The sequence below is a fragment of the Sorangium sp. So ce362 genome (assembly GCF_051519845.1).
In the GTDB taxonomy this organism is placed as follows: domain Bacteria; phylum Myxococcota_A; class Polyangia; order Polyangiales; family Polyangiaceae; genus Sorangium.
Map to the genome: position 1 here is coordinate 10577231 of NZ_CP150332.1, position 461373 is coordinate 11038603.

General features: G+C 71.8%; 317 protein-coding genes, 4 tRNA genes and 2 pseudogenes (1 of these 323 running past the window's edge). 184 read left to right on the plus strand and 139 right to left on the minus strand.

What is annotated here, in order from left to right; translation table 11 throughout:
• The first annotated feature begins 244 nt into the window (after positions 1–244).
• Complete coding sequence (locus WMF17_RS40725; RefSeq protein ID WP_437598877.1) at positions 245–778, plus strand: hypothetical protein; 534 nt, start codon at positions 245–247, stop codon at positions 776–778.
• Between the two features lie 541 nt (positions 779–1319).
• A complete protein-coding gene (locus WMF17_RS40730; RefSeq protein WP_437482633.1) occupies positions 1320–1598 on the plus strand; it encodes a hypothetical protein in 279 nt (92 codons plus the stop codon).
• Between the two features lie 399 nt (positions 1599–1997).
• Here WMF17_RS40730 and WMF17_RS40735 read toward each other — a convergent pair whose 3' ends face one another.
• On the minus strand, positions 1998–2603 hold the full coding sequence (locus tag WMF17_RS40735; protein WP_437598878.1) for a class I SAM-dependent methyltransferase: 606 nt from the start codon (positions 2601–2603) through the stop codon (positions 1998–2000).
• A 96-nt stretch (positions 2604–2699) separates the two neighbouring features.
• Between WMF17_RS40735 and WMF17_RS40740 the strand changes: the two genes are divergently transcribed.
• The 5 genes from WMF17_RS40740 to WMF17_RS40760 all read left to right on the plus strand — a co-directional run bounded on the left by WMF17_RS40740 (position 2700) and on the right by WMF17_RS40760 (position 8769).
• Positions 2700–4961, plus strand: a complete 2262-nt coding sequence (locus WMF17_RS40740) for a bifunctional salicylyl-CoA 5-hydroxylase/oxidoreductase (protein ID WP_437646411.1) — start codon at positions 2700–2702, stop codon at positions 4959–4961.
• A gap of 158 nt (positions 4962–5119) precedes the next feature.
• On the plus strand, positions 5120–5839 hold the full coding sequence (locus tag WMF17_RS40745) for a MerR family transcriptional regulator (RefSeq protein ID WP_437646412.1): 720 nt from the start codon (positions 5120–5122) through the stop codon (positions 5837–5839).
• A 303-nt stretch (positions 5840–6142) separates the two neighbouring features.
• On the plus strand, positions 6143–7156 hold the full coding sequence (locus WMF17_RS40750; RefSeq protein ID WP_437646413.1) for a YihY/virulence factor BrkB family protein: 1014 nt from the start codon (positions 6143–6145) through the stop codon (positions 7154–7156).
• Between the two features lie 171 nt (positions 7157–7327).
• Entirely contained in the window at positions 7328–7684 is a 357-nt protein-coding gene (locus WMF17_RS40755; protein ID WP_437646414.1) for a hypothetical protein, read from the plus strand.
• A gap of 134 nt (positions 7685–7818) precedes the next feature.
• Positions 7819–8769, plus strand: a complete 951-nt coding sequence (locus WMF17_RS40760; protein WP_437598884.1) for a diacylglycerol/lipid kinase family protein — start codon at positions 7819–7821, stop codon at positions 8767–8769.
• Positions 8770–8913: 144 nt separating this feature from the next.
• Here the strand turns inward: WMF17_RS40760 and ltrA are convergent, their stop codons facing one another.
• Complete coding sequence (gene ltrA, locus WMF17_RS40765) at positions 8914–10290, minus strand: group II intron reverse transcriptase/maturase (RefSeq protein ID WP_437646415.1); 1377 nt, start codon at positions 10288–10290, stop codon at positions 8914–8916.
• A gap of 744 nt (positions 10291–11034) precedes the next feature.
• On the opposite strand from ltrA, the gene WMF17_RS40770 reads away from it, so the two are divergent.
• On the plus strand, positions 11035–12813 hold the full coding sequence (locus WMF17_RS40770) for a hypothetical protein (RefSeq protein ID WP_437646416.1): 1779 nt from the start codon (positions 11035–11037) through the stop codon (positions 12811–12813).
• A 254-nt stretch (positions 12814–13067) separates the two neighbouring features.
• Positions 13068–13307, plus strand: coding sequence for a hypothetical protein (locus WMF17_RS40775; RefSeq protein WP_437646417.1), 240 nt, complete (start codon positions 13068–13070; stop codon positions 13305–13307).
• 16 nt (positions 13308–13323) lie between these two features.
• Here the strand turns inward: WMF17_RS40775 and WMF17_RS40780 are convergent, their stop codons facing one another.
• The 3 genes from WMF17_RS40780 to WMF17_RS40790 all read right to left on the minus strand — a co-directional run bounded on the left by WMF17_RS40780 (position 13324) and on the right by WMF17_RS40790 (position 15187).
• Entirely contained in the window at positions 13324–14121 is a 798-nt protein-coding gene (locus tag WMF17_RS40780) for a hypothetical protein (RefSeq protein ID WP_437646418.1), read from the minus strand.
• Positions 14122–14378: 257 nt separating this feature from the next.
• Positions 14379–14588 (minus strand): tyrosine-type recombinase/integrase, encoded by a 210-nt coding sequence (locus tag WMF17_RS40785; protein ID WP_437646419.1) that lies wholly within the window; start codon positions 14586–14588, stop codon positions 14379–14381.
• A 323-nt stretch (positions 14589–14911) separates the two neighbouring features.
• On the minus strand, positions 14912–15187 hold the full coding sequence (locus tag WMF17_RS40790; RefSeq protein ID WP_437646420.1) for a site-specific integrase: 276 nt from the start codon (positions 15185–15187) through the stop codon (positions 14912–14914).
• Between the two features lie 104 nt (positions 15188–15291).
• Between WMF17_RS40790 and WMF17_RS40795 the strand changes: the two genes are divergently transcribed.
• Positions 15292–17067, plus strand: coding sequence for an ATP-dependent nuclease (locus WMF17_RS40795; protein ID WP_437646421.1), 1776 nt, complete (start codon positions 15292–15294; stop codon positions 17065–17067).
• 880 nt (positions 17068–17947) lie between these two features.
• Positions 17948–19306: a hypothetical protein gene (locus WMF17_RS40800; RefSeq protein WP_437646422.1), complete on the plus strand. Its 1359-nt coding sequence runs from the start codon at positions 17948–17950 to the stop codon at positions 19304–19306.
• Between the two features lie 272 nt (positions 19307–19578).
• Here WMF17_RS40800 and WMF17_RS40805 read toward each other — a convergent pair whose 3' ends face one another.
• Both WMF17_RS40805 and WMF17_RS40810 read right to left on the minus strand, forming a co-directional pair.
• Positions 19579–19806, minus strand: coding sequence for a hypothetical protein (locus WMF17_RS40805; RefSeq protein ID WP_437646423.1), 228 nt, complete (start codon positions 19804–19806; stop codon positions 19579–19581).
• Positions 19807–20029: 223 nt separating this feature from the next.
• On the minus strand, positions 20030–20914 hold the full coding sequence (locus tag WMF17_RS40810; protein WP_437646424.1) for a hypothetical protein: 885 nt from the start codon (positions 20912–20914) through the stop codon (positions 20030–20032).
• A 490-nt stretch (positions 20915–21404) separates the two neighbouring features.
• Here WMF17_RS40810 and WMF17_RS40815 point away from each other — a divergent pair, with 490 nt between their 5' ends.
• Positions 21405–21953 carry a hypothetical protein gene (locus WMF17_RS40815; RefSeq protein WP_437646425.1) on the plus strand — a complete coding sequence of 183 codons (549 nt, stop codon included), beginning with the start codon at positions 21405–21407 and terminating at the stop codon, positions 21951–21953.
• Between the two features lie 765 nt (positions 21954–22718).
• On the plus strand, positions 22719–24614 hold the full coding sequence (locus WMF17_RS40820) for a hypothetical protein (protein WP_437646426.1): 1896 nt from the start codon (positions 22719–22721) through the stop codon (positions 24612–24614).
• Positions 24615–24673: 59 nt separating this feature from the next.
• On the opposite strand, the gene WMF17_RS40825 is transcribed toward WMF17_RS40820, so the two are convergent.
• Both WMF17_RS40825 and WMF17_RS40830 read right to left on the minus strand, forming a co-directional pair.
• On the minus strand, positions 24674–25582 hold the full coding sequence (locus WMF17_RS40825) for a hypothetical protein (RefSeq protein ID WP_437646427.1): 909 nt from the start codon (positions 25580–25582) through the stop codon (positions 24674–24676).
• A 259-nt stretch (positions 25583–25841) separates the two neighbouring features.
• Positions 25842–26126, minus strand: a complete 285-nt coding sequence (locus WMF17_RS40830) for a hypothetical protein (protein WP_437646428.1) — start codon at positions 26124–26126, stop codon at positions 25842–25844.
• 44 nt (positions 26127–26170) lie between these two features.
• Between WMF17_RS40830 and WMF17_RS40835 the strand changes: the two genes are divergently transcribed.
• From WMF17_RS40835 to WMF17_RS40845, 3 genes are all read left to right on the plus strand, one after another.
• Complete coding sequence (locus WMF17_RS40835; protein WP_437604391.1) at positions 26171–26437, plus strand: hypothetical protein; 267 nt, start codon at positions 26171–26173, stop codon at positions 26435–26437.
• Positions 26438–26450: 13 nt separating this feature from the next.
• The gene (locus WMF17_RS40840) at positions 26451–26993 is read left to right on the plus strand and encodes a nucleotidyltransferase (protein ID WP_437651447.1); all 543 of its coding nucleotides are present in this window, start codon (positions 26451–26453) and stop codon (positions 26991–26993) included.
• Between the two features lie 152 nt (positions 26994–27145).
• Complete coding sequence (locus WMF17_RS40845; RefSeq protein ID WP_437598906.1) at positions 27146–27757, plus strand: glutathione S-transferase family protein; 612 nt, start codon at positions 27146–27148, stop codon at positions 27755–27757.
• Between the two features lie 265 nt (positions 27758–28022).
• Here the strand turns inward: WMF17_RS40845 and WMF17_RS40850 are convergent, their stop codons facing one another.
• The 11 genes from WMF17_RS40850 to WMF17_RS40900 all read right to left on the minus strand — a co-directional run bounded on the left by WMF17_RS40850 (position 28023) and on the right by WMF17_RS40900 (position 42182).
• Positions 28023–28544: a hypothetical protein gene (locus WMF17_RS40850; RefSeq protein ID WP_437646429.1), complete on the minus strand. Its 522-nt coding sequence runs from the start codon at positions 28542–28544 to the stop codon at positions 28023–28025.
• 284 nt (positions 28545–28828) lie between these two features.
• Positions 28829–29635: a PEP/pyruvate-binding domain-containing protein gene (locus WMF17_RS40855; RefSeq protein ID WP_437646430.1), complete on the minus strand. Its 807-nt coding sequence runs from the start codon at positions 29633–29635 to the stop codon at positions 28829–28831.
• Positions 29632–31374, minus strand: coding sequence for a PEP-utilizing enzyme (locus WMF17_RS40860; protein ID WP_437646431.1), 1743 nt, complete (start codon positions 31372–31374; stop codon positions 29632–29634). Before WMF17_RS40860 ends, WMF17_RS40855 begins: the two co-directional genes overlap by 4 nt.
• A gap of 261 nt (positions 31375–31635) precedes the next feature.
• Positions 31636–33042 carry a hypothetical protein gene (locus tag WMF17_RS40865; RefSeq protein ID WP_437598911.1) on the minus strand — a complete coding sequence of 469 codons (1407 nt, stop codon included), beginning with the start codon at positions 33040–33042 and terminating at the stop codon, positions 31636–31638.
• Between the two features lie 247 nt (positions 33043–33289).
• Complete coding sequence (locus tag WMF17_RS40870) at positions 33290–35470, minus strand: hypothetical protein (RefSeq protein WP_437598913.1); 2181 nt, start codon at positions 35468–35470, stop codon at positions 33290–33292.
• Positions 35471–35479: 9 nt separating this feature from the next.
• On the minus strand, positions 35480–37525 hold the full coding sequence (locus WMF17_RS40875; protein ID WP_437646432.1) for a DCC1-like thiol-disulfide oxidoreductase family protein: 2046 nt from the start codon (positions 37523–37525) through the stop codon (positions 35480–35482).
• Entirely contained in the window at positions 37522–38622 is a 1101-nt protein-coding gene (locus WMF17_RS40880) for a tryptophan 2,3-dioxygenase family protein (protein WP_437598917.1), read from the minus strand. The genes WMF17_RS40875 and WMF17_RS40880 overlap by 4 nt, the downstream gene beginning before the upstream one ends.
• 217 nt (positions 38623–38839) lie before the next feature.
• Positions 38840–39568: a hypothetical protein gene (locus WMF17_RS40885; protein WP_437646433.1), complete on the minus strand. Its 729-nt coding sequence runs from the start codon at positions 39566–39568 to the stop codon at positions 38840–38842.
• 34 nt (positions 39569–39602) lie between these two features.
• Positions 39603–40187, minus strand: coding sequence for a hypothetical protein (locus tag WMF17_RS40890; protein WP_437598919.1), 585 nt, complete (start codon positions 40185–40187; stop codon positions 39603–39605).
• Positions 40188–40323: 136 nt separating this feature from the next.
• Positions 40324–40656 carry a hypothetical protein gene (locus tag WMF17_RS40895; RefSeq protein WP_437646434.1) on the minus strand — a complete coding sequence of 111 codons (333 nt, stop codon included), beginning with the start codon at positions 40654–40656 and terminating at the stop codon, positions 40324–40326.
• A 53-nt stretch (positions 40657–40709) separates the two neighbouring features.
• Entirely contained in the window at positions 40710–42182 is a 1473-nt protein-coding gene (locus WMF17_RS40900; RefSeq protein ID WP_437598921.1) for an MBOAT family O-acyltransferase, read from the minus strand.
• 193 nt (positions 42183–42375) lie between these two features.
• Here WMF17_RS40900 and WMF17_RS40905 point away from each other — a divergent pair, with 193 nt between their 5' ends.
• The 3 genes from WMF17_RS40905 to WMF17_RS40915 are packed head-to-tail and all read left to right on the plus strand — an operon-like array spanning position 42376 to position 44533.
• The gene (locus tag WMF17_RS40905) at positions 42376–42930 is read left to right on the plus strand and encodes a hypothetical protein (RefSeq protein WP_437598922.1); all 555 of its coding nucleotides are present in this window, start codon (positions 42376–42378) and stop codon (positions 42928–42930) included.
• 3 nt (positions 42931–42933) lie between these two features.
• The gene (locus tag WMF17_RS40910; protein ID WP_437598923.1) at positions 42934–43743 is read left to right on the plus strand and encodes a polysaccharide deacetylase family protein; all 810 of its coding nucleotides are present in this window, start codon (positions 42934–42936) and stop codon (positions 43741–43743) included.
• A gap of 46 nt (positions 43744–43789) precedes the next feature.
• Positions 43790–44533 (plus strand): SirB1 family protein, encoded by a 744-nt coding sequence (locus tag WMF17_RS40915; protein ID WP_437598924.1) that lies wholly within the window; start codon positions 43790–43792, stop codon positions 44531–44533.
• A 95-nt stretch (positions 44534–44628) separates the two neighbouring features.
• Here the strand turns inward: WMF17_RS40915 and WMF17_RS40920 are convergent, their stop codons facing one another.
• Genes WMF17_RS40920 through WMF17_RS40930 form a run of 3 tightly spaced genes read right to left on the minus strand, consistent with a single transcriptional unit; the run spans position 44629 to position 46062 of the window.
• Complete coding sequence (locus WMF17_RS40920; protein ID WP_437646435.1) at positions 44629–45231, minus strand: peroxiredoxin; 603 nt, start codon at positions 45229–45231, stop codon at positions 44629–44631.
• 11 nt (positions 45232–45242) lie between these two features.
• Positions 45243–45872 (minus strand): DUF3501 family protein, encoded by a 630-nt coding sequence (locus tag WMF17_RS40925; protein ID WP_437646436.1) that lies wholly within the window; start codon positions 45870–45872, stop codon positions 45243–45245.
• A gap of 19 nt (positions 45873–45891) precedes the next feature.
• Entirely contained in the window at positions 45892–46062 is a 171-nt protein-coding gene (locus WMF17_RS40930; RefSeq protein WP_437598928.1) for a di-heme oxidoredictase family protein, read from the minus strand.
• A 169-nt stretch (positions 46063–46231) separates the two neighbouring features.
• Between WMF17_RS40930 and WMF17_RS40935 the strand changes: the two genes are divergently transcribed.
• Complete coding sequence (locus WMF17_RS40935) at positions 46232–46399, plus strand: hypothetical protein (protein ID WP_437598929.1); 168 nt, start codon at positions 46232–46234, stop codon at positions 46397–46399.
• 15 nt (positions 46400–46414) lie between these two features.
• Here the strand turns inward: WMF17_RS40935 and WMF17_RS40940 are convergent, their stop codons facing one another.
• On the minus strand, positions 46415–47956 hold the full coding sequence (locus tag WMF17_RS40940; protein ID WP_437646437.1) for an ATP-binding protein: 1542 nt from the start codon (positions 47954–47956) through the stop codon (positions 46415–46417).
• A gap of 277 nt (positions 47957–48233) precedes the next feature.
• Here WMF17_RS40940 and WMF17_RS40945 point away from each other — a divergent pair, with 277 nt between their 5' ends.
• The 3 genes from WMF17_RS40945 (at position 48234) to WMF17_RS40955 (ending at position 54180) form a co-directional block, all read left to right on the plus strand.
• The gene (locus WMF17_RS40945) at positions 48234–50813 is read left to right on the plus strand and encodes a PAS domain S-box protein (RefSeq protein ID WP_437646438.1); all 2580 of its coding nucleotides are present in this window, start codon (positions 48234–48236) and stop codon (positions 50811–50813) included.
• 221 nt (positions 50814–51034) lie between these two features.
• Entirely contained in the window at positions 51035–53743 is a 2709-nt protein-coding gene (locus tag WMF17_RS40950; protein ID WP_437646439.1) for a diguanylate cyclase, read from the plus strand.
• A gap of 80 nt (positions 53744–53823) precedes the next feature.
• Positions 53824–54180, plus strand: a complete 357-nt coding sequence (locus WMF17_RS40955; RefSeq protein ID WP_437646440.1) for a hypothetical protein — start codon at positions 53824–53826, stop codon at positions 54178–54180.
• An 8-nt stretch (positions 54181–54188) separates the two neighbouring features.
• On the opposite strand, the gene WMF17_RS40960 is transcribed toward WMF17_RS40955, so the two are convergent.
• From WMF17_RS40960 to WMF17_RS40995, 8 genes are all read right to left on the minus strand, one after another.
• Positions 54189–55406, minus strand: a complete 1218-nt coding sequence (locus tag WMF17_RS40960) for an outer membrane protein assembly factor BamB family protein (protein WP_437646441.1) — start codon at positions 55404–55406, stop codon at positions 54189–54191.
• Between the two features lie 798 nt (positions 55407–56204).
• The gene (locus WMF17_RS40965) at positions 56205–56678 is read right to left on the minus strand and encodes a hypothetical protein (RefSeq protein WP_437646442.1); all 474 of its coding nucleotides are present in this window, start codon (positions 56676–56678) and stop codon (positions 56205–56207) included.
• Between the two features lie 9 nt (positions 56679–56687).
• Complete coding sequence (locus tag WMF17_RS40970) at positions 56688–58040, minus strand: RHS repeat domain-containing protein (RefSeq protein ID WP_437646443.1); 1353 nt, start codon at positions 58038–58040, stop codon at positions 56688–56690.
• Positions 58041–58647: 607 nt separating this feature from the next.
• A complete protein-coding gene (locus WMF17_RS40975) occupies positions 58648–63189 on the minus strand; it encodes an RHS repeat-associated core domain-containing protein (RefSeq protein WP_437646444.1) in 4542 nt (1513 codons plus the stop codon).
• Between the two features lie 330 nt (positions 63190–63519).
• A complete protein-coding gene (locus WMF17_RS40980) occupies positions 63520–63852 on the minus strand; it encodes a hypothetical protein (RefSeq protein ID WP_437646445.1) in 333 nt (110 codons plus the stop codon).
• Between the two features lie 4 nt (positions 63853–63856).
• Positions 63857–68383, minus strand: a complete 4527-nt coding sequence (locus WMF17_RS40985; RefSeq protein ID WP_437646446.1) for an RHS repeat-associated core domain-containing protein — start codon at positions 68381–68383, stop codon at positions 63857–63859.
• A gap of 330 nt (positions 68384–68713) precedes the next feature.
• Positions 68714–69046, minus strand: coding sequence for a hypothetical protein (locus WMF17_RS40990; protein ID WP_437646445.1), 333 nt, complete (start codon positions 69044–69046; stop codon positions 68714–68716).
• Positions 69047–69050: 4 nt separating this feature from the next.
• Positions 69051–78089 (minus strand): SpvB/TcaC N-terminal domain-containing protein, encoded by a 9039-nt coding sequence (locus WMF17_RS40995; protein ID WP_437646447.1) that lies wholly within the window; start codon positions 78087–78089, stop codon positions 69051–69053.
• A 417-nt stretch (positions 78090–78506) separates the two neighbouring features.
• On the opposite strand from WMF17_RS40995, the gene WMF17_RS41000 reads away from it, so the two are divergent.
• From WMF17_RS41000 to WMF17_RS41050, 11 genes are all read left to right on the plus strand, one after another.
• Positions 78507–79004, plus strand: coding sequence for a DUF2505 domain-containing protein (locus WMF17_RS41000; protein WP_437598948.1), 498 nt, complete (start codon positions 78507–78509; stop codon positions 79002–79004).
• On the plus strand, positions 79001–81658 hold the full coding sequence (locus tag WMF17_RS41005; RefSeq protein WP_437646448.1) for a S49 family peptidase: 2658 nt from the start codon (positions 79001–79003) through the stop codon (positions 81656–81658). The genes WMF17_RS41000 and WMF17_RS41005 overlap by 4 nt, the downstream gene beginning before the upstream one ends.
• Before the next feature lie 4 nt (positions 81659–81662).
• A complete protein-coding gene (locus WMF17_RS41010; RefSeq protein WP_437646449.1) occupies positions 81663–82619 on the plus strand; it encodes an ABC transporter ATP-binding protein in 957 nt (318 codons plus the stop codon).
• A gap of 413 nt (positions 82620–83032) precedes the next feature.
• Positions 83033–83686 (plus strand): hypothetical protein, encoded by a 654-nt coding sequence (locus WMF17_RS41015; protein ID WP_437598970.1) that lies wholly within the window; start codon positions 83033–83035, stop codon positions 83684–83686.
• Positions 83679–84869, plus strand: coding sequence for a glutamate 5-kinase (gene proB / locus WMF17_RS41020; RefSeq protein WP_437646450.1), 1191 nt, complete (start codon positions 83679–83681; stop codon positions 84867–84869). The genes WMF17_RS41015 and proB overlap by 8 nt, the downstream gene beginning before the upstream one ends.
• A 140-nt stretch (positions 84870–85009) precedes the next feature.
• Positions 85010–85537, plus strand: coding sequence for a hypothetical protein (locus WMF17_RS41025; protein WP_437646451.1), 528 nt, complete (start codon positions 85010–85012; stop codon positions 85535–85537).
• Between the two features lie 327 nt (positions 85538–85864).
• Positions 85865–86746 carry a trypsin-like serine peptidase gene (locus tag WMF17_RS41030; protein ID WP_437646452.1) on the plus strand — a complete coding sequence of 294 codons (882 nt, stop codon included), beginning with the start codon at positions 85865–85867 and terminating at the stop codon, positions 86744–86746.
• A 72-nt stretch (positions 86747–86818) separates the two neighbouring features.
• Positions 86819–87457 (plus strand): signal peptidase I, encoded by a 639-nt coding sequence (lepB, locus tag WMF17_RS41035; protein ID WP_437646453.1) that lies wholly within the window; start codon positions 86819–86821, stop codon positions 87455–87457.
• Between the two features lie 292 nt (positions 87458–87749).
• The gene (locus tag WMF17_RS41040) at positions 87750–88820 is read left to right on the plus strand and encodes an FHA domain-containing protein (RefSeq protein ID WP_437598978.1); all 1071 of its coding nucleotides are present in this window, start codon (positions 87750–87752) and stop codon (positions 88818–88820) included.
• A 58-nt stretch (positions 88821–88878) separates the two neighbouring features.
• Positions 88879–90585, plus strand: coding sequence for a DUF2169 family type VI secretion system accessory protein (locus tag WMF17_RS41045; RefSeq protein ID WP_437646454.1), 1707 nt, complete (start codon positions 88879–88881; stop codon positions 90583–90585).
• A gap of 26 nt (positions 90586–90611) precedes the next feature.
• Positions 90612–91163, plus strand: a complete 552-nt coding sequence (locus tag WMF17_RS41050; protein ID WP_437598980.1) for a DUF3540 domain-containing protein — start codon at positions 90612–90614, stop codon at positions 91161–91163.
• A 152-nt stretch (positions 91164–91315) separates the two neighbouring features.
• Here the strand turns inward: WMF17_RS41050 and WMF17_RS41055 are convergent, their stop codons facing one another.
• The 5 genes from WMF17_RS41055 to WMF17_RS41075 all read right to left on the minus strand — a co-directional run bounded on the left by WMF17_RS41055 (position 91316) and on the right by WMF17_RS41075 (position 98538).
• Positions 91316–91951 (minus strand): hypothetical protein, encoded by a 636-nt coding sequence (locus tag WMF17_RS41055; protein ID WP_437646455.1) that lies wholly within the window; start codon positions 91949–91951, stop codon positions 91316–91318.
• 446 nt (positions 91952–92397) lie between these two features.
• Positions 92398–93348 (minus strand): S41 family peptidase, encoded by a 951-nt coding sequence (locus WMF17_RS41060; RefSeq protein WP_437646456.1) that lies wholly within the window; start codon positions 93346–93348, stop codon positions 92398–92400.
• Positions 93349–93371: 23 nt separating this feature from the next.
• The gene (locus WMF17_RS41065; protein WP_437646457.1) at positions 93372–95111 is read right to left on the minus strand and encodes a pentapeptide repeat-containing protein; all 1740 of its coding nucleotides are present in this window, start codon (positions 95109–95111) and stop codon (positions 93372–93374) included.
• Complete coding sequence (locus WMF17_RS41070) at positions 95108–97339, minus strand: DUF2169 family type VI secretion system accessory protein (protein WP_437646458.1); 2232 nt, start codon at positions 97337–97339, stop codon at positions 95108–95110. The genes WMF17_RS41065 and WMF17_RS41070 overlap by 4 nt, the downstream gene beginning before the upstream one ends.
• Positions 97339–98538 (minus strand): hypothetical protein, encoded by a 1200-nt coding sequence (locus tag WMF17_RS41075; RefSeq protein ID WP_437598987.1) that lies wholly within the window; start codon positions 98536–98538, stop codon positions 97339–97341. The genes WMF17_RS41070 and WMF17_RS41075 overlap by 1 nt, the downstream gene beginning before the upstream one ends.
• A gap of 53 nt (positions 98539–98591) precedes the next feature.
• On the opposite strand from WMF17_RS41075, the gene tssI reads away from it, so the two are divergent.
• On the plus strand, positions 98592–100616 hold the full coding sequence (gene tssI / locus WMF17_RS41080; protein ID WP_437646459.1) for a type VI secretion system tip protein TssI/VgrG: 2025 nt from the start codon (positions 98592–98594) through the stop codon (positions 100614–100616).
• A gap of 33 nt (positions 100617–100649) precedes the next feature.
• On the opposite strand, the gene WMF17_RS41085 is transcribed toward tssI, so the two are convergent.
• The 5 genes from WMF17_RS41085 to WMF17_RS41105 form a co-directional block, all read right to left on the minus strand.
• Positions 100650–101348: a GbsR/MarR family transcriptional regulator gene (locus WMF17_RS41085; protein WP_437646460.1), complete on the minus strand. Its 699-nt coding sequence runs from the start codon at positions 101346–101348 to the stop codon at positions 100650–100652.
• Positions 101349–101498: 150 nt separating this feature from the next.
• The gene (locus tag WMF17_RS41090; RefSeq protein ID WP_437598991.1) at positions 101499–102149 is read right to left on the minus strand and encodes a TlpA family protein disulfide reductase; all 651 of its coding nucleotides are present in this window, start codon (positions 102147–102149) and stop codon (positions 101499–101501) included.
• Between the two features lie 67 nt (positions 102150–102216).
• Complete coding sequence (locus WMF17_RS41095; protein WP_437598993.1) at positions 102217–102465, minus strand: glutaredoxin family protein; 249 nt, start codon at positions 102463–102465, stop codon at positions 102217–102219.
• A gap of 29 nt (positions 102466–102494) precedes the next feature.
• Entirely contained in the window at positions 102495–103994 is a 1500-nt protein-coding gene (locus WMF17_RS41100) for a B12-binding domain-containing radical SAM protein (protein WP_437598994.1), read from the minus strand.
• A 14-nt stretch (positions 103995–104008) separates the two neighbouring features.
• Positions 104009–106534 (minus strand): DNA internalization-related competence protein ComEC/Rec2, encoded by a 2526-nt coding sequence (locus WMF17_RS41105; protein WP_437646461.1) that lies wholly within the window; start codon positions 106532–106534, stop codon positions 104009–104011.
• 267 nt (positions 106535–106801) lie between these two features.
• Here WMF17_RS41105 and WMF17_RS41110 point away from each other — a divergent pair, with 267 nt between their 5' ends.
• The 6 genes from WMF17_RS41110 (at position 106802) to WMF17_RS41135 (ending at position 112731) form a co-directional block, all read left to right on the plus strand.
• The gene (locus WMF17_RS41110; protein ID WP_437646462.1) at positions 106802–107974 is read left to right on the plus strand and encodes a trypsin-like serine peptidase; all 1173 of its coding nucleotides are present in this window, start codon (positions 106802–106804) and stop codon (positions 107972–107974) included.
• A gap of 37 nt (positions 107975–108011) precedes the next feature.
• A complete protein-coding gene (locus tag WMF17_RS41115; protein WP_437646463.1) occupies positions 108012–108959 on the plus strand; it encodes an ABC transporter substrate-binding protein in 948 nt (315 codons plus the stop codon).
• Positions 108956–109702 (plus strand): TlyA family RNA methyltransferase, encoded by a 747-nt coding sequence (locus tag WMF17_RS41120; protein ID WP_437646464.1) that lies wholly within the window; start codon positions 108956–108958, stop codon positions 109700–109702. Before WMF17_RS41115 ends, WMF17_RS41120 begins: the two co-directional genes overlap by 4 nt.
• A gap of 279 nt (positions 109703–109981) precedes the next feature.
• Positions 109982–111154 carry an ABC transporter substrate-binding protein gene (locus WMF17_RS41125; RefSeq protein WP_437646465.1) on the plus strand — a complete coding sequence of 391 codons (1173 nt, stop codon included), beginning with the start codon at positions 109982–109984 and terminating at the stop codon, positions 111152–111154.
• A gap of 57 nt (positions 111155–111211) precedes the next feature.
• On the plus strand, positions 111212–112084 hold the full coding sequence (locus WMF17_RS41130; RefSeq protein WP_437599000.1) for a branched-chain amino acid ABC transporter permease: 873 nt from the start codon (positions 111212–111214) through the stop codon (positions 112082–112084).
• A 74-nt stretch (positions 112085–112158) separates the two neighbouring features.
• On the plus strand, positions 112159–112731 hold the full coding sequence (locus tag WMF17_RS41135; RefSeq protein ID WP_437599001.1) for a hypothetical protein: 573 nt from the start codon (positions 112159–112161) through the stop codon (positions 112729–112731).
• 34 nt (positions 112732–112765) lie between these two features.
• Here the strand turns inward: WMF17_RS41135 and sdhB are convergent, their stop codons facing one another.
• The 3 genes from sdhB to WMF17_RS41150 are packed head-to-tail and all read right to left on the minus strand — an operon-like array spanning position 112766 to position 116433.
• Complete coding sequence (gene sdhB / locus WMF17_RS41140) at positions 112766–113581, minus strand: succinate dehydrogenase iron-sulfur subunit (protein WP_437599002.1); 816 nt, start codon at positions 113579–113581, stop codon at positions 112766–112768.
• Position 113582: 1 nt separating this feature from the next.
• Positions 113583–115598 (minus strand): succinate dehydrogenase flavoprotein subunit, encoded by a 2016-nt coding sequence (sdhA, locus tag WMF17_RS41145; RefSeq protein ID WP_437646466.1) that lies wholly within the window; start codon positions 115596–115598, stop codon positions 113583–113585.
• A 55-nt stretch (positions 115599–115653) separates the two neighbouring features.
• Positions 115654–116433: a succinate dehydrogenase gene (locus WMF17_RS41150; RefSeq protein ID WP_437599005.1), complete on the minus strand. Its 780-nt coding sequence runs from the start codon at positions 116431–116433 to the stop codon at positions 115654–115656.
• A gap of 161 nt (positions 116434–116594) precedes the next feature.
• Between WMF17_RS41150 and WMF17_RS41155 the strand changes: the two genes are divergently transcribed.
• The 3 genes from WMF17_RS41155 to tsaE all read left to right on the plus strand — a co-directional run bounded on the left by WMF17_RS41155 (position 116595) and on the right by tsaE (position 120268).
• Complete coding sequence (locus tag WMF17_RS41155; protein WP_437646467.1) at positions 116595–118478, plus strand: hypothetical protein; 1884 nt, start codon at positions 116595–116597, stop codon at positions 118476–118478.
• A 125-nt stretch (positions 118479–118603) separates the two neighbouring features.
• Complete coding sequence (locus WMF17_RS41160) at positions 118604–119752, plus strand: hypothetical protein (protein ID WP_437646468.1); 1149 nt, start codon at positions 118604–118606, stop codon at positions 119750–119752.
• A 3-nt stretch (positions 119753–119755) separates the two neighbouring features.
• Entirely contained in the window at positions 119756–120268 is a 513-nt protein-coding gene (gene tsaE, locus WMF17_RS41165; protein ID WP_437646469.1) for a tRNA (adenosine(37)-N6)-threonylcarbamoyltransferase complex ATPase subunit type 1 TsaE, read from the plus strand.
• Between the two features lie 103 nt (positions 120269–120371).
• Here the strand turns inward: tsaE and WMF17_RS41170 are convergent, their stop codons facing one another.
• Both WMF17_RS41170 and WMF17_RS41175 read right to left on the minus strand, forming a co-directional pair.
• Positions 120372–121070, minus strand: a complete 699-nt coding sequence (locus WMF17_RS41170) for a retron system putative HNH endonuclease (RefSeq protein WP_437646470.1) — start codon at positions 121068–121070, stop codon at positions 120372–120374.
• Entirely contained in the window at positions 121057–122388 is a 1332-nt protein-coding gene (locus WMF17_RS41175) for an AAA family ATPase (RefSeq protein WP_437646471.1), read from the minus strand. Before WMF17_RS41175 ends, WMF17_RS41170 begins: the two co-directional genes overlap by 14 nt.
• 414 nt (positions 122389–122802) lie before the next feature.
• Between WMF17_RS41175 and WMF17_RS41180 the strand changes: the two genes are divergently transcribed.
• Positions 122803–123603 (plus strand): MlaE family ABC transporter permease, encoded by an 801-nt coding sequence (locus WMF17_RS41180; RefSeq protein WP_437599014.1) that lies wholly within the window; start codon positions 122803–122805, stop codon positions 123601–123603.
• 640 nt (positions 123604–124243) lie between these two features.
• On the opposite strand, the gene WMF17_RS41185 is transcribed toward WMF17_RS41180, so the two are convergent.
• Positions 124244–125440: a hypothetical protein gene (locus WMF17_RS41185; protein ID WP_437646472.1), complete on the minus strand. Its 1197-nt coding sequence runs from the start codon at positions 125438–125440 to the stop codon at positions 124244–124246.
• Between the two features lie 22 nt (positions 125441–125462).
• Positions 125463–126449 carry an ArsA family ATPase gene (locus tag WMF17_RS41190; RefSeq protein ID WP_437646473.1) on the minus strand — a complete coding sequence of 329 codons (987 nt, stop codon included), beginning with the start codon at positions 126447–126449 and terminating at the stop codon, positions 125463–125465.
• 79 nt (positions 126450–126528) lie between these two features.
• Between WMF17_RS41190 and WMF17_RS41195 the strand changes: the two genes are divergently transcribed.
• The 4 genes and pseudogenes from WMF17_RS41195 to WMF17_RS41210 form a co-directional block, all read left to right on the plus strand.
• The gene (locus WMF17_RS41195; protein WP_437646474.1) at positions 126529–127296 is read left to right on the plus strand and encodes a phosphoadenylyl-sulfate reductase; all 768 of its coding nucleotides are present in this window, start codon (positions 126529–126531) and stop codon (positions 127294–127296) included.
• A 73-nt stretch (positions 127297–127369) separates the two neighbouring features.
• Positions 127370–128032, plus strand: a complete 663-nt coding sequence (locus tag WMF17_RS41200; protein ID WP_437482888.1) for an HAD family hydrolase — start codon at positions 127370–127372, stop codon at positions 128030–128032.
• A 72-nt stretch (positions 128033–128104) separates the two neighbouring features.
• Positions 128105–129685, plus strand: coding sequence for a lactate racemase domain-containing protein (locus tag WMF17_RS41205; RefSeq protein ID WP_437599019.1), 1581 nt, complete (start codon positions 128105–128107; stop codon positions 129683–129685).
• A 29-nt stretch (positions 129686–129714) separates the two neighbouring features.
• Positions 129715–130038, plus strand: a pseudogene (locus WMF17_RS41210) (flap endonuclease); the annotation flags it as partial.
• A gap of 72 nt (positions 130039–130110) precedes the next feature.
• On the opposite strand, the gene WMF17_RS41215 reads toward WMF17_RS41210, so the two are convergent.
• Together WMF17_RS41215 and purB are read right to left on the minus strand one after the other, a co-directional pair.
• Complete coding sequence (locus WMF17_RS41215) at positions 130111–131907, minus strand: DUF885 domain-containing protein (RefSeq protein ID WP_437646475.1); 1797 nt, start codon at positions 131905–131907, stop codon at positions 130111–130113.
• 49 nt (positions 131908–131956) lie between these two features.
• Positions 131957–133255, minus strand: a complete 1299-nt coding sequence (gene purB, locus WMF17_RS41220) for an adenylosuccinate lyase (protein ID WP_437599022.1) — start codon at positions 133253–133255, stop codon at positions 131957–131959.
• A gap of 125 nt (positions 133256–133380) precedes the next feature.
• Here purB and WMF17_RS41225 point away from each other — a divergent pair, with 125 nt between their 5' ends.
• Positions 133381–134094, plus strand: coding sequence for a universal stress protein (locus tag WMF17_RS41225; protein WP_437599023.1), 714 nt, complete (start codon positions 133381–133383; stop codon positions 134092–134094).
• Between the two features lie 55 nt (positions 134095–134149).
• On the opposite strand, the gene ggt is transcribed toward WMF17_RS41225, so the two are convergent.
• The 4 genes from ggt to WMF17_RS41245 form a co-directional block, all read right to left on the minus strand.
• Positions 134150–136042 (minus strand): gamma-glutamyltransferase, encoded by a 1893-nt coding sequence (ggt, locus tag WMF17_RS41230; protein WP_437646476.1) that lies wholly within the window; start codon positions 136040–136042, stop codon positions 134150–134152.
• Positions 136043–136231: 189 nt separating this feature from the next.
• Complete coding sequence (locus WMF17_RS41235; RefSeq protein ID WP_437646477.1) at positions 136232–137068, minus strand: hypothetical protein; 837 nt, start codon at positions 137066–137068, stop codon at positions 136232–136234.
• Between the two features lie 217 nt (positions 137069–137285).
• Positions 137286–138338, minus strand: coding sequence for a WD40/YVTN/BNR-like repeat-containing protein (locus tag WMF17_RS41240; protein WP_437646478.1), 1053 nt, complete (start codon positions 138336–138338; stop codon positions 137286–137288).
• Positions 138339–138414: 76 nt separating this feature from the next.
• Complete coding sequence (locus WMF17_RS41245) at positions 138415–139512, minus strand: hypothetical protein (protein ID WP_437646479.1); 1098 nt, start codon at positions 139510–139512, stop codon at positions 138415–138417.
• A 156-nt stretch (positions 139513–139668) separates the two neighbouring features.
• Between WMF17_RS41245 and WMF17_RS41250 the strand changes: the two genes are divergently transcribed.
• Together WMF17_RS41250 and WMF17_RS41255 are read left to right on the plus strand one after the other, a co-directional pair.
• Positions 139669–139890, plus strand: coding sequence for a hypothetical protein (locus tag WMF17_RS41250; protein WP_437599029.1), 222 nt, complete (start codon positions 139669–139671; stop codon positions 139888–139890).
• Positions 139891–139982: 92 nt separating this feature from the next.
• A complete protein-coding gene (locus WMF17_RS41255; RefSeq protein ID WP_437599030.1) occupies positions 139983–141194 on the plus strand; it encodes a serine/threonine-protein kinase in 1212 nt (403 codons plus the stop codon).
• A 95-nt stretch (positions 141195–141289) separates the two neighbouring features.
• Here WMF17_RS41255 and WMF17_RS41260 read toward each other — a convergent pair whose 3' ends face one another.
• A complete protein-coding gene (locus WMF17_RS41260; protein ID WP_437604360.1) occupies positions 141290–142567 on the minus strand; it encodes a citrate synthase in 1278 nt (425 codons plus the stop codon).
• Positions 142568–142666: 99 nt separating this feature from the next.
• Here WMF17_RS41260 and WMF17_RS41265 point away from each other — a divergent pair, with 99 nt between their 5' ends.
• The gene (locus WMF17_RS41265; protein WP_437646480.1) at positions 142667–143335 is read left to right on the plus strand and encodes a hypothetical protein; all 669 of its coding nucleotides are present in this window, start codon (positions 142667–142669) and stop codon (positions 143333–143335) included.
• On the opposite strand, the gene WMF17_RS41270 is transcribed toward WMF17_RS41265, so the two are convergent.
• The 7 genes from WMF17_RS41270 to WMF17_RS41300 all read right to left on the minus strand — a co-directional run bounded on the left by WMF17_RS41270 (position 143332) and on the right by WMF17_RS41300 (position 150467).
• Entirely contained in the window at positions 143332–144762 is a 1431-nt protein-coding gene (locus WMF17_RS41270) for an ABC1 kinase family protein (protein ID WP_437599032.1), read from the minus strand. The two genes, WMF17_RS41265 and WMF17_RS41270, sit on opposite strands and share 4 nt — an antisense overlap.
• Before the next feature lie 143 nt (positions 144763–144905).
• Positions 144906–145241: an HU family DNA-binding protein gene (locus WMF17_RS41275; protein WP_437599034.1), complete on the minus strand. Its 336-nt coding sequence runs from the start codon at positions 145239–145241 to the stop codon at positions 144906–144908.
• A 431-nt stretch (positions 145242–145672) separates the two neighbouring features.
• Entirely contained in the window at positions 145673–146620 is a 948-nt protein-coding gene (locus WMF17_RS41280; protein WP_437646481.1) for an NAD(+)/NADH kinase, read from the minus strand.
• The gene (locus WMF17_RS41285) at positions 146620–147282 is read right to left on the minus strand and encodes an NUDIX hydrolase (RefSeq protein ID WP_437599036.1); all 663 of its coding nucleotides are present in this window, start codon (positions 147280–147282) and stop codon (positions 146620–146622) included. The genes WMF17_RS41280 and WMF17_RS41285 overlap by 1 nt, the downstream gene beginning before the upstream one ends.
• Positions 147283–147468: 186 nt before the next feature.
• Positions 147469–148554 (minus strand): UTP--glucose-1-phosphate uridylyltransferase, encoded by a 1086-nt coding sequence (locus WMF17_RS41290; RefSeq protein WP_437646482.1) that lies wholly within the window; start codon positions 148552–148554, stop codon positions 147469–147471.
• Between the two features lie 126 nt (positions 148555–148680).
• Positions 148681–149421 (minus strand): CPBP family glutamic-type intramembrane protease, encoded by a 741-nt coding sequence (locus tag WMF17_RS41295; RefSeq protein ID WP_437599038.1) that lies wholly within the window; start codon positions 149419–149421, stop codon positions 148681–148683.
• A complete protein-coding gene (locus WMF17_RS41300) occupies positions 149421–150467 on the minus strand; it encodes a decaprenyl-phosphate phosphoribosyltransferase (protein WP_437646483.1) in 1047 nt (348 codons plus the stop codon). Before WMF17_RS41300 ends, WMF17_RS41295 begins: the two co-directional genes overlap by 1 nt.
• Positions 150468–150887: 420 nt before the next feature.
• Between WMF17_RS41300 and WMF17_RS41305 the strand changes: the two genes are divergently transcribed.
• From WMF17_RS41305 to WMF17_RS41315, 3 genes are read left to right on the plus strand one after another with little or no spacing between them, the layout of a single operon-like run.
• Complete coding sequence (locus WMF17_RS41305; protein WP_437482939.1) at positions 150888–151853, plus strand: AAA family ATPase; 966 nt, start codon at positions 150888–150890, stop codon at positions 151851–151853.
• Positions 151854–151861: 8 nt separating this feature from the next.
• The gene (locus WMF17_RS41310; protein ID WP_437646484.1) at positions 151862–153094 is read left to right on the plus strand and encodes a DUF58 domain-containing protein; all 1233 of its coding nucleotides are present in this window, start codon (positions 151862–151864) and stop codon (positions 153092–153094) included.
• Positions 153091–155259 (plus strand): transglutaminase TgpA family protein, encoded by a 2169-nt coding sequence (locus tag WMF17_RS41315; protein ID WP_437646485.1) that lies wholly within the window; start codon positions 153091–153093, stop codon positions 155257–155259. The genes WMF17_RS41310 and WMF17_RS41315 overlap by 4 nt, the downstream gene beginning before the upstream one ends.
• Positions 155260–155280: 21 nt before the next feature.
• Here WMF17_RS41315 and WMF17_RS41320 read toward each other — a convergent pair whose 3' ends face one another.
• On the minus strand, positions 155281–157245 hold the full coding sequence (locus tag WMF17_RS41320; protein WP_437646486.1) for a hypothetical protein: 1965 nt from the start codon (positions 157243–157245) through the stop codon (positions 155281–155283).
• A gap of 180 nt (positions 157246–157425) precedes the next feature.
• Between WMF17_RS41320 and aspS the strand changes: the two genes are divergently transcribed.
• A complete protein-coding gene (gene aspS, locus WMF17_RS41325; RefSeq protein WP_437646487.1) occupies positions 157426–159399 on the plus strand; it encodes an aspartate--tRNA ligase in 1974 nt (657 codons plus the stop codon).
• A 174-nt stretch (positions 159400–159573) separates the two neighbouring features.
• The gene (locus tag WMF17_RS41330; protein ID WP_437599047.1) at positions 159574–160956 is read left to right on the plus strand and encodes a DUF4388 domain-containing protein; all 1383 of its coding nucleotides are present in this window, start codon (positions 159574–159576) and stop codon (positions 160954–160956) included.
• A gap of 261 nt (positions 160957–161217) precedes the next feature.
• Here the strand turns inward: WMF17_RS41330 and WMF17_RS41335 are convergent.
• From WMF17_RS41335 to mxcH, 6 genes are all read right to left on the minus strand, one after another.
• A tRNA-Ser gene (locus WMF17_RS41335) sits at positions 161218–161304 on the minus strand.
• A 427-nt stretch (positions 161305–161731) separates the two neighbouring features.
• Positions 161732–162010: a hypothetical protein gene (locus tag WMF17_RS41340; protein ID WP_437599048.1), complete on the minus strand. Its 279-nt coding sequence runs from the start codon at positions 162008–162010 to the stop codon at positions 161732–161734.
• On the minus strand, positions 162003–162350 hold the full coding sequence (locus WMF17_RS41345; RefSeq protein ID WP_437599049.1) for a hypothetical protein: 348 nt from the start codon (positions 162348–162350) through the stop codon (positions 162003–162005). Before WMF17_RS41345 ends, WMF17_RS41340 begins: the two co-directional genes overlap by 8 nt.
• The gene (locus WMF17_RS41350; protein ID WP_437599050.1) at positions 162343–163950 is read right to left on the minus strand and encodes a PepSY-associated TM helix domain-containing protein; all 1608 of its coding nucleotides are present in this window, start codon (positions 163948–163950) and stop codon (positions 162343–162345) included. Before WMF17_RS41350 ends, WMF17_RS41345 begins: the two co-directional genes overlap by 8 nt.
• 35 nt (positions 163951–163985) lie before the next feature.
• A complete protein-coding gene (locus WMF17_RS41355) occupies positions 163986–165272 on the minus strand; it encodes a hypothetical protein (protein ID WP_437646488.1) in 1287 nt (428 codons plus the stop codon).
• A 19-nt stretch (positions 165273–165291) separates the two neighbouring features.
• On the minus strand, positions 165292–167928 hold the full coding sequence (gene mxcH / locus WMF17_RS41360; protein WP_437646489.1) for a TonB-dependent siderophore myxochelin receptor MxcH: 2637 nt from the start codon (positions 167926–167928) through the stop codon (positions 165292–165294).
• 65 nt (positions 167929–167993) lie between these two features.
• Here mxcH and WMF17_RS41365 point away from each other — a divergent pair, with 65 nt between their 5' ends.
• The 12 genes from WMF17_RS41365 (at position 167994) to WMF17_RS41420 (ending at position 212645) form a co-directional block, all read left to right on the plus strand.
• Entirely contained in the window at positions 167994–168119 is a 126-nt protein-coding gene (locus WMF17_RS41365; RefSeq protein WP_437646490.1) for a hypothetical protein, read from the plus strand.
• Positions 168120–168297: 178 nt separating this feature from the next.
• The gene (locus tag WMF17_RS41370) at positions 168298–173652 is read left to right on the plus strand and encodes an amino acid adenylation domain-containing protein (protein WP_437646491.1); all 5355 of its coding nucleotides are present in this window, start codon (positions 168298–168300) and stop codon (positions 173650–173652) included.
• Positions 173649–178457, plus strand: coding sequence for a type I polyketide synthase (locus WMF17_RS41375; RefSeq protein WP_437646492.1), 4809 nt, complete (start codon positions 173649–173651; stop codon positions 178455–178457). The genes WMF17_RS41370 and WMF17_RS41375 overlap by 4 nt, the downstream gene beginning before the upstream one ends.
• Complete coding sequence (locus WMF17_RS41380) at positions 178457–180274, plus strand: cyclic peptide export ABC transporter (protein WP_437646493.1); 1818 nt, start codon at positions 178457–178459, stop codon at positions 180272–180274. The genes WMF17_RS41375 and WMF17_RS41380 overlap by 1 nt, the downstream gene beginning before the upstream one ends.
• Positions 180271–182649: a penicillin acylase family protein gene (locus tag WMF17_RS41385; protein WP_437646494.1), complete on the plus strand. Its 2379-nt coding sequence runs from the start codon at positions 180271–180273 to the stop codon at positions 182647–182649. The genes WMF17_RS41380 and WMF17_RS41385 overlap by 4 nt, the downstream gene beginning before the upstream one ends.
• A gap of 32 nt (positions 182650–182681) precedes the next feature.
• Positions 182682–182903 (plus strand): MbtH family protein, encoded by a 222-nt coding sequence (locus tag WMF17_RS41390; RefSeq protein ID WP_437646495.1) that lies wholly within the window; start codon positions 182682–182684, stop codon positions 182901–182903.
• Positions 182900–183949 (plus strand): TauD/TfdA family dioxygenase, encoded by a 1050-nt coding sequence (locus tag WMF17_RS41395; protein ID WP_437646496.1) that lies wholly within the window; start codon positions 182900–182902, stop codon positions 183947–183949. The genes WMF17_RS41390 and WMF17_RS41395 overlap by 4 nt, the downstream gene beginning before the upstream one ends.
• Before the next feature lie 9 nt (positions 183950–183958).
• Positions 183959–191791: an amino acid adenylation domain-containing protein gene (locus WMF17_RS41400; protein ID WP_437646497.1), complete on the plus strand. Its 7833-nt coding sequence runs from the start codon at positions 183959–183961 to the stop codon at positions 191789–191791.
• 3 nt (positions 191792–191794) lie between these two features.
• Positions 191795–198163: an amino acid adenylation domain-containing protein gene (locus WMF17_RS41405; protein WP_437646498.1), complete on the plus strand. Its 6369-nt coding sequence runs from the start codon at positions 191795–191797 to the stop codon at positions 198161–198163.
• A gap of 4 nt (positions 198164–198167) precedes the next feature.
• Positions 198168–207209 (plus strand): amino acid adenylation domain-containing protein, encoded by a 9042-nt coding sequence (locus tag WMF17_RS41410; RefSeq protein ID WP_437646499.1) that lies wholly within the window; start codon positions 198168–198170, stop codon positions 207207–207209.
• Positions 207206–211180 carry a non-ribosomal peptide synthetase gene (locus tag WMF17_RS41415; RefSeq protein ID WP_437646500.1) on the plus strand — a complete coding sequence of 1325 codons (3975 nt, stop codon included), beginning with the start codon at positions 207206–207208 and terminating at the stop codon, positions 211178–211180. The genes WMF17_RS41410 and WMF17_RS41415 overlap by 4 nt, the downstream gene beginning before the upstream one ends.
• A 79-nt stretch (positions 211181–211259) precedes the next feature.
• Positions 211260–212645, plus strand: coding sequence for a diaminobutyrate--2-oxoglutarate transaminase (locus WMF17_RS41420; RefSeq protein WP_437651449.1), 1386 nt, complete (start codon positions 211260–211262; stop codon positions 212643–212645).
• Between the two features lie 124 nt (positions 212646–212769).
• On the opposite strand, the gene WMF17_RS41425 is transcribed toward WMF17_RS41420, so the two are convergent.
• The 4 genes from WMF17_RS41425 to WMF17_RS41440 form a co-directional block, all read right to left on the minus strand.
• Positions 212770–214161 carry a hypothetical protein gene (locus WMF17_RS41425; RefSeq protein WP_437646501.1) on the minus strand — a complete coding sequence of 464 codons (1392 nt, stop codon included), beginning with the start codon at positions 214159–214161 and terminating at the stop codon, positions 212770–212772.
• A gap of 430 nt (positions 214162–214591) precedes the next feature.
• Positions 214592–215488 carry a hypothetical protein gene (locus WMF17_RS41430; RefSeq protein ID WP_437599068.1) on the minus strand — a complete coding sequence of 299 codons (897 nt, stop codon included), beginning with the start codon at positions 215486–215488 and terminating at the stop codon, positions 214592–214594.
• Between the two features lie 230 nt (positions 215489–215718).
• The gene (locus tag WMF17_RS41435; RefSeq protein ID WP_437646502.1) at positions 215719–216192 is read right to left on the minus strand and encodes a nucleoside 2-deoxyribosyltransferase domain-containing protein; all 474 of its coding nucleotides are present in this window, start codon (positions 216190–216192) and stop codon (positions 215719–215721) included.
• A gap of 73 nt (positions 216193–216265) precedes the next feature.
• A complete protein-coding gene (locus WMF17_RS41440; RefSeq protein WP_437646503.1) occupies positions 216266–216922 on the minus strand; it encodes an RNA polymerase sigma factor in 657 nt (218 codons plus the stop codon).
• A gap of 197 nt (positions 216923–217119) precedes the next feature.
• On the opposite strand from WMF17_RS41440, the gene WMF17_RS41445 reads away from it, so the two are divergent.
• Entirely contained in the window at positions 217120–218286 is a 1167-nt protein-coding gene (locus tag WMF17_RS41445) for a hypothetical protein (protein WP_437651451.1), read from the plus strand.
• An 84-nt stretch (positions 218287–218370) separates the two neighbouring features.
• Here the strand turns inward: WMF17_RS41445 and WMF17_RS41450 are convergent, their stop codons facing one another.
• On the minus strand, positions 218371–220695 hold the full coding sequence (locus tag WMF17_RS41450; protein WP_437646504.1) for a heavy metal translocating P-type ATPase: 2325 nt from the start codon (positions 220693–220695) through the stop codon (positions 218371–218373).
• Between the two features lie 150 nt (positions 220696–220845).
• Here WMF17_RS41450 and WMF17_RS41455 point away from each other — a divergent pair, with 150 nt between their 5' ends.
• Positions 220846–221316 (plus strand): DoxX family protein, encoded by a 471-nt coding sequence (locus WMF17_RS41455; protein WP_437646505.1) that lies wholly within the window; start codon positions 220846–220848, stop codon positions 221314–221316.
• 81 nt (positions 221317–221397) lie between these two features.
• Here WMF17_RS41455 and WMF17_RS41460 read toward each other — a convergent pair whose 3' ends face one another.
• Together WMF17_RS41460 and WMF17_RS41465 are read right to left on the minus strand one after the other, a co-directional pair.
• Complete coding sequence (locus tag WMF17_RS41460) at positions 221398–224565, minus strand: efflux RND transporter permease subunit (RefSeq protein WP_437646506.1); 3168 nt, start codon at positions 224563–224565, stop codon at positions 221398–221400.
• Positions 224566–224572: 7 nt separating this feature from the next.
• The gene (locus WMF17_RS41465) at positions 224573–225661 is read right to left on the minus strand and encodes an efflux RND transporter periplasmic adaptor subunit (RefSeq protein ID WP_437646507.1); all 1089 of its coding nucleotides are present in this window, start codon (positions 225659–225661) and stop codon (positions 224573–224575) included.
• Between the two features lie 296 nt (positions 225662–225957).
• Here WMF17_RS41465 and WMF17_RS41470 point away from each other — a divergent pair, with 296 nt between their 5' ends.
• Entirely contained in the window at positions 225958–226590 is a 633-nt protein-coding gene (locus WMF17_RS41470) for a TetR/AcrR family transcriptional regulator (RefSeq protein WP_437599077.1), read from the plus strand.
• Between the two features lie 37 nt (positions 226591–226627).
• Here WMF17_RS41470 and WMF17_RS41475 read toward each other — a convergent pair whose 3' ends face one another.
• Positions 226628–227998: an MATE family efflux transporter gene (locus WMF17_RS41475; protein WP_437646508.1), complete on the minus strand. Its 1371-nt coding sequence runs from the start codon at positions 227996–227998 to the stop codon at positions 226628–226630.
• Between the two features lie 416 nt (positions 227999–228414).
• Between WMF17_RS41475 and zigA the strand changes: the two genes are divergently transcribed.
• Positions 228415–229683 (plus strand): zinc metallochaperone GTPase ZigA, encoded by a 1269-nt coding sequence (zigA, locus tag WMF17_RS41480; RefSeq protein ID WP_437599079.1) that lies wholly within the window; start codon positions 228415–228417, stop codon positions 229681–229683.
• A 100-nt stretch (positions 229684–229783) separates the two neighbouring features.
• Here zigA and rpmG read toward each other — a convergent pair whose 3' ends face one another.
• Positions 229784–229954, minus strand: coding sequence for a 50S ribosomal protein L33 (rpmG, locus tag WMF17_RS41485; protein WP_437576648.1), 171 nt, complete (start codon positions 229952–229954; stop codon positions 229784–229786).
• 391 nt (positions 229955–230345) lie between these two features.
• Between rpmG and WMF17_RS41490 the strand changes: the two genes are divergently transcribed.
• From WMF17_RS41490 to WMF17_RS41530, 9 genes and pseudogenes are all read left to right on the plus strand, one after another.
• Positions 230346–230489 (plus strand): hypothetical protein, encoded by a 144-nt coding sequence (locus tag WMF17_RS41490; RefSeq protein WP_437599080.1) that lies wholly within the window; start codon positions 230346–230348, stop codon positions 230487–230489.
• Positions 230490–230511: 22 nt separating this feature from the next.
• Positions 230512–231429 (plus strand): pyrroloquinoline quinone biosynthesis protein PqqB, encoded by a 918-nt coding sequence (gene pqqB / locus WMF17_RS41495; RefSeq protein ID WP_437599081.1) that lies wholly within the window; start codon positions 230512–230514, stop codon positions 231427–231429.
• A complete protein-coding gene (gene pqqC, locus WMF17_RS41500) occupies positions 231426–232127 on the plus strand; it encodes a pyrroloquinoline-quinone synthase PqqC (protein ID WP_437646509.1) in 702 nt (233 codons plus the stop codon). Before pqqB ends, pqqC begins: the two co-directional genes overlap by 4 nt.
• Positions 232128–232134: 7 nt before the next feature.
• Positions 232135–232392 (plus strand): annotated as a pseudogene (gene pqqD / locus WMF17_RS41505) (pyrroloquinoline quinone biosynthesis peptide chaperone PqqD); the annotation flags it as partial.
• Between the two features lie 177 nt (positions 232393–232569).
• Entirely contained in the window at positions 232570–233679 is a 1110-nt protein-coding gene (gene pqqE / locus WMF17_RS41510) for a pyrroloquinoline quinone biosynthesis protein PqqE (RefSeq protein ID WP_437604363.1), read from the plus strand.
• Positions 233676–235172 carry an MFS transporter gene (locus WMF17_RS41515; protein ID WP_437599083.1) on the plus strand — a complete coding sequence of 499 codons (1497 nt, stop codon included), beginning with the start codon at positions 233676–233678 and terminating at the stop codon, positions 235170–235172. Before pqqE ends, WMF17_RS41515 begins: the two co-directional genes overlap by 4 nt.
• 98 nt (positions 235173–235270) lie before the next feature.
• The gene (locus WMF17_RS41520; protein WP_437599085.1) at positions 235271–237754 is read left to right on the plus strand and encodes an AAA family ATPase; all 2484 of its coding nucleotides are present in this window, start codon (positions 235271–235273) and stop codon (positions 237752–237754) included.
• Positions 237751–238992 (plus strand): hypothetical protein, encoded by a 1242-nt coding sequence (locus tag WMF17_RS41525; RefSeq protein ID WP_437599086.1) that lies wholly within the window; start codon positions 237751–237753, stop codon positions 238990–238992. Before WMF17_RS41520 ends, WMF17_RS41525 begins: the two co-directional genes overlap by 4 nt.
• Before the next feature lie 199 nt (positions 238993–239191).
• Entirely contained in the window at positions 239192–239887 is a 696-nt protein-coding gene (locus WMF17_RS41530; protein WP_437646510.1) for a hypothetical protein, read from the plus strand.
• 180 nt (positions 239888–240067) lie between these two features.
• Here the strand turns inward: WMF17_RS41530 and WMF17_RS41535 are convergent.
• From WMF17_RS41535 to WMF17_RS41545, 3 genes are all read right to left on the minus strand, one after another.
• Positions 240068–240154, minus strand: a tRNA-Ser gene (locus WMF17_RS41535).
• Positions 240155–240418: 264 nt separating this feature from the next.
• Entirely contained in the window at positions 240419–243964 is a 3546-nt protein-coding gene (locus tag WMF17_RS41540; RefSeq protein WP_437599088.1) for an AAA family ATPase, read from the minus strand.
• Complete coding sequence (locus WMF17_RS41545; RefSeq protein WP_437599089.1) at positions 243961–245202, minus strand: metallophosphoesterase family protein; 1242 nt, start codon at positions 245200–245202, stop codon at positions 243961–243963. The genes WMF17_RS41540 and WMF17_RS41545 overlap by 4 nt, the downstream gene beginning before the upstream one ends.
• Positions 245203–245752: 550 nt before the next feature.
• On the opposite strand from WMF17_RS41545, the gene WMF17_RS41550 reads away from it, so the two are divergent.
• Positions 245753–246082, plus strand: a complete 330-nt coding sequence (locus tag WMF17_RS41550) for a GlsB/YeaQ/YmgE family stress response membrane protein (protein ID WP_437599091.1) — start codon at positions 245753–245755, stop codon at positions 246080–246082.
• A 140-nt stretch (positions 246083–246222) separates the two neighbouring features.
• Here WMF17_RS41550 and WMF17_RS41555 read toward each other — a convergent pair whose 3' ends face one another.
• Both WMF17_RS41555 and rpe read right to left on the minus strand, forming a co-directional pair.
• Entirely contained in the window at positions 246223–247701 is a 1479-nt protein-coding gene (locus tag WMF17_RS41555) for a hypothetical protein (protein WP_437646511.1), read from the minus strand.
• The gene (gene rpe / locus WMF17_RS41560) at positions 247698–248411 is read right to left on the minus strand and encodes a ribulose-phosphate 3-epimerase (protein ID WP_437599093.1); all 714 of its coding nucleotides are present in this window, start codon (positions 248409–248411) and stop codon (positions 247698–247700) included. Before rpe ends, WMF17_RS41555 begins: the two co-directional genes overlap by 4 nt.
• A gap of 172 nt (positions 248412–248583) precedes the next feature.
• On the opposite strand from rpe, the gene WMF17_RS41565 reads away from it, so the two are divergent.
• Positions 248584–249018, plus strand: coding sequence for an N-acetyltransferase family protein (locus WMF17_RS41565; RefSeq protein WP_437576618.1), 435 nt, complete (start codon positions 248584–248586; stop codon positions 249016–249018).
• Positions 249019–249324: 306 nt separating this feature from the next.
• A complete protein-coding gene (locus tag WMF17_RS41570; protein ID WP_437599094.1) occupies positions 249325–249828 on the plus strand; it encodes a cyclic nucleotide-binding domain-containing protein in 504 nt (167 codons plus the stop codon).
• A gap of 198 nt (positions 249829–250026) precedes the next feature.
• On the opposite strand, the gene WMF17_RS41575 is transcribed toward WMF17_RS41570, so the two are convergent.
• Positions 250027–250485: a hypothetical protein gene (locus WMF17_RS41575; RefSeq protein ID WP_437599095.1), complete on the minus strand. Its 459-nt coding sequence runs from the start codon at positions 250483–250485 to the stop codon at positions 250027–250029.
• 154 nt (positions 250486–250639) lie between these two features.
• The gene (locus tag WMF17_RS41580) at positions 250640–251137 is read right to left on the minus strand and encodes a hypothetical protein (RefSeq protein WP_437599097.1); all 498 of its coding nucleotides are present in this window, start codon (positions 251135–251137) and stop codon (positions 250640–250642) included.
• Between the two features lie 220 nt (positions 251138–251357).
• Here WMF17_RS41580 and WMF17_RS41585 point away from each other — a divergent pair, with 220 nt between their 5' ends.
• The 3 genes from WMF17_RS41585 (at position 251358) to WMF17_RS41595 (ending at position 254240) form a co-directional block, all read left to right on the plus strand.
• Positions 251358–252056, plus strand: a complete 699-nt coding sequence (locus WMF17_RS41585; RefSeq protein ID WP_437599099.1) for a YggS family pyridoxal phosphate-dependent enzyme — start codon at positions 251358–251360, stop codon at positions 252054–252056.
• Between the two features lie 154 nt (positions 252057–252210).
• Complete coding sequence (locus WMF17_RS41590; RefSeq protein WP_437599100.1) at positions 252211–252849, plus strand: TlpA family protein disulfide reductase; 639 nt, start codon at positions 252211–252213, stop codon at positions 252847–252849.
• Positions 252846–254240 carry a replication-associated recombination protein A gene (locus WMF17_RS41595; RefSeq protein WP_437599101.1) on the plus strand — a complete coding sequence of 465 codons (1395 nt, stop codon included), beginning with the start codon at positions 252846–252848 and terminating at the stop codon, positions 254238–254240. Before WMF17_RS41590 ends, WMF17_RS41595 begins: the two co-directional genes overlap by 4 nt.
• Positions 254241–254270: 30 nt before the next feature.
• Here the strand turns inward: WMF17_RS41595 and WMF17_RS41600 are convergent, their stop codons facing one another.
• Both WMF17_RS41600 and hpt read right to left on the minus strand, forming a co-directional pair.
• Entirely contained in the window at positions 254271–254588 is a 318-nt protein-coding gene (locus WMF17_RS41600; protein ID WP_437599103.1) for a tetratricopeptide repeat protein, read from the minus strand.
• Positions 254585–255106 carry a hypoxanthine phosphoribosyltransferase gene (gene hpt, locus WMF17_RS41605; protein WP_437599104.1) on the minus strand — a complete coding sequence of 174 codons (522 nt, stop codon included), beginning with the start codon at positions 255104–255106 and terminating at the stop codon, positions 254585–254587. The genes WMF17_RS41600 and hpt overlap by 4 nt, the downstream gene beginning before the upstream one ends.
• Before the next feature lie 155 nt (positions 255107–255261).
• Here hpt and WMF17_RS41610 point away from each other — a divergent pair, with 155 nt between their 5' ends.
• On the plus strand, positions 255262–255717 hold the full coding sequence (locus tag WMF17_RS41610; RefSeq protein WP_437599105.1) for an acyl-CoA thioesterase: 456 nt from the start codon (positions 255262–255264) through the stop codon (positions 255715–255717).
• Between the two features lie 10 nt (positions 255718–255727).
• On the opposite strand, the gene WMF17_RS41615 is transcribed toward WMF17_RS41610, so the two are convergent.
• Entirely contained in the window at positions 255728–257038 is a 1311-nt protein-coding gene (locus WMF17_RS41615; RefSeq protein WP_437599106.1) for a hypothetical protein, read from the minus strand.
• Positions 257035–257790, minus strand: a complete 756-nt coding sequence (locus WMF17_RS41620; protein ID WP_437599107.1) for an HAD family hydrolase — start codon at positions 257788–257790, stop codon at positions 257035–257037. The genes WMF17_RS41615 and WMF17_RS41620 overlap by 4 nt, the downstream gene beginning before the upstream one ends.
• Before the next feature lie 217 nt (positions 257791–258007).
• On the opposite strand from WMF17_RS41620, the gene WMF17_RS41625 reads away from it, so the two are divergent.
• Entirely contained in the window at positions 258008–258400 is a 393-nt protein-coding gene (locus tag WMF17_RS41625; protein WP_437483119.1) for a hypothetical protein, read from the plus strand.
• A gap of 96 nt (positions 258401–258496) precedes the next feature.
• On the opposite strand, the gene WMF17_RS41630 is transcribed toward WMF17_RS41625, so the two are convergent.
• Both WMF17_RS41630 and WMF17_RS41635 read right to left on the minus strand, forming a co-directional pair.
• The gene (locus WMF17_RS41630; RefSeq protein WP_437599109.1) at positions 258497–261472 is read right to left on the minus strand and encodes a carboxypeptidase regulatory-like domain-containing protein; all 2976 of its coding nucleotides are present in this window, start codon (positions 261470–261472) and stop codon (positions 258497–258499) included.
• 91 nt (positions 261473–261563) lie between these two features.
• Positions 261564–262826, minus strand: a complete 1263-nt coding sequence (locus WMF17_RS41635; RefSeq protein WP_437646512.1) for a LeuA family protein — start codon at positions 262824–262826, stop codon at positions 261564–261566.
• Positions 262827–263219: 393 nt separating this feature from the next.
• Between WMF17_RS41635 and WMF17_RS41640 the strand changes: the two genes are divergently transcribed.
• The 6 genes from WMF17_RS41640 (at position 263220) to WMF17_RS41665 (ending at position 270826) form a co-directional block, all read left to right on the plus strand.
• The gene (locus tag WMF17_RS41640; RefSeq protein ID WP_437599112.1) at positions 263220–265517 is read left to right on the plus strand and encodes a heme lyase CcmF/NrfE family subunit; all 2298 of its coding nucleotides are present in this window, start codon (positions 263220–263222) and stop codon (positions 265515–265517) included.
• On the plus strand, positions 265514–266083 hold the full coding sequence (locus tag WMF17_RS41645) for a cytochrome c-type biogenesis protein CcmH (RefSeq protein WP_437599113.1): 570 nt from the start codon (positions 265514–265516) through the stop codon (positions 266081–266083). Before WMF17_RS41640 ends, WMF17_RS41645 begins: the two co-directional genes overlap by 4 nt.
• Before the next feature lie 50 nt (positions 266084–266133).
• On the plus strand, positions 266134–266949 hold the full coding sequence (locus tag WMF17_RS41650) for a hypothetical protein (protein ID WP_437599114.1): 816 nt from the start codon (positions 266134–266136) through the stop codon (positions 266947–266949).
• Positions 266949–268562 carry a carboxypeptidase-like regulatory domain-containing protein gene (locus WMF17_RS41655; RefSeq protein ID WP_437646513.1) on the plus strand — a complete coding sequence of 538 codons (1614 nt, stop codon included), beginning with the start codon at positions 266949–266951 and terminating at the stop codon, positions 268560–268562. Before WMF17_RS41650 ends, WMF17_RS41655 begins: the two co-directional genes overlap by 1 nt.
• Position 268563: 1 nt before the next feature.
• Complete coding sequence (locus tag WMF17_RS41660; protein ID WP_437599116.1) at positions 268564–269460, plus strand: formylglycine-generating enzyme family protein; 897 nt, start codon at positions 268564–268566, stop codon at positions 269458–269460.
• 124 nt (positions 269461–269584) lie between these two features.
• Positions 269585–270826 carry a CinA family nicotinamide mononucleotide deamidase-related protein gene (locus WMF17_RS41665; protein ID WP_437599117.1) on the plus strand — a complete coding sequence of 414 codons (1242 nt, stop codon included), beginning with the start codon at positions 269585–269587 and terminating at the stop codon, positions 270824–270826.
• A 16-nt stretch (positions 270827–270842) separates the two neighbouring features.
• Here WMF17_RS41665 and clpB read toward each other — a convergent pair whose 3' ends face one another.
• The 4 genes from clpB to dnaN all read right to left on the minus strand — a co-directional run bounded on the left by clpB (position 270843) and on the right by dnaN (position 278860).
• The gene (gene clpB / locus WMF17_RS41670; RefSeq protein WP_437646514.1) at positions 270843–273452 is read right to left on the minus strand and encodes an ATP-dependent chaperone ClpB; all 2610 of its coding nucleotides are present in this window, start codon (positions 273450–273452) and stop codon (positions 270843–270845) included.
• A gap of 196 nt (positions 273453–273648) precedes the next feature.
• Positions 273649–276147: a DNA topoisomerase (ATP-hydrolyzing) subunit B gene (gene gyrB, locus WMF17_RS41675; protein ID WP_437604364.1), complete on the minus strand. Its 2499-nt coding sequence runs from the start codon at positions 276145–276147 to the stop codon at positions 273649–273651.
• A gap of 434 nt (positions 276148–276581) precedes the next feature.
• The gene (gene recF, locus WMF17_RS41680) at positions 276582–277733 is read right to left on the minus strand and encodes a DNA replication/repair protein RecF (RefSeq protein ID WP_437599120.1); all 1152 of its coding nucleotides are present in this window, start codon (positions 277731–277733) and stop codon (positions 276582–276584) included.
• Complete coding sequence (dnaN, locus tag WMF17_RS41685) at positions 277730–278860, minus strand: DNA polymerase III subunit beta (protein ID WP_437483150.1); 1131 nt, start codon at positions 278858–278860, stop codon at positions 277730–277732. The genes recF and dnaN overlap by 4 nt, the downstream gene beginning before the upstream one ends.
• Before the next feature lie 794 nt (positions 278861–279654).
• Here dnaN and WMF17_RS41690 point away from each other — a divergent pair.
• The 4 genes from WMF17_RS41690 (at position 279655) to istA (WMF17_RS41705) (ending at position 284542) form a co-directional block, all read left to right on the plus strand.
• Complete coding sequence (locus WMF17_RS41690; protein ID WP_437646515.1) at positions 279655–281013, plus strand: serine/threonine-protein kinase; 1359 nt, start codon at positions 279655–279657, stop codon at positions 281011–281013.
• 70 nt (positions 281014–281083) lie between these two features.
• On the plus strand, positions 281084–281695 hold the full coding sequence (locus WMF17_RS41695; RefSeq protein ID WP_437651453.1) for an ATP-binding cassette domain-containing protein: 612 nt from the start codon (positions 281084–281086) through the stop codon (positions 281693–281695).
• Between the two features lie 1015 nt (positions 281696–282710).
• On the plus strand, positions 282711–283076 hold the full coding sequence (locus tag WMF17_RS41700; protein WP_437599124.1) for a hypothetical protein: 366 nt from the start codon (positions 282711–282713) through the stop codon (positions 283074–283076).
• On the plus strand, positions 283073–284542 hold the full coding sequence (gene istA / locus WMF17_RS41705) for an IS21 family transposase (RefSeq protein ID WP_437646516.1): 1470 nt from the start codon (positions 283073–283075) through the stop codon (positions 284540–284542). The genes WMF17_RS41700 and istA (WMF17_RS41705) overlap by 4 nt, the downstream gene beginning before the upstream one ends.
• 411 nt (positions 284543–284953) lie before the next feature.
• On the opposite strand, the gene bioD is transcribed toward istA (WMF17_RS41705), so the two are convergent.
• From bioD to zapA, 3 genes are all read right to left on the minus strand, one after another.
• Positions 284954–285649, minus strand: coding sequence for an ATP-dependent dethiobiotin synthetase BioD (gene bioD, locus WMF17_RS41710; RefSeq protein ID WP_437599126.1), 696 nt, complete (start codon positions 285647–285649; stop codon positions 284954–284956).
• Entirely contained in the window at positions 285646–286800 is a 1155-nt protein-coding gene (locus WMF17_RS41715) for an aminotransferase class I/II-fold pyridoxal phosphate-dependent enzyme (RefSeq protein ID WP_437646517.1), read from the minus strand. The genes bioD and WMF17_RS41715 overlap by 4 nt, the downstream gene beginning before the upstream one ends.
• Before the next feature lie 75 nt (positions 286801–286875).
• A complete protein-coding gene (gene zapA / locus WMF17_RS41720) occupies positions 286876–287205 on the minus strand; it encodes a cell division protein ZapA (RefSeq protein ID WP_437599128.1) in 330 nt (109 codons plus the stop codon).
• Between the two features lie 250 nt (positions 287206–287455).
• Here zapA and WMF17_RS41725 point away from each other — a divergent pair, with 250 nt between their 5' ends.
• The gene (locus WMF17_RS41725) at positions 287456–288070 is read left to right on the plus strand and encodes a hypothetical protein (RefSeq protein WP_437599129.1); all 615 of its coding nucleotides are present in this window, start codon (positions 287456–287458) and stop codon (positions 288068–288070) included.
• An 82-nt stretch (positions 288071–288152) separates the two neighbouring features.
• Here the strand turns inward: WMF17_RS41725 and WMF17_RS41730 are convergent, their stop codons facing one another.
• Complete coding sequence (locus tag WMF17_RS41730; protein WP_437646518.1) at positions 288153–288959, minus strand: hypothetical protein; 807 nt, start codon at positions 288957–288959, stop codon at positions 288153–288155.
• Between the two features lie 201 nt (positions 288960–289160).
• Here WMF17_RS41730 and WMF17_RS41735 point away from each other — a divergent pair, with 201 nt between their 5' ends.
• From WMF17_RS41735 to WMF17_RS41775, 9 genes are all read left to right on the plus strand, one after another.
• Positions 289161–289499, plus strand: a complete 339-nt coding sequence (locus WMF17_RS41735) for a DUF167 domain-containing protein (RefSeq protein WP_437599131.1) — start codon at positions 289161–289163, stop codon at positions 289497–289499.
• Positions 289496–290293 (plus strand): diaminopimelate epimerase, encoded by a 798-nt coding sequence (gene dapF / locus WMF17_RS41740; protein WP_437599132.1) that lies wholly within the window; start codon positions 289496–289498, stop codon positions 290291–290293. Before WMF17_RS41735 ends, dapF begins: the two co-directional genes overlap by 4 nt.
• Positions 290290–292176 (plus strand): diguanylate cyclase domain-containing protein, encoded by a 1887-nt coding sequence (locus WMF17_RS41745; RefSeq protein ID WP_437646519.1) that lies wholly within the window; start codon positions 290290–290292, stop codon positions 292174–292176. The genes dapF and WMF17_RS41745 overlap by 4 nt, the downstream gene beginning before the upstream one ends.
• A 36-nt stretch (positions 292177–292212) precedes the next feature.
• Positions 292213–293829, plus strand: a complete 1617-nt coding sequence (locus WMF17_RS41750; protein WP_437599135.1) for a DUF4388 domain-containing protein — start codon at positions 292213–292215, stop codon at positions 293827–293829.
• Between the two features lie 152 nt (positions 293830–293981).
• Complete coding sequence (ald, locus tag WMF17_RS41755; RefSeq protein WP_437599136.1) at positions 293982–295094, plus strand: alanine dehydrogenase; 1113 nt, start codon at positions 293982–293984, stop codon at positions 295092–295094.
• A 17-nt stretch (positions 295095–295111) separates the two neighbouring features.
• Positions 295112–296203 carry an isocitrate/isopropylmalate dehydrogenase family protein gene (locus tag WMF17_RS41760; RefSeq protein ID WP_437646520.1) on the plus strand — a complete coding sequence of 364 codons (1092 nt, stop codon included), beginning with the start codon at positions 295112–295114 and terminating at the stop codon, positions 296201–296203.
• 89 nt (positions 296204–296292) lie between these two features.
• Positions 296293–299943 carry a response regulator gene (locus WMF17_RS41765; protein ID WP_437646521.1) on the plus strand — a complete coding sequence of 1217 codons (3651 nt, stop codon included), beginning with the start codon at positions 296293–296295 and terminating at the stop codon, positions 299941–299943.
• Between the two features lie 97 nt (positions 299944–300040).
• Positions 300041–302347 carry a sulfatase-like hydrolase/transferase gene (locus WMF17_RS41770; RefSeq protein WP_437599139.1) on the plus strand — a complete coding sequence of 769 codons (2307 nt, stop codon included), beginning with the start codon at positions 300041–300043 and terminating at the stop codon, positions 302345–302347.
• 373 nt (positions 302348–302720) lie between these two features.
• Positions 302721–303494 (plus strand): hemerythrin domain-containing protein, encoded by a 774-nt coding sequence (locus tag WMF17_RS41775; RefSeq protein WP_437599140.1) that lies wholly within the window; start codon positions 302721–302723, stop codon positions 303492–303494.
• 32 nt (positions 303495–303526) lie between these two features.
• Here the strand turns inward: WMF17_RS41775 and WMF17_RS41780 are convergent, their stop codons facing one another.
• The gene (locus WMF17_RS41780; RefSeq protein WP_437646522.1) at positions 303527–304387 is read right to left on the minus strand and encodes an SOS response-associated peptidase; all 861 of its coding nucleotides are present in this window, start codon (positions 304385–304387) and stop codon (positions 303527–303529) included.
• A gap of 60 nt (positions 304388–304447) precedes the next feature.
• Here WMF17_RS41780 and acnA point away from each other — a divergent pair, with 60 nt between their 5' ends.
• The 5 genes from acnA to WMF17_RS41805 all read left to right on the plus strand — a co-directional run bounded on the left by acnA (position 304448) and on the right by WMF17_RS41805 (position 312465).
• The gene (gene acnA / locus WMF17_RS41785) at positions 304448–307201 is read left to right on the plus strand and encodes an aconitate hydratase AcnA (protein WP_437599142.1); all 2754 of its coding nucleotides are present in this window, start codon (positions 304448–304450) and stop codon (positions 307199–307201) included.
• A gap of 120 nt (positions 307202–307321) precedes the next feature.
• A complete protein-coding gene (gene serS, locus WMF17_RS41790; protein WP_437646523.1) occupies positions 307322–308623 on the plus strand; it encodes a serine--tRNA ligase in 1302 nt (433 codons plus the stop codon).
• 5 nt (positions 308624–308628) lie between these two features.
• Complete coding sequence (locus WMF17_RS41795; protein ID WP_437646524.1) at positions 308629–310854, plus strand: ATP-binding protein; 2226 nt, start codon at positions 308629–308631, stop codon at positions 310852–310854.
• A gap of 24 nt (positions 310855–310878) precedes the next feature.
• Complete coding sequence (locus WMF17_RS41800) at positions 310879–311883, plus strand: hypothetical protein (protein ID WP_437651455.1); 1005 nt, start codon at positions 310879–310881, stop codon at positions 311881–311883.
• Positions 311884–312015: 132 nt separating this feature from the next.
• Complete coding sequence (locus WMF17_RS41805) at positions 312016–312465, plus strand: universal stress protein (RefSeq protein WP_437599145.1); 450 nt, start codon at positions 312016–312018, stop codon at positions 312463–312465.
• Positions 312466–312479: 14 nt separating this feature from the next.
• Here WMF17_RS41805 and WMF17_RS41810 read toward each other — a convergent pair whose 3' ends face one another.
• Positions 312480–313025: a chalcone isomerase family protein gene (locus WMF17_RS41810; RefSeq protein WP_437599146.1), complete on the minus strand. Its 546-nt coding sequence runs from the start codon at positions 313023–313025 to the stop codon at positions 312480–312482.
• Between the two features lie 421 nt (positions 313026–313446).
• On the opposite strand from WMF17_RS41810, the gene WMF17_RS41815 reads away from it, so the two are divergent.
• From WMF17_RS41815 to WMF17_RS41825, 3 genes are all read left to right on the plus strand, one after another.
• Positions 313447–314934 (plus strand): vWA domain-containing protein, encoded by a 1488-nt coding sequence (locus WMF17_RS41815; protein WP_437646525.1) that lies wholly within the window; start codon positions 313447–313449, stop codon positions 314932–314934.
• 282 nt (positions 314935–315216) lie between these two features.
• Positions 315217–316413 carry an aminotransferase class V-fold PLP-dependent enzyme gene (locus WMF17_RS41820; RefSeq protein ID WP_437646526.1) on the plus strand — a complete coding sequence of 399 codons (1197 nt, stop codon included), beginning with the start codon at positions 315217–315219 and terminating at the stop codon, positions 316411–316413.
• Positions 316414–316624: 211 nt separating this feature from the next.
• A complete protein-coding gene (locus WMF17_RS41825) occupies positions 316625–317977 on the plus strand; it encodes a hypothetical protein (protein WP_437646527.1) in 1353 nt (450 codons plus the stop codon).
• A 58-nt stretch (positions 317978–318035) separates the two neighbouring features.
• Here the strand turns inward: WMF17_RS41825 and WMF17_RS41830 are convergent, their stop codons facing one another.
• Positions 318036–318356, minus strand: a complete 321-nt coding sequence (locus WMF17_RS41830) for a hypothetical protein (protein ID WP_437599150.1) — start codon at positions 318354–318356, stop codon at positions 318036–318038.
• 1567 nt (positions 318357–319923) lie between these two features.
• Here WMF17_RS41830 and WMF17_RS41835 point away from each other — a divergent pair.
• Both WMF17_RS41835 and WMF17_RS41840 read left to right on the plus strand, forming a co-directional pair.
• Positions 319924–321546: a thiamine pyrophosphate-binding protein gene (locus WMF17_RS41835; RefSeq protein ID WP_437646528.1), complete on the plus strand. Its 1623-nt coding sequence runs from the start codon at positions 319924–319926 to the stop codon at positions 321544–321546.
• 4 nt (positions 321547–321550) lie between these two features.
• Positions 321551–322072 (plus strand): M17 family peptidase N-terminal domain-containing protein, encoded by a 522-nt coding sequence (locus tag WMF17_RS41840; RefSeq protein ID WP_437599152.1) that lies wholly within the window; start codon positions 321551–321553, stop codon positions 322070–322072.
• 19 nt (positions 322073–322091) lie between these two features.
• Here WMF17_RS41840 and WMF17_RS41845 read toward each other — a convergent pair whose 3' ends face one another.
• The 5 genes from WMF17_RS41845 to WMF17_RS41865 form a co-directional block, all read right to left on the minus strand.
• On the minus strand, positions 322092–324158 hold the full coding sequence (locus tag WMF17_RS41845; RefSeq protein WP_437599153.1) for an ATP-binding protein: 2067 nt from the start codon (positions 324156–324158) through the stop codon (positions 322092–322094).
• Positions 324159–324831: 673 nt separating this feature from the next.
• A complete protein-coding gene (locus WMF17_RS41850) occupies positions 324832–327195 on the minus strand; it encodes a Lon protease family protein (RefSeq protein WP_437599154.1) in 2364 nt (787 codons plus the stop codon).
• A 113-nt stretch (positions 327196–327308) separates the two neighbouring features.
• The gene (locus WMF17_RS41855; RefSeq protein ID WP_437599155.1) at positions 327309–328304 is read right to left on the minus strand and encodes a universal stress protein; all 996 of its coding nucleotides are present in this window, start codon (positions 328302–328304) and stop codon (positions 327309–327311) included.
• Positions 328298–331306, minus strand: coding sequence for a glycoside hydrolase family 65 protein (locus WMF17_RS41860; RefSeq protein ID WP_437646529.1), 3009 nt, complete (start codon positions 331304–331306; stop codon positions 328298–328300). The genes WMF17_RS41855 and WMF17_RS41860 overlap by 7 nt, the downstream gene beginning before the upstream one ends.
• 90 nt (positions 331307–331396) lie before the next feature.
• Entirely contained in the window at positions 331397–331804 is a 408-nt protein-coding gene (locus WMF17_RS41865) for a response regulator (RefSeq protein ID WP_437599158.1), read from the minus strand.
• A 446-nt stretch (positions 331805–332250) separates the two neighbouring features.
• On the opposite strand from WMF17_RS41865, the gene WMF17_RS41870 reads away from it, so the two are divergent.
• On the plus strand, positions 332251–333780 hold the full coding sequence (locus tag WMF17_RS41870; RefSeq protein ID WP_437604211.1) for an IS1380 family transposase: 1530 nt from the start codon (positions 332251–332253) through the stop codon (positions 333778–333780).
• Between the two features lie 189 nt (positions 333781–333969).
• Positions 333970–334623 carry a response regulator gene (locus WMF17_RS41875; protein WP_437646530.1) on the plus strand — a complete coding sequence of 218 codons (654 nt, stop codon included), beginning with the start codon at positions 333970–333972 and terminating at the stop codon, positions 334621–334623.
• 36 nt (positions 334624–334659) lie between these two features.
• On the opposite strand, the gene WMF17_RS41880 is transcribed toward WMF17_RS41875, so the two are convergent.
• The gene (locus WMF17_RS41880; protein WP_437599159.1) at positions 334660–335271 is read right to left on the minus strand and encodes a pentapeptide repeat-containing protein; all 612 of its coding nucleotides are present in this window, start codon (positions 335269–335271) and stop codon (positions 334660–334662) included.
• A gap of 53 nt (positions 335272–335324) precedes the next feature.
• Here WMF17_RS41880 and WMF17_RS41885 point away from each other — a divergent pair, with 53 nt between their 5' ends.
• On the plus strand, positions 335325–336209 hold the full coding sequence (locus WMF17_RS41885) for an alpha/beta fold hydrolase (RefSeq protein ID WP_437646531.1): 885 nt from the start codon (positions 335325–335327) through the stop codon (positions 336207–336209).
• Positions 336210–336309: 100 nt separating this feature from the next.
• On the plus strand, positions 336310–337119 hold the full coding sequence (xth, locus tag WMF17_RS41890; RefSeq protein ID WP_437646532.1) for an exodeoxyribonuclease III: 810 nt from the start codon (positions 336310–336312) through the stop codon (positions 337117–337119).
• A 13-nt stretch (positions 337120–337132) separates the two neighbouring features.
• Here xth and WMF17_RS41895 read toward each other — a convergent pair whose 3' ends face one another.
• On the minus strand, positions 337133–338227 hold the full coding sequence (locus WMF17_RS41895) for a penicillin-insensitive murein endopeptidase (protein ID WP_437646533.1): 1095 nt from the start codon (positions 338225–338227) through the stop codon (positions 337133–337135).
• A gap of 291 nt (positions 338228–338518) precedes the next feature.
• On the opposite strand from WMF17_RS41895, the gene WMF17_RS41900 reads away from it, so the two are divergent.
• The 3 genes from WMF17_RS41900 (at position 338519) to WMF17_RS41910 (ending at position 340605) form a co-directional block, all read left to right on the plus strand.
• Positions 338519–338592 (plus strand) — tRNA-Arg (locus WMF17_RS41900).
• A 78-nt stretch (positions 338593–338670) separates the two neighbouring features.
• Positions 338671–338743: transfer RNA gene (locus tag WMF17_RS41905), tRNA-Lys, on the plus strand.
• 224 nt (positions 338744–338967) lie between these two features.
• Positions 338968–340605: a DUF262 domain-containing protein gene (locus WMF17_RS41910; RefSeq protein WP_437646534.1), complete on the plus strand. Its 1638-nt coding sequence runs from the start codon at positions 338968–338970 to the stop codon at positions 340603–340605.
• 177 nt (positions 340606–340782) lie between these two features.
• On the opposite strand, the gene WMF17_RS41915 is transcribed toward WMF17_RS41910, so the two are convergent.
• A complete protein-coding gene (locus WMF17_RS41915) occupies positions 340783–342552 on the minus strand; it encodes a tyrosine-type recombinase/integrase (protein ID WP_437646535.1) in 1770 nt (589 codons plus the stop codon).
• Positions 342553–342822: 270 nt separating this feature from the next.
• Between WMF17_RS41915 and WMF17_RS41920 the strand changes: the two genes are divergently transcribed.
• A complete protein-coding gene (locus WMF17_RS41920) occupies positions 342823–343146 on the plus strand; it encodes a hypothetical protein (protein WP_437646536.1) in 324 nt (107 codons plus the stop codon).
• A 21-nt stretch (positions 343147–343167) separates the two neighbouring features.
• A complete protein-coding gene (locus tag WMF17_RS41925; protein ID WP_437646537.1) occupies positions 343168–343305 on the plus strand; it encodes a hypothetical protein in 138 nt (45 codons plus the stop codon).
• Positions 343306–344331: 1026 nt separating this feature from the next.
• Here WMF17_RS41925 and WMF17_RS41930 read toward each other — a convergent pair.
• Positions 344332–344856: a hypothetical protein gene (locus WMF17_RS41930; protein WP_437646538.1), complete on the minus strand. Its 525-nt coding sequence runs from the start codon at positions 344854–344856 to the stop codon at positions 344332–344334.
• Between the two features lie 101 nt (positions 344857–344957).
• Here WMF17_RS41930 and WMF17_RS41935 point away from each other — a divergent pair, with 101 nt between their 5' ends.
• The 10 genes from WMF17_RS41935 (at position 344958) to WMF17_RS41980 (ending at position 361431) form a co-directional block, all read left to right on the plus strand.
• Positions 344958–347147, plus strand: a complete 2190-nt coding sequence (locus tag WMF17_RS41935; RefSeq protein ID WP_437646539.1) for a type VI secretion system Vgr family protein — start codon at positions 344958–344960, stop codon at positions 347145–347147.
• 17 nt (positions 347148–347164) lie between these two features.
• Entirely contained in the window at positions 347165–349315 is a 2151-nt protein-coding gene (locus WMF17_RS41940; RefSeq protein ID WP_437646540.1) for a type VI secretion system Vgr family protein, read from the plus strand.
• Positions 349290–349859 carry a hypothetical protein gene (locus WMF17_RS41945; protein WP_437646541.1) on the plus strand — a complete coding sequence of 190 codons (570 nt, stop codon included), beginning with the start codon at positions 349290–349292 and terminating at the stop codon, positions 349857–349859. The genes WMF17_RS41940 and WMF17_RS41945 overlap by 26 nt, the downstream gene beginning before the upstream one ends.
• Entirely contained in the window at positions 349859–353971 is a 4113-nt protein-coding gene (locus WMF17_RS41950; protein ID WP_437646542.1) for a DUF6531 domain-containing protein, read from the plus strand. Before WMF17_RS41945 ends, WMF17_RS41950 begins: the two co-directional genes overlap by 1 nt.
• A gap of 30 nt (positions 353972–354001) precedes the next feature.
• Positions 354002–354661, plus strand: coding sequence for a hypothetical protein (locus WMF17_RS41955; RefSeq protein ID WP_437646543.1), 660 nt, complete (start codon positions 354002–354004; stop codon positions 354659–354661).
• Entirely contained in the window at positions 354658–354921 is a 264-nt protein-coding gene (locus WMF17_RS41960) for a hypothetical protein (protein WP_437646544.1), read from the plus strand. Before WMF17_RS41955 ends, WMF17_RS41960 begins: the two co-directional genes overlap by 4 nt.
• Before the next feature lie 80 nt (positions 354922–355001).
• Positions 355002–357539 (plus strand): type VI secretion system Vgr family protein, encoded by a 2538-nt coding sequence (locus tag WMF17_RS41965; RefSeq protein WP_437646545.1) that lies wholly within the window; start codon positions 355002–355004, stop codon positions 357537–357539.
• Positions 357536–358549 (plus strand): hypothetical protein, encoded by a 1014-nt coding sequence (locus WMF17_RS41970; protein WP_437646546.1) that lies wholly within the window; start codon positions 357536–357538, stop codon positions 358547–358549. Before WMF17_RS41965 ends, WMF17_RS41970 begins: the two co-directional genes overlap by 4 nt.
• Complete coding sequence (locus WMF17_RS41975; protein WP_437646547.1) at positions 358549–360408, plus strand: hypothetical protein; 1860 nt, start codon at positions 358549–358551, stop codon at positions 360406–360408. Before WMF17_RS41970 ends, WMF17_RS41975 begins: the two co-directional genes overlap by 1 nt.
• Before the next feature lie 30 nt (positions 360409–360438).
• On the plus strand, positions 360439–361431 hold the full coding sequence (locus WMF17_RS41980) for a DUF2169 family type VI secretion system accessory protein (protein ID WP_437646548.1): 993 nt from the start codon (positions 360439–360441) through the stop codon (positions 361429–361431).
• A gap of 4 nt (positions 361432–361435) precedes the next feature.
• Here the strand turns inward: WMF17_RS41980 and WMF17_RS41985 are convergent, their stop codons facing one another.
• The 3 genes from WMF17_RS41985 to WMF17_RS41995 form a co-directional block, all read right to left on the minus strand.
• Entirely contained in the window at positions 361436–362080 is a 645-nt protein-coding gene (locus WMF17_RS41985) for a hypothetical protein (RefSeq protein ID WP_437646549.1), read from the minus strand.
• Entirely contained in the window at positions 362077–363795 is a 1719-nt protein-coding gene (locus tag WMF17_RS41990) for a hypothetical protein (protein ID WP_437646550.1), read from the minus strand. The genes WMF17_RS41985 and WMF17_RS41990 overlap by 4 nt, the downstream gene beginning before the upstream one ends.
• 3544 nt (positions 363796–367339) lie before the next feature.
• Positions 367340–367519 (minus strand): hypothetical protein, encoded by a 180-nt coding sequence (locus tag WMF17_RS41995; RefSeq protein ID WP_437646551.1) that lies wholly within the window; start codon positions 367517–367519, stop codon positions 367340–367342.
• A 1379-nt stretch (positions 367520–368898) separates the two neighbouring features.
• On the opposite strand from WMF17_RS41995, the gene WMF17_RS42000 reads away from it, so the two are divergent.
• Genes WMF17_RS42000 through istB form a run of 3 tightly spaced genes read left to right on the plus strand, consistent with a single transcriptional unit; the run spans position 368899 to position 372229 of the window.
• Positions 368899–369822 (plus strand): ParB/RepB/Spo0J family partition protein, encoded by a 924-nt coding sequence (locus tag WMF17_RS42000; protein WP_437646552.1) that lies wholly within the window; start codon positions 368899–368901, stop codon positions 369820–369822.
• Positions 369819–371483, plus strand: a complete 1665-nt coding sequence (gene istA, locus WMF17_RS42005) for an IS21 family transposase (protein ID WP_437646553.1) — start codon at positions 369819–369821, stop codon at positions 371481–371483. Before WMF17_RS42000 ends, istA (WMF17_RS42005) begins: the two co-directional genes overlap by 4 nt.
• The gene (gene istB, locus WMF17_RS42010) at positions 371390–372229 is read left to right on the plus strand and encodes an IS21-like element helper ATPase IstB (protein ID WP_437646554.1); all 840 of its coding nucleotides are present in this window, start codon (positions 371390–371392) and stop codon (positions 372227–372229) included. Before istA (WMF17_RS42005) ends, istB begins: the two co-directional genes overlap by 94 nt.
• A 1621-nt stretch (positions 372230–373850) precedes the next feature.
• On the opposite strand, the gene ilvA is transcribed toward istB, so the two are convergent.
• Positions 373851–375365: a threonine ammonia-lyase, biosynthetic gene (gene ilvA / locus WMF17_RS42015; RefSeq protein WP_437646555.1), complete on the minus strand. Its 1515-nt coding sequence runs from the start codon at positions 375363–375365 to the stop codon at positions 373851–373853.
• Between the two features lie 245 nt (positions 375366–375610).
• Here ilvA and WMF17_RS42020 point away from each other — a divergent pair, with 245 nt between their 5' ends.
• A complete protein-coding gene (locus WMF17_RS42020; protein ID WP_437646556.1) occupies positions 375611–376054 on the plus strand; it encodes a CBS domain-containing protein in 444 nt (147 codons plus the stop codon).
• Between the two features lie 88 nt (positions 376055–376142).
• On the opposite strand, the gene feoB is transcribed toward WMF17_RS42020, so the two are convergent.
• Positions 376143–378098: a ferrous iron transporter B gene (gene feoB / locus WMF17_RS42025; RefSeq protein WP_437646557.1), complete on the minus strand. Its 1956-nt coding sequence runs from the start codon at positions 378096–378098 to the stop codon at positions 376143–376145.
• On the minus strand, positions 378095–378436 hold the full coding sequence (locus tag WMF17_RS42030) for a FeoA family protein (RefSeq protein WP_437599166.1): 342 nt from the start codon (positions 378434–378436) through the stop codon (positions 378095–378097). Before WMF17_RS42030 ends, feoB begins: the two co-directional genes overlap by 4 nt.
• A 622-nt stretch (positions 378437–379058) precedes the next feature.
• Between WMF17_RS42030 and WMF17_RS42035 the strand changes: the two genes are divergently transcribed.
• Positions 379059–381539 carry a ricin-type beta-trefoil lectin domain protein gene (locus WMF17_RS42035; RefSeq protein ID WP_437646558.1) on the plus strand — a complete coding sequence of 827 codons (2481 nt, stop codon included), beginning with the start codon at positions 379059–379061 and terminating at the stop codon, positions 381537–381539.
• A gap of 217 nt (positions 381540–381756) precedes the next feature.
• Here the strand turns inward: WMF17_RS42035 and WMF17_RS42040 are convergent, their stop codons facing one another.
• Entirely contained in the window at positions 381757–382152 is a 396-nt protein-coding gene (locus WMF17_RS42040; protein WP_437599169.1) for a four-helix bundle copper-binding protein, read from the minus strand.
• Positions 382153–382658: 506 nt separating this feature from the next.
• On the opposite strand from WMF17_RS42040, the gene WMF17_RS42045 reads away from it, so the two are divergent.
• The 4 genes from WMF17_RS42045 to WMF17_RS42060 all read left to right on the plus strand — a co-directional run bounded on the left by WMF17_RS42045 (position 382659) and on the right by WMF17_RS42060 (position 388224).
• A complete protein-coding gene (locus WMF17_RS42045) occupies positions 382659–383732 on the plus strand; it encodes an acyltransferase family protein (RefSeq protein ID WP_437599170.1) in 1074 nt (357 codons plus the stop codon).
• Between the two features lie 40 nt (positions 383733–383772).
• Complete coding sequence (locus WMF17_RS42050) at positions 383773–385188, plus strand: sugar porter family MFS transporter (protein WP_437599172.1); 1416 nt, start codon at positions 383773–383775, stop codon at positions 385186–385188.
• A gap of 73 nt (positions 385189–385261) precedes the next feature.
• Positions 385262–386863 carry a protein kinase domain-containing protein gene (locus WMF17_RS42055; RefSeq protein WP_437646559.1) on the plus strand — a complete coding sequence of 534 codons (1602 nt, stop codon included), beginning with the start codon at positions 385262–385264 and terminating at the stop codon, positions 386861–386863.
• A gap of 71 nt (positions 386864–386934) precedes the next feature.
• A complete protein-coding gene (locus WMF17_RS42060; RefSeq protein ID WP_437599174.1) occupies positions 386935–388224 on the plus strand; it encodes an Hsp70 family protein in 1290 nt (429 codons plus the stop codon).
• A gap of 1153 nt (positions 388225–389377) precedes the next feature.
• On the opposite strand, the gene WMF17_RS42065 is transcribed toward WMF17_RS42060, so the two are convergent.
• On the minus strand, positions 389378–390652 hold the full coding sequence (locus tag WMF17_RS42065; protein ID WP_437646560.1) for a metallophosphoesterase: 1275 nt from the start codon (positions 390650–390652) through the stop codon (positions 389378–389380).
• A gap of 841 nt (positions 390653–391493) precedes the next feature.
• Here WMF17_RS42065 and WMF17_RS42070 point away from each other — a divergent pair.
• Both WMF17_RS42070 and WMF17_RS42075 read left to right on the plus strand, forming a co-directional pair.
• Positions 391494–392891: a glycoside hydrolase family 6 protein gene (locus WMF17_RS42070; protein WP_437646561.1), complete on the plus strand. Its 1398-nt coding sequence runs from the start codon at positions 391494–391496 to the stop codon at positions 392889–392891.
• A gap of 305 nt (positions 392892–393196) precedes the next feature.
• A complete protein-coding gene (locus WMF17_RS42075) occupies positions 393197–394141 on the plus strand; it encodes a LysR family transcriptional regulator (RefSeq protein WP_437646562.1) in 945 nt (314 codons plus the stop codon).
• Between the two features lie 37 nt (positions 394142–394178).
• Here WMF17_RS42075 and WMF17_RS42080 read toward each other — a convergent pair whose 3' ends face one another.
• Entirely contained in the window at positions 394179–395258 is a 1080-nt protein-coding gene (locus WMF17_RS42080) for a hypothetical protein (protein ID WP_437599179.1), read from the minus strand.
• Between the two features lie 61 nt (positions 395259–395319).
• Complete coding sequence (locus WMF17_RS42085) at positions 395320–395985, minus strand: DsbA family protein (protein WP_437646563.1); 666 nt, start codon at positions 395983–395985, stop codon at positions 395320–395322.
• A gap of 324 nt (positions 395986–396309) precedes the next feature.
• Between WMF17_RS42085 and WMF17_RS42090 the strand changes: the two genes are divergently transcribed.
• On the plus strand, positions 396310–399225 hold the full coding sequence (locus WMF17_RS42090) for an Eco57I restriction-modification methylase domain-containing protein (RefSeq protein WP_437646564.1): 2916 nt from the start codon (positions 396310–396312) through the stop codon (positions 399223–399225).
• Positions 399226–399255: 30 nt separating this feature from the next.
• Here the strand turns inward: WMF17_RS42090 and WMF17_RS42095 are convergent, their stop codons facing one another.
• Together WMF17_RS42095 and WMF17_RS42100 are read right to left on the minus strand one after the other, a co-directional pair.
• Positions 399256–399726 carry a response regulator gene (locus tag WMF17_RS42095; protein ID WP_437599183.1) on the minus strand — a complete coding sequence of 157 codons (471 nt, stop codon included), beginning with the start codon at positions 399724–399726 and terminating at the stop codon, positions 399256–399258.
• 609 nt (positions 399727–400335) lie between these two features.
• On the minus strand, positions 400336–402651 hold the full coding sequence (locus WMF17_RS42100) for an SdrD B-like domain-containing protein (RefSeq protein ID WP_437599184.1): 2316 nt from the start codon (positions 402649–402651) through the stop codon (positions 400336–400338).
• An 803-nt stretch (positions 402652–403454) separates the two neighbouring features.
• Between WMF17_RS42100 and WMF17_RS42105 the strand changes: the two genes are divergently transcribed.
• Positions 403455–404852 carry a hypothetical protein gene (locus WMF17_RS42105; protein ID WP_437646565.1) on the plus strand — a complete coding sequence of 466 codons (1398 nt, stop codon included), beginning with the start codon at positions 403455–403457 and terminating at the stop codon, positions 404850–404852.
• Positions 404853–405061: 209 nt separating this feature from the next.
• Complete coding sequence (locus tag WMF17_RS42110; protein ID WP_437646566.1) at positions 405062–406897, plus strand: zinc-ribbon domain-containing protein; 1836 nt, start codon at positions 405062–405064, stop codon at positions 406895–406897.
• Positions 406898–406966: 69 nt separating this feature from the next.
• Here WMF17_RS42110 and WMF17_RS42115 read toward each other — a convergent pair whose 3' ends face one another.
• A complete protein-coding gene (locus tag WMF17_RS42115) occupies positions 406967–408697 on the minus strand; it encodes a DUF3344 domain-containing protein (protein WP_437599187.1) in 1731 nt (576 codons plus the stop codon).
• On the minus strand, positions 408694–410508 hold the full coding sequence (locus WMF17_RS42120; protein ID WP_437646567.1) for an OmpA family protein: 1815 nt from the start codon (positions 410506–410508) through the stop codon (positions 408694–408696). Before WMF17_RS42120 ends, WMF17_RS42115 begins: the two co-directional genes overlap by 4 nt.
• 634 nt (positions 410509–411142) lie before the next feature.
• Between WMF17_RS42120 and WMF17_RS42125 the strand changes: the two genes are divergently transcribed.
• Positions 411143–411691, plus strand: coding sequence for an HD domain-containing protein (locus WMF17_RS42125; protein ID WP_437646568.1), 549 nt, complete (start codon positions 411143–411145; stop codon positions 411689–411691).
• Positions 411692–412116: 425 nt separating this feature from the next.
• Complete coding sequence (locus tag WMF17_RS42130; RefSeq protein WP_437599190.1) at positions 412117–412503, plus strand: SPW repeat domain-containing protein; 387 nt, start codon at positions 412117–412119, stop codon at positions 412501–412503.
• Between the two features lie 16 nt (positions 412504–412519).
• Here WMF17_RS42130 and WMF17_RS42135 read toward each other — a convergent pair whose 3' ends face one another.
• The 7 genes from WMF17_RS42135 to WMF17_RS42165 all read right to left on the minus strand — a co-directional run bounded on the left by WMF17_RS42135 (position 412520) and on the right by WMF17_RS42165 (position 419397).
• Positions 412520–413725, minus strand: coding sequence for an exo-beta-N-acetylmuramidase NamZ family protein (locus WMF17_RS42135; RefSeq protein WP_437599192.1), 1206 nt, complete (start codon positions 413723–413725; stop codon positions 412520–412522).
• Between the two features lie 74 nt (positions 413726–413799).
• Positions 413800–415245 (minus strand): trypsin-like peptidase domain-containing protein, encoded by a 1446-nt coding sequence (locus WMF17_RS42140; RefSeq protein WP_437646569.1) that lies wholly within the window; start codon positions 415243–415245, stop codon positions 413800–413802.
• A 128-nt stretch (positions 415246–415373) separates the two neighbouring features.
• Positions 415374–416363 carry a tRNA pseudouridine(38-40) synthase TruA gene (gene truA, locus WMF17_RS42145; RefSeq protein WP_437646570.1) on the minus strand — a complete coding sequence of 330 codons (990 nt, stop codon included), beginning with the start codon at positions 416361–416363 and terminating at the stop codon, positions 415374–415376.
• Positions 416364–416384: 21 nt separating this feature from the next.
• Positions 416385–416798, minus strand: a complete 414-nt coding sequence (locus tag WMF17_RS42150) for a hypothetical protein (protein ID WP_437646571.1) — start codon at positions 416796–416798, stop codon at positions 416385–416387.
• 10 nt (positions 416799–416808) lie between these two features.
• Positions 416809–417426 (minus strand): AgmX/PglI C-terminal domain-containing protein, encoded by a 618-nt coding sequence (locus tag WMF17_RS42155; protein ID WP_437646572.1) that lies wholly within the window; start codon positions 417424–417426, stop codon positions 416809–416811.
• 260 nt (positions 417427–417686) lie between these two features.
• On the minus strand, positions 417687–418232 hold the full coding sequence (gene rsmD, locus WMF17_RS42160) for a 16S rRNA (guanine(966)-N(2))-methyltransferase RsmD (protein ID WP_437599197.1): 546 nt from the start codon (positions 418230–418232) through the stop codon (positions 417687–417689).
• Between the two features lie 49 nt (positions 418233–418281).
• Positions 418282–419397: a PEGA domain-containing protein gene (locus tag WMF17_RS42165; RefSeq protein WP_437599198.1), complete on the minus strand. Its 1116-nt coding sequence runs from the start codon at positions 419395–419397 to the stop codon at positions 418282–418284.
• A gap of 253 nt (positions 419398–419650) precedes the next feature.
• Here WMF17_RS42165 and WMF17_RS42170 point away from each other — a divergent pair, with 253 nt between their 5' ends.
• The 4 genes from WMF17_RS42170 to WMF17_RS42185 all read left to right on the plus strand — a co-directional run bounded on the left by WMF17_RS42170 (position 419651) and on the right by WMF17_RS42185 (position 422994).
• Positions 419651–421078: a phosphomannomutase/phosphoglucomutase gene (locus WMF17_RS42170; RefSeq protein WP_437646573.1), complete on the plus strand. Its 1428-nt coding sequence runs from the start codon at positions 419651–419653 to the stop codon at positions 421076–421078.
• A complete protein-coding gene (gene prmC, locus WMF17_RS42175; protein ID WP_437646574.1) occupies positions 421075–421959 on the plus strand; it encodes a peptide chain release factor N(5)-glutamine methyltransferase in 885 nt (294 codons plus the stop codon). Before WMF17_RS42170 ends, prmC begins: the two co-directional genes overlap by 4 nt.
• A gap of 196 nt (positions 421960–422155) precedes the next feature.
• Positions 422156–422539 (plus strand): phage holin family protein, encoded by a 384-nt coding sequence (locus WMF17_RS42180; RefSeq protein ID WP_437599201.1) that lies wholly within the window; start codon positions 422156–422158, stop codon positions 422537–422539.
• Positions 422536–422994, plus strand: a complete 459-nt coding sequence (locus WMF17_RS42185; protein WP_437599202.1) for a hypothetical protein — start codon at positions 422536–422538, stop codon at positions 422992–422994. Before WMF17_RS42180 ends, WMF17_RS42185 begins: the two co-directional genes overlap by 4 nt.
• Positions 422995–423059: 65 nt before the next feature.
• On the opposite strand, the gene WMF17_RS42190 is transcribed toward WMF17_RS42185, so the two are convergent.
• Both WMF17_RS42190 and WMF17_RS42195 read right to left on the minus strand, forming a co-directional pair.
• Positions 423060–423740, minus strand: coding sequence for a hypothetical protein (locus tag WMF17_RS42190; protein WP_437646575.1), 681 nt, complete (start codon positions 423738–423740; stop codon positions 423060–423062).
• A 172-nt stretch (positions 423741–423912) separates the two neighbouring features.
• Positions 423913–425640, minus strand: coding sequence for an alkaline phosphatase family protein (locus WMF17_RS42195; RefSeq protein ID WP_437646576.1), 1728 nt, complete (start codon positions 425638–425640; stop codon positions 423913–423915).
• A 392-nt stretch (positions 425641–426032) separates the two neighbouring features.
• On the opposite strand from WMF17_RS42195, the gene WMF17_RS42200 reads away from it, so the two are divergent.
• The 16 genes from WMF17_RS42200 to WMF17_RS42275 all read left to right on the plus strand — a co-directional run bounded on the left by WMF17_RS42200 (position 426033) and on the right by WMF17_RS42275 (position 447977).
• Positions 426033–428162: a prolyl oligopeptidase family serine peptidase gene (locus WMF17_RS42200; protein ID WP_437599205.1), complete on the plus strand. Its 2130-nt coding sequence runs from the start codon at positions 426033–426035 to the stop codon at positions 428160–428162.
• 131 nt (positions 428163–428293) lie between these two features.
• The gene (locus WMF17_RS42205; RefSeq protein ID WP_437599206.1) at positions 428294–429115 is read left to right on the plus strand and encodes a hypothetical protein; all 822 of its coding nucleotides are present in this window, start codon (positions 428294–428296) and stop codon (positions 429113–429115) included.
• 18 nt (positions 429116–429133) lie between these two features.
• Positions 429134–432490, plus strand: coding sequence for a hypothetical protein (locus WMF17_RS42210; RefSeq protein ID WP_437599207.1), 3357 nt, complete (start codon positions 429134–429136; stop codon positions 432488–432490).
• A 127-nt stretch (positions 432491–432617) separates the two neighbouring features.
• On the plus strand, positions 432618–433241 hold the full coding sequence (locus tag WMF17_RS42215) for an OmpA family protein (RefSeq protein WP_437604366.1): 624 nt from the start codon (positions 432618–432620) through the stop codon (positions 433239–433241).
• 29 nt (positions 433242–433270) lie between these two features.
• Complete coding sequence (locus WMF17_RS42220; protein WP_437599208.1) at positions 433271–434191, plus strand: DUF2894 domain-containing protein; 921 nt, start codon at positions 433271–433273, stop codon at positions 434189–434191.
• 13 nt (positions 434192–434204) lie between these two features.
• On the plus strand, positions 434205–434648 hold the full coding sequence (locus WMF17_RS42225; protein WP_437599209.1) for a hypothetical protein: 444 nt from the start codon (positions 434205–434207) through the stop codon (positions 434646–434648).
• Between the two features lie 393 nt (positions 434649–435041).
• On the plus strand, positions 435042–435860 hold the full coding sequence (locus WMF17_RS42230) for a Stp1/IreP family PP2C-type Ser/Thr phosphatase (RefSeq protein WP_437599210.1): 819 nt from the start codon (positions 435042–435044) through the stop codon (positions 435858–435860).
• A gap of 116 nt (positions 435861–435976) precedes the next feature.
• Positions 435977–439006: an excinuclease ABC subunit UvrA gene (uvrA, locus tag WMF17_RS42235; protein WP_437599211.1), complete on the plus strand. Its 3030-nt coding sequence runs from the start codon at positions 435977–435979 to the stop codon at positions 439004–439006.
• Between the two features lie 331 nt (positions 439007–439337).
• On the plus strand, positions 439338–441014 hold the full coding sequence (locus WMF17_RS42240) for an IgGFc-binding protein (protein ID WP_437646577.1): 1677 nt from the start codon (positions 439338–439340) through the stop codon (positions 441012–441014).
• A 151-nt stretch (positions 441015–441165) separates the two neighbouring features.
• Positions 441166–442080 (plus strand): DMT family transporter, encoded by a 915-nt coding sequence (locus tag WMF17_RS42245; protein ID WP_437646578.1) that lies wholly within the window; start codon positions 441166–441168, stop codon positions 442078–442080.
• A gap of 195 nt (positions 442081–442275) precedes the next feature.
• The gene (locus WMF17_RS42250; protein ID WP_437646579.1) at positions 442276–443595 is read left to right on the plus strand and encodes a phenylacetate--CoA ligase family protein; all 1320 of its coding nucleotides are present in this window, start codon (positions 442276–442278) and stop codon (positions 443593–443595) included.
• Positions 443596–443814: 219 nt separating this feature from the next.
• The gene (locus WMF17_RS42255) at positions 443815–444540 is read left to right on the plus strand and encodes a ClpXP protease specificity-enhancing factor SspB (RefSeq protein ID WP_437646580.1); all 726 of its coding nucleotides are present in this window, start codon (positions 443815–443817) and stop codon (positions 444538–444540) included.
• Between the two features lie 48 nt (positions 444541–444588).
• Positions 444589–445821, plus strand: coding sequence for a branched-chain amino acid ABC transporter permease (locus tag WMF17_RS42260; RefSeq protein ID WP_437599217.1), 1233 nt, complete (start codon positions 444589–444591; stop codon positions 445819–445821).
• A complete protein-coding gene (locus tag WMF17_RS42265; protein WP_437646581.1) occupies positions 445818–446633 on the plus strand; it encodes an ABC transporter ATP-binding protein in 816 nt (271 codons plus the stop codon). The genes WMF17_RS42260 and WMF17_RS42265 overlap by 4 nt, the downstream gene beginning before the upstream one ends.
• A complete protein-coding gene (locus WMF17_RS42270; RefSeq protein WP_437599219.1) occupies positions 446630–447388 on the plus strand; it encodes an ABC transporter ATP-binding protein in 759 nt (252 codons plus the stop codon). Before WMF17_RS42265 ends, WMF17_RS42270 begins: the two co-directional genes overlap by 4 nt.
• A gap of 214 nt (positions 447389–447602) precedes the next feature.
• Positions 447603–447977, plus strand: a complete 375-nt coding sequence (locus WMF17_RS42275; RefSeq protein WP_437599220.1) for a response regulator — start codon at positions 447603–447605, stop codon at positions 447975–447977.
• Positions 447978–448048: 71 nt separating this feature from the next.
• On the opposite strand, the gene WMF17_RS42280 is transcribed toward WMF17_RS42275, so the two are convergent.
• Positions 448049–449089 carry a hypothetical protein gene (locus WMF17_RS42280; RefSeq protein WP_437646582.1) on the minus strand — a complete coding sequence of 347 codons (1041 nt, stop codon included), beginning with the start codon at positions 449087–449089 and terminating at the stop codon, positions 448049–448051.
• A gap of 495 nt (positions 449090–449584) precedes the next feature.
• On the opposite strand from WMF17_RS42280, the gene WMF17_RS42285 reads away from it, so the two are divergent.
• The 4 genes from WMF17_RS42285 (at position 449585) to WMF17_RS42300 (ending at position 452837) form a co-directional block, all read left to right on the plus strand.
• The gene (locus WMF17_RS42285) at positions 449585–451150 is read left to right on the plus strand and encodes a glycosyltransferase family 2 protein (protein WP_437646583.1); all 1566 of its coding nucleotides are present in this window, start codon (positions 449585–449587) and stop codon (positions 451148–451150) included.
• Between the two features lie 358 nt (positions 451151–451508).
• Positions 451509–451814: an integration host factor subunit alpha gene (locus WMF17_RS42290; protein ID WP_012241218.1), complete on the plus strand. Its 306-nt coding sequence runs from the start codon at positions 451509–451511 to the stop codon at positions 451812–451814.
• A gap of 11 nt (positions 451815–451825) precedes the next feature.
• Positions 451826–452191 (plus strand): MerR family transcriptional regulator, encoded by a 366-nt coding sequence (locus WMF17_RS42295; RefSeq protein WP_437599224.1) that lies wholly within the window; start codon positions 451826–451828, stop codon positions 452189–452191.
• Positions 452172–452837: a hypothetical protein gene (locus WMF17_RS42300; RefSeq protein WP_437599225.1), complete on the plus strand. Its 666-nt coding sequence runs from the start codon at positions 452172–452174 to the stop codon at positions 452835–452837. The genes WMF17_RS42295 and WMF17_RS42300 overlap by 20 nt, the downstream gene beginning before the upstream one ends.
• A gap of 166 nt (positions 452838–453003) precedes the next feature.
• Here WMF17_RS42300 and WMF17_RS42305 read toward each other — a convergent pair whose 3' ends face one another.
• Positions 453004–453624: a single-stranded DNA-binding protein gene (locus tag WMF17_RS42305; RefSeq protein WP_437646584.1), complete on the minus strand. Its 621-nt coding sequence runs from the start codon at positions 453622–453624 to the stop codon at positions 453004–453006.
• 188 nt (positions 453625–453812) lie between these two features.
• Positions 453813–455198 (minus strand): magnesium transporter, encoded by a 1386-nt coding sequence (mgtE, locus tag WMF17_RS42310; RefSeq protein ID WP_437599227.1) that lies wholly within the window; start codon positions 455196–455198, stop codon positions 453813–453815.
• Between the two features lie 575 nt (positions 455199–455773).
• Between mgtE and WMF17_RS42315 the strand changes: the two genes are divergently transcribed.
• Both WMF17_RS42315 and WMF17_RS42320 read left to right on the plus strand, forming a co-directional pair.
• The gene (locus tag WMF17_RS42315; RefSeq protein WP_437599228.1) at positions 455774–458155 is read left to right on the plus strand and encodes a hypothetical protein; all 2382 of its coding nucleotides are present in this window, start codon (positions 455774–455776) and stop codon (positions 458153–458155) included.
• Between the two features lie 145 nt (positions 458156–458300).
• A complete protein-coding gene (locus tag WMF17_RS42320) occupies positions 458301–458993 on the plus strand; it encodes a response regulator transcription factor (protein ID WP_437483500.1) in 693 nt (230 codons plus the stop codon).
• On the opposite strand, the gene WMF17_RS42325 is transcribed toward WMF17_RS42320, so the two are convergent.
• Positions 458975–459916, minus strand: a complete 942-nt coding sequence (locus WMF17_RS42325; protein ID WP_437646585.1) for a M23 family metallopeptidase — start codon at positions 459914–459916, stop codon at positions 458975–458977. The genes WMF17_RS42320 and WMF17_RS42325 overlap by 19 nt on opposite strands.
• A 158-nt stretch (positions 459917–460074) precedes the next feature.
• Here WMF17_RS42325 and WMF17_RS42330 point away from each other — a divergent pair, with 158 nt between their 5' ends.
• Entirely contained in the window at positions 460075–460755 is a 681-nt protein-coding gene (locus WMF17_RS42330) for a HEAT repeat domain-containing protein (protein WP_437599231.1), read from the plus strand.
• A protein-coding gene (locus WMF17_RS42335) for a class I SAM-dependent methyltransferase (protein WP_437599233.1) crosses the window boundary here: on the plus strand, positions 460755–461373 show its 5' portion. It continues 209 nt past the right edge of the window; 619 of the gene's 828 nt are visible here — the first part of the coding sequence; the start codon lies at positions 460755–460757; its stop codon lies off the right edge, out of view. Before WMF17_RS42330 ends, WMF17_RS42335 begins: the two co-directional genes overlap by 1 nt.

Consider the following 461373-nt stretch of genomic DNA (forward strand, 5'->3'; position numbering starts at 1 on the left):
CTGTCGCATCAGTCAAGCTGAATCGTCGCGGCGCTGCGGGTTTGTTCGCGAGGGCTGTTCGCCAACCATCCGGTTGACGAACACTCGCGCCGCGTAGACGTATGCGCACCTGCGCCGCCCGGGACGCGTCGATCCACGTGCATTGTGATTTGATCGCCGAATTTCTCATTGATACCCACGTCATGCCCAGAAAGATCGTGCTCGCACTCACATCGCGTGTCGCGGCTCGGCCAGGGCTTCCACCATGTCCATGCGCTTACTCGGCAAGATCGGCTTGCTCTACCTCGGTGCGCTCGTCGTGGTTCCGGCGCCAGCACAGGCGCTCGAGTTCAACGGCGGCGTGAGCGTGGGCGGGATCCAGGTCGGGATCGAACCCAAGATTGCCGTGAGCCCCTTCGCCGCGTGGCTCTGGCGCCGCGAGGGGGACTTCCGGCTCGAAGTCCACAACATGCTCAGCATCGTTCCGGGGGCAGGTGTCGGGGTCTACGACCGAACGGCAGTCACTCTTGGGTATGCCACGAAGACAACCACCGTCAGCCTCGGGCCGTCCCTGGCGATCTACTCGATGCCGGTATGTGGTGCCGTGATCTGTGACCGCGTGGTGGGGGTTGCTCCAGGCGGCCGCGCCCAGTCCGACTGGTACTTCGCCGGGCCCTTGGGCGTATCCACCAGCGTCCATGTGGACTGGGCTGGCGGCAGTAGTCGCGCTCTTCCTGGAAGTCTGGTCGTGATGGTGACCGCTGGACCCATTTGGAGATTTGAGGTAAAGTCAAGATGAACAGGATATTTTTTGTTCTCTGCTTCGGTCTCACGGCGTGTAATTACGATGTGGGAGAGTGCTATGTCCGGGGTGAGGGAAACGAAGGTGCCGGGGGCAGCATCATCACCCCGACAGGAGGGGTTGGAGGCTTCGGGCATGTGCCGCTGGAGCCGCAAAGTCACACGGGCCTCGGTGGGGATCCGTGCTCGCAAACAGTGGAGTGCACGGTCACGTGGAAGGCTGGTTCGGCTGTCTGCAATAACCAGGGCGCGTCAGGTAGCTGCACGACACTGTATCAGGGCGAGCACGCGAGCTTGGACGAGGCCGAGGATCGATGCGAAGACGCCTCTGGGGTGCGAAACAGCTCCGGTGCGCAGTCGTGCGGCTCGTGTCGGTGGGCGACCGGCGCGCGGAATGACTGTTTGGAGCACTGCAAGGACCTCTGCTTACAGGTATGGGAAAGTTGCCGCAAGGATTGCCCCAGGGGGGACAAAAATTGCCTGGCTGAATGCACGAACGATCTCAGTGTTTGTAATCGCAACTGCGATAGAAAGCGCAGATGAACATGATCGAGCTGAAGTATCGATTTAATGGCGACGTATCGCGGGATATCACTGTGCGATTGTTCGATGTCAAGCAGGCGCGCGATGCCGACGATTCCGCGCCTTGGGATATCGGCGTAACGATCACGTGGGGAGCAGAGATCGCATTCGATCACCCGCTAGCCGGCGCGGATCCGCTCCACGCTGTGGAGCTGGCTGCTCAGTATGCGTCCAAGTACATCCGCGGCCGAGCGGAAGATGAGGGCGGTACGCTCGAACCGCCGATCACTCCCTGAAGAAAGAACATCGCCGGCGAGGCCATCGAGGGCGATCTCGGCGCCGCGCATGCGTGCCATGGCGTACTGCGTTCTACGGGGCATGGATATCGCGGAGGTCGAATTCGCATATAAGCTGAAGCGTACTGTTCGACTCGTCATCGTGCTGGAAAATCCTACGACTGGCCAAGAGCTTCGGTTCGAGTCATCGGCAATCTGGGATGCCGAAGTTTTGCGTCATGTCGGCATCACGACACTGGGCAAGAGGCCGGTTTTGCACGGATACTACGCTTTCGCATCCTGAAGCTTGAAGGCTGCCCAACAGGCCACTGGTGCCGACGGCGCTTCGCGCCGCGGCACACCGGTAGCCGGTAAATCGTTGGGCGCAACCAGGACGAGAGATGCCCCGAGGGGCAGCGCTCACCGCGGCCGGAGCACGGAGAACAGCGCGCGCGGGAGCGGGTCCAGCGTCCCCTGGTAGACGGTCTCGACGCTGGAGAGGACCTCGAAATCAGCCCCGAAGATCTCGCGGAGCTCCTCGGGAGAGAACCGGTACGGCCCCTGTTCCCGCGGCTCCAGCACGCTGAAGCACTTGAGGAAGCAGAGCCCTCCGGGCGCGACGAGCCGCTTCAGCGCGCGCACGTAATCGCCCCTCCGGGCCGGCGGGAGGCAATGGAAACAGCCGCGGTCGAAGACGACATCGAACCGCTCGTCGAGCCGGCTGTCCAGGATATCGTCCTGCACGAAACGCACGGCGGCGCCTCGCTGCGCCGCCTGCGCCGCCGCCTGCTCGATGGCGGCGTGCGAGAGGTCGGTGCCGGTGACGTCGAACCCGCGCTCGGCCAGCGCGAACGCCTGCGTGGCCGGGCCCGTGCCGAGATCGAGCGCCCGCCCGCGGGCGACCTGCCAGCGCTCGAGCGCCTGCCCGAGATCGGGATCCAGGCCCGCGTGGTACCAGGGCAGGCTCTCTGCCGGGGTGCTTCGATACAGCTCTTGCCAGTCCGGGAAGTTTCGCTGTTCGCTCATGTCCACCGTTATAGTCCGCCGGAGCGGCGCTGCACTCCGGGCGTTCTCGTGTAGGCTCCGGCGCGTGCAGAGGCGCGGGTGCGGAGGGGCAGGGCGATGAGGATCACGTGCGTGGGCGGCGGGCCGGCGGGCCTCTACTTCGCGCTGCTCGCGAAGCAGCGCGACCCGCGGCGCGAGGTGGTCGTCGTGGAGCGGAACCGGCCCGACGACACCTTCGGCTTCGGGGTCGTGTTCTCGGACGCGACGCTCGACGGCCTCGAAGGCGCCGACCGCCCGAGCTACGACGCGATCCGGAGCAGCCTCGCCCACTGGAACGAGCTCCACGCGCACATCGGCGGGCGCGTCCTCGTCTCGACGGGGCACGGCTTCAGCGGCCTGTCGCGCCGGAAGCTGCTCGCGATCCTCCAGGACCGGGCGCGGGAGCTCGGCGTCGTCCTGCGCTTCGAGGAGGAGGTGACGGACGCGGCCGAGGCCCTCGCCGGGAGCGATCTCGTTGTCGCCGCCGACGGGGTGAACAGCCGGATCCGCGAGCGCTTCGCCGACCGGTTCGGGCCGCGCATCGACGTCCGCCCGAACCGCTTCGTCTGGCTCGGCACGACGTTCCCGTTCGACGCGTTCACCTTCTATTTCGAGGAGAACCGACACGGCCTCTTCCGGGTGCACGCGTACCGCTACGAGCCGGACCGCTCGACGTTCATCGTCGAGTGCCGCGAGGAGACGTTCCGGCGGGCGGGCCTCGACCGCGCGAGCGAGGACGAGACGATCGCGTACTTCGAGGAGCTCTTCGAAGACAAGCTCCGGGGGCACCGGCTGCTCAAGAACAGGAGCGTGTGGCGGAGCTTCCCCACGGTGCACAACGAGCGCTGGAGCGCGGGCAACGTGGTGCTGCTCGGGGACGCCGCGCACACGGCGCACTTCTCGATCGGCTCGGGGACGAAGCTCGCGCTCGAGGACGCCATCGCGCTCGCCGAGAGCCTGGGGCGAAGCCCGGGCGTGCCGGAGGCGCTCGCCGCCTACGAGGCGGAGCGCAAGCCCAAGGTGCTCGCGTTCCAGCGGGCCGCGCAGGTGAGCCTCCTGTGGTTCGAGAACACCGAGCGCTACATGGCGCTCGACCCGGTGGAGCTCATGTTCAGCCTGCTGACGCGGAGCCTGCGGGTGACGCACGAGGGGCTGAAGGCGCGCGATCCGGCGTTCGTGCGCGAGGTGGACGCGCACGTCGCGAGCAAGGCGGAGGCGCAGTCGGGGGTGCGCGTCGCCGCCGGCGGCGGCGATCCGCCGCCGCCGATGTTCACGCCGTTCCGGCTGCGGTCGCTCGTGCTGGAGAACCGGGTCGTCGTGTCGCCGATGTGCCAGTACTCGGCGGAGGACGGGCGGATCGACGACTGGCACCTCGTGCACCTGGGCAGCCGGGCGCTCGGCGGGGCGGGGCTCGTGATCACCGAGATGACCGACGTGAGCGCCGAGGGGCGCATCACGCCGGGCTGCGCGGGGCTCTACCGCCCCGACCACGCCGAGGGGTGGCGGCGCGTTGTCGATTTCGTCCACGCGCGCTCCCGGGCCAGGATCGGCGTCCAGCTGGCCCACGCGGGGCGCAAGGGCGCGACGAAGCGGATGTGGGAGGGCATGGACGAGCCGCTCGAGCGCGACGGGTGGCCGCTCCTCAGCGCCTCCGCCATCCCGTACCTCCCGGAGAGCCAGGTCCCGAAGGCGATGGATCGCGGGGACATGGATCAGGTGATCTCGGACTTCGTGCAGGCGGCGAGGAGGGCGGACGAGGCCGGGTTCGACCTCATCGAGCTGCACTGCGCGCACGGCTACCTGCTGGCGAGCTTCATCTCGCCGCTCACGAACCGGCGCGACGACGCCTACGGCGGGCCGATCGAGCGCCGGATGCGCTATCCGCTCGAGGTGTTCGACGCGGTGCGGGCGGCGTGGCCGGCGGACAAGCCGATGAGCGTCCGCATCTCGGCGACAGACTGGGCGCCGGGCGGGCTCACGACGGACGATCTCGTGGCGCTCGCGACGATGCTGCGGGAGCACGGCGCCGACATCCTCCATGTGTCGGCGGGGCAGACGGACCCCTCCGGAAAGCCCGAGTACGGCCGGCTGTTCCAGACGCCGCTCGCGGAGCTCGTGCGGCTCTCGGCGAAGGTGCCGACGATCGCGGTGGGCAACATCCAGAGCTACGCGGACGTGAACAGCATCATCGCGGCCGGGAGAGCCGACCTGTGCGCGCTCGCGCGGGCGCACCTCTACGACCCGTACTGGACGCGGCACGCCGCCGCGGAGCAGGGGTTCGACCTGGAGTGGCCGCCTCAGTACCGGTCGGTCGAGAGGTACACGCTCCGCATGCGGTGACCTGCGCGGGGCGAGGTCTCACCGCGCGGGGCGCCGCCGCGCGGCTCGGCGGATCGCGCCAGAAAAAGTCGAGGCCGGGCCTTGATCCTCACGCTACGTGAGGACCTAGCCTCCGGGGCATGGACGTCCTCCCCCGCCCTGGAAACAGGGGAAGCATCATGCGTTCAGCACCGTTGAAAGTCGGCGATCTCGCCAGGCAGACCGGCCTCTCCGTCCGCACGCTCCACTACTACGAGGAGATCGGCCTGCTCTCCCCGTCGCATCGCACGGCGTCGGGGCACCGGATGTACGCGGCGGGCGACGTCGCCCGGCTCCAGCAGATCAAGTCGTTGCGCGAGCTCGGCTTCAGCCTGGAGCAGATCACCGCGTGTCTGGACGAGCCGGGCTTCTCACCGCTGCAGACCATCGAGCTGCACCTGTCGCGGCTGCGCGAGCAGATCGCGCTGGAGCAGAAGCTCTGCGCGCGGCTCGAGGGGCTGGCGCACGTGCTGCGCGCGGGAGAGGACGTCTCTGTGGAGCAGCTCCTTCAAACCATCGAGGTGATGACCATGATCGAGAAGTACTACACCCCAGAGCAGCTCGCGGAGCTCAAGCAGCGCGCGGAGGCGATCGGCCCGGAGAAGATGCGCGAGGCGGAGAGCGCGTGGAAGACGATCTACGATGACATGCGGGCGGAGATGCAGAGGGGCTCCGATCCGAAGAGCGAGCCGGTGCAGCAGATCGTGAAGCGCATGCGGGTCCTCATCGACGCGTTCACGGGGAAGAACCCCGAGATCGAGAGATCGCTCAACCGGATGCGCCAGCAGGAGCCGGCGATGAGGGACCAGCACGGGATGGATCCGGAGCTGCACGAGTTCATCGGCAAGGCGATGCGATAGATCGCTCGCCTGAGCGTCGCGACCGTACGCGCCGTGCGGGGGGCCAGACCGCGCGCGTCGTGATGTGGCCTTTGTGCCGCGTGTGGCAATTCGCCCCACGCGCGGAGGTGGAGCCGGCACGCGCCCGGCGCGAGCGGTATTCCCGGGCGAGGACGCGGGCGGGCTGGCAGCTCCCCTGCCCCGTCCCCCCGCCCGGCGCCCGGCCTGGCACTCGCGTTGCTCTCTCACGGGCGGCCACCCCGGCGCATGCTGCCCAGGAAGAACGCAACGGCGCCTCGTGCGCCCCTGCAGTGAAGGTCCGTCATGTACCTGCCCGGAAAAGAGATCCGCTGGAAGGATTTTCTGAACGATCTCAAGCAGGAATGGGTCAAGGACAAGATCGACACCGTCGCTGCTGCGCTGACCTTCTTCGGCGTCCTCTCGATCTTCCCGTTCCTGCTCTTCGCTGTCGCCCTCGCCGGTCTGGTCATCGATCCGGCCGAGTCCGCGCGGCTGGTGCGCGAGCTCTACCAGATGGCCCCGCCCGCCGTGGCCAACATCCTGGGCGAGCGCATCCAGGCGCTCACCGAGGGGCAGAGCCCGGCGATCTTGACGGTCGGCGCGCTCGGCGCGGTCTGGGCGGCCTCTGGCGGCGTTGTCGCGCTCATGGACGCGCTCAACTCCGCCTACGGGGTCGAGGACAGCCGGTCGTTCTTCAAGCGCCGCGGGATTGCCCTCCTGGTCACGCTCGGCGGCGCCGTCCTGCTGACGGTCGCCTCGGCGATCGCGGTGGCCACGCCGGCGGTCACCGAGCACCTCGGCCCCCTCGCGACGCCGATCCTCTGGCTGCGCGTGCCGGTCTCGGCGCTCATCGTGATGGCCGTCCTGGCGGCGCTCTATTACGTGCTCCCCGACGTCGAGCAGAAGTTCAAGTTCATCACGCCCGGGTCGGTCGTGGCGGTCGTGATCTGGGCCATCGCCTCCCTGGGCTTCTCCTTCTATGTCAGCCGGTTCGGCAGCTACGAGGTGAGCTACGGCGCGCTCGGCGGCGTCATCATCCTCCTCATGTGGATGTGGATCTCCTCGATGGCGGTGCTCCTCGGGGCCGAGATCAACGCCATCATCGAGCACCGCTCGCCGGACGGGAAGCGCACCGGCGCCAAGGATGCCAGCGACACGGGGGTGGACATCCCCGAGGCCGCGAAGGAGGCGTGCCAAGGGACCGCGCTCCCGGCCAGCGCCGGCCGTCCCCCGCGCGACACGGGCGCTGGCGGCGACGCCGCGCTCCCCGACCCCGTCCGCTCGGGCCGCTCGGAGCTCCATCGGGGGAGGGCGTAATCGACGCCGCCTCTCCTCTTCACCTCGGCATTCACCTCGGCATTCACCTCGGCATTCACCTCGACACCTCGGCTGTGATTGCACCTCGGCCGCCACTTCATCTCGGCTGCCGCCGTCGCGGCCGCCGGGGCCCGCCCTTCGGGTCTCCCCCTGTTCACCGGAGCCTCCTGCATGCCGCATAGGATCATCGCTTCCACGTCGCTGTTCGTGTTCGTGTTGATCGGCTCGCTCGCCGCGGGCTGCCAGAGCGCCCCGAGCGGCGCGCCCACGACCCCGGCGCCGGCCGGAGCCGGCAGGGGCGCCGAGGCCGTCGGCACGCCGGACCAGGAGGTCGGCCCAGGGGGGAGCGATCCGGTCGGCGCCGGGGGCGCGCCGGGCACGGGCAGCCAGCAGGGCTGCATCGACGGCCCGCTCCTCAAGTATGTGGGGCAGAGCCCGGACCAGTGCGCCCGGATGCGCTTCGTCTGCGAGCCGGGCTGGACCTACTTCAGCGACGATTGCGGCTGCGGTTGCACGAAGCAGCCGTGATCCGGGGCGAGCCCCCGCGGGGCCACGGCGGAGATCGCGCGCGGCGTTACCTACCTGCTGGCGGGCGGCGCGCGCGTCGCTCCACAAAAACACCTCGCGCCGGGCGGCCTGCGGCATCTAGCATCGGGGCCCGCATGCGCCCCCTCCTCATCGTGAATCCCCAGTCCAGCGGCGGAAATACGGGCAAGCTCTTCGACGGGATGCAGACGCCCATCCGGCGCATCCTCGGCGAGGTCGACATCGTGCGCACAGAGCGCCCGCGCCACGCCGTCGACCTCGCGCGGGAGGCCGCGCTCGACGGGCGCGAGACGGTCGTGGCGGTCGGCGGGGACGGCAGCGTCAGCGAGGTGGTGAACGGCCTCATGCAGGCGAGGGACGTGGGCGCCGCCGGCACCCGGCTCGGGATCATCGGCGCGGGCACGGGCGGCGATCTCTGCAGGACGCTGAAGCTGAACCACCGGCTCGACCGTTACTGCACGGCGATCGCGAGCGGCATCGCGCGCCCGATGGATGTGGGCCGCTTCTCGTACGAGACGCACGACGGCCGGCGAGCCGAGGCGTTCTTCGTCAACGTGCTCTCCGCGGGGATGAGCGGGCTCGTGGATCAGATCGTCAGCGAGACGACGCGGGTGCTCGGCAACTCGCTCGCGTACACGATGGCCTCGCTCCGCGGCCTCGTCCGCAGCCGCGTCGGCCGGGTGCGCTGCGTGGCGACGCTGCGCGGGGAGCGGCGCGAGATGGAGCTCACGACGCGCACCGTGGGCATCTGCAACGGCCGGTTCTTCGGCGCGGGCATGCAGATCGCGCCGATGGCGCGGGCCGACGACGGCGTGTTCGACGTCATCGACCTGGGCGGCGCGCCCCACCTGCGCTTCGCCGCCGTGTCGACCGGCATGTACACGGGCGCGCACATCCGCCACCCGGACGTCCGCCACTTCCAGTGCGATCGCATCGAGCTCACGCTCCTGAACCGCGACGTCGAGCGGGCGTTCCTGCTCGACGTGGACGGCGAGCCGCTCGGACGGCTACCGCTCACGGTCACGATCGAGCCGAAGGCGATCGAGGTCCTGGCGCCGGCGGATTGAGCGAGGGCGGCGAGGGGCAGCGCCGCGGCGGGAGGCGAGCGCGGCGCGTGACCGGTATCGGCATAGGGGCGCCGGGTTTCCCCGGCGGGCCCTGCCACACCACCGGACAGGCGGGTCCGCATCCGGCGGTTCGAAGAGTTGAGGTCACGCGGCAAGTCGGGGAAGACCCAGCTTGTCGAAGAACGAGGGTGGCAGCGCGATGTTGATGAGGCGCATCCCCGAGTTGTGCCACCAGCGGGAAGCATTCCCCGCGACGCGGCGTGCGTCACGGGGCGAGAGCCCCCGTGCTCGCAGTTCTCGGAAGATGTTCACGCCTCGCATCCACTGCTTGAGTTGCAGTGCACGGAGGCGGTGGCGGATCCATGCGTCCAGCTCCCGAAAGACCGTCGGGAACTCGACGAGCCGGAAGTAGGCCTTCCAGCCCGGCAAGTACGCCCGCAGGTCCTGGCAGATCTGGGCCAGGCTCCGACCACGCATGCGGCTCGTCATGTGCCGCACGCGGCCCTTCATCACGTCCAAGGCCTTGCGCGCGATCGTGCAGCGAACGTCGTTCTTCGGCGACAACCAGAAGGTGTATCCGAGGAATTTTCGGTCCTGCACGGGTGCAACCGCACTCTTCGACTCGTTGACCCTCAGGTGGAGCTTCGCGTACAGACGCCTCAACGCCTGCATGACCCGCTCGCCCGCACGCCGCGACCGCACGTACACGTTGCAATCGTCGGCGTAGCGCACGAACGCGTGTCCGCGTTTCTCCAGCTCCTTGTCGACGTCGTCGAGGAGCACGTTCGCGAGCAAGGGAGACAAGGGACCGCCCTGCGGTGTGCCCTCGTCCCGAGCCGTCACCACGCCGTTCGCCATGACGCCGGCGTTCAGGTAGCGACGGAGCAAAACCAGCACGCGACGATCCTCAATCCGGTTGGCCAGTCGCCCCATCAGCACGTCGTGGTTCACGCGGTCGAAAAACTTCTCGAGATCCACGTCGACCACCCACCGCCTCCCTTGCTGCACGTACCGCTGCGCCTCACGCACAGCATCGTGCGCGCTGCGCCTCGGCCGGAAGCCGTGGCTGTGCTGAGAGAACGTCAGGTCGAACCGAGGCTGCAGGACCTGCAGGAGGGCCTGCTGGATGAATCGGTCGAGCACCGTCGGGATGCCGAGCTCGCGCTCGCCGCCGCTGCTCTTCGGAATCACGTGCCGTCGCACCGGCTGCGGCTGGTACGTCCCTGCGAGCAGTTGCTCACGAAGGGACGGCCAGTGCACGCGAAGGTGCTTCGGTAGATCTTCCACCGTCATCCCGTCGATGCCGGGGCTGCCCTTGTTCTGCTTCACTCGCTTCAACGCGATCTGAAGGTTGCGGCGTTCGAGCGCCGCCTCCATCAGCCCGCTCGCTCTTGGGCGCTCCGTTCCGAGGGTCGCCGACCCCGCTTCCGCGGTCCGTCCGGCTCTCGGGGCTTCACCCCGGACCGCAGGCGGCACCTCCAGGTTCTTGGACTTCTGCGGCTTCGCGTTGTCGAGATCCACGGGCGCTTCGCCCTCCTCTCCGTTCGGCCCTTCGCCGTTGGCTGCCCGGCTACTACGGCCTCTGCTGACTTCTCGCTCCGCCGGGGGGGACTCCAGTCCGGCGTCGCCCTTTCAGGCGTGAGGCGAGATCTCCCCAGGTAAGAGCATCGACCTTCACCGCACGACCGCCGGATATACGTCGCCGAGCTTTGGTCACGAGAGCTTTGCGGAATCCAGCCCGCTCGCCCTGCTCGGCTCCGCCTCGGATCCGGTTTCTGTACGTCGGCCCGCGGGTTCGCTCCCCACTTCCTCCAGACGGTTCCTCACGGTTCCGCCCTTGTGGTTCGCTTCTGTCGCTGTGACCTGCTTCAGGAAGGACTTTCACCTCCGAGTCGATGCCCATGCTGGGCGCACTGGACGAAGCCGCTTCGTGGCAGCTGTTGTCGCATCCTGAAACGCCGTCGTAGCGACACCGCGAGCCGCGCCCGGAGCGAAGGGCCCCGCGCCCCGTCGACCGCGCCCGGTGCCCCGATTGCAGGCAGCTCCTCGCGAATCTGCACCCGAAGTGGGGTGGGCCTACACTGGATACGATCCAAGAAGGCTATCCTGCGCTGACCGGGAAGAAGGGGGCGAAGAGGGGGATCGGCGAGCGCGCGACCTTCTCGAGCTCGAAGGATCCGAGCTGGATCAAAGGCTCGCTTCCCGAGGGCGTGAGCTACCAGCGTCACAAAAACCACGAGAGGCCCGTGTGATATGAGCACGCGGATGGCAGATGTGTTGAACATCATCCTGGAGAAGCTGTCCGAGCACGCGCGGCGCACGCTGACTGCCGGGGGCGCGCATATCGAAGAGGCTGGCCGTGTGGACGAAGCATCGCTCCGGGCCGTCCTGCGCGGCAAGGGGCTCCCGGAGCTCGACTCCGCGCTCCAGTTTCACCGTGACGTCGGCGGCCTCTCTGTGCTCGGGCTCTCGCTCACCTTCTCGTCAGCGCGCCAGATAGTGCACTGGCCGGCCAGGCGAACGCCCGACGGAGAAGTTGCCGTCCCGGTCGGCTGCAGCCGAGGAGCCGTGTACTTCATCGATGCCCGCGGCGTGCTCCACCGGATGCGCGCCGCGCCGCGAGACAAGGAGCTCACCCCGGTGGCCACGAGCTCCTGGACGCTGCTCGAGAAGATCGCCCTTCTCGCCAGCGTCGAGCCGCTCGCGAAAGGGGTGCTGCGCTTGCGACTCCGGCCGTACGTGGGTGCGGCGCTCGCAGGAGCGCTCGGGGCGAAGCCGGCCGTCGAGGCCACGGACGGCTTTCACCGCTTCTTCCGCCGCGGCTCGCTCGTCATCGCTGACGGACACCCGCTCCGGGACGAGGGGCAGAGCGACACGCTCGTGTGGACCCCCGTCCTGGAGGACGCGGTCGCCGCGCTGCGCGCCGCGGGCTCGGCGTGCAAAGCGATAGGCGCCGAGCTCACGACAGCCGCCGCCGAGCTGCAGATCGAACCGCCGAGGAGCGCGCCGGTGGCGCCGTCCCCCGAGGTGCTCCTCGAAGGCGGCGCGGTCGCGCTCCTCGCGGGCGCTGGGGAGGAGGGCACCTCCGGCCATGTGTGGGCGCCGCCAGGGCCTCCGCGTCTGGAGCAAACACGGCTCTTCGCGGGCACGCTGCTGTCCTGGGAGACGGTCGACGCTCGCGGTGCGCGCATCCGTGATTTTACCGGAGCCGAGGACATGCTGCGCCCGCTGCTCACGCCGCGCGCCGTCCGTGGGCTCTTGCGGCTCAGCGCGCGCGTTGACCCCCGGCGCCAGGGCAAGCGGGCCTCGCTCGAGCACCTGCTCTCCTGCTGGGAGCTGCCGGCGCACGAGGCGGCGCTCGACTTCGAAGAGCGCCTGGGCGGCCTCCGCTTCGCCAACTTGCAGTGGGGGCCGTTCGGCATCGTCGGCGCGTGGCCGGACCGGCCAGCGGCGAAGGAGGCCGAGAGCGTGGACGAGGGCCAGCTCGTCCCGATCGGCGCCGAGATCCTGGGCAGCGTGAGCTACGCCGTCGACGCTGAGGGCGCGGTTCACCTGGAGGACGAGCACCTGGAGCCCACGCCGATCGCCGGGTCCTGGCGGGTGTGCCTCGAGCGCCTCGGCGCCGCCAGCGCGGACGAGGACGAGTTCCCGTGCTCCTGCCAGATCAAGGCGTGTGTCGGCCTGGCGGTCGCGGCTGCGCTGGGTGCCGTGCCGGTGCCGGAGGGCACGGACCAGCATGCCTCGATGTGGTACGGCGACGGCGTCTCGGTGAACGAGGTCGCGGGAGACCCCTACAACCGCGAGCCACGGACAACGGTCGCTGCGTGCAGCGAGGGAGACCTGGTGCTCGCCCTCCAGGTGGCGCTCCAGGTTGCTCCCGACGCCGCCGTCGCGGTGTTCGGTGTGAAGGGAGATCCGTCGCCGCCCGCGCCGGAGGAGCCCGTCGTGGTGCGCGCCCGGCTCTGGGGCGACACGTGGGACAAGACGGAGCGCGAGCTGTGCATCTACGGTGGGCCCGAGCGCTACCGCTTCGTCTGGCGCTGAAGCGCCTTCGCGCGGCTTCAGCAACTTCCCGCAGGCTGGACCCCTCCAGCACCTTCGCGACCTTCGCGACGTTGCTGACCCATGCGGAAGGTTGGCCGGGCCTTGCTCCGGGGTTGGCCCCGCAGGCTTCGGCGATGGACGCTCCAGGATGGAATGATGGCCGTCCCATCATTCCATGGTGGCGAAGCCATCATCGACCTTGAACGCGCCAGGGGGACTCCATGGCCCCCTGAACCCAGACGAAGAAGACGCCAGTGCTTCTCCGCGGAGAGCTCGTCCAAGCTTACCGGAAGCGTCTCCGCGAGACGGGCGCGCTCCGCGACGGGCAGCTCCAGGGCTTCGGTTTCCAGCTCGGGAAGGTTCACCGGGGGAATTGTACCGCGTGGCTCACGCATCGCCGCGACAACTCCGCGGTGGACTCCGCTGCTCCCGTGCTCTCCGCGGGCGGCGTCATGGCCCCGGAGTACGCCGTCATCGTTTTCCCGGGGAGCTGAGGGATCGGAGAGCGCCTCACGGCGCGAGCGCGGCGGCGGTGGAGCTGAGCTTGCAGTTCACCGGCACGCTCAGGGAGATCTCTTCGAGCGAGACGACGCGCTGGTCGATGTCGCCCGGAGGCGCGCAGTCCACGATCGCGAGAGGAGCCTTGTCCGACTCGGCGAGCTTCGCGAGCTGACGGGCCCTCTCCGTCCACAGTTCCAGGAGCTTCGGGCGGAGCTTCTGGGCGTCCTTCAGCAGGGGACGCGGCGCGGAGAAGCCGAGGTCGACGCCCGTCTCGGAGGACTTCGTGTCGGAGGACTTCGTAGCCGCGACGAGATCGCGCGTCGCCGCAACGAGCGACACCCATAGACCGCTCCGTGCCCAGTAGTCCTGCTCCGCCGCGAGAGCGACGTCGATCGAGCCGTCGACGCGAACCACGTAGACGGCCGGTTCGGCGAGCTCGCTCCCGTCCGCGGACGTGGACACTCCGCGCATCTTGCTCGTGACCGGGGAGCCGGCGGCCTCCCCGAGCCGCTGCGTGATCGCCTGCGCGCGCGTCTTGAGATCCGCCAGGATCGCGCGCGGATCGGCGCCGCGGCCCGTGAGCACGAACGTGATCTCGATCGTATCGGGCCGGACGACGAAGCCGCCCGGGCTCGCCCTCGGAGACACCGCGCTGACGGCGCCCATGCCGCTCGACAGGGACGATCCGACCGACGCGGAGTAGCCCGTCGACGCCGAGGGATGCGAGGACGCGGCGCCGGACGATCCCAGGCACCCGAGCGTGTGGAGAGCGAGGAAGGAGGGAAGGACGAGCTGGAGGACGCGCATGGCGGCGCAGCATAATCTCCGCGGAGCCTGGCAGCGAGGAGCCTGGGCGCCCACGGCAGGGCGGCCGCGCCGAGGATGCGCGGCCGGCACCGGGGAGGCCGAGCACCATCTCGAGTCTGCGGCGGAGCCCGCGTGCGCCTGTGCTGGTCTCCTTGACAAGGCGGGGTAGGCCTCGGATATGCTATCTTTTCACGATGCGTGGAGGCGGCACGACGCGGTGGGGTCGGGGGTCAAGGCGCTCCACGCGGAGGCGGCGGTCAGCGTTCGAGACGGCTGATGATGCCGAGAGGGCCGCGGTCAATGAAGTGGGTGTAGACCATTGTGACCCGCACATCCTTGTGGCCGAGCAGTGTCCGAATCGTCCGGATGTCGGCGCCCGCCTCGATCAGGTGGGTCGCGAAGCTGTGGCGGAGGGTATGGCATATCGCGCGCTTGGTGAGCCCCGCCGCGCGTCCAGCATCGTACACGACCCTCCACACTGCCGATTCATGCAGGTGGTAGAGGACTTGTCGACCAGTCCCGCGTCATGGCGTCGAGCTGGGACTGCAGCTCGCGAGCTCGAGTGGGGAGCAAGGCCGGTCGAACGTGCTGTCCTTTTCTACGGCGCACCATAATTTGCCGTCGATCGAGGTCGACGCCTTCGCGAATCGAAAGTGCTTTGAGGAGTTGGAGGCCGCTTTCGTAGAGGAAATCGTCAATGAGCGGAAAAGGCGGGACGAGGTTTTCGAGCAAGGTGAGCATGTCCTGCCGCGAGAGGACCGAGGGGAGGAGCTCCAGCCGGCGGGCGACTTCAAGTCGCTTCGAGCCGGGGTACCTGCAGCTCAAGGACCCGCTTGTAAAGGAAGAGGAGCGCGCACGGCGCTTGGTTCTGCGTGAACACCGCGGTGCGGCGCGCAACCGCAAGCTCGTTGAGGAGGGCCGTGATGTCTTCCGCGATCATCTGCCGTGGGTGCTTGCCGCCGCAGAAGCGAATGAACTGCCGAATCCAATTAACATACGCCTCTTCAGTGCGCGGAGAGCAATGCAGACGTCGGATGGTGGCGCTTGCGGCTTCGATGAGGGTCATATGGATGGTCCTGAGTGCGTAGGGGCGGTTCGTCGGACCCGCATTGACACTGATCGGACCGGGGCGGGCATGAGCTACATCCATCTCTCAAGGAAATTCGACCTATGGCTGACGTTCGCATCTCGTCCGTAACATTCGAGCAGTACAAGGCGTTCGCCCGATATACAATATCGCTCGACCGCCTCAACATCCTTGTCGGTCCCAACAATTGTGGCAAGTCCACGATCCTTGGGGCTTTTCGGGCACTGGCTACTGGTCTGCGGAACGCGCGTGCGAAGTCTCCCGAACGCGTCGTGCTTCCAGATGGGCGATTCCAAGCCGGCTATAGCATCCGCGAGGACACACTACCAATCTCGCTCGAGAATGTTCACACAGACTACTCGCAGATGGATTCCCATGTTGCATTTCACCTCAACACGGGTTCCAGGCTTCGTTTGCTCTTCCCGCGCAACGGTGGCTGCTATCTTCTCCCGGAGACACGCGAGGGCACATCAATCTCGTCCCCAGCCGTCTTTCGCAAGTATTTTCCCGTTAGCGTCGCGGTCGTGCCCGTCCTCGGGCCGGTCGAACACCGCGAGGTCCGCCGCGAGAAGGAAACAGTTGTCGCTGGACTAAACACTCATCGAGCGTCCCGTCACTTCCGTAACTACTGGCATTATTTCCGAGATGGCTTCGAGGAGTTTTCCGCATCCGTCCGAGCTACATGGCCTGGCATGGACATCCAGGCTCCTGAGGTCAGCGATCATATGACGGGGGAACTCGCGATGTTCTGCCTTGAGGACAGGATGACCAGGGAGCTTTACTGGGCTGGTTTCGGGTTCCAGGTGTGGTGTCAGCTCCTTACGCACCTGTCGCGCACAAAGGATGACACGATCGTGATCGTGGACGAGCCCGAGGTTTACCTTCACCCTGACGTGCAGCGGCAGTTGCTCGGTCTGCTAAAGGATGCTGGCCCTGACGTTCTCTTGGCCACGCATTCCACTGAGATCATGGCGGAGGCTGACCCGAGCGACCTTCTATTGATCGACAAGCGGAAGCACGCAGCCGAGCGACTTCGTGACGTTGCAGGCGTACAGCGAGCTCTTGGCGCCGTCGGCTCCGTGCAGAACATCACGCTAACGGGGCTGGCACGCAATCGCCGGGTCCTATTCGTCGAAGGCGATGACGACTTCCGGCTCATCCGCCGGTTCGCTAAGCGACTTGGCTTGAGCGAATTGTCCGCCGGAATTGGAATTACAAGCCTTGACTCCGGTGGTTTCGGATCTTGGCAAAAGATCACCACTCTTGCTGAAGGTATTGAGGACGCCCTAGGTGCGAAGCTTCGTATCGCGGCCGTCTACGACCGTGATTACTTCTGTGAAGAGGAAATTGGTCATGTACATTCTACTCTAAGCACGGCGCTGGCCTTGGCACACGTCCATGAGAGAAAGGAAATTGAGAACTACCTCTTGATCCCGGCGGCGATCGATCGCGCCGCGCAACGCGCTGCCGCAGACCGTGCGACGCGTACGAATAGTACGCCTGTAAAGCCTCCGCCTGCGGATCAGGTGTTGCGTGACATCACCGATGGTATGAGGGACGACGTGCAGGCTCAGCTTATTGCGAGGCGCGTAACGTATCTCCGGAACCAGCGGAAGGACCTCTCCGAGATCACACGGGAGACTCTTGCCGCGGTCGCAGCGAAGTGGAACACTCTCAACTATCGATTGGAAATCGTAGGCGGCAAGGATGTCCTACGCGCGTTGCGCGAGCACTACCAGAATCTCGGCATTGCACTCACAGATGCGCGCATCATTGATGCCATCCACCGGGAGGAGATCCCCAGCGATCTCGTTGCGTTGCTCAACAAGCTTGAGCAGTATCGGACGACCTCGACATGAGCCGCACGACTCCACATGAGCTGCCCAATATCTGGATACAGCTGATGAGCACCGGCATCTCGTCCATTGCCCTTGCTTTCCGTCTTTGCAGTTGAATCAAGCGTTAGACACATCAAAAATTGCCGATAACGGAACCGTTGCCAGCAGGCGGTGGCGAGGTCCACGTCGCCACCGCCCTCGCGGTCCGCTCCGTCCCTCCTGCGCCCGCCGGCGAACAGGTACGACACGCCGCGCTCCCGCAAGTGCGCGAGGTCGTCGTCCGACGCGCGGTCGGTGAGGACGGCGACGACGTGGTCACCGTCGATCTCGTTCGCTTGTCGGCGTCGCGGAGCGCGTCGGCGAGCGGCTCCCTCGTGATGCGGCCGCACATTCAAGCGTCCCCCCGTACGTCGCGGCCGTCCGCTCGTGCTCGCGGCGCTTGTCGGCGATGTCCGGCCCCTTCGCCGCCACCCAGGCCGAGGTGCCCTCCATAGGCACCCGCGACTGGCGCCGGGGCCGTTCGCATGTGCGCAGCTACCTACGCTCGCCCCGTGCCTCGACGCGGTAACGCAGCCAGAGGACGTCGCCAGCACGATGGGACGTGCGTGCCACGATCACGACGTTCGCCGTGCTCAGCGAGCGCGCCTCACAGCTTCGACCCGAAGTCGAGCTGGTGCGCGACCTCGACATCCGCGCAGCAGCGGCCGCCGAGCTGCCAGCGAAATCCAGCCGTAAGGGCGGACGACCCCCTGTACGTCGTGCTGCGATGCCCGAGGCCCTACTCATCCGTTCGCTGCGCCGCACCTCGTCGCGCCGCGACCGGTCTTCTTTTGCTTACGCGCCAGGTCGACCTGGCGTAGTATTTCGGTAAATTTGCGAAGGGAGCGGAGTAATGTGGTACGTGCAGTGGGGCGCGCAATGGCGTCCCGCGTCCGATGACGAGCTGAAGAACCTCGTGGGTGCGGGAAGCGTTCGTGCGGACACGCTGATCCGGCACGACTCATGGGAACATCCCGCCCCTGCTGAAATGACCCCCTTTCTCAGGGACTATTTTCCGCAGAACCCAGGGTCGTTGCCGCACGCCCCGCAGGTCCAGCGGGGATCAACTAACGCGTTATCACAGAAGGCGCCGAAGAAAGGAGGGCTGAGCTGGAGGCACCTGCTGCTCCTGCTCGGTGTAATCCTCGTCGCTCGGGTTTTCATGGCCCTTGCTTGGGTAGGTCTTGTCCTCGGTCTTGCGATCGCGGCGTTCGCCATCATGGCGTGGATGGGCAAGGTCCGACTCCCCAAATTCATTCCGGAGGATGCCGGAAAGAAACGCTCCATTCTCGGTGTCACCGCTCTATCGGGGCTCCTCTTCGGGTCTTGTGGAGTGATCGGGATTGGCGAACGTCACGAGGCTGCCAAGAAGGAGGATCAGAGGCTTCAGGTAGAAGCGGCAAAAGCCGAGCAGGCGCAACTTGCAGAGAAGGCACTACAGAAACGGCGCGCTGAAACCCCGACACTGGTGAAGACCTGGAGGGAGGAGCTCGACAAGGCTTTGGTTCAGGCGGAAACAAATTCCGCCTCCGCCATCGAGCGCACCAAGGCGATCGCGAAAGAGATCGCCGATGAGCAGATTCAGCTCGGCAATCCGACACCCACGGAACTCACCGAAATCGGTCAGTACGCCCGCAAGATTCAGGGCGATATCGAAGGCTACATTGGCCTAGCGAAAGCGCTCGCCGGCATTCCAGTGGACACTGAAAAGGCGAAAAAATCAGCCGCAGTGCAGCAATGGCTCAATGCCGATGAGTCATATAACTCGGCGCTATCGAGCATCGGATACCTGGAGTCATTGAGCGAACCAATGCGCTCGAAAGTCCCCGCAGGCTTCGATCTGGCTGGTCAGCGTCGTCGAGTCGAAGCTCTGAAACGAGGAATCGCGGGCGCCGTCGCAAGAGAGCGAGCCAAAATCGAGCGTGCCGAGGCTAAGCGCAAGGAAGAAGAGGAAAAGGCAGCGGCCTATCGCGCGCTGTGCGGCGAGGCACCCATGGTCAGCGCGTGGAACGGCGAGGTAGTTGGACTCGAGTCGGTGATACGAAGGACGGCTCACGATCCCGACTCGATTGATGTAGAGAACTGCACCCAGCCGATCTTGACTGAGCAGAACTGCTGGGTCTTCAGCTGCCAAGTTCGTGGAAAGAACGCCTTCGGAGCGAAGATCCTGAACCAGCACACATATTCGTACAGTCGCCTTGGGTTCGAGCAGATGAAGTAGCTCTGTTCACGTCGATGTGGCAGGCAGCGAGCGCTGCGATCTGCCGGCCCGCTGGAAGCTGCTGCTCGACTTCCTCCGGCCTTCCGCCAAGGCGGCGTCCGCAAGCCGCAGCCCGCCGAGCCGACCGGTGCCGAGCCGGCGGCCGTTCGCATGTGCGCGGCTACCGGATCTCGCCCCGTGGCTCGACGCGGTAACGGAGTCAGAACACGTCGCCAGCACGATGGGACGTAGATCCCACGATCACGACGTCCGCCGTGCTCACCGAGCGCGCCTCACAGCGTCGACCAGAAGTCGAGCTGGTGCGCGACCTCGACATCGACGCCGCGGATGCCGAACAGCCGGCCCTCGTCCTGCGTGGCGCCCGAGAGAACCGGCACGCGATGGAATCGCCCCGCTCGCAGCGCGTCGGCCGGGCTCTCGGACAGCACGGTGTCACCGACCGCGGGCATGACGAAGCGCGCCGTGTGCGGCATCAGCTCGTCCACCGGCACGCCGCGCAAGCGCTCGAGCGCGACGGCCGGCTCGCTCGCCGGTTCGACCCACCCCCGCTCGGCCGCGAGCGCCTCCCCCCGTCGCTTGCTGGTCGGCGAGCGGCGACCAGAACGGCGGCAGCGCGGGCAGGCCCGGATAGAAGATGCCGAGCCGGAAGTTGATCGTCACGACGACGACATCGCCGCCAACGGCGAGCCGACGGGCATCGAAGACGCTGCCTGCGCCGGTGGCTCAGGAGCCGGTCGTCGCGAGCAGCTCCCTGGCGTCGCTGACGGATGCAGCGCGGCGGATCCAGCGGTCCAGCTCGGCGAGGTCGGTGCTCGCGAGGACGCGCTCCCGGACCTCGGCAGGGACCTCCAGCCCGCGGGCCTCGAGGAAGGCGAGCACGTCGTGCGCCTTCGCTTCGAGGCGCCCCTTCTCCACGCCCTTCGCCACATAGCTGCGCGCGAACTCGCTCTGAAACTCGTATCCGCTCTTCATCATCGCCTCCAACGTCCGCCTCGCCGCTGCGTTCAGCGAGGATAGCACCAGGTCCCCGTACACGGCGCGGCGCTCCTCATCGAGCCCGGCTGCCGCCCCCAGGAACGCCACGCCGATCGCCTCCCCTGCCTCGCCTTGCCCGTGCGCCATCGCCGAGAGCACGACCACCTCGGGCGCCGCCTTCGCCTGCTCGGCATCGGTGACGACCGGGACGCCCGACGGCCCGAGCACCAGCGGCGTCAGCGTCAAGCCGGGATGGCCCGCCTCAATCGGTCGCGCGCACCACCGCGCGATGTCCGCGTCGATTGTCACGACCAGCAGCCACGTCGGGCAGCGGTGCCGGGCCCTCGTCTGGGTGACGTACACCGGCCAGACGTACGGCTTGTCCGGATCCACGCCGAGCTGGACCTCGACGACGATGGCCATCGCGGGCCGCTGCTGCTCGCCGAGCAGCATCACGAGGATGACGTCCGCCCTCCGGTCCGACGGCATCACCTCCGTCAGGTCGGAGGACTCGACGCGCGCCTCCGCAAAGGCCGGCACCGGCTGGCCGAGCGCGTCCTGGAGCATCTCGGCGGCCAGCGTCGGTCGGTTCTTGAACAGCTCCACCAGGGCTTCATGGGTCACTGAGGGCATCGGGTCGTCTCTCGGGTGGTTGCAGCCATGCTGCGTTCTCCAGCGGCGCGCCAGGCCCATGCGTACGGGCCGCAGGGGCCGGAGCAGCCGCCTCCACCTCTTCAATTCCGGGCACCTCCATCGAGTGGTCACGCCGTGTGACCTGCGCGCGCTCTGACGCCTGGGCACGTCACCCACCGCCCCGTGGCCCGCGCGTGCCGCTCGTCCGCTCTGCCTCGCGCTCCGCGACGACGTCCCGAATCGCGTCTTCCCCGGACTTCCCCGGATCACCATGGACGCCCGCTGGAGCTTTTCAGGCGGGCGTCGCGGCGGACGCGCACCATCGCGCCCGTCGCGAGGGTGCTGAATTCGTGCTGGAGGTCGACCGGACCTTGCTCCGGGGTTGACCCAGCAGGCTTCGACGATGAACGCTCCAGGATGGAATGATGGCTGACCCATCATTCCTTGCTGACGAAGCCATCATCGACCTTGAACCCGCCAGGAGGACTCCATGGCACCCCGAACGACGAAGCAGACGACGAAGAAGAAGAGCCCAAGCCCCACCACGAAGCCGAGCAGCACCAGGCCGGCCAGGCCGCCGAGCACCCGCGAGGTGGCCGACATGCTGGGCGTGACGCTCTCGCCGCCGCTCAAGCCCGAGCAGACCGCGCGGCTGCGCAAGGCGCTGCCCGGCTATGCGGGCATCCTGGACGACGTGGCGGCGCTGCTCGCGGAGGACGCCGGCGCGCTCAACCTGCCGGACGTCACCCCCGAGGCGCTCCTCGCGGCCCAGGCCGAGCAGAAGTACCTCGCCGCGCGCGAGGCCGTCGCGCACTCCGTCTACCGCAGCCTGTTCGAGCAGCGGATGCAGGTCGACGACCGCGCCATGAAGATGCTCGAGAAGATCGCCCGCCGGATCAACGCCCTCAAGGAAGACGACCGCGACCTGCCGGGCCGCTGGAAGCTGCTGCTCGACTTCCTCGGGACCTTCCGCCAGGGCGGCGCCCGCAAGCCGCAGCCCGCCGAGCCGGCCGCCGCCGAGTCGGCCGCCGTCGCGTAGCGCGACCCGAGCGACCCGACCCGGGTTGGGGCGACCCGACCCGGGTTGAGCGCCCCGGCTTTCCCGGCGTCCCTTCCTGCCGCAGCCGCTCCGCACGCCCGGTCCGCTGATGTATCGTCGGCGTATGGCCCGTACCGCCCCGGTCCCGAACATCCCTGCCATTCCCGGCATGAACCCCGGCGTCTTCGTGATGGGGGCGGAGGCGGAGGCTCCGGCGGCCGTAAAGGCAACGGCGCGGGCGACGGCCAGGGCGGCAGCGGCAGTGGCGGAGGCGATGGCGCAGACGGTGGCGGCAAGGGCGCCGGCTCGTGCGGCACCGGCTCGACCGATGGCGGTGGGTGCCCGAACCATCATGGCTCCGGTACGAGCGGCAAGATGTCGCGCGGCGATCCCGTCGACGTGGCGAGTGGCAGCCAATCCCTGCCCCGTCTGCAACGCGATGCTGAAAGAGATGGGGATCCCACACACCTCTGTCCAGGGACACCCGCCGACCCGACCTGGGAAAACCGCTCCTTGGAACGGCGAGTCGACCTATAATCCTGCCACCGCGAAGATTTTCAATGGAGCACGATGAGCACACGCACGTGCGCGGAGGGGGCGGAGGGGATCGACGACTCGGCTGACGGTCCGGAGCTTGCTGCGAGACGGGGTGCCCTCGAATCCTTGCGCGGTCCGCAGGGAGGCTACGCGCGGTCGCATCGCGGGCTTGCCGCGTTCTGGCGGACTATCGCGGAAGAGGTTCTCGTGCGGCCGACTCCGCCGGAGATGCTCTCGTTGCTCGCACAACTTGACGACTGGCTTGCCGGCGGGCCTGTCTGCGCCTTAATGGCGAGCGCCGATCCGGGGGCACGTACGGCCCTCCTGGCGCGGTGGGCCATATCGATCGTCGAGCGCAAGGCAGCCGAGGTGATCTTTGTGCCGGTAAGTCCGTGCTTTGGGACCGCGATCGAACGCGACATGCTGAAGCTGTTCTTCGGCTTATTTCGGAGCTCAACAACGGCGGTCTTCAGTCGGCCGCGGAGTCCCGAGGAGCTGATGCTGTCAATCCGAATGGCGCTGCGGAGCGTCGACTCGGTCTCCTCGGTTCCCAACGAGGAGTGTCCCCAGTTGCTCGTGATCGTGGACGGGGTCGAGCGGGCGGCAGATGGTTGGCCGCTCAGGCGAATGCCCTTCTTGGGTGAAGCCTACGATGGGGCGCACATCCTTGTATCCGCCAGCCCGGAGAGTTCTTCCGCGCGCGGTCTGGGCCTGCATGAACGCCTCGCCTGGTCTCCGGAGCAGACGAGCCTTTTCTTGCTTGCCGGCGAGAGCGACGCGTCGGAAGGATCGACGCAGGCGCGGCCAATCGCTGAGAAAGCTGGCGAGATGGAACCCTCGTTGATCCGCTTCTTCGATGCACTTGGGACGGTGCTCGCTCCCGTATCGAACGATGATCTCGTCTCGGCAGTCGGCTTGGATGCGACCGGGCTCGAAGCTTTCAAGAACGGGCCGCATTCTGCCCACAGGCTCGTCCTGCTGAGCGACGATGGAAAATATTCTTTCCGCGATGATGCGAGCCGTGCAAGTTGGATGATTGACGCGGACAAGGTCGCGTCCATTGAAGATACTATCATCAGGAGGGGTCTGGCGACGCTCACGCGCGGAGCGGTCTTGCCCGATGCGTGGCCGCCGTATCTCGTGGAGTATCTGGGCGCCCATATGAAGCGGCGCTCTGTCTCTGTGTCTGAACTGATGAGGCTTGTGTCGCTCGAGTGGCTACAGGTCTGGATGAACCGTCCCGGAGGCTTGGTCGGGTTCACCACCGACGCTCGTCGCGCACGCTACGCCGCCGAGGACGCGCTCATCGAAGCGTGCAGTCCAGAGTGCGCTGGAGCAGCCGAGCACGAAAGGGCAACGCTGGTCTGCGCCATTGTTCGATGCGCGCTGGTCGAAGGAGCTTTGTTCGCGAAAGAGGGAAGTCACGAGGAAGTAGGCTACCGAACAACACCTTATGTTGAATCATCGGTCGATCTGAAGAAGCCGGCTGGAGCTGCGCGCGAGCGTGCCGAGGCGCTGGTGACGCTAGCTTCCGCGTTGACAGGCTCGGAGCAGCAGTTGGTTCAGCGGTGGGCGACAGATGCGTGCGCAGGTCTTGGCGAGATCGTTCCCCGGCCCATCCCTTGCGTGGCGACGGACCAGAGCGCAGCGGACCCTGAGCGCACCCGTCGGATCCGCGCGGGCGCGATGCACGAGGAGGTCGACGGGTACCTGTCGCGAGACCTGGTGATTCGGCCCACGGACCTCTCGCCCGAGGAAGCTTGGGGCCTGGCGGAGAGCCGAGAAGGGGAATCGCGGATGGTCGCCTTCGCGGGCATCTTGCCCGATCTTCCCCAGGAGATGCGCGAGAAGGCCGTACGAGAGGTCATGACCGCATACTGCGCGCACGGCGACCGGCTGGCGCTGCACATTCTGGCGGCGTGCGCGCCCTGGATGGCCCTTGCCGATGCAGCCAGGGTCCTCTGCAACGAGCTCGGGAACGACTGGACAGATGAATATCCCGGGATGCTGGTGGGCTTCGGCAGCCTCACCGAGCTCTCTCCGCTCTTGCGACGACTGGGTGGCACAGCGGCGCTCGTGGGCGCTGCCCGCGCCATCGCCGACGTGGGCCGGTGGCTACCGTAGCCAGCGATGCGTCCTGCAGGACACCGAGTCCTTGGACGGCTTCCGGAGGCCGTGCGCGCTCAGGAGCCGGTCGTCGCGAGCAGCTCCCTGGCGTCGCCGACGGATGCAGCACGGCGGATCCAGCGGTCCAGCTCGGCCACGTCGGTGCACGCGAGGACGCGCTCCCGGACCTCGGCAGGGACCTCCAGCCCGCGGGCCTCGAGGACGGCGAGCACGGCCTGCGCCTTGCCTTCGAGGATCCCCTGCTCCCGGCCCTTTTCCATGCCCTCCTTGCGGCCCTTCGCCACATAGCTGCGCGCGAAGTCACTCTGAAACTCGTATCCGCTCTTCATCATCGCCTCCAACGTCCGCCTCGCCGCACCGTTCAGCGAGGATAGCACCAGGTCCCCGTACACGGCGCGGCGCTCCTCATCGAGCCCGGTTGCCGCCCCGAGGAACGCCACGCCGATCGCCTCCCCCGCCTCGCCCCGCCCGTGCGCCATGGCCGAGAGCACCACCACCTCGGGCGCCGCCCTCGCCTGCTCGGCGTCGGTGACGACCGGGACGCCCGCTGGCCCGAGCACCAGCGGCATCAGCGTCCAGCCGGGGTGGCCCGTCTCGATCGGCCGCGAGCACCACCGCGCGATCCCGGCGTCGATCGTCACGACCAGCAGCCACGTCGGGCAGCGGTGCCGGGCCCGCGTCTGCGTGACGTACACCGGCCAGACGTACGGCTTGTCCGGATCCACGCCGATCTGGACCTCGACGACGATGGCCATCGCGGGCCGCTGCTGCTCGCCGAGCAGCAGCACGACGATGACGTCCGCTCGGCGGTCCGACGGCATCACCTCCGTCAGGTCGGAGGACTCGACGCGCGCCTCCGTGAAGGCCGGCACCGGCTGGCCGAGCGCGTCCTGGAGCATTTCGGCGGCCAGCGTCGGCCGGTTCTTGAACAGCTCCACCAGGGCTTCATGGGTCACAGAGGGCATCGGGTCGTCTCTCGGGTGGTTGCAGCCATGCTGAGTTCTCGAGCGGCGCACCAGGCCCATGCGTATGGGCCGCAGGGGCCGGAGCAGCCGCCTCCACCTCTTCAATTCCGGGCACCTCCCTCGATTGGTCACGCCGTGTGACCTGCGCGCGCTCTGACGCCTGGGCACGTCACCCACCGCCCCGTGGCCCGCGCGTGCGGCTCGTCCGCTCTGCCTCGCGCTCCGCGACGACGTCGCGCGAGGCCATCGCGCACTCCGTCTACCGCAGCCTGTTCGAGCAGCGGATGCAGGTCGACGACCGCGCCATGAAGAGGCTCGAGAAGATCGCCCGCCACATCAACGCCCTCAAGGAAGACGACCGCGACCTGCCGGGCCGCTCGACCCGCCCCACTGGACCGACGCGGCCGACCTGGCCGACCTGCTCCTCGCGCTCTCCCAGGGCCACGGCCGGCCCCCCCTCGGCGACGACGCCTTCGACCCCCTCGCCGAGTTCGACTTCAGCATCCGCCGCCACCCGCTCGCCGGCCCGACCTGGTGATCGCAAGGCACGCCTCGGTCCGGCGCTGCCGTCGTGGTAGCCTGGTCACGATGCGCAACGCTGACGAGCTCCGGCGGTTCGCTCGCCAGGGCTGGGCGGCCGCCCAGCGCGACAAGGAGCTCTACTGGCGCGACTGGAAGAGGCAGCACGGCCCAGCCGCCGGGATCCGGATCGCCGATGAGCTCCGCAAGCAAGTCCTCGCGCAAAAGCCCGGCTGGCCGGGCGAAGAAGAACGCGGCGAAGACCTCGCCACGCACCTCCGCGTCCTCGAGGCCCTCGACCGCGTCCCGCCCCGCCGCCGTCGCCCTGCTCGCTGACCTCGCCGCGGCGCTGCGGCGGCGCCGCCTCCGCTGGTACGTCTTCGGCGCGCAGGCCGCCGTGGCCTACGGCAGGCCCCGCATGACGGCGGACGTCGACGTCACCATCGACCTCGCGCAGACCAGCGCGCTCACCCTCGTGGACGACCTCTCGCGCGCGGGCTTCGACCTGCGGATCCACCTCGGCGAGGACTTCCTCCGCGAAGCCCGCCTGCTCCCGCTCGTGCACCGCTCGACCAGCATGCCCATCGACGTGGTGATCGCGGCGTCGAGCCTGCACATCGAGTTCCTGGCGCGCCGCAGGCTGATCGACCTCGGCGGCGTGCGCGTGCCGATGATCAGCCCGGAAGACCTGGTCGTCACCAAGGTCCTGGCCGGCCGCCCCAAGGACCTCGAGGACGTGCGCGGCGTGCTGCTCGAGCAGCACGACCTCGACCTCGATCGCATCCGCGAGCTCCTCGGCGAGATCGAGGCCGCCCTCGGCGAGGACAGATTGCTCCGCCGTCTCGAGCGTCTGATCCGCACAGCACGCGCCACCGCCGTACGCCGGCAATGAGATGAGCGGGCCAATCCCGCGGTTCGGTCCAGGGCGACACCGGACGCGGCGCGCGCCAGCGCAGAGCGCCCACCCGAGGCGCGGCATAGGGGATGGATCGTTCCCGCGGAAGGCGGGTCGAAGACGCCCGGATGGAGTTACCCTCCCGTGCGATGAAGCTATATTTTGCGCCTCGCACCCGCTCGGTTCGCCCCCGTTGGCTGCTGGAAGAGCTCGAGGTGCCGTATGACCTCGTGAGGCTCGACCTCCCGAAGCAGGAGAACCAGACGCCTGACTATCTCGCCGTGAGCCCGCTCGGCGAGGTCCCCGCGCTCGTCGACGGAGAGCTCACGCTCCTCGAGCCGTCGGCCATCTGCCTCTATCTCGCGGACCGCTTCCCGGAGAAACAGCTCGCGCCGCCGCCGGGCTCGACCGAGCGCGGCGCGTACTATCAATGGCTGCTCTTCGCCGAGGCGACCCTCGCTCCCGTGGTGATGGCGCTCCACGGGCACGCGCAGCTGCCCGAGGAGCAGAAGACCGCCGTGCATGCGCAGGAGGCGCTCGCCAAGCACCACGCTCGACTCAGCGCGCTGCTCGATGTCGTCGACGCTGAGGTCGAAGACCGCGACTTCCTCGCCGCGGGCCACTTCACCGCCGCGGACCTGGTGATGGCGTCGATCCTGCATATCGTGAATCACCTGAAGCTGCTCGAGGACCGGCCGCGGCTGATGAAGTACGTCTATCTGCACTGCCAGCGTCCGGCATCCAGACGGGCGGTGTCGTAGCGAGGAGGCTAGCTTGTCCATCGCCGAGGAGGGTTGTCATCGATCACAGCAGCCACGGACGCCTACCACATCAGGTTCCGCAAGGTGCTCGAGCACATCGACGCGGGCTCGCCCAGTCGCGGCGCGAGCCCTTGTGATCACGGCGCAAGGGGCGCTTCGAGCTCAGCCAGGTCGTCGCCGGCCTCGCGCGCTGTCGTTCAGGGAGGGCGATGAATCGAGGCTGCGCCGGAGCGGCGCAGCCGGGGGCGAGACCGCCCTTACGGTCTCACGGGCAGGCGGCCACGCACGTGGCGAACGCGGCGCACCCCTCGCTGGCGCTGCATCCCGTCTCGACCGTCCCGATGCAAGCGTCTTCGGCCTCGAGCCCGTCAACGCAGTTCAGGCACGCCTCGTTCCCCTCGATCGCCCGCAGGTCGCCGGATCCATCGTCCCCGCAGACGTCGGTCTCAGGATCCGTCGTGTCGCAGGCGCTGGCGCACGTCGCGCCCTCCGCACAGCCGCAGGTGTCGAGCGTCAGCTGGAGGAACTCAAGGGCCCCCGCCGTGTGGTCCTCGAAGCACTGCGTGGGGCAGTCGCCGCCGCCGCCCTCGCCGCCCTCGCCGCCGCCGCCGCCGTCGCCGCCCGTGCCCGTCGAGCTCGGCCCCGACGAGGAGGAGGAGGTGGTGGTGGTGCCGGACGCTCCGCCCCCACCGCCCGCCCCGCCGTCACCCCCCGAGCCGCCGTCATCCGAACAGGCCGCCACCGCGCACACCGTGACCAGAATCGCTGCAAAGTTGAGGCTCTTCATCGAGATTGCTCCTGACAATAACGGTTACGCTGCTCCGACTCGGACGAAACGGCGAACACCGCCGCTCCCGCAGAGCGTCTTCTCACGCTCTGGCACCGTGCCATGGCACCGGACATCTACCTACACCAGAATTTTACAGGATGGTATCTGCCGCGTGCGCGACGGCATCTCGACGAGAATGGCCTGACAAAACCTGCTTCCGGTGAGCGCCGTCGCGCGCCTGCGGTGCGCTCCAGCGCCGGCCGCAGGTGCCCAGGCCGCTGGGCGGAGCAGCGCAAGACGGCTCACCCGCGCGTGATGGCCCGCCGCTGCAGCAGGGACAGGCGGCCGCCCGCGAACGCCCACTCGATGTCCTGCGTGCCGCCGAACGCCGCCTCGCACGCCGCGGCCAGCGCCTCGAGCGCGGCGAGCCGCGGGTCGTCGAGGCACAGCGCCGCGGCACGGGCGGGCTCCACCGCGACCTCCCTCGTGCCGCCCTCCTCGGCCCACAGGATCGCGAGATCCTTCTCGCCCGCCCGCCGCTCGAGCACGCGCCCGCCGCGCGCCATCCGGTAGCTGTCCGGGGTCACGAGGCCCGCGACCACCGCCTCGCCGAGGCCCCAGGTCGCCTCGACGACGCGCTCGTCGGCGCCCGTCACCGGGTTCCGCGTGAACAGCACCCCCGCGCAATCGGCCTGCACGAGCCGCTGCACGACGATCGCCATGCGCGGCTCCGGCGGGAGCCCGAGCCGCCGCCGGTAGGCCAGCGCCGCCTCGGTGCGCGCCGAGCCGTGCACCTTGTGGACGGCCTGGAGCAGCCCCTCGCGGGTCCGCACGTTGAGCTCGGTCGCGTGCTGCCCCGCGAAGCTCGCCGAGACGCCGTCCTCGCCGATGCCGGACGACCGCACGGCCACGGGCCCGTCGAGCTCGCCGAACGCCTCGACGAGCCGGCCCACGGCCGCGGCCTCCCCGGCGACGACGCGCTCGACGAGCGCCGCCGACAGCGCCCATCCCGGCGGCACCGGCAGGCCGCCCCGGCGCGCCTGCCCGAGCTGCGCCGCCTTGCCCCCGAAGTCCTCCTCGCGCAGCTCCTCGTCGAGGCGCGCGATCAAGGCGACGCCTCCTGCGCGCGGCGCTCCGCCGGCCGCCCGAGGATCGTCACCTCGCCGGCCGCCCCGTCGACGCGCACGCGCGCCCCGTCCGGGATCGTCACCGTCGCCTCCCGCGTGCCGACGACGCCGGGGATGCCGTACTCGCGCGCGACGATCGCCGCGTGGCAGAGCTGCCCGCCCCGATCGGTCACGATCGCGCCGAGCAGCGGGAGCACGACGTTGAACGACGCCGACGTCGCGCGCGTCACGAGCACGTCCCCCTGCTGGATCCTCTCGAAGTCGTCCGGGCCGATCACGACGCGCGCCGTGCCCTCGTACACGCCCTCGTTGATGGAGAGGCCGCGGACGGCCGTGTCGGTGTTGCTGGCCTCGGCGTCCTTGAACACGCTCTGCGTGATCGCGTCGACGGCCCTCGCCGCGCGGCGCGCCGGGGCGGGGAAGACGTCGAGCGGCGGCGGCGGTGCGGGGGGCACGTTCAGCCACGGGGGAGCGTCGGCGAGGGTCGCCGTCTCGCGCCAGCGCGCGCGCGCGGCGATCTCCGCGGCGGACGGCGCCCGCCGGTCGCGCAGGAGGCCGATCATCTCCTCGAGCGCGAGATCGGCGGCGTGCTCGGGGTCGTCGACCTTGCCGGCGGCGGCGAGGCGGCGCCCCGCCTCGAGGACGGCCCGGCGCGCGAGCCCGGTGCCCCAGCTGTCCGAGTAGAGCGCCCGCTCGTCGCGGAGGCGGTTCGTGAGGCGCGCCTCGCCGAGCAGCTCGTCGAACTGCGCGCGGTGGGCCGCGGGCACGCGCTCCCGCAGCGCCTTCTCCTTGGCCTCGCGCGCGGCGCGCGACCCGGCCCCGCGGTCGCCCTCGACCGCCGCCCGGATCGCCCGTACGAGCACGTCGGGCAGCTCGCCGCCCGTCTTGTCGGACACGTCGTAGCCCACCGTGCGGAAGCGCACGAGGTCGAGGTAAGCGCGCGTCGCCGGCCCCACGTCGCCGTCCAGGGCCGCGAGCGCGTCGAGCGTCGCCTGCGGGTCGCCCTTCCTGGCGAGCGCCTCGCGGCCCGCCGCGCTCGCGCGCAGGGCCCTGGCGAGGGCCTCGAGCTCCTCGGTCGCCACGCCCTTCGCGAGCGGCGTGCTCCCCTGCAGCAGCGCGAGCGCCTCGCCGGGGCTCGCGCCGGTCCACGCGCCGACGTGCGCGAGGTAGTCGCCCGCCGGCAGGACGCCGGCGAAGTTGTAGCGGTGATGCAGGGCGATCATGTCCTCCATGTGCGCCTGGGCGCGACGCAGGTGCGCGATCAGCGCGTCCGTGTCGAGCTGGGCGGGATCGATCGCCTGGACGGCGAGGTTCTTGTCGGTGGCGCGCGGCCGGTCGACGCGGTCCCACCGGTCGAGGTCCTCGCGCCACAGCTTCCCCTCGAACGCCCGGCGGCTCTGCCGGATGCGCGCGCGCATGCGCGGGTGCAGGCGCAGGAGGAGCCACAGCGCGAGCTTCGGCGGCGGCCCGCTCGCCCCCTCGGACGCGCCGTGCATCACGGGCTGCGAGTACATGAAGCCGTTGACGACGGCTGGCTTGAAGTGGCTCAACAGGAGCCCGTAGCGCGCCGAGCCCTCGGCGAAGCCCCTCGGCATCCCGCGCGTGAACGGCTCGACCGCGAACCGGGTGACCGGCCGCAGGAAATGGGCCCGCTCGATCTCCCAGGGGCCCGGGCCCGGGGCCACGAACCTGACTCCGTTGACGCTCGGCTCTCTCTTCATCGCTGGACCACCTCGACCCCCGCGCTGCGCCCGTACGAGCCACCGTGTCGCCGTCGGGGACGACGGCGACGTCTCGGTGGCACATCGGTCACGACATCATGGCGGCCGAAGGTAGAGGTGGCTATCCCGTCGGTCCAGCCCCCGACGCACCGCGGAGCAGGCCGACCATCGGACGGTTTGTGCGTGCGAGCGTGTGCGATGACGGCTCCGATCGGCCCGAGGTGGGTCGAGGGGGTAGCGCGCGCCGGTCTGCTCGACCCGCTAGAGCGACTTCAGGTACTCCACGAGATCGCGCTTCTGCTGGGGAGTGAGCCCCAGAGCGAAGCGCTCGTCGTAGCTTTGCACGACGTCCAGCAGCGTCGCGAAGCGACCATCGTGGTAGAAGCGACCCTTGTTCTCCGGCCGCATGAACAGCCCTCGTTCCCGGATGAAGAGCCCGGCGAGGTTCATTGTCTTGTACGAGTTGCCGGGCGCGCGGTTCGCCTGGAAGGCGTCGATGCGCATCTCCTCGGGCGTGTGCAGGTTCCAGCCGGCATCGGTCCAGAGCGGCTCGTTGTGGCAGCGGGCGCAGTCGGCCTGGCCGGTGAACAGCGCGTGACCGCGCTCGGCGGCGCGCGGGTCGAAATCGATGCCCGGCGCCGGCTTCGGCGAGGGGAGGGCGAGCTGGTAGAAGTGGAGCGCCGGGAGCTTCGACGTGACGAGATCGTCCTCCGGATCGACGGTCACGTGCCCGAGCCCGAACTCCGCCGCGATCGGGTACTTGACCTCATCGTCGAGCCTTGGATCGAAGAAATTGCCTCGTCCATGCATCTCGTTCACGGCGACGAACGTGTTCCAGTAGGGCACCGACCCCCAGTTGCCCGTCCAGGTGTGCTCGTTGACTCCGGCCATGTCGTAGGCGTTGGGGAGCAGGGTCGCCGCGGACCTTCCGTCGGGCTGGAACGCCTTTCCGTCGAGGATCAGCTGGGCGTCGAACTTGCCCGGTCCCCAGCTGCGGAGGACTGTCCTCACGTCCTCGTCGTCGATGCTCGAGTCCACCACCTGGAGCAGGGTGACGAACGGCTGGAGGTTCGGGGCCGAGGCGATGATCCCGCCGACGTCCAGGTCGCGGTTGGCCCAGCCGTCGAGTCGTTCGCCGACGCCGCGAGCCACGGAGTCGTTGACCGTCGAGTGACAGAAGGCGCACTGGAGGCCTATCGAGATCAGATCGCCGCGGCGGTCGAAGAAGCCGGTCACCCCGACGATCGCGTCGAGCCGCAGGAGGCGCAGCGTGACAGCGGGATCGTCGAGGTTCACCCGGCCACGCGCGATCTGGTCCCGGAGCCGCGACGGCAGCGCGTCCGCGTCGACCTTCAGCCCGAGCTCGAGCGCCTGAGCCGGCGTCACGCCGGCGATCGTCTCGTGCAACCGGAGCTGGCCGCCCCAGAACTGCTCATCCCCGAACGTGTCGAACCGGAAGATCTCCCGGCCCCGCTCGAGCATCCTGCGCGCGTTTCGCTCCGTGATGGCGTCGAAGTCGCCGAACCGCGCGTGGCGCAGATCGTCCCCGGCGGGGGCGACGTGCTCTGTTCCCTCTTCCCGGTCGGCCGAGCTGCAAGCGAACGCGGCCAGGCCGAACGGAACTGTCGCTCCAGCAAGCACGAACAGCGTGGTGAGATACGTCTTCATGGCAAGACCTTTCGGTATCTTCGCGACATGTAGCGAATCCGAAAGTGACTTACGCTCACCGTACCGGGCAAGTACGAGATTCCATGATCATCCCATCAGGCGAGCAGATCGAATGTCGTGCCTCGATCAACGACAGGCGTCGAAAACATAAGTGTTCATCGCGGCAGTGAATTCGCTGGTTCGCGGACCGGCCGTCCATGTCAGACCCCCGGGGAGCCGGGCTGCCCGGCAACCCCTCCCGCGGGCGCTAATTCCCCGCGCTCTCTTCTTTCCGCGCCGGCGGCAGCCGCGGCAGCCCTGGAGGCGGCCGATACCCCGGCTTACGGTACGACATGATCGGGATCGCCTCGTTCTTGTACGCCGCGCTCTCCCCCGGCTTCGGGCACTGATCCCGCACCCAGTAGACATCGAACGCGACGATCTCGTCCTCCGGCCGGCCGGTGCGCTCGTGGTACCGTAGCAGGTAGTCCTGGAGCCCGGGCTTGCGGAACGCCTTGTTCCGATCGAGCCGGATCCGGTTGAAATAGTCCTGCTGGATCTGCCCGAGCCCGAGCCCCCGCGCGTCGGAGAGATCGAGATCGGGCGTGAGCCCCGTGAACGGATCCACGTGCCGGCCTTCGACGGTGATCGCGTCGACGCTGATCGACCCGTCCTCGGTGATCGGATTCGGAGCGAACATCCCCCACCCCTGGAGGAGGCGCGGATAGACGATCGTCGCCTGCACGATCTTCGGCTGGGGATGCTTGAGAAAGGCCGGCACGCTCTTGTTCTCGTTGATGGCCTGGCTCACGGCGCAGAGCCCGAGGTACGCGACCAGCGCCTCCCGCGCGATCACCCGGCCGCGCGCGAGCTTCTCCGAGAGCGGCGACGGGCCCTCCATCGCCGCCGCCCTCGCGCGCGGCGGCCGCGTCAGGCCGAAGAACCTCGCGATCGCGTCGCGCCGCCGCGATGCGACCGCGAGCAGCGCGCCGGGCGCGCCGAGGCAGAGCGCCCAGACCAGCGGGCGCGCAAAGCGGCCTCCGGGGAGCGCCTGCAGGATCTCGCGCAGCGCCGCGGCCCCCCGGAACACCCGGGCGTGCGCGACGTCGCCCGCCTCGCGCACCTCGAAGAGCTCCGGCCGGGGCTCTCCTCCCCCGGCCGCCTCCGCGTCCGCGGCGACCGCCGCGCGCGCCTCCTCGAACCGGAGCAGCTCGAGGCCGTCGAGCCGGACAAGGAGCCGCATGAACGCGAAGGCGAGCGGCGAGCTGCCGTCGTAGACGACGACCCTCTGCGCCGCGCGGCGGCGATACCACCGCTCGAGAGCGTCCCAGTGCTGCGACGTCGGCAAGAGGAACGACCAGCCGATCATGAACCACGAGAAGGGGCCGAGGCGCATCATCACCCCGAACGAGCCGTGCAGGCCCCACATCGCCAGCATCGCCAGCGCGCGCGTGAAGCGGCGGCCGTAGGGCGAGAGGATCCAGGCCACGAGCAGCGCCTCGACCACGAGGACTCCCCAGGTGAGCCCCCGCTTCCCCCAGAGAGGGATGTACTCCCGCGCGACGACCGCGAGCCCCGTCACCATGCGGTCGAGGTGCAGGACGTAATGCACCGTCTCGCCGCGACGCCAGATCTGGCCCGACTTGTTGACGACGTTGAAATAATAGATGGTCGCCAGGTTGAGGATCGCGAGGAGCACGATCCCCGAGACGTACGGGCGCTCGGCCCACGCGGGGCGGCTCCTGTCCGCGAGATCCGCGGCCGTTCGCTCCCGCCGCTCGCGGAAGGAGCGGATCAGCGCGTCGACCGAGAAGCGCCTGCCGGTCGGCATGAACATCGCCCAGCAGGTGATGAGGTTCACGACGACATAGCCGCCGTTCTCGATCATGACGATCCGGTTGTCCCTGCTCGTCACGAGGAGGAAGGACAGGATCGAGAACAGCCGCGTGTGCCAGCCGACGAAGAAGCAGAGGAAGCAGAAGAGCGAGAGCGCGAACGCGACGTGGACCTCTTCTATCGACGAGAACGCGTGATACAGGCTGAAGTTGAATCCGCTGCTCGGGTGGAAGAGGTGGTAGTGGTTGGTGAGCACCCCGTCGTTGCTGTAGATCCAGCTCGCCTCGGCCCAGTGGCGCACGCAGTCGCTCGCCAGGAGGAAGCCGAGCACCAGCCTGAACAGGCCGAGCGTGCGGACGTCGATTGTGCAGTAGTGCTCCTTGATCCAGCGCCCCACGCGCCGGAGGCGCCCCTCGGCCGTCGGCTTCGGGGCTCCGGCGGGCGGCCTGGGCGGCGCGCTCTCCTCCGGCGCGCCCTCGCCCGCCGGCGCGCTCTCCTCCGGCGCGCCCTCGCCCGCCGGCGCGCTCTCCTCGGCCGCGCCCTCGCCCGCCGGCGCGCTCTCCTCGGCCGCGCCGCGATCCGCGGCGCTCGGGTCCTCGTCAGGCCCACGCATGCGAGCGCCTCAGTTCGACTTGTTCGGTCGGATGAGGCCCGGCGCGAGGGGCGGCATGCGCTCGCCCAGCTTCCCCGTGCCTCCCCGCGAGTGCGAGAACAGCTTCTCCCGCTCGAAGGTGGCTGACGCGGGCGCGCCGGGCGCGGGGGTCAGCGCCGAGACCCAGTACGCATCGTAGCCCGACAGCGCCATCTCGCGCGCCCCGCCGGCCGCGAGGGGCCCGCCCTTCGCGAGGTAGTCGCGGAAGGCGCGCTGGAAATCGGAATACTCCGGCCGCCGGACGCGATCGAGGTAATCAGACCAGAGCTGGCCGAGCCGCGCCCCCGGGTGCCCGGCGGGCTGCAGCCGCGGCTCCTCCCCGGTCAGCGGATCGATCGGCTTGTGCGCGCGCGTCTGGCCGTCGATCACCAGCAGCGCGTTGCTCCGCGGCGGCTCGGGCGCCATCACGTCCCACCGCGCCATCATGCGCGGCCACGACGCCACGCCGGCGAGCACCCTCCCCTGCGGGACGGCGGCCGCGCCGGGCAACGGGTTCTCCTTCGCCGTCTGCGCCAGCATCGCGGCGAGCACCACGAGCACCGCCACCTCGCGCAGCGACCCCAGCACGAGGCGCGCCACCCGCACCGCCGGCGCAGGCCTGCCCGGAGCGGCGCCCTCATCGTCGCCGTCCGCGTGGCCCTCGTCGAACAGCGGCATCCCGCACGCCTGCTTGCCGAGGAGCACGCTGATCTGGTGCCTGCGCTTCGCGACCACCTCGTAGAGCACGTCCAGGAGGTGCGAGATGCCCGGCAGCTTGAGCGGCCAGGCGAGCCAGCCGAGCGGCAACGCCAGGAGCCCCTCGGTCACCGCCGCGCCCTTCGCGTACACGCGCCCGTTCCGGTCGACCGCGAGCACCGTCTGCTCGACGAGCTCCGCCGTGACCTCCTTCGGCATCGGCACGAGCTCCGTGGCGCCCGTCTGGTTGCGGACATAGAGCTCGTCGAGCGCGACGTTGCCCTGGAAGGCCACGTGCCCGCGCAGATCGAGCCGCTTGATCAGGCGGCACAGCATGAGGCAGAGGCCGCAGTCGGCATCGTACACCAGCGTGCGCGCCCGCCGCTCGTTCCACGAGCGCTCGTAGACGTCCCAGAGCTCGCCCGGCAGGACGAGCGGCGCAGCGGCGGCGAGCGCCCAGCCGAACATCCCGAGATCGAAGAAGATCCCGAGGATCAGCCCGTGCACCAGCATCAGCGCGGCGGCGACCCCGCGCGTCCAGCGGAAGAGCGCGGGGACGAAGAGGAGCGCCGGGATCGCGAGCTGCATGGCCCACGTGCCCAACGTGAGCCCGCGCAGCGTGCCGAGCGGCAGGGCGTCGCGGAGCCAGATGCCCGCGTCGCTCGCCAGGCGCTCGGCGTGGAGCGCATAGTAGAACGCCGTCCCGTCGCGCCACGCCTCGCCGCGCTGCTGGAGCGCCGTACAGAGGTAGATGAGCGCGAGCTGCAGCAGCACCGCCAGCGCGGCGAGCGACGTCGGCGACCATCCCGGCAGGCGTCCGGCCTCGATCTCGGCCTCCGAGGCCCTCGACCGGTCGTTCAGCTCCGTGTCGCGCTGCTCGTCCCGGAGCGCCAGCGAGGCGCGGAGGCTGTCGAGCGAGAGGCGGTTCCCGCAGGGCAGGAAGGCGGTGAACGCGAGGAGCGCGATCGCCGCGTAGTTGCCGGCGTTCTCGAGCAGGATGTTCCTCGACGTCAGGCTCGTGAGCGTGACGAGCGCGAGGACGTGGAAGACGCGCGTCCGGTAGCCGAGCAGGAACAGCGCGTAGACGACGAGCGCGAGCGCGAAGGCGAAGTGGGCCTCTCCCACCGTCGAGAAGGCGTGGAGCAGGCTGAAGACCTGCTCCTTTCCGCGGAGGTTGAAGAGGTGGTTGTGGTTCGGGAGGACGCCCTCGTTCGAGTAGAAGTCCCGCACCCACCGCCACCGCGCGAGGAGATCGGCGATGAGGACCAGCCCGAAGGTGATGCGAAACAGCCCGAGCGAACGGGCGTCGATGCGCAAGAAGTGATCGCGAAGTGATTTCACGGAGAGTCCTCGACCCGGAATCCGTAATCCGATGCATGCTCGAGCTCGGGGACGCTCGGCTGGCGAAGTAGCAAGGAGCGCACTGTCCAGAGATCGCCGAAGACGCGGTAGCGCAGCGCGGTCTGGTCGAGGTAGTCGACGCCCGCGGAGCCGCCCGTGCCGGTGCGCCGGCCGATCACCCGCTCGACCATCCGCGCGTGGCGCTGCCGCCAGATGAGCATGGCCTGCTCCATCTCCAGGACGCGGTCGAGCACCTCGCGCGGCCACGCGAGCCGGGGCAGCTCGCGGTAGCTCTCGATGAAGACGATCGCCGCGCGGACGGCCCGGCGCCTCTCGCAGGTGGCCGCGTCGGCGCCCGGGTCGTCCTCGGCGAGCAGGAACGCCTCGGCGTTCGCGTTCTCGGCCTCGTACCGCGCGCGGAGCCGCTCGACGTCCGCCGGGGTGAGCGCCTTGTCGATCGCGATCTGGACCCGGCGCTCGTTCTCCTCGCGCATCGAGCGCATGTAGCTGCGCAGGAAGCACACGACCCCACCCGGCTCGCTCGATCCGTCGATCGGCGTCCGCGACAGCCACTCGTACAGGTAGTGCTTGAGGCTCGGCCCGCTCGCGAGCCGCGCCTCCAGCCGGCGCGTCGCCGACGACGGCGAGCCGTCCGCGGTCTTGAGCGCCTCCTTGTAGCTCCCCTCCCGGCCGAGCGGGATCCGGACCTCGTCGTCGAGCCCCATCAAGACCTCGATCTCGCGCAGCTGCGCCGACTGGAAGCCGCTCGCGGGGATGAGGCGATCCCGGAAATCCAGGTAATCACGCGTGGTTAGCGTCTCCATCACCCGGAAGTGCTGGATCGCCTGCTCGAAGATGGTGACGACCCGCCTGAACGAGCGCGCCGCGGAGGCGAGCTTCTGATCGGGCACCGGGTTCTGGCGGAAGAGCTCACGCGCCGAGGTGAGCTCCCGGAGGATGAGCTTGAACCAGAGCTCGTAGATCTGGTGGACGACGATGAACAGGGCCTCGTCGTTGCCGACCTTCTGCTCGTCGTCGTCGAATCCACCCTGGAGGGCGAGCAGCTCCTCGACGTGGATATATTCCCAGTAGTTCATGTCGGTGGCGATCGCTGGACGTGCCGCCGGAGGAGCTCGCGCGGCGTGCCCGCGGCGCATCCTGCGCCGGCTCCACGAGCGGCGCCCGGAGTCTACTTCCCGCCCCCCCGGAAACGGAAGTGCGCCGGCGCCGCGCGCACGGAAAGCGCGCCCGGTCCGGAGGGCGGTTTCACGGGCACGGCGCGCCTTCCACCGGCGCGGTCCATGCCCGGCGCGCTCACGGCGCGCCCGCGGGGCCGGGCGGCGGCTCGGCGGGCGGCGGCTCGGCCGGCGGCTCGGCGGGCGGCGGCTCGGCCGGCGCGCGCCGCAGGCCGTCGGGGCCCATGTCGAAGGGCGGCGCATAGCTCGTGAGCTCGGCCCGCTCGTAGCTCGCGCCGCTCGCGGCCTCGATCGCCACCACGCCGACGTCCGGGCAGTACGTCGACACGAAGCGCGCCGGCCTGTCGCCGAGGCGCTCCTCGACGGTCTGCACGCACCCCGTGAACCGGCCCGCGGGCACCTCGATCGCCGCGTCGACCGCGGCGATCCGGGCGCGGCCGCCGTGCTCGCCGGTCCACGTCGTGCCGGGCGCGATCGGCTCCTTGAGCACGAAGACGCCCGTGTCGCTGCGGATCACGCCCTCGGGGGTGAACTCGAAGCGCTTCGCCCCCGAGGGGAACCGGAGCTCGCCGCGGCGCCCGTCCGCGCGGTGCACGCGCGCGACGAGGAGGCCCTGCTCCCCGCGCTCGCTCAGGGTCGCGTAGTGGTAGATATGCCCGTCGACGAGCGGGAAGTAGCGCTCGGCCGGCGTGCCCGACGTGGCGCCCTTCTGCCCGTCGGGCGCCGCGTTCCACGCCGCGGGCCGCGCCGGGCCGGCGGCGCCCCCGCAGCCGATCAGCGCGAGCGCGAGGGCGGCGAGCCGCCGCGGGCCGGGGCGGCCGGAGGGGCGATCGATCTCGGGGCTCACCGCGCTGCCTCCCCGGCCGTCACGGGCGGGGTCGTCACGGGGACACGTGGCTGTGGGACCAGTACCAGAGCGACAGGAACGCGAGCAGCGCGATGGCCGCGAGGAGCAGGGCGACGGCGAGCGGGTCGGGGTCGATCCGGCGCAGCAGCGCCCGCGCTGCGCGGCGGACGCGGACGCGCTCGCCCTCGGCGTCCTCGGCGTCGTCGCGCTGGGCCTGGCTCTCGCCGGGAGGCCGGGAAGAATGTCTCTTCGCCGAAGGCACGCCGCGGAGGTCGTCGGGCTCGGCCCCGCTCAGGAGCCGCTTCGCGCCGGCCCGGACGAGCGCGTAGTCGCCGCGCTCGAACGCCTGCTCGAGGCGCTCGAGCTCGGGATCGCGCGGGATCGCCGGCGCGGCGCTGCCCGGCGGCGACGCCGCCGCGCCGCGCTGCCTCGCGCGCTTCTTCGTCCGGCGCCGCGGCTCGGCGTCGGCGGACCCGCCCGGCGGGGAGCCCGGCTCCGGCTCGGCCGGCGCAGGCCGGTCGGCGGCGACCGGCTCGCGCCCGTCGGCATCCGCCGGCGCAGGCCGGTCGGCGTCGGCCGGCTCTGGACCGTCGGCGTCGGCCGGCGCCCTGTCCGTCACGTGCAGCTCTCGGTGGTGATGAAGGCCATGGCCGAACCCCTGGGCGGATTGTCGAGACGCGGCAGGCTACCGGAACCCGGGCCCGCGTGCCCCAAAAAAGCCCAGGAAAACACGGGATCGGCCGGCGCGGCGCGGCCTACCGCCGGTTCCGGTCCCGGTCGACCTCCATGGGCTCCGGGCGGTCTCTCCAGGGGACGGCCGCCTCGCCCTCGCCGCTCACCACGCAGCGGAGCGCCTCGCACGCGGCCCGGTAGTACGCCTTGCGGCCACAGCCGACGGCCTTGAACTGGCCGCCGATCTGCTCCTCGATGCGGACGTCCTTGTCGGCGCAGTCGAGGTCGGACGTGGCGCGCGCCCGGACCATCGGCATCGCGTTCGACGGCACGTTGGCCACGCTGCACGCTGGCGAGAGCGCGCCGGCGAGAAGGGCGGCGAAGGGGACGAGGGCGGCGACGGAAGAAGGGCGCACGGCCTGAGCGTAATCCACCGATCCGCCTGAAATCCCCAGAAATGAACCACGGATCAGAACTGGAAGTACACGAACGGCACGGCGGCCGCGCTCGCCGCCTCGTGGAGTCCGACCGCGACGAGGAACAGCAGCGCGCCCTGGAGCGGCGCCGGCGCCGCGACGAAGGCGCCGCGGGCGCGCTCGTAGAGGCGCTCCGGCACGTAGTGGGACAGGAGCGCGACCCCGAGGAGCGCGACGAGCGCGGGCGGCAGGTTCGGGTGGAAGGTCGTCAGCGTGCCGATCTGCCGCAGGATGAGCACGGCCTGCGAGAAGGTCGGCACGCGGAAGAAGATCCACGCGAAGCAGACGTAGTGGAACGTCAGCAGCACGCACAGCACGTGGACCGGGAACGAGCGCGCGCGCGACGCCGTCGACCCCTCGCGCGCGCCCTCGCCGCCCGGGCGGCGGCGGTCCACGGCGCGCTGGAAGGCGCGCGTCACGGCGAGGCCCAGGCCGTGGAGGAAGCCCCAGAAGACGAAGCTCCACGACGCCCCGTGCCAGAGGCCGCCGAGCAGCATCGTGATCATCAGGTTGCGGTACGTCGCGAGCTCCGAGCCGCGGTTGCCGCCGAGCGGGATGTACAGGTAGTCGCGGAGCCACGTGGAGAGCGAGATGTGCCAGCGGCGCCAGAAATCGGCGAGGTTCCGGGCCTTGTACGGCGCGTCGAAGTTCTTCGGGAACCGCACCCCGAGCAGCAGCGCCGAGCCGATCGCGATGTCGGTGTAGCCCGAGAAATCGCAGTAGATCTGCGCGGCGTAGCCGTAGACGCCCGCGAGGACCTCCAGGGCCGAGTAGTTCTCCGGGCGCTCGAAGACGCGGTCGACGAGGTTGAGCGCGAGCTGGTCCGAGAGGACGACCTTCTTCACGAGGCCGAGCGCGACGAGGAACAGCCCCTCGCCGCTCTCGTCGCGGGTGAGGCTCGGGGCGCGCTCGAACTGCGGGAGCAGGTCGCGCGGGCGCACGATGGGGCCGGCGACGAGGTGCGGGAAGAAGGCGACGAAGAGCAGGTAGCGGAGGTAGCTCTTGTGGGGCGGGAGCTCGCCCCGGTACACGTCGATGACGTAGCTCATCGACTCGAACGTGAAGAACGAGATGCCCACCGGCGGCAGGAGCACCCGGAACGCGTGACCGACGCTCGCCGGCTCGCCCGTGAGCAGGGCGCGCAGCGCCTCGACGTTCTCGATCGCGAAGTTCCAGTACTTGAAGAACCCCAGGAACCCGAGGTTCAGCGCCACGGTGGCGATGAGCATCGCGCGCCGCGCCCGGGGCCTCGGCTCGCGGGCGATCGCGCGGGCGAGCAGGAAATCGACGGTGGACGAGGCGAAGATGAGCGGCAGGTAGCGCCAGTCCCAGGCCGCGTAGAAGCCGTAGCTCACGAGGAGCAGGAACACGAGGCGCGCCCGGATGCCGGCGAACCGCACGAGCGCCCACGATCCAACGAAGACGGCGGCGAAGAACTCGGCGTAGCGGAGGGTATTGAAGAGCACGGCCGGTCGGATCCCGGGTCAGGCGGGGGCCAGGGGGCGCGGCGCGCGGCAGGGCCGAGCGCGTTGTCGCAGGGCGGGCTACCCGGGCGCCCGGGCGGCGGAGCGCCGTCTACCACGGGGCGCGCCGCGCGGTTGAGCTTGCGGCGCGACGCGATGTTGAACGGGGCCCCGCGTCGTGCCAAGGATGGAGCCGATGCTGGGTCGCCTGATCCTCGGGGTTGTGAAGGGGCTCATCGTGGGGGGCTTGCTGGGGTTCGGGCTGGCCAAGCTCGGCTTCGCGGCGCCCATCGCGATCGTCGCCTACGTGGCCGCGGCGCTTGCCGGGGTCCTGGTGGGGCTCGTCGCGGGCAAGCCCATCTGGGCCAAGGACGCGAAGATCGAGGCGGGGATGAAGGCCTTCGTCGGGGCGCTGCTCGGCGTCGGCCTGATGTACGCCGCGCGCCGGTGGCTGACCTTCCCGGTGCCGGTGCCGCTCGGCGAGCTCGGGGGCGCGAACCTGTCGCTCGGCGAGGCCGCGGGGAGCGCCGGCACGTTCGGCGGCCTCGCGATCACGTCGCTCGCCGCGATCGCCGCGCTGCTCGGCGGCTTCTACGAGGCCGACAACGGCCCGTCGGACGAGGAGAAGCCGGGCGCGACGCCGGAGGTGAAGGCGGCGGGCAACAACAAGCGCATCGCGGCGTCCGCCGCGGCCGTCGACGTCGACGACGACGTCGACGTCGAGCCCGAGAAGAAGCGCTCGAAGAAGTAGCCTGTGCCTGTCGCGCGGGCGCTCCTCTATGCGGCCTCGCTCGGCGCGCTCGCGCTTGTCGCGCGGTCGCTGCTCGTCGCGCCGGTGTCCATCGCGGTCGCCTGCGCGGCGGCCGTCGGGTACCTGGCGCTCGTCCTGTGCGGGGTCTTCTTCCTCGGGCTCGGCATGTTCGTCGACGTGGTGAAGCGCGGCCCGCCCGGCGCGCGGGGCGTCGCGCTGACGTTCGACGACGGGCCGAGCCCGGAGCACACGCCGCGGGTCCTCGCGCTGCTGGACGAGGCGGGCGTGAAGGCGACGTTCTTCGTCATCGGCCGCAAGGCCGAGGCCCACCCGGAGCTCGTCCGCGAGATCGCGGCGCGGGGCCACGCCGTCGCGCTGCACAGCCACGCGCACGACCGGCTCTTCTCGCTGCGCTCGGCCCGCTACGTCGAGCGCGACCTCCGGCGGGGCCTCGACGTCATCGAGCGGATCACCGGCGCCCGCCCCGCGCTGTTCAGGCCGCCTGTCGGCCACACGAGCCCGCGCATGGCCCGCGTGGTCGACGCGCTCGACCTCGACGTAATCGGCTGGTCGGCGCGGGGGTTCGACGGGCTCGCCGGGGCGACCCCCGAGGCGGTGGCGGCCCGGGTCATCCCGGGGCTCCGCGACGGGGCCATCGTGCTGCTCCACGATGCGGCCGAGCGCGACGACCACGCGCCCGCGGGGGTCGCGGCGCTCCCGCGCATCCTCGCGGCGATGAGCCAGCGCAACCTGGTCGGGGTCCGCGTCGACGCCTGGCTCGACGAAGGCGCCGGGGACGACGCGCCGCCCTAGACCATTTCGCTCAGGTGGCGCTACGCTCCGTCCGATGGCTGCGCCGGTGAGTCTGACGCTTTTTGCGCATATCGTCGCCAGACCGGAGGACGAGCTCGACCTCGCCGAGGCGGCGCTCCTCATCGACGACGCCGCGTACCCGGGGCTCGACATCCCCCGCTACCTCGGCGTGCTCGACCAGCTCGGCGGCGAGGCGCGCCGCGCGCTCGAGCGCCCCCTGCGCGCCGCCGAGGCGACGCCTGGCAGCGGCCCGAGCGAGCAGCTGCTCCGCTGGTTCTACGGCGAGCTCGGGTTCCACGGGAACGCGGGGGACTACTACGACCCGAAGAACAGCTACCTGCACGAGGTCCTGGATCGCCGGACGGGCATCCCCATCACGCTGGCCGTCGTGCTCCTCGAGGTGTGCTGGCGGGCGGGCCTGGATGCGCAGGGCGTCTCGTTCCCGGGTCACTTCCTGGTGAGGACGCCGGTCCGCGGCGGCATGCTGCTCATCGATCCGTTCGAGGGCCGCCTGCTCGGCCGGGACGACCTGCGCGCGCTGCACACCCGCACCACCGGCGCCAAGAGCGAACCGGACCCGCGGCTGCTGGTGCCGGCGCAGAAGCGGCAGATCCTCGTGCGCATGCTGAACAACCTGCGCTCGATCTACTCGAGCCGCTCGGACGCGGCGCGGCTGCGCGGCGTGCTCGAGCGGATCCAGGTGCTCGCGCCGACCGAGGAGCTGCGCAAGGAGCTCGATCAGCTCGGCGGCGAGCGGCCGTGGCCGACGCTGGGGCGCGGGGTGAACTGACGGGGCGACGGGGCGGGAGGACGGGGAGCCGCAGGCGCTCATGGGCGCGTGGCGCCCCGTGCGCAGGGGCATGACAGACCCGACCCCGCAGCCGGTCAGAGCTGCTCGGCGTGCTCGGAGAGATAGGCGGCCACACCCGCGGTCGAGGCCGTCATGCCACGCTCGCCTCTCCGCCATCCGGCCGGGCAGACCTCGCCGTGCTGCTCGTGAAACTGGAGCGCATCGACCAGCCGGATCAGCTCGTCCATGTCGCGCCCGAGCGGCAGGTCATTGACGATCGCGGAGCGCACGACGCCGTCCCGGTCGACGAGGAACGCCGCGCGAAGGGCCACGCCGTCGTCGTTCTCGACGCCGTAGGCGCGGCAGATCTCGTGCTTCACGTCGGCCGCCAGGGTGAAGCGGACCGGCCCGATGCCGCCGCGCTCCACGGGGGTCTCGCGCCAGGCGTGGTGCGTGTATTCAGAGTCGATCGAGACCCCGATGACCTCGACGTTGCGCTCGCGGAACGCCTCGACCCGGTGGTCGAGCGCGATCAGCTCCGAGGGGCAGACGAAGGTGAAGTCGAGGGGATAGAATACGAGGAGACCATATCTCGACTCGATGGCCTTCGAGAAGCGGAACGCGGCGGTGATCGAGCCGTCCGGCAGGACAGCGGCGCAGGAGAAATCAGGGGCTTTTTTCCCCACCAGCACGGTCATATCCATTCCTTTCATCGAAGATCGGCGACAGACGACAGCATCGGAGCGCGGGCGGCCGGCGCGCTGTCCGCGCCGAGGCCCAGGGCAAGCTCGTCCACCGTCTCGCGCGGGAGCGCGACGGTCTCGATCTCGCCCGCGTAGTGGACGCCCAGGTGGACATCCACGCTCCGCTCGAGCAGCGCGCGGGCGGCGTCGCGGTCGAGCGGGAACCGCAGGTATTGCACGGGGCAAGAGGGGTCGTGCACGGGGGAGAGCAGCTCGGCGGCGACCCTTCGCTCGCCGAGCATCAGCAGCACCACGGCTTGCCCCGCGACGAGCCCCTCGATCAGGGCCTGACCCGCGACCCAGGGGCCGCCCTGGATCATGAGCGTGGCGGTGATCTCACCGGCCCTCGGGATGAGGCGGTCGTACTCCGCGACCTCCTCCTCGACGCGCTCGGGCCTCACGGGGCGCTCGAGCCAGAGCATCTCCTGGATGTGGTAGAGGACCGTCTCGCGCGACTCGAACAGGACCGAGACGTGGAGCCCGACGGCCACGCGGCGCCGGCGCTTCAGCTCGATGATGCGGCCACGGTACCTGGCGCGCACGATGCCGTAGGCGTCGGTGGAGAGGAGATCTGCGGCGGCGAAGACAGGGGTCATCGAATCACCTCATCCCGGCTCAGAGCGAGCTCACGAAAACGAGCACGGAGGCGCGATCGGCGGCAGGGAGCGCGCGGAACGCCTCGCGCGAGGGTTCGGCCTCGCCGCCATGGCCGTGCCAGAGGACGGCCTCAGCGGCTCTCCGGGCGCGGTGCGCTCCCAGCGAGCACCAGAGTCGGCACCAGCGCACACGCCAAGAAGCTCCTGGTCATCCTGCCTCAATCCCCGGATGTCCCGGCGAGCGAGGCTCGACGGGACATCCGGAGTAGCACTGGCCCCTTCAGGATGTAAATGAAATTCACTTTCATTTTCAAAAAAAGGCCGACCGGGCCGACCTGCCGGCCGCGCGGAGGTGGGTCGTGAAGGCCCTGACGTCTCCGAGACGTCTGGAGGAGCTGCGGAAGGAGCTGGACCAGAAGCGCCACCGCCGCGCGGTCAGGCTCTGCCTGCACGGCCTCGTGCTGCCGCCCTTCCACGGAGAGCTCGCGGTCGCCTCGTGGTGGATCCCTGGCGCCGTCGAGGCGTAGCGCTCTCCCGCCGCGTCACCCTCCGCGCGGCCCCACCCCCGGCAGCAGCACAACGAACCGCGCCCCGCCGTCGGCCCCTGGCTCGACCCCGATCGAGCCGCCCGCGACCTCGATGAGCCCGCGGCACACAGCGAGCCCGAGCCCCGTCCCCTCGCCGACCTCCTTGGTCGTGATGAACGGCTCGAACAGCGTCTCGCGCACCGCCTCGGCGATCCCCGGCCCGTTGTCCTCGACCTCGATCCGCGCCCCTCCGCCCGCGCCCCGCGACGCGCGCACCACCACGCGCCCCCCGGCGCGCGGCACCGCGTCGGCCGCGTTCAGGAGCAGGTTCAGGAGCACCTGCACGAGCCGCCCGTGCGACAGCGGGACGGGCGGCACGTCGGGCGCGACGTCCCGCAGGAGCTCGACCGCGCGGAACTCCCTCTGCGGCGCCACGAGCGAGACGACGTCCTCGATCGCCTCCGCCACCGAGCCGGAGGGCTCCTCCCCGGCCTGCTCCGCGCCGCGCGCCGCCGGCCGCGCGAAGTCGAGCAGGTCGCGCAGGATCTTGTGGATGCGCTCCGTCTCGCGCTTCATCCGCTCGACGAACTCGCGCTCCTCGTCCGGCGTGAGGCCCCCGGCCAGCAGCAGCTCCTGGAAGCCGAGGATCGCCGCGATCGGGTTGCCGATCTCGTGCGCGAGCCCCGCCGCCAGCCGCCCCACGGACGCGAGCCGCTCCGAGCGGACCAGCCGCTCCTGCGCGCTCTTCAGGTCCGCCGCGTAGCGCTCGACCTCCGCGATCTTCGCCCGCAGCGACTCCTCGTCCGCCCGGAGGCGGCCCGTCATGAGCGCGAGGCTCGCCCCGAGCTCCCCGAGCTCCCGCGCGCCGGCCCGCGGCACCTCGAGGTCGCGCGCCCCGCCGGCCACGCGGCGCGCGGCCTCCGACAGCGCGTCGACCGGCCGCACCACGAGGCGCGTCATCGCGATGTACGCGAACACGAGCAGCGCCAGCGCCACCACCCCCGTGTAGAGCGCCACGATCCGGACGAGCGGCGCGGCGGGCACCGTCGACGGGTCGGTCGGCACAAGCACGGCCACGGAGCCCACCTGCGGCGGCCGCGCGGCGTCGGCCTCCGGCGCGCGCGCCGGATCCGCGCGCGGCGCCGCCTCGCGCGCTTGCTCCGGGACGATGACCAGGATCGCGCCGCCCCGCGCGGTGCGCGCCGCCCTCAGCACCTCCGCGCCCGCCTCGACGGAGGCCGGCAGCGCCGCCGCCGCCTCCGGCTCGCCGGCGCGGTCGACGAGCGCGCCCGCCGCGTCGTAGACGCCGATCGCCGACGCTCCATCCGGCCCGAGCTGCGCCTCGAGCAGCAGCGAGAGCTCCGGCGCGGACCGGCTCACCCGCGCCGCGGCGACGTGCCCGGCGATCGCGCGGCCGATCGCGCGGGCGCTCGACGCGCGCGCGCCGCCCATCGTGGCCCGCGTGAGGTTCGCGACGGCGAAGAAGAGCGGCACGAACGCGAGCACGAGCAGCGCGCCGAGCGCGAACAAGAGCTGAAGCCGGATCCCGAGCCGCACGTGTGTCCCTGCCCCTCGGCGCCATCCTCGCCCAGGTCGCCCCCGATCGCACCCGGCAGGCGCGGATCCACGCCGCACGCGCGCCGCGGGGAGATCCGGCGCGGTGCCGCCCGGGTGAGCTGGGCTGTCGATCGCCGCCCGCCCGCCGCCCGCCGCCCGCCGCCCGCCCGCCGCGACGGAGCCCCGGCCAGATCTGCCGTGCGCCGAGGGAGACCTGCGCAGGCTCCGGGAGCGGCCGCCGCACCGGCGCGCTGCGGCGCCCATGCTAGCCTGACACGTGGGCTGTCCAGCGAGCGACGTCCAGGATCAGACGAGGAACGGGCCTCGGGAGCAACCGGTCTCAGACCATCAGGGCCCGGCGCGCGCCGAGGACGAGCCGGGCACGCCGGCCGAGGACGCGTGGACGCCGGCGCTCCTCGGCGCGCTGGACGCGCTGGCCTGGGAGGTCTCCGGCGACGCGCTCGAGCTGTCGGTGGTGCGCGCGCCGGCGAGGGAGCTGTTCGGGCACGCCGCCGAGCGCTGGGCGGCCGATGACCGGCTCTTCTGGCGACAGCAGCACCCGGAAGACCGCCCGCGGCTGCTCGCCATCGCGCGCAAGGTCCTCGCGGAGGGGGGGACCGAGCGCATCGAGCACCGCTTCATCGCCGCGGACGGCCGCACGGTGTGGCTGAGCAGCGAGCTCGCCCGCCGCGACGCCCCCGCCGGCAGGGTGCCCGTCGCCCGCGGCCTCTCCACCAACGTGACGCGGGCGAAGGTCGCGGAGGAGGCGCTCCGCGAGAGCGAGGAGCGGGCGCAGGCGCTGCTCGAGTCGACCGAGCAGGGGATCTATGGGCTCGATCGCGCGGGCCGGTGCACGTTCGCCAACGGGGCCTGCGTGCGGCTGCTCGGGTACCGCGACGAGGCGGAGCTCGCCGGGCGCACCATGCACCAGCTCGTCCACCACACGCGCGAGAGCGGCGCGCCGCTGCCCGAGTCGGAGTGCCGGATCTGCCACACGCTCCGGAGCGGCGAGCCCACGCACCTCGCCGGCGAGCTGCTCTTTCGCGCGGACGGGACGACCTTCCCCGTCGAGTGCTGGTCCCGCCCCGTCCGCCGGCAAGGCGAGACCGTCGGCGCCATCATCACGTTCGTCGACATCACCGAGCGGAAGCGGAGCGAGCAGCTGCTCGCCGCCCAGGCGCTCATGAGCGCGCTCCGGGCCGAGGTGGGCGCGGCGCTGTCCCACCCCGGCACGATGCGCGAGCTCCTGCAGCGCGGAGCCGAGGCGATCCGGGGACACCTCGGCGCGGCGTTCGCCCGCATCTGGCTGCTCGACGAGCGCGAGCAGGTGCTGGAGCTCCACGCGAGCGCGGGGATGTACACGCACCTCGACGGGCGCCACAGCCGCATCCCCGTGGGCAGCTACAAGATCGGCCGCATCGCGAGCGAGCTCCGGCCGCACATGACGAACGACGTCCTGCACGACCCCCAGGTGAGCGAGAAGGACTGGGCGCGGCGCGAGGGCATGGTGTCCTTCGCCGGCTACCCCTTGGTCGTCGAGGATCGACTCATCGGCGTCATGGCGATGTTCGCGCGGAGCCCCCTGCACGAGCAGGTGCTCGAGGCGCTCGGGACGATCGCCGACATGGTCGCCCAGGGGATCGAGCGCAAGCGCGCCGAGGAGGCGCTCCAGGAGAGCGAGGCCAGGCGCGCCGCCGAGTACGCCGTCCTGCGGCGCATCATCGAGCAGAGCGGCGACGGGATCGTCATGGTGGACGAGCACGGCGTCGTCCGCCTGATGAACCCGGAGGCCGAGCGGCAGCTCGGGCCGGCGACGGAGCTCCCGCTGGACGCGTGGGCGCGGGCGACGGGCATCTCCACGCCGGAGGGCGCCCCGATGTCCGCCGCGGAGACGCCGCTCCACCGCGCCCTGCACGGCGAGAAGGTGGAGAGCGTCCGCTGGCAGGTCCGGCGGCCGGACGGCCTGGCGCGCGTCCTCTCCGCGAGCGCGTCCCCGCTGCGCCGCGCGGACGGCGCGCCCGCCGGCGCGGTGATGAACACCCGCGACGAGACGGAGCAGCTCCGGCTGGAGGAGGAGCGCGAGCGGCTGCTCCGGAGCCTCCAGGAGGCGGTCCAGGTGCGCGACGAGTTCCTCTCCATCGCGTCGCACGAGCTCAAGACGCCGCTCACCGCGCTCCTCCTCCAGGTGGAGAGCCTCCGCCGGGCGATCCGGCTCGGCCAGTTCCCCCAGGACACGGCGCGGCTCGACGCCAAGCTCTCGACCATCCACCGGAGCGTCTTCCGGCTGAGCGATCTCGTGAATGAGCTGCTCGACGTCTCCCGGATCTCGGCGCGGGGCCTGCCGCTCCACGTCGAGGACTTCGACCTCGTGGCGCTGCTCCGCGAGAGCATCGAGCGGTTCGAGGAGGTGGCGCGCCGGGGCTCGTCCATCCGGCTGCTCGGGAGCCCGGAGGTCCTCGTGCGCTGGGATCGCGCCCGCATGGAGCAGGTGGTCACGAACCTCCTGTCGAACGCCGTGAAGTACGGCGCCGGCGCCCCCATCGACGTGCACGTCGAGGCCGACGCGGAGCGGATCCGGTTCGACGTGCAGGATCGAGGCATCGGCATCGCGACCGGCGACCAGGCGCGCATCTTCGAGCGGTTCCAGCGCGCGGCGTCGGTGATGCACTACGGCGGGTTCGGCCTCGGCCTCTGGATCGTGCGGCTCATCGTGGAGCAGCACGGGGGCGCCGTGCGGGTGGAGAGCGCGCCGGGGCGCGGCGCGACCTTCTCGGTCGAGCTGCCCCGCGCCGTCGCGGGGGCCGGCGCGCCGGCGGAGGGCGGCATGCCGCCGGCGCCGGGGCCGGAGGGCGGGTAGACAGAGGCGAATCGTTGGTGGGTCGGCGCACGATTGCGACCTCCCGCGCGGCCTTCCAGCGGACGACCCACGCCGATCACGCTCGTGCTCCGCTCTCGACGACCCACACGCTCAAGGACGCACCTTGTCCCCGGCTCTCGCCCGTTTCCCCCTGCCGGCCGACCGCCCGCAGCCGAGAACTGGGCCCTCGGGATCGGCCTCTGGTAGCCGCATGCGAGCCCATGGCCAACCTGGTGCTCGCCGTGCTCACCGCCCGCCGTATCGCGCGCAACGCGGCGCCGCTCGCGTGCGCCCTGGCCCTCGGAGGGCTCGTGGTCCTCGACGCGGCCAAGCGCCTGCCGCAGGTCGCGGCCGCGGCGGCGCTGCTCGTGCTGGTCGCGGCGCTCGTCCAGCGGGCGTGGCGGCGCGCGGCCGCCATCGAGGCGAGCGCGCTGCTCGACCTCGAGGTCGGCGCCCTCCTCGTCGTCGCGACGTTCGCCGCGGTCCTCCGCCTCGACGGCTCGCTCGACGGCGACGCCCACGCCGCCCTCTACGTCGTCATCGCCCTCGTGAGCGCCTTCGCCCGCCCCGCGGCGTCGCTCCTCGTCGCGATCGCCGCCGCCGCCCTCGAGATCGCCGTCCGCTCGGCCATGGCCGCGCGCGGCGCGCCGATCGCCTGGGGCGCCGCCGCGCCGCACATCGGCTTCATGGCCGTCTTCTCGCTGCTGAACGCGGCCGTCCTCCGCGCCGAGATCAGCCGCGTCCGGAAGGCCTCCCACACCCGCCTCCAGGCCGAGATCGAGCGGCTCCGCGACGACGCGCGCAGCTACCGCCTGCTCTCCGCCCCGGCCCAGGCGCGCGGCGTGGCCCAGAAGGGCGACGACGAGCGGCTCGCCCGCTCCGGCGTCGAGGAGATCCACCAGTCGGTGCTCTTCGCGCTCCGCCTCCTGCGCGAGTCGCTGGACCTCTACACCGCGATGCTCCTCTGGCAGAACGACGCCGGCACGCACCTGCGCATCAGCGAGCTCGCGAGCGACGCCCCGAACCTCTCGGAGGGCCCGTTCCTCTCGGGCGACGGCGTCTTCGGCGCGGCGATCACGCAGCGCGCGCCGGTCGTCATCGGGGGCCTCAAGCCCGGCTACAAGATCCCCTACTACGTCGGCCCCTCCCCGGTGCGCGCCGTCTGCGCGCTGCCGGTGTTCGAGCACGGCAAGCTCCGCGGCGTGCTCGTCGTCGATCGCGTCGAGGACCGGCCGTTCTCGCCGCGGGAGCTCGAGCTCATCGACGAGGCGTGCCGCTACGCCGTGCGCGCCATCCAGAACGAGCGCGTCTTCGTCCAGCTCGAGCGCGCCAAGGTGGAGCAGGGCAAGCTCTACCGCGCCGCCGAGGCGCTCGGCGCCGCCACCACGGAGCCCGGCGTCATCGAGGCGGGCGTCACGAGCGCCCGCGAGATCACGTCGGTCGATTTCGCGGCGGTCACGCTGTACGACGAGGCGCAGAAGGTCCACGAGATCCGCGCCGTGAGCGGCGACGGGGTCGCCGAGCTGACCGGGCAGCGCTTCCGCCACAACGCCGGGCTCGTCTCGATGGTGCTGCAGAACCGGCACCCGCTGCCGTACCGCGGCGAGTACGACGAGAAGCGGCAGATCGTCTTCACCCGCCGCGTGACGCCGCCGTCGATGCCGTCGATCATCGTGCTCCCGCTGGTCGTGCACGACCGGCCGCTCGGCACGCTGGTCCTCGGCTCGCGGCGGCGCGCGGCCTTCACCGACTCGGTGCGGAGCACGCTCGAGGTCCTCGCGAGCCACATGGCCGTGTCGCTCTCGAACGCGCGGATGATGCGGCGCCTCGAGGAGCTCGCGACGATGGACGGGCTCACCGGGCTGCTCAACAAGCGGGCGATGCTCGAGGTGGCCGACCAGAAGATCACGGCGGCGCGGCGGTTCTCGCGGCGGCTCTCGGTGCTCGTGACCGACATCGACCACTTCAAGAAGGTGAACGACACGTACGGCCACGACGTGGGCGACGTGATCATCAAGGGGCTCGGCGACGTGCTCCGGCGCGCGAAGCGCACGACCGACGCGGTCGCGCGCTTCGGCGGCGAGGAGTTCGTGGTGATCTGCGAGGAGACGGACGCGCGCGGCGCGATGCTGCTCGCCGAGCGCGTGCGCGAGGAGCTCGAGCGGACGACGTTCCACGCGGCCGGGAGCGGCGGCCCGGTGCAGTGCCAGGTCACCTGCTCGATCGGGATCGCCACCTACCCCGAGGCGGGCAGCACGTGGGAGGAGCTCTTCAAGGCCGCGGACGAGTCGCTCTACGTCTCGAAGCGGTCGGGCCGGAACCGCTCCACGGCGTGGTCGCCGGCGATCCGGTCGGGCAGCGGGCACCCACCCGCGGCCGAGGCGACAGCGCCGGCGATGCCCGCGGCGGAGGCGAGCACGACGGCCAGGCCCCCGGCGGCGAGCACGACGGCCAGGCCCCCGGCGTCGGCGAGCACGACGGCCAGGCCCCCGGCGTCGGCGAGCACGACGGTCAGGCCCCCGGCGTCGGCGAGCACGACGGCCAGGCCACCGGCGGCGAGCACGACGGTCAGGCCGCCGGCGTCGGCGAGCACGACGAGCAGGCCCCCGCCGGCGAGCACGACGGTCAGGCCACCGGCCCCGGCGAGCACGACGAGCAGGCCCCCGCCGGCGAGCACGACGGTCAGGCCACCGGCGCCGGCGAGCACGACGGTCAGGCCACCGGCGCCGGCGAGCACGACGGTCAGGCCACCGGCGCCGGCGAGCACGCCGCAGCGCAGGCCGTCTGCGGCGGGCGGCGGCCCGGCGCCCGCGGGGCACGACGGCGCACCGCCCGGCGGGAAGCGCGCCGCGACCGCCTCGCTTTCGCCGACGCCGGCCAGGACGCCCGGTGAGGTCGATCCCACGAGCAAGCCGAAGACCGCGGCCTGAGGGGGGCGCGCCGCTTGCGGCGCCAGCGCGGCGGGAACATAAGCCACCTCGGCGCGGCAAGGCGAAGCCAAGGAGGCGCGATGAGCTCGGACCCGGATCGCGACGACCCGAAGGAGGATCTCAAGCAGGGGCTGAGCCTGCTCTGGCGCGCGGCGCGCAAGACGGCCGTGGACCTGCGCAAGGACATCGATCGCACGAGCGTCGGCAAGGCGATCGACGACGCCGGGCGCGAGCTCGTGCGGGCGGCGTCCAACGTGGTCGGCCGGCTCGGCGCCGAGCTGAGCAAGGAGCCGCCGCCGGCGCCGCCACGCGAGGACCGCCCCGAGGGCGGCGTCGGGCCCGACGCCCCCGCGGCGCGGCCCACCGGACCCACCCCGGAGGATCCCGGGTTCCGCATCGCTGTCGACCCGGAGGACAAGGACGAGAAGCCCCGCTGAGGGCGGCTTCACGGGGGGTCGGGCGCGGTCGTGGGGCGCTCGGGGCGCTGCGCGGCGAGCGCCGCGGCGGTGAGCCCGTCGGCCTGCACCACGCACGCCTGGACCGGCCGGCCCAGCGACGCGCGCCCCGCCACGGCCCCGCGCCGCGCGTCGAGGAACGAGATCCCGCCGCGCGCGTCGCACAGCGCGAAGCCGCCGACATAGGCCGCCCCGCCGAGGAAGTCCGCCTCTCCCGCGTGGGCCCACGCGAGCTCGCCCGAGCGCGCGTCGAGGCCGACGGCGGCCCGGTAGTACGTCGCCGCGAAGCGCTCCGCCTCGACGCCGGGCGGCCCGGACGCGCGGGGGCGGGCATAGAGCCGCGCCCTGTCCTCGGCCGAGCCGATGGGCGCGAGCACCTCGGTCCCGTCGGTCATCCAGACCGGCGCCCCGGGCAGCTCGCGCGCTGGCAGCCGCGCCGTCGACGCGCGCCCGGCCGCGCCGAGCCCGATGGCCTCGTCGAGGCGCGTCGCCGCCGCGCCGCCGCCGAAGAAGACGGCGCCGCCGAGCAGGAAGGCGCGGCTCACCTCGGTGCGGACGAGCGCCCGCGCCACCTCGCCGCCCGTCTGCAGGTCGAAGACGGTGACGTACCGCCCCTGCCAGGGCAGGAACGCGTAGCGCCCCACGACGGCCGGCACGCCGATGGTGGCGGAGTCCTCGATCTGGCGCTGCACCATCCCGTCGTGGCCGATGGCGAGCACCACGCTCAGGGTGCCGGTGGTCGACACGAGCGACACAACGGTGGTCTCTCCGTCGTCGCCCGCGCCGCGGAGCCTGCCGCCGGCCCTCCGCGTCCAGAGCAGCCGGCCTGTGCGCGCGTCGAGCGCGAACAGCTCGCCCTGGCCGAGCCCGACGACGACGCTCCCCGCGACGGCCGGCCGCGCGTCGAGCGGGTGCGTGAAGGTCCACGCCGGGCCGCCGCCGAGGGGCACCCCGACGAGCTGGCGCGCCCCTGAGCCCGCGACGACGCCGACCGCCACGTCGGCGCCGAGGGGAACGGGCCTGCCCGCGAAGCGCTGCTGGAAGGCCGCGATGCCGGCGCCGCCGTCGTCCTTCCAGCGCGGGTCGAAGGCCTCGCCCTGCGTCTGTCCGCCGCCGCAGGCGACGGACAGCGCCGCCAGCGCCGTGCCCGCCGCGACGACGAGCGCGCGGGCGCGGGCGGCGGCGCGGGGCGAGCGCGGGGGTCGCATGCGAGATGTCCTGCGGCGGTCGTAGCGCGGCTCCGGTTGGCCGAGCAAGGAAGCGTCGGGGCGGCCGGGGGCGACGCCAGCGCATGAGGGGTGCGGCGGGCTACCCCCGCTCGGGTTCCGCGCGGTCTTGACGTCGCCGAGCGACGGCGGCGTCCTCTCGCCGGCCGGCGCCGTCTTCTTCGGCGACGGCGCAGCTGCCAGCGCGCGAGCTGCCCGGGGCGCCGGTCCGGATGACCGACGGGACCGAAGTGCGACGCCCCGGTCCCCTCGGAGTAGTACACCGACCCGCCGACGCAGACGAAGTAACAGACCTGCAGCGACACGCTGCCGTCGTGGCTCTCCGAGCGCCGGAAGCCCACCGCGTCGCCGCTCCCCATGAACGCGTACTCCAGCGGATCGAGGTTCACTCCCCAGTCGCCGGCCGGCCAGTGCTCCTCCGCCGCGAACCGCGCGCCGAGGTTCAGCTGCACCCGACTGAGGGCATCAGTCAATCATCCTTCGACTACCCTTCGACAGACCCCGCTGTCGCAGGCGGCGATTCACATGCATCTCGACGGGTTTCATTAGAGTCATCTATCGTTGAACATGATCGCATTCGCGGGCCGTGATCTAAGGTGTCCACGAGGGGCCAACCCCGACACTCGACGAATGCGAGAATATTGTCCTCCTGAAGGCGTTGACTTTGGCCACGCGAAAGACACGGCGGGAGCAATAAAATCGAAACTTGGCGTGTTCCACAAGGTTACGACGAACGAACCGAAACGCCTTCGACCCCGCACGAGCGGGCCGGCGTCGAGGCTATTCAGCTGGAGCACCCGGAATTCGCGCCTGAAACTCGGGTCGCACATGGTTCGGATCGCTGACAAATAGCTCAAGACGTCGGCCGATCGCCACGTCCCCATCACACAAGACAATCGAGAACGCTTCGCCGCCGCTAAATTCGAACACAAGAGCAACATCTTCCGAGTCGGCTGCGAAAACATCAACGTGCTCGAGCTGACCGCGAGGCCCCCAGTGAAACTCGCTGGTAAGGCTCACCTCGCTCCAATACGACATGTCCAGATCACTCGGGTCCACCGGCCCATCCTCGATGACGAGATAGTCCTCATTGGACCCTGGACGCACCACGAGCAGCGTGCCGCTGAAGACAAGCTCTGTTATGCCATGCCCGAATGCGTCATTAGTCCGACCGAGACCGAGCACAAAGCGCCGGGCATGAATTAGCCGCTTACCAATGGTATTATATAATTTGCTCAAACCATGAGCTGCCATGATTTTTCCTCAGAAGTCAACACGACGGAACTCGATCAGATTTCCGGTCTGCGTGTTGATGCGGATGCTGACCTCCTGCCCGAAGCTGCGACCTATCACATCAACCTGTCCGAACCGGCCTGTTGCCTGTGTTCGGAGGGGGTTCCCAAGCACATCTTCAATAATACGCACCGCGTTTGCCTGAGTCGGCTTGATTCCTGTGATCACCCCCTCTGCCACACGCTTCTCCAAGAGCGATGCTCCTCGCGTGGTTGCTCCCTTTGCAAGCTGGGAGCTGGAAAGTACAGCCTCGCGGGTTGTCTGCGAAAACGCAGGCAACAGCTTCGGTGCTCCCCTCGCTGCCAAGGCTTCCGCTTTCGCGGCGGCCTTCCGCGCGGCCATCTTACCTAGGGCCGTGCCCCCAGCCTTGAACAGCGTCACGGCTGTGCCCCCGATGAACACCGCATCGATCGGGTCGACCACCGATGTTTCCAGCGGCAGGTCTTCTCTCGCAACCTGCGCTTGGTAAAAGGCGAGCCGCTCCGCGGGACCGCTGCTTACGCAGACCCCAGAGGCGCACATCGTATCATCCGGAGCGATGCTCTGCTCTGGGCTGTCCACAGCCCCCACGAACGACTGACAACCGCCGTCAACACATTCCTCGGCCAGCCCCGTCGGGTCAACGAACCTCAGCGGGTTGTTCCGCGTGTACGTGTACAGCCCCAGGTGAATCGGGTCGTACACCCCGCCATTCGGCGCCCCCCGCATGTACTGGTCGAGGATCGGATCCGGGCTCATCCACACCCCGAGCCGCGGCTCATAGCTCCGCGCCCCATAGTGGTAGAGCCCCGTCGACAGGTCGAGCTCCTTGCCGGTGAACAGGTACGGCTGCCTGTTCTGGAACTGCGAGTCGGTCTGGTCGGTCCACAGCTCTCCGCTCGGCAGGTACTCGACGTGCTGGCTCAGCTGCTGGTCCTGGTCGGTGACGTACTGCGTGCTCCCGAGGTGGTCCGGGTGGTAGTACAACACCGGCGGCCGCTGGAACCAGTCCGCGTCGATCTTGCTCGCGAGCCGCGTCTCCCCCGCGAACAGGTGCTTGGTCGCCACCACCCCGTTGCGCACCACGAGGTGCTGGTCGACGTACGCCGTCTCCTCCTCGCCGGCGACCCGGTGCAGGTGCACCCGTCGCTCCCCGGCGCCGTCGTACAGCGCCCGCGACATCTCCTGGTTGTTCTCTCTCACCGACACAAGCCGCCCGTCTTCGTCCCAGCTCAACGTGCGCTGCGGGCTGCCCCGGTATTTCCACTCCTTGTGGTTGCCGTTCGCGTCATACAACAGCTCCCGCAGCCGCGGCTGTGTCTCCGCCACCACGAGCTCGTCCACCTGGTTCGCCTCGTGCGGCCGAGGCCCGGTGTAGCGGTACTCGTTGCGGTACGTCCTCTCCCGGATCGGACGTTGCCCACCAGGTCATAATCGTAGAGATCTCACGACACTGGGACTCAGCGTGCCGACTGGCATCAATTTCAATCTCCTGACACCGGCAACGACGCGATAAACGCTCCTGGATCCTGAACATAACTCCAAGCCGCGGATGCGGCCAGAGCATCGCGAACGGACGGGAGCGTTGGCTCGCATCGCCGCCCACCCTCATCGATCAATATAACATGCGCCTGGCGAAAACCATCGAGTAGCCGTACCAAGTCGGCTTCCTGTACGTTTCTCAGATCGACACGAAATATTATTTCGACGACTCTTCCATCCTCTTGGATCATCTTCAGGCAGGTCGAGCTCTCGTCTCCCCAGATGTCCACCTCTGTAGACCAAGCTGGACTCTTTCCCAGGACATTTTCCGCCGTTCGCCGAATCTCTCTGTCAGGCACCTCGCTTGCCCAGAAGCTTCCTTTTTCCAACTTTTCCACCAGAGTCCCGGAGTCACATTCGCGCTCCGTGTCTGGCACAAGTAAAAACGAGCATTGCCAAACAGCCATGATCAGTACCCCACAAGGTCACTGGTTGTTTTATAGCCGCGATACGGCAAACCAACCTGTTCAGCAGGAACCTCGGGAATTTTCAATTCTTTCGCAATACGCAATCTGTGGTGTCCATCCACAACATATCGCCTTCCGTTATGCTCAACGAATTTTATAGACTCACTGATTCCGTTTTTCGAAATATCGCCTTTGAGCTTACCGTACACTCGCCTGCTATGCGTCAGCTCGTGCGTTGGGTTTAATGAGAACGGATCGACTTTTCCTTTGAAGAATTGGTCTCCCCGGCCTGCCGGCTCCTCCGGTGGCTCGGCAGCAACGGCCGTTGAGGGCTTCGGAGGCTCCTTCGCCCCGCCCCCTCCCGCCGCGGGCGGCGGCGATGGCACCGCGACATCCTGGGGCGTGTCCTCGGGAATAGGAAGCGACTCGGGGGGCTTGGGAGGGTTCCCATTGGCGGCAGCATCATAGATCAGGTAGCCCGCGTAGCCTATGGATCCTACAACGACCGCACCAGCAACGACCAGCTCTCCGACAGGCGTCGGTTCGACCAGTGCCGCTGCAAGCGCCGTGGCTAGGAACTTCCGGGTCGCATCATCAAACTGCCCGGTCGGGTCAACGAGGACCACAGGGTTGTTGCTGGCATACGTGTACAGCCCCAGGTTGATGGGCCGGTACACCCCGCCGTTGATCCTGCCGGCCATGTACTGGGCGAGCACCGGATCCGGGCTCATCCACACCCCGAGCCGCGGCTCGTAGCTCCGCGCCCCGTAGTGGTAGAGCCCCGTCGACAGGTCGAGCTCCTTGCCGTTGAACAGGTACGGCTGCCGGTTCTGGAACTGCGAGTCGGTCTGGTCGGTCCACAGCTCTCCGCTCGGCAGGTACTCGACGTGCTGGCTCAGCTGCTGGTCCTGGTCGGTGACGTACTGCGTGCTCCCGAGGTGGTCCGGGTGGTAGTACAACACCGGCGGCTTCTGGAACCAGTCCGCGTCGATCTTGCTCGCGAGCCGCGTCTCGCCCGCGAACAGGTGCTTCGTCGCCACCACCCCGTTGCGCACCACGAGGTGCTGGTCGACGTACGCCGTCTCCTCCTCGCCGGCCACCCGGTGCAGGTGCACCCGTCGCTCCCCGGCGCCGTCGTACAGCGCCCGCGACATCTCCTGGTTGTTCTCTCTCACCGACACAAGCCGCCCGTCTTCGTCCCAGCTCAACGTGCGCTGCGGGCTACCCCGGTATCTCCACTCCTTGTGGTTGCCGTTCGCGTCGTAGAACAGCTCCCGCAGCCGCGGCTGCGTCTCGGCCACCACGAACTCGTCCACCTGGTTCGCCGCGTGCGGCCTCGGACCGGCATAGCGGTACTCGTTCCGGTACGTCCTCTCCCGGATCGGCTCCTGCTTCTGCCACTCCCCCGGGGCACCCCACTTCGGCACGTACCGGGCGACCTCCTGCCCCTTCTTCTTCACGTTCCCGAGGACGTCATACGCGATGTCCAGCGTGTATCCCTGCTGCTCGTTCCCCCGCTCCTGGTAGGTCCCCGAAGCCTCGGTCAGCTGGTAGAGGTCGTCGTACGCGAACCGCTGCTCGGTCGTCGCGACCATCACGGCCCCACCGAGCGACGCGTCGAACGGCGCCTCGTTGTCGAGCGCGAGCACGTTGCCCACGAGGTCATAGTCATACCGCAGCCGCTGGAACGCCCTCGGCGGCCGCCCCATCTGCTGCATCTGCGGCGTCCGGTGGTCCGCGTCCACCTCCGATAGCCGCCGCGTCGACGCCTCGTACCGGTACTTCGTCTCGATCCCGTTGCCCGCCACCACCCGCACCCGCTGCCCGAACTCGTCGTACCCGATATGCCTCAGGTACTCCGTCGTCATCGGTTCATTCGGGTGCTGCGGATTGACCCGCTGGTTCTCCCCGACCACCGACACCACCGCGCCGCCGCGGTCGTACCCGTAGCGCACGATCTCCTCGCCCGACCCGGGGAAGTGCAGCTCCTGCATCCGACCCAGCGAATCGAACACGTACTTCAGCGTCGCCTCGTACGGCCCCCGGTGTGGCTCGCGCAGCCGCGGGAACTCCGCCACGAGCTCCGCCACATGGCCGAACCGGTCATACCGGTAGCTCCGCGTCCCCGCCGCGCTCGTCTCCTGCTTCATCCGCCCCGCGCGGTTGCCGTTCGCGTCGCCGGCCTCCTCGGCCTCGCCGTACGTGTACACAACGTCCTGCGTCACCGGATAGTCAATCTTCCACAGCCGGTTGTGGTCGTACTCGTACCGGATCAGGTGCCCGCGCAACGAAAGCTCCGCCGTCTGCTTCGCGCGAAGGTTCCCGGCCAGGTCGTACCGCCACTCCGTGCGCCCCGCGTCGGGGCTCACGAGCGCCACCATCCGGCCCGCCGTGTCGTACGTCGCCGTGGTCGCGTTGTTGCGCGCGTCCGTCACCCGCAAAAGCTCGCCCACCGGGTTGTGCTCGTACCGCGTCACGATCGGCTGCCCCACCTCGTCGATCGTGTTCCACTCCTCCACCGCCGCGATCCGCCCGCCCACGTCCCGGTAAGTGTTACGCGACTTGCCGTTCGCGTCGATCACCGTCTCCTGGAACATGAGCTGCCCGTCGAGCTGCACAAGGTCGTGCTCGACCCACGTTCGCGCGTACCCGTCCGTCGTATCCGCCTTGGGGTCCGGCATCTCGACAAGCCGCGTCCGCGACAGCACGTCGTGCTGGAAGTGCGTGCTCCGCACCATTTCCACCGCCGTGAACGCCGTATCCGGCTCCACGCTGAACACCGGCTGTCCCTGCTCCACCACGCGACCGAGCGCGTCGAACCGCACCGCCCCGCTCACCGTCATCCCGACCTCGGTGCCCGTACCCGTGTCGCGCTCCTGGTCCTTCTTGGTCTGGAGCACCCGCCCGAGCCCGTCCGCGAACGTCACCGTCACGATCGGATCGTCCGCGTGCTCCGCGTCCTTGTGGCTCGTCCTCGCCCATGCCGGCAGCGCGGCGGACTGATCGGGCTGGAGCGCATACTCGAACCCGACCGCCGGCTCGCCTTCCCCGTCGAGGTCTTCCTCGCTCCAGATCTTGCTCGGCGTGCATCCAACCGGAAGCGCCTGCGGCTCGGTGAGGTCGTTCGGCCCCCAGACCCCGATCAGCCGGCCGAAAGCGTCGTACCGATGGACCATCGTGTGCCCGTTGACGTCGGTCTCCTGCGCCACCGTCCCGAACAGGGGATTGGGCACCGTGATCGAGCGGTATCCGAAGCTGTCGGTCACGCACGTGCGGTAGCTGCGCGTCAGCGCATCGTAGCCGTAGGTCAGCTTGTAGCTGGCCGGATCGGTGAACGTCGCGAGGTTGCCCACCTCATCGAAGCTGAAGCGCCAGGTGGCCTGGTCGCCCGCATACGGTGAGCCGTCCGGCCGCTTGCCCCCGGAGATGACGTTCGTGAGCGTCGCCAGCGCGCCCGTCCCCGGCCAGTACGTCGCCGTGCGCTCGCGCAGCACGCGGCCCTCCGCGTCGGTCGTCCGCACGAGACTCGGCTTCACGAAATAGGGAGCGTCGTCCTTCTCGTAGTCGATGTGGTGGTGCACATCGTCCACCGCGCTCCCCTCCTCGCCATAGGAGAACACGTCGGTGAGGTTGCCGTCCTCATCATAGAACCGCGTCTCCAGCGCGCTCTTGTGAACCGCCCCCGGGTCGTCCGTGGTCCCCTCGTAGAACGCGCTCGTCCGCGCCGTCTCCCTCGGGAAGAACCACCCGCTGGCCGCGATCTGCCCTAGATCGGGCGGCAGGTGCTCGACCTCCTCCACCCTGTAGAGCATCCCCTCGCCGTCGCGCAGGGCCGAGCGCGCCACGAGGCCACGCCGGTAGATGTCCTCGTTCCGGTAATCGACCTCCTCGACCGACATCGCGGAGACCCCATCCTCATCCTCGCCCAGCACCGTCGTCGTGACGTGCCTGTAGCCGAGGTCCATCCGCTCGTCCCGGTGATAGATCCCATCTCCGTACGTCTCGATCCGCGTCCGGTACGTGTGCACCCCGTGCGCGCCGCTCACGCCCTCCACCCCGTCGCGCACCACCACATCGCTCAGCACCCACTGGCTCGACGGCATGTCGACCACCGCCGTGCGGTCGTCGCTCTCGTCCACCGGCGCATTCCCGGCGACCTCCCTCGGCACCACCAGGTTGCCCTCGCGCCGGTAGTCGATCTCCACGCTCCCGCCCAGCGGCCGGTGCACCCGCCACAGCAGGTTCGCCTTGCCGATGGCATTCCTCCGCGTCCGCACCGCGCTGTCGCCGTCCCGCTTCAGCACGTGGTCGGCCAGCCCGTCACCGTCGATGTCCTCGAACCCGAGGTGCGACGCGCCCGTTCCCTCGGAGTAGTACACCGACCCGCCGACGCAGACGAAGTAACAGACCTGCAGCGACACGCTGCCGTCGTGGCTCTCCGAGCGCCGGAAGCCCACCGCGTCGCCGCTCCCCATGAACGCGTACTCCAGCGGATCGAGGTCCACTCCCCAGTCGCCGGCCGGCCAGTGCTCCTCCTCCTCCACGCCCTCTCCGTCGCCGGTCCTCGCGCGCGAAGGCGCCTGATCCAGCGCCGCGGAAGCGCGCCCGCCAGGGCCGCCTGGCACCCGCCGGGCGGCCTTCGCCGCTTTGTGGCCTGTCCTTCGACTGCGACGGCGATCGATGCCGGAAGAGAGAGCGGCTCGGCAGCACAGCACGGCAGCGTCCGCGGCTGGTCGAACGTACTGGCCCCCGGCACGACCAGCGTCCCATCGAGCCGCACGGTCCCGGCGCCGTCGCGAGCCAGGTCGTGCGGCGTATCCCGCGCGGGTCGACGCGCACGCGTGTTGAAGGCCGCTTACCACCAGGAATTCACATCATTTCGGCTCATCATCATCCCTTGGCGCCGTCGTATCCGCGTAGCCGACGGAAGTAATCGTATCGACCCCGACCCGCAGCCTGCAACGGTACCCCTCCGCGGTTTCCCCGTCGTCGCGGTAATTCATATCTCCGGGCACGGTCGGCGTGTACGATTTTAGATCATGACCAAGCCCCCTTAACTTCTCCACGATTTCTAGAAACGCTGGCTCGATAACAGCGTGCAGATCGCGAAGAATCTCATCCTGGAGTGCGTCGGAGAGTTCCCTCGCCTGACCACGCTCCTCCGCCATTCTGAACGCTTCCAATGCGAACCGTGTATCTATTGACATAGAATCACCTATGACTATGCCCCTTACCTTGGTGAATCAGCCGTTCACCCTCCGTTTTGAGGGCTTCCCGAAGCGGGTTGTTCTTAGGCAGCTTGTTCGCTTCACGAATCAGCTCGGCCCCCGCTCGCTTGTGCGGAGTACCATGGCCGCCAGACCGGCCTGCTGACTGACCGAGCCCCTCTCGCTTGTACGCCTCGAGCTGCTCGCGGCCTTTTTGTCGAGCGAGATCGCGAGGGGACGGCGTCCCGCCTTCCCGCCCTGCAGGCATCCCCGGCTTCTTCGGCGGCTCCGCTGCCGCAGCTACAGCAGGTTTGGGAGGCTCCTTCGCCCCTCCCCCACCCGCTGCCGGCGGCGGTGACGGCGGCGAGGGCGCTGCGGTCTCCTTGGGCGTGTCCTCGGGAATAGGAAACGACTCGGGGGGCTTGGGAGGGTTCCCATTGGCGGCAGCATCATAGATCAGGTAGCCCGCGTAGCCTATGGATCCTACAACGACCGCACCAGCAACGACCAGCTCTCCGACAGGCGTCGGTTCGACCAGTGCCGCTGCAAGCGCCGTGGCTAGGAACTTCCGGGTCGCATCATCAAACTGCCCGGTCGGGTCAACGAGGACCACAGGGTTGTTGCTGGCATACGTGTACAGCCCCAGGTTGATGGGCCGGTACACCCCGCCGTTGATCCTGCCGGCCATGTACTGGGCGAGCACCGGATCCGGGCTCATCCACACCCCGAGCCGCGGCTCGTAGCTCCGCGCCCCGTAGTGGTAGAGCCCCGTCGACAGGTCGAGCTCCTTGCCGTTGAACAGGTACGGCTGCCGGTTCTGGAACTGCGAGTCGGTCTGGTCGGTCCACAGCTCTCCGCTCGGCAGGTACTCGACGTGCTGGCTCAGCTGCTGGTCCTGGTCGGTGACGTACTGCGTGCTCCCGAGGTGGTCCGGGTGGTAGTACAACACCGGCGGCTTCTGGAACCAGTCCGCGTCGATCTTGCTCGCGAGCCGCGTCTCGCCCGCGAACAGGTGCTTCGTCGCCACCACCCCGTTGCGCACCACGAGGTGCTGGTCGACGTACGCCGTCTCCTCCTCGCCGGCCACCCGGTGCAGGTGCACCCGTCGCTCCCCGGCGCCGTCGTACAGCGCCCGCGACATCTCCTGGTTGTTCTCTCTCACCGACACAAGCCGCCCGTCTTCGTCCCAGCTCAACGTGCGCTGCGGGCTACCCCGGTATCTCCACTCCTTGTGGTTGCCGTTCGCGTCGTAGAACAGCTCCCGCAGCCGCGGCTGCGTCTCGGCCACCACGAACTCGTCCACCTGGTTCGCCGCGTGCGGCCTCGGACCGGCATAGCGGTACTCGTTCCGGTACGTCCTCTCCCGGATCGGCTCCTGCTTCTGCCACTCCCCCGGGGCACCCCACTTCGGCACGTACCGGGCGACCTCCTGCCCCTTCTTCTTCACGTTCCCGAGGACGTCATACGCGATGTCCAGCGTGTATCCCTGCTGCTCGTTCCCCCGCTCCTGGTAGGTCCCCGAAGCCTCGGTCAGCTGGTAGAGGTCGTCGTACGCGAACCGCTGCTCGGTCGTCGCGACCATCACGGCCCCACCGAGCGACGCGTCGAACGGCGCCTCGTTGTCGAGCGCGAGCACGTTGCCCACGAGGTCATAGTCATACCGCAGCCGCTGGAACGCCCTCGGCGGCCGCCCCATCTGCTGCATCTGCGGCGTCCGGTGGTCCGCGTCCACCTCCGATAGCCGCCGCGTCGACGCCTCGTACCGGTACTTCGTCTCGATCCCGTTGCCCGCCACCACCCGCACCCGCTGCCCGAACTCGTCGTACCCGATATGCCTCAGGTACTCCGTCGTCATCGGTTCATTCGGGTGCTGCGGATTGACCCGCTGGTTCTCCCCGACCACCGACACCACCGCGCCGCCGCGGTCGTACCCGTAGCGCACGATCTCCTCGCCCGACCCGGGGAAGTGCAGCTCCTGCATCCGACCCAGCGAATCGAACACGTACTTCAGCGTCGCCTCGTACGGCCCCCGGTGTGGCTCGCGCAGCCGCGGGAACTCCGCCACGAGCTCCGCCACATGGCCGAACCGGTCATACCGGTAGCTCCGCGTCCCCGCCGCGCTCGTCTCCTGCTTCATCCGCCCCGCGCGGTTGCCGTTCGCGTCGCCGGCCTCCTCGGCCTCGCCGTACGTGTACACAACGTCCTGCGTCACCGGATAGTCAATCTTCCACAGCCGGTTGTGGTCGTACTCGTACCGGATCAGGTGCCCGCGCAACGAAAGCTCCGCCGTCTGCTTCGCGCGAAGGTTCCCGGCCAGGTCGTACCGCCACTCCGTGCGCCCCGCGTCGGGGCTCACGAGCGCCACCATCCGGCCCGCCGTGTCGTACGTCGCCGTGGTCGCGTTGTTGCGCGCGTCCGTCACCCGCAAAAGCTCGCCCACCGGGTTGTGCTCGTACCGCGTCACGATCGGCTGCCCCACCTCGTCGATCGTGTTCCACTCCTCCACCGCCGCGATCCGCCCGCCCACGTCCCGGTAAGTGTTACGCGACTTGCCGTTCGCGTCGATCACCGTCTCCTGGAACATGAGCTGCCCGTCGAGCTGCACAAGGTCGTGCTCGACCCACGTTCGCGCGTACCCGTCCGTCGTATCCGCCTTGGGGTCCGGCATCTCGACAAGCCGCGTCCGCGACAGCACGTCGTGCTGGAAGTGCGTGCTCCGCACCATTTCCACCGCCGTGAACGCCGTATCCGGCTCCACGCTGAACACCGGCTGTCCCTGCTCCACCACGCGACCGAGCGCGTCGAACCGCACCGCCCCGCTCACCGTCATCCCGACCTCGGTGCCCGTACCCGTGTCGCGCTCCTGGTCCTTCTTGGTCTGGAGCACCCGCCCGAGCCCGTCCGCGAACGTCACCGTCACGATCGGATCGTCCGCGTGCTCCGCGTCCTTGTGGCTCGTCCTCGCCCATGCCGGCAGCGCGGCGGACTGATCGGGCTGGAGCGCATACTCGAACCCGACCGCCGGCTCGCCTTCCCCGTCGAGGTCTTCCTCGCTCCAGATCTTGCTCGGCGTGCATCCAACCGGAAGCGCCTGCGGCTCGGTGAGGTCGTTCGGCCCCCAGACCCCGATCAGCCGGCCGAAAGCGTCGTACCGATGGACCATCGTGTGCCCGTTGACGTCGGTCTCCTGCGCCACCGTCCCGAACAGGGGATTGGGCACCGTGATCGAGCGGTATCCGAAGCTGTCGGTCACGCACGTGCGGTAGCTGCGCGTCAGCGCATCGTAGCCGTAGGTCAGCTTGTAGCTGGCCGGATCGGTGAACGTCGCGAGGTTGCCCACCTCATCGAAGCTGAAGCGCCAGGTGGCCTGGTCGCCCGCATACGGTGAGCCGTCCGGCCGCTTGCCCCCGGAGATGACGTTCGTGAGCGTCGCCAGCGCGCCCGTCCCCGGCCAGTACGTCGCCGTGCGCTCGCGCAGCACGCGGCCCTCCGCGTCGGTCGTCCGCACGAGACTCGGCTTCACGAAATAGGGAGCGTCGTCCTTCTCGTAGTCGATGTGGTGGTGCACATCGTCCACCGCGCTCCCCTCCTCGCCATAGGAGAACACGTCGGTGAGGTTGCCGTCCTCATCATAGAACCGCGTCTCCAGCGCGCTCTTGTGAACCGCCCCCGGGTCGTCCGTGGTCCCCTCGTAGAACGCGCTCGTCCGCGCCGTCTCCCTCGGGAAGAACCACCCGCTGGCCGCGATCTGCCCTAGATCGGGCGGCAGGTGCTCGACCTCCTCCACCCTGTAGAGCATCCCCTCGCCGTCGCGCAGGGCCGAGCGCGCCACGAGGCCACGCCGGTAGATGTCCTCGTTCCGGTACTCCACCTCCTCGACCGACATCGCGGAGACCCCAGCCTCATCCTCGCCCAGCACCGTCGTCGTGACGTGCCTGTAGCCGAGGTCCATCCGCTCGTCCCGGTGATAGATCCCATCTCCGTACGTCTCGATCCGCGTCCGGTACGTGTGCACCCCGTGCGCGCCGCTCACGCCCTCCACCCCGTCGCGCACCACCACATCGCTCAGCACCCACTGGCTCGACGGCATGTCGACCACCGCCGTGCGGTCGTCGCTCTCGTCCACCGGCGCATTCCCGGCGACCTCCCTCGGCACCACCAGGTTGCCCTCGCGCCGGTAGTCGATCTCCACGCTCCCGCCCAGCGGCCGGTGCACCCGCCACAGCAGGTTCGCCTTGCCGATGGCATTCCTCCGCGTCCGCACCGCGCTGTCGCCGTCCCGCTTCAGCACGTGGTCGGCCAGCCCGTCACCGTCGATGTCCTCGAACCCGAGGTGCGACGCGCCCGTTCCCTCGGAGTAGTACACCGACCCGCCGACGCAGACGAAGTAACAGACCTGCAGCGACACGCTGCCGTCGTGGCTCTCCGAGCGCCGGAAGCCCACCGCGTCGCCGCTCCCCATGAACGCGTACTCCAGCGGATCGAGGTCCACTCCCCAGTCGCCGGCCGGCCAGTGCTCCTCCTCCTCCACGCCCTCTCCGTCGCCGGTCCTCGCGCGCGAAGGCGCCTGATCCAGCGCCGCGGAAGCGCGCCCGCCAGGGCCGCCTGGCACCCGCCGGGCGGCCTTCGCCGCTTTGTGGCCTGTCCTTCGACTGCGACGGCGATCGATGCCGGAAGAGAGAGCGGCTCGGCAGCACAGCACGGCAGCGTCCGCGGCTGGTCGAACGTACTGGCCCCCGGCACGACCAGCGTCCCATCGAGCCGCACGGTCCCGGCGCCGTCGCGAGCCAGGTCGTGCGGCGTATCCCGCGCGGGTCGACGCGCACGCGTGTTGAAGGCCGCTTACCACCAGGAATTCACATCATTTCGGCTCATCATCATCCCTTGGCGCCGTCGTATCCGCGTAGCCGACGGAAGTAATCGTATCGACCCCGACCCGCAGCCTGCAACGGTACCCCTCCGCGGTTTCCCCGTCGTCGCGGTAATTCATATCTCCGGGCACGGTCGGCGTGTACGATTTTAGATCATGACCAAGCCCCCTTAACTTCTCCACGATTTCTAGAAACGCTGGCTCGATAACAGCGTGCAGATCGCGAAGAATCTCATCCTGGAGTGCGTCGGAGAGTTCCCTCGCCTGACCACGCTCCTCCGCCATTCTGAACGCTTCCAATGCGAACCGTGTATCTATTGACATAGAATCACCTATGACTATGCCCCTTACCTTGGTGAATCAGCCGTTCACCCTCCGTTTTGAGGGCTTCCCGAAGCGGGTTGTTCTTAGGCAGCTTGTTCGCTTCACGAATCAGCTCGGCCCCCGCTCGCTTGTGCGGAGTACCATGGCCGCCAGACCGGCCTGCTGACTGACCGAGCCCCTCTCGCTTGTACGCCTCGAGCTGCTCGCGGCCTTTTTGTCGAGCGAGATCGCGAGGGGACGGCGTCCCGCCTTCCCGCCCTGCAGGCATCCCCGGCTTCTTCGGCGGCTCCGCTGCCGCAGCTACAGCAGGTTTGGGAGGCTCCTTCGCCCCTCCCCCACCCGCTGCCGGCGGCGGTGACGGCGGCGAGGGCGCTGCGGTCTCCTTGGGCGTGTCCTCGGGAATAGGAAACGACTCGGGGGGCTTGGGAGGGTTCCCATTGGCGGCAGCATCATAGATCAGGTAGCCCGCGTAGCCTATGGATCCTACAACGACCGCACCAGCAACGACCAGCTCTCCGACAGGCGTCGGTTCGACCAGTGCCGCTGCAAGCGCCGTGGCTAGGAACTTCCGGGTCGCATCATCAAACTGCCCGGTCGGGTCAACGAGGACCACAGGGTTGTTGCTGGCATACGTGTACAGCCCCAGGTTGATGGGCCGGTACACCCCGCCGTTGATCCTGCCGGCCATGTACTGGGCGAGCACCGGATCCGGGCTCATCCACACCCCGAGCCGCGGCTCGTAGCTCCGCGCCCCGTAGTGGTAGAGCCCCGTCGACAGGTCGAGCTCCTTGCCGTTGAACAGGTACGGCTGCCGGTTCTGGAACTGCGAGTCGGTCTGGTCGGTCCACAGCTCTCCGCTCGGCAGGTACTCGACGTGCTGGCTCAGCTGCTGGTCCTGGTCGGTGACGTACTGCGTGCTCCCGAGGTGGTCCGGGTGGTAGTACAACACCGGCGGCTTCTGGAACCAGTCCGCGTCGATCTTGCTCGCGAGCCGCGTCTCGCCCGCGAACAGGTGCTTCGTCGCCACCACCCCGTTGCGCACCACGAGGTGCTGGTCGACGTACGCCGTCTCCTCCTCGCCGGCCACCCGGTGCAGGTGCACCCGTCGCTCCCCGGCGCCGTCGTACAGCGCCCGCGACATCTCCTGGTTGTTCTCTCTCACCGACACAAGCCGCCCGTCTTCGTCCCAGCTCAACGTGCGCTGCGGGCTACCCCGGTATCTCCACTCCTTGTGGTTGCCGTTCGCGTCGTAGAACAGCTCCCGCAGCCGCGGCTGCGTCTCGGCCACCACGAACTCGTCCACCTGGTTCGCCGCGTGCGGCCTCGGACCGGCATAGCGGTACTCGTTCCGGTACGTCCTCTCCCGGATCGGCTCCTGCTTCTGCCACTCCCCCGGGGCACCCCACTTCGGCACGTACCGGGCGACCTCCTGCCCCTTCTTCTTCACGTTCCCGAGGACGTCATACGCGATGTCCAGCGTGTATCCCTGCTGCTCGTTCCCCCGCTCCTGGTAGGTCCCCGAAGCCTCGGTCAGCTGGTAGAGGTCGTCGTACGCGAACCGCTGCTCGGTCGTCGCGACCATCACGGCCCCACCGAGCGACGCGTCGAACGGCGCCTCGTTGTCGAGCGCGAGCACGTTGCCCACGAGGTCATAGTCATACCGCAGCCGCTGGAACGCCCTCGGCGGCCGCCCCATCTGCTGCATCTGCGGCGTCCGGTGGTCCGCGTCCACCTCCGATAGCCGCCGCGTCGACGCCTCGTACCGGTACTTCGTCTCGATCCCGTTGCCCGCCACCACCCGCACCCGCTGCCCGAACTCGTCGTACCCGATATGCCTCAGGTACTCCGTCGTCATCGGTTCATTCGGGTGCTGCGGATTGACCCGCTGGTTCTCCCCGACCACCGACACCACCGCGCCGCCGCGGTCGTACCCGTAGCGCACGATCTCCTCGCCCGACCCGGGGAAGTGCAGCTCCTGCATCCGACCCAGCGAATCGAACACGTACTTCAGCGTCGCCTCGTACGGCCCCCGGTGTGGCTCGCGCAGCCGCGGGAACTCCGCCACGAGCTCCGCCACATGGCCGAACCGGTCATACCGGTAGCTCCGCGTCCCCGCCGCGCTCGTCTCCTGCTTCATCCGCCCCGCGCGGTTGCCGTTCGCGTCGCCGGCCTCCTCGGCCTCGCCGTACGTGTACACAACGTCCTGCGTCACCGGATAGTCAATCTTCCACAGCCGGTTGTGGTCGTACTCGTACCGGATCAGGTGCCCGCGCAACGAAAGCTCCGCCGTCTGCTTCGCGCGAAGGTTCCCGGCCAGGTCGTACCGCCACTCCGTGCGCCCCGCGTCGGGGCTCACGAGCGCCACCATCCGGCCCGCCGTGTCGTACGTCGCCGTGGTCGCGTTGTTGCGCGCGTCCGTCACCCGCAAAAGCTCGCCCACCGGGTTGTGCTCGTACCGCGTCACGATCGGCTGCCCCACCTCGTCGATCGTGTTCCACTCCTCCACCGCCGCGATCCGCCCGCCCACGTCCCGGTAAGTGTTACGCGACTTGCCGTTCGCGTCGATCACCGTCTCCTGGAACATGAGCTGCCCGTCGAGCTGCACAAGGTCGTGCTCGACCCACGTTCGCGCGTACCCGTCCGTCGTATCCGCCTTGGGGTCCGGCATCTCGACAAGCCGCGTCCGCGACAGCACGTCGTGCTGGAAGTGCGTGCTCCGCACCATTTCCACCGCCGTGAACGCCGTATCCGGCTCCACGCTGAACACCGGCTGTCCCTGCTCCACCACGCGACCGAGCGCGTCGAACCGCACCGCCCCGCTCACCGTCATCCCGACCTCGGTGCCCGTACCCGTGTCGCGCTCCTGGTCCTTCTTGGTCTGGAGCACCCGCCCGAGCCCGTCCGCGAACGTCACCGTCACGATCGGATCGTCCGCGTGCTCCGCGTCCTTGTGGCTCGTCCTCGCCCATGCCGGCAGCGCGGCGGACTGATCGGGCTGGAGCGCATACTCGAACCCGACCGCCGGCTCGCCTTCCCCGTCGAGGTCTTCCTCGCTCCAGATCTTGCTCGGCGTGCATCCAACCGGAAGCGCCTGCGGCTCGGTGAGGTCGTTCGGCCCCCAGACCCCGATCAGCCGGCCGAAAGCGTCGTACCGATGGACCATCGTGTGCCCGTTGACGTCGGTCTCCTGCGCCACCGTCCCGAACAGGGGATTGGGCACCGTGATCGAGCGGTATCCGAAGCTGTCGGTCACGCACGTGCGGTAGCTGCGCGTCAGCGCATCGTAGCCGTAGGTCAGCTTGTAGCTGGCCGGATCGGTGAACGTCGCGAGGTTGCCCACCTCATCGAAGCTGAAGCGCCAGGTGGCCTGGTCGCCCGCATACGGTGAGCCGTCCGGCCGCTTGCCCCCGGAGATGACGTTCGTGAGCGTCGCCAGCGCGCCCGTCCCCGGCCAGTACGTCGCCGTGCGCTCGCGCAGCACGCGGCCCTCCGCGTCGGTCGTCCGCACGAGACTCGGCTTCACGAAATAGGGAGCGTCGTCCTTCTCGTAGTCGATGTGGTGGTGCACATCGTCCACCGCGCTCCCCTCCTCGCCATAGGAGAACACGTCGGTGAGGTTGCCGTCCTCGTCATAGAACCGCGTCTCCAGCGCGCTCTTGTGAACCGCCCCCGGGTCGTCCGTCGTCCCCTCGTAGAACGCGCTCGTCCGCGCCGTTTCCTTCGGAAAAAACCACCCGTTCGCCTCGATCTGTCCCAGGTCCGGCGACAGGTGCTCGACCTCCTCCACCCTGTAGAGCATCCCCTCGCCGTCGCGCAGGGCCGAGCGCGCCACGAGCCCACGCCGGTAGATGTCCTCGTTCCGGTACTCCACCTCCTCGACCGACATCGCGGAGACCCCAGCCTCATCCTCGCCCAGCACCGTCGTCGTGACGTGCCTGTAGCCGAGGTCCATCCGCTCGTCCCGGTGATAGATCCCATCTCCGTACGTCTCGATCCGCGTCCGGTACGTGTGCACCCCGTGCGCGCCGCTCACGCCCTCCACCCCGTCGCGCACCACCACATCGCTCAGCACCCACTGGCTCGACGGCATGTCGACCACCGCCGTGCGGTCGTCGCTCTCGTCCACCGGCGCATTCCCGGCGACCTCCCTCGGCACCACCAGGTTGCCCTCGCGCCGGTAGTCGATCTCCACGCTCCCGCCCAGCGGCCGGTGCACCCGCCACAGCAGGTTCGCCTTGCCGATGGCGTTCCTCCGCGTCCGCACCGCGCTGTCGCCGTCCCGCTTCAGCACGTGATCGGCCAGCCCGTCGCCATCGATGTCCTCGAACCCGAGGTGCGACGCGCCCGTTCCCTCCGAGTAGTACACCGACCCGCCGACGCAGACGAAGTAACAGACCTGCAGCGACACGCTGCCGTCGTGGCTCTCCGAGCGCCGGAAGCCCACCGCGTCGCCGCTCCCCATGAACGCGTACTCCAGCGGATCGAGGTTCACTCCCCAGTCGCCGGCCGGCCAGTGCTCCTCCGCCGCGAACCGCGCGCCGAGGTTCAGCTGCACCCGGAAGAACGCCTCTTCCGGCGCCTTCATCACCTTGTCCGGCAGCCCATCGCCGTTCACGTCCACGAAGTCCACGATCGTGCGCGCCGTCGTGCGCGTGTAGCCGATCCCCGCGCCCACGCTCGCGCTCACCCCGCCGCTGGAGCCGCCCGCGCTCGCCCCGAATCCGATGCTCTGCGCCCCCGTGTCCTCCAGCCGCACCGCCTCCGGGCCCGCCGCGTCCGAGAAGAAGCCCAGCACCTCGCCGAGCGCATCGTTCAGCGCGCCCGCGTTGAAGCTGGCCTTCATGAACGCGTCCCGCTGCCACGGCACCGGCGCCGTGAACCGGTAGCCCAGGTTCAGCGCCACCGTCATCTGCCCGCTCTCGGGGTTCTGCGCCACCTGGTCGACAAGCCCATCACCGTTGATGTCGAGCAGCTCCACGTGCGCCGCCGATAGCCCGTAGCTCGTCCCGGCGCTGAAGCTCGTGCGCAGGTAGCCTTGCGAACGCCCCTTGCTGTCGGTCTTGTTGAGCGTCTGCTCCTCCTCGTCTCCCGCGCTGAACGTCAGCGACGCAAGCTCGCCGCTCAGCCGCACCGTCCGGTGCTCCACCCGCCGCAGCGCCTCCGGCAGCGAGAACGACGCGCTCGGACCGAACCCCCGGCCCGTGCTCAGCACCGCGCCCTCGCGCGTCACCCTGTCCGGGAAGCGGTCGCCGTTCAGATCGACGAGCTCCAGATCCGTCGTCGTGCTGCCGAAGCTATAGCCTCCTCCCACCGGGCCCGCGCCCGCCGTGAGCTCCGCGTTCCACGTCTCCGCGTAGCGCACGCTGCCCCGGTGCCGCTGCCCCGACAGCCGCCCCACCACCGACGGCAACACCCGATCGCCGCCCACGAACGCCTCCGACGCCGCCGCGCCCCAGATCGGCGCGCCTTCCTCCGGCGAGAGCGGCACCGCGAGCGTGAAGCCGCGCTCGGGATCGCGCGTCGGGAACAGGATGTTTGCCTCGGAGAACACGCGGTCTCCGTTCATGAAGCCGATCGACCAGCCGCGGAACCCCCCCGCCGTCGGATCCTGCGGCGCCCCGTCGACCAGCGCCTCGGACGCCGCGTCGGGCACGAGCCGGGCGACCCACACCGGCGCCCCATCGATGTTCGCGTTGCCCGGGAGCGGGATACCCTCGGGCGCCGCCTTCGCGTAGAGCGCGACGTAGATCGGCTCGCCGGCCTCGACCTCCAGGTCCACCGCCACGGGCAGCGCGGTTCCGGCGCTGCTCGGCGCGACGTACAGCTGCTTGTACAGCAGCCGATGCACCCCCTGCACAAGCAGCGTCACCGGCGTCGTCCCCGGCACGATCAGCAACCCCTCGAACCGCACCGTCCCCGTCTCCGGCGCGATCCAGGGCGCGCGGCGCGCCCCCGGCGTCCACCGCTGCACCGGCATCGCCACGTACGGCTGCTGCTGGATCAGCGCCACCGGCAGCGGCGCGTCCTCGGCCGTGTCGCTGTCCAGCGTGCAGCCGGCGCGGCCGTTCGGCTGCACCCCGCACTGCACCGGCCCGCACCGACGCTCGCCGCTCTGCCGGTCAGCGCGGCAGTACGTCCTGTACTCCACCGCCGGCGCCCACGCGACGCGCGCCGGGTCGTCGGGCACGTCCGACTTCACCCGGAACCACAGCCGATCGCCCTCCTTGACCCCGATCAGCCCGTTCGCATCGCCGTGCAACCGTCCCGCGAGCGCCAGCACCCCCGCCTCCGCGCTCACCACCTCCTCATCCATGACGCTGTAGAACGCGCCCTCGCTCTCCCGCGCGATCGACACCCTCAGCTGATCGCTCGTCGACCCTTTCACCAGATCGCCCGTGATGCTCACGAGGCCATCCGAGGACGCGACCCACGGCACCTCGGGCCGCCCTCCGAGGCGATGGTCCTGCGCATACTCGAATCGATGGATCGGCCGCCCGTCCGGCCCCACCTGCCCGAGCAGCTCCTCGCCGACCTCGTAGGTGATCGACGGGCTCCACGACAGCAGGTCGGCGGCCGTGTTCACCGCCCGCTCCGGGTCGATCTCGGGCGCCGCGCTCACCCGGAAGTAGAGGCGATCGCCCGCGAGCACGTGTGTCGTGAGCGGCGCACCACCGCAGTCGCCCGCGCCGATCGCGCACGGCCCGAGCTCGTCCGGACCGAACACGTGGCCGAACAGCGGCGGCAGCTCCCCGTTGCGCACCAGCTCCACGCGCAGCCCGTCACCCCCCGCCTCCTGCTTCTGCAGCACGCCCCCGATGCGCACGTCCCCCTCGAACGGCGCGATCCACCGGAGCATCGGGTCCGCCGGATAGAAGTCGGCGCGCGACGCCAGCGCGAAGTCCGGGCGGCCCGACGGCGCGCTGACGCCGGCGGTCCCCCAGTCCTGCACGTCCTGGAACCCGCCGCGTCGATCGTTGATCGCGACCTGGACCTGCCCGAGGTCCCCGACCGACACGAGATCAGGGAACCCGTCGCCGTCGAGATCCGACGCGACCCGCTCGTCCTCCGCCCGGCTGCGCGTGTACGCCGCCGACGCGCTGAGCGCATCGCCCACGTTGATGCCCGCGTGAATGCTCCATCCCGAGGTGTCCGTCAGCCCGAGATCGCCCGGGTCGAGCCCGCCGAGGTGGAACGGATCGAGGTGATTCTCCCTGGGAAGGCGCAGCAGGTTGCGCAGCGCGTCCCCGCCGTCGCCGACGAAGTCGGGCAATCCGTCGCCGTTGAGGTCGAGCAGGCTGGCGCGCGTCGTCTGGTCGCCGCCGTACCCGCCGCCGCCCACGCTCACGATGCCGAGCAGCCCCACCGACACGCTGCCGCCGAAGGTCGAGTCCTCCGTGCGCGACAGCCCGTTCTGCGACCCCACCTGGCCCCACGTCACGGCGTCGCTCGCGAACGCCCCGGGCTGCCCCGACGCAGAGCGCGGCGCGGTGAAGTACTCGAACGTGTGCCGATAGAGCTCCTCGCTCGCGAGCGTCCCCTCGCCGTCGCGGCTCCCCTCGCCCGAGACCGCGATCGCCTGGAGCAAGCTCTTGCCGAAATCTCCTCGGGTGTATTCGAGCGCGTAGCTGCGAATGATCGTCTCGCCGAACCGCACGTCCACGCGCCGGAGCCGCTCGCTTGTCTGCTCCAGGAAGCCCGGCCTGCCGTTCAGCATCCCATCCGGGCGCCCGTCCTCCGAGATGAAGTCGACGGCATACGCCGCCTCGACGCCCTGCGACGTGTTGGCCGTGTACTCGATGCGCTCGGGGTGCACCTCGATGTGCGGCGCCGGGCCCGCGGGCTCGACCCGATGCGCGTAATGGAAGAACATCTGGTTGCCGAACGGGTCGCGCACCTCTTCCAGGTACCAGCGGAACACGTTGCGCGGTCGGCCCGGGTCCGGATCGTCGAGCCGCGCGGTCGCGCTGCGCCCGTAAACATACGTCGTCCCGCTCTTGTCCGTGACCTCCCAGAAGTAACTATCCGGCCCGGTCCCGTGGCGCACGATCCGCGCGAAGCGCCCCTCCACCCGCTGCCGGTAGACCTGCGACTCGCTCGACGCGCCGCCCACCGGCACGAGCTCGCTCCCGTCGAGCGCATACCGCTCCTCCTCCGTCGCGTACGTCGGCACGCCGAAGCGCGTGTCGATCTCCACCCGCGACAGCCGCAGATCCCAGCCCACGCCGAGCCAGCCGTTGCGGTGCTCGCTGTCGTAGCGAATGGCGAGCGCCGGCTGGAGCCCGTTGCGCCCCGGCGGGACCTCGATCGCGTGGCTCAGGTGCGCCGAGCCGCTCGAGCTCGCCTCCGGCGGCGCGATCAGCGTCACCCCGGCGAGCGGGCTGCCGAGCGCGAGCCCCTTGATGCTGCTCGGATCGAACGAGCGCGCCCCCGGCGCGTCGGGCATCGCCAGCGTCGCCCCGATGAAATCGGTGAAGTGGTCGGTCAGGCTCGCCAGCTTGCCCTCCGCGGCCACGCCGGCCCGCTCGACGCCCTGCCAGGTGCCGAGCGACTCGTCGAAATAGAAGCCCGTCACGTGCTGCGCCGTCATCCCCGGTGGAATGGCGTGCTCGTCATACGGCAGCGTCAGCCGCACCGGCTTCTTGAACCTGAGGCCATGCGGCCCGAAGCGATAGGCCCTCCCTCCGGGCGTGACGTTGACCATCGCGCGCCCCATCGGCCGCACCTCGCCCTCGGGCAGCGGCCGGATCGTGATCCGCACCGGCTCGTCCACCGCCCCCTCGGGGATCTCCAGGACAGCCCCCGCGAACGCCACCACCCGCGCCTCGTCGGGGAGCACCACCTCGCCATGGGGCGCCCCCACGTCCTCGACAAGCGGCGCGTCGAACCGAGGCCCCAGCAACAGGCCTCCGACACCGTCGCTCGGCAGCCGCAAAGGGATCGCCGAGAGCGCCACCCTGCCGCCCGGAGGCGACAGCGGCAACAGCCGCGGCTCCGGAGGCCCGGCCAGCGCAATGCCCTCGTGCCCCCGCCCGAGCAGCAACATCACAGCACAAAACACCACGAGACGAACAAGCCAGCGCGCCTGTCGCATTCGAGATCCCCCCACGCAATGTCTGTTGGTTGGCGCACAGGGATCCACGGCCGAACACACCGTGTCAACACGCAATCGAAGAAAGCAATAAAAGCGCGTCGCCCTCTTCTATGGGCGCAAGCCGCCTGTTCCTGGAACCCTGACAGCTGCGCACGCCGATCGTCGCAGCAGCATTCGGACGTCTGGCCCACGCGGAACGCTGTTGACAGATCCTGACCACCGCGCCCGTCGCCGTCCCGGAGCCAGGCCCGGGAGCATAACCGGGCCCCGCGCTCGATCCTCCCACCCCCGCGCTCGATCCTCCCACCCCCGCGCTCGATCCTCCCGCCCCCGCGCCCGGTCCTCGAAGGGGGCGTGCTAGAAGGCCGCGTGCACTTCACCATCTGTCACGAGCTCGACGCGCCCCTCGACGCCATCGAGCTCGCCGTGCTCTCGCCGGAGCTCGGGCCGCGGCTGGCCAGGAAGGTCGCCTCCATCGAGAGCGTCGTCACGATCGAGCACGCGATCCACGACGGCGAGCTCCTCCGCGTCCTCCGCTTCCAGGCGAGCGCGCCGCTGCCGATCTTCAAGGGCTATCCCGTCGCCAAGGACGCCATGTCCTGGGAGGAGCGCTCGACCTACCGGCTCTCCGATCACGCCTCCACCTGGCAGGTGAGCCCGAAGGAGCAGTGGCGCAGCTACTTCCGCTCCGCGGGCACATACCAGCTCGAGCGCCTGCCCGAGGGACGCACCCGCCGCCGCGTCGACGGCGACATCGAGATCCGGCTGCGCCTGCTCGGCCCGCTCGTCGAGCGCCTCGCCCTCGCCGAGGTCCAGCGGACGTACGACGCCGAAGCGGATACGCTCCGGGAGCTCGTCAGCGCATGAACGACCTATCCCGCCCCCAAAGCCCCGCCCGCCGTGCCCCCTTCGCCCGCGCCGCCGCGCTCCTCGGCGTGTACGCGACCGCCGCGACCGCCGCGCTCGCCGCGCTCGCCGCGCCGACCGCCGCGCTCGCCGCGCCGACCGACGGGCCCTCGCAGCCGATCCCGGATCCGGGCAAGGCCGTCGCCAGCAGCGACGACACCTCGGCCATCGCGGTGAACCCCGCGAACCTCTCCTTCCTGCCAGGCACCGAGCTCCGGTGGACCTGGGTCTCCACGGGCTCGGCCTCGCCGCTGCCGGCGCGCGGCCACTCGATCGCGCTCGGCGTGCCGCTCTGGTACGTGTCGACCGGCCTGCGCTTCGACTTCCTCGACCCGCCCGAGGCCGCGGCGGCGCCGCTCGACAGCGCCGCGCGCTGGGTCCGCTGGGGGCTCGCGCTCGACACAGGCCCGGGCTTCGCGTTCGGGACGACGCTCGGCTGGGGCAGCTCCGACGCGCCGGCGCTCGACGGGTACTTCTCGCTCACCAGCGGCGTCACCCTCCGGCCCACCACCTGGCTCTCGCTCTCGGCCGTCGCGCGGGACTGGAACCGCCCCGAGAGCCGCCTCCGCGTGGCCATCGAGCGCAGCTACGATCTCGGCATCGCCGTGCGACCCGTGGGCGGCCGGCGCGCGCTCGAGATCGGGCTCGAGACCGCCTACGTCGAGGACAGCGACCCCGACGAGAGCGGCGCCTGGACGCCGCGGGCCACGCTCGGCCTGCGGGTGCCCTACGTCGGCACGCTCCGGGGCGACGTGACGCTGCGCGACCTCGCGGCCGACGGCGGCCCGCACATCGCGGCCATGGCCGGGCTCGACGTCAACGTCGGCGAGCTGCAGGTCTCCGCCGGCGGCGTCTTCGGCGACGCCGTCACGAAGAACGGCACCGGCTTCTACACGGGCGTCGCGCTCCGCAGCTTCTCCGAGCCGGGCGTCCAGCTGCCGGCCCGCGTCGTCCGCGTCCGCCTCGACTCGACCCCGGGCGTCCGCAGGCACACCCGGTTCCTCCAGAAGCTCTGGCGCCTCGCCGAGGACCCGGAGGTCTCCGGGGTCGCGCTCGTGCTCCGCGCCGAGCCGGCCAGCTCGCTCGCCCACGCCGAGGAGGTCGCCGACGCGATCCGCAACCTGCGGAGCCACGGCAAGAAGGTCCTCTGCCACCTCGAGGACGCCGGCGGGCGCTCGCTCCACGTGTGCTCGCACGCCGACGCCATCGCGATGAACCCCGCGGGGGGCCTGCGCTTCTCCGGCATCTCGTCGAGCTACTTCTACTTCGGCGGGCTCCTGAAGAAGCTCGGCGTGCAGGCCGACATCGTCCGCATCGGCGCGCACAAGCTCGCCGCCGAGCAGTTCGCCCGCGAGAGCAGCACCCAGGTCGGCAAGGACGACCACCAGGCGCTGATCGATCAGCTCTCCGGCGCCTTCCTCGGCGCGGTGAGCGCCGGGCGCCGCATCCCCGTCGAGGAGCTCGAGCGGCGGCTCGCGCGCGGCCCGTTCCTCGCGCAGGAGGCGCGGCAGAGCGGCCTCGTCGACATGCTCGCCTACGACGACGAGCTCGGCCGCGTCGTCGACGAGGTGATGGGGCGCGCCTCCCGCGTCGTCGACGATGACCCGGGCGACGAGGCGCCCGAGCGCTGGGGCTACTCGCCCAAGATCGCGCTCGTCTACCTCGACGGCGACATGATCGACGGCGAGAGCCGGTCGATCCCGCTGCTCGGCGTCAAGCTCGCGGGCTCGTACACGGTCGCGGGCGCGCTGCGCCGCGCGCGCGAGGACCGCAACGTCCGCGCGGTCGTGCTCCGCGTCGAGACCGGCGGGGGCTCGACGCTCGCGGCGGACGTCATCCTCCGCGAGGCGATCCTCACGGCGCGCGTGAAGCCGCTCATCGTCTCGATGGGCTCGCAGGCCGCGAGCGGCGGCTACTACGCGTCCGTCGCCGGCGGCACCCTCTTCGCGACCCGCTCCACGATCACCGGGTCCATCGGCATCTTCTACGGGAAGGTCGACGTCACCGGGCTGCTGCAGAAGCTCGGCGTCGGCCTCGAGACGTTCCGCTCGTCGCCGCGCGCCGACGCCGAGTCGCTCTACAGGCCGTTCAGCGACGACGAGCGCGAGCAGCTCGGCGTCAAGGTCAAGCAGCTCTACGACCGGTTCGTCGCCCGCGTCGCCGAGGGCCGGCGCATGCGGCCCGACGAGGTCGACGCCCTGGCGCGCGGGCGCGTGTGGACCGGCGCCCAGGCCCTGGAGCGCCGGCTCATCGATCGCATCGGCGGGCTCCGGGAGGCGCTCGCCGAGGCGCGCCGGCTGGGCCGGCTGCCCGACGACGCGCCCGTCCTGTCGCTCCCCGAGGAGGACACGTCGCTCCTCGGCTACGCCCTCAGCCTCGTCGGCTTCTCGGCGCAGGCCCAGGGCGAGCTCGCGACGGCGACCCTCCCGCCCGTGATGCTCGACGCAGCGCGCGCCCTCACGCCGTTCCTCGTGTTCGGCGCCGACAGGCCGCTCGCGCGCAGCGAGTTCGCCGGGGAGATCTCGTTCGGCGCCCCCACCACGGCCCGCGAGGACGCGCCCCGAGGGCCCGCGCCGCGCGCGCAGCCCGCGCCGCGTGCGCTAGGGGAGCGCTGAGCCCATGGAGAAGGCCGAGGCCGCCGGCCCGCCGCTCCTCGACGCCCGCGCCGCGCGCATCGCCGTCGACGACGTTGTCGCGATCGACGCGCTCACCGCCGAGGCGCGCGGCGATCGCGTGCTCTGCGCCGGCGACGCCGGCGCGCTCTTCGCGGCGCTCACCGGCATCCCGTTCTCGGCCGTCCGCGCGCCGGCGCCGGGCGCCGCGGCGGACGACGCGACCGACGCGGCGCCCGGCGAGGCGCGCGTCGTCGCCGGGCGCCTCGAGGTCGCGGGCCGCGACGTCGCGCGCTCCGCGCACCGCGCCGCGAGCGGGGCGGCGCCGCTCGATCCGCCGCTGCCGCTCGCGTGGACCGCGGACGCCTACGTCGCCTGGAGCGCGCGGCTCTCCGGGGCCTCGGCGCGCGCGGCCGCCGAGATGGCGCCGCCCGCCCTGGCGCGGGTCGGCCTCGCGGCCGCCCGCAAGCGCACGCTCCGCTCGCTGGCGCTGCCCGAGCGCCGCGCGCTCGTCCTCGCCCAGGCGATCGTGACGGCGCCGGCCGTGCTGATCGCCGAGGATCCGCTCGTCGGCCTCGACGACGGCGCCGCCGGCTTTGTCCTGGCCGCGCTCGCGGGCGCCACCGAGGGCCGCGGCGCGCTGCTCACGGCGGCGCGCCTCGACGTCGAGGGCCCGCGGGGCGTCCTGGTCCGCGGCGCCACCGACGTGCTCGTGCTCGCCGGCGGCGAGCTCGCCTTCTCGGGCACCTTCGCGGAGGTCGCCGCCGGGGGCCGCGTCTACACCCTCACCGTCCGCAGCAACGCGGAGCTCCTCCGCGAGGAGCTCGCCGCCCGGGGCATCGCGCTGCGGGGAGGGCCGGCGCGCTTCTCGGCCGCGCTGCCCGAGGGCGCGACGACCCGCGACGTCGTCCTGGCCGCCACGCGCTGCCGCGCGGCGATCGTCGAGCTCACCCCCCTCTTCTGAGGGCCCCGGGTCGAGCGTCCACCGGAGCGCAGACCAAGCAGCGGCTGTGGTGCTCGGCGCAGCAGCCGCTCCGCAGGCGACGATCCCGGGGCGAGACGGCGCTCGGGCCGTCGGAAAGGCGAGAGCCGGCGGCGCCGGCGCCGCCGAACGCTTCGGAACCGCTGCGCCCGCGGCGACGGCCGAGGGGAACGGCTCGGAACGCGGCTCGCCGCGGGATCATCGCGTTTCCCGGCCGTGGCAGCGCGATTTGGGGGAGCGTGGGGGGGACGCCTTCGGGCTCGCCCTCGCCCTTTCGCCGTCTCCCCTCTCCGCCGGCTCACCCGCCCTCGCCTCCGCTCTCTCCGCTCTCTCCGCCGCGCGCCGGCATCGCCACGCGTTCGCCACCCGCCGGGCGCCGTAGTACCGTGCGCGCGATGTCATCCGAACCCGCCGCGAACCCGCCGTCCGCCGCTCAGGTCACCCCGGGCGGCCCGCCTCCCGGAGGTCGACTCGCCGTGCTCACCGCGTTCGCGGTGGGCGCCTCGTGGATCCCGGTCCCGGTCCTCCCCGATCGGATGCTCCTGCGCATCCGCGGGGCCATCGTCCAGGACACGGTCGCCCGCCACGGCCTCAGCCTCACCACCGACGCGCGCGCCCTGCTCACCCAGCCCGGCGCGGATCAGACCCCGTTCCGCAAGGCCGCGCAGCTCGTCACGAAGGAGGTCCTCCGGCGGCTCAACCCGGCCCTCGCGCTCGCGGCGGCCGCGCGCGGCCTCGAGGTCTACGCCCTCGGCCACCTCCTGAACCGCTACATTACGCGCGTCCGGCGGACCAGCGCCGTCCGCATCCACGCCGAGGAGGCGCGCTGGATCCGCGACGCCGTCGATCGCGCCGTGCGGCGCGCGCTGTCCCCCTCGCTCCGAGCGAGCGTCACCATCCTGCCGAGCGGCGCGGAGGACCTGCGCGACGAGTTCACGCGCTGGATCGACGCGTTCCTGCTCGCGGGCGCCGCCGCCCCCGAGTACATCGAGCGCCGCCTCGACGCGGCCTTCGACGAGATCGCCGCCGCCGGCCTCCCCCATGACTGAGCACGAGGAACGCACCGCCGCGAAGGGCGCCGCCACGGGCCGCCACGCGGCCGACGCCGCAGCCCGCCACGCGGGCATCGCCGCGCCCGCGCCCGAGCCCGACCCAGAGGGCGCGCGCGCCGCGCTCGAGCGCTGCCGCCGCGTCATCATCAAGATCGGCTCGAAGAGCCTGTCGGGCGACGCCTGGGACCGGCTCGCCGTCGAGGTGGCCGCGCTCCGCGCCCGCCCCGGCCGGAGCCTCGTCATCGTGTCGAGCGGCGCCATCGCCCTCGGCGTGGCGAAGCTCGGGCTGAAGGCGCGCCCGAAGGACATGGCCTGGCTCCAGGCCGCGGCCGCGGCCGGCCAGAGCGTGCTGATGCAGCGCTACGAGGAGGCCTTCGGCAAGGTGGGCCTGCTCGTCGCGCAGGTGCTCCTCACGCACGCCGACCTCGCGGACCGCACCCGCACAAACAACGCGAGGAACGCCCTCGCCGCGCTGCTCGAGGCGGGCGCCATCCCGATCATCAACGAGAACGACGCCGTCGCGGTCGAGGAGATCAAGTTCGGCGACAACGACCAGCTCGCCGCGATGGTGACCCCGCTCTGCGAGGCCGATCTCCTGATCCTCCTCTCGGACGTCGAGGGCCTGCTCGACGGCGACGGGCGCCGCGTGCCGTTCGTGCGCAGCGTCGCCCGCGAGGCGCGGCACCTCGCCGGCGCCTCGACCTCCGGCGTCGGCACCGGCGGCATGGCCAGCAAGGTGGAGGCCGCGCGCCGCGCCACGCTCGCGGGCTCGCACGTGGTCATCGCCGCCGCCCGCGAGCCGGGCATCATCACGAGCATCCTCGCGGGCGAGGACGTCGGCACCCTCTTCGCCGCCGTGCCGCAGCGGCTCAACGCGCGCAAGCACTGGATCGCCTACACGCTGCGCCCGCGCGGCGCGATCCTCGTCGACCGGGGCGCCGCCGAGGCGATCGCCTCGAAGAACCGGAGCATCCTCGCCGTCGGCGTCCTCGGCGTGCGCGGCACCTTCCTCCCGGGCGACGCCGTGGCCGTCTTCGACCCGGAGGGCACCGAGATCGCGCGCGGGCTCGCGCGGATGTCCGCCGGCGACGCGGCGCGCATCGCGCGGAAGAAGCGCGACGAGTCCGGCGACGACGTCGTCGTCCACCGCGACGACCTCGTGGTGCTCCCGAGCGAGTAGCCCCGCCGCCGTCCAGGCCGCCCTGTGGGTGAGCCGCCCCCCCCGATCGCGCGTCCTTCGCAGCTCGCGGGAACCTTCGCGCCGCCCGGCTGTCGCTCGGTCTTGTCAGCAGTTCCAGTCTGCTTCCTGGAGGTCGGGTGATGCGCTTCGGGTTGTTCGTCGCCAATGGCGTGGTGCTCGCGGGGGTCATCTGGACGGTCGGGCTCGCGCCGAGCGTCAAGGCGTCGCAGCTGCTGCCGCCGCGCGCCACGGCGGGGCTCGGCGAGCTCGCGGCGCTCGAGGCCCGCTACGCCGAGGGCCGGACGCCGGCGAGCGTCACCGCGCTCGCCGCGGCCTACCTCGAGCGCGAGCAGCCGGGCCTCGCCTCCTCCGCGCTCGACGCCGCCCCCCGCGAGGTGCGCGAGCTCCCGGAGGCGGCGCACCTCTCGGCGCGCGCGCTGCTCCGCCGCGGTCGCGTCAGCGACGCGCTCGCCGCGGCCGAGCAGGCCTCGGCGGCCTGCGCGAACGGCGGCTGTCCCGCGTGGCTCGAGGCGAAGTCCGAGCGCCAGCGCGCGTTCCTCGAGCAGCTCGTCGCCGCGGGCGTCGAGGACCCGCAGATCGACGCGACCACCGTGCGCGCCGCCTACGAGCGCAGCGCGAGCGAGGTGCGCCTCGTCGCGATGCGCTGAACGCAGCGCACCGAGGGCACGTCAACGACGGCCGAGGCGACACGATCTCGACGCGCGCGTCGGAATGATTCTGCCCGGAACCAATCTATTTGGTCTGGCTGGACAGGGTGGCAGTCGGGCGGAAGGCATCTGTAACAGCGCGGCGGCGCGACCGCGAAGCGCCGGCGAGATCGACGATCGTCGAGGTCGTATCCAAGCTTGGAAACCCTGTCGATGTCGAATGACGGTCACCTTCTCATGTCGTAGCCTTGGGTCTTGTTCGGCGCGTCGACACCGGGGGCGCTGTCCGATTGAACAACCGGTTGCGCTTGGGAGGGTCTCCCTCAGGTGGAACAGCCGCAAGCTTGCACGCTGGGCGCCTCGTCGGCCGCATGGGCAGGGTTGTACCGACGCGGCGCCGTGGTCGCCGCCGCGCTCGCCCTCACCGCCGCCGCGGGCTGCGCGGCGCCGATCACCAACGCGGGGCTGCCGATCCCCGCGGCGAAGCCGGGCCAGGAGCAGCGCCCGTTCCAGCTGCGGCCTCCGTTCGAGCTGGCGACGAACGAGGACGCGATCGTGCGGATCGTCACCGACGTGACCTGCACGGGGACGCTCATCACCGAGGACCTCGTGCTCACCGCGCACCACTGCGTCGCGGCGCGCGACGAGAACGGCAGGACGCTGCGCCGCGATCAGGAGCCCGAGGCCATCTCGATCGAGCTCGGGGGCGACCACCTGCCCTGGGGCGACGTCACGGTCCGCGCGGTTGTGTCGCCGGACTGCGGGTACACGTCGGGCGAGGGCGACATCGCCATCCTCGTGCTGTCGCGCCGCCTGCTCGGGATCCCGACGCTCGCGCCGCGGATCGAGGCCGTGCCGGGGTCCAGCGAGCACGTGACGCCCTACGGCTTCGGCCGCTGCGCGCTCTCGCGCTCCCCGGTCCACCTCGTGCCGCGGCCGGGCGGCACGATCGACACGGTGGGCCCCGGGCACTTCGTCGCGACCACCTCGATCTGCCCCGGCGACTCGGGGGGGCCTGCGCGCAGCGACATGGGGGGCGACGTCGTCGGCGTGATCTCGTCGAGCGTGATGGACGGCGACGAGACCACGACCGGCACCTCGTACTTCAGCCGCCTCGACGTGTGGCCCGAGCTCTTCTCCGCCGCCCGCGAGATCGCGGCGGGCGCGAGCCCGAGCGAGCTGCCGCCGTACCGGAGCTGCCTGCGTTGACGGGGCCGCGGCGTCCGCGAGCCTGCCTTGTTCGCCGCCCGCGGCCGCCGCTGCGCTAGGCTGCGGGGCCGCATGCGGAAGCTGTTCAACGGGCTGCTCTGGATCCTGGGGACCTTGCTGGTGATCGGCGTCGTGCTCCGCGCGCTCGTCCTCGACGTCTGGAGGGTGCCGGACGACCCGAGCCTCGGCGCCTCGATCGCGCCGAGCCTCGCCCCGGGCGACGTGGTCGTCGTGCTGACGCGGGGCACGCCCGGCTTCGGCGAGCTGGTGCGGTGCCCGGATCCCGAGACCCCCGGCAGCCACATCGTGGGCCGGATCGCGGGCGTGCCGGGCGACACGGTCGAGGTCGACCACAGCACCCTCGTCGTGAACGGGCAGCGCTACGACGCCGAGGTCGCGTGCACCGAGCCGAAGCTGAAGATCAACGACCCGGCCACGGGCAACGCGGTCCCGATCTCGTGCGACATGGTGATGATGGGCCCCGGCCTTCACCTGCGGGCGACCGGACGCAGGCCTCCGCGCGAGCGCCGCCACCGCGTGGAGGTGCGGCCCGACACGGTCTTCCTCCTGAGCGACAACCGGAGCTACCACGACGACTCGCGCGACTTCGGCCTGCAGCCGCGCGCCGCGTGCAGCCAGCGGATCGTCTTCCGTCTGCTGGGCGCCGGGGGCTGGGGCGACGACGAGCGCCGCTTCACCTTCGTGCGCTGACGGCCCCGGCGGCCCGCGAGAGCGCCGGCGGCCCGCGAGAGCGCCGGCGGCCGCGAAACGGACCGTCTTCCAGGCGGAAGCCCTGGCTCTGCGTCAGCTCGTGCTTGACCCCTCCGCTCTCCGACGTCTAGAACCGTGGTTCTCTCCACCCGGGTCATGGATCCAGCGCGAGCAGCGGGCCGGGTCCCGCGCCCGGGCTCGCTTCATCGGTCGGAGGTCCGCCCAGGCGGCCTTCCACTGGCGCGGGTCGGAGAACCGCGATCCGCGGTCCTCCAATGCACCGAGGAGACGTTTGCACACAGAACAGCACGAGATCGGCATCGTCTGTGGCCAGTGCGACCTGTGGTGCCCGATGGGCACCGCGCGTTGTTCTGAGTGCGCGAACGACTTGGCCCTGTTCACGCCGCGCCGGGCGGGCGCGCAGGCCGCATCGGGCCGGCGCTCTCCGACGCCCGCCGCCGGCAGCGGAAGCGTGAAGGCGGAGGCCCGGCTCGATCCGACGGGCTCGCGCGGCGCGGGGCGGAGCCCCAAGACCACCTCGTCCAAGAGCGAATTCGCCGAACTCTCCCAGGAGGAGCTGATGGAGCAAGCCCGTAACTACGTCTGCCGTTCCTGCTCGAGCGGAGTTCCCTCGGGCCACAAGTTCTGCGGGAGGTGCGGAACGGCGGTCCCGCCCGAGATCCTCAACGCGCAGACGCTGTTCTTCGGGGACATGCAGAACCCGGCGAAGGCGAAGCTGATCCTCATCCGCGGCGAGGGCATGGACGGCCTCTCCTTCCACCTCAAGGCCGAGCAGCACATCGTCGGCCGCAACGGGCAGCTCGTCTTCCCGGACGATCCGTTCGTCTCGCCGAAGCACGCGAACTTCTTCTACCGCGACGGCAAGCTCGTCGTGCGCGACGAGGGCTCGCTGAACGGCGTGTACATCCGCGTGCGCGGCACGATCGACATCACGCCGGGCGACACCTTCCTCGCGGGCGAGCAGCTCTTCCGGCTCGATCCGACGCCGCGCGCCTCGGACGGCCAGGATACGGACGGGACCTTCTTCTACTCCTCGCCCAAGCACCCGAGCCCGTTCCGCCTCACGCAGGTGCTCCAGGGCGGCGCGGTCGGCATGACCGTCTGCGCGCGCGGCAGCTCGCTGCAGATCGGGCGCGAGGGCGGCGACCTGAACTTCCCCGTCGACCTGTACATGTCGGGCTCGCACTGCCGCCTCGAGGAGCACAACGGCAAGTTCACGCTGACCGACCTCAACAGCCGCAACGGCACGTACGTGCGCATCAAGAGCGAGCGCGAGCTCGCCCACGGCGACTACCTCTTCATCGGCCGCAAGCTCCTGCGCGTCGAGCTCAACACGAACTAGTGCTCGCCGCCCGCGCGCGGCCGCACCGGAGCGATCTCCTCCGGGGGGCGTCTCGTCCGTGACCTCCGCTCGCTGGCCGCTCGACGTCTTCCGCGCCGGACCGGTCGCCGCGGGCGCGAAGCTGTGGCGCAGCCGTGGCCAGCTCCACGTGACGCTCATCGCCAAGGCCACCTTCGCGATGGTGCCCGGCGGCGACGCGCGGCGGATCGAGCCGCTGGAGGTGATCCGGAGCGAGGCCTACACGCGGGGCCACCCGATGAAGCCGCTCCTCGCGGCGAGCGAGCTCGCGCCGTGGCTGGAGCGCGCGGAGGTGGTGCTCACCGGGCACGCGTGGGCGCCGGGCGGGGCGCCGACGCGGCGGATGCCGGTGCGGCTCGCGGTCCTGCGCGGAACGGCGGCGCTCGTCGACAAGCGCCTCGAGGTCGTGGGCGATCGGGCGGCCTCGATTGTGTCGCCGGCGCCGGAGCCCGAGCCGTTCCTGAAGATGCCGATCGAGTACCAGCGCGCCTGGGGCGGGCCCGGCGATCCGGAGAACCCCTTCGGCGTCGGCGCGTTCGAGGACACGGGCGGCGCGATCGCGCTGCCCAACCTGCTGCCGCCCGGCGGGCGGCGCGCGTCGATCGGGCTCGGGCCCATCCCGTCCATCGTGCCGAGCCGGGCACGCCTGCTCCGCGGCCTGGCGCGCGGGGGGCTGGAGGGGATCGCGTCGATCCCCGAGGATTTCGACTGGTCGTACTTCCAGTCGGCGCCTCTGGATCAGCGGTTCGACCGGGTGCTCGGCGGCGAGGAGATCGTGCTGGAGGGCCTGAGCCCGCGTCACCCGACGCTCGCCACGCGCCTGCCGGCGCTGCGGGCGCTCGCGACGATTCACCTGCCGAACGGCGCGCAGCGGTGGTTGTCGCTCGCGGGCGACATGCTGATCGTGCACTCCGACGCCGAGCGCTGCGCGGTTGTCTTCCGCGGGAGCTTCCAGGTGGCCTCGGAGGAGGCGCTCTCGGCGCTGCGCGTCTCGGTGGGCGTGGAGGTAGGGGGCCAGCCGGTGCCGTGGCCGAGCCTCGCCGAGGTGCTCGCGGGCGCGCCGCTCGCGGAGGCGGCGCCGGAGACCGTGAAGCTGACGGACTGGAGCACGACGGTGACCCTCGCCGACGAGGACATCGTGGACGCGCCGGAGAGCGTGGCGGCCACGCGAGGGCATCCGCTCGGGAGCACGCAGCCGGTCGCGGGCACGCACCCGCTCGAGCGCACGTTCTCGCTCGATGACACGCTGCCGCCGGGGAGCGAGGCGCGCTCACGCGCGGCGCAGGCAGCGCTCCCGCCCGCGGCGCGGATCCGGGGTGAGGGCCATCACGACGCGGTGCACGCGCCGTTTCCGATCGCGCCTGCGGGGGAGCGGGGCGAGCGGGAGAGCGGCGAGCGGGAGAGCGCGCCGTGGGCGGAGCGCAGCGCGACGGCGATCCCGGTGCCCGCGTCGCCGCTGGAGGGCACGGTCGATCTGCGCGTGCCGAGCGCGGCGCCTGCGCCGGATGCGACGCCTGCGCCCGTCGCTGTGCCTGCGCCGGATGCGGCGCCCGCGCCCGTCGCGGCGCCTGAGCCCGTCGCGGCGCCTGCGCCGGATGCAGCGCCTGCGCCCGTCGCGGCGCCCGCGCCCGTCGCGGCGCCTGCGCCGGATGCAGCGCCTGCGCCCGTCGCGGCGCCTGAGCCCGTGCGGAAGCAGGAGCGGCCCGATCTCGTCGGCAGCCTGTACAGGCGCTTCCGCAAGGACTGAGCCGGAACATGGATGGAGGGACCAGCATGTCGGAGGGAGCCGTGGTTCGGGAGCGCGCCGCGTCCGTGCGCGCCGAGGAGTACCTGGGGCCAGCGCACGTGCTGGAGGTCCACGGGCAGACGGTGAGGGTCGAGCTGCCGGAAGGGGAGAGCGCAGAGGCGACGATGGCGCTGGCGATCCCTTACGCAGCAGCGGTGGGCGACGTGCTCCTGGTGATCGGCCGCGGCGCGCGCTTCTATGTCATCGGCGTCCTGCACGGGACGGGCAAGGTGACGCTGGAGCTCCAGGGCGACGTCGACGTCCGCGCCGCAGGCGGGGCGCTGCGGCTCTCCGGAGACCGTGGGGTGGAGCTCCGGGGGCCTGAGGTGGACCTCTACGGCGACAAGGTGCGGGTGTTCGCGGGAGAGCTGGTGCAGAAGGCGGCGTCGCTCTACCAGCGCGTCACGGACCTGTTCAGCCTGCACGCGCGGGAGAGCCACACGGTGGTGGACGGGTCCGCGACGACCAGGGCGCGCCGCGCGACCGTGCTGACCGAGGAGACGATGACGATCAACGGGAAGGAGATCCACCTGGGGTAGCCCCCGAGATGCGCGCGGCGCGCGCGTGGCGGACGTCGATGCGCCGGCAGCGACCCTCGCGGACGGCAACGGTTGCCACGCACATGCCGGCTTGGCGAGGCGGGCCTGCCGCTCACCGCGCTCAGCGCCGGCACCCGCCAAGCAGCCGGGTCCTACAGATTTCCTGGACGGGGGGGAACGTAGTCGGTTCCCCCGTGATCCCACTTGTACTTGTTATCGGACTGCTTGCTACCCAGGTCCACCACGTAGGGCGTGACCCTGCCGTCGGGTTGCTGGACATAGATGAATCCAATGCCCCGCGATCCGCCCGAGAGGTGCTGGTGCGACATATGTCCTTCGGCGGCGCGACGATGCCGGTCATTGAGCTGGCCGAGCGCGAGCTCTCTCAGGATCCGCTCGCCCTCGGGTGACACCCCGACATCGTCCTCGGTGATCCCATTCAGGTACTGCACCGGGTTCATATCCCAGGTGCCAGAGTTGTTCGGGTCGAAGCGAGCGCGCCGGACGACGATGGCCTGAGCGCGCGCGTTCGCCGCGTTTTGCTCGACCGCGAGGGCAGCTTGCAACCCTTGGAGATCTTGCCTGGTACGAGCCTGTTGCCCACTGCCCCGGAAGTGGGCTTCTGTAGCGGCGCTGAGGCGGGCGAGCCTGTCCTTGGCCCAGTCGCGCAGCTGAGGATCAGCGGATCTCATCGCCCTCGCGAGCTCACGCTTCAGGTGGTTAGCCAACCCAACCAGAGCTTGATACTCGATCTCTCCCGGCGACAGCGCCGGGGCAGGCGCAGGCATTGGCGCCGGGGCAGGCGCAGGCATCGGCGCCGGGGCAGGCGCAGGCATTGGCGCCGGGGCCGGGACAGGCGCAGGCATCGGGGCCGGCGCAGGCGCAGGCATCGGGGCCGGCGCAGGCGCAGGCATTGGCGCCGGGGCCGGCGCAGGCATCGGCGCCGGGGCCGGTGGCTGAGAAGCCTCCCCTCCCCAATACCAACGGACCAAGGCTCCGCCGGCACCTCCTACCAGCATGCCCAGGCCCGCGCCGACCGGGCCCGCAACCATCGCCCCCACGACCCCGAGGACGGTCGCGGGGGTCCCCAGGGTCACCGCCGTCTGCGTGGAGGGCAGGTGAGCGGTGACCGAAAGCGTTCTGGTGGCAGCGATTCCCCCACCAGCCGTCGCGCTGTTGCACGGTATCGATGTGCCGCCCGGGCTATTCTGCTTCTTCTTCTTCCTCCCCACGGCTACTCCCCCGCGGCCGCCTCGTCGCGCTCCGGGCCCACCCCCACCCCCTGCACCTCCACCCCGCCCGGCAGCGTCACCCGCACCGCCGCCGCCATCCGCGCGCCCCCCTCGCCCGCGCACAGCGCCTGCCCCACCCCCTTGCCGTGGGTCCTCTCCCCGGCGATCACCGCCCGCCCGTGCGCCCGCAGGCACCCCGCGAACAGCTCCGCCGCCGACGCGGTCCCGCGGTTCACCAGGATCGTCACGGGCACCGCATACGGCCTCTCCTGCCGCGACCGAAACACCATCTCGTCCCCGTCGCCGTCCGTCACCGTCGCCACGACGCTGCCCGCCGGCAGGAAATCCCCCGCGAGCTCCACGAACGCCCGCAGCTCTCCCCCCGGGTTGTCGCGCAGGTCGATCACGAGCTCCCGCATCCCCTCCGCCTCGAGCGCCCGCATCGCCCGGTACACGAGCGCCGGCACGTCCAGCGAGAACACCCGGATCCGGATCCGCCCGATCCCGTCGCCGAGCAGCGCGTGCGCCACGTTCCCTGCGCCGGGGAGCACCGCCTCCGGCGTCGCCGCGCAGGTGTAGAACACGTTCACCGCGCTCGGCACCAGCACCGCGCCCACCGCGTTGTTCCCGGCGTTCCCGGTGGTCGGGCAGGTGAGGTTGATCGCCGGCAGCCCCTCGATGATCACCTTGGCATTGCCGGTCACGTAGGCCCCGACATCCATGTAGAGCGGGTGCGCCACCCCGGGCTCCATCCCGAAGGTCATCGGGATGGTCGTGCCGAGGTTCAGCGCGTTCATCATCGATACCTTCACCTTCACCGAGAAATTCACCGCCATCGCGTTGAGCGCGAAGTTCGGGTACGGAATGGGCACCACCACCGGCCCCACCGGCGTCAGGCACACGTCCGGAAACCCGATGCTCATCCCGGCGCCGTTGTTGCTCGCAGGCAGCATTCTCTCCGCTCCTTCCCCCGCTGTTACCGGGGCGCTCGCGGGGGCGCGTACGCCTCCGCCTCCAGCCGATCGACGTCCGTCCGGCGCGCGCCGAGGAGCTTCGCGCCGGAGAAGCGCGCGCCCCTGTCGCGCAGGTTGTGCAGGTTGGCGCCGCCCAGATCGGCCTCGCTGAAATCCGCCTCCTCCACCTGCGCGTGCGACAGGTTGGCGCGCTCGAGCCGCGCCGAGAGGAAGAGCGCGCCGCGGGCCTCGGCGTGGTCGAGCATGGCGTCCCGCAGGTCGGCGGCGGCGAGGTTCGCGCGCTCGAGATCCGCCCGGGTGAACGTGGCGTACCGGAGCATCGCCTGCGAGAGCTTCGCCCCGCGCAGCGAGGCGCCGCCGAAATACGCGGCCTTCGCCACGACCCTGGCCAGGCTCGCGCCGTCCAGCGCGGCCTCGCGCAGCCTGGCCTGCGTCAGGATGGATCCCTCGAAATCGGCGCCGCGCAGGTTCGCTCTCGAGAAATCGCTGCCCATGAAATCGCAATCGCGGAGGCTCATCCGCTCGAGGTTCGCCTCCATGAAGGCGCAGCGGTGCACGGTGAGGCCGGAGAAGGAGACGGCGCGCAGATCCACGCCGGTGAAATCGACGCGATCGAAGACGGTCTTGTCGAGCACGGCGCCCTCGAGCGCGACCTCGCGCAGGAGCGCCTGCTGGAGCACCGCGCGCGTGAGGTTCGCGCGCGAGAGCCGCGCCCGGTCGAGGATGCAGCGGACGAGGCGCGCGGCCGTGAGATCGGCCCCCTCGAGATCGGCCTCGATGAGGATCACCGACTCCAGATCGCGGCCCGAGAGATCCACGCCGCGGAGGATCGAGCGCGAGAGATCGCAGCCGAGGAAGCTCGCGCCACGGAGGTCCGCGCCGGTGAGATCGCAGTCCGAGAGGATGGAGCGCTCGAGGCGGGCGTCGCGGAGGCTCGCGCCGCGCAGATCGGCGCCGCGCAGCGAGCAGAGGGAGAGGTCGGCGCCCGCGAGGTCGAGCCCGGAGAGGTCCGCGCCTTCGAGGTCGCTCCCGGCGAGGTCCTTGCCCGCGAGCTCGGGCCGGCCGAGCCTGGCCTCGTCGAGGACCACGCCGTGCATGCGTCTCGGGAAGCGCGCGCCGCGGAGATCGGCCCTGACGAAGACCGCGCGATCGAGCTCCGCGCCCTCGAGGTCCGCGCCGCCGAGATCGGCCCCGACGAAGGCGCTGGCCTCGACGCGGGCGCGGGTGAGGCGCGCGCCGCGGAGGTTCGCGCGGGTGAAGGAGGCGCGGGCGACGCGAGCCTCCGTGAGATCCGCGCCCTCGAGGTTGGCGAGGTCGAGGCGCGAACCCGAGAGGGTCGCGCCGGCGAGCCGCGCGCCGGACCAGTCCGAGCCCACCGCCTCGACCTCGGCGATCGTCGCGCCGGAGAGATCGGCGCGGGCGAGGCGCTGGTAAGAGAGCTTCGCCCGGGTGATCCGCGCGCCGGCGAGCCGCGCGCCCTCGAGGGTCGAGCCGAGCACGAGCGCGCCGTCCAGCGCGCAGCCCTCGAGATCCGCCTCGCGCAGGTCGCATTCGACGAAGTGCGCGCCCGAGAGGGCGCTGCCCGCGAGCTGCGCGCCGCGCAGGCTGGTGCGGAGGAACTTGACGCCGGAGAGATCGAGGTTCGTGAGATCCCGGCCCAGGAGGTCGAGGCCGTCGAGGCGGGCGCCGTGGAGCGGCGCGCCGGCGCGGATGCGCTCGAAGAGCTCCTTGGCCGTCTTCATGCGCGCTCCAGGCTGGAGCGCCGCAGGTTCGCCCCCGTGAAATCGCAGCCGGCGGCGCTCGCGCCGTCGAGCCGGGCGCCGTACAGGCTGGAGCCGGCGAAGGAGGCGCCGTCGAGGCGGGCCTTGCCGAGGTCGGCGCCGAAGAGGTCGGCCTGCGCGAGATCGGCGCGCTCGAGGGAGGCCCGGTAGAACCGGCTCTCGCGCAGCACCGCGCAGGCGAAGCGCGCGCCCCGGGCGGAGGCCCCGGAGAGGTGCGCCCGGGGGAGGACGGCGTACCGGAGGTCGGCGCCGTCGAGCTTCGCCCGGAGCAGCGCCGCGCCTTCGCCGCGCGCTTCCACGAGCGTGGCGCGCTCCAGATCGGCGTCGGAGAAGCTCGTGCGCGGCAAGGACGCGCCCGTGAGATCCGCGCCCTTCGCGGACGAGCCCGCGCACATGCACCCGACGAGCGCCGCGCCCCGCAAGGAGGCGCCATCGAGCTTCGCCGCCTGGAGGACGGCGCCCTCGAGGTGGAGCTCGTCCCCGTCGATCTCGCGGAGATCGGCCTCGTCGAGCAGCACGCCGCGCCCGCGCGCCCTGGCCAGGCGGGCGCGCGCGAGCGAGGCGCGGGTGAGGATCGCCTGGTCGAGGGCGGCGCCGCGCAGATCGACGCCCGCGGCGCGCGCGCCGGTGAGGTTGGCCTGGGAGAGATCGGCGCCGGAGAGATCGGCGCCCGAGAGGTTCGCCTCGAACAGCACGGCCCGCGAGAGGTCGGCGCCCGAGAGGTTCGCCCCCGAGAGGTCGGCGCCCGAGAGGAGCGCGCCGGAGAGCTTCGCCCCGGAGAGATCGCGGCCCGAGAGATCCCGCCCCGAGAGGTCCTGCCCCGACAGATCGACGCCGGGGCCGGGCTCGGGCGGCGGCGCCGCGGGCTCACCGGGGAGCCGGTAGCCGGGGACGATCTCGCGGAGGCGGGGCTCGCGAAGCAGCGCGTCGAGGCGCTCGACGCCTTCGAGCTTCGTCCCGCGCGCGGCCGCGTCCTGCTTGAGCTTCTCGACGCGCTCGATGAGCGCGGCGAGCGCGCCCCCCATCGGGACCCGCGGCGTCCCCGCGGGCGTGGCCGGGAGGTAAGCGGCCTGCCGCTGGGCGGGCAGCCGCGCGAGCGCCTGGGCGATGCTGCGGTCGAGGTCCACGCCCTCGGGGGTGCGCAGCGCCCGGAGCTTCGCGACGAGCTGTCGCACGCGCTCCTGCTCGGGCGCGTGGAGCCCGCCGAGCCGCTCCGCGAGGAGCCGGGTCACGGGATCCGCCTCGACCGCCGGCGCCGGCGGCGGCGCGCCGTCGCGGACGAGATCGTAGGCCTCGCGCATCTCCGGCGGGAGATCCTCGAGGCCGCGCGGATCGCGGGCGAGCTGCGCGAGCTCCTCCCGGTACTGCTCGAGCGGCAGCGGCGCGGCCGAGAGCGGCTCGGCGCCGATGACGGCGGCGCGCAGATCGGTGAGGTCGTCCTCGGCCACCTCCGCGTGGCCGCGCCAGGTGAGGGTCACGAGGCCGGCGTCCGGCTCGACGAACAGGGTGTCGAGGCTCATCGCAGCGTCCTGCACGCGGCCCCGCGCGTCCTCGACGACCACGCGGATCCGGAGGCCAGGCAGGCGAAACGAGGCGGTCTGCGCGGCGGGGTGGAGGTGGAGGAGCGTGACCTCCTCGTCGCCGCGCAGGTAGCCCGGGAGGCGTTGATCCGGCGGGGCGGCCTGGAAATAGGTCCAGTCGAAGTCCTCGGCGGTCCACGGGGCGCGCGTCTGCTTGTACGAGGGGCCGTACTCCTTGCCGAGCTTGCGGCGGCGCTCGGGCGCGTCGGGGTGGAGCGGCCCGAAGGGCGCGGGGACCGGGCGGCCCTCGCGCGGCGCCGGGACCATCTGCGATTTCGACCACGTCCCGATCGCGAAGCCCACGGGGTGCTCGCGGGGCAGGTCGCCGGCAGGCGGGCGGCATGCGCCGCGGAGGAGCAGATCGGCGGCCGGCTTCCAGTCGGCGAAATCGCCGGGATAGGTGCATTCGCCCTCGCGCTCGCCGCCTTCGCCCTCGAAGGTCTCGGCCGTGAGCGCTCCCTGGGCCAGCGGGCCCTCCACCGGCGCGAGCGGCTCGCCCGGGCGGAGCGAGAAGCGGCCGCGGACGATGAGGACCACCTCCGGCTGCGGCGGCCTGCGCGAGCAGATCTTTGTGCCGAAGAGGAAGGGCGTGAGATTCCGGGTCTGCATCAGAACAGGTTGATGACGCCGGACATCAGGTTGTACGCCCCGGTGCTCACCGATTCGGCCGACGAGACGCTGGAGCAGATGTTCTTCACGTTGGTGCGGAACTGGGAGAGCTCCTGCCGGTTGGTCAGGTTGAGCTCTGCCTTCGGGCCCATGTTGATCGAGACCCCCGCGGTGAGCGAGACCTCGAGCAGGGCCGCGATCGTCAGCTCGACAAGGCCGCCGATCGTGACCTCCTCGGTGGCGCCGATGGTGATCGACGCCGCGTTGCCGATGGTGATGTCGCTTACATCGCCGATGGTCACCGACTGCACACTGCCGATCGTCGTATCCGAGACCAGCGCGGCGGTCGTCGTGCTGGAGACGGTGCTCGCGGTGGTGTCGTCGCTGACGGTCGTGGCGGTCGTGGTGCTGGAGATCGTCTGCGCGGTGGTCTCGTCGGCGATCGAGGTCGCCGTCGTCTTGCTGGCGATCGTATCAGCCCACGTCTCGTCGAGGATCTGCGGCACCGGGCAGGCGGCGGAGCCGGTGTACGACTCGATCCGCTGCGCCCACGTGGAGCTCAGGCAGGTGGGGTTCGGGCGCTCGGCCGTGGGGGCCTCGGAGCCGGTGACGCTGGTCTGTTTGTTACCGTAGAATCGATCGAACGTGTCGCCGTGGTAGGTGGTGTCGACGTCGCCCTTCTCGGTCTTCTCGGTGACCTTCCATGTGCCGTTGTAGTTCTGGACCCATTCGATGGTTGTGGCGGCGGTCCAGAGATCGGTGGCGTCCTGGATATGGCCGCCGGAGACGTCCCAGCCGGCCTTGTCGTCCTGCCGGCCGAGGACGAGCATGCGGTAGTTGCCCTGGATGACCTCGACCTTGTCGCCGCGCGTGGTGGTGATGCGATTGCCGTCGGAGTGGTCGCGCCAGCCGCCCTTGGAGTGCAGCTTCGCGGTCTCGGCCTGGCGCTCGGCCTCGGGGATGAAGCCCGGGCAGCCGTCGCGCGTGCGGGTGTCGTCGATGAACGACGTGACCAGGGCGGCGAGGTCCTCGCCGCTCGCCTTCGGCGCGCCCGGGTTGGCGGCGAGGCCCGGGTCCTTGACCGCGCCGAGGCGCAGGTAGGAGCCCATCGCCTCGGCCTCGGCCCCGGCGTTGTTGAAGTTCGGGACCTCGATGAGGAGGTACTTCCCGCTGATACCGTCACCCTCGCGCGTACCCATGCGTGCCTCCGCATCGGGTACGGTAACAAGCGAGCCGCGGAGGAGGCGCAAGGATGAACGGGCAGCCGACCGAAACCCTGATGTGCAGCGAGCCGAGCGACGCCCGGCCGTGCGGCGAACCGACGGCCGCGACAGCGCACCGCGCGCCGAGCGCCCTCCAGATCGGCCCGGAGTCGACCGCTGCCCGCATTCGCGAGGCGCCCGGCGCAGGGCCGCCGTGCACGGAGCCGAGCGCGCCCGCGGCGTGCGCAGCGAGACCGGAGGAGGCGCCCGGGCCGGCGGCGGAGACGCCCGGGCCGGGGGCGGAGACGCCCGGGCCGGGGGCGGAAGAGGCCGCTGCGCCGCCGCCTGCGAGCGACGAGGGCGTCGCCGTGGCCCAGGCGCGCGCGCGCGGCGCGGGGCCGGGCGAGGTCTCGCCGTCGCCGAGGGCGAGCGTCTCGGGCTCGAGGGATCTCCCGCCCCCCGCCGGCGGCCTGCCGACGTCGGATCACCTGCCGTTCCCGGCGCTGGATGCGGCGGAATCAGCGCTCCGCGCGGCGCACCTCCGGCCGATCGACCCGCTGCAGGACGCGAGGGCCGCGCTGCAGGACGCGAGGGCCGCGCTCCGGGACCGGGCGCGGCAAAGCCCCGTCCTGCGGCTCGATTCGCCGGATTTCGATTGCGGCCATGTCCGGGTGCGCGAGGTGCGCGGCGCCGAGGCCGTCGGCCAGCTCTTCTCGTTCGACATCGACGTCGTGTGCAGCGACGAGGCCGAGCTCCCGATCGAGCAGGTGCTCGGGGCGACAGCGTCGCTCGTGTTCGAGGTCCAGGGCGCGGACGAACGGACCGTGTACGGGATGATCGCCGCGATCGAGGACGGGCACGAGACCGAGACCGCCTACCGCTCCTACCGGCTCCGGCTCGTGCCGCGGGCGTTCCGCGCGACGCTGGTGGAGCTCCAGCAGGTCTTCCTCGACATCAGCGTGCCGGAGCTCATCCAGCAGAAGCTCGCGATGGTGGGGCTCGGGCCCGACGACGTGATGATGCGCCTCTACCGCGCTCACCCGGACCGGGAGATGATCGTCCAGTACAAGGAGACGGATCTGGCCTTCATCTCGCGGCTCGCCGAGCACCTCGGGATCTCCTTCTTCTTCGAGCACGAGTCGGGGCGCGACGTGATGGTCTTCACCGACGAGCAGACGGGCTTCCAGCCGCTGCCGGGCGGCGACGCGGTGGTGTTCCGGACGCGGGGCGAGCGGCGCGACGTGTTCGAGCTTAAGGAGCAGGCCAGGGCCTTCCCCGCGACGTACGTCATGCAGGAGTACAACTACCGGACTCCCAGGCTCGATCTCACGGGAGCGCACGAGTCGGCGGCGGGCCTCGGGGGCGGGGTCGTCGAGGTCGGCGCCCATCACAAGACGCCGGAGGAGGGCCAGCTGCTGGCGCAGATCCGCGCCGAGGAGCGCGCCTCATCGGGCCGCTATTTCGAGTGCCGGAGCGACGAGCTGCGGCTGATCCCGGGGGCCGTCTTCGCGCTCGAGGGCCACCCGCGGCTCGACGGGCAGCGGTTCCTTGTCGTGGAGGTGGAGCACCGCGCGGCGCAGCCGGTGGCCATCGAGGGCGGGGCCGGGCGCGAGGAGGAGTATGTCAATCGCGCGCGGCTTGTGCGCGCCGAGCAGGCCTATCGCCCCCCGCGGGCGACGCCGCGGCCGAAGATCCACGGGGTGGTGACGGCGCTCGTCGAGCCGCTCCCGGACGGGGAGATCGGGCAGACGTCGCCGATCGACGAGCAGGGGCGCTACCGGGTGCGCTTCCATTTCGACGCGGGGGATCCCGCGTCCCGCGCGTTCCCCTCGCGGCTCGTGCGGATGATCCAGCCGCACGCCGGGCCGAATTACGGCGTCCATTTCCCGCTCAAGCCCGGGATCGAGGTGCTGATGGTCTTCGTGGACGGAGACCCCGATCGGCCGATGATCGTGGGCGCCGCGCCCAACCCGATCACGCCGTCGCCGGTGACCCGGGAGGTGAGCCTGATGCACCGGATCGAGACGTCGACCGGCATCCTCATCGAGATGAGGGACTGCCCGCCGCGAGGATGACGCCGCGCGCGCCCCCGGCGACCCGAGCGGCGCTCAGCGCTTGCGGGTGGCGCGGCTGCTCAGCCGGCTGATCGCGTCGCCCGCGGCCCAGGCGACGCGGGCGGCCGCGTTGAGCGAGCGGACCACCGCCTCGGGCACCTGCGCGATCAGCCGCTCGAGATCGACGGGGCCGTCGATCGACGGCAGGAGCTGCTCCATCAGCTCGGCGAACAGGTCGTACTTGCGCGACAGGTCGTCGAGCCGCGCGCGCATCGCGTCGGCCTCCGGGCCCTCCGCGTCGCCGAGCAGCGCGAGCGCGCGCCGAGCGAGGGAGCGCTTGTCCTGCACCACGCGGCGCAGGCGGCCGAGGTAGGCGCCGACGATCACGTCGGGGTACTTGCCGCGCAGCGCGAACGAGTCGTGCCGCGCGCCCGACTCCCGCCGGCGCTCGATGATCCCGGCCGCCTCGAGGCCGCGCAGGTTCGCGAAGATGTTGCTCTTGGAGCGGCCGAGCTCCTGGCTGAGCTCATCCATCGAGCGCGGCACGTCCGCCAGGTAGAGGGCCGCGACGACCTGCCCTCCGAGCCGCGTGATGCCGGGGAACGAGGCCGCGATCTCGGCGCCGACCCCCTCGAGCAGCGCCTGTCGCGCGGCCGCGACCCGCTCGTCCGAGGCTCGGCCGTCGCCCCCTTCGCTCGCTGCGGGCGGCTGCGGCGGATGCGCGGTCGGCGACGTCGGCCTGCGGGCGGTCATGATGGGTGACTCACATAACGATCTTTCGGGAAAGCGCCAAGCGGCGAGCGTGCCCCGCGCTCCCGGTACGCGCCCCGCATGCGCCCCCTGCGCCGCGTCCCGCGCGCGCCCTACGCGTCCCTGCCCGATTGCCCCGCCGCCGGAGCCCGCTCAGGAATCGTCGGTGCAGAGGCCCGCGAAGCCGCCGCGCGGCTGCCCTTTGAAGATCTCGACCGGGCACCCGCCCCAGCGCGAGACCATCTCGCCCACGTCGACGGCCAGGCTGCTCGACCAGTCCCGCGCCCCGTCGAAGCGGGCCCGGATGATCCCGTTCGGGTCGATGATCCACGTCTCCGGGAAGAGCTGCGTGCCGTACTTGTCCAGCACGACCTTGGACTCGGGGTCGAAGAGGACCGGGAACGGCGGATCCCCGTTCAGGGCCACCTTGAGCGCGTCCCGCACGTCGTCCGGCCCCTCGTCGGTCGAGACCGTGAGGACGACGATATCGTTGCGCGACCGGGCGATCCGACCGAGCTCCGCGAGCGCCGGCATCTCCTCGAGGCACGGGCCGCAGGTCTTGGTCCAGAAGTTCAGGAAGACCGTCTTGCCCCGGAAGGACGACAGGCGGACGGGCTTGCCGTTCATGTCCGGCAGCTCGAAGTCCGGCGCGAGCCGGTCGCGGCCGGCGTACGCGGGGCGCAGCGCACACATGGCCTTGCAGCCGGTGCTGCGCTGGTCATTCTGCGCCGCGTGCACGAAGCCGTACACGGCCACGGCAGCGACGAGGATGAAGAGGATCTGCGCGATTGTCGTCCACTTCACGAGGGTGGCCATAGCCTAGCGCGACGCGGGGTGAAAGCCGGCCGAACCGTCCCGGCGCGACAGAATGTCACCCCGGGCTGGAGAGCAGCCGCTCGAGCCGCTGCTCGTCGACGCGGTATTTCATGATCTTCCGCCCCTCCAGCTCGACAACGGGGACCTCCCAGTCGTACAGCGCTCGCTTCTCCGGGCCGGCCTCGCGGTCCAGGTCGACGACGGCGAGCTCGAACGGGAGGCGGGCGCGCACGCGCTCGAGCGCGGCGTGGGCGTCGTCGCAGAGGTGGCAGCGCTCGCGCGTGAACAGCGTCAGCCTCTTCATCGGCTCCTCCGGGGCGGTGGCCGCCCCGCTCACCCCGCCGCGAGGAGCGGCAGGCTCTGGCGGCGCGGCGGCTCCGGCCGCTTGATCTTCTCGAACGCGCGCTCGTAGTCGCGGAACGAGCCGCCCGCGTGCACCGCCTGCATCAGCGCGCGCCCCTCGGCCTCGCCGCCGGCGGCGAGCACCGCCTCGACCCACGCCCAGCGCGCGCTCGTGGCCCGCACGTCGGCGCGGCCGCGCAGCCCACGGCGGAGCCGGTCGAGCCGCTTGTTCACGACGCCGATCCCCGCGAAGGGCGCGCCGTGGAGCGGCGTGTTGCGCTTCGGGCAGAAGGGCGCGATCCCGAGCGCGACCGGCGCGATCCGGGAGAGCTCCGTGACGAACGCGACGCACTCGTCGACGTCGTCGTCGGTCTCGCCGGGGACGCCGACCATGAGGTACAGCTTGAGCCGGTTCATCCCGTGCTGCCGCGCGAGCTCGGCCGCCCGCTGGAGGTGCTTGGGCCGCGCGCGCCGCTCGAGGGTCTCGCGGACGCGCTCGCTCGTGCCGTCCATCGCCGTCGTGAGCGTCTTGTAGCCCGCGAGCCGCAGCGCGCCGACGAACTCGTCGGTCAGCCGGTCCGGCCGGAGGCTGCTCAGCCCGACCTCGCAGCCCCGCTCGGCGAGCGACCGGACCACCTCGACGATCTTCGGGTGATCGCTGACCGCGGCGCCGACGAGGCCGACGCGCCGCGCGTCCTCGGGGATGAGCTCGAGGAGGCGCTCCTTCGGGACGATGCGCATGCCGCCGTTGGTCGAGCGGCGCATCACGCAGTAGGTGCACCCGCGCGAGCAGCCCCGCTCCGCCTCGATGAGGAACATGTTCGAGAGCTCGGTCTCCTCGGCGCGGATCGGCGACCAGGCGGGCAGGAGCGCGTTGTCGCACTGGGCGACCGGGGGCATCTCCGCGCCGTGGCGCGCGGGGACGAAGACGTGGGGGACGCGCGCCAGCTCGTCGAGCGCCGCCTCGCGCGAGGGGGCCTCCCGCAGCAGGCGGAGCACGTCCACCGCCAGGGTGTCGGCCTCGCCCATGAGGATCGCGTCGGCGAACACCGCGAGCGGCAGCGGGTTCGAGAACGTGAGCGGACCGCCCGCGAGGACGAACGGGTGGCGGCCGTCGCGCTCGTCCCGGAGCGCCGGCAGCCCCGCGAGCTCGAGCAGGCGGACGACCCCGGCGAGCTCGAGCTCGTAGGCCACCGAGAGCGCGATGACCGGAAAGTCGGAGAGCGGGCGGAGCCCCTCGTACGTGACCGGAGCGCTCTCCACGCCGGAGGCGCCCGGGCCCTCGTCGTCCGGCAGGAAGGCGCGCTCGCACGCCATCCCGGGCTCGGCCTGGATCATCTTGTAGATCTGGAGGAAGCCGAGCGAGCTCATGCCAGCCCGGTACGGGGACGGGTAAGACAGCGCGACGCGGAAGGGCGCCTGCTTGTCGATACGACCGATCTCGCTCGCGAGCCGGCGGCGGATCGTTGTCGTCATCGCGCTACGAGACATCGACGGAGCGTCCCTCAGGGGCCGTTCAGGCGCAAGGACGCCCGGTCCGGCGCCGGGCTCGGCGGCTGGCCTGGGCGGGACCAGAGGACGCGCTCGCCGTCGGTCTCCCAGACCAGGGCGCCGCCGCGGTCCATGCGCGCGATCGCCACGCCGCGGGCCGACAGGCGGGAGAGCACCTCGGGGCTCGGGTGCCCGAAGCGGTTGCGGACGCCGCAGGACACGGCGGCGACCGAGGGGTCGACGGCCGCGAGGAGCGCCGCGCCGGTCGAGGTCCGGCTGCCGTGGTGCCCCACCTTGAGCAGGTCGGCGCGGAGCGCGGCGCCGTGATGCGCCACGAGCGCGTCCTCGGTCTCGTGCTCCGCGTCGCCCACGAGCAGCGCGGAACGGGCCCCGTAGGTGATGCGCAGAATGAAGGAGTTGTCGTTGGCCCCGCGGTCGGGGTGGAGGTCGGGGCACGGCGCGAGCACCTCGATCGTCGCCCCGGAGAGCACCCGCGGCCTGCCGCACAGCGAGGCGGGACGCACGATGGACACGCCGCGCCGGCGCAGGTCCGAGAGCAGCCTTGCGTACACGGGGCCCGCGCCCTCGGCCTCGCCCTGGCCGGTGTCCCAGAGCTCGCCGACCTCCACGCCCTCGACCACGGCGGGCAGGCCCCCGAAGTGATCCGGGTGCGGGTGCGAGAGGACGACCGCGTCGAGGCGCGCGCGGCGGCGCGATCGCAAGAGCGGCCGGATGACGCGCGCGCCCGGATCGACCGGGCTGCCCACGAAGCCGCCCGCGTCGACGAGCATCGCGCCGCCCTCGGGCAGGTCGATCAGGATGGCGTCGCCTTGGCCCACGTCGAGGACGTTGACGCGCAGCGCGCCGCGCGGCGCGCCGGCGCGCACGGCGACGACCTCGAGCAGCAGCCACGCGGCGGCGCCGGCCGCGAGCGCGGCGAGCCGGCGGCCGCGCCGCTCCGCGGCCCACGCGAGCGCGATCGCGGCGGCGAGCGCGGCCAGCTGGGCGGGCGACGGCTCGGGCAGGCGCAGCACCGCGCCGGTCTCCGCCGAGGCGCGGGCGACGGCGCGCACCGCGAGCAGCGCGCCCGACCCGACGAGCGCGCACCCGCGCTCGACCGGCGGCGCCCACCAGAGCACCGCGTGCGCGAGGCAGAACGGGAGCGCCGCCAGCTCGCCGATCGGCGCGGCGACCACGTTCGCCGCCACGCCGAGCAGCGGGAACGTCTCGCCGGTCATGAGCAGCAGCGGCGCGCACCCGAACATGGCGGCGAGCGTCGTCGCGAGGGGCGCGAGGAGCTTGCGCGCCAGCGCGCGCGGCGACGCGCCGAGCCCCCCGCCCTCGGCGCCGCCGTCGCCGCGCCCTCGCTCGCCGGGGACGAGCGCCGCGGCGAGCGGCCGCTGCAGCCAGAGCAGCCCGGCTGTCGCGGCCGCGGAGAGGCCGAACGAGAGATCGCACGCGACGAGCGGATCGACCGCGGCGGCGCCCGCGAGCGACAGGGCGAAGTTGCGGACGCCCACCGGACGGAGGCCCAGGAGCCGGGCGCCCATCGCGCAGCTGAGCATCGCCGCGGCGCGCATCGCCGATCCGCCGCCGCCGGCGAAGTCGGCGTAGAGCCACGCGGCCGGCACGCACAGGGCCGCGGTGATGCGGCCCGCGTCCCACCGCGCCGCGATCGGGCCGACGCGGACGAGGATCGCGCGCAGGACCGCGGCGAAGCCCGCCACCGCGAGGATCAGGTGCGTCCCCGACACCGCGAGCAGGTGCGCGAGGCCGCTCTCGCGGAAGGCGTCCTGGTCCTCGGGCGCGAGGTCGGTCTCGCCGAGCACGAGCGCGCGCCCGAGCGCGACAGCGTCGGGGTGGAACGTGGCCTCGATGCGCGCCCGCACGCGGCCCCGCGCGCGGTCGACGGCGGCCCCGATCGATCGCCCCTCCACGGTCCGCCGCGCGTCGACGATCGTCCCGCTCGCGACGATCCCGCTCCGCGCGATCGCGGCGGTCGCGTCGCGGAGCCCCTCGTTGCGGAACAGGTGGATCGGCGCGAGATCCACGACGATCTCGAGCCGGTCTCCGCGCGCGAGATCCAGCGGGGCCCCGTAGAGGCGCGCCCGGAGCGGCCCCGGCAGGGCTCGCCCGCCGCACGTCCCGCCGGTGAGCTCCACGTCGATGCGCGAGGCCGGCGCCTCGCCCGCCTGCCGCTGCGCCGCCCCGACCACGACGGGCGAGCTGACGATCGCGGCCGTCACCTCGCAGCGCGCCGGCGGATGCAGCAGCGCGGCGGCGCCATCGTAGACGCCGCCCGCGCCGTCGAGCAGCGCGCGGGCGCGGAGGCCGCCGGCGACGAGCGCCACCGCGGCGGCGGCGAGCGCCGCGTGGCCGGCCCGACGGCGGAGCGCCGCCGCGGCGAGCGCCGCGCCGAGCGCCGTGGCCAGCGGAGAGAGCGCGAGCGGCGCGCCCGCGGCGAGCGCGAGCCCGAAGAGCAGGACCGGATCGATCACGACCGCACCGCCCCGCAACACCCGGACCGCGCACGTTTCCACGGCTTTTCACGGCGGAGCCGGTCGCCGCGCCCCTGGCGCCGCCATGGCGGTCCGGGGCTCGTCCGTTACCTGATGAATCTGAAAGGCCTCTGGAACGGTCTCTCGATGTAGTGCATGCAACGAGCCGAATCGCTCATCGCGCCGGGCGCGCGTGCATGACCGCACATTCCCCTCTAGAATCATCTGCTCGGCGCGGCGCCTCGCGGCTCGCACCTACATTGCAGTACTTGGAGGCTCTCGATGTCGTTTTGCTCGCCCAGAGTCACCTTGATTCTTGCCCTGGGACTCGCTTCAACAGCGTGCAGCTCGGCCCTGGAGGAGCCCCCTGACGAGATCGGAGAGACGCGTGATGCCATCCAGGACGGTTATCTGGACAGCGGCGACAGGGCCGTCGTGGGCATCTACAACGCTGAGATCGGCGCGATATGTACCGGTAGCCTGATCGCCCCGAACGTGGTGCTGACGGCCCGGCACTGCGTCTCGGACATGGCCAATGAGCTCGACGGCCAGATCACCTGCCGTTCCACGACGTTCACGGATACGCACCTGGCGCGGCGGATCTTCGCGACGACCGACGCCGAGATCGGCACGTCCGCACGCTACTACGGCGGCAGCGAGCTCGTGCTGCTCCCCGGCAGCGGGGCGGACAGGTTCTGCGGCAACGACCAGGCGATCCTGATCCTGGACGAGCTGGTCCCGGAGAGCGAGGCCGTGCCGCTCGTGCCGCGCGTCGATGTGCCGCTCGCCAAGGGCGAGGAGTATTATGCGGTCGGCTTCGGGGCGACGAACGACATGAGCACCGGCGCGGGCCTGCGGCGACGCCGCGACAACCTCTTCATCGACTGCGTGTCCGACGGCTGCCCGGCGTCCGTGGTGAAGCCGACCGAGTGGGTCGGGGACACGGGCATCTGCGAGGGGGACTCGGGCGGGCCCAGCCTCGATCTGATGCACCGCGTGATCGGCGTGACCTCGCGCGGGGCCGAGCGCTGCGAGTATCCGATTTACGGCTATGTGTACGGCTGGGCGGAATGGATCAAGGAGGCGACCCTGCATGCCGCCAGGCTCGGAGGGTACGAGGCGCCCCGCTGGGCGAGCGGCTTCCCCACCGATCCCGTCTACTCGGCGGAGGTCGGCGCCGCCTGCACGCAGCCGGAGCAGTGCTTGACGAACGCTTGCCTCGACGGCTACTGCACCCGCCCGTGCAGCGAGGTCGCGACGTGCCCGAGCGGCTACAGCTGCAACGAAGAGCCCGGCTTCTGCGCGAAGCTCCCGGAGCCGCCGCTCGAGGACGACGGTGCCGATGAGGACGACGCATGGAGCGGGTCGTGCAGCATCCACTCGAGGCCTGACCCGACAAAGCCGGTCCCCTGGCTGCTCGGCGCGGCGGGCCTGGGCGCCGTGGCGGGCCTGCGGCGGCGCCGCCGGGAGCGGCTTGGCTGAAGGGCGGAGCGCGTCTTCTTCTCGCGCGCAGGGCACCGTGCTCCGGCGGCGAGCAGCGCTCGCGGCGCTCGCCGCGGTCGCGCTCGCGGCGTGCGGGCGCCGGGCCCCGGCGGCGCAGGGCGGAGCGCGCGTCGTCTCCCTGTCGCCGAGCACCACCGAGGCGGTCTGCGCGATCGGGGCCGGCGCGGCCCTCGTCGGCCGCTCCCGCCACTGCGACCACCCGCCCGAGGTGCTCCGCCTGCCCAGCGTCGGCGGCTACGCCGATCCGAGCATCGAGGCGATCATCGCGCTCTCGCCGACCCTCGTCGTCGGCGCCCGCGGCCCCGCGGGGCCGGCGCTGGACGAGACGCTGCGCGGGCACGGGATCGCGACCTGCTTCCCCGAGACCGAGTCGCTCGCCCAGATCGAGGCGATGCTCGCGGAGCTCGGCCGGCGGCTCGACGCGGCCCCCGGCGCCGAGCAAGCGATCGGCCGGATCCACGCCCGCCGCCAGGCGGTCGAGCAGGCCGTGAAGGAGATGCCGCGCGTCCGGGTCGCCATGCTGTTCGATACCTCACCCATCTTCGCCGCGGGTCCCGGCAGCTTCGCCGATGAGCTCCTCCGGCTCGCCGACGGCGAGAACGTGATCACCCGCGGCGGCGCCTATCCGTCGATCAGCGTCGAGCACCTGCTCGCGCTGGATCCCGATGTGCTGCTCGACGGCACCGGCGAGGCCGGCGGGCTGGGCGCCTCCAGGCTGGCGATGCTCCGGGACGCGCTCGGCTGGAGATCCCTGCGCGCCGTGCGCGAGGGGCGCGTGCGCCCGCTCCGCACCGACGTCGTGCTGCGCCCGGGGCCGCGCATCGGCGACGGGCTCGCCGCCGTCGCCCGGGCGCTCCACGGCGACGCGCTGGCGCTCCACGACGCGGCGGCCGTCCCCGGCTCGCGGGACGGCGGCGCGGCCCCCGCGCCCCCTTCGCCCTCTTCGCCCCCGAGCGCGCCGTGACCCGCGTCCGCGCCGACGCGCTGCTCGTCGCCCGGAAGCTCGCCGGCTCGCGCACCGAGGCGCAGGCGCTGATCATGGCCGGCAAGGTCACCTCGGGGCCGCGCCGCATCGACAAGCCGGGCACGCTGCTCCCCGAGGACGCCGAGGTGAACGTCGCCTCGGGCCCGCGGTTCGTCTCGCGCGGCGGCGACAAGCTCGAGCACGCGCTCGCGGCCTTCGCGGCGCACGGCCTCGACGTCGCCGGGAAGACGTGCGTCGACGTGGGCGCCTCGACCGGGGGCTTCACCGACTGCCTGCTCCAGCGCGGCGCGGCGCGGGTGTTCGCGGTCGACGTCGGCTACGGCCAGCTCGCCAGCAAGCTGCGCGCCGATCCGCGCGTCGAGGTGCGCGATCGGGTCAACGCGCGCGAGCTCCAGCGGGAGGACTTCGACAGCCCCATCGATCTCGTCGTTGTCGACGCGTCCTTCATCAGCATTTCCCGGCTCATCGACGCGATCGCCCGCCTGCTCCGCCCCTCGGGCGACCTCGTTGCGCTCATCAAGCCGCAGTTCGAGGCGGGCCGCGAGGCCGCCGCCCGCGGGCGCGGCGTCATCCGTGACGAGGCGACCCGCCTCGCGGCGATCGCCGAGGCGCGCCAGGCCATCGAGGCCGCGGGCTTCTCGGTCGTCGGCGAGGCCGACAGCGCGGTGCGCGGGCCGAAGGGGAACGTCGAGCACTTCGTCCATGCGCGCCGCGCCGGCTAGCCTCGCTCCGCCCCGCGCCGTCTAGCCCCTGCGCGGGCTAGCCCCCGCGCGGGCTCGACCGCCGGAATCCGTGGAGAATCGAACACTTGAGATGCCCCGCGCCCGGCGCACCGCGGCCCGACATAGCTGACGTGCCGCGTAGACAATGGTAGACGCGATGAGTACACGCGCTCTGGGCCGCTGCGTGGGCGGCCATGGCCACCGGCGGGCGACCCACACGCGAGGCGGCCCGGCGACAGGGAGGACGACAATATGCTCGGACGACGGGGTTTGGTGAGGATGATCGCCGGGGCGCTCGCGCTGAGCGCGATGGCGCTCGGCTGCGGCAAGACGAGCGAGGGTTCGGGCGGCGACCCGGCCAAGCACGCGAAGGACGACCCCGAGTGGAAGGTCGGCGCCTACTTCAGCCTCTCGGGTGAGGAGACGGCGTTCGGCGTCGACTCGAAGGAGGGTGTCGATCTCGCCATCGACGAGATCAACAAGGCGGGCGGGGTCAAGGGCAAGCCGATCAACGTCCTCTACGAGGACAACAAGTCGAAGCCCGAGGAGGCGACCAACAAGGTCCTGCAGCTGATCGACCGGGATCACGTGCTCGCCCTCCTCGGCGAGGTCGCCTCGTCCCGGTCGCGCGCCGGCGGCATCGTCGCCAACAAGAAGAAGGTGCCGATGATCTCGCCGTCGTCCACGAACCCGGACGTGACGAAGGTCGGCCCCTTCGTGTTCCGCGCCTGCTTCACGGACGACGTGCAGGGCCAGATGGGCGCGCAGTTCATCGTGAACACGCTCGGCAAGAAGAAGGTGGGGCTCTTCTTCGCCTCCGACGACCTCTACTCGTCGGGCCTCGCCAACGAGTTCCGCGCCGAGGTGAAGCGCCTAGGCGGCGAGATCGTCATGGAGAAGAGCTTCCTCAAGAAGGAGACAAACTTCACGACGTACATCAACGAGCTCAAGTCGGCGAACCCCGAGATGATCTACGCGCCGATCTATTACACGAGCATGGCCCCCATCGCGCGGCAGGCCAAGGCCGCGGGCGTGCCGGGGAACATGTTCGTCGGCAGCGATGGGTGGGACGCGAACGAGCTCCTGCGCGACGCCGCGGAGGAGCTGGAAGGCGCGTACTTCACGAACCACTACGCGCCGGACGTCCCCTGGCCCAACTCGCAGGCGTTCGTGAAGAAGTACAAGGAGCGCTACAACCGCACGCCGTCGAGCATGGCTGCCCAGGCCTACGACGCTGCCGGGCTGCTCGCCGACGCGATGGGCCGCGCCAAGGCGATGACGCCGGACGACATCCGGCAGGCCATCCAGGACACCAAGGGTTTCCAGGGGGCGACGGGGGTCATCACCATCGACGCGAATCGCAACGCCGACAAGCCGGTCGTGATTGTCCGGATCAAGGACAAGCAGTTTACCTACTACGCCACGGTCAACGAGAAGGGCGCGAAGCAGTAGTGCTCGTGCCCGCGCGCTCGCTCGGCGCGCGGTGAAGGGGTCTCCATGGAGAAGATCGTGAGTGCCCTGATCACGGGGCTCGCCCAGGGGTCGATGATCGCCCTCGTCGCCCTCGGCTACACGATGGTTTACGGCATCCTCAAGCTCATCAACTTCGCTCATAGCGAGGTCTTCATGATGGGCGCCTTCGCCGGGCTCTTCGGGATCACGGCGTTCGGCGCCCAGGACGCGCCGCTGGTCGCCGGCGTGGCCGGCACCCTCTTCGCGATGGCCTTCACGGCGGTCCTCGGGGTCGTTGTCGAGAAGGTGGCTTACGCGCCGCTGCGATCCCGGGGGCGGGGCCTCGCGAACACCCGGATCACGCCGCTCGTCACGGCGCTCGCGATGAGCGTCCTCCTCCAGAACCTGGCGCAGCTCCTCTTCACCGCCCGCTACCGCGGCTATCCTCAGCTCCTGCCGATCGAGCACACGCGCAAGGTGATCTTCGTCACCTCGATCCTCGTGATGATCGGCCTGGAGGTGCTCGTGCGGCGCACCTGGACGGGCAAGGCGATGCGCGCGCTCAGCGTGAACGTCGAGGCCGCCCGGCTGATGGGCGTCCGCACGAGCCGCATCATCGCGCTCACCTTCGTCACGGGCTCGATGCTCGCGGCGGTGGGCGCGGTGCTCTACTGCCTCGATCAGTCGCAGGTGTACCCCACGATGGGCGTGGTGATCGGCAACCGCGCCTTCGTGGCGGCGGTCATCGGCGGTATCGGCAACATCACGGGCGCGATGCTCGGGGGCATGCTGATCGGGATCATCGGCGAGATGACGAAGCTCACGCCCTACTCCGGCTTGCAGGACGTCCTCGTGTTCGCGGTGCTGATCGCGGTGCTGCTCGTGAAGCCGACCGGGCTGCTCGGCACGACCGGGACCGAGAAGGTGTAGCGCTGCGCCGGCGCGTCGGCCGGCGATCGGCCGACGCGCCGGCGCGCCGCTCGTCGCTGCGGTATGCTCGGCGCATGCGACGCCTCGCTCTCGTCGTGCCGCTCTCGCTGCTCGCGGCGTGCGCCGCGACGCCCCCTGCCAACTGGGCCCGCGGCGGCGCGCTGCTCGACATCCCGCGGGCGCGCTGGGTCCACGGGAGCCTCGCGGTCGACATCGCGCCGGACGGCAAGATCTTCGTGAACGGCGAGCACCAGCTGAGCGTGGATCGCGGCGGGCGGGTGTTCGGCCTGGAGGCCGAGCCGCTGGCGCTGCTCGAGCCGGACGGCCGGGTCATTGGCCCGAACGACGACGCGCTGGGCCAGGTCGGCGTGCTGCACGCGTCGCTGCCGGGCGAGGCGAACGCGTGGCTCACGGTCGCCCAGAACGGCCCGGTGATCCGCTACGCCGAGGAGGGCGAGCGGGAGCCGTTCGGCGTCTGGCTGGGGTGCGAGGTGACGCCGCGCGCGCACCAGACCTGCACGCTGATCACGCACCTGCTCGGGATGCGCATCCGCAAGCTGGAGCGGCAGACCACGACGGCGCCGGTGGGCGTGGGGTTCGGGTCGGGCTTCGGGCTCGGGTTCGGGGCGGGATCGCCTTTCCCCTGAGCGCGGTCCTCGGCGACGTCGGGTACACGCCGCTCTATTTCAGCAGCCAGCCGAACAGCATCCTCTTCGTCGTGTCGCGGGCGACCGCGGCGATCGAGTCGACGAGCGGGATCTCCTTCGGGCACACCTCGACGCAGTTCTGCGACTTGCCGCAATCGGTGATCCCGCCCTCGCTCATCACGGACTCCAGGCGCTCGCCCTCGCGCATCGCCCCGGAAGGATGCATGTTGTAGAGCCGCACCAGGTTGATCGCGAAGGCGCCGACGAACTTCGTCCCGTCGTTGTACTGCGGGCACGCCTCGACACAGCAGCCGCACGTCATGCAGCGGGAGAGCGAATACCGCTCCTCCTGCCGCTCCGGCGACTCGCGTGGACCCGGGCCGAGCTCGTGCGTGCCGTCGATGTCGATCCACGCGCGGACCCGCTTCATGTCCTCGAACATCCGGCTCCGGTCGACGAGCAGGTCGCGCACGAGCGGGAACTTGGACATGGGCTCCAGCGTGATCACCTCGCCCTTCGGCGCGAGCTGGTCGACGAGCGCCGAGCAGGCCTGACGGACCCGGCCGTTGACCACCATCGTGCACGCGCCGCACACCTCCTCCAGACACACCGCCTCCCAGACGACCGGAGCCACCTCCTTGCCGTCCACGGTCCGCGGATCCCGCTGGATCTGCTGCAGCGCGCTGATCACGTTCATCTGCGGCAGGTAGGGGACCTTGAACTCCTCCCAGCGCCGCGACTCCGGCCGATCCGCGGTGTCCTGCCGCCGCACGCGCAGGTGCACAAGCCGGCCCTCGCCCCGCGCCTGCGCCGCCACCCCGTTCGCCTCGTCTCCGCTCGCCTTGGCCATCCTACACGCTCTTCTGCGACAGCTTCCCTGTCGCCTGCGCGCTCGCCGCGCCCGCCTGCTCGTACTTGCGCTCCCGCGGCGCCACCAGCGACGTGTCCACCGCGTCGGTCACGTGGACCGACTGGCCGGCGCACGTCGTGTCGAACGCGCGGAGGAACCTCACGGCGCCCTTCTCCTCGTGGCGCGCCAGCGTCGTGCGCAGCCACTCGGCGTCGTTCCGCACCGGGAACTCCGGCTTGTAGTGCGCCCCGCGCGACTCGTCGCGGTTCCTCGCCCCCTGCGCGATGACCCGCGCGAGCACCAGCATGTTCTCGAGGTGCCGCACGAACTGCGCCCCCTGGTTCACCCGCGAGGCCGTGTCCGTGCTCTTGATCCGCCCCGCCCGCTCCTCGAGCTCGCCGAGCTTCTCGAGCACCCGGTCGAGCGCGGCGTTGTCGCGCTCGATCGTGCAGTCGCGCAGCATCATCTCGCCGAGCTCCTGGTGCAGCCGGTACGCGTTCTCCGGCTGCTTCGCCTCCTGGTTCTGCGTCAGGATGCGCTGGTAGCCGGCCTCGGCGCGCTTCTCGGCCTTGTCGAAGATCGAGCGCGGCAGGTCCAGGGCGCTCCGCTTGATGCTCCGCTGATAGCTCGCCACCGCCGGACCGCACACGAGGCCGCCGTAGACGCACGAGAGCAGCGAGTTGGCGCCGAGCCGGTTGGCCCCGTGATACTGGTAGTCCACCTCGCCCACCGCGTAGAGCCCCGGGATGCTCGTCGCGTGATTGCGCGGCGACCCCACCTTGAGCGAGCCCCGCGCGTCCGCCTCGTAGTCGACCCACAGGCCGCCCATCGTGTAGTGGACCGCCGGGAAGACCTTCATCGGGTTCTTGTACGGGTCGGTGCCCGCGAACTTCTCGTAGATCTCGAGGATGCCCGCGAGCTTCGCCCGGAGGAACTTCTCGTCCTTGTGGGTCAGGTCGAGGTAGACCTCGTTCTCGTTCCGGCCCGTCGCGGCGTTCCAGATGCCGCGCCCCTCGTGGAAGCACGTCCGGAAGATCGCGCGCGCCGCGATGTCGCGGGGGACGAGGTTGCCGTAGCCGGGGTACATCCGCTCGAGGAGATAGTCGCGCTCCTTCTCGGGGATGTCGCGCGCGCTCCGCGCGTCGGTCTTGCCCTTCGGCACCCAGACGCGGCCGCCCTCGCCGCGCGCGCTCTCCGAGATGAGCCGCAGCTTGTCGGCGCCAGGGATCGCCGTCGGGTGCACCTGGACGAACTCGCCGTTCGCGTACACGGCGCCCTGCTGGTAGACCGCCGACGCGGCCGTCCCCGTGCAGATGACGCTCAGCGTGGAGCGGCCGAAGACGACGCCGCTGCCGCCCGTCGCGAGCACGACCGCGTCGCCGGTAAACGCGCGGATCTGCATCGTTTTCAGGTCCTGCACGACGCAGCCGACGCACGTGCCGGAGTCGTCGAGGATCGCCTCGATGAAGTCCCAGAACTCGTGCTTCCGGACCATCTTCTCGCCCGGGATCGACACGCCGTGCTCGTCGGTCACGTCGGCGAGCTCGAAGCGCCGCACCTGCTCGTCGAGCGCGTAGAGCAGCTGCTGCCCCGTCGTCGCGCCGGCGAACGCCGTGCGGTGGAACAGCGTGCCGCCGAAGCGGCGGAAGTCGAGCAGGCCCTCGGGCGTCCGGTTGAACGGCACGCCCATGCGATCGAGCATGTTGACGATGCCGGGCGCGGCCTCCGCCATCCCCTTGATCGGCGGCTGGTTCGCGAGAAAATCGCCGCCGTACGCCGTCTCCTCGAGGTGCACCTGGGGGCTGTCCCCCTCGCCCTTCGTGTTCACCGAGGCGTTGATGCCGCCCTGCGCGCACGCCGAGTGCGAGCGCTTCACCGGCACGAGGGAGATGAGGTCGACAGGGACCTTCGCCTCGCACAGCTTGATCACCGTCATCAGGCCGGCGAGCCCGCCCCCGACGACGATCACGCGCCGAACCTTCCCCCCCTCGCTCCTCGTCGTGCTCTTCGCGGCCATGTTCGCTCTCGATGCTCCCGCGCCGCTCCCCACCGGGGCGCGGCCGATACGATGGTCAGTGCGAGGCCGGCGCGACCAGCGCGGCGCGCCCGGGCCCGGCCGACGCGATCTCGGCGCACGTGCGGGCCCCCTCCGCGGCCGGGCTCGGCGTCCCGGGGAACGGCGCGCCGGTCGCGAAGTAGATGACCGTGTTGGCGCCGAGCACGAAGACCAGGAGGCCCAGCGCGCCGAAGACCACCGCGGCCATCCGCTGCGCCCGCCGCGACACGGTGACCCCCCACGAGAAGCAGAAGCCCCAGAGGCCGTTGGCGAAGTGGAACACGCTCGCCGCGATGCCGAAGATGTAGACGAGCGCGATCACCGGGACGCCGCTCACCGTCGACGCCATGTCGGCGCACAGCCGCGGGTAGAACTCCTCGGGCGCCATCCGCCCGAGCCACTTCTGCGCCCAGTACTGCCAGAGGTGGAACGCGATGAACGCGAACGCGAGCACCCCCGTGACCCGCTGCATCGTGTACATCCAGTTGCGCGAGAACGTGTAGCTGCCGACGTTCGGCTTGCCCTCGAGCACCAGCTTGACCCCGTAGAGGGCGTGGAACGCGAGCGGCAGCACGACGAGCCCGAGCTCGAGCACCGGCAGGTACGGCATGTGCGAGATCTCGGCGACCGCCGCGTCGAACCGCTCCTGCCCCTGGAGCGCCTTCGCGTTCGTCCAGAAATGGAAGAGCAGGAAACCGCCCACGGGGAGGGCGCCGGTGAGAGAATGCAGCTTGCGAAGGAGAAAGGACCGGCGGCTCTTGTGAAAGAGCGATCTGGCGGGGGTTGCCTCGGACACGCTGACCTCGATGGAAGGCGGGCGCCGCCGGTGTATGGGATGCCCCGGGTGACGTCAAGGTGAACGCAGTCGACACTTCGGGCCGATTTCCCGCTGCCTTCGGCGCACCGACCGTCAGCGCGGAGTCCGGGCGCGCCGCGCGGCGACCGCTGCTCGCGCGTGTGTCGGCGATCACGAGCGCGGCGCTGCTCGCGGCGGCGATCGCCGTCGCCGGCTGCGGCGCGCAGGACGGCGCTGCGGCGATGAGCCCGGCGCTCGGCGGGTCGCCCGCGGCCCAGGCGGAGCTGCACCGCGTCCTCGCGCGCTTCGAGAACGGCGCGCGCGCGGAGCGCATCGCGCTCGAGCCGGAGCTCCTCGCCTTCCGCGACCGCTACGCGGGCGACGATCTCGCGCGCGTCGCGGCCGCCCACCTCGCGTGGATCGCGCTGGAGCGAGGGGACCTCCGCCGCGCCGAGGCGCTCGCGGCCGAGGTCGAGGCCGGGGGGCCGGGTCCGACCGCGGACCTCGCGCGCGTGCTCCGCGGCGCGGCGCTCCGGCGCGCCGGCAAGCCGAGGCCCGCCTTCGGGGTGCTGCGCCCGCTGGTGAGCAAGATGATCGACGCGTACGTGCGCTCGCTCCTCAACGAGGAGGTCACGGCCGCCGCGATGGAGGCGGGCGCGTGGACGCAGGCGGTCGAGCTGATGAGCGTCTGGCTGCGCGAGGCGGACGACGACGACCGCGCCGCCGTCCGGGCGCAGATCGGGGCGCTCCTGCGCAAGGTGCCCATCGCCCACCTCGTCAGCGCGATGCGCGCCGGCCAGGCCGCCGGCGAGGTCGTGGACCCGCAGGTCGACCTGCGCTCGCTGGTCGCCGAGCGCCTCGCGATCGTCGCCCGCGAGCGCCGCGACGTCGCGCTCGCGAAGGAGCTGCTCGACCGGGCCGGCGCGCTGCTCGGCAGCCAGGGCGACGCGATCTCGGAGCTCGCGGCCGGCGCGGGGACCGCGCGCGTCGAGCCCCCCACGGTCGGCCTGCTGCTCTCGACGCGCACGTCCGAGTCGCGCCGGCGGGGCGTCGAGATGGCCGCCGGCGTGGCGCACGGGCTCGGGCTGCTGCGGCCGGGGTCGGACGCGCGGCTCGTGAGCCGCGACGACGGCGGCGAGGGCAGCGTCGACGAGGCGCTGAGCAGCCTCACCGCCGAGGGCGCCGCGGTGCTCATCGCCGGCTCGGATCGAGATCAGGCGACCGCGGCGGCGAGGTTCGCGCGGGCGAACGCGATCCCGGTGCTGCTCGTGCACCCGCCGGAGCCGGCGGCGCTCGACGGGGCGTTCGTCTTCGTCGTGGGCGAGGAGCCCGCGAGGGGCATCGAGGTGCTCGTCGCCGCGCTCGCGGAGCGGGGCGCGAAGCCGGTGGCGCTCGTGGGCGGCGAGGCCGGCGCCCGGAAGGACGCGGCGGCCTCGCCGCCGGGCGCGGCCGCCGGGGGCGCTCCGACCGCAGCGCTCGCCGAGCGCGGCATCGCGCTCGCGCTGCCCTGCGACGGGACCTTCGATCCGCGCGCCCTCCGGCCGCCGGCCATCCGAGGGGTGATCCTGGCCGGGGACGGGCCCTGCGCAGAGCAGGCGCTCCGCGCCGCCCCGCGCACGGTGACGATCGCGCTCGGCTTCGAGGCGGCCGTGCCGCCGCCGCCGGGGTCGCTCGTCGCGACGGCGGGGCTCTTCCCGTTCGTCGCGGCGCCCGCGGGCGCGCAGCCTCCGCCGCGCGCGGGCGATCCGGGGGCGCCCGCGGGCCCGCCGGCCGCGCTCGGGGTGTGGCTCGCCACCCACCCGTCGCCGCCGAGCTTCTGGGCGGCGCTCGGGCGCGACGCCGGCGTCCTCGCCTGGGCCGGCGTGCAGCGGCTGCCGAAGACGGGCACCGAGGACCCGGCCGAGGTGAAGGCGCGGCGCCTCGCGGCGACGACCGCCGTGAGCCACGCGACGGCCGAGCTCTGGACCACGACGGCGACCGGCTTCGGCGGAAAGCGCGTGCTGCCGAGGGGGGTCGTGTACCGCGAGATCGAGAAAGCGCGATGAGCGGAGCGAGCCGCCGGAACGTCGCCTGGCCGCCGCGCGGGGCTCGCGCCGCGCGGCGTGGAGAGCGTGCCGCCGCGTCGTCCTGGGGCTGCTCCGGCGTCCCGGCGGGCGTAGCATGGCGCCGCATGATCCGCCGAGCCCTCTCCTGTGCCGCCGCCGCCGCGCTGACGGCGATCGCCCCGGCCGCGTTCGCCGACCGCGTGGCGGTGCTCCCCGCGCGCGGAGGCACCGACGAGGCCGCCCGGAGCGCCGCTCAGGCCGAGGTCGCGCGCGGGCTCGCCGCCCTCGGCCACACCCCGGTGCCGGACGGCGCGGTGGCGGCCGCGCTCAAGGGCGTCGCCGACGGCATCGCCGACACCACGGACGAGTACCGCGCCGTGGGCGCGCGGACGGGCGCGGACTGGGTCCTGGGCGGCACCGTCGAGCCTGCGGTCACGACCTCCCGGGTCGAGCTCACCGCGTACCTCGCCTCGACGGGCCGGGTCGAGTCGGTCGCGCGGGAGGTCGATCGGGGGAAGGAGGCCCAGCAGACGCAGGAGATGCTGGCGGTGCTCCTCCGCCCCGAGGGCGTCGGCATCGGCGAGCTCCCCTGGGAGCGCCCCGCGGGCTCCACGCCGGCGGGCGCGCCGCCTCCTGCCGCGCCCCCGTCCGCGGGCGGGTCCGCCGTGCTGCCGCCGGTGCCCGCGCCGCCGCCGGCGCCGCCCGCGAAGGAGGTGCAGATGGCGTACCCGCTCGGGCCCGATCGCGTCTGGCCTGCGTACACGGGCGGGCGCCGGCTCGCCCTCTCCGCGTCGCTCGGGGCGGCCGTGGCGGCGGCGCGCCTGCCGGGCGCGAGCGGCAGCGCGGCCTCGCTGGTCGGCACGGCGCGCGTGGCCTACGCGGCCTCGGATCGCGGGCTCGAGCTGTTCGCCGGCGGCGGCGGGAACCTGGCCGGCCCGTTCGCCGCCTGGATCGAGGGCGGCGCGCGCCTGATGCTGACGCCCAGCCTGACGCCCGAGGGCGGCGCGTGGCGCGCGTTCCCGCTCCACGTCGGCCCCGCGCTCCACGCCGGCGCGTTCTTCCGGTCGGGCGCCGGCGTCGTGGGCCCCGGCGGCGCGACGTACCGCGGCGACCTCGAGGTGCGCCCGGTGATCGGGGCGTCGCTCGACGTCGTGCTCGCGCTGAGCTCCTCGGTGCAGCTCGAGGCCCAGCTCGGCAACCTCCGGTGGGTCCCCGCGGGGGACGGCTCGCTGCTCCTGCTCGGCGCGACGCTCGGCGCGGGGGCCCGGTTCTGACGCATGCGCATCGAGCTGCCGAGCCGCCGCAGCACCATCCGCCTCGCGCGCGCGCTCGCCGGCCGCCTCGCGGGCGGCGATCTGGTGATCCTGGCCGGCGACCTGGGCGCCGGGAAGACGTTCTTCGCCCGCGCCCTCTGCCGCGCGCTCGGCGTGCCGTCGGAGCTGCCGGTCACGAGCCCGACCTTCACGCTGGTCCACGAGCACGACGGCCGCGTCCCGATCGCGCACGCCGACGCCTACCGCCTCGGCGGCGCGTCCCCTGCGGAGGGCGCGCGCGGCGCCGCGGACGAAGAGCTCGCCCAGCTCGGGCTGCGCGAGCGCCGCGCGGAGGGGGCGCTCGTCGTGGTGGAGTGGGGCGAGCCGTTCGCGGAGGCGCTCGGCGGCGACGCGCTCCTGATCCACCTCGCCGCGCCCGAGGACCCGGGCGCGCCCGGCCGCGCCGCCGAGATCAGGGCGACCGGCGCGCGGAGCGGCGAGGTGCTCGCGGCGCTCGAGGTCGAGCTGCTCCCGTAGGCTCGGCGGCGATGTGGCCGCAGGCAAGCGGTTCGGTCGAGGTGCCGCCGCGTGGGTCGAAGGCGCGATGCGCCTTGGGCGAGGGCGATTCTCAGGCGCCGCTTCAGCCGAGCTGCCGGAGCTTCTTTTCCAGGTAATAGGCTGCAGCCTGGCAGTAGGGCGGCAAAAGACCGGTACCCTCCGGAGTCGACGAAAGCTCCAGCAGCGCCTTCACGCATGCGGCCCTCGGCGCTTTCTTCTGAAATTCAGACCGGAGAGCATCGATCACGGCCCTCCGGTTCCGTTGAAGGCGCGCGATGTTGAGGTTCAGACGCTCGATCTGCGCTTCAGCGCTGGCGCGCATCGCGGGCTCCAGGCCGCGCGCGGGTCGCATCTCCCCCTGGTTCGTATAGGAGAACATCGATCTGACGTCGGGCGGAGACGCCGCCGGGTTCAGCTCGAGCCGTTGCTCCTCTCTCGGGAGATGTCCGCGATAGGTGTCGCAGTGATAGCGATCGCGGTGATCTCCTCCGCCATCGTGGATGCCCACATCGCCCAGGCAGACCCCGAGGAGGTTGTCCCAGTCGAACACCAGCTCCGGCGACAGCGCGCGCGTCTTGAAGTGCTCGATCTTCATGCCTTCGGCGCTCGGCGGTCCCGGCAGCCGGGACATGCAGTACGCGCAGAGCCCGTGCTGCTCCTTGAACGCGTGCTCCCGCATCTGCTGCCTCTGCGCCCCGTACACCGAGCTCCAGGCCGCGCCGGGCGTGCCCCGGAGGTCGGCCAGGCAAGCAGGCTCGCGGTCCTTCTCAATCCGGCGCATCGCCGGTCTCCGCCATGGAGAGCTCCCATCGCGCGGCGACGATCTGAGCGTCGTCCTCGCCGAGGAGGCCCGACAGCTCCGCCAGCAGCGACTTCGCTTCCACGAGCTGGCCGTCATCGATCAACCGCGCCAGCTCGTCGAGCTTCTCCCGCGTTTCCTTCAGGCGTGACGGGGCGCCGAGGATGTCCTCCAGGATGGTGTTGGCGTCCTTGCCCGCGATCCTCTCGATCCGGTGCGCCTGGTGATCCGGGTCGAGGAGACGCACCGAGCCGCGCGGGGCTGCGGACATCACCTGAGGCGAGTGCGTCGTCACGACGAACTGGAGGCCCGGGAAGGCTTGAAGGAGATCGTCGAGCACGCGCCATTGCCACGCGGGGTGGAGGTGGAGATCCACCTCGTCGATGAGCACGACGCCTGTCGCCCGCGCAGGGGCTTCGGCGCCGAGCTGCGGGTTGAGCTGCGTTGCGCGCCACGCGATGTCCGCCGCCACCGCGATGAGGTTCCGCTGGCCATCGGAGAGGGCCCCGAAGGGCAGGGAGGAGCCGTCCATGAAATCGATGCGCAGCTCCTGGTGGTTGGCGCTGTAATAGATCCGGCGAGCGCCCTCGAGGCAAGCGCAGGCCGCTGCGCTCACCCCCTCCAGCTCGGGGCTTCGCACCTCGGTGAGCGGGCGCCCCTCCTCCGCGGCGCGAGCGAGACGCTGGACGCGATCCTCCTCGCGCCATGCCATCCAGGCCTCGAACCCCTTCTGGTCGGACGCGGCCTCGAGCGCGGCCCGGTAGCCTTGAAGCCTGGACTTCAGGCTCGCCTTCTCGGGGTTCCTGTCCCGCTTGTGGTGCCAGAGCCGACCTGTTCCGTAGTAGGCGAGCACCGGGAGCGCGATGGGCTCGGCGCCCGATATCGCATCCTCGATGCCACGAGGCATGAATCGGGTCGCCTCCAGTGGACCTACCCGACCGGACTGGGTGACGCTCGTCGTCGTGCGGCCGTCTGCACCGCCGAGCTCCCTCGCCCACGCCACGCGGCCCAGCGGGGTTTCACCGCCCGCTTCGACGCGCACCGGGTAGCATGTCGTCATGCTCGGGACGCCGCCGTGCATCGTGGTCACGAAGCGCGCCGCCGATTTCGGGATCGCGCGATCGTCCCGGCTCGCCTTGAAGAAGCTCAGCCACGCTCCCAGCGCCACCGACAGCCCTTCGAGCACGGTCGTCTTGCCCGTCCCGTTGCGGCCGACGAGCACCGTGAGCCGCGGCTCCAGGTGCAGCGCGAACCGCTCGAAGGCGCGGAAGTTGGTCAGCCGGATCTCGTCGATTCGCATCGAGGCTCGACGGGTGATACGCGCTGAAAACTCGGGGAGCTAGCGGTTTTCGCCAGGATCGCCGAGCTCGCTGGTCGCCACCCCGGGCAGGTCGAGCGCCGAGATGACCGCGTCCTCCATCGCCTCTCGCCGGTGTGCCACGCCTCCACCCATGGCGGAGCCAGGCACCACCGCAGGGTGCGAAGGCAGCACCGCAGGGTACGAAGGCACCGCCGCGACGGCGCAGCCCGGCCCCGTGCGGCGCCCCGGAGCCGCCACCGCCGGACGCCTGCCCCCGAGGTCCGCTCCGCAGCCGGCTCTCTGCTACCGGCGTCTCCTGGGCGGACAGGACGGCACCAGGGGGCAAGCGGGCTGCGCCGCACCTCGCGCGCCCGACCCCGTGCGCGGCGGCGTTGCATGATACAAGAGCGCACGGTGAAGGAAGGCGCGGAAACCAGCCGCAGCGAGCTGCTCAACAAGGCGCTGGAGCCGGTCCTCGCGTTCCTCGACAACATCGGCAACATCGTCACGCTGACGTTCCAGACGCTCCTCTGGCTCGTGCGCCCGCCGTTTCGCCCCGCGCAGTTCCTGGCGGCGATGGACTTCATGGGCGCGCAGTCGGTCTTCATCGTCGGCCTGACCGGCGTCTTCAGCGGCATGGTCGTGACGCTGCAGACGTCCTACGCGCTGCGCGCGTTCAGCGCCGAGGGCCGCGTCGGCGGCCTCGTCGCGGTCTCGCTCGCCCGCGAGCTCGCGCCGGTCTTCTCGGCGATCATGGTCACCGCCCGCGCCGGCAGCGCCATGGCCGCGGAGCTCGGCAACATGCGCGTCACCGAGCAGATCGACGCGATCGCGACGATGGGCGTGAGCCCGGTGCAGTACCTGCTCTCGCCCCGGCTGTTCGCCGCGACGGTGATGCTGCCGCTGCTCTGCATCCTGTACACGAGCGTCGGCATGTGCGGCTCGTACCTCGTCGCCGTGCTCTGGCTCGGCGGCGACGCGGGCTCGTTCTTCCAGAGCGTCCGCGACTTCGCCCTGCCCAGCGACATCTCGATGGGGCTCATCAAGGCGTGCGTCTTCGGCTTCATCGTCTCGTCGGTCTCGTGCCGCCACGGCTTCTTCGCCTCGGGCGGCGCGCGCGGCGTCGGCGTCGCGACCACGCGGGCGGTCGTCGAGAGCTGCGTCACCGTGCTCGTCACGAACTACATCCTGACGCAGCTGCTGCTCGACATGTGACCCGAGGCGGCCCGCCCCTCCCTCGTCGCGCGCGCCGCGCGCTCGGGGAGGGGGTTTGCCGTCTGGCGCGTGCTCGCTCGGCTGCGGACCACGCCGGGACGAAGCAGAGCGACAAGAAGGCCGTCGCTCTCCTCGCGACCCGCAAGGTGCCCCAGCACAAGACCCCCGCCGCGCCCGCCGCGCCCGCCGCGCCCGCCGATCCGGCCGACGACACCGACACGACCGACCTGGAGTACCCCGGCACACCAACGAGACCTTCCGGCGCGCTCCGGAGGCTTCCGTCGCCGAAAGCGTGCGTCCGACGCCCCTGCGCGCACGCCTCGGCTCCCATCTCACGGCGATTGGCCTTCTGGGCCTCTGGTCGGGCGCGCGCTTCGAAAAGAGCTGACGTTCGCGGTCGATCACGCCCCCCTTGGTATCCACGGTAGGCCCCCGGAGAGGGTGTGCGTCGCGCGGGGTGGGGACGGGCTGATGTTTGAGCCCAATTGACGTCCTGTGTCCGGCCTGCGCAGGCCGGGCACAGGACGTCCCAGGCGAGTTCTGCCCGTCCCTGCCCCGCGCGACGCACACCCTCTCCGGGGGCCGGCCACCTCGGCGAGCCTCCCCGCCGGATCCACCCCCGCGCTCGGCTGGCGCGTCCCTACCTCCAGGAGCCAGGCGCCTCCGGCTCCCGCAGCGCAATCAGCGCCGGCGACAGCTGCACCGGGTACCGCGCCGGCGCGCGCAGGTGCGCGACCCCGTGCGGGAGCAGCTCGCGCCCGGCGATGGAGCGCTCGCGCCCGGCGCTCGGCGCCTCCGGCGACTCCAGCGCGCGGCCGCCGCGCATCACCGCCCGCGCGAGCGGCGCGAGCCTCGCGGCCCCGAGCGCGCGCGGCGCCAGCATCCGCTCGTGCGCGAGGTGGATCACGTCGCAGGCCGCGCGCCCCGCCTCGTCGTAGTAGCGCGCCACCATCTTGCGCCCCGCGATCACGTCGCCGCGATCGCTCGTCCCCTGCCGCAGCGCCCACGCGCCCGACTCCTCGAGCGCCACGAGCTCGTAGCGCACCGCCGGCAGGCCGCCCTCGGGCTCGGCGAGCCCCGTGGCGATCCAGCCGCCGGCGCTCGTGCCCACGCGCCTCGCCTCGAGGAGCGTCGCCTCCTCCTCGTGGCCCCCGAGGTCGACCATCCGGTCGGCGTACCAGGGCCAGCGGCCTTCGAGCGGCGACGGCGGCGGCGCGAGCTCGCCGAGATCGATCCCCACCTCGCCGCGGAACGGGACGCCGAGCGCCGTGGCCGCGAGCGCGCTCGTCGTCGCCGACGCGCCGCCCACGTGCGCCGCGCGGGCGAGCGCCAGCGCCTCGTCGGCGAACGGCACCCGCGCCGACGACCCGTCGACGACCGCGCCGCCGTCCGAGGCGACGAGGAGCCGCGCCGCCCGCGTCGCCACGGCCGTGCCCCGGCCGAGCGCCGGCACGAGCAGCGCGCCGGCGAGCAGCGCCTCGATGAACGGCCCCTCCACCGTGACCACCGGCGTGCCCGGGAAGGCGATCGTCCCGTCGGGCATCGCGTCGATGTCGATCGAGATCGGCGCGTCGGCGAGCCGCTCCACGAGCGCGTCGCTCAGGCCGCAGACCTCGCGCGCCGCGAAGACCGCCCCCGCGTCGAGGCGCGCCCCGTCCAGCGCGAGCGCCTCGAGCGCCGCCTCGACGCCGGCGACCACGAGGAAGCCCGCGTGGGGCGGCATCGCCGTGAACGCGAGCTCGAAGCTCGCGCGCCGCTCGGCGACCCCCGCCTGGAGCAGGCGATCGGCGTCGAGCAGCGCGCGTCCGTCGGTGAGCAGCGGGCTCGCTCGCAGCATCGCCGCCGGCATCGGGCCCCGCTCAGAGCCGCGCGGCCAGCCTGCGGGTGCCGGCGACCGTCGAGGCCTCGTCGAAGAGGAACGGCAGGATCACGGTCGGCAGGTCGAGATCACGGCGCAGGCGGGCCAGGCTCTCGTGCTGCACCGACTCGCGCATCGCCCGGCGCGCGCCGGCCACGATCGCGCTCTCGGCGGTGTCCGCCGCCCGCGCCGGCGCCGCGATGTCGAGCCGCTCCGGATCGACAAGCAGCGCCCGCCGCTCCTCGGGCGAGAACAGCGGCGGCAGCACGCTGTTGATGATCAGCCGGTGGACCGGCAGGCCGAGCTCGCCCCGGATCTCCGCCACGAGCTCGACGGTCTCGGTGGCCGGCATCTCCTCCGGGAGCGTCACCACGACGACCCCGCTCCGCGCGGGATCCCTGAACATCGTCCACGCCGCCTCGGCGTCCCGGCGCAGGATGCCCGGCGGCGCCACGTCGAGGATCACCTTGGGCACGCGCAGCATGTCCATGCCGTGCCCGGTCGCGGGCGCGTCGAGCAGGACCACATCGAAGCGGGGAGAGCCGTCCGGGAGCAGCTCGGTCGTGTGGAACCAGGCCTTGCCGAGCATCGCCCACTCGAACAGCCCGGGCACCGCGCGGAAGAAGGTGCGCGTGTACTTGTTGTCGAACACGAGATCGGCGGCGGCCCGCACCTTGAGGACCATCTCGCCGTACTCCCGCAGCGCCTTGTCCGGCGAGATGTTCACCGCCCACACGCGCTCGGCCACCTGGGTGACCTCCTGGCCGATCGGCTTCGTGCCGAGGATGGCCGAGAGCCGCTCCTTCGTGTTGCACATCGCGACGAGGACGCGCTTGCCGCGGGCGGCGAAGGCGAGGGCGAGGGCGCCGGAGATCGTCGTCTTCCCGACGCCTCCCTTGCCGGTCACGAACAGGAAGCGCCGGCGCTCGAGCTCCGGCAGATCCTGGCCGAGCCCGCCCGCTTGCAAGGCTAGATGGGCGCTGGTCATTTCCGCGTCAGCGGAGTTAGGCGCAAGCTCAGGCGAAGGCAACCCGGATCAGGGAAACGGGCTCTGCTATCCATCGCCCATGCGCATCACCGAGCGACACCTCGAACCGCTGAACCGACGCTTCCAGGGCGCGTCGCCCGTCGAGCTCCTCCGCTTCGTCCGCGAGTCCTTCGGCCCCCGCGCGGCCATCATGAGCAGCATGCAGCGGGCCGGGACCGCGCTGTGCCACATGGCCGACCGGGCCGGGCTCGCCTTCGACGTGATCTTCGTCGACACCGGCGTGCTCCACGCCGAGACGCTCGCCACCCGCGACGAGCTCGCGCGGACCCACCCGAACCTGCGCGTCGTGACGCTCTCGCCCGAGCGCACCTTCGCGCAGCAGACGCGCGAGGAGGGGCTGCTCTACCTCTCGAAGGAGGGCCAGGAGCGGTGCTGCGACCTCCGCAAGTCGGCCCCGCTGAACGCCATCCGCTACCGCTACGACGCGTTCGTCGCGGCGCTCCGGCGGGGCGAGGGCGGCGCCCGCGCCAAGGTCGCGCCGTTCGGGCTCGACCCGGCGAACAACGTGCTCCGCGTCCACCCGTTCGCCTCGCTGAGCGGCGAGGCGCTCGACGCGCACTTCGCCGCGCACCCGGACGCGATCGAGAACCCGCTGCACGCCATGGGCTTCCGCACCATCGGCTGCTTCCCGTGCACGACGCCCGTGCTGCCCGACGAGCCCGAGCGCGCCGGGCGCTGGCGCCACCTGGCGAGCGTCGAATACTGCGGGATCAACCCGGTCGACCGGGGCGAGACCGACGGCGGCATCGAGCTCGACGACCGGTACGAGCGCCTCTTCGCGACGTGACGATTCGCCTGCGAACACCGGTTCGCGGCAGCTCGATCTTGACTCAAACGGGATGCAGGGAGATTTGCCCTGCATGCCGGCGAGCTACTTCGACGTAGACGGCACCCTGGTCACGACCAACCTCGTGCACCCGACGGTGTTCTACATGCTGAACCAGCCGACGCCGATGCACAGCCTTGCGAAGCTCGGCCGCGCTCTGGTGAAGGCGCCCTGGATGGCGATGGCGGAGCTCCAGGATCGGCGCCTCTTCAACGAGCTGCTCTTCAGCTCGTTCGACGGCGTCTCCGAGGATCGCCTCGTCGCGCTCGCCGAGGAGGCGTTCGCGAAGGTGCTCAAGCCGGCCATCTACGGCAAGGCGCGGGACCTCGTGAAGTGCAGCCTCGACAAGGGGCACGAGGTCGTCCTGATCTCCGGCGCGCTGGATTTCCTGATGCAGCGGCTCGCCGAGCACCTCGGCGCGACCGGCATCATCGCGAACCGCCTCGAGGTGAAGGACGGGTTCGCGACGGGGAAGCTCCTGCGCCCCGTGGTGGCCGGGCCCGAGAAGGCGCGCCTCATCCGCGAGCACGCGCACGCGCGCGGGCACGACCTCGACGAGTGCTTCGCCTACTCGGACAGCTACTCGGACGTCCCGATGCTCTCGGTCGTCGGCTACCCGGCGGCGGTGAACCCGGACCGCAAGCTGAAGCTGCTCGCGCAGGCCTACCACTGGCCGATCCTCCACCTCGCCGCATGACCCCGGCCCCCGCCGGACGGCGGGGAGCCACGCCACAGCCCAACACGTCGCACCCCCTGCTCTGAAAGCCCCATGAGCCATCCTTGCGTCGTCACGCTAGACAGCCGCAGCGCCCCCCGGGTGCTCTTCTCAGGCGACCAGCTGGTCGAGGTCGACCTGCCCACCGGCACCCGGGTGCTCTACGCGAAGCCGCCCATCGAGCCGCTGAAGGACGTCGACGCCGCGATCCGCTACGCGATCAACCACCCGTACAACTCGGAGCCGCTCTACGCAAAGCTCCGCCCGGGGATGAAGGTCACGATCGCGGTGGACGACATCTCGCTGCCGCTGCCCCCGATGAAGCGGCCTGACATCCGCGAGCGGGTGCTCACCATCGTGCTCGACCTGCTCTCGGACTACGGCGTCGACGACGTGGAGATCATCATCGCCACGAGCGTCCACCGGCGCATGAAGGACTGGGAGGTCCGCCACATCGTCGGCGACAGGATCTTCAACGCCTACTGGCCGAAGAAGCTCTACAACCACGACGCCGAGAACCTCGCCAACATGAAGCACATCGGCACGACCGACATGGGCGAGGAGGTCGAGCTCAACAAGCGCGCGGTCGACAGCGATCTCGTGATCTACGTGAACCTGAACCTCGTGCCGATGGACGGCGGGCACAAGTCGGTCTCGGTCGGCCTGTGCGGGTACAGGAGCCTGCGCGCGCACCACAACCCGCGGGTGATGCGCGACTGCTACTCGTACATGGATCCGAAGAGCTCCGCGCTGCACACGAGCGTCGAGCGCATGGGCCGGCTGGCCAACAAGAAGCTCAACGTCTTCACGATCGAGACGACGATCAACAACCGCATGTTCGATCGCCCGCTCGAGTTCCTCGCCCGGAACGAGGACGACCTGAGCGCGGGCGAGAAGAGCGCGCTGCGCGCCCTCCGCTTCACGCTGTCGAAGGTGCCGCAGCCCGCGCGCCAGGCGATCTTCCAGCGCGTCCCGTCGCCGTACGGCGTGACCGGGGTGTTCGCCGGCGAGACCGAGGCCGTCCACGAGCACACGCTGAAGCGCAGCTTCGACCAGTACCTCGTCCCGGTCACGGGCCAGGCCGACATCCTGGTCACGGGCATCCCGTACATCAGCCCGTACAACGTGAACTCGTTCCTGAACCCGCTGCTCGTGCAGGTGATGGCGAACGGCTACATGTTCAACCTCTACCGGGGCGCGCCGATGCTCAAGAAGGGGGGGACGATGATCATCCTCCACCCCTGCACCGACCTGTTCGACAACGAGCACCACGCCCCGTACATCGAGTTCGTCCACCGGCTGCTGCCGGAGACGCGCGACGCGATGGAGCTGCACAAGCGGTACGAGAAGAAGTTCTCGGAGAACCCGGCGTACATCGAGATGTACCGCTTCGGGCACGCGTACCACCCGACCCACCCGTTCTTCATGTGGTACTGGGGCGAGGCGGGCCGGCAGCACATCGGCCGGATGATCGTGGTCGGCGCCGACAACGAGTACATCCCGCAGCTGCTCGGCTGGGAGACGGCGCGCACGATGGATGAGGCGCTCCGGATGGCGAAGCAGTCGGCCCCGGCCACGCCGGAGATCATGGCCCTCCACAGCCCGCCGATCTTCATGGCCGACATGACGGCGTAGCGGGCGCGCCGCCCGCGGGAGGAGCCACCATGCGGCTGCACCTCATCGACGGCACGTACGAGCTCTTCCGGGCCCATTTCTCGAAGCGGCCCGGGCACCGCGCGCCCACCGGCTGGGACGCGAAGGCGACGGTGGGCGTCGTCGCCTCGCTCCTCGCGCTCGTGCACCAGGCGGACGAGGAGGTCACGCACCTCGCGGTCGCCTTCGACAACCCGATCCGCTCGTTCAGGAACGACCTGTTCGCCGGGTACAAGAGCGACGAGGGCATGGATCCCGTGCTGCGCGGGCAGTTCGATCCGGTCGAGGAGGCGTGCCGCGCGGCCGCTTCGAGGCGTGGTGCGACGCGATGGACGTGCGCACGCTGAGGTCGCGGCCGACGCGCTGGGCGCCGGAGGCGTGAGCGGAGCGCGGCCCGCGGGCCTCCATCAAGGCGGCTTCTTTTCCGGGGCCCTGAGCTCGGCGAGCACGCGCTCGCGGAGGAGCGGCACGGGCGGCGAACCGTGCGCGAGGAGCGCATCGTGGAAGCGGCGAAGCGAGAACGCCGGGCCGAGGGCCGCCTTCGCCTCCTCCCGGAGCTTCAGGATCTGGATCTTGCCGAGCGTGTAGGCGAAGTAGCCGGGGTCGAACGTCGCGCGCACCGCCTGCTCCCGCGCCGTCGCGCGATCCTGGAAGCAGTCGTCGACGAAGCGGCGCTCGGCCTCGTCGAGCCCCATGCCCTCGGCGTGCACGCCGAGCGACGCGACCACCCTGCAGTTGCGCAGCAGCGCGTCCGTGAGCTGACCGAGCCGGCTCTGTGGGTCCTCCTTGCCGAACCCTTCCTCGATCATCATCTGCTCGGCGTAGTGGGCCCAGCCCTCGACGAACGAGTAGCTCCCGAACATCCTCTGCGCCTCGGTCGGCGCGCGGTTCTCCCACAGGCCCTGGACGAAGTGCCCCGGGTAGACCTCGTGCACGGTCGTCGAGACCAGCGTCCCGCGCGACATCACGTACTCTTCCCGCTCCTTCCTGGGCCAGGAGGGGTCGGGCTTCGTGATGTAGTAGAACGCCTCGAGCCCCTTCCGCTCGAACGGCCCCGGCGCGTCGAGGAACGCGGAGTTCCAGCGCATGTACGGCGGCGTCTCCTTCACGAGCGCCCGCTCGTCGGACGGGAGGCTCACGAGCCCCCGGTCGACGACGAACCTGCGCGACGCCTCCATCACCCGCGTCGCCTCGGCGAGGAGCTGCTCCGCCCTCGGCCGGGTGGCCTTCACCTTCCGGGCGAGCTCCTGGTAGGCCGCCTTGTTCGCCGCGAGGTCCTCCTCGCCCATCTTCTTGAGCTCGGCGAGCGGGATCGAGAGCCCCTCCTGCGCGAGGAGGAGCTTCCTGTACCGCGCCTCCCCGAGCACGTGGCTCGCGTCGCCCTTCGGCAGCTCGACCCTGGCCAGGTGCTCGGCGAGCCCCTCCGCCGCGCCGGCGAGCGCCGCGTTCGTCTCCTCGAAATCAGCCTGGAAGGCGGCGTCGCCCGCGCCCTCGAGCAGCTTCACGACGTCGCCGCGCAGGTACTCGGCGTAGCCCCGGAAGATCTTCACGGCGACCTCGACCACCGGCTTCGGCAGCGGGCTCGCGAGGTTCTCGAGGATGCGCGGCACCTGGGCCAGCGCCGCCTTCTCGTGCTCGAGGAGGCGCCTCGCGCGCTCGGGCAGCGGCGCATACGCGCGATCGAGGTAGTGGTTCACGCCGAACAGCTCGCCGTAGAATTGCGGCTGCCGGCGCCAGTCCTCGAGGTCCCTGCCGTGGAAGAGCTTGAGGTCGATCTGCTGGAGGATGAGCGCGCGGTCGAGCGCCTCGTCGGGGGAGAGCGCCGCGGCGTCGATCGCGGCGAGGGCCGCGCGATCACGCGAGAGGCGCGCGAGCCTCCGCTCGATCGCCGCGGCGGAGTAGTCGCCGACCTTGCCGTCCTGGTCGTGCAGCCCGCGCGAGCGCGCGAACGCCGGCTCGTCCGTCACCCACTCGCGCAGGATCCGGTCGCGCAGCGCCGCGAACGGCTCCCGCGGCGCCTCCAGCGGCCGCGCGGGCTCCACGGGCGCCGCGGCCGCCGGGGGCGCGGCGGCGGGCGGGCTCGCGCCCGTGGAGGGAGGCGGCGCCGAGGCGCCCCCGCTGCAGGCGGCGAGCGGCGCGAGCAGCGCGGCGAGCGCCGCGAGGCGACGCGGGCGGCAGACGGGTGGGGTTGCAGGGGCGGCCATCACGGGCCGTGAGCCTGTCAAACCGGCCTGTGCTGGTCAACGGCGCAGGCTAGTCGCGGAGCGCTCGATCGATGATCGCGTCCACGTGCGAGAGCGCGTGGTCGAGGTCGAAGCAGCGCGCGATTTCGTCCGGGGCGAGCAGCGCGGCGACGTCGGCGTCGGCGGCGAGGTTGTCGCGGAAGCGGCCCTCGCCCGCGATGGCGCGCATCGCGCAGCGCTGCACGAGCTCGTAGGCCGCCTGCCGCGGCCTGCCCTTCTGGACGAGCGACAGCAGCACCGCCTCGCTGAAGAAGAGCTCGCCCGTGCGGTCGAGGTTCTCGCGCATCCTCTCGGGGTAGACGACCAGCCCGTCGACGAGCCCCGCGGCGCGGTCGAGCATGAACCCGAGCGTCGAGGTCGCGTCGGGCGCGATCATCCGCTCGACCGACGAGTGCGAGATGTCGCGCTCGTGCCACAGCGACACGTTCTCGAGCGCGGGGATCACGGCCGCGCGCACGATGCGCGCGAGGCCGCACAGGTTCTCGCTGAGGATGGGGTTGCGCTTGTGAGGCATCGCGCTCGATCCCTTCTGGCCCACGGAGAAGCGCTCCTCCGCCTCGCGGACCTCGGTGCGCTGCCAGTGCCGCACGTTGGTCGCGAGCCGCTCGATGCCCGCCGCGATGAGCGAGAGCGCGGCGAAGAACTCGGCGTGGCGGTCGCGCGCGACGATCTGCGTCGAGACCGTCTCGGGGCGCAGGCCCAGGGCGGCGAGCGCGCGCTCCTCGATGCGCGGCGACAGGTGCGCGTACGTCCCGACGGCGCCGGCGATCTTCCCGACCGCGATCGCCTGGCGCGCGGCGAGCAGGCGCGCCCTTCCGCGCTTCATCTCCGCGAGGTGGCCCGCGAGCGCCAGGCCGAACGTGACCGGCTCGGCCGCGATGCCGTGGCTCCTGCCGATCATCGGGGTGCGCCGGTGCTCGTCGGCGCGCCGCGCGAGCGCGTCGCAGAGCTTGTCGAGCCGGGCCGAGAGCAGATCCGCCGCGCGGACGAGCTGGATCGCGAGGCTCGTGTCGAGCACGTCGCTCGAGGTCATCCCCCGGTGCAGCCACCGCGCTCCCTCGCCCGCCAGCTCCTCGACGTGCGTCAGGAAGGCGATGACGTCGTGCTTGACCGTGCGCTCGATCGACTCGATCCGCTCCGGATCGAGCGAGAGCTGCTTCGCCCGGATCCCTCTCGCGATGCCATCGGGCACGAGCCCTTCGGCCTCCATCGCCTCGCAGGCGGCGAGCTCCACCTCGAGCCAGGTCGAGAATCGGGTGGCGGGCGACCAGAGATCTTCGAATTCGGACGGGGTGTAGCGGGGGATCATGGGCGGGACGCTGCGAAGGTCTGGAGGGTGCGTCAAGGATGGAGTGGGCCGGGGCACGCGCTCGCCGTCGCAACGGGCCGTACGGCGCTTGCGGTCGCGCGGCGCGTTGCAAACGTTTGCGCGCGATGCCGACCGAAGCACCGGCGCCCGCGCACGCCCACCTGGGCAGGCCGGTCGCCTGTCCGCCGCCCCGGGAGAGCGACGCCGCGCCGGAGACGCTGCCCGCGGGGGCGAGCGAGCCGACCGGAACCGCCAGGGCGCCCGCGGGCCACCCGGGCGAGCCTGGCCGGGGCGAGCCGGAGGGGCGCGCCGGCGAGGTCGCCGCCCCCGTGAGCGAGCCGGCCCGCGCGACCGCGCGCGCCGCTCGCCTCCTGAAGCCGTACATCGTGGTGGTCGCGATGGACCTGTCGGAGCCGGGCGGGCGGGCGTGGCGCTTCGCCTTCGACCTGGCGGCGCTCCGGGGCGAGACCGAGATCCACGCCGTGGTCGTCGGCCCGCGGCAGGTCGCCCCCGCGGTGCGCGACGTGACGGTGCCGGGCGCGTCGTCGCCGCCGCCCTCGCTCCGGGTGCTCCAGCACCGCTTCGCGGACGGCCAGGCCCGGCTCATGGCGATGCACTTCCGCACGGGCCGCCCCGACCGGGCCATCGTCTCGCTCGCCCGGGAGCTCAGCGCCGATCTCATCGTCGTGGCCACGCACCCGCAGTCGCCGCTCCAGCGGCTGTTCGGCGGCTCGACCGCCGATCGGATCGTGCGAAACGCGCCGTGCCCGGTCGTCGTCGTGCGCCCCAAGGAGGACGACGACGCCGACGCGGCCGAGTACGACCCGAGGCTGCGCTGACGCCGCCGCGCGCTGGACGCCGGCGGCGCGCTCGACGTCGCCGCCCGCCCGCGACCTACCGCGCGCTGGACGCCGGCGACGCGCCGGCCTGCGCCGCCGGCCCGAGCTTGTCGGGCGCGCCGACCCCCTCGGTCGTGCCCCCTTCGCGCGTGTCGGCGTACCCCCACGCCACGCCGGCGGCGTCGACGAGGATGTTGTTCGCGTCGCCGATCGGCATCGGGTCCAGCACGACCGCGTGCCCGCGCCGCGCGAGGTCGTCGAGGGCGGCCCGCGGCGGCGGCGTCAGCCGCTCGACGCGCACCCGGTCCGGCAGCCACTGGTGGTGGATGCGCGCGCGGCGGACCGCCTCGTCGATGGTCATCCCGTGGTCGACCAGGTTGCGGAGCACCTGGGCCACGGTGTTCGGGATGGTATCGCCGCCGGGCGAGCCGAGGAGGAGCGCTACCCTGTCGTCCCGGCTCACGAGCGTGGGCGTCATCGAGCTCGCCATGCGCTTGCCCGGCGCGACCGCGTTGATGCCTGTCTCCGAGAACGCGCCCATCGCGTTGCCGAGCAGGATGCCCGTCCCGGGGATCACGATCTTCGCGCCGAAGCTCGCCGACTGCGTGGTCGTGCACGAGACCGCGTTGCCCTGCGCGTCGATCACCGAGAAGTGCGTCGTCTGCGGGGACTCCGGCGCGAGCGCGCCCGCCGCGCTCGCGATCTCGCCCGCCGGCGTGGCGCGCTCCGGGTCGATGGGCGGCGTGCGGCGCATGAGGGCGCTCCCGTCGAGGAGCCTCGCGAGCAGCTGCGCCGTCTCGGGCGGGACGAAATCCGGGTCGGCGCTCACCTTTCGCCGGTCGGCGTAGGCTCGCTTCGCCGCCTCGACGAACAGGTGCAGCGACAGCCCGGAGTCTGCGGGGGCCTCGTGGGCCTTGAGCCTCTCCAGCGTGAGCATGATCTCGGCGAGCGCGACGCCGCCCATCGACGGGGGCGGCATCGTGTCGACGGTGAAGCCGCGGTACGAGAACCGGAGCGGCGGGCGCCACTTCGCCTGGTAGGCGCGCAGGTCGCCCTCGCTGATGTGGCCGCCGTGCTCGCGCATGGCGGCGGCGATCTTCCGGGCGATCGCGCCCTCGTAGAACGCGCGCGGGCCCTCGGTGGCGAGCGTCTCCAGGGTGCGGGCGAGATCGAGCTGGCGCACCAGCTCGCCCTGGGCGAGCGGCGCCTTGCCCCGCCCCCAGATGGCGCTCGCGGCCCGGTCGGTCTTCAGCCGGGGCCAGGACCAGCGCAGCGTCAGCTCCTGCCGCGCGCCGAGGCGGTGCCCCTTGCGCGCCAGGGAGATCGCGGGGGCCAGCAGCTCGGCGAGCGGCCGGGTGCCGAACCGCTCGTGCGCCAGGGCGAGGCCGGCGACCGAGCCCGGGACGCCGGCCGACGCGTAGCCGTACGCGCCGGCGCGCACCATGGCCATGTTCGACGCGGTGGTCACGGACGCGGGCGCGGCCTCGCGGAAGTCGATCGCCTGGGTCTCGCCCGTCGCGAGGCGGACCATCATGAAGCCACCGCCGCCGATGTTGCCCGCGCTCGGGTGGGTCACCGCCAGCGCGAACGCGACGGCGACCGCCGCGTCGATCGCGTTGCCCCCGCGCCGCAGCACGTCGGCGCCGGCGCGCGTCGCGTGCTCCTCGACCGAGGTCACGAGCCCGGCGTCGCCGCGCACCGCCCGCGCGCCGCCCGAGGCGAGCGCGATCGGCGGATCCGGGGGCAACGGCGCCGGATCCGCCACGGCGGCCGCCGGCGGCGCCGGGGCGCTCGCGGCCTTCGGCGCCGCGACGGCGCTGGCGTGGGCCGGCGCGGCGGACGTCGCGGGCGCCGCCGCGGGTGGGGCGGGCGGCGTGCGGGCCTCGCAGCCGGCGAGCAGCGCGAGGGCGAGCACCCAGCGCGGCCTCGAACGACGATGCAGGGTCATCAAGGTGGGCGCGAATCTACTACGGTGCCGGAGAAACCCAGGCCCGGCCGCGCGGGGCGCCCCGGCCTGGAGGATGGATGCACGAGGCGAGGGTGCGCTCCCCCGCGGCGCGCGACAGGCCGTGGAGGAGCCTCCGTCTGGAGGCGCCTCCACGGCCTCGCCTGCGCCGTCAGGTGCGCCGGCCCTCGCTCAGGACCGCTTGCGGCGGCGCGCGGCGGCCACGCCCACGCCCGCGACGAGCGCCGCGAGCCCGGTGCCCGCGAACGGCGCGGACGAGGACGACCCCGGCGCGGCGGCGCAGGAGACGCTGGCCTCGGCCTCGGCGTGGGCCTCGACCTCGATCTCCAGCGTGCTCAGGTACTCCAGGCAGTCCTGCAGGCTCCCGACGACATCGACATACTGGCCGTTGCAGAACAGGGCGCCTTCCGGCTGCGTGCACCGCGCCTCACACCCGCCCTTGAGATCGACCGTGCATTCCGCATTGCAGTCGATGTCGCACTTGAAGTTCGCCTCGGCCTTGCACTCCCCGGAGCAGCTCGCATCACACTTGGCCTGGCAATCCGCGCTCGGCGGCGTCACCTCGCAGCTCGCGCTGCACTCGCCGTCGCAGCTCGCCTTGCACGCCCCCTCGCACTCCGCCTGCGCGCTGCCCCCGCTGGCCTCCGCCGAGCACTTGCCGCTGCAGTCCGCCTTGCAGCTCGCCGAGCAGCTCGCCCTGCAGTCGAACTTCCCGGGATCGACTTCGCACTTGGCGGAGCAATCCCCGGAGCACTCGACGTTGCATTCGGCGGTCGCGCTGGCGTTGCAATCGCCCTCGCACTTCCCGGCGCACGCCGCCGTGAGGTTGACCGGCTCGCAGCTCGCGGTGCACCCGCCCGAGGTGCGAAATTCACATGCTGCGCTCGCAGCGAGCTGGACATTTCCACAAGCCTCCGGGCCGGGCGCCGCCGACGCGGTGGAAGTGATGGCCAGGGGAACAGCAAAAGTAAATACGCTTACAACAAGCTGAGCAATAGTCCGTCGCATGTCAATTCTCCTGGGTTGGGAGCGCGGGATCCGCGTGTGGTCTCCGCGGGTATTGCAATCGGACGACCAGCACCACCCCTTGAAGCATTTCCCAGGAAAAAAGTCTCTACGGTCGTGCTCGCCCCGCCGTGGCGTGTCGCCGAGTTCACGGCGCGCCGAGGCGACATGCCATACTGCGCGCATGTCCGGGCTGGTGAGAGGACATGCGGCCTGGTGATCATCGGCTCACAGTGTCGGCGATCTGCCCGGCTCCGTAGCGCGCCACCACGCCCTTGCGGGCCCTGCCCGGCGTCGGTCGGCTGAGGAAGTCCCCGCCGACCGCCCAGAAGGCCCCCTTCCCGTCGGCCCAGACGGCGTGGAGGTCGGCATACGGCTCGTCCGTGAACTCGTCGATCCAGGCCCCGCCGACGAGGCGCTGCTTGAGGCCTCCGTAGCCGACGATCGCCACCTCGCCCGGACGGCCGCAGGCGACGCCGTTCACGTCGTTGGTGAGCTCTATCTCGAGCCGGCGCCACGCCTCGCCGTCCGAGCGGAGCACGTCTCTCCCGCCGACGGCGTACACCTCGTCACGGCTGCAGCCGGCGGCCGTGAACAAGGTGCCCTGCGCGATCGGCGGATCGGACTGCAATTCCCAGGTCTTGCCCGCGCGATGCCAGATCACGCCGAACTCGCCGACGGCATAGAGGTCGTCGGACGACTCGCCCCAGATCTTGTAGAGCGCGCGGCCGGGCTCCTCGGGCAACGCCTCTCTCGACCATGCGCTGCCGTCCCAGTGGAGGACAATATCCTTCTCCCCCGCCGCGCTGCTGCCGGGCGTGCCGCCCACGGCCCAGGCATCGTCGGGAGCGAACGCGATTACGCCCCACAGCGTAGCGACCGTCCCGGTCTCGTACCTCGTGAAGGCCTCGCCGTCCCATCGCACGGCGCGGCCGAGCTCGCCGACCATCCAGACGTCCTTCGGACCGGAGCCGGCCACCCACCAGAAGGTCTCCTCTCCGCCCGCCGGGAGCTCACGCCACGTCGACCCATCGTAATGCAGCGCGAGCGATGCGAGCCCCGTGTTGCCGAGCGGCCCCCCCACGGCGAACACGTCGTCCGGCGCCGTCCCCCAGATCGACAGGACCGCCCGATCGAGATCGCCCTCGTCGAGCAGCACGCGCCACGCCGGCGGTCCGTCATCCGGCGGCGGCGTCACAGGATTGTCGGGGCAGCCGGCGAGGGCGGCCGCCCCGAGCGCCATCGCGACAACGGGGTGCAGGCAGGTGCGCATCGGGGTCAAGACCAGGCTGGAGCGAGCTCGAGCGATCCTGTCGGTGCGCGCTGAGCGCGCGCGGCGGTCCGGGAGCTCAGTTGCAGAACACGTCGTCCTGCTTCGGATAGTAGTAGACGAAGATGTTGCAGTGCTCGTTCTTCTCGACGATCGGGCCGAACGTGTAGCAGCAATCGAGCTGCTCTTCGGAGGTCTCGTTCTTTGTCACGTCGTACTCGTCGAGGCCGCTGCACCCCACGGCGGGGTCCGGCGGCTGCCACTCGTAGGTGCAGCCGTACCAGACGCCGCCGTTCTTCGGGAGCTCCAGGTCGAGCTCCGGTGAGGTGAGCATCGGCGGGTCGTCCCACGAGCTCGAGGTGTAGAAGAGATCGGAGGCCGGGGGCGTGCCGATCGTCGTGCCATCCCACGTGTACATGTCGAAGCGCGTGCCCCGGCTGTGAAAATGGCCGTTGGCGCCGATGATCTTCACGGGAGATGGGCTGCTGATCTGGCAGGAGCCCTCGAACGTGGGCCGCGGGTTCGACTGGCAGACACGGATGGACTGCTTTGTCGCGAAGACGGTGCCCATCTCCGCCGTCACCTCCTCGGTGGGCAGCGCCCAGAAGTTCACCCGGACGCGGCCTACTGCCTGGGGGGTCTTCTGCGACGTCGCGTTCACGTAGTGCGTTTGCAGCATGAGCCACTCGTCGGGCCCAAGGACGTTCGCGACGCCCTCGGGGAACTCCCAGTCGAGCCGCCCGTCCTGCTGCGAGTTCGCGAGGAGCGGCCAGTCGGCCCAGTTGGGGCTCTTGAAGCACTCCCCCACGCCGTCCTGGTTCTTCTGAAGGAGCCCGCCTTCCGGCCCCAACCCCTTGATGGTCCGCACGCGGAAGATGTTCATGTGGTGCGAGCCGTCGCGCTGCGCGATCTGCACCCGGTGGAGGTTCACGGGCGCGTCCGGGTCGAGCCCGTTCGACGCGGCGAGGTCGCGGACCTTGAAGAAATAGCAGTCCTGCTGCTCGACCCCCGGCGGCACCTCGATGTCCTCCGTCTGCATCTGGAAGCCCTCGCCCGCCGGAGGCGGATCGAGCAGCGACTCGTCCACCGCCGGCCCCGGGGCGGGGCTCGGGCGGTCGTCAATGCAGGCGACAGCACCCAGCACAAGCAAACCAAGCGTCAGCGGTCGAGCAGCCATGAGTCCCTCCAGGCAATGCAGCAGCAATGATGGAGATATACACCGTTGGGCAATTTCATGACCCTGATGTCACGAGGCCAGCAGGGTTCCGACGGGGGCCAGGCCGTCGTGGCTGAACGGGGACAGAAGCTGCTAGGATGTGGGAGAGGTTCAACCATGGCGGCGCCCAAGAAATGCGGTCCACACACGGAGCTTGCCTCGAATGAGGCGACGCGCGTCACCCGGTGCGGGTGCGGTACCGTCCACGTGACACTCCTCGGCCCCGGCGTGACGTTTCGCATGCCGGCTGACGCGTTCCGCGGCGTCGCCTCCGGGGTCAAGGCGGCGGCCGAGCGGCTTGACGACGACCCCCGTTTCGGCACGACCGCCATCAATTAACTTGCGCGCCTGCCGCGGAGCGGCCTACCAGTTGCTTCGCCGCCGAGCATCCCTCTCCTCGGATGGCGGCGGGTCGAACGAGGGCGCCTGGCGTGTACGACGACGACGCGGAGCACTGGGTCGGCAAGACGTTCGCTGGAACGTGGTGGATCGAGCGCGTGCTCGGCACCGGCGGCATGGGGAGCGTGCTGCTCGGACGGGCGGCGGACGGCTCGCACGTCGCGCTGAAGGTGCTGCACCCGGAGCTCAACGCGATAGCGGAGGTGCGGAAGCGCTTCCTGCGCGAGGGCTTCATCGGGAACACGCTCGGCGGAGCGGACGCGGTGCCCGGCGTGGTGCGCGTGCTCGGCTCCGGCGAGACGCCGGAGGGGCTCGCGTACCTGACCATGGAGGCGCTCCAGGGCGAGACGCTCTTCGATCGGATGGCGCGCACCGGGACGATGCCGCCCGGCGAGGTGCTCGCGCTCGCGGACCAGGTCCTCGAGACGCTGGCGATCGCGCACGCGCGCGGCGTCGTGCACCGCGATCTCAAGCCCGAGAACATCCACCTCGGCAACGACGGCCGCGTTCGCATGCTCGATTTCGGCATCGCGCGCGTCGTCGACGGGCTCACCGGCCTGCCCGAGAAGACCGCGACGAAGACCGGCATGATCATGGGCACGGCGACGTACATGGCGCCGGAGCAGGCGACGGGCCTCATCCACGACATCGACGGGCGGACGGATCTCTTCGGGGTCGGGGCGACGATGTTCCGCCTGCTCTCGGGCCGGCAGGTGCACGGCGAGGTGACGGAGGCGATGGAGGTCATCGCTGCCGCGACCGAGCCGGCGCCGCCGCTCGCCTCGGTGACGCCCGGGATCTCGCCCGCCGTCGCGGCCGTGGTCGATCGCTCGCTGGCGTTCATCAAGTTCCACCGCTACCCCAACGCCGAGACGATGCGCGCGGACGTCCGTACGGTGCTCGCCGGCCGGCCGCCCCCGTACGCGCAGGCCGTCCTCGAGGGGCGGATCCGCGCCGGCCAGCCGCTGTCGCAGCCGGCGCCGCCGCTGACGCCGCCCTCGCCCGGCGGCGTGTCGCCGAGCGCTCGCCCGCAGCCGACCGTGGTGGAGCCCGCCGCGCCCCCCGTCCATTCGATGAGCCGGCCGGAGCGCACGCTCGACGACAGCGCGACGGTGCCCCGCGGCGCCGGCACGCCGCTCACGCAATGGTCGACGGGCAAGCTGCTCTTGCTCGTCGGCAGCGCCTCGCTCGCCACGGGCGTCATCGTGGCGGTGATCGTCGTCCTGCTGCTGCTGAGCTGCTGACGGGCCGCGAGGGGTCCGCCGCCGGCAAGCGCGGCGGCTCGCGTGGCAGGCAGGGCTCGGGGGCTGCAGGCGGGACCGCGGGGGCCCCGCCGCGGTCAGGCGCGGTCGTCGAGCGGCGTGTAGTCGATGGCGTTCTCGCCCGTGTAGATCTGCCGCGGGCGGCCGATCTTGCCGCTCGGATCGTCGTTCATCTCCTTCCAGTGGGCAATCCAGCCGGGGAGGCGACCGAGCGCGAACATGACGGTGAACATGTTCGTGGGGAAGCCGAGCGCGCGGTAGATGATGCCGCTGTAGAAGTCGACGTTCGGGTAGAGCTTCCGCTCGACGAAGTACGGATCCCGCAGCGCGGTCTCCTCGAGCCGCTGCGCGATGTCGAGCAGCGGATCCTTGATGCCGAGCTTCGCCAGGATCTTGTCGGCGGCCGCCTTGATGAGGACGGCGCGCGGGTCGTAGTTCTTGTAGACGCGGTGGCCGAAGCCCATCAGGCGGAAGCCCGAGGTCTTGTCCTTCGCGAGCTTGATGAACTTCGAGACGTCGCCGCCGTCGGAGCGGATCGCCTCGAGCATCGTCACGACCTCCTGGTTCGCGCCGCCGTGGAGCGGGCCCCACAGCGCGCAGATGCCCGCGGCGACCGAGGCGAAGAGGTTCGCCTTCGAGCTGCCGACGAGGCGCACCGTCGACGTCGAGCAGTTCTGCTCGTGATCGGCGTGCAGGATGAGGAGCAGGTTCAGCACCTTCACGATGTCCTCGTCGATCTCGTACGGCTCCGCCGGGACCGAGAACATCATGTTGAGGAAATTCGCGCAGTACGAGAGCGAGTTGTGCGGGTAGACGAACGGCTGGCCGATCGACTTCTTGAACGAGAACGCGGCGATCGTGCGCACCTTGGAGAGCAGCCTCGCGATCGTGATGTCGAGGTGGTCGGTGTTCTTCACGTCGATCGCTTCCGGGTAGTAGCTCGACAGGGAGAGCACCATCGCGGACAGGATCGCCATCGGGTGCGCCGTCGACGGGTAGCCGTCGAAGAAGCGCTTCATGTCCTCGTGGATGAGCGAGTGCCGGGTGAGCAGCGTCGAGAACCGCGACAGCTCGCTCTTGCTCGGCAGCTTGCCGTAAATCAGGAGGTACGAGGTCTCCACGAAGGTCGACTTCTCGCCGAGCTGCTCGATCGGGATGCCGCGGTAGCGGAGGACGCCCTTCTCCCCATCAAGGAACGTGATGGAGCTGGTGGTCGAGGCCGTGTTGACGAAGGCCGGGTCGATGCAGACGTACCCGGTCTTCGAGCGAAGGGATGCGACATCGATCGCCTTCTCCCCTTCGGTGCCCGTGATCACAGGCAGCTCGATCGTTTGCTCCACACCGTTCTTATTCAGCGTAAACTTCGCGGTCTCCTGCACGCCTCCTCCTTCCGCCGCAGCGCGGCGTAAGCTATCACGAGCTGAGGGCAGATTTCTTCCTCAAGAAATGAGGTGATGCGATTGAACGAGACGGTCGTGCGGGGGGAGCTGGTCCATCACCCGGAGGCGCCTCGGCTCGCGGCCGAGGTGCGGCGGGTCCACGGGCGTTACGCCGACGAGGTCATCGCTCGTCACCGGCTCTGCCCGTTCATGCGCGACGCCGCAACCGGATTCGGACGCTTTTACGTCCTGATCGATCGCGAGCCTGTCCTGGAGACGGCGCTGGCGGCCGTGCTGGAGGCCGAGTCCGCGGTCGTCCACCTGGTTTTCCCGTGCATCCACACTCCGTCGCCCCAGTTCGAGCGGTTCGCGTCGCGCCTGGGTGAACAGCTGCGGCGGCTGCGCAACCCCGCGCCGGTGCTGGCCGCGTTCCACCCCGAGATGGCGGGGGACGAGACCAACTCGCACCGGCTCGTCGGCCTCCTCCGGCACGCGCCGGACCCGTTCGTGCAGATGATTCCAGAGGGGTTGAACCATTCGGGGACCGTCCTCGCCGGGGCGGGCGTCGAGCCTGTGGCCGACCCTGCCGAGGACAATTACCGGCGCCTTCAAGGGGCAGGGATCGCCGAGGTCAAGGCCAGGCTCGCCGAGATCATGGCGGATCGCGACGCGAGCTATGCGCCCTTCCTGGCGCGGCTCGGGTTGGCCCGCCCCGGCCCGCGCTTCGACCCCCCGTCTCGCTAGCGCTCGGGCGTCCGGCGCGCCGGCGGGCTCGGCCCTTCCGACCCGGCCCTGGCCTCGCGCTCGGCCATCAGCGGCATCAGATACGGGAAGCCGGCCGCCATCGTGTCGAGGTTGGGATCGATCTGGGCGGCCAGCCAGAAGAGGAGCACGCAGGCGCGCTCGACGTAGAACCAGTCCTCGGGGTACTCGAACGAGCGCATCAGCTCCTGGAGCTCACCGCGCTCGAGCTCGGGATCGGCCAGCTTCTCCAGCTGCTCGGGGCGGGCGCGCATCAGCGCCGCCGGCGTGCGATCCCGGATCTTGAGCAGCTTCGCGAAATAGGCCTTCACGGTCCGCTCGAGCAGCGCGTCGTTGCCCCCGGGCGCGGCAAAGCCCATCCGCCGGAAGCCACGGACGACCGCCGCGTCGTCCTGCGCGAAGATGCCCTTCAGGATGTCGAGCAGCCCGTCGATGAGCTCGCCCCGGGCCTCGCAGATCGCGCCGAAGTCGAGGACGACGAGGCGAAAGCCGCCGCCCTCCTCCGCGCTCCGCGCGGCGACGAGGAAGTTCCCCGGGTGCGGATCGGCGTGGAAGAAGCGATCCGCGAAGAGCATCTTGTAGAAGGCCTGCACGAGCCGGAGCGCCACGTCCGAGGGCTCCACGCCCGCGCTCCGCAGCGCGTCGAGGCGGGTGATCTTGATGCCCTCCATGAACGTCATCGTGAGCACGTCGCGCGTGGTGAGCTCGTGGATGACCTCCGGGAACGCGACGCCGGCGTCCCCCTCGAAGTTCTCCGCCATCCGCTCCATGCACGCGGCCTCGTGCAGGTAGTCGGTCTCGCGGCGGAGCAGGTCGACGAGCGACTCGTGCACCCGCTCGATGCGCCCGACCGGGACGAACCGCTTGTAGACAAGGATGGCGAGGCGCAGGACGCGCAGATCGACGGCGATGATCCCGCGGATGCCCGGGTAGAGGAACTTCACCGCGACCTTGCGGCCGTCGCGGAGGCGCGCGACGTGGACCTGCCCCAGCGACGCGGCCGCGAGCGGCGCGCGCTCGATCGACGCGAACAGCTCGCTCGCCGAGCGACCGAAGCTCGCGCGCAGCGCGGCCTCGAGATCGCTGAAGGGGTGGGGCGGGACCTGGTCCTGGAGCTGCTCGAGCTCCTTGCCGTAGGCCCGAGGAAGGAAGCCGCCCATGATGGACAGCACCTGGCCGAGCTTGATGAAGACGCCCCGCAGCTTGAGCATGGCGCGCAGCAGGCGTCGGGCGTTGTTCTGATCGACCCGGGCGCGGCGGGCGGTGAGCCAGCCAGGCAGCTCACGCGCGGCGCGGCCACGCCCGAGGCGCATCGCGAACACCCGCCCGAGCCCCAGCTGGATCAGGTAGCTCGTCAGGATGACCGAGAATGTAAACAGCGCGCGGAGGAGTCGGACGGCGAGCGTCATGTGCGGCAGAGCAGCCGCACCATGCTACCGCAGGGGCTGCGCGGGGCCAGCCATGCTCGCTCCCCGGGGACGATTGGGTCCCGGAGAGGGGGCCGCCGCGGGCCTTCGCCGCGTCCAGGAGCCCTCCAGCGAGCCGGATCGGCTCAGGACAGCGAGTCCTTGATCGCCTTGATGGGGCGAGCGCGGACCGACTTGCTGGCCGGCTTGGCCGCGAACGTCATCGGCTGCTTCGTGAACGGGTTGATCCCCTCACGCGCCTTGGTGGCGGGCTTCTTGATGACGCGGAACTTCGCGAAGCCGGGCATCGTGAAGATGCCGTTCTTCTTGAGCTCCTTGTACGCGATGTCGGTCAGCGACTCGAGGATCGCCTTGACCTGCTTGCGCGAGACCTCGTTCTCGTTCGCCTCGACCACCGCGTTGATCAGCGCGCTCTTGCTGAGCGACGCGCTCTTCTTCCCGTCGGTCTTCTTCGCCGCCATGTTCATTCCTCCTGAGGTTTGTGCCTCTTGCGCGCCAAAGGAAACACAACGGCCGCCGCAGATCCAGTGTCGAATCATCGATCGGAGCTACAAAAAAAGGGGTTTCTTGCCCCGGGGGGCGCGTCGCTCCGGCGGAAGGACCGCCGGGGGGCCCTGAGGCGGGTCGCCAAAACCCCAGTAAAACGGCCGAGATCGCCCCTTCTTCAGGCCTCATGCGCCCGCCGCGAGGGCGGCCCGACGCCGGGCGCTCGGGGTAGGAGATCACCCGATCCCCTTCCGTTGAAGGCGATCCCGGTCGCGCGCGCGCACCCTCGTCGAGTCGAGCGCCCTCGGCCGATAGCCCTCCTCCACCTCACGCCGCCCCGCGCGCGCGCTCGCGCCGCGCCGCGCCGACCCGCCGATACCGGGCCTGCCCGCGGCGCGTCACGCGCCTAGCGGCGGCTCACCGCCGAGCCCGCGCCCCACTTCCGCTTGGTGGAGAGCCCGAGGATCGTCAGCGACTGCGGCGCCTGGGCGAACTCCATGACGTCGCCGAAGCCGACGTTCACCGAGTGGATCGGCCCGTCGAAGAAGAGCTTCGCGTCGTGCGTCTTGCTCCGCACGACGAGCGAGGAGCCCGGCTGGATCAGCGCGTGGCGGAAGCGGTACGCCTCGCCGTGGGGGGTGTAGGGCTCGCGCACGACGAGCTGGAGGCACTTCGAGGTGAGCGGCAGGACGCGCCCGCCGGCGGAGCGCTGCGCGGCCGTGGAGCCGGCCGCGGGGCCGATCCAGAAGCCGCTCGACTTCTGCTCCTCCTCCGCCTTGCCGAGCCGGATCACGTAGCGCGACGTGGCCGCGGGGGAGCTGTGACAGAAGAGCGCGTCGTTCAGGACGCGCGCCGTGGCGAGCTTGTCGTTCACCATGACCTGCATGCGGGCGAGCACGGCCCGGCGGAGCGAGCCGCGCAGCGCCTTCGCGATGGCGTCCGCCGCGTCGCCGCTCGTCGCGCCGCAGAAGAAGCCGACCGAGTGGCCCGGCGCGCTGTTGATGCCGAGGATCGGCACGTCGCCGACGTTGTGGGACGCGCTGAGGAGCGTCCCGTCGCCGCCGACCGTGATCACGAGGTCGAGCTCGCCCGCCTCGAAGGACTGCCCCGCGCCGGCGAGGACCTCGATGTGGACGCCGAGATCGTCGAGCGCCGCCTTGACCTCGCGCACCGTCTGCTCGTGCGCCTCGTGCGACGCCTTGAGGCGCCCGACGGCGGCGTCGCCGGCCTCGATGAGCCGCGTGATGCGCGGGTCCTTCCGCTCCTCGCGGTAGATCCTCCAGGCAGAGCGCTTCACGACGAGCGCGACGCGGGGTGGACGCCGCTGCGCGGGCGCGAGAGGTTGTTCCGGCATCAGAGCTCCGCGAGGCGCCGGAGCGCCACTTCCGTCTTCGCGTCCTCGATCACGCCGCGCCGGGTGAGCTCGATCGCCGCGTCGAGCGGGACGGCCACGATGGCGGCGAACCGCTCGAGCGGGGAGCCGTCCTCGAGGGGCGCGCCCTGGCGCGCAGGATCGACCTCGACGTGAAAGTAGAAGTGCCGCTCGCCCACCATGCCCGGCGCCGGGAACGACGATGGACCGAGCGGCTGGAGCTCCGACGGGGGCACGTCGAAGCCCACCTCTTCGAGCAGCTCGCGCGCGGCCGAGCGCTTCAGGCCCTCGGGGCTCCGCTCGTCGAGCTCGACGAGCCCGGCGGGCAGCTCCCAGAGCGCGCCGAGCGTCGGCGCCTCCGGGAACGGGCACACCTCGGGCGAACGGGTCGCGGCCGGTGGCCGGAGCGCCGAGCGGAGATAGACATGGCGGCGCCCGTCCGCGTCGCGGTAATGCGGGGCGATCACCACCGCATCGAGGCGCTCGCGATCGACGCTGTCGTAGGTGAACGGGTCGCTCAGCGAGCCGTCCGGGAACTCGACGCGGAACACCTGGCGTCGCACGTTGAGGAAACCAGGGCCGTCCAGCGAGGGGATCGTCCGGACCAGCCTGAGCGCGAGCTTCGGGAAGGGAGGTAGCCGCATGCGTGGAGGCGCAAAGCATAGCGCCAAACGACCGCCGATCGCGATGCAGCCGCGCCCCGATCGCGCTGCGCGTCCGCCGCATGCGCCGACCTCACGCCGGGGCGCGCGCGGACCGCGGCGGTCCGGGGGAAGGTCCCCCCGGCGAGCCGATGACGCATGGCGTGGCACGCAGGCGCCCGGAGGGCTTCAGCCGAGCAACCCCCGCGCCCTGGCGATCGCCTCGATCTCCGGGCGACGCCGCTCGAGCTCCGGGACGTCCTTGACCGGGAGGAAGCGCGAGGCGAGCCCCTCGCGCGGCACGCGCAAGAACCGGGGCTCGAGCGCCGCCGTGACCTCGCCGAGGAGCCGCTCGAACTGGATCGCCTTCCGCTCCCCGATCTTCTTCTCGACCTCGACGTACGTCCACTCCATCGCGAGCGCGTCGAGCGCCGCGGCGCTGGCGATGAACGTGTTCGTGTTGAAGACCCGCACGACGTCCGGATCGAAGCCGCGGGGGAGGCGGAACTCCTCGGTGATGATGCGCTTTCCGTTCCACCGGACGGGCCCGCCGCCCCGGTCCGCGCCGACCTTGTCGACGACCTCGACCGTGAGCGGCTCGCCGTGGGCGAGGTGCCACCCGAGGAGGGCCGGGTCGACGGTCGCGCCGAGGTTGTCGAGGTTGGCGATCCAGACCGTCTTGCCGCCGCGCTCGAGGAAGCGGGCGAGCAGGCCGCTCCGGCGGAGCGCGTCCGGCAGATCGCCGTGGCCGGTGGCGTAGACGCTCGGCTCGCGCTGCTCGTCGAGGAACAGCGCGCCCTCGGGCGTCAGGCGGAGCGAGACGTCCTGCTCGAAGGTGGCGCACCGCGCGCCGTCGAGGCGCGGGCCGAGGGCGTCGCGGATCGGCTGCTCGGTGGCCTCGCTCGTCATGAGCCAGAGCGGCACGTGGGCGCCGGGGCGGTTCGCCAGCCGCTCGAGGTGCGCGTTCTCGCCCAGCCGGAGGTCGAGGAACGTCCGGCCGGGGAGCGCCTCCACGAGCGCCTTGACCACGCCGCCCATCCGGGTCGCCATCCCGCCGGCGAGGACGCAGAGGGCCACCTCGCCCGCCGAGAGCGCAGCGAGCCCGCGCTCGCGCAGGCGCCCGTGCTCGGCCGTCCCCTCGGCCGGCGCCGACGAGAGGTCGCCCGGGGCCGGCGGCTCGACGCGGCCGGGCAGCCGGTTGCGGGCGTCCCGCTCCACGCCGAGGGTCGCCGCCCACCGCACCAGGCGGGACCCGTCGAAGCCTCGGTCATGCAAGCGCTTCAGGAGAGGCGCAGGAAGAGAGGAGATCTGCTGTGCGAGGGACACCGATTTTCCAAAGCACGGCCAGAACGGCCCGGCAATACGGCACGCGGCCCCGCCCGCACGGACGCGGCCCCGGGCTCAGCGGAGCACGAGGACCCAGACGTCGTAGAGCGCGTGGGTCCAGACGGCCGGCGCGAAGCCGCGGAAGACGTAGATCCCCGTGAGCACGAGCCCGCACACCATGCGGAACACGAACGAGGGGAGGTTCCAGGGATCGCCCATCGAGCCGACGTAGTGCCAGCCGGAGAAGACGGCGGCGGCCACGACCGCCCACCCGACCAGCAGCACCACCCCCTGGACCCCTCTGCCGAAGAGGAGCTTGATCGCGAGCGCGCCCAGCCCGTAGAGGCCTGCCCGGAAGGCGATCTCCTCATAAAAGCCGGCGCCGAGCGACATCACGACCCCGATGAAGATGTCGTTGGAAGCCACGGGCGGGCCGAGCCGGAGGGAGCCGACGACGTACGAGCCGGCGAAGCGCATCAGGATGGCGTAGAGCGCGCCCTCGACGGCGAGCAGCGCGAAGCGCCTCGTCTGGAGGGCGTGGCCGCGGCCGAGGACGGAGAGGACGATGACGAACACGGCGCCGACGGCGACCGTGAGGCCCGCGTAGAGCGGGAGGCTGTGCTTGGCGAGCGCGCGGAGCTCGGCGGTGACCGGATCCGCCGCGTTGCGGATGGGGAGGAAGGCGACGCCGAGGTGGTAGAGGACGAAGATCGGCATCGTCAGCGCGAGGTCGGTCAGCGCATCGCTCTTCGCCGTGGGCTTGTCGCCGGGCGGGGCCGCCCCCGGCCGGGCGGGCTCCGGCCCGGCGCCGAGCATCAGGACGGCCTCAGCCGATACACGATCACAAGCACCTCGGCGGACCACATGACGAGGTTCAGCACGAAGGGGGTGTCCCGGAGGATCTCCTGGGTGGGGCTCTCGGCCTTGCCGCTGCCGGCCACGAGCTGGAGGAACCGGATCACCCCGAAGAGCGGGTGGATCGTCGTCAGCCAGAGGTACGGGTTCTGGAAGAAGCGCTGCGTGTCGTGATCGAGCGTGTACGCGAGGTAGGTGGCGATGGTGGCGACGCCGGTCACGGCGAGCGCCGCCGTCAGGGCGCCGGGCGTGTAGGCGTCCAGCGCCGCGCGCTGCTTCGAGGCGTTGACGGAAGCGAGCTCGTGGCGGCGCTTGCCGAAGCCGAGGAAGAGCGCGAGCAGGGCGGTGCAGGCGATCATGAAGCCGGAGAGCGGCGTCCTCGTCGCGAAGCCGCCGGCGAGCACGCGCAGCACGAAGAAGACCGCGATGCAGCCGACGTCGAGGTACGCGACCTTCTTGAGCCGGAACGAGTAGGCGACGTTGAGGACGTAGTAGCTGGCGGCGACAAGCGCGAAGAGCGGCGGGCCGAGCAAGCTGGCCCCGAGCGCGATGACCGCGAGGCCGACCGCCATCGCCTTGGCGACCGGGATCGGCACGCGCCCCGAGGCGATCGGCCGGAAACGCTTGACCGGGTGGACCCGGTCGGCCTCGGCGTCGACGATGTCGTTCAGGATGTAGACGGCGCCGGCGAGCAGGCAGAAGATCGCGAACGCCCCGATCGCGCTCGTGATGATCGAGGGGTGGGTCAGGTGCTTGGCGAACACCACCGGGGCGAGGACGAAGAGGTTCTTCACCCACTGGTGCGGGCGCATCGCCCGGATCATCCCGCGCACCCGCCAGAGCAGCGTCCCCTTCGGCGAGTCGGGCAGGAGGGGCGGCTGCGCGATCAGGCTGCCCGAAGGGGGCCCGCTCTCCGGCGGACGGGAGCTCGGCCCCCCCGGACGAGAGCTCGGCACGCCGCTCCGTGGAGGCGACGATGTGGGCTTGCCGGCGGGGACGGAGCTCATCGCGGCGGGTGAGGCGCCCTGCTCAGCCGGCGCCTGTTGGTCCAGCGCTCCGGCGTCCGGGCGAGCATCGGCGCCCGGCGTCTCTTGCGCAGGGAAGGCCGGGGCACTGTGGCGAAAAAGGGGACCCGAGGCGGTCACGGCGGCCGGAGCATACCCGGGAGCACCGGTCCCGGCCATTCCGCGGCAGGCAAAAGAGCAGGAACGTGGACGCTCGGAACCGAGCGGCGGCGACAGGCCCTGCCCCCTGGCTCAGGCGACGAACCCGCAGCGAACGTGGCGCAGCGCACCGGGCCCCGCGGGCCGGCGACGCGCGTCGGCGAATCCGAGTTCGCACCGGCCACGCCGGCTCGTGGAACGCCGTGGAACGCAAAATGCGCATCCGCGCAGGCTGGCCGTAACCTCGTGCTACCATCGCCCGTGATGACATCAGCGCTCTCGGTCGCGCGTGAAGCTTCGCCTATTCTTCTGAAGCTTCGCTCTGCCGTCGAGCAGGCCCTCGAAGGGAAGCCCGAGGCGGTCGAGCTGGCGCTCATCGCGCTGCTCGCCCGGGGCCATGTCCTCATCGAGGACGTGCCCGGCGTGGGCAAGACGACGCTGGCACGCGCGCTGGCGAAGGCCGTGGGGGGCGAGCTCCGTCGCGTCCAGTTCACCAGCGATCTCCTGCCGAGCGACGTCCTCGGGGTGAGCGTCTTCGATCAGCGGATCGGGCAGTTCGTCTTCCGCCAGGGGCCGATCTTCGCGAACGTCCTGCTCGCAGACGAGATCAACCGGGCGAGCCCACGGACCCAGTCGGCGCTGCTCGAGGCGATGAACGAGGGGCAGGTGTCCATCGAGGGGACGGCGACGCCGCTGCCGGATCCGTTCTTCGTGCTCGCGACCCAGAACCCGCAGGATTTCGCCGGCACCTTTCCGCTGCCGGAGTCGCAGCTCGACCGGTTCATGGTGCGGATCCGGATCGGGTACCCGCCGCCGCAGGTCGAGATGCGGCTGCTCCTCCAGGGCGGCGAGCCCGATCGCGCGCGGAACGTGCCGCAGATCATCGATCCCGCCCAGCTCGTGGTGCTGCAGCGCGAGGTCGATCGCGTCGAGCTCGACTCGTCGCTCGCGACCTACCTGCAGGCGATACTCGCGGCCACGCGATCGAGCCCGACCCTCTCGCTGGGCGCGTCGCCGCGCGCCGGCATGAACCTGGCCCGCGCGGCCCGGGGGCGCGCCGTCCTCTGCGGGCGCTCGTACTGTATTGCGGACGACATCCATGACCTCGCGGTCGCCGTACTGGCGCACCGGGTCCGGCTCTCGGCTCACGCGGAGGGCTACATGCCGACCCGCGACGAGTGCGAGGCGGCGGTGCGCGACCTCGTGGCGCGGGTGCCGGTCCCGCTCTGAGGGGGGCGATGGGCGCAGAAGACCGGGAGCGGGGATCTCTCAGCGGCAGCTCCCGCGGCGCCGACCGTGCCGACGCCGCGGTGCGCAGCGCCGTCCGGCCGAGCCGGCCGAGGCGCGACCGGCCCCTGCTCGAGCAGCGCCCGCTGCGGCCCTCGCGCGAGGAGGCGGCGTCGTCGTGGGCGAAGGTCCTGTTCGCCCTGCGGCCGCCCCGGAAGCTCAAGTTCACCCGGGAGGGGAAGTACTACCTCGGGATCACGCTGGGCGTCGGCTTCGCGGCGATCAACACGGGCAACAACCTCCTCTACCTGCTGCTCGGGATGCTGCTGTCGCTGATCGTCGTCTCCGGCGTGATGAGCGACCTGTCGCTCCGACACCTCACCGTCACCCGGCGGCTCCCGGCCCGCGCGCAGGTAGGCCGGGCGCACCTCGTCGAGATCGAGGTCTACAACCACAAGAAGCGCGTGCCGTCGTACGCGATCGAGGTCGAGGACCTGCGCGCCGGTCAGCCGGCCGATAAGCGCTGCTTCTTCCTGAAGATCAGCCCGTCCAGCGCGCAGGTGGCCGCCTACCGGCGGACGCCGGCGAAGCGCGGCCGCGACCGGCACACCGGGTTCCGCATCGCGACCCGCTTTCCCTTCGGGCTGTTCGAGAAGTCGCGCGAGGTCGAGGCCGAGGGGGATCTCATCATCTATCCCGCCGTCGATCCGGTGCGGCTCCCGGTCGAGGACGCGGGGCGGCGCGAGGGCGGCGCGAGCCTCAGCGGGCGCGGGGGCGGCGACGAGACCTTCGGGCTGCGGCCGATGCGCGACGGGGACGATCCGCGCGATATCTACTGGAAAAAGAGCACGATGCGCGACCAGCTGGTGCTGCGCGAGCGGGCCCGGGAGACGCGGCCCGACGTGCAGATCGTCATCGACACGGTGCGCCCGACCGGGGAAGGCGACGGGTTCGCGCAGGCCTTCGAGCGCAGGATCCGCGAGGCGGCCTCGCGCGCCGTCGCCCACATCAAGCGCGGCGACGCCGTGGTCGTCGCGACGACGCTGGGCGAGCGGGTGCGCGGTGACCGCAACCTCGGCTCCGACGGGATCCTCAGGTTCCTGGCGCTGCTCGACGCGGTGGACGAGGCGCGGGTGTCGGAGCTCAGCGCCGAGCGCGCCGCCCGGACATCCCTGCGGCAGGCCTCCAGCCCGGGCCCCACCAGCGGCGAGCGCCGCGCCGGCACGCCGAGGAGCGCCCCATGAGATTCGGGTTGGTGCACCGGGTCATGACCGACGCGCTCGCGGCGCTCGGCGTCATCGCCCTCGTCGCGAGCGGGCAGTTCAACCGCTATGTGAGCTGGGCCATCCTCATCGGCCTCGCGCTCGCGCTCGTCGTGCGCGAGTCGTGGCAGCGGCACCCGGCGCTCCGCCACCTCGACACGGGCGTCCTCCTGGTCGTCATCGCCGTCCAGGTGGTCCGCATCGTGGCCACCGACGCGAGCGTGCTCGACGTGCTCGTGGAGTTCGCCGCGGCGCTGCAGATCATCCGGCTCGCGACGCGCAAGGGGGCGGCGCACGACCAGCAGGTCATCGTGCTCGCGCTCCTGCACCTCATCGCCGGGACCGTCCTCGGCGGCGGCCTCGGCTACGGGCTGTGCTTCATCGGCGTGCTCGTCGTCGCCCCCGGCGCGCTCGTGCTCAGCCACCTGCGGCGCGAGGTCGAGGGCAACTACCGGCAGGGGGCGCGCGACCGGACCGGGCTGCCCGTGGACGTGCCGCGCATCCTGCGCTCCAGGCGGGTCGTCGGGCGCTCGTTCCTGGCCGTCACCTGCCTGCTCTCGATCCCGATCTTCGTCTTCACCGCGCTCCTGTTCGTCATCTTCCCGCGCGTCGGCCTCTCGCTGCTCCTGCTGAACCGCGGCCACACGGGGCGGATGATCGGCTTCTCGGGCAAGGTCGACCTGGGCGCGGTCGGCGTGCTGCGCAGCGATCCCAAGCTGGCCATGCGGGTCGAGATCCCCGATCTCCCGGAGCCGCCGCCGCCGCGCCTCACCATGCACCTGCGCGGCACTGCGCTCGACGCGTACGACGGCCGCACCTGGACCCAGAGCGAGACGTTCAAGCGCCCGACCGAGAGCGACGGGGGGCTCGTGCCGCTCGAGCGGTATCCGGACCCGACGGTCGATCCGGTGATGCGCATCGATCTGGAGCCGATCGATCCGCCCGTGATCTTCCTCCCGCCGAACGCGACGGGGCTCCGGTTCAAGAACCGCGGGCAGCTCGGGGTCGACGTGAGCGCGCTGGCCCACCGCGGGCCCGAGGGCGAGTTCAGGTACCAGCCCCTGGACGACCGTGGGCTCGTCTACGACGTCTTCCTGTCGCGAAAGCGGTCGCCGACGTTCCAGCGCCTCCCGGGGGGCGAGCGACGGCGCTACCTGGAGCTCCCCAAGGATCTGCCGCCGCGCGTCGTCGAGCTCGCCCAGCAATGGACGCAGGGAATCGAGCGTCCGGCCGACCAGGCGCGGGCGATCCAGGAGCGCCTGCGCACGGAGTACCGGTACGACCTCGCGTCGCCGTCAGGGGCGGACCCGCATCCGCTCGATCACTTCCTGTTCGAGTCGAAGCGCGGGCACTGCGAGTTCTACTCGACGGCGATGGCGATCCTGCTGCGCGCGGTGGATGTGCCGACGCGCAACGTGACCGGCTTCGTCGGCGGCACCTACAACCGCTTCGGCCGGTTCTATGCGGTGCGCCAGGGTGACGCGCACTCGTGGGTCGAGGTGTACCTCGACGGCGAGGGGTGGCAGACGTTCGACCCGACCCCGCCGGCCGACGCGGCGCCGAAGAGCGAGCTGGTCGGGGTCTGGGCGTACCTCCGCGACTTCATCGAGGCGACGAGCCAGCGCTGGGACAGGCACATCGTCGGCTACGACCTGAACCAGCAGGTGAGCCTGCTCCAGACGCTCACGTCGCGCTACCGGAGGTCCGGCTCGAGCGGCGACGTCGCGCTGTCGCGCCCGCGGCTCCTCGCCGTCGCCGCCGTCGCGCTCGCGCTGGGCGGCGGCCTGCTCTACTGGCGCTTCCGCCGCGGGCGCCGCGGGCGCGAGGAGTCGCGCGGGGACGGGGGGCGGACCCCGAGCGCGATCCTGGCGATCGCGCTCTACGAGAGCCTGGAGGCCGCCATGCTCGCGCAGGGCGTGCCGCGCCCGCCCAGCATGCCGCCGCTGCGCCACGCCGAGGCGCTGGAGCTCACGGACCACCCGCTGGCGCGCGAGATCCTGCTGCTCACGCAGGTCTACCTGCACGCCCGCTTCGGCGGGGCGAAGCTCACCGAGGACGACAGCCGCGACTTCGAGCGGCGGGTCAAGGCGCTGCGCCTGGCCGATCGCCGCGCGCTCTCGGCGAGCGGGCTCCACGCGTCGCCCTGATCGCGGCCGGGACGCCTGCTCTCAGCGGCGCCGCACGGGGCGCTTCGCGATGAACGCCTGGCGGATGCCGGTGACGGCGCGGCGGCTCGGACCGCCGGAGACGAACGGGTCCCCGGGGGCGAGCTCGCGCAGCCGATCCATGAACGACTGCGCCACGACGCGCTCGCCCAGCAGGCTGACGACGTTCGACTGGCCCCGCATCGTGGACGCGAGGACGGCCGCCGTCGACGTGTCCGGCACCGCGGCGACCGAGAGCGACTCCAGCACCCGCCGGATCGGCACGATCGACTGCACGGTCGCCAGCTTGCGATCCGAGGCGCCGAGCGGCTGCGGGGCGTACTCGAGCCAGATCCCGGCGACGTTCAGGTGGCCGAGGAGCCTCTTCGACCAGCGCGGATCGAGCTCCACGTAGAGGGGTCGGACGTCGGCCAGCGTCGAGAGCGCGAACTCGCTGGGCTCGCCCGCGAGCGCGAAGTCGCGCAGGAGCGGCGCGAGCTTGCGCTCGTCGGCGAGCAGGCTCGCCGCGACCTGGCCGCGATCGAGCAGCGGGATCGGGACCACGAGGACATCCGGCCGCTCGCCGCGCGTGATCCGCGCCGCCCAGACCCGCCATGCGATCGCCGGCGATCGCACGAGGATCGCGGAGCTGGGATCGAGGCTCCCGTACGCCTCGTCGGTCCAGACCTCGGCGGCCGTCTGCTCGCTCCGGTCGGCGGCGAAGCCGGCCTCCTCGCTCGTCAGCGCGACGAGCGTCAGCTGGAAGACGACGAGCAGCACGGCGCCGCTCCGCGAGAACGGCACGCGCGTGTCGAGCAGCGCCCGGACCGCCGCGTGCGCGCCGAGCGCCGAGCCGACGGCGATCGCCGCGACCGCGAGCGAGCGCAGCGGGGTGAGCGGATCCGCGGAGAGCACGCCGGCCGCGCGCGCGGGCAGGAGGGTGTCGAGCGCGAGGAGCACCAGGAACGGCGCGACGAGCCACCGCGCGCGCGGGCGCAGGAGCGAGAGCGCGAGCCCGGCCGCGGCGATGAGCAGGGAGACGACGCCGATCTCGCGGCTCCACGCGGCGAGCGCCGTGGTGCGCGCGCTCGCGACGTCGAGGGCAGCGAGGCTCCCGGTCGTGAGCGCGCGGCCGATGTCGGTCCAGGCGCGCGGCGCGAGCGGCCGGAGCACGAGCGGCGCGAGCAGGAGCGCGGCCGTGAGCACCCCCGCGCCGGCGGCGGCGCCCAGCATGCGCCGCGGCGGGCCGCCGGCGGCCTGTGCCGCGGGGGAGGGGCCGCCGAGGCCACGGCGGGCGAGGAACATCGCGTACGACGCCGCCAGCGCGGCGAGGCCCGCGGGCGGGCTCTCGGCGAAGGTGGCCCCGAGGAGCGCGCCGAGCCCGATCCACGCGCGCCCCGCGTGCCGCGCCTGCTCGGCGCAGTTCGACGCGAGCGCGAGCGTCACGAGCGCGCAGCAGGTGGCGAGCATGGCGCCGCCGCCGACCGTCGCCTCCCGCTGCCAGGTGGGCGACAGCGCCGCCGTGAGGACGGCGATCGCCGACAGCACGGAGGCGAGCCGCGGGCTCACGGCGCCGCCGGGCGCGCCCGGAGCCGATCGCGCCGCGGCGGGGGTCGCGTCGGCCGCGCCGCCGCGGAGCTTGCGGAGGAGCGCGAGACCCGGGAGGGGCGCTGGCCGCGCGGACTCCAGGAGGAGCCGGCGGACCATCTCGTAGAGCAGGCGCGACGCGAGCGCGAGCGCGAGCGCCGACCCGAGGGCGGTGCGGAAGGTGCGAGGCCCCAGCGGGAGCAGGCTCAGCGCCTGCGAGAGCGCCGTCGAGAGGCCGCCGCCCACCCCGACCGCGACGAGGCCGAGGTCCCGGACGGCCGTGAGATCTTCGCGCCACTGCCCTGAAGACGCGGCGCGGGCCAGCGAGAGCCCGAAGGGCAGCGCGGCCGACACGAAGGCGAGCGACCGATCGAGCCAGCAGCGTTTCTCCTCGGAGCTCACCGGGCGGCCATGCCAGATCGGCCGCGCGCGGGCCAAGTTCCGGCGCGCGGCCTGGCCGCGCGGCGGCGGCGGCGCGCGGGGCCGATCCCGCGCGTCGCCGACGCGCGATCATACGGAGAGGCGGGCAACGTCGACCTGGGCTAGAGTCGCCGCTTCCCACGGAAACTCGGAGGTCGGCTCGTGTCCCGTTTCATCGATGAGCTCAAGAGGACGCACCGCTGCGGCGATCTGCGCACGGCGGACATCGGCAAGGAGGTCATCCTCTTCGGCTGGGTGGCGCACCGCCGCGATTTCGGCGGCTGCGTGTTCATCGACCTGCGCGATCGCGAAGGGATCACGCAGGTCGTCTTCGACGCCGGCTACGACGCGGGGTCGGTGAAGCGCGCGCCGGCGCTCGAGGGGTCGGGCGAGCCCTACTCGACGCCGGAGCAGCTCGCCGCGTCGCTGAAGCTGGCCGAGACGGTGCGCCGCGAGTGGGTCATCGGCGTGCGCGGCGTCGTCGTCCACCGGGGCGAGCAGAACGTGAACCCGAAGCTCGCGACCGGCGATGTCGAGGTGCGCGTGGCCGAGGCCGTGGCCTTCAACCGCGCCGACAACCCTCCCTTCTCGATCGAGGACGACATCCGAACCGACGAGGAGATCCGGCTCCAGCACCGGTACCTCGACCTCCGCCGGGCCCCGCTCCAGCGGGCGCTGCGGATGCGCCACGAGGTCAACCGGACGACGCGGAACTACCTGTCGGACCAGGGCTGCATCGAGCTCGAGACGCCCTTCCTCGTGAAGTACACGCCGGGCGGGGCGCGCAACTTCCTCGTCCCCTCGCGGATCTCGGCCGGCAAGTTCTACGCGCTCGCCGAGAGCCCGCAGCTCTACAAGCAGCTCTTCATGGTCGCGGGCTTCGACCGCTACTTCCAGATCGTGAAGTGCTTCCGGGACGAGGACCTGCGCATCGACCGGCAGCCGGAGTTCACCCAGATCGACGTCGAGCTGTCGTTCGTGAACCAGGACGACGTCTTCCGCCTGATGGAGGGGCTCGTCTTCGCGGTGTTCAAGACCGCCCTCGGCAAGGACCTCGCCGAGCTCTACCCGACGGGCCGCTTCCCGCAGATGCCGTACGCCGAGTCGATGGCGCGCTTCGGCAACGACAAGCCCGACCTCCGCTTCGGGATCGAGCACACCGACCTCACCGAGCTCATCATCGAGCACGGCGGCGGCGGCGTGCCCTTCTGGGTGGAGCTGGCCGAGAAGTTCCGGTCGGGCAAGCTGCGGCGCGACCTGCCGGCCGAGATCGTGAAGGGGCTCGTCATCCCGGCGAGCGCCAACCTGTCCCGGCAGCAGACCGAGGAGCTCGAGCGCGGGCTCCGCGACGTGAAGGGCTTCCGGGGGCTCGCGCGCGCCAAGCTCGCCGAGGACGGCTCCTGGACGCAGTCACCCCTCTCGAAGTCGATCACGCCGGAGCTCCGGCAGAAGCTGAACGCGGCGCTCGGCGCCAAGCCGGGCGACATCCTCTGCTTCCAGTTCGGCAACGCCGCGGTGGTGCACACCGTGATGGCGAAGCTCCGCGTCGACGTCGCCAAGAAGATCGGGCTCATCCCGGAGTACGGGCATGGCGACCAGTGGCGGTTCCTCTGGGTGACGAACCCACCCCTGTTCGATTACGACGAGGACACGGGGCGCTGGTCCGCCGCGCACCACGCGTTCACGCGGCCCATCGACGAGCACGTGGCGCTGCTCGAGAGCGATCCGGCGCGGGTCGAGTGCTATCGTTACGATCTCGTGCTGAACGGGTTCGAGGTCGGCGGCGGCTCGATCCGGCTGCACGACCCCGACGTGCAGGCGCGCGTCTTCCAGACGCTGGGCATCGACGAGCGCGACGCGCGCGACAAGTTCGGGTTCCTCCTGGACGCGCTCCGCAGCGGCGCGCCGCCGCACGGCGGCATCGCGCTCGGCATGGATCGGCTCGCGATGCTGCTCAGCGGCGCGCCGACGCTGCGGGACGTGATCCCGTTCCCGAAGACAAACCAGGGCACCGACCAGATGACCGGCGCGCCCGTGCTCGTCGACGCCGCGCAGCTCGCCGAGCTGCACGTGAAGGCGGTCGCGCCCGCGGACACCCGGCCGGGCGCGACGGGCACCGGCAGCGCCGGCGCCTGATGCCGGGCCGGGGGACGCGAGCGCGATCCGGTGCGTCGACGGCGGCGCTCCGGCGCGCCGCCGTCGACGCGATCACTGTGCTCTGCCTCGCCGCGCGCCCCGCGCCGCCGCGCCCCCTGGCCTTTATGTTTGCAGGCCGCGCACTTCTGGTAGGGTAGGGCCTGATCCTTCACCATGGCCTCCCCGGCGCGCGTCCTCGTTGTAGATGACAGCCCGACCATCCTGAAGGTCGTCAGCGCCATCCTGGCCCGCCATGGGTTCGACCCGACCGTGGCGCGCGACGGGCTCGCGGGGATCGAGCTCATCAAGAAGGGGCCGAAATACGACCTCGTCCTCCTCGATTTCGTGATGCCGAGGATGAACGGCTACGCCTTCTGCCGGGAGCTGCGGTCGAACCCGCTGCACCGCACGGTCCCCGTCGTCCTGATGAGCGCCAAGGGCGACAAGATCCGGGGGCAGTTCGTCCAGCAGACCGGCGCCGTCGACGCGATCACCAAGCCGTTCGACGCGCGCGCGCTGGTCGCGGTGATCGAGGGCGCGCTCGCGAAGACGGCGGAGGGGCGCGCGCGGCCCGTGCCCGAGGGCGCGAAGATGCCCGACGAGGACATGATCGCCGAGAGCGTGCGGCCGAGCCTCCTCGCCCGGAACATGCGCCAGCGCACCGGGGTCGACCTCGCGCAGCAGCTGGCGACGGTGATGACGCCGGCGATCATGAGCCTGGCGCCCGAGTCGCGGACGAACGAGGCGGCCGTGATGCAGGCGGTCGCCCGCGTGATGACGAACGAGGTGGTCTCCAGGCTGACCCTGACGCTCCGCGACCTCGACACGCCCCCGGAGGCGAAGGAGGTGATGAGCGGCGACGTCTCGGCGATCCCGCTCGCCGAGATCCTCCAGCTGCTCCAGATGCAGCGGCAGACGGGCGTGCTCCGGGTGGCAACGAATCGCGCGTCGGTCACGATCTCCATCCGCCAGGGGCTCATCGATCTCGTGCAGGCGCGCAACTCGTCGGACGAGTTCAAGCTCGGGCGCTACTTCATCGAGCGCGGGCTCGTGACGCGGGAGCGGCTCGAGGCGCTGCTCCGCGTGAAGATGCCGCAGACGCTGCTCGGCCAGGTGCTCGTCGAGGCGGACGTCGCGACGAACGACGATCTCATCGCCGTGCTGGAGCGCCAGTCGAGCGAGCTGATCTACGAGGTGCTGCGCTGGCCCTACGGGCGCTTCTCGTTCACGCGCGAGCCGTTCCGCCCCGAGGTCGAGCAGGCGCGCCTCGGCCTCGCCGTGTCCGCGCTGGTGCTCGAGGGGTTCCGGCGCGTCGACGAGTGGCGGCTCATGGAGGGGACGATCAACTTCGACCAGGTGGTGGTCGTGGACCAGGTCGCGCTCGACGGCGTCGGCTCGGGCAAGCTGACGCGCACCGAGGAGCTCGTGCTCGGGGCGGTCAACGGCTCACGCACGGTGAACGAGGTGATCAAGGAGAGCGCGGTCGGCTCGTTCGACGCGATCAAGACGATCTACCAGTTCCTGCAGTCGCGCGTGCTGAGGACCCGGGCCGCCTGAGGCGAGCGCCGGCGGCGGGGCCACGCGCGCGCGGCGCATCTGGACGACGCGCGCAACACATCCGGACACGCCACCGCGCGGCGCGCCCTGACGAGGCCCCGCGGCGCGCGTCGCCCGCGCCGGCCTTCCGCCTGCGATGCTCCGGCGCGCTGCTCGCCTCGGCGCGGCGCGTCCAGCGCGGCGGCATCCGCCGCCGGTGAGTCGTCCGCACGCGAAGCTCAGGCCGCCTCACAACGGGCGTAGCGCTGAGCGGGATCGCGGCGGAGAGGGCGGGATTCGAACCCGCGGATCAGTTTCCCGATCGCACGCTTAGCAAGCGTGTGCCTTCAGCCACTCGGCCACCTCTCCTGGTCTCCAGGAGGATCCGCCCGGCCAGCGCTCAGCGCAGGGCCCAGTGCGGACCTCGAAGCTTCGACAGTAAAAAGAACGTTGACTCGACAGACGCTCGGCGCGGGCCGTCGAGGGAGCGGCAACATACCAAAGAGCCTGTCGTCGTGCACAGAAGATCGTGCTGGGAAGCGTCGGCGGCGACCGATACCTCCAGGGGACGGGACGGGACGGCGGCCCGGCACGGCGAGCTGCCGGGCTCGACCCGAGGTCCTCGGGCCAGCCAGGTGAGGAGGGGGGCCGCACCTGCCCAGGGAGCTCGCCATGCAGCTCAACTACATGATATCACTTGTATTTTTACCAATTCTCCCGCCTTTCGGCCGAGCCCGACCACCCACCGGCCGGAGCGGAGCAGGCGTCCGCCCGGCGGCTGCGCCCGCCGTCAAGGTCATTGCGGCACGCCGTAGGTCAGGACGAACAGCACGGCGCTGAGCGCCGCGCAGACCCCCCACGCCCGGGTCGCGCTGCGCGCCAGGAAGGCACCGCACATCGCCGTCACCCAGAGCGGCACAACGAGCGCGAAGCCGAGGACGCCCGGCGTGTCCCCGGGGAGCGGCGCAAACCGCGCAACGCACGCGCTCGCCAGGATGGCGACCGGGAGCGTCCCGACCAGCGCCGCCAGCTGGCGCAGGGTGGCGTCGCGCCGGGCGAGCCGGTCGCTAGCCATGACACGCTCCTGCGAACGACAGCGCGGCGACCGCGGGAGGGCACAGGAGCGCAAGGCCCCACGCGGCGCGCGGCCACAGGGGCGCGAGCAGGACGAACAGGCTCGCGGCGCAGAGGAGCGCGGCAAAGGGGACGAGGTACGCCGCGGGGCCGGCCTCGATCCGGCGCCACAGCCCCACCGACAGCGAGAAGGAGACGGCGGCCAGGACGCGGGCCGCGATGCGCCATGCGCGCCTCCCGCGCAGCCGCGACGCGATGCCGAACGGAACGCGCTCCGGCCGCGCCGCGTGGAGCAAGGCGAAGGCGAGATACGCCGCGAGCAGCGACGCGATCTCAACCATGGGACGCCGTCTGGCCCCTGGCCATGAGCCCCGCCCCGCCATGGGCCAGCGACGCCCGCGGCTCGTCCTGCGTCGCCTGCCGGGGCGCCGCGCGCCGCGAGGCCGCCCGGCGAAGCGCCCAGGCCGAGGCGCAGAGCGCCGCAGCCACCAGGAGGAGCGCGACGTCGACCGCGACGACCGCCCCGAGCTTCGGCCCCGCGCCGAAGAGCCCCGCGCCCGACCAGCGCGCCGCGAGCGCGGGGACAGGCAGCAGCAGGAGCCCCGCGAGCCCGATCTGCCGCCACCAGAGGCGCCCGCCGTCGCGCGCGGCGAGCGCCCACGTGATGCAGAGCCCGAGCGCCGCGAGGAACGTGAGCTCCTCGGCCGCCATGCGGCCCGCCCAGTCGAGCGGGAGCGCCCGGCTCGCCAGGAAGAGCGCCGCGATCGCGACGAGGGTCCCCGCGCCGAAGCCCACGGTGAGCCGCGCGAGGAGGCGGTTGCCCAGGCTCTCGCGTCGCGCCTCCCGTCGCGCGAGCCAGATCCAGTTGCCGGTGAGGATCGTGGCGCACGTCGCCACGGAGAGCACGAGGAACAGGATGCGCAGGGCGACGCCGCCGAAATCGGCGTAGTGAAGGCCGTAGATCCAGCGAATCACGTCGCTGCGAGCGCCCTCGGCGCCCGGCATGTCGAGGGAGAGGACCGCGCCGTCGGTCGCCCGCAGGCGCACGATGCCGCTCCCGAACGGAACCCCCTCGACCGGCCCGCGGAGTTCGACCGTCCCGCTATCGAGGCCGTGATGCCGGATACGGTACCTCTCGGGCACGAACCGGGGCTCCGCCGCGCGCGCGCGCGCCGTGAGCTCGTCCAGGGTGAGGCCGCGCGCGGGCGCCCCTGGCGCCGGCTCGTCCACGTACGACGCCCCCCAGGCCACCCGGTCCGCCCGCGCGGCGTCCCCGCCGAACACGGGACCCGTGAACACCTGCACGAGCACCCCCAGGAAAATGAAGAACGCGCCTGTGTACGCGTACAGGACCTGAAACGGCAGCCCTATCACGCCGAGCACCTTGTGCATGTCCGACCACAGGACACGGCGCGTCTTGTCCGGCCGGAACCGATGAAACTGCCGGACGATGTCCTTCAGGTGGATGAGCACGCCGGTCGCCAGCGCGAGCAGGAGCGCGACGCACAGGATACCGGCCACATAGAACAGCCACATGCCGGTCGCTCGATGCCAGAGGTAGTGCAGGTCGTAGAGGAAGTCGGACAGCCGCTCGCGCTCGGGCACGAGCCCCTCGTGGATCCACGACAGGACGCTCTCGCCCTGCGAGCGGTAGAGGATCCGCGCGGCGCCCAGTCCATCCTGCGGCAGATCGAGCCAGAGCTCCTCAGGCGTGGCGGGAGCGGCGGCGAGCCCCTGTTCGAGCGTGGCCTGGAGCCCCACCTGCTCGACGGACGAGCGCTGCTGGGTCAGGGGCTCCTCCCACACCGCGAGCTGCCTCCGGAAGAGCGTGATCCCCCCCGACAGGAACATGACGTAGAGCAAGAGCCCACCGATCACGCCGGCCCATGCGTGCACGTCCCAGAAGGTCGTGAAGGCATGGCGGGAGAGCTTCTTGGCCATGTCGGGGTCTCCTGTCTCGCGTGAGCGCGCGTCCTTTACCGTACCTTCGATACACCGTGCAGGAATCCCGGCACCGTCATGGCGCGCCTGGGGCCCCCCTCCGCCGTGAGCTCGATGAGCGTGCTCTCGGCGTAGTCGTCCGTCGTCTCGGTCCCGAAGACCCGGCCATCGACCTGGAACCAGAGGACGTCCGAGGTCATGGGGCTCAGCTCGTCGATCCGAGCCGCTTCACCCGTGGCGGTGTCCCAGCGCCACCACTGCCACACCTGCTGGCTCGTGAGATCCGAGGTCACGCTGTCGGCTTCGACCGTGGCGGCGCTCTCGTCGAACACCCGGAGGAAGATGCTGTCGCCGCCGCCCGGGATGGGCTCGCCGGCGATCGCGCCGTCGGTCAGCTCGCCCAGGGCCATGAGGTAGTCCTGGTCGAAGGCGTCCGCGTCCTCCTGCACACGCAGCGCGCACGGCTCGGTCGGCAGCCGCTCGAGCAGGTGGGCCGCCCCCGCGAGCGCCGAGCTCACGAAATAGGCGTCCCCCGAGGCGGTCTCGACGGGCTGCGTGATCCCGCCGCAACGCTCGTCGACGTCGACCCGCACGACGGTGTCCGTCTTTGTGTCGATCACGACGAGCCCAGTCTCCTCGAGGATCGTGTCGTTCTGCTCCCAGTCGAACCATCCGACCGAGAAGAGGAGGCTGTCCCCGCGCAGGATCGACCCGTAGCTGTACAGCGCCAGGTAGCCCTGGCGGGCGGTCTCCGGCAGCTCGATGGTCCCCTCGATCTTCATCGCAGTGGGGTTCAAGACGATGAGCTGCTCGTTGTGGCGGTCCGGATAGTACGCCTTCGTCGAAGAGACGAAGTACAGGGTGGGCCAGAGATCCTGCACGCCGAGGGGCCGCAGGCTGACGCTCGTTCCCCCCTCGAGCGCGCCTTGCTCGTCGAGCGTGTAGCGCGAGATCGTCGGCGCGTCGCCGCCGCCGATGGCGACCCAGTCGAGGTCCTCGAACCCGTAGAGCTTGGCCGAGCCCGGAACCTCGAGCGCCTGGGACAGGTCGATCTCCGTGCCTTGATCGAGCGACGGGACTACGTGGAAATAAGCCGTCGTCGAGGTGTCGTCCCAGACGCGTGTCCCCACCACGAACGCTGGCCCGCCCGCGCCCCCGCCGCCGCTCGGGTTCGGCTCTCCTCCACCACCGCCGCTGCCGGCCGGGTTCGGCTGATCGTCCCCGCAGCCGCCACTCCCGAGCGCCACGGCCAGGAGCCCGAGCGCGCCGAGCGCGGCGCTCGCGCGCCTCGATGCCAGCCTGCTATTCGAGATCGTTCTCATGAATTCTCCTACGTCTCCATCACATCTCCAGCATTGCCTTGGAAAAGAAAGCCCGTCCGGGCCGCTGGACACCGTAGAAATCGAAGGCGGGCTCGTCGGTGAGGTTGTGGGCTTCGACGGTGAAGCTCAGGGTTCGCGGCGCGAGGCGCGCGACGTAGGTGAGCGCGAGCGAGTGCAGGAGCTGCGAGGGAACGCTCGCCTTGTCCTCGCGCCGCCCGTTGCTCTCCCAGCCGAGGAAGTACCCGTGCACGTAACGCGTGTCCCAGGTGAGCGCGAGCTCGTCGCGCGGCGCGGCGACCTCGCGGAGCTGCACGCGCGCCGACCCGTTGGCGAAGAGCCACGGCCGGTTCGGCATCCGCTGCCCCGCATAGCGGGCGAAGGTCCCTTCCTCGGCCGTGTTGCGGAGGTCATCGTACGTGACGTTGCCGTCGAGGACGACGTGCTCGCCAGGCGACGTCCAGCGAGCGGACGCCTCGACCCCCAGCGCCCGCGCCGAAAAGACGTTGTCGTACTGGGAGATCTTCCCGTTGCCGAGCAGCACGATGAGGTCCTCGGCCGCGCGGAGATAGCCGTTCGCCTCGAGCCGCCACGCGCCCGTCGCGCTGTCGGGGGCGTCGAACGTGACACCGATGTTCCCGTTGTGGCTCGCCTCGGGCAAGAGATCGAGCTTGGCGCGGATCAGCGCCCCGTCGCCGAACACCTCGTCGGGGCGCGGGAGCCGCCTCGCCCACTCGTAGGACGCCTTGGCATAGAGCCACTCGCCGAAGCGGTAGCGCAGGCCGTCGCCGACGCCGAGGCGATGGGTGTCGCGATCCCGCCGGCGGAAGCGGTCGGCGAGCCCCTGGACGCTCTCCTCCAGGCGCAAGAACTGCACATACTGCTTCACGAAGAGGACGTTCTCCAGGCGGTCGTCGAGCAGGTTGAGCTGGTGCTCGGCGCCGTGAACCCAGTTGACGAGCCCGCGATCGGCCGTGAGCGGGTCGCGGCCCTCGGGGTTCGCCTGCCTGCGCTCGTCTCCCGTGCGCGTGACGAACATCGGCGAGACGGAGAGCTGCAGCGCGTGCTCGGGGTGGGGCCGAAAGCGGAGGTTCAACCGTCCATAGCCGCTGTGCTCCCAGAACACCTGGTCCCGCGGCTTTGTGTCATCCTCGCCCGGCTTGCCGCCGGGGCTGCAGTGACCATACCAGTCGTAGGTGCACTCGCTGACATCGAGGAAGGTGGCGCGCCCGTACGCGTAACCGCCGATCGCCTCGATGGCGACGCCGCGGCCGAGCGGCTGCTCGTACCGGAGCGCCACACCCGTCGTGGTCTCGCCGTTCGTGACCTCGCCGTAAGGCACCTTCATGACGCCGAGCTTGTGCTGATGCTCCTTGTCGTACGCCGTGAGAAAGGCGCGCAGGAGCAGCCGCCGCGCCCAGGACCGGTTCACGAAGCCGAGCTCGACGCCTCCGCCCGCCGCCCGATAGGCATCATGGAAGCGGTAGACGCGGGCCGGGTGCTCGACGAAATCGGAGTCCGGCACGTCGACCGTCACGGGATAGTCGTTCCGCGCGTAGTCGAGGAAGCCGCTCACGCGGGCAAGGAAGCCGCTCGGCTCGTGCAGGTGGCGCGCCGTGGCGGCGAGCCGATGGGTGTCGAAGGACCCGACCTCGTAGGACGCGGCGCCGTGGGTGCCGCGCACGTCCTGGTCGGTGACCAGGTTGACGGCGCCGCCCAGCGCGTCAGCGCCGAGGCGCACCGGGACCACGCCGCGGTAGATCTCGACGCGGTCGATCAAATTGACAGGCACGTTCGCGATGCCGAACGGGAACCCGGCGAAATCGAGCGGCACGCCGTCGACAAAGAAGCGAATCTGGTCGTTCGAGAGGCCGTTGAGCGAGAAGCGCGTCGAGGACCCGAGGCCGCCGCTGCGCCGCACGCCGACGCCCTCGGTGCGGGCGAGCACCTCACCCATGTCGGCGGTCCTCTGCTTCGCCTGCCCGGTCTCGATGACCTTGATCGCCTGCGCGGACTGCCGGAGGCGCTCGGCCATGGCACCGCCGCGCACGGTCACCTCGACGGGCACAGCGTCCTTCGCCTGGCCGGGCCTCGCGGCCGGCGCGGGACGGGGCCCTTCCGTGCGCGTGGCCGCCACCCCGGCGCCCCCCTCCGCCGAGGAAGAGGGCTCGGCCGGGGACTCCTCGGGGAAACGAAACTCGTAGGCGTAGAGGATCCGTGAAGCGACCGGCGTGCCGCCCCGGCGCGCCGGCGTGAAGCGGAACCGGAGCGCCGCGGCCCTGGCCGCCTCGTCGAAGCCGCGGCCCATCGGCTCCACGACCTCGGCCTCGGCCACGCGCCCCGCCGCATCGATCAGGAGCTTCAGCACGACCCTGCCCTCCTGCCGTGCCGCCCGAGCCTCCGGCGGGACCTCGGCCTCGGCGCCCCCGACGAGCTGCGGCGGCTCGATCCGCCCGTCCCCCGCGCCGGACCGCGAGCGCTCGTCCACCGCCGCGCCGGCAGCAGGCGCGCGCGCGCTCGCCTCACGGCCGCTCTCCGCGCGTCCAGGGCCGTCCGGCACGCCGCCCTCCTGAGCGTGCGCCGGCGCAGGCACGCCCGGCAGCAGGAAGGCCATCAGGCCTGCAAGGAAGCCTCGAAGAACGAGAGAGCGTCGCGTCACCGCATCAACCTTCGGCCTCGAGCGCGCTGCGGTGCGTCGGGGGTGGAGGAACCGGGCAGGCGTCCATGGCCGTGAAGACTCCGGTACCCGAGCTGAAAACCAAAATCAATTTCATCTTCACCGCAGAACCGCCGTTTCGGGCGTTTTTTCTTGACGGACCCTGGATCGGTGTTCCATACAACCGCCGCTGAGAAATTAATAATCGTTTTCATTTTCAATAACAAGACGACAGGCGAGTGAGGCGGCCGCGGCGCCAGGCCTGGCGGCCCGCGCTGATGACACAACGCGTTATCAGCGCGGGCCGCCAGGTCTGGTGAGCGAGCCTGCCCCGCTGTCGGGCTTTCTTTTCGGTCTGGAGCTGAGGTGGCGATGGAGTCGAACCGATCCCATGAGCGTGCGATCAGCGATCGCGGCGCGGCCGAGCCCGCGACGCTTGTCGCGCTGCTCCGGCGTCGCGCGGAGCAGCGCCCGTCCGCGCACGCCTATACCTTCCTGCTCGACGGGGAGACGGACGCTCGCGCGATGACGTACGGCGCGCTGGATCGGCGGGCGCGCGCGCTGGCCGCGGAGCTCCAGACCGGCGCGCAGGCGGGGGAGCGCGCGCTGCTCCTGGTGCCGCCAGGGCTCGACTTCATCGCCGCCTTCTTCGGCTGCCTCTACGCGGGGCTCATCGCGGTGCCGGTCCCGCTGCCCCAGCGGAAGAGCGGGCTGCTCCGCGTGCTGGCCATCGTGCGCGACTGCCGCCCGAGCGTCGTGCTCACCACCGAGGCGTTCCTCGGCGCCGTGGCGATGCTCCGCGACGATCCGAGCCTCGCCGAGCTGAGCCACCTGCGCTGCATGGCCGTCGACACGGTCCGGGACGGCCAGGAAGACGCCTGGCGAGCGCCGCGCGTGACGGCCGAGACCGTGGCGTTCCTCCAGTACACCTCGGGCTCGACCGGGACGCCCAAGGGCGTGGTGCTCACGCACGGCAACCTGCTGCGCAACGAGCTCCTGATCCAGCGCGCGTTCGCGCACACCGAGGAGAGCGTGATCGTCGGGTGGCTGCCGCCGCACCACGACATGGGGCTCATCGGCAACATCCTGCAGCCGCTCTACGTGGGCGCGCCGTGCATCCAGCTCTCGCCCGAGCAGTTCCTGATGCGGCCGCGGCGCTGGCTCGACGCGATCTCGCGCTACCGGGCCACGACGAGCGGCGGACCGAACTTCGCGTACGAGCTGTGCCTCCGCAAGATCCCCCCGGATCAGCGGGGAGGGCTCGACCTCGGATCATGGAAGGTGGCCTTCAACGGGGCCGAGCCGATCCGGGCAGCGACGCTCGACCGCTTCGCCGAGGCGTTCGCGCCGGCCGGGTTCCGGCGCGCCGCGTTCTATCCCTGCTACGGGCTGGCCGAGGCGACGCTGCTCGTCAGCGGCGGAGCGGCGGACGCGCCGCCGGTCGTGCGCGCGGTCGACCGCGCCGCGCTGGAGCAGGGGCGCGCCGTGCTCGATCCGCGCGATCCGCAAGCCGGTCTCACCCTGGTGGGCTGCGGGGGCTCGCCGGCCGACGACGCGGTGCTGATCGTCGATCCCGAGGCGCACCGGCCCTGCGAGGGCGAGCGGGTCGGGGAGATCTGGGTGGCCGGTGCGAGCGTGGCCCAGGGCTACTGGGAGCGGCCGGAGGACACGACAGCGACGTTCGAAGCGCGGCTGTCCACGGGAGAAGGGCCGTTCCTGCGGACCGGCGATCTCGGGTTCCTCTCGCGCGGCGAGCTCTACGTGACCGGCCGGCTCAAGGACTTGATCATCGTCCGCGGGCGCAACCTCTACCCGCAGGACATCGAGCTCACCGCCGAGGGGAGCCATCCGGGCCTCCGCGCCGGCGGCGGCGCGGCGTTCTCCGTGGACGTGGACGGCGAGGAGCGCGTCGTCATCGTCCAGGAGCTCGGACGGCGCGCCTCGACGGCGACGGATCCGGCGGAGCTCGGCGCGGCGATCCAGGGCGCGGTGGCCGATCGGCACGAGGTCGCGGTCCACGCGGTCGTGCTCATCAAGCCGGGGAGCCTGCCGCGGACGACGAGCGGCAAGGTGCAACGGAGGGCGTGCCGCGGCCGGTTCCTGGACGGCTCCCTGGACGCCGTCTGGCGATCGACGCTCGACGCGCCGGCGGGCGCCGAGGCCGAGATCGCCGAGCCGCCGCTGACCGCGCTGGAGACCACGCTGGCAGACATCTGGGCCGAGGTGCTGGGACGCGCGCGGGTCGGCCGGTGCGAGGAGTTCCTGAGCCTGGGCGGCGATTCGCTGCGGGCCATGCAGGTGAGCGGCCGGGTGAGCGAGGCCCTGGGCATCGACGTGGGGCCGGCGCAGCTCTTCGAGTCGACGACGGTCGCCGCGCTGGCGGCCTGGATCGAGGCCAGGCAGGGCGCCGCGCCCGCGGGCGGATCGACGGCCGGCGCCGCGCCGCTCACGCCGGGTGACCGGCCGGAGCGACTGCCGCTGTCCCTCGTGCAAGAGCGCCTGTGGTTCCTCGAGCACCTGGTCGCCGGGGCGCCCGTCTACCATATCGCGGCGGCCCTGCGGCTCTCCGGTGCCCTCGATACGAGCGCCCTGGAGCAGGCGGTGACCGCGCTCGCGGCCCGCCACGAGGCGCTGCGCACGAGCTTTCCGTCGGTCGCAGGGCAGCCCGTCCAGAGGATCGCGCTGCCCGGGAAGGTCGCGCTGCCGATCAACGACCTGAGCGCGCTCGCCGAGGAGGACCGGGAGCCGGCGCTGCAAGCGCTCCTTCGCGAGGAGGCGCGGCGCGCGTTCGACCTCGCCGAGGCGCCGCCCGTGCGCTGGACGCTCGTCCGCGAGGGCGAGCGCGAGCACGCGCTGGCGCTCACCTGCCATCACCTGATCGCGGACGGCTGGTCGATGAACGTGCTCCTGCGGGAGCTGTGGGCGCTGTACGGCGCCTTCTCGGCGGGGCGCTCTCCGGAGCTCGCGCCGCTCCCGGTCCAGCCAGCGGATCACGCGCTGTGGCAGCGCCGGGCGGAGCAGGGGGCGACGCGCGAACGGGAGCTCTCGTACTGGCGCGAACGGCTGAAGGGACCTGTGCCGCCCCTCGAGCTCCCCACGGATCGACCGCGACCCTCGGTCCAGACCTACGCGGGCGCGCGCGAGGAGCTCGCGCTGCCGCCGGAGCTCGTGGCGCGGCTGACCACCCTCGGGCGGCGGGCGGGCGCGACCCTGTTCACGACGGTGGCAGCAGGGCTGTTCGCGCTGCTGCACCGGTACACGGGCCAGCGCGATGTCTGCATCGGCACGCCGGTCGCCGCGCGGCCGCGGGCGGCCCTGGAGGGCGTCGTCGGGTGCTTCCTTAACACGCTGGCGCTGCGCGTCGACCTGACCGGGAATCCGCGCGTCGCGGAGCTCATCGCCCGCGTCCGGGCGGCGGTCACCGAGGGGCAAGCGCACCAGGAGACGCCGTTCGAGCGGGTGCTGGAGGCGCTGTCCCTCGAGCGGAGCCTCAGCCACACACCGCTGTTCAACGTGATGCTCGCCATGGATCCGGCGCCCGAGCAGGCGGCGGAGATCCCCGGCCTGTCGATCGGCGCGCAGCGGGTGGACACGGGGACAGCCCAGTTCGATCTGGCGCTCAACCTGACCCCGGACGGCCAGGGAGCGCGCGGCGCCTGGGAATACAACACCGACCTCTTCGACAGGACCACGGTGGCGCGCATGGCGCGGCACCTCGTCGCGATCCTCGAGGGCTTCGTCGCCGCGCCGGAGGCCCGGCTGTCCGATCTGCCGATGATGGATGCGGACGAGCAAAGGCAGGTCGTGCGCGGCTGGAACGCGACCGAGCGGGCGTACCCGGGCGAGCGGCTCGTGCACGAGCTGTTCGAGGCGCAGGCCGAGCGGACGCCCGACGCGGTGGCTGTCCTCTTCGGCGAGCGGCGGCTGAGCTATCGAGAGCTCGACGCGCGCGCCAACCGAGTGGCCCACGCCCTGCGGCGCCGCGGCGTCGGGCCCGACGTGCTCGTGGCCATCGCCGCAGAGCGCTCGGTCGAGCTGGTCGTCGGGCTACTCGGCATCCTCAAGGCCGGCGGCGCCTACGTGCCCATCGACCCGGATTACCCCGCCGACCGCATCGCCTTCATGCTCGACGACGCCGCCGCCGCCGTCCTGCTCAGCCAGTGGCCCGTCGCCTCGCGCCTCCCGGCCCACCGCGCAGAGGTGCTCTGCCTCGACGCCGATCGCGCCCAGATCGACCGAGAGCCCGCCGCCAAACCCGCCGTGACGCTCTCGCCCGACAACCTCGCTTACACCATCTACACCTCGGGCTCGACCGGGCGGCCCAAGGGCGCAGGCAACAGCCACCGCGGCCTGCTCAACCGGCTGCAGTGGATGCAGGAGCGCTTCGGGCTCACCGCCGAAGATCGGGTGTTGCAAAAGACGCCCTTCAGCTTCGATGTCTCGGTCTGGGAGCTCTTCTGGCCCTTGATGACCGGCGCGGGACTCGTCGTCGCGAGGCCCGGCGATCACCGCGACGGCGAGCGGCTCATCGACCTCATCACCCGCCACGCCGTCACCACCCTGCACTTCGTCCCGCCCATGCTCCAGGCCTTCCTGGAGACGCCCGGCGCCGCCTCGTGCAGGTCGCTGCGCCGGGTCGTCTGCAGCGGTGAGGCGCTGCCGGCCGAGCTCGCGCGCAGGTGCTTCGAGCGGCTGCCGGACGCCGAGCTGCACAATCTGTACGGGCCCACGGAGGCGTCCATCGATGTCACCGCCTGGGCCTGCCAGCCACACGACACATCCGCCTCGGTGCCCATCGGGACCCCCATCGCCAACACCCAGATCTACCTGCTCGACCGCCACGGTCAGCCGGTCCCGGTGGGCGTGGCCGGAGAGCTGTACATCGGCGGCGTCGGGCTCGCGCGCGGCTATCACGAGAGGCCCGCCCTCACCGCCGAGCGCTTCGTGCCCGATCCGTTCGGCGCCGCGCCCGGAGGGCGGCTGTACCGCACCGGGGATCTCGCTCGACACAGGCCCGACGGGGCCGTCGAGTTCCTCGGGCGCCTCGACCACCAGGTCAAGATCCGCGGGCTGCGCGTCGAGCTCGGCGAGATCGAGGCGCGCCTGCTCCAGCACCCCGGCGTCGGCGAGGCCGTCGTCCTCGCCCGCGATACAGCGCACGGAGGCAAGCGCCTCGTCGCCTACGTCGCCGGCCAGGGCGGCGCCGCGCCGGAGCCGGCGTCGCTGCGGGACTTTCTCGCCGACGCGCTCCCGGCCTACATGGTGCCAGCGCCCATCCTCGTGCTGGAGCGGCTGCCGCTGTCGCCGAACGGCAAGGTCGACCGCCGCGCGCTCCCCGCGCCCGAGCTGGTCGACGCGCCGGCCAGGGTCACGACGCCGCCACGGACCGACCTCGAGCGCGCCATCGCGGCGATCTGGAGAGACGTCCTCTCGGCCCCGCAGGTCGGCGTTGACGACAACTTCTTCGATCTGGGCGGACACTCGCTCTCGCTGGCCAAGGTCCACAGCCGCCTGCGCGAGGAGCTCGGCCGCGCGCTGCCGATGCTCGTCCTGTTTCAACACCCCACCATCGCGTCGCTCGCAGCGGCCTTGAGCCAGGAAGCCAGCGAGCCGGCGCCCGAGGAGGGAGAGCGGAGCGCCGAGCGGGCGAGCGCCGGACAGCAGCGGCGCGGGGAGATCTTCGCGCGGCGGCGCGGCGGGCGCGGCGAGCAGGAGACAAAGAAATGACACCGAGCAGCGGCGAATCCCGTACGGGCCTGGAGCTCGCGATCATCGGCATGGCCGGGCGGTTCCCGGGCGCGCGCGACGTGGCGGCCTTCTGGCAAAACCTCTGCGCAGGCGTCGAGTCCGTCGCGATCCTCACCGACGAGGAGCTCCTCGCCGCGGGCGTGGATCCGGCGCTGATCGCGCGGCCCGACTACGTGCGGGCGCGCGCGGTGCTCGGCGACATCGACCTGTTCGACGCCGAGCTCTTCGGGTTCACGCCGCGCGAGGCCGCCGCGCTGGACCCGCAGCACCGGCTGTTCCTGGAGTGCGCGTGGGAGGCGTTCGAGAACGCCGGGATCGACCCGGAGCGCGCGCGCGGGCCGGTCGGCGTCTACGCCGGATCGAGCCTGAGCGGGTACCTGGCCCACCTCTTCCCCGACGGGCCGCGGCTGCAGTCGGCGGCCGACGTCGCGGCGCTCCTCGCGCTCGACAAGGACTTCCTGACGACCCGCGTGTCGTACAAGCTGAACCTGCAGGGGCCGAGCATCGCGGTGCAGACGGCCTGCTCCACGTCGCTCGTCGCCGTGCACCTGGCCTGCCAGGGGCTGCTCACCGGCGAGTGCGATCTCGCGCTGGCCGGCGGCGTCTCGATCGGCGTCCCGCAGAAGGTCGGGTATCTCTACCAGGAAGGCGCGATCGCGTCGCCCGACGGCCACTGCCGCGCCTTCGACGCGGAGGCCCGCGGCACCGTCGGCGGCAGCGGCGTGGGCGTGGTCCTCCTCAAGCGGCTCGACGACGCGATCGCCGATCGGGACGCGATCGTCGCGGTGATCAAGGGGTCCGCCGTCAACAACGACGGCCGGGCCAAGGTCGGCTACACCGCGCCGCGCGTCGAGGGCCAGGCCGGCGTGATCCGCGCCGCCCACACGGCCGCGGGCGTCGAGGCGGACTCCATCGCCTACGTGGAGGCGCACGGCACCGGGACGCCGCTCGGCGATCCGATCGAGATCGCCGCGCTGACCCAGGCCTTCCGGGCCACGACCGACCGGAGAGGGTTCTGCGCGATCGGCTCGGTGAAGAGCAACGTCGGGCACCTGGACGCGGCCGCGGGCGTCACCGGGCTGATCAAGGCGACGCTCGCCGTGGCGCACGGGCGCATCCCACCCAGCCTGCACTTCCGCGCCCCCAACCCCGCGCTCGACCTCGAGAACAGCCCGTTCTACGTGGCCGCCGAGCTCACGGCGTGGACGCCCACGGTCGCGCCGCGCCGCGCCGGGGTGAGCGCCTTCGGGCTCGGCGGGACCAACGCGCACGTCGTCCTCGAGCAGGCGCCGCCCCGGCCGGAGGCGGACCCGCCGCGGCCGTGCGAGCTCCTCGTGCTGTCAGCCCGGTCGAGCGCGTCGCTCGAGCGCCTGACCGACGCGCTCGCGGAGCACGTGGCGACGCACGCAGACCTCGAGCTCGGCGACGTCGCGCACACGCAGCAGCTCGGGCGCCGGGCCTTCGCCCACCGCCGCGCGGTCGTGTGCCGCTCGCGGGAGGAGGCGGCGCGGGCGCTCCGCGATCGCAGCGGCGCGCTGCACACGGGCGAGGCCGTGGCCGGGCCGCGGCCGGTCGCGTTCCTGTTCCCCGGGCAGGGCACCCACCGCCCCGACATGGGGCGCGATCCGTACGAGACCGAGCCGGTGTTCAGGGCCGAGGTCGACGCCTGCGCGTCGCGGCTCGAGCGCCACCTGGGCACGGACATCCGGGGGCTGCTGTTCCCCGCGCCCGCGGAGCTCGAGGACGCCACGGAGCGCCTCGACCGCACGTCGATGACGCAGCCGGCCCTCTTCGTCGTCGAGTACGCGCTCGCGCGGCTGTGGATGGCCTGGGGCCTGACCCCGGACGCGATGCTGGGGCACAGCGTGGGCGAGTACGTGGCGGCGTGCGTGGCCGGGTGCCTGTCGCTCGACGACGCCCTCTCGCTGGTCGCGGCGCGGGGGCGGCTGATGGAGGCGACGCCGGACGGGGCGATGCTCGCTGTGTCGGCGTCCGAGGCCGAGGTGGCGGGCTGGGTCGGCGACGAGGTCGCGCTGGCCGCCGTCAACGGGCCGCGGCAGTGCGTGCTGTCGGGCCGGGCGGCGGCGATCCAGCGGGTCGAGCGCGAGGCGGCGGGCCGCGGGATCGAGGTCCGCCGGCTGCGCACGTCGCGCGCGTTCCACTCCCACCTGATGGAGGGCGCCCTCGCCGGGTTCGGCGAGGCGGTGGGCAGGGTGACGCTGCGCGCGCCGCGGATCCCGTGGGTCTCGAACGTGACCGGGACCTGGATCAGCGCGGCCGAGGCGCAGGACCCGGGCTACTGGGTGCGGCACCTGCGGAGCACGGTCCGCTTCGCGGAGGGCGTGGCGGCCTTGCGGGAGCAGCCGGAGCGGATTTTTCTAGAGGTCGGGCCGGGGCAGACGCTCACGGCGCTGGGACGGCAGCTCGCGGCGGGGTCGCTGGCGCTGGCGTCGCTGCCCGCGGTCCGCGAACCGGGAGCGGCGGGCGCGGCGCTGCTCGATACGGTCGGGCAGCTCTGGGTGGCCGGCGCTCCGGTGAGCTGGGCCGGCCTGCAGGCGGGACGGCGCCGACGGCGCGTGGCGCTGCCGGCAACCCCGTTCGAGCGAAAGCGGTACTGGCTGGACCGCCCCGAGACGACGGGGCGAGGGGTCGGGCCAACCTCAACCTCGGTCGGGCCAACCTCAACCCCGGTCGGCTCGACCTCAACCCCGGTCGGCTCAACCCCGGTCGGCTCAACCTCAACCTCGGTCGGCTCAACCCCGGTCGGCTCAACCTCAACCCCGGTCGGGCCAACCTCAACCTCGGTCGGCTCAACCTCGGTCGGGCCAATCTCAACCCGGACGTCTGATCTGGGCGGATTTTTCTATGTACCCTCGTGGAAGCGCGCCCCGCTGGAACCGCTTCCGCCCGGAGGCGACGAGGCGCACTGGGTCGTCTTCGCGGACCAGGTGGAGATCGGCCTCCGGATCGTGGAGCGGCTGGAACGCGCCGGCCGGCGGGTCACCCGGGTCAGGAGCGGCGAGCGCTTCGAACGCCTGACCGAGCACGCCTTCACGCTTCGCCCGGATCAGCCCGAGGACTACGCCGCGCTGGCCCGGGAGCTCGGTACGAGCGCAGGGCGGCCCGCGCGGATCGTGCACGCCTTCAGCCTCGACGGCGCGCGCGACGCGCAGCTCGACCCCGGCGCGCTCCAGGATGCGCAGCGCCGGGGCTCGATGAGCCTGCTCTGGCTCGCGCGGACGCTGGGCAAGCTGCCGGGAGGCGCCCACCTGGTCGCGCTCGCCAGCGGCCTGCACGACCTGACCGGACGAGAAACCCTGCGCCCGGAGCACGCCACGCTGCTCGGGATCTGCCGGAGCATCCCGCTGGAGTACCCGCTCGTCCGCTGCCGCATGATCGACCTCGAGGCCGCCCGCCCAGACGCCGCGGAGGTCGATGGGGTCGTCGAGCGGATCCTCGCGGAGGCGCGATCCGACGCCGACGACCCCGTCGTCTCGTACCGCGGGCCCCACCGCTGGATACCCACCGTCGAGCAGGTCCCGCTGAAGGCGGCGCAGGGAACGCCCCCCCTGCTGCGAGAGCGCGGCGTCTACCTCATCACCGGCGGGCTGGGCGGCGTCGGGCTATGGCTCGCGGACTACCTCGCCCGCACCACGCGCGCACGGCTGATCCTCACGAGCCGCTCGGCTCCCACCGACGAACAGCGCCTGCGGCTGCAGGCGCTCGAGCAGGCCGGCGCCGAGGTGGTGGCGCTGCGCGCCGACGTCACCGACGCGGCGCAGATGCGCGCCGCCGCGCGCGAGGCGATCGATCGGTTCGGCGCCCTGCACGGCGTGATCCACGCAGCCGGGGTCGCGGGCGGCGGGCTCATCGAGCGGCTCACGGCGGACGCGCTCGACGCGGAGCTGGCCCCGAAGGCGCTCGGCGCGCTCGCGCTCGACGAGATCGCGCGCTCCTTCCAGCCCGACTTCGTCCTGCTCTGCTCCTCGGTCACCGCGCTGAGCGGCGGCCTCGCGCGGGCAGGCTACGCGGCCGCCAACGCGTTCCTCGACGCGTTCGCGCAATCCTGCGCGCGCCGCGCGGGGCCGTACACGGTCTCCGTCAACCTCGATCGCTGGCGAAACGTCGGCATGGCGGCCCGCGCCGAAGCGCGCCTCCTCGCCCTGGGGCTCGACGACGTGATCCTCGACGGGATGAGCCCGGAGGAAGGGCAGCAGGTCTTCCACCGCGTCCTCAGCCAGGCGGCGCTGCCGCAGGTGATCGTCTCGGTCCGCCCGCTCCACGGCCTGCCCAGCGACGACGAGGGCGCCGCACTGGCCAGGCGGCTCGGCGCGGGCAACGCCGCCGCGGCCGACCGCAGCCGCGAGCCGCCCGGGCGCGCCGGAGCAGCGACCGCCAGCGCCGCCGAGCGCCCCTCGCCCGAGGCGGTGACGGCGCAGGTGACGGCGATCTGGGCGCGGGCGTTCGGCCTCGATCCCATCGACCCCGGGAAGGACTTCTTCGCGCTCGGCGGCGAGTCGCTCCTCGCCCTGCAGATCCTCAACCGCATCCGGGAGACGTTCCAGGTGGAGGTGCCGCTCCGCGAGTTCTTCGAGCGGCCGACGGTGGCCGCGCTCGCGGAGCGCGTCCACAAGGCGCGAGGGCAAGCGCCCGCGAGCCCCGAGCCGGCGCTGATCGCGCTGCCCCGGACCGCGCGGCGGCGCCCAGGCGCCGAGGGCGCGCAGGCGCCGGCGCGCCCGGACGGCGAGCCGGTCCCCTCGAAGGAACCGAAGGAGAACGGGTGATGAGCGTGCTCGGCTTCCTCGTGCGCCGCGCCTTCCGGCCCCTCCTGCTCGCCATCGCCACAGGCGTGATCAGCGGGCTCTCTGGCGCCGGCATCATCGCGCTCGTCCAGGACGCGCTCTCCGCAGACGGCCGCCCCGCCGCGCAGCTGGCGTGGGCGTTCGCGGGGCTCGCCGCCCTCGGCGTGCTGAGCAAGGCCGTCTCCCAGGTGCTCCTGACCCGGCTGGGACAGGCCATGATCGCGGAGCTTCGCATGCAGCTCAGCCGGCGCATCCTCGAAGCGCCGCTGCGCCGCGTCGAGCAGCTCGGCCCCCACCGGCTCCTGGCGGCGCTCAACGACGATCCGGCCGTCATCACGCAGGCGTACGTCGTCCTGCCCCTCCTGTGCGTCAACGTGGCCACCGTCCTCGGCTGCCTGGCCTATATCGGGCGGATCTCGTGGCCGGCGCTGGGGATCGTGCTCGGCGCCATGGGGATCGGCGCCGTGCTCTTCCGGGCGCACGACCGGCGCGCGATCCGCTCCTTCGCGCGCGCCCGCGAGACGAGCGACGCCCTGTTCCAGCACTTCCGCGGGCTGACGAGCGGGATCAAGGAGCTCAAGATGCACGGCGGGCGCGGGCGGGCGTTCCTCTACGACGCCCTCGGCGGCAGCCTCGCGACGTACCAGCGGGACTTCGTGGCGGGCACGACCGAGTTCTCCATCGCGATCGGCTGGGGCACGCTGCTCTTCTACGCCGTCCTCGGGCTCACGCTGTTCGCTCTCCCGGCCTGGGCAGGGCTGACGGCGCCGGCGATGTCCGGCGTGGTGCTGGCGATGCTCTTCCTGCTGACGCCGTTCGCGCAGACGGTCGAGCTCCTGCCGGCCGTCGGGCGGGCCAGCATCGCGCTCTCGAAGGTGAGCGAGCTCGGCCTCGCGCTGACGCCGGAGATCGAAGCACCGCAGGCGCCGCCGCGCGCGGCAGGCGCGGAGGGCGCGCGCGCAGCCTGGGAGCGCATCGAGCTCTGCGGCGTCACGCACCGTTATTACCGCGAGAAGGAAGACGGGAGCTTCCAGCTCGGGCCCATCGATCTGACCTTCAAGCCCGGCGAGATCGTGTACCTCGTGGGCGGCAACGGCAGCGGCAAGACGACGCTGTCCCTCCTGCTCCTCGGCCTCTACACGCCGGAGTCCGGCGAGATCCGGCTCGACGGCGTGCCCGTCGACGACGCGCGTCGCGAGCCGTATCGACAGCTCTTCTCGGTCGTCTTCGCGGAATACTACCTCTTCGAGCAGCTGCTCGGCCTGAGCGGCCCCGGCGTCGACGAGCGCGCCCGCCGCTATCTCGAGCGGCTGCAGCTCGATCACCGGGTGCGCGTCGAGGAGGGCGCCCTCCGCGTGAGCGGGCTGTCGCAGGGGCAGCGCAAGCGCCTCGCCCTGCTCACCGCCTACCTGGAGGACCGGCCGTTCTACGTCTTCGACGAGTGGGCTTCCGACCAGGACCCGCAGTTCCGGAAGATCTTCTACACCGAGCTCCTGCCGGAGCTCCGGGCGAGGGGCAAGACCGTCCTCGTGATCACGCACGACGACCAGTACTTCGCGCTCGCGGATCGCTGCCTGCGGCTCGACTTCGGCCGCCTGACCGAGCTGCCCGCGGCCCCCGCCGTGACCGGCGTGGAGCCGCGAGCGGCGCGGGAAGCGCACGCCGCGAGCGCCCGCGTCGACGAGGGCGGCCGGGCCCGATCCGCGCAGGCTCTCCGCCTCCAGCTCGAGCAGCAGGCCGCGCTGGAGACCGGCGTCCGCGGTCACGAGGCCTTGAAGGCGACGGAGCACGAGGTATGAGGCGCAACGTCCGCTCACGCCTCCTCTCGGCGCTCATCCCGCTGGCGATCGCCGGCTGCGCGGAGGCCCCCCAGGGCGCCACCCGCGCCCCGGCGCCGCGCGCCGGCAGCGCGGTGACCGTGTCCGGCCTCGAGGACGCGGTGACGATCGCGTCCGATCGCCTGGGGATCCCCGCGATCCGCGCCGCCTCGCGGCAGGACGCCCTCCGGGCCCTCGGCTTCGTCACGGCGCGCGATCGGCTGTTCCAGCTGGACCTGCTCCGGCGGAGCAGCGGAGGACGGCTCGCGGAGGTCCTCGGGCGCGATCTGCTGGAGGCCGACACCCGGCAGCGGCTGTACGGCGTCCCGCAGGCCGCGGCGGCGATCCTGGCGCGCCTGCCCGGCAGCCAGCGCGCCGCGCTCGACGCGTACGCCGAGGGCGTCAACGCCTATCTCCGCGGCGCGCAGACGCTGCCTGTCGAGTTTCGCCAGCTGGGCTATCGGCCCGAGCCGTGGCGCCCCGAGGACAGCGTCCTTGTCGTGCTGGAGATGTTTCGAGCCCTCAGCGCGACCGAGGACGCGGAGCGGATGCACACGGTCCTGACACGCAGCCTCCCGAAGGGCGTGACGTCCTTCCTGCTCGAGGACACCGACCCTTACACGAAGGCGCTGCTCGGCGCGCAGGCGCCGGCGTCGCCGCCGCTGCCGGTCGAGGAGCTGCGGGCGCTCGTGGCGCAGAGCCGGAGGACGCGGGCGCCGAGCGCGGGCGTGCTCGGCGAGGACGCGGGCGAGGCGCCGGTCGGCTCGAACGGCTGGGCGGTGGCCGGCCAGAGGACGCGAGACGGCCGCGCCATCGTCGCGAACGACATGCACCTGGAGCTCGGCGTTCCCAACATCTGGTATCGCGCGGAGCTCCGTTATGGCGACAGCGAGCTCGCGGGCGTCGTGCTGCCCGGCGTGCCCGTCCTCATCGTGGGGACGAACCGCCATGTCGCCTGGGCCATGACCAACCTGATGGGCGACGTGATGGACCTCGTCCGGATCGAGGTCCACCCCGAGCGCCCCGACGCGTACCGGACGCCCTCCGGCTGGGAGCGGTTCGACGTCGCGCAGGAGACGATCAAGGTCCGCGGCGGGCCCGACACAACCGTCACGGTCCGCAGGACGATCTGGGGGCCTGTCGCGCCGCGGCCGCTCCTCGGAGGGCCGGTCGCGATCCGCTGGACAGCGCTCGATCCGGAGGGGGTCGACCTCGGGCTCCTCGAGATGGATCGGGCCCGGAGCGTCGACGAGGCGGCCGACGTGGTGAACGCCGCCGGCGGGCCCGGGTGCAACGTGCTGCTCGCGGATCGGCGCGGCCGCGTCGCGTGGACGGTGACCGGGCGCATGCCCCGGCGGCGCGGGCTCGACGGCGCGGTCAGCGTCTCCTGGGCGGACGGGCGCGCGGGCTGGGACGGTTACCTGCCCCCCGCCGCGCTGCCGCGCGTCGTGGATCCGCCGTCGGGGTTCGTCGTCAACGCCAACCACCGCATGCCGCTCGCCGAGGGCGCGCCGGTGCTCGGCCGCGATTACGCGCACGGCTACCGCGCCTACCGCATCACCGAACGCCTGCGCGAGGCGCGCCCTGTCGCCGAGGCGGACCTGCTGGCGGTGCAGCTCGATACGCGGGCCGAGCACTTCGGCTTCTACCGCGACCTCGCGCTGCGCGCGCTCGGCGAGGAGGCCGCGTCGAGGCGGCCGGCGCTCGCCGAGGCGCGGCGCGCGCTGACGGCGTGGGACGGCCGGGCGGACGCGTCCAGCGTCGGGCTGCCGCTCCTTTCGCGGTTCCGGCGCGCCCTGGCCGACGAGGTGTTCGCCGCGTGGCTCGCCCCGAGCCGCGCCGCGGAGCCGACCCTGGAGCTCGATCTGCCCGACATCGACACGCCCTTGCAGCGCGCGCTCGACGAGCGGTCGCCCGATCTCGTGCCGGCGCCGGAGGGCGGCTGGGACGCCTTCGTCCTCGCGGCGCTGGAGAGGGCCATGACGACGCTCCGGCAGGAGCACGGCGCACGGCCCCTCGATCAGCTCGAGTGGGGCGCGGTGAACCGGGTGCGGATCGCGCACCCGCTCGGCGCGAGCCCGGAGCTCGCCGCGCGCCTCAACATGCCCGACGAGCCGCTCCCGGGGTGCGGCTCCTGCGTGCGCCTGGCGAGCCGCAGGTTCGGCGCCAGCGAGCGGCTCGTCGTCTCGCCGGGGCACGAGACGGAGGGAATCCTGCACATGCCGGCCGGGCAATCAGGCGACCCGACGTCGCCCCATTACCGCGATCAGCAGCGCGCGTGGGTCGACGGGCGCCCGCTGCCGCTCCTGGCGGGCCCGGCCGCGCACACGATCACGCTCGTTCCCGAGCGTCGATGACATCGAACACCACATCTCGAACGGAGGAGTCCATGGCCAGCGAAGAGCACGAAGACAGCACCATTTACAAAGTCGTCGTGAACCACGAGGAGCAGTACTCGATATGGCCCGAGTACCGGGAAAACCCGGTCGGCTGGCGCGACGCGGGCAAGACCGGCAGCAAGGCGGAGTGCCTCGATCACATCAAGGAGGTCTGGACCGACATGCGGCCGCTCAGCCTGCGCAAGCAGATGGAAGAGGGACAGGGGTCGTGAGCGACTCGAGCGCGCTGGCCACGTCAGAGGCGACGCCCGAGGCGACGCCCGAGGGCGCCGCGCGGGGCGAGGCGGCGGGACTCTCGCGGTCCTGCTTCCCCGGCGGCGCGCTGCCGCTCGTCGTGAGCCCGCTCGGCCGCGGCGACGCGTCCAGCGTCCCCGCGCTCGCCGCGGCCATCCGGGCGTGCGCGGACGAGGAGCTGACCCGGCACGGAGCGGTGCTGTTCCGCGGCTTCCCGGTCCGATCGCTCGCCGATTTTCACGCCTTCGTCCGGCTCGTGACGCCGGAGCTCCTCGACTACACGTTCGGGTCGACGCCGCGCTCCCACGTGCAGGACCGGATCTACACGTCGACGGAGTACCCCGCTCACCAGCACATCCCCCTTCACAACGAGCAGTCGTACACGCTCGATTGGCCCCTCAAGATCTGGTTTCACTGCGCGCAGGCCGCGCTCGAGGGCGGCAGCACCCCGCTCGCGGACAGCCGCGAGGTCCTCCGGCGCATCCCGGCCCGGATACGGGAGCGCTTTGCGGCGAAGAAGGTGATGTACGTCCGCAACTACGGAAACGGCCTGGACCTGCCGTGGCAGAAGGTCTTCGGCACGAACGACCGGGCCGAGGTCGAGCGCTTCTGCCGGGCGGCAGGCATCGAGTGCGTGTGGAAGGCCGACGGCGAGCTGCGCACACGCCAGGTGTGCCAGGCCGTGGCCACCCACCCGCGCACCGGAGAGCACGTGTGGTTCAACCAGGCCCACCTGTTCCACGTCTCCAACCTGGAGCCGGCCGCGCGAGAGGCGCTCCTCTCGATCTTCGCCGAGGAAGACCTGCCCCGCAACGCGCTGTATGGAGACGGATCGCCCATCGAGGGCGCCGCGCTCGACGAGATCCGCGAGGTGTACGGGCAGCTCGCCGTGGAGTTCGCCTGGCGAGAGGGGGACGTGCTCCTCGCGGACAACATGCTTGTCGCCCACGGGCGCGCGCCCTTCCGCGGCCCGCGCAAGGTCCTTGTCGCCATGGCCGAGCCGTACCGGGCCAAAGCCTCTTGAGGTTCTTTCATGCGTGAGGATGTCTTCGTTTTTCCGATGAGCTTCGCCCAGGAGCGGCTGTGGTTCCTCGCCCAGCTCGAGCCGGAGAGCGCTTCTTACAACCTGGCCACGGCCGTGCGGCTCACCGGATCGCTCGACGTCGCCGCGGTGGAGCGGTGCCTCTCCGAGATCGTGCGCCGGCACGAGATCCTGCGCACGACGTTCGCCGTCGTCGACGGGCAGCCCTCCCAGATCGTCCAGCCCGACGGGGCGGCGCGGCTCGAGCGGCTCGACCTCGGCGTCCTGCCGCCGGCGCAGCGAGACGCGGAGGTCCGGCGCCTGATCGAGCGCGAGGCGCGGCGGCCGTTCGACCTCACGAGCGGCCCGCTCCTCCGGCTCACGCTCCTGCGGCTCGGATCGGAAGAGCACGTCCTCCTGTGGGTGGTCCACCACATCGTCTTCGACGGGTGGTCCACGAGCCTGGTCCTCGGCGAGTTCGCCGCGCTCTACACGGCGTTCGTCGCGGGCCGGCCCGCCCCGCTCGCCGATCCGGCGCTCCAGTACGCGGACTTCGCGCACTGGCAGCGCCAGCGCGTCGAGGGCGGATTGCTCGAGACCCAGCTCGCCTACTGGACGAGGCAGCTGGCAGGACAGCCGGGGGTGCTGGAGCTGCCCACGGATCGCCCCCGGCCGGCGACCCAGCGCTACCAAGGAGCGCGGCGCTTCTTCCGCGTGCCCGGCGCGCTCGCCGCGGAGCTCGGCGCCCTGGCGCGGCGCGAGGAGACGACCCTGTTCGCGGTGCTGACGGCGGCGTTCCAGGCCCTCCTCGCCCGCCACGCGGGGACCTCCGACGTCAGCGTGGGCACGCCGGTGACGAACCGGAGCCGGGCCGAGCTGGAAGGGCTCGTCGGCTGCTTCGCCAACACCGTCGTGCTCCGCACCGATCTGTCCGGGGATCCTTCGTTCGCGCAGCTGCTCGGCCGGGTCACGCGGACCGTGCGCGCGGCGCAGACGCACCAGGAGGTGCCGTTCGACCAGGTGGTGGAGGCCGTGAGCCCGGTCCGCGACCTGAGCCACGCGCCGCTCTGCCAGGTGATGTTCGCGCTCCAGCCGGTGCTCCGGCAGACGCTCGAGATCCCGGGCCTCGGGGTGCGCCTGCTCGATCTGGACGTGGGCGGCGCCCAGTTCGATCTGTCGCTCGACGTCGCGCCCGACGAGGACGGGCTGGCGGCCGCCCTCGAATACGACACCGACCTGTTCGACGAGGCCACGATCGCGCGGATGGCCGACCACCTCCTGCGCCTGCTCGCAGGCGCGGCGGCGAGCCCCGGGGCGCGCCTGTCGGAGCTGCCGATGCTCGCCGCCGAGGAGCAGCGGCAGGTGCTCGGGTGGAGGACGACAGGGGCGCTCCGCGCGACCCCGCGCGCCGTCCACCGGATGTTCGAGGAGCAGGCCGCGCGCGCGCCCGAGGCGACGGCCGTCGTCCACGAGGCGCAGCAGATCACGTACGGCGAGCTCGATCGGAGGGCCAACCAGCTGGCGCAGCTCCTCCGGCGGCGAGGCGTGGGGCCGGAGGTCCGCGTGGGCCTCTGCCTGCCGCGCTCGATCGAGATGATCGCCGCGGTGCTGGGCGTGATGAAGGCGGGCGGGGCCTACGTCCCGCTCGATCCCAACCTCCCGCGGGAGCGGGTCGCCGCGATGATCGACGGCGCCGGGATCCGCGTGGTGATCGCCCAGGGCGACGCGGCGGCCGAGCAGCCCCCCGGCGTGGCGGTGATCCGGCTCGACGCCTCCTTCACGTGCGTGCGCCTCGAGCCCTCCGCGCCGCCGGCCGGCGAGCCGGCGCCCGAGCAGACGGCCTACATTCTCTACACGTCCGGCTCAACCGGGACGCCCAAGGGCGTCGTGGTCCCGCACCGGGCGATCGCGAGCTTCGTCGACGTCGCGGCGGGGGTCTACGAGATCTCGTCGCGCGACCGGGTGCTGCAGTTCGCGTCGCTGAGCTTCGACGCGAGCGCGGAGGAGATCTTCCCGTGCCTCGCGCGAGGCGCGACGCTCGTGCTGCGCACCGAGGCGATGCTCGAGTCGGTCGCCGGGTTCCTCGCGGCGTGCGGCGCGTGGGGCGTGACCGCGGCGGTGCTGCCGACCATGTACTGGCACCGCATCGTCGCGGAGCTCGGCGAGGGCGCGGCCCTGCCGCCGTGCCTCCGGCAGATCGTCATCACCGGCGAGGCGGCCTTGCCCGAGCGGGTGAGCGCCTGGCGGGCGTCGCCCGACGCCGCGCGCGTCCGCCTGCTGAACGCCTACGGCCCGACCGAGACCACCGTGACCGCGACGGTCGGCAACCTGTCGGCCGCCGTGGACCCGCGCGAGGCGTGGGCGGTCCCCATCGGCCGGCCGCTCGCGAACACGCGCGCGTACGTGCTCGATCCCGCCGGGAAACCGGTGCCGGCCGGCGTCGTCGGAGAGCTGTACCTCGGAGGCCAGGGGCTCGCGCGCGGGTACTGGGCGCGCCCGGATCTGACCGCGGAGCGCTTCGTCCCGGATCCCTTCGCGGACCGGCCAGGAGAGCGGCTCTACCGGACGGGGGACCGGGCGCGGTGGCGCGCGGACGGGCAGCTCGAGTTCGCCGGCCGCGTGGATCACCAGGTGAAGCTGCGCGGCTTCCGGATCGAGCCCGGGGAGATCGAGGCGCGGCTCGGCGAGCAGCCCGGGGTGCGCGAGGCGGTCGTGATCGTGCGGCAGGATCGGCCGGAGGAGCGGCGGCTCGTGGCGTACGTCGCGGCCAGCGCGGACGTGGCGCCGGAGGAGCTGCGACGCGCGCTCAAGGAGCAGGTGCCGGACTACATGGTGCCGTCGGCGTTCGTGGTGCTGGAGGAGCTGCCGCACACGCCCTACGGGAAGATCGACCGGCGCGCGCTGCCGGCGCCGGCCGCGCCGAGCGGCGAGGCGGCGACGCCGCGCACCGAGGCCGAGGTGGCGCTCGCGGGGATCTGGGCGGCGCTCCTGGGACGGCCGGCGGTCGGGGTCCAGGAGAACTTCTTCGAGCTGGGCGGCGACTCGATCCTGGCGCTCCAGGTCGTCTCCCGCGCGCGGGCCGCGGGCCTCGCGCTCACGCCGCGGCAGCTCTTCCAGCACCAGACGATCGTCGATCTGGCCGCGATGGCGGCGCCGGCCGCGGTGGCGGCGCCGGCCCCGGCGCCGGTCGCGGAGCTCGCCGGCGACGCGCCGCTCACGCCGATCCAGCGCTGGTTCTTCGAGCTGGGCGGGCCGAACCCGCACCACTGGAACCAGACCGTGCTGCTCGAGCTGCGGCAGCGGATCTCCGTCGAGGCGCTCACGGCCGCGGTCCAGGCGACGGCCGACCACCACGGCGCGCTGCGGCTGCGGTTCACGCGCGAGGCGGGCGGATGGCGCCAGCGCACCGCGGGATCGGCTGGCGCGGCGGTCGCGCGGGTCGACCTGTCGGACCTCCCCGCCGAGGCGCAGGCCGCGGCGCTGGCCAGGGCGGCGGGGGAGCACCAGGCCCAGCTCCACCTGGCCGAGGGGCCGCTCCTCCGCGCGGTGCTGTTCGATCTGGGCCCGGAGCGCCCGGGCCGCCTCCTCCTCGTCGCGCACCACCTCGTGGTCGACGCGGTCTCGTGGCGGATCCTGCTCGAGGATCTCCAGACCGCCTACCGGCAGCTCGGCAGCGGCGAGGCGATCCGGCTGCCGGAAGAGACCCTCTCCTTCGGCGAGTTCGCCCGGCGCCTGTGCGCGCACGCCCGATCCGAGGCGGCGGCGTGGCAGGCCGAGGCGTGGCTCGCCGCGAGCCGCCCCACGGCGGCGCTGCCCGCGGACGATCCGGCCGGCGGGTCGATCGAGGCGGAGACCGTCCATCTGACCCAGTTCCTCGCCGCCGAGGACACGCGCGCGCTGCAGCAGGCGACGCCCGCGTACCGGATGCGCGTGGACGAGATCCTGCTCGCGGCCTTCGCCGGGGCGCTCTCGCGGTGGACGGGCGATCCGGCCGTGCGCATCGACCTGGAGGGGCACGGGCGCGACGCGCTCGACGACGTGGATCTCTCCCGGACGGTCGGGTGGTTCACGAGCATCTACCCCGTCCGGCTGGAGGTCCCGGCCGGCGCGGCGCCCGACGGCGTGCTCAAGGCGACGAAGGAGCAGCTCCGCGCCGTCCCCCGGGGCGGCGCCTCGTACGGGGTGCTCCGGTACCTGAGCGAGGACGAGCGCGCGGCGCGGCTGCGCGAGCACGCCGCGCCGCAGGTGAGCTTCAACTACCTCGGGCAGTGGGACGACCTCTTCGCGTCGAGCCCGCTGTTCGCGCACGCCGAGGGCGACGTCGGGCGCACCCAGGATTTGCGCACGCCGCGGGGCTACGAGCTGGAGGTCGACGCGGCCATCGTCGACGGGCGCCTCCGCGTGATGTGGAATCACAGCGGAGCCCGCTACCGGCCCGAGACGATCGCGCGGCTCAGCGAGGACTTCGCGGCGCGGCTGCGCGCCCTCGTCGCGCACTGCCTGGCGCCGGACAGCGGAGGGTACACGCCCTCGGACTTCCCGCTCGCGCGGCTCGACCAGGCCAGGCTGGACCGCCTGCTGGGGGCCGGCCGCGACGTCGAGGACGTCTATCCCTTGAGCCCGCTCCAGCAAGGGCTGCTCTTCCACAGCCTGTGGGAGCCCGGCTCCGGCGTCTACGTCGAGCAGGTGACGTGCCGGCTGGAGGGCGCGCTCGACGTGGACGCGTTCCGCAGGGCCTGGGAGGCCGTGGTCCACCACCACGGCGTCCTGCGCACGACCTTCGCGTGGGAAGGGGCCGACGAGCCGCTCCAGGTCGTGCGGCGCGGGGGCGCGGTGGAGGCGGTGGCGATCGAGATCGAGGACCTCCGCGGCGCCGGGGACGAGGAGCACCTGGCGCGGGTGGCCGCCCGGGTCGACGCGGATCGCGCGAGGGGCTTCGATCTGGCGCGGGGCCCGCTGATGCGCGTCTCGCTCCTGCGCCTCGGGGACGAGGCGTACCACGTGCTCTGGAGCCACCATCACCTGCTCCTCGACGGGTGGGCGGCGTCCCTCGTGCTGCAGGACGCCTTCGTCGCCTACGACGCCCTGCGCAGCGGCCGCGCGGTCGCGCTGTCGGCTCGCCGGCGCTATCGCGAGCACATCGCGTGGCTGCGCGAGCGGGACGCCAGCGCCGAGGAGCCGTTCTGGCGAGGCGCGCTCTCGGGCTTCAGCGCGGCGACGCCGCTGCCCCTCGACCGCGTGACGCGCGAGGCGTCGACCGACGAGGCGCCCGGGTACGGGGCGAAGATCGTCGCGCTGTCCGGGTCGGCCACGGCGCGGCTCGTGCGCTTCGCGCAGCAGCACCGCGTGACGACGAGCACGCTCGTCCAGGCCGCCTGGGCGCTCCTGCTCAGCCGATCCGCCCGCAGCGACGACGTGCTCTTCGGGATCACGGTGGCCGGGAGGTCGGCTCCGCTGGCCGGGATCGAGGCCATGGTGGGGCTCTTCATCAATACCCTGCCCCTGCGCGTGGCCGTGCCGCAGGCCGCCACCGTCGCGAGCTGGCTGCGCGATCTCCAGAAGACGATCACCGAGCTCGGCGCCCACGAGCACACGCCGCTCGCGCAGACGCGGACGTACAGCGCGATCCCGGCGGGACAGCCGCTGTTCGAGAGCTTGCTCGTCTTCGAGAACTATCCCACCGATCCTCGGACCCAGGAGGGATTGCCCGGCCTCGACGTCCGCGACGTCTCGTTCGCGGACCAGACAAACTACCCGCTCACCCTGGGCGTCCTGCCGGGAGGCCAGCTCCAGCTCCGCCTGTCCTATGACCGGCGGCGATTCGACGAGGAGACCGCTTCCCGCCTGCTCGGCCTCGTGGAAGGGGCGCTCCGGCAGCTCACCCGCCGCCCCGAGGCGCCCGTCGGCGAGCTCTCGCTCCCCGGCGAGCTGGAGTCCCGGCGCGTCGTGACGGAGTGGAACGCGACCGAGTGCGCGTATCCGGACGGGCGGCGCGTCCACGAGCTCTTCGAGGCGCACGCGGAGCGAGCGCCGGACGCCGTGGCCGTGATCTTCGAGGAGAAGCGGCTGAGCTATCGAGAGCTGAACGAGCGCGCCAATCAGGTGGCGCGCGCGCTCAGGCGGCGCGGGGTCGGGCCGGACGGGCTCGTGGCCATCGCGGCGGAGCGCTCGATCGAGATGGTCGTCGGGCTGCTCGGCGTCCTGAAGGCGGGCGGGGCGTATGTGCCGATCGACCCGGAGTATCCCGCCGATCGGATCGCCTTCATGCTCGAGGACGCGGGAGCGCCGGTCTTGCTGAGCCAGCGGCCCGTCGCGTCGCGCCTGCCCGCGCACCGCGCCGAGGTGCTTTGCCTGGACGAAGGCCGCGCCGAGATCGACAGGGAGCCGACAGGCAATCTCGCGACCCCGGTGTCGCCGGACAACCTCGCTTACACCATCTACACCTCGGGCTCGACCGGGCGGCCCAAGGGCGCCGGCAACAGCCACCGTGGCCTGCTCAACCGCCTGCAGTGGATGCAGGAGCGGTACGGGCTGACCGCGGAAGACCGCGTATTGCAGAAGACGCCGTTCAGCTTCGACGTCTCGGTGTGGGAGTTCTTCTGGCCCTTGATGACCGGCGCGGGCCTCGTCGTCGCGAGGCCCGGCGACCACCGCGACGGCGAGCGGCTCGTTGAGCTGATCACGCGCCACGGCGTGACCACGCTGCACTTCGTCCCCCCCATGCTCCAGGCGTTCCTCGAGACGGCCGGGGCGGCGTCGTGCCTGTCGCTGCGGCGGGTCATCTGCAGCGGCGAGGCGCTGACTTCGGAGCTCGCGCGGCGGTTCTTCGAGCGGCTGGGCGCCGAGCTCCACAACCTCTATGGACCGACCGAGGCATCCATCGATGTGACCTCCTGGGCCTGCCGGCGAGACGACGCCTCGGCCTCGGTGCCCATCGGACACCCGATCGCCAACACGCAGGTCTACCTGCTCGATCGCCACGGCCACCCGGCGCCGGTGGGCGTCGCCGGGGAGCTGTACATCGGCGGCGTCGGGCTCGCGCGCGGCTATCACCAGAGGCCCGCCCTCACCGCGGAGCGCTTCGTGCCCGATCCGTTCGGGTCCACGCCCGGCGGACGGCTGTACCGGACAGGAGACCTGGCCCGCCACAGGCCCGACGGAGCCATCGAGTTCCTCGGCCGCCTCGACCACCAGGTCAAGATCCGCGGCCTGCGCGTCGAGCTCGGCGAGATCGAGGCGCGCTTGCTCCAGCACCCGGAGGTCCAGGAGGCCGTCGTTGTCGCGCGCGACGAGGCCCACGGCGGCAAGCGCCTCGTCGCCTATGTGGCCGGCCGCGACGGGTCGGCCCTCGACCCGGAGGCGCTGCGCGGGTGGGTCGGCGAGGCGCTCCCGGCGTACATGGTGCCGGCGCAGATCGTGGCGCTGGAGCGACTGCCGCTCTCCCCGAACGGCAAGGTCGACCGCCGCGCCCTGCCCGCGCCCGAGGCGGCGGCGCTCGGCCATCGCCCCTACGTCGCGCCCCGGACCGAGGCGGAGCGGATCCTCGCGGAGGTCTGGGCGGAGGTGCTGCACCGCGCGCAGGTCGGCGTCGAGGACAACTTCTTCGAGCTGGGCGGCGACTCGATCGTCACCCTGCAGGTCATCGCGCGCGCCGCCCAGCGGGGGCTGCGCCTCTCGCCCAAGCTGCTCTTCGAGCACCCGACCGTGGCCGAGGCCGCGGCGCAGCTGACCGTGACAGCCGCGCCGATGGAGGCGCCGCCCGCGCCGCCGCCCGCCCCCGAGTCCCCCGATGCCGGCCTCTCCGCGGAAGAGTGGAGCGATCTCCTCGACGAGCTCCAAAGGTGAACCGTGTCTACCAAGCCTGATCCCTCTGCCAACATCGAAAGCGTCTATCCCCTCTCCCCCATGCAGGAGGGGATGCTGTTCCACACGCTCCTCCGCCCGTCCTCGGGCGTCTACCTCATGCAGAATCGCTATCGCATCGAGGGAGATCTGCAGAACGACGCGTTCGAGCGGGGCTGGCGAGAGGTGGTGGCGCGGCACGCGATCCTGCGCACCTCCTTCGTCTGGAGGAGCCAGAAGCGCCCGCTCCAGGTCGTCCACAAGGCGGTGGAGCTGCCGTTCGAGGTGCTCGACTACCGGGGCCTCACCGCGGAGGCCCAGGAGGCGCGCATCTCCATGGAGCTCCGCGACGAGCTCGACGGAGGGCTCGACTTCGGCAAGGCGCCGGTGATGCGCCTCCGCCTCGTCCGGCTGGGCGACCGGACTCACGAGCTCGTCCACAGCTTCCACCACATCCTCCTCGACGAGTGGTGCACGTCGCTCCTGATGATGGACTTCCTCGCACACTACGAGGCGCTGGTCCGGGGCGACGCGTCGCGCCCGGCGCCCGCGCGCCCCTACCGCGATTACATCGACTGGCTCGGGCGGCGAGACGTCCAGGCCGCAGAGGCGTTCTGGCGGGGCGCCCTCGAGGGCTTCGGGGCCCCGACGCCGCTCGGCTTCGAGGAGCGCTCCGCCGACGCGGCGGCCGCGGATCACGGCGAGATCGACGACCTCGTGATCCGGCTCGGCGCGGCGCCCACGGCCGCGCTGCGCGCGCTCGCCCCGCGCCATCGCCTCACGCTCAACACGATAGTCCAGGGCGCCTGGGCCCTGCTCCTCAGCCATTACAGCGGCGAGCCCGAGGTGCTCTTCGGCGTCACCGTCGCCGGGCGTCCCCCGGAGCTGCCTGGGGTCGAGTCCATCCTGGGCCTCTTCATCAACACGCTGCCGCTGCGCGTCCCGGTCCCCCCGGACAAGCCGCTCCTGCCGTGGCTCGCCGCGCTCCTCGATCGGAACCTGGCGCTGCGGCAGCACGAGCACACGCCGCTCGTGGACATCCAGCGCTGGAGCGCGATCGAGCGCGGACAGCCGCTGTTCCAGAGCCTCTTCGTGTTCGAGAACGCGCCGGTCGACCCCGCGCTCCGCGAGGGGCGGATCGTCTTCCGGGTCGGAGACGTCCGCGACCGCGTCCACACGAACTTCCCGCTCACGATCATGTCGTGGCCCGACGCCGAGCTGCCCCTCAAGCTCTCCTACGATCGGTCGCGCGTCCGGCCCGAGCTCGCCGCGCGCCTGCTCGGGCACCTCGGCGCGCTCCTCGAGGGCATGGCCGCGCGGCCCGACGCGCGCCTCGGCGATCTGCCGCACCTCACGCCGGCCGAGCGGCAGCAGGCGCTCGTCGCGTGGAACACGACGCCCGCGGCCCCGGAGGACCTCTCCTCCTACGCCGCGCGCTTCCGCGCCCAGGTCGCGCGGACCCCCGACGCCGTCGCCGTGTCCTGCGCGGATCGGCGGCTGACCTACGCCGCGCTGAACCGCGACGCCAACCGCGCGGCGCACGGGCTGCGCGCGCGTGGCATCCACCCCGAGCAGCGGGTGGCGCTGCTCGACGAGCGGGGCATCCCGCTGCTCACCATGATCCTCGCCGTGTTCAAGGCCGGCGGGGCGTACGTGCCGATCGATCCCGCTTACCCGGCCGAGCGCGTGGCGCAGATCCTCGCGTCGAGCGAGCCGCGCGTCGTGCTGACGCGCGATCGGCACCGCGGCGCTTTGGAAAGAGCAATTACTATGCTGCCCGAGGCGCGCCGGCCGGCGATCGCGACCCTCGAGGGCGCCCTCGACGAGGCCTCGTCCGACGAGGACCCGGAGGAGCGCGGCGGACCGGGGCACCTCGCCTACGTCATCTACACGAGCGGCTCCACCGGGGTGCCCAAGGGCGCGATGGTCGAGCGGCGCGGGATGCTCAACAACATGCTGAGCAAGATCCCGCGGCTCGGCCTCGCGGCGGGCGACGTCATCGCGCAGACGGCGTCGCCGTGCTTCGACATCTCGGTCTGGCAGTTCCTCACCGCCCTGCTCTTCGGGGGCACGGTCGACATCGTGCCCGACGAGATCACGCGCGATCCGGCGCGCCTGCTCGAGCACGTCGAGCGCCGGGGGATCGCCGTCGCCGAGGTCGTCCCCGCCGTGCTCCAGGGCATGCTGGACGCGGCCCTCGAGCGCCCCGCGCCGCCGGCCCTCGCGCGGCTGCGCTGGATCCTGCCGACCGGCGAGGCTCTCCCCGCCGCGCTCGCCCGGGCGTGGCTCGACCGCTACCCGGCGGTGCCCCTCATGAACGCGTACGGGCCCGCGGAGTGCTCGGACGACGTGGCGCTGCACCCCATCACCGCGCCGCCCGCGGCGCACGAGACCGAGGTCCCGATCGGGCGGCCGGTGGACGGCCTCCGGCTCTACGTCCTGGACCACCTGCTCGCCCCGTCGCCGGTCGGCGTGAGCGGCGAGCTCTACGTGGGCGGCATCGGCGTCGGGCGCGGCTACCTCGGCGAGCCGGGCCGGACCGCCGCCGCGTTCCTCCCCGACCCCTTCAGCCAGGCGCCGGGGCGCCGGCTCTACCGGACCGGGGATCTCGGTCGCTACCGAGAAGATGGCACGATCGAGTTCGCCGGCCGGCGGGACCACCAGGTCAAGCTGCGGGGCTACCGCATCGAGCTCGGCGAGATCGAGGCGCGGCTCGCCGAGCACCCCGCCGTGCAGGAGGCCGCGGTGCTCGTCCGCGAGGACCGACCGGGCGTGCGGCGGCTCGTCGCCTACGCGGCCGCAGGCGCTGCGGCGCCGGCCGCGGAGGCGCTGCGCGCGTGGCTCGCGGAGCGCCTGCCCGAGTACATGGTGCCGGCGGCCTTCGTGTTCCTGCCGGCGCTCCCCCGCACGCCGAACGGCAAGGTGGACCGGCGCGCGCTGCCCGCCCCCGAGTCCGGCGACGCGCGGAGCCACGTGGCGCCGCGCACGGCGACCGAGGAGCTGCTCGCCGGGATCTGGGCCGAGGTGCTGGGCGTGGAGCGGGTCTCCGCGGAGGACTCGTTCTTCGACCTCGGCGGCCACTCGCTGCTCTTGACGCAGGTCCTCTCGCGCGTGCGCCGCGTGCTCGACGTCGAGCTCCCGCTCCGCGCGCTCTTCGAGACGCCGACGGTGGCCGCCCAGGCGCGCGCCGTCGAGGCGGCCCGGCGCGGCTCGCTGGCCCCGCCGGCGCCGCCGCTCCTCGCCGCGCCGCGGAGCGGCCCGCCGCCGCTCTCCTTCGCGCAGGAGCGCCTGTGGTTCCTCTCCGAGCTCGAGGAGACCGCGGCTTCCTACAACGTCCCGGCGGCGGTGCGCCTGCTCGGGCCGCTCGACGTGGCCCGCCTCGAGCGCAGCTTCGCCGCGGTGGTCCGCCGCCACGAGTCCCTGCGCGCCACGTTCGAGGAGCGCGACGGCCGGGCGGTGGCGGTCATCCACGCAGAGCAGCCGGTGACGTTCTCCGCCGTGGACCTCGGCGCCGTGCCCGAGGAGTCGCGCGAGGCCGAGGCGCTGCGGCTGCTCGAGGAGCAAGCCCGCCGGCCCTTCGACCTCCGCCGCGGGCCGCTGCTCCGGATCGCGCTCGCGCGCCTCGGCGAGCGCGAGCACCTCCTGCTCGTCGTCCTCCACCACATCGTGTCGGACGGATGGTCGATGAACGTCCTCGTCCGCGAGGTGGCGGAGCTCTACACCGCCGACGCGGAGGGGCGCCCCGCGGCGCTCCCGGCGCTCCCGATCCAGTACGCCGACTACGCCCGGTGGCAGCGCGGGTGGCTCACGGAGACGGCGCTCGACCGAGAGCTCGCGTACGTCCGCCAGCGGCTCGGCGCGGAGCCGCCGGCGCTGCGGCTGCCCACCGACAAGCCGCGCCCCGCCGCGCGGTCCTACCGGGGCGCCCGCCTCGACTTCGCGCTCCCGCGCGAGCTCTCCGCCGCGCTCGGCGCGCTCGCGCGCGGCCAGGGCGTCACGACGTTCATGCTGCTCCTCGCCGCGTTCCAGGCGCTGATGGCGCAGAGGAGCGGCCAGACGGACCTCTGCATCGGGACGCCGATCGCGGGCCGCACGCGCGTCGAGGTCGAGGGGCTCATCGGGCTCTTCGTCAACACGCTCGTGCTGCGGGCGGACCTCGCGGGGGACCCGCGCTTCACCGATCTCCTCTCGCGGACGCGGGAAGAGGTGCTGGCCGCGCAGGCGCACCAGGACCTGCCGTTCGAGCAGCTCGTGAAGGCGCTCCGGCCGGCGCGGGATCTCGGCAGCACCCCGCTGTTCCAGGTGATGTTCTCGCTCCAGGAGGCCTCGCGGCGCGCGCTCCCGCTCGCCGACCTCGAGCTCCGGCCCGTCGAGGTGGATCCGGGCAGCGCGCAGTTCGACCTCTCGCTCCACATGGCGACCGCGCCGGAGGGGCTGAGCGGCTCGTTCGAGTACAGCACGGAGCTCTTCGAGGAGGGCACGATCCGCCGCATGGCGGACGACCTCCGCGCCGTGCTGGAGGCGATCGTGGCGCGGCCGACCGCGCGGCTCGGCGAGCTGCCGCTGCCGGCGGCGCCGGCCCCGACGCAGCCCGAGCCGCCCGAGGCGGCGCCGCCGGCGGGCGCGGTCCGCGAGGCGGCGCCGCCGGCGGACGCGGTCCGCGAGGCAGCGCCGCCTGCGGGCGCGGGAGGAGCGCCCCTGGACGCCGCTCCCGCCACGGAGGTCGAGGCGCAGCTCGCCGAGATCTGGGCCGCGGTGCTGGGCCGCGAGCGCGTCGGCCGCGACGACAACTTCTTCGAGCTCGGCGGCGACTCGATCCTGAGCCTGCAGGTCGTGTCGCGCGCGAAGCAGGCGGGCCTCCGCCTGACGGCGCGCCAGATGTTCCAGCACCAGACCCTCGCGGAGCTCTCGGCCGCCGCGGGCGTCGCCTCGGCCGCGGCGGCGGCCGGGGAGGAGCCGGCGACGGGCGACGTGCCCCTGACCCCGATCCAGCGGCGGTTCTTCGCGCGCGATCTGCCGAACCCCCATCACTGGAACCAGGCGCTCCTGCTCACGGTCGACGAGCCCCTCGACTGGCCGGCCCTGGAGGCGGCGGCGCAGGCGCTCCTGCGCCACCACGACGCCCTGCGGCTGCGCTACGTGCCCGAGGGAGACGCGTGGCGCCAGACGCACGCGCCCGGCGAGCCCGAGGCCGTCGCGCATCGGGCGGACCTCTCCAGGGTGCCCGAGGCCGACCTGCCGCGGGTGATCGAGGCGCACGCGTCCCGCTGGCAGGCGAGCCTGGACCTGACGGCGGGGCCGGTGCTCCGCGTGGTCGGGTTCGACCTTGGCGCCGGCCGGCCGGGACGGCTCTTGCTGGCCGCGCACCACCTTGTCGTCGACGGCGTGTCGTGGCGGATCCTCCTCGACGATCTCCAGACCGCCTACGACCAGGCCCGCCGCGGGGCGCCGGCGCAGCTGCCCGGCAGGACCACCTCGTTCAAGCGGTGGGCGGAGCGCCTGGAGGCCGCGGCGCAGGACGCCGCCCTCCAGGAAGAAGCGGCCTTCTGGCTCGGGCTCCCCTGGGACCGGGCGGCGCCGCTGCCGGTCGACACGCCGGCGGGGGATCGCGCGGAGACGGCCATGGCCACGGTCAAGGCGGGTCTGAGCGGGGCCGAGACACGATCGCTGCTGGAGGCCGTCTCGGACGCGTACCGGACACGCGTCGACGAGGTCTTGCTGGCCGGGCTGGCCCTGGCGCTCGGGCGGTGGACCGGGCAGCGCGTGGCGGCGATCGAGGTCGAGGGCCACGGGCGCGAGGCGCTCGACGGCGAAGACCTGGACCTGTCACGCACGGTCGGCTGGTTCACGAGCGCCTACCCGGTGCTGCTCGAGGTCACGCCGGACGCGGCGCCGGGCGCCGTGCTCAAGACGGTGAAGGAGCAGCTCCGCCGCATCCCGCGGCGCGGCCTCCCCTACGGCGCGGTGCGGGAGCTCGGGAAGGGAGCGATCGCGGACCGGCTGCGCCGCCTGCCGACGCCCGGCGTCGGGTTCAACTACCTGGGGCAGTGGGACCAGGTGGTGGGCGCCGGCGCGCGGTTCTCCCTGGCCGCGGAGTCGCCCGGCGCCGAGCACGACCCGGGCAGCCCGCTCGCGTACGAGCTCGAGATCGACGCGGCGGTGTACGACGGCCGCCTCGAGGCGACCTTCCGCTACAGCGCCGCGCGGTACCGGCAGGAGACGGTCGCGGCGGTCAGCGCGCTGTGGCGCGACGCGCTGAGAGAGCTGATCGCGCACTGCCTGTCTCCTGACGCCGGCGGCTACACGCCGTCGGACTTCACCGACGTCGCGCTCGCGTCGGACGAGCTGGACTCCATCCTGCAAGCCCTGGACTGACGCCATGACGAACAAGAAGAAAGACGTTGAGTCGATTCACTATCTCTCCCCGCTCCAGCAGGGATTGCTCTTTCACGCGGTCTCGGATCGAGCCGCCGACCCGTACTTCGTCCAGACGGCCTTTTTCCTGGAGGGGCGGCTCGATCTCGACATCTTCGAGCGCGCCTGGCAGGTGCTCGCGGAGCGGCACCCCATCCTGCGCACCGGCTTCGTCTGGGAGGGCGTGAACAGGCCGGTGCAGGTCGTCCGCCCGCGGGCGACGATCCCGCTTTCGCGGCACGACCTCCGCGGGCTCGCCGCGCGCGAGCGCGAGGAGGCCCTCGTCGAGCTCATGGCCGCGGACCGGCGCGCCGGCTTCGACCTGCTGAAGGCGCCCCTCATGCGGCTCACGGTGGCCCGGGCCGAGGAGGAGGCCTTCTATTTCATCAACAGCCATCACCACCTCCTGCTCGACGGGTGGAGCTTCGCCCTCCTGCTGAGAGAGGCGCTGTTCGTCTACAAGGCACTCGCGCGGGGCGCGGTGCCCGAGCAGGCACTCGCGCGGGGCGCGGTGCCCGAGCTGCCGCGGCCGCGCCCGTACCGGGAGTACCTCACGTGGGTGCAGGCCCAGGACGAAGGCGCCGCCGAGCGGTTCTTCCGCGGCGCGCTGGCCGGGTTCCGGGCGCCGACGCCGCTCCCGCTGGAGGCCGGGCCGGCGGCCGCCGCGGGCGACGGCGCGTTCCCCTGCGCCGAGCAGGCGCTCCGCTTCTCGCGGGCCGAGACGGAGGCGCTCGCGGCCTGCGCGCGCCGCCTGCGCGTCACGCTGAACACCCTCGTGCAGGGCGCGTGGGCCCTCCTGCTCTCCCGGCACAGCGGAGAGGCCGACGTTGTCTTCGGCTCCACGGTGTCGGGCCGCCCCCCGGAGCTCCCCGGCTCCGAGACCATCGTCGGCGTGATGATCAACACCTTGCCTGTGCGGGTCCGCGTGGACGAGCACGAGCCGCTCGCCGCCTGGCTCTCGCGGCTGCAGGACCGGAACAGCGAGCTGCGCCAGTACGAGTGGACCCCCCTGTCCAACGTCCAGCGCTGGAGCGAGGTGCCAGGCGGGCGGTCGCTCTTCGACACCCTGGTGGTGTTCGACAGCTACCCCGAGGAGGACGTGAGCGGCGTGCAATCTGACGTTCGCGTCCGCGCCCTGCCCAGGCCCGGCGGCGGGCGCGTCGGCGACGCCTTGCTCACCGCCGGGCGCAACAACTACCCGGCGTCGCTCATCGTCGAGCCGTCGAGCCAGCTCGGGCTCATCCTGAGCTACGAGCGCCGGCGCCTCACGCACGAGGCCGCGGCCAGCCTGCTCGGCCAGTGCCGCGCGCTGCTCGAGGCGATGGCGGCGCGGCCGGACGCCCGGCTGGCCGAGCTGCCCCTCGTGGGCGGCGCGGAGCGGCGGCGCCTGCTCTCCGAGTGGAACGCGACGGCCGCCGACTTCCCGCCGGCCTGCGTCCACGAGCTCTTCGCGGCGCACGCCGCCGCGCGGCCCGACGCCCTGGCGGTCGTCTGCGAGGAGACGGCGCTGACCTACCGGGAGCTCGACCGGAAGACGAACCAGCTGGCGCGGAGGCTGCGGGCGCTCGGCGTCGGGCCCGAGGACCGGGTCGTCCTGTGCATCGAGCGCTCGGCGGAGCTGATCCTCGCGCTGCTCGGCGTGCTCAAGGCCGGCGCCGCGTACGTGCCCGTCGACCCGAAATTCCCGCGCGAGCGGCTGCGCGCCGTCGTGGAGGACAGCGGCGCGAAGGTCGTGATCACCCAGGCGTCATGGGCCGGCGCGTTCGACGGGCCGGGGCCGGCGCTGCTCTTCCTCGACCGCGACGCGGTCAGCCTCGCGGCCGAGCCGGACGGGCCGCTCGGCGCGACGGCCCGGCCGGAGAACCTGGCCTACCTCATCTACACCTCGGGCTCGACCGGGCGCCCGAAGGGCGTGGCCGTCGAGCACCGCCACCTCGTGAACTACGTGCGCGGCGTGCTCACGCGGCTGCCCCTCGCCGAGGGCGGCGGCATGGCGCTCGTCTCGACCGTGGCGGCGGACCTCGGGCACACGTCGCTCTTCGGCGCGCTCTGCTCGGGCCGCGCGCTGCACGTCCTGTCCGAGGCGCGGATCTTCGATCCCGACGCCACCGCCGAGTACATGAGCCGCCACGGGGTCGACGCGCTCAAGATCGTCCCCAGCCACCTCACCGCGCTCCTCGAGGCCGCGCAGCCCGAGCGCGTGCTGCCCGCGCGCTGCCTCGTGCTCGGCGGGGAAGCCTCGAGCTGGGAGCTCATCGACCGCATCCGCGCGCTCTCGCCGGGGTGCACCGTCCTGAATCATTACGGTCCCACGGAAACAACGGTGGGCTCGCTTACATGGCAGATCGATGCCGCGGGCGGCCGATCCGCAGCGACCGTGCCCATCGGCCGGCCGCTCCCGAACACCCAGTCGTATGTCCTTGGTGTAAATTTCGAGCCGGTGCCGGTGGGTGTGCCCGGGGAGCTCTACCTGGGCGGGGCCGGCGTGACGCGCGGCTACCACGCGCGCCCCGAGCTGACGGCGGAGCGCTTCGTCCCGGATCCGTTCGGGGGCGCACCGGGCGGCCGCCTGTACCGCACCGGGGATCGGGCGCGCCTCCGGGCGGACGGCGCGATCGAGTTCCTCGGGCGCACCGACCACCAGATCAAGCTGCGCGGCCACCGCGTCGAGCTCGGCGAGATCGAGGCCCGCCTGCGCGAGCAGCCCGAGGTGCGCGAGGCGGTCGTGGCGGCGCGGGACGCCGGCGGGACCATGCGCCTCGTGGCCTACGTCGTCGGCCGGGAGGCGGCGGCGCCCGACGTCGCGGCGCTCCGCGGCCGGCTCGCGCTGGGGCTCCCCGACATCATGGTGCCCGCCGTGATCGTGGCGCTGCCCGCGCTGCCGCTCACCGCGAACGGCAAGATCGACCGCGCGGCGCTGCCCGAGCCCGGGCGGGCGGGCGCGCCGGAGGCCGCCGGCTTCGTCGCGCCGCGGAGCGAGGTCGAGGCCACGCTCGCCCAGATCTGGGCCGAGATCCTGCGCGTGGAGCGGGTCGGCATCCACGACAACTTCTTCGCCCTCGGCGGCGACTCCATCCGGAGCCTCCAGGTCATCGCGCGCGCCAACCAGCGCGGCGTCAAGCTGAGCCCGAAGGATCTGTTCGACCACCCCACCGTGGCCGGCGCCGCGGCGGTCGCGCGCTCCGCCGCGGCGCCGGTCGCGGCCGCGGGCGCCGCCGCCGTCGCGGGCCCGGACCCGACCTGCGCGCCGCAGGGAGAGCCGCCCGGGGCGACGCCTCCGCGGTTCGCGCTGAGCGGCCTCACGCAGGACGAGCTCGCGCGCAACCTGCCGGACCCGGCGGGGCTCGATGACGTCTACCCGCTCTCGCCGATGCAGGAGGGGATGCTCTTCCACACCCTGCTGAACCCGGGCTCGGGCATCTACCTGATGCAGCAGCACTACGTGTGGCACGGCGCGCTCGACGCCGGCCTCGTCATCGAGGCCTGGCGGCGGGTGGCGGCGCGGCACCCCATCCTGAGGACCTCCTTCGTCTGGAAGGATCTCGAGCGACCGCTCCAGATCGTCCACCGGCAGGTCGACCTCTCCGACGTCATCCACGTCCTCGACTGGCGCGACGAGACCGAGGCCGAGCAGGAGCGGCGCCTCACCGAGACGCTCGAGGCCGAGCTCGCCGAGGGGCTCGACATGACGCGCGCGCCGCTCCTGCGGCTCCGGCTGATCCGCGTGCGGGAGGACGCCTACCGCATCGTGCGGAGCTTCCACCACATCCTCACGGACGACTGGTGCTTCTCCGTGCTGATGATGGAGTGCCTGTCGTACTACGCGGCCCTGATCGAGGGCCGCTCGCTGGAGCTGCCCGAGCCGCGCCCCTACCGGGACTACATCGCCTGGCTCGCGCGGCAGGACCTCCCGGCGGCCGAGCGGTTCTGGCGCGAGGAGCTCCGCGGCTTCGCGGAGCCGACGCCCCTCGGCGTGGACCGGATCCTCCCCGACGGGGCCGCGCCGCCCGCGGGGGCCGGGGTGAGCGACGCGTTCGTCGAGCTGCCGCCGGCCTTGACCGAGGCGCTCCTCGGCCTCGCGCACAAGCACGGGCTGACGCCCAACACCCTGGTGCAAGGGGCCTGGGCGCTCCTCCTGAGCCGCTACAGCGGCCGGCGCGACGTCGTGTTCGGCGTGACCGTGGCGGGCCGCCCGACCGATCTGCCCGGCGTGGAGACGATCGTGGGCCTCTTCATCAACAGCCTGCCGCTGCGGGTGCGCGTCTCGCCCGAGCAGCCGCTCCTCCCGTGGCTCAAGGGCCTCCTGGCCCACAACTACCGGATCCGCGAGGTCGAGTATCCGCCGCTCGTGGAGATCCAGCGGTGGAGCGAGCTCCCCAAGGGACAGGCGCTCTTCGACAGCCTCCTCGTCTTCGAGAACGCGCCGAAGGACCCCCGCCTCGGAGAGCAGGTGGGCGACGTCCGTCTCTCCTACGAGCAGGACCGGGTCCACACGAACTACCCGATGACGGTCGTGGCCTACCCGGGCGCGGGGCTCGGGATCCGGCTCTCGTACGACCGGCGCCTGTTCGATCACGACGCCGTCGAGCGGATGCTCGGCCACCTGGTCCAGCTCCTCTCGGAGATGGCCCGCCGCCCGGAGGCGCGGCTGGGCGACCTCGCGCTCCTGGGTGAGCGCGAGCGCCGGCAGCTGCTCCTGGAGTGGAACAGCACGAGGAGCGCGGAGCCCGCCGCGCCGAGCTACGTGTCGCTGTTCGAGGCCCAGGCGCGAAGGACGCCCGACGCCGAGGCGGTCACGTGCCGCGGACGCCGGCTCACCTACGCGGCCCTGAACCGCGCCGCCGACCAGGTGGCCCACGCATTGCGGGCCCAGGGGGTCGGTCCGGACACGATCGTCGCCGTGCTGGAGTCGCGCGACATCGAGCTGGTCGTCGCGCTGCTCGGCGTGCTCAAGGCCGGCGGCGCGTATCTCCCGCTCGATCCTCATCAGCCGGAGCAGCGCATCGCCGGGGTCGTCGAGGCGAGCCGCGCGCCCGTGGTCGTGACCTCGGAGGCGTGGGTCCCGCGGCTCGCGAAGGCGCTCGCGCACCTGCCGGAGCCAGCCCGGCCTCGGTTCGTGACGCGCGAGCGCCTCGCCGCGCAGCGCGGGCCCGCGCCCGTGCCCGTGCTTGTCGAAGACCTCCCGCGGCTCGCCGGCCCCGGCCACCTCGCCTACGTCATCTACACGAGCGGATCGACCGGCGCGCCGAAGGGGGCGATGGTCGAGCACGCCGGGATGCTCAACAACGTGTGGGGGAAGATCCCCGCGCTGGAGCTCGGCGCCTCGGACGTCATCGGCCAGACAGCGTCCCAGTGCTTCGACATCTCGGTGTGGCAGCTGCTGACGGCGCTGCTCTGCGGCGGCCGCGTGCACATCGTCCCCGACGAGATCGTGGGCGATCCGCGGCGCCTGCTGGAGGAGGCCGAGGCGCAGGGGATCACGGTCCTCGAGCTGGTCCCGTCGCTCCTGCGGGAGCTCGTGGGGGCCGACGAGGACGCGCCGCGCCTCGCGCGCCTGCGGTGGATGCTGCCCACCGGCGAGGCCCTGACGCCCGACCTCTGCCGCCGGTGGTTCGCGCGGTACCCCCGCGTCCCGCTCATGAACGCCTACGGGCCGGCCGAGTGCGCCGACGACGTCGCGCTGCACGCGATCACGGCGGCCCCGGGGCCCGAGCTCGTCCACGTGCCCATCGGCCGGCCCGTGCCCAACGTGAAGCTCTACGTCGTGACGGGCGACGACCTCGCGCCCGTCGGCGTGACCGGCGAGATCTGCGTCACGGGCATCGGCGTGGGGCGAGGCTACCTGAACGACCCCGCCCGGACCGCCGAGGCCTTCGTGCCCGACCCCTTCGGCGACGTGCCCGGCGCGCGCATGTACCGGACCGGCGATCTCGGCCGGCGCCTCGCGGACGGCACCCTCGAGTTCTCGGGGCGGCGGGATCACCAGGTGAAGATCCGCGGCTTCCGCATCGAGCTCGGGGAGATCGAGGCGCGCCTCGCGCAGCACCCGGAGGTCCGCGAGGCCGTTGTCGCGGTCCGGGAGGAGCGCTCCTCCGGCAAGCGGCTCGTCGCCTACGTCGTCGGCGAAGGCGGCGCGCCCCCGGCGCCGGAGCGCCTGCGCGATTTCCTGAAGGAGACGCTGCCCGACTACATGGTGCCGCCCGTGTTCGTCGCCCTGTCCGCGCTGCCGCTCACCCCGAACGGCAAGGTGGACCGCAAGGCCCTGCCGGCGCCGGAGGCGCCCGCGGCCGGGGCGAGCGACGCGGCGAGCGGCGCCCCCACGACGCCGACCGAGGAGGCCCTCGCCGGGATCTGGGCGGAGGTGCTGGGGCTCGATCGGGTCGGCGTCCACACCGGCTTCTTCGAGCTGGGCGGGCACTCGCTCCTCGCCACGCAGGTGGTGTCGCGCGTGCGCAAGGCGCTCGGCGTCGAGCTGCCGCTCCGCAGCCTGTTCGATCACCCCACCGTGGCGGAGCTCGCCGGCGACGTCGATCGACGCCGCGGCCCGCGCGCCGGCGCGCCGGCGGCCGGGGCGCCGCCGCTCGTCCCGGCGCCGCGGCAGGGGCCGCTGCCGCTCTCGTTCGCGCAGCAGCGCCTGTGGTTCCTGGCCCAGCTCGAGCCCGACAGCGCCGGGTACAACATGACCGCCGCCGTGCGCGTCGAGGGGGCGCTCGACGTCGCGGGGCTAAGGGACAGCCTTACCGCGCTCGTCCGGCGCCACGAGTCGCTGCGGACCACGTTCGGCGTGGCCTCGGGCGAGCCGGTGCAGGTGATCGCCCCCGAGGGCGCGCCGGCGTTCGAGGTGGTGGACCTGTCGGCGACGCCCGCCGCGGAGCACGGCGCGGCGGTCCAGCGCCTGGCCGCGGACCGCGCGGAGCGGCCGTTCGACCTCGGTCGCGGCCCGCTCCTGCGGGTGACCGCGATCAGGCTCCGCGACGACGAGCTCGTGCTGGTCATCGTCGTCCACCACATCGTGGCGGACGGCTGGACCCTGAACGTGCTGGTCGCGGAGCTGGCCGAGCTGTACGTGGCGGCGAGGGTCGGGCGCCCGCCGGCGCTGCGGCCGCTGCCGGTCCAGTACGCGGACTTCGCCGTCTGGCAGCGGCAGTGGATCCAGGGCGCGACCCGCGAGGCGCTGCTCGGCGCCTGGCGCGAGCGGCTCTCCGGGCACCCGCCGGCGCTCGATCTGCGCCCGGATCACCCGCGCCCCGCCGCGCCGAGCTACCGCGGCGCGCGCCACACGATCGCGGTGGACCGCGCGCTCTCCGACGCCCTGCGCGCGCTCGGCCGGCGCGAGGGCGCGACCCTCTTCATGACGCTGCTCGCCGCGTTCAAGGTCATGCTCCTCGGGCGCACGGGCCAGAGCGACGTCCTCGTCGGGACCGACGTCGCGGGCCGCAACCGCGCCGAGACCGAGGGGCTCATCGGGTTCTTCGTCAACCTGCTGGTCCTGCGCACGGATCTCGGCGGCCTGCCGACGTTCCGGGAGCTCCTCCAGCGGGTCCGGGAGGTCACGCTCGACGCGTACGCGCACCAGGATCTGCCGTTCGAGCAGGTCGTCGACGCCGTGCGGCCGGCCCGCGAGCCCGGCCGCCACCCCCTCGTGCAGACGCTGTTCGTCCTGCAGAACGTGCCGGCGTCCGAGATCTCGCTGCCCGGGATCCGCATCAGTCCCGTGGATCTCGACCGGGAGGTGTCGCGGTTCGACCTCGGCGTGTTCGTCGAGGAGACGGACGAGGGGCTCACGTGCGCGTGGAAGTACCGCGCCGATCTGTTCGAGCCGCCGACGATCGCAGCGATGGCGGCCCACTTCATGGCCGTGCTGCGGGCCATCGTGGACGACCCCGACCGCCGCGTGACGGCGCTCGCGGCAGCCGAGAGGAAGGAGCGCACCGTGGAAGGACGCGCGCGCGACGAGGGCCGGCTCCGGAGCCTCAAGCGCATCACCCCCCGCAAGGTGGACGTGGGTCCCAGCGCGCTCGTCGCGACGAGCACGATGGACGCCGGGCCGCTGCCGCTGGTCGTGAAGCCGGCGGTGGACGACGTGGAGCTCGCGGCCTGGGCCCGCGAGGAGCGGGCGTTCGTCGAGGCGCAGCTGCTCCGGCACGGGGCCGTCCTGTTCCGCGGCTTCCCGATCCGGTCGGTCCCGGAATTCGAGCAGGTCGCGCAGGCCATCTGCGGCGAGCTGTTCGGCGAGTACGGCGACCTTCCGCGGGAGAAGACCGGGCAGCACATCTACAGCTCGACGCCGTACCCGGCCGACAAGGCCATCCTGTTCCACAACGAGAGCTCGCACCTCCCGCGCTGGCCGATGAAGCAGTGGTTCTACTGCGTGCAGGCCGCGCCGGAGGGCGGCGCGACGCCGATCGTCGACTGCCGCCGGCTCTACGAGGCGCTCGCGCCGGACGTCCGCGAGCGCTTCCGGCGGACGGGGCTGCTCTACGTGCGCAACTTCACGCCGGGCTTCGACGTGAGCTGGCAGGACTTCTTCCACACGACGGATCCCGCGGTCGTGGAGGAGCGCTGCCGCGCGGGCGGCATGCGGTGCGCGTGGCTCGCGGGCGGCCGGCTGCGGATCGGCCAGCGCGGCCCGGCCGTGCTCTCGCACCCGAAGACGGGAGAGCAGGTGTTCTTCAACCAGGTCCAGCTGCACCACCCGGCGTACCTGGAGGCGCCGGTGCGCGAGTCGCTCCTGGCGATGCTCGGCGAGGAGTGGCTGCCCCGCAACGTGGTCTACGGCGACGGCGCGCCGATCGAGGCGGAGACGACCCGCGCGCTCGGCGAGGCCTACGAGCGCTGCGCCGTGCGGTTCCCGTGGCAGGAGGGCGACGTCATCCTGCTCGACAACATGCTCGTGGCCCACGCCCGCGACCCGTTCTCGGGCCCGCGGAAGATCGTGGTCGCCATGGGCGAGATGATGACGGCCGAGCGGGCGACGCAGGCGGCCCAGGGCGCGGTGGCGACATGACGACGCAGGTCACGGAGCTCGGGCCGACCGTTCAGGGCGTGCGCCTCTCGCCGCAGCAGCGGCGCCTGTGGGCGCTCCACCGGAGCGGGACCGCGGTGTGCACGCGCGGGCTGATCCGGCTGGAGGGAAACCTCGATGCCACGCGGCTGGCCGATGCCCTCGGGCAGGTCGTCGCGCGGCACGAGATCCTGCGGACGACGTTCCGCCGGGATCCGCGCCTCAAGTTCCCGCTGCAGGCCGCCTGCGGGGCGGCGCCCGCGTGGCACCGCGTGGATCTGGGCGGCCGCGCGGCCGGCGAGCAGCAGGCGCACGTCGATGGGCTCTGGCGCGAGGCCGCGCGGCTCGAGCTCGACCTCGAGCGCGGGCCGCTGCTTCACGTCTGGCTGGTGCGCCGCGCCGACCGGCTGCACGACCTGCTCGTCGCCGCGCCCGCGCTCTGCGCCGACGCGTGGACGATGGACCTGCTGTTCGGCGAGCTGGCCGAGGCCTACGCCGGCGCCGGCGAGCGAGGCGCGAGCGGCGAGGAGCCGGTGCAGTACGCCCAGTTTGCCGAGTGGCAGAACGATCTCGTCGGCTCGGCGGAGGGCGCCCCGGCGCCTCCGGGGGTGCCCGTCGTCCTCCCCTTCGAGGGCGCCGCCGGCGAGGGCGGCGCCTCCGGCGAGGCCGTCGAGATCGACGTCGACGCCGCGCTGCTCGACCGGCTGGAGTCGCTGGCCCGCGGCGAGGGCGCCTCGCTCTCGTCGGTCCTGCTCGCGGCCTTCCAGGTCCACCTCGCGCGCCTCACCGGGTCGCGGGAGCTCGTCGTCGCCGTGGCCTCGGCCGGGCGGACGATCGAGGACGTCCAGGAGGTCATGGGCCCGGTGGCCAGGTGGCTCCCGGTGCCGTGCCGCGTGGACGACGCGCAGCGGTTCGCCGAGCTTGTGCGCCGGGCTCAAGCCGGCGTCGAGGAGGCGACAGAGGAAGCAGAGGAGCGCTGGAACCCCGACCTGCCGGCGGACGGCGCGGGGCCCGGGAGCACCGTCGGCTTCGAGTTCTCCTCGCTCCCGGAGCCCCGGGCGGCGGGGGGCCTCGCGTGGCACGTCGCGCGCCGGTGCACGGGCGCGGGCGGGCTCAAGCTCGCGCTCTCGGCCCAGCGCGGGCGAGGCCGCGTGCGCCTCTCGCTCTGGCACGACGCGCGCCGGTGCGGGGCGGAAGGCGTCGTGGGCCTGGCCGAGCAGTACCGTGCGCTGCTCGGCAGCGCGGCCGGGGCCTGGTCGGCGCCCGTGGAGCGCCTCGGCCTGCTCGGCCCTTCGGAGCGGGCGCGGCGGCTCTCGGCGGGCCGGGGGGCGGCGCACGACGCCGCGCCGCCGCGGTGCCTGCATGCATCGTTCGAGGCGCACGCGGCGCGGCAGCCCGATGCGCTGGCCGTTGTCGCGGGCGACAGGCGGCTGACCTACGGTGAGCTGAACCGGCAGGCCAACCGGCTCGCCCACCATCTCCGCCGGCGCGGCGTCGGCGGCGGCAGCCCGGTCGGCCTCTGCTGCGAGCGATCCGTGGACATGATCGCGGGCCTCCTGGGCATCCTCAAGGCCGGAGGGGCCTACGTGCCGCTCGACCCGCACGCCCCCGCGCAGCGGCTCGCCCAGCAGATCCGGCGCGCCGGCTTCTCCGTCCTGCTCACGAACGCGCCTGCCCGCGCCCGGCTGCCGGACACCGACTGCGCCGTCCTCTCGCTCGACGACGCGGCGCTGCTCGACGCCGAGCCCGCCGCCGACCCGGCCGCGCCGGTGCTGCTCGACGACATCGCGTCCGTCGTCTTCACGTCGGGCTCGACCGGCGAGCCGAAGGGCGTCGCCGTGACGCACCGCGGCATCGCCAGCTACACCCGCTCGGTGTGCGAGGCGCTCGGGATCGAGGCGGGCCTGCATTTCGCGACCGTCTCGACGTTGAGCGCCGATCTCGGCAACACGAGCCTCTTCGGCGCGCTCGCCTCGGGCGGGTGCCTCCACGTGATCGGCTACGAGACGGCCACCGACGGCAGGCTCTTCTCGGAGTACTACCGGCGCTGGCCGATCGACGTGCTGAAGATCGTGCCGTCGCACCTGAGCGCGCTCCTCGACACCGGCGAGGGGGCGGCGGTGCTGCCGCGGCGGCTCCTCGTGCTGGGCGGAGAGGCGCTGCCGTTCGCCCTCATCGAGCGGATCGCGGCGCTCTCGAGCGGCTGCGCTGTGGCGAACCACTACGGGCCGACCGAGACGACGGTGGGCGCGCTCGTGCAGCCGCTCGGCGCGCTGCGTGACCGGCGCGGGTGCGCCTCGGTGCCGATCGGCCGCCCCCTCGCCAACGCGGAGGCGTACGTCCTCGACGAGCGCCTCGAGCCGGCGCCGGCGGGCACGGTGGGCGAGCTCTACCTGGGCGGCGCCGGCCTCGCGCGCGGGTACCTCGGCCAGCCGGATCTGACCGCGGAGCGGTTCGTGCCGCACCCCTTCGGCGTGGGCGCGCGCCTCTACCGGACGGGCGATCGGGCGCGGTACCGGCCCGACGGCGCCATCGAGTTCATGGGCCGGCGCGATCACCAGGTGAAGATCCGCGGCTATCGCGTGGAGATCGGGGAGATCGAGGCGCGCGTCCGGGAGCACCCCGCGGTGGGGCAGGCGGTCGTCATCGCCCGGGAGGACGGCGCGGGCGGGCCGACCCTCGTCGCGTACGTGGTGCCCCGGGAGGGGGCGCTCGACGAGGCCGCGCTGCGCGGGTTTCTCAGGGATCGGCTCCCCGAGTACATGCACCCGAGCGACGTCGTGCTGCTCCACGCGCTGCCCCTGACCGCCAACGGGAAGGTGGATCGCAAGGCGCTGCCCAGCCCTGCCGCGCGGCGGCGGCGCGAGCACGTCGCGCCTCGCACGCCGGTCGAGGAGGCGCTCGCGCGCATCTGGGCCGACGTGCTGGGGCGCCCGCAGATCGGCGTCGAGGACAGCTTCTTCGACCTCGGCGGGCACTCGCTGATGGCGATCCCGCTGATGCACCGGATCCAGCAGGCGCTCGGCGGCTCCCTGTCGTTGATGGCGATCTTCGAGGCGCCGACCGTCGCGGGGCTCGCCCGCCTGCTCGCGGACGGGCGCCCGGCGTCGAGCGTCGTCGTGCTCCGCGCGGGCGGGTCGCGCCCTCCCCTCTTCTGCGTGGACTCCTCGGGCCTGCACGTCATGGCCTACCAGGGCCTCGCCGCAGCCATGAGCGACGAGCAGCCCGTGCTCGGGCTCGATCTGGGCCCATCGCTCGCGCGTGAGGCCGGGGCGCTCTCGCTCCCTCGGATCGTCGAGCGGCTCGCGCGCGAGATCCGGGAGCGGCAGGCGCGCGGGCCGTATCGCCTCCTCGGGTGGTCGGTGGGCGGCGTGCTGGCGCTCGCCATCGCCCGGGCGCTGGAGGAGCAGGGCGAGCGGGTCGCCTTCCTCGGCCTGCTGGACACGCAGCCGCGCACGCGGCTCTACGCGGCGGGCGAGCCGGATGTCGTCGAGGAGCTGGCGGCGTACATCGATCAGGGCCGCAGCGCGGAGCTGCTCGCGCTCGCGCCGGCGGAGCTCGACGCGCTGCGGGCGCGGCTGAAGGGGCTGAGCGACGACGACCGGGTGGCGGAGGCCGTGCGCTGGGCGCAGGCCCGCGGCTTCGCGTCGAGCGACATCCCGCCCGCCGCCTATCACCACCGGTACGCGCTGCTTCGAGGCGCGGCCCTGCTCACGAACGATCTGCCGCCGCGGTGCGTCGCGGCGCCGATCCATGCGTGGTGGAGCGCCGAGACGCTCGCGTACCACGGCGGCCCGCCCATGGACTGGCAGCGCACCACGTCGGGCGCGGTGCACACGGCGGCTCTCCCCGGCGATCACATCGCCGCCGTGCAGGGGGCCGACGTGCATGCGCGCGTGCGCGCGGCCCTGGAGGTCCTGGACATCGATGAACGCGCCCTAGAGCGCTCGGAATCAAACAACCCTTCTCCCTAGGGAGCATCCGATGAGCTTGTCGACAGTATCCAGTTTGCCTGCGTTCGACCCGTCGCCGCTGTCGTCCAGACCGACGCACATGGCGAGCCTCGCCGCCGAGCTGGCCGAGCGCCACCGGCGGCGCGCCCTGTACGATTTCGACGATCACCCGCTGCTCGAGCGGCAGCGGCAGCGGGAGTCGAACGCCCGCACGTACCCGCGGCGCTTGCCGCTGGCGCTCTCGCGCGCGCAGGGCGTGTACGTGGAGGACGTCCTCGGGCGCGTGTTCATCGATTGTCTGGCCGGGGCTGGCACCCTGGCGCTCGGGCACAACCACCCGGCGGTGATCGAGGTCCTGGAGAGCACGCTGCGCTCCGGTCTGCCGCTGCACGCGCTCGATTTCACCACGCCGGTCAAGGACCGCTTCATGCAAGACGTGCTCGGCGTGCTGCCGGCCAGCGTCGCCCGCCATGCGCGGATCCAGTTCTGCGGCCCCACCGGGGCTGACGCCGTGGAAGCCGCGCTGAAGCTGGTCAAGACGGCCACCGGGCGCGGGACGGTGCTCGCATTTCAGGGCGCGTACCACGGCATGACGCACGGCGCGCTCACCCTGATGGGCAATCTCGGGCCCAAGGTCGCGCTCGGCTCCAGCCTGCAAGGCGTGCAGTTCCTGCCGTATCCGTACGAGTACCGCTGCCCGTTCGGGCTCGGCGGCAATGCTGGCATCGCGGCCTCGCTCGCGTACATCGAGAACCTGCTGTCCGATCCGGAGAGCGGCGTGCCCAAGCCTGCGGCCATCATTCTTGAAGCGATCCAGGGCGAGGGGGGCATGATCCCGGCGCCGCCGGCCTGGTTGAAGGGGCTGCGGGGGCTGGCGACGCGCCATGACATCCCCTTGATCCTCGACGAGGTCCAGTCGGGGTTCGGCCGCACCGGGCGCATGTTCGCGTTCGAGCACGCCGGCATCGAGCCGGACGTGCTGGTCCTCTCCAAGGCGCTTGGCGGCGGGCTGCCGATGTCGGTGGTGGTGTATCACGAGCGCCTCGACACCTGGCGACCGGGCGCCCACGCCGGCACGTTTCGCGGCAACCAGCTCGCGATGGCGGCGGGCTCGGCCACGATCTCGGTCTTGCGCGCCGAGCGCCTCGACGCGGCGGCCGCGGAGCTCGGCGCGCGGCTCCAGCTGCAGCTTGCCGCGCTCGGCAAGGAGCTCGCGTGCATCGGCGAGGTGCGCGGGCGCGGCCTGATGATCGGCGTGGAGCTCGTCGACGTGGCGGCCATGCCCGACGCGCTCGGGGCGCGCCCTGCCCACCCCGATCTCGCCGCGCGGGTGCAGCGCGAGTGCCTGCGGCGCGGGCTCATCGTGGAGCTCGGCGGCCGCCACGGGAGCGTTGTGCGGTTCCTCCCGCCGCTCATCATCACGGCGGCTCAGATCGACGAGGTGGCGAGGCTCTTCGGTCAGGCGCTCGCGGCGTCCTGCCTGTAGCTGCCCGGGGCCTTCTCCTGGGGCGGAGGGGCCGGGGCCGCGGGCGTCGGACCGCGCGTCGGCCGCGGGTGTCAGACCGCGCGTGTCTGGCCGCGTATCGGCCGCGGGTGTCAGGCCGCGCGTCTCAGCGCTGCGCGCGGCCGAGGACGAACCGGCTGCTCGCCGGCTCGGAGAAGGTCGTCCACACGAGCGCGGCGCCGTCGCCCGCCGGCGCGATCTCGAGCCAGGACAGCCCGGTCGGCTCTCGCGCGAAGGCGTACCGAGGGACGGCGAGCGACCCATCGGCGTCCACGTGGAAGAGGCTCACCTGCGTCGCGCCCTCCTCGACCAGCGCCACGATGGCGCGGCCGTTCGACACGGCGATCGCGTGCTCCTGCGTGGCCTTCGCCGCGTCGCGCGTCGCGATCGTCACGGGGGTCCCGGCCGGCGCCGCCTGTCCGTCGAGCCAGCCGACCTCGAAGCGCTCGCCGTTGTGCCACACGCCGCCCACCCGGCCGGCCCCGGCGGGCGCGAGCGCCACGTCACGGATGCCGGGGATCTCGCGCGCCGCGCCGACCGTGCCCGACGCGTCGATCGGCACGAGGACGGTCGTCGGCGCGCCCTGGCCGCCGTCGCTGGCGAGCGCCCCGGCGGACACGACAAACCCCGGATCCGCGAAGGCTGCTGCGGTCATCTCGCCGTAGGCCACGTCGGCGACGGTCGATTGCCATGTTGCCTCGCCTGCCTCGTCGAGCAGCTCGGCGACGATCTTCGCCGGCGCCGACGCGACATCGGTGCTCGCATAGACGAGCAGCGGCGCTGCGCCGGGCCTCGCCGCGAGCACCGGGTACGTGGCGTTCGCGATGGTGCGCGACGAAAGCTCGTTTCCGTCCCGATCGAGGCGGAGGAGGCGCAGCGCGGGGCCGTCGCCCCCGCCGCCGATCGCCATGACGAAGCCTCCGGGGCTCGGCGCGAGCGCCACGCGCAGCGCCGAGGGGGCGTCCACGCAATCCCACCGGCGCTCCAGATCGAGGCCTGTCGAGAAGCGGGCGAAGTGGATCGTGTCGTGGAAGCTCAGCCATGCCGCGGCGAGGCCTTGTTCGTCGCTCGCGATCGCGATATCGCCGACGTTGTACCCGTCGATGCGCGGCCGCGCGCACGCGAGCTGGTGGGGTGCCCCGAGGCAAGAGTCGCAGTCACGGACATCGATCGAGCAGACGTCGCTGCATGCGACGCGGCCTCCCGCGTATCCCAGTGAGCTGCACGTCTCGCTGACGTCGCCGTCGCACGCCTCGGTCACGTCGCTGCACTGGACCGGGCTGCCGTCGGAGCTCGAGCAAACCTCGCACGTATCCTTCACGCCATTGCCGCAGCGCTGCGCGTCGGTATCGCATACAGCGGAGAGCTCGGGCGCGCTGCAGGTGTCGGGGAACGGCTCGGCTCCGCCCGAGCCGCCGGAGCCGCCCGTGTTGCCCGGGTCCCGGTCGATCTCGACCGAGCCGCAGGCGCCGAGCGTTGTCGCGAGCAAAGGCGCCATCGCGCACAGACAGGTTCTCGTTCGCATACCTGCTCCCGCTGCAACGACCGAGCCAGTGAGGGGAGCAGCGGAGCGCACGGGGCCTGGGCTTGCGGGGCTTCGAATTGGCTTCGAGCCGAGCGCGAGGCCTCGTGCCTCATGGCACACGGTGGCGCACGGCGGAACCGGGCTTGCGGCGCATTCTGTGCCTTGGAGCGACAGGGATGCGCGAAAGGAGGGGCGTGATCAAACAAGAGCGGAGTCCGCGCGATCCGCCGTGAAACGCCGAGGATCGTGACGAGAGCCGGCCCGATGTCGCGCTCGATCCTGCGCCGCGTGGGGTTCCAGGAGCTCGCCGAGCTCGATTTCCTCGTGGATCGATTCGGCTGATGTGGGAGCTCGGCTTGTGTGCGAGGGGCCTTGAGGCTCTCGTCACCACGCGGTCGCGCGCTCAGGAGCCGGTCGTGGCGAGGAGCTCCCGGGCGTCGCTGACGACGGCGGCGCGGCGTACCCAGCGGTCCAGCTCGGCGATGTCGGTGCTCGCGAGGACGCGCTCCCGCACCTCGGCGGGGACCTCCAGGCCGCGGGCCTCGAGGAAGGTGAGCACATCGTGTGCCTTGGTCTTCAGGGTACCCTCGCGCATCCCTTCCTCCCTACCCTTCGCCACGTAGCTACGCGCGAATTCACTCTGAAACTCGTATCCGCTCTTCATCATCGCCTCCAACATCCGCCTCGCCGCTGCGTTCAGCGAGGATAGCACCAGGTCCCCGTACAAGGCCCGGCGCTCCTCATCCAGCCCCGCTGCGGCCGCCAGGAACGCCACGCCGATCGCCTCCGCCGCATCACCCTGCCCGTGCGCCATCGCCGAGAGCACGGACACCTCGGGCGCTGCCTTCGCCTGCTCGGCGTCCGTGACGACCGGAACGCCCGCTGGCCCGAGCACCAGCGGTTTCAACGTCCAGTCGGGGTGCCCCGTGTCGATCGGCCGCGAGCACCACCGCGCCATCACCGCGTCGATCGTCACGACGAGCAGCCGGGTCGGGCAACGGTGCCGGGCCCTCGTCTGCGTGACATACACCGGCCAGACATACGGTTTGTCCGGATCCACGCCGAGCTGGACCTCGACGACAATCGCCATCGCGGGCCGCTGCTGCTCGCCGACCAGCAGCACGACGATGACGTCCGCCCTCCGGTCCGAGGGCATCACCTCCGTCAGGTCGGAGGACTCGACGCGCGCCTCCGTGAAGGCCGGTACCGGCTGGCCGAGCGCGTCTTGCAGCATCTCGGCGGCCAGCGTCGGCCGGTTCTTGAACAGCTCCACCAGGGCTTCGTGGGTCACTGAGGGCATCGGTAGTCTCTCGGTCATTTGCAGTCATACTGGATTTCAAGCAGCCTTTCAGGCTCCTGTGGACGGCTCCACAGGGGCCCGAGCAGCCACCTCCCAGTTCTAAATTCCGAGCAGACCGGTGGGTTCGTCACGACATGTGACCTGCGTGTGCCCCGACGGCGAGCACCGAGCTCCACGAGAGGGCTCTCGGGGCCAAGCGAGGAGCTGATCCCGCGAAGCGCTCCGTCGCGCTAACCGCCGCTCCTCTGCAGGAGCGCGCCGCGCACCGCGCGCAGCCCCTCTGGCAAGCTCGCGTAGCGCGGTATCGCATACCGCTCGCACACCACATCCACGTTGCCTTTGCGCCAGAACGCCTCCGGGCAGACGACATGCATCTTCCCGGTGCGACCGAACAGGCCGAGCTCCAGCAGGCTGATCGGCGCCTTCGAGCCCGGCGCGAGGTACATCAGGATGACGTCCGCCTCCTCGAGCCCGCGAAGCTCCCACGCCACCTGCTCGACGAAGCTCGGGTTATCGAGGCTCTGCGCCCAGTCCGGCTCCCACCGCTCCCGCCGCGGGTTGAGGATCACCACGTCGAGGTCGGCGAGCTCCTGCACGACGTCCGCCTGCCACGGCTCGGCCTGGCCGTTATCGATGGATCCGGCGAGAAAGAGCTTCGGAGTCGTCGCGCCGTCGAACGGCCGCGGCGCCAGCACCTCGATCATGAGAAAGACCTCGCCGGTGAGAGCCCGTCGTGAGAACCCGTTGACCTCGCCCGCGCCGCGCTGATCCGCCGCGTCACCCGGCCGGACCGCGCCCCCCCGCCCCGTGCCCGCAGCCTGGCCTCGGCGCCGGCTCGCCCTTCGCCGGTGCCGGCGGTGCCGGGCCGCACGAGCAGTCGAGGCAGCCGTGCTCGGCGCAGGTCCCGCACGACGCGGCCACCTGCTTGCGGAGGGCCTCGCGGGCGCGGAAGAGGCGCACCGCCGCGTTGTTCGCGGTGATCGACGCCTCCTCGGCGAAGGCCTGGACCGACAGCCCGTCGACCTCCACGCGCTGGAGCGCGGCGGCGTACTCGGGCTTCAGCGTGGTGGCCAGCGTCCGGACGCACTGGCACACGGTGCGGTGCTCCACCTGGGGCTCGGCCACCTCGTCGAGCTCGGCGGCCAGCGCGGCCATCGCCCGCTCCGACGCCCCCTTTCGCCGGAAATAGTCCACCACGGCGTTCCGAAGGGTCCGATAGAACCACGCCGTGGCGGACTCGTCATTGCGCAGGCTGTCAATGCGGCCGATGCCCCGCACGAACGCGTCCTGCAGGATGTCCTCGGCGACCGCCCGGTCGCCGACCTTGCGCTCCAGGAAACGCAGGAACTCCCGATGGCTCTCGACAAGGGTCGCGACGACCTCTGCCGAGCCCGCAGGCTCGGCGCCTTCCGGGGTTCGCTCGGGCTCCCTCATGGCGCACCAGGCTATCCTCGAGGCCCGCCTTCCGCCACCCACCACCCCGCCACCGCGCCCGCCGCCACCGCGCCTTCCGCGCCACCCCGCCACCGCGACGCGACGCGAGCACCCCGGCAGCCGCGTCACAAAGGGATGGCCGGCGTGACCGGCCGGGTCACAATGTCCGCCTCACCAGGAACTTGGAGGTCGACGTGATGCTTCAGAGGGTGCTCGTCCTGTCCAGCGTGGGACTTGTGTCGGCCTGCTCCGGGGCAGACCCGGACGTCGCGCCGACGTCCGCGCTGGTCTGTCAGGCCTCGCCGGATTGCGCCCCTGCGCCCGAAACGCCCCTGTGCGACCAGGTGCGCGGCAAGTGCGTCGCCCTCCCGCCTGGATCCCCGATCGGCGTGAAGGACGGCAGTCCGTCCTCGGTCGCGCTCGTGCCCGTCCACGAGCCGGACAGGCAGCGTGAGCCGACCGATCTCGACTTCAACCCTGAGCGGCCCGAAGAGCTCTGGGTCGTCAACCGCAAGGACGACAGCGTGATCATCATCACGAGGCCTGGCGCGCCGGACAGCACGTCGATCCGCCTCCGTGACCCCGCCGCAACGCACTTCATGGACCGCCCGCCGGCGATCGCCTTCGGCCACGCAGGCACGTTCGGGGTCTGCGGCGACAACGACAACGGCGGCAATGACTTCATGGGTCCGTCGCTCTTCTCGTCGGACCTCACGATCTTCGCGGAAGCGACGCCCGACGGCCTCGGCTCGCACCTCGACATGCTCCACTCCACCCCCTTCTGCAAGGGCATCGCGCACGAGGCGTTCAACGTCTACTGGGTCTTCAACGGCCACGACCTCGCGCTCGACCGGTACAACTTCGCCCGCGATCACGGCCCCGGGCACGACGACCACGCCGACGGCGAGATCTACCGCTATGCCGCCGGCGAGGTGCTCGGGATCGACGAGGCGCCGAGCCACGTCTTCTACAACGCCGAGGACCGGCACCTCTACGTCGCCGACACCGGCCACCGGCGGCTGCTGAAGCTGGATACGGCGAGCGGCACGCGCGGAGCGGACTTCGACGGGCAGGAGCCGGTCGAGGCGCGCAGGCACGTCGATGGGGCCACGCTGGTCGAGCTCGTCCCCCCGGGGACGCTCGAGGTGCCGAGCGGGATCGAGGTCCACGAGGGCCTCGTCTTCGCCACCGATCATGCCACGAGCCGGTTCTACGCCTTCGACCTGACAGGGCAGCTGGTCCGCACCCTGGATACAGGGCTGCCGGCCGGGTCGCTCGCCGGGTTCACCTTCGGGCCGGACGGCAAGATCTACTTCACCGATCTGCTGTCGAGCCGCGTTTACCGCATCGATCCCATCCTGTAAGCGCTCGACCGATCGACCCACCGTTCGATCGACGTCAGGGCGCTTGTGACCCGATCGGTCACACTTGCCCTCGGCGAGCGGCGTTCAGCCCGCCTGCCCGAACCGCCGCAGCCGGAGGGAGCTGAGGAGCACCGAGACGCTCGACAGGCTCATGGCCGCGCTCGCGAGGACCGGCGACAGGAGCCAGCCGGTCAGCGGGTAGAGCGCGCCGGCGGCGATCGGGATGCCGACCACGTTGTAGATGAACGCCCAGAAGAGGTTCCGGCGGATGGTCCGCAGCGTCGCGCGCGAGAGCCCGAGCGCGGTCGGCAGGGCGGCGATGCCGCCGCGGAGCAGCGCCACGTCGGCCGCCGCGACCGCGATGTCGGTGCCGCTCGCGACAGCGATCCCCACGTGGGCGCCGGCGAGGGCGGGCGCATCGTTGATGCCGTCGCCGACCATCGCGACAATGCGCCCGCGCTCCCGCTCCTCGCGCACGATGCGCGCCTTGTCCTCGGGGCGGACCTCGGCGAACACCTCGTCGATCCCGAGCTGCCGCGCCACCGCGCGCGCCGTGGCCTCGCGGTCGCCGGTCACCATGGCGACGCGCACGCCGAGCCGGCGCAGCGCGGCCACGGCCTCCGCGGCCTCGGGGATCGGCAGGTCGGCGACCGCGACGAGACCGGCGAGCCGGCCCTCGACGGCGACGAACGACGGGGTGTTCCCGTGCCCGGCGAGGCCCTGGGCGAGCTCCTCGAGCGGCGCGGCGTCGATCCCGAGCTCGGCGAGGTACCGGGCGGTGCCGATGCGCACCTCGCGCCCGTCGACGCGGGCGACAACGCCGCGGCCGGCGTCGGCGCGGAAGCCCTCGGGCGCGGAGAGCGGGAGGCTTCTGGCACGCGCGCGCGCGCCCTCGACAAGCGCCCTGGCGACCGGGTGCTCGCTGCCGAGCTCCGCCGACCCGACAAGGCGCAGGAGCTCGTCCTCCGGGATGCCCGCCAGCGCCTTCACCGCCGCGAGCTGCGGCCGCCCCGCGGTGAGCGTGCCCGTCTTGTCCACGAGGACGGTATCGACGCGGCTCGCGGCCTCGAGCGCCGTGCCGCCCTTCACGAGCACGCCGAGCTCGGCGCCGCGGCCTGTGCCCACGGCCACGGCCGCGGGCGTCGCGAGGCCGAGGGCGCACGGACAGGCGATCACGAGGACGGCGACGAACCGCTCGACCGCCGCGGCGAGCCCCGCCGCGCTCGGATCCACGATCAGCCAGGCGACGAACGCGACGGCGGCAATGCCGAGGACCACCGGGACGAAGACGCCGCTCACCGTGTCGGCGAGGCGCGCGATCGGCGCCTTCGAGCCCTGCGCCTGCTCGACCGCCTCGACGATGCGGGCGAGCGCGGTCCCGGCGCCGGTCCTCGTGATCCGCACGGTGAGCTGCCCGCTCTGGTTGAGCGTGCCGCCGACCACGGGCGCGCCCGCGCCCTTGTCGACGGGGAGGCCCTCGCCGGTGAGCATCGACTCGTCGACCGCGGAGGCGCCGGAGACGACCTCGCCGTCGCTCGGCATGCGCTCTCCCGGGCGGACGCGGACGAGATCGCCGGGCGCGAGCTCGGCGGCCGGGATCTCCTCCTCCAGGTCGCCGCGCAGGCGCCGCGCCGTCCTCGGCTGGAGCGCGACGAGCCCGCGCACGGCGTCGGTGAGCCGCCTGCGGGCGCGCGTCTCGAGGAGCTTGCCGAGCAGGACGAAGCTGATGATGGCCCCGGCGGCCTCGAAGTAGACGTGCGGCTGTGCGCCGTGCCCGGCGTGGGGGAAGAGCTGCGGCGCGACGACCGCGATCGCCGAGTAGACCCACGCGGCGCCGGTCCCGAGGGCCACGAGCGTGTTCATGTCGGCCGCCCGGTGCCGGAGCGCGGCCCAGGCGAGCCGGAAGAACCTGCGTCCCGGGCCGAAGACCACCGCGGTCGCGAGGGCGAGCTGGAGGAGGCGGCCGCCCGCGCTTTCCGCGCCCGGGATGCGGCCGTGCGACATGCCGAGGACGAGCAGCGGGACCGACAGGGCGAGCGCGACAAGGAAGTCCCGCCAGAGAGCGCGTCGCTCGCGGTCGAGGCTCTCCTCGGCGGCGTCCGCCCGGCCGGCCAGCGCGACGGCGGCGCCAGCCGGCTCGGCGGGGCGCTCCGGGACGCCGTAGCCGGCGCGCTCGATGGCGGCGACGAGCGCCTCCGCGGGCGCGGCGGCGGGATCGAACGTGATTGTGGCCGTAGCGGTCACAAGGTTGACCTTCGCGTCGCGGACGCCGCCTGTCGCGAGCAGGGCGCGCTCGACGCGGCGGACGCAGGCGGCGCAGGTCATCCCCTCGACGGGCAGGTCGACGCGGCGGGCGGCGGCGTCCTCGGTGTCCTGGGGGGCGGGAACGGAGACGGATGCGGTCGACATGATCACCTCGCTGTCGACCGGCAGACGCACGGCCGCCCCGCGCATTACAGCGAGCGCGCCGGAGCGCACCGCCCGGGCGGCTGCGCCGGGGCTCGTGGCCCGAGCGCTCGGGATGACCCGAGCCCCCGGCGCCTGGGGTACGATGCCGGCATGAGCGCCGCGCCCCCCCGCAGTCTGCTTCGCCGGATCACCGAGACGAGCGCCCCTGCGTCGGCGGTCTTGATCCGCCTCGCCGTGGGCAGCGTCTTTCTGTGCGAAGGGATCCAGAAGTTCCTCTTCCCGGCCGAGATCGGCGCCGGCCGCTTCGCCAAGATCGGCCTCCCCGCGCCGGAGGTCCTCGGCCCCTTCGTCGGTGCCGTCGAGATCGCCTGCGGATCGCTCGTCCTCGTCGGCCTCGCGACGCGCCTCGCGGCCGTGCCGCTGATCGTCACCATGCTGGTCGCGATCACGACGACGAAGGTTCCTATCCTCCTGAAGCGCGGATTCTGGGCCATGGCACACGAGTCGCGCACCGACTGGGCGATGCTGCTCGGGGCGCTGTTCCTGCTGCTCGTCGGTGCGGGCGGGCTCTCGCTCGACGCGCGGCTCGCCCGGTCCGAGACCCAGCGGCGCCCCCGGTAACGGCCGGCCGCGTGGAGCGGCGCTGGCCGCCCCTGGCAGCCGAGCATCACCCGGCGCTGCCCGGTGGCGCCGGCGCGACGCTCACTCGCCGCCCGCCGCCGCGCCGGCCTCCGGCCTGCCGAGCAGCGCATCCAGCTCGGCCTCGCCCCTGTCCTCCGCTCCCCTGCCCCACCGGCGGCGCAGCCACTCGCCCGCGTCGTCGAAGAGCGAGTAGGCCACCGGCACCGCGAGCAGCGTGAGGACCAGGGAGAGCGACTGCCCGCCGAGCACGATGGCCCCGGTCGTCCGGTTCTGGCCCGAGCCGACGCCGTGCGAGAGCACGAGCGGGATCATGCCGGCGACGAAGGCGATCGTCGTCATGAGGATCGGCCGGAGCCGGTCCTTGTTCGCCTGGAGGATCGCCTGGAGCCGCGGCATCCCCTCGGCCCGCAGGTGGTTCGTGTGGTCGATCTGGAGGATCGCGTTCTTCTTCACCACGCCGAAGAGGACGAGGAGGCCGAGCCCCGAGAAGAGGTTCAGCGACTGGCCGAAGAGCTTGAGCGAGAGCAGCGCGAACGGGACCGTGAGCGGCAGCGAGAGCAGGATCGTGATCGGGTGGAGCCACGACTCGAACTGCGCCGCGAGGATCAGGTACATGAACACGAACGCGAGGCCGATGACGACGACGAAGCTCGTCGCCGTGCTCGCCGTGTTCTTGGAGCTCCCCACCGGCTGCGTGGAGTAGCCCGCCGGCATCTTCTGCTCGGCGATGATCCTGTCGAGCGCCGCCTGCACCGCCGTGTCGCCGACGCCGGGCGCGGCGTTCGCGCTGATCGTGATCTGCCGGCGCCGGCCGAGGCGGCCGATCGACGAGGGCCCGCTGTCGGGCTCCATCGCGACCACGCCGTGGAGCGGGACGGCGCCGTGCTTGGACGAGGGCACCGTGAGGAACGAGAGGCTCTCGGCGCCTTCGCGGTGCTTCGCGTCGGCGCGCATGCGGACCTCGTACTGCTCGCCGGCCTCCGAGTACGTCGAGACCTTGAGCCCGCCGACGAAGAGCTGGAGCGCGCCGGCCACGTCGGCCACCTGGACGCCGAGATCCGCGGCGCGGTCGCGATCGATGATCGCGCGGAGCTCGGGCTTGCCGACGACGAGGCTGTTGTCGACGTCCACGGCGCCGGGGACCTTGCGCAGCTCGTCTGTGATGCGCGTCGCGTACTCGCCCAGCCGGTCGAGATCCGGCCCCTGGAGCGCCACCTGGATCCGCGCCGACGACTGGCCCCCGGACGAGATCGCCTGCACCTCGCCGGCCGTGACGCGCAGCTCGGGCGGCAGCTTCGCGAGGATCTCCTCGCGCGCCCTCTGCATGATCTCGAGCTGCCCGAGCGCGCGCTGCTCCGGGTCCACGAGCATCACGTAGATCTTGGCGACGTTTCCGGCCTGCTGCTCCCCCTCCCCGACGGTCATGAGCGTGCTCGTGACGCCCGGGAGCCGGCGGACGTCGTCGGCGATCCGCTCGGCGATGAGGCGGGTCGAGGTGAGGCTCGTCCCCTCCGGCGCGCGCAGGTTGATCTCGAACTGCGCCTGATCGTCCTCCGGGAGGAACCCGGCGGGCAGCGTCCTGGCGATGGGGCCGCACGAGCCGAGCACCGCCACGGACGCGACGACGATCACCCAGCGGCGCGCCATCACCCACGCGAGCGCGGCCATGTAGGCGCGCTCGATCGGCCGGTAGAAGACGTCGACCGCGCGCTCCAGGATCGGGGGCTTCGCGTGCGCGTCCTTTCGCTTGTGCCCCGACAGCCACCGCGCGGCGAGCGAGGGCGTGAGGGAGAAGCTGACGATCAGCGAGACCCCGATGGCGAACGCCATCGTGAGGCCGAAGCTCTTGAGGAAGCGCCCCACCATGCCGGGCATGAACGCGACCGGGATGAAGACCGCCATGAGCGAGAGGGTGGTCGCGAGCACCGCGAGGCCGATCTCCTTCGTCGCCAGGACGGCGGCCGGGAACGGCTTCATGCCCTTCTCGTCGATGTAGCGGACGATGTTCTCGAGCACGACGATGGCGTCGTCGATCACGATGCCGACGGCGAGCGCGAGCGCGAGGAGCGTGAGGAAGTTGAGCGTGAAGCCGGCGATCCACATGACCGCGAACGTCCCGACGACCGAGATCGGGATCGCGAGCGCCGCGATCAGGGTGCTGCGGGCGTTGCCGAGGAAGAGGAGCACCACCACCGCGGCGAGGAGGGCGCCGAGCACGAGGTGCTCCTTCACGGCGGCGATGCCCGTGCGGATCACGCGCGAGCCGTCGCGCACGACCTCGATCTTCGTCCCCTCGGGCAGCGAGCGCTGCACCTCGGCGAGGCGCGCTCTCACGGTGTCGACGACGGTGACGGTGTTCTGGCCTGACTGCTTGACGATGGACAGGAGCACGGTGCGCCGCCGGTCGAGCTGGGCCCACGTCTTCTCCTCGGCGCGGCCGTCCTCGACGCGGGCGACGTCCGCGAGGCGCACGGCGTGCCCGTCCTGCTCCCGGAGGACGATGCGGCCGAGGGCCTCGGGCGAGTCGACGCGCCCCATCACGCGGAGCGTGAGGTCCTCGGGGCCGGTCTCGACGCTGCCGCCCGGCGTCATCAGGTTCTGCGCCGCGATCGCGCGCTGCACCTCGGCCGCCGTGATCCCCTGCGCCCGCAGGGCGATCGGGTCGAGCCAGACGTTGATCTGCCGGTTCTGCGCGCCGATCAGGTTGACCTGACCGACGCCGGAGATGCCCTCGATCTGCCGGCGCACCTGCTTGTCGGCGATCTCGCTGAGCTCGCGGATCGGCCGGTCCGACTCGACGGAGACGAGCAGGACCGGGGCCGCGCCGAGGTCGATCCGGCTCACGATCGGCGGATCGACGCCCCTGGGCAGGCTGGGCAGGACGGCGTTGATCTTGTCGCGCACCTCCTGGGCCGCGACGTCGGCGTCCTTCTCCAGCTCGAAGCCGACGACGACCTGGCTCACGCCCTGGGTCGACGTCGAGCGGAGGTCCTCGATGCCGCTGATGGTGTTCACGGCGCCCTCGATCCGGTCGGAGATCTCGGTCTCCACCTCCTCGGGCGCCGCGCCGTCGAGGCGCGTCGTGACGACGACGTACGGGACGTCGATGTTCGGGAACTGGTCGAGGCCGAGCCGGGTGTAGCCGGCGGCGCCGAGGACCACGATGACCAGCATGAGGACCGACGCGAAGACCGGCCTCTTGACGCAGACACGGGCGAGCCACTGCATGACGACCTCACTCCACGGCTTGGCCGTTCTGGAGCTCCTCGGACGGCTTCATCACGATGGCGTCGCCCGCGCGGACGCCGCGGAGGACGGCCACGACGTCGCCCTTCTCCACGCCGATCTGCACGACGCGCTCCTCGATCCGGCGATCGACGACGGCGAAGAGGTGCGCGCGCCCCTCCTTCGAGACGATGGCGGACCGCGGCACCACCGGGCCGGACGCCTCGCCGGTGGCGAGCGCGATCGACGCGAACATCCCCGGCCGCAGCGCGCCGTCGGGGTCCTGCACCTCGGCCTCGGCGACGAGATCGCGCGTGGCCTCGCGGACCGCGGCGCCGATCCAGCGCACGGTGCCCGGGAACGAGCGCCCCGGGTACGCCGGCACGGTGAAGGTCAGCGCGCCGCCGGTCGTGACGGCGGCGAGGCTCGCCTCCGGCACGGTGAACGAGAGGCGCAGCGCGCCCTTCGAGACGAGCGCGACGACCCGGGAGTCGTGGCGGACGTACTCGCCGACGTCGACGAAGCGCTCGGTGACCCTCCCGTCGAACGGCGCGCGGATCTGGCCGTCGCCGACGCTCTGCGCGGCGGCGCGCGCGCGGGCGGCGGCGGCCGCGACCGAGAGCGGGGCGCTCCGGCACTGGTCGGCGATCCTGTCGTGCTCGACCCGGGAGATCGCGCCGTTCTCGACCAGCGCCCTGTAGCGCTCGCACTCGCGCTTCGCCGTCTCCTCCTGCGCGCGGGTCAGGGCGACGTTCGCCTGGGCCTCCGCGGCGGTGAGCGCGGCGGCGCGGACGTCGAGGCGCGCGAGCAGGTCGCCCTTCTTCACCTCGTCGCCGCGCTCGACGAAGGTCTCGAGCACGCGGCCGGCCGCGTTGGCGGCGAGGTCGGTCTGCCGCTCCCCGCGCAGCGTGCCGGTGAGCGCGAGGGTGCGCGGCATGGGCTCCTCGCGCACCGCCGCGGTCTCGACGCGGAGCGGCGGCGCGGTCGCCTCGGTCGCGCTCTCGGCGCTGGCCTTGGACGCGCAGCCCGCCGTGGAGGCGGCGAGCGCGGCGAGCAGAAGGAAGCTTTCGGCGCGGCGTTTCGTCGTGGCGTGGTTCAAGGATTCCTCGCGGAGGGATCGGTCACGGGGCGGCCTCACGCTCGGGCGGAGCACGACGTCGCGCGCGGACAGCGCGCCGCGCCGTCCGCGCGTTCCGCCGTCGCCCGGACCTCGGCCCCGCGGCGCGGCCGCGCGGCACCCCGATTATCGCAACCGATGGTTGCGGTGGGTATAACACGGCCGGGACCGACCGCAACAACCAGTTGCCATCATCGCAACCAAGAGAGGCGATGGCGGGCCGCGTCATGAAAATTGCGCTGGCGTGTGCCGCGTGACGGAACTTGAATGAAGGGTCGATGCAGGCGGCGACGGCGAAACGGACGGCGAAGCGGGTCTCCACGAAGAGGCGCGCGCTCGTGCGCGGCGAGCCGGTCGTGCGCGGCATCCTCGCGGCCGCGCTGGAGGAGCTCGCGAGCGCGGGCTACCGCGCGCTCCGGATCGAGGACGTGGCGACGCGCGCGGGGGTGAACAAGACCACCGTCTACCGGCGCTGGCCGACGAAGGAGGACCTCGTACGCGCCGCGCTCCTGTCGATCACGGACGAGAAGATCATCCCCCCGAACACGGGCTCGATCCGCGGGGATCTCATCGCGCTCGGGCGCGCGATCGTCGAGATCCAGACGTCAGCGGTGGGGCAGAGCCTCTTTCACGTGTTCCTCGCGGAGGGCCTCGACTCGGAGCTCATGGCCATCGCCCGCTCGTTGCGCGCCGTCCAGGAGGGCGGAATACGGGCGATCGTCGAGAGCGCCGTCGCGCGGGGCGAGCTCGCGCCGAGCGACGAGCCGATGCTCCCGTGCGAGCTCCTCGCGGCTTACCTCAAGCACAAGATGATCGAGGATCGCGCGGGCGTCGACGAGGCGCAGCTCGCGCGCGTCGTCGACGTGATCCTCCTCGGGGTGCTGCGCCCGGCGAGGCGGAAGCAGGCCTGAGCCGTCCGGGCGCGGGGGCGGCGCGCGCGGCGGCGGGTCAGACGGCGAGGGCCTTCCAGCGGCCGCGCACGAAGGCGACGGCGAGGAGGGCGCTGCGGCAGATCCAGTCGGCGGTGCTGCCCATCCAGACGCCGGCGAGCCCGTGGCCGAGGGTCACCGCGAACAGCCACGTCCCGCCGACCCGGACGAGCAACGAGCAGACCAGCGTGACGGCGAGCACGGTCCGGGTGTCGCCGGCGCCGCGGAGCCCCGTCCCCATGACGGTGGCGAACGCCATGAACGGCTGCGCCACGGCGGCCACGGGGAGCGCGCGCTCTCCGAGGGCGAGGAGCTCGGGGTCGCTGGAGAACGCGAGCAGGAGCGGGCGCGGGGCGAGCACGAACAGGACGCCGAACGCGGAGAGGACGACGATGGCCATGAGGGCCGCGACGAGCCCGACCCGCGCCGCGTCGCGGGGGCTGCGCGCGCCGAGGCGCTGCGCCATGAGCGCCCCGGCGGCGATGCCGAACCCTTCGGCGGAGAGGAAGCAGACCGACTCGACGGCGATGAGCGCCTGGTTCGCGGCCATCGCGGTGGCGCCGAGCAGCCCGATGATGGCGACGAACCCCGTGTAGCCGGCGTGGTAGACGGAGCGCTCGGCGAACGCCGGCAGCGCGACCCGGAGGACCCGCGCGAGCGCCGCGGCGTTCGCCTGCCGGGCGGCCCGCGCGTCGGCGGCCGGCGCTGCCCGCAGGGGCAGCGGGCTCGCGCGCGACACGAGCGCCGCGGTGAGCAGCAGCGCCTCGGTCGCCATGGTGCACGCCACGCCGACGGCCGCGCCGCGCACGCCGAGCGCGGGCAGCCCGAGGTGGCCGAAGATCAGGACGGCGCTGACCGCCACGTTGACGACGTTGCCGATCGCGGCCACGGAGAGCGGCGTCCTCGTGTCGCCGACGCCCTGCAGCGCCGACGCCGCGGCGGCCTCGACGAACGCGAACGGCAGGGCCGGCAGCACGATCTCGAGGTAGGCGATCGCCTGCTCGACGACCTCGGCGCCGGCGTGCGGGAAGAGCGCGCGGAGCAGCGGGCCGCAGGCGACGAGCAGCGGCAGCGCGACCGCCGCCCCGAGCGCGAGCGCGAAGACCAGCGACGCGCGCGCGGCGGCGGCGGCGGCGGCGCGGTCGCCGGCGCCCACGCTGCGCGCGACGACGGCGAGCGTGCCGGCGGAGGTGGCGCTGAAGACGGAGACGATGGTCCACGTGAGCGTCCCGCAGATCTGCATCGAGGCGAGCGCTGTCGTGGAGTAGCGCCCGACCATGCCGCGCCCGACGAGGAAGACCAGCGTCAGCAGCAGCATGTGCGCGATCGCGGGCCAGGCGAGCCGCCACACCTGGCCCGTCAGCGCCGCGCCTTCCGGTTCGCTTGTCACGAGAAGTTCGATCCTCCGGGCTCAGCCGCGCCCCGCCGCCTCGGTGGATATCACCTGCCGAGGTGCGCTCCACCCGACGAGGACGCGAGGCGGGCGAAGGCCGTGCGCCGCGCCGGACGGACTGAGTTGTTCGGGGCGACCCGAGCCCGAGCGCGGTGGTCGGGGCGGTCTCGGCGCGCGCCCGTCCGCGATGATCCCGAGCGCGCAAGGAGGCGCAGGCGTCCGGCACGCACGCCCTCTCCAGTCTACATTTTGTTGCAAATGCAATTATTGTGCATTAATTCGAGCGCGCGCCAACCCGGCGCCCGGCCGATGCGCCGCGACCGCGGAGGCATCTCGATCACCCCCACGCCCCACGTGGGCAGGCGCCCCTGCCCGCGCTGGAGCGCGCCGATGCTGGAGAGAGAGGACTCGACGTGACGCGAAAGCTCCCTGTGACCGTGCTGTCCGGCTTCCTGGGCGCCGGCAAGACCACGCTGCTCAACCACGTCCTCGCGAACCGCGACGCGCTGCGCGTCGCCGTGATCGTCAACGACATGAGCGAGGTCAATGTCGACGCCGCGCTCGTCCGGGGCGGGGGCGCGGCGCTGCGCCGCGTGGAGGAGCGGCTCGTCGAGATGTCGAACGGCTGCATCTGCTGCACGCTCCGGGAGGATCTCCTGGTCGAGGTGGCCCGTCTGGCGGCGGAGGGGCGCTTCGACTACCTGCTGATCGAGTCGACGGGCATCTCGGAGCCGCTCCCGGTCGCCGAGACGTTCACCTTCGACGATCCCGCGACGGGCAAGCGCCTCTCGGAGGTCGCCCGGCTCGACACGCTCGTCACCGTCGTCGACGCGCAGCGGTTCCTCGCGGACTGGACGAGCGCCGACGACCTGCGCGCGCGCGAGGCCGCGCTGGGCGACGACGACGAGCGCACGGTCGCGGATCTGCTCGTCGAGCAGGTCGAGTTCGCGAACGTGCTCGTGCTCAACAAGACGGATCTCGTGAGCGATGACGAGGTCGAGCGGCTCACGGCGATGCTCCTGCACCTGAACCCCGGCGCCAGGATCGTCAGGGCCTGCCGCGGCCGGATCGATCCTCGCGAGATCCTCGGCACCGGGCGCTTCGACTTCGAGGCAGCGGCGCGCTCGCCCGGCTGGATGCGGGAGCTGCGCGGCGAGCACGTGCCCGAGACCGAGGCGTACGGCATCGAGAGCTTCGTCTACCGCGCTGACCGCCCGATGCACCCGGAGCGGCTCTGGACGTTCATCCACGGCGCGGCCGCCTGGGATGGAGTGCTCCGCTCGAAGGGGTTCTTCTGGCTCGCAACCCGCGTGGACATCACGGGCGCCTGGTCGCAGGCGGGCGGCGCCGCCTCGTTCGAGGCGGCGGGCCGCTGGTACGCGGCCCTGCCCGAGGAGCTGCGCTCGGAGGACGACGAGAGGGGTGCCGTGTGGCACCCGGTCTGGGGCGACCGGCGGCAGGAGATCGTCTTCATCGGCGTCGACATGACCCGAGAGGCGCTCACGCGCGGCCTCGACGCCTGCTTGCTCACCCCCGAAGAGATGGCCGCGGGGCCCTCCGGCTGGAGCCGATTCGAGGATCCTTTCCCGGCGTGGCAGGACGAGAGAGAGGAAGAGGAGGAAGAGGAGGAAGAGAGAGAGGAAGAGAGAGAGGCCGAGCCGGCGCAGCTCCTCGTGTCGTGAGGCGCTCCAGGCTGGGTGACCGGCTCATCCCTCGGCGGCGGGCTCGCTACGGCGCAGCGCGCCCGCTCTCACGGCACGACCGCGAGCGCCGGGGCTGTGTTTACTTGCCGCCTCCCTTCGAGATCTTCCCTTCCGTGAAGGCCACGTGCTTGCGGGCGATGGGATCGTACTTCTTCATCTGCATCTTCTCCGTCATCGTCCGCTTGTTCTTCGTCGTGTAGTAGCAGTGACCGGTCCCCGCAGATGAGACGAGCTTGATGGTATCGCGCACGAGGTGCCTCCTTGTGGCCGCCAGGCGGCAGGCCCCGGTCCGCGGCGATGGCGGCGGATCGGCGGGCCTGCTGGATGCGACAGCGTTACCTCGATCTCGCCGTTGATGCAACCAAATTGCATTAACTGCGCGCTCCGTGGCGTCGTGCTCCATGGCGCGTTCGACGCTGGATCGCTCAAGGGCGAGGCGTGGCCAGGCAACCGAGGCCAAGGCGCGGTGCACCAGTCGCGTTCATGCGTAAATGAAATGAACTCTGCTCGACCCTCCCAGCCTTGACGTGAGGCTCCCTGGCGCGGAATCTCATGCAGTGAGCTGTGAAGCAGGCGAGCAGAAGCCTGCGTTTGCGTCAGCGAACAACGTCGTTCATACCCGAGGAAACAGGAGGTCCCCGATGCGCTACGAAAAGCCTGAGTTCGTCGAGATCAAGATGGACGCGGAGATCGGCTCGTACCAGAGCGACTTCGACCCTGTTCCGGTCAATTTCACGCGCCCGGCTCCGGCCGAGCGCCAAGGCGCCGAGGGCAAGGCGGAGTAAGGGCTCCGCAGCGAGCACTGGAATGCGCCTCTGCGTCCTGGGTTCGTCCGCCGGCGGCGGCCTGCCGCAATGGAACTGCGCCTGCGCGAACTGCGTGGAGGCGCGCCGCGGCTCCGCGCGCGTCCGCCCTCGCACCCAGGACGCGCTCGCGCTCGGGGTGGGCGACGGCGGCTGGTTTCTCGTCAACGCGTCCCCCGACGTTCACCGGCAGATCGAGGCCTTTTCGCCGCTGCACCCGCGGGCGGGCAGGGCCTCGCCCATCGCGGGGGTGATCCTCACGAACGGCGATCTCGATCATGCGCTGGGCCTCTTCTCCCTGCGCGAGAACACGCCGCTCGTGATCTACGCGACCGAGGCCGTCTACCGGGGCCTCACGGAGGGCAACGCCCTCTTCCGCACGCTCCAGCGCTTCCCCGGGCAGACCACGTGGCGGCGCCTCGAGCTGGAGCAGCCCGCGGAGCTCACCGGGCCGGACGGCGCGAAGGCCGGGGTGACGGTGGTCCCGGTCGCGCTGCCGGGCAAGGCGCCAAAGCACCTCGAGGGCCTCGCCCCGCCCTCGCCGGAGGACAACATCGGCCTCTGGGTCCGCGACGCGGCGAGCGGGCGCGTTGCCGCCATCGCGACGGCCGTGGGGGCCGCCGGCGGCTACGTGCCGCGCCTCGACGGCGTGGACGTCTGCTTCTTCGACGGCACCTTCTGGTCGAGCGACGAGCTCGTGCGCCTCGGGCTCGGCCAGGCCCGGGCCGAGGACATGGCGCACCTGCCCATCGGCGGCGACGGCGGGAGCCTGAGGCTGCTCGCGGGCGTCGCCGCGCGACGGAAGATCTACACCCATATCAACAACACAAATCCGATCCTCGTCGAGGGCTCGCCCGAGCGGCGCGCCGTGGAGGAGGCGGGCTGGGAGGTGGCCGCCGACGGCCTTGTGATCGACCTATGAACGACGAGCCGCTCTCCCGGGAAGCGTTCATTGCGCGGCTGCGCGACGAGGGCGCCCGGCGCTACCACGACAACCACAGCTTCCACCAGCGGATGCACCGCGGCGAGCTCTCGCGCCGCCAGATCCAGGGATGGGTGCTCAACCGTTACTATTACCAGACGCGGATCCCGATCAAGGACGCGCTCCTCCTCTCGAAGAGCGAGGACCCGTCGTTCCGGCGGCTCTGGATCCACCGCATCGTCGATCACGACGGCGCGCGCGAGGGCGAGGGTGGGCTCGCGCTGTGGCTGCGGCTCGCGGAGGGCGTGGGGCTCGACCGCGATGAGGTCGCGCGCCTGACCCGGGTGCTGCCCGCGGTGCGCTTCGCCTGCGACGCCTACGTGACGCTTGTGCGCGAGCGCAGCCTGCTCGAGGCGGTGGCCTCGTCGCTCACGGAGTTCTTCGCGCCGGATCTCATGTCCCGGCGCGTCGTCGCCTGGGAGCAACACTATCCCTGGGTCGACAGGGCCACGCTCGACTACTTCCGCGACCGGGTGACGCGCGCCCGCGTCGACTCGACCGAGGCGATCGATTACGTCACGGCGCGCGCGACGACGCGCGCCGCCCAGGAAGCGTGTGTCGCTGCGCTCATCACGAAATGCGACATCCTCTGGGCGATGCTCGATGCCATCGCGGCGGCCTACGAGCCCGAAGCGTGAGGCCGAGATGCCCCTCGCGCCCGGCGACCGGCTGATCCTCGCGAGCAAGGCGCGGCTCGTGCGGGACCGCTCCTCGGGCCGCGAGATCGTGCTCTATCCGGAGCGCGGCCTCGCGCTGAACCCGGTGGCCGCGGCGGTGGCCGTGCGCCTCGACGGCGCGCGCACCGTGGCCGCGATCGCCGCCGAGGTGGCGGCCTCCTTCGCCGCCGCGCGGCCGGACGAGGTGGAGCGCGACGTGCTCGCCTTCCTGGAGGAGCTCGCGGTGCGCGGCCTGCTCGAGGAGCGAGACGCCGCGCGGGCCGTCGTCGAGGACGCCGCCGCGCGCGGCGCGCTGCCAGGGGCAGAGGCCGTGTCCGCTCCTGAGGGCGGCGCGGCGGGAGACGCCGCGTTGGGCGGTGCGGCGGGAGACGCCGCGTTGGGCGGTGCGGCGGGAGACGCCGCGTTGCACCGCCCCTATACGCTGATCGCGGAGCTCACCCACCGCTGTCCGCTGCGCTGTCCGTACTGCTCGAACCCGATGGAGCTCTCGGGCGCCGCCGGCGAGCTCTCGACGGAGACGTGGTGTCGCGTCTTCGCCGAGGCCGCCGAGCTCGGGGTGATGCAGCTCCACCTCACGGGCGGCGAGCCGCTCGCCCGGCGCGACCTCGAGGCGCTCGTCCGCGGGGCGCGCGGCGCCGGGCTGTACACGAACCTCATCACCTCCGGGGTCCCGCTCGCGCGCGAGCGCCTCGCGGCGCTGCGCGCGGCGGGGCTCGACAACGTGCAGCTCAGCGTCCAGGACGCCGACGCGGAGCGCGCTGACCGCATCGCCGGGTACGCGGCCTTCGACCCCAAGCTCGCGGTGGCCGGGTGGGTCAAGGCCGAGGGCTTGCCGCTCACGGTGAACGTTGTGCTGCACCGGGAGAACATCGAGCACGTCCCGGCGATCGTCGCGCTCGCCGAGCGGCTCGGGGCCGACCGGCTCGAGCTCGCCAATACGCAGTACCTCGGCTGGGCGCTCGCGAACCGCGAGGTGCTCCTGCCGACGCGGGATCAGCTCGAGCGCGCGTTCGCCGTCGCCTCGGCGGCGCGCGAACGGCTGCTCGGCCGGATGGAGATGGTCTTCGTCACGCCGGACTACTACGCCGCATGGCCGCGGGCCTGCATGGACGGCTGGGCGCGCCGTTACCTGCATATTGCGCCGGACGGCCTGGTGCTGCCTTGCCATGCGGCGCACACGATCCCGGGGCTGCGCTTCGAGACCGTGCGCGAGCGGTCGCTCGGCTGGATCTGGCGCGAGGCGCCGAGCATGAACCGCTTCCGCGGCGATGCGTGGATGGCGCCGTCGTGCCGGGGCTGCGACCGCCGCGAGGTCGATTTCGGGGGCTGCCGCTGCCAGGCCTACCACCTCACCGGGGACGCCGCCGCGACGGACCCGGCCTGCTCGCTTTCGCCGGCGCACGGGGTCGTCGAGGAGGCCCGGCTCCGCGCCGCCTCGGCTGCCTCGGCGCAGGGGGAGCCTCGTTATCTGCACCGCGGCGCGCCCCAGGTCCACCGCGGCGCGCCCCGTTGAGCTCCCGCGCGGCCAGGCCCTACGCCGTGCTCGGCGTGGTCGCCGTCGGCACGTGGATGTCCGCGCTCGGCAGCAGCCTGATCAACGTCGCGGTGCCGCTCGTCCGCCGGGACCTCGGGGTCGACATCGGCGCCGCGAGCTGGGTGCTCGCGGCCTACTCGCTCTCCGTGAGCGCGCTGCTCTTGCCGTTCGGCCGCCTCGGCGATCGTCACGGCAAGGGGCGCGTGTACACCGTGGGGTTCGGCGTCTTCGGCGTGGGCTCGGCGCTCTCTGCGCTCGCGCCCACGCTCGGGTCGCTCGTCGCCGCGCGCGCCCTCCAGGGCGCGGGGGCCGCCATGCTGATGGCGAACGGCCCGGCGCTCACCACCGCCGCGTTCCCGCCCGCGCAGCGCGGCCGCGCGCTCGGTTTGCAGGCGACGGCGACGTACCTGGGGCTCTCCCTTGGACCGTCGATCGGCGGCTGGCTCGCGCAGAACGCCGGATGGCATGCGGCCTTCTGGGTCAACCTGCCGATCGCCCTTGCGGGAGGGCACCTCGCCCGGTCGCTCGTGTGGAGCGGACCGGCCGGCGCGACGCTGGGCATCGGGGATGTCGGCCGCGGCGCGGGCTCAGCGTCGATTGCGGCCACGGGCGCGGCGTCGGCTCGGCCCGCGCTCGACGCGCGCGGGCGGCCTTTCCCGTGGGCGAGCGCGCTCCTCTTCGGCCCGGCGATCGCCGTGCTCCTCGTCGCCCTCACGCGCGGCCAGCGCTGGGGCTTTCAGAGCCCCAGGGTCGTCAGCCTCCTCGCCCTGGGCGCGGTGCTCGCCGCGGCGTTCGTGCGGGTGGAGAGGCGCAGCCCCGCACCGCTGATCTCGGGCGCCCTCCTCGCGCAGCCAGCGCTCGTGCGCGGGCTCGTCGCCGCCTTTCTCCAGTACGCAGCGGTGTATGTGATGCTGTTCCTCCTGCCGTTCTACTTGCAGGGTCAGCTCGCGATGCGCGCCGCGGAGGCGGGCCTGGTGATGACGGTGCAGCCCGCGGTGATGGCGGTGATCACCGCCACGAGCGGCTGGCTCTCGGACCGCATCGGCACGCGCGGACCGGCGCTCGCGGGCATGACGGCGCTCGCCGTGGGCCTCGCGTGCGTGGCCCTGCTCGGCCCCCGGCCCGAGCGCGTGAGCCTGCTCGCCGCGCTCGGGCTGGTGGGGCTCGGCTCGGGGCTGTTCACCGCGCCGAACAACAGCCGCATCCTGGGCGCGGCGCCGCGCGATCAGCAGGGCACCGCCGCGGGTCTGCTCGCCGAGGCGCGCAACGTGGGAATGCTGTGCGGCGTGGCGGCCTCCGGGGCGATGTTCGCCGCGCTCGGCGGTGGGGAGCCGGTCGAGGCGGCGGAGAGCGGCGCGCTCGGCGCGGCGTTCCGGGGGACGATGCTCGCCGCGTCGGCGCTCGCGGCCCTGGGCGCGGGCGTGAGCGCGGCGCGGTGGTCTCCGCGCGCGGGGGCGGCGGGGCCACCCTGACAGCAACCCCGGATCTGTGTAGATCCTTCCATCGTGCCCCCGCTCTCGATACGCGCCGACGCCCGCGTGCACCCCTTCCGGCCAGGAGCAAACGAGCGATGAGCTCCTCAGAACCTTTGGCAGCCTCCGGGACGGCGCGCGCGCCGACCGAGGCGACGACCGACCGCCCCGATGCCAACCGCATCGCCCTGCGCGCGCTGCGATCTCTCCTCGACGCCGCCGCGCCGATGGATCTCACCGTCGAGGGAGCGCCGGTTCACATTGCAGTCGAACGCCTCCCCTCCGCGCCGTGGCCGGCGCGAGGGCTGGAGGGGCTCGACCAAGACGCCGACGGGCCCTTGCCGCGCGCCGTGCGCCTGAGGTGCACCTGGCCGGGCGGCAGCACCGAGCTGCTCTTCAGCGCGGCCTGGTGGCAGACGAAGGGCGCTTACCGGCACCTCGTGGGCATCAAGATCAACGTCGTGTCGACCAACCGCGAGATCGTGTGGACCACGGTGGCGCTCCGGCTGCGCGATCGGCTGAACGGCGAGGTCGTGCCCGTTCCCGCCTTGTTCGCGACCTGGCGGCGAAAGGACGAGGACTTCGAGGAGAAATTCCGCCAGAGGAGCCTGCCCTTGAAGGCCGCCGTCGAGCGCGCCGGATTGCCCCTCGTATCGCCCTGGAACATGGAGGTATTCTCCATTCGCCTGCCCGGCGGCGAGGTCCTGCCCTCGCCCGAGGAGGGCTTTCGACGGCTCGCGCACCTCGCCTTGCTCAAGCTGCCCTTCTTCCTCCGCGACGGCGAGGAAGGCATCGAAGGCAACCCTCCGTTCGACCTCGCCGCGCTTGCCGCCGCGCACGGCGAGCGCCAGGGCAAGCCCGCCGCAGACCCGGCCGTCGCGGAGGTCGTCGAGCCCGCGCGCAGGCCACCCGACGACGCGCGGCGCGATGGAATCTGGCCGCTGCCGGGAGGGGTTCGACACTACAAGCAGACGCTCGACACGCTCCTCTCGGAGCTGCGCGACCGCCGGCTGCCGGAGGCGGAGTTCTTCGCGCTGCTGCGCGATCGGTACGAAGCCACGGGGGAGGCGGCGCGGCGAGGCTACATCAATCTGCTCCTCTACCTTGGCGTCGTAAGGCTCTCCGACGACCGCCTCGAGCTCACGCCCGAAGGGGAGTCGTATCTGGAGGACCCGCAGCCACGGGCTCTCTTCGAGCGCCTTCACGCGACGTACACCGGATTTCTGGAAATTCTCATCATCGCGAAGACCCTGGGTCGGATGGACACGACCAGCGCGAGGAACCTCTTGACGGCGCTCCTCGACAAGGACTGGAGAACGGACAACCAGGTATCCTTCCGCCGAAACTGGCTCCTGTCGCTCGGGGCTACGGAGCGTCAGGGCGACGGCGACGCGCTGACGGATCTCGGCCGCCAGATTCTCGCCGATCACGCGGCAGAAGAGGCCCGCATTCGGGGGCGGCTGGACGAGCTGCTCGCCGATCGCAGCATCCTCGGCGACAGCGTCGTGACCGGAGGCGACGTGGACGAAGACCTGGTGACCGCGCCAGGGACGACCACGCCCCCGCTGCCCGATCCGCATGCGAGCACGGCGCCCTCGGCCTGGTTTGATGAAACCCTCGATCTGACGACCGAGCTCGCCGGTCCCTTCGCCTCCACGCTCGAGCTTCCGGCCGGCCTGCTCGCCCAGGCCTGCGCTGCCCTCTCGGCGGGCAAGCACCTGCTCTTCGTCGGCCCACCCGGCACGGGCAAGACGCAGCTCGCCCAGTCGCTCGTGAAAGCCGCCGCGAACGACGGCTATTGCACGGGCGCCTTCGTGGCCACGGCGTCGGCCGATTGGACCACGTTCGACACGATCGGCGGCTATGCGCTGCAGCAGAACAACACATTGACCTTCCGGCCGGGGGTGTTCCTCCGCGCCGTCGAGCGATATCAGTGGCTCGTGATCGACGAGCTGAACCGGGCCGATGTCGACCGCGCCTTCGGTGAGCTGATGACGGTCCTGTCGGGGCACGCCATCGACACCGCCCTCCTTCACGAGGACGGCAGAACCATATCGATCGGGTCAAGCGAGTCCCACATCTATCGCGTGTCGCCGACATTCCGGGTGATCGCCACCATGAACACCTGGGACAAGACCTCGCTCTTCCGCCTGTCATACGCGGTGCAGCGGCGCTTCGCGATGATCCACGTCGACGCCCCCGACGAGGCGACCTATGCGCGCCTGCTCGAGGCGCACGCGCGCCGCGAGGGCGTCGCGCCGCCGCTGCCCGAGGGCGCCCTCGGGCAGCTAACGCGGCTATTCAGCGCATCGGGCCTGCTCGCCCACCGCGCGATCGGCCCCGCCGTGGCGCTCGACATGGTGCACTACATGCGGCGCCGACAGGCCTCTGGAGATGGGCTCGCAGAGGCCATGGCCATGTATCTCTTGCCGCAGCTCGAGGGTTTACCGCAGGAACCGGCGGCGAAGGTCCTCCGGGTCCTTCTCTCGAGCCTCACGGGCTGGACGTCGTCGGAGGCAGCGGCCCGACTGCGGCGTCGTTATGAGGAGCTCTTTCCGCACCAGACCTTCGGCGAGCCATGAGCAACGGAGCCTGGGAAGCGTTCGTCCGCGCCCATTTCCCGGGCTACCTCTTGCCGAGCTCGCGGGTCGAGGCCATCACGGTCGAGGAGGCGGCGCGATTCCTCGCGCGGCTCACGGGAAGGAACCATGAGCTCGCCTTGCTCCGCGCCGCGGGCACGCTGGCGCCGCGGATCGCCGAGCTGCGCGCTTTCGCCATGCAGCTCTTGCCCGACCTCGCGCGGAACCTGCCTTCCCGGGTCGACGTCACGACGCGCGACTGGCGAGGCGGTTTTCGGGGCCGGCTCGACGTCCGGCGGACTTCCTATCAACAGGCCAGCGGAGATCGCTCGCGCTACGTGACGCAGGCGCGGGATCCGAGCTTCGCCCTGCCCGAGAACATCCTCGTTCGCGCGGTGGCCGAGCGGTTGCTCCGGCTCCTGGTCGACCTGCGCAAGGCGCAGGTGCTAGCGAAGCACGGGTGGGGCGCCGACGCGCAGGGAGCCGAGGGCGAGCTGAGGCGGATCTTGAACACGACCGCGCTGCGTGAGGTGCCCTCGGAGCCCATCACGCCGCAGCACGAGCTCGGCGCGCAGGCAGCGGTGCACCGCGGCTATGGCGCGGCGCTCGCGTGGCACAAGGCGCTGCGGAATGGCCTCGACGCGACCGACGCGACTGCCATCGCCGCCATGCTCGCCGAGGGCGCGCTGACGCCCATCGAGGAGCACACGCGCTTCGAGATTGCGGTGGTGATTCGGCTCCTGCAGGCGCTCTGGAACAAGCTTGAGGCGGCGCAGGGGCCGAAGGGCGAGCGCTTTGAGTTCCATCGGTCCCTGGTGCATGCGAAGCGCGACGAAGTGGCGTCGTTCGAGCGAGGCGACGGCGCGCGCGTGCGGGTCTACTACAATCAATGTCACCTCGACCCAGGCCCGCGTGATCAAGGGGCGAGGCACTACATGGGCGGGCGTGCCGGACGCCTGCGGCCTGACATCACCGTGGTCGTCGACAAGGATGGACGGCGGCGGGCCGCGGTGGTCGAGATAAAGCTGACCGAAGATTCGAGCTACATCCTCCAGGGCTTTCACGAGGCCATCGTGTATCGATGGGAATACGCTGGGGATCTGCGTGGGTGGCCGAAGGCGATCCTGGTGACGTCGGCGGATGTGCCGGGCGCGGTGCGGCTGGGGGATGATGTCATCGCGGTGGGGTGGAGCAAGTGGGTGCCGGAGGCGGTGGTGGATGGGCTCCTGGACGGGGTGTGAGGCAGAACGTGCACCGACGCCATCAGCGCTCGACACGCCCACTCCCGCGCCCCTGCTCGACGCGGGGAGAGGGTGTTCATATTAGCTTCGCCCATCCCGGATGCTGGACGAATCCATCGCCCCGTTTCTCCCGTCCTGGCTCGTGCGCCTCGACGCACCCCCTTCGAGCCGTGACCCTCGGGGCCTGCAAGCGCACGCCATGGTGCAAGCCGATCGGCCCTTGCCGGGTCTCAATGTCTTCACCTCGCGAGCCCGCTACTATACCTTCCTCTGCTGGGCTCTCTCGCGCGCGCAGGCCGATGCGTCGCCGCGCGCGCACCTCGAGCGCGTACTCCGCCTAGAGCGCCTCCTCGTCCTCTGCGAGGGTCTGCAGCACGAGGACGATCCTCTCACGTGCGGCTACATCGGCCGTCGGCGCGGTCGCCGCTTCGTCTCCGAGCGCAGGGGCGCGGGGCTGTGGGAGCTGCCGACGCGTGTCCTCAAGAACCAGGTGTCGAACGGCGCGCTGCGCCTCTACCGCACCTCGCTCGCGAGCTTGGGCCTCGGCCTGCGCCTCACCGACCGCGGACAGCAGCTCGCGAGCCAGCTCGAGAAGGTGATCGACGAAGACGTCGTCGGCTGGGCGCTCGAGGGCGGCACGCAGCAGCAGAAGCGGCGCGGCACCCTCCTCGGCGCTGGCGCGCGCATGTGCCCGAGCAGCCGCATAGGCGCCTACGAGCGGCGTTACCTCGTCGCGGCCCTCTTCGGCGCTGACGGCAACGGCATCGAGCGGCGCGAGACGGTGCAGGTTCTGTTCGAGCATAGACGGCTCGGCTTCGCATCCGTGGGCAACGACTCGACCGACAACGACGCGGACCGTCATCACGGACGACGGCGGCAAGCCCGCGCTGCTTGACGCCTTGACGAGGCCTATCCCTGGACGCAAACATCGCGAGCCATCTCACGTCTAAGCCCGGGACCAGGAACCTGCCGTGCCAGAAATTTGCCAGAACCTGCGTCCAGACCTGTCCGCGCCTGTCCACCCCCGTCCACGTCCTGGACCGCGTGAACTACCCGACATCCTTGCAGAAACCAGCGGAGGAGAAGGGATTCGAACCCCTGGTTGAGTTGCCCCAACGGCGGTTTTCAAAACCGCTGCCTTCGACCGCTCGGCCACTCCTCCAAATACTCAGAACGACTTACTTTTGTGCCTCCTCTGGCGCCGCCTGTCAACGCCGCCGTGCCGGCCGTTGCCTATCTCGCGCCCATCTCGCGCCAGAGCGCCGGCCGGGCCAGGCTAGGGCGCCAGCTTCTCCGTGAGCACGATCCTCGCCGCCGGGTAGGCGAGCGAGAGCACGAGCTCGACCTCCTCGGCGCCGTGGAGGCTGCGCGAATTCTGGGGCGCAGCGCAGCGCAGCGCGAGCGCCGCGGCGTCGATCGGGATCCATCATGGCCCCGTGACGTTCACCGCCGCCCTCGCCACGAGATCATCGAGGTCATGCCTGCAGAGCGCGCTCGCCGGCAACGTCGCCTCGGCCAGCTCGACGAGCCGCGCGTGATGGGTGAAGAAGAGGATCTGCGTCCGCTGCGACAGCTCCCCGAGGACCTCGAGCGCGGCGCGCGCGCGCGCGTCGTCGAAATGGATGAGCACGTCGTCGAGCACCAGCGGCAATGGCTCGCTCCTCGTGAAGTACTGCTCCAGGCTCGCCACCCGGAGCGCCAGGAAGAGCTGATCGCGCGTCCCGTCGGACAGCGCCCTCACCTCCACCGGATCCCCGGCCCTCGGCACGCACCGGAGCACGGGCCGATCGTGATCGTCGTGATCCCCCCGCAGCCCCGAGAACGTACCCAGCGATAGCCTCGCGAACAGCTCGCTCGCCCGCCGTACCAGCGGCCCCTGGTTCTTCTCGCGGTATTGCTCCATCGCCCGCCGTAGCAGGTCCGCCGCGAGCTTCGCCCGCGCATAGTCGTCGACCAGCGCGCTGATCGACGCCAGGTGCTGCTCCGCCCGCGTCAGCTCCTCCGCCGCCAGGTCGCTCCCATCCATCGAGAGCAGCCGCTGCCGGAGCTGCCCCACCTCCTCGTTCACCCGCGTCCGCTCCTGATCCAGGTCCGCGATCTGCCGCTCCACGTCCACCCGATCCTGCGCAAGCGCATCCGCGTTCGTCCCGCGGCACGCCTCCAGGAGCGCCTCCACGCTGAGCCCCTCGCCGATCGTCGAGAGCCGCGTCTCGACGATCTCCCGATCTTGCCGGAGCTTCCGCGCCACGGCCGATCGATCCTCCGCGACGACGAGCTCGGACACGTCCTGGGCCCGGGCTTCCTCCATGAGCTGCTTGAGCGCGCGCTCCGCCCCTCGCCGTTTCTCCCGCGTGGCGAGCAGGTCCTGCTGCTTCTCCTTGGACTCCTTCTCGAGCGCCTGCTTGAGCTGCCGGTTCGTCTCCCCATCCTTGGACCGCTCCAGCAGCGCCGCCGCCGCCTGCTCCAGCGGAATGCCCGCGAGATCCGGCGCCGTGAGCCGCGCCAGCCCCTCGACCTGCACCTTGAAATCGGCCGCATCGCGCTCGATCCCCGCGATGCGCCGCCGCCGGTCCCGGGCCCCCTCCCCCTGTCGGGCGAGCTCCGCGCGCAGCTTCAGCACCTCCTCGGCTTCCTCGATCCCGGTCGCGGCCGACACCTCGAGCGCCAGCATCACCGCCGACCACTGCTCGGCCCACGCCGCCTGTTCCCGCTGCAGCCGCGCGAGCGCGCCGGAGAGCCCCTCGAGCTCGACCTCCCCCCGGCGCACCTCTTTCACGACCGCTTCCCGCTCCCGCTGCGCTTTCCCCTCCCGCTCCACCACCTCACGCGCATGCGCGACGAGCGCGAGCAACCCGTCCCGCGGCCCAGCTGCCACGCCGAGCGCCTCCAGCGCCGCAGCGAGCGCCTCCCGATGCCCCTCGATGCGCTCCCTCTGGGCCTGCTCCCGCCGCCGCACCTCCTCGAGCCTCGCCTTGTCCTCCACGAGCTTCTGGTAGCGCCCCAGGAAGGCCAGCATCTCCCCCGGAGAGCGCGGCGCGATCCCCGCCGCCAGCCAGGCGGCTTGCCACTGCCTCTGCTCCTCTTCCTCCGTCGTCCGTGCCCGCTCCGCCGCGGTCACGGACTCCTCGATGCCGCGCGCCGCCCGATCGCGATCGGCCGAGAGCGTCGCGAACTTCGCCACCCGATCCGCCTCTCTCCTGAGCCGATCCGACAGCTCATCCGCCCGCCGCACGCTCGCCTCGTGATGATGCGCGATCTCGCTCGCCGAGAGCCCCGCCCCGGCCGCCCCCTCCTCCGCCGGCTCCCCCAGCCACGCCTGCCGCACCCGCTTCCAGTGCCCCTCGCGCTCGCGCCGCGCCGTCACCAGGTCCCCCTCCATGGGCACCTCCTCGCCGCGCCGCAACGCCTCGATCTCGCGCTCCAGCTCCCCGAAGCGCTCCTTGCGCTCTGCCAGCGAGTGAGCGAGCGACTTCCGCTCGGTGTCCCGAGCGGCGAAGTCACGAGCAAACCTCTCCACCGTCTCGGGGATCGGCACCGGCAGCGCGCCCACCTTCTCGAGCGAGAGCCGCGCCACCCCGAGCGCCGAGAGCCCGGCTTCAAGCCGCGCCGCCATCGCCGTCGCCTCGCCGCGCAGCTCACCGAGGACCTTCTCCAGATCCCCGTCTCGCTGCGCGATCTCGTGCGTGCGCACGAGCGCCGTCACATCCACCGGAGCGCGCAGGGCCGCGAGCTTGCTCCGCTCGCCCCCGAGCTTGTCCTCCGCCTCGGAGAGCCCCTTCGCCGCCCCGGCGAGGTCGCGCTCGAGCCCGATGCGCTGCTTGAGCAGCGCCCGGACCCGCGCCTCCATGCTCGACGGCACAGCGAGGCTCCCCACCTCCTCCACGGGCACGCGCCGCCCGAGCCGTCCGAGGAGCGACTCGATGGTGTCTTCGATCTGGCGCAGCTCGCCGCGGAGCCGAGGCAAATCCACCCCCGCCGCCTTCTTGTGGTTGCCGAGCCCGTCCTGGATCGCCGTGATCGACGCCCCCTGCGCGAGCAGCGCCTCCGGCACCGGCAACCGGTCCATCTGCGCGGTCAGATCCGCGATCTCGCGGCCGAGCCGCTCCTCGCGCGGCTCCGTCTCCGCGAGCGTGCTCTCGGCCTTCCGCCGCGCCTCGGGCGCCGTCTCGGGCAAGAACACCGCGCCCTCATGCTCCTTCAGCATCCCGAGGATCCTGTCCCGCTCCGCGATGGGCACCAGCGCCTGCGCCGTGCGCGACAGATGCCTGTGCCTCGCCTGGAGATCGGAGAGCTCCCTGGCCAGGGTCGCGGCGCGCGCCTGCCCACCTGCGAGATCCTTCTGGAGCTGCTCCCACTCCTTGGCCGGCTGGGACCGATCCGCGGCTCCCTTCTTCGCGCTCTTGTGGCTCTCGAGCGCGGCGTTGAGCTTCTTCTTGTGCTTCCCGAGCGGCGTGAAGATCTCGTCCGCCTGCGCGTCGAGCTTCTCCAGCACCGCGTGCACGCGCGTGCCCCCGAGCCCGGCCGCGAACAGGCTCTCTCCGAGATCGCCGCCTCCCTTGAGCAGCGCCTCGCCGCCGTCCACGAGCGCCCCGTGGGAGAGGCCGAACATCACCTTGTACTGCTCCTCCGTCACCCCGCCGAGCAACGCCTGCAGCTGCCCCTCGTCCACCGGCTGCTCGGCGGGATCCAGCAACGTCTGCTTGAGCCCCTTGCGCCGGACGAGCTGCAAGGTCCGCCCGTCCTCGGCCGCGAGGAGCGCGCCCACCCGGAGCTTCTTGTAGTCTCGATCGTGCGCGTCCTGGGTGTCCTTGGGCATTTCGAAGAGAAACCCCAGCACCGCCCGCAGCGTCGTGCTCTTGCCGACCGCGTTCGACCCGAAGATCACGTGCAGCGCGCGCGGCTTCGCCGAGAAATCCAGCGACAGCCCGGTGAAAGGCCCGTACCTCAGGAGATCGAGCGAGAGGATCTTCACGACGCGTCCTCACCTGCGAAGAGCAGCGGCAGCAGGGTATCGGGCAGCTCCCGGACGAGCTGCCGGAGCGCCGTCCGATCGAGCTTCCCTCCGCCTTCGAGGTGGTCGAGCTCCGCCGGCAGCTTCTTGCGCAAGGGCTCGAGCCCGCTCAGCAGCCTGTCGATCTCGGCGTCGTCCTCGCAGAGGGTGCGGAGCTGCCGGTAAAGCCCGCCCACGGCCTCATCGCCGAGGCTCGCTTCCGCATCGAGCGGGTTCCGGGTGCGGAAGCTGATCTTCTCGACCCAGATCTCGCCCGCGTCGCTCGCCGCGCTGCGCACCTCGCTCCGGTACTTCTCGGGCTCGCGCGAGAGCGCCCCGTGCGCCCGCGTCGCCCCCGTCACCTCGATCCGCGCGGCCACGATCCTCTCCTCCGCCGCGTCCGCCTCGCGCGCCAGGGCCTCGCGGCACAGCTCGATCACATCATCGACCGACGACGCCATGCGCGCGTCCACCGCGCACCGCACCCAGCGCAGCGCGTCCAGGGTCCGGGGCTCGACCCCCACGATCCGCCCCTCGTCCACGGTCACCAGCGTCGCGCCCTTCTTCCCCGTCTCGCGCGCATGCCTGCCCTGCAGGTTCCCGGGGAACACGATCCACGGCGACTCGTGGAGCACCTCGCGCGCGTGCACATGCCCGAGCGCCCAGTAATCGTATCTCCTCGCCACGAGGTCGCTCACCGAGCACGGGGCATACGATTGATGCCCTTCGCGACCGCTCGCGCACGTATGCAGCAAGCCCACGTTGAAATACCCCTCCCGCGGCGCGGGATAGGCGACGGAGAGGTCCTCCGTGGTATCGGCCTTCTCGTAGCTCCGACCGTGCACGGCCACGCCGAGATCATCTAGCGTGATCGTCTCCGGCTTCTTCGCCGACAGCTCGCGCACGCCCTCCGGCAACCGCAGGATCTTGCTCCGCGCGTCGTGATTGCCACGCACGATGAACACCCGGATACCCGCTTCGCGCAGGCGTGACATCTGCTTCGCGAAGAAGAGCCCCGTGTTGTAATCGGTCCAGTCGCCGTCGTAGAGATCGCCGGCGATGAGCAGGAAGGCCACCTTTTCCTCGATGCACTGCGCCACGAGGTTCTCGAGCGCGCGCCGCGTCGCCCCGCGAAGCTTGTCCACCGGCGCCCCGTCGTACCGATCGAGGCCCCGCAGGGGGCTATCGAGGTGGATGTCCGCTGCGTGAAAGAACTTCATGCGGCCCCCGGTCCGCGCTGCTCTTTACCGCGCGATGGCGCGACCGTAGCAGTCTTCCCTGGGGACGTGAAGCGCCACGCGGCTTCGTCATCGCCACGATCTTCTCTGACCGAGCGGGGCGAGCGGGAGCAACACCTCTCCGAGGTGAATGTCGTCCGCTCCGGGATCGCCGGGCGAGCGGCGCGGACGTTTCCTGCGAGGAGGCGAGATGAGACGTGATGTGGTGGCTCACGCGGCGGGGTCATCCGCTCTCCTGTTCTCGCGCGCGCTGGCCGAGCGCACGCGCGAGGCTCACGCCGCTGGCGATGAGCCCGACATGGCTGAACGCCTGGGGAAAGTTCCCGACGCTCTGCGAGCCGCCACCCCCGATCCGCTCGACGGACCGCCGTGCAGCGACGAGCTCGACGGGCGCGGATGCGCCTTCTGGGCGCTGCGATAGGCGGGCCGCAGGTGGGCGTGGTGCTTGCTCAGCTCCCCGACGGACGCTCGCGTGAGCGCGGGCCAGCCTCGTCGAAATCCGGTCGATGGGGAAATCCAAGGAGGTTCAGCGATGCCTGCTCTCGTTGTCGGTCTGTTGCTCCTCGCGCTGCTCATGGCGGGGATCTGGGTGACATTCGGCCTGCTCGGGATGGCGGTGACGCTCGTCGTCGCCGGCATCGTCGGCTGGGTAGCCGATCGGCTCGTGCCCGGCGAGCTGCCCTATGGGTGGCTTGGCGCGATCGTGGCGGGGCTGCTCGGGAGCTGGCTCGGCAGCCTGTTGTTCGGGCCTGTCGGGCCGTCAGCCGGCGGGATTCCGGTGCTCCCCGCGCTTGCGGGAGCGGTGATCCTGGCGTTCGCGTACGATGTGCTCCACAAACGGCTCTCACGCGCTCGGCCGTGAGCGTGGCGCCGGCGCAGCCGTCGCCGATGCGGCCGAACGCGCGCTCTCTGCAGCGCCGTCGACCTCCGGGCCTGTGCGGCGCAACGGACGTACCGGGGCACCGCTCGACGTTGCCCAGCCCCCACGCGTGAGCAGAGCGGCTACTTCCGTCCCCGGCTCTCCGCCCCCGCTCCCCCCGTCGCCTTCCCCCCAACCTCGCCCTTCATCACCTCCGCCAGCCACGTCTTCGCCCCCGCGCACGTCCCCACCGCGCTGGCCTCCCCTCCCCCGCGCCGCTCGTACGGCCCCGCGACGACCGCCACGTCGCCCCCGCGCCCCGTCCACGCGATCGGCCCGAGCGACGCGCGCTGCTGGCACGTCTTCCCGAAGCGGCGCTCGAGCACCTTCCGCGCCTCGGCCGCGTCGCCCGCGCTGTCGAACCGCATCCGCCACGCGAGCGCGAACGCGCGCCGCGTCGGGTCCTGCGGATCGTCCCGCTGCACCACCGCAACCCGGTCCCCGCCCCACCCGGCCGCCGCGCCGATGGCCGCCTCGCGGTGCGCGTACGCCGCGAACGCGATGCGCAGCGCCTGCTCGCCCATCACGTCGTCGAACACGACGCGGTACCCTGGACCGAGCGCCGCGGCGGTCGGGACCGCCACCTCGACGGCGGGCTCGCGCGCGGCGAGCTTCTCGGGGTGCAGCAGCTGCTCGGTCGTCTCCGGCAGCGCGCGCCAGACCGCGTCCACCGAGGCCCAGCCGCCGTCCCTGCGCAGCGCCTGCACGAACGCGAAGCCGTCTGTGTACGGCGCGCCCAGCGACTCCTGCAGCACGAGCGGCGTATCGCCCACGGACGACAGCGCCGTCGACATCGCCACGAGCTTCCGGAGCGTCGACTCGTCCATCTGGAACGCCGAGCCGACCAGCACATCGAACATCGCGCTCATCGCCTCGCCCTCGATGAGCGCGTGCGTGGCCGCCAGGCGATCGCTGTCGCCGGGCCTGAACTGGAGCAGCTTCCCCAGCGAGAAGCTCTGGTCCTGGAGCGCATGGACGAGCTCATGCGCCAGCGTCTCCTCGGCCTCGGTCTCGCTGAGATCGTCGACGAGGTACATCGTCGCGTCGTCCGGCTCGTAGAAGCCCGCGATGCGTCCCTCGAGCAGGCGGTACATCCCGGCGGTGAAGTCGTAGTCGGCCGGGATGAGCTCGAGCGCCGCGAGCACCTCGCGCTGATGATCCAGCACGCCCTCGGGGATCTCGCGCTCCACGTGCGCGCGCACCCGCGCCAGGATCTCGCCGCGGGTGAGCACGCGGCTCCGCACCTCGCGGAGCACCGGCAGGCCGCGCGCCTTCGCCAGGCGGGCGAGCACGCGCGCGATCTCCTCCTTGGTCAGCCTGGCCGCATCGTCGTCGAGCTCGCCCTCGCCGACCGGATTGGCGCCCTCGGCCGGCGGGAGCGCGGCCGATCCCGCGGGGCGCGCCGCGTCCGGGGCCTGCGCTCGTGGCGGCGCTGCAGGCGCAGCCGGCTGCGCGCAGCCGGCCAGCACGGCCGTCCCGACGAGCGCCGCCGCCGCGCACGCCGCGGCCCTCGACGTCGCGCAGCGCGCAGCGCTCGCCGCGGGGGCGTTGCGCCGGGTCAAAGCTGCTCCCCGGCGGGCGCGCGGATCGCCCGGATCGCCTCCGCATACCGCGCCACACGCGCGTCGAACGACAGCTCCTCGCCCGGCGCCGCGGCGCCGAACACGGCCGAGCCGGCGACGAGCGCCGTCGCCCCGGCGGCGATGACCTGCCCGGACGTCGACGGCGCGATGCCGCCGTCGACCTCGAGCGCGATGTCCAGGCCCGCCTGATCGATCGCCTGACGCAGGCTCCGCAGCTTGGGGAGCGTGGCCGGGATGAACCGCTGGCCACCGAACCCGGGGTTGACGCTCATCACCAGCACCAGATCCAGGTCGGGCAGCACGTACCGGATCGACTCTTCCGAGGTGTGGGGGTTCAGCACGACGCCGGGGCGCGCTCCCGCGTCCCGGATCTGCTGGATCGTCCGGTGCAGGTGCGGCGACGCCTCCACGTGGACCGAGATCCGGTCGGCGCCGGCGGCCGCGAACTCGTCCACGTAGCGCTCGGGCTCGACGATCATCAGGTGCACGTCGAGAGGAAGACGCGTCGCGGCGCGGACCGCGCGAACGATTAGCGGTCCGATCGTAATATTTGGCACAAACCGGCCATCCATCACATCGACGTGAATCCAGTCGGCGCCGGCGGCCTCGGCGGCTCGCACTTCCTCCGCGAGACGACCGAAGTCAGCCGACAGGATCGACGGAGCGACGATGATTTTGTCGTGACGCACGGTGTAGCGCTAGCAGGCGTGACGCGCGGCGGCTAGCGGGGCATCACGAGCGTGCTTACGAGGAGGCCGGCGCGGCTGCTAGGCTGCGCAGGTCTGCGCGAGATGTTCGTGCCATCCGCGGCGACGCTGCAGATCGAAGGCTGGATCCCGAACCGTTCGAGTGAGGTGATGCATGGAGACACGGCCGCTGACGAAGCCCGACTACGACCGGATCGTGGGCGAGATCGATCGGTGGTGGGCAGGCCCAACCAGCGCGCTCGCGCACCCGATCTACTTCTACGAGCTCGGGCGGCTCGCCCGCGTCGTCGAGGATCACGGGTTGCTTGTCGGCTTCCTGCTCGGGTTCAGGTGTCCGGACGCGGCGATCGGGTACGTGCACCTCGTCGGCATTCATCCCGACTACCGCCGCCGCGGCGTCGGCAGGATGCTCTACGCAGCGTTCGAGGAGGACTGCCGCCGCGAGGGTTGCCGGCAGCTCAAGGCGATCACGACCCTGGGCAACGAGGGCTCCGTGCGCTTCCACGCGGCGGTCGGCTGGTCGGCGGCCGAGGTCGAGGACTACGCCGGGCCTGGGCGCCCGCGGATCGTGTTCACCAAGGATCTCTAGCGCGGCTCGCGCCAGGTGCGCCCGGCGGCAGCGCGGCCGCGAGACGGGCGCACGGCTCGGAGCGACGTGGCGACGTGACCGAGGGGACGGGGCTCGGGGGGGCGCATCCCGCGGCGACGAGACGGCCGGCGAGCCGGCAGGGCGTCGCGAGCGCTAGCGTTGACGTCCTCATGTTGCGGCGTACGCTCTCGGTGGGTACATCGGCTCGGGGCCGCGAGGTGGAGCGATGCGAGTAGGCGAGCATGTTCGCGAGGTGTTGGTGGGCGTTGTCGGGTCGGCCGCCGCGGTCGCCCTCGGTGCAACCCCGTGAACCACAGCGCTGACTTGATCGCGCAGCTGCGCGAGATCGGCCTGTTCGGCGGCCTCGGCGATCACGTCCTCCATGGACTCGCCGACTCGCTGGAGCTGCTCGAGCTGCAGCCGGGGGCCGTCGCCTTTCGCGAGGGCGACAGCGGCCGCGAGATGTTCGTGCTGCTCGCGGGGGAGATGGAAGTGCTCAAGCGGTCGAAGCGCGACGTCGAGTCGCGGATCGCGGTCCTGGGGCCGAGCGACTGGTTCGGCGAGATGTCGATCCTCGACGTGATGCCGCGCTCGGCGACCGTGCGAGCCATCGCCCCGTCGCGCTTGATGCGCATCACCGCTCACGATCTCGACGCGCTCTACCGGCGCGATCTCAAGTCGTACACCCTCCTGGTGCTGAACATTGCGCGCGAGATGTCGCGCCGCCTTCGCGTGGCGGACAGCCTCCTCGCCGAGCTCGTCGCGAACATGCTCGACGAGTACACGCGGCCACGGCGACCTGGGATCTGAGCCGCGCGCTCGCGGCGTCGAGCCGCCACGCGCTCGCGGCGTCGCAGGGCGAAGCTGACGGCGTGCGGTGGCGGCTGAGGGCGCGGGGAGAACGTTTCAAGAGCCCGCTGCCGGGCGTACCTCGGAGCTCAGCGCCGCCGCCAGGCTACGAGGCTGCGTCGAGCGCTCGACGTCGTGGCGCCTGGCCCATCCGTCGCCTCACGCGCCGCCCTGGCCAAGCGCGCCACCGGCGCCGGCTTCGCCACCGGCGCCGCCTCCGCCACCCGCGCCGGCTTCGCCATCCGCGCCGCCTTCGCCGCCTTCGCCGCCCGCGCCACCCGCGCCGGCTTCGCCATCCGCGCCGCCTCCGCCGCCCGCGCCGTCTCCGGCACCCGCGCCGGCGTGGCCGCCCGAGTTGGTCGCGCCGCCGGTGCCGGATGCACCCGTGCCAGCGGCACCGGTTGAACCGGCGTTGCCCGAGCCGGCCTCGCCGGCGCTCAGACCGCCCCCGTCGCCATCATCATGGGGGTCGTCTTCGGCGCGTCCCCCTCCGGCCCCGGTCGCGCCGAGGTCATCGCAGTCCGCGCACCCGATACCCGAGAGGGGAGGCTCGGGCTGCGGGTTGAAGCCACAGCCCGCGAGCACCACCCCGAACAAAAGGACGACAAGCTTGCGCATAAGCTCTCTCCTCATAGCACCCTGCGCAGTCCCCTGCCGCTTGCGCAGCGCCCTCGTCCGCGGGAGCGCGGCGTCGAGCGCGATCAGCCGTCTGCTGTCGCTCGCCGCCTGCCACCCGGCTGGCGCCGCCGTCAAGGTCGGGCGGCGCGCTAGCTCAGCCGCAGTTCACACCTCCAGCGCCCCCTTCGCCGCAGGGCTCGCCGCCCGCGCCACCGGTGCCGTCCTCGCCGCCTCCGCCACCCGCGCCACCGGTGCCGTCCTCGCCGCCTCCGCCACCCGCGCCACCGGTGCCGTCCTCGCCGCCTCCGCCGCCCGCGCCACCGGTGCCGTCCTCGCCGCCTCCGCCGCCCGCGCCACCGGTGCCGCCCTCGCCGCCAGCGCCGCCCGCGCCACCCGCGCCGCCCGCGCCGCCAGAGCCGCCCGTGCCCGTGCCGGTGGTGGTACCCGCGGCGCTGGAGCCGCCCCCTCCTCCGGCGCCCGATGGGTTGGGAAAGCCAGCCCCAGCGCCAGCGTCACTGCCACCTGCACCCGTGCTGCCGGCTCCGGTGACGGTAGACCCCGGCGGATCGGGGTCCTGGAACGGCGGTTCGGGCTGCGGGTTGAACGTGCATCCAACCGCGATGAGCAGGGTAGACAACAGCAGGCTTCGCATGGCGGGTACGCACGCGTATAGCAACTCACGTGCCACGAGAAACCCCCTGGAAGTACTGCGATCCGGGGGTGATTGACGCGGTCCACAGGCACACTCTGGCACGCCGCCCGGGCGGGTGGATCCGACACCTTGCGCCGGCCTCTGCCACGGCCCGCGCTGCCGTGTCCGGTGCAGGGCGCGCCCTCGTGTCCGCGAGCAGCAGCTCGCGGTATCGTGGGGCGTGATTTCTGAAGACCTGGAGAACGTCGCACCGCGGCTCGAAGAGGTACGGCGCCGGATCGCAGGCGCCGCTGCGCGCGCCGGGCGGGGGCCCGAGGAGGTCCGGCTCATCGCTGTGTCCAAGGGAAAACCCGCGGAGGCCATCCGCGCCGCCTACGCCGCCGGGCAGCGCGATTTCGGCGAGAGCTACGCGCAGGAGCTCGTCGAGAAAGCCGAGGCGCTCGCCGACCTCGACGGGCTCGTGTGGCACGCTATCGGCCGGCTCCAGAGGAACAAGGCGAAGCACGTCGTGCGCGTCGCGCAGGTCGTGCACTCCGTCGATCGCGAGGACCTCGCCGTCGAGCTCGACAGGCGCGCGGCCGCGCTCAACCGGACGCTCGACGTCCTGCTCGAGGTCAACGTCGGCGGCGAGGCCTCCAAGGGCGGCTGTGCGCCCGGCGATCTCGCGCCGCTCGTCGGCGCCGTGGCCCGGTGCGCGCACCTCCGGCCGGTCGGCCTCATGACCATCGCGCCGTTCCTCGACGACCCGGCCGACGTCCTCCCGTTCTTCGCGCAGCTGCGCGCCCTGCGGGACGCGCACGGCGGCCAGGCCGTGCTGCCCGAGCTCTCGATGGGCATGTCGCACGATTTCGAGGCAGCCATCGCCGAAGGCGCCACGCTCGTCCGCGTCGGCACCGCCATCTTCGGAGCCCGCGGATAGCGCCGGCGCGCCGCGCGCGGCGCAACCCCGGCGCGGCATGCCGGCCCCGGGCTGGTTCCCCGCGCCCGCCGCAGCGGCCTCATTCCGCCGACCACGCGCTCTTTTTCCTCCTGCGCCCCTCGGACAAGGCGCGCCGGGACGTTAAGCTCCCCGCGTGTTGCAGGCGAAGGCGGCGAGCAAGCCCTCCTCGGTCAGCGGCGGCGTCCGCGCAGCGACGGCGCGGCCCGCGCCGTCGCGCCTCGGCGCGGCCGTCCGTATCGGCGCCCTCGCGAGCGCTGCGGCCTGCGCGCCGCTCGTGCTCGGGTGCGGGCCGGGCGCGATGCCTGCCTCGGTGCGCCACCCGCTCGTGGGCAGCGCCGCGCCGGAGTTCCACGCGGAGTCGACGGCGGCGGTCACCGTGGGCGTGCCCGGCACCCGGAGGACGCGGGTCACCGTGATCGACTTCTGGGCGTCCTGGTGCGCGTCGTGCAGCCGGACCATGCCGGCGCTCGACGAGCTCTGGCGCGACCGCAAGGCGGACGGGGTGGCGATGATCGGCGTGAACGTCGACGCCTCGGAGGCCGCCGCCGAGGCGGCCGCGTACGAGCTCGGCGCGACGTTCCCCATCGTCGCGGACCTCGATCAGCGGCTCAGCGGGACCTACGGCGTCGCGCAGGTCCCCCTCACGTTCGTGGTCGACGGCGCGGGCACGGTGCGCTGGGTCGGGCGCGATCCGGCGAGCGCGCGCCGCGCCGTGGAGGTCCTGCTCTCGGAACGGTCATCCAACCCGCGCGCGCGGTCGGCCTTCGAATGAGCGCGCCCCGCGGCGGGGGAGGCGGCGGCCCGCGGCGGCGGCCCGCGGGCGAGGAGCCGACCCTCTTCGACGCCGCCCGACAGCGCGATCCGGAGCTCCGGGCCACGGTGCCCCTCGCCGAGCGCATGCGCCCGCGCTCGCTCGCGGACATGATCGGCCAGGGCCACCTCCTCGGCGAGGGCAAGCTGCTCGCGCGCGCGATCGCCGCCGACCGGATCCCCTCGATGATCCTGTGGGGCCCGCCGGGCGCCGGCAAGACGACGCTGGCGCGCGTCGTCGCGCACACGACGAACGCCCGCTTCGTCCCCTTCAACGCCGTGCTGGGCGGCGTGCCGGAGCTCCGCGAGATCCTCGCCCAGGCGCGCACCGCGCGCTCGTACGAGGGCAAGCGCACGATCCTGTTCGTCGACGAGATCCACCGCTTCAACAAGGCCCAGCAGGACGCGTTCCTCCCGCACGTCGAGGACGGGACGATCACCCTGATCGGGGCGACCACCGAGAACCCTTCGTTCGCGGTGAACGCGCCGCTCCTCTCCCGCTGCAAGGTCTTCCGCCTCCAGGGCCTCGAGGCCCCGGAGCTCGTCGAGCTCCTGCGCCGCGCCATCGACGCGCCCACCGGGCTCGCCGGCGCGGTCGCGGCCGACGACGACGCGCTCTCGGCGATCGCGGCGCTCGCGCAGGGCGACGCGCGCAGGGCGCTCACCACGCTGGAGGTCGCCGCGGACGAGGCGGTGCGCGCGGGCGCCGCCACGATCACGCGCGAGCTCATCGCCGGCGCGAGCGAGCACAAGACGCTGCTCTACGACAAGGCCGGCGAGGAGCACTACAACGTCATCAGCGCCTTCATCAAGTCGATGCGCGGCTCCGATCCCGACGCCGCCGTCTACTGGCTGATGCGCATGATCGAGGCCGGCGACGACCCGCTCTTCCTGCTGCGCCGGATGATGATCTTCGCCTCCGAGGACATCGGCAACGCCGACCCGCGCGCCCTGGAGCTCGCCGTCGCGGCGGACGCCGCGTTCCGGCGGATGGGGATGCCGGAGGGCCTCTACCCGCTCACGCAGGCGGCGCTGTACCTCGCCACGGCCCCGAAATCGAACGCGTGCAAGTCGGCCTGGCAGTCGGCGCAGGCCGCCGTACGCGAGCACGGCGCGCTGCCGGTCCCGCTCACGCTGCGCAACGCCGTCACGCGGCTGATGCGCGACGAGGGCTACGGCGAGGGCTACCGTTACGCGCACGACGAGCCGGGCGGCGTCGCGGTGGGCGAGGCGTACCTGCCCGAGCCGATCGCCGGCAGCCGGTTCTACGAGCCGACCGACCGCGGCTACGAGCGGACGATCGGCGAGCGCCTCCGCCGGATCCGCGGCGAGGGCGGGGGAGAGGGCGGCTGAGGCGCGGCGCGCGCCGCCGCCCTCATGGCGTCACGCGTCGTCGTCGCCGTCGAGCGCCTGCTGGAGCTCGCTCAGCGCGTGCTGATCTCCCTTGCTGCGCGCGACCCCGATGCCGTCGCTCAGCCAGGAGCGCCCCTCGTCGCGGCGGCCTGCCTTCACCAGCATCGTCCCGCACATGAGGTACATCGGCACGTAGCTCGGGTCGATCGCCCGGAGCGCGCCGAACGTCGCGAGCGCGTCGTCGTGGCGTCCCTGCCCCGCGTACTCCAGCGCGAGCGCGTACCAGTGGAACGGGTCCTTCGACCCGCCCTGGGTCATCTTCTCGAGCATCAGCAGCCGCTTGCTCACGTCGCCTCCACAACGCCGATGAACGGCAGGTTTCGATAGCGCTCGGCCCAGTCGAGCCCGTAGCCGACGACGAACTTGTCCTCGATCGTGAAGCCCAGGTAGTCGATCGGCACCTCGACCCGCGCGCGGGCCGGCTTGTGCAGGAGCGCGCAGACCTTCACGCTGTTCGGCATCCTCGTGCGGAAGAGCTGGAGCAGGTGCGAGATCGTGAGGCCCGTATCGACGATGTCCTCGATGAGGAGGATGTCCTCGCCCTCGATCGGGCGCGTCAGGTCCTGCGTGATCTGGACGACGCCGGTGGAGGCCGTGCCCTCGCCATAGCTGCGCACGCCGAGGAACTCGATGCGCACCGGGAGGTCGATGTGGCGCGCGATGTCGGCGGTGAACACGAAGCTCCCCTTGAGCACCGAGACGAGCACGAGCCGCCGCTCCGCGTAGTCGCTGGTGATCTGGGCGCCGAGGTCGCGCACGCGGGCGCCGATCTGCTCGGCGGACAGGAGCGTCCGGACGTTCGCCATGGCGCCCGCTAGCATCGCGGCGCCCCCGCCACCAGCGCCGAGGCGCGTCCCTCGTCACCTGCGCGCCGCCGACCGTTCCCCATCCCTTGCGTTCCAGGTCGCGCGGCCGCTCCGCCGCCCCGGTCGAAAGTGGGTTAATCTCGGTGCCTCCCGCGATGCCGCCCCTTCCTCCGCTTCCTCCGCCCGATGCGCCCCCGCACCTCACCTCGCGCACCCCGCTGGCCGTCCGCTTCTGCGAGACGGATCTGATGGGCATCGTCCACCACGCGAACTATCTCGTCTACCTGGAGGCTGGCCGCATCGACTGGCTGCAGCGCCGCGGGATCTCCTACGAGGAGATGGTCCGGCGCGACCTTCACCTCGCTGTCGCGGAGCTGCGGATCAAGTACCGCCAGGCGGCGCGGTTCGGCGACAACCTCGTGGTCGAGACGACCTGCCGCGAGATCCACAGGGTGACCGCGCGCTTCAGCTACCGCGTCCTCCGGGGCGAGGAGGTGATCTGCGACGGCGACATCCTCCTCGCGTGCCTCGGATCGAGCCTCACGCTGACGCGGATCCCGGACGACATCGCCGCGCTGCTGTCGAGCCCCGAGACGACGACCGGCAGCTAGCGGCGTCCGCTCAGTCGCCCTCCGCCGCGCCTGCGTCGGCCCCGCTGCGCACGAGGCGCGCCGGCATCTCGACCGTCTGCGGCGGCTCGATGCTCTCGCCGAGGAACGTGCGCCACTGGACGACGTAGCGCCCGCGCAGGGGCCCGGCGACGTAGCGCTCGCTCATCGGCGGCACCGCGACCGCGGGGATGCCGTCGACGAGCAGGTAGAACAGCGCGTCGGTCTGATTGACCGCGACGAAGCCCTCGCCGGGCGCGCCCGGGTCGACGCTCGCGGGCAGCGGGAGCGGCTCTTCCCGGATGGCCGCGAGCTCGTCGCGCGTCAGGAAGACGCCGCCCTGCGCCGACGGGAGCCCCGCGGCGGCGTACGCCGCGCCCGGGGGCGGCATGAGCATGTCGGTCGAGATCAGGTCGGTGCGCCGGTCGACCGACGTGACCTCGAACGCGACGCCGCCGCCGCTCTGCCAGGCGTAGTTCGCGTAGAGCGGCACCTCGCCGGCCACGCACTCGGGCGACTTCGGGTCGACGCCGAGGATCTCCAGCAGCGCCCGGCAGAGCAGGGGCCCCCCTTCGCCGGCCTCGGGCACCCTGCCGAGCTCGAGGTACAGCGCGCCGAGGCTCGCGTGCATCTCGATCTTGCGGACGTCGATCTCGAGCCGCTTGCCTTCACCGACCGGGCGCGCCGAGCCGGCCGACAGCGGCGTCACGTCGACGCGCCGCTCGCCGAGCAGCGTGCGGAGCGCCCCCGGCGGCACGACCCGGTACTGGGTCAAGGCCGGCCAGAGCAGGACCTCCCCGTGGACGTCGTGGCGGGCGCGGAGCTCCGAGCCGGAGGGCAACGGGAGCGCCCGCGACGTGAACTGGACCCGCATGCGCCCCGTCTCGGCGAGATCGACCTTCCACGTCAGCTCGGTGAGCCGCTGCGCCGCGTGGATCCCGGCGGCAGCCACCTCGGGCGCCTTGGGGGGCTGCGGCACGTCGCGCCAGCGGAAGGCCGCCGCGAGCGTGACGCCCGGGAGCTCGCGGGACGAGAGCGTGTCCTCCGGCAGGGGGGTCGCGGGCGGCAGCGGCAGCGGCAGCGGCGACTGCTGGCTCGCCTCGGACATGATGATCCGGCCGTAGTCGTCCGACACGAGCTTCGCGCTCGCCTCGGCCGCCGAGGCGTCGAGCAAGTCCGGCGTCTCGTTCGCGAGCGGCGCGGGGAGGATCCTCGCGTTCGGGCTCGCCCCGGCCTCCACGAGATCGGCGGGCTGGTGGCGCGACGGCTCGCACCCGGCGGCGGCGAGCAGCAGGCCGACGGCGGCGACGCGCGCGCTGATCACGGCTCCCGCTCGAAGGTGTGGATCACCTGCACCCGCCGGTCGAGCGGCGGCGGGTCGGGCGCGTACTGCGTGTCCACGAAGACCGCGGTGCAGCGGGGATGGCAGGCCACGAGCAGGTTGCAGTTCGCCGCCTCGTTGTCGAACACCGCGATGACGCGCCCGAGCCGGGAGAGCTGCGGGGCGACGCTCCGCTTGAACTCGGTGTCGGGCATCTCGAACCTCGGCTTCACGACGAGCTCCGTGCCGATGACCCCGATGGGGAAGCCGAGGTCGCGCAGGCTCGCGAACGAGCCGAGCGCCATGTTCGGGAGGTCGCGCCCGGTGAGGTACACGAGCGTCGCCCCCGCCGCGTGGCAGTCGCGCGCGTACTGGCTCGCGCCCGGCACCTCGACGTCGTGCCGGATGTGCGGATCGTTGAAGAAGCGGGCCTTCCAGAACTCGAAGGCGTGCAGATGGAGCGACTCGTCGTCGACGCCGAGCCGGCGCAGGTTGTCCTGGAACCCGTACCCGATGCCCTCGGGCGCCGCGTGCTCGAGGAGGGCGGCGGCGTGCGGGTGCTTGCGGCGCCACTCCTCCGCGAGCTCGTGGAGGATCGCGACCACCCGCGGCCGGTTGTCCATGAGGGTGCCGTCGAGATCGAAGACGATCACGGGAGGCCCCTCGGACCGGTCGGCCGCCCGCTCGACGATGGAGTTCAGGAGCCGCGTCCGCTCGAGGGGGACGAGGCGCTTCTCGTGGAACAGCGTGCTCAAGGTCGTCGCGCCGCGAAGGAGCGCGTCTTCCGCGCTGCTCCTCCGGCGGAACCCTAGCGCGAACTCGCCCTCCCCAGAAGCCGCGGCATCCACCCCCGTGGCCGGAGCGCGTTATGTCCGTAAGTGTGCAGAAATATCCTACATTGTTGGCCCCGCTGTTCCGCTTTTCGTAGCATTTTCTACACCGGGGACCCCGAGACCCCCCGAAGGAAGGCCCATGCAGAACCGCATCATGACCGCTCTGGCCCTGGCGATGGCGCTGACCGCTGTGTCGGGCTGCTCGAAGACCCCTCGCGATCGCCTTCAGGGGCGCTGGTATGGCGACTCCATCGAGAACGCCCCCGTCGAACAGCTCACGAAGGCGACCGGATGGGTCAAGGGGACGGCGCTCGAGTTCAACGGCAGCAAGGTCACGGTGACCGTGCCCGCGGAGACGCCGCGCAGCGGCACCTTCAAGGTGGCCAAGGCGGAGGGCGATCAGGTGACCGTCGCGTTCCTCCGTCCCGAGGGCGGGCTCGATCAAGCGGAGTTCCGCTTCGCCACGGATCACACGCTGCGCTGGGAGATCGGCGACGGCCGCGCGATCGTGCTGGCCAAGGCGAAGAACTGAGATCGGGTGGCGCGCGCCGCCGCGCCCCCGCGCCGCGCCCCCTCCTGAGCCGCTGCCGGGCCCCTCGGCCGGCCGAGGGCCCTGCCACGCGGCCGCCTACCGCCGTACCCGCTCCCGCCGCACCCGCGTGAGCCACCGCGTCTCGCCGCGCTCGCCGTCGCGCGCGAGCAGCACCACGACGTCCTCCGAGAGCGGCCCGGTGAGGCGCCGCCGCGCCTCCTCGATGGAGCGCACCTCGGCGCCGTTCACGGACAGGAGCCGATCGCCGGGCTCGATCCCGGCCTCCTCCGCCTCGCTCGCCGGAGGCACCGACACCACGGTCACGGTCCGGCGCGCCTCGCCGAGCGTCACCGCCAGGCTCCCCGCGCCCTTCGGGTCCTGCCGCGCGCCGCCGCCCGGCAGCGCGATCCTGACCCGGTCGATCGTCCTGCCGGCCCGGACCTGCACCGGCTGCGACTCGGCGCGCCCGAGCTCCGCGCTGTACGCCTCGAGCACCGCCGTGCCCTCGGGCAGGCCGCCGAGCTGGAACCGCCCGTCCCGGTCGGTGGTCACGACGCCCGGCGGCAGCGGGCCGAGCGGCAGGTACGTCGGCACGCGGTCGCGCGCGACGCGGGCCCCTGCGACCGGATCGCCGCGCTGATCGACGACCTGGCCGGCGACCTCTCCTGCCTCGAACAGGTCGATGCGCCCGAGGTCCGTGGGGCGATCGGGATCGCCGGCGAGGGTGACCCGCAGCGTCGCCGGCGCGAACCCGTCGCGGGTCACCGTCACGCGGAACTGGCCCGGCGCGAGGTCTCCGAGCGTGAAGGCGCCCTCCGCGTCGCTCGTGGCGCGGCGCGGCCCGGTCGGCGAGAACAGCGTGATCCGCGCGCCCTCGAGCCGCTCGCGCCCGCCGCGCCCGGTCACGGTGCCGGTGGCCTTGAGGGCGGCGCTCATCTCGAGCCGCAGCGCCTTCGGCGCGGCGTCGACCTGCTCGACGCGCGAGGACCTGCCGGAGCGCACGAGGCTGATCCGGAGCGGGAGGCCGGCGGCGTCGGGCAGCCTCGCGTCGCCGTCGTCGTCCGTGAAGAGCGTCTTGCGGAGCGGAACGGCGACGTCGAGCGAGAGGACGCGCACCTCCACGCGGTCGATCGGGTAGCCGCGATCGTCGGTGACGTGGAGGGCCACCGCCTCGCGCACCTTCGGGAGGACGACCTCGATCTCCTTGCGATCGCGCTCCGGGACCTCGACGACGAGCCGCGCCACGACGTCGCCGGGCGACTCGGGCCGGGAGACCGAGACGAGCACCTCGTCGGGGACCGCGGCGAAGGCGAACGTGCCGTCGTCCGCGGAGTACGTCACCCGCTCGAGCGAGCCGGCGGTCGCGGCCAGCTCGACGCGCGCGCCGGCGACCGGCCTGCGGTCCTCCTCGAGGACGCGGCCCTCGAGCAGGCCGCCCTGGCGCATCACCACGCGCACATGGGCCTCGCCGCCCGGCTGCAGCGTCACGATCTCGCTGGACGTCTCCACGTACTCCGGGTGGCGGACGATGGCGTGGACGCGCCCCGGGGTGACGGGCTCGGCCCGGAAGGTGCCGTCGGCGCGCGTGACCCACGGGTCGCCGGACCGCGCCGCGGCGGCCGGGACGAACGCGTCGCCGCGCGGCAGATCCGGGATGGGGCCGGGCATGACCCCGAGCTCTCCCGCCGGGATGAGCGGCGCTGGACCGGGCAGGGCGCGCTCGAAGTGCTCGTCCCTGAACTCGGACATCGCGGTCGTCTCGTCGATGGGCATCCCGTCGGCGTCGGCCCCGACGATCTCGAGGGTCGCGCCCGGGACCGGGTAGCCGCGGTCGTCCACGACCTCGCCCACGAGCGCGCCGCCGCGGAGCAGCGGGATGCGGACCTCGGCGGCGCCTGCGTCGACCTGCACGGCGTTCCTCGGCACGAAGCCGGCCGCCAGGGCCGACGCGCTCGCGTACCCCGGCGCGATCGGCCCGAGCGTCACGGATCCGTCGTCGCCCGTGCGCCCGTGCAGCGGGAACGCCGACAGGCCCTGCTCGACGAGCACGACGTTCGCGCCCTTCACGGCCGGCGCGTCCTCGCCGTCGCCGTCGGTCACGAGGAGGCGCACGTGGCGGCCGGGCCCGAGGACGAGCTTCACCTCCTTGCCCTCGCCGCGCCTCACGGGCACGGCGAGCGCGGTCGCGCTCACGGCGGCGCCGCGCCGCGCCTTGAGATCGTACACCCCGTCGCGGAGCCCGGCGATCCTCGCGGCGCCGGTCGCGTCGGTGGTCGTGCTGCGCGCCGGCCACAGGCCGGTGCCGGCGGCGAGCACGGTCGCGCCGCCTGCGGGCTGCCCCTCCGCGTCCACCACCCGGACCGTGAGCGCGCCGAGCCGATCCATGCGGAGCCTGAGCGGCACCGGCCCGGGCACGATGCCCGTCCGCACGGTGTCCTCGAAGCCGAGCGCCGACGCGCGGACGACGTAGGGCGCCGCGCCGAGCCGCTCGAACCGCGCGCGGCCCCCCTCGGCGGTCGTCGCGACGAAGGGGAGGGGATCGGCGGTCGCGACCGTGACCTCGGCGCCGTCGATCGGGCGCTCCGCCTCGTCGACGACCAGCACGTCCAGCACCTTCGCGGGCCGCAGCACGAGGTCGACGGCGCGCGGCCCCGGCTCCAGCGCGAGGCGCGTCGAGGCGCGAGCCCGCTCCGCGCCGTACGCCATGATCCACGCCTCCCCGGACGGCAGCCCGGCGAAGCGAGCCTCGCCCGCCAAATCGGTCCTCTGCTCGCCGGCGAAGTACGCCCGGTCCTCGCGCAGCGCGAAGACGCGCACCGTGGCGTCCTGGAGCGGGCGCCCCTGCTCGTCGCGCACCGTGGCGGTGAGATCGGCCGCGCGCCCTTCGACCCAGGCGGGCACCGGCGGCGCGGGGATCGACGCCTGCGGCAGGAACCGCGGGCCCAGGTCGCGCAGCGTGGTCGCTGCGAGGAAGCAGACCAGCGCGGCGATCGCGGCCAGGACGGCATCGAGCCGCGACCGGCGCTCGGGCCGGTCGGCTTCGGCTGCGGGTTGCTTGTCCTGCTCGGCCACGGCCTGGATCTCTACTCCGGATCCGCGAGAACGCCGAACCTCCCGGGACCGTTCCCGCGGGCGGGGTCCGCCCCCGGTCGATGTCGCCGGCTCAGGCCTGGCGACCGCGGTGCTGCTCGATCACGGCCAGGATCTCCTCCTCGGCGAGGATGTGGTCCGTGGCCTTGGCCTTCACCAGGATGGCGTCGACGAGCTCCTTCGAGGGCTCGATCTTCCGCTGCCTGAGCCAGTAGTTCACGTTGGAGGCGCCGGACATGTAGCCCACGCAGATCTCCTGCTTCCGGCCGAACATGCCTGCCGGGACGCCGGAGTAGATCCGGTCGGCCATCCAGGAGTCGCCCTTCGCCTCGGCCTTGATGATGGCCGCCGCGTGCACGCCGGTGGCCGTGCGGAAGGCGTCCCGTCCGACCAGGGGGTAATTGATGGGGACGTCCCAGCCGACCGCCTGCGCGGCCGTCGTGCAGTACTCGAGGAGGTGGGTGAGGTCCTGGTGCTCGAGGAGGCCGAGGAGCTTCATGTTGAGCAGGATGAGCTCCATGGCGGCGTTGCCGACGCGCTCGCCGATGCCGAGGGCGGTGCCGTGCACCCGGTCCGCGCCGAACTGGAGCGCCCAGATCGCGTTCTCGAGCGCGAGCCCGCGGTCGTTGTGGCCGTGCCAGTCGATGCCGACCGAGGCCCCGGCCCCGGCGACGATGGCGCGCGTGAAGTTGATGAGGTTGCGGACCCCGTCGGGCGTCGCGTGCCCGACGGTGTCGCACAGGCACAGCCGGGACGCGCCGTGGTCGATGGCGACCTTGAAGAGCGTCGCCAGCACCTCGGGGCGCGAGCGCGTCGTGTCTTCCGTGACGTAGGCGACCGGCAGCCCGGCCTTCACGCCCGCGTCGATCGCGTCGGCGCTGCGCTGGGCGATGAGGTCGACGTCCCATGCCTCCGCGAGCTGCCGGATCGGGCTCGATCCGATGAAGGCGTAGATCTCGACCGGGATCCCCGCGCGCTGCGAGATCTCGATCATCGGCGTGATGTCCGAGACGACCGTGCGGCCTGCGCAAGCGATGCGGAGGGGCAGGTGGTTGTCTGCCACCTCCTTGCACATCCGGAGCACGTCCTCGAAGGCCCGCTGCGAGCTGCCGGGCAGGCCGACGTCGGCGATCTGGATGCCGACCTTGGCCATCAGGTGGAGCAGCTTGAGCTTGCTCTCGATGTTCGGGTCGGCGACGGAGGGATTCTGCAGACCATCGCGCAGGGTCTCGTCGAAGAAGCCGATCTCCTTCGGAATGACGCGCCCGACGCGGCCCACCTCGTTCCAGTCGTAGATGAGATCGGTCGGGCGGATAGCGGCGGCAGCGATCGCCATGCTCTGAGTATAGTGCGCCGTTCTCAACGCCGAGCCTGAAACGAAGCTCTTCCGGCGCGCTCGACATGACGCGCGGCGCAGGCGAAGACGCGGAGAACGACGCTGGTGACTCCGTGATGCATGCTCCGTCACATCGCGGTCGCGCGGAGGATCCGAGCACGCGGGCCGGCGGCGACGACGAGCGCGGCCGGCGCCTGCGAGCGCGCAGGCCGGCATCGACGCCGGCGGGGCAGGGTGCAGCCCCGTCAGAAAAAGCGCCGGGGCCAGGACGGGGCAGACGTTCGCGAGCGCCACGCGCACAGCAGCGCGCGTTCAGCGGCGGTGAAGGCTGAATTGGCGGGCGCGGTGCGCTGGCCCTGCGCGCCTGGCAAGCCTAAGCTTCCGGCCACAACGATGTGGCAATCCCTCCCTGAGTTCGGGACCGGCGTCCTTTACGCCATTCTGGTGACCGCGGCGTATACCTTCGCCGTCGGGCTCGCGTCGGCGCGCGGGCGACCGCGGCTGCTGCAGGCGGCGCGGCTCGGCGCGTACGGCACGATCGCGCTGGTCGGCCTCGCGGTGCTCGTGCTGGCGTACGCCTTCGTCAGCCACGACTTCCGCATCGCCTACGTCGCCCAGTACAGCGACCGGTCGATGAGCACGCCGTACCTCATCGCGGCGCTCTGGGGCGGGCAGGACGGCTCGCTGCTCTGGTGGATGTTCCTGACCGCGCTGTTCGCGGGAGGCTGCGTCGTCTGGCTGCAGCGCCGGTACCTGGAGCTCCAGCCCTACGTCATCGCGACGCTGATGAGCGTCCTCATCTTCTTCGCAGCGCTGATGATCTTCGCGGTGAACCCGTTCCGCACGAGCGTGGCGGGCGCCCCGATCGACGGCAACGGGCTGAACTACCAGCTGCGCAATTTCTACATGATCATCCACCCGCCGAGCCTCTACATCGGCTTCACGAGCGCGGCGGTCCCGTTCGCCTTCGCGATCGCCGCCCTCGCCACGGGCCGGCTCGACAGCGAGTGGATCGTGGCGACGCGGAAGTGGATGCTCTTCTCCTGGCTGTTCCTCTCCATCGGCAACGTGCTCGGGATGCTGTGGGCTTACGAGGAGCTCGGCTGGGGCGGCCCGTGGGCGTGGGATCCGGTCGAGAACGCCGCGTTCCTCCCGTGGCTCACGGCGAGCGCCTACGTGCACTCAACGATGATCCAGGAGCGCCGCGGCATGCTGAAGGTGTGGAACGTCTCGCTCATCTGCGGGACGTTCTTCCTCACCATCTTCGGCACCTGGCTCACGCGGTCGGGCCTCATCGCGAGCGTGCACTCCTTTGCCCAGTCCGGCATCGGCATCTGGTTCGTCGGCTTCATGGCCGTGATCCTGGCGACGTGCACCGCGCTGATCGTCTACCGCCTGCCACGGCTGCGCAGCGACGGGCAGTTCGAGTCGCTCTTGTCGCGCGAGGCCGCGTTCCTCCTCAACAACTGGGGCCTCTTCAGCATCATGATCTTCATCGCGGTCGCGACCGTATGGCCGCGCATCAGCGAGTGGCTGCTCGATCAGAAGTCGACGCTGGGGCCGACGTTCTACAACATGTGGCTCCCTCCGGTCGCCCTCGTGGTCTTCTTGATGATGGGCGTCGCGCCGCTGCTCGGGTGGCGGAAGACGTCGCCGGAGCTCTTCCGGAAGAGCTTCCGCTGGCCGGTGCTGGCCACGGTCGTCACGGTGGCGCTCCACCTCTCGCTCGGGAAGAAGGTGGGCTTCGCCCCGTTCGTCGCCGTGGACCCGATCTACCCCGGCCAGCTCGGCGCCGCGCTCGCGAAGCTCGCGTCGACCTACCCGTTCATCACGGTGGCGATCGCCTCGTTCAACGTCGCCGTCGTCATCCAGGAGTTCGCCCGCGGCATCGCGGCGCGGCAGAAGCGCGGGGGCGAGTCGCTCTTCACCTCGTTCTACAACCTGATCGCCAGGTCGCGGCGCCGCTACGGCGGCTACATCGTGCACGTCGGCATCGCGGTGATGTTCATCGGGTTCGCCGGCCGCGCGTGGGGCGTCGACAAGGAGATCAGCCTCCGCCCGGGCGAGGCCGTGGAGATCGAGGAGTACCGCCTCGTCTACGCCGGTCCGCGCATGGAGGTCGACAGCGAGAAGCGGATGGTCTTCGCCGACCTCGACGTCGAGCGACACGGCACGCCGGTCGGCCGGATCAGCCCGGCGAAGTACATCTACAAGGCGACCCCCGAGGCGCCGTCGACCGAGGTCGCCCGGCACATCACGCTCAAGAACGACCTCTACGTGATCATCGGGATGGCGAACCCCCAGACCAAGGTCGCTTCCTTCCAGCTGCACGTGAACAACCTGATCTCGTTCATGTGGTTCGGCGCGGGGATCCTCGTCCTCGGGGCGCTCATCGCGATGTGGCCCGACATCGTGCTCGAGGAGGCCGGCGCGTTCGGCTATGTCCGGGCGGGAGGGTCGGTCGTGGCGTCCGTCGTGTTCGCCTTCCTGCTCGCCGGCGGCCCGTCGCAGGCCTACGGACGCCCCATCCAGGAGAGGCTCGGGCCGCCGATCCTGCAGGCGCCAGGCGACGTCGACGACGACGACGCCCGCGCCCCCGCCTCCGGCGCGTCCGTTCATCCCGGGCGGGCGCCGGCGATCGGTGCAATGCTCCCGACCGCTGCCGAGCCCAGGCAGCCAGCCTTCGAATGAGCCGCACACGACACCTTATCCACGGCATCACCCTCCTCGCCGCAGGCGTCATCGCCCTCGTCGTCCTGCTGCGCTCGCCGGAGTTCGCTCACGGCCAGCAGCTCGGGGAGGGGATGCAGCGCTCGGGCACCGTCGGCATCCAGAGCGACGACGAGCGCAAGCTCTTCTGGAGCGTGATCTGCACGTGCGGCTGCCCGCGTGAGACCCTCGGGACGTGCACCTGCGGCTTCGCCCACGAGCGCCGTGATGAGCTCCGCGCGGCGCTCGCGTCGGGGCTCTCGGTGGAGGCCATCAAGGCCGCCTACGCCGAGCGCTTCGGGGCGGAGGCGCTGTCCGTACCGCCGAACAAGGGCAGCCAGCGGCTGATCTACCTCCTCCCGCTCGGCGCTATCCTGGGCGGCGCCGGCGTCGTCATCATGACGCTGCGCCGCTGGAAGCGGCGCAGCGACGAGGCGGGCGCCGCCGGCGAGCGATCCCGGAAGGGCGTTGTCCCCGGCGCGCGCGACGATTACGACGACAAGCTCGACGAGGAGCTCAAGAACCTCGACCGCGAAGACCGCGCATGAGTGCCGAAACGTCCGCCAAAAGCGCCGCCACGGCCACGGCCCACGCGGCCGTGATCCGGGGCTCTGACTCGCCGCTCGAGCGGCAAATCGTTCACTACGCCCGCTTCGGGGCGCCGCTCGTGGCGCTCGTCGGCGCCGGCGTCGCGGGGCTCGTCGCCGGGCCGCCCGCGGCGATCCTCGTGCTCGCCGGCGGCGCGCTCGTCGCCGTGATCGCCATCTTCTGGGCGAGCCTGCGCGTGCTGCTCGGGGAGACGCCGCTGAGCGGCGCCGACGCGTACGCCATCGGCGCGCCGCGCGCAGAGGAGGAGCAGAAGCAGGCCGTCCTGCGCGCGCTCAAGGACCTGGAGTTCGAGCGGAGCGTCGGGAAGATCAGCGACGAGGACTACGCCGAGCTGGTCGCGAAGTACCGCGCCGAGGCGAAGCGGCTGCTCCGCGTGCTGGACACCGACGCGCAGCCGCGGCGCGAGCAGGTCGCCGCGCTCGTGGCGAGCCACCTCCGGCGCGCCGGGCTGCAGGACGACGGCGGCGTGGACGCCCCGGGGCAGGGCGAGGACGCGGCCGCGAGCGCGCCGGAGGGCGCCGCCGCCGCGCCGGAGGGCGCCGTCACGGAGGCCAGACCGGCGAAGCAGGAGCGCGTTCCGGAGCCGGCGGCGGACGGCGAGAGCGACCTGGCCGCGGCGGCGGAGGAGCGCGAGGCGGCGCAGGCGCTGGCGTGCGCGGCCTGCGGCACGCTGAACGACGAAGACGCCGTGTTTTGCAAGAAGTGCGGGACGAAGTGCGCGGCCGGCGCGCCGCTGGCCGACCCGGCTGCGACGGACGAGGCCGTGGCCGGCGTCGACGAGAACGACAGCAGGAGGGCGTTGTGATGCGCTGGACCAGGTACACCCCGCTGGCCGCGATCGCCTCGCTGAGCATGACCGCCGCGCACGCGGCGCAGGCGCAGCCGGCTGCTCCGGCCCCGCCCGCGGCGGCCGCCGCCTCGGCGCAGCCCGCGGCGGGCAAGGCGGCTTCCGCGCAGCCCGCGGCGCCCAAGCAGGATGCGAAGACGCTGGCGCCGAGCGCGGCGAAGCCGCCGGCGGGGGCCGCGGCTGCCGGGAGCGCGAGCCCCGCTGCAGCCTCGACGGCTGGGGCGGACGCGGGCGCCCCCGACGCCGCGGGCGCTCTCCCGCCGGGCCATCCCGAGGTCGGGCAGGAGCTGCCTTCCGGTCACCCTCCGGTGGGAAAGCCTCCCGCGAGAGACGCGGCATCCCGGCGCGCTTCCGAGGCGGCGACCGGCCTGTTCGAGGCGCCCGAGGACACGGCCCGGGAAGACGCCGCCCTCCCGCCCGGCGTCCTCGTGCTCACCGTGCAGGACGCGGACGGCAGGCCCGTCCCTCGCATCCCGGTCGACGTCGACATCATGCAGAGCTCGGTGACGAAGGGCGACTCGCGCGAGCGCGTGAAGCGAGAGACGGACGACGCGGGCACCGTCCGGCTCGAGAACCTCACGATCGGCGGCGGCACGAGCTACGGCATCTCGGTCACGCGCGACGGCGGCACGTTCTCGCTGCCGCATTTCGGGCTCAGCGCCGAGGCCGGCAAGCGCGCCGTGCTCCACGTCTACGAGGCCACGTCGGACGTGAACAACCTGCTGGTCGGGACGCAGGGCATCATCTACCTCCAGCTCCGGCAGGACTCCATCTCGGTGGAGCAGCTGTTCCAGGTCTACAACCTCGGCCGCGTCGCCTGGCTGCCCAACGAGACGTTCGCCCTCCCGCCCGACTACAAGGCGTTCAACAAGACCGAGAGCATGGACGAGGTGCGCTTCGAGGAGGTCAAGGGCACCGGTGCGGCGCTGCGCGGCACCGTGAGCCCCGGCCGGCACGAGGGCCAGTTCCGCTGGCAGGTCCCGCTCAATATGGAAGAGCGCCAGACGATCCGCATCGAGCTGCCGCCGCGCATGGCCCAGATGCGCGTGATGGCCGAGGCGTCGAAGTCGATGACGCTGAACGTCGCCGGCTTCCCGGCGGCGCAGCGCACCCAGAACCGGGACGGCAAGAAGATCCTGATCACCGAGCGGCAGGGCACCCGCGTGGAAGGCGGGCTGAAGACCCTCGAGATCACGCTCGGCGGGCTGCCGACGCCCAGCGTGGGCCGATGGATCGCGCTCCTCCTGGCCGGCGCCGCCGTGATCGGCGGGGCCGCGATGAACCTGGCCCGTCGGCGCGACGAAGACCGCGGGCCCGACGACGAGGAGCGGCGAGAGCTGATCGAGGCGCGCGACGCGCTGCTCGACGAGTTCGTCGAGCTCGAGCGCGCGCGCAAGCGGGGCGACGTCGGTCCGAAGACGTACGATCGCATCCGGGGGGCGCTCCTCGACGCGCTCGCGCGCCTCGTGGCCATGATCGAAGCGAAGCCGGCGCACGGGAAGGCCGCCGGCTCACGCGAGCCGGCCGGCGCGCGGCGGAAGGCGGACGCTGCCGGGTCGCCGCCCCCCTGAGGTGGGGGCAGCACCGGGTGCCGGAGGGGCGGCCGGCTGGAAGGCCGGTCTCGCTGCGGGCGCAGCCCTCCTGATCGTCGGCATCGCCGCGCTCGCCCGCCATCGCGCCGGACCGCCGGCGCGCTGCGCGCCGGGGATGGTCGCGCTCGGCCCGCGGTGTTGCGGCGAGGGCCAGCGCCTCGAGGCTGACCGCTGCGCCGGCGCGCCGAGCCGCTGCGGCGCAGGCCTCGCGCCGACCCCCGCCGGCTGCGTCGCGCCGAGCGCGACCGTACGCATCCCCGCCGGGACGCTGCGGCTCGGTCCGAGCGACTGGGAAGCTCAGGGCGTCGTCGAGGCGCGCGAGGTGTTCGTCCCGGCGTTCGCGCTCGACGCGTTCGAGGTCACCGAGCAGCGCTACGCCGCCTGCCTTGCGGCCGGCGCGTGCGCCTCGCTGGCGCTGCGCGATGAGCCAGGCCTCCCGGTGACGAGGATCACCCTGGAGGAGTCCGCCCGCTACTGTGCCTTTGCGGGCGGGGCGCTCCCTTCGCGGGATCAGCTGGCCTTCGCTGCGGCGGGCCCCTCGAGCCGGCGGTACCCGTGGGGCGACACGGGCGCGGTCTGCCGGCGCGTCGCCTTCGGCTTGCGGGCGGGCCCATGCGGATGGGGCGCGACGGGCCCGGAGCTCGCCGGCTCGCGCCCTGACGGCGCCGCTCTGCACGCGGGCGGGCGCGTGTTCGACCTGGCCGGCAATGTCGCCGAGTGGGCGGCCCCGGATCGGCCCGAGGACGGGGTCTCGGGGGCTCACGGCGGATCGTGGGCCGACGAGGCAGCTGCGGCGCTCCGCACCTGGAATCGGCAGCTTGTTCCGGTACTCACTCGCTCGCCGGATCTCGGCTTCCGGTGCGTCTATCCTCCTTGAGCGCACGCCGCGCCCCTCGCGCGCCGCGTTGGAGGGGGAGAGGGGAGGAGGCCGACGACCGATCTCAAAACAGTCCGGAAACGCGCTCCGTCTGGTCCGGATTGGGTTACAGTTCCCCTTCCCAATGGCTGTCGCGCTTCTCTCGATCGGCACCGAGCTCACCCGCGGCGAGATCCTCAACACCAACGCGGCCTGGCTCGCTGCCGAGCTCACCGCAGCGGGCTTCACGGTCAGCGAGTCCACGACCGTCGACGATGACGTCGATCGCATCGCCGCCGCCGTCCGCCAGCTCGCGGGCGCGCACCGGCTGGTGATCGCCACCGGCGGTCTGGGTCCCACCACGGACGACCTCACCCCGCTCGCCGCAGCGCGCGCGACAGGCACCGACCTCGTGCGCGACGACAGCACGTTGCTCGCCATCCGCCGCCGCGTCGAGAGCCGTGGCAAGACGATGAACGCGGGTCACGAGAAGCAGGCCGACGTCCCTTCCGGCTCGGAGATACTGCCGAACTCGTCCGGCACCGCGCCCGGCTTCGGGATCCACCTCGGCGAGTCCACGGTCTTCTTCCTGCCGGGCGTGCCGCGGGAGATGAAGAGCATGTTCACCGAGCAGATCTTGCCGCGCGTGCGGCCGGCCGCTCCGAACAACACCTTCCAGGTCCGCCTTCGCACCTACAGTCTGCCCGAGTCCGCGCTGGGCGAGCTCCTGAAGGGCGTGGAGGAGGCCTATCCCGGCATCACGCTTGGCTACCGCGTGCATTACCCGGAGGTCGACGTGAAGGTCCACGCTCACGCCGCCACGCACTCGATGGCGCACGAGCTGGCGTTGAGGGCGACGGCCGATGTCCGTGGGCGGCTCGGCACGGCCGTGTACGGGGAGGGGGACGACGCCTTCCCGGAGATGGTCGGGCGCTCCGTGCGCGCCCGCGGCTGGCGGCTCGCCGTCTCGGAGTCGTGCACTGGCGGGCTGATCTCTCACCTGCTCACGAGCTACCCGGCGAGCGACTACCTTGTCGGCGCCGCGGTCACGTACGCGAACAGCGCCAAGACGCGGCTGCTCGGCGTCGCGGAGGACACCCTGCGCGGCCACGGCGCGGTGTCGGCCGAGGTCGCCGCCGAGATGGCCCAGGGCGTCCGCCGCCTCTGCGAGGTCGACGTCGCCATCTCGGTCACCGGCATCGCCGGACCGACCGGCGGCACGGCGACCAAGCCGGTCGGCCTTTGCTACTGGGCTGTGTCGCACCCCGGCGGCCTCGTCGTGCGCGACCGCGTGTTCTCGGGGGATCGCGAAGAGGTCCAGCTCGGCGCCGCCTACGCCGTCCTGGACCTCCTCCGCCGCATCGCCGGCAATCTCCCCGAGCGCTGACGCGGGCTGACGACCGTCAGTTGGGCGCCGCGCGCGTGAACGTGAGCGCGCCGCCCGCTCGGTCGATCTGCACCGTGTCGCCCTGCTTGAACTCGCCGCCGAGGATCCGCTTCGCGAGCTCGTCCTCGATGCTCCTCTGGATGGCGCGCTTCAGCGGCCTTGCGCCGTACTGCGGATCCCACCCCTGCTCGATGAGGTAGCCCTTCGCCTCCGACGAGATGGTGAACAGGAGCCCGCGCCGATCCAGGCGCCTTCGCAGCAGACCGAGCTGGATATCGACGATCTTCTCCATCTGCTCGCGCTCCAGCCGCCGGAACACGATGAGATCGTCCAGGCGATTCAGGAACTCGGGGCGGAAGTGCCTCCGCACCTCCTCGACGACGGCCCTCCTCACGAGCTCGGCCTTCTCTTCCGCCGGCAGGTTCGCGCGCTCCTCGATGGCCGCGGCCGCGGGCGTCCCGAGGTTGGATGTCAGGATGATGATCGTGTTCTTGAAATCGACCGTGTGCCCCTGCCCATCGGTCAGGCGCCCGTCGTCGAGCACCTGGAGGAGCGTGTTCCAGATGTCCGGGTGCGCCTTCTCGATCTCGTCGAACAGCACCACGCTGTACGGCCGCCGGCGCACCGGCTCCGTGAGCTGGCCGCCCTCCTCGTAGCCGACGTACCCGGGCGGCGCGCCGATCAGGCGGGCCACCGCGTGGCGCTCCCCGTACTCGCTCATATCGAGCCGCACCATGGCCCGCTCGTCGTCGAAGAGGATCTCGGCGAGCGCGCGCGCGAGCTCGGTCTTGCCGACGCCGGTCGGCCCGAGGAACAGGAACGACCCGATCGGCCGCCGCTCGTCCCCGAGGCCTGCCCTCGAGCGCCGGATGGCGTTCGACACCGCGCGGAGCGCGTCCTCCTGCCCGACGACGCGCCGGCGCAGCTCGTCCTCCAGGCGCAGGAGCTTCTGCATCTCGCTCTCGAGCATCTTGGACACGGGGATCCCGGTCCACTTCGAGACGACCGCGGCGATGTCCTCGTCGGTGACCTCCTCCTTCAGGTAGCTCTCCTTCGACTGCACCTGCGCGAGCGTGGCGCGGATCGCCTCGAGCTTCTTCTCGATCTCCGGGATCCTGCCGTAATGGATCTCCGCGGCGCGCCCGAGGTCGCCGGCGCGCTTCAGGCGCTCCTCCTCCAGCTTGAGCTCCTCGATCTGCGGCTTGAGCTGGCGCAGCTCGGAGATGAGCTCCTTCTCTCGCATCCACTGCGCCCGCATCGCGTCGCGCTGCCCCTGGAGATCGGCGATCTCGCGCCGCACCTCGTCGAGGCGCGCCTTGCTCGCCTTGTCGCTCTCGCGCTTCAGCGCCTGCTCCTCCATCTGCAGCTTGAGCAGATCGCGCTCCACCTGGTCGATCGGCGTGGGCAGGCTGTCGATCTCCATGCGGATCTTCGACGCCGCCTCGTCCACGAGGTCGATCGCCTTGTCGGGCAGGAACCGCTCGGTGATGTACCGATTCGACAGCACCGCGGCGGCCACGAGCGCTGCGTCCTGGATGCGGATCCCGTGGTGGACCTCGTACTTCTCCTTGAGGCCTCGCAGGATGGCGATCGTGTCCTCGACGCTGGGCTGCGCGACGAGCACCTGCTGGAACCGCCGCTCCAGCGCCGCGTCCTTCTCGATCCGCTTCCGGTACTCGTCGAGGGTGGTCGCGCCGATGCACCGCAGCTCGCCGCGCGCGAGCGCGGGCTTCAGCATGTTGGCCGCGTCCATGGCGCCCTCCGCCGCGCCGGCGCCCACCAGCGTGTGGAGCTCGTCGATGAACAGGACGATGCGCCCGTTCGAACCCTCGATCTCCTTGAGCACCGCCTTCAGCCGGTCCTCGAACTCGCCGCGGAACTTCGAGCCTGCGACCATCGCGGCGAGGTCGAGCGCGGCGATGGTCTTGTCCTTGAGCGACTCCGGCACGTCTCCCGCCACGATCCGGTGCGCGAGGCCCTCGACGATGGCCGTCTTGCCGACGCCGGGCTCACCGATGAGCACCGGGTTGTTCTTTGTGCGCCGCGAGAGCACCTGAATCACGCGCCGGATCTCCTCGTCTCGGCCGATCACCGGATCGATCTTGCCCTGTCGGGCGAGCTTCGTGAGATCGCGCGTGTACTTCTCGAGCGCCTGGAACTTCCCCTCGGGGTCCCGGTCCGTCACGCGCTGGTTGCCGCGCACGGCCGCGAGCGACGCGAGGAGCTTGTCGTACGACAGCCCTGCTCGCTCGAAGATCGACTGGATCTCCTTGTCGGCCTTGATCCCGGCGAGCAGGACGTGCTCTGTCGAGATGTACTCGTCCTTGAGCGCCTTCGCCTCGTCCTCGGCCTTTTGCAGCACCGTGAGCGCGCGCCGCGACAGGTTCGGCTCGGCGCCGCCGCTCACGCGAGGGTAGGTGTCGATCTTCGCGTCGAGGAGGCGCAGCAACCCTGCCGGATCGGCGCCTGCCTTCTGCACAAGGGGAGCGCCGACGCCGCCGTCCTGGCCGACGATCGCCCGCACGATGTGCTCGGGATAGAGCTCGGGATTTCCCCGGCGGCTGCCGAAATCGACAGCCTCTCGTATGGCCTCTTGGGCCTTCGTCGTCATTCGCTCGATTCTCATGGCCCCTCGAAGCTAAGGCGCGCGCCTTGGCTAGCAAGGGGCCGACCAGGCAAGGGGCTTGCCAGAGATACCGAGCGGACGCATCCGGTGATCGATGCAGCGCCAGCGCCGCGTCAACCCCAGGTCCGCGCGGTTCCTGCGCGGCGCGCGCAGGAACCGCGCGGCGCCGCGCAGGAACCGCGCGCCGGATGCAGGATCAGATGTCGAGGTTCTTCACGTTGAGCGCGTTCTGCTCGATGAAGTTGCGCCGCGGCTCGACCTGATCCCCCATGAGGATCGTGAAGAGCTCGTCCGTCTTCACCGCATCGTCGATGCGGACCTGGAGGAGGGTCCGCGCGTCCGGGTTCATCGTCGTTTCCCAGAGCTCATCGGCGTTCATCTCGCCGAGGCCCTTGTAACGGCTGATCGCGATACCCTTCTTGCCCCGCTCTTCGATGTACTCGACCAGCGTCTCGCCGTTCTCGATGGTCTCCTCGCCGCTCGAGGTGCGGGCCCGGTACGGCGGCGCGCCGATGGACCGGAGGTCCTGCTCGATCGACCAGGCCTCCTGGTACTCCGGCGAATTCACCAGCTCCCAGTCGATGACGCTCCTTCGAGCGCTCGCGCCGGGTCGCGGCACGACCTCGATCCGGCTCGTCCCGTGCTCGGTGTCCCGGGGCGTCGCCAGCGTGAGCGGGAACAGGTCCGGATAGCGCTGCTTCAGGTAGGCCCGGAGCTCGTCGGCGGCCGCGGCGACCTTCTTTGTCTCCCGCAGGTCGTCGCGCCCGAGCCCGCTCGACCTCAGGACCGCGGCCACGATCCGGGCGTCACAGCGCTTGTCGATGTTGGACAGCACGGCGCGGAACCGCTTCAGCCGCTGCGCGAGGCGGTAGAGCGGCTGGCCGAGGATGCCCGTCTGCGCGCCGCTGGCGACGATCTCGAGCCCGTCCACGGCGTTGCCCACGAGGAACTCGTCCAGCGCGGCCTGGTCCTTCAGGTACAGGTCCCGCTTGCCCTTGCGCACGCGGTAGAGGGGCGGCTGCGCGATGAACAGATACCCCTTCTCCATGATCTCGGGCATCTGCCGGAAGAAGAAGGTCAGGAGCAGCGTGCGGATATGGGAGCCGTCGACGTCGGCGTCCGTCATCAGGATGATCTTCTGGTAGCGGAGCTTGTCGATCTCGAAGCCGCCGGCGTCGTTGATCCCGCAGCCGAGGGCGGTGATCAGCGTGCCGACCTCGGCGGAGCTCAGCATCCGGTCGAGCCGCGCCCGCTCGACGTTGAGGATCTTGCCCTTCAGCGGGAGGATCGCCTGGAAGTGCCGGTCGCGCCCCATCTTGGCGCTGCCGCCGGCGCTCTCGCCCTCGACGATGTAGATCTCGCTCTTCTCCGGGTCCTTGGACTGGCAGTCGGCGAGCTTGCCCGAGAGCGACGTCACGTCGAGCGAGCCCTTGCGGATCACCTCGCGGGCCTTGCGGGCCGCCTCGCGCGCCTTCGCCGCGACGACCGCCTTCTCGATGATCTTCTTCGCGCTCTGCGGGTTCTCCTCGAAGTACTGCCCGAGCTTGTCGCTGACGGCGGCCTCGACGATGCCTTTGACCTCGCTGGAGACGAGCTTGGATTTCGTCTGCGAGTCGAACGACGGGTCCGGGTGCTTGATGCTGAGCACGCACGTCAGGCCCTCGCGCGCGTCCTCGCCCTGCAGGCCCTGCTTCAGCTCCTTGAAGAGGTTGTGCGCGCTCCCGTAGTTGTTGATCGTCTTCGTGAGCGCGGCGCGGAGCCCGGTGAGGTGCGTGCCGCCGTCCCTGTTGTGGACGTTGTTCGTGTAACAGAAGATCGCCTCCGTGTAGGAGCCGTTCCACTGCAGCGCGACCTCCACGCCGACCGGCGGCGCCCCCGGGCTCCCGCGGCCGTTCGTGGCCTCGCTCCCGGCGCTCATCTCATGCTGCGAGATGAAGCTGATCACCTCCTCGTGAATCGGCTCCTTGGTCTTGTTGAGGAGCGCCACGAACTCCGCGATGCCGCCCTTGTACTCGTAGGCTTCGACTCTCCCGTCGGGGCGCTGGTCGTGGAGGTGGATGACGAGCCCGGCGTTCAGGAACGCGAGCTCGCGCAGGCGGCTCGCGAGGATGTCGAAGCTGAACTCGACCGCGCTGAAGATGACCGGATCGGGCTTGAAGGTGATCTTCGTCCCCGTCTTGTCCGTCACGCCGATCGGCTTGAGCGGCGCCTTCGGCACGCCTCGGGCGTACTCCTGGAACCAGAGCTTTCCCTCGCGCTTGATCTCGAGCTTCAGCCACTCGGAGACGGCGTTCACGGCGCTCACGCCGACGCCGTGCAGGCCCGCAGAGACCTTGTAGCTGGAATTGTCGAACTTGCCGCCGGCGTGGAGGACGGTCATGACGACCTCTGCGGCGCTCACGCCCTTGGCGTGCATCCCGACCGGGATCCCGCGGCCGTTGTCCTCGATCGACACCGAGCCGTCGAAGTGGACGGTGATCCTGATCTCCGTGCAGGCGCCGGCGAGGTGCTCATCGACGGCGTTGTCGACGGCTTCCCACACGAGGTGGTGCAGCCCCGATCCGTCATGCACATCGCCGATGTACATGCCGGGGCGCTTTCGCACCGCTTCAAGGCCTTCGAGCGCCGTGATGCTGTGGGCGTCATACGACGCCTTGGTGAGGTCGGTCGGCTGGCTCAGGGTGGGTTCCGTCATCATCGGTCCTGGTGGCGCGCCCGCCGCCTCTCACCGGGGGCGCAGAGCGGCGGAGGCCGCTCGGATTGCCGGGTTTCTTGCAGTGGAGGGGCCGGCTCGGTGGCAGCTCGTCAGGTGGGACCCGGGGTGCCGCGGCCGCGGCGCCGGATCGGTTCCGAGGGCACGAACGATCATGCGCGGACCGCTCGTCGATGCCCCGTAAAGACTGCGGAAATGTAGCCGAAATCAGCGGCTCGGGCAAGCGTTTCGCCGAGTCCGGAAGCCTCGTAACACCGTATTTTCAGCGCCCGGCGCGGGCGCGTCCGGAGCGCCCCAACTCGTGGGCTGGGGGGGCGATCAACGCGTCTGGCGGCGCTCATGGGTCGCGGCGGGACTTGGCGCGCATCCGCCCTTCAGCGTCCGCTCGGTAAGCGCCCGCGCGCCCTCGACGCACGTCAGCTGAGCGCGCCGCCTTCAACGTGAAAATCGCGCCGCTCCGACGGAGCGACGCCCGGCGTGACGATGAGATCGCGCCGCGTGGTCGTCAGGAACACCTGTCCACGCGCCATTCCGAGGAACGTGAACAGCGCGGCCGTCCGGTCGGGATCGAGCTCGCTCGACACGTCGTCCAGCAGAAGAATGGGCTCTACGCCCCGAACGGACGCAATGGCAGCGGTCTCGGCCGCCTTGAGCGAGAGGGTGAGGGCCCTGTGTTGCCCCTGGGAGGCGACCACGCGGGCGGGGTGCCCATCGAGCTCGAGCAGCAGGTCGTCGCGGTGGGGACCGAAGCCGGCGCTCGGCCGGTGGGCGTCGCGCCGGCGGTGTTCGCGCAGCGTCTCGCGCGCCTGCTGGGCGTCGCTGGTGCCTCCCGGCGCGTAGCGGGCCGCCAGGATCAGGTCCGGCGCGGCGATGCGGGTGAAGGCGCGCGTGAGCTCCGGCGCCAGCGCCTCGACGGCGGCCTCGCGGGCGCGGGTCAGCGCCGCGCCGTGGACGGCGCAGAGCTCCTCGAAGGCGTCGAGCTCGGCGCCCGCCTGCGTGGACCCGCTCCCGCCGCGTTGGAGCACCTCGTGGCGCGCGCGGAGCGCCTGCGCGTAGCGGGCGCGGTGGTCGGCGCTCTGCGGATCCATGAAGAGCGCCAGCCGATCGAGCAGCGTGCGCCGCGCGCTCGCGGGCCCGGTCGACAGCGCGAGCTCCTCCGCGTGGAACGCGACGACCGGCGAGCGCGTCGCGAAGCTCGCCAGGCTCGGGGGCCGGTTGCCGTCGATCCGCACGACGCACCGCTTCTGCTCGACGGCGGCGGTCTGCTCGCGCCCGAGGGGCGGCAGCGCGTCCCGTCGCTCGACGAAGCGCGCCCGCGCGCTCGTGACGTCGGCGCCGTGGCGCACGAGCTCGGCCGCGCGGTGGGTGCGGAAGCTGCGCGAGGTGGCCGCGAAGTAGATGGCCTCGAGCAGGCTCGTCTTGCCTTGACCGTTGTTGCCGGCGATCACGTTGAGGCGCGGCGCGGGCTCGACGTCCACGCGGCCGAGGTTCCGGAACTCCCGGATCTGGAGCCGCTCGAGCAGCAGGCTCGGGAGGCGTCCCTGGAGCTCGTCGGTGGGCGCGCTCAAATCCGCATCGGCATGATGACGGCGACGTAGCTCTGCTGGTTCGACTCGCTGCCGGGCCGGAGCACGGCGGGGTCGAGCTCCCCGGAGATGCCGAGGACGACCTCGTCGTCGTCGATGGAGGCGAGGACGTCGAGGAAGTACTTGGCGTTGAAGCCGATGGTGACCTCGGGGCCGTTGTAGTCGACGGCCAGCTCGTCGAAGCCGGCGCCGGTGTCCGGGCTCTCGCTGGTGATCCGGAGGGTGCCGGGCGCGATCGACAGCTTGACGCCGCCGGTGCGGTCGTTGGCGGCGAGCGCGATGGCGCGGAGGGCCTCGGCGAACGCGACGCGGGGCGCGCGGACCGAGCGCTCGGTGACCGAGGGGATGACCTGCTGGTAGGGGGGGAACTGCGCGTCGACGAGCTTCACCGAGAACTGCATCCCGGCGATGTTGAAGAACGCGTTCGGCCCGCTCTGGGTGATGGCGACCATCGGGGTCTCCTTCTCGGCGCGCGCCTCCTCGGCGAGGCGGCGGAGCTCCGTGATCGCCTTGAGCGGGATGAGCATGGTGGCCGTGGCGGAGCTGCCGGAGACGGTCGCCTCCATCTTGGACAGGCGGTGGCCGTCGGTGGTGACCATCCTGACGCGGTCGCCGGCCCACTCGAACAGGGCGCTGTTGACGTGCGCGCGCGTCTCGTCGGTGGAGATCGAGAAGTGCGTCCTGGTGATCAGGAGCGCGAGCTGCTCGACGGGGAGCTCCAGCGAGGGCGCGTCGTGCGCCGGGACGGGCAGCTGCGGGAACTCCGAGCCGGGGAGGCCGGGGAGCGTGTAGCGCCGGGGTGATCCGACGGCCTTGAGCGACGTGTGCGCGCCCTCGGTGGTGGTGATCTGGATCGGGCCATCGGGCATGGCTTTCACGCGCTCGAGCAGGTCCCTGGCCGGGACCGCGACGGTGCCGCCGGTCTTGATGTCCGCGTGCGTCTGGCCGGTGACCCCGATGTACAGGTCGGTCGCGGCGACGCGGACGGCGTTGCCCTCGGCGGCGAGCAGGACGTTGGCGAGCGCCGGCATGGCGCTCTTCTTGTCCGCCACGCCTTGGCAGCGTGCAACGAGGCGAAGCAGATCTTTCTTGGGGATCACAAGGTCCATAGCCGACTCCGGAGCTGCTCCCTTTAGCAGGGTTATCGCCCGGGCGTGCCTCGGAAATGAGCGCTCCCGTGACCTTGCGGGACGCCTCTCTCTTCCATGAAATAGATAAATAAAGACAACGTCTTCGTCGTAGGTGCTGTGGAGGGCGGGGATAACTCAGATTTCACAATAAATACGAACAGTTAGAAGCTAGCGCCCTGGGGTAAATGGACCGTGCTCAGGGGTAGGTGGACAGGGGAGAGCTGGCGGGCGGCGAGTCTCCCCCGTTTTGCCCCCAGGGTTCCCGACGGGGTTATCCCCAAGATCCCCGGGGTGGGTGCGGGAATGTAGAACCGAGCGCGACGGGGCACGCGTTGACCTGATGCGCTGTGCAGTTCCGAGCAGCACCCGGATGGAGTATTGCAAAATGTACGGACTTGAGTTCGGTGCGGTGCATCCACTGCGGTAACCACCACGACGGTGCGGCGGTCGTGTGTCCGGCGACCGGGCTCGTGGTTGCGTCGTGCGAGGCGCCCTCGTCGTCCGGTGGGCGGGCTGCTGCGGCTCCGTTGCAGCCCGTTCCACGGCCGGCTGCGCCGCCGAGATCGGCGGCTCCCGCATCGAGCGGACTGCCGCCCCCGGGGGGAGCGCCGCCTTCATCGAGGTCGGCGCCTCCGTCGCCGAGGGGGGGGCCGAGCTCAGCCACGCGCGGCGCGCCGGCGCCGCGTCCCGAGCAGCGCGCCGTGGCGTCGCGCGCACCGCCGCCTGTCCGTGCGGATGACGCGCGGATCGAAGCGTGGTCGGAGAGCCATCGGGTGGGTGCGTCGTCGGGGCGCTCGCTGCTCGGCCACGTGATCGGCGACAAGTACGGGGTCACCGCCATCATCGGGGAGGGCGGCATGGGCGCGGTCTACGAGGCCGAGCACCTCCAGATCGGTCGGCTGGTTGCCGTCAAGGTGATGCATCCGCGGGAGACCCAGAAGCACGAGGCGATCTCCAGATTGGAGCACGAGGCGCGGGTCGCGGGGCGGATCGGTCATCCGAACATCTGCGAGGTCTACGACATGGGGTGGCTCTATGACGGCAGCCCCTACCTTGTGATGGAACGCCTGCACGGTGAGACCCTGGCGCAGCGTCTCGAGCGCTGCCGGGTCGTGCCGCCGAGCGAGCTCGTAGACATCATGCTTCAGGTGCTCTCGGCGCTGGTGACGGCACATGAGCGGGGGATTGTCCACCGTGACCTGAAGCCGGAGAACATCTTCCTTTCGGAGCGTGCCGGCATGTTGCCGGTTGCCAAGCTGCTCGATTTCGGCATCTCCCGGGCGTCCGGAATGGATGGGATGGCGATGGATCTGACCCGCACCGGCATGGTGATGGGCACGCCGTACTACATGGCGCCCGAGCAGGCTCGAGGGGACGCGGAGCTTGACCACCGGCTCGATCTATGGGCTGTGGGCGTGATCCTCTACGAGGCGCTGACCGGCCAGCGCCCGTTCGTGGCGCGCAATTACAACGCGCTGCTCGTCCAGATCCTGACGCTCTGGCACCGCCCTGTGACAGCGCTCGATCCGACGACGCCGCCCGGGCTCTCGCGCCTTGTGGATCGCGCCTTGGCGAAGGAGCGCGAGGAGCGCTTCCAGAGCGCCCGGGAGTTCCAGATGGCGCTGCGGCGGTTCAAGAACCAGGTCCCTATGTCACAGAAGCGCCGGCTGGAGGGCGTGGCGGTCCAGAGCATCGTCGAGGATCGGAACGACGATGGGACGATGACGTTCGCGCGGCTTGGGGGCGAGCAGGACACCGGCGAGCCTGGTCGATTCGTCGTCGCGGGCGCTCACCCTGAGCCGGAGGCGGCGAGGAAGGGACCTCGAGTCACGGACGGCGGCAACGGGGTCCAGCTGCGTCACAGCGCGTGGTCGCCACCGGCGATCGGCGCATCGAGCGACCGGGGCGCTGTACGCAGGCGGAGCGAGCCGGTCGCCGAGGTGGTGGACGGACAGTTCCGGGACGACGAGGCGGAGGATCGTCCGACGATCCCGTCGCTGCCCCCGCTCGATCGGGGCACGGATCTCTCGGACGATACGGAGGCGACCCTGGTTGATCCGCCTGCGTTCCCGGAGGACATGACCACCGTCGTTCGGGGTGAAGGTCGCACGCGAGGCGGCGGCCAGAGCTGACCGCGGTGTGGAGCGCAGAAGCGAGGTGAGCGCAGTGGATGCGATCGAGCGCGTGGTGGCGCGTGGCGTCGTGAAGACGTACGGAACGACGGCGGCGCTGCGTGGCGTGAGCGCGACCGTCGAGTCGGGGCGGTTGACGCTCATCGAGGGGGCGAACGGATCAGGCAAGTCGACGCTGCTCGGCATCCTGGGCACCGTGATTCGTCCCACGTCGGGTGCTGTCACCTACGAGCCGCTGGGGGACGACGCGGGGCTGGTTCGCCGCACCATCGGCTGGTTGTCGCACGAGTCGCTGGCGTACCCCGATCTTTCCGGCCGGCAGAACGTCGAGCTGGCGGCCGGTTTCCATGGTCTGGACGCGCACGAGGCGTGGCGCCGCGCGGAGGAGCGCTTCGAGCTGGGGACCTTCGCGTTGCGACCGCTGCGCACGTGCTCGCGCGGCCAGCGGCAGCGCATCGCGCTCGCGCGAGCGCTGGTTCACCATCCCTCCCTGGTCTTGCTGGACGAGCCCACGACGGGCCTGGACCGCTCTGGTGTCGCGCGGCTCCTCACGGTCGTGGACGCGGAGGTCGCGCGGGGCGCCGCTGTGGTTGTGGTCTCGCACGAGCCGGACGTCTTCCGGCATCGAGCTGCCGCTCGTCTCGTGCTGGAGCGGGGTCGGGTCGTCACCGAGTCGACCTGAGCCGGCGAGGAAGCAGCCCGGGCAGTTTCACGTGAAACAAGGTCGTCGCCCTCGTCTGCTGGCTGCTGAGCCCATCGTGCCCGACAGCGGCGACTCGCGCTGAAACGATGAGTGAGCCGGGGCGCCGCACCGGGCTCGTGAGAGGCAAGCGTCCGAGATGTCGACGCTTTCAGTCGAGGAGCAGCAACACCGCCGGGCTCGGCTGCACTTCTGCCGATTCGTCCCGGTGAGAGGGCCGCTTCGGGGTTGGCCACCCGGACACGTGCGCGAGAGCTTTCGGCGTCGAGAGCAAGCTCATCCCGTGCGCTCGGCGGAGTCTTTCGGTCGCAGCGAGGAGGCGGGGCAGGTGAGTGCGCGCGGTGAGAACCGGACCCTGTAGGTGGCCACCCGGATCCGCGGAAATTGGACGCGAACTGGCCCCCGGAGATAGCCCGCCCGTAAAATTGCGGGCGTCGGCGTGACAAAAAGGAAGAGGGCCCAGGTTGCAGCCTGAGCCCTCGGTCGGCGCGACGTGACGGTGCGCGACGCGCCGGAGCTTTGCCCAGACCGACCAGGAGGGCAAGAAATCGTCACGCCGCCGGAGAGGCGGTGCACGACGGCGGGGCGCAGATCGGTCGGGAAGCACGCTGCCCGTGGTGTATGGGCGTGTTCTTCGTGTGCGCGTGCTGCGATCGCGGGCAGGTCTACTGCAGCCCCGAGCACCGCGACGCCGGGCGCCGAGCATCACGCCGGCGGAGCAACGCGCGCCACCAGAAGAGCGCGTGGGGGCGCGCCGATCATCGCGACCACAACCGGGTGTACCGGGAGAGGCGCCGCGAGGCCGAGCGTGCCGCCGAGCACGCCGCCGCGCGCGAAGGCGGCAGCGAGACCCCGCCGCCTTCGCCTCGCTGCGTGACGGATCAGGCTGCCGAGAAGTTGGCCTTTGCGGTCACCGTCGCTCCGCCCGAGAGCGCGCCCACCGCAGACACACCGGCCGCGTCGCACTCGGCAGGAGATGCAATCGATGGATACGACGATGGTGAGATTGTCCCCGGAGCCGACGCGCACGCGCCTGCTCATCACGCAGGGACCGAAGGACATCGGCAAGGTGATCCTGCCGCCGGCGCCGCTCGTCCACCCGCGCGCGGCGGCGACGTTGCTCGAAGGGCTCTCGCTCTTTGTGGGAGAGCGGCTCTGCGTTGTGCTGTGTGTGGACGAGCAATCGACCTCGTCGTGCGAGCTCGGCCTCCTCGACGGTCTCGGCTACGGCGAGCGCAACGTCTTTTACGAGGTAGGCGTGGCTGCACGCGTGTCACCCGCCCGTCGTCGCGCGGCGCGCGCCCTGCGGCTGCCGGGCGACTTCCGTGACCTGAGGCAACTGTCGTGGGAGTGGTCGCGATGACGATCGATCGACAGACCGAGGCCGAGATCCGCCGTCTCTACTTCAGCGAGCACTGGAAGAAGGGCACGATCGCGGAGCAGCTCGGCTTGCACCACGACGTGGTGGACCGTGTTGTCGGTCCCCACGGCCCCTCGCCGAAGGACGGGGGGCCGCGCCCGAGCGTGCTCGACGCCTATCAGGGCTTTGTGCTGAGCACGCTCGATCTTCATCCGACGCTGGTCGCGACACGCCTGTACGACATGCTCGTCGAGCGCGGCTACACCGGCAGCATCCGGACGCTCCGGCGCTTCGTGCTCCTGAATCGTCCGGCGCCAAGGCACGAGGTCTACCTGCGCATCGAGACGCTTGCGGGCGAGCAGTCGCAGATCGACTGGGCCCACGTCGGCAAGCTCCGCGTCGCCGGCGGGGTGCGCCCGCTCTACTGCTTCGTGCTTTTGCTGCGCTACTCGCGCGCGATCTGGGCAGAGCTCGTGCTCGAGCAGACGACGGCGAGCCTTGTCCGCTCGCTCGTGCGCGCGGCAGAGTACTTCGGCGGTGTCACGCACGAGTGGCTCTTCGACAATCCGAAGAGCATCGTCGCGGCGCGAGAGGGCAGCGCGCTGCGCTTCCAAACCGAGCTCATCGAGCTCGCCTCGCAGCTGCACGTCGCGCTGCGCGCCTGCCGGGTGCGCAAGCCCACCGACAAGGGCGGCGTCGAGCGGGCGATTCGCTACTTGAAGACACGCTTCTTTCCGGCGCGCACGATCCCCTCGATCGAGAGCGGCAACGCGGCGCTGCTCCACTTCCTCGAGACGGTCGCGATGCAGCGCCGGCACCCGACCCAGAAGGACCGGACCGTCGGGGAGGTCTTCGCCGAGGAGAAGGCGCGGCTGCTGCCGCTGCCGGGCGCCACGATCCCGACCGAGCTCGTGACGAGCGTGCCCGCGGACAAGACCGCCTTCGTGTCTTTCGACGGCAACCGCTACTCGGTCCTTCCTGAGGCTGCGGATCGCACCCTGCGGCTCGTCGCGACCGACGTCGAGGTGCGCCTGCTCGACGAGGGCCGCGTCGTCGGGCAGCACGCGCGCTCGTGGGCGAAAGGCCAGGTCATCGAAGCATCCGAGCACCGCGCCGCGTTGCTCGCCATCAAGGCGGGGGCGCGCGATGGCAAGCGGCGCGACCGGCTCCGCGCCGAGGTCCCCCAGGTCGAAGCGCTCATGCGCCTCTGGCTCGCCGACGGACGCAATGTCGGGTCGCTGGTGGCGCGGACAACCAAGCTGCTCGACCTCTACGGCGCCCGCGTGCTCGCGGTCGCGGTCGAAGACCTGCTCAAGAAGGGAAGCCACGACTACGGCGCGCTGGCCATTTTGTGCGAACAGAGCCGCGCGCGCCCGCGCCCTGTGCTGCCAATCGAGCTCGGGCCCCACGTCGTCGACCGTGACGTCATCCCCCACGATCTCGGAAGCTACGATGACGACCGAGAATGACCCCGCCGAGGCGCTCCGCGCCCTGGGATTCCGCGCCTCCGCGGAGGCCATCCGTGCGCTCATCACGCACGCGACGAGGAGCAAGATGTCGCCCGCAGAGCTCTGTCTGGAACTGGCCACGCTCGACAAGCGCGAGCGCGACCAGAGAAACCTCGCGGCGCGCACCAAGGACGCGACGCTCGGTCCGGTCAAGCCGCTCGATCGCTTCGTCTGCCGGAAAGCCGGGGGCTCAGGCAAGTCCGGCGGGGTTCCCGCACCCCGCGACGAGCTTGGGCGACATGAGCATGCTCGACCCGAGGTTGACGGCAGGCCTGATGACCTCGGAGAGCAGGGTGATTCAACCGTCCTCGGCCGAGACCCGGCGGACGTCGAACCAGACGCTCGTCCGCAGCTCCGAGCGCGATCGCATTCCTACATGCCGAGTCGCGCCAAGGTGAGCGCGGCGGCAGCAAGCGACGCCGGCGCTGTGGGGAGGGCACGCGGCATCACAACGCCATCCCGAGCAATGCCCAGCATCTCGAGCTCCCCCGTGTTGGTCCCGGTCGATGCGTCAGGTGCTGCCGGCGGGTTCAGCACCACCAGGGCTGGCGGCAGGCCAGGGGCGAGCGCGCGCAGGGCCAGCATGCAGCTGGCCACTTCATGAAGGATGCCGAGCCGGTCGAGGCCGACAAGCACGACGGCGTCAGGAGCGAGCGCGCGCACGAGATCTGCGTTCGTCACGCCCGGCCCCAGAGGGGAGAGGAGGGCGCCGGCGCTCTCGATGATCACCAAGGGAGCCTGCTGCCTGTCGACCCACGCGGCCACGAGATCCAACGAGATGCCTCGGGCGCAGCGGCGTGCCGCCAGATGGGGCGAGAGCGGCTCCAGAAAGCGGTACGGCGCCGGCTCGGGCTGGACCGAGCTGACCAGGGCGAGCTGATCGGCGTCGCTCGTCGAGAGGCCGTTCACGCCCGACTCGATGGGCTTCAAGCCGCAGACCTTGTCGCCGCGAGCTGCCAGCGCGGCGACGAGCGCCACCGATGCGTGCGTCTTGCCTACCCCGGTCCCCGTTCCGACCACCGCGACCCGGAGCTGCCCTGTTTCACGTGAAACAGGACGGCCCCTCATCGGAGCGCCTCGCGGAACCCTGCGAGGGCGCGCTCCACGTCGACCTCCGACAGGGACGCGCTGGCCGTGATGCGGAGCCGCGAGGTGCCCGCCGGCACCGTCGGCGGTCGGATCGCCTGGACAAGGATGCCCTCCCGCGCGAGGCGCTGGGACATCTCCACCGCGGCACCCGGCGACTTCAAGATCCACGGCAGGATAGGGCCCGATGAACCCGGGAGCAGCGGGGCGCCCAGCGCGTGCAGGCCCGCGCGGAGCTGGCGCGTGATCATGGCCAGGCGCGCCCGAGCGGCATCGTCAGCAGAGGCACGACGGACGCGGTCCACCGACGCCAGGGCCACCATGGGGCTGATGCCGGTCGAGAAAACGAAGCTCCTGGCGCGATTCCACAGGTAGGTCCGCAGCGTCGCGGAGCCCGCGACGAAGGCGCCGTGGAGCCCGAGCGACTTGCCGAGCGTGCCGATGAGCACGTCAGGGCGAACGCCAGTCTCGGCGCAAAGGCCAGCGCCGCGCGGCCCACAGATGCCAAGGGCATGCGCCTCGTCCACCACCAGCGCGGCGTCGTGATGGTCGCACAGCGCGCGGAGACGGCGCAGGTCGGGGTTGTCGCCATCCATGCTGAAGAGCGATTCGGTCACGACCCACCGGCAGCGAGCGCCGCGGCTGCGCACGAGAGCGCTCTCGACCGCCTCGACGTCAACATGGCGAACCACCTCGACCGCCGCTCCCGACAGACGGCAGCCGTCGATCAGCGACGCGTGGTTCAGGGCGTCCGAGACGATGACATCCCCCGGCCTGGCCAGCGCGGTGACGGTCCCGACGTTGGCCGCGTACCCCGAAGAGAACAGGAGCGCCGCGTCCATCTCCAGCCACGCAGCGATCTCTCGCTCGGCCATCAAGTGGGCCTCGTGCGTCCCGCTGACGAGGCGGGACGCGCCCGCACCGCTCGCGGCCCCGCCTTCCGAGGACCAGGGGAGAGCGGCGTAGCCGAGATAGTCGTTGGAGCACAGCACCAGCATCCCGGCGACAGGCGGGGCGGCCGCAGGCGTGCGCAGCAAGCCCGCGCGTTCCAGCTCGGAGAGCTCGTCCTGCAGGTGCCGGAGGGCATTCACACCATCGGGCGTCGACGCGTGGGGAAGGGGAGCTTCATCCATGGATGCAGGCATGCCATCTCCAGTCAGCAGCAGGGCCGTCACCAGGGACGCCCGGGCGGTTGAAGGGGCTCCGGCTCAGGGCGTGCTGCCGTTCGCTTCACCCGAAGACGGCGATTCCGGGCCGGCGCCGAGCACCGCGTCCACCCGCTGCAGGATCCGCCCGAACGCATCCCGCGCGCGCCCGGCGACCAGGGCCGTCCGGGTTCGCTCCTGCTCCAGGTCGTGCGCGAGCGCGATGGCGGCCAGCAACATGGCCTGGGGGGTCACAGAGCGGCCGGCGGGCACAACGGTGGCGAGCTTCTGATCCACGACAGCAGCGAGCCGCTGGAGCTCCTCATCGCTCGCGGAAGTCACCACGCGGTAGGTCTGACCCCCCACCCGTAGCTGCACGGTGCGGCGCGCCATAGCCCCCGGACGCTACCACGAACCCCGCCAGACGCGCAGAGCGGCATGCACTGTGCGATGTGCGAACGGGGCGATCCGCGCCGTGACCAACGTGGCAATCGAGCGCCGGATCGAGCGCCGGCGAACCGCGAGACCCGCGCCGAGATCTGGCCGGAAACCCCGAAGACGAGCCCCGGACAACCGCGCTGAACAGCGCCGATCGCAGAATTCGAGCGCGCTCCCCGGCAGCGCCCTGTAGCATCGCCCCATCATGGCTACGGCGGGCCGCCCAGCTGCCTTGATTGCCGCCCTCCTGGGGGTCGTCCTCGTGCACGGCACTGCCCGCGCCGAACCCCAGGCGAGCGCCGGCGTCACCCTCGGCCTCGCCGGCGCCGGCCTCGAACGGCGGCTGTGGGACACCACCGTCTTTCACGCTGGACTGCGAGGAGACGTCCTGTTCGGCCGCACCGCCAACGACGACTTCGGCGTCGGACCCTATGCCGAGGTGCTCACCCACGCCTTCGACGAGCTCCAGGCCGGCGCGGGCGTCTCGGCGCTCGTTCCGGTCCTCGACTCGTTCCCGCTGGTCCTCTCCGCAGGGATGTACGGCCGGTGGAGCGACGACGCGAAGGCCGTGGAGCCGGGGATCGCCGCCGGCGTCTTCTGGGGGGTCCGCAGCTACAACTTCCACTCGCGCTACGCGATGAGCACAGGGCTGCTCGCCCAGATGCGGCTCGGGCTCGGCGACTCGAAGGAGACCGCGGTCGTCCTCGCCGCCCAGGTCGACCTCGCGCTGCTCGGCCTCCCGTTCGTCTATCTGTTCAATGCGATGAAGGGACCGTCACCCGAGGCGGCCCCGGTGCGCCGCGCTGAAGCGACGCCGTGACGGCGCCTCGAGCCAGCGCCCGGGGGAGGGCGTCCTGGCTCCGCCCGCCAGCCATCCCCGGCGGGATCGCCGGGGCACGGAGCTACAGGCGCCTGGCTTTGTAGGCCTCGCAGGTCGTACCCAGGTCGCGGCAGTCAATCGGGCCCCGCCTGCCGGAGCAGGTACGCTCGATCTCGTCGAGTTCCTGGCACACCTTCTCCGTGGAGCCTGTGCAGCAGTTTTCCGGGTGTGTGACGCACGGGCTACAGTCGAAGCAGACCCGGACAGGGTAGGACCACTCGGCGGTCTCGACCTCCTGGCCGCCCAGCGTCCTGCCCCGCACCACCACCGTCGCCACGACCTCGATGTCGCGGCGCCCGAGCTCCGCGGACCGGCGGCCCAGGCTATCCATCGTGGCACCGTCGATCAGGAGGACCTGGGTGCAGTTGTAGCCGGGGTCGTCACCCGTCCCCGGGTCGACAAGGCCCGTGATCGGAACCACGTACCCCTCCGTCACGGGGTTGCCCGCGAGGTCGGCGACGCGGACCTCGGCTTCGTAGAGCTGGACACGCGACGTCTCGGTGCGGAGCACGTCCGAGTCGCCGCGCTGCACGATCTGGTTGCCCACGAGGAGCGTCGCCGAGTGGCTTAAATTGAACGCGGCATCGACGGAGTCCTCGGTCATGAACTCCTCGCCAGGGCCGCAGGCCACCGTGCAGTCCTCCGTCGGCGCCATCCGCATGCGGATGAACAGGCTGCTCTCGTTGCTGGCGCATGCGGACGCGAGCAGACCACCCGACGCCGCGAGCAGCGCGAGCGCACACAACCTCCTCGCAAGGCCGGACGTCGCGGCCACCGACCCTTGTCCTTCATCAGTCATGGCAAACGCCTCCACCGCGGAAATGAGCATCAGCGGCGACCATCGAGAACCGCCGGCGCAAGTCGCCCCTGCCGGATCGTGTTGCGCGAGCCGCGCCCACGACCTGGTCGAAAAGAGTAGCGGGTCAGCCCGCCGAGCGGCAAATTCGCGGTGGCCGTCCGCCGAGCGACGCTGCCGCGGCTCGCGGGAACCACGCGTGAGCTCCAGATACGCTACGATGGCAACGGCCAGATGAGCAAACCCGAGGAGAGCGATCCCGTCGGTTCATGGAGTCGCCTCGCGATCACCGAGCGCGCCGAAGGCGTGCGCATCTCGGTCCAGGTGCGCCCCAGGTCGTCGCGCTCGGCCATCGCCGGGGTGCGCGAGGGGGCGCTCGACGTGTCGCTGGCCGCGCCGCCCGTCGACGGCGCCGCCAACGCGGAGCTCGTCAAGCTGCTCGCGCGCGCGCTCGACGTGCGCCAGAGCGATATCCAGATCGCCCTCGGCGCGAGCGGCAGGAGCAAGGTCGTCGCCGTCCGCGGGCTCAACGAGACCGAGGCGCGAATGCGGCTCTCCGGAGCGAAGCGATGAGGGACAACGTCGTCCGGTTCGAGAAGTGGGAAGGTCTTGGCAACGACTTCATCCTCGTCGAGGCGGTCCCGATGACCGCCGAGGCGGCGCGGCGCCTGTGCGACAGGCGGTTCGGCGTCGGCGCCGACGGCGTGCTGGTCATCGATCGCGAGCGACCCCGCATGCACGTCTGGAACGCCGACGGGAGCCGCCCCGAGATGTGCGGCAACGGCATCCGCTGCGTCGCGGCCTACCTCGTCTCCCGAGGGACACCCCAGAAGGCGATCACCATCGCGACCGACGCCGGCGACAAGCGCTGCGAGGTCACCCGGGCAGGCGATCGCTTCGACGTGCTCGTCGGCATGGGCCGCGCCCGCATGGGCGAGCCGCTCGCGGTCACCGCGCTCGGCGCGGAGCACCGGTTCGCCACCGTGGACGTCGGCAACCCGCACGCCGTGACGTTCGATCCCTACACCGAGGACGCGATCGACGCGCTCGGGCCGATCGTCGCGACCACGCCGGCCGAGGGCATCAACGTCGAGTTCTGCCGCGTTCGACCGGCCGAGACGGGCGAGGCGGCGTGCATCGACGTGACCGTCTGGGAGCGCGGGGTGGGCCGGACGCTGGCGTGCGGCACGGGCGCCTGCGCCGTGGCCGCCGCGGCGTGCGCGCAGGGCCGCGCACCGTACGGATCGCCCGTCCGCGTGGTGCTGCCGGGCGGCTCGCTGCGCGTGACCGTGGCCGCCGGATCCCTGGAGCTGCTCATGCAAGGCCCGGCGCGCCGGGCGTTCTCGGGCGAGGTGGTGATCGCGTGACCACCTCGCTCGAGGGGGTCTGGAGCCCAAACCGGGCGCCGGTCCACGAGATCTCGCTCAAGGTGCTCGCCGTCATCGCCGACGAGGCGACCCATACGCTGTTCTCGCGGGTCGTCACGTCGGACGAGCTGATGCTCGCCAGCGAGCTCTCGGAGGGGATCGCCCTGGCCGAGGCCGGCGCGCCCGACGTCGCCTTCATCGATGTCGGGCTCGGCGACGGGGCGGGCCTCGCCATGGTTCACCATCTGAAGGCCCTCGCGCCCGAGGCGACCGTCTTCGCGCTGGCGACGCGGGCAGAGCTCGAGGCGGGCGCCCACGCGGTCGCGCTCGGCGGCGCCGGGCTCTTCCTCCTGCCGCTCGGCGGAGACGAGGTGCTGAACGCGGTCGGCTCGGTGCGGGTGCGCTTCGCGGAGCGGGCCCTCCGGATGCAGCTCGAACAGGAGTCGGCGCGCAGCGCGCGCGCGGCCGGGTGGATCGCCCGCGTGGCCGAGCTCGCCGACGCGCGCGACCGCAACGCGGCGGCCCAGCAGCTCGCCGAGGTGTTCGTCGAGGCGACCGCCGCGGCCGCGGCCGCCGTGTACCTGACGGTCGGCGAGCGCTCCACCGAGCTGGCCCGCTCGGCGCTGACCGGGCCCCTCGACCGCGCGCCGGCCTACGGGAGCGAGGCAGACATCCTCGACTTCGCCCGGCGCGAGCAGCTGGTCGTCGTCCCGCTCGCCCTCCGCAGGGTGTCGGCGGGGCACCTCCTGCTCCAGAAGGAGCCCGGTCGCAGCTCGGCGTTCCCCTCGGTCAGGCGCCCGGACAGCAGCGCCTCCACGTCCCGGCGCGCTCCGCTCCTCGACGGCCTCGTCAAGCTGCTCGCCATGCAGGCGACGACGGCGCTCGCCCTGCTCGGCGAACGCGAGCGCTCGGCCGGCGGCGCCGCGATGAAGGATCCGGCGACGAGCGCCTACTCGTTCGCCTACTACGTCGACGTCGCCGGCCGGGAGATCGACAAGGCCAAGCGGCACGGCCGCCGGTTCACGATCGCCACCATCGTGATCGAGCCCGACGCGGCGGCCGTACCGGAGCGCCCGGACGACCTCGCCTTCTGGCGGGCCACGCCGCCGCCCCCCTCGAACACGCTCAACCCGGGTCAAGTCGCCGAGCACCTGCTCCGCGCCGTGCGCGACACCGACATCCTGGCCCGCGTCGACGAGAACGAGTTCCACCTGCTCATGCCCGAGACCGCCGGGCTGGAGGCGCACGCCTGCCACCGCCGGATGCTCTCGCGCGTCGCCGGGAGCGAGAAGCGGGCCGGGTACTTGCCGAAGGGGTTGCTCGTCGGGGTCGCCACGTTCCCGCACGACGGCCAGGGGCTCGCGCAGCTGCTTCGCATCGCCCGGCGGCGCGCCGACGCCACAAAGTCCTCGATCATGCACCGCATCCCCCAGGATCGGCGGACCATCGGCGAGGTCTTCAGCCTGCTCGTGCGCGAGGCCCCGAGCGCCGAGGGTCCCTCCGCGATCTCGGCGCCCAGGGCGCTCGACCTGTCGGTGTCCGATACGGTCCTGCTCACGACGTCGGTGGTCCGCAACGCGCTCCGCGGGGGGGCCGTGTTCATCCTTGTCGCCCATCACGACGGGCTCAGCCTCGGCGCTCAGGTGAAGGCGCTGCTGGCCTCGCCGCGCGACGACGTGGTGGTGCACGCCCTCGACCTGCGATCTTCGCCGGGATGCGACGACATCGAGGCGCTCTGCGTCCTCGCGGAGCACGGCGCGTACGCCCTCGTCGGGCGGAACCAGGGGGGCTTCGTGAAGGGTATCCACGCCGCCGATCCGCTGCTCGCGGACTTCCTCGCCGAGCGGCTCGGCCGCGCGGCCGGGCTGCGGGTCTTCGGCTGACTCGGAGGGCGCCGTCCAGTGTCTCGCAGGGTGCTGTTGGTTGATTCGGATGTGGACGCGCTCGGCGCGCTCGCGTCGGCGTTGAGGGCGCGCGGCCTGACGGTGAACAACGCGAACGGCGCCTTCGAGGCCGTGGAGCAGGCGTTCAAGCGCCGGCCCGACGTCGTGCTCGCCGCCAGGGCGATCGACGAGGACAGCGCGCTCGCGGACGCGTTCGCCGCCGTCCCCGACCTCGCCGACACGCCGATCCTGTTCGTCGTCGACGGCGCCGAGGGCGATCTCGGCCCCGACGACGTCCTGCGTGGCGACGTCGATCACATCGTCTCGCGCATCACCGAGGCCTCGCCGCGCGGCTCCAAGCCGACGCCGCTGCAGGAGATCCGCGGCGACCTCCAGCAGGTGCCGCTCGTCGACCTGCTCCAGCTGCTCGCGATGAACCGCCGGAGCGGCGTCCTCGGGATCACCACGCCGATCGGCGCCGGCGAGCTCCGGCTCTCGGCGGGGGAGGTGATCGACGCCGTCTACCGCCTCCTCGAAGGGGAGAAGGCGCTCTACCGGCTGCTCGGGGAGCGCGACGGCCACTTCGCGTTCTCCCCCGGCGAGCCGACGAGCGCGCGCCGGCTCATGGTGCCGACATCGCGGCTCCTGATGGAGGCGCTCCACCAGGTCGACGAGGTCCAGCGCCGGCGCATCGAGCTCGCGCCGGCCGGCGAGGCCTTCCTGGTGACCGAGCCGTCGAGCGACGATCTCGACCTGCCGCCCCTCCACAGCCACGAGACCTTCAACGTCGGCGCGGCCTCCGGGGGCACCGAGGTCGCGGCGGACGAGGCGAGCGCCGCGACCTCGGTGCCCGACATCACCGCGCCGATGCCGACCAGCGCGGCGCGCGGGAGCCGCGGTGGATCGATGCCGCCGCCGCCGCCGACGCTCCGCGCGGCCGAGTCGACCGCGCTCAAGCTCGAGGCGATGCGCTTCCCGACGGCGCCGCCTTCGTCGCTCGGGGAGCCGACGGAGCGCGGGGTCGTGGCCGAGAAGCTCACGGCGCTGCTCCAGATGCCGCACAACCTGGACGAGCTGCTCGACGAGATCGGCGCGCCGGATCTGCTGATCCTGGAGGTCCTGATGGAGCTCACCGCGGCCGGGAAGATCCGCCGCATCTCGCTCGCCGACCTCACAACGCCGTTCGCCCCGCCGGAGCACTTTCCGGTGCTCCGGTCCCTTGTGACGCGCCTGGCCCGGCCGGGCTTCGCGCCGCCGCCGCACCTCGTCATCGCGGCGAGCGCGCGCCGCATGACGATGCTCTCCCACGCCGTCCGCCGCATCGCGGACGCCGTCGTCCCGGCCGAGCCGCCGCCGCACGCGCCGCTCCCGAGGCCGCTCGGCGTGATCCGGCTCGGTGACGGGGTCGAGCTCGCCCTGATCGGGCTCCCCACCGAGGAGAGCTTCGCCCCCACCTGGGCGCTCGCCCTGCACGGCGCGGCCGCGGTCGTCCGGCTCGGGGACGCCAGGGAGGACGCGCTGGCGGCGCACTGCGAGGCGCTGGAGCTCCTGCTGCTCGACGCAGAAGCCATGTTGGGGCCGCTCGATCTCGCCTCTCCAGGACAGATCACGCTGCTGGTGCGCGCCGCGCTCGAGGCCGCCGCAGGGGTGTGAACAGCTGACACGAGGGTCGATTCGAACGGATCTTCCGAGGTTTCTCGCCTCGAAAACAGCCTCCGTATCGGTGGCTTGCAGGGTTGCAAGGGCGCGTTTCTGCTATCGTCGCAGACGCCTCGCTCCGCAGTTCGGCGAGGAGAGGAGCGAGCGTGCTTATCGGAGTCCCCAGGGAGATCAAGACACGTGAGTACCGCGTCGGCATGACCCCCGCGGGCATCCGGGCCATGGTGGGGCACGGGCACAGGGTCCTCGTGGAGTCCGGCGCCGGCGAGGGCAGCGGGCTCTCGGACGAAGCCTACGTGCGGGCGGGCGCCGTCATCGCACGATCGGCAGCGGAGGCGTGGAGCGCCGACATGGTCGTGAAGGTGAAGGAGCCGCTCCCCTCCGAGTACGGCCACTTCCGCCAGGGTCTTCTCCTCTATACCTACCTGCACCTGGCCGCCGAGCCCGATCTCACGAGGGAGCTCACCAGGCGCGGCGTGACCGGCATCGCGTACGAGACGATCCAGCACGAGGACGGCTCGCTGCCGCTGCTCCGCCCCATGAGCGAGGTGGCCGGCAGGATGGCGGTCCAGGTCGGCGCCTCGTGCCTCGAGAAGGAGCGGGGCGGCAAGGGCGTGCTCCTCGGCGGCGTGCCGGGGACGCGGCGCGGCCGCGTGACGATCCTCGGCGGCGGCGTGGTCGGGCGGAACGCGGCGACCATCGCGGTCGGCATGGGGGCGCAGGTCACCGTGCTCGACGTGCGCGCCGAGACGATGAGCTACCTCGAGGACGTGTTCGGCGGTGCGATCGAGACGCTCTACTCCAACGCGGAGAACATCGAGACGATGTGCGAGCGGGCCGATCTCGTGATCGGCGCGGTGCTCGTGCCCGGCGCCAAGGCGCCCCTGCTCGTGACCGAGGACCACATCCGCTGCATGGAGAAGGGGACCGTCGTGGTCGACGTCGCCGTGGATCAGGGGGGCTGCATCGCGACGTGCCGACCGACGACCCACGACAACCCGACCTACGAGGTGCACGGGGTCGTCCACTACTGCGTCGCCAACATGCCCGGCGCGGTGTCGCACACGAGCACCTGGGCGCTGACGAACACGACGATCGGCTATGCGGTGGCGATCGCCAACCAGGGCATCGCCGCCGCCGCCAGGGCCGACCAGGCGGTGGCGCTCGGCATCAACACCCACGGCGGACACGTGACCTACGGCCCCGTCGCCGCAACCCACCGGCTGGAGTACGTGCCGGTCGAACGCGCGCTCGGCTGAGCCTGGAACGCAACCCCGTGGCAACCGGAAAGAAGAAGAAGATCGCGATCATCGGCGGCGACGGCATCGGCCCGTCCGTCACCGCGGAGGCCAGGCTCCTGCTCGAGCTCTACCAGGCCCGCGCCGGGCTGCCGATCGACCTCTGGGAGCTCGACCTCGGCGCCGACAGGTACCTGCGTGACGGGACGACCTTCCCGAACCAGATCCAGGTGGCGATCCAGCGCGAGTGCTCGGCGGTGCTCCTCGGCGCGCTCGGCGATCCCCGCGTGCCGAACCTCGAGCACGCGCGCGACATCCTCTTCGGGATGCGCTTCGGTTACGATCTCTACGCCAACGTGAGGCCCGTCCGGGCGCTGTCCGACCGGCTCGTCCCGCTCAAGGGCCGCGCGGCGAAGGACATCGACTTCGTCGTGTTCCGCGAGAACACCGAGGGCATCTACGTGGGGATGGGCGGCCAGTTCAAGCGAGGTACCCCCGACGAGGTCGCGATCAATGAGGACGTAAATACGAGGAAGGGGGTCGAGCGGATCATCCGCGCGGCCTTCGACTACGCGCGCGCGAGCGGGCGGACGCGGGTCACGATGGCGGACAAGTCGAACGCGATGCGGCACGCGCACGAGCTGTGGCTGCGGGTCTTTCACGAGGTGCGCGCCCAGTACCCCGAGATCCAGTCGAACCACGTCTACGTGGACGCCCTGTGCCTGTACCTCATCCAGGATCCGTCGCAGTTCCAGGTGATCGTGACGAACAACCTGTTCGGCGACATCGTGACCGATCTCGGCGCGGCGCTGCAGGGCGGGCTCGGCATGGCCGCGAGCGCGAACGTGCACGCGTCCGATCCGGCGCGGGTCGCGCTGTTCGAGCCGGTCCACGGGTCGGCGCCGCCGCTCGCCGGCAAGGACGTGGCGAACCCGTTCGCGGCGATGCTCACCGCCGGGCTGCTCCTCGCCCACCTCGGGTGGCCCGAGGAGGAGCGCCGCATCGAGCGCTGGGTCTCCCAGGCGCTCGACCAGGGGAAGTGCACGGCCGATGTCGGCGGCACGCTCGGCACGCAGGCCGCAGGGGCCTGGGTCCGGGAGCAGATCGCCGCGGAGCTGGGCGTTCAATGAGGTGACGCCGGCGCCCTGGCCCGGTGACCGCGCGGGCTCGATCGCCGAGAAGTTCGGGTGTCCGATCCTCCTGTGATACGGGACCGCCAATGGGCGTAGGATCGAGGGCGGTGGAGCACGCGGGGCCGCGGAGCAATGCAGCGGGCGAGGCTCGGCACGAGCGGCTGGGCGGGGCGCGGGCCGAGTTCGTGGCGAACCTGGGTCGCCGCGTGGCCGAGCTCCGCACGATGGTCCGGCGGATCGAGGCGGACGACGATGCGCCGCGGCTCGCGGAGGAGCTGAAGCGGCGCCTGCACTCGCTCAGCGCCGGGGCGCGGCTCCTGCGCTTCGCGCGCGTCGCCGAGCGGCTCGCCGAAGGAGAGTCGCAGCTCATCGGCCCGAGCGGCGGCCGGCCGAGCGGCGAGGTCACCGCGGCGCTGCGGAAGATGCTCGAGGAGCTGCCCGCCCTGGCATGGGGGCAGTCGGCGATCGGCGAGCAGGTGGAGGCGCCGCGCGCGCAGGCGGTGGCGCAGCGCGCGCACGCTGCCGGACCGGCGAGCGCGCGCTGCGCCGGGCAGGAGGCCGCGGACGCAGGCGCCGCGCAGGGCAAGAGCACGACCTGGATCGCGGGCGTGAGCCATGGGCGCGCGCTCGTCGCCGAGCCGCTCACGCTCGATGACGACGAGGAGGCGAGCGCGCGCGCGTCCTCGCCGCGCAGCGCGGAGCAGGCGCTCTCCGCCGAGGCGCCGGAGGCCGCGTCGCTCGCGGCGTCGATCACGGTGCTGGTCGTGGGCGGCGCGCCGCTCGCCGGGGCGCTCGATCCGGGGAGCGCCGGCGCCGGGCCGTCGTTCGAGGTGGAGCGCACCGACGACGTGGACACGGCGATCGATCTGGCGCGCGCCTTCGCGCCGGACGTGGTCCTGCTCGACGCGGATCTGCCGGGCGCGCGCGGGCTCGCGGAGGCGCTCGCCGCCGACCCGCTGACCGAGCTCTGCCCGGTCGTCGCCGTCGGGCGCTTCGCCCGACCGGAGGACGCGGCCCCGTACATTGCGCTCGGCGCCGCGCGCGCGCTCGCGAAGCCGGCGTCACCCGACGCGCTCCGGCGCGCCGCCGCGGAGGCCGCGGCGATCTGCGTGCGCTCTGACGACACGCGCGCCGCGCGCGGGCCGCTCGGGGCCGTCAGCCTCGACGAGCTCGGGGCGCGCCTCGCCGAGGAGCTGCGCCGCGGGCTCTGCGACGCCGCCGAGCCGAGGAGCCGCGGGGAGCACGTGGATCTCGGCGACGGCGCCGAGGTCCTCGCGGCGCTCTGGGGCGCGGTGGCGCGCATCCGCGATCTCGTGACGATCCGCTCGCACGGCGGCGTGCGGTTCTCGTCGAACGGTCCGGAGGGCGCGCTGCCGCTCGCGCCGTGGATGACCGCGCCGAGCGCGCCCGAGGGCGACCGATCGAGGCTGCACAGCGAGATCCGCGCGAAGGCGCCGGCGCGCGGGATCGCCGCGTCCGCCGCGGCGCCGGTCGACGCGGCGCTCGACGCGATGGACATCGTGGTCGCGGACGACGATCCGGCGGTGACGTGGTTCCTCGCCGGCGTGCTCCGGGCCGCGGGGGCGAACGTGCACGAGGCGCACGACGGGGCGCGGGCGCTCGACCTCGCGTACCAGACGACGCCGGATCTGGTCGTGAGCGACGTGCTCATGCCGCGCCTCGACGGCTTCGCCCTCTGCCGGGCGCTCAAGCGCGACGTGGCGCTGCGCGACGTGCCGGTCATCCTGCTGTCCTGGAAGGAAGACCTGCTCCAGCGGCTCCGCGAGCTCGGCGCCCAGGCCGACGGCTACCTCCGCAAGGAGGCGAGCGCCGCGGCCTTCGTGCAGCGGGTGAACGAGGTCCTGCGGGGCAGGCGGCGCGTGGCCGAGCGCATCGCGACCGGCGGTGAGGTCCGCGGGCGGCTCGACGGCATGACGACGCGGACGCTGCTGTCGCTCGCGTGCGCGCGCCGGCCTGACGCGCTCGTGTCGGTGCGCGACGCCGCGTTCCTGTACGAGGTGCTGATCAAGGACGGCCGCCCCGCCGGCGCGACCCGGACGGCGCAGGACGGGACGTTCCATCGCGGCCCCGCGGTGCTCGCGGCGCTGCTCGGCGTCGGCTCCGGCCGCTTCGCGGTGGCGTCCGCGCCGGAGGGCGAGCTCGAGGCGCCGCCGCGCCCCGGGTTCGAGGGGACGCTCGCAGAGCAGCTCGTGCCCGCGATCGCCGCGGCGCGGGCGGCACAGCGGCTGCTCCACGGGCCGCCCCTCATGCGAGCCGAGCGCGTCATCCTCGATCTGGAGGGGATGGGCGCCACCATCGACGCGACGCCCGAGCCGGCGCGGGCGCTCCTGAAGGCGCTCGCCCGGGGGACCTCGCCGCGATCGGTGATCACCTCGGGTGAGTTCGCCGCGAGCCTCGTCGAGGACGTGCTGAACGACGTCGCGGCGCGCGGCGGCGTGCGGCGCGTGATCGGCCGCGAGGGAGAGGACCTGCTCTCGCCCGCCGTGATCCACGAGGAGGAGACGCTCCGCGGCGTGCGACGCGCCCCGGAGCAGGCTGCTCCGGTCGTGGCGCTGCTGCCGGAGCTCGGCGGCGACGCCGCCGCGTCATCGCGCGCCCCGGTCGAGCTCGCCGAGGACCAGCTCACGGTGGTGCCCGGCTCGGTGGCGCCGATCTCGGCGGTGTCCTCGCCCGGCTCGGCGGCTTCGATCCCGGTGATGTCGGTGGTGTCAGCGCCCGGCTCGGCGGCGTCCATCCCGGTGGTGTCGGTCGACGGCGACGACGAGACCGTCGCGGTTGCGAGCGTGCTCAGGGCGGAGGCGAGGGCGCTGGCGAGCGCCAGAATTCCGAGTGATTTCGCAGAGATCCAGGGCGATGTGGTCAGCGCGCGCGCGACATGGACCCCGCCGGCCGAGGCCGCGACCCTCGCGAGCGCGACGCCGGCCGTGGCGGGCGTCCGGCCGGCGCCGCGCCAGCCGGACGCCACGTTGCCCGCGCTGGAGTACCCGAGGCCCGAGCGGCTCGTCACGCTCGGCTCGCTCCCGCCGCCCCCGGTCGCCGAGGAGCCGGCTCCGGCGCCCACGGCGCTGAGGGCGCCCGTGCCCTCCGCAGCGCGAGGCGCGGCGTCGGCCCCCGCGCCCTCCGTCGACGAGTCGCCCACGCCGCGCCGGGTGCGCCGGCCGTCCGCCTACGTGCCCACGCCGCCGCCGCCCGCCCGCGACAACCGCATGACCATGTGGGTCCTCTTCGCGGTGGCGGCGTTCGTCTTCGCGGTGGCCGCGCGGCTATCGCGCGATCACGAGCTGCAGAGCGCCCCGCCGCCCGCCCAGCCGCCGAGCCCGCCAGCGGCAGAGGTTCAGGTCGCCGCCACGCCGGGCGCTGCCGCGGCGGCCGCCGCCGCCACGGCGAGCGCTGCCGCAGCGCCGCCGGCCGTGGCGGCCGCCGGACCGATCGGCGAGACGACGGCCAACCCCGTGCTCCCCGAGGATCTGCCGCTCGCCGCCGAGCACAAGGTCCCCGCGGGACACGGCATGCTGGAGGTGATCGCCGGGTCGGGCGACACGCTCTTCGTGGACGGGCGGAAGGTGGGCACCGGCAGCGCCAAGCTGCCGCTCGCGCCGAAGGACGGCGTCTACGAGATCCGGGCGAAGCTCCGGGACGAGGAGCGGGTGCGCTTCGCGCTCGTCAAGGCGGGCCGCCTCACCCGGCTCCGCATCGCGCCGCCGTGGCGCCGCTGACCGCGCCGGAGGCGCCGCCCCCGCCGTCGAATCAGCTCGCGCTGCCCCGGGTGCCCAACCAGAGGCAGGAAACGCCGCTCGTGGTAGAGCACGCCCCGTGCGCGCCCGCGTGATCCGACCCAGCCACCCCTCTGCCGCGCTCACGCTCCTCTCCGCCGCGGCCGCGCTCCTCTCCGGCTGCACCGGGTGCGAGACGTCGACCCGCGATCTTCCGGCCGGCGCCGCCGCGGCGTCGGCGAGCCCCGCAGCGCCGCAGCTGCCCCCGGCCCGCGACCTCGTGCACCTCGTCGACGAGCTGCCCAACTGCGACATCGAGCACCGAGGGCTCCTGTTCGATACAGGCGTCGGCGCCCTCCTCGGCCGCTTCGCCTGGCAGGGGACCGTGCCCACCGGCATCCAGGCGGTCGAGCACGCTGGATCCACCTGGGCGCGCATCTCGAACCGACAGATCAAGCTCACGTTCGTCCTGCCGTCCGCGAGCCCCATCTTCGTGTCCGCCCGCGCGGTCGGCCTCGCCTCCCGGTACGCCACCATCTCCCTCGACGACCAGCTCCTCGGGACCCTCCGCTTCCAGCGCGACCAGATCCGGATCGCCTCGACCCCGACCACCACGCTCCCCGCCGACCCCGGCCTGCACACCCTCACGATCCGGTTCTCCGGCCGGCTCCGCGCAGGGGAGGCGTTTGCCGACGTCGACTGGGTCCGCGTGGGCATCCCCGACGAGGACCCGAGCACCTACGGCCCTCCGACCCTGCGCGACGTCGTCGCGCCCGCCGCGGCGCTGTCGGGCGTCCCGCACCGGTCCATCGCGCTGCGCGCCCCGGGCGCCGTCCGCTGCGCCTTCCGCCCCTCCAGGCTGACCCGCCTCCGCACGGCCGTCGGCGCGCAGGGCTCCGCGGAAGGCGACGCCGAGATCCGCGTCCTGCGCGACGGCCAGGAGCCCCTCGTGATCCATCGCGTCCACGTCGAGGGCGGCGACAAGGCGACCTGGACCGACATCGAGCTGCCGCTCGCGCCCTTCGCGGGCTCCCTCATCTCCCTCGAGCTCCGCGCCGCCGCCGCGGCCCGCGGCGGACGCATCCTCTTCGGCGACCCCGTCCTCGCCGGATCGCCGGAGCCCCCGCCGTCGGTGCCCGCGGCGCGCGCCGTCGTGATCGTCGCCCTGAACGGGGTCGAGCGGCCCGATCTGCCTCCCTGGAGCGGTCGCCCGGAGCCGCACCTCGCCACGCTGTCCGAGCTCGCCACGTCGGCGACGACGTTCGATCACCACCGGGGCCCGAGCACCGTCGTGTCCGCCGTGATCGCGTCGCTGCTCACCGGACTGCCGCCGCCAGCCCATACGGTCACCGATACAGGGGCCCGCCTCCCCGGCCGCATGACCACCATCGGCGCCATCGCGAGCGACAGCAGCATCCGGACCGGCTTCTTCACCGGTGTCCCCACCACCTTCCGGGCGTTCGGCTTCGGACCCGGCTGGTCCCGCGTCCTCGAGCACCCCCCGACCAGCGGCGAGCCGGCCACCACCCCGATCGACGCCGCCGCCGCCTGGATCAGCGAGACCGTCCGCCAGGACGCCGGGAACCGCCTGCTCGCGTTCGTCCACGCGCGCGGCGGCCACCCGCCCTGGGAAGTCGGTCCGAAGGAGCTGAACGCCCTCAAGCCCGCCGACTACGCCGGCCCGATCGAGCCGCGCCGCGCCGCCCAGGTGCTGGCCAGGCTGCGCAACCGGCGCCGCGACGTCCTCAGCCCCGACGATCGGGACCGGATCCGCGACCTCTTTTCCATCGCGCTCGCCGGCCAGGACCGCGCCCTCGGCAACCTCATCGGGACCCTCAAGACCGCCGGGCTGTGGGACGAGACCCTCTTCATCGTCACCGGCGACCTGGCCAGCGGGCGCTCCGACGCCACGCTCTACGCCGAGAGCCTCGACCTCCAGGAGCCGGTCCTGGCGCTCCCGCTTTATGTCCACTTTCCCGGCGACCTTTACGCCGGCCAGCGCGTCTCTGCCCCGACCGAGATCATCGACATCGCGCGCACCGCGGTCGCCTCCCTCGGCCTCTCGTTCGCCCGCAAACAGCTCGGGGAGGATCTTGCGGCCGTCGCCTCGGGCCTCGAGGGCGTCGAGCGCGACCCCCAGATCGCCGCCCTCGGCGATCGTTACTCCACGCGCTGGGGTAACCTCGTGCTTTCGGGGCGGCTCGGTGTTCCACCCTTTCTCTGCGACCTCGACGTGGACCCAACCTGCGCCTTCAACCGCCGCGAGGTGATGCCGCTCGCCACCGTGTCGCTCTTCAGACGCACCGTGACGTTCGACCTGTCCCTGCGCGCGCCCGCGGCGCAACGGGAGCCGGCCACGATCGACGCGGAGACGGCGGCCGTGCTCAACGTATGGGGCGCACAATGAGGCCCGCGCGACGCAGCGCCCGCGCGCAGACGACAGCCCGCTGACGGCGCCCGGGCGGCGCGCCGGCGCCGGGCGCGGGCGTCCGCGACATCGCGCAGGCCGCGCGCGATCGCGCTCCGCGACGTCATGATGCCCCGCTGCGAGGCAGCGTGCCCCGCTCCGCGCTCCCGGCGGCGCCCGCGCGCGGGGTCGAGATCGACGTACGCCCGCGCCCGCGCGTGCGCGTCATGCGCCCGCCGCGCGTGCGTCAGCGTGCGCGTGATGCGCTCGCTCCGCGCGCGCCGGGCGCCTGGCATGCTTCGCGCAAACGCCGCAGACCGCACAGGCAAAGCGCCTCGATGGCGCTTCATCTTTCCGTGAGAGGAGTCCCCGCATGAAGGCGACCGACCTATTGAAGGAGCAGCACCAGGAAGTCGACGAGCTCTTCGAGCGCATCGCACAGGCTGACAGCAACGAGATCAGCGCGCTCCGCGACGAGCTCGTGGCGAGCCTCGTCGGCCACACGGCCATCGAGGAGGAGCTCTTCTACCCCCAGGCCCGGGAGGCGCTCGGCTCTTCCCCCCTGATCCCGACCTCGTACGAGGAGCACTCCCTCGTCGAGATCATGTTGCAGAAATTGCTCAGCACCAAGCCGGGTGACGAAACCTTTCACGCCAGGCTGAGTGTGCTCAAGGAGCTCGTGCAGCACCACGTCGAGGAGGAGGAGAAGAAGCTCTTCCCCCAGGTCGAGAACGCCATGGGCGCCGAGCGCCTCGAGGAGCTCGGCGCACGCCTGGAGGCGCGCTTCGACCAGGTGCGCGAGGGCGACGTCGAGGCGCTCCTGAGCAAGCTCGTCGCGAAGAGCATGCCCGCCGCCACCGCCCGCCGCACGCGGGCGGCGAAGCCGGCGGCGCGCAAGGCGGCGACCAAGCGTCCGCCCGCGAAGCGCGCATCGACGCAGCGCGCCGAGCCGGCGCGCGGCGCCCAGAAGGGCCGTCGCGGCGGCGGCGCCGCGACCGGACGGAAGAAGGCGGCGGACGCGGCGCCGGCGAAGACCGGGCGAGCCGCGCCCACGCGCAAGGCGAGCCGGCCGACGACGAGCCGGCCTGCAAAGACGAGCCGCACGGGCCGCAAGGGCGGTCGCACGAGCAGCGCCTCCGCGCGCTGAGATCGCCGTGCACCGGCGAATGCCGGTGAACGTCAGCGACGCGGGGTCCGTCCGGGGGAGACGGCGGGCCCCGCGGCGCGATCCAGGTCGAAGAGCGGCAGCGTGCCGCCGGCCTTCGGGGCAGCGGCCTTCGAGGGGCTGGCCTTCGGGGCAGCGGCCTCCGCCACGACCTCCTGCAGCAGGGCAGGGTCGTCGTGGCCGACCGAGTTGACCCGCGGCGACACGGCGCGCGCCGCGAGGGAGCCGCGGGGCGCCGGCCGGAGCAACGCCTCGGCCCGCTCCGCGTCCGCGCCCTCGCCGGCGCCGAGCCAGAGATCGACGTCCTCGGGCTCCAGGAGGACCGGCATGCGGTCGTGGACCGGCGCCACGTCGGCGCTCGCCTCGGTGGTCAGGATCGTGAAGCGGAGGTCGAGCTCCCCCGTGTCGGGGTCCTTCGCCGGCTGGTACAGCCCGGCCAGGCGCAGCAGCCCGCCCCCCGCCGGGTGGAACCACGTCGGCCGCCGCGCGCCCTTCGGCCCGGTCCACTCGTAAAAGCCGTCCGCCGGCACCACGCAGCGGTGCGCCGCGAACGCCCCGCGGAACGTCGGCTTCGTCCGCGCGCTCTCGGCCCGCGCGTTGGCGAGCAGCGAAGGCGCCGCGCCGCCCCTGGCGAAGCGCCCCGCGAAGCCCCAGGTCCCCGGCACGAGCTCTCGCTGGCCGCCCTGCGCGCGCAGCACAGGGTGGACGGTCGAGGGAGCGATGTTGTACCGGGGCCGGTAGAGCGCGGCCGCCCTCGGGTCGGCGACGATCACCCGAGCGGTGCCGCCGCCCGCGGCGCCTGCACCGACGGCCGCCTCCAGCATCGCCACGAGGGACGCAAAGTCCGGAACGGCGAGAGTGAAACGCGCGCACATAACACTAGATTAGCGCCTTCGGCGCGCCTACAAGGCGCTTCGGACGTTGGAGGAGGCCGCATGGTCGACAGCTTTGGCACGAAGAGCACGCTGACGGTTCAAGCCGATACATACACCTACTACAAGCTCACCTCGCTGGCGCAGGGCGGCGCTTCGCTCGACAAGCTCCCCTTCTCGCTCCGCATTCTCCTGGAGAACCTCCTCCGCCACGAGGACGGGCGCGTCGTGCGCAAGGAGCACGTGGAGGCCGTCCTCAACTGGGACCCGAAGGCCGGCCCCTCGCAGGAGATCGCCTTCCACCCCGCGCGCGTGCTGCTCCAGGACTTCACCGGCGTCCCGGCCGTGGTCGACCTCGCGGCCATGCGCGAGGCGCTCGCGAAGCTCGGCGGCGACTCGCTCAAGATCAACCCGCTCCAGCCCGTCGACCTCGTGATCGACCACTCGGTCCAGGTCGACAAGTTTGCGTCGACGACGGCCCTGAAGGTCAACGCGGCGCTCGAGTTCGAGCGCAACGAGGAGCGCTACGCCTTCCTCCGCTGGGGGGCGCAGGCGTTCACGAACTTCCGCGTGGTGCCGCCCGACCAGGGCATCTGCCACCAGATCAACCTGGAGTACCTCGCGGGCGCCGTCATGCGGCAGGGCTCGCTGGCCTACCCGGATACGCTCGTCGGCACCGACTCGCACACCACGATGATCAACGGGCTCGGCGTCGTCGGCTGGGGCGTCGGCGGCATCGAGGCCGAGGCGGCGATGCTCGGCCAGCCGCTCTCGATGCTCATCCCCGAGGTCGTGGGCTTCAAGCTCCACGGCAGCCTGCCCGAGGGCGCCACCGCGACCGATCTCGTCCTCACGGTGACGCAGATGCTGCGGCAGAGGAAGGTCGTCGGGAAATTCGTCGAGTTCTACGGCCCCGGCCTGAGCGCGCTCTCGCTCCCGGACCGCGCCACGATCGCCAACATGGCGCCCGAGTACGGCGCCACCATCGGCTTCTTCCCCGTCGACGACGAGACGATCGCCTACCTGCGCTTCACCGGCCGGCCCGCCCCGCTCGTCGCGCTCGTCGAGGCCTACTACAAGGCGCAGGGTCTGTTCCGCACGGACAGCACCCCGGACCCGGTCTTCAGCGACACGCTCTCGCTCGACCTCGGCGACGTCGAGCCGTCGCTCGCCGGCCCGAAGCGGCCGCAGGACCGCGTCCCGCTCCGCGACGCGAAGCGGGCCTTCCGCGCCTCGCTCCAGGGCATGCTCGAGAAGGAGTTCGCCGCCGTCGACGCGACCGCGGTGAAGGCGTTCCTCGAGGAGGACACCGGCGCCGCCGCCGCGCGCGCGCCCGCGCTCGAGAAGCTCATGCGTCCGGCGGAGATCACCGAGGGCGACACGCGCTACACGCTGCGCCACGGCTCGGTCGTGATCGCCGCGATCACGTCGTGCACCAACACCTCGAACCCGGCGGTCATGCTCGGCGCGGGCCTCCTCGCGAAGAAGGCCGTCGAGCGCGGGCTCACGGTGAAGCCGTGGGTGAAGACCTCGCTCGCCCCCGGGTCGAAGGTCGTCAGCGACTATCTGCGCCAGGCGGGGCTCCTGCCGTACCTCGAGGCGCTCGGCTTCCACCTTGTCGGCTACGGCTGCACGACGTGCATCGGCAACTCCGGGCCGCTGCCGGACGTGATCGGCGACACGGTCCGCAACAACGATCTCGTCGTGGCGAGCGTCCTCTCCGGCAACCGCAACTTCGAGGGCCGCATCAACCAGCACGTGCGGATGAACTTCCTCGCCTCGCCGCCGCTCGTCGTCGCCTACGCGCTGCGCGGCGACGTCGACGCCGACCTCTTCAAGGAGCCGGTCGGCACCGATCGCAACGGCGATCCGGTGTACCTCAAGGACATCTGGCCGAGCTCGTCCGAGGTCAACGAGGCCATCCGCACGGCGGTGCGGCCCGAGCAGTTCCAGGCGCAGTACGAGAACGTGTTCGCCGGCGACGAGGAGTGGCAGAAGCTCTCGATCCCGAGCGGCCAGACGTTCGTGTGGGACGAGGCCTCGACGTACGTGCGCAGGCCGCCGTTCTTCGAGGGGCTGTCGAAGGATCCGGAGCCGCTCCACGACATCCAGGGCGCGCGCGTGCTCGCGCTGCTCGGGGACTCGGTGACGACCGACCACATCTCGCCGGCCGGCAACATCGCCAAGAACAGCCCCGCCGCGAAGTACCTGGGCGAGCACGGCGTCGCGCCCGCCGACTTCAACTCGTACGGCGCCCGCCGCGGCAACCACGAGGTGATGATGCGCGGCACGTTCGCGAACATCCGCCTCAAGAACCTGCTGCGCCCGGGCGAGGAGGGCGGCATCACCGTGCACCTGCCCGACGGGGAGAAGACGACGATCTACGACGCGGCCATGCGGTACAAGGCGGAGAAGGTGCCGCTGCTCGTGATCGCCGGCGCCGAGTACGGCACCGGGTCGTCGCGCGACTGGGCGGCCAAGGGGACGAAGCTGCTCGGCGTGCGCGGGGTCATCGCGAAGAGCTTCGAGCGCATCCACCGGTCGAACCTGGTCGGCATGGGCGTGCTCCCGCTCGAGTTCGCGCCGGGCGAGGACGCGGGGACGCTCGGGCTCACCGGGCGCGAGGTGTTCAAGATCGACGGCATCTCGGACAACCTCACGCCGGGCAAGAAGCTCAGCGTCGTCGCGATCGGGGAAGGCGGGAAGACGACGACGTTCACCGTCACCGCGCGCATCGATACGCCGAACGAGGTCGACTACTACCAGCACGGCGGCATCCTCCAGTTCGTGCTGCGCAGCCTGGGCGCCACGGCCTAGCGCCGCCTCACACGCCGCTCCCCGCCCACCCGGTCCGGCGGGGAGCGGACCCCCTCCCGAATGCGGAGCGGCGCGTCGCGGCTGCTGACGCGCGTGCAGGCTTCGGCTAGACCCTGGGGCATGCTCGATCCCCGCTACGTCGCAGATCACCTCGGTGAGGTGCGCGCGGCGCTTGCTCGTCGCTCGCCCGCCGCCGCCGCCACCCTCGGAGACGACTTCGCCTCCACGGTCAGCACGCGCCGGTCGAAGGTCCAGGAGCTCGAGCGGTGGCAGGCGGAGCGCAACGCGGCGAACGACGCGATGGCGCGCCTCGACAAGAAATCGCCGGAGTTCGCGCAGAAGCGCGACGAGCTGAAGGGCCTGTCCGCGAGGATCAAGGAGGCCGAGCAGGTCGTCTCCGAGCTCGAGAAGGGGATGACCGAGCTGCTCTCCGGCGTCCCCAACCTGCCGGATCCGTCGGTGCCCGACGGCGCCGGAGAGCAGGACAACGTGGTCGTCAGGACGTGGGGCGAGAAGCCGAGCTTCTCGTTCGCGCCGAAGTCCCACTGGGACATCGGCACGGCCCTCGGCATCCTCGACTTCGAGCGCGCGGCGAAGCTCTCGGGCGCGCGGTTCACGGTGCTGATGGGCGCGGCCGCCCGCCTCGAGCGGGCGCTCATCTCGTTCATGCTCGACCTGCACACGCGCGAACAGGGCTATCTCGAGGTGCTGCCGCCGTTCCTGGTCAAGGACTCGGCCCTGTTCGGCACGGGCCAGCTGCCCAAGTTCGCCGAGGACCTGTTCAAGACGCAGAAGAGCGACCCGGAGCGGGCGTACGACCTCTACCTCATCCCGACGGCGGAGGTCCCGGTCACGAACCTCCACGCGGACGAGATCCTCGACGGCGCGTCGCTGCCGATCGCCTACGCGGCGTACACGCCGTGCTTCCGCAGCGAGGCGGGCAGCCACGGGCGCGACGTGCGGGGGCTCATCCGGCAGCACCAGTTCGACAAGGTCGAGCTCGTGCGGTTCTCGGCGCCGGACGACTCGCCCCGCCAGCACGAGCTGCTCACCTCGCACGCCGAGGAGGTGCTGAAGCGCCTCGGCCTCCACTACCGCGTCTCCGCGCTCTGCGCCGGCGATCTCGGCTTCGGCGCGCAGAAGACGTACGACCTGGAGGTGTGGCTGCCCGGCCAGGGGGGCTACCGCGAGATCTCGAGCTGCTCGAACTTCGGCGATTTCCAGGCGCGCCGCGCCCAGATCCGCTACCGGCCGGAGCCGAAGGCGAAGCCGCGGCTGGTGCACACGATGAACGGGTCGGCGCTCGCCGTGGGGCGGACGGTGATCGCGATCCTCGAGCAGTACCAGCAGGCGGACGGGACGGTGGTCGTGCCGGAGCCGCTCCGGGCGTTCATGGGCTGCGAGGTCCTCCGCGGCAGGTAGCAGCGATGGCAGCGGACGAGGAGGCCAAGCGCGAGCTCCCGGAGTCGAGGGGCGCGCGCGACGGGGGCGAGGGCGAGCGCCGCTCGCAGGTCCCGGAGTCGAGGGGCGAGCGCCGCTCGCAGGTCCCGGAGTCGAGGGGTGAGCGCCGCTCGCAGGTCCCGGAGTCGAGGGGCGAGCGCCGCTCGCAGGTCCCGGAGTCGAGGGGCGAGGGCGAGCGCCGCTCGCAGGTCCACGCGCCGCCGAGCCACGCGGAGACGTCCATGGCGCTCGCGCGCCGGCGGCTGCTCGAGCTCTGCAAGCGGCACAAGGACGAGCTGATCGACGACTGGATCGAGAACGTGCTGGCGCTGCCGCCGGAGCGCGGCCGGTACACCGACCGGCCCGTGGGCGAGGTGACGGAGAACGTGCGCTCCTGGCTCGCCGCCTTCACCAGGATCCTCGAGGACGGCAGCGAGACCCTGCTCGACGAGTTCATCACGCACCTCGTCGAGCAGCGCTACGCGACCGGGTACTCCATCAGCGGTCCGCTGATCGCCGCCTCCGAGTTCCGCACCGCGGTCGCGGGCGTCCTCGACACGACGCACGACGACGCGGACGGCACGTCCTCCATCGACGTGCTCCGCGCCGTGGACGCGCTGCTGCTCCAGTTCGAGCACCGCTTCGCCGAGGCGTACGCCCAGCGCTCGCTGTTCGCCTCCGAGGAGCGCTACCGCGAGATCGTCGAGCTCTCGTCCGACGTCCTCGCGACGATCGACCAGGAGGGGATGCTGACGCGGCTGAACGTGCGGTTCGAGGTGCTCTTCGGGCACTCGCGGCAGGCGTGGATCGGCCGGCCGATCACCGCGCTCGCGGTCGCGGCGGACGTGCCGGCGCTGCGCGCCCTCGTGATGTCCGCGTCCCGGTCCGAGGCGCCCCGGGAGGCCGCCATCCGCTGCGCGACGCGCGCCGGGCTGACCAAGGTGATGACGGTCCGGATCACGCGGCTCTACGGCGAGGACGCCTCGCTCGCGCTCATGCGCGACGTCACCGAGGAGGTCGCGCGCCGCGCGCAGATCCTCCACAGCGAGAAGCTCGCCTCGATCGGCCAGGTCGCGGCGAGCGTCGCGCACGAGCTCAACAACCCCATGGCGTGGGTGATGGCGAACCTGGAGCAGATCCGGAGCGGGGCGCACAAGCTCGTCTCGGCGGCGCGCCCCGTCGCGTCGGGCTCCTACGAGGACCTGCTCCGCGCCATCGATCTCATCGACAGGTCCTGCCACGAGGCGCTCGCCGGCGTCGAGCGGATGCGCGACATCGTGACCGACCTCAACCTCTTCTCGAGCAGCAGCGAGCGCAAGCCCGAGCGGGTCGATCTGGTCGACGTGATCGAGCTCGCGCTGCGCATGACGGGGCCGCAGCTCAGCCAGCTCTGCCGCATCGAGCGCCACTACGGCGAGATGCCCCCGCTGGTCGGCTACCCGGGCAAGCTCTCGCAGGTGTTCGTGAACCTGTTCATCAACGCGGCGCAGGCGATGCCGAACCGCCCGCGCGACGAGAACATGGTGCGCGTGACGGCGCGCTTCGACGACGGGGTCCACCACGTCGAGGTGGAGGACAACGCGCGCGGCATGACCCCCGAGGTCGTCGAGCGGATCTTCGACCCGTTCTTCACGACGAAGGAGGAGAGCGCCCGCCCGGGGATCGGGCTCTGGGTGTCGCGCAACATCGTCGAGGAGCAGCAGGGTACGATGACGGTGTCGAGCAAGCCCGGCATCGGCACCATCTTCACGATCCGGCTGACCGGCCTCAACCCCGCGGATCTGCCCGCGCTGCGCCCGCCGCCGGAGCCGCCGCGCGCCTCGTCGCGCGGGACGATCCTGTTCGTGGACGACGAGCCGATGCTCCTCAACGCGTTCGCCCGCGCGTTCGAGGAGCGGCACGAGGTGCTCGTGGCGAAGAGCGGCCACGAGGCGCTCGACCTCCTGCGGGACCGCGGCGGCCGGATCGACGCGATCGTCTGCGATCTCCTGATGCCGCAGATGAGCGGGATGGCCCTCTACGACGAGATCGGCGAGCGGTTCCCGCAGCTCCAGCCGAAGATGGCCTTCATGTCGGGCGGCGCGTTCACGCCGACCGCGCGCGCGTTCGTGGAGCGGGTGGACAACGCGAAGATCGCGAAGCCGATCTCGCTCGACGACCTGGAGCGGGTGATCGCCGATCTCCTCAGCGGCGGGCAGAAGCGGGGGCACTAGGTGGCGGGCGCGAAGGCGAGCGCGATGCGGGAGCGGGCGAACCACGCGCGCTACCGGCCGGGGCAGCGGGAGGGCTTCTACGAGAGCTTCTTCCTGCGCGCGAACCATCCGACGCGGCCGCTCGCCTTCTGGATCCGGTACACGCTCTTCAGCCCGGCCGGGCGGCCCGAGGCCGCGGAGGGCGAGCTCTGGGCCATCTACTTCGACGGCGAGTCGGGGCGCCACGCGGTCGCCAAGCGCGAGGTCCCGTTCGCCGGGCGTTGCTCGTTCGCCCGCGACGCGCTGTCGGTCGACATCGACGGCGCCCGGCTGCGCCCCGGCAGGCTCGCCGGCGCGGCGGGCGAGGGGGAGGACGCCATCTCCTGGGACCTCGCGTACGAGGGCGGCGGGGAGCCGCTCCTGCTGCTCCCGGCGGCCCTCTACGACGCCCCGCTGCCGAAGGCGAAGGCGCTTGTCGGGGCGCCGCTGGCCGTCTACAGCGGCGTCCTCCGGGCCTCCGGGCGCGACGTGGACGTCTCGGGGTGGGTGGGCAGCCAGAACCACAACTGGGGGACGAAGCACACGGACCTCTACGCCTGGGGGCAGGTCGCCGGGTTCGACAGCCACCCGGACAGCTTTCTCGAGGTCGCCACGGCCCGCCTCAAGGTCGGGCCGTTCTGGACGCCGAGCATGACGCCGCTGGTCTTGCGGCACCGGGGCGAGGAGATCGCGCTGAGCTCGCTGGTCCAGGCGGTCCGCGCCGAGGCCTCATTCGACTACTTCACCTGGCGCTTCCGGACCGAGACCGATCGGCTGAGCGTCGAGGGGCAGATCACCGCGCGCGCCAGCGACGTCGTGGGCCTCGCCTACAGGAACCCCCCCGGCGGCGTGAAGCACTGTCTGAACACGAAGATCGGGGCCTGCAGCGTCACCCTGCGGCGGAAGAGCCTGGGCCGCGAGGTCGGGAGCGAGACCCTGACGACGGCGCGGCGCGCGGCGTTCGAGATCCTCACGGACGACCGCAACCACGGCGTGACGATCCGCGCCTGATCCGCGCCGGACGCTCTGGGCGGCGCGCTGCGCGCGGGCGGCCGGGGCGGCGCCTGCGCGGGACGTGCTGCGCGCCCGGCGCGGAGTCGGCTAAAGAGATCCGGGAACGCCACCGCACGAAAGGCGGACGCCATGAGCCTCAAGCACCCCCGGACCCTCCTCGTTGCACTGGACAGCTCTCCCAGGGCGCCGCTCATCCTCGCCGAGGGCGTCGATCTCGCGCAGAAGCTCGGCGGCAAGCTCGTGCTCGTCCGCGGCATCGGGCTGCACCACACCCTCCCAGCCGAGGCGCTGAACGAGTCGCCGACGCGCGTCCCCGAGATCCTGGAGCGGGGCGACCGGGAGGAGCTCGCGCAGCTCGCGCGCGACGTGCCGCCCGAGCTCCTCGCGAAGATCGTGGTCCACGTCGGCGTCGCCTGGGAGGTCATCTGCCGGACGGCCGACGAGGAGAACGCGGACCTCATCGTGATCGGGTCGCACGGCTACTCGGGCATCGACAAGGTGCTCGGGACGACGGCGGCGAAGGTCGTGAACCACACGAGCCGGTCGGTGCTCGTGGTGCGCGACAAGCCGTCCGACTGAGGAGGCCTCCGGCCTCAAGGGAGCTTGGCGATGAGCTCCTCGCTCAGCTTCGGCTGGTCGATCTTGCCAAACCAGATCCGCCAGGTGGCCTTCATGAAATCGATGCCGCCCACCGTCGCGGTCCCGCCGCCGGCGACCTTGATGGTGGTCGCCTTCGCGCGCGCGTCGTACTCGATGGTGACCTCCGCTCCCGCCTTGAGTCCGCCCTCGAACGCCGAGACGAACCTCGCGACCTTCGCCTGATCGGCATAACCGTTCAACGCATAGGCGTCCGTCAGCGCCTTGACCGTGCTCTCGCGGTCGACGTCGCGCAGCATCGTCCAGACGAACTTCTTCCCCGTATCCATGTCGATGACGGCCTGCGTGGACCTCGCGGCCGGGAGCTCATCCATGTAGTGGCTGATCCGATAGACGTCGATGCTGGCCGTGCCGACAGTCTTCACGCGGACGCCGGTGCCCGTGAGCGTGTAGCCCGGTAAAGCGAAGAGGCTCGCGACAGCCAGGAAGATCGCCGCGAACGCGGCGAGAAAAGCTGGAGACTTGCTACGTGCGAGTTTCATCGGATCGACCTCCTCCGGCATCGCCGCGCGGCGCGGCGCATCGTGTCCGGGCGCCGCGCTCCGGCGCTCGCCCAATCGTCATCGTGAATGAGCAAGACCCGGACCATCGGCGGAGGGACGTTGGGAGTCGCGGCGCTCGCGAGATCTCGAGATGTGCCCTGGAGTCAGGCACGGACGACCCATGAGGTGTGCTCGGAGGGGGCTCCGGAGGCCGGGCAGCGGATCTCGCGGCCGGGTGAGGGCGGGCGGAGGCGGCGCCGGGGCGAGCTCTCCCTGAGATCTTTTTTCGGGCAGGTCCGTAGAAGTCGCGCGCTGCGGGGGTCGAGGAGATCGCGGCGGAGGACGCGAGTCCCCCGTGGGCGGCGCCTTGGCTTGCGGCGGAAGGAGCTTCTCGATGCGGACGATGCTCGCGGGATTGCTGATGGGATTTGCGGCTCTGGGCTGCGCGGCCGGCGCGGCGGCGCCTCCGGGGACGAGCGCTGCGGCCGCGGGGGTCGCGCCGGGCATGGAGGCGCGGCTGGAGGGCGCGCAGGCGGCCGCCGCGGCCCCGGGGGCGGCCGGGCCCACCGCGGCGGTGGCGGCCGGGCCCGCGGCGGTCGAGGCGCCGGCGTCCCGGCCGGAGGGGGCCGAGGCGAGCCGGGGCGTCTGGATCGGCGCCGCGGGCGCGAGCGACTTCGTGCTGCCGGGGACGCGCGAGACGCAGCTCGGGGTGTGGGTCGACGTCCCGGCGATCCGCCGCGGGGCGCGCGCGCCGGCCGCAATCGCGCTGCTCGTCGACGCCTCCGGCTCGATGCAAGGCGCGAAGATGGACCACGCCCGCGCCGCGGCGCAGGCGTTCGTCGACCGGCTGCCCGACGGCGACGTTGTCTCGCTCGCGTCGTTCGCCGACGCCGCGCGGGAGCGCGTGGCGCCCACCGTGCTCGGCCCCGCCACGCGCCCCGCGGTGGCGCGCGCCATCGCCGCGCTCGGCCCCGAGGGCAGCACCAACCTCTTCGAGGGCCTCCGGCTCGCGGAGCGGCACGCGGCCACGGCGCCGTCGACGCACGCCGTCCGGCGCGTGGTGCTCATCTCGGACGGCCAGGCGAACATCGGGCCCTCGTCCCCCGACATCCTCGGCGCGCTCGCCCAGCGCGGCGCGGCCCACGGGGTGCAGATCACGTCGATCGGGGTGGGCGCCGACTACGACGAGCGCACGCTCAACGCGCTCGCCATCGGCTCCAGCGGCCGGCTGTACCACCTCACCGAGGCGCGCCAGATGTCCTCCGTCCTCGAGCGCGAGCTCGCCCTGCTCCAGACGACCGCGGCGACGGGCGCCTTCGTCGAGATCGTCCCGGCGCCCGGCGTGGAGCTGATCGGCGTCCCGAGCGAGCGCACCGACCGGTCCGGCGACACGATCCGGGTGCTCCTCGGCACGATGTTCGGCGGGCAGCACCGCGAGATGCTCGTGCGGGTGCGGGTCACCGCGCCGGCCGCCGGCTCCCACCCGCTCGCGAGCGTGCGGCTCCACTTCCGCGACCCCGAGAACGGCAACGTCCCGCGCGTGCACGAGGTGGTGGCCCGCTACGACGTGACGAGCGACGCGGCCCTGGTCGCCGCGCACGAGAACGAGAGGACCCAGACCCTCGCCGCGGTGATCGAGACGGGGATGATGCAGCTCGACGCGGCCCAGGACGTGAGCTCGGGCGACTTCGGCGCGGCCGAGGCGAAGCTCGCCGCGGCGGAGGATCGGCTCCGGCAGCAGGCTGCGCGCGCGCGGTCGGCCAAGGAGAAGGCGCGCGCCGCCGACGCGGCCTCGGCGGTGGCGAGCGCGCGAAAGACCGCCCGCGCGGCCGCGGCGGCCCCGCCGGCGGCGCGGCGCATGGATGCCCTCCAGATGAACGGCGCCTCCCCGGTCTGGGCGGGCCGCTGAGCGGCGATCGGAGCGCCGTCTGCGCCCTCCCATCCATGATGGACCGTCGAGGTGTCCACTCCCATCCATGATGGACCGTCGAGGTGTCCATCATGGATGGGTTGACCGAGCTCTGCGCACACCCCGGCAGACGATCACGGTTGATGAGCCAATCAACGTTGATTGCTAAGTACACCATGGATCCATGTTGATACACCTCGCGTGGGCCCTCGACACGGGGGGTCGCGCGCGACATTGTCCCGGGCCGTCCGACATCTCACCTCCCTGGGCACTCGACCCCCCATGAACCCCAACGCCTTCCCGGAGTCGTGCGCCGGCGCCGTGCGTGAGCTCTGGCCGCTCGACCCGGCCGTCACCTTCCTGAACCATGGCTCGTTCGGCGCCTGCCCGCGCCCGGTGCTCGCGGCGCAGCAGCGCTACCGCGACCAGCTCGAGCGCGAGCCGGTCCGCTTCTTTCTCCGCGAGCTCGAGCCGCTGCTCGACGCGGCCCGAGGGGAGCTCGCCTCGTTCGTCGGCGCCGACCCGGACGACCTCGCGTTCGTGCCCAGCGCGACCGCCGGGGTCAACACGGTGCTGCGGTCGCTCTCGCTCGGTCCCGACGACGAGCTCTGCGTCACCGATCACGGGTACAACGCCTGCCGCAATGCGATCGAGGCCGTCGCGGCCCGCGCCGGGGCGCGCGTCGTTGTGGCGCCGGTGCCGTTCCCGATCGTGGCGCCCGAGCGGGTGGTCGAGGCGGTGCTCGCGCGGGTGGGGCCGCGGACGCGGCTCGTCCTGGTCGACCACGTGACGAGCCCGACCGGGCTCGTGTTCCCGGTCGCCGCGCTGTCCGCCGAGCTCGCTGGCCGCGGCGTGGACGTCCTCGTCGACGGGGCGCACGCGCCCGGCATGCTGCCGCTCGACCTCCGCGCCCTCGGGGCGGCCTATTACACAGGCAACTGCCACAAATGGATCTGCGCGCCGAAGGGCGCGGCGTTCCTCCACGTGCGGCGGGACAGGCAGGGCTCGGTTCGCCCGCTCTGCATCAGCCACGGCGCCAACTCGCCGCGCGCTGACCGGTCGCGCTTCCTGCTCGAGTTCGACTGGACGGGCACCTGGGATCCGAGCGCGGCCCTCTGCATCGCGGACGCGATCCGCGCGATGGGAGCGCTCCTGCCCGGCGGCTGGCCCGCGCTCCGGGCGCACAACCGGGCGACGGCGCTCGCCGCGCGCGACCTGCTCTGCGGGGCGCTCGGCTGCCCGCCGCCGAGCCCCGACGCGATGATCGGCGCGCTCGCGACGGTGCCGCTCCCCGACGCGCCGTCGTCGCCGCTGCGCCTCGACCCGCTCCAGGACGCGCTCCTCGAGCGGTGGGGGATCGAGGTGCCGGTGTTCGCCTGGCCCGCGTCCCCGCGGCGGTTCCTCCGGATCTCGGCGCAGATCTACAACGACAGGCCGCAGTACGAGCGGCTCGCGGCGGCGCTCTCGGCGCTGCTGTAGCGCCGCGCGCACGCCGCCGTGTGGAGCCGCGTCTCGGGCCGCCGCTCCACGGCGGCGTGTGCGCGGTGCTCGCCTCGTTCTCGAGGCATCGCCCGGGTTCGACGCCGCGGCGGGCTGCCCGGGCGCGGCCGCGCTTCGTGCGCGCGGCGCTCGTCGGAGCCGACCGCGCGCGCCTTCCGAGACGATAGGATGCGCGCTCCAAGGAGACACGATGCAACGTCGAATCCTGGTCTTGTCCTCGCTTTCCTGGCTGGCGGCGGCGACCCTCGCGGCCGCGCCGACCGTCGCGCAGCCCGCGACGCCTCGCCCGGCGACGCGCCCGGCGCCCACCTCCTCGGCGCCGGCGGGAGCGCCGCCGAGTCCTTCCGCGCGAGCGGGGACGCCTCCAGCGCCTGGCGCGCCGCAGCCGACGCCTGGCGCGCCGCAGCCGGCGCCTGGCGCAGCATCCGGCGCGCCGCAGCCGGCGCCTGGCGCGCCGCAGCCAGCATCCGGCGCGCCGCAGCCGCCCGTCCTGGTGCCCGGCGCGCCGCAGCCGCCCGCGAGCCCTGTGCCGGCAGCGCCCGGGGCGCCGGCAGCGGCCGCACCTGGGCCGGAGGGATCACTGCCCGCGCCGGGAGCTGCCGAGCTGCCCGCGGGCGCCGAGCTGCCTGCGGGCGCCGAGCTGCCTGCGGGCGCCGAGCCGCCCGCCGAGGCGCCGGCCGAGCCCGCGGTAACCCTGAAGCGCGGCACGGAGACCTGGTCCACGTCCCTCTCAAACTCCGAGCTGGGGCCGCCGCCCGCTCCCGCGCCGGACCCCGCCCGCGCGCTTGACGGGGGGAGCGTCCCGCGCGGCCGGCGCGGGGCGATCGGCGTGGAGACCTCGTCGTTCACCGGCGGCGACAGCGACGTCTCCGGGCTCGCGATCGCCCTCTTTGCCCGCGTGCCGTTCGCCGAGCACACGTTCCTCGACGTCCGCGTCCCCTTCGGGCTCGCAATGGATGAGCGGACCGACGCCGTGCTCGGCAACGTGATGCTCGGTGCCCACCACGTCGGTCGCGTCGGCCGGACGCTCTGGCTCACGGTGGGCGGCGCCGTCGGGCTGGCGACGCTCTCGGGCCAGACCCACGACCACGACAGCTACGAGCCGGTCGGCGCGAGCCGGGCCTACTGGGACCTCCACGAATACTTCCCGAGCATCCTCCCGATCCACGCGCGCCTCGGCGCCGAGGCCCACGTCGGCCCGCTGATCGCGCGCGCCCAGATCGAGCCGGTGCTCTACATCCCGCTCGGCCGCAACGACGAGTACGAGGTCGCCATCCAGCACGCCGCCGAGCTCCAGATCGGCCATGGGATCGGCGGCGGCGTGCGCGTGCAGGGCATGGCGCTTGTCACGTTCGACAACGTGGACATCCGGCACGCCGTCGCGCGCAATCTCTACGTCCTCGCCCTCGAGCCCTTCCTCGCGATGGAGCGCAAGGCCGCGTTCGTCCGAGCGGGCCTGCTGCTTCCCTTCGACGAGGAGCTCGGCCCGCCGCTCGACCACACCTGGGGCTTCCACTTCACCGCGGGGGTCCGCACGGACTGAGGCCCTCGGCTGTCGAGTCGTGCGGCGGCTGTCGAGTCGTGCGGCGGCTGCCGCCCGGCTACGCGCCTCGGGCGCGCGTCGCCTCGCCGATCGCGTGGGTGATGTGCCCCTCCAGCTCGCCCGCGGGCAGCTGCTCGGACTCCACGACGACGAGGCGCGCTCCCGCGTCCTCCGCGAGCAGCTCGAACGTCCGCGGCGCGCGGTCGTGCAGGTGGCTCGGCAGGACGATCGCCAGCGGGCGGAGGCGGACCGCGATCCCCCAGGCCGACGCCGCCTCGCAGGAGCGGACAAGGAAACGAGCGCGCGCCGCAACCCTGCGGCAACGGACCAGGAAACCGGGGCTGCAGTCGAGCGCCAGTACGATGGGAATCCGGATCAACTGACTGCTGCTACTAGGGGGCTCCGACATAGGAAGATGCTACTCCAGCGAAGCGCTATTGCGCGTCCTCTTATCCCGCATAACCGATACAGAGCTTTCCCGAAATAGAAAACAACAAGGTCGCCAGCTCATGTAAGCAGTCACGCGTTCGTTTGGTGTATTGGATAACGTTCTGTGAGAGCAGGATATTTGAAATGAACGCTGCGAGAAGGAAGGACCCTGCGCACGGCTGCCCACGCGGCCGGGTGCGCAAATTCGTCGAGAAAGTTGGCCCATCTTCAGCGAGTGATGCCCTGACCGATCGCGCGTCGATGAAATGATGTACCGAGGACGGAGTCCATCCCGGTGGCTGAGGCACACCCGGACGGATGAAGTCGGCGTGCACGTAGTAGACGCCGCTCGGGACGTAGGATGTGAAGCCAGCGTCCACGAGAGCGTCGTACAGGATGGCTTGCGTTCACCCGTCACGCCGGCGAAACGGTCGTCGTGGCGCGACGGCGCCTCGAGCCCGCCGAGGTTGCCGCACCTCAAGGAAGTTGGCGCGCATACGTAAAGGAGATCGCGTGTCGTCGCGATGCGGCGCGCGCGCCGCGCCAGCGCGGCCATGTTCCCGGGTCGCCTCCCCGCCGCCACGGCCCGCCGCCCTCGTCGAGCGCCCCGAGCTCTCGACCGCGCGCCGCGCTCGGGGCAGCCAGCAGGACATGCTCCTTCTCACCAACCACCATGTGCTCGCTGAGCTCCCGGTGACTGAACCGGTTAACTTGCTCACAGATGCTCGCGTGTGGGTCCGGTCCACGCCCGAATGTTTCCACCAGGTTGCGGGGAGCGCGGGCGGCGGTGGCGCGCCGTGGGAGCAATCCTCGTCCGAAACGTCCGGAGCCGTCCCCAGGCCGGCGGCTGCGGGGCAGGGGCACCGGCGAGAGGTCGAGAGAGATGGCGGTGTCGAGCTGGCAGCTGCAATAAGAGGCCAACTATATCATTTCATCGCCCGGAGAGAACAGCGCCTGGCAGCGGACATCATGGCGCCGGTCGCGCCGGGTGGACGACAATCTCGCAGGCAGGGGCGGAGTCGATCCTGTAGCGTTGCTGGATTTTTACAGCACTGTCCGCTGCAAGCGGGGTATTCCCCGGGGGCGGCATGGACGCCCAGGTCCGCCGACAGCGTGGCTATGCGGGCCGGGGAGGCGGCGCGCGCGCCGAGAGCGTGGTGCGCTGGCCCCGGAGCACGCTCGAAGGAGATCGAGAGGTTGGGAAGAACACCGAGCCTTCTCCTCATCCTCCGCTCGTGGCGGTTCAGAGGCGGCACCCCCGCGGCGGGCACGACCCGCCGGCGCCGTCGTGGGGTGGAGCTCCGAGCGCAGCGGCGCCGCGCGCGCGGCCGCCGGGGTCGGTCCCGGGAAGCCGCCGGGGTCGGTCCCGGGAAGCCGCCGGGGTCGGTCCCGGGAAGGCGAGCGCCCCGGCCGGTGAGGCGGCTTGCCCGGCGCGCGGCGCCGGCGGCAGCGCGGCGGCTCGAGAACGGCCCGCTCGCCGGGAGGACGCTGGGGCGCACATGGTATATGCCGGCCCCATGGCGCAGGTGCACGGCGGCAAGCTCGTCTCGAAGGCGCTCGCGAGACACGGGGTGACCCACCTCTTCACCCTGTGCGGCGGACACATCCAGGCGATCTATGACGGGTGCCTGGACGACGGCATCCGCGTCGTCGACGTGCGGCACGAGCAGACGGCCGGCCACGCCGCCGACGGGTACGCGCGGGTCACCGGGAGGCCAGGGGTGTGCGCGGTCACCGCGGGACCGGGCGTCACGGACGTGGTGACGGCCGTCGCCAACGCGCAGCGCGCGGGGATCCCGATGGTGGTGATCGGCGGCGCCGGCCCGCGCGCCCTCGCCGACATGGGCTCGCTGCAGGACATGAACCACGTCGAGCTGATGCGCCCCATCTCGAAGTGGAGCGCCGCCGTCCCCTCGACCGACCGCATCCAGGAGTACGTGGACTCGGCCTTCCGCGTCGCCCAGGCGAACGTGCCAGGCCCGGTCTTCCTCGAGATGCCGCTCGACCTCCTGATGGGCTTCGCAGGCGACGAGGCGCCGGCCACCGCGCCCATGGCCCCGGCCCGCCCCGGCGGCGACCCGGCCGCCGTCGCGCGCGCCGCGACCCTGCTGAGGGAGGCCGAGCGGCCCATGTTCATCGTCGGGAGCCAGCTCCGCTGGTCGCCGCGGCGGGACGCGCTGCGCCGCTTCGCCGACGCCGTGAAGGCGCCCTTCTACCTGAACGGCATGGCCCGCGGCGCGCTGCCCCACGCCCACCCGGGGCTGATGAGCCGCTCGCGCCGCTTCGCGCTCTCGCAGACCGATCTCTGCGTGGTGCTCGGCACGCCCTTCGACTTCCGGCTCGAGTACGGCCGCGCGATCGGCCCGGCCGCGAAGGTCGTCCAGATCGATCTCGACGGCAGCGAGCTCGGCAGGAACCGCCGCGTGGACCTCGGGATCGACGGGGACAGCGGCGTCGTGCTGGAGCAGCTGCTCGCGGAGGTGACCGAGAAGTCGGCCGAGCCGTGGCTCTCGGCCGTGCGCGAGGCCGAGGAGCGGTCGCGCGCGAAGATGCTGGCCGAGATCGCGAGCGACGGCGATCCGCCGAACCCGCTGCGCGTCTGCGCGGAGATCGGCAAGCGGCTCGGCAAGGACGATATCGTCATCGGCGACGGCGGCGACTTCGTCGCCACGGCCGCGAACGTGCTGAAGCTCGAGTGGCCGCAGCTCTGGATGGACCCAGGCCCGCTCGGGACCCTCGGCGTCGGACCGGGCTACGCGATGGCGGCCAAGCTCGCGCGGCCCGAGGCCAACGTGGTGCTCGTGTACGGCGACGGCTCGTTCGGGTTCCACGCGCTCGAGTTCGAGGCGATGGTGCGCCAGGGGATCCCCGTCGTGAGCGTGATCGGGAACGACGCGGCCTGGACGCAGATCCGGCGCGGGCAGGTCGAGATCTACGGCGAGGGCCGCGCGCCCGCGACGTCGCTCGACCTCACCCGGTACGACCGCGTGGTGGAGGCGCTCGGCGGCTTCGGGGCCTGGGTCGAGCGCGTCGAGGAGCTCGGGCCCGCGCTGGACGAGGCGTTCCGGTGCGGCAGGCCCGCGTGCGTCAACGTGAAGATCGCGAAGAGCGACTTCCGCAAGGGCGCCATCAGCGTCTGATCCCGTGGAGCTCCGGTTCATCTCCCCCGACCTGCAGAGCCTCGACGAGCTCGACTCCGAGGTGCTCGCGTGCGCCCCCTTCAGCGACGCGCTGCCCGCCCACGGCGTGGCCGGCCTCTGCGACTGGCGGCTCGGCGGCCGGCTCTCGGAGCTGAGGCGGCAGGGCCTGATCACCTGCGAGCTCGGCGAGGTCGTGATGATCCCGTGCAAGCCGCGCATGGCCTTCGACAAGCTCGTCCTGTTCGGCGCCGGCCGGCGCGACGCGTTCGACGAGGCGATCTTCCGCGAGGTCGTGCGCCGGATGCTCGCGACGATGGGCGGGCTCTGCACGCGCGTCGCCGTGGTGGAGCTGCCGGGGCGGCACGACGGGCTCATCCCCGCCGAGCAGGCGGCCGACGCGCTCCTCGACTGCGCGGGCAGGGAGCGCGGCGACAACGTGTGGACGCTGGTCGAGCGCGCCGAGGGCCGGCAGCAGATCACGCAGCACATGATCGAGCAGCGCCGCCGGGTGCGGCGGGTGCTGTAGCGCGCGCGGCGCGGGCGCGTCAGGCGAGCGTCTTCGGCAGGTCGACGGTGAACGTCGCCCCGTCGCCCGGGCGGCTGTCGACCTCGATCGTCGCCCCGAGCGCGTCGGCGATCTGCCGCACGATCCACAGCCCCATGCCGAAGCCGCTGTAGTTCTCGCTGGAGACGGCGCGCTCGAAGCGCTCGAAGATGCGGGCCTGCTGGTCCGGCGCGATGCCGATGCCGCGATCCCGCACCACCAGGCGGGCGCGATCCCCGAGGTCCCGGACCGCGACGTCGATGGGCTTGCCGGCGCCGTACTTGATGGCGTTCGAGAGGAGGTTCGTGACGATCTGATCGAGGCGCAGGCGGTCCCACCGGCCGACGATCGAGGCGGAGGCCGACAGGTCGACCGGGCAGCCCGCCGCGGAGAGCTCGTCGCGGAACCGATCCAGCACATCGTTCACCGTGGCCGCCAGATCGACGTCCTCGAGCTCGATCTGCAGGCGGCCCGCGGAGATGCGCGAGATGTCGAGCAGGTTCGTGATGAGCCGGGCGAGCCGCTCGACCTGCCGCTTGATCATCTCGAGCCGCGGCGTCGCGCGCTCGGCCGTGAGATCGCCGCGCTTGCCGGCGCGCAGCAGGCCGTCGACCTGCAGCTGCATGGGCGTGAGCGGCGTGCGGAGCTCGTGGGAGGCGATCGTGAGAAACTCGTCGCGCGCGCGCACGGCGAGCTTCGCCTCGCGGTAGAGCCGGGCGTTGTCGACGGCCAGGGCCGCGCGCCGCGCGAGATCCTGCGCGAGATCGAGATCGACGGCGTCGTAGCGCCGGTGGGTCGAGGCGAACGAGAGCGTGCCCAGCGTCCGGCCGCGCGCGGTCAGCGGGACCGCGAGGTGCGAGGCGAGGGAGAGCGAGCGCAGCGCCTCGTAGTGCGCCTGATCGAAGGAGATCGCGCGGACGAACGAGTCGGTCACCCGGGGGATGAGCTCCGGCTGCGCCGTGCGCAGGACCTTGCCGATCCCGCGCCCGGCGGAGTCGGCCGTGAGCTTGCCGAGGAGCTCGGTCGCCGCCGCCATCGATTGATCCGCGTGGGCGGTCACCTGCCGCTCGAGCGCGCCGGACTCGTCCTGCAGGAGGAGCACGCAGATCTGGGCGAAATCAGGGAGCGCGACGCGGACCACGCGCCGCAACGTCTCCTCGAAGTCCAGCGACTCGCCGAGGATCTGCCCGGCCGAGACGAGGATGCGCTGCGCCTCGTGGACCCGGCGGCGCTCGGTCACGTCGCGGGTGACCTTCGCGAAGCCGCGCAGGCGCCCGGCCTCGTCGAAGAGGACGCTGATCACCTCGTTCGCCCAGTAGCGCGTGCCGTCCTTGCGGACGCGGTAGCCCTCCTGGACCGAGCGGCCGGTCTCCACCGTGCACTCGAGCTCCGCGGCGGGCCTGCCGAGCTCGATGTCCTCCGGCGGGAAGAGGACCGAGCAGTGACGGCCGAGGATCTCGTCCTCGCGGTAGCCGTTGATCCGCTCGGCGCCCGGGTTCCAGCTGGCGATGCGGCCCGCGGGATCGAGCATGAAGATGGCGTAGTCCTGCACGCCCTCGACGATGAGGCGGAACCGCTCCTCGCTCTGCTTGAGGCGCCGGTCGGCGCGCGCCTCGGCCGCCTCCATCTCCCGGCGCAGGAGGAGCTCGCGCATCCTGCGGTTCTCGTCCTCGTAGTGCTTGCGGCGCAGCTGCGCGCGCAGGCGCGCCTTGAGCACGGTGAGCTCGCCCGTCTTCGTGACGAAGTCGTCGGCGCCGGCCGAGAGGGCGTCGAGGATCGCCTTGTGGTCGTCCCGGCCGGTGAGCATGAGGAGCGGGATCGACCGCCACGCGGCGTTCGCCTTGATGCGGAGGCACGTGGCCGGACCCGACAGCCCCGGCATCACCATGTCGAGCAGGATCCCGTCGACGCGCGCCGCCGTGAGCCGCGCGAGCGCCTCCTCCCCCGAGTGGGCGAGCACCGCGACGTAGCCCTCGTCGCGCATCGCCGCCGCGACCTGGTGCAGGTACGTGGGGCTGTCGTCCACGATGAGGATGCGATGAGGCGGGTTGTCCGACGGGTGGATCATGGGAGCCTCCCAGGCAGGCTCCGGTCAGCGAGGGCAGCCGCCACGGCGGACCGCACGGTCGTGGCTGAACCGGCGCTGCACCCGCCGATGCCCCCCCGCGGCGCCCCCACCCTCATTGGCCACCCGTGCAGGTTGGCATGCCTTCTCCCCCGGCCGTCGTGAGAAGCCTACCTGGCCCGATGCATTTTGCGTACAGCATCCTTTTTCTACCAGACGCCAACCGCTCGCAACGTTGCACCCCCCACGGTCCACCGGAATCCCAGCCACGAGCCCACCCGATCGTCCGGGCGGGCTGGGCTGCCCACAAGCAGCATACGGGCGTTTCTGTACGGTGAATCAGGCAAATGGCGATTGACAGTCGCCCAGTCGGCTGAATTTGGTGCCCAGTCGGCCGACTCGATGCCTTCTGGAGAATCGCGGCTCCACGGCGCTGCGCGCGCCTCGACGAGTGCGCGGCGCGAGGCGGAGCTCACCGCCTCTCCGGAGCCTCGGGTGAAGCGCTGAGCTGCGGGGGTCGGCGAGAGACGGCCCGGAGAGCGAGAGTCCGTCACTTCTCGTCGATGAGCCCGATCATCCGGCGGGCTCATCGGGCGGACCGGCGGCGCGCGCGACCTGGTCGGGGCGGACCGCGGCCGGCTCGAAGCGCTGCGACGACGCCAGCATGGGGGCCTCCTCAGCGACCCCGGAGCATGCTCCGGGGATCCGCGCTCGGCCCCCCTCTCATCGTGTCGGCGATCGCCTGGTGGAAGCGCTCGAGCCGCTGGTCCGCCGCGTGGAATACGGTCCCCTCCGGATACCTCCCTTCCGCGTCGGCGACGCCCGCCGGGACGCCGGTGATGATCTCGATGCCCTCCTCGACCGAGCTCACCTCGAACACGTGGAAGCGGCCGGCCTCGATCGCCGTGATGACGTCGCCCCGCAGCATGAGCGCGTCGCGGTTGGCGCTCGGGATCAGCACGCCCTGCTCGCCCGTCAGGCCCTTGGCGGCGCACAGATCGAAGAAGGCCTCGATCTTCTCGTTGATGCCGCCGACGGGCTGGATGCTCCCCTGCTGGTCGATGCTGCCCGTCGCGGCGAGCTCCTGCAGGATCGGGACGCCGGAGAGCGCCGACAGGAGCGCGTACAGCTCGCTCGACGAGGCGCTGTCGCCCTCGATCGGCTCGTAGGTCTGCTCGAAGACGAGCGAGGCCCCGAACGACAGCGGGCGGCGCTGGGCGAACCGGTCCGCGAGGAAGCCCGTGAGGACGAGCACGCCCTTGCTGTGGAGCGGGCCGGACATCTCGACCTCGCGCGCGATGTTCACCGGGCCCTCGCGGCCCGGGTAGACGACCGCCGTCACCCGGCAGGGGCGGCCGAACGTCTGCGGGCCGTCCGACAGGACCGAGATCGCGTTGACCTGCCCGACGCGCCGGCCGGTCACGTCGATGCGGATCGTCCCGTCGGAGAGCATCTCGTGCACGTGGTCGCGGAAATGGCTGCCGCGGCGGCGGGCCGACTCGAGCGCCTCGTTGACCTCGGGGCCGTCGATGACCTTGCGGCCGCGGCGCTGGGCCCGGTAGCCGGCCTCGGTCGCGACCTCGGCGATGATCCCGAGCTGCGCGCTCACCTTGGTCTGGCTCTCCGCGAGCCGGCCGCCGTGGAAGAGGAGCGCGGTCACGCCGTCGGCCGTGATCGGCGGCAGGCCGCGATCGTGCGCGAAGCCGGCGAGGAACACGGGGTAGGTGAGCAGCGCCTGGTCGAGCGAGATCGTCGTCTCGAAGCGCGCCTGCACCTTGAAGAGCTGCGAGAACTCGGGATCGGCGTCGTGCAGGTCCTGGTAGAGCTGCGGGTTCGTGACGAGGACGACCTTCACGTCGATCGGGATCGGCGGGAAGAGCAGCTCCTCCGAGGTGCCGCGGAAGTACGACGGGTTGTGCTCGGGCACGATGAACTTGCCGGCGAGGAGGCAGGCCTTGAGCTGCTCGTAGAGCGCCTCGTTCTTGAGGAGCGCGCCCGCGGGCAGGATGAGGAAGCCGCCGGCCGCCTCGTGGAGCGCGCCCGCGACGGCGAAGCCAGGCTCCGGCGGGAAGCCGGAGTCGGGCGGCGCGTGGGTGCGGCCGAAGAGGGCGCTCAGCGTGGGGTAGGGGACCTCCACGACGGGGGCGCCGGAGTCGGGCGTGTGCTCGGTGAGCAGCGTCGGGACGACCACGCCGCGCGGCAGGGTGCCGCCGCCCTCCTCGCCGCGCGCCTCGTCGACGAGCAGGCGGAACTCCTTCGACACGACCGTCTCGACGTCCGCGAGGAAGGCGCTGATGTCGTCGCGCCCCTCGAAGCGCGCGCGCACCGGCTGGAAACAGCCCTTCACGCCGTCGCTGAGCAGCTGCTTCACGACGCCGCGCAGCTCGACGTCGGCCTCGTCCTGCACCGTGGCGAGCCGCATCTCGAACTCCTCGATGGAGCCGGCGATGGTGAGCAGGGCCTCGCTGTCCGGCGAGGTCGAGGCGTCCTGGATCGAGGTGATCTGCACCTCGTCGTCGCCGCGGACGAGGTCGAGGCCGAGCTCGCGCGCCGCGGACTTGAGCTGCTCCTCGAGCCGCCGCTCCTCCGCGTTGACCCGGCGCTGGATCTTGCCGCGCGCCTGCTTGAAGCGCTCGCCCTCGGTCGCGCCGCGCAGGGCGTCGACGAGCTTCTCGTGGAGCTCCTCCATCGCCTCGACGAAGGGGCGCCCCTCGCCCGGGGGGAGCGACAGGACCGTCGGCTCGCTCGGGCGGTGGGGGTTCGGCAAGAGGAGGATGTCGTCGGGCGTGGGGCGGCTCGCGGCGATGCGCTTCGCGACGGCGCGGGCGCAGAACGTGCGGCCCGTGCCCGGCGCGCCGACGACGACGACGTGGAAGCGGGGCTGGCGGATGTCGAGACCGAAGGCGAGCGCGGCGAGGGCGCGCTCCTGCGAGCCGATGCCTGCAGACAGCGGCGCGACCTCCTCCGTCGAGGAGAAGCGGAAGCTCTGGGGCTCGACGATCTTGCGGCACTCGCTGGCGGGCAGCTTCCGGGAGACCATGGCGGCGCACGATAGCGCCTTTCGCCGCTCGTTGGCGTGGCGCCCGACCGGCGGGGCGCCGGCGCGCCGATCCGCGCCGGCGAGCGCGCCGGAGCGCGCGCGGGGAGCGCGCTCTATCGCCGCAGGACCATCACCGGGCAGGGGGCGCCGCAGAGCACGTCGCGGAAGACGCCGCCGTGGTGATCCTCGAGCTGCCCGTGCCAGACCAGCACCACGAGATCGCTCGCCAGCTGGCCGGCGAACCGCAGGATCTCGGCCGCCGGCTCGCCCTTGCCGAGGAAGAACCGCGTGGCGACGTCGTGGGGGCAGTGGCCGATCGCGCTCAGGAACCGGCCCAGGAACTCCTCGGTGAACGCGGGCCACTCATGGTGGGGCTGGTCGACGTACAGCGGCGCCACCATCGCGCCCGGCTCGGAGGGCGCCGGCGCCGAGACGGGCGGTGCGTCGTCGTCGGCCTCCTTCCGCGGCGAGGCGCAGCCGACCATCACGATGTCGAGCTCGGCGCCGAGCCTGCGGGCGAGCTCTCCGGCGGGGGCGATGGCGGCGGCCGTGCTGGGGGTCCCGTCGAGCGGCAGGAGGATGCGCTCCAGCCGCGACGACGACCGGGTCGCCGGGCCGATGACGACGACCCCGTAGGCGGCGGCCTCCAGCGCGCGCGCGGCGAGCCGGCCGACGCCCAGGCGCTCGTCCAGGAGCTCCTCCGGCTCGGAGGCCACCACCACGATCGAGGCCCCGTGGCCCCTCGCCGCCAACGCGAGCGCGCCCGGCGGATCCTCGCTCGCCGCGACCTGCAGCACCACGCCCTGCAGCGCCTCCGGGGCGACCCCGAGGTGGGCGGGCACCTCGCTCGCGTCAATCGGCTCGAAGCAGACGAGGAGCCCGTGCAGCGGCGCCTGGAACGCGCCGGCGATGATCCGCCCGAGCCCGAGGGCGTCGAGGTGGGCGCGGCGGCCGTGGAGCGCGACGAGCACGTTCCTGCTCCGCGCGCCGCTCTCCGGCGAGGCCTCGTCGCCCCCCTCGCGCGCCCCGATCAACGGCTCGGCCTCGGCGGCCGGCCCGGACAGCGCCCCGCGTTCGCCGAGAGACCCATCGCGCACAGCGCTCAGCATGTCGTGACCTCCTCCCATGGCTGGAACCGGCCGCCGATCCGCCGCGTGGCATAGCGGCGCCCCGGTTCGGCCAGCACGGCCGAGGCGGGCGCGCCCGCGTCCAGCTGGCCGATCGGCAGCGGCGCGCTCCCCTCGAGCGCGACCTCCACCGCGCCGTCCTCCACGTGGATCTCGAGCGCGCGCCCTCGCCAGAAGATCGGGATCTTGAGGTGCCGCCAGCCCGGAAGCAGGTGCGGCTCGATGGCGATCGCCTCGTCCTCGCCCGCGCTGGGCGGCGCGTGAGGGAGCTGCTGCGAGAGCGCGCTCCGCGGCACCCGCGTGACGCCGGCGACGCCGAACGCGACCGCCTGCCAGAGGCTGCCCATCGCGGCGATGTGCACGCCTGCCGCGGCGTTGCCCATCGTGTTGCTAAGATCGATGTCGGCGGTCTGGTCGAAGTAGCGCTCGGCGTGCGCGTGGAGATCGAGCCGGGCGGCGACGAGCGCGTGCATGCCCGGGCTCAGCGAGCTCCCGTGGGCGGTGCGCGGCTCGTAGTAGAGGAAGTTGTCGCGCCGAGCGCCCGCGGGCACCGCGCTCCAGAGCAGCGCGAGGAGCTGCACGACGTCTGCCTGCTTCACCACCTGGCAGGCCTGCGTCCGCTCGCGCCCGAGCAGCACGTCGATCGGCGCGCTGCGCACGGCGTAGTCGGCGATCGAGAACGGCTCGAGGCGGAAGTAGCCCGCGAACTGCTCGATCAGGCCCGTGCGCGGGTCGATCCCGAGGACCATGCGATCCGCGACGTCGCGAAAGCGGTCGACCTCCTCGGGCCGGAGGTCGAGCCGCGCGAGCACGTCGCCCCGCGCGACGCCGCGCCGGACGACGTCCGCGGCGGCGCGGAGGTTGTACCGCGCCATCCAGTTCGTGAACGCGTTGTCGTCGACGGCCTCGTGGTACTCGTCCGGCCCGATGACCCGCCGGATGTGGGCGAGGCCGTCCGCCCCGATCTCGGCGCGGCTCGCCCAGAAGCGCGCGGTCTCGATGAGGATCTCGGCCCCCTCGCCGCGCTCGAAGTCGAGATCGCCGGTCGCGCGGCCGTAAGCGTGCGCCGCGTAGGCGACGTCGGCGCTGATGTGGTGCTCCTGCTCGCCGGAGAGCACCCGGGTCACCTCGCCGAACGGCGTGACGACGAGCGGCGGCGTCGTCTCGTCGCCCGTGTCCGCCGACTCCCACGCGTAGAGGGCGCCCTCGTAGCCGAGCGCCTTCGCCTTGCGGCGCGCGCCCGCCAGGGTGCGGTGCCTGTACAGCATCAGCGCGCGCGCGGCCTCGGGGTAGCAGTGCGTGTAGAAGGGGACGAGGAAGATATCGGTGTCCCAGAAGACGTGGCCGCGGTACGCCTCCCCGCTGAGCGCGCGCGCGCCGATGGAGCAGCGCGGGTCGTCCGGGTTCGCGGCGCCGATGAGGTGGTACAGGGCGAACCGGAGCGCCCGCTCGATCTTCGGAGCGCCGTCGATCTCGACGTCGGCGCGGCGCCAGCGTTCTGCCCACGCGCGCGCGTGCTCGCCGAGCACGTCGTCCATGGCGCGCCGCGAGAGCTCCGCCTGGAGCGCCTCGCCCGCCTCGCGCGGCGCGGGCGCTTCGCGCGACGTGTGCAGCGTCGTCGTCCGGAAGAGGCGGCGCGGCTCGGCGACGCGGACGCTGATGTCGCAGCGCTCGGCGATGGAGCGCGCGCCCTCGGTGCGCTCGCAGCACGCGCCCTCCCCGGCCTCGGGCGGGGGCGAGCCCTCGGCGGCCTGCCCCGGGAGCACGCGCAGGTGCGAGGTCATCGCGGTCTCGAGCCCGCCGCGCGTGTGCCCGACGAGGAGCAGGCTGTCCGCGCTCGCGTCCGCCGTGAAGCGCTCCCAGTGCGCCGCGCCGCTCGCGCTCTTCACGTCGCCGCTCAGGATCGCGTCGACGCGGATCGTGCCGGTGAAGTTCAGGGGGGCGACGCTGAGCGCCTCGACGAGGACGTGGCGGTTCGCGAGCGACGCCGCGTGGAGCGTGTGCAGGTGCGTGAGGTGCCCCGCCTCGCCGCGCCGCAGGCACTCGCGCAGCAGCACGCCGCGCCGCATGTCGAGCGCGCGGAGGTGGTGCAGCACGCCGCTCGTCTCCGCGGAGAACGACTCGCCCTCGATGGTGACGCTCAGCCGGCCCCAGTCGGGGGCGATCACGAGCTCCGGGACGCGGCTCACGTCGGCCGAGGGCTCGAATGCGCCCGCGATGAACGTCGCCGGCCGCGACACGCGCGAGCCCTCCGGGAGCGACGCGCGCGAGCCGATGTAGCCGTTGGCGATCGCGAGCAGCGACTCGATCTCGTGCTCGCGCGCCACGTCGAACCCCGGCTCCTCGATGGACCACGCGGCGTCGCGCGGCGCCGCGAGCGGGCCGAGCTCCCGGTCGAGCTCGCGCTGGAGCGCGAGGATCTCGCCGAGCCGCTGCGCGCCGGCCGTCGCGTGGATCGCGCCGGCGAGCTCGGGCGCGTCGCGCAGCCCGCGGGCGTCCGCGGCCGGCGCGCCCCCGCCCGGGTCCGGCGAGATCGCGAGCCAGTCGTGCCGCGCGATGCGGAGCGGCGCGATCACCTGCGCGAGCAGCGCGGCGACCGCGGAGCGCCCGTGCGGCTCCGCCCTGTCGACCAGCGCGATCGCGGCGCCGCGGCGATCGAAGCCGTAGAGCTCCGCGCCCCCGAGCGCGCCGACGAAGAGCCGCCTGCGGTTCTCCGGCCGCACGACGCGCTCGAGCCGCCGCGCGAGGTGGGGCACGCCCTCGCGGGCGAGGAGCGCCACGCGCGCCCCCACCGCGAGCAGCGCCGCAGCCGCGTCGGCCGCCTCCGGGAGGAGGCTCGCGTCGATCGCGATGAAGCGGAAGCGGTGGTGCAGCTCGGCCGGCAGCCTGGTCGCGGCCGCCGGCGGGCTCGCGAGGCCCGGGCTGCCCGGCCCGCCTCGCGTGAGGGCAGGCGGCCCGGCGGCGCTGTCTAGGAGTGACGACATCCCCGGCTTCCCCCGGGGACCACGGTACGCGAGGAGCGTGCCGCCGCGCCTGTGCAGGCCGGGAGCAGGGAGGGGCGCGGCGGCGGTGGGCTAGCGCTGCACGGTGCCGGTCAGCCGAGCGAGCACCACGAGGAGGCGGTCGACGTCGAACGGCTTCGCGAGCACGCCGGCCACGGCGCCACGAATGCTGGGCTCGCTCACCCCGGAGAGCAGGAGGACTGGCACCTCGACGCCCGCCGCGGCGAGCGCGGCGAGGAACTCATCGCCGGTCATCTCGGGCATCACGTAGTCGAGCAGCACGGCCCGCGGCCGGTCGCCGCGGGCGAGACGATCGAGCGCCTCCAGCGGTCGTGTGAACCCCTGAACGCGGTAGCCCTCGTCGGAGAGCAGGTCCATCAGCGATTCGACGAGCGCGGGGTCGTCGTCGACGATGAAGATCTCCGCGCGCGCGAGCGGCGAGGCGCCGGCCAGGCATGGAGAAGGGCCTGGCGAGCTCATCCAATTCCTCTCGATCGCTGGCCTTTTCGGCGCATGAGACGCGCAAAGGATAACAGACGGCCGCCGCGACGGCATGGGGCATGCCGCGGCGTCGCGTCGTGGCGCCTCCCACGCCGCAGATCTCCACTGAGCTCCGAAACTCGCTCAGGACGGAGTTTTCCTTATCAATTGGGCTTGCCGCCGCGCCGTTGCTTGCAGATCGTTGAGCACCTGATACCCCTGTAAGGTTCCTCCCAGGACGACCCGAGCAGCTTGACTTGGACTGCTTGCGGGTATCGAATTGTGGCCCGAAGGACACTCCAATCCCCCTGTGGTCATCATGGCGGAAACCCCTGCTAGCCCTCGATCAAGCGCGTCGAAATCGCTTCGTAGCGGGATCAAAATGAAAAGCCCGGGTGTTCGTCGAGTTGCTGAAGCTTGACACAAAACACCCGGAGGCTTTTCAGGTGAAGGATCGACGAAATTGGGCCGAAAGTGAAGCGAGAAAGATCGCGCGCCGACTGAAGCCCGTCGAGGGCGGACGCGAGCCGCGTGGAACGGGTCCCGAGTTCGCTGCACGCACGATTCGTTACGAGGCGTCCGACCGGGTTCACGCCATCCCCTGTGGCGGGCTCGGGGCCATTCATCAACTGGCCTGGAAGGTCGGGCTGGTGACCGCGCTCGACACGAGGCTGCCGATCTTGAAGCGCCGGCGCCCGTACAGCGAGGCCGACCATGTTCTCAACATTGCCTATAATTTCCTGTGCGGCGGAGCGGTGCTCGATGACATCGAGGTGCGCCGCAACGACAGGGCGTTCCTCGATGCGCTCGGTGCGCGTACGATCCCGGATCCCACCACTGCGGGCGACTTCTGCAGGCGCTTCGGGGCCGAGCAGATCCAGGGCCTGATGGACGTCGTGAACGACGTGCGCGTCGGCGTCTGGCAGAGGCAGTCGCAGGCGTTCTTCGAGCAGACGGCGCGAATCGACGCGGACGGCTCGCTCGTCGCCACCAGCGGTGAGTGCAAGCAGGGCATGGACATCGCGTACAACGGAATATGGGGCTACCACCCGCTTGTGGTCTCGCTGGCGAACACCGGGGAGCCGCTGTTCGTCGTCAACCGCAGCGGGAACCGACCTTCCGAGGAGAGAGCGCCCGAATTCTTCGCGCGCGCGATCACGCTCTGCCGTCGCGCCGGCTGGACGGACATCCTGCTGCGCGGCGACACGGCCTTCTCGCAGGCCGCGTACTTCGACCGTTGGCACGACGACGGCGTACGCTTCGTGTTCGGGTACGATGCCTACAAGCCGATGGTGGCACGCGCTGAAGGTGACGATGTGAGCGATTATCAAGAGCTCGTTCGCAAGGCCGACACCCTCTTCGAGGAGAGCAAGCGGCGCGCGAAGCAACCACGCATCAAGGAGCAGATCGTCCGTGAGCGCGAGTATCGTAATATGCGCCTCGAGCGTGAGGAGTTGGCGGAATTCGAGCATCGACCCACCAAGGCGGCGCGATCGTACCGCTTCGTCGTGCTTCGCAAGACGATCGTTGAGGAAAGGGGCCAGCGGTACCTGGGACAGACCTTCCGCTACTTTTTCTACGTGACCAACGATCGCGAGATGACGTGCGAGCAGGTCGTCCGCGAGGCCAACTGCCGCTGCAACCAGGAAAATCTGCTCGCGCAATTGAAGAGCGGCGTCCCGGCGTTGCGCGCCCCGCTGAACACGCTCGAGTCGAACTGGGCCTATATGGTGATCGCGTCGCTCGCGTGGTCGCTCAAGGCTTGGTTCTCTTTGCTCATGCCCACGGCGCCGCGATGGCACGAAGCACACCAAGCCGATCGAGAGCGCGTTCTGCGCATGGAATTCCGCTCCTTCGTGCAGCGTTTCATTCTCGTTCCGGCGCAGATCCTCCATACCGGTCGAACTCTCGTCTATCGGCTCCTTGCCTGGCGTCCCGAGCTGCCCATCTTCTTCCGCTTCCTTGATGCGCTCTGACGGCCGGGGCTGCCCGACGCACTGAGGCACGGGCAGCCCGACCGCGAACCCACAACCTCGAACCACGAAACGAGGGATCCTTGACCAGCCGCAGCGACGATCACCGAATCCCGGCTCTCCGGCAGGACGGATCCGCTCGGCGATTCGAGACGGCGGTTCGGCCCATTTCGAGGGTCGCCAAGCGCTTGTTTGAGGGCTAGCAAGCTGCACATTTATCTGATCGACGATCATCCGGTCGTCCGCGAAGGCTTCGCTCGAGCGCTCTCGGACGAGCCCGACATGGTCGTCGTGGGCCAGGCCGGGACAGCAGCCGACGCCTTGCGCGAAACGGCGAGCTGCAAGCCGGACGTGGTGCTTGTCGATCTCAACATCCCCGACCGGGACGGCATCGAGCTGCTCGGGGCGCTGAGAGCGCAGCTGCCGCAGGCGAAGCTGCTCGTGCTGAGCGGCTACGACGACGAGTTCCGCGTCGCCGAGGCGCTGCGCGCCGGGGCGCAGGGATACCTCGTGAAGACCTCGAAGCTCGAGGAGGTCGTCGAGGGCATCCGCCGGATCGCGACGGGCGGCGCGCCGCTGTCCTCGAGCATCGCGGGCGCGGTCGTGCGGGCGATGCGCAAGCCGGCGAGCGAGGGCTCCGGCGGCCTCGACGCGCTGACGCCGCGCGAGCGCCAGGTGCTCCGGCTGCTCGCGGCCGGCGTGTCGACGCGCGAGACGGCCGCGCGGCTCACGATCAGCCCGAAGACGGTGGAGACCCACCGCGTGCGCATCTACGCGAAGCTCGGATGTAAGAGCGCGGTCGAGCTGACCCGCATCGCGGTCCGCACCGGGCTCATCGAGGCGTAGCCCGGCCGCGGTCACGGCGCGGGCGCGCGCCCCCTCTCACTTCGTGGGAGCGGGGCGTTTCGATTTCCGCCTCCCCGGAGGCGCCAAGCTCGCGCTCGCTCGGCGCTTCGCGTCCTCGAGCAGGCGATCGATCCGCACGCCGTCGATGGTGAGCCCATCGATCTTGCAGCCGACGATCGTGACGTCGCGGAGGTCCGACGCCTCGATCCGAGCGCCGCGCAGGCTCGCGCCGGACCACCGGGTCTCCGCGGCGTCGGTGTCGTCGATGCGTGCGCCGCGCAGGTCCACGTCATCGAGCTCGGCCTTCGCGAGGGCGACGTTGTGGAGGCGTGCGCCGCGCAGGTCGACGTCGTCGAGCTCGGCCGCCGCGAGCGCGGCATTGTGGAGGCGTGCGCCGCGCAGGTCGACGTCGTCGAAATCGGCCTTCGTGAGGGCGACGTTGTGGAGGCGTGCGCCGCGCAGGTCGACGTCGTCGAAATCGGCCTTCGTGAGGGCGACGTTGTGGAGGCGCGCGCCGCGCAGGTCGACGTCGTCGAAATCGGCCCCGGTGAGCGTCGATCCATGAAAGCGCTCCGGCCTCGGCGGCTGGACGACCTGGTCCTCCGCGGCGTCCGCGCTCGCCGGCGCGATGGGGGGCTTCTTGACCATGGAGCCATGCTAGCGCTAGGCGCAGGCCGCGCGCTCGCGCCGCCCGGAGAGCCATGAACGCCCACGCCGCCTTCGTGCCCCACCACGCCCTCGTCACCGCGCCCGCCGCGGCGCCTGCCCGCTGGATGCTCGTGCTGCACGGCATCTTCGGCTCCGGCGCCAACTGGCGCACCTTCGTCCGGCGCCTCGCCGACGCCCAGACCGCCGGCGGCGCGCCCGGCGCCGCGGCCCGGCCGTGGGGCTTCATCCTTGTCGACCTGCGGGCCCACGGCATGTCGCAGAGCCCGCCTGCGCCGCACACCATCGCGGCGGCGGCCGACGACCTGCTCCGGCTGGGCGACCGCCTCGGCCTCGATGTCCGCGGCGTCATGGGCCACTCGTTCGGCGGCAAGGTGGCCCTCGCCTACCTCGAGCGCCGGCCCGAGGGCCTCGAGCGCGGCTTCCTCCTCGACGTCGATCCGAGCGCCAGGCCCGCCGGCGAGAGCGGCTCGGAGAGCCCCGACGTGCTCGAGCTGCTCCGCGCGATCCCGCAGCCGATCGCGTCGCGCGAGGCGTTCCTGGAGGCGGTGCAGGCGGCCGGGCTGAGCCGCGGCATCGCCGAGTGGCTGGCGATGAACGTCCGCCGCGACGGCGACGGCTTTCGCATCCGGCTCGACCTCGACGTCCTGAACGAGCTGCTCACCGACTACTTCGCCCGCGATCTGTGGCACGTCCTGGAGGACCCGCCGGCGCCGCCCGGCCCGGGGGTCGAGGCGCGGCGCATCCATGTCGTCCTCGGCGGCAGGTCGGCGTCGATCCCGCCGGCGTCGCGCGCCCGCTTCGAGGCGCTCTCGGCGCGCGCGCCCTGGCTCTCGGTCCACGTCCTCCCGCGCGCCGGTCACTGGCTCCACGTCGACGATCCGGACGGCCTCTTCGACGTGATCCGGGCGGCCCTGTGACCGGCGCTCCCCTGTCCCCGGTGAACGGGGTGAACGGCGCGCGCGCCCCCGGATCCAGGCTTTCCGTCCTGCTGTCCATCCATTATCGGTGAGGGGACCCATGCGCATCGCGTCCTGGAACGTGAACTCCATCCGCACGCGGCTCGAGCAGCTCACGAGCTGGCTGGTCCGCGCCGCGCCCGATGTCGTCTGCATGCAGGAGACGAAGGTCGAGGACGGCAGCTTCCCCGAGGCTGCGCTCTCCGAGGTGGGCTACCGGTCCGTCATCTTCGGCCAGAAGTCCTACAATGGCGTCGCGATCGCCGCGCGCTTCGGCCTGTCGGTGGACGACGTGAAGAAGGGCCTCGACGGCGACGAGGAAGACGTCGCCCGGCGGATGCTGTCGGCCACGGTCGAGGGGATCCGGATCATCAACGTCTACGTGCCCAACGGGCAGGCGGTGGGCACGCCGGCGTTCGCCTACAAGCTCGCCTGGCTGGAGCGGCTCCGGCGCGAGCTCGAGGCGAGCTACCGGCCCGATCAGGAGATCCTGATCTGCGGCGACTTCAACGTGGCGCCCGAGGCCATCGACGTCGCCGAGCCGAAGAAGTGGGAAGGGCAGGTGCTCTTCCATCCGGACGAGCGGGCGGCGCTGGGCCGCCTGATAGAGTGGGGGCTCGTGGACGCGTTCCGCGCCTGTCACCCCGCCAAGGCGGCGTACAGCTGGTGGGATTACCGGATGGGCGCGTTCCGGCGCAACAAGGGCCTTCGGATCGACCTCGCGCTGCTGACGCGGCCGCTCGCCGCGCGATGCACCGATGTGTCGATCGACACGCGCCCGCGGGAGCTCCAGCGACCTTCCGATCACGCGCCGGTCGTGGTGGAGCTCGCGGACGGCGCGGCGCCGCCCGGGGCCGTGCCGGCGGCCTGAGCGCGGCGGGGCGTCAGCGGGGGGCGTCCGCGGCGGCGGCGCTCGCTGACGGCGCGGACGAGGCGGCGGCGCCCGCTGCCGGCGCGGACGCGGCGGGCGCGCTGGCGTCGAGCGGCTTCTTCGCTTCGTCGGCGGCGCACGCCGGGCGGGCGAGCGACTCCTCGATGCAGGCGGCGCGCATCGACGGGGGGCACATCACGCGGATGTGGAAGTGGTCGTTGTGCAGATCGGCGTCCCTGGGGCTCATCATCGCGGCGGCGGCCCGGGTCCGGAGCTCCGCCGGGACGCGCTTCTTCGCGGCGTGGGCGAGCAGCCGCGCCTTCAGCGCGTCGGTCACGAACAGGTACTTGACCCTTGCCTGCCGGTCCTGGAGCAGCGCCTCGACGAGCGCCCAGTTGCGCTTGTCGTCGAACCGCGCCCCGGGGAGGCCGATGGCGTTGCCCCTGTCGTCGAACGCCACGAACCGGTCGGTGCGCAGCGTCCTGCCCTTCGAGTTCACGACGTAGAACCCGACGTCGACGTCGCGCCCCGTCTGGTGGGAGTTGTGCCCGTCGAGCGGGCCCCCTGTCCTGGCCGAGAGATCTCCGACGAGCAGCGCGGAGTCGCCGTGCTTCTTGGCCACCTGGAAGGCGGCGCGCCGCAGGGCCTTCACGAGCACGGGCAGCCCCCATGTCCTGGCGCCTTCGCGCGTCTTGAGGTGCCTCGACGACCGGAGCCGCACCGCGCCGGTCAACCGTCCCCGGTTGGGCGCCCCCTTCGACAGCAGCCTGCGTTCGCCGGCCTCGGCGGCGGTGCCGCCGCGCGCCGCGCGGGAGGTCTCGTCCCGCTTCGCCGCGCGCTTCTTGCTCGCGCGGTCCGCGGCCTTCCCCTTCGCCCCGGCGCTCCGTGCCGCCCGCGCTCCGCCTTCATCGCCGGCCGAGCTCCGGCGCGCGGCGGAGCGCTTGCCCTGCGGGCGCCTGTCCGGCTGCTGCTCCGCCGAGGCCGGCTGTGTGCTCGCCGGGGCGCCCAGGGCCGGCGTCGCGACCGAGAGCGCGAGCGCGAGAAGGAGCGCGGCGACAGGGCCCCGGGAGGCGAAGCAGCGGCGAGAGAGCGGGCGAAGCAACGGCATGACGGGGGCGGACCCTACCCGCGGCGCGGCGGGCAGAGAAATTCTTTCGCGGCCGCGCAGCCGCCGCTGGCGAGGTGAGGCGAGGCGGAAGGCGAGGCCGCGGGGGGCGCTCGGCCGGCTGCGGCAGGTGGAGGTGCGTCGCGCCGCGCGGGCGAGCTCATGGAAGCGTCCGTCCAGGCTCAGCGGCGACGGCGGCCTGAGAATTGCGCGTCACGTCGCTTCATCGCCTTGACACAACGGCACCGGTGCGGTTAGAAGCGTTCCGCGTGCCTCGCCGAGGGGCGCGCAGGAGCGCCCGTAGCTCAGCTGGATAGAGCGTCGGACTTCGAATCCGAAAGTCGCCTGTTCGAATCAGGCCGGGCGTACCGGGCTCAACGGACGACGCAAGCGATCCGGCCAGATCCCGGGACTGTTTCAGAATCCGTCGGTTTGACAACTCATCCGGGCCATTAGCTCAATTGGTAGAGCAGTGGACTCTTAATCCATTGGCTGAAGGTTCAAGTCCTTCATGGCCCACCCGAGATGATTGAGGAATGCAGCCAGCCCGAGAGGCTGGCTGCGACAGCCGGGACAACGGCTGGGACAATGAACCAAGAGCCCGACGATCGACAAGATCGCCGGGTTCTCGACGTTCTGGGGCACGGCCCCAGCCGGTCGTCGTCGAAGGGCGGGCGATCGAGAATCCGGTGGCGGTGAGCTCGCACGTGCTCCCTCGTCCGGCAGCTACTATCGTCGGCGCGATGGCCAAGTCGATCCTCACGCTCCTCAACGAGATCCGCGAAGAAGAGATCGTCCTCCCCGACCTCCAGCGCGACTTCGTGTGGAAGGAGGAGCAGATCCGGCAGCTCCTCGACTCGCTCATGCGCGGGTACCCGTTCGGCTCGCTTCTCCTCTGGAACACGCAATTTCTCGAGGTCGCGTACCGCGAGTTCGTCCGCGACTTCAAGCCGGGGCTGACGCACACGACGAAGGTGAAGCCGGTCGGCAAGAAGATGCGGATGGTGCTCGACGGGCAGCAGCGGCTCCAGTCGTTCTACCTCGCCGTCTTCGGCACGCACGACCATCGCAGGCTCTACTTCAACGTGACGAGCGGCCCCGACGCCGTCGCGCCGGTGAATCCGAACGACGACGACGGCACGGGGAAGAACTACAGTTTCCAGTTCTGGAGAGACGACGCGATGAACCGGCCGAAGCGCTTCGTCCCGGTGGGCGAGGTCCTCGGGTGGAACGTGAACTTCGTCGATGACGAGATCGACAAGGTTGTCGCGGCAGTTCCGCTCGGCGGGGATGATGCGAAGATCGCGCGGCGGAACATCCGCCGCCTCCGGGACGTATTCCACAGAAACGTCCCCGCCGAGACGATCGACGACGACGTGATCGACGCGAAGCAGGCGCGGACCATCAACGAGATCCTCGACATCTTCGTGCGCGTGAACTCCGGAGGCACGGTCCTCACGCGCTCCGACCTGATGTTCAGCCTGATCAAGACCAAGTGGACGCGGGCGCGCGAGTCGTTCGACGGCCTAGCGAGCGAGATCCAGAAGAAAGTCGGCGTCCTTCCGATCGACAAGGACTTCATTATCCGCGGGCTTCTCACCGTCGCCGACGCGCCGCCCTCGTTCGAGGTCGAGAACATCGATCGGCACTGGGACGCGATGCAGTCGAGGTTCGACGTGTTCTCCACTGCGCTCAAGTCCGCGATCGACTTTTGCCGCTCGTCGGACGTACGTCTGCTCTCGGCCAGCCTCATCGACCCCGAGGCCACGCTCTTCCCCGTCATCTACTTCTTGAGCAAACAGAAGAACGGCTCGGTGCCGGACGCCGATCGCACGAGCCTTCGATCGCTCATGTACTTCCTGCTCTTCAACAAGTTCTTGGGCGGGCGCAGCCCCGAGGCGCGCATCCGCTGGCTCCGAGAGGTGATTCAGAAGAAGGCCGGTGGAGCGCTACCCCTCGACGACCTCCTCAACGTCGTCAAGGCCCGACAGCGCCACCACTTCGTCACGACGACGGCCGACATGCTCAACGAGAACTCGCGGCTCGCGCTCAACATCGCGCAGCCGAACGCGGCCAAGGACACGCTGTCCTGGCAGGAGCGCGCCGAGGTGGACCACGTGTTCCCGCAGTCGGAGTACCGGCCGCTCTACGGCGACATGGTCGACGACATCGGGAACCTCGCGTACCTCGGCAAGCTGAGGAACATCCGCAAGAACGCGAGTGCCCCATTGGACTACTTCGCGTCCATCTCGGACCAGGAGCTGCTCGACGACTTCTTGATCGAGGCTCGCTCGCTTCTCGCGAAGGACAAGTTCCCCGAGTTCGTCGAGAAGCGGCGGGCGCTCGTCACGAAGCGCGTGCAGGGCTTCCTCGTACGATGAACTGCTACGCGACGCGAGCCGCGTCTCGCCGAGAGGCTCGTCGCCGGATGGATGCGCCCAGATGGTGTCGGTGACGATCGCCAGACGCTTCGACGTGCTGGGACCGCCAGGGTACTGGCCTGGGCAGTGAACCCGAAAGCCCGACGCTCGCGACATCGTCGGGCTTTCGGTTCCAGCTCAGGTCGACGTCACTTCGGCGAGCTCGGGGATCGCCTCATGCAGTGGCTTCAGGGTGCCAAGGTTGAGCTCGGCGTGGGTCCGGGCCTGTCGTTTGTAGCGGTAGATCATCTGCGACGACTTGTGCCCCGTCCGGTCGGTGATCCATGCCTCGGTCTTCCCGGCGGCGAGGTTCACGGTGACGAAGGTCGCCCGTAGGTCGTGTGCGCGGAGCGGGATGCGTGTGCCGCTCGCCTCGAACAACTGCGGCCGGTGAACGCCCGCCTCCTTCAGGTACGCGCGCAGGTCCTCCGCGGCGCCGAACCTGTTCACGGTGCCGCCAAGGCGGTCGACGAGGACGGGCTTGCTCGGCGCGCGACTGCCGGCGAAGTGCTTCTTCCACCGGCGCAGCGCCTCGACGTCGCCGGGATCGAGCGCCCAGGTTCGCGGCTCGTCCGTCTTGTTCTGGTCGAGGTGAACTGCCCCTCGCTCCAGGTCGAGATCGGACCACTCGAGCGAGAGCAGCTCGGAGACGCGGAAGCCTTCGCGCGCCAGGAGCCCGTAGAAGAGCCGCTTGACGAGCGGAATCGTGCGACAGGCGAGTAGCTTTGCGTCCTCGTCGGAGTACACATACGACTTGGCCTTCGTCGTGTCCGCCTTCGGCAAGAACCCCTTCGGAAGAGGGTTCGCCGACAGCAACTTCGCGGGGTACACGGCGAGCACGAAGAGCCGGTTCACGGCCTGCATCACCTGGCGACGCGAGGCTCTGCTGAACGTAGGTCCGATCGGTGGCAGCGCCTCGAGCACCTTCTCCGCGAGAGTGACACCCGCCGGTCCCTCGAAGTCCGACATCGGGTGATTCCCGACGATCGGGTAGACGTACATCCTGAGCCGCCCCTCGTCGGCGTTCGCGGTGCGCTTCAGCTTGACATGGTCGGGATAGCGGTTGGCCAGCTCGCCGCTCGTCCAGAGCCGCCCGAACTGCTCGAACGTGATGCGCCCTGCGTCGCCCGACACGACCCGGGTGACGGACACGGGCGCCGGCCCGGAGTGCTCGATGTTCTCGCGGAACCAGATCTCGGCGTACTTCTCGGCCTCCGCCTCGGTGGTGACGAGCACGCCGGCGTCCTCGTCGAGGCGGCGGGTACGCCGCTTCCCCTCCGCGTCGTAGTACTTCACGACGAAGCGCTCGCCTTCCCGGTAGACGCGCCAGGGCCGCCGACCGCGGCTGGGCTGCGTCGACGGGGGAGCGGTGGGCGCCGTCGATGTGATCTCTCTAAGCCGCCTGCGCGCCTCGACCTCGTCCGTCGTGCCGAGCGGCACTTCCTCGTTGTTGACGACCGCGGTCCAGACCTTGGAGCGGCCTCGCTGCCGTAGAAGTCGCGACTCGCTGGGCGAGCCCTCCCTCTTCGTGGCCATGAAAATCCCGTCGGCGGCCTCGCTCGGCGAAGCTGCCAGCAGACGCGTCACGCTCGTGGCATCGACGCGCACGGTGTTCGGTCCGATACGGTGGGCGACGAGCCGGCCGGTGTTGATCCACCGACGCACCGTCTTCGTGGCGACGCGCAGAACGCGTGCGACCTCCTCCACCGTGAGGAACTCGGCGCCGTGCTGCACGGCGGGTACCTGCGCGTGGTTGCGCAGGGCGAGCTCTCCGCCTTTCTTATTCCCGCCGCGCCCTCCAGTTTTGCAGCGCGAAGGACGAGGCTCCTCGGCGCACAGCCGCTCCCCGCCGAGCGTCGAGGCATCGGCGTCACCAGCGAGGAGGTGACGAGGAGCGGGGCGATCCATGGCGGCACGCGTGAGGGACGCCGCCACGATGCCGCACCCGTGTTACACCCACGGTGAAGCGCTGAGGGGGGTGGGGGCATCAGCGCTCGGCACCCTGCAACCCGGGCTTCGTTTCCTCCGATGGATTCACGCAAGCGACCGAAGAACGCGCCATCCACCACGCGCAAGCGCAAGCGCAAGGCGCCCGGAAAGGATCCGGCGCAGGCGGTCAGCTCCGACCCCGACGAGCTCACGGCAGACGAGCGCGACCCTGAGCATCCCCTCTCGTTCTTGTCGAAGGAGCGCCGCGGCGTCGTCGCGGGAGAGCGCATCCTCGATCAGCTCGTGAAGCTCATGAACATCGTGCTCGAAGGGTCGAACAATGTCGATGCGGATGCGCGGGAGACCTACCTGACGATCGCCAACGTTGTGCAGGCCATGGTCTGGGTTGCGGCGAGCGCTCCTAACGGCCCCATGCCAGCCGTCGCGAGGAAGGCGCTCGACAGGCTGGAACGCGCTGCCATGGAGGTCATGAGAACCTTCGCGCCCAGCGACGCAGCCCGCGCATGTAATATCTCCGCGGCGAAGCTCGAGAATACCGCGGAATGGCCGTGATCGGGGAACGAAGGTGCATCTTTGCAACCGGGTGAGCCGAGGCCAGCCGACGGCGACGCGGAGTACGTGACGCAGGACGTCGAGCCCGGGGCGCTCGTGGAACAGTGCTCGCTGCTCCGGGTGCTCGTCGGGCTGCTCGCGCTCGGGCCGCCTACGTGAGCGAAGAGGACGGGCTCGACCCGTTCTTCAAGCTCCCGCTCCCTTCTTCACGGCGCCACCCGCCTCGCCTCCGTCGTTTCGTCCACGTCGCGGAGGACGACTTGCCGTGGTTGGTCTTGGTCGAGGTCTCAGTCGCACCGCCATGGTGACCAAGGTGCCGCCCGGATGGAGGAAGTGCGTCAACGCTTCAGCGGCGCCCTACCTCTGATCCACCCTTCGGCGCCCAGCTGATCCACCGCGCCGCCACCTGAGGGCGCCGCCTGCGGCGCTTTCGTGATCCACTTGGGGCGCGCGCCGCGGACCCGGCATGCTGCGTGCACCGTCCACGACGACCCGCCGAGCAAGGTGGATCTCGCGAGAGCGCCGCAGCAGGGCGCGCGGCGGTTGCCACGTGGCAACCTGAGCGAGTGGACGAACTCCACGCCGCGCGGCAGGACCGCTGTCTCGCTGAGAACGCCTGTGCGCCGCGCGGTTGCGCCCTCGACCCCGAGGCGAGTGGGAGCGCCGTCTCGCCGGAGACGTGGTGGCGCCTCGGGGTCTCGGCCGCCCAACTGCGACTGATTGGTCAGTGCAAACCTCGCAGAAAGGTGCGAGGTATGACCAGCCTGTCGCGGTCGAGATCCATGTGCGCGCCGCGCTCGGTGGATCACGAAAGCGCCGCCGTGGATCCACCACAGCGCCGGGGTGGTGGATCTCGAAGAGGCTCCGGATTGGATCAGTCCCGGGGCGCCGCCGAAGGTCAACGTGAGCGCGCTTGCCAATGGCATCGCCGACTCGTTCGACATACCTCCGCGTTGATCGCGACGAGGGAGGACCAATCGGCGCACGGAATGTGGAGCGTCCGGGGCGTATCTCGGCGCTGGCGACGCTCGCGATCACAGAATCCACGCGGCCGACCCAGCTGCGGTCCGTGAGGCCGAGCCTTGACACTCTTGATGAAGCGCACCGCAAGCGACCTCGATGGCTTGTCGAAAGAGCCTCTGCCAGCGAGACGGGCCGGCCGCACCAAGCAGCAGGCTCTGGCGTCTAACCCTTTCGCCGCTGCTCCTCCGCATACACGGCAGCGAAATAACGCTTCGCGACTGCCGGGCTCCGCGAAAGCTCCCTCGCCCAGTGGCGAGACAGCCGCAGGAAATCCGGCCTCCTGAGACCCCGGGTTACCAGCGCCTCGTCGCCGCGGGCCGCCACCTCGGTCGCGACCGCGGCCCAGTTCTCGGGCGTCATCGCTGGAACGGGTCGGAGCGCGTCCTGCGCGCGGGCAAAGGCCGCTGCATAGGCATCGGCGAGCGTCGAAGGATCGTTTTCGAACGCATCGGCGGCGATCCGGCGAGTGTGCTGCGCCGAGATCGCATCCCACTGCGCCGTGGTCAGGCCGAACGCGCGGAGCACGTCCTCCAAGGGATGGTCGCCTTCGGCGATCGCAGCGCCAATCGTGGCGAAGTCCTCGATCCCGACGCCATCGATGTCTGCCGATGGACCAACGTCCCGAACGTGCGCCCCGAGCACGCCGACCACCGCGTCCGAGGAACTCGTTGGGCTCTCGAAAGCCATCGGCATTCTCACGTTACCAGCATGCCGAGCGCATTGTCAACGGGTCCACGGCCCTTGCTCTTGTGCTCGCGTGGGAGCTGATGTAGCATCGCCCCGGCATCATGAACACCGTCAGCGTTCATCTGTCGTGTGATGGTCTGCCCACCGACCTGAACGTCGTCCGTGCACACGGAACGGAGGCGATGAACGCGTTCTCCCGGTGGGACGTGGAGATTCTTTGCACCGATGCGGCGCTCGACCTCGACGCGGCAATCGGCGCATCCGCGGCGCTCGGGCTCGTGGACGACCTCGAGCAGGTCACCCGCACCGTGAGCCTCGTCGTCACCGAGGTCGTGTTCGAGGCCGAGGGGCGTGAAGGTTTCCACTTCCGCGTCAAGCTCGCTCCACCGCAGTGGCTCCTCGGGTTGCGCGCCGGATACCGGGTCTTCGTGGATAAAAACGTCCGTGAGATCGTACAGGCGGTCTTGAACGACGCCGGTTTGGGAGACGGGCAGGTCTGGCGAATCACGGGGCAGTACGTAAAGCGCCCCTACTGCGTTCAGTACGGGGAGACGGAGTGGGCGTTCATCGAACGGATCCTCGCCGATGAGGGGATCTCGTACTGGTTCGACGCCACGGACGACGGCACGGCGCAGCTCGTGTTCGGCGACGATCTCGGCTCGTACGATGGAGTCCCCGGCGGGAGCATCCAGTTCGAGGACGGGAGCGGGATGGTGCGCGGGCGGCACCTGTCGGAGCTTGAGATCGTCGAGGTGATGACGCCGACGGCCGTGCACCTGCGCGAGCACGACGTCCGCGCGCCCGACGTGTTCATCGAGGGCAAGGCAGGTGAAGGGGAGCTCGAATGGTTCGAGTACCCGGCAAGCGTGCTGACCGCCGCGAGCGCCACTGATCGCGCAAGGGCGCGGCTCGAGCAACTCCAGCGCCTGAAGATCCACGCCCTAGCGCACGGCAACTCGATCCGCCTCCGGCCCGGGCGCGTCGTCACCATCGACGGCTGCTCCGACGACTGGATGAACCAGGAATATCTGGTCGTGGGGCTCGAGCACGAGGTGGTGCTCGGCTCGCGCGACGAGCAGCGCCATCACGGCTATCAGGCCCGAGCGCTGCTCGTGCCCAAGACTAGGGCGTTCCGGCCCGATGTGCCGCGGAGCGCGCCGCGCGTCCCGGGGCTCGAGCCGGCGATGACCACGGGGCCGAGCGGCCAGGAGATCCACGTCGACGATCTCGGCCGGGTGAAGGTCCGCTTCGCCTGGGACCGATCCGGCGTTATGGACGACAGGTCTTCGTACTGGGTGCGCTGCCTCCAGATGGGAATGGGCGGATCCATGCTGCTCCCGCGCGTGGGCTGGGAGGTCCCCGTCGGCTACATCGCCGGTGATCCGGATCGACCGTTCGTCCTTGGCCGCATTTACAACGGGATGCAGGTCGTGCCCTACGGCCTACCGGGCGCGAAGGCGACCACCTCGCTCCAGTCGGCGACCTCGCCCGGCGGCGGGACCACCAACGAGATCCGGATGGTGGACAGCGCCGGCAAGCAGGAGATGTTCATCCACGCCGTGCGCGATCAGACGGTGACGGTCGGGGGCAGCGCCGACAGCAGCGTGAGCGTCAACGAGACACACGACGTCGGGCTCTCGCTCTCGGTGAACGTTTCCGGATCGCAGACGCACACCGTCGGCGCCTCGCAAACGGTGAACATCGGCGCGGTGCAATCCACCGACGTGAAGGGAAGCCGCACGGAGATGGTAGGCGGGATGGAGCTCCTCAAAGTCACGGCGAACCGGGTCGTGGAAGTGAAGGGCGCGTACACCGAGCTCATCGGCGCAGCGTACGGCATCCAGTGCAACCAATCGAACTACGAGATCAAGGGCGCCTTCACGCAGCTCATCGGGGCCACGATGAAGACCGTGGCGGGGCTCGGCGCGACCGAGTCCACCGCCGCGGCGCGCACCGAGATCGTGGGCGGGTCCCGCTCGCTCAAGACCAGCAGGGGCACGAGCGTCACGATCATCGGCACGCAGTCGATCACCGCCGGATCGACGAGCGAGAAGGCCGACGCCGGCGTCGAGACGAACACCAAGGTCGCCGGCAAGATCGACGTGGGCGGCGCCGCCACCATCAAAGCCGGGGGGGAGGTTCTGATCGAGGCAAGCTCGATCACCATCGACGTGTCGGGGAATATCAAGGCGCAGGCGCTGCACGTGGGCGGCGGCAAGCTCAAGGCGAAGAAGGGCTCGACGCAGGTGCACGGGACGATCAGTCGACAGGGCGGCTCGAAGATCGGTTGAGCCGAGAGGGGCAGGCGATGAGCCTTTCGCAATTCGTGAACCTCGAAGTGGACGGAGCGGCGGGCACGTTTCGCGTCCTGCGTTTCACGGGGCGCGAGCGCCTCCACGCGCCATTCGTCTTCGCGCTCGTCTGCCAGATGGAGGACGAAGAGATTCGCCCCGAAGATCTCTTGACCCGCGCGGCCAAGATCACCCTCAAGCACTCCGGCGGTGAGCGGATCATCGAGGGGCTCGTCGATCAGGTGGAGCTCGTCGCCACCGGGCTGCGGCTCTCGATCGTCCCGCGGATCGCGCTGCTCGCGGATGCCGTAGATCACCGGGTGTTCGTGGAGCAGGACACCGTGGCGATCGTCACCGACGTACTCGGCAAGCAGAACATCGCCGTCGACGTCCGAGTGCGGCGATCGCTCCCGAAGCGCAGTCAGTGCGTGCAGGCCTTCGAGAGCGGGCTGGCCTTCGCCTCTCGGCTCCTCGCCGAGGACGGCATTGCCTGGTACCTGCCGCTCGAAGGAAAGGATGTCGTGGCGCTCGTCGACTTCGCGGGCGGCTTCGACGAGCTCGAAGGCGAACTGCCCGTGCGCGAGCGGGGAGGGCTCGACATCGACGAGTCGGTCTACGGCGCGCGCGTCCGGAGAACGATGGTGACCGACAAGGTCACGTTCCGCGACTACGATTTCGAGCGGCCCGCGCTTGATCTCACGGCCGAGGCGGATTCGGGAAGGCTCGAGCGGTACGAGTACCCAGGAGGTTACGCCGATCCGGGGCTCGGGCGCGCGCTCGCGCGCATCCGGCTGGAGGATCTGCACGGCAGGAAGCTGGTGCTCCAGGCAGAGAGCAGCTCGCGCCGGCTCCTGCCGGGGTACGTGATCAGCCTCTGCGGCGGCGCCCGCGACGACATCCAGGGCCGCTGGCTGATCCTCGAGGTGGATCACGACGGGAGCGATCACGGCGCCGAGGGCGACGAGCGCTACGTCGCGCGCTTCACCGCCGTCATGGCCGCCGACGGGTACCGCCCGGCGCGCCTCGCGCCGCCGCGGATGACCGGCGTCCAAACGGCCACCGTCACGGGCGCGGGTGGCGCCGAGATCCACACGGAGAAGCATGGGCGCATCAAGGTCCACCTGCGGTGGGATCGCGAACGACCGTTCGACGACACGGCCTCGTCCTGGGTGCGAACGGTGCAGCCGCCGACGTCGGGCAGCTTCTTCCTGCCCCGCATGAAGTGGGAGATCATCCTCGGCTTCTGGGGCGTCTCGGCTGACTACCCCATCGCGCTCGGCCGTGTCTACAACGGGGAAACGCCGCCGCCCAACGCTCTGCCCGGCGACAAGGTCGTGAGCGCCTTCGGGACGCAGACGACCCCCGGCGGCGGGAGTGCGAACCTCGTGGCTATGAACGACACCGCCGGGAAGGAGGGGGTAACGTTCAACGCGTCCAGGGATTTCAACGAGCGGACCGAGAACGACAAGGTCACGGAAGTGACCGCGAACGATACGTGGACCGTGGGCGCCGAGCGCAAGGTCATCGTCGGCGCGGTCCATGAGGTGGCGGTTGAAGGGGCCCAGTCGTACACGGTGGCGGCGAAGCGCACCGTCAACGTGAACGCAGACAAGACCATCTCCGCCGCGTCCGAGACGGTGATGGTCGGCGGACTCCGCGTCTTCAACGTCGGCGGTGATTACGGCACGCAGTGCGCGACGCTCACCCGCCTCGTGGGCGCGGTCAAGGCCGAGCTGGCGATCGAGAGCCATACCCGATCGGTGCTCGGCGCCGCGACCGTGCTCGTCGGCGGGGCCTGGAGCGAGAAGGCGGGGCTCGCCCTCTCGGTGAACACGGCGGGCGCGTCCACGGAGGTGGTGAGCGGCGCCAAATCGATCAAGGCCTCCAAGTACGAGGTCCGGGTGCGCGGCGCGCTCAAGGAGACGCTCGCCTCGCGCAAAATCAAGGCCGGCGGTGATCGCAACGAGATCTTCGGCGCCGCCGCGACCTACAAGATCGGCGGCTCAGCCAAGATCAAGGGCTCCGAGGTGGTGGTGAAGGCCAAGCACAAGATAACGCTCAAGGCGAGCGGGATCACGGTGAAGATCACGCCGGGCGGGATCACCATTGACGGGGCCTTCGACGGCAAATCGAACAGCGTCGATGAAGGCGAACAGAACTATGATTGACGCTGTAGCCACTGCAATATCGATGGAGACGAACATGGCGAAGCCGAGGTCTTTCCGTGTTGCCGATGCCAGTGCCGGGAACGCCGCTCCGGCCGCGCGCCCGTCGCGCCGGCTCCCCCGCGCCGCGGGCCTCGGGCCGGGGCTCCACGCCGGCACGATCGAGCTCCGCTCGGGGCGTTCGTTTCAGGTGCGCACGGCTGCTGGCGCGCTCGTCACCGCGACGCTCGACGACGAGGTCGACCCAGCGCTGGCCGAGGATTGCTTGTGCTCCGGTCGGCGCGTGGTGCTTGCCGATGGCGAGAGCGGGCCCGTGATCCTGGGCGCGCTGCAGACGAGCGCGCCCGTCGTCAAGGACCCTGACGGCTGTGTCACGATCCAGGGTCGCGAGCTCCGGCTCAGGGCCGACAAGCAGGTAGTGATTGACGCCGGACCGGTGTCGCTTCGCCTCCACGAGAGCGGCGCGGTCCGCGTCGAGGGGGAAAAGATGGTCATCGACATGCCCGCGCTGCTGCGGATCCTCTCTGCCAGCGTGGAGCTACCCTGATGGGCAAGGCAACGGTCGGCGGGAAGCCCGGGAAGAACATCGCCCACAAGGGCAGCTCGCATACGGCCGTGGGGACGCCGGCGACGAGCACAGTCCCGCCTCCACCCCCGACGGGGCCGGCGATGGCGCCGTTCCCAATGGCCTGCCGATCGGCGAAGTCGAAGGACGCGAAAAAGAAGCTCAAGACCTCTAAGAAGAAGACGGTCACCAGCGGCTGCAGTGCTCCGGTGGAGATGCCCGGAAACCAGCCCTCGAAGCCGGCGGTGCCCCCGCACGACGTGGTGACCATGAAGGTCAACTCCACGGGGACGAACACGACCGGCTCGTCGAAGGTCAAGGCCGACAAGAACGGTGTGGCCGCCACCATGGATGGTGAGGCGATGAACGTCACCACCGAGGGCGGCAAGATGGCGCAGTCGAACGGCGTGTACACCGACGCCGTCGATGGTGGGAAATACAATGACGAGTGGGAAGAGCTCTCGGCAGAGCTGCTCAAGCTCGGCGATCCGGTCTCGGTGGCGACAGGCGAGGTCGTGGACGAGCGGGTCGACCTCGAGCTGCCCGGCGCCTTCCCGTTCTTCTTCACCCGACTCTACATCTCGAGCTTCCATCGCAGGGCTACGCCCTTGGGGCGCGGCGGCTGGACGCACAACTTCCATCAGTGGATCGAGGCCGAGAGCCACCGAGAGAAGGGCGAGCGGCTGGTGCTCCACGACGAGGACGGGCGCAACGTCGGGTTCCCGATCGTGACGCGGCCGGGCTCGGCGTTCCATCGTGCCAAGCGCCTCCAGCTCACCGCGATGGGCGGCGGCGCATACCAGGTCTACAGCCTCGATACCCACCTCACGCGATCGTTCGCGCCGAGCGCGCCAGGGGGCCGCTCGCTGCTGCGGGCGATCGAGGATGGGTGGGGCAACCGGGTCGAGCTCGTCTACGACGGCGAGCGCCTGGTGAAGATGTTCGACACCGCGCGGCGCGAGATCGCGCTGACCCACGATACCCGGGGGCGCATCCTCTTGGTCGAGGTCCGCGTCGACGGGAGCGTGCTCCAGGCCGTGACGTATGCATACACGGACGAGGGCGATCTCGCCGCAGCTGCCAACGCACTCGGCCACAGCGAGCGTTACGCGTACGACGGTCACCACCGCATGATCGAGAAGACGCTAGGCGACGGCGTATGTGTCCATTACGACTACGACCCCGACAGCGGGCGTTGCCGCCGGACGTGGGTCGACGGCGGGAGCCATGCCGTCGAATTCGTCTATGACCTGGCAGCGCGCACCACGACCACGCTGGGCACGCTCGAGCCACGCGTCTACACGTGGAACAAGCAGGGGGCCATCGTCAAGGAGGAGACGTTCGACGGCGCCTTCGTGCGCGAGCGCGTATACGACGGTGATCTCTATCTCCTCAGCGAGAAGAACGCGGCCGGCGACGAGGAGCTCTATGCGTACGACGAGCTCGGCAACCTCGTGAAGCAGGTCGACGCCGCGGGGAACGTCATCGTATTCGAGTATGAGGAGGACCGGCACGTCAGAACCGTCGAGCCCGGAGGACGGACTATCGCCTTCAGCTACAATGTCCGCGGGGAGGTCGCGTCCATCACGCGATCGACGGGTGCGCGATACGAGCTCGCCTATGACGGCCACGGGCGGCTCGCGGCTGCGTCCACTGCCGAAGGCGTATTTCTCCGGGCCGAGTACGACGATCACCACAACATCGTGAAGAGCACCGACGCCCACGGCGCCACCTGGACGCTCGCCTACGATGCGCTCGGCCGCGTGGTGGCCGAGACCGATCCGCTCGGGACCAAGATGCGCTTCGAGTACGACGCCGTCGGCCAGCCCGTGCTCTTCATCCACCCGGACGGCTCGTTCGCCGAGATGGCTTACGACGCACGTGGCAACCTCGTTCGCTACACCGACCCGCTCGGACAAACGACGACGATGGAGTTCGCGAACGTCCGCTCGCTGGTCAAGCTCACCGATCCGCTCGGGCGAGCGTGGGATTTCTTCTACGATCGCAACGGCCGCCTCCGCGCAATCAAGAACCCCAGGGCGGAGACATTCGAATACCGCTACGACCGCGCAGGCCGGGTCGTGGAGGAGAAGACCTTCGATGGACGCACGCTGAGCTATCAATACTCCAAGGCCGGTCGCCTCTCCCGGATCGAGTACCCGGACGGGACATGGCGCGAGCTCCATTACGATGCGGCGGGGAGCCTGATCGGCGATGTCTCACCCCACGGCAGCATCACGCTGGAGCGCGATGCGATAGGGCAGGTTGTCGCCGGCGTCGTCGAGGACGCGACGGGCAAGGTCGCCCTTCGCCGCGAGTGGGACGAGCACGGCCGGCTCATCGCCGAGACCCAGGGCGAAGAGACCATCCGCCACGAGTACGACGCGTTCGATCGGCGCGTGGCGCGGATCCTCCCGGATGGGCGGACGACGCGCTACTACTACGACGCGAACGGGCAGCTCGTCGCTCTGGATCACGAGGGGCGCAAGCTCCTCTTCCAGCGCGACGCGCTCCGGCGCGAGGTGCGGCGTTACTCATACCGGGGCGAGCTCGACCTGTGCAGCGCCTACGACCCGCTGGGCCGACTGACGGACCGCTGGGTCACCGCGCTGGGCGACAAGGCACGTCCGCTTCTCTCCAGGCACCACTGGACCTATGACCCGCTCGATCGGATTCTGACCGCCACGGATCTGCGCTGGGGCGCGGCGCGCTTCGCGCACGACGCGATCGGCATGCTGATCGAGGCGCACGGCAACGCGTCGCGGGAGTCCTTCACGTACGACGCAGCGGACTCGCTCTCGGCATCCAAGCGCGAACGGCCCGGCGCGTGCGCGACGTCGGAAGGGACTCCCTGGAAGCTCCGGCCTGGCAACGTGCTCGTCCGCGACGACCGGTACGCGTACGAATACGACGAGAACCGACGCCGCCGCCGTCGCATCGGCCTCGGATCGCTGACGAATGAGGTGACGGAGTATTACTGGGACGCGCACGATCGTCTCCGCGAGGTGACCCTGCCGGACGGCGGGCGCGTGGTCTTCGCGTACGACGCGTTCGGACGCCGGGTGCGGAAGGAGGTCTATCCTCCGGCGGTGCCGCTCGACGTCCCCACCCCTCCCGAGCCTGAGATGGGGACTCACCCGGCAAGCCAGGCTCTGCCCCCGTACTCCCGTCTCGCCGGTTCGCCGCATCTGCGCCTTCCCGCGCACGTCCCGAGCCGCGTGGTACGCTACCTGTGGGACGGTAACACGCTGGCCGCGGAGATCGACAGCGAGCGCGGGACCCGCGTGTACCTCTTCGACAAGTGTACGCTCGCGCCGGTCCTCCACGAGGAGCAGGGGGCAGTGTTCCTGTACGTCAACGACCACAACGAGACACCGAAAGAGCTGATCGGCGAAGACGGGCGCGTCGCCTGGTCGGCGGCGCACTCCGCCTGGGGCGATCTCGTCGGGGTCTTCTGCGACCCCAAGGCGTGCTGGGCGCGGCCCGTGGAGACGCCAATACGGTTCCTCGGTCAATACGCCGACGAGGAGACGGGGCTCTGTTGCACGCTGTTCCGCTACTTCGACCCGGCAGTCGGCCGCTGGCTCTCGAGCGATCCGCTCGGGAGCGACGGCGGGCTCAACCTTTTCGGCTTCAACGGCTCTCCCGTGCTCGACCGAGATCCCTTCGGGCTCGAGGTGCAGCATGGCCAGATCGGGACGATGAGGTCGCTCGAGGCAGCCTCGACGCCCCATGACGGGTTACAGCATCACGAGCTGCTCAATGCGTCGTGGCTCCAGAACAACTGGAGTAGGTACGACGGGCGCCAAGGTGCGAACGGCGGTGAGAACCCGGCCATTGCACTCACCGCCAATCAACAGGCAGGCGACCACCAAGACATCGGGAGGATGCAGTCAGCCGCAGGGATGTCCGGCAAGAACGCCAAAAATGTCTTCGCCAAGCAGACCGCACGACAGAACATGCACCTCAACGCCCAGTTTCTTTACAAGGCGCTACGCAAGAACGGCATGAGTAAGGCCGCCGCGAAGAAGAAGGTGGCCGAGCTTTACAAGAAGACGATCGAATTCATCAAGAAGAACAAACTGACCTGCTAACTGAGGCGTGGAGAGGAGCCAGGACCGTCGATGAAACGCATTTCCAGAGCCGAGGCGAGGGAGAAGCTGTTCCTGGCTCGCACTTACTACCGTCCGATCGTGCTCGGCGAGGACGACGGGCCCAGCGGCTCGCGCATCGCTGGCGCGTTCCCGCGGTGTTTCGAGGCAGGCGCGCCGAAATGCCTGCGTTGCGGCAAGCTCCTCGACTACTTTCTTACCATCGAAGCCGACGTCGTGGGTCCGGACATCGCGAACGAGCGGGCGCTTTCCGTGTTCGCCTGCGCCGACGCGAACTGCCGGCTGGAGTCCATCGGGCTCGCCGCGGAGCCTCCGTCTGTAGTGGCGATCACGCACCAGCCTTCTCCCCGATCCGTCGGAGAGCCCGGCCGGCGCCTGCTGCGCGGCCATCTCCGAAAAGAGCGCATTCACGAGCGATTTGGCTCATCCCGGGTCGAGCAATCGAAGCTCGGCGGTCCGCCGTACTGGATCCAGACCTCCATCGCCGGAGATGAGAAAGAGGCGCAGGCGCGCGGTCTGTCGTTCCTCCTCCAGATCAATGAACTGGAGCTCGACGAGTTCACCACCAATGCTGGTTTCTGGGGCGGTGAGGTCTACCTTTTCACCCGCATGAACCCCGCGACCGGCCTGCCCACGCTGGAAGACGGCCGTGTCGCCTGGAACTACACATGAGCCTCCCCATCCGACCCGCCGCTCTGCTCACTCGCGCTGAGGAGGCGTACCGGGCCCGGCGCTGGGCCGAGGCGCTCGCGCACGCCGAGGCCGGCCTCGCCGCGCCCGGGGATCTGCGCTCGGCGCTCCTCCGGTACAAGGCGCTGGCGCTGATCCGGCTGGGTCGCGCCGACGAGGCCGAGGAGTTGCTGACCGAGCTGATGGTCGAGGCTCCGGACGGCGCGTTCATGGCCGAGGTCGCGGCCGCGATGGCCGGATGACGGAGGGGCCGATGTGCACTGATTCGAGGTTCGACAGCGCGGCAAGGAGTGCGATGCCGCGATCGAAGGAGGGGTGATCGATGGCCAGCGTCATGCTCCACGTGGGCGACACGCAGCTCGAGTGCCGGTCACTCACCGGCCATGAGCGCCTGGGCGAGCCGGCGCGCTTTGAGGTCGAGATCTTCTCGCCCGAGCCGGTGGAGACGGCCTCGGTGATGGGGCAGGCGTGCCAGATCCGGGTCGAGACCGACGCCGGCGCCCGCACCGTCGCCGGCGTCGTGGCGCGCTGGTCCGCGCTGGCGACCTCGCAGTCCGCCTCGGCGCGGCGCTACCGCGCCAGCGTCTACTCGGTGCTCGCGGTGGGCGATCTGCGTCGGAACAGCCGCGTTTACCAGCACCTTCCGGTACCCGAGATCATCAAGGAGCTCCTCGGCGAAGGTGGTTACGCGGCCGAGGCCATCGTGACCTCGCTCGCGGCCGATCACCCCGAGCGCGAGTACGTGGTGCAGTATGCCGAGACCGACGCGGCCTTCATCCGGCGGCTCTGCGAGGAGGAGGGGCTCTACTTCTCGTTCGGCGTCGCCGACAGCGGCCTGGACGCCTTCGAGCTCTGGGACACCTCGACATCTGCGCCGCCCGCGTACGAGGATGCCCTCCTGGTCGTGGACGACTCCGAGCTCCAGCGCGATCGTCCGGCGGTCAGCAACTGCCGGCTCGCGCTGCGCCGGCGGCCCGGCAAGGTCACGCTCCGCGATTACGATTACGAGAGGCCGGCGGTGCAGCTCGAGGGGGTCGCGCAGGGCGGCAATGATGTCGAGAGGTCCGTCGAGGTGTACGAGGCGCCCGGCGGCTTCAAGGCGCAGCGCGAGGGCGCCGCGCGCGCGACCCAGCGGATCGAGAGCCTCCGTGCCGACGCCAAGGTGCTGTCGTTCCACACCACGGCCGTGCGGCTCCGGCCGGGCTGCTCGTTCTCGCTGGAGCTCGGGCCGAGCTACGCCGGGGCCGCGCGGCCCGAGGGCGATTTCCTCGTCGTGGGCGTCAAGCACACCCACCACCACGACTCGCGCCGCTATGGGCTCACGGTCGAGGCCATCCCGCTGGACGTGCCCTTCCGCTTGCCGCGTACGTCGCCACGCGCGCAGATGGGCGGCGTGCACACGGCCAAGGTCACGGGCTCGTCCGGCGAGGAGATCCACACCGACCGGCAGGGCCGCATCAAGGTGCGCTTCCCCTGGGATCGCGAGGGGCCCGAGGACGACAAGAGCAGCCTCCCAGTGCGGGTGATGCAACCCAACACGCCGGGCTCGATGGTGATTCCCCGCGTCGGCTGGGAGATCCTCGTGATGTTCGAGGATGGCGATCCCGACCGGCCGTTCGTGCTCGGGCGCACGTACAACGCCAAGTCGCCGCCGCCGATGAGCCTGCCAGCGAACAAGACGATGACGGCGCTGCTCACGCTGGCCTCGCCGGGCGGCGCGCGGCAGAACGCGATCACCTTCGACGATGCGGCGGGCCGGCAGCACGTTGCGATCGCGGCGGGCTTCAACAAGACCATGACGGTCGCGAACAACATGCTCACCCAGACCGTGAAGAACGAGAACATCGTGATCACGGGCTCGCAGGGGCGGAGCGTCGGATCGAGCGAGGACGTCTCGGTGACCCAGGGGCTGCTCTCGGCCGTGGGCTCGCAGTCCGCGACCGTCGGCGGGATGCAGAAGATCTGGGTCAAAGGCTTCATGACCGTCGCCGTGGGGAGCGAGACCGTGCTCGTCGGCGGCGCGGTGCTCGAGAAGGTGGGCGATCCGGTCTCGGGCTTGAAGAGCCTCGCGGTCTCGGCGGCGATCTCCGGCGCGGGCCAGCTCGGCACGATCGGCGGCCTGGTCTCCAAGGGCGCGACGCGCGCGCAGGCCGGATATCGTGGTTACCAACAAGGCGGCTTCTCCGGGATGCTCCGCGGCGTCGGCGGAGCGGCGGCCGGCGTGGTTGCGGCCATGATCCCGGGCGGCGAGGCGGTCTTGAGCCAGATCAACTCGTCCTTGCCCGTCCCGTGGAAAGACCCGCCGCCTGCAGCCGGATCGCAGGAGGTCGGCGGCGGTGGATCGGGCGCGAGCTCGTCATCGTCCACGGGTGGGCCGGGGCTGGGGTACCGCATCACGAACGTCAAGGGCGCGATGACCGAGATCATCGGATCGAACTACGCCATGGTGACGCCCGGGAGCAGCTCGTGGAGCACGGTCGGCCCCTCCACACTCCTGATCGGCGGCAGCCACTCGACCAAGGCGCTGACCGCGTCATTCGACACGCTCGGCGCCTCGACCGAGACCCTCGGGAGCCTGTCCATCAAGACCAGCGGGCAGATCGTGCGCAGCGTCTCCGGCGCGATCTCGACGACCATCGCCGGCGCGCTCAACAGCAAGGCCGGAGGCAAGCACGTCATCCGGGCCGAGGCGGCGCTGAAGATCAAGGTTGGCGGCTCGCTCACCATGACCGGTTCGCACGTGACGTTCGTATGCGGAGAGTCCAAGGTCATCGCATCTTCGGGCGGGATCGTGCTCGAGGCGCCGAAGATCAAGGTCAGCCGGGGATCGAAGCAGTCGAAGGAGACGACGCACGCATGACCCTTTCGGTCGTCGGAGCCGGGCTCGTCTCGCCCGCCGGGCTGACGCCCGCGGAGCACGCGTTCTTCCTGCGTGCCGGTGTGGTGCCGTCCACGATCACGCCCTATCGCACGGGTGAGGACGAGCCGGTCTACCTACGTTATTGCCCCTGGCTCGGCGCCCACCTGCCGCCTGGGGAGCGGGCCGTGGCGCTCGTCACGTCAGCGCTCGACGAGGCGATGCGGCCGCTGCGCGAGCATGGGCAGGAAAACCCCTCCGCCGTGCTGCTCTGCTTGCCCGAAGATCGGCCTGGATTTCGTGCTCCCGAGCGCGCAGACGTGGAGCGCGCGGTGCGCGACCGGCTGCGCAACGCCACGCTCGAGCGGTTCCCCGGCGCGGCGGGCGCGTTCGCGGCGCTCTCGCGCGCGGAGGTGCTGGTCGGCAAGGGCGCGAGCGCGGTCGCCATCCTGGCGGTCGATACGTACGCGTCGCTCGAAGCGTTGACCGAGCTGTGCGCGCGTCCGCCGAGTTACTGGTCCTTCGAGGTCCCTGCGCCCTCCGAGGCGGCGGCCGCGCTCATCGTGTGCAGCGGGAGCTGGGCGCGGCGCGCGAGGCTCGACCGCGTCGGATTCGTGCATCGCGCAGCGACCGCGGTGGCGCCGTCGAACGACGACAACGACGAGCCCACCGACGGCAGCGCGCTGACCGCGGTGCTGGCCGCGCTGTCCGGCCGTGCGCCTGCTCGAATCGTCTTCGGACAGTTCGCTCTCGACCGGCTCCGCATGGTGGAGTGGCAGCTCGGCGCGGCGCGTGCCGCCGGCAAGATCGACCTCGGTTGCGAGGTCCAGACGCTGGAGCGTGACATCGGGCGCCTGGGCGCCGCCGCCGGCGCGGTCAACGTGGTGTACGGGCTGGCGGTGCAGCGCTACGAGACCGCCGAGCTGCCGGCTGCGGTGGGCTCGCCCTTCATCGCTTGGGCGATCTCCCGCGACGGGACGCGGGGGGCGGCGTTATGCGGGCTGGAGGAGTGATGGCGTCGGAGGGCGAGCACCCGGCGGTGCAAGCGCTGGAGGCAGCGCTCGCGGCCGTGCGTCGGTTGCCCGCAACGCCCAACCAACGCGCGCTGAGCGAGGCGCTCGCGGCCGCGGCCGGCCTCGCAGGCAAGCCCCGCGGCGCGAGCAGCCTGGAGGTGGTCGCCTCGGCGCTGCGGGCGGGGCAGCAGGCGCTGATGCTCGTCGCCAGCGAGACGATCGACCTCGCGCTGGTCGAGAAGGTCGCACGCGCGATCAACGCCTGCCTCCGCACCGCCGATCGGATCCCCGAGGTTGACGAGCTCCGCGATCGTGACACGCACCTTGCCGGCCAACCCTTCACCTCGACCAGGGAGAGGCCGCGCGTGCTCCGGCCCAGGCGCGAGCGCTTCGTCAAACCCGAGGGGCCCCCGGCGCCGGTCGCGATCGACGCGGAGGATGATGACGCGTCTTCCGGCGCTGCACCGCCAGCAAGCGCCGAGGACGAGGAGGACGGGGCCGGCGAGGCCGCAACGAGAGCTGCCAGCGCCATCGGCGAGGAGGGCGCGACCGAGCGCGGCGATCCGCTGTACGATGATCCGGATCGAATGCTGCCGCAGAAGCCGGTGGTGTGGGCCAATCGTGCCGTCGGCGCTCCCGCGCCGCTCACGGCCTATTACGCGGAGATCACGGATTCGTGCGCGGACAAGATCGCGATGCTCGCGCGCCACCGATCGGAGCTCGCCTCCGAGGATCGGGCGCACGAGGAGATGCGCATGCTGGAGCTCGCCGACGCGGCCGCGATCACCGGGCGCGACTGCGTGGCCCGCACGCTCGCCTGGTGGGAAGAGTCGATCGAGTCGCCGGATCCCTGGAAAACCTGGGCAGCGGCGTTCTTGCTCGGGACGCTCGACGGTAGGGACGCGCTCCAGGCCATCACCTTCGGGCTGGAGCGCCTGCCGGCGTGCGCGATTGCGCAGGGCATGCTGGCCGCGGAGGCCCTTTGCGTCTCGCCGCATCCCGGTCTCGCCGCGCTGGCGCGGGATCTGGCGTTCTCGCCGCACCCCATCGCCCGCGCGGTGGGCGTGGATGTCCTCGCCCGCCTCCGCATGCTCACGGTCGAGGATCTCCAGCGCAACCTCGCGGACGCCAACATCCCCGTGCTCGCCGCCGCCGCGCGCGCCGCCGCCGATTTCGATCGCGTCGATGCCGAGCCTCTCGTGCCCATCCTCCGGCGCTGGCTCCACGTCCCGGATCGGTCGATCGCGTGGCCGGCTGCGCGCGCGCTCCTGCTCTGGGGCCATCGCGATCCCTATGCCGAGCTGAAGGCCGGTGATCGTCTCACACGCGTGCTCGGCCCGCTCGCGGCGGAGATCATCGTCCTCGTGGGCGACGCCTCGGACATGGCGCGCATGCAGTCGATCCTTGGCCGGCTGCCGCCCGGCCGCGATCAACTCTCCGCGCTCGCGCGCTTCGGCCACCCCGCCGCGTGGGCATACCTGCTGCGCTGCCTCGAGAGCCCCGACCACGCCGAGGCCGCATCGGCGGCGCTGCGCACGCTCTTCGGGGCCTGTGTCGACGAGGACGACGAGGAGTGCCCCGCCGCCTGGCGCAGCGCCATCACGGCGAAGCCGGTCGAGCTCGGCGTGCGCTACCGGTGCGGCGAGCCATGGATCCCGCGCGTCGTCGCCGACGAATGCGTTGCCGGTCACCTCTCGCGCTACGAGATCGAGAAGCGCATCGACGAGCTCGCGATCCGGGCTGGCGTGTGCGCGCGTGTGGACCTGCGCTTGTTCTATCCCGATTTCGCGCCCGCGCTCCGGCAGTGGTGCGCCGAGGCCGCGAAGCGCAGCACGTCCTTCCGCCCCGGCGCGTGGTGAGCAGATGGACGAGACGGAGAGATCACCGCGATGTTCGCCAACGCTACGCCTTATCCTGCCGTCGATGTCCCGCTCACCGATCCCACGGGGCGCGACATGGTCGTGGTCGTCGTCAAGGCGAGCTTCCAGGTCCGCGCGGACGGGCGCGTGATCCCGGCCGAGGAGCCCTCGCAGCTCCGGACCATCGACGTCCCCTACGACCCCGAGAACCCAAGGAGCAGTACCCGCTACCCGACGGACATCTGCCTCGTGAAGGGGGGTGTCGACGTCATCGTGGTAGGCGAGGCCATCTCGCCGAAACCCGTCACGGTCATGGATGTCGCCGTGAAGGCTCGTGACCTCAACGCGCCGCTTCGTGTTCACGGCACGCGCTTATTTTACAGGCGCCTGGCCGGCCTCGTCATCGGCCCTGCAGCGCCGTTCGAGCGGATGCCGATCGTCTACGAGAATGCCTACGGCGGCGCGTCCGAGGACTGGACCGAGATGGAGCCGCGCAACTGGGCAGGCGTCGGCGTGGCCGCGCGGGAGTCGGACCTCGAGGGCTCGCGAGCGCCGCAGATCGAGCACCCGCTTCGCCCGCACAAGGGGGCGGGCGACAAGCACCCTCCGGTGGGCTACGGCGCCATCCCCCCGCATTGGAGCCCACGTCGCGAGCGCGCCGGCACGTTCGATGAAGCGTGGCAGAAGACGCGCATGCCCCTCTTGCCGGTCGACTGGCATCCACGTGCCAACAACGCCGCGCACCCTTCGCTGCTCCTCGAAGGTCCGCTCCTGCCCGGCGATCCCATCGGGGTGCTCGGGATGTGCGACAACGGCGGCCTCCTCGCCTTCGAAATCCCGCCGCTTCCCCTCGTGATTCGCGCCCGCTTCGAGCTCTCGGGCAAGCGGGCGGTGAGGCCGGCGGCCGACACGCTGCTGATCGAGCCGGGGAAGCGGCGCTTCGAGCTCGTCGTCCGGCAAGCGTTCCCCATGGGCCGCGGTCGCGATGTGCTGCGCGAGCTCGTCGCGGACGTGGACCATTGAAGCGCTATGTCGAGAACGTGCAGTCGGGGAGCATGGCGTTGAGCTCCGCCTGGAGCGCCGTGAGGTGTCGGGCCCGAACCTGCCGGCCGATGTTCATGATGCTGTCGGTGTCGGCCAGATGTGCGCTGCCCGCCGTGTACTCGTCCGGGTTGCCGATGCCGGCGGGGTCTCCCATGGTATGGCCGAACTCGTGTGGAAGCGCATAGACGCTGCCTCTCTGCCCGGCCGCGTTGATGGGGCGGTACGAGGCGAGGTCGGCGCTGTCGAGGTGGATCACGCGCGCGGCAAAGTCCACCTCGCTCATGAAGGTGGTGGGGCTGCTGCCTGACGGTAGCTTGCGCACGTTCACTGTCAACTGGCCGCCGCTCAGCACCCAGCGAATATCGAAGTCGACGGGAGGCAATTCATGCGGGAAGCGGCGAACGACTGGGTTTGCCCCCGCCACGCGGAACCGCAGGCGCCCGCTCCAAGCGCGCCAAATCTGCCGGTCGGCGGTGTTGTGGAAGCGGCGCCGCTGCTGCAGCGTCCATGCGGATGCGGGAGGGACCACGGTCCAGTTGTAACGCCACTCTTCTTGCACGAGGACATGCCCCGTGTCCGTGTTCAAGCTTGCAACCCCCCACGCCGGGCGGCGAACGATATGGCTCATGAACCGCCTCCTTGACCAGGTTCGTCCATCGGTAGACGTCGTGCCAACCAGTACCTGGAATAGTGCTCATACAGCGCTTGCCACTCTCGGTACTCGACCGGGTTGCGCAGGAGCCGCGTCTGCCACGCGCGGTCCACGATGGTCTGTTGGCGCGGCGTGCCTAGCCCGTAGCGACGGAATGTGGCGTCCCGCGCGTGTGGCGCGACGGCGAGCTCCGCACACAGCGAGGCATACTGCGCGAGTGAAAGCGCCGGTGCTCCGTCCTGCGCGCCATCCTGCTCGGGGGCGCCGAGAGCGCTCGGCGGGATCTGCGCCTCCGGTACGGGAGGAGATTGCGCAGGTGTAGAAGCCGAAAGCGCACTGCCCTGTGCGAAGGGAAGTGGGTTTGAGAATGGCGAGATGCGCACACCTACGACCGTGGCGTCGAGCTCCCTTTCGGGGGCAGGCCTCGGCAGCGGTTGCGGGGGAGGCGACACGTCCAGTCGCACCGCAGCCGGGATTTGCATCGGTGCGACGGGGTTAGTTACGAAGGGAAGAGGGTTGGCGAACGATGGCGTCGCCGGGCCTGCCATGGAGAGAATGGCGGTGTGAGCAGACGCGTCGTCGAGTGTGCTCGACGCAGGGGCTGCTGCTCGGGCAATCTGTTCGGCGTGGAGTGCAGCCGGCGACGTTTCGGCGCCGGGTGTCTTATCCGCATGCGGGAGGTTACTGGCGAACGGCATGCGGAACGGAGAAGGCGTCGAGGCGAGCGTCGTCTCTCCGGGCGCGTCGCCAGACGAGGTGGCTGCCATGGTAGGCGGCGCACCGAAGGGAAGGCTCGTATCCTGCCGGTTATCCGGCACGGGCGCCGACCACGGTGATTCCTGGCGCTCCGCGAACGGGAGCACGGACCGGCCAATGGCGGCGCGCTCCGGCGGCGCCCTGCTCTCCCCGCCGTCGATGCGCGCCGGTGGCGCTTGCTGAACGCGAACGCCGCCCGAGAGCCACTGCGGCAGGGGAGCGAAGAGCGGCGGAAAGTCGTCGAGCGCGTCCTCGTCGTCCTCGTTGTCCTCATCGTCCTCGTCGTTCTCGTCGTTGCGCTCGAACACGACCAGCAACGGGACCGTGGTGGACCACACGTATTCCGGCTCGAACGGCTTCGGCGTGACAGGCTCCGGCGCGATGGCCGGTAGGTCACCCGGCTCCTGACTGAGGATGCCTTTCGCCCGCTCGGCGAGGGCCGGATCCTGCGCCATCAACTTCGCCCACGTGCGGTGTAGCCTCACGACGTCCGACGCGTGGAGCTCGAGGCGGCCGAGGAGGGCGTTCGGGTCGTCGTCGGCCGACCAGCGCCGCACGAAGTCGAGCCATGCCTTGAGGTCTGTATCAAGCGGCGGAACGCGCCGGCCGTACCGCTCCTGCGCCTCGGCCAGCCGCTCCTCGTAGGCCTGCAGGAGCGGCTCGTTCTCGTCCTCCTCCTCGAGGATCTGCTCGGTCCAGCCCTCTTCCGCATCGGGCCAGGCGGCAGGGTCGATCCGCTCGTTGGCGAGGACGACGTCCAGAGCGAGGCCGGTCGCCGATCCCGCCTCGACGCCCGCGTACTGCGCAAGCGACACGCCATGGATCAGCGGCTCCTCCGGTAGCCCGTGCGGATCCTTCACGTGGCCCTTGTGCCCCAGAAACGAAGGGCCAACCTGGTAGCGCATATCGGCTGCCGTATCACGATTGAATCTCATCCTAACGCGCAAATCCTTGGCAAGACAAATCTGGAGCCTTGCGACCGGCAGCCGAGCGGCAGCGCCCATAGGTGCACGGCGGCGCGTGTACTGGTTCGGCGTGAACGCGACAGCTCGTGGACAGCGGTAACGTACAGGGACGGCTGCGTGCCCTTCACGCATGACGATCACGCGGCCGCGCTCGCTCCGGGCAACGTTGCGGCGTCGCCGCGCTGGCGCGCGGCTGCGGGCGCTCGGTTGCCCTGAACTGCGCGCCGTGGGACCGCGACGGGGCGGGCGATGGGCAGACGGATCGGCCCGCGTGGGGCTTCGAGTTCCGGATGGGCGATATGCGTCGCAGCGTGGCCCTGGATATCATGGTCGGGTAGAGGCACCACACGGTGGCCAGGCATCTCAATCGAGAAAGCCCACCTCCGCCCAAGCGTAACGGTCCGGGCAGCGCGGTCGACGCTTCGCCCCCGATGCGCTGCCCGGACGACATGTCCGGAGGGGACACTATCTCCGTCCTTGACCCGGGTCGCTCCGGTGCGAGTGAAGACTGCCCGAGAGCCGCTGGGACGATCACCCGCCAGGAGCGAGGCCCCGGAGCGTCGCGCCCATGGAATCGATCGCGCGACAATAGAATACGCTCGGCGCCCAGCCCGTGCTCTGGGCGAGCGCCGCGAGGGGCTGTCCGTCCACGGCAGTCGCAACAGTATGGCCGCGGCGGCGTCTGGGTGCCGCCCAGCACACCGACGCCGAGGCCGACGCCGAGGCCGACGCCGAGCCGAGCATGCGCGACGGCTAGCACAACCATATCGGCCTGGGCGCTACGGGGCCGCCCAAGCCTTGTAACCATGGGTCGGGTTCCAGCAGCGCGTTCAACTGGCACAGAAGACCCGCTCGGTGGCCGCGTGGATCGCCGCCGAGCACGCGAAGGGGTACGTCTGTGCGTGTGGGTGCGGTAAGATGCCGTGCGTACCGCGCTGAGTACGAAGAGCTTGCTCGAGCCATCCGCGTTCGTGGCCATCTCGCCGTCCAGTCCGCCGCAGACGAACAAGACGACGGAGAGCATCTCGTCTCCGAGGCCGCCGCCCTTCTTCTTGGCGCTGTCCTCGCGGACGGCCTGCTCGATCGCGGCCCGACGGCGCTGGCATCCGGAGAGCGATCGGCGTCGAGCGAGGGATGTAAGAGCGTGCCGGTGCGCGGCTCGTCGGCCGCCGGCTCGAAGGCGGGCAGCCCGCCACCGCTCCCGCACGGAGTGTCGCCCCCTCGCAGGCAGACTCGTTGAGCAGATCGTTGAGGCGGGTGCGACGAGGCTCAGCTCCGCGCAATTCGTCTTGACCATCTCCTCCACGAAATTGCGAAGCTTGTCCGGGGCGCTTGAAAGGTCGGGCCAGGCGTACTGCTCGACGAAGGCGCCCAACTCGGCGAGCTTAGCCCGCAGGAACTCGAAGTTGACGGAGGTGACTACGCTGCCCGCAGGTTATACCTGATACCGGCCGCCGGGGGGTTGTGAAGGGACAGGGGTTCGCCTGCCGCTCGGGTCGGTCGCCCGGCGACCGTTACCCTCTCGGAGAGCCTCGGCCGCGAGGGTGCCGCCGAGCGTTGCTGGAGTTGAAAGAGCGGTCGCGGGGCGAACCACGGCGCCTCGTCTATCGGCACGTACTCACAGCTCTCATTTTTGATGGTGGAGCCGCCCTTCACCCCCACCGGCGCGCCTCTGCGCCCACTCCCGGGTGGGCGACAAAGCTGCACGCGCTGGGTGCAACGACGACAAAGCGACGATGAGAGTGCCCTTCCGTCTCTACTGGCGTTTGCTACACAGGGGATCGGCTAAGCCCTTGGGCATAGATATTATCCACTGTCGCGCTCAGGAGCCTCTTCGTTTACGGAGCGCCCGCCGCCACAGACCCACCCAACGTCTCTGTCCTTGGGCCTGGCGTCGTCGCCATCTTCACCTGCAACGCTGAATGAATGATTCCGCCGCGATGCCCGAACAACAGCTAATAGCGGTCTCTCCGTAGCCACCACACGAAGCTGTCGCATTTTGAGTTGCGATCGTACATCCAATGCATGCCTGGACAGTTTCGAACTCCACTTCGATAAACCCATTGCAATCATAGTCCCAAGATCGGCCACACGCATCGGACGGTACGGATGCCAGTTCTGCACCTGGGTGAACAGCGGGATCGGAATCGCAGCAATCGCGCTTGTATTCTTCTACATAGCCACCGGGTCGCACACATGAGACCATCGCAGTCGACGGGTTGCCGTAACCGTCTCCGTCGCGATCCACATACCATGTAGTTGGCCCGATGGCGCCTTCGCATGCGCCCCATTGCGCTTGGCCGCTTTTGTCAGAGCATCTCCGTATGCCGTCGAGACATGGTCCGCACATCTCCGATTGGCCAAGCAAGCAAGGGCAATTTTCGTTAGGCGTTCCATCGCAATCAGCGTCGTCACCGCGAGCGCAACCATCTTGATCTGTAGCTGCTGGAGCGATGCTGCACGGACTCCACTTCGCCTGCTTACCGTCGGCTTCACATGTCGTCGATCCATTGGCGCAGTTGCCAAGTAGACCAAGTTTTTCCGCGCATGTCCCGCTCTCGCCGACAAGGCATGGGCACGGTGAATCGTTGACTTTACCATTACAGTTCGAATCGTCGCCCGGCTCGCAGGAATCCGGGCCGGCAGGTCCGACAGCCGACATGCAGTCCGTCCATGCTATCGTGCCATCGTCGCCCCGCTTACAAAACTGGGCACCTTCCATGCAGGGGCCGTTTCCCGGCGTGCCAGACTCGAAGGGGAAGCAGTTCCGAACCTCTCCAGCGATGCAGCCAGCGCCTGGGGGTGATCCGCCTCCGCCTCCTCCAGCAGACGCCCCGCCCCCTCCAGGCGGCCCGCCTCCTCCAGCAGACGCCCCTCCCCCCCCAGGCGGCCCGCCTCCTCCAGACGCTCCGGCGCCATCGCTCACAGACGCCCCGGCGCCGCCACCCACGGCTCCCCCGGCGCCGTCGCTCACAGACGCCCCGGCGCCATCACTCACGGTATCGGAACCTCCAGGAGCAAAGTCCCGCTGCGTTGGACTACATGCGATGACAAGAGAAAATGTGCTCATTGTCAGGAATGGTTTCATGCAGCACGTTGTATCACTGCTCACATATATGGTCCATTTTTCTGTGTGGATGCAGGCAGAGTACGTGCGCCGTCCCGGTGCTTTCGCCGTGGCAGCCATCTGTAAACGGCCATCGTGAGCAGTACAAACTGTCGCTTTTCGGAGTCGCGAACACGTTGCCGACGGCCGCAAGTGCGGGCGGCATCGGGGGCGATGACGTTGGCGCCCAGGCAACCGCCGCCCGCCATGGCAGAAGGGAGACGACTTGTACTGGTTCCCCGTGAACGTGACGGCGGTAGGGTTACGGTAACGTAGAAGGGGTGCTGGGCCAACAGGCCGACATGGGTGGATGCCGGAGCCCATCGCGCAGACGACGATGCCGCCGCGCACGCGCGGGCGATGGGCGGACGGATGCCGGCTTTGCGGGCTCCGGATGGGAGCGTTCGGTCACGTGGCTCTCCTTGCAGCGGAGCGACGCTGGCGACGGGCCTCGCGCGCGGCATCGAGCTTCTGATCGCGTTCGGCCCAAATCGCCTTGGCACGGCTGGCCAACATGTCGCTCGGTGCGATGTGCCCGATGATGCTGTGCAGCCGCACGGCGTTATAGTGCTCGACGAAGTGCCCCACGACACGACGTGCCTCATCGAGCGACGAGGGGGCGTGACGCGGATCGCATCGCGCTTCAACGTCTTGTGCCACCGCTCGATCTTGCCGTTCGACTGAGGATGATGCGGTGAGATGCGGAAGTGCGTCATCCCCGCGATCCGGATGCGCTCCTTGAAACCCTTGGCGATAAACTGTGGGCGGTTGTCCGAGATGAGTTGCGGTTTCTCGTTGGGATATTTCTCGCATGCCCGCTGCGCGATGCATTCGACGTCCACGTCGGTCATCTGCGCACGGATCTCTCAGTGGACGATGGCGCAGCTGGCTCCGTCCAGCAGCGAGCAGAGATAGTAGAACGTGCCGGCGACGTTCAGCTAGGCGACGTCGATTTGCCAGTGCTCGTGCGGCGCAAGCGGCTGCACGAAGCCAGTGCCTTTGTTCGACGGCCCCCGCTTCCTCCGGGCCAGCCGCCCGGCCGCCGACAGGACGCGTCAAGGCTGATGAACAGGCCCCGTCCATACGCTGCGCCTGCTGGATGAGCTTGGTCGCGGCGACGTCGCCCACCAAGTGACACGTTCGCGAGGACGGTGCCATCTGAGGCGACCGCGAACGGCGCCAAGGTGACGTTGCGGGGCATGCCGCGGCTTCCGCCGTGCTCACGGTCTCGCGCTGCGCTTCCCGCGTTGAGAGCGTTAGGAAGAAGTCCACGACGCGGTCGATCAGCAGGAACCTTCAGCGGCGCCCTCCCTCTGATCCACCCCGCGGCGCCCGACTGATCCACGGCGCCGCCGTCTGAAAGCGCCGCCCGCGGCGCTTTCGTGCTCCACCCGCGCCGCGTCGCGACCGTCTCCGCCGCAAAGGCGCCCGGCCCGCCGCCGCCCGCGACGCTGCGGGGATGGCGTCCCGCCGTCGATGCGCTGAGTGCCGCTGCTCCTTCACGCCGTCACCGCGTGCCCTGACCACCCAGCGCGTCTGTGGCGCTGCGTGTCGCCGCGCTCGCGACCGCAAGCTCGCGCGAGCGCGGCGCTGCCGCGAGCTCGACGACCATCGCGCCGACGAGCGCAGGCGTCAGCGCGACTGTCGCTGGGGTCGAGCGGCGGCGCCGCCCGCCGTCGCTCCCGCCGGGTGTCACGCGCCACCTTCGGCCGCCAAGTCCGCGGAATTACCGGAGGAAATCGCCCAGCTCGTGGATCGCGCCGTCGACCGGTCACGCGCCAGCTTGCTTCGCGATCTGCGCAGAATCTGGCCGCAGCAGCGCGAAATCGTGGCGATCACCGAGGAGCTGTCACGCGCCAGCTTCGGCGTCCAAGGTCCTGGAATCACGAGCTAATTCGGCGTGATCATGGACGACCGTCACGCATGACCATCGCTTCGGATGCCCCGTCGGTGGTGCAGTCCACCGCGTGCACACCCCCGACGCCCACGACCGCGACATCGAGCTCGCCGAGCTCGGCGACGGCCTCTCCGCCCTGCGCCTCTGCGACACCGCGGCGCTCGAAACGATGCGCCGCTCGCTCACGCGCCACGGCCAGCTCGACGCGGTCTCCGTGTTCGCCGATCGCGGCCAGATCGAGCTGCTCGACGGGTTCAAGCGCGCTCGCGCCGCGCGCATTCTCGGTTGGCCCACCCTCCGCGCACGCGTCGTCGACGCCGACGTGGCCGAGGCCAAGATCCTGCTCGTCGCGCTCCACGACCGTCGCGGGCTCACCGAGCTCGAGGAAGGGTGGTTGATCCGGTCGCTCTATCACGACCACCACCTGTCGCAGCCCGCCATCGCCGCGCGGCTCGGCCGTCACAAGAGCTGGGTGTTCCGGCGCCTGCTGCTCGTCGAGGCGCTGGATCCCGCGGTGCAGGCCGACGTGCGGCTCGGCCTCATCGCGCCGCGCGCCGCCGTCGCTGTGAGCCAGTTGCCACGTGGCAACCAGCACGCCGCCGCGGGCGTCGTGATCCGCCGCGGCCTGACCGTGCGGCAAACCGAGCTCCTCGTCGCCGAGCTGCTCGACGCCACCGACGACGCCGCCCGGGCCGAGCAGCTCGCGCGATGGCTCGGCGAGGGCGCGCCGGGCGCGAAGCCCGGTGTCCGCCCCACGCGCCGGTCCAGGAGCGAGCTTGACTGGCTTGCGGGCGACCTCCGGACGGTGCGCCTCGTCGCGGCCCGGCTCGAAGCACGCCTGTCCGGCGGCACGCTCCACACCATCGGCCCCGAGGCCGCGGCGCTCGCGCAAGACAGCCTCGTCGCGCTCGTGCCGGTGCTCGATGCCCTCGGGCGCACCATCCAGCTCGTCTGCGGCGACAGCGCCGCTTTGAAAGACAAGGACGCCGCATGACCGTGACATGGCGCACCCGCGAGGAGCTGGTGCTTCAGCTCGTGACACTCCACCGGCAGGGCCTCTCCTCCCGAGCTATCGCCCGCGCGCTCGGCGTCAGCCGCAACACCGTCAAGGCGCTGCTCGCGGCCCACGCGGACGCGCGCGACAAGGAGCACAAGGCGCTCCTGGAGCCGCCGCCGCGAGCGCCGCGCGCGTCCAAGGTCGACGCGTATGCGGCGCGCGTCGCCGAGCTGATGGCTCGCTACCTGGACATCACCGCTCAGCGCATCTTCGAGACGCTGCGCGAGGACGGCTATCTCGGCGGATACACCGCCGTCAAGAAATACGTGCGCCGGCGGCGGCCCCCGCCGCGCCCGGCGCCGAGCCGCGTCGCTCCTGTCTACGGCCCCGGCAAGATGGCCGAGAGCGACTGGTCACCTTATGAGGTCGCCTTCGTCGACGGCCACAAGGAGAAGATACAGGCCTTCGCGTACGCGCTCCCCTTCTCCAGACGCAAATTCGTGGAGCTCTATCACCAGGCCGACCTCCACGCGCTCATGGATGGCCACGTCCGTGCCTTCGACCGATTCCAGGGCGCCGCCGCGTGCTGCACGTATGACAGCCAGAAGCCCGTCGTGCTGCGATGGGAGGGGCAGCAGCCCATCTACAATCCGCGCTTCCTCGCCTTCGCCGCACACTACGAGTTTCGGCCGCGCGGCGTGCGCGGCGAGCCCAACGCCAAGCCACGTGTCGAGCGTGGATTCTGGGAGGTCGAATGCTCCTTCTTCAACGGTCGCTCCTTCGTCGACCTCGACGACCTCAGAGCCCAGCTCGCTCGATGGCTCGACGCCATCGTCGACCAGCGCCGCCGTCACGGCAAGACGCCCCTCGACCGCTTCGCCGAAGAGCGCGAGCACCTCGTGCCCTTGCCGCGCCATCCCTACGATACGGCGCGGGTGATCTACCGCATCTGCTCCATCGATGGCTTCGTCGCCTGGGAGGGAAACGCCTACGCGGTGCCTTACGATCATATCACCGACTTCCTGCCTGTCCGCATCACGCAGCACGAGCTCTTCGTCTATGGCGCCGACCTCTCCTGCATCGCGCGTCACGAGCTGGCTCCACGCGGCCAGGGGCTCAAGCTCGATCCAGCCGGCCTGCACCCGCCGCCTGGGCGCCAGAGCCCCGTCGACCTCGAGATGCTCCGCGCCGCCTTCGAGCAGATGGGTGAGGACGCCGCAGGCTTCTTCCGCCTCATGAGCGCGGGTCCGGCGCGGATCTGGGCGCATCAAGCGCGGCAGATCCTGCTCCTGCGCGAGCGATATGCGACCGCCGATCTCGACGCGGCGCTGAGGCACGCGAAGAGCTTTGGCGCCTTCGATTCCCACGCGCTGGGGCGCATCCTCGCCGCCCGCGCGACGCCGCGCTCGCTCGACGAGTACGTCGCCGAGGACACCGTCCGGCGCATCGCCAAAGCCCTCGGCGAGACGCGCACTGGGCCGCGCGATCTCGTCGAGTACGACCGCCTTCCCGGCCACCCCGAGACCTCCGGCGCCGCCCGCGCCGACGACAAGGAGAAGACACCATGTCCAGACGGCAGAGCAGCGGCACCGACCCGCCCCTCGGCGACGACATCGTCGCCGAGCGACTCCGGCGACACCTCGGCTTCCTCGGCTTGACCCACAGCCTCGCTCGCCTCGATGAGCTGCTCGCATGGGCCACGCGCGAGCGGCCCGGCGCGACGGCGCTGCTCGAGCACGTGCTCGGCGCGGAGGTCGCCAGCAAGGTCGAGGCGCGCGTCGCGCGCCGCGTAGCCGTCAGCGGGCTGCGCGAGCAGAAGATGCTCGAAGCCTTCGACTGGAACTTCCAGCCCACGCTCGACAAGGCCTTCATCGTCGAGCTCGCGCGCCTCGACTTCGTGCGGCGCCGCGATGACCTCGTGTTTACCGGCAAGAGCGGCACCGGAAAGAGCCACATCCTCAAGGCCCTGGGCCTGCGCGCTTGCCAGCAGGCGATCTCCATGCGCTACGCCCGCTGCGTCGACCTGCTCGACGACCTGCACGCCGGGCTCGCCGACGGGACCTACCCGCAGCGACTCAAGAGCTGGGCGCGCCCCGAGCTGCTCGTGATCGACGACGTCGGGCTCGGGCAGGTGAAGAAGCGTGAGGACGAGCCGACCGCCGCACACACGCTCTTCAATCTGATCGACAAGAGGCATGGGCGGGCGTCCACCGCGGTGACCTCCAATATCGCGCTGAGCGACTGGGGGCGCTATCTCGGCGACACCACGGTCGCGATGGCCATCCTCGACCGCCTCGCGATGCACGCTATCCGCGTGGACATCGACGGCCCGAGCTATCGCCAGCACCTCGCCGAGCTGCGCGCCGCCACCCAGAGCGCGCCGGCCGCCGCCGCATCCGGCTGACCTTCGCTCGCCGAAAAGGGCTGCGGAGGGCTCCGTGAATGAGGGCGGGCTCTCGCGCTTCCGCTGCGCGCGCGGTCGCTTGCGCGGCCGATGCCGTCAACAAGCCCGCCTGCTTCGGGGCCGGTCCTCCGCCCATCGCCCCGGCACCGATGCCGTCCACCGGCTCTCCACCGGCGTCCACAACTTGCCGGTCTCCCCCCTGGACCCCCCTCGAGACACCTGCAACCGGGCGAGCTGCGATCGCCACGTGCTCCGCCGCTACGACGACGACGTTTGAAGAGCTCCGGACCGGAGGGGGATCCGTCTTGCTGCGCGCTCGGGGATCGGCCTTCCGGCTCCGCGACTGGATCACCAAAGCGCCGCCATGGATCCACCAGGACCACTGGCGGTGGATCTCGAATGAGCTCGGGATTGGATCAGTCCCAAGGCGCCGCCAAAGTACAGGCGAGGAAGTCGCCGGAGGTGCCGGAGGGCGGCGGACGCGAGACATCCCCGTCCACGGGGCACAAGCACCTGCGAGTGTCAAGCGGCTGGCGCAGCGTGGGCTCGGCGCCGTGCCTGCGCCTGGCGGCCCCTCACCGTCTGCCGGTTACTGACGCGGCTCTGGCGTCTCTGCGTCGTCCTGCGTCGGATGTGCTCGCGCGTTCGATCCTGGTCGCGCCGGGTTCTCGTCGCGCTGCGTCATCTCGCCGGCATCGGAGCGGCGGTCGCGTCCCCCGTGTCCACGCGTGTCCCACGGCGTCCCGGGTTGGCCACCTCAGGAGCTAGCAAAAAGCGAACGATTACAGGCGCTTGGGCGCCAGCGCCGACCCGGACTCTTAATCCATTGGCTGAAGGTTCAAGTCCTTCATGGCCCACCCGAGATGACTGAGGAGCCCTGGCCGCTGCGAGAAGCGGTTGGGACAGATGCTCGAAAGCCCGAGACCCGATGGGTCGCCGGGCTTTCGGCGTTCTGGGGTGCCCTTTTACCTGTCCGTCCGCTTCGGCTCACGGGCGCCGAACGGCGGGGGCAGCGTGCTCGCCCGACCGAGCCGCGTCCGGGCCTCCTCGCGTTCGGACGCTGGTCGTCCAGGCGCTGCGGGCGGCGGAGCTCGAAGTCCACGCCCACGATGATCACGTTGCGCAGGACACCCCCGACGCCGCGCGGCTCGTCGAGGTTAGCCGCCGCGGCTGGGCGTCCTGACCTCCGTGTCTGGCGGTGCGGCTCGGCTCGGGCCGCCGGTCGGAGGCTGTCGAGAGCCTCCCGGGAGAGTTGAAACTCAACCCGGAGGCTGTCGAGAGCCTCCCGGGAGAGTTGAAACTCAACCCGGAGGCTGTCGAGAGCCTCCCGGGAGAGTTGAAACTCGACCCGGAGGCTGCCGGGAGGGCTTTGCCTTGGATCCGGGTTCTTGGGCGGGGTTGCGAGGCGAGCGGGCGGCTTCTAACCAATCCGTCTGGTCCCTTCATCCATTGACTGAAGGTTCAAGTCCCTCATGGCCCACCCGAAATGATTGAAGAATGCAGCCAGCCCGAGAGGCCGGTTGCGACAGCCGGGACAGCGGCCGGGACAATCGAAGATGCCGCACGGGACAGATGCTCGAAGGCCGGACGACCCAGGGGGTGTCGGGCTTTCAGCGGCTCATCACCTCAAGAACAGATGATAGGCCGCGTTCCTTGTCTCTTCGATGAACGGGTAACCGAGCGCGGTGAGAAAACGGTCGAACTCGTCGTATTCGGGCTCCGGGACCTGCAACGCGGCGAGGACTCGCCCGAAGGCGGCGCCGTGGTTGCGGTAGTGGAACAGGCTGATGTTCCAGCGCCCGCCGATGTGCGTGAGGAATTGCATCAGCGCCCCGGGGCGCTCCGGGAACTCGAAGCGCAGGAGCCGCTCGTTGGCTGTCGGGGCGCGCCCGCCGACCATGTAGCGCACGTGCAACTTGGCCATCTCGTCCATGCTGAGGTCGATGACCGGAAGCTTGGCGTCGTGGAGGCGCTCCAGCACCTCGTCGCGCTGCTTGCGCCCGTGCGCCAGACCCACGCCGACGAAGATCTGCGCCTCGTCCCCGCGTCCAAAACGATAGTTGAACTCCGTGATGGTCGCGCGCCCGAGCAGCTGGCAGAACTCACGGAACGCGCCCGGTCGCTCCGGAATGGTGACCGCGAACAGCGCCTCGCGCTGCTCGCCCAGCTCTGCCCGCTCGACCACGTGCCGCAGGCGGTCGAAGTTCATGTTCGCACCGCTGAGGATCGCCACAAGCGTCTTTCCGTCCAGGCCTTCGCGCTCGACGTACGCCTTGAGTCCTGCGACCGCCAGCGCGCCCGACGGTTCGGCGATCGAGCGCGTGTCGTCGAAGATGTCCTTGATGGCGGCGCAGATGGCGTCGGTGTCCGCCACGATCACGTCATCCACGCACCGCCGGGCGATGCGAAACGGCTCCTCGCCCACCTGGCGGACCGCCACGCCGTCGGCGAACAGCCCGACCTGACTCAGCCGTACACGCTCGCCCGCGTCGAGCGCCGCGCGCAGACACGCGGCGTCGTCCGGCTCCACGCCGATGACCTTGATCTCGGGGTACAGATGCTTGATATACGCGCCGATACCGGCGATCAGCCCGCCGCCGCCCACGGGCACGAAGATGGCGTCCAGCGGTCCGCGATGCTGGCGCATGATCTCCATGGCGATGGTGCCCTGACCCGCGATCACGTCCGGGTCGTCGTACGGGTGCACGAAGGTCAGCCCCTCGCGCTCTTCGAGCGCCTTGGCGTGGGCGTAGGCTTCGTCGTAGGAATCCCCGATCAGCTCGATCTCCGCGCCGAGCGCACGCACGGCGTCGACCTTGATCCGGGGAGTCGTGGTCGGCATCACGATGCAGGCGCGGATGCCGAGCCGCTGAGCGGCCAGCGCCACCCCCTGCGCGTGGTTGCCCGCCGATGCGGCGATCACGCCGCGCGCCTTCTCGGCCGCGCTCAGCGAGGAGATCTTGTTGTAGGCGCCGCGCAGCTTGAAGGAGAAGACGGGCTGCAGATCCTCGCGCTTGATCAGCACGCGATTGCCCAGGCGCGCGGAGAGCCGCGGCGCATCCTCCAGGGGGCTTTCCTGGGCCACGTCGTAGACGCGGGCGCGCAGGATCCGCTCGAGATAACCGCTTGGGGCCATTGGGCCCCGAAACTACGGTCCTCCGCGCGCGTCGTCAACTCGCTCGTGGAACACCCCTCAGGGATCAGGCCAGCTGCGCTCGCGCGCGTCGCGTATCCGCACCTCGAGCGAGACGGAGCCTGCGGACCCGCGCTCGCGAGCGCGCAGCGGGCCTCGGCGCGGAGGGGACGTCGGGAGGCGGGCGGCGCGCCTCATCGAGGGCTCCACTGGTCCGCGAGTTGCAACAAGCGCGGAGCGAGATGTCGTTGCTCACGATACCCAGGATCAGCGCCGCCGAGCTCATGACCGAGAATCCCCGGACCGTGCGGGTCGACGACCCCATCGCCGAGGCGGTGGACGTGCTCCAGACGACGGACTTCCGCCACCTGCCGGTCCTCGACGAGCAGGGTGAGCTGGTCGGGATGCTCAGCGATCGCGATCTGCGAGGGCTCCAGTTGCCCTACTCGGCGAACCCCGCCGTGGTTGACGCAGCGCGACAGAAGACCGGCGTGCCGGCGTCCACGATGCCGGTATCCACGATCATGAGCGGCAATGTCGTGAGCGTCGGTCCCGACGCGGACATGACCGAGCTCATGGAGCTCATGCTCGAGCACAAGATCGGCGCGCTCCCGGTCGTCGACGCAGAAGGCGCGCTGCTCGGCATCGTCAGCTATGTGGACATCTTTCGCAGGATCCTCGGGGAGGCGTGACTCGCCGCCCCCTTCGCGCACGACGCGCACAGCGGCCTCGCTCGACGGTCGTCACGTGCGGCGTGCCGCGGCGGTGTCAGGTGCCCGCTCACGGGAGCCCGAGCAGCCCGCTCCCCTGGTAGACGACGAACGCCGCGACGTACGCCGCCGCGTAGCTGTAGGCGAGGACGAACGCCGGCCAGCGCCATGTCTTCGTCTCGCGGCGGATCGCCGCCACGGTGCTCATGCACTGGCAGGCCAGGACGAAGAACGCGAGCAGCGCGAGCCCCGTGCGGCTCGAGTACGCGTGCGTCCCGTCCGGGCGCCTCGCCTCGCGGATCCGCTCGGCGAGCGGCGCGGGCTCGTCGTCGGCGCCCTCGACGCCGAAGATGACGCCCATCGTGCCGACCATGACCTCGCGCGCGCCGAACGAGCCGATGAGGCCGACGTTGATGCGCCAGTCGAAGCCGAGCGGCGCGGTCACCGGCTCGAGCGCGCGCCCCACGCTGCCGGCGATGCTCGACTCGAGCGAAGCAGCCTCCGCGAGCTCGGCCGCGGCGGTCGGCGGCTCCGGCGCCGCGGCGCCCGGCATGGGGATCTTCAACAGCACCCACAGCACGGCCGAGACGGCCAGGATCACGGTCCCGACCTCGCGCGTGAACCGCCACGCCGCCTGGGCCCCCTTGCGGACCACGAACCGCGGCTCGGGGCTGCGGTAGGCCGGCATCTCGAGCACCATGGGGAGCGAACGTCCGCGGGTCGCCGTGCGCCGCAGCAGGAGCGAGGCGACGAGCCCGGAGAGGATGCCGGCGACGTACAGCGCGACGAAGAGCAGCGCCTGCACCCACGCGCCGTGGGCGGCGAAGAAGGTCGTCAGGAGGAGCCCGTAGGTCGGGATCCGCGCGGAGCAGGCCATGAGCGGCAGGACGAGGATCGCCGTGAGCCGCTCGCGCGGATCGCGGAGGATGCGCGTCGCGTGCACGGCGGGCACCGCGCACGCATGCCCCATCAGGAGCGGGACGAACGCCCGGCCGCTCAGGCCCATCAGCTGGAGGAGGCGGTCGACGAGGAAGGCGCCGCGCGCGAGGTAGCCGCTCGCCTCGAGCAGCTCCATGGCGACCGTGAGGATCACGATCTGCGGCATGAAGGCGAGCACCGTCCCCGCGCCGCCGAGCAGGCCGTCGACGACGAACGAGGCGGCGAGCCCCCCGCCGAGGGCGCGGGACACGAGGCCGCCGAGCTGTCCGATCGCGGCGTCGAGCGCCTCGGTGACCGGGGTGGCGACGAGGAACACGGCGGCGAAGAGGAGCGCCATGAGCCCGAGGAACAGGACCGGACCGGCCGCCGGGTGGAGCAGCACGGCGTCCGCGCGCGCGGTGAACGTCCTCCGTCGCTCCGCGGCGGCGTCGTGGCGCGTCGCCGCGAGGGTCGCGTCGCGCGCGATCGCGTCCGGGTCCCACGTCGCGGCGCCGGGGGCCTGCGCGGCGCCCGCGGCGATCGCGTCGAGCCGCGCGGCGATCGCGTCGAGCACGACGCCGCGCGCGGCCGGGTCTCTCGCGCTCACGAGCAGCACGGGCAGGCCGATGGCGCGCTCGAGGGCGCCGAGGTCGAGCCGGCGCCCCTCGCCCTCCAGCACGTCGCGCTGGGTGGCGACGACGAGCGGCGCGAGCCCGCGCCGCACGAGCTCGCGGGTGAGCCGCAGGCCGAGCGCGAGCTGCGTCGCGTCCAGCACCTGGACGACGAGGCGCGGCCGCCCGCCCTCGCCCGTGCGGTCGAGGAAGCGGCGCGCGACGCCCTCGTCCGTCGCGGGGTCGACGACGGACTCGATCGAGTAAAGCCCGGGGAGATCCGCGATCGTCACGGCCGTCCCGCCGGCGAGGCGGACGTCGGCGGTGAGGATGTCGACCGTGATGCCGGGGAAGTTGCCGACGTGCGCGCTGCTGCCGGTCAGCCGGTTGAAGAGCGACGACTTGCCCGAGTTCGGCCGCCCCAGGAGCGCGACGAGCGGGCGTTCTGCCGCCGCCGGGGGGCGCTCCGCGCGGGCATCGGCGAGCGCGGCGGTCATGTGATCCGCCTGGGTGCGGCGAGGGGCGCGACGAGGATCGAGCGCGCGAGCCCCGCGTTGATGGCGAGCTCGCCGCCGGAGCCGGTGCGCACATGGAGCGGGCCGCCGAACGCCGCGCGCCGGATCACCGTGAGCGTCTGGCCGGAGCCGAGCCCCATCGCGCCGAGCCAGCCGGCGAGATCCGCCTCGAGGCCGACCTCGATCACGACCACCCGCTGGCCGGTGCTCGCTTTCGCGAGCGGGCTCGCAGCCACGGCGGCGCGCGCGTCGTGCGCCGCCGTGGCCATGTCGGCAACGCCGTCGGCAACGCCGACCGAACCCAGGTTGGGGATGTCCAAGTTCACACCGAGGTGGGGAGAGCCGCCGGAGACCACGTGTCTTCGAGTATATTGAAAATCAATTTCATCATCCAGAGAATTGTGAACGGAGTTGACCGGGGTGTCGAGGCGTCTCTCGACCGGACTCGGCGTGTGGTGCCCGGGGGCGTGCCCATCGGCGCCGCCCCCCCGGGGCCGGCTGGGCGACGCCGCCCTCGTGTCCGGCGTGTCCGGCGGCGTCGGGCGGCACGGGATCGCGGTGCGGATCCCCGTGGAGCCTGCGGTCCTGAGCGCGCGAAGCATTCGGGGCGCGGAGAGAGCCCGGCCTTCTGCGCCGTGTCGGCTGCGAACGACGCGGCGCAGCAAGCGGGCACCCGTGCCGAGGCCTGCCGGTCCGTCCTGGCTTCGGGTCCTCGGTTGCCGCCTTCTCCCGGCTCGGATGGCTGCTGAAGCTCGGGTCCCGTTTTCGACGCGGCCGGTCCACCGGCCGGCCACTGGCCGGCTCGGCCACGCCCTCTCGCCGCCGCTCTCCGCAGGATACCGACGGATCCCCGCCAGTTCCACGCCCATCGCCCGGGCACGCATCCTGCTCTCGCGCGCGGCTCGCCTCGCGACCCGCGCGGCTCGAAGGCAGGAGTGTCAAGTGTCCAGTTCAAAACAGCCCAAGTCTCCCTCTCGCTGGCAGCGCGCCGCAGCGCGCAGCCTTCTCCTCATCGGATTGCTCGGACCGGGCGGGCTCGCCGCCGGGTGCTACGCCTCCGATGACGCCGCGCCCGGCGACGAATCCGGGGAGGCCGCCGGGGCGCTCACGCTGCCCGCAGGGAGCCAGTTTCACGACCTCTACATGGTCGCCCACGAGGACGACGACCTGCTGTTCATGAGCCCGGACGTGCGTGAGAGCATTCGCGCCGGGCACACCGTGCGCACGGTCTATCTCACGGCCGGCGACGCCGGCGACACGAGCGCCTACTGGAAGGACGGGCGCGAGGTGGGCATCCGCGCGGCGTATGCGCTCATGGCCGGCGTGGCCAACCGCTGGACCGCCAGCGTCGATACGGTGAATGGAAAGCCCACCTACCGCTTCACGCTCGACGGCAACGGCCGCGTCTCGGTCGTCTTCCTGCGCTTGCCCGACGGCGGCGGCGGCGACGGCTTCGCCTCCCCCTCGGGCGACACCGACTGTAACCGCCCGGGTTACAAGAGCCTGCGCAACCTGTGGAACGATACAACGGGCGCCTCCACGGTCCCGGTGCTCGGCACGTGGGGCAGCTGCGCCGGCACCACCTACACGAAGAGCGAGCTCGGCGCGGTCCTGCGCTCGCTCGTGCAGGGCTTCGCCCCGACGCGCATGCACATCCAGGACCTGAGCGACCTCTACGGCGGCGACCACTCCGACCACGTCCACGCGGCGAAGTTCGCGTTCAATGCGCACCACGCCTACGCGCCGGAGCACCAGCTCGTCGTGCACCGCGACTACAACATCGCGAACGAGGAGGAGAACCTCTCGGCGCAGCAAAAGGCGGACAAGACCGACGTCTTCTGCACCTACGCGGCGCATGACACGCATATCGGCGACTGCTCGACCTACGGCGACGGCGCGCACGGCTCATGGCTGGGCAGCCAGTACCAGAGCGCCCAGATCACGGTTGCGGACGGGTGGCTCGCCGGCCTGTCGGACAAGTGCCTCGACCTCCCGGGCGGCAAGACGACGAACGGCACCACGCTCCAGATCCGGGACTGCGCCGGCGTGCCCAACCAGAGATGGACGCTCAAGGGCGGCAAGATCCAGCTCACCGGCACGGACAAGTGCGTCGATCTCCGCGGCGCGGACACAACGAACGGCACGCCCGTCCAGATCTGGGACTGCGTCGACGTGCCCAACCAGAAATGGACCCTCACGAGCGACGGCATGCTGCGCGGGCTGGACGGCAAATGCCTCGACGTGAGGGGCGCCAATCCGGCCAACGGTACGGTCGTCCAGGTCTGGGATTGCGTCGCGCAGCCGGCGCGCGGCGGCGGTCTGGAGGTCGTCCCGCAGCAGAGCTGGACCCCGCGCTTCGGTGCGGTGACCGGCTGGACGAGCGGGGGCCTGCTCAGCGACGGCGACGCGTCCGGGCTCTACGGGGCCTTCTCGTACTACTATGGCTCGGTCCGCCTCGGCGACGTGAACGGCGATCACCTGGCGGACGTCTGCGGCCGCCGCCCCGACGGCGTTTACTGCGCCCTGAACCAGGGCGGCGCCGGCTTCGGCGCCCCCGCGCTCTACACAGCCGAGTTCAGCGACGCGCGCGGCTGGGCCACCGAGATGCACGGCATGACGCTCATGCTCGGGGACGTGGATCACGACGGCCGCGCCGACGTCTGCGGGCGCGGCGGCGCCGGCATCCTCTGCGCGACAGCGAACGCGACCGGCACCGCCTTCGTGCCCGACTTCCGCGCCTGGACCCCGTCGTTCTCGAACGCGACCGAGTTCGCGGCCGGCGCGCAGTACTATGGCTCGCTGCGCCTCGTGGACGTGGACGGCGACGGCTACGCCGACGTGTGCGGCCGCGGCGCCGGCGGCATCCAGTGCGCGATCAACGACCAGCGCCGCGCCTTCCGGCCCGCCGCCACGTGGCTCGGCACCGAGTACCTCGACGCGCTCGGCTGGAGCGAGGAGCGGCACGGCATGACCCTCGCGTTCGGTGACATCAACGGCGACGGTCGCGCCGACGTGTGCGGCCGCGGCGCCGCCAAGATCATCTGCGCCACCGGCAAGGCCGGCGGCGGCGGCTTCGAGGACCCGCGCAGGTGGTCGCTGCGGAGCGATTTCGCCGACACCGGGACCCCGACCGGCTGGGACGCGTCGCGCGCCTATTACGGATCCATCCGCCTCGGCGACATCAATGGAGACGGCTACGCCGACGTGTGCGGTCGCAGCCCCACAGGCCTTGTCTGCGGCCTGTCGAGCGGCAGCGGCTTCGACCGCGTGCGCCCGGTCCTGCCGCAGGACTACACGAACGCCGCGGGCTGGGGCCTCGACCGCCACGGGATGACGCTGGAGCTCGCCGACCTCGACGGCGACGGCGCGCTCGACGTGTGCGGCCGCGGCGCCGCCGCCATCCTCTGCGCCCACGCCCGGTAGCGCTCCCGGACCTCCACGCCGCCCGGATCGCGCGGGCATGGGGACGTCCTTTGCCCATCTCCACGGGCGGCACGCCCACGGCAGGGCGCGGGGCCAGCGCCGCGCCCCGGCGTGCTCGTCGCGCGCGCGCAGGGACGCCACGGAGATCTCGGCGGCAGCGAGGACGCCGTTCCGGCACCTTGCTCGAAGCGAGCGCCCCCGTGACGTCACGGCCGCCTCAGGGCACGCCGTGGTCTCCCGCGCCGGCCGCCCCGCCTGGCCGCATCTGCGCGACCTGCTGACATGCGGCGGCGCAGCGGCGGCACTCGTCGGCGCAGGCCTTCATCTGCGCGTCGCCCGCGAACCTGTCGCAGCTCTGGGCGCAGAGCTCGCAGATGCTCGCGCACGCGGCCGTGACCTGGTTGTGCTGCGGCGAGCCGCGCAGCAGCATCGTCCCGGCCGTCTCGCAGATCTCGGCGCAGTCCTGCATGAGCCGCATGTGAAAAGGCTCCACGTGGGATCCTCCCACCTGGAGGCAGTGCTGGAGCGTCTGGACGCAGATCGACTGGCAGCTCTGGGCCTCGCTGGCCGTGTCCTGGAAAGCCTTGCTCAGGGTGATCCCCTTGTGCGCCATGTGTTCCTCCCTTGATTCAGCGGTGCTTCTCGATCTCTCGTGAGCTCATCTCCTGCGCGCGCACGACATGAGCTCGACGGGCAGGGCGCCAGGCTCCCCGAGTCTTCCCGGTCCGTCACGTCGGACTGCACCGTATACCCGGCTCAGATGGAAGCTGAACGATCTCCGACGTCGTGGATGCGTTCATGCCATATCGCCCGCCGATGCGTCCAGGTTGCTCGCAGAGCACCTCGAGCGAGATCGGGTGACCACCGGTCGAGAGTCGACGACGAATGATGCTACTGGCCGTGACCTCATCGACCAGGTTTGCCTGTCGGAGTGACCAGGCTCACTTTGGTCACGTCTTTACTCCTCGGACGTCTGTCCGACGTGGGTTCGAGCTCGTCGCCGGAGGCTCGCGTTTCTTGCTATGATGGGCATTACGCCCGATTTCGTGCATGATGACGCGGTCGTGTCGTCGGGTGGGTGTCGACGAGGTCGTTCCGGACATGAAGGCTCCCCTCTCCATGCAAGCCGCAGGTGAACCGCCCGCGATCGAGCCGAGCGCGCAGATCCCGAAGCCGCGGGTGGAGTGGGTCGATTACGCGAAGGGCATCTGCATCTTCTTCGTCGTGATGCTGCACGCGAATGACGTCGCGCAGGAGCAGATGCACGAGATCGGCTGGCTCGAGGAGGTCGTCAAGTTCGCCCAGCCGTTCCGTATGCCCGACTTCTTCTTGATCGCCGGCCTTTTCCTGGCGAGCGCGCTGCGCCGGCCGTGGCGGCGCTACCTCGACACAAAGGTCGTGCACTTCCTCTACTTCTATCTGCTGTGGATGACGCTGCGCTTCGTGGTCGTGGACCTCGATCACCTGGTCCGCGCGGACGACGCCACCGCGCGCGGGGTCGTGCTGGCCTACTTCCGGCGCTGGATCGATCCGATCGGCACGCTGTGGTTCATCCACATGCTGCCGATCTTCTTCGTCGTGACCCGCCTGACGCGATCGGTCCCGCCGTGGGGGATGTGGCTCGGCGCCGTGGCGCTCCACAGCGCGCAGATCGAGACCGAGTGGACCGTGATCAACCAGTTCGCGTCACGGTACGTGTACTTCTACTCGGGGTACGTGCTCGCGCCGCACGTGTTCCGGATCGCCGCGTGGGCGCATGCGCGCGCGGGCGCGGCGTTGGGCTACCTGGTGTGCTGGGGCGTCATCAACGGTCTCATGGTCGCTGCGGCCTGGGCGGAGCTGCCGATCGTGAGCCTCGCGCTCGGCTACGCGGGGGCGCTCGGGGTGATCCTCTCCGCGGTGATGCTGTCGAAGCTGTCGTGGACCGGGCCGCTGCGGTACCTCGGCCAAAACTCGATCGTCGTGTACCTGGGTGACTTCTGGGTCTGCCGGATCGTGGTCCGGGCGCTGGCCCCGATGATCGGCGATGTCGGAGCGCTCGCGCTGGCCTCGACGGTGCTCACCACGATCGGGACGGTCATCCTGTGGCGCGTGACGCTGCGCACCCCGGGGCGCTTCATGTACGTGCGGCCCCGCTGGCATCCCGCTGCTTTTGGCGCCCAGTCTCATGGGCGCCTGCGGCGCTCGAGCTGACGAGGCGCCCGGGCGGCACGCTTCGTGGTTCACCGGGCCCATGGGAGAGCCAGCGGGGCAGCAGGGGGACGGACGCGGTGAGAAGCACCCATCCACGATACGGGTCGCCCTTATCGCGTCCGTCGCCGCGCTGGGCGGCTTCCTGTTCGGGTTCGACACCGCCGTGATCAACGGTGCCGTCGGCGCGCTGGAGAGGATGTTCAGCGCGCACACGGTCGCGGTCGGTCTGTCCGTGTCCTCGGCGCTGCTCGGCGCGGCCGTCGGCGCGGTGGTCGCGGGCAGGCTGGCCGATCGCTACGGCCGGACACGGACCATGCTGGTGAACTCGCTTGTCTTCGTCGTCAGCGCGGCGGGCTCGGGGGCGGCGCTCTCGCCCTGGGACTTCAGCGCGTGGAGGGTGCTCGGGGGCGTGGCCATCGGCGCGGCCAGCGTCGTCGCTCCGGCGTACATCGCCGAGATCGCGCCGGCTCACCTGCGCGGCCGCCTCGGATCGCTCCAGCAGCTCGCGATCGTGCTCGGCATCTTCGTCGCCCTGCTCGGCGATTACGCCATCGCGACGTCCGCGGGCTCGGCGGCGAACCCGTTCTGGCTCGGGGCCAGCGCCTGGCGATGGATGTTCTGGAGCGCCATCCCACCGGCGCTCCTTTATGGGATCGGCGCGCTGCTGATCCCCGAGTCCCCGCGTTATCTCGTGGCGAGGGGCCGTGTGACCGAGGCGCTCGTCGTGCTTCGTGGCCTCCTCGGCGCGGCCGCCCAGGCGAAGCTCCTCGAGATCCAGAGGACGCTCTCGTCCGAGCACCGGCCCAGGCTCGCGGACCTGCGGGGGCGCTCAGGGCTGCTCCGCATCGTCTGGATCGGCATCGGCCTGTCGGCGTTCCAGCAGCTCGTGGGCATCAACGTCATCTTCTATTACTCGAGCGTCCTCTGGCAGGCGGTCGGGTTCTCCGAGCGAAGCGCCCTCGCGATCACGGTCATCACCGGCGTCACGAACATCGTGACCACCCTCCTCGCCATCGCGACCGTCGACCGCGTCGGGCGCAGGCCGCTGCTCATCGCGGGCTCGATCGGCATGGCGCTGACGCTCGGCACCCTGGCGGCCGTGTTCGCCGCCGCGGGCGAGGACGCCGCGGGCAACCCCGTGCTGAGGGGCGCTGCCGGCCCCATCGCGCTCCTCGCGGCCAATCTCTACGTCTTCTGCTTCGGTGCGTCCTGGGGTCCGGTGACGTGGGTGCTGCTCGGGGAGATGTTCGAGAACCGCATCCGCGCCCTCGCCCTCTCGATCGCGGCGGCCGCGCAATGGCTGGCGAACTTCCTCGTGACCGCCACGTTCCCCGTGCTCAAGGTGGCCGGCCTGGGCATCGCCTACGGGCTCTATACGGCCGCGGCGGCGGCCTCGCTCGTGTTCGTCATCGCCTTCATCCCCGAGACGAAGGGCAAGGAGCTCGAGGAGATGTGATCGCCGGCGCCAGGGCCGGCGCGGCCGAGATCCGTCGCGCCGGGAACCCGCTTCTCGTCTAGACTGCCGGTCGATGGTCGAGCTAGCCAGGCACGTCGACCCGGACCAGGCGCGGCAGGCACCCCCGGAGAGACCTACCCGACGCTGCCCCGTGTGCGCCGTCCGGTACCCGCTCGACTTCCTCGTCTGCCCCATCGACGCGACCGCGCTGGAGCTCCAGGGCGTGACCGCGACCGACCCGATGGTCGGCGAGCTGCTCGCCGGGAGCTTCTGCATCACCGGCGTGATCGGCGCGGGCGGCATGGGCCGCGTCTACGTCGCCGAGCACATCCGCCTGCCGAAGCGCTTCGCCGTCAAGGTGCCGCACGAGCACTTCGCCAGCCACCGGGAGGCGATGGCCCGCTTCGAGCGCGAGGCGCAGACGATCGCGCGCGTCGGCAACGAGCACGTGATCGAGGTGGTGGACATCGTGCGCCTTAAGGACGGGCGCCCGTGCATGGTGACCGAGCTGCTCAACGGCGAGGATCTCGGCGGCCTCCTCGACCAGGTCGGCAAGCTGCCGCTCCCGACCGCCATCACCATCTCGCGCCAGGTCTGCCGGGGCCTCGCCGCAGCCCACGCGACCGGCGTCGTCCACCGCGACCTCAAGCCGTCGAACCTGTTCCTCGTCCGGCGCGAGGGGGGCAGCATCCACGTGAAGATCCTCGACTTCGGGGTCGCCAAGGTGCTCGACGGCGCCGATCTCACCCGCACGGGCTCGGTGGTCGGCACGCCGCAGTACATGGCGCCGGAGCAGGCGCGAGGCTCGGCCGAGGTCGACTCCCGCGCGGACATCTACGCGGTCGGCGCCGTGCTGTACCGCATGCTCACGGGCGAGCGCCCCTTCCCCGAGGAGGAGCCGGCCCGGACGATGATCCGCCTGCTCACCGAGGATCCGCGGCGCCCGCGCGACATCGACAAGACCATCCCGGAGGGGATCGAGGCGCTGATCCAGCGCGCCATGGCCCGGACGCGCGAGGACCGGCCGCCCTCCGCGCAGGAGCTCGACCGCCTGCTCGCGGACTTCGACATGCAGGACCCGTTCGGGCCCGCGCGCGCGCTCGGCACCACGGCCATGACCGACGGCGCGCCGAACGACGAGATCGCCACGGTCGTCATCCCCAACGCCCAGGGCAGCCAGAGCGCGGACGACGTGACGCGCAGGGCGCGGCGCGCGCGGCCGGTCGCGCTGCTGCTGTCCATCGCGGTGAGCCTCGCCGCGGGCGCGGCGGTCTTCACGAGCGCCGCGATGGCCCTCCGCAGGGTCTACGGCGTCACCGAGCGGCGGGCGCTCAGCGAGACGGAGATGCTCATCGCCGCGGGCGTCGCGGGGGCGCTCTCGTTCTTCGCGTTCACCGCGACGATCCGGGTCCTCATCGGGCGCTGGCGGAGCGCGCCGGCCATGGAGCGCCTCGGCAAGGGCCTCGTGGCCGCGCTCGCGTGGCTGTTCCTCTCGTGCGGCGTCCTCGCGCTCGGCGTCGCCGCCTACAACGCATTCGCGCTGCCGATCCCGGCCCTGGGGCTCGCCCCGACCGACTGGCTCGGCTGGCTCGACATCGGCGCGATCGCCCTGCCGGCCCTGATCGCGCTCGTCGCGCTCGTCGTGGCGCTGCGGCGCGTGACCCGCGTGTCCTAGCGAGCTTGTCAACCGGGGTTGGATCGGCGAGATCCCCGTGCCCGCCAGGCACCCCACGAGGAGGCGAGATCATGTCCGCGCGATTCAGGCCCGAGGTGTACGCCGTCGATTTCGGGACCTCCAACTCGCTGCTCTCGGCGGCCAGCGCGGAGGCGACCTGCCCGCCCATCCCGCTCGACGGCGCGGCGGCCGACCCCACCGTCCTTCGGAGCCTGCTGTTCTTCGGGCAGCAGCAATTCTCCTGCGGCGCGGCGGCGATCGGCGACTTCGTCGCGAACGGCATGCAAGGCCGCTTCATCCGCTCGATCAAGAAGTACCTCCCCGACCGGAGCTTCTCCGGCACGCAGATCGGGCACCGGCTCGTGACGATCGAGGACCTGATCGGCCGCTTCCTGCGGGAGATGCGCGAGCGGGCGAACCGCCACTTCGACGCGGACGTCGCGCGCGTCGTGCTGGGCAGGCCGGCGAAGTTCTCGACCGACCCGGCGGAGGACCGCCTCGCCGAGGAGCGGCTCGAGCGGGCGGCGCGCATCGCCGGCTTTCGCGACGTCTTCTTCTGCCCCGAGCCGGTCGCCGCGGCGCACGACTTCCACCTGGAGCTCGACCGCGGGGCCGTCGTCCTCGTCGCCGATTTCGGCGGAGGGACGTCCGATTACACGATCGTGCGGATGCGGCCGGAGGGGTTCGCGCCGTCCGACGTGCTCTCGCTCGGCGGCGTCTCCGTCGCGGGGGACGCGCTCGACGGCAGCGTCATGCGCCACAAGATCGCCCGCCACTTCGGCGCGGAGGTCACCTACCGCGTCCCGCTCGGCTCGAACCAGCTGACCATGCCCCGGCCCATCGTCGAGAAGCTCTGTTCCCCGGCCGACATGACGGTGCTCCAGCACCGCGATGTCCTCACCTTCCTCCGCGACGTGAAGGCGTGGTCCCTCGGGTCCGAGGATCGGCAGCGCATGGATAACCTGCTCTGCCTCGTGGAAGACTCGCTCGCTTTCCGGCTCTTCGAGGAGATCGAGCGCAGCAAGTGCGCGCTGTCCGGCGAGGCGGTCACGGAGTTCCGCTTCGATTATCCGTCAATGCACATCCGCGAGCGCATCGCGCGGGAGGAGTTCGACGCCGGGAGCGAGCGGCAGATCGACGCGATCCTCCGCGCGCTCGACCAGACGGTGCAGGACGCCGGCGTGTCGTTCGATGGGATCGACGTCGTGTGCTGCACGGGCGGGACCGCCAGGGTGCCAGCCCTCCGGCGCGGCATCGAGCGGCGGTTCGGCCAGGGCAAGGTGAGGCAGCTGCGCAGCTTCCACTCGGTCGTGCAGGGGCTCGCCGAGCGCGCGCGCAGCATCGCCGCCGCGTCCGCCTGAGCGGGCGCCGGCGCGGCCCGGCGAGGGCGCGGCCGCGCCGGGCGAGGGCGCGGCGCCGCCGAGCCAGCGGGGATCGCCCTCGACGACCCACGGGTATGCCTCGTGGAGCGCGCGCTCCATCAGGCCGCCGTAGCTGTGGCCGGCGCCCTCGGCGTGCAGGACGCGCGTGGTCACGCCGCCGCGCTCGAGCATCGCCTGCGTCTTGCGCGCCTGCGCCGCGCAGTCGGCCCCCCCGCACGCGAGCAGCACCCGCGCGCCGCCGCCGCCGCGAAAGCGCCGGGCGGTGCCCAGCGTCCATTCGCCGAAGCCGCCGTATCCGCCCTCGATCAGCGCCGCCCGGGCGAAGCGCGCGGGGTGCCCGGGCAAGAGCAGCGCGCCCATGATCGCGCCCTGCGAGTACCCGGCATAGACCGGGTCGCGGAGATCCACCCGATCCCCGAAGCGCGTCGACAGCGCCGAGACGGCCGCGGCGACCTCGCGGCTCAGCGCGTGGTGGTCCGGGTAGTAGAAGATCCGCCCGCCGTCCGGCGCCCGGGCGTCGATGGGCTTGCCGCGCGGGCAGAGCACGAACCCGGCCCCTCGCACCATCGGGCGCCAGAGCTCGCAGTGCCACTCGGGCCGATCGCCCGCGCCGTGCGCGACCACGAGCACGGGCCGCGGCCCCTCGCCGCGCGGCGTCACGACCACCGCAGATCCGAAGCCGGGGACCTCGATCTCGAGGAGCGCAGGCGCCTCCGCAGGCGGCGGAGGCTCCGGCGCCGGCTCGACGTCGTCCCCCGGGCCGCCCTCCGGCGGGGCGATGGGCGCATCGCTCCGGCCGACAGGGGCGGCGAGCGGCGGGCGCGCGCACCCCTCGGCGAAGGTCGTGAGCAGGAGGCCCAGCAAGAGCGCCCCTCGCGGGCCGCAGGTCGGCAGCGGTCGTCGGATCGTCGCGCTCGTCGCGCTCATCGCGCTCATCGCGCGTCAGAGCCTGAACACCCTCGACACGAGAATCAAGAACCGGAGGACACGCCCTGTCCCGAAAATCATCGAGGACCTTCGGGAGCTCGCGATCGCCGCCGGAGATCACCGCCGCTCTCGAGCCCGTGCTCGCATCGGCTCGACGCGCGCCAGGCGGGCTCAGCGACGGCGGCCCCGGGCATCGCGTCAGGTGTCAGGCGGCGACGAGAACGATGCGGCTCACCTCGGGGGGCGCCCCGATGCGCGCGGGCGGCCCGGCGGTGCCGAAGCCGCGGTTGATGTAGAGGTGCGAGCTGCCGCGCTTGTAGAGCCCGGCCACATAGCCGTGGGGGAGCACCAGGTCGGCGGGCCGGACGAGCGGGTTCACCTGGCCGCCGTGGGTATGGCCGCTGAGCTGCAAGGCCACCTCGCCGGCCGCGTCCGGGAAGAACACCGGGTTGTGGCAGAGCAGCACGCGCGGCAGGTCGCGGGGGACGTCCGCGAGCGCGCGGCCGAGGTCGGGGCCGCCGCCGGGCACGCGCCCTCGCGCCCACACGTCGTCGACGCCGAGCAGCGCGAAGGCGCCGCCGACCCCTCCCACGACGCTCCCCCGGTTGCTCAGCACGCGGGCGCCGCCGCGCTCCAGCGCGTCGAGCGCCGCGTCGATGCCGGCGAAATGGTCATGGTTGCCCGGGATCGCCGCGACCCCCTCCCGGGCGAGCGGGCCCAGTCGCCGAGTGAGCCGCCCGAGGTGCTCCGCATACGTCGGATTGAAATCGATGAGATCGCCCGTCATCACCACGAGATCGCCGCGCGCCTTGCGCACGAGATCCTCGGCGGCGCGCATCTCCGGCTCATCCACGAACAGCCCGAGATGGATGTCGGACAGCTGCACGATCGTGAAGCCGTCCAGGCTGCGCGGCAGGCCCGGTATCGGGATGGCGACCTCTTCAATGACGTAGTCGTGTCGCCCGACCAGGGCGCCATACACCGCGCTGCCGCCGCCGATGAGGAAGGCGGAGCCGACGGCCCCGTTCGCGAGAAATGCGCGGCGGGGGAGCGCCGGCGGCGCGAGCTGCGGCGAGGGCGGCGCGCCCGCGTCGCCGCCGTCCTCGTGCGCGCCTCGCTCGCCAGGGCGGTGCGCCACGTCCGCGGGGCGCGCGTCGGCTCGGGCGCGCCCGAGCGCCGCGCGCCCGAGCCGCGCGATCAGGTGCCCGAGGTCCACGACGGCGAGCAGGACCGCGGAGAGCAGGACGCCGAGCGAGAGGATGCCGCTCACGAGCACCACCCCGCGGAGCACGCCCTCGGGCAGCACGCCCCGCCAGAGCCGCGCGGAGATCATCGCGAGCATGCCGGTGGCGAGCAGGCAGGCCAGCACGCGCCGGCCGCGCAGGCCCAGGCCGAGCAGGCCGGAGGCGCGCCGGTGCACGTACAGGCCAAGGGCCCCGAGGACGACGAGGAGGATCAGCGAGACGACGACGAAGCGCATGGCGGGCTCTGCGGGGCAGGGGGGGATCGAAGCCTAACCGATCGGCGGCGACCAGCCAGAAGCCGCTCGGTGACGGCCAGGCGACGGGCGCGCCTGCGGACAGCGTCCCTCGACACGCGCTCCGCTCGACGCGGCCGGCCGGCGAGCCCACTCGCCGTCACGTCATGAGCGCCGGCCGCATCAAGGCCCTCGCGCGGGCCGCGGACGAGCGCCGCTCTCCCCCCGATCACGGCACGACGCGCCCCCGGCGCGGTGCGTCTCAAAGTGCCACCCTGCGTCACTGCACGTCCGACTCGCCGCGCAACCCGAGCGCACTGCCGCTCAGAGGGTGAGCTCACCGTGACTCGCCGCGCAACCCGAGCACACTGCCGTTCAGAGAGGGTGAGCTCACCGTCGGTGACGTACCTGGAAATCAACTCGAAACAGTTCTCGTTGTCTGCCATGTCACTTTGACAGCCAGGCCGCGCCGACCCGTCGAGTGGATTGCGCGATGCGTTGGGGCCGGGGGCCATCCTCTCCCAGCGTGGTTTCCCCGTGCGAAACAGCCTTACGGGCCGTTGTTGGACGCGCCATCCGACGCGCTCGCGACGCGCTCGCGACGCGCGTCAAAACGTCGCAAATCGAGAGGCGGCGGACATTTCTATTCGCCGTGAAAAAATAACCGCACGGCAGATTACGATGGAGCCACGCTGGCATGGCATAGCCGTCGTTTGTCCTTGCCCCTGCGAAACCCTTGGTCTAGGCTCGGCACGCTATTTTTGATACGTTGGATTTGCCTGGTTTCTTCAGTGACGTAGGTGAAAGGCTTAATATGCTGAGAAGGAATTCGCATCAGCTCGGGTTGGCAAAGTGGGTTGCGGTCCTCCTCACGACCGCCTCTTTTGCGGCGTGCTCGGGCGACGGGGGCGACGGGAGCAGCAACGGAGACGGCGGCGCGGGCGCCGGCACCCCGACGGGCAGCGGCGCGGGCGCCGGCACCCCGACGGGCGCTGGCGCGGGCACCCCGACGGGCAGCGGCGCGGGCGCCGGCACCCCGACGGGCAGCGGCGCGGGCGCGGGCACCCCGACGGGCAGCGGCGCGGGCGCCGGCACCCCCACGAGCTCGGCGGCGGCGGGCGGCAACTGCCCCGGACCGGTCGACATCTCGCCGGTGGCCGGCAACCCGTTCGCCGGTGGGCGGCTGTTCGTGGACCCGGAGTACGTCGCGAAGGTCCAGACGTCGATCGACATGACGACGGACGCGGCCCTCGTCGCGAAGATGAAGAAGGTCCAGGAGATCCCGACCGCGTTCTGGCTCGACAGGATCGCGGCGGTCGACCGCCTCGAGGGGCACCTCGACGCCGCGCTCGCGCTCCAGGAGCAGCTCTGCGAGCCGGTCGTTCCGGTCATCGTCGTGTACGACCTGCCGAACCGCGACTGCTTCGCCGAGGCGTCGAACGGCGAGCTCAAGCTCAATGAAAACGGCACCGAGCGGTACCAGAACGAGTTCATCAAGCCGATCAAGGCGATCCTCGCCGCTCGCCCGAACCAGCGCATCATCGCGATCATCGAGCCCGACTCGCTCCCCAACATCGCGACGAACCTGGGCGGGAAGCGATGCGATGACGCCACGGCGGCGTCCTACGAGTCGAACGTCGCGCACGCGCTCAAGGAGCTCAACATGCCGCACGTGTACCAGTACATCGACGCGGCGCACTCGGGCTGGCTCGGCTGGGAGGACAACCAGAAGAAGGGCGCCGAGATCTTCGCCAGGGTCATCAAGGCCGCCGGAAGCCCGTCCGGCGTCCGCGGCTTCGCGACCAACGTCGCGAACTACACGCAGCTCAGCTATAGCTCGGAGAGCTACGATCAGCAGGACAACCCCTGCTTCGGCGAGTACGACTATGTCGATGCCATGGCCTCGGCGCTGGCGGCTGAAGGCCTCGCGGACAAGCACTTCATCATCGACACGAGCCGCAACGGCCGCGGCAACATCCGGGATGACTGGGGCCTCTGGTGCAACAACAAGGGCGCCGGCATGGGCGAGCGGCCCAGGGCGAACCCGGGCGGCGCGACGCGCCTCGATGCCTTCTACTGGGTCAAGCCGCCGGGTGACTCCGACGGTGTTGGCCAGGAGGGCGAGCCGCGCTACGACCTGTTCTGCGGCAAGGCCAACGCGGACACGCGCGCGCCGCAGGCGGGGTACTGGTTCCACGAGTACTTCGTGGAGTGCGTGAAGAACGCCAATCCGGCGCTCTGATCGGCGTCCGCGCCGGGCTCTGGTCCCGTGACCGACGTCGCGAGCGGCCAGAGCCTGCGGTGACGAGCGCGCTCGGCTGAGCGCGCGACGGCGGCCGGGGCAGGCGAGGAGCGTAGAAAAAGGGGTCTACCCGCCCGCGGGCCGCGCGGCCGGCTGGAGGGTAGACCCCTTGGGAAAACGCTCCTCGCCTGTCCCGGCCGCCGCGCTGTTTTTGTCGAGCTCACCAGCGCAGGAGGCCCGCCGCCCGCGGGCTGACGAACGACCGCCGCGCCGGGGCGCGGCGAGCCGTGGCAGGGTGACGCGCGATGCACGACTCCATCACGCTCGACCAGCTGCGCACGTTCATCGCGGTCGCCGACGAGGGCAGCTTCTCGGCCGCGGCCAGGAAGCTCCACCGCGTCCAGTCGGCCGTGAGCCACGCGATGGCCAACCTGGAGGGCCAGCTCGGGGTCGTCCTCTGGGACCGATCGACGAGGATCCCGGCGCTCACGGAGCAGGGCCGCGTCCTGCTCGGCGCCGCCCGGCGGGTGTGCGCCGACGCGGACGCGCTCAGCAGCGCCGCGCAGCGGCTCGCCGGCGGCCTCGACCCGCTCGTCTCGCTCTGCGTCGACGCTGTCTTTCCGCTCTCCGCGCTCGTCGATCTCTGCGTCGAGTTCGCGCGCGTCTACCCCACCGTGGAGCTCGTCGTGCACACCGAGACGATGGCCGCCGTCGCCGAGCGGGTGCTCGACGGGACATGCCAGCTCGGGGTCGTGGGGCCGGCGGCGGCGGCCCAGGGTCTCGAGCGCCGTCACCTCACGTCCGTGCGCATGGTGCCAGTCGCCGGCAAGACGCACCCGCTCGCCGCCGCGCAGCAGCACGCCGGGCGCGTCGCGACCGAGCAGCTGCGCGAGCACGTGCAGATCGTGCTGAGCGAGCGCGGCGGGGCGCGCTCGCCGGAGCAGGCCGTGCTGTCCCCCCGCACCTGGCGCGTCGTCGATCTCCAGACCAAGCGAGAGCTCCTGTGCGCAGGGCTCGGCTGGGGAAACCTGCCAGAGCACATGATCCGCGACGATCTCGGGGCCGGCCGTCTGGTCCGCGTCCGGCCGGAGGCGTGGGGGGATGACGAGCACCTCCTGTCGCTCGCCGTGGTCCACCGGCCGGGGCTCGTGCTGGGCCCCGCGGGGCAGTGGGTGCTGAAGCGCCTCGTCGAGCTCTGCCGCGAGCACGTGGGGGGCCCGCGCGCGGGGGGCCCGGAAGCGCCGCGTTGACCGCGGCCGCGGCGGCCGTCCGCGGGGAGCGCGGGCGTCAGCGCGACAGCCGCGAGACCAGCTCGTTCACGCGGATCGCGGCCGCGACGCTCCCTGTGTCATGGGCGTAGTCCATGGCCGCGAACAGGTGGGTCTGCTCGAGGTCGAGCCGCTCCGGGGAGCGCTCGAGGAGCGCCACGTAGTGCTCGAAGAAGCGGCCCTGATCGAACCGCGTGCGCTTCATGAGGGCGTGGCGCACGGTCGCGTGCAGCGCGAAGCGGCCCGCGAGCGGCTCCTGCACCAGCCGGAAGCGGCGGAGCGACGCGAGGGCGTCGCCGGCGCTCCGCCCCGCCCGCGCGAGCTGCGCGAGGGAGCCCTCGTCGATGTGGTCGCCGTTCGAGTGCGCCAGCACCGCGAGCATCCGCCGCGCCGGCGGCGAGAGCCCGCGGAAGACCCAGGCGACGAGCAGGCCGACCTCGGGGAGGTCGTCCTCGTGATCGATGACCTGCACGCGGTCGACGCCGCCCGACACGAGCCAGCGGTGGAGCTCGGCGACGTCGGCCGCGCCGCCCTCGACGATGGCGTCGGCGAGCTCCAGGGAGACCGGGTTCCAGCGGAGCAGGCGGGTCAGCGAGGCGACCGCGGGGAAGGGGCTCTGCCCCGAGGTCACGAGGGGCGCGATGACCGGGAAGATGGAGACGCCGGCCACGAGGCAGCGCCGCGCCGTGATGACCCACGTCACCGCCTCGTCGCGGAGGCCGTCGAGCAGCTCGGCGACGGCGCGGTCGTGCTCGTGGTTGTCGAGCACGATGAGCATCTCGCCGAGCGCCCGCAGGCGGCGCCGCAGCGCCGGCAGCGAGGGCGACGGCCCGGCCCCGAAGCGGAGCGACAGCATCCCGAGCAGGGTGCGCGCGTCCCAGGCGCCGACCCGGAACCAGTGGATCCCGCCGGGGAGCTCGGCCGCGAGCTTGTGCCCGAGCGCGCACGCGAGCGTCGACTTGCCGCTGCCGCCCGTGCCGACGAGCGCGATGCGCGTCGGGCGCGCCGCGCGGAGGGTCGCCATGAGCGTCGCGAGCTCGCGGCGCCGGCCGTGCAGGGAGGAGGGGCGGGGAGGGAACACGAGCGGCGAGGCGGTCATCCCCGCGCGAGCGTACCAAAAACCGCGCGGGGAGCCGGCCCTTGTCGCGGCCGCCGCGCGTTCACCCGCGCGGGCGCGCCGCGCGCAGGAGCCGCTCGATCGCGCGGGAGATCGGCTCCGGCGACATCGAGGAGAGGTGGAGGCGGCGGAGCCCCTCTCCCTCGCGGCTCAGGAACAGCGCCGGCACGCCGTGGACCTGGAGGCGTGCGGCCTCGGCCCGCGCGGCCTCCAGCTGCCGCACGACCTCCCCGCTGTCGCGCTGCGCCATCGCCCGCGCCGCGTCCACGCCCGGCAGCTCGGCGGCGATGCGCAGCAGGAGCTCGTCCGTGACCGGCGGGCGCTCGCGCGCCTGGATCCGGAAGAAGTGGTCGACGAACTCCCAGAGCCGGCCCTGCATGCCGACCGCCGCGGCCATGCGCGCGGCCTGCACGGAGCCCGGCCCGAGGAACGTGAGGTTCCGGAACACGAGCTTCACCTGCCTCGTGCGCACGTGGCGGTCGAGGATCACGGGCAGGACCTCGAGCGCGTAATCCCGGCAATGCGAGCAGCGGAGATCCGAGAACTCGACAAGCGTGATCGGCGCGCCCGGATCCCCGAGGACGACGCCGTCCTGGGGAATGCCGGAATAGAGGTCGAGGCCCGTACTGACGGCGCCGGTGGCCTCTTGTTCCGGCTCTTCTCCGGCGCCGTGGCAGGCCGAGATCCCGAGCAGGATCGCGGCGATCAAGGCGCCGCGCCGCGCCGCGGAGCCAGGGTGTGAGTTGCGTGGATGAGCGAGTGCGTGTCGTTCGAACGTCTGGAGCTTCATTCGAGGACACACGGCACGAACCGTACCTCCGCGCGGCGCTGCGCCGGGAATCCTTTCACGCGCATCCCGGTAAAGCGTGCTGGGGGAGGAGCTCCGGGCGAGGAAGGACTCCTCTCCAGCGCGCCGCGCGTCGCCCGCCGCGGCGGCGCTCCTCCCGGGGCCGCCGCCGCGGCCCTCGCGCGCCTCGGCGTCGGGGCTCTTGCCTGCACCCCGTCCTATCCGCAATGCTCGCGCGGATCCCGCGTGTCCTCGGAATGCCCTCAGCTCGGCGCCTCCCTGCGCTGCGACCATGAACGGGTCGACGCCTGCTCCCCGCGCGACCGCGCGAGGGAGGAGGGCGCGCTCGGCGAGCTCCGCCGCCAGCCCGCGCCGCCTGGCCACGGCGTGGCCAGGCAGCTCCGCGAGCAGGCGCAGGGCGCGCTCGGCGAGCTCCTCCGCGGCTTTCAGTCGACCGATCCGCAGGGCGGCGACGCGGCCTCCGGCGGCTCCGCCGCGGGCCGGCGGCACCTCCGCGCCGGCCTCGTGACCGCGTTGATGCGGCTCATCCTCCTCCTCTACGCCGAGGCGCGCGGGCTGCTCGCCGGCGCGGAAGGCGGCGGCGCCCCGCTGGCGCGGCTCTTCGAGGAGCTCCAGGAGGAGCGGCGGCGGGGCGGCGACCTCGGGCATCGCCACGGCGCGTGGGCGCGCGTCGCGGCGCTCTTCCGTGCGCTCCTCGACCGCGGTCCCGGGGGCGCGCGCGGCGGCCTCTGCGACCCGGACGCGCACCCCTTCCTGGACGGTCGACCCTCGCTCAGCGACGGCGTGCTCCACCGCGTGCTCGCGGCGCTCCTCGCGCATGACGGCGCGCCGGTGCGCTACGGCGAGCTCGAGGTCGAGCACCTCGGCACGCTCTACGAGGGCCTGCTCGCCTTCGATCTCGAGATCGCCGAGGGCGAGTCGATGGCGCTCCTGCCGTCCCACGCGGTCGTCGACCTGGAGGCGCTCCTCGCCCTCCCGGGCGGCGAGCGCCTCGCGCGGCTCGAGGAGGTGGCGGACCTCAGGCTCGGCGCGCGCCTCGCCGCCAGCGTGGCCGCGGCGGGCAGCGTGGCCGAGCTGTCACAGGCGCTCGCGCGCCGCGCTTCCCCGCGGCAACCGGGCCGGATCGCGCGGGGCACGCTCTATCTCCAGCCGGGGCAGCTCCGGCGGCGCGCGGGCTCGTACTACACGCCGCGGGACATCACGCGCCACGTCGTCGAGCGCACGCTGTCGCCGCTGCTCGCGAGGGCCGGCGGGCCGCCGGCGGCGGACGACATCCTGGCGCTCGCGGTGTGCGATCCCGCGATGGGCTCCGGCGCGTTCCTTGTGGAGGCGTGCCGCCAGCTCGCCGCGCACCTCGCCGCAGCCTGGCAGCGCGCCGGCGCGACGCCGGGCCTCGCCCCCGGGGAGCCGCCGCTCCGCCGCGCGATGGCGCTCGTGGCCGAGCGCTGTCTGTACGGGGTCGACCTCGACCCGCTCGCGGTCGACCTCGCCAGGCTCTCGCTCTGGCTCGTCGTGCAGGACGCGGACCTTCCGCCGAGCCTCCTCGATGGGAAGCTCCGCTGCGGCGACAGCCTCATCGGCGCCGAGCGCGCGGAGATCGGCGCGTTCCCGGCCGCGGCGTGGACGCGCGGCGGGCACGCGGACGCCGCCGGGGAGCGCCGCGCGCGGCGGTCCCTGCCGCGGCGAGCTCCTGCGCGCCGGTCGCCGGCGCGCGCCGAGGGGGCGTCCTGCGACGGCGTCGAGCGCGTCGAGGAAGCGCCCTGCGACGGCGTCGAGCGCGCCGAGGGGGCGCCCTGCGATGGCCCCGAGCGCGCCGGGGGCGCGGATCAGGCGGCGCTCGACGCCTGGATGGCCCTGTGGTTCTGGCCGTCCGAAGGTGAGCTCGAGGCCCTGGCGCCGGGGCCGGCCGCGTTCGCCCGCTACATGGCCGCGGCGGGCGATCCGGCCGATCCGCGGGCGGCGGTGTCGCGCCGCATCGCCGAGGAGCGCCGGTTCCTGCACTGGGAGCTCGCGTTCCCCGGCGCCTTCGATCGCGCCGAGCCCGGCTTCGACGCCGTGATCGGCAACCCGCCCTGGGTCGCGTACGTCGGCCGCGCGGCGCAGCCGATCGCGCCCGAGGTCTTCAACCTCTACCTCCGGCGGAACCCGGCCTTCCACGGCTACCGCTCGCTGCACGGCCTGTTCGTGCACCGGGCTGCGTCGCTGCTCCGGCCGGGCGGGCGGCTCGGCCTCGTCATCCCCACGTCGGTGTCGGACCTCGATGGATACCGCCCCACGCGGCGCGCGCACGACGCGCTCTGCGCCGTCGACCCCGACCTCCCGAGCTTCGGCAGCGACGCGTTCGAGGGCGTCTTCCAGCCGTGCATGGGCCTCCTCTCGACCCGCCTCGCGCCCGCGCCCCCCCGGGCTGCGGCGAGCGCCTCCTGCTGGCCGCTCGCGCGCTCGGATCTCGACGGCGTGTCCCGGCGGCTCCTCGAGCGGCTCGGCGCGCTCAGCCCGCTGCCGGCCGCGCTGTTCGGGGAGCGCGGCTTCCAGACGTCGGCCGAGGACGCCGAGCGCATCCGGCGCGCGGACGTCCCCGTGCCGCCGTACACCTGCCCCATCCGCGAGGGCACCGACGTGGGCGAGCTCATCGCGCGCGCGCCGCGCCACCACGTCGATCGCGCGGGCGTGAAGGGCCGCTTCCGGAAGGACGAGGACTGGAAGGCGGTGCGGCTGCTCATCCGCCAGACCGCCCGCTACCCGATCGCCGCGCTGAGCGACGGCCTCCCGTTTCGCAACTCGATCCTGGCCGGCTTCTGCGACGCCACCTGGAGCGAGTTCGCGCTGCTCTGCTACCTCAACTCCTCTCCTGTGCGCTGGTGGCATTACACCCGACACCGGGATGCGCGCGAGGGCATGCCGCAGGTGAAGATCGCGCACCTGCGGGCGATCCCGGCGCCCCCGCCGGCGCGGGCCGACCTGATCGGCGCGCTCGACGCGCTCGGGCGGGAGCTCGGCCCGGCGAACGCAGGCCTGCCGGCCGAGGCGCGGCGCCACCTGGACGGCGTGGTGGCGAACATGCTGGAGATGACCGAGGAAGAGCGGAGCTGCGTCGCGCGCTGGGCGGCGGCGACGCCCCTCCCGCGGCCGGACGGCTGAGCGGCGTCCGGCGGGGCGCGCTCTTCGTTATCAGTAGCCGCCGTCGAAGCCGGGCGCGTCCTTCAGGTTGAACAGGACGCTGCGGAGATCATCCAGCTCGAACGGCTTTTCGATGACCGCCGAGGCGCCCAGGCTCCGTGCGGCCGCGCGGAGGCGGGGATCGCCGAACGCCGTGATCAGGATGACCGGTGGCCGGCGTCTCAGCTCGGCGAGGCCCTCCAGGATCTCCATCCCCGAGAAGCAGGGCATCTGGATATCGCTGACGATCGCGTCGATCGGCTCCGGGGGTTCCTTCCCACCGAGCCAGGGCGCCACCTTGTCGAGCAGCTCGAGGCCATTGCGCGCCTCGGACACCTCGAACCCGTCGCGGCGGAGCGCCATCGCGAGCGTTGAGCGCATGTCGTCGTCGTCTTCGGCCAGGACAATATGCTGGCCTTTACCGAACAAACCGCAAGGCGGGACCAAGGGCTTATCGCCAATCCAGCTTTCGGTCAGGTTCATGGCAGCTTCTCCATTCTTCTGGCCCGCCCCAGGTGGACCTTTCGGGCCGTCTACCGCGGTCCTCGGAGCTCAGCCCCACCTGAATTGCAGCGCCCGTGCCATGCTGTCCTGCTTTGCGGTGGAGCGGGCTCGACGAGGTCATCGCGCTCGCGGGGCGCGCCGCTGTCCGCGGCGTAAGCCGTGCCAGCAGGAGCCACGTCCCGTGCGGTAGGGGCAATTTGTCGCGCAAGGGGCAGAACACGCCCATCGCTGGGGCACTCCGGTCCCCTGCCCCGACGGGGCCGGTGCGTCGTGGCGTGGTCGCGATTCACCATCGCGCGCAGGGTCGTTCCACTCGCAGCGGGAGCGCCGGTGCGTCGCGTGTCAGGGCCGGCGATCTACCTGCGCCCGGAGGCCGTTGGCCGGAGAGGTCGGCGACCTTGGAACAGCCGGAACGGTCGCGGGGTCGAGGGCGCCTTCAGAGAGATGAGGCTGCCTCTCGTTGACGGGCTCGTTCGGTGGGAAGGAGCGGGGAGGGGGAGGAACAGGGGAGGGGGAGGGGCCAGCGCCGTCACGCTCGAGTCAGGTCGCTCGGGCGGGCGCTGGCCCAGGGACGCCGGCGCTTATCGGTCAGCGGCAGCCGCGGTCGTTGTCGCGGTCATTCCGGTCGTTGTCGCAGTCCAGGTCATCGCGGTGCGGCGCGCAGAGGTAGCCGTTGTTGTACTTGTCGAGCTTCTCGGCGAGCGGCTCGCCGATCTCCCACGGGGAGTTCTTACCCTTGTCCTTGACGTTGCCGCCGAGCGGGTACTTCTTGAGCCACGCATCCGCCTTGGCGATGGTGTCCTCAATGCAGCTCGACTGGTTGCCGATACCGACGTTGAGCTTGGCGACGATGAGGTGCTTCGCGATGATGTACGTGACGTCGCCCTTGGTCGGACGGCTGATGATGTCGAGGAGCTCGGACTTCGTGTACGTCTTGCCGCCGATCGTCAGCTTCGAGACCTTCCACGCGCCCGCGTGGTTCTTCCAGTAGCCGGGGGAGCCGGTGCCGGGGGACGCGCACTGGCAGGAGCCGCAGTCGGCCGCGCAGCTCGAGCAGTTCTCGACGCCCGCCTGGCAGACTCCATCGCCGCAGACCGGCGCGCACGCGCCGCAGTCGGCCGCGCAGCTCCCGCAGGTCTCACCGACCTCGCAGACGCCGCTGCCGCAGACCGGCGGGCAGATGCCGCAGTCGCTCGGGCACTCGAGGCAGCTCTCGCCGGCCTCGCAGCTGTCGTTGCCGCAGACCGCGGGGCAAGCGCCGCAGTCGCCGGCGCAGTTCGCGCAGTCCTCGCCGTTCTCGCAGACGTTGTTGCCGCAGACCGCGGGGCAGGCGCCGCAGTCGTCCGAGCAGGTGCCGCAGTCCTCGCCGGCCTCGCACGTGTCGTTGCCGCACACGGGCGGGCAGGCGCCGCAGTCGTCCGAGCAGCTCCCGCAGCTCTCGCTCGCGTCGCAGGTGCCGTCGCCGCAGACGGGCGCGCAGACGTCGCAGTCGGTGCTGCAGCTCCCGCAGTCCTCGCCGATCTCGCAGGTGCCATTGCCGCAGACGGGCGGGCAGATGCCGCAGTCGACGGCGCAGGTGGAGCAGCTCTCGTCGCCGCCGCAGACGCCGTTGCCGCAGGAGAGCTGGTAGCCGAAGTCCGCGTCGAGGAGGTCCTGGGCCCAGCCGAGCACGACCGTGCCGACGTTGTCGAGCCCGCCGTCCGGGTCGGCCGTCTGCTCTTGTCCGGCGAGCGGACCGCTCGTCATGAAGTTGTCGGAGGTGATGACCACCGAGTAGGTGCCCGCCGAGAGCGTGTCGAAGAGGTAGAAGCCAGGCTGGCCGGTGTAGGGGCTGTTGCCGGTGAGGGTGAAGTCGAGCAGCTGGTCGCCCTGGAACAGCTCGACGCGGACGCCGTTGACGCCGAGCTCGCCCGTCTCCGGCTCGTAGAGCCCGTCGGCGTCGCTGTCGAGCCAGACCGTGTCGCCGATCGACGAGTACGTCACGTACCCGAAGTCGGCGTCGGTCACGTTCTCTCCCGCGTCGAGGGACACGGCGAGCGGCTCGTCGTCGGTGGTAAGGAAGTGCCCGAGCGGCAGCGTCGCGTCGTCGATGGCGACGACATAACAGCCCGCTTCGACGTCGCTGAAGCGGTAGACGCCTGTCGCGCCGGTCGCGGTCGTCTGGAGGGCGGCGCCGTCGGCCGAGCCGTCGCAGTTCGTGTCGGCGAAGAGGTCGACGACGACGTCGGAGATGCCGGGCTCGGAGGCGTCCTCGACGCCGTCGGCGTTCGCGTCGAACCACACCTTGTCGCCGATCGTGCCCTTTGGCGCCGTGTAACAGACCTCGAGGAGCGGGCGGTACGAAGGGTCGGTGTGGGCGCTGCCTTTGTAAGATGTCTTTCCGGAGGAGCTCTCCTCGAGGAGGATCCCGTAGCTCGGCGAGACGCCGCCCACCCAGTCCTGCACGAGCCCGGTGAGGTCGACCGAGCTCCATCCTGTGACGTTGGGCACGAACGAGGTGAACGTGGTGGGGTCGATGCCGCCGAGGTTGTTCCAGGTGACGTCCCCCTCGTTCCAGGGGGCGAGCACCTGGTGGACGTACACGGTCTGGGCCGTGCTCGTGTAGGTCAGGGCGTAGAACTTGGCCGACGTGACGAGCGAGCCGGCGGGGATGGGGCTCAGATCGAAGCGGAAGAGGGCGCGCTTCTCGCCGACGGTGCTGGAGTAGCCGGTGTTCACTTCATGGGGGGACGGGACGTGATAGCTCGGGGCAAGGCTCCAGATCTCGGCGTTGTAGATGTCGCCCAGGACACCCCGCTTGATCACGGTGCACGTGGGGGATGGCGAAGAGGTGTTGGCGAGGCTGGTGGCGGCGATGAACAGGGTGGCGAGCGCGGCGGATGAGGCGATTGCGACTTGCTTCATTTGTAGCTCCTTGAGGTCCTCACGGGTGAACCATTGCTGGAGCGTCATCCGGATGGCAGGTACCATGACACACGGGTCAGGCGAGGTCGGTTTCGCGGGCTCCTATCGGACTGCGCCCCGCGGGCTGATCAGGATCAGATCAGGTACGCGGGCGCTTTGGCTTCGATCGGAGAGCGGATGCGCAAAGGGACAGTGTTCAAACTAGCAACTCACTACTGGAAGTGTCCAGATCTTTTTTCTGGGAGACACAAGAAAAACACCGAGGTGCGCAGTGACAATTTTGGGACGTGCGGTGACGCTTTTGGGCCGTTTGCGTTCCGTGAAGAGGAGCGCTGGCACGAGGGAGATCCGCAGCATGGGTTGATGGGCGCGGGATGGGTGCGTGGCGGGTGCGGCGGCGCGTTTCGACACCTCGCACACCTCGCACGCTCTGCGTCCTCCGCGCGCGTCGCGGCCCTCTCCAGCCCTCATGTCGGCCAGGGGCTGAACAGGATCGGATCAGGCACGCGGGGGTGTCTGACGAGATTTGATGCAGAGCGCGCACAGGACCATTTTTCAAGATAACGAATCTCTGTTTCGCCTGTCTAGACCCTTTTCGAGGCGCGCTGCTTTTTCATGTGTTGGGGCCTGCGTCGGGAGGGCCCTGCCGCGCGTCGGGTTGGGTGCTCGCCGCGTTCTCGCCCGCGCTCTCGCCTCGTCCGCGTCCTCGCCGCCCTGGGCGAGGACGCACGGAGCGAGCGAGCCGACTCAGGCCGCGAGCCTGCCGGCTGCCGTCCGTGCGCGGGCGCTGCTAGGGTTCGGCTGTGGGACGCCCGCTGCTCGCCTCGCCGGCCCTGCTCCTCGCGTCGCTCGCGTCGCTCGTCGTTCCGGGCACGGGCGCGGCGCAGGGCCAGCCGACGCTGGGCGGGGCCTGGACCGCGAGCGCGCTCTCCGAACAGTGGTCGGTCGACGCGTGGGGGGAGGCGTGCGGGCCCAGGCCGCGCCCGCAGGGCGCCCCGGGCGGCGGCGTGCAGATCCAGCAGCACGGCTCGGAGCTCTCGATCTCGGGCGCCGGACGGTCGTGGAGCACCGCCGAGTGCTGGGAGCAGATGCCCGGGCTCGCGCGCAGCAAGCACTCGGCCTCCGGCGACGCGCGCTCCTGGCAGACGCGCTGCACGACGCCGCCGAACGACCCCCGCCGGGCGGTCGTCACCACGACGACGCAGGCGACCGACACCAGCATCAACATGGTCGAGACGGGGCAGTACGAGTTCATCATCCAGAACACGACCTGCAGCGCCTCCGTGACGAGGACGCGGTCCTACACGCTCGTCCGGCGCGAGGGCGAGGCGCCCCCCGCGGCGAGCGCTCCGCCCATCGCGAGCGCTCCGCCCATCGCGAGCGCTCGGCCCGCCGCGCCCGCCGCCTCCGAGAAGAAGCCCGCCGCCTCGCGCACCTGCGACGCCCCCGGCGATCCGGCGCGCCTCGAGGTCACGCCGTCGCGCAAGCTCATGCGGCCGGGCGAGCGCTTCCAGTTCCGCGCGCTGGTCATGGATGCGGCAGGGTGCGCGCTCCCGACGAGGCCCGCGTGGTCGATCGCGTCCGGGCCGCTCGCGTCCGCCGCGACGGTCGACGCGACCGGCGCCCTCTCGCTCGGCGCCGACGCGGGCGAGGGGACCCTCGGCCTCGTGGCGACCGTCGCCGGCAAGGGCGTGACCGTCGCGATCGAGGTGACGAGCCCCGACCGGTACGACGCGCTCCTCGCCACGAGCGGGCTCAACGAGGCCGGCGAGAGCGATCAGGCCGCCGTCGTGGTGATCGCGGCCGGCACCATCGGCGGGCGCACCACCTCGGGCGAGGACCTGGGGCGCCAGCGCAAGAACCTGTTCGTCGCCATCGTGGGCGGGGTCGCCGCCTGCCTCGGGTTTGCGGGGTTGATCCTGCTTCGCCGCGGGCGCCGGCGCGCCGGCGGCGAGCTCGAAGGCCCCGCCTCGACGGGCGGCGCCCTCGGCGGGGAGCGCGGCGGCGCCGGGGCCGAGGATGCGCCCGCGTCCTCCGGTGCCGCGCTCGCGGCGCCGGCCGCGGGCGGCGCCGGGCCGGTCGGGCCGGTCGGGCCGGCGCCGCGGGCTCGCGGAAAGATCTGCCCTACCTGCGGCGAGCGCTATCCGGGCGAGGCGATGTTCTGCGGGAAAGACGGCACGCAGCTGCTCTTGCTCAACTGATCGCGTCGCCCTTGCGCGTCGCGCGGGCATGGGCGCGCGCTGCGTCATCCCGCTGCGCCGCGCCGGCGGCGATCACAAAAAAAGCCGGCTCCTTGATCGGTCTCGCGCGCTGCCGCTATCCTCAGTCAACCGACCGGGCCGCGTGATTGTGCGCGTGTGTGGTCGTTGAACCCATGCCCGCACGCCGGAACGGGAAGGGCGCCAGTCGCATGAAGATTACGTGTGAGTCGTGCCAGGCCAAGTACACGATTGCCGACGAGAAAGTCGTCGGCAAGACGGTCAAGATCAAATGCAAGAAATGCAACCACGCGATGGTCGTCCACGCCGCGAATGAGGCGGCCCCGGCCCCGTCGCAGGACGCGACGGTGGGGCAGCAGGGCGACCTCTCGGAGGACGCCGACGCGAAGCTCGACGCCGGCGGCCCGTCCTCGTCGGCGGCGCCCGACACGTGGACCGTCAACGTCGCCGAGGGCGACGAGCGGACCATGACGACCGCCCAGCTCGTGACCGAGTACGCCCGCGGAGCGCTCAGCAACGAGACCTACGTCTGGAAAGAGGGGATGACCGACTGGCTGCCGCTCGCCAGCGTCCCCGAGCTCAAAGAGCAATTTTCCACCCAGGCGGATGCGGCGTCGGCTACGGCGGCCGCTGCGGCGGCTCCAGCGGCCGCGACGCCTGCTCCTTCTGCTGCGGCGGTGCCCGCGGCCGCAGCGGTGCCCGCGGCCGCAGCGGTGCCCGCGCCTGCGGCGGTGCCTGCGCCGGCGGCGGCGCCGATCCCCGTGGCTCCGGCGCCGGCCGGGCTCAGGTTCGGCCCCGAGGGGACCGTGGTGATGAAGGACTCGAAGCGCGCGCTGAACCAGCTCGGTATCGCGCCGTCGGCGTCGGCAGCTCCGGCGCCGGACGGCGGGGCGGCGGCAGCGCCGGCCGCAGCCGCCGCGGCTGCTCCGGCGGCGCGTCGCCCGGGCCGCGCGGCCGCGGTCGATCTCTTCAGCGCCGCCGAGCGGGACGCCGAGTCGGCCGCGCCTGCCCCGCTGCCCGGCGCCGATCGTCAGGTGGGCGAGCGCAACGAGAATTCCGTCCTCTTCTCGCTCTCGGCGCTCACCGCGACCGAGAACGCGGCCAAGCAGCAGGACGATGACGCCCCGCTGGGCCGGCGTCCCTCGAGCCGCCCCGCGAAGAACAACGGGCGCACCGGCTACGACGACCTGCTGAACCTCGGTGGCGGCGCGATCGCCTCCGCGCCGATGCTCGCGCCGCCCCCCCTTCTTGCGCCGGTGACGGACTCGCTGCCACCGCCGTCGATGTCGGTCCCGGCCAAGGCGTCGGTGCCGCCCTCGCCGCTCCTGCCGCTCTCCCCGATCGCGGCGCCGGATGCCTCGGCGAAGAAGGGCCGCATGGGCCTGATCGCCGCCGCGGTCGCCGCGGTCGTGCTGATCGGCGGCGTCGCCTTCTTCTTCATGCAGTCGCCGAAGGAGGAGGCGTCCACGACCACGCCGGAGCAGACGAACACCACCGCCGCCGAGGTGCCGAGCCCGGCGGCAACGCCGGCGCCGGCGCCGACACCGACCGAGACGGCGGCCGCCACGCCGCCCCCCGCCGAGACGGCGGCGCCGGCCGCCGAGGAGCCCGCCGCGGCGGAGCCGACGCCGGATCAGCCGTCGCCCGTCGCGGCCGAGAAGCCGGCGGAGAGGGCGAAGCCGGCGTCTGCGCCCGCCGCCGCGGCGGACAAGCCGGCTGCGCAGAAGCCCGCGCCGGAGGCGGCGCCCTCCGGAGGCGGCGAGTTCAACCGCGGCGCCGCGAGCTCGGCGCTCGGCTCGGCAGCGGGCTCTGCCAAGAGCTGCAAGAAGGCCGGCGGGCCGACGGGCACCGGGAAGGTCAAGGTCACCTTCGCGCCGAGCGGCAATGTCACGTCGGCCGAGGTTCAGGGCGCGCCGTTCGCTGGAACGAGCGTCGGCGGCTGCGTGGCCAGGTTGTTCCGCAGCGCGCGCGTGCCCGCCTTCGGCGGCGGGCCGGTCGCGGTCAGCAAGTCGTTCACCATCAACTGAGCTCGGCCGGAACCCGAGCGCTCTCCGCGCGGCCGGGCTCCCGCTCGCGTCTCCAGCAGCGTCGGAGCGCTACGCCCGGCGCCGCCTGCAGAGGAGCCCCGCCAGCGCGAGCCCCGCGAGCCAGCCGGCGCTCCCATCCCGGCCTCGCGGGCTCGTCGCGCAGGCGCCGAACATGCCGCTCCCGGCAGCATAGAAGTCCTCGGGCTCCACGGTGACCTCGGTCGGCGGCGCGCCGGCGCCGGCGCCGTTGCCGTCGGTCGGGTCGTCGCTGACCGGCGCGCCGAGCGCGCCCGCCGCGGCGATCCGCGCCTGGTTCTTGATGACGTTCGGCGCGTCCGCGTCGACCGTGACCTCGAAGCGCACCGAGACGCTCCCGTCGACAGGGATGCTGCCGCCCTGCGCGCCGTCCGCCCCCTCGCCCAGCCGGAACGTGACGGTCCGCGTCTGCGGATCGTACTCGCCGAGGTCGTCTCCCGGACTGTCCGTCTGGGGACCGGCGTTCGGCCCGTCGACGATCGAGAGCGAGCCCGGGACGAACGTCACACCGGGAGGCAGCGCGTCGGTCAGCACCGCACCCACGGCGTCGTCATTGCCGGTGTTCGACGCCGTGATGACGTATTCGATGGCGTCGCCGCGGTAGGTCGGCAGCCCGCCGATGTCCCTCGCCACCTTGCTCGACTTGCTGAAGTCGGGCCCGAAGTTGGAGATCGACGTCACCCACCCCGCGAGGAAATAGAGCTCCTGGCTGCTCGTGGCGACGAGGGTCGCCCGATTGTTCCCCGGCTTGAGCTTCGCGCTCACATCCACGATGTCGATGTCGACCCCCGACATGCTCTGGGGCGTGCCCGCGATCCTCGGGAGATCACCCTCCACCGACACCGGCTCTCCGAGGGCCGATCGGGTGCTGTTGAAGAAGTTGTCCGCGGGGTTCATCGCGTCGCTCAGCGCCTCGGCCGCGTCGGGCTTCCCGGGGTTCTGGGGGTTGAAGAACACGCTGTCGCCCGAGTTCGTGTTGTCACCCTCGAACGCGACGATGCCCAGCTTCGCGGTGAAGCCGGCGTCAGGCACCTTGAAGCCCGAGAGCTCGACCCGCTGCGAGTTCCCCTCGGAGACCCGGTCGAGCCCGTCGAACAGCGCGAGGTTGCGCATCGGCGATCTCGGCGCCTCGTAGAACACCACCATCCACCACGCCACGAAGACCACATCGTCGTCGCTGTTCCTGACGTCGACGACGTCCACGCCGCCCACCCGGTAGGCCCCCGCGCCGCTCTCCTTCACGATCGAGGTGATGTCGGCGACCGACTGGTAGTTGTGCGACTCGTTGGGCTTCCCCTGGTTGATCACCGTCTCGACCGAGTCGATCGAGGTGACCGTGCCGTCGAAGCCGCCCTCGTGGTGGAGATCGACGTCGGGATCCGCGCCGGCGGTGTTGCGCGCCGCCCAGTACAGGAACGCGTGCGTCACCGTCGCTCCCTCGGGCAGCGTCAGCACCGCCGTCGTGCGCGCCATCTCCGGGGCGATATCGAGGTTCGCCTCCGCCCTGCCGTCAGCGGGCGAGTCGGAGCGCCAGAAGAGATCAGGCCCCGATTCGACGATCGATGTGCCGCAGTCGCCGACCGTGCCCTCCTTGGGCCTCGGCGTCGAAGAGCGGCACTCCTGCCCGAGCGAGCTCCCGATGAGGGCGAAGTCGCCCTGCTGATCGACCTGTACGCGCAGCTTGGGCTCGGCCGTCGCGCTGGCGGTCGTGAGGCCAATCAGCGTGAGAGACGCGAGCCCGGTGACGCCTAACTGCTTTCTCATCGATCCTCTCCGGTTTCGACCTGCGGCTTGTACGCGGCCTTCTTGATGATGTTGAACTGGACACGGCGGTTCCGCTGCCGCCCCGCCTCCGTCGCGTTGTCGTCGAGGGGCTGCTCCCGGCCGTAGCCCAGGGCGGTCAGCCGCGTCGAGTCGATGCCGCGGCGGACCAGCGCCGCCATGACGGAGTTGGCGCGGTTATGCGACAGGACCTTGTTGTGCTCGTCGGTGCCCCGATCGTCGGTGTGGCCCTGGATCTCGATGAGCACGATCTCCGGGTGCTCCTCCAGCACCTGCGCGACCTCGTCGAGCAGCGGATCGCTCACCGGCTTGATGGTGGCCTTGTTCGTGTCGAACTGCACCTGCTGGAGGATCACGACGTTCTTGTCCGTCACCCGCACCGCCTTCGGGCAGCCGTGCTTCTCGGGGTCCGGATCCGCGAAGCCCTTCTCCCTCGGGCAGGCGTCCTCGTCGTCGCGGAACAGGTCGCCGTCCGTGTCGCGCGGGCAGCCGTTGTTCGTCGGGTCCTTCGAGCGGAACCCCTTCACCTCGGGGCAGGCGTCATCGCTGTCGGGCACGCCGTCCTCGTCCTGGTCCGGCGGGCAGCCGTTCTTGCGCGGATCGTCGCTGCGCACGCCCGGCACGAGCGGGCACGCGTCGTCGGCGTCGGCGATGCCGTCGTCGTCGCGGTCCGGCGGCGGCGGGCAGCCGTTCTTGCGCGGATCGTCGCTGCGCACGCCCGGCACGAGCGGGCACGCGTCTTCGGCGTCGACGATGCCGTCGTTGTCGCGGTCGGGCGGCGGCGGGCAGCCGTGCTTGCGCGGGTCGTCGCTGCGCACGCCCGGCACCTTCGGGCAGGCGTCCTCGGGATCGGGGACGCCGTCCCTGTCCGCGTCCCGCGGCTGCTCCGGCGTGAAGGCGGCCATGGCGACGAAGCGCAGGTCGGGCGTCCCGAGCCCCGAGGTGAGCCCCGGCCCGACGCCGATGCCGGCCTCCAGGAACGGGAGGAACCGATACCGCGCGTCGAGGAGGAGCTCCGCGTTGATCGAGCGAGCGCTGATGTCCTCGAGCACCATCGCGGTGCTGAGCTCCGGCCCCACCTGGAGCCGGCCGTCGGCGGCGAGGAGCCCGACGCCGCCGCCCAGGGTGAGCATCGTCCCCTGCGCCACGCCGCCGAACGACTGGGAGCGCCGGATCTCGGTGCCCAGCGAGGTCGACCAGACAAGCCGCTCCAGGCGGCCGCCGGCGGCGACGTAAGGCATCGCGCGGACGCTCCCGTCGCTCACGAACGAGTCGTCCGCGCCGGTGGGCAGCCAGAGGTACGCGCCGACCGCGAGCTGGAGCGGGTCGTGGTACGTGCCATAGACCTGCACGCGCGCGCCGAGCCGCAGGTCGCCGAGCTCCGCGCCGCTCGGGGACGCGAACTCGCGGCCGCCGCCGTTCGGGCTCTCTCCCGACTGGAGCGCGGTGAGCGGCGCGTCGAGATCGAAGCTCACCTTGTTCCAGAGCGGGAGCGACGCGTTGAGCCGGAACGTGAGCTGATCGCTGACGACCGCGCCGATCTCGGCGCCGTCGCGCTCGCGCCGCAGGACGAGCGGATTGCTCGCGTAATCGGTCAGCAGCATCACGTGGGGCGTCAGGTGGCCTGGCGCGAACGGCGACGGTACGCTGAACATGCGGTCCCCGGCCGGCGCCGGGACGAAGCGGCTCAGGGCCATACCCTCGGGCTTGACGGGCGCGTCCTGCGCGCGGGCGGGCGCGGCGGCGAGGGCGGCCAGCGCGACCGCCAGCGAGCAGAAAGACCGAGATCTCATGAGGGGGCACACCCTGCGTCGGCGAATTTCGCATGACGAGTTAAGCCGCTGTCACGGACCAGTATACCGGCCGGCAACTGCGGAGTCTTGGGCAACGAGCGACGTGGGCTACATCTTCGTAGGACTTGCGCGCACCTCCCCGGACCCTCTGAACGAACGAGAGGTGGCCGCGCCGGGATGGGCAAGGAGGCGGCTCCGCTCGCAGGCACGACCCGATGCTACGTCATGCGGTCCGCCACCGGAAGCGCAGCGCGACGCCCGCCGCCAGGCGCGCGTCCCCCGGCGGCAGGGCCGGCGCGACATCCGCAGAGCAGGTATGTCTCTCCGTTCACGAACGCCTCTGTCTACACAGCAAGACAAGACACGATGGCGGAGCGGCGCACGCGGGTCGAAGAGCCGATGTCGCGCGCCGCGGGGCCCGAGGCGCCGAACACCGATTCAATGTGGGGTGGAAATTTGCACCACGATTGGCTTCGGGGAGGAGGTCGTCGCTGCGCCGGGGATTGTGGAGCGCCGCTCCGTCGGGGCGGGCGGCGCGCGGTCCGGTCGCGACCGAGGCCCGCCGGCGGTGGCGGTTCGTGTTCGAGTGCCTGCGCTCCGGACGCCGAACGGCTATGGTTGGCGGGACATCGCGATGGGCATCCTCCTCAAGCGCGCGCTCGACCAGGCGGCGGTCTGGCACCGAGCACAGAAGCGCAAGTATCCGAACGCCGACGTCCCCTACATCAGCCACCTCGCCGGTGTCGCGGTCCTGCTCGCGCGCCACGGCTTCGACGACGAGGTGGTCGCGGCCGGCGCGCTGCACGACGCCATGGAGGACCAGGGCGTCACGTTCGACGAGCTGGTCCAGCACTTCGGCGAGCGCGTCGCCACGCTCGTCCGCCACGTGACCGAGCAGGACAGGTCGCTTCCCTGGGAGGACAGGAAGCGGCTCTATCTCGAGGCGTTTCCCGGAAAGCCCTGGGAAGCACAGGCGATCACGCTGGCGGACAAGATAGACAACCTCCAGTCCATCATCGTCTGCTCGCGCGAGCACGGCGATCCGTGGCCGATGTTCAAGCGCGGCAGGGAGGTGCAGGTCGCCAGGTTCGAAGAGCTGCGCGCGATGGGCCGAGCGCTGGCGCCGCACCCGCTCGTCGACGAGTACGAGGCCGTGCTCGACGAGCTCCTGTCGACGGGCTGAGCGCCCGCGCCCCGGAGCGCGCGACGCGCGCAGGGCCCGCCGCCGGGGCGGGAGGTCGGTTCACGGCCAGGAGATCCTGCAGATCGAGACCTCGGAGACAGGGTGTGTCTCGAACGTGAACGAGGTGACGACGCCGAAGTCGCCGCCGTCTGCCAGAGCGCACCATGGACGGTGAGGAGATCCGCGCCGGCACCGTCGAGCTCCGCCGGGCCCACGCCCCGCCCTGTGCCAGTTCGAGCGCGCGCCCCCCATGCGCTCCCTATCAGGTGAGCACGACAAGCACCTTCCCGGCCGTCCCGGACGAGCAATAACCGCCCTGCTCTCCGGGTCGCGCGGCGTCCCGACGCGGGCTGCGCGCGCGCTGATAGCCGCTCACCGGCACATGGGATGCACCGTCGTGCCGAGAGCTCTCCAAGGAGGGACCGATGAAGCTGCTGTCTCCGCGACTCCATGGGTACGTCGATTATGCGGTCGTCGTCCTGCTCGCGTTCGCGCCGCTCGCGCTCGGCTTCGGGCCGGTGCCGACGGCGGTCTCCTCTGTCGCCGCCCTGACGCACCTCGCCCTGACGCTGCTCTCCGACCAACCGTTCGGCGCCGCCAGGAAGATCCCGTTTCCGGTGCACGGAGCGCTGGAGTCCTCCCTCGGTGTCGGTCTCGTCGCCTCGCCCTGGCTGTTCGGTTTCTCCGCCGAGGGCCCGGCGCGGATCTTCTCCGTGGTCACCGGGCTCGCGCTGTTGCTCGTCGTCCTCGCGACGAGGTACACGGCCGGCATCCTCTCGCGGCCGGAGCCCTACGACCGCTACGATCGTTGAGCCGCGCGGGCGGCGCTCAGCCGGCGGCGGCCTGCGCCGCCTGCGCCTCGCGCATCACCTCGGACCAGGCCGGATCCGGGCGCGACACCTCCAGGGCGATCGCCAGCGGATCCTCGCCGGCCTCGATGGCGAGGCGCGCCGCAGCAGAGCCGGTGAGCAGATCGAAGGCCGGGATCGTGTCGACGTACTCGTAACGCTCGGTGCGGAAACGGAACTGCTCGGGCTGCTGCCTGAAGGCAAACGCGGTGAGCGCGAGGTAGGTGGCGACTGGACGGAAGGTGCGCGGGTCGGTGACGTGGACCTGGACGCCGCCGCAGGTCTTGCCGGCGTGCTTCTGGAAGGTGGGCCGGAAGGTGAGCGGCCGCGCGATGAACCCGAGCAGCCCCGTGGACGCGAGGCGCGCGGCGAGATCGCGGCCGTCGAGCCAGGGCGCGCCGACGATCTCGAAGGGGCGCGTCGTGCCGCGGCCCTCCGACAGGTTCGTCCCCTCGATCAGGCAGCCGCCCGGATAGACGAGCGCTGTGTCCGTCGCCGGCATGTTGGGCGAGGGGAGGACGAACGGACGATCCCACTCGGCGGCGAGCGCCTCGCGGCGATGTTCCTCGACCGCCACGACCTGCAGGCCGCAGGCGACGTCGCCGAGCGGGATGCCCTCGCGCCGCGCGAAGAGCGCGACCAGCTCGCCCATCGTGAGCGAATGGCGGATCGGCACGGGCTCGAGGCCCACGAACGAGAGGAATCCAGGCGCCTGCGTCGCGCCCTCGACGCTCTCCAGCGCGCAGCCGACGGGGTTCGGCCGGTCGAGCAGCACGACGTGCACGCCCGCCGCGTGGGCCGCCCGCAGCGCGAGCAGCGCCGTCCAGACGAACGTGTAATAGCGCGCGCCGACGTCGGCGAGATCGATGAGGAGCAGGTCGATCTCCGCGAGATCGGCCGCGGAAGGCGAGAGATCCTCGAAGCGATCGCCGTACAGGCTGACGATGCGCGCGCCGGAGCGCGCGTCGACGGCGCTCGTCACCGACGCCATGTCCTGCGCCTCGCCGCCATAGCCGTGCTCCGGGCCGAAGAAGAGGCGCGGGCGCACGCCGAGGTGCTCGAGGACGAACGCGATGTGGGTGAGGTCGCGATCGACGCTCGCCGGGTGCGCAAGGACCCCCAGGCGAGCCGATCGGATGCGCTGGAGCTGCGAGAGATCCGGGAGACGGTCGAGTCCGATGTGCACGGTACCCTGACTACCAAGCCGAGCGCGGGTAGTCCATTTGTCCGCGTCGGATTTTCCGGGGGCGCCGGCGCGGGTCAGCGCTTGAGGGCGGCGTAGAACGCGGCGCCCCGGCGCTGGACCCGGACGAGGAGCTCGCCGTCGCGCGCGGCCTCCTCGACCTCGGCGGCTGTCGGCGCCCGGCGGCTGTCGGCCTCCAGGATCACGTCGCCCGGACGGAGGCCGGCGCGCTCGGCGGGCGAGTCGTTCGCCACGATGGCCACGCGCGCGAGCGATCGGCCCTCGCCGCGCTCGCCGCGCTCGCCGCGCTCGCCGCGCGGGGCCGGTACGTCGTGCAGCGTGAGGCCGAGGCCCGGGTGCGGGGCGGGCGCGCGCTGCACCGGGAGCGCCGGCGGCGCCGGCTCGTTCCGCGGGGCGAGCGTCACCCGGGTCTGGTATCGCTGGCCGCCGCGCACGACCTCGACCGGCAGCGTCTCGCCGACGTTGTGGTTGAAGAGCTCGCGGATGACGTCCTGCGCGTCGCGCGTCGGCCTGGCCGCGACCGACGTGATCACGTCGCCCGGCTGGAGGTTCGACCTGGCCGCTGGGCCGCTCGGGTTGACGGCGTTGACGAGCGCGCCGGCCCGGGGCGGGTTCGGCATCACCGCCGCGAGTTGGGGCGTGAGGTCCTGCAGCCCGACGCCGATCCAGGCGCGCTCGACGCGGCCGTGCCGGAGCAGCTGCTCGGCCACGCGCCGGGCCATGCTCGCCGGCACCGCCAGCCCGATGCCTTGCCCCCGGCTCACCACCATCGTGTTGATGCCGAGCACGCGGCCGTCGAGGTCGACGAGCGGTCCGCCCGAGTTGCCGGGGTTGATGCTCGCGTCGGTCTGGAGGTAGTCCTCCACGTCGTTCACGCCGACGCCGCCCCGCCCCTTGGCGCTGAGCACGCCGGTGGTGACCGTGTGGCCGAGGCCGAAGGGGGAGCCGATCGCGACCACCCAGGCGCCGACGCGCGCGGCGTCGCTGTCGGCGAACGTCGCCGTGGGGAGGGCCTTCGCGTCGATGCGGAGCACGGCGAGATCGGTCGCGGGATCGCGGCCCGCCACGCGGCCGGCGAACATGCGGCCGTCGCGGAGCCGGACGGTGATCGCGCGGGCCCCGTCGATGACGTGGTCGTTCGTGAGGATGCCGCCGTCCGGGGAGAAGAGGACGCCCGAGCCGAGCCCGCGGCGCTGGCCGCCGTCGCGGAACCAGCGCAGCGGCGAGGAGACGTCCTCGCCGACGGCGACCTCGATCTGGACGACCGCGGGACCGACCTTGTCGACGACATCGGCGAAGGCCTCGCCGAGGCGGCGCAGGTCCGCCGCGCCGGCGCTGGAGGCGGCGGCGCGGGACGGCGGGGGCGCCGCCTTCTGCGGGGCCGAGGGCGCGCTGAGGGGCGCCGCCGCCGGCGCCGCGGGCGGCTGGGCGCCCGCGAGCGACGGGAGCCCAAGGGCAGGGATGAGCAGGGCGAGGGATGCAGTCAGCCGACGCGAGTTCATGCTTCCTCCAGCGCGTGGGAGAGGTCCTGTCCGCGGTCCGCGGAGCGGGGTGCCCGGCAGCGAGGCAAGAGAGGTAAGACGGGAAGCGCTCGCGAACGCAACCTTCTGGCGCGCGGAAAGCGCGCGGGTCACGGATCGGGCAGAAGGGGCGCTCCCGCCCCGGGCCGCGCGCTCGCCTCGTGCCCGGCATCCGCCCCGGGCCGCGCGCTCGCCTCGCCCCCGGCGTCCGTCTCGGCACCCGGCTCCGCAGGGGCGGCGTCGCCCGTTGATATGGTGTCCTCCGGCGCGGCGTCGCCCTCCAAGGACCCGCCCGACGGGCCGGTCGGCCAGGGATCCTGGCCGTCGTCGCGCAGGTGGATGTGCTCCAGGTACAGCCCGTCCGGCGGCGCCGTGATCCCGGCGTCGCGCCGGTCGAGCGACGCGAGCGCGCGGGCGATCGCGCCGGGGGCGAGGTAGCCGCGCGCCACGTCCATCAAGGTGCCGACAAGGATGCGCACCATGTTGTGCAGAAACGCGTTCCCCTCGACGTCGATCCGGACGAGGCGCGGGTCCGCAGGGTCGAGCGACAGCTCGATGCCGTACAGCGTGCGCACCGTGCTCGTCCGCTCGTCCGCGCTCGTCCGGAACGCCGCGAAGTCGTGGGTGCCCTTCGCGGCGGGCGCCTCTGCGCGCGCCCGCTCGATCGCGTCGTCGGTGAGACCCTCGACCCGCCAGGCGCGGCGGACGAGGAACGGATCGCGGACCAGATCCCGGAGGACCAGGTAGCGGTAGCGCTTGCGGAGGCTCTCGAAGCGGGGCGAGTACCCGACGCGCACGACGGCGGCGCGCCGGATCACGATCTCGTCCGGGAGGTGGCGCGCGGTCGCGAGGACCCAGCCGCGCGGCGGCAGCGGCGCCGCCGTGTCGAAGGCGACGCGCTGGTCGTGGGCGTGGACGCCCGCGTCGGTGCGGCTCGCGCCGCGGATCTCGCGGATGGCCGGGTCGACGGCGCGCAGCGCGCCGAGCAGCTCTCCCGAGACCGTGCGCTGGTCGCGCTGGCGGGCGAAGCCCGCGAACGGGCGCCCATCATAGGCGACCGAGAGCAGGATCCCCCGGCTGGAAGCGGCACTCCTCGCCACGGCGCGATGGATGCGCGCGGCCTAGCCGCCGCTCCCCCCGCCGCCGTCCGAGCCGCCGTCGCCCCCGGAGCCGCCGTCGCCCCCCGAGCCGCCGTTGCCCCCCGAGCCGCCGTCGCCCCCCGAGCCGCCGTCGCCCCCCGAGCTGCTCGCCGACGTCGTGCTGGCCGAGGAGGTCAGGGACGCATACCCCCTGGCGCACTCCGGGTTGACCAGGCCCTCTGCGTTCTTGCAGCACTCCGCGGGGTCCGCCTGCGCGCCGTTCACCATGCAGTACGGGAGCCGATGGCACCCATCCGGGTCGTCCACGATTCCCTGCTCGCTGTCGAGGTTGTCGGTGCAGGTCGGGGTGGTGCCTTCCTCGACGCGGCACGCGGCGCTCGGCAGCGCGAGCGCGAGGAGGAGCAAGCTGGCCATCCGGAGGGGGAGCATTCGCATCGACGGCTTCCTATTGCTTGATGGTGAAGTTGATCGGAACGTTCACCACGACGCATCCGCTCTGCGGCGGAGGCAGTGATTTGCCGCGGAAACGTCCAAGGACGCAAGACGCAATCTCGCCCGATCCCACCGTATCGTTGAGAATCGAGGCGCTGCACACCGCGCCCGTCGAGGCGACCTGCACGCTCACCGTCAGCTTGCCGGAGACCTCCGAGGTGCGCAGTGCGCGGTTATAACAACCCTGCGCCGAGCGGGCGAGCCCGAGGACGGCGGAGTCGAGCGCGGGCGAGCTGGCGCCGTCGCCGCACTTGCCGGAGCAAGGCGACTTGCCGGCCGTGGCCGGGCCCTGCCCCGACGCGACCTTGCCAGCGTCCACGCCGGCATCCTCGACCTCGTCGATGGGCGGCGGCGGGGGGGGCGCGAAGAGCGGCGGCGGATCCGCGGACTTCGTCTCGGTGCGGGCAGCGGCGGTGGGCGCCGCGGACGACGCGTCCGGCTCCGGGCGCAGCTTCCAGTAAAGCAGGCCCGCCATGAGCGCGGCAAGGACGACCATTCCTGCGATGTAAGGCCCAGGATTACCCGATTTGCCCGGGATCTGCTGGGACGACGGGGGCATCGATGCGGACACGTTGAGAAGTCCTCCCGGAGAGGCGCGCGGGGGCCGGCCGCTTCGGCGGGGCCATCGTGTGCCGGAGCCGAGACGCGGGCGCGTCCGGCGGGGCGAGTCTACAAGGGCGGGCAGGGAAGCGCGCCAGGAAACTGGATGCGCCACGGATGAACATGTTGGGTCCGCGCGGACGGCTGCTCGGCGCGCAGGCGGGGTATCCGGTGCGCGCAGCGGGCTGCCCCGGCGCGCTGCTCGGCGCGCGTCGAGCGCCTGGAGACGGCTCAGCGCGTGTAGAACGACACCGCGGTGTCACCGTAGGTGCGGACCGCAGCGCAGGTGAGCCCGGCGATCTCCGGGGAAGGATCGCGGCGCGCGTGCTCGAGGACGAGGCGCCCGGTCGGGGCGAGCAGGCCGAGCGGCCCGGCGAGGCGCGCGGCCGCGGCGGCGGCCTGGGTCAGGGCGGCGTAGGGCGGATCGAGCAGCGCGAGATCGAAGGGGCCTTCGTCGCGGAGCAGATCGAGCGCGCGCTCGACAGGGAGCGGGACGACGCGCGCCGCCTCGGCGAGGCCGAGCGCGGCGAGGTTCTCGCGGAGCGTGGCGAGCGCGGGCCGGCCGCTCTCGACGAAGACCGCGCGCCGCGCGCCGCGCGAGAGCGCCTCGATGCCGAGCGCGCCGGTGCCGGCGTAGATGTCGCAGATGAGCGCGCCGGTGACGTCGCCGAGCGAGGAGAAGAGCGCCTCGCGCACGCGATCCGCGGTCGGCCGCGTGCCCTCGCCGCGCGGCGCGGCGAGCCTCCGTCCGCCGAGCCGGCCGGCGATCACCCGCATGATCGTCGCCTCTGGCCGGGCTCCCGACGAGCGGAACGAAGGGCGGGGCTCACCAGCGGTACGTCACGTCGAGGCTGCCCGCGTCGAGGCCGATGCTGGGCTGCACGGTCCAGCCGGTGCGCTCCCCGCTCCGGCTGTCGCTCGTCACGAACAGGTAGGCGCCGAGGCCCGCGGAGACCACCGCCAGCGGGTAGAAGACGTACTGGAGCCCCATGAACGTGTCCGTCCTCTCGCAGAGCCGGATGCCCGCGTCGGCCGTCCTCGTGTCGGCGGTGACGTCGCTCCGGATGGCCTCGCGCTGCGCGGGCGCGCACACGTCCTCGACCTCGGTGAGGAACAGCCCTCGGTAGGCCGTGTACCGCGGGTCGCCCTGGATGCTCGCGACCTGGACCGAGCTGATGACGGCGACGGTCCCGAACACCGCCCCGGCGCCGAGGCCGATGAACCCGCCCATCCGCTTCCAGTTGGACTGCGACGGCTCGGCGGGCATCTGGCTGAGCGCGACGTCGGTCGTGGCCACGGGCAGGACCACGACCGACGCCTCGGAGTCGAGGTAGCCGGACGACTTGACGCGCACCCTGTGCGGCCCGGCCGTGACCGTGAAGGTCGCCTCGCCGTTCTGCACGTTGCCGGCCGGTTTCCCGTCGATGAGGACGCTCGCCTGCGCGGCGCCCGTCCTCACGCGGAGCGAGCCCTCCGGCTGCCCGCCGGTCAGCGCCGCGACCGCGTCCGCCGCGATCTTGCGGAGCGGTTCGTCGTTGGCCTCGGTGAGGTTCGCGCTGTGCTTCACCGGGACGCTCCTGACCGGCTTCCCGCGGGTCCAGAGGTGCAGGGCGCCCTCCACGTTGGTGTCGCTCTTGTGGAGCACGCCCCAGAGATAGCGGTCGCTCTTGATCTGGTCGGCGATGCGCGTCTGGCAGCCCGCGTCGGGCACATCTTCGCACTGCAGCGAGAGCGTCAGGACCTCCAGCGAGAAATCCCCCTCGCCGACCGACCACCCCGGGGTCTCCTTGACGGCGGAGCGGAGCGCCTGGGTCAGCGCGCCTGCCTGGTCGTACGCGTCGTCGGTCCGGAGGGCGACGACGGTGATCGGCAGGGCGGCGGGCGACGGCTCCGCCGCCCGGGCGGCCTCGCTGCAGGCGAGGCACGCGGAGACGGCCAGCATGGCAGCGAGGCCGGTTCTCTGTGCGCGCGTCATCATGCGGTCCTGGGCTCCACGGGGCCCAACTTACCCGGCCGGCGGCCAGGAACGCAATCCGACGGACCGACGGACCGACGGACGGACTGACGAGCCGACGAGCCGACGAGCCGGCGCCGTGGCGAGCGTTTTTCGTTTCACCCACGATTGCGCTGTGTCAGAGCACCCTTGGCGTCGGCCCCGCGCTGCAGCGCGGCACGGGCGCTCCTCCGCGTGGTCCATGAAGGTCCCCCGAACCATCTTCCGCGAGTACGACATCCGCGGCGACGCCGAGCGCGACCTCAGCAGCGAGCTTGCCCGTGAGCTCGGCGCCGCGTTCGCCGGCCTCCTGCAGACCTCCCTCGAATCGCACCTCGTCACCCGGTCGGCCAACGGGCCCCGTCCTCGGGTCGCCGTTTGCCGCGACGGCCGCCTCTCGAGCGACCGGCTGTTCTCCGCGCTCACGGACGGCCTGCGCGCGGGCGGCGCCGACGTGATCTCGGCCGGCGTCGGGCCGACGCCGCTGCTCTACTTCGCGGCGCACCACCTGCACGCGGACGGCGCGATCATGATCACGGCGAGCCACAACCCGGCGCCGGACAACGGGTTCAAGCTCATGCGCGGCAAGGCCTCGTTCTTCGGCCAGGAGATCCAGGGGCTCGCCGATGCCATCGAGGAGGGCCTGGGCGCCGCAGGTGCGGCGGGAGGCGGCGCGCTCACCGAGGTCGACCTCGCGGCCGACTACATCGACGCGGTGCGCGCCGCGGCCCGCCTGTCCCGCACCGACGTCCGCTTCGTGGTGGACGCCGGCAACGGCGCGGCCGGCCCGCTCGGCGTCCGCACGCTCACGGCGCTCGGCTTCTCGCCGGACGCGCTCTTCTGCGACATCGACGGCCGGTTCCCGAACCACCACCCGGACCCGACGGTGCCCGAGAACCTCGAGGCGCTCCGCGCCCGCGTGCTCTCGACAGGCGCCGCGCTCGGCGTCGCGTGGGACGGCGACGGCGACCGGGTCGGCGTCGTCGACGAGCGCGGCGAGGTGATCTGGGGGGACAAGCTGCTGCTCCTGTTCGCGCGGTCGCTCCTCGCGGAGCGCCCCGGCTCGGCCGTGATCGGCGAGGTGAAGTGCTCCGAGACGCTCTACGCGGACATCGCCGCGCGCGGAGGGCGCCCCATCCTCTGGAAGACGGGCCATTCGCTCATCAAGACCAAGATGAAAGAGGAGGGCGCCGTGCTCGCGGGCGAGATGAGCGGGCACATGTTCTTCGCCGACCGGTGGTTCGGGTTCGACGACGCGGTCTACGCGACGGTCCGCCTGCTCGAGATCGTGGCCCGGGAGCAACGGCCGCTCGGCGAGCTGCTCGCGGACGTGCCCCTGACCTTCGCCACCCCCGAGATCCGGGTCGACTGCCCCGACGCCGTGAAGTTCGAGGTCGTGCGCCGCGTGACCGAGCACTTCCGCCGCGTCCGTCCGGTGGTGGACATCGACGGCGCGCGCATCGACTTCGGCGGCGGGGCCTGGGGCCTCTGCCGCGCTTCGAACACCGGTCCGATCCTGGTGCTGCGGTTCGAGGCCCGCTCGGTCGCGGACCGCGACGCGGTCCACGCCGAGGTCGAGGCCGTCGTCTCCGCCGCTGTCCGCGACGCCGTCGCCGCCCCGCTCCCGTGACAAAGCCCGACGTCGAGCCGCAGAACGAGCCCTGGACGATCCGCCGCGTGATCGCCTGGGCCTCGGGCGATCTGAGGAAGCGCGGCGCGTCCTCGGCGCGCCTCGACGCCGAGCTCCTGCTCGGCAAGGTGCTGGGCATCGATCGCGTCGGGCTGCTCATCGACGCCGAGCGGCCGCTCGACAGGGACGAGCTCGCCGCCTACCGGGACCTGCACCAGCGCCGCCGCGCCGGCGAGCCGGTCGCCTACCTGCTCGGTGTGCGGGAGTTCTACGGCCGCCCGTTCCGCGTCGATCCGCGCGTGCTCATCCCGCGCCCCGACACCGAGATCCTTGTCGAGGTCGGCCTCGCCCGGACGAGGCACGTCGCGCTCTCCGCGCGCGTGCTCGATCTGTGCACCGGGTCCGGCTGCGTCGCGGTGAGCCTCGCCTGCGAGCGGCCCACCAGCCGCGTCCTCGGGATCGACATCTCGGACGGGGCGCTCGCCGTCGCCCGCGAGAACGCGCTCCGCCTCGGCGCCGTCAACGCGGGGTTCCTGCGCTCGGATCTCTTCGCCGGCGTGCCGTCCGGCCTCCGCTTCGATCTGATCACGGCGAACCCGCCGTACATCCCGGACCAGGACGTGGCCGCGCTGCAGATCGACATCCGCGGCTACGAGCCGCACCTCGCGCTGGCGGGGGGGCCCGACGGGCTCGCCTTCACGCGCCGCATCGTCGCGGGCGCGCCGGCGCTGCTCGCCGGCGGCGGCGTGCTGGCGGTGGAGGTCGAGGCCGGCAAGGCGGGCGAGGTCGCCGAGCTCTTCGCGGCGGCGGGGCTCGTCGACGTCACGAGGAGCCTCGACTACGGCGGGCACGAGCGCGTCGTCTCCGGCGTCCTGCCCTGATCGCCCGCCGCGCGGGGCGGGGCGGAGACTGGGCGGCGGCCGCGCAGCGCGCGCGCGCCTTCGCGAGGATGGGGCTGGCGCGCCGTATGCACCGCGTGGCGCGGGTCGGTGGCGGGGGCTCCGCGGCATTCCGTGTGCCGGCGGCTGTCTGCTCCGCTCCCGAGCGCGTTCACCCTGTGAGGCGGAGAGGTGTCCCATGAGGCAGTTGGATCCCAGGCCCGAGAGCTCGACGGCCGATCTCGTCAAGGAGGCGATCGTCGAGGCCAGGGAGCTGATAGAGGTCGAGGTCGCGCTGGCGCGCGACGAGATCAACCAGGAGATCTCGCGGGCGAAGGCGTCGGGTGTCGCGATCGGCGTGGCGGCTGCCGCGGCGCTGCTCGGGGTGGCGCTGGTGCTCGTCGCGATCGCGCTGGCGATCTCGCCGGGGCCGCTCCCGGCGCTGCTGATCGGGCTCGCGCTGATCGCGCTGGCGATCGTGGTGGGCATCGTGGGCTACGAGCGCGCGCCGAGGAAGCCGCTCGAGCGGACGCGCGGCCGGCTCGGGTCGGACGTCCGGCTGGTCCGGGAGCGCGTCGTATGAAGGGGCTGAACGGCCAGCGGGAGGAGTTCGAGCGGAAGGCGGACGAGCTGCGCGACCGGCTGCTGCACACGATCGAGGTGATCGATCGGCGGCGCCACGCGCTGCTCGACGTGAAGACCCAGGTGCGCCGGCACGGCGCCGGGGTGGCCACCGGAGGGCTCCTGCTCGCGATCGTGGGCGGCGCGGCGGTGATCGCGCTGGTCCGGGGGGCGCGGGCGCGCGGCGAGCGGCTGCGGGGCCAGCGGGTCCGCGCGCTCGTCCGCTTCTGGCGGCACCCGGACTGGGTGGCGCCGCGCGGGAAGCCGAGCGTGCCGCGCGAGATCGGGCGGAAGATCCTGGTGGGCGCGGTGTCCTTCGCGGCGATGCAGCTCATCCGGCGCGGGATCCGGCTCACGCTGGCGCCGCCGACGCGGGAGGTGCTCGTGCGGCGGCCGCCGCCGGAACTGCAAGCGTAGCATGGTGCGGGGAGCGCTGCGATCGCGGCGCCAGGAGCGCTCGGCCTGTGGCGGCGGCGGTCGGCTCAAGGGCCGGTGTAAAGGGCGGTGCGCCAGCCCAGGTAGAAGCCTGGCTGGCGTACGGACGTGCTCCAGGTGTAATCGGCGTAGAGCCACGGCCCCATCGACACCTTCCAGAGCCGGATCCCCTCGTAGAACACGCCGCCTCCGATGCGAGCCGGGAGAGCGCCGTCGATGACGTCGGTGTCGCTGTCGTCCGGGGTCGTGTAGGCCACGCCGGTGCCGGCGTCGAAGATGACACCCACCTCTCTCCAGCGCTTCCCCAGCGAGAAGAGCGGGAATACCTCGGTGTGGAACATGAACCCGCCGGCCAGGGAGCCATGGTCCGCGGCGCTCAGGGCGTGCCCGCCGAACGCGCCGCCGAACGTGAGCCAGTCCGCGAGCACGCCGCCGAGCCAGACGTAACCCCCGCCGCCGATCCCGACGCCTGTCTCGGTGTAGTGTCGCTGGAATCCTATCTTCTGAACATCGTTCGGGAATCCGGCGGCGCTCCCGAGCGACAGGCCGCCGGCGATCCCTGCGGTGAACCCGGCGCGCCGCACCGCTGGCCTGGGGGCGAAGAGCGGGTCGGCGGCGGGCGTCCCTCCGGACGGCGCCGGCTGCGCCGCGGCGGTGGCGTGGAGCAGGCTGAGGCCAAGCAGCGCCGGAAGCGCGGCCGCGCGCTGGAGGGGGAGAGGCGTCGCCATGGGCTCCCTTTCCTATACGATGACGGGGGCCCCGGCATCGCAATCTGGCGGTTCATCGCAGACGGGCGCGGAGCCCTCGGCGCGCGCGGTCGCGCCTTGCCCCCGCGCACCGGTCCGGCGCGCCCACACGCCGGGTCGCCGGGCGCACCTACCGTCATGTCACGCGCGATCCTCAGCCGACCTCTTCACGGGCTTCGCTGGTACCTTGGTCGCCACCTGCCTGGGCGACTCGGGTGCCGTCATCGTGCCTGTCTTGCCCGCCCTCTCCCCGGAGCGCTTCTATCGCGCGGAGCTCCGCCTGGCTGATCCCGAGGCGCCACGCCTCTGCATGGCGTTCCTCGACCTCGTCGCGCCGCGTGAAGCCCTCGGTCCGGGCCGCGAACATGCTCACGTCGCTCATGCCCCCGAAGTCGACGCCGCGGCTCCGCGTCCCGCGCGGCGCCGTCGCTCCCACGGTGACCGACGCATCGCTCCTCACGCGTGTGACGTAATGGGCGACCTCGTTCTGGGATCGCCCATCGAGCGAGCGCACTTCGTCCTTGATCGAATCCCACGCGTCCGGCCCCTCGAGCTCCGCGTTCACCGCGGCTGCTGCGAGCACGAACGGTCCGACGGCTGCTCCGACGTGCCCGGCGCCGGCGGCTATCTCGGGGATGGATCGACTCCGCGGACTAGGCGCCAGCGGATCCGGCAGCCGCTCCGGTGTGTCGCGTCGTGCGGAGCTCAAGGTGAAGAGGTGCTCCAGCGCATTGGCGCTCGCGTCCCGCTTCGTCAGGTGCGCCAGTCCGAAGCGCAGCGCGAGGGTCTTCAGGATCGACGTGTGATCATAGACCGTGCTATCGACGCGATTCTTGGGGATGAGCGGAGAGATGATCACGGCCGGCACGCGCGGCCCCAGCCGCTTGAAGTCGAACGCGCCGCTCGCGGAGCCATCCTCCGGCGCCGGCGCCGCGGGCGGCGGGACATGGTCGAAGAACCCGCCGTGCTCGTCGAAGACGATGATGAGCGCGCTGCGCTGCCATACGTGCGGCGACGCCCGGATCGCTTCATAGACGTCCTTCACGAGGGCCTCGGCGCTCATCATATCGCTGATGGGGTGCATCGAGTTCCCTCGGGAAAAGTCGCTCAAGATGGCGTCGTAGCGCGGCTCGATGAAGACGTACCGCGGCAGGAACGGCCTCTTCTGCAGCTCCCACGCGAACTGCGAGAACTCCTTCATCTCGGCTCCGAACGCGGAGATGCCATCCAGGAGGACGCTCATGTTCTCGACGCGATCATGCACGAAGATGGTCCACGGGATGCGCTTCTGACGGAGCCGACCGAAGATGTGGCCGTTCCTGAAGTCGTAGCCGTCGATGGTGCGCAGCGCGATCTGCCCATGGCCCGGGCTGTCGGCGATTCCACCCGACGTGGCTGCATGGGCGAACATGCGGTTCGGAAACGTCGGCCCCGGCACGGAGCTGAACCAGCGGTCGCAGACGACGAACTCCTTGGCAAGCGAGGTCAGCACCCGGAGGTGACCTGGCCCGACGCAACGAACGGCATCCTCCATGGTCGGGTCCGTGCCGTCTCGGTCCGCGATGAAGCCGTCCATCGTGATGTTCCGATCGGAGTAGGGCCCATGATGGCTCGGCCCACAGAGCTGCCGCTTCACGTCCCCGAGCTCATGGGGGATATCGCGTGTCAGGCGGTTCAGGGCGCGGTTGATGTTCTCGTCGATCTGAACCAGCTCGCCCGACCTGTTCTTGACGAAGAACCTCTTGCCAATGAGCCCGTCGACGCTGACCCTCTGCCCGGTCGTCGCGCTGATGCCCGAGATGCCAGAGAGACCGAAGATGTGGTCGAACGATCGATTTTCGAGCATGAGCACGAAGAAGTGCTGTACGTCGTTCAGCGCCACTGGAATCCTCCTGGAGGGCGTCGATCTGCTCTCGATGACCGCTCCGACCGGGCGCGCTCTGCCCTGCCGGATGCCCACCATCGGCAGCGTGAGCGCGCCGCTCCACACCATCGATGAGGGGCGTCGACGAGGTGCGGAACACCTCCTGCTGTCGGAGATTCCAGGTCTTCCACATGACCTCCCGGCCCATGGCCGGCAGCATCCCACGGTTCATACCAGAGCCTCGTCGCGCATGAGAAGCGCGTTCGACCGAGCACGCCGCGAACTCGCCTGCCCTGTCGGCCGGGGCACGGTATGCTTGTCGCACCATGAAGGCCTCCCCCTGCCTGCTCCTCACGGCGCTTCTCGCTGGCGCCTGCGGAGGCTCCGAGGCACACCGATCGGGTCCCACCATGACCGCAAGCTCCTCACTGCTCCCCGCTGCGGCCAGCGCCGCGCCGCCGCCCGCCGCCCCTGACCGCCCCGCGTACCCGCCCACCCGCGCCGTTCCGGTGAAGTACGCCGTCCATGGAGTCGAGATCACCGATCCGTACCGCTGGCTCGAAAAGGGCGATGCGCCGGAGGTGAAGGAGTGGATGCAGGCTCAGGACGCGTTCACGCGCGCCGAGCTCGCGCGGCTCCCCGAGCGGGACGCGATCGCGTCGAGGCTCAAGCAGCTCTTCTACATCGACACGGTCTCCGCGCCGCGCCACCGCCGGGGCCGATACTTCCTGAGCCGGAGGCACGCGACGAAAGAGAAGTCGATTGTCTACTGGAAGGAAGGAAAGGGCGGCGAGGAGCGCCCGCTGCTCGACCCGAACAGCTGGTCTGACGACGGCAGCGTCTCGCTGGGCGGGTGGGAAGTCTCGTGGGATGGCAAGAACGTCGCCTACAAGATCCAGAAGAACAACTCGGATGAAGCGACCCTGCATGTGATGGATGTCGCGTCCGGCAAGCGCTCCGAGGTGGACGTCATCGAAGGGGGCAAGTACGCGTACGCGTCGTGGACGCCCTCCGGCGACGGCTTCTATTACGTCTGGCTCCCCACCGACCCGTCGATCCCGGTCGCCGATCGGCCCGGCTACGCCGAGGTGCGCTTCCACCGGCTCGGCCAGGATCCGAAGCAGGATCGCGTGGTGCGCGGCAGGACGGGCGATCCGAAGACCTTCCTCGGCGCGGCCCTGTCCAAGGATGGCCGCTTCCTCGTGCTCACCGTCGCCCACGGGTGGACCTCGACCGACGTCTACTTTCGCGATCTCCGCAGGCCGGGCGGGCAGGCCGTGGACAGGCCGCTCGCCGTCGGGCGCGACGCGCACTACAGCGTCGAGGTCTACAAGGATCGGTTCTACGTCCACACCGACGAGGGCGCGCCCCATTACCGCCTCTTCGAGGTCGACCCGGCCCGGCCGGAGCGCGCCGCGTGGAAGGAGATCGTCCCGGAGCGCCCTGACGCCATCCTGGACAGCTTCTCCATCCTGGGTGGGCACCTCGCGCTGGGCTACCTCAAGGACGCCTCCAGCCGGGTCGAGGTGCGCTCGCTCGACGGCAAGCTCGTCCGCGAGGTCCCGCTGCCCGGTATCGGCACCGTGGGCGGCCCGTCCGGGCTGCCCGACGAGGACGAGGCGTATTTCTCGTTCGAGTCCTACACCTCGCCCCCGGAGATCCACGCGACCTCGATCAAGACGGGCCAGGCCGCGCTCTACGCGCGCATCGAGGTGCCTGTCGACCCGTCGCCGTTCACCGTCGAGCAGACCTTCTTCCCGTCCAAGGACGGCACGAAGATCTCGATGTTCATCGTCCGTCGCAAGGACATGAAGAAGGACGGGAGCTCGCGCGCGCTGCTCTACGGCTACGGAGGGTTCCAGATGTCGCAGACCCCCTCGTTCACCGCCTCGATGTATCCGTGGCTCGAGCGGGGCGGCGTGTACGCGGTGGCGAACCTGCGCGGCGGCGGCGAGTACGGCGAGGCGTGGCACCGGGACGGCATGCTGCTCAAGAAGCAGAACGTCTTCGACGACTTCATCGCCGCCGCGGAGCACCTGGTCCGCGAGGGATATACGCAGCCGGAGCGGCTGGCCATCCAGGGCGGCTCGAACGGCGGCCTGCTCGTCGGCGCCGCGCTCACCCAGCGGCCAGATCTGTTCGGGGCCGTCCTCTGCGGCGTCCCCCTGCTCGACATGGTCCGATACCACCTGTTCGGGTCCGGCAAGACGTGGATCAGCGAGTATGGGTCCGCCGACGATCCGGAGCAGCTCAAGGCGCTCTACGCCTACTCGCCCTATCACCGCATCAAGCCGGGAACGAGGTACCCGGAGGTCCTCCTGCTGTCGGCCGACAGCGACGATCGGGTCGATCCGATGCACGCGCGCAAGTTCGCCGCGGCGCTCCAGGCGGCGAGCTCGGGCGGCCGGGTCCTGCTCCGCATCGAGCGGAACGCCGGGCACGGCGGCGCGGACCTCATCAAGGCGGCCGTCGCGAAGGGGGCCGACCAGCTCTCCTTCGCGCTGTGGGCCACGAACGCGCCGGCGCCGGCGAGCCGATGAGGCGCGACGGGCGCGAGGCGTGACGGGCGTGAGGCCCGACGGACAGGCTTGCGGCTCCGCGCCGCGACGGCTAACAACGCCCGGCCGTGCGAATGCTTCACCCCGGAGCCGGGTCCTCGCGGCCCGGGCCTTTGACCTCGCGCCCCCTCGCCGCCGCTGTCGCGGCGCTGGTGGAGGAGGGGACGCGCGCGCCGCTCGCGGAGCTCTCCGATCCTGCGGCGGTCCTCGCCGGGCTCATGGATCTGCACGGCAGCGTCTCGCTCGCGCGCGAGCTCTCGATCCTCGACCGCCCCGCCGCGCCGCCCCCGCCGGCGGCCGAAGGCGCGCGCGCCGAGGTCCGGGCGCTCGCCGCGGATCGCCTCGGTGAGCTCGCGGCGGCGCTCGACCACGTGTTCGCCACGCCGTTCCACCGGCGGAACAAGCTGCCCGACGCGGCGGCGGTGCTCGCGACGCTGGAGCTGACCGGGGTGCTGTCCGCGCGCGCCGCGCACGAGCGGGCGGCGCGCGGCGGACGCCCGCTCGCGTCCGCGGTCGGCCAGCTCTGGGAGCCGTTCGGCGAGCTCACAAGCCGCGCCCTCGGCCGCATCCGGCTCGAGACGCGCACGCTGCGCGAGGAGCTCGCGCCGTCGCTGCGGGCGCTCGGCCCGGACGCCGCGCGGCTCGAGCGGTTCGACGCGGTGATCGCCGCCGCCACCCAGAAGCGGCGCGAGCGCGCCCTCGCCGAGCTCGTCCCCGGGCTCGCGCGCGCCTTCGCGCGGGGCCTCCGCGCGGCCGTTGTCGCGCTGCCGGAGGTGGTCGAGATCGAGCACGTGGCGGGCTGGTTCGCGCGGGAGCAGTGGCTCGGCCGGGAGCTCCAGCGCATGGAGCTCGTGGTCCAGGCGGTGCTCGCGCACGAGGCGGGCCGGCTGCTCGCGCTTGTCGACGGGGCTGCGGCGGCGGGCGCGCCCGCGTAGCCCGTGAGGGGCTTCACGATGCGGCTCGCGACGGCGCGGCAGTGGACGACGCGGCTCCTGGTGCTCCTCACCGGGGGGGTCGGTCTCGCCCTGGTGGGGCGCGCGGCGCTCGCCTACCGCGGGACGGATCCGCTCGCGTACCGCCTCGTGCAGCTGATCGCGCTCGGGCTCGCGCTCGGCACCCTCGAGCTGTTCGTGCGCGCGGGTCGGGCCGCCCGGATCGAGCGCGAGCTCGCCGCGCTGCCGCGGCCGGCGACGCGGGCGGCGATCGAGCAGACCAGCGCGCCGCTCCGATCGATGCTCGAGGCGCGGGTCGCCGGCGCGGCGCTGGCTCCGGCCGGCGCGACGTTCGCCTCGTACCTCGTCGGGCTGCTCGTGATGATCGGGCTGCTCGGCACGTTCCTCGGCCTGTTCGAGACGCTGCAAGGGGCGCGCGAGGCGCTGACCCTGAGCGCCGACGTCGACGCGCTGCGGGGGAGCCTGGCCGCGCCGCTGCAGGGCCTGTCGCGCGCGTTCGGCACCTCGGCGGCGGGCGTGTCCGCGTCGGGGGCGCTGGGGCTCGGCGCCGTGATCGCGCGCCGCGCCGAGGCGGCGGCCGTGGCCGCGCTCCAGGCCTACGCGGCGGGCCCGCTCGCGGCGCTGACGGTCGCGGGGCGACAGCTCGCGGCGCTGGAAGCGCTCGCGCGGCAAGGCGAGGCGCTCCCCGCCGCGGCGGCGTCGCTGCGCGAGGCCACCTCCCGGCTCGAGCGCCTCGAGGAGCGGCTCGTGGCCGTCCAGGTCGAGGGGGCGCGCCAGGCCGCCGCCTCGTTCACGGCGGCCGCGGCCGAGATCCGTGGCGACATCGCGTCGGGCCTCCGGCAGACAGCCGACGTCGCGGCCGGCGTGGTGAGGCCCCTCCTTGTCGAGGCGGTGGACCGCGCCGGCGCGGTGGCGGGCGGCGCGCTGCAGGCGGTCGAGCGGCGCCTCGACGAGGAGTCGCGCGCACGGCGGGAGGCGGACGCCGCGTCGGCGGCGCGGCTGGAGGGTCAGGCGGAGCGGTTGGCCGGGGTGGTGGGAGAGGCGATCGAGCGTCTGGAGCAGGCGCAGGCGGCGCGGGGCGCGGAGGCGGCGTCGCGGCAGGCGGAGCAGGACGCGGCGCGCGCGGCGCACCTGAGGGCGCTGGGCGAGGCGCTGGCGGGGCCGCTGACGGAGGCGGCGCGCGCGGCGCAGGCGGCGCCGGAGGCGGCGGCGCGGCTGATCGGGGAGGCGTCGGAGCGGCTGTCGGCGCGGGCGGAGGCGGACGCGGCGCGGGACGCGCGGCTGGACGCGCTGCTGGAGAAGCTGTCGGAGGCGACGGCGGGGATGTGGGGCAGCGCGCGGGAGCAGGCCGAGCGTGTGGCGGCGCTGGCGGAGGCGGCGGAGCGGGGCGCGGCGGAGCGCGAGGAGCGGGCCGAGGCGCGGGTGGCGGCGCTGGGCGAGGCGGCGCGGGCGCTGCTGGCGGAGCAGGCGGCGCGGCTCCTGGCGTTCGAGGAGCGGCTCGACGGCGCGCGGCGGGAGGCGGCCGACGGGCTGGCCGAGCGGCTCAGCGCCCACGCCAGCGGCCTGGGCGAGCGGCTGGAGCGGATGGAAGAGGGCGTCGCGTCGCGGCTGGAGCGGACGGAAGGGGGCGTCGCGTCGCGGCTGGAGCGGATGGAGGAGGGGGCGGCGAAGCGCTTCGAGCGGCTCGACCGGGAGGCTGCGGCGCGCCGGCGCGAGCTCGAGACCGCGTCGGCGTCGCGGCTGGAGGGCCAGGCGGAGCGGTTGGCCGGGGTGGTGGGGGAGGCGATCGAGCGTCTGGAGCAGGCGCAGGCGGCGCGGGGCGCGGAGGCGGCGTCGCGGCAGGCGGAGCAGGACGCGGCGCGCGCGGCGCACCTGAGGGCGCTGGGCGAGGCGCTGGCGGGGCCGCTGACGGAGGCGGCGCGCGCGGCGCAGGCGGCGCCGGAGGCGGCGGCGCGGCTGATCGGGGAGGCGTCGGAGCGGCTGTCGGCGCGGGCGGAGGCGGACGCGGCGCGGGACGCGCGGCTGGACGCGCTGCTGGAGAGGCTGTCGGAGGCGACGGCGGGGATGTGGGGCAGCGCGCGGGAGCAGGCGGAGCGTGTGGCGGCGCTGGCGGAGGCGGCGGAGCGGGGCGCGGCGGAGCGCGAGGAGCGGGCCGAGGCGCGGGTGGCGGCGCTGGGCGAGGCGGCGCGGGCGCTGCTGGCGGAGCAGGCGGCGCGGCTCCTGGCGTTCGAGGAGCGGCTCGACGGCGCGCGGCGGGAGGCGGCCGACGGGCTGGCCGAGCGGCTCAGCGCCCACGCCAGCGGCCTTGGCGAGCGGCTGGAGCGGATGGAAGAGGGCGTCGCGTCGCGGCTGGAGCGGACGGAAGGGGGCGTCGCGTCGCGGCTGGAGCGGATGGAGGAGGGCGCGGCGAAGCGCTTCGAGCGGCTCGACCGGGAGGCTGCGGCGCGCCGGCGCGAGCTCGAGACCGCGTCGGCGTCGCGGCTGGAGGGCCAGGCGGAGCGGTTGGCCGGGGTGGTGGGGGAGGCGATCGAGCGTCTGGAGCAGGCGCAGGCGGCGCGGGGCGCGGAAGCGGCGTCGCGGCAGGCGGAGCAGGACGCGGCGCGCGCGGCGCACCTGAGGGCGCTGGGCGAGGCGCTGGCGGGGCCGCTGACGGAGGCGGCGCGCGCGGCGCAGGCGGCGCCGGAGGCGGCGGCGCGGCTGATCGGGGAGGCGTCGGAGCGGCTGTCGGCGCGGGCGGAGGCGGACGCGGCGCGGGACGCGCGGCTGGACGCGCTGCTGGAGAGGCTGTCGGAGGCGACGGCGGGGATGTGGGGCAGCGCGCGGGAGCAGGCCGAGCGTGTGGCGGCGCTGGCGGAGGCGGCGGAGCGGGGCGCGGCGGAGCGCGAGGAGCGGGCCGAGGCGCGGGTGGCGGCGCTGGGCGAGGCGGCGCGGGCGCTGCTGGCGGAGCAGGCGGCGCGGCTCCTGGCGTTCGAGGAGCGGCTCGACGGCGCGCGGCGGGAGGCGGCCGACGGGCTGGCCGAGCGGCTCAGCGCCCACGCCCGCGGGCTCGGGGAGAGCCTCGAGGCGACCGCGGCGGTGGCGCGCGAGGCGTCGGAGCTCGTGCGCGCCGGCGGCGCCGAGATGACGGCCGTGGCCGAGATGTTCACCGTCGCTGTCGACCGTTACCGCGACGCCAGCGATCGCTGGCTGAACAGCCTCGGCGCGATCGAGGACGCGATCGAGCGACGTGAGCACGGCGAGGCGACGGACCTCCTCGGCGCCTACCTCGACCAGACCCGCGAGGTCTTCGATCACTCGCTGCAGTTCCAGCGCGAGCTCTTCGCGGAGCTGCGGGCGCTGAGGAGCAGGACGAGCTGATGGGCCGCTCCTCGCCTCCGTCTGCTCCTGGCGCCTCGCGCCCCGAGGTCGTCCGCTCCACGGATTGCCGTGAGAGCGCGCCGGTCTCCGCCCTGGCGCCCGCCGCGAGAGCCGAGCGATGTCCCTGATGTCGGCCGAGGACGAGGCGCCCGAGCAGGCGGCGGTGTGGCCCGTCTTCGGCGACCTCATGGCCTGCCTCTTCGGCCTCTTCGTGCTCTTTTTCGTCTGGGCGATCTCGTTCCAGGTCGACCTGGCCCGCGATCTGGCCGCCGAGCGTGCCACCCGCGCAACGGAGCGCGCGCGCCTGGAGACGCTCGAGCGCGCCCTGGCCGGACCGCTCGCCGAGGGCAGGATCACGCTGACGGAGGGGCGCATCGGGATCCGCGGGAGCATCCTGTTCGAGCTCAACTCGGCCGAGCTTCAACCGGAGGGCATCGCGCTGCTCCGCGCCCTGGCCGATCCGCTCAAGGCGTACCTGGCCCACCATGACGAGCTCATCATGGTGAGCGGCTTCACGGACGACCGGCCCCTTACGAGCTCGTCCCGTGGCTATGCCGACAACTGGGAGCTCTCGGCGCAGCGCGCGCTCACGGTGACGCGCGCGCTCGCTGTGGGCGGTGTTCCCGACACGGCGCTGTTCGCGGCCGGTTTCGGCGAGCGGCACCCGGTGGCGCCCAACGACACAAGCGAGAACCGGGCGAAGAACCGTCGCGTGGAGATCTCGCCCATCCCGCGGCGCGGCGCGCCCTGATGACGTCCACGTTGAATTTTTCTCTCGCGGTGGATCTCCAATCCCAACCCGGGTCGCCCGCCGCCGCGGCCCCTCAACCCGGGTCGCCCGCCGCCGCGGCCCCCCAACCCGGGTCGTCCGCCGCCGCCGCGCGCCTCGCGGCCCTCCGCGCCGCCGGCGCCCACCGCTTCGATCCGGCCAGCTATCGCTTCGTCGAGGCGCTCCTCGAGCGCGCCCGCGCCCTCGACGGCGGCGCCCGCGCGCGCCTCGACGCCCGCGCCTCTGCGCGGCTCACGGCGCTCGAGGCCGCCTTCCACGGCGCGCGCGCCGTCGCCGAGGCCGAGCTCCGCGCCCTCGCCGACGCCGGCGTCCCCGACGGCGGGGAGCTCGCTGCGGCGCTCTCGCTCGGCGAGCTCCCCGCCGTCGTGAGGGCCGCGCGCCGCCGCCTGCGCGCGCTCGCCGCCGGGCGGCAGACGACCGCCGTGCCCTCGCTCGCGCGCCTCCGCGGCGAGGCCTCCGCGCGCGACATGCGCCTGCCCGAGCCGCTCGCGCGCGAGCTCGCCGCGCTCCCGTGCGACGGCGACGTCGTCGAGCGCCGGGTGAAGCGGCAAGCCCAGGCGCTCAGCAACGCGCTCTCCACGGCGCTGTTCCACGAGTCGCTGGTGAGCGCCCGCGCGACGCTCGCCGTCGCCCGCGCGGCCGACAACGTGCCCGAGGACGCCGGCCCCTACAACGCCCAGGTCCTCGCCTCCCGGGCCCTCTGCGCCGCCGAGCGGCTCTCGGCGCACTACCTGCGCGCGCTCGTCGCCAGCCTCCAGGATCTCGGCGCCCTCTCCGCCGCGCTCGAGCCGCCGCCCGAAAAGTCCACCCGGAAGAAGGCCGCCCCGCGAAATACCGGCGATACCGCCCCGCGCCGCCGGTTCGCCCCGTCCTCCCGAAAAAAAGAATCTCTTTTCCGTGGATCGCGTTAGGTAAGAAGTCGCCATGCCTCGCTCGCCAGGCCGAACGCTCGCTGCCCTCGCGCTGTCCCTGCTCGCCGCCTCCTGCTCGTCCGCGCCCGAAAAGGTGCAGAGCGGGCCGTCGACGCCGCCGCTCAAGCAGTGCGGCACCGAGGTCGTCAAGCACGGTAACGGCTACAACGGCGCGGCGCGCGAGTGCATCTGGCAGGCGTACAGGAACCGCGAGCCGTCCGAGTTCACGACGACGCGGTACACAATCGAAGGCGACCCCGTCACCTACCGCCTCGAGGTCACCCTCACCGGCGTCGTCGTCGTCGTGGACAGCAAGGATCGCTACGCTCTCCAGGGCGTGTTCCGTCACGCCTGCCGCAACCTCGAGCGCATCATGCAGGAGGGCAGCGAGGACCGGTTCGGCTTCGCGCTCAGCGCGTGCTCCGGCGGCGGCGCCGATCGGTTCGCGGTCCCTTGACGCGCCCGCCGCGGCCTCGGGGTGGCGCGCGCCGATCGCCCCGGCAGCCCGCAGGCCCCGCGCGGCTCCGCGCGGCCTCGGGGCGGCGCCGCCGCAGTGCGAGACGTTGGAAACGGAACGGCAACGCGCGCGCAGCGCACGGGACAGCCGAGCCCCGCCCGGACAGCCGCGGGCGGGCGCGGCCCGAGGCCTGATCTGGTGGACGCGACCGATCCTTGCCGCGTAGGCTCCCTGAGAGCAGTTGAAGCGGGCAGCCAGATGAGCAGACGATGCGTCCTGTGTCGCGCGATCGGTTCGATCCAGGCGCCGGAAGGGCGCGGATGACGGCGGATGCGCGCCCGTCGTTCGGCAGTTCGGCAGCGCGTGCCTGAGAGCAAGCTGGAGGGTAGCGCCGTGCAGCGTCACCTCGTTTTTGAAGCCGCCGGGATCACCCACCCTGGCATGGTCCGGGAAACGAACGAGGACAGCTTCGCGCTCCTCGAGCCGCGGGGGCTGTTCCTCGTGGCCGACGGCATGGGAGGGCGCGCCGCCGGGGAGGTCGCCTCGCGGATGGCGATCGACACCGTGCGTGATTTCTTCGACGATCCGGACTCCACCTGGCCTGTCGCGGTCAGCGTGGGGCCGGTCACGACGCGGGGCTCGGAGGCCCGCTACATCGATCAGGGGCTCCCGCTGCTCGTCGCGGGCATCCAGCTCGCGAACGGCCGCATCTTCTCCGCGGCGCGGCGCGACCGGGAGAAGCGCGGGATGGGCACGACGTTCGCCGCCGCGCTCGTGCGCGACGGCTTCATCGCCGTCGCGCACGTGGGCGACAGCCGCGTATACCGCCTCCGCGATCACCGCCTCGAGCAGCTCACCCGGGACCACTCGCTGGTCAACGAGTGCATCCGGCTCGGCCACCTCCTCCCCGAGCAGGCCAGCTCGTTCCCGCTCCAGCACGTGATCACCCGCGCGCTCGGCACCGACGAGGCGGTCGAGGTGGAGACGCGGATCGACGCCGTCGAGGGCGGGGATGTCCTGCTGCTCTGCTCGGACGGCCTGTCCGGCGTGGTGTCCGCGCAAGATATCGCAAGTATCCTGGACGAGGGCGCCGACCTCGCCGACATCACGTCGCGGCTCGTCAAGCGCGCCAATGAGAACGGCGGCCCCGATAACGTCACCTGCGTTGTCGTGCGCTGGCGCGCTTCTCCCGGCGGCCCGGCCAGGCGCTGAGCTGCGCGCTCCCCTGACATGGGTCGCCGCGCGCATTGCGCGTGGCTTCCCTGTTTTTCCATAGAACATCGCGTGCCGGAGAGCGCGCCACCGTGTTAATGGCGGTGAGCAATCCAATGGGCGCGCGAACGAACGGATCCACACAGTCGCAATCCATCGTCTCCACCTCCCGGAGCGCGGGGCTGGCCAGGTCGGGAAAGGGCAGGGCGCCGCGCCCGCAGCCGGCCGCGCCCGACCTCGGGCAGGCGGAGCCGCGGCCGGCGCTCAAGCTCCTCGACGCGGCGCGCGAGCCGGATTTCATCGAGGTGCTCGGGTCGCGGGAGCACAACCTCCGCATCGACCGGCTGGAGGTCCCGAAGCGGAGGCTCGTGGTGTTCACGGGGGTGAGCGGCTCGGGCAAATCGAGCCTGGCGTTCGACACGCTCTACGCCGAGGGGCAGCGGCGTTACGTCGAGACGCTGAGCTCGTACGCCCGGCAGTTCCTGGGTCAGCTCGATCGGCCGCAGGTCGAGCACCTGCGCGGCCTGTCGCCGACCATTGCCATCGAGCAGAAGAGCGCATCGAGCAACCCGCGCTCCACGGTCGGCACCATCACCGAGGTCTACGATTACCTGCGCGTGCTCTATGCGCGCGCCGGCGAGCAGCATTGTCATCTCTGCGGCAAGCCGGTGAAGGCGCAGAGCTCGGAGCAGATCGTCGACGAGCTCCTCGGCATGCCGGAGGGGACGAAGTTCGTGCTGTTCGCGCCGCTCGTGACGCACCGGAAGGGGGAGTTCAAGGACCTCTTCGAGGAGCTCCGGGGCCGCGGCTTCGTGCGGATCGAGATCGACGGGGCGCAGCACCGGCTCGACGAGGCGCCGCGGCTCGACAAGAAGCTCAAGCACACCATCGCGCTCGTTGTCGACCGGCTGGTCGTGCGGGCGGACGAGCGACAGCGCATCACCGAGGGGGTCGAGCTCGCGCTCCAGGAGGGGCGCGGCGAGCTCCGGGTCGAGGTCCAGGCCGACGACGCGCCGGCCGCGCGGCGGCGGCGTCCGGGCGCCCCGCTGCTGTTCAGCGCCGCGCGCTCCTGCTGCGGCCAGAGCTTCCCCGAGCTCTCGCCGCAGAGCTTCTCGTTCAACAGCCCGCTCGGCATGTGCGGCGCCTGCAATGGCCTCGGCACCCGCCTGGAGATCGATCCGGCCCTCGTGGTCCCGGACCCCGCGCTGTCGCTCCGGGAGGGCGCCATCGCCCCCTGGGCGTCGGCCATGGCGCGCGGCGAGGGCTGGACGTTCCGCATCATCGACGCCGTGGCCAAGGCGTGCTCCGTCGACCTCGACGTGCCCTGGCGCAAGCTCGGGGCGAAGAAGCAGGAGATGGTGCTCCATGGCCTCTCGGGCAAGCGCATCGCGGTGACGTGGGGGAAGGAGGGGACCGAGACCCACGGCACCTGGGGCATCAAGTTCGAGGGCGTGATTCCCAGCCTGATGCGCAGGTTCCAGCAGTCGTCGTCCGAGTCGGCGCGGGAGGCTTACCGCAAGTTCATGAGCGAGCGGCCGTGCGACGCCTGCGGCTCCAGGAGGATGCGCCCCGAGTCGCTCTCGGTGCGCGTCGCGGACAAGGGGATCGCCGACGTCACCGGGATGACGGTGAAGGACGCGTTCGACCATTTCGCCCGGCTGGAGCTCCCGGGCAACCGGCAGAAGATCACGGAGGGGGTGCGGCGGGAGATCACGAGCCGGCTCAACTTTCTCCTGAACGTGGGCCTCGACTACCTGACGCTCGATCGCGCGGGGCCGACGCTGAGCGGCGGCGAGGCGCAGCGCATCCGGCTGGCGAGCCAGCTCGGCAGCGAGCTCTCGGGGGTGATGTACGTGCTCGACGAGCCGAGCATCGGCCTGCACCAGCGGGACAACCAGCGCCTCATCGAGACGCTGCGGCGCCTCAGGGATTTGGGCAACACGGTGCTGGTGGTGGAGCACGACGAGGAGACGATCCGGGCCGCCGATTACGTGGTGGATTTCGGCCCCGGGGCGGGGCACCTCGGCGGCCGGGTGATGGCCGCGGGGACGCCCGAGGAGATCGAGCGTCACCCGGAGAGCCTGACGGGCGCGTACCTCGCGGGGCGCGCGCGCATCGAGGTGCCCGAGGCGCGGCGCGCGCCGCGCGGGTGGCTGGAGATCCTGGGCGCGTCCGAGCACAACCTGAGGAACATCGATGTCCGGTTCCCGCTCGGGGTGCTGCTCGCGGTGACCGGGGTGAGCGGCGCGGGCAAGAGCTCGCTGGTGAACGGCATCCTCCTGCCGGCGCTCGGCCGGGCGCTCCACAACAGCACCGAGCCGGTCGGCGCGCACCGCGCGATCAAGGGGCTCCAGGCGCTCGACAAGGTGATCGCGATCGACCAGAAGCCGATCGGCCGCACCCCGCGCTCGAACCCCGGGACGTACACGAAGGCGTTCGACCAGATCCGCGAGATCTTCGCCGAGCTGCCGGAGTCGCGGACGCGCGGCTATGGTCCGGGGCGGTTCAGCTTCAACGTGAAGGGCGGGCGCTGCGAGGCGTGCAGCGGTGACGGCGTGGTGAAGGTGGAGATGCACTTCCTCGCCGACGTCTACGTCCCCTGCGAGGTGTGCGCCGGCAAGCGGTACAGCGCGCAGACGCTCGCGGTGCGGTACAAGGGCAAGAGCATCGCTGACATCCTGGACACCAGCATCGAGGACTGCGTGCGGCTCTTCGAGCACCACGTGGCGCTGCGGCGGGTCCTCGACACGCTGGTCGAGGTCGGCCTCGGATACATGAAGATCGGCCAGAGCGCGCCGACGATGAGCGGCGGCGAGGCGCAGCGCGTGAAGCTGAGCCGCGAGCTCGGCAAGAGCCAGACGGGGCGCACGCTCTACGTGCTCGACGAGCCCACGACGGGCCTGCATTTCGAGGACATCCGCAAGCTCCTTGGCGTGCTCCACCGGCTGGTCGAGGCGGGGAACACGGTGGTGGTCATCGAGCACAGCCTCGACGTCATCAAGTGCGCCGACTGGGTTGTCGACCTCGGCCCCGAGGGCGGCGCCGGCGGCGGCCAGGTCATCGCCGAGGGGACGCCGGAGGCCGTCGCGAACGTCCCGGCCTCGTACACGGGGCAGTTCCTGCGACCGCTGCTGGCGGCTCGCTAACACCTCGTCTCGTCACCCAGAACCGTCCCTGGTGTGATCAGGGTATCCCAGCGTTCCAAAGCTTCTGGAACTCCGTTGTATCCCTGTTTGGCGACTACAGTGGATTTGTTCGACGTGCTTGCGTCGGAGCCTAAAAAAGCGTAGCCGGGATCGATACACACCGCGTGTCCCGGGGTGCGAACGCGCCCGACCGTTTACGTCAGCAATCAGCAATCCACTGTAATTCTCATGCCAGCCGGGCTGTCGCACAGGCCCCTGTGCTCGAAGTCCGTTGACGGGAGGGCCCATGCAGATCTCGAAGCACTCTCTATTTCTCGGCCTAGGACTGTGGGTGGGCGCCGTCTCCGCGGCCGCGTGCTCCGCCAGCGGCTCTTCCGCGGGCCCCCCTGGGCCTGAAAGCACCACCACCACCACCACCGGCGGCGGCCCGGGCGACGGCGGCTCGACGAGCGCCGGCACCAGCGGCACGGGTGACGATATCGGCATCGGTACCGGCGGCGGTGACGCCCCCGGCCCCGAGCTGACGGGCGACCCGAAGACGTGCGCGGAGGCCGCCGCGAACAAGTCCTATATCGGGTGCGATTTCTGGCCCACGGTCACCGCGAACATCGTCTGGTCGATCTTCGACTATGCGGTCGTCGTCGCGAACGCCGGCGACGAGGTGGCCGAGGTCGAGGTGACGCGCGACGGCGCTGCGATGGCGCACGCCGAGGTCCAGCCCAACAGCCTGGCCAAGATCTATCTCCCCTGGGTCCCCGAGCTGAAGGGCCCCGACGCCTCCAAGTGCGCCTCGGGCAAATCGATCACCGGCTCCGTTCGCGTGGACGGCGGCGCCTACCACCTCGTCTCGACCAGGCCGGTCACGGTCTATCAATTCAACGCGCTCGAGTACAAGGGCGCTGGGGGCCCGGACGGGAAGGACTGGTCCTCCTGTCCTGGCCTTCAGGCGTGCCCTTCCAGCGGGGACGCCTACGGCTGCTTCTCGTTCACCAACGACGCCTCGCTGCTCCTGCCGAGCACCGCGATGACGGGCAACTACCGCATCACCGGCCAGCAGGGCTGGAGAGAGGTGGCATCGGGCGCCTACATGGTCATCACCGGCACCCAGGATGGTACCAGCGTCACGGTGAGCGTCGCTCAGGGCGGCGCGGTGATCGCGGGCGGCGGCATCCCTGCGACGCCCGGCGGCGGTAACTTCACCGTCGAGCTCGACGAGGGCGACGTCGTCGAGGTCCTCGGACACCCGAACAACGATCTCAGCGGCAGCCTCGTCACCGCGACGAAGCCCGTCCAGGTGCTGACGGGCATGCCGTGCACGCAGGCGCCGGTCGGCTACGCGGCCTGCGACCACATCGAGGAGTCGGTGTTCCCGGCCGAGACCCTGGGCAAGCGGTACTTCGTCACGGTCCCGACCTCGCCCGGCGGCAAAGTCTTCGGCCACATCGTGCGCCTCTATGGCAACGTCGACGGCACGGCGCTGACCTACCCCTCCGGCCGGCCGGATGGCGCGCCGACCTCGATCGACGCCGGCCAGGTCGTCGACCTCAGCGTCGTGAGGAGCGATTTCGAGATCGTGGGAGATCACGAGTTCGCGGTCAGCACGTTCATGCTGGGCGCCGAGATCGTCGACCGCGACACCGACGCTCCCGACCAGAAGGGCGACCCCTCGCAGAGCCACGCCACCGCGGTCGAGCAGTACCGCACCAAGTACATCTTCCTCGCGCCCAGCGACTACGACGAGAGCTACGTCGACATCATCCAGCCCGTCGACGCCACGATCACGCTCGACGACGCCGCCGTCGACGTCGCGCCGACCCCGATCGGCAACGGCTCCGGCTTCGGCGTCGCGCGCGTCCGGCTCGGCCCGGGCAACGACGGCGCTCACGTGCTGACCGCCTCGGCCCCCGTCGGCATCCAGGTGATCGGCTACGGCTCCTACACGAGCTACCAGTACCCGGGCGGGCTCAACCTCGTCGCCATCGCGCCGCCGCCGCCCCCGCCCAACTGATCCTGGACACCGTCGGTCGCTCCGCCGGCCCGAGAGGGTCCAGCTGCGACCCGAGATCGCGGTGCGCCCCGGTGTGGCGGCGCGCCGCGGCGGCGGCCGGTACGCGCCTCGCGGATTGTCTTCCCCTGCCGCCTGACCTAGCAGGCACCGCATGACGGCCAAGCAGCGCGTCACGGCCCGGAGCGCCGCGCTCTTCGTCGTCCTGGCCAGCCTCGCCTTCGCCTCGAGCGGCCCGCTCGCCCGGTACGCGCGCCCGGTCCACCCGCTCTTCATCGCCTTCGGCCGGGTCGCCCTCGCCGCGGTCGCGCTCTCCCTGCTCGACCTGCGCGGGATCGCCCGCTCCGCGGCCGCCCTCTCGCTGCGCCAGCGCGCCGCCGTCCTGACGGCGGGCCTGCTGCTCGCCGTCCACTTCGCGCTGTTCCTCTGGGGGCTCGACCGCACCTCCCTCGCCGCGGCGCTCTCGCTCATCTCGCTCGAGCCGCTCGCCGTCGTGCTCTGCGCATGGGCGTTCTTCCGTGTCCGCCCCACGCGCTCCGAGCAGGCCGGCGTGCTGCTCGCCACCGCCGGCGCGATCGTCATCGCGAGCGCGTCCGGCGCCGGCGATCACCGGCTCTCGGGCGACCTCATGGTCGTCGGCGCCACCGTCCTCTACGGCCTCTACGTGTCCTTCGCCCGGGCGCTCCGGGACGCGCTGCCGGCGCGCAGCTACGCGGCGCTCGTCTACGCGAGCGCCGCGGTCTTCCTCGCCGCGGCGCTCCCCGCCGCGCCCGGCGCCCTCGAGGGCGTCGCCCCGCCGCCGGCCCACGCCGCCGTCGCCATCGTCGCGCTCGCGCTCGTCCCCACCCTCGTCGGCCACACCGCGGTGCAGGCCGCGGCGCGCCGCATGTCCCCGTCCATCGTCGCGCTCGTGTCCCCCGGCGAGACGCTGGGCGGGATCGTCATCGGCGCCCTGTGGCTCGACGCCCTCCCCACGGCCGCCGAGATCGCCGGCGCCGGGATCATCCTCGCCGGCGCCACCGTCGCCATCTTCGGATCGAGCCCGCCCGCGGCCGGCAGTGCAGGCTGACGCGCCCCTCCGCTCCGGCTCCGCCAGGACGGAAGTCGCCGGCGCGCGCCGCTCCGGTCGGATTCCTCGGCACGAAGAGGCGGATTCGCAGGAGAGCCGCCGGCGCGCGCTTGACGGTCGATGATTCGATAGAACGCTCTCCCCATGTACGGTGAGCTGTTTCGAAACATCCTGTTTCCTCTCTACGAGACCCGTTTGAGGGGCAGGGAGACCCTGAAACACCTGGAGGAGATCGAGCGCTCCCAGTGGCGCTCGGAAGACGAGGTTCGCGACCTCGGCTTCCGGCGGATGCTCGCGGCCCTCCATTTCGCCGAGCAGAACGTCCCGTTCTACAGGGCTCGGTTCGCCGAGCACGGCGTGCGCGTCGCCTCGGTGAAGGCGCCAGAGGACCTCCTGCGGCTCCCCGTCCTCACGCGGGCCGACCTCCGCGCCCACGGGCCGGAGCTCCTCGCCGAGGGCTTCGTCGGCCGGCTCTACTCGAGCGGCACGGGAGGCTCCACCGGGGAGCCTGTGCAGTTCCGCTTCGACCACCGCACCTACGAGCGCCGCGTCGCGGCCGCCATGCGGTCCGACGGGTGGGCGGGCGCCCGGCTCGGCGACCGGGAGCTTCACCTGTGGAGCACCCAGTTCGGGGAGACGCTCGCGAAGAAGGCCAAGCGCTCCCTGCACGAGGCCGTCCTCCGCAAGAAGATGATCAGCGCCTTCGATCTGTCCGAAGCGCGGTTCGCCGCGCTGCTCGACGAGATCGCGCGGTACCGGCCGCAGCTCATCGTCGGCTACACGAGCGCGCTGTACCAGGCGGCGCGCTACGCGCTCGCGGAGGGGCGCGCGCTCCCCGCCCCGCGCGGCATCGTCACGAGCGCGGAGCGGCTCTTCGCGCACCAGCGCGAGGCGATCGAGCGCGCGTTCGGCGCGCCGGTGTTCGACCGGTACGGCTGCCGGGAGCTCATGCTGATCGCCGCCGAGTGCGAGCGGCACGAGGGCAAGCACATCAACCTGGAGGGCGTGTACGTCGAGCTGCTCCGCGACGGGCGGCACGCCCTCCCGGGCGAGGCGGGCGAGGTCGTCGTGACCGACCTCGTCTGCCGATCGATGCCGCTCATCCGCTACAAGAACCAGGACGTCGCGATCGCCGCCGGCGCGCCGTGCGCGTGCGGCCGCGGGCTGCCGATGCTCGCCTCGGTGGAGGGCCGCGTCCTCGACCTCCTCGTCGGCCCCGACGGCCAGCTGCTCGCGGGGGAGCTCTTCCCGCACCTCATCAAGGACCAGCCGACGATCGCCCGCTACCAGGTCCACCAGGACCGGCGGCGCGCGATCACGGTCCGGCTCGTGCCCGGCAAGGGCTTCCAGCCCGAGACCGCGCGGCTCATCGAGCGCACCGTCCGGCAGCACCTCGGCGAGCGCGCGGAGATCTGCGTCCAGATCGTCGACCACATCCCCCTCACGAGCGCCGGTAAGCACCGCGTCACCCTCTCGGAGGTCCCGATCCAGCTGAGCCGGCGACCCGCGGCGTGAGGCGCGCGGGCGCGCGGGCCGCGAGGAGGAGGTCCGGCAGCCCGATCGTGTCGGCGCCCGCCGCGTCGCGCGCGCCTCTACGGCGAGCTTTCTACAGAGCTGCTGGAGTTGCCTGGCGGCTTTTGTCCTGCGGCCTGCTCACCGGCGCGCCGCCCGGCGCCCGATGGCCCGAAGCGCTGGCGGAGCCGCGCGGTCCAGGGTATTGGGCAGAGCAGTACGATGTCCGACGTGCAGAGACCGCTTCCGCCGAAGAAGGACGTCGCGCTGGCCCTCCTCGAGCGAGAGCCGAGCGTGTTCATCCACCTCGACCCGCGCCGGCCCGGTGTCTCCGTCCCCAAGTGGTTCACGGGGCAGCCGCAGCTGATCCTCCAGGTCGGCATGAACATGGCGATCGCCATCCCCGACCTGAAGGTGGACGACGACGGGATCAGCTGCACCCTCTCGTTCAACCGCGCGCCGTTCTGGTGCCGCTTGCCGTGGCACGCGATCTGGGCGCTCGTGAGCGAGGACCAGCGGGGCATGGTGTGGCCCGAGGACATCCCGGCCGATCTCGCCGCGCAGAAGCAGCAGCGTCCCGGCGTGGCCCCGCCGCAGAAGCCCGCCAAGCGGCCGCGCCCCCGGCTCGCCGCCGTGGCGCCCCCGAGCGGCGACGACGAGCGGAGCGACGACGCGGCGGACGAGGCGCGCGACAAGGTGCGCCGTCCCGAGCTCGAGCCCGTGGAGCCCGCCGAGCGCCGCGGCGCGAGCGAGCCCTCGGCGCGGGACGCCGGCGCGCCCGTGAGGACGCTCGCGGCGGTGCCCGCGCCGGCCCTTGCGCCGGTGCGCTCCACCGAGGAGAGCGAAGACGACGATTCCGGTAGCTCCGGTGAGCCCGAGCCCCGACAGCGCCAGGGAGCGGGCAAGCCGAAGCGCGAGCTACCCCCCTATTTGCGGGTCATCAAGTAACGCTACTGCTTGACGGTACGGCCCGGCCAAATCAACTGTGGCCCGGCCATGCCTCGACCGTTGAAGCGCGTCATCACGGCGCTCGTGCTCCTCGGCGGCGTCGTCGCCCTCGAGTTCGGCTTCGAGACCCTGATGCCGGACGCCGCCTGGCGGCAGCTCGCCCTGTTCGCGATGGTCAACGTCATCGCGGCGCTCTCGCTCAACGTCATCAACGGCATGGCCGGCCAGTTCTCGATTGGCCACGCCGGCTTCGTCGGCATCGGCGCGTACACCGGGGCCATCGTCTCCGGCAACCTGCACCAGCAGCTCGGCGGCGGCGATCCCCTCTTCGGCAACTCGTTCCTCGTGATGCCCCCGGCGCTCCTCGCGTCCGGGCTCGTCGCGGCCCTCTTCGGCCTCGTGGTCGGCCTGCCGAGCCTCCGGCTGCGCGGCGACTACCTCGCCATCGTGACCCTCGGGTTCGCCGAGATCTTCCGCCTGACGATCGCCACGGCGACGACCGGCGCCGCCGAGCAGGGGACGGTCGGCAGGCTGCTCGGGGCGCTCGGCGGCCCGATCGGCTACGCCGGCCCCGACGACACCGGCGTCCCGCAGTACGGCGGCCCGTTCTGGATCTTCGGCGCCGTCGTGCTCGCGACCCTCATCGCCTGGCGGCTGAAGTTCTCCGGCTGGGGCCGCGCGTTGCGCGCGCTCCGCGAGGACGAGATCGCCTCCGCCGCGGTGGGCGTCGACCCGACGCGCTACAAGGTCACCTCGTTCGTCATCTCCGCGGCCGGCGGCGGCATCGCCGGCGGCCTGCTCGCCTCGATGCGCGACGGCAACCCGACGATCCAGCCGGACCAGTTCACGTTCAGCTACTCGTTCGACGCCATCACGATGGTGATCCTCGGCGGCTCGGGCAGCGTCACCGGGTCGATCGTGGGCGGCGTGCTCGTGACCTTCACGGTCAAGCTCATCGAGCAGCTCCAGGGCCTCGACAGCGTCCTCGCGCTGAAGGCGGCCTACCCCGCGCTCGATCTGAACGCCCTGAGGATGGTGCTCTACGCGGGCATCCTCATCGGGCTGATGATCCTGCGCCCCGAGGGGCTCTTCGGCGAGCGCGAGCTCTTCGGCCGGCGCGCGTCGCGCGCGAGGCGCCCTCCGGTCGGGCCGGCCGAGCCCGTCCCCGCCACGATCGGCGCCGAGGCGGCCGCCGCGCACCCGGGCGCCCCGCCGGAGGAGCAGCCGCCCGGCACCGCCCTCGAGCACGAGGTCAAGCCGACCGGGAGGGAGTTCGAGTGAGCCTCGATCTGCAGCAAGTGACCAAGCGGTTCGGCGGCCTGCGGGCCGTCGGCGGCGTCTCGTTCTCCGTGCCGGATCGCTCGATCTTCGGGCTCATCGGCCCGAACGGCGCCGGCAAGACGACGGTGTTCAACCTGATCACCGGCGTCTACAAGCACGACGAGGGCTCGATCCGCTTCGGCGGGACCGACCTCGCGCCGCTCAGGCCGAGCCAGATCGCGCGCCTCGGCATCGCTCGCACGTTCCAGAACATCCGCCTGTTCGGCCAGCTCACGGTGCTCGAGAACGTGCTCGTCGCCTGCGAGAACCTGCGCAAATCGACGCTCACCTCCGCCCTGCTCCGCTCGCCGTTCTTCTACGAGGACGAGCGGGAGATGACCGAGCGCGCGCTCTCGCTGCTCTCGGTGTTCAAGCTCGAGGAGATGGCCGACGAGATCTCGACGTCGCTCTCCTACGGCAACCAGCGCCGCCTCGAGATCGCCCGGGCGATGATGCTCAAGCCGAAGGTGCTCCTGCTCGACGAGCCGGCGGCGGGCATGAACTACGGCGAGGCCGAGGGGCTCAAGCAGCAGATCCGCTGGCTGCGCGACACCTTCGACATCACGGTCGTGCTGGTCGAGCACAACATGCAGGTCGTGATGGGGGTGTGCGAGGAGATCCACGTCCTCGACCACGGCGAGACCATCTCGCACGGCACCCCGGAGGCCGTGCGCAGGGACCCGAAGGTCCTCGCCGCCTACCTCGGCGAGGAGGTCGAAGACGAGGCCGCGGCCCGCCCCGCGGCCGCTGCGGCGGCAGAGGAGCCCGCATGAAGACATCGCATCCGACGCGGCAGCCCCCCTCGGTGGCGCCCGGCGAGCGCCTGCTCGTCGTCGACGATCTCGCGGTCAGCTACGGCGGCATCCGGGCGCTCAAGGGCGTCAGCCTCGAGGTGCGGCGCGGCGAGGTCGTCGCGATGATCGGCGCGAACGGCGCCGGCAAGACGACCACGCTGAAGACGATCGTCCGCCTGTTGCCGATCGCCTCCGGCCGCATCCGCTATGACGGCAAGGACCTCGCGTCCATCTCGACCGAGGAGCTCGTCGCCGTCGGCGTCTCGCTCGTCCCCGAGGGGCGCGCGATCTTCTCGAACCTCACCGTCCGCGAGAACCTCGATCTCGGCGCGTGGTGCCACAAGGACGGCCCCACCATGGCAGAGACCGTCGATGACGTGGTGAAGCTCTTCCCCCGCCTCGGCGAGCGCATGCACCAGCACGGCGGCACGCTCTCCGGCGGCGAGCAGCAGATGCTCGCGATCGGCCGCGCCATGATGGCGCGCCCGGCCATGCTGCTCCTCGACGAGCCCTCGCTCGGCATCGCGCCGCGGCTCGTCGCCGACATCTTCGAGTCGATCGCCAAGATCGCGGCGTCAGGAACTACCGTACTCCTCGTCGAGCAAAACACCCGACTCGCCCTCAAGTACTCGACGCGCGCCTACGTGCTCCGTACTGGGCAGATCGCCATGAGCGGCGACTCCAGGGATCTCGCGGCGAACGAAGAGATCCGCGCGGCCTATCTCGGCGGCTGAGCCCCCGCCGGACCCGCGCGGATGGCGCGCGGGTCGCGGAGACGACAGGGGGGAAGCGCTGATGTTTCAAGCGCGTATCAACGCGTCGCGTGATGCGATGAAGCGCGATTGATATCGCGCTTTGTCGCCGATGGAGTATGGTTTCTCTGGGCGCGGCGATGGCGATCTCGTCTTCGTGGTCGCGGTCAGACCCAGCCGCCAACGGGGGAACCTTATGGAGATTGAGAGCACGACCCGAGTTCTGGTGATCGACGGCGACGCCAGCAACTCCCTGCCGCTCGTCGACTTCCTCTCATCCCGGGACTACACGGTGGAGACGTGCTGCGGGCTCGGCCATGCGCGTGACGTGCTTGCCCGCTGGCGTCCTCACGTGATGGTGCTCGTGCCCAGGGAAGAGGCGGAGCTCCACAATGAGATGGAGGCGCTCCGCCGCATGTCGCCGCGCGTGCCCGTCGTGGTGCTCACGCTCGCGGTCGGCCCCGAGCTGATCCTGGACATGGAGGCGTTCGCGCCCACGGTGCCCGCGTGCCCGTCGCGCGGCCTCGCCTACATCGAGTCGGCGGTGGCGGACGCGTCGGCCATGGGCTGAGCGGCCGCTCGCCGCATGGGCCCGCGCTCGGCGCGGGCCGGGGCGGGCTGCGCGCCTCGTCTCGGCGCGCTTCAGGCGGGCGGCTCGATGCCGTCCGGCAGCCCGTCGAAGAACTCCTCCACCACGGACGCGAGCCAGGCGCGCACCGGTCCGGTCGCGCACAGGCTCCGCACGAGCGGCCAGAGCGCGGCCGCGAGCGCGTCGAAGTCGAGCGCGGGCGCGATCCCGAGGCGCCCCAGCGCCTCGCCGAGCGGCTCGCGCGCGTGCGCGGCGACGAACGCCGCGATCGCCTCGCTGGTCCGCGTCCGGATCGGCCGGTCCCGGAGCACCTGCGCGGCGACGTCGGCCCCGAGCTCCTCGGCGAGCGCCGAGCTCGTCGCGTCGAGCTGACCGATGAGCGCGCAGATCTCCTGCTCCAGCACCCACGTCGCGACGTGCCTGCGCAGGCCGATGAACTCGGGCGTGTCGCCCCTGGCGACGACGATGTCGTGCACCTGGCGCATCGCCGTGCGCGAGAACCCCTGCAAGAAGCGGCGGATCTCGGGCTCGAGCCGCCGCTCGAAGTCGCCCCGCAGGGTGCCCATCGTCTTGCCGACCCCGCCGAGGCCGAAGGGGGAGATCCGCTTGAGCAGCGCCGGCAGGCCCCACTCGGCGAAGAACGGGTTCACCTTCTCGGAGAACTCCTTCAGCGTGTCGTACAGCACGTCGCGCATCACCGCGTCGAGCGCCGCGCTCTCGAGCACCTCGCGCACGAGCCGCTCGGGGACGATCTTCGGCTGCTCCAGGATGCGATCGAGCTTGTCGCGCGCCCCCTCCGGCATCAGCTCCTTCGCGCGCCGCCGCTCGGCGCGCGCCGCCGCGACCAGCGCCGCGAGCGCCGCGGCGGCCGCGGGCCGGACCGCCCGCCGGAGCGACTCCTCCGCCGCCAGCGCGTCGAGCGCCCGCGCGACCGCCCCCGCCTCGATGAGCTCGCCGAGCGGCGTCGCGAGCAGCGCCGCGAAGCCGGCGGGCAGGCGCTCGCGGAAGTCCCGCGCGGCGGCCTCCGAGACGAGCCGCGCCTCGAGGAACGCGATCTGGCGGGCCTTCAGTTCATTAAGCAACGCGCGGCTCATCGGCAACCGATAGCCCCGGGCTCCCGCGGGCGCCAGGCGCAGATGACCCCGGACCCCCGGCGGCGCCGCTCCTGGACAGGCCTCAAAACCCCCACAGCACTGTGAATCTGCCCATCAGGTGAGCGCCGTACTTATTGAACAAGGCCTCGGGCAGCCCTTACGAAAAACACCTTACGTGGAGCAGCGGTATCGGGGGATCACCGTACCTGGTGCGTCGCTCGCGCACGCGCGTTCGTACAGCGAACCTGCGGCCAGCGCCGCGCGCCCGGGCGAAGCGGGATTGTCGGTGATTGTCATTTTCCAGGGGGAACGACTCGGCCTCAAGTCAACTTTTCGCGTCTCGCGACAGAGAGTTGCAAGGAATTACAAGTGCATGACAACTTCGGATTCGGCGGATGGTACGCGTTCGTTACCCGCCGGCATCTGCAGGAGTGGGGACCGGCAAACTCGCCCGATCCCACGGCTGCCCGGCAACCCTGGCGGTAGGTGCTCCCGATGCTCTCGATGTTGCTCTGTGTGCTCTACTTCGGCGTGCTGCTCGGTCTCAGCGCCTACGGCCTGCACCGACTGCACCTCGTGGTCCTCTGTCGCTTCAACCGCGAGAAGATCGTGCGCGCGCAGGAGGTCGCGGCCCTGACGGATCGCGATCTCCCGCCGGTGACGATCCAGCTCCCGCTCTTCAACGAGTCGACGGTCGCGGCGCGGCTGCTCGATGCGGTCGCGAGGATGGATTACCCGCGCGACAAGCTCGAGATCCAGGTGCTCGACGACTCGACGGACGAGACGCAGGGCCTCGTGCGCGCGCACGTCGAGCGGCTCCGCGCGCAGGGCATCGACGCGGTGTACCTGCACCGCACGGATCGCGTCGGCTACAAGGCGGGGGCCCTCGACGAGGGCCTCAAGGTCGCGAAGGGCGAGCTCGTCGCGATCTTCGACGCCGACTTCATCCCGCAGCCGGGCTTCGTCCGGTCGATCGTCGGCCACTTCGAGGATCCGACGGTCGGCATGGTCCAGACGCGGTGGGGGCACCTGAACCGCGACGTCTCGATCCTCACGCAGGTGCAGGCGCTCATGCTCGACGGCCACCACCTCGTCGAGAACCGCGCGCGCTTCGGCGCCGGCCTCCTGTTCAACTTCTCCGGCACCGGCGGGATGTGGCGCAAGGACGCCATCCGCGAGGCGGGCGGCTGGCAGCACGACACGCTGACCGAGGACCTCGACCTGTCGTACCGGGCGCAGCTCGCGGGCTACCGCTTCATCTACCGCGAGGATGTCGTCTCGCCGGCGGAGCTCCCCGAGGACATCTCGGCGCTGCGCGCGCAGCAGTACCGCTGGGCGAAGGGGACGGTGCAGACCGCGCGCAAGCTGATGGCGAGGGTGCTCGGCGCGAAGCTCTCGCGGGGGCAGCGGCTCGAGGCGTTCTTCCACCTCACGCCGCACTTCGCCTACCCGCTCCTGGTCCTGCTGAGCATCCTCCTCCTGCCGGCGCTCGTCCTGTTCCCCGCCGCCGACACGCTGACGATGGTCGCCATCGACCTGCCGCTCTGCACGGCGACGACTGGATCGCTCGCGGCGTTCTACATGCTGGCCGAGACGGCGCAGGGCCGCTCGCGCTGGGGCGCGGTCGTGCGCCTGCCGATGCTCATCGCGCTCGGGACGGGGCTCGCGCCGCACCTGTCGAAGGCCGTGATCGAGGGGATCCGCAGCATGTCGGGCGAGTTCGTGCGGACCCCGAAGCAGGGCGACAACAAGGGCCGGTACAGGGTGCGCACGGACCTGCCGCTGACCGAGGCGGTGCTCGCCGTGCTGTCCTGCGGCGCGGTGGTTGCGTCCGTCCAGACGGGGCACTACTTCGCCACGCCGTTCGCGGTGCTCTTCGCCGTCGGCTATTTCTACGTCGCGGTCATGGTCGCCCAGGAGCAGTTCGCGCGCCGCCGCGACGCGGCGTCGGGCGCGCCGGTCGCCGCCTGGAACGACGCGCGGCCGGGCGATGCGGCCGTGGTCGGCGCCTGGTCCAGGCAGGCGACGAAGGAGCGGCCTCTCGGCGACCTCGCCGCCTGAGCGGTTCGCCGCCGCGAGCCCCATGCCCCGCGGCCGTACCGGAATCCTGCCGGGTTTCCGGCCGCGGCCCCGAGGCGGCCGGCGCGGGGCGCTTGTCTCGTCGTGGCGGGCTGGGCTCCGAGCCCCCGGAGGCGCTGGCTCCGAGCCCCGGAGGGCTGGCTCCGGGCACCGCGCCCGCTGGAGGACTGCACGAAGCGGGCCCGACGCTCATCGGGCGAAGCCTGCGTAACCCCCTAGACCTCCCCGACGCAGGCTGGCATCCTGCCCCCAAGCCGGTCGGGGGACCGCACGCGGCTTCCTGAACGGTCTTCAGGGGTTGCGGCGTGTCCCCCCCTTCTGCAAGGGCGATGGGGGTCTCATGACGAAAGCCGAAATCGTTCAGGCGGTCTACTCCCGCCTGGGGGGGTTCTCGAAGAAGGAGTCTGCCGATCTGGTGGATCTCGTGTTCGAGACCATGAAGGAAACCCTGGGGCGCGGGGAGAAGATCAAGATCTCTGGATTCGGCAACTTCGTGCTGCGCGACAAGCGCCAGCGGCAGGGCCGCAATCCCCAGACCGGCGACCCGATCCTGATCACGGAGCGACGGGTCCTGAACTTCAAGGCGAGCCAGATCTTGAAGCAGGCCCTCAACCCGCGCGAGACGGCCTCGGCCGCCGAGGAGTAGACCGCTTGGCGGTGCGCCAGCAGCTTCCGGCGAAGCTGTACTATCGGATCGGCGAGGTGGCCGGCATCGTGGGGGTCGAGCCGCACGTGCTCCGGTATTGGGAGACGGAGTTCCGCTCCGTCCGCCCGCAGAAGTCGGCGAAGGGGCAGCGGGTCTACAGCCGGCGCGACGTCGAGACGCTCCTCAAGGTCAAGGAGCTCCTCTATTCGCACCGCTTCACGATCGCGGGGGCGCGTCGCAAGCTGCGCGAGGGCGGCATCGAGCCGCCGCCCCCCGACGCGGGCGCGAGCCATGAGGAGGTGCAGCGGATGCGCACGGCGCTCGTCGAGATCCGCACCGAGGTGCTCGCGTTGATGGATGAGCTCGAGCGCGCCTGAGCTTCACGGCGTGGCGCCGGGCCTCGCGCTGCGCCTCTCGTTGCCTGCCGGGGCGCGCGATGCGCCGCATGCGGTGCTGCCCGCGATCGACGTCTCGGCGATCGCGGGGGCGAAGGTGACGCTCCGGCGGGGCGTCGAGGCGGACGGCCTCTCGCTGCGCGCGGTCTGCGCGACGGCCCCGTCGCGGCAGTGGGTGACCGGCCTGGAGGAGCTGGTGCTCGATCGGGCGTCGGGGCTCGTGCGCGGCGGCCTCGGGGTGGCGATCGAGCGGTGGGAAGCGGGGCCGATCCGCGCGCATTCACAGCGGTTCGAGCAGCCGTTCGAGGCGGCGGGGAGGGCGGGCGAGCGCGCGGTGGCGATCCGCGGGCGGCACGTGCTCGGCTTTGCCGGGAGCGAGCACGACGCGGCGCTCTGCAGCGTGGTCTGTCTGGAGGAGCCGGCGCAGGGCGCGGGCGCCCGGTGCGGCGCGCTGCTCGGCGCGACGGAGATCGAGGGCGCGTTCACGGCGCCGCCGGAGCCGGGGGTGCTCGTGCGGGCGATCTTCTTCGCCGCGGAGGAGCCGCTTACCGCGATCGCGGCGCTCGGGGTGCTCGCGGCGGCAGGCGTGGCCGTCGTGCTGGCGCGCCGCCCTCACCCCCGCCCTTGAGCGGCGCTCGCCCGCTTCGGATACGGGCCCACCTCGACGTCTTCGGTGCTCGGCGCACTGGAGTGCGCCTGTGCGCCGAAGACGCCGATCTGGGCCCGTCTCCTGTGCGGGCGGGCGCCGCTCTGCGCAGCGGGAATTTTGCTGGATTTACCTGGAGTTACGGGGATCAGAACGGGATGTCGTCGTCGTTGCCGCCGCCGTAACCGCCGCCGCCGAAGTCGTCCGGAGGAGGGCCGGCATCCGGCGCCGCAGGTGCCGGGCGACCGCCGCCGCCGCCACCGCCACCGCCGCCGCGGTTGTAGCCGCCGCCGGCCGGGCGACCGCCGCCGCCACCGCCGCCGGTGTAGCCACCGCCGCCGCCACCGCTGTAGCCGCCGGCGCCGCCGCCGGTGTAGCCGCCGCCGGGGTCAGCGCCGAACCCGCCCGCGTCGTCGTTGGCGACGCCGCGACCGCGACCCCCGCCCGTCAGCAGGACGTTGTTCGCGACCACCTCGGTCTTGTAGCGCTTGTTGCCATCCCGGTCGTCGTAGCTCGACGTGCGGAGCGAGCCCTCGATGAAGATCGAGGAGCCTTTGCTGAGGATCTTGCCCAAGGCCTCGGCGCGCTTGCCCCAGATCACGACATTGTGCCAGTCCGTCCGTTCTTTCCGGACCTTGTCGCGGTCCAGGTACGATTCGGTCGTCGCGAGCCGCAGGTTCAAGACGGCCTGCCCTCCCTGGGTGAACCGGAGCTCGGGGTCGGCGCCCAGGTTGCCGAGCAGCATCACACGATTCAAGCCTTCGGCCATCTTGACTCCTTCCGTAGGAGCGGTTCAGCGCACGTTGCGCTGAACGAAAGTCGCCTGTTTCACTCCCCCATGGGCGCCGACGCGTCAAGGGCTCGCGGCGCGCGCAGATGCACGGGCGATGCACGCGGCGCGCCCGCGCGGGGGAGCCGGCGCCGCCTCGGTCCGGACGGCGAGGTGCCCGGGGCCGCTCACCCGCCCGCCCCGCTCTGCACGAGGAGATCGGCCAGAAAGAAGCGGGCGATCGTGAAGTAGAGGAGGATCCCGAGGACGTCCACGAGGCTCGCGATGAACGGCGTGGAGCTGGTCGCCGGATCGAGGCCGATACGCCGGAGCAGGAGCGGGAGCATCGCGCCCACCGTGCAGCCCATGAGGACGATCGCCATCAGCGTCGCGCCGATCGTCAGGACGAAGCCGGTGCCGTCGCCCCAGAGCCAGACGCGGAGCATGCCGATGACGGAGAGCATAAGGCCAAGCACGACCGCCTGCCCGAGCTCGCGGACGAGCACGCTCGACCAGTCGCCGACGCGCACATCGCCGACGGCGAGGCCGCGGATGATGAGCGACGACGACTGCGAGCCGGAGTTGCCGCCCGTCGAGATGAGCAGCGGCACGTAGTAAGCGAGCGTCGCGACGGCCTTGAGGTCGTCCTCGTAACGCCGGAGCACCTCGCCGGTCATGAACTCGCCGACGAACAGCACGGCGAGCCAGGGGGCGCGCTTCTGGATGAACGTCCAGAAGCTCGTCTTGAAGTAGCTCTCGTCGATGGGACCCACCGCGCCGAGCCGCTGCATGTCCTCGGACTGCTCCTCCGTGAGGACATCCATCACGTCGTCGACGGTGATGACGCCGAGCAGCTTCCGGTCCGCGGAGAGCACCGGCAGCGCGTTGAAGTCGTACTTCGCCATGGTCCGCGCGACCTCTTCCTGGTCGGTCTCGGGGCTGACGGCGAAGACGTTCTCGGTCATGACGTTCGCGAGCTTCTCGGAGGGCGAGGCGAGCAGCAGATCGCGCAGCGAGACGACGCCGATGAGGTGCCCCCGATCCGAGACGATGTACACGTAATAGATGGTCTCGGCGTCCTCGCCGACGGCGCGGATCCGCTCGATCACGTCGGCGACCGTGAGGTGGATGCCCACCGACACGTAATCGGTGGTCATGAGGCCGCCGGCGCTGTCCTCGGGCCATTTGGCGAGCTCCTCGACCTCGGCGGCGGCCTCGGGGTCGACCTTCTCCAGCGTCGAGAGCAGCGTGCCGCTGACCTGGTCCGGCAGGGCCTCGATGAGATCGGTGCGGTCGTCGGCCGCCATCTCGGAGACGATGGGCGCGATGCTCTCGACGCCCATCTGCTCGACCAGGGCCTCCTGGGTCTCGCCGTCGAGGCGCTCGAAGATGGGCGCGGCGTCCTCGGCCTTGAGCGCCTTCAGGACCGTCGCCGCCTCGGCGTCGTCCAGCAGGCCGATGAGATCGGCGAGGTCTTCGTCGTGGATCTCGTCCAGGAGGTCGGCGAGCTGCGCCGGATCCTCGGCAAGGAGCTGCCGTACCTCCGGGACCATGGCGACGGCGACGCGCAACATGCTCGGGCACTGACCACAACTCGGCCCTGCTGGGAAGCGGCAAACCCCGGCCGGCGCGGGGGACGCGATCAGGCCAGCGCGCTCCCTTCGACCGAGGTTGAGGCGACCGGGGTTGAGGCGGAGGCGGCCGACCGGGGTTGCGCGGCCGAGGCAATCACGGCGCCGCCAGCCGATCGTTTCCCGGCCGACCGACCCAGGTTGAGCAAGGAAGAAGGTATGGAAAGGTAGGATGTAGCCTACTGCGTTGGCACCGCGCAATCAAGTTGACGGCGCAGCCCAGCGCGGAGATGGAGATCCTCGAAGCGCGGCGGCGGCATCTCGTTTGCTACGACGCCCTCCGGCGGGTCCGAGCGGGCCGGCAGGTCGAATTGACAGCGTTCCGGTCGGGTCCTTAGCATCGAGCTCCCGTCGAGCCGCGGATCGCCTGCGGAAGTCGGTCGTGGGCCCGTGGACGACGGGCCCTTTCAGTGGCTTGACCGCCGCGCAACTGGATCGGTGGTCGAAAGGAAAGTCCAATGATGACGCGGATTGAGCGTGAGAGGAGGCGCCCGTGGAGGGGCGCGGCGAGGCTCGCCATGGCGGGCCTCCTGGTAGCGGGCACAGGCAGCGCCTTCGGATGTCTGAACCGCCCCATCGCCACGAACGAGCCCCGCACGACGTCGACGATCGTCGAGCGGCTGACCCAGAGCTCGGTCGACAAGATCGACCTCCTCCTGGCCATCGACAACTCGGGCTCGATGGCCGACAAGCAGGACATCCTCGCCACCGCGATCCCCGACCTCGTGCAGGGTCTCGTCAACCCGCGCTGCATCCACAAGAACGGCACGGAGCCTTCCAGGACGGTCTCGTCGCCGAACGACGACTGCGATCCGGACTTCATGCGCGAGTTCGAGCCGGTCAAGGACATCCACATCGGCATCATCAGCTCGAGCCTCGGCGGCTACGGCTCGGCCGCTTGCCCGAAGTCGTTGAGCATCTCGAACGTGGACATGGGGCACCTCCTCGCGCGCGAGAGCGAGGACGACACCACGAACAACCTCCCGACCTACCTTGACCATGGCTTCCTGGCCTGGGACCCCGATCAGAAGCGCGGCAAGGGTGGAGAGCCGAACGTGCCCGACCCGGACGACGGCGAGGCGGACATCCTGGGCGACACGAACGCCGACCTCAACAACACGTCGCTCGTCGAGCAGCTCAGGGCGATGGTCAAGGGCACGGGGCAGTCCGGCTGCGGCTTCGAGGCGCAGCTCGAGAGCGTGTACCGATTCCTCGTCGACCCGGAGCCGTACGAGAGGATCGAGATCCAGGAAGAGAGCAAGAACATCGTGCTGGTGGGCACGGATCCGGTCGTCATCGAGCAACGCAGCCGGTTTCTCCGGCCGAGCTCCCTCCTCGCCATCATCATGCTCAGCGACGAGAACGACTGCTCGATCCGCGCGGAGAGCCGCAACTACCTCGTCGCCGAGACCAATGGGCGCATGTGGCGGCCGCGCTCCGAGTGCGCCGAAAAGCCGAATGACCCGTGCTGCAGGTCGTGTAGCCAGAAACAGGAAGGCTGCCCGGTCGACCCGGCATGCACGGGCACGGACGGCTACCCCGCCTTGCTGAGCAAGGAGGAGGATCCGGTCAACTCCCGCTGCTGGGACCAGAAGCGCCGGTTCGGCTTCGACTTCCTCCAGCCGATCGATCGCTACCGGCGCGGCTTCACCGAGGCCCGCGTCAAGAACCGCCAGGGCGATCTCGTCCCGAACCCGATCTTCAGCGATCTCGATCCGACCGACACCGACTCCTCCGTCCGCGATCCCGGGCTCGTCTTCTTCGCCGGCATCGTCGGTGTGCCGTGGCAGGACATCGCGCGCCAGAACGAGCGGGGCGAGCCGGACCTCCTGGCCGGCCTCAACGAGAACAACGAGCCGGTCGGCGGGTTCAAGAACGCGACCGAGCTCGGCGCCCCGCTGCTCGACAACGCGTTCAGCAGCACCTGGGAGCTCATCCTCGGCGACCCCGCGAACCACCAGCCGCCGAAGGATCCCTTCATGGTCGAGTCGATGGCGCCGCGCTCGGGCATGAACCCGATCACCGGCGACGCGATCGTCACGCCGGAGCAGCCGGGCTGGAACGGCATCAACGGCCGGGAGTACACGATCCCGCCGAAGAGCGGCGATCTCCAGTACGCGTGCATCTTCGATCTCCCCCAGTCGAAATCCTGCGAGGGGAGCAGCCAGAGCTGCGACTGCAGGGCGGGCGAGGTGCCGAACGACAACCCGCTGTGCCAGCCGGAGGGCACGAACAGTCAGGAGGACACGGCGCCCAGGACGACGACGCAGATCAAGGCGAAGGCCTACCCGGGCCTCCGCGAGCTGCAGCTCATCCGGGAGCTCGGGCCCCAGGGCATCGTCGGCTCGGTATGCCCGGCCCAGCTCGACAACGACAGGGGGGCCGACTACGGCTACCGGCCGGCGATCGGCGCCATCATCGATCGCCTGAAGACCGTGCTCGGCGGCCAGTGCCTCCCGCGCACCTTGACCCCCGACGCTAAAAAGCAGGTCCCCTGCCTGATCCTCGAGGCGCGCAACTCGCAGGGCCAGTGCACCTGCGACAAGCCGCTGGGGCGCGCCGAGGTGCCCCCGGGTTCGGAGCGCGAGGCCGCGAAGGACGAGGTGCTCTCCCTCGACATCGCGAAGGTCTCCGGCTGGGACTGCGTGTGCGAGATCCAGCAGCTCGAGGGTGTGAACGAGGGCGAGCCGGCCGTCGAGTGCAGGACCAACCCCAACGAGAACGTCGAGTCCGGCGGTCAGGCGGTGCACGGGTGGTGCTACGTCGACCCGTCGATCCGGCTCGGCGAGCCGACCATCGTCGCCGACTGCCCGTCGACCGAGCAGCGCAAGATCCGGTTCACGAACGAGGGCGACGCCCAGACGGGGGCCACGCTGTTCATCACCTGCTCCGGCGAGTAGGCTGACGGCTGACTGACCCGGCGCGCGGGGCCGATCGCGAGATCGCGCCCCGCGCCGCCTTTTGTGGCCCCGGAGGGGCTCCGTCGAGCCGGCCGGCAGGGCGCTCGCGGGGCCCGTCGGGTTTGTGCTAAGACCGCACTCCGTCGTGGCGGCACGCAAGAAGATCCTGATCATCGAGGACGAGCCTCACATCGTGCTGGGGCTGACGGATGCCCTCGAGTTCGAGGGCTTCTCGGTGGCATCGGCCTCGAAGGGGAAGGACGGCGTGCAGCTCGCGCGGCAGGAGAAGCCGGACGCGATCCTCCTCGACCTCATGCTCCCCGACACCAACGGCTTCAAGGTCTGCGAGGACCTGCGCCGCTGGGACGCGTTCGTGCCGATCATCATGCTGACGGCCCGCGGCCAGGAGATCGACAAGATCCGCGGCCTCGACGCGGGCGCCGACGACTACGTGACCAAGCCGTTCAGCGTGGGCGAGCTCATCGCGCGGCTGCGCGCGCTCTTCCGCCGCGCCGCCCGGCCGGCCGAGGCGCCGGTCGAGGTGTTCACCATCGGCAACGTGCAGGTCAACATGACCGCCCACACGGTCTCGCGTGGCTCGCGCTCGGATCAGCTGTCGTTCTACGAGGTCGAGCTCCTGCGCCTCCTGCACGAGCGCCTGGGCCAGCCGGTCTCGCGCGAGGAGATCCTCCAGAAGATCTGGGGGATCGAGGCCGGGCCGTCGAACCGCACGGTCGACAACTTCATCGTCAAGCTGCGCAAGAAGGTCGAGCGCTCGCCCGACAAGCCGGAGCACATCCTCACGGTCTATGGCTTCGGCTACAAGCTCGCGCCCTGACGCAGCGGCAGCACGTTGCGCAGGTCGCACGGCACCGTCACCGCGGCGTCGGTGATGCGCTTCGGGTCGAGATCCGAGAGGCGCGCGCCCTCGCGGAGCTGCCGCGCCTCGAGGTGCAGCCGGACGAGGCCCGTGCTGCCGGTTTCGCCGGCGTACCCGACCACGTCCCCCGCGTCGAGCCGCGCGCCCGCCACGACGCCGGGGCCAGGGCGATCGAGGTGGCCGTGGAGCACGACGACCCTGCGCACGCGATCCACGTCGCGCGCCTCGCGCACGTCGTGCGCCGTGGCGACCGTGATCCCGGACAGCTCGCCGACGAAGACGACCTCGGCCTTCCCCTCCTGGCCCTCGAGCCTCAGCGCCGCCACCCGCTCGCCCCGCGTCGCCGCGATCTCGACCCCGCCGGCCCAGGACGGCGGCTCGGGCCGCGCGGCGCCGATCGCGGCCACGGGGCCCGCTGGAGGCGGCGCGCCCGCCTGGGCTGGAGCGCCCTCGACGAGGAGGAACCCGGGCGGCTGATCCGGCGCGCCGATCGGGAACGCGTACGCGGCGGCGCTCGCCGGACGCTCGGGGCGGCGGGGGATGTGCTCGTAGGCCTGGCCGCGCGCGCCCGCCCCGGCGGGACGCGCCCCGGCGGGGCCGGAGAGCGCCGCCGCGCCGCCTTCGGGGAGCGGCGCGCCCGGCGCGGGCAGCGGGATGCACGCGGCGCCCTCCGGCACGGTGCGGGGGCCGCAGAGCGCCGCCGCGCCCGCCGCGCCGCGGGCTGCGGCCGCCGGAGGGACGATCGCGGGCGGCGGCGGCGCGGGGTCGTCGAGACCGCCGAGCGCAAGGACGAGGGCGGACGCGGCCGCGCCGCGCACGAGCGGGGAAGGGGAGACCGCCGCCCTCGTCGGGCGGGCTTGCGGTGAGCCGGACGCGCGCATGCCTCGAACGGTCTACCGTATCGCGCGCGGCTGGCGAGCGCGATACGGCGCCGCCGGGCCGGCGTGGCCGTGCCCCGCCGTGGACGGGAATCCGCGGGGAACAGGCCCTTGCTGCCTGCCAGCTTGCGGAGGCGGCGCGCTGTTGATAGCTCCTCTTCGTGCAAAATCGCCAAGCTATCGAGACGACCCTGAACAAGCTGTTCGACGCGGAGCGCACGGCTCGCCGGCTCCACGACGATCTGGCCGCCATGCCCGGCGATGCGTTGCTGGACGTCCTCACCGCAGCGATCGCGAGCGCGACGCGCGAGAACGATGAGGACGAGGCGGCGCTCCGGCTGGTGCGCATCGCGTCGCTGCTCGGCGAGCACGAGGGCCCGCGCGCGCTCGACGCCCTCATCGACGTGCTCGCCGCGGAGCACCCCGAGGCGCGGCAGGCGGCGGGCGAGGAGATCGAGCTGCTCGCCTACGACCGGTTCAAGGAGGTCGCGCAGGCGATCGAGCGGGCGCTCAAGCGACTGCCGCTCGGGTCGTCCGCGCTGCCGGAGCTGCCGTACCTCATCGCCGAGGTGCCGGAGCCGGGCGTGCCGAAGCTGCTCGGCCAGTTCCTTGGCCACAAGGATCCGGACGCGGTGGCGGCGGCGATCGAGACCCTTGTCGAGATCGGCGACCCGGCGCACGCGCCGCTGATCCAGCCGCTGCTCGGCGACATGCGCACGGTCGAGCTGGCGGACGACGGCGGCGAAGACGCGACGTCGGAGGTCACGATCGGTGAGCTCGCCGAAGAGGCGCTCGGTCTGCTCGCGCCCTACGACGAGGAGGAAGAGGACGGGGTCGCCTGATGATCGGCCCGCCGCTGAGCGCGGCGGACGCCGTGTTGTTCGAGCACGCGGTCGTCCCGCGCTACATCTCGTTCTTCGCCTCGCTGGCGGTCGACATGCTGCTGCCCTCCGAGGCGGCGCGCATCGTCCACCTCGGCTGCCGGAGCGGCTTCCCCGACGCGATCGTGGCCGACAAGCTGCCCGGCGCGACCCTGGTGGGCGTGGACGGGTCCGCCGCCGCGCTCGATCTCGCGCGCGCCAAGGCGGCGCTGTTCTCCGGGATGAACGCGAGCTACGTGCTCGCCGACGCCCTGCCGACGCCGCTGCCGGACGCGAGCTTCAGCCACGCGTTCACGCTGCACCCGGTCTGCCGCCCGGATGAGCGGGCGCAGCTCCTCGCCGAGCTGCACCGGGTCCTGGTCCCCGGCGGCCAGGCGCTCATCGCGCTGCCGCTGCGCGGCTCGTTCCCGGAGGTGGCCGACATCGCGCGGGAGTGCGCGCTCAAGCAGGACCTCTCGGAGCTCGGCGCGGCGGTCGACGCCGCCTCCGCCAGCCGTCCGACCCTCGAGACCATCGCCGAGGAGATCGAGGGCGCGGGGTTCGACGAGGTCGAGGTCGACGTCCAGCTCATCGCGGTGT

Coding starts and splice junctions, on each gene's coding strand:
- WMF17_RS40725 (WP_437598877.1), top strand. CDS start 245: ATGTCCATGCGCTTACTCGGCAAGATCGGCTTGCTCTACCTCGGTGCG.
- WMF17_RS40730 (WP_437482633.1), top strand. CDS start 1,320: ATGAACATGATCGAGCTGAAGTATCGATTTAATGGCGACGTATCGCGG.
- WMF17_RS40735 (WP_437598878.1), bottom strand. CDS start 2,603: ATGAGCGAACAGCGAAACTTCCCGGACTGGCAAGAGCTGTATCGAAGC.
- WMF17_RS40740 (WP_437646411.1), top strand. CDS start 2,700: ATGAGGATCACGTGCGTGGGCGGCGGGCCGGCGGGCCTCTACTTCGCG.
- WMF17_RS40745 (WP_437646412.1), top strand. CDS start 5,120: ATGCGTTCAGCACCGTTGAAAGTCGGCGATCTCGCCAGGCAGACCGGC.
- WMF17_RS40750 (WP_437646413.1), top strand. CDS start 6,143: ATGTACCTGCCCGGAAAAGAGATCCGCTGGAAGGATTTTCTGAACGAT.
- WMF17_RS40755 (WP_437646414.1), top strand. CDS start 7,328: ATGCCGCATAGGATCATCGCTTCCACGTCGCTGTTCGTGTTCGTGTTG.
- WMF17_RS40760 (WP_437598884.1), top strand. CDS start 7,819: ATGCGCCCCCTCCTCATCGTGAATCCCCAGTCCAGCGGCGGAAATACG.
- WMF17_RS40770 (WP_437646416.1), top strand. CDS start 11,035: ATGGCAGATGTGTTGAACATCATCCTGGAGAAGCTGTCCGAGCACGCG.
- WMF17_RS40780 (WP_437646418.1), bottom strand. CDS start 14,121: ATGCGCGTCCTCCAGCTCGTCCTTCCCTCCTTCCTCGCTCTCCACACG.
- WMF17_RS40790 (WP_437646420.1), bottom strand. CDS start 15,187: ATGACCCTCATCGAAGCCGCAAGCGCCACCATCCGACGTCTGCATTGC.
- WMF17_RS40795 (WP_437646421.1), top strand. CDS start 15,292: ATGGCTGACGTTCGCATCTCGTCCGTAACATTCGAGCAGTACAAGGCG.
- WMF17_RS40810 (WP_437646424.1), bottom strand. CDS start 20,914: ATGCCCTCAGTGACCCATGAAGCCCTGGTGGAGCTGTTCAAGAACCGA.
- WMF17_RS40815 (WP_437646425.1), top strand. CDS start 21,405: ATGGCACCCCGAACGACGAAGCAGACGACGAAGAAGAAGAGCCCAAGC.
- WMF17_RS40820 (WP_437646426.1), top strand. CDS start 22,719: ATGCTCTCGTTGCTCGCACAACTTGACGACTGGCTTGCCGGCGGGCCT.
- WMF17_RS40825 (WP_437646427.1), bottom strand. CDS start 25,582: ATGCCCTCTGTGACCCATGAAGCCCTGGTGGAGCTGTTCAAGAACCGG.
- WMF17_RS40835 (WP_437604391.1), top strand. CDS start 26,171: ATGCGCAACGCTGACGAGCTCCGGCGGTTCGCTCGCCAGGGCTGGGCG.
- WMF17_RS40845 (WP_437598906.1), top strand. CDS start 27,146: ATGAAGCTATATTTTGCGCCTCGCACCCGCTCGGTTCGCCCCCGTTGG.
- WMF17_RS40850 (WP_437646429.1), bottom strand. CDS start 28,544: ATGAAGAGCCTCAACTTTGCAGCGATTCTGGTCACGGTGTGCGCGGTG.
- WMF17_RS40860 (WP_437646431.1), bottom strand. CDS start 31,374: ATGAAGAGAGAGCCGAGCGTCAACGGAGTCAGGTTCGTGGCCCCGGGC.
- WMF17_RS40865 (WP_437598911.1), bottom strand. CDS start 33,042: ATGAAGACGTATCTCACCACGCTGTTCGTGCTTGCTGGAGCGACAGTT.
- WMF17_RS40870 (WP_437598913.1), bottom strand. CDS start 35,470: ATGCGTGGGCCTGACGAGGACCCGAGCGCCGCGGATCGCGGCGCGGCC.
- WMF17_RS40880 (WP_437598917.1), bottom strand. CDS start 38,622: ATGAACTACTGGGAATATATCCACGTCGAGGAGCTGCTCGCCCTCCAG.
- WMF17_RS40905 (WP_437598922.1), top strand. CDS start 42,376: ATGCTGGGTCGCCTGATCCTCGGGGTTGTGAAGGGGCTCATCGTGGGG.
- WMF17_RS40920 (WP_437646435.1), bottom strand. CDS start 45,231: ATGACCGTGCTGGTGGGGAAAAAAGCCCCTGATTTCTCCTGCGCCGCT.
- WMF17_RS40925 (WP_437646436.1), bottom strand. CDS start 45,872: ATGACCCCTGTCTTCGCCGCCGCAGATCTCCTCTCCACCGACGCCTAC.
- WMF17_RS40950 (WP_437646439.1), top strand. CDS start 51,035: ATGGCCAACCTGGTGCTCGCCGTGCTCACCGCCCGCCGTATCGCGCGC.
- WMF17_RS40955 (WP_437646440.1), top strand. CDS start 53,824: ATGAGCTCGGACCCGGATCGCGACGACCCGAAGGAGGATCTCAAGCAG.
- WMF17_RS40960 (WP_437646441.1), bottom strand. CDS start 55,406: ATGCGACCCCCGCGCTCGCCCCGCGCCGCCGCCCGCGCCCGCGCGCTC.
- WMF17_RS40965 (WP_437646442.1), bottom strand. CDS start 56,678: ATGGCAGCTCATGGTTTGAGCAAATTATATAATACCATTGGTAAGCGG.
- WMF17_RS40980 (WP_437646445.1), bottom strand. CDS start 63,852: ATGTCAATAGATACACGGTTCGCATTGGAAGCGTTCAGAATGGCGGAG.
- WMF17_RS40990 (WP_437646445.1), bottom strand. CDS start 69,046: ATGTCAATAGATACACGGTTCGCATTGGAAGCGTTCAGAATGGCGGAG.
- WMF17_RS40995 (WP_437646447.1), bottom strand. CDS start 78,089: ATGTTGCTGCTCGGGCGGGGGCACGAGGGCATTGCGCTGGCCGGGCCT.
- WMF17_RS41005 (WP_437646448.1), top strand. CDS start 79,001: ATGAACGACCTATCCCGCCCCCAAAGCCCCGCCCGCCGTGCCCCCTTC.
- WMF17_RS41010 (WP_437646449.1), top strand. CDS start 81,663: ATGGAGAAGGCCGAGGCCGCCGGCCCGCCGCTCCTCGACGCCCGCGCC.
- WMF17_RS41015 (WP_437598970.1), top strand. CDS start 83,033: ATGTCATCCGAACCCGCCGCGAACCCGCCGTCCGCCGCTCAGGTCACC.
- proB (WP_437646450.1), top strand. CDS start 83,679: ATGACTGAGCACGAGGAACGCACCGCCGCGAAGGGCGCCGCCACGGGC.
- WMF17_RS41025 (WP_437646451.1), top strand. CDS start 85,010: ATGCGCTTCGGGTTGTTCGTCGCCAATGGCGTGGTGCTCGCGGGGGTC.
- lepB (WP_437646453.1), top strand. CDS start 86,819: ATGCGGAAGCTGTTCAACGGGCTGCTCTGGATCCTGGGGACCTTGCTG.
- WMF17_RS41050 (WP_437598980.1), top strand. CDS start 90,612: ATGTCGGAGGGAGCCGTGGTTCGGGAGCGCGCCGCGTCCGTGCGCGCC.
- WMF17_RS41055 (WP_437646455.1), bottom strand. CDS start 91,951: ATGCCTGCGCCTGCCCCGGCGCTGTCGCCGGGAGAGATCGAGTATCAA.
- WMF17_RS41060 (WP_437646456.1), bottom strand. CDS start 93,348: ATGCTGCCTGCGAGCAACAACGGCGCCGGGATGAGCATCGGGTTTCCG.
- WMF17_RS41065 (WP_437646457.1), bottom strand. CDS start 95,111: ATGAAGACGGCCAAGGAGCTCTTCGAGCGCATCCGCGCCGGCGCGCCG.
- WMF17_RS41070 (WP_437646458.1), bottom strand. CDS start 97,339: ATGCAGACCCGGAATCTCACGCCCTTCCTCTTCGGCACAAAGATCTGC.
- WMF17_RS41075 (WP_437598987.1), bottom strand. CDS start 98,538: ATGGGTACGCGCGAGGGTGACGGTATCAGCGGGAAGTACCTCCTCATC.
- tssI (WP_437646459.1), top strand. CDS start 98,592: ATGAACGGGCAGCCGACCGAAACCCTGATGTGCAGCGAGCCGAGCGAC.
- WMF17_RS41085 (WP_437646460.1), bottom strand. CDS start 101,348: ATGACCGCCCGCAGGCCGACGTCGCCGACCGCGCATCCGCCGCAGCCG.
- WMF17_RS41095 (WP_437598993.1), bottom strand. CDS start 102,465: ATGAAGAGGCTGACGCTGTTCACGCGCGAGCGCTGCCACCTCTGCGAC.
- WMF17_RS41100 (WP_437598994.1), bottom strand. CDS start 103,994: ATGTCTCGTAGCGCGATGACGACAACGATCCGCCGCCGGCTCGCGAGC.
- WMF17_RS41125 (WP_437646465.1), top strand. CDS start 109,982: ATGATCGCCGGGGCGCTCGCGCTGAGCGCGATGGCGCTCGGCTGCGGC.
- WMF17_RS41135 (WP_437599001.1), top strand. CDS start 112,159: ATGCGACGCCTCGCTCTCGTCGTGCCGCTCTCGCTGCTCGCGGCGTGC.
- sdhB (WP_437599002.1), bottom strand. CDS start 113,581: ATGGCCAAGGCGAGCGGAGACGAGGCGAACGGGGTGGCGGCGCAGGCG.
- sdhA (WP_437646466.1), bottom strand. CDS start 115,598: ATGGCCGCGAAGAGCACGACGAGGAGCGAGGGGGGGAAGGTTCGGCGC.
- WMF17_RS41160 (WP_437646468.1), top strand. CDS start 118,604: ATGATCCGCCGAGCCCTCTCCTGTGCCGCCGCCGCCGCGCTGACGGCG.
- tsaE (WP_437646469.1), top strand. CDS start 119,756: ATGCGCATCGAGCTGCCGAGCCGCCGCAGCACCATCCGCCTCGCGCGC.
- WMF17_RS41170 (WP_437646470.1), bottom strand. CDS start 121,070: ATGCGCCGGATTGAGAAGGACCGCGAGCCTGCTTGCCTGGCCGACCTC.
- WMF17_RS41175 (WP_437646471.1), bottom strand. CDS start 122,388: ATGCGAATCGACGAGATCCGGCTGACCAACTTCCGCGCCTTCGAGCGG.
- WMF17_RS41185 (WP_437646472.1), bottom strand. CDS start 125,440: ATGCTGCGAGCGAGCCCGCTGCTCACCGACGGACGCGCGCTGCTCGAC.
- WMF17_RS41190 (WP_437646473.1), bottom strand. CDS start 126,449: ATGACCAGCGCCCATCTAGCCTTGCAAGCGGGCGGGCTCGGCCAGGAT.
- WMF17_RS41195 (WP_437646474.1), top strand. CDS start 126,529: ATGCGCATCACCGAGCGACACCTCGAACCGCTGAACCGACGCTTCCAG.
- WMF17_RS41200 (WP_437482888.1), top strand. CDS start 127,370: ATGCCGGCGAGCTACTTCGACGTAGACGGCACCCTGGTCACGACCAAC.
- WMF17_RS41205 (WP_437599019.1), top strand. CDS start 128,105: ATGAGCCATCCTTGCGTCGTCACGCTAGACAGCCGCAGCGCCCCCCGG.
- WMF17_RS41215 (WP_437646475.1), bottom strand. CDS start 131,907: ATGGCCGCCCCTGCAACCCCACCCGTCTGCCGCCCGCGTCGCCTCGCG.
- purB (WP_437599022.1), bottom strand. CDS start 133,255: ATGATCCCCCGCTACACCCCGTCCGAATTCGAAGATCTCTGGTCGCCC.
- WMF17_RS41225 (WP_437599023.1), top strand. CDS start 133,381: ATGCCGACCGAAGCACCGGCGCCCGCGCACGCCCACCTGGGCAGGCCG.
- ggt (WP_437646476.1), bottom strand. CDS start 136,042: ATGACCCTGCATCGTCGTTCGAGGCCGCGCTGGGTGCTCGCCCTCGCG.
- WMF17_RS41235 (WP_437646477.1), bottom strand. CDS start 137,068: ATGCGACGGACTATTGCTCAGCTTGTTGTAAGCGTATTTACTTTTGCT.
- WMF17_RS41240 (WP_437646478.1), bottom strand. CDS start 138,338: ATGCGCACCTGCCTGCACCCCGTTGTCGCGATGGCGCTCGGGGCGGCC.
- WMF17_RS41245 (WP_437646479.1), bottom strand. CDS start 139,512: ATGGCTGCTCGACCGCTGACGCTTGGTTTGCTTGTGCTGGGTGCTGTC.
- WMF17_RS41250 (WP_437599029.1), top strand. CDS start 139,669: ATGGCGGCGCCCAAGAAATGCGGTCCACACACGGAGCTTGCCTCGAAT.
- WMF17_RS41265 (WP_437646480.1), top strand. CDS start 142,667: ATGCGATTGAACGAGACGGTCGTGCGGGGGGAGCTGGTCCATCACCCG.
- WMF17_RS41270 (WP_437599032.1), bottom strand. CDS start 144,762: ATGACGCTCGCCGTCCGACTCCTCCGCGCGCTGTTTACATTCTCGGTC.
- WMF17_RS41275 (WP_437599034.1), bottom strand. CDS start 145,241: ATGGCGGCGAAGAAGACCGACGGGAAGAAGAGCGCGTCGCTCAGCAAG.
- WMF17_RS41280 (WP_437646481.1), bottom strand. CDS start 146,620: ATGCCGGAACAACCTCTCGCGCCCGCGCAGCGGCGTCCACCCCGCGTC.
- WMF17_RS41285 (WP_437599036.1), bottom strand. CDS start 147,282: ATGCGGCTACCTCCCTTCCCGAAGCTCGCGCTCAGGCTGGTCCGGACG.
- WMF17_RS41295 (WP_437599038.1), bottom strand. CDS start 149,421: ATGCTCGGCGCCGGGCCGGAGCCCGCCCGGCCGGGGGCGGCCCCGCCC.
- WMF17_RS41300 (WP_437646483.1), bottom strand. CDS start 150,467: ATGAGCTCCGTCCCCGCCGGCAAGCCCACATCGTCGCCTCCACGGAGC.
- WMF17_RS41305 (WP_437482939.1), top strand. CDS start 150,888: ATGACATCAGCGCTCTCGGTCGCGCGTGAAGCTTCGCCTATTCTTCTG.
- WMF17_RS41310 (WP_437646484.1), top strand. CDS start 151,862: ATGGGCGCAGAAGACCGGGAGCGGGGATCTCTCAGCGGCAGCTCCCGC.
- WMF17_RS41315 (WP_437646485.1), top strand. CDS start 153,091: ATGAGATTCGGGTTGGTGCACCGGGTCATGACCGACGCGCTCGCGGCG.
- WMF17_RS41330 (WP_437599047.1), top strand. CDS start 159,574: ATGGCCTCCCCGGCGCGCGTCCTCGTTGTAGATGACAGCCCGACCATC.
- WMF17_RS41340 (WP_437599048.1), bottom strand. CDS start 162,010: ATGGCTAGCGACCGGCTCGCCCGGCGCGACGCCACCCTGCGCCAGCTG.
- WMF17_RS41345 (WP_437599049.1), bottom strand. CDS start 162,350: ATGGTTGAGATCGCGTCGCTGCTCGCGGCGTATCTCGCCTTCGCCTTG.
- WMF17_RS41350 (WP_437599050.1), bottom strand. CDS start 163,950: ATGGCCAAGAAGCTCTCCCGCCATGCCTTCACGACCTTCTGGGACGTG.
- WMF17_RS41355 (WP_437646488.1), bottom strand. CDS start 165,272: ATGAGAACGATCTCGAATAGCAGGCTGGCATCGAGGCGCGCGAGCGCC.
- WMF17_RS41365 (WP_437646490.1), top strand. CDS start 167,994: ATGGCCGTGAAGACTCCGGTACCCGAGCTGAAAACCAAAATCAATTTC.
- WMF17_RS41370 (WP_437646491.1), top strand. CDS start 168,298: ATGGAGTCGAACCGATCCCATGAGCGTGCGATCAGCGATCGCGGCGCG.
- WMF17_RS41375 (WP_437646492.1), top strand. CDS start 173,649: ATGACACCGAGCAGCGGCGAATCCCGTACGGGCCTGGAGCTCGCGATC.
- WMF17_RS41380 (WP_437646493.1), top strand. CDS start 178,457: ATGAGCGTGCTCGGCTTCCTCGTGCGCCGCGCCTTCCGGCCCCTCCTG.
- WMF17_RS41385 (WP_437646494.1), top strand. CDS start 180,271: ATGAGGCGCAACGTCCGCTCACGCCTCCTCTCGGCGCTCATCCCGCTG.
- WMF17_RS41390 (WP_437646495.1), top strand. CDS start 182,682: ATGGCCAGCGAAGAGCACGAAGACAGCACCATTTACAAAGTCGTCGTG.
- WMF17_RS41400 (WP_437646497.1), top strand. CDS start 183,959: ATGCGTGAGGATGTCTTCGTTTTTCCGATGAGCTTCGCCCAGGAGCGG.
- WMF17_RS41410 (WP_437646499.1), top strand. CDS start 198,168: ATGACGAACAAGAAGAAAGACGTTGAGTCGATTCACTATCTCTCCCCG.
- WMF17_RS41415 (WP_437646500.1), top strand. CDS start 207,206: ATGACGACGCAGGTCACGGAGCTCGGGCCGACCGTTCAGGGCGTGCGC.
- WMF17_RS41420 (WP_437651449.1), top strand. CDS start 211,260: ATGGCGAGCCTCGCCGCCGAGCTGGCCGAGCGCCACCGGCGGCGCGCC.
- WMF17_RS41425 (WP_437646501.1), bottom strand. CDS start 214,161: ATGGCGCCTTTGCTCGCGACAACGCTCGGCGCCTGCGGCTCGGTCGAG.
- WMF17_RS41430 (WP_437599068.1), bottom strand. CDS start 215,488: ATGCCCTCAGTGACCCACGAAGCCCTGGTGGAGCTGTTCAAGAACCGG.
- WMF17_RS41435 (WP_437646502.1), bottom strand. CDS start 216,192: ATGATCGAGGTGCTGGCGCCGCGGCCGTTCGACGGCGCGACGACTCCG.
- WMF17_RS41440 (WP_437646503.1), bottom strand. CDS start 216,922: ATGAGGGAGCCCGAGCGAACCCCGGAAGGCGCCGAGCCTGCGGGCTCG.
- WMF17_RS41445 (WP_437651451.1), top strand. CDS start 217,120: ATGCTTCAGAGGGTGCTCGTCCTGTCCAGCGTGGGACTTGTGTCGGCC.
- WMF17_RS41450 (WP_437646504.1), bottom strand. CDS start 220,695: ATGTCGACCGCATCCGTCTCCGTTCCCGCCCCCCAGGACACCGAGGAC.
- WMF17_RS41455 (WP_437646505.1), top strand. CDS start 220,846: ATGAGCGCCGCGCCCCCCCGCAGTCTGCTTCGCCGGATCACCGAGACG.
- WMF17_RS41460 (WP_437646506.1), bottom strand. CDS start 224,565: ATGCAGTGGCTCGCCCGTGTCTGCGTCAAGAGGCCGGTCTTCGCGTCG.
- WMF17_RS41470 (WP_437599077.1), top strand. CDS start 225,958: ATGCAGGCGGCGACGGCGAAACGGACGGCGAAGCGGGTCTCCACGAAG.
- WMF17_RS41490 (WP_437599080.1), top strand. CDS start 230,346: ATGCGCTACGAAAAGCCTGAGTTCGTCGAGATCAAGATGGACGCGGAG.
- pqqB (WP_437599081.1), top strand. CDS start 230,512: ATGCGCCTCTGCGTCCTGGGTTCGTCCGCCGGCGGCGGCCTGCCGCAA.
- pqqC (WP_437646509.1), top strand. CDS start 231,426: ATGAACGACGAGCCGCTCTCCCGGGAAGCGTTCATTGCGCGGCTGCGC.
- WMF17_RS41520 (WP_437599085.1), top strand. CDS start 235,271: ATGAGCTCCTCAGAACCTTTGGCAGCCTCCGGGACGGCGCGCGCGCCG.
- WMF17_RS41525 (WP_437599086.1), top strand. CDS start 237,751: ATGAGCAACGGAGCCTGGGAAGCGTTCGTCCGCGCCCATTTCCCGGGC.
- WMF17_RS41530 (WP_437646510.1), top strand. CDS start 239,192: ATGGTGCAAGCCGATCGGCCCTTGCCGGGTCTCAATGTCTTCACCTCG.
- WMF17_RS41545 (WP_437599089.1), bottom strand. CDS start 245,202: ATGAAGTTCTTTCACGCAGCGGACATCCACCTCGATAGCCCCCTGCGG.
- WMF17_RS41550 (WP_437599091.1), top strand. CDS start 245,753: ATGCCTGCTCTCGTTGTCGGTCTGTTGCTCCTCGCGCTGCTCATGGCG.
- WMF17_RS41565 (WP_437576618.1), top strand. CDS start 248,584: ATGGAGACACGGCCGCTGACGAAGCCCGACTACGACCGGATCGTGGGC.
- WMF17_RS41575 (WP_437599095.1), bottom strand. CDS start 250,485: ATGCGCAAGCTTGTCGTCCTTTTGTTCGGGGTGGTGCTCGCGGGCTGT.
- WMF17_RS41580 (WP_437599097.1), bottom strand. CDS start 251,137: ATGCGAAGCCTGCTGTTGTCTACCCTGCTCATCGCGGTTGGATGCACG.
- WMF17_RS41595 (WP_437599101.1), top strand. CDS start 252,846: ATGAGCGCGCCCCGCGGCGGGGGAGGCGGCGGCCCGCGGCGGCGGCCC.
- hpt (WP_437599104.1), bottom strand. CDS start 255,106: ATGGCGAACGTCCGGACGCTCCTGTCCGCCGAGCAGATCGGCGCCCGC.
- WMF17_RS41610 (WP_437599105.1), top strand. CDS start 255,262: ATGCCGCCCCTTCCTCCGCTTCCTCCGCCCGATGCGCCCCCGCACCTC.
- WMF17_RS41625 (WP_437483119.1), top strand. CDS start 258,008: ATGCAGAACCGCATCATGACCGCTCTGGCCCTGGCGATGGCGCTGACC.
- WMF17_RS41635 (WP_437646512.1), bottom strand. CDS start 262,826: ATGGCGATCGCTGCCGCCGCTATCCGCCCGACCGATCTCATCTACGAC.
- WMF17_RS41640 (WP_437599112.1), top strand. CDS start 263,220: ATGTGGCAATCCCTCCCTGAGTTCGGGACCGGCGTCCTTTACGCCATT.
- WMF17_RS41645 (WP_437599113.1), top strand. CDS start 265,514: ATGAGCCGCACACGACACCTTATCCACGGCATCACCCTCCTCGCCGCA.
- WMF17_RS41655 (WP_437646513.1), top strand. CDS start 266,949: ATGCGCTGGACCAGGTACACCCCGCTGGCCGCGATCGCCTCGCTGAGC.
- WMF17_RS41665 (WP_437599117.1), top strand. CDS start 269,585: ATGGCTGTCGCGCTTCTCTCGATCGGCACCGAGCTCACCCGCGGCGAG.
- clpB (WP_437646514.1), bottom strand. CDS start 273,452: ATGAGAATCGAGCGAATGACGACGAAGGCCCAAGAGGCCATACGAGAG.
- gyrB (WP_437604364.1), bottom strand. CDS start 276,147: ATGACGGAACCCACCCTGAGCCAGCCGACCGACCTCACCAAGGCGTCG.
- dnaN (WP_437483150.1), bottom strand. CDS start 278,860: ATGGACCTTGTGATCCCCAAGAAAGATCTGCTTCGCCTCGTTGCACGC.
- WMF17_RS41700 (WP_437599124.1), top strand. CDS start 282,711: ATGGTGAGATTGTCCCCGGAGCCGACGCGCACGCGCCTGCTCATCACG.
- istA (WP_437646516.1), top strand. CDS start 283,073: ATGACGATCGATCGACAGACCGAGGCCGAGATCCGCCGTCTCTACTTC.
- bioD (WP_437599126.1), bottom strand. CDS start 285,649: ATGAGGGGCCGTCCTGTTTCACGTGAAACAGGGCAGCTCCGGGTCGCG.
- WMF17_RS41715 (WP_437646517.1), bottom strand. CDS start 286,800: ATGGATGAAGCTCCCCTTCCCCACGCGTCGACGCCCGATGGTGTGAAT.
- zapA (WP_437599128.1), bottom strand. CDS start 287,205: ATGGCGCGCCGCACCGTGCAGCTACGGGTGGGGGGTCAGACCTACCGC.
- WMF17_RS41725 (WP_437599129.1), top strand. CDS start 287,456: ATGGCTACGGCGGGCCGCCCAGCTGCCTTGATTGCCGCCCTCCTGGGG.
- WMF17_RS41730 (WP_437646518.1), bottom strand. CDS start 288,959: ATGCTCATTTCCGCGGTGGAGGCGTTTGCCATGACTGATGAAGGACAA.
- WMF17_RS41735 (WP_437599131.1), top strand. CDS start 289,161: ATGAGCAAACCCGAGGAGAGCGATCCCGTCGGTTCATGGAGTCGCCTC.
- dapF (WP_437599132.1), top strand. CDS start 289,496: ATGAGGGACAACGTCGTCCGGTTCGAGAAGTGGGAAGGTCTTGGCAAC.
- WMF17_RS41765 (WP_437646521.1), top strand. CDS start 296,293: ATGGGCGTAGGATCGAGGGCGGTGGAGCACGCGGGGCCGCGGAGCAAT.
- WMF17_RS41775 (WP_437599140.1), top strand. CDS start 302,721: ATGAAGGCGACCGACCTATTGAAGGAGCAGCACCAGGAAGTCGACGAG.
- WMF17_RS41780 (WP_437646522.1), bottom strand. CDS start 304,387: ATGTGCGCGCGTTTCACTCTCGCCGTTCCGGACTTTGCGTCCCTCGTG.
- acnA (WP_437599142.1), top strand. CDS start 304,448: ATGGTCGACAGCTTTGGCACGAAGAGCACGCTGACGGTTCAAGCCGAT.
- serS (WP_437646523.1), top strand. CDS start 307,322: ATGCTCGATCCCCGCTACGTCGCAGATCACCTCGGTGAGGTGCGCGCG.
- WMF17_RS41795 (WP_437646524.1), top strand. CDS start 308,629: ATGGCAGCGGACGAGGAGGCCAAGCGCGAGCTCCCGGAGTCGAGGGGC.
- WMF17_RS41800 (WP_437651455.1), top strand. CDS start 310,879: ATGCGGGAGCGGGCGAACCACGCGCGCTACCGGCCGGGGCAGCGGGAG.
- WMF17_RS41805 (WP_437599145.1), top strand. CDS start 312,016: ATGAGCCTCAAGCACCCCCGGACCCTCCTCGTTGCACTGGACAGCTCT.
- WMF17_RS41810 (WP_437599146.1), bottom strand. CDS start 313,025: ATGAAACTCGCACGTAGCAAGTCTCCAGCTTTTCTCGCCGCGTTCGCG.
- WMF17_RS41815 (WP_437646525.1), top strand. CDS start 313,447: ATGGGATTTGCGGCTCTGGGCTGCGCGGCCGGCGCGGCGGCGCCTCCG.
- WMF17_RS41820 (WP_437646526.1), top strand. CDS start 315,217: ATGAACCCCAACGCCTTCCCGGAGTCGTGCGCCGGCGCCGTGCGTGAG.
- WMF17_RS41825 (WP_437646527.1), top strand. CDS start 316,625: ATGCAACGTCGAATCCTGGTCTTGTCCTCGCTTTCCTGGCTGGCGGCG.
- WMF17_RS41835 (WP_437646528.1), top strand. CDS start 319,924: ATGGCGCAGGTGCACGGCGGCAAGCTCGTCTCGAAGGCGCTCGCGAGA.
- WMF17_RS41845 (WP_437599153.1), bottom strand. CDS start 324,158: ATGATCCACCCGTCGGACAACCCGCCTCATCGCATCCTCATCGTGGAC.
- WMF17_RS41850 (WP_437599154.1), bottom strand. CDS start 327,195: ATGGTCTCCCGGAAGCTGCCCGCCAGCGAGTGCCGCAAGATCGTCGAG.
- WMF17_RS41855 (WP_437599155.1), bottom strand. CDS start 328,304: ATGCTGAGCGCTGTGCGCGATGGGTCTCTCGGCGAACGCGGGGCGCTG.
- WMF17_RS41860 (WP_437646529.1), bottom strand. CDS start 331,306: ATGTCGTCACTCCTAGACAGCGCCGCCGGGCCGCCTGCCCTCACGCGA.
- WMF17_RS41865 (WP_437599158.1), bottom strand. CDS start 331,804: ATGAGCTCGCCAGGCCCTTCTCCATGCCTGGCCGGCGCCTCGCCGCTC.
- WMF17_RS41880 (WP_437599159.1), bottom strand. CDS start 335,271: ATGGTCAAGAAGCCCCCCATCGCGCCGGCGAGCGCGGACGCCGCGGAG.
- WMF17_RS41885 (WP_437646531.1), top strand. CDS start 335,325: ATGAACGCCCACGCCGCCTTCGTGCCCCACCACGCCCTCGTCACCGCG.
- xth (WP_437646532.1), top strand. CDS start 336,310: ATGCGCATCGCGTCCTGGAACGTGAACTCCATCCGCACGCGGCTCGAG.
- WMF17_RS41895 (WP_437646533.1), bottom strand. CDS start 338,227: ATGCCGTTGCTTCGCCCGCTCTCTCGCCGCTGCTTCGCCTCCCGGGGC.
- WMF17_RS41910 (WP_437646534.1), top strand. CDS start 338,968: ATGGCCAAGTCGATCCTCACGCTCCTCAACGAGATCCGCGAAGAAGAG.
- WMF17_RS41915 (WP_437646535.1), bottom strand. CDS start 342,552: ATGGATCGCCCCGCTCCTCGTCACCTCCTCGCTGGTGACGCCGATGCC.
- WMF17_RS41930 (WP_437646538.1), bottom strand. CDS start 344,856: ATGGCTTTCGAGAGCCCAACGAGTTCCTCGGACGCGGTGGTCGGCGTG.
- WMF17_RS41935 (WP_437646539.1), top strand. CDS start 344,958: ATGAACACCGTCAGCGTTCATCTGTCGTGTGATGGTCTGCCCACCGAC.
- WMF17_RS41940 (WP_437646540.1), top strand. CDS start 347,165: ATGAGCCTTTCGCAATTCGTGAACCTCGAAGTGGACGGAGCGGCGGGC.
- WMF17_RS41945 (WP_437646541.1), top strand. CDS start 349,290: ATGAAGGCGAACAGAACTATGATTGACGCTGTAGCCACTGCAATATCG.
- WMF17_RS41950 (WP_437646542.1), top strand. CDS start 349,859: ATGGGCAAGGCAACGGTCGGCGGGAAGCCCGGGAAGAACATCGCCCAC.
- WMF17_RS41955 (WP_437646543.1), top strand. CDS start 354,002: ATGAAACGCATTTCCAGAGCCGAGGCGAGGGAGAAGCTGTTCCTGGCT.
- WMF17_RS41960 (WP_437646544.1), top strand. CDS start 354,658: ATGAGCCTCCCCATCCGACCCGCCGCTCTGCTCACTCGCGCTGAGGAG.
- WMF17_RS41965 (WP_437646545.1), top strand. CDS start 355,002: ATGGCCAGCGTCATGCTCCACGTGGGCGACACGCAGCTCGAGTGCCGG.
- WMF17_RS41970 (WP_437646546.1), top strand. CDS start 357,536: ATGACCCTTTCGGTCGTCGGAGCCGGGCTCGTCTCGCCCGCCGGGCTG.
- WMF17_RS41975 (WP_437646547.1), top strand. CDS start 358,549: ATGGCGTCGGAGGGCGAGCACCCGGCGGTGCAAGCGCTGGAGGCAGCG.
- WMF17_RS41980 (WP_437646548.1), top strand. CDS start 360,439: ATGTTCGCCAACGCTACGCCTTATCCTGCCGTCGATGTCCCGCTCACC.
- WMF17_RS41985 (WP_437646549.1), bottom strand. CDS start 362,080: ATGAGCCATATCGTTCGCCGCCCGGCGTGGGGGGTTGCAAGCTTGAAC.
- WMF17_RS41990 (WP_437646550.1), bottom strand. CDS start 363,795: ATGAGATTCAATCGTGATACGGCAGCCGATATGCGCTACCAGGTTGGC.
- istA (WP_437646553.1), top strand. CDS start 369,819: ATGACCGTGACATGGCGCACCCGCGAGGAGCTGGTGCTTCAGCTCGTG.
- istB (WP_437646554.1), top strand. CDS start 371,390: ATGTCCAGACGGCAGAGCAGCGGCACCGACCCGCCCCTCGGCGACGAC.
- ilvA (WP_437646555.1), bottom strand. CDS start 375,365: ATGGCCCCAAGCGGTTATCTCGAGCGGATCCTGCGCGCCCGCGTCTAC.
- feoB (WP_437646557.1), bottom strand. CDS start 378,098: ATGACCGCCGCGCTCGCCGATGCCCGCGCGGAGCGCCCCCCGGCGGCG.
- WMF17_RS42040 (WP_437599169.1), bottom strand. CDS start 382,152: ATGGCGCACAAGGGGATCACCCTGAGCAAGGCTTTCCAGGACACGGCC.
- WMF17_RS42045 (WP_437599170.1), top strand. CDS start 382,659: ATGCAAGCCGCAGGTGAACCGCCCGCGATCGAGCCGAGCGCGCAGATC.
- WMF17_RS42050 (WP_437599172.1), top strand. CDS start 383,773: ATGGGAGAGCCAGCGGGGCAGCAGGGGGACGGACGCGGTGAGAAGCAC.
- WMF17_RS42055 (WP_437646559.1), top strand. CDS start 385,262: ATGGTCGAGCTAGCCAGGCACGTCGACCCGGACCAGGCGCGGCAGGCA.
- WMF17_RS42060 (WP_437599174.1), top strand. CDS start 386,935: ATGTCCGCGCGATTCAGGCCCGAGGTGTACGCCGTCGATTTCGGGACC.
- WMF17_RS42065 (WP_437646560.1), bottom strand. CDS start 390,652: ATGCGCTTCGTCGTCGTCTCGCTGATCCTCCTCGTCGTCCTCGGGGCC.
- WMF17_RS42075 (WP_437646562.1), top strand. CDS start 393,197: ATGCACGACTCCATCACGCTCGACCAGCTGCGCACGTTCATCGCGGTC.
- WMF17_RS42080 (WP_437599179.1), bottom strand. CDS start 395,258: ATGACCGCCTCGCCGCTCGTGTTCCCTCCCCGCCCCTCCTCCCTGCAC.
- WMF17_RS42095 (WP_437599183.1), bottom strand. CDS start 399,726: ATGAACCTGACCGAAAGCTGGATTGGCGATAAGCCCTTGGTCCCGCCT.
- WMF17_RS42100 (WP_437599184.1), bottom strand. CDS start 402,651: ATGAAGCAAGTCGCAATCGCCTCATCCGCCGCGCTCGCCACCCTGTTC.
- WMF17_RS42110 (WP_437646566.1), top strand. CDS start 405,062: ATGAAGATTACGTGTGAGTCGTGCCAGGCCAAGTACACGATTGCCGAC.
- WMF17_RS42115 (WP_437599187.1), bottom strand. CDS start 408,697: ATGAGAAAGCAGTTAGGCGTCACCGGGCTCGCGTCTCTCACGCTGATT.
- WMF17_RS42120 (WP_437646567.1), bottom strand. CDS start 410,508: ATGAGATCTCGGTCTTTCTGCTCGCTGGCGGTCGCGCTGGCCGCCCTC.
- WMF17_RS42125 (WP_437646568.1), top strand. CDS start 411,143: ATGGGCATCCTCCTCAAGCGCGCGCTCGACCAGGCGGCGGTCTGGCAC.
- WMF17_RS42130 (WP_437599190.1), top strand. CDS start 412,117: ATGAAGCTGCTGTCTCCGCGACTCCATGGGTACGTCGATTATGCGGTC.
- WMF17_RS42140 (WP_437646569.1), bottom strand. CDS start 415,245: ATGAACTCGCGTCGGCTGACTGCATCCCTCGCCCTGCTCATCCCTGCC.
- WMF17_RS42150 (WP_437646571.1), bottom strand. CDS start 416,798: ATGCGAATGCTCCCCCTCCGGATGGCCAGCTTGCTCCTCCTCGCGCTC.
- rsmD (WP_437599197.1), bottom strand. CDS start 418,232: ATGCGGGTGATCGCCGGCCGGCTCGGCGGACGGAGGCTCGCCGCGCCG.
- WMF17_RS42165 (WP_437599198.1), bottom strand. CDS start 419,397: ATGCTGGCCGTCTCCGCGTGCCTCGCCTGCAGCGAGGCCGCCCGGGCG.
- WMF17_RS42170 (WP_437646573.1), top strand. CDS start 419,651: ATGAAGGTCCCCCGAACCATCTTCCGCGAGTACGACATCCGCGGCGAC.
- WMF17_RS42180 (WP_437599201.1), top strand. CDS start 422,156: ATGAGGCAGTTGGATCCCAGGCCCGAGAGCTCGACGGCCGATCTCGTC.
- WMF17_RS42185 (WP_437599202.1), top strand. CDS start 422,536: ATGAAGGGGCTGAACGGCCAGCGGGAGGAGTTCGAGCGGAAGGCGGAC.
- WMF17_RS42190 (WP_437646575.1), bottom strand. CDS start 423,740: ATGGCGACGCCTCTCCCCCTCCAGCGCGCGGCCGCGCTTCCGGCGCTG.
- WMF17_RS42200 (WP_437599205.1), top strand. CDS start 426,033: ATGACCGCAAGCTCCTCACTGCTCCCCGCTGCGGCCAGCGCCGCGCCG.
- WMF17_RS42210 (WP_437599207.1), top strand. CDS start 429,134: ATGCGGCTCGCGACGGCGCGGCAGTGGACGACGCGGCTCCTGGTGCTC.
- WMF17_RS42215 (WP_437604366.1), top strand. CDS start 432,618: ATGTCGGCCGAGGACGAGGCGCCCGAGCAGGCGGCGGTGTGGCCCGTC.
- WMF17_RS42225 (WP_437599209.1), top strand. CDS start 434,205: ATGCCTCGCTCGCCAGGCCGAACGCTCGCTGCCCTCGCGCTGTCCCTG.
- uvrA (WP_437599211.1), top strand. CDS start 435,977: ATGGGCGCGCGAACGAACGGATCCACACAGTCGCAATCCATCGTCTCC.
- WMF17_RS42245 (WP_437646578.1), top strand. CDS start 441,166: ATGACGGCCAAGCAGCGCGTCACGGCCCGGAGCGCCGCGCTCTTCGTC.
- WMF17_RS42255 (WP_437646580.1), top strand. CDS start 443,815: ATGTCCGACGTGCAGAGACCGCTTCCGCCGAAGAAGGACGTCGCGCTG.
- WMF17_RS42260 (WP_437599217.1), top strand. CDS start 444,589: ATGCCTCGACCGTTGAAGCGCGTCATCACGGCGCTCGTGCTCCTCGGC.
- WMF17_RS42270 (WP_437599219.1), top strand. CDS start 446,630: ATGAAGACATCGCATCCGACGCGGCAGCCCCCCTCGGTGGCGCCCGGC.
- WMF17_RS42275 (WP_437599220.1), top strand. CDS start 447,603: ATGGAGATTGAGAGCACGACCCGAGTTCTGGTGATCGACGGCGACGCC.
- WMF17_RS42280 (WP_437646582.1), bottom strand. CDS start 449,089: ATGAGCCGCGCGTTGCTTAATGAACTGAAGGCCCGCCAGATCGCGTTC.
- WMF17_RS42285 (WP_437646583.1), top strand. CDS start 449,585: ATGCTCTCGATGTTGCTCTGTGTGCTCTACTTCGGCGTGCTGCTCGGT.
- WMF17_RS42290 (WP_012241218.1), top strand. CDS start 451,509: ATGACGAAAGCCGAAATCGTTCAGGCGGTCTACTCCCGCCTGGGGGGG.
- WMF17_RS42300 (WP_437599225.1), top strand. CDS start 452,172: ATGAGCTCGAGCGCGCCTGAGCTTCACGGCGTGGCGCCGGGCCTCGCG.
- WMF17_RS42305 (WP_437646584.1), bottom strand. CDS start 453,624: ATGGCCGAAGGCTTGAATCGTGTGATGCTGCTCGGCAACCTGGGCGCC.
- mgtE (WP_437599227.1), bottom strand. CDS start 455,198: ATGTTGCGCGTCGCCGTCGCCATGGTCCCGGAGGTACGGCAGCTCCTT.
- WMF17_RS42315 (WP_437599228.1), top strand. CDS start 455,774: ATGGCGGGCCTCCTGGTAGCGGGCACAGGCAGCGCCTTCGGATGTCTG.
- WMF17_RS42325 (WP_437646585.1), bottom strand. CDS start 459,916: ATGCGCGCGTCCGGCTCACCGCAAGCCCGCCCGACGAGGGCGGCGGTC.